Genomic DNA, 449,896 nt, shown 5'->3' with positions numbered 1-449,896 from the left:
CGACTGCCAATAGGTGGCGTCCAACTCTTCAAGGTGGTGAGAAACGAATAGAGTCCCACCGTACTCATCGGCTTCGGTGCCGAACGCATCACGAATAGCGGCTAGCGCATACATCTCCCGCCGCTCAATTTCATCTAACTGCGATTGCACTAGGTTCTCCTAAAAGGTATCCAACGTTCACTGGGGATGCAGTTTTGCCCTTTGTCGGTCGAATCTGACTGACCGCTACTGGCCGAAAAGGGCCTGTCGCGGTTAGCGGCTCTCGCCTGCGTATTCAATCGGTCAACGCAACAAACCTATTCGTCATCCTGGATGACCAAGAACTGCGAGTACATGAGCGATGCGGCAGCTAAAACCAAAGGTTTCGATGCAGGCCACGGAAATGCCTGCACGAAGAAGGCATTTGACTCATTATCGCGTTGCAATGCTGACGTAAGATAGGATTGCTCAAGTAAGCTTTTCTTTGAGGAACGCAGCGATGTACGGCGTAGCTGCGGCCGCGACGGTAGATGCTGTGCCGGGGGCGATGCCCATCCGCTCGGCTAAGGCTGCGGTCACCTTGCCGGCAAGCATACCCTCACCGCCGTCCAGCAACGATTTGAAGAAGCCATCGCCTCTGACCAGTCCGGCCGCTAAACCGGCAAAAAAGTTCCGGCCCGTATGTTCCTCTCCCGATGTTTCGGACTGCTCTTGGAGGTGAGCGTGCGTCACATCTACCGCTTGGCTCAGCATTTGCTGAGCGTCGTCCGCATTGATACCTTGTGCTTCCAGGGCCTGGGTCGCTTGTGCCCCATGGTCAGACGACAGAAATTCCGAGATGAGTTGTTGCGCATCCATTTGAATACCTCTTCCGGTCAAAACTACTGTTGGGGAAAATTGGTAAATCGGAAGTTCAGAATATCCATGTTTAATATGCCATGTCAATGGTGTAATTACGGATTATCCACTCGCATTACCCACATCGGTCACGTCGCAACTATCCCCAGCCCACAGACGACTGACTTGCGCCTTGGGTGATGGTCCGCTTCTGGCCGAACCCGGCCGTTCAGCCCAGCATGGCAGGTTGTCAGTATGAAAATCTAGTGGCAACATCGGCAGTCTGGATTAGACCCGAAGCCGCCGTTCAGGTTGGGCGAAGTATTCAACTTGGCTCAGCGGATAGTATTTGGGAAATAGCGCAGGTAAGCTGCGATGCTGGGGCCACCTCTTGCGCCACTGTCTTTTGGATGGGTTCGCCCTTCGTTCACAGGAACCTCTGCAAAATCAAATGGACTGATTCCTTCCAGGCAGGCCACATTAACCCCGTATTGATCAGGGTTGGACCGGCGTTGGTGATGTGTGTATATCCCGCACTTTGAGCAGAAATAGTGCTTCGCTTGCATCGTATTGAACTGATAGAGCGTCAGCAATTCCTTGCCCGAAGTTATCTCTATGTCCTGGAGAGCAGCTGAAATCGCGATCGCACCGCGCATGCGGCAATAGGAGCAGTTGCAGCGCCGTGCGGTGTTGAGTCCGTCGGTAAGTCGAACTTGAAATCGTACTGCTCCACAATGACATGAACCTAGTAACTTTTGACCATTATTGACCATTATTGACCATTATTGACCATTTTTTTCTTTCAAGGGCGGCTTCTGGCCGTCAACTGACTTTACGCGCGATAGCCATCAGGCGGATCGCAGCGATTCCAGCCTCCATCCTTCAGGCGTATTTTGCTCGTCGTCTAGGTAGACCTTCATTTCTTATACTCCGGAGATAGTGGCACGTGCTCCGTGGCGGTGATACCTGATGAGCCCCGTTCACCGAACCTCACAGTCTCATTCCTCCCCATAGCGGAAGTTTGCCCTATTCAACGGTTAAAGAGTTGAAGAACCGCTTTTGGCGGCGCCGCTGGCGCGGGCCAGGCTTGAGCGCGCGCCGGCCACCGCGTTCAGGCGTGCTTCAATGTAGGCGCTCACGCGGGGATGCTGGCTGAAGGCGACGTTGAAGCGGATATGCTGGTCGGGCGTGTCGTTGGCCGAGAACGCGGCGCCGCGCATCAGCAGGATCTTGTTGCGGTAGGCGTCCTGCACCAGCAAGTCCACGTCCAGCCCTTCGGGCATGGTCCCCCACAGGAAAATTCCCGCGTCGCCGGGCTGCTCGAACAGCACGCCGGCCGCGCTCAGTTGCTGCGTGCTGGCGTTGCGCGCCACCATGATCTTGCGTTGCAGCCGCTCCAGGTGCTTGCGCAGGTTGCCGGCCTTGAGCACTTCCAGCAGAACGTATTCGTTCAGCGCAGGCAAAGTCATGATGGAGTGGATCTTGGTTCGCATCAGCAGCTTGAGCAAGGCGGGCGCCGCGGCCAGGTAGCCCATGCGCAGGGCCGGGCTCAGCGCCTTGCACAGGCTGGAGTAGTAGATCACGCCGTCCAGCCCGGACAGCGATGCCAGCCGCGTGCTGTGCCCCGGCTGGAAATGGCCGTGCACGTCGTCTTCGGCGATCAGGAAGCCATACTGCTGCGCCATGATCAGCACCTTGTGCAGGTTGGCCGCGCTGCTGCTCCACCCGGTGGGATTGTGCAAAGCCGTCTGCACGAACAGCAGGCGCGGACGGTGCGCGCGGCAGGCGGCGTCCAGTTCGTCCAGGTCGAGGCCATCGGGGCGGCGCTTGATGGGCACCAGGCGCACGCCGTCCTGGCGCAGCCTGCCGAACATGAGGAAGTATCCGGGGTCTTCCACCAGCACTGTATCGCCAGGCTGTAGAAACGTGCGGCAGATCAGATCGATTGCATGGGTGCCGCCGAAAGTGGTGAGGATGTGGCTGGCGTCCGCAGCGATGCCGATGCCGCGCAACAGCAGCGCGATCTGCTCGCGCAGTTCGGCCAGCCCTTGCGGCGGACAGCGCGAGGCCATGCCGGCCGCGCTGCGCGCCAGGCCACGTTGCACGGCGGCCGCCGGCAGCGCGTCCTGCAGCCAGGTGGGTGGCAAGGCGCCGCTGCTGGCCAGCAGCACGCCCGGCCGCTGGTCGTTCACTTGCTGGCTCAGCCAAACGGGTTCCTGCTCCTGGCCCGCTTCCAGCGCCACCTCGTCGGGAATGGCGTGGCTGGCGTCAGTTGGCGCGCAGACGAAGAAGCCCGCCGTGCCGTGCGTATCGATGACGCCTGCGGCCACCAGCCTGTCATAAGCCACCACCACGGTGTTGGTGCTGACCGCAAGCTGCGTGGCGAGCTGGCGGATCGACGGCAGCTTGGTCCCGCCAGGCAGGATGCGTTGCGCGATCTGCAGGCGCAATGCGGCCTCGATCTGCTTGAACAGGGCGATGGGTGAGGAGCGGTCGATGGCGAACATGGGTGGAAGTCTAGCGTAAAAACAGCACGGCGAGAACCAGCAGGATGGCACCCATCGCCAGATTGAATATGCGCTGGTTGCGGGGCGCTTTCAGCACGCTGCGAATCGAGACGCCGAACAGCGCCCACATGGCGTTGCACGGCATGCCCACCAGAGTGCCGATGACGGACACCAGCAGCGCGCTGGCGAGCATGTTGCCCTGCGTAGGCATGAAGACCGACGCCATGGTGATCGCCTTGAGCCAGCTCTTGGGGTTCAGCGCCTGAAACAGCGCCGCCTGCGCAAACGACACGGCCTTCGGTGCGCTGGTTCCCGCCACCGAGGCGCCGGCAAGCTTCCAGGCCAAAAACATCAGATACAGCGCGCCCGCGATCCGCAGTGCCTGCTGCGCCATCGGGTACGCGACGAACACGCTGCCCAGCCCCACGCACATGAGCATGGTCTGCACAAAGATGCCGACCTGGATGCCGAGGATCACCGGCAGCGCACCGCGATAGCCGAAATTGGCGCCGGTGGTGGCCAGCATGACGTTGTTCGGCCCGGGCGTGGCGGACATCACGAAGCAATAGCTCATCAGGGGCAGGAGTTCGGTCATGGTATGCAGTCGCAGCGTGGAGAAGGCCCCAGTCTAGAAGCGCGGCACGGCAGGGACAAGGCACAAGGCGCCGCCTGCAAGCACATGCTGTATCAGTCTAACGACTGCTACAGCAGCGATACAGGCGGCGCCGCCCGGACAAACCTCAGAAACGTCGTTTCATCTGTTAGCGCTTCAAGCTGTTCGTGCATGCCATCCCTCTCCGTCCGTTATGGCGAGGGAAGGCCGGGGCGAATGATATAGTGGCGGAAATGTACTCACTGAAAGAAATTGCCATGAAAAACGACGCAACCGCTCGCCCGCAAGCAAGCCAAGCACCTGCCAGGCTCAGCAAAGGGGACTTCGTCACCGCGCTACGCAAGCTGCTGCAAGAAGAAGGAGAGGCCGGCAAGTCCAGCGTGGACGTGCGCGCTGCGACCCTGCACACCGACGTTGGTGTTTATCCGGCGCGCGGCCACTCGATGCCGACCTGTTGCTCGGTGATGTATGAAGAGATGCATCCGGGTGACGAGATACTGCTGACGCCACCCGGCGGCAAGGGACCTACGCTGCTGGTACGGTATAAATTCCCGCGCTGAACATCGCGTTCTTGGGAAAGCCAGCCTTTGCTTGAGCCAGGCAGGCGCCTCTGCAGGACTATGGATGTAGACAGCTCAGACCCGATCTCGTCGCTGGATCAGGCAGCTACGAGATCGCAGACCAAGAGTCTGGCAAGATCCCCAGGCCCCTGACACGTTCCATCGGGTTCTCATTTGCCAGGAACGATGGATCAGTAGTGCCTTGGCTACCACCAGCGATTGAATCCGCAGCCGAATCCTGCCTGAGTCGCTCAGACGTTGACGTTACGCCAAGCTCGCAACCAAATATATTTGTCCTTCCATAGGGTGATGTAAAAGATAGCTGAGAACGGTGACGCATTCGGTCCGCATTCAAGTATCACCTGCTCTGCAAGACGAACGTCAACCTCAAATTTTTGCGAATGACACCAATCGATTTGCATCTGCACGGTGTGTTTTCCGGGCGCGACATCAAACTCAACCTCCGAGCCATTCGAAACTCTGGCAATTTCGCTCCCATCCAGAAGAACTGTGTATTTTCGAGCCCTATCTTGCAAAATTGCTTTCTTTCGTCGAACAATGATTTTTGTCATTATGGATTCATTCAAAATTAATTAAATCGGTAGATTTGCTTGGCCGTCACCGGTTCATGGAGCATAACGAATTACCAAGTGCGAAAAGTCACGCACTGTCACGTCAACGTGAATGGCTGCTTCTGGCCGATTGTTGCTGCCCAATAATGTATCTTTCTCACAAACTTACGCGCGTCCAAACGTTTCTAGGGAGACAGCGAGTTTGTATTCGGTAAGTCCATAAAGTTTCTTTATTAATGCATCGATCGCTTGAAATAGCATGTCGGCGTCAGCTGACTTGTACTGAACACATGCCAGCCGGCCGGGCGACCAATCGATGATCTGTGCAGGCTGAAGTACTGCAAAAACTTCGGTGATGAGGGGGGGCGGTGAAGAATTTTCCGTATAAGAGAAATCCATGTAGTCGCCATAGATCAGTATCCACACGTCAGGGCGCCCAACAACGCTTAGTCTCGCGTAAAACTCCCTTGATGGAAGCTCACCATGGACATTTAGGCCGCCAAAGGCTTCCAGCAAGATCCGGCGAACTTCTTCTTTTGATTCTTCTTGCATTGCTAACCCTGCTCAGCTGATGAATGACTGTATTGCGCTACATCTCACATGTTTGCACGACCGTCCGCTCCTGGCCGAAGTCAGCCCGCACCGTTTGCAATGACCCGCTTACTTGGCGGAGTAATTACCTTGGGTAGACATGCGATATAGCGACACGCTGTATGGCATACGCGCGACTATCCTGGCTTTCGCAGCGACGGCGCCGAGCGTGGTTACACGGCATAAGCAGTCAGCTGGCGATACCGTATTTGTGCTGCGTTGCCGCGTATTGCTGCTTGAGCGACTCCAGCTTCGGATGCCTGGGGTCGATCTTGCGGATCACCTGCATCTGGTGCTGCGCCTGTTCGGCCAGTGGGGCTTCCCAGCCCAGCATGTTGAGCTGGCGCAAGATAGCCTCGACGGAGGCGAATAGCACGGGCAGGTTGCCCGGCGTCTTGCGCAGGGCTTGGCGCAGCACGAAGACGGCGCCTTTGAGCTCGCCGCTTTCCGACTTGCTGGCCGCGTCCTGCATCAGTTCCTGCACCTGGTTGCTGATCTGCTGGCCCATGCCTTGCGCCAAGTCATGGCGACCCGCTTTTTCAAACACGTCGACGGCTGCTTCCATCGTCACGTCGCTGTCGGCTTCATTGACGAGTTTCATCATGACGTCGGAGGCAGCCTGCTCCAGATTGTTTTTCAGGCAGCTTTGCACGAGGCCCACCTTCAGTTGCGTCGACAGGCCCCGCGCCGTGTCCAGGGCGGCGGCGGCCAGCTGCAGTTCGCTGGCGGCGGCGATGTCGTTGCCCGACAGTTCATGCAGCATGGCGGCTGAGATGGCGCGGCAGGCTTCCACGTTGGCGCCGCCCCGCAGCGAGCGCTCCATGTCGCGCAGCACGCCGCTGGCCTGCGGCGCGTCGCCCTTCTTGACCAGCGTTTTCACCAGGTTGACGTGATCTTCCGGGTCGCGGAATTCAGAGTACTTCGCTTTGGTCACTACCTGCTTGTAGGCCCGTTCGGCCGCGCCGATATCGCCCGTGTCAAACGCGATGCCGCCCAGGTGGCGCAAGCGGCGCACCATGTGCGGCGAGATGGCCACCGCGTCTTCGAGGATTTTCTTCGCCTGCATCTGCTGGCCCATGGCTTCATGGTTTTGCGCCAGCAGGTCGTAGGCTGCCATGAAGCGGGGATAGGTCTCCACCAGTTCCAGCAGCGCCTCCTGCGCATCTTCATGGCGCTGCTGTTCGAACAGCGTGCGCGCCAGGCCCAGATGGGCCCATGCCATGGGCCGCAAGGCCAGCATATCGGCGTACAGCTGTTCCGCTTCCTTCCACTCATCGAGGGCGATGTGCAGCTCGGCGCGCAGGCGGGTGAAATCGGCCGCCAGGCGCGGGTGCTGCAGTTCGGCCGCGCGGCAGCTTTTCACGGCTTCGCGCAAGTCGCCCTTGTCGATCAGCTGATACGTGGGCAGGAAAATGGCGCGCCGCTCGATGGCGCGCGCGATGCGTCCGCTCAGCACGTCGACCGTGAACGGTTTTAATATGTAGTCGGAAGGGATCAGTTCGGCCGCGCTGATCACCTTGCTGTGGATGGCTTCGGAGGTCAGCATGATGAAGATCGTCCACAGGCCGATCAGCTTGTGATGACGCAAGTCTTCCAGCAATTGCTGGCCATCCTGGCCGTCCGTGCCACTACCAAGATCGTACTCGCACAGGATGATGTCGAACGGTTTCTTCGTCAGCAGGCGGATGGCCGTGCCGGAATTGACGGCATATTCCACCTTGGTGATGGCCGCCTGGTTCAGCATATTGTGCAGATTTCCCCGCATGCTGGGGTTCGGATCGACGATCAGGACAGATAAGTCGCTAGTTTCTGGCATTGTTCAGCTCTCGTTCATCTGTTCGGTCATTTGCGGAAACCCTTCTTATAGGTATCTGCCTGGCAGTATTGTTTTTTATCAGCATACTGCAAAGCCGCCCGACACTGCCAGCAAAATGCATGCAATCGCACGCGCTGCGCGAGGGCAGGGACGCCCGGCGCCGTCCGGCGTTGTATTTCATGACACGCGGACCCCTTGCGGTGGTGCCGGCGCCTGTTTTTCCGTCCATTTCTTGACTAGCGTGATAGTATTTTAAAAATGCAACACTTGTTGCATGTCGCGCCATGTCGCGGCAATGCATGCGCAAGGCTTTACCGGGCGCTTTATCCCTCTCTGGTGTCGATACCCGTCATGCGCGTACCTGATCTGTCTACCTTGCGGCGCGTTGCCGTTCCGCTTGCATTTGGCGGCAACAGCGAACAGCAGCATACCTATTTTGCGGAACTGCACCGGGTCGGCATGGTCACGCAGCTGCTGGGCATCATTGCCTACAGCCTGACCTGGCTGCTGATGCCCGCCCCCTATTATCCGAACCAGACGCATGCCGTGCTGGCGCTGCTGGGCATGCTGGCCAGCCTGGTCGTGCGCTACCGCTGCACTACCTTGCCCGTGCTGACCATTACCGGTGCCTGCGCCGTGCTGACCCTGACCTTCGGCCTGCGCACCATGGCCGACGCCGTCCAGCACGCCAGCTTCTGGGTCTTGCCCGTGGGCGTCTTCATGACCCTGGCGATTGCCTCCATCTTCAATGGCGGCCTAAGCTATCTGGCCGTGGTGGCGGGCGTGTGGTGGAACGTGGGCCACGGCCTGTATCCCGTCAACGCGGGCTTGCCCGACCAGTCGTGGGCGCCGCTGATGATTGCCGTCAGCGTCTTGTTCGGGCTGGCGCTGAATGTCAGCTTCAGTTTATTGCGTTTGCGCAACTATCACTCCAAACTGGAATTGACGCGGCTGGCCTTCCAGGACAGCCTGACGGGCCTGAATAACCGCCGCATGTTCACGCAGCGCGCGCAGCAGATGCATGGCGCGCCCCACGGGGGCATGCTGCATTTCCTGATGATCGATATCGACGATTTCAAGATCATCAACGACCAGCAGGGGCATGATGCGGGCGACGAGGTGCTGGTGCGCACGGCCGCCATCATCGCGGACAAGGCGCAAGGCCATTTGTGCGGGCGCCTGGGCGGCGAGGAATTCGGCGTCGTCTACGCGGGCGACCATGAGGCCGTGCGCACCTTTGCCGGCGCCCTGGTCGAGGCCGTCAGCCAGGCTTTCCATGCCGCACAGTTCGTATCGATCAGCGTGGGCGTGGCCGAGCTGGACCGGGGCAAGGAGCTGGGCCACAGCTACCGGCTGGCGGACGAAGCGCTGTACCTGGCCAAGCGCCAGGGCAAGAACCGCTACGTGATCGCCAGATGATCGCCTGAGGTTGTTGTTGCTGTGTCAAAAACTGCCGCTGTGCGGGGCAAAAGGGTGGCAAAGCCCCAAGTTCCGGTCATAAGGCAGGGGTAAAACGGGTATAATGCGCGCAAAGGAAATTTGCCGTACGAAAGATATTGTCATACCTACCTTTAACCCGCAGCCACGCTGCATCAACCACCTTCCAATCATGTTGATACTGCCGGGTTCCAATGCCCTGTCCCATTTCCGTAGCCACCGTCTGTTAAGCCAACTGCAAGTCGTCTCGCCTGCGATTGTTGCCGTACAAGCACGCTATGTCCATTTCATCGATGCCAGCGCGCCTCTCACCAACGACGACAGCACGCGCCTTGGCGCCTTGCTGACTTACGGCGAGCCAGCCCACGCTGACAATACGGAAGGCGCTGCCGAAGAATTCTTCGTCATCCCCCGTTTCGGCACGATCTCGCCGTGGGCCTCGAAAGCCACCGACATCGCGCACAACTGCGGCATGGCGCACATCAAGCGCGTCGAACGCGGCATCGCTTTCCGCATCAACCTGAAATCGGGCATCCTGGGCAGCGCCATCGGCGCCGGCAAATTGACGGACGAGCAGGTGCAGGCTGTGGCCGACCTGCTGCACGACCGCATGACGGAATCCGTGCTGCGCAGCGCCGACGACGCCAAGGACTTGTTCCGCACCCTGGAAGCGCGCCCTTTGGCCTCGATCGACTTGCTGGGGCAGGGCAAGCGTGCGCTGGAAACGGCGAACACGGAACTGGGCCTGGCGATGTCGGAAGACGAAATCGACTACCTGGACGCCGCCTTCACCAAGGCAGGCCGCAACCCGACGGACGTGGAACTGATGATGTTCGCGCAGGCGAACAGCGAGCATTGCCGCCACAAGATCTTCAACGCCGACTGGACCATCGACGGCGAGGCGCAGCCCAAGTCCTTGTTCGGCATGATCAAGAACACGCACGAACTGCAGCCGAAAGGCACTGTCGTCGCCTACAGCGACAATTCCTCGATCATGGAAGGCGCGACAGTCTCGCGTTTCTACCCGCGCGGCGACAAGCACGAATACGCGGCATCGACGGAACTGACGCACACTCTGATGAAGGTGGAAACGCATAACCATCCGACGGCCATTTCTCCGTTCCCCGGCGCCTCCACGGGCGCGGGCGGCGAGATCCGCGACGAAGGCGCAACGGGCCGCGGCGCCAAGCCAAAAGCTGGCCTGACGGGTTTCACGGTATCGAATTTGTCGCTGCCGGACGCCGTGCGCAGCTGGGAAACGGCCGCTTCCGTGACGGCGCCGCTGGCTGGCCGCACGGATGCGGACCAATACGGCAAACCGGAACGCATCGCTTCGCCGCTGCAAATCATGATCGAAGGCCCATTGGGCGGCGCCGCATTCTCGAACGAATTCGGCCGTCCTGTATTGGGCGGCTACTTCCGCACGTATGAGCAGAACGTCGGCGTAGATAAAGATTCCGTATTCGGCTACCACAAGCCGATCATGATCGCGGGCGGCATCGGCAATATCTCGGCGCAGCACACGCACAAGAACGACATCCCCGTCGGCAGCCTGCTGGTGCAGCTGGGTGGCCCGGGCATGCGCATCGGCATGGGCGGCAGCGCCGCCTCGTCGATGACCACCGGCAGCAACACGGCCGACCTGGACTTCGATTCCGTCCAGCGCGGCAATCCGGAAATGGAACGCCGCGCCCAGGAAGTCATCAACGCCTGCTGGCAAATGGGCGCCGAAAATCCGATCATCTCCATCCACGACGTGGGTGCGGGCGGCTTGTCGAACGCTTTCCCGGAAATCACCAACGACGCCAAGCGCGGCGCAATTTTCGACCTGCGCAAGATCCCGCTGGAAGAATCGGGCATGGCGCCCAAGGAAATCTGGAGCAATGAGTCGCAGGAACGCTACGTCCTGGCCATCGCGCCGGAAAGTCTGCCCCTGTTCAAAGCCATGTGCGAACGCGAACGCTGTCTGTTCGCCGCCGTGGGCGTGGCCACCGAAGAGCGTCAACTGAAGCTGATCGACCCGGAACTGGGCAATGAGCCGGTCGACATGCCGATGGACGTCTTGCTGGGCAAGCCGCCGAAGATGCAGCGCGACGTGGTCCACGTGGCCAACGATTTCCCTGCCATTGATCTCACCGGCATGGATCTGGTTGATGTAGCGCAAAAAGTGCTGCTGCTGCCGACCGTGGCCGACAAATCCTTCCTGATCACCATCGGCGACCGCAGCGTGGGCGGCATGACCGTGCGCGACCAGATGGTGGGCCCATGGCAAGTGCCGGTGGCCGATTGCGCCGTCACCACCATGAGCTTTGAAGGTTATCTGGGCGAAGCGATGGCCATGGGCGAACGCACGCCGCTGGCCGTCATCGACGCCGCCGCCTCGGGCCGCATGGCAGTGGGCGAAGCCGTCACCAACATCGCCGCCGCCGCGATTGCCGACATTTCGGACATCAAGCTGTCCGCCAACTGGATGGCCGCCTGCGGCCAGCCCGGCCAGGACGCAGCCCTGTACGACACGGTGAAAGCCATCGGCATGGACCTGTGCCCGGCGCTGGGCATCAGCATCCCCGTCGGCAAGGATTCGCTGTCGATGCGCACGACGTGGAAAGACGAGAGCACGGGCGCGGCGAAGTCCGTCACGTCGCCGGTGTCGCTGATCGTGTCCTCGTTCGCGCCAGTTCTTGATGTGCGCAAGTCGCTCACGCCGCAGCTGAAGACGGACCAGGGCGACACGTCCTTGATCTTGATCGACCTGGGCCGCGGCAAGAACCGCTTGGGCGCATCTGCGCTGGCGCAAGTCATGGGCCAGCTGGGTAATGAAACGCCGGACGTGGACAGTGCGGAAGACCTGAAAGGCTTCTTCGCCGCCATTCAAAAGCTGAACAGCGACGACAAGCTGCTGGCCTACCATGACCGCTCGGACGGCGGCCTGTACGCCACCCTGACGGAAATGGCCTTCGCCGGCCACACGGGCATGTCCGTCAACCTGGATATGCTGACCATGGAAGGCGAGCACTCCAGCGACTGGGGCGACGCCAAGAACTGGACGGGCCAGGTAGCGGAACGCCGCAACGAACTGACCCTGCGCGCTTTGTTCAGCGAAGAGCTGGGCGCCGTCATCCAGGTGCGCGCGGAAGAAAAGTCCTTGGTCATGGACGTGCTGCGCACCTTCAACCTGGGCGCCTGCAGCCATATCATCGGCAAACTGAACGACCGCGACGTCATCGAATTCACGCGCGACGCCAAGCTGATTTACACCCAGCCGCGCGCGGCCCTACACCGCCTGTGGAGCGAAACGAGCTGGCGCATCGCCCGCCTGCGCGACAATCCCGCTTGCGCGGATGCCGAATACGACCGCCTGCTGGACGTGCAAGACCCGGGCATGTCGCCGATCGTCACCTTCGACCAGAACGAGAACGTCGCCGCTCCATTCATCGCCACCGGCGTGCGTCCGCGCGTCGCCATCCTGCGCGAGCAGGGCGTCAACTCGCACATCGAGACGGCTTACGTGATGCACCAGGCAGGCTTCACGGCTGTCGACGTGCACATGAGCGACCTGATTGCGGGCCGCGTGAAACTGGACGACTTCCAGGGCGTCATCGCCGTGGGCGGCTTCTCGTACGGTGACGTGCTGGGCGCGGGCGAAGGCTGGGCGAAAACGATTTTGTTCAACGCCAGCCTGGCGGAACAGTTCGCGCGCTTCTTCAACCGCAATGACAGCTTCGGCCTCGGTATCTGCAACGGCTGCCAGATGATGAGCAATTTGAAATCCATCATCCCTGGCGCCCACGCCTGGCCCAAGTTCACGCGCAACAAGTCGGAGAAATTCGAAGGCCGCTTTGCCATGGTTGAAGTGATGGCATCCCCATCGATCTTCTTCAACGGCATGGCCGGCACCCAAGCCGGTATCGCCATCGCCCACGGCGAAGGCTACGCCGACTTCTCGCAAACGGGCGACATCACCCAGGTCACCAAAGCCATGCGCTTCGTCGACAACAAGGGCGCCGCCACGGAAGCCTACCCGTACAACCCGAACGGCTCGCCGGAAGGCATCACCTCCGTGACCACGCCAGACGGCCGTTTCACGGTCCTGATGCCGCACGCGGAGCGCGTGTTCCGCTCGGTGCAACAGTCCTACCACCCTGAAGCATGGGGCGAGGATTCGCCTTGGATGCGCATGTTCAGGAATGCGCGGAAGTTTGTGGGGTAATTAGCTAGCTTGCAGGGTGGCGCTGGAATTCACGGCGCTGCTGTTGGGGTAGGAATGAGAAAGCCGCTGTCGGGAGACAGCGGCTTTTGTTTTTTTGAAATACCTTATTTCATGTTTTTAATGATAAATTGCAAACTCTGAAATCGTTGTTCATTAAGGAATTTTATTTCACCTATGCTTCCAAGGTCAAAAATCTCGTCAGCTTTTTTTAGGCGACTAAGTAAAGGTATTGCAATCCCATCTACCAAATCTGCAAAACCTATCATGTCAGCATAGCTAGATGGTATTTTGTAGCCCTTAGTCGAACTGGCTATTACAACATCATGATCTCTAAGTTTTGCAATTATATTTGAACGTAGATACTGCTTAGTGATCTCATGAAATCCTTGATTTTTTAAATGCTCAAGAATTTCATTGGTTGATGTGAATATTTTTTCAGAAGGAAATCTGGCGCAAAAAAGTAAGTAGCTTAGCGTTGCGTATTGAATTTCTATTTCCGGATCTGATGAATTAAAATTATTTCTTAAAAATTCAGATGCTCTAAGAAATGAGATGTTGGAAATTTTCGAGTCAATGTCGGTGGATGAATTGTTGGCAGCTAGATCTGTTTCGAATTTTGGTGGCCACTCATCTATCCTTATTCTTCTATTTTTAATGAAGCTTAGGAAGCTGTCTCGTACGTTTCCAGAAACTTTTTCCTCATATAGTTTTGCGGTGGTACCAACCAAAAAATCAGCAAGCTGAACTAATATTTGGGTTCTGCTATCTACAATCTCAATTTTTGATTCGAAAAAAAGATCGGGAATATGAGTTTTGGTAATGTAATTTTTAAAGCCGTCAATGAAATCTGAACCCCCGTGACCATCAGCATAAATCGTTATATTTTTTACTGACTTGAAAAGCTGGTTGTATAGGAGTCCATTTATGAATTTAATGAAGGATTTTTTGTATTGCAACCCGCTATCTTTTATTATTCGTGATTTATCCACGCAAACTGCATAAAATCTGAAATTCAACGGTGATATTTCATTGATTATTTTCAGTCTTTTTCCGTTGCTTAGTTTGTTTGATTTTATTTCGCCGGAGTTGAAATATTTTATTTTAATTTTTTCCATCGATGCTTCAAGTTCCGGTCTTTGTTCGCTCGGGATTATTACTGCTAGTACTATAAAGTAATTTGACGCACCATCCTTCTCGGTTGCTAAATCGTGGTTTCCGGATTCATCGACGAAGGCAACGTAATCGCTCATTGGTAGTCCATTTTAAGTTTGTACTTTTGGATATCTTGAATATTACAACCCCTTCGCCACCCCCACAATCACCACCGCCGACGGCACCAGCAAAAACTGCGCAATCAGTGTCCCCGCCAATCTGCTTCCCACCAGCCACACTACCGCGCGCCGGAATTGCGATTCTTCGATCTTGCCTTCGATGACGTCATCCGTCATGCCCGACATGTGCGGGTCGATGAAGACGGCCATCATGATGGTGGCGCCGCCGTTGATGATCGATGAAAGTGTGCTGGAGGTCACGCGAACGCTGGGGTCCAGCACGCCTGCATACAGGGCCGCGAAGACGCCTACCGTCCACAGGGCCGTGGCGATGACGTTCATGGCCGTCATGGAGACGGAGACGCCGGATTTTTCGCGCAGGCCCGTGACGTTGGCGGGCTTGGGCAGGCTGGCGGAGGTCTTCAGGTAGGACAAGCCGCCCTTGAAAACGGCGTGCAGCAGCAGTTTCGGTACCGACCTGTGTACCTGGAAGTGCTCGACGGCACGGCAGAAGGCGCGCTGGAAGGTGGGGATCAGTATCGCGCCCAGTATCGTTGCCAGGCTGGCGGAGAATAGCAGCCAGCGGAAGTCGACTAATAAGGTGCTGGCGGCGACGTGCTGGTCTATACCTGTTTCCACCCGCTTGGCGAGGAATGGCCCTAGAAATGAATTCGAGGTGCGCGACAGCAGCATCAAAATGCTGAACAGGGCCAGCGACACGGCGATGCGCCGCGTGCGGATGCCTGCGATGCGCACGGAATAGGCGAGGGTGCCGATGATGTGGATGATGAACGTCAGTGCGCAAATCAACAGCAATTGCTTGTCCATCACAACCTTGCAGTAAAGAAAATGTTATTCCATGCTGCCATGAAGTTACTTATTTTTCAACTGCAAATTATTTAACTTTGCGTGTTGCTCAATTGGTGTGGCATTACAGTGGTTTTTGAGAGCAAAGCATGGTGATGGGCGACGGCGGCGCGCTCAGCTTTGAGTCCCTTGCTTGTATTTCAAGCTTGCACCCTCAACTACCGCACATGGCGGCGTGTCTTGCCGCACTGATGAATGACCAAACCGGAGGTACACCATGAGTTTCGATTCCTTTTTGTCCAAGCTGAAGTCCAAGGCTAGCGAGTTGAAAACCGAGGCGCTGAAGTACAAGAACAAGGATTTCCTGAACGCCGCGATGGCGGGATCGGCCCTGATCGCCATGGCTGACGGCAGTGTCAGTGCGGAAGAGAAGCAGAAGATAGTGAAGTTTATTGAAAGCAATGATGCGCTATCCGTGTTTACCACCACGGACGTGATCAAGGCTTTCCAGGAATATGTCGGCCAGCTGGAGTTCGACAAGGATATCGGCGAAGCCAAGGCGTATCAGGCGCTGGGCAAGATGAAGTCGAATGTCGAGGCGTCGCGCTTGCTGGTGCGCATGATCATCGCCGTCGCTTCGTCGGACGGCAATTTCGATGCCAACGAGCAGCGCGTGGCCAGCAAGATCGCGCGCGAGCTGGGCTTGACTCCTGCGGAGTTCGAGTTGCAGTAACTGCCTAGCCAGCCGGCCCCGGCTGGCTAACTTAAGCCTTGTCCCACCACGGCGGCGTGCCCGATGACCAGGGGCACGCCATTTCCACTTCGTTAATCCTGTAGCGGATCTCGATCACCTGGCCGGGGCTGAAGGGACCGCGTTTCCAGTCGCCGGAATCAAAGACGTAGCCTTTGCCCTTGATGCAAAGACTGGTCGGATTGTTGCCGATGGGACCGGTCGAGTGCAGGGTGACGCGCACTTCGCCGTTGGCGTCCAGCGGGGCGTCGCCGCCCATGAAGAGTACATCCGAGCCGACGTCGCAGACACGGGTGCTGCCTATCTTGCTGCAGCGCTTGATATACGTTTCCTGGCGCGCCTGGGCCAGGTAATCGTCATGCCGCATCGGCTTGCCGTCGTCATAGGTAAAGCGCAGGGTGACTGGCGTGGGTTCGCTGGCCGGATGGCGCGTGGTGCTGGTGCAGGCGGCGCTGACCAGGGCCAGCAGGGGCCAGGCCAGCAGGCGCAGGCCGCCGCGCAGCAGCGTTGAAATCGGGTTGTTGCCGGGTGAGTGCTGCATGGAGCGTTGCCATTTGTCTCATGAACGGGGCGCCGATGATAGCATGCGCCGGCAACGGTTCCGCTAGGTCGCGCCGTGATTCAATTCCTGCAGCACTTTCTTGCACAGCAGTCCATAGCCCATGCCGGTGCCGCGTTTGTGTGCGGCCAGGTCGTAGCCGGCGCTGATGTCGTCCCACGCCACGCTGCCGGGCAAGGGGCGCAAGTTATCGTCGAGGTCCATCTCGAAATGGATGAAATGGCCGTCGGCGCTCAGCAGCTTGCCGTAGACGGCGGGCATGCCGGGGTAGGCCAGTTGCAGGTCGAGCATGAGGGCCGTGCCCAGCGCCACGCCATGGCTGGCCGCGCACTGGCGCAAGGCGTCGGGCAAGGGACGCGCGCGCCACCAGGCCGCCGTCTGTTTGATGGCGGCCAGGGTCAGCGCGTTTTGCTGTTGGACAGAATATTGTTTGCTCATGGCTGTCACCCATGTGGAATGCGGCTTGCCCCATCAACGTGATGCCAGGCCCATGCTTTGTACATGGGCGGGCACGATGTCGCCGCTGGCCAGTTTTTCGGCCGGCATCTGCATCAGCACTTCGCCACCCACGCTGCCATCGTCGCGCAAGTCGATGCGCATGGCCAGTTGCCGGTCAAGCGCCACGAAACTGTCGTTCCTGCTGGCGATGATGCGGTGTTCTTCCTGGTTGTCGATGCGCGCATACATGAAGGCGCCGATGCTGCCCGCATTGCGCAGGTACAGCACCTGGCCGTTCGCCAACGCATAGCCGCCGCGGAACGGGGCAAATTCTTGCGCACTCATAAAGTGCCTGTGGGCCGGCAGTTCTATCGTCTGCAGGCGCCCGCCTGGAATGACGACGGTCTGGCTGTCGGGGAGCGATTGCGCATTTGCCAGCAGGGCGCAGACGCCCAGGGTGCCGGCCAAGATCCATGTTTTCATTTTCCAGCCCATCCTTGAGTGTGGTGCCGTCCGCTGCCGGGGCGGCGATGTTGATGTGGGTGCCAGGGAAACCGAACCGGCTTGTCCGCACACGCTGTGGTCACACTGGCAAGGCATGGACAACCGGTCTTGCCAGTGTAGGCAGGCAACATGCACCGCGCATCATCCGATCGGATGACACGGCCTCATGCATCGAGTACGGCCAGGTGGGCCGTTGCTCCATGGATCAGGGCGATCAGCTCGCCCTGGCGCCGCGTATCCGTCTTCAAATAGGTGTGATGCAGATGCGTCTTGACGGTGTTGACGCTGATGCCGCCGCGCGCGGCGATTTCCTCGATGGTGGCCCCTTGCGCCAGCGCCTTGCCCACTTGCGCTTCGGCTTGCGTCAGGTCAAACAGCTGGCGCAAGGCAGGGATGGAGGTGCTCGCTTGTGTGGGGTCGCGCGCGATCAGCAGCGCGCATGGCGGCTGGCAAGCGGCAAGCGGGGTGACGGTCAGGGCCAGCGGCGCTTGTTGCTTGCGCGCCAGACGCAGCGACTGGCATTGCTGCGCGCCGCCGGCGCTGGCGATAATCAGGCGCACGGCGCGCGCCAGGGCGGGCGGTACAGAGGGTTCCAGTTGCGCCGCATGCAGGGCTTGGCCGGCGGGGGTGGCAAAGCGCAGGCCTAGGTTGGCGTCGAGCACCAGCACGGCGGCGCCCATGGCGTCGAGCGCCGCCAGCGCGCAGTGGCTGGCCAGTTGCGCCTCGCGCAGGCGCTGCTGCAGGCACAGCGCGCGTTGCAGATGTGGCAAGAGCTCCTGCCATTGCTTGCCGCTCAGGTCAGCGCTGTCGAGCTGCGGCCAGTCGCCTGCGCCGCAGGCCGAGTCGTACATGGCGCCGATCAGCTTGCTTACATCTGTTGCAGTACCCATGCTTGCCCCCATTTCCTGATTACATCAGTGTGCCGCAGGCGTGCAGCTGCGGAACTGGGTAAGGGCGGTGTTGCGCAGCGATTCGCCTCACCTTCGTGAGGAAGGGCTGGTCGCTGCCATCTAGCCTGGGCAACTTTCAAGATAGTACAAAGATGGTGCTGCTGCAATGGTGCGCGCAAATCTGCCTGGATAGTGTTCTGTAGGAAACTCGCGCGGCTAAAACACGTCCATGATGTAAGATTCGCACTATGTCCGATTTCACATTTACCGATTGCCCATGAGTTCAATAATGATTCCCGACGTCGCCCTGGTCGACAACACCGAACAACGCACGCCGCTGGTGCTCGTGCTCGACTGCTCCGGCAGCATGGATGGCGAACCCGTCTCGCTGCTGAACGAGGGCCTGGCCTTGCTGGAACAGGAACTCAAGTCCGATGTGATCGCCGCCAAGCGCGTGCGCATTCTCGTGATTCAGTATGGCGCCCAAGATGAAGCCGTGGTGGCCAGCAACTGGTGCGACGCCATGGATTTCACGGCGCCCCATCTTGAGGCGAACGGCACCACGCCGACCGGTGCGGCCGTCGAGCTGGCCTTGGCCGAGATCGAGCAGGAAAAGCAGCGCTTCCGCCAGGCGGGCGTGGCGTACACGCGGCCGTGGCTGTTCCTGATGTCGGACGGCGAGCCGACGGACCGCTGGCAGCAGGGCGCCGAGCAGGCGCGCGCAGCCGAGCAGGCCAATAAAGTGGCGATCTTCCCCATCGCCGTGGGCGACAACGCGAATATCGATACCCTGGGGCAGTTTTCCAGTCGTGGCGAGCGCGGCGTGAAGCAGCTGAAGGGCTTGCAGTTCCGCGAACTGTTCCTGTGGTTGAGTGCCAGCATGCAGGTGGTGTCGCAATCGCGTCCCGGTGCGCAGGCGCAGCTGGCTTCGACGGACGGCTGGTCTGTCGTGAATACGTGAAAGCCCGCTGATCCATGGCGATAGTACACAGCAAGCATTGGCGCGTGTTTGGCGCGTCCGTCACGGGCAAGGCGCACCTGGACAAGGATATCCCTTGCCAGGATGCGCACGCACACGCCGTCGTGGGCGACGTCCTGGTGGCCATCGTTTGCGATGGCGCCGGTTCGGCCGGGCTGAGCGAGCAGGGCGCGCAGTTTGTTGCTGCGCAAACCGTGCAAGCGCTGGCCGGACGGCTGGAGCAGGGCGCCACCGTGCAGGATTTAGTGGACGGCGCGCTGGCCGGCACCTTGGCGCAAATCCGCGCCGCGCTGGACGACGTCGCCCATGCCGCCAACGCCACCCTCGATGACTACGCTTCCACAGTCGTCGGCGTGGTCATGGGCGCCGACAAGGGCTTCTTTTTCCACCTGGGCGACGGCCTGGGCGTGGCGCAGCTGGGCGATGGCGGCGAACTCATCTCGTTGCCCGCCAACGGCGAATATGCCAACGAAACCTATTTCATCAGCGGCGAGCGCTGGCGCGAACAGCTGCGCCTGTTGCCGATTCCCCAGTCCGTGCGCGGCGTCGTGCTGATGTCCGATGGTTGCATGCCCTTTGCCATGAGCAAGAACAATGGGGCGCTGTATGCGCCGTTCATGGATGCCGTGCAAGGCTATCTGCGCACGGTCGGGAGCGTGGAACTGGGTAATGCGGCGCTGGCGTCCACCCTGGCCGACCCGCGCACGCACCAGATCACGGGCGACGACAAGACCCTGCTGCTGGCTTTGCGCGCATGAGCAAGAAGCAAGGTGTGACACCCGGGCTGAGTCCGGGTGGAAAAATTTGGCTGGATAAAGTCAGAAGTCTGGTACTGGGAAAACTCGTCAAGAGCGGCGGCGCGGGCAGCGTGTACCTGTTGCCCGGTGCGCCCGCGCAGGTCGCCAAGCTGTACCATCCGCACCTGGACCGGGCCGCCAACCGGCGCAAGCTCGAAGCGATGCTGGAACTGTCGCCCGAGCTGCCCGACCAATTGGAAAACGGCAAGCGCTACGTGCAGATCGCCTGGCCGCAAGCGGCCGTGTTCGACGGCCAGGGAGGCTTTGCCGGTTTCGTCATGCCTTTGCTGGACATGGCGCAAACGGCCGAGCTGGAACAGATCATGCAGGAACGCCAGGCGCGCGCGGCCGGACTGCCCACGGGACTCGGTCCCAAGCTGACCCTGGCTGCCAATCTGGCCGCCGTCATCGATGCACTGCACCAGCAGCAGCACTACGTGGTCGACTTGAAACCGGTGAATCTGCGCTTTTACCGCGATTCCCTGTACATTGCCATGCTCGATTGCGACGGCTTCAGCATCCAGGGTCATGCGGAGCGTTTTCCTGCCGAGCAATTCACGGCCGACTACTTGGCGCCGGAATTCCAGCGCAAGGGCATGCCTGCGGGCACGGAAATGGCGCAAGACCGCTTCGCCCTGGCCGTCGTCATCTTCCAATTGCTCAACTTCGGCATCCACCCGTACAGCGGGCGGCCCGGCAATGCGCAAGTGGCGACCGACATTCCCGGGCGCATCCGCGACGGCTGCTACGCATACGGAATAAAACGCCACAAGCAGCTGGCGCCCAACGCCACCAGCGGCCACGCGCTGATGCCGCCCGAACTGCGCGCCATGTTCGACCGCGCCTTTTCGCCATCTCCGAAGCCCCAGCGGCCGTCGGCGGCCGACTGGGCGCTGTTGCTGCGCGGCTATGCGCAGCGCAGCGGCGGCAAGCTGGTCGTGTGTACCGTGAACCCCGAACACCAGCATTTTGCGGGCCAGGGTTGCGCCGCCTGCGCGCGCGACAAGGTCATCAGCGCGGCGGCGCAAGCCTCGGTGCAGGCGCAGCAGATGCAACTGCAACAGCAATCGTTGCCGCAGCAACGCAGCGCGCGCCGCACGGCGCCGGGGCAGGCGCCGGTCGCCATTCCCGCTGCCAATGTGGCGGGCAGCGGCGGTATCACCGGCAAGGGCTGGGCCGTGGTGGTGCTGCTGATCGTGCTGTTCCTGATCGGCTTTACGGCCTGGACTTCGTCGCCCGATGAAGTCAAGACCAAGGCCAGCTTGCAGGCGCAAGCCGACCAGGCGGCTGGCCTGGAAGTATTTAGCTGGCGCCAGCGCAAGACGGCCGGTTTCCAGCAGTCGGACGCGCGCAAGGCCGTGCACAGCCTGTCGCAAGCGGTTAGCAAGGGCGACGACGACGCCGTCACGCGCGGCTTGCAATTGCTGTACCGGGCGGGAGAGGACAAGTCTTCGCGCTACGAGGGTGATAAGGTGCGCGCCCGGCTGCGCACCACCTTGATGGAAGGCCTGGGCGCGATGCCCGGCTACGCCCCGGAATTGGCGAAAACCTATCTGGATCAGTTGCAAGCCGACCCGCGCGACCACCTGGCAGCGGCGGCCATGGGCCGCATGCACCTGAGTCTGAATGAACCGCAGGCGGCGCGCCAGTATTTCGAGCAAGCCGTCTGGGCCCGTCCCACCGATGGCGTGGCCTGGCTGGGCATCGCTGCCACGGCGCTGCTGCGCGGCGGCGATGAGCAAGATGCCGTCAATATGGTGGCCCTGGCGCAGCTGACGTCTTATCGGTACGCGGTCGAGAACGCCATGCCGACGGAACCGGGCGAGCCGGCCGACAATGGCGTCGCCGCCACGGCGCAGCGCATGGACCGGGCCGCCAAGGTGCTGCGTCTGGCCCAGCCCGGCTCCTACCAGAAGCGCTGGGACAAGGCCCTGGCCGATGGCGCGCTGCTGGCGGCCAAGCTCAAGGCCTTGCCGCCCTTGCCGGACCAGGTTGGCGGCGTGCAGCGCGAGACGATGACGACGGTGACGTATGGCGTGCTTGACGAGAAACAATCGTCAGGCGAAAACCGCTTGACCCTGAGCATCGCGGCAGACGGCAGCCTCAGCTATGCGGCGGCGGAACGGCCGATGGAAGCGATGCTCAACAAGGTCTTGCTCGATAGCGTCAAGCGCTGGACCTATTTGCCGGCCGTCAAGCACGGCCAGTTGCAGGATGCCAAGGTGGTGGTGCTGGTGCGCTACCGCGATGGCCGGGTCAGCTTCGTGCCGGCCGATGCTGCCGATGCCGGCGAAAATTAAAGGAATACCATGAAAATCAAGACCCTATGCGCGCTGCTTGGCGCTTCCTTGCTGTGCCCAGGCCCGGCGCAGGCGGAAATCGTGCAGCGCCAGGTGCTGGCAAGCATGGACAGCGAACGCGATAGCGAAGGCGGCGATGTATTCACTATTGCTGGCACGACGGCCTGCGGCGGCAAGCAGATACGCATGGATGCCCGATCGGTCAAGCTGGACGAGGCGCCGTACGAGGCACTGAAAGCCGATCTGGCCCGGCACATCCGCGCCAGGACGCCCATGCTCGTCGGCCTGGACAAGTGTCCGGTAGATGGGTCCGTGCCCATGGTGCGCCAGATCGCCGCCTGCACCCCCGCCTCCTGCGCCGATGGCCAGGCGCGGCTGTACCTGCACGAACGTTTCTTCCCCATCGAGCAGGAAAAGGCGGCCAACGTGCTGCTGTTGCCCCTGCCGAAAGGCAAGCTGCCTGGTACGTGGAAGGTGGATATTGTCAGCGTCACCGGCCACAAGCTGCGCCTGTCCGGGCAGGTCAACAGGGCCGATTATGCCTCCGGTGAACTGGTGGGCGGCTATGTCTCGTATTACCCCAACGGCAAGATCAAAAAACAGGTGGCGCAAGATGGGCAGGGCCAACAGCACGGCATCAGCAGCGAGTATTTTCCCGATGGCACCCTGGAGCTGCGCGGCGACTGGCACCATGGCTTGCCCGAGGGTGAACACCAGCGCTATCACGCCACAGGCAAGCTGAGCGAGGCGACGGCTTACCGCGACGGCAGGAAACTCGACGGGCCCGTGCAAACCTTCGACAAGAATGGCAAGCTGAGCACCAGCTACACTTTGCGCAACGAGACCATCGAAGGCGAACTGCTCACTTACTTCCCTGATGGAAAGGTCTCCAGTCGCTCGGAAACGAAGCGGGGTAAGTCCAATGGCTTGACGACGAGTTACTACCCCGATGGCGCCGTGCGCAGCACCATGACGGAAGTCAACAATTTACCCACGGGCGAGGCGCTGGAATTCTATCCTGATGGCAAGGTGCAAAGCCGCCAGCAGTACGGCGACAAGGGCGGGCTGCTGAGTATCCAGCGCTACAGCCCCCAGGGCGTGCTGGTGTTGGAACGAAAATGGGACCAGCAACTGCGCGAGCAGGGCACGTCGCGCTCGTGGTACGAAAGCGGCAAGCCCGAGCATTCCATCGACTACGTGAACGACGAGCGCGATGGTTGGCGCCGCAGTTGGCGCGAGGATGGCAGCTTGCAAATCGAATGCCAGTATGTAGCCGGCAAGGCCCAGGGCGCATGTGGTGACGCGCCGCCAGCGCGGGAGCTGTTGCGCAGGGAGCAGGCATGGCGCGCACTTTGAAACATTTGTTTGGCGCCATGCTGCTGTTGCCGGCGCTGGCCCACGCCGAGATCGTCCAGCGGCAAGTGATCACTGCGATTACGGCCGCGCCCGGCAGCGGCGACGTGTTGACCGTGGACGACGACACTGGCTGCCGCGGCCGGCAGTTGCGCATGGATGCCGCGTCGGTCGGACTGAGCGAGGAAGAGTATGGCGTCATGAAGGCCGAGCTGGCCAACATGATACGCGACAGGAACCCGCTGCTGGTACGCCTGCGTGCCTGCCCGGCGCCCGACCGGACTGGGGCCGATGCCATTCCCGTCATCCACATGTTGCGCGGCTGCGATGCGCACTGCGCCGATGGCAAGGCCCGTTTATACCTGAACCACAACCTGTCACGCGGCGAGGCAATGGAACAGGCGCGCTATGCGCTGGTCCTGCCGCTGCCGCCAGGCAAGACGCCCGGCACCTGGCAAGTCGAGGTATTCCACGTGCGCGAAGGCGAGCCACGGCGGCTGTCGGGCCTGGTCAATGATCCCGATTATTTGCGGGGCAAGCTGGTGGGTAACTACGCCATGTATTACCCGCATGGATCGCTGGAAATGCAGGTGGAGCAGGACGGGCGCGGCGTGCAGGAGGGCACGCAGACCCGCTACTACCCGGACGGCAAGATCTCCATGCGCGGCACATGGCGCAATGGCGTGCAGGAGGGGGAGGAACAGACCTATCACCAAAATGGCAAACTCATCGAGTCGCGCACCTACCGCAATGGCGCCCGTGCCGATGGCCTGATGGAAACCTTCGATGAAAACGGCAAGCTGCGCACGCGCATGACGCAGATCAAGGGACAGGCTGAAGGCGAACTGCTGTTATTTTATCCGGATGGCAAGGTGGAAAGTCGCAAACTGTACGTCAACGACAGGCTCAATGGCCCCAGCACCAGCTATTTTCCTGATGGCAAGGTGAGCAGCACGGGGAACTATGTCGATGGCATGCCCGCTGGCGAAAGCGTCGAGTATTATCCGGACGGCAAGGTGGCCAGCAGGCACACACACAGTGGTCATTACGTGTTGCGTAGCAAACAGCTCTTCAGCCGCCAAGGCGTATTGCTCGTGCAGAAACAGTGGAACGCCGGTGGACGCGAGGAGGGCGCATTGCGTTCATGGTATGCGAATGGCAAGCCTCGCCAGTTGATCGAATACTTGAACGGCGAGCGCCAGGGCTGGACGCGGCACTGGCGCGAGGATGGCAGCGTGGAGAGCGAATGCCGCTATGTGGCCGACGAGCCGCAGGGGGAATGTACTGGCGATTCGGCCAAATTTTCGTACACGCAGGATGGCATCGAAGTCGAGATGCCGGAACCGTGATTCGGGGAGTCGTTGCCGTGTGATTATTGATGCGTGGCCAGCCTTTTTGCGGGGCATGTACAGGTACTGGCGATGACACTGGATGGCGTCCAGAGTTCGTCCGGTCCCAGCACCGCGCCGGTGGCGCCATTTCGCATATAAATACTGTTGCCAGCCCGGACTGGACCGTGGCGCATGGCTGCTTGTACCGGGCAGGGCCTTTTGTGGTTGGCAGCTTTCGCCCCGAAACAGTCGCTGCCGCAACGAAAAATGTTGAGTTCTCTGGTGGTCTCTCGCCCAACAACGATTTAACTGCCTTGCGCGATGACATTACAACTTTCTGCGGTTACCTTTTAACTAACAGCCCGCGTAGTAGCAATTCCAGTGCAGCAACTCCTTTTATCAATCGCGCATTGCCTTCGTCTCCGTCTGCGATCCAGAACGCCGCTTCTGCCAGACTGCCGTAGATCAGCGAAGCCAGTGCCCGTGGGCTAGCGTCGGCCACGATGCCTTGATGAATCAGCTCTTGGATAAGCCCTTGCATCGACTCGACGCAATGGCGCTGCGAATCCGGTGAGGCGCCACCCAGGACCGCCCTGGCATCTCTTAAAACGATGCGCTGAATTTCCGGCTCCAGGGCCATCTCCAGATAGGCACGGCAGCGGCTGCGAAAGCCTTCCCACAGATCTCCGGCACTGTTTGAGATGGTTTGCAGGCGGTCATCCATTTCCGCGTCGATCTGCTCTACCACCGCTAGCAGTAAGCCTTTCTTGTCGCCGAAGTGATGATACAGCGCACCACGCGTCAGTCCTGCCTGCGCGGTGAGGTCGTCCATTGACGTGTCGGCATAACCGCGCTCGCTGAAAACTTTGCGAGCAGTGGCCAGTAACGATGCACGGGTTTCTTCCATTTCGACACGGGTGCGGCGAACCATTGCTTTCTCCTTACATACATAGCGCATGATTGTTTACATACAGTGCGTATGAATATATAATTTATTCATACGCACTGTATGTATTATCACTGCAGCGTGTCTCCATTGCAAGTACCGCATGTAGGGGATCGATACGCATTGGCAGGAGCTGCCTGCTGTGCTCCGCACCAGGGGTTTTGACATGCCACTGCGTAGCAATTGTGTAACAGCTACCCGACGCCGCCTTCCCGGCACAAGCCGTTTATCTAATGATTGAATGAAGGATATGAACCATGAGTACGTCTCCCTACGCTGTAGCAGAAACCTCTGTCCGCCACCCGTGGCTGGCGGTCACCGCTGTCGGCATGGCCACCTTCACGGTAGTGACGACCGAAATGCTCCCGGTCGGCCTGTTGACGCCGATTGCCGACACTCTGGACGCCTCCACGGGAAGCGCTGGCCTGATGATCTCGCTGCCAGCGTTGCTGGCGGCCATGTTCGCGCCGCTGGTCGTGATCGCATCGGGAACCCTGGACAGGCGCAAAATTCTTTGTGGTTTGCTGAGTCTATTGGTGATCGCGAACACTGCCTCGGCATTGGCGCAGAATATGGCGTGGATGCTGGCTGCACGTGTTCTCGTCGGTTTTTGCATGGGCGGAATCTGGGCCATTGCCGGTGGCCTGGCTTCCCGGCTTGTTCCTGCTCGCTCGATTGGCCTGGCAACGTCGATTATCTTCGGTGGAGTGGCGGCCGCTTCTGTGCTGGGTGTGCCGCTTGGCGCACAAATCGGCGCCTTTGCAGGATGGCGCTGGGCCTTTGGCGTCATGGCGCTGTTTAGCGGCTTGGTACTGGCGCTGCATCTGGCTGTCATTCCCGTGCTGCCCACTGCCAGTTCGGCGACCTTGCACCAATTCGGCAAACAGCTACGCAACCGACAATTGCAAGCGGGGCTGCTTCTGACCTTGTTGCTGGTGACTAGCCATTTCATGGCCTTCACCTTCGTGCGCCCACTACTGCTGTCAGTGTCGGGGTTTGATACGCAATGGCTAGGCGCACTGCTGTTTTCCTATGGTCTCGCGGGCATCATTGGAAACTTCCTGGCTGGTGTCGTTGCGGTGCGGCGCACGGCGCCAACCATCATCACTATCTCGGGCGGCCTGCTGCTCACGCCGCTACTGTTCCTGGCTGTCGGCGACTCCAGTGTCGGCGGCGGCGTGGTGTTGCTGGCTTGGGGACTGGCCTACGGTGGCGTATCGGTCGGCCTGATGAGCTTGATGATGAAGGCGGCGCCCGGGGCCGTGGAGATAGTCGCGGCGCTATATGTGGGTGTATTTAATGTTGGCATTGCGCTCGGGGCGTGGGGCGGTGGCCAGGCCGTGGACAGGCTAGGCCTCTCAGCCAACCTCTGGCTTGCCGCAGGATTCGCCGCTGCTGCTTTGCTGTTGTCTTTTAGTATCAGCTTTGTTGAACACAGAATGAAAGCTGCCGACAAGCAGCTTGGCTCCGCAACGGACTGACGGAATAATGCCTGTTATGACCGCTTCTGGCCGGCTGATGCCGTTGGCAGGTTCCGCCCCAAAGCGGACCGCCAAACCCAGCTGAATCAGACGAACAGTGTGCGTTTTCCATTTGCTAGCGTACCGGCCATGTCGGAAAAACCTCGGTAGAAAAACGGGATGTTATCGGCCGGGTCACCGCTCAACCGACTACGTATTCTTGCCCAGGTAGCAATGGCAATGTGCGTCTCAGGTTCGCCGACAACAAGCACGGGGCCTCGCTCCTCGTCGAGCCACTCGTACTCACCGCCGTACCGGGTGCGTGCAACCTCAAGGACGTAGCAACCAAAGAGCTTAACTAAACTTGAAGTCTCCGACTGGGACATTTCATCGATGTAGCCCGAAGCTTCCGCCAGCATCTCTTCCACGATTGAAAGACTGTTCTCAGAGAAATTCAGACGGCCACTCGACCGGTCATGAAAGGTTTCTACGGCGCGCTTCGCCGTATTGACTACGTCTTGAAGAATTGTCGTCATCAATTTCGTTAATGAATTTGGGGTTAATACAGTCGCGTATGTCTGGTTTTGGCCGGCTGCCGTCGTCGGTAACCTACGCCGAACCGATCAATTCCTGCTCAGCTTCTTGCAGCAAAGGTTCGAGTGCACGCGGCATAGGGATGCTAATGTAGGCCTCAGCTATCATGAACGGGTCCAGATTGAGTTCACGCTGACTCGCTATCGAGAACTTCCCAACCACATATCGCGCAAAATATCTGGATGCCGGGTTTTCATTGGGGTACCAAGCACCGGAATACTTCTGCGTAAAGTACTCGCCAATAAAATACCCAAGTCGGGCCAGCAGCCATGCCTTGTCCTCTTCGTCTATAACGTCCAAATTCCTTAGCGCCGTCGACAAAAGCGGCACGAACATTGGAGCGTTGTTCAGTACCTCGTGTGCGGGATTAATTCCCATCTTACTAACGAAGTCGACAAGCGACGGAATCAGCTGTTCGTAAAATACCGGGAAATCCCTTTTCCGGCGATCGAGTAACTGCATTTGCTCTGTCGTCATTCCGATTTCCAATATGTTTCACAACTCCTGTTTATGCTCGTCCCCGAAGGTCCGCTTGTGGCCGATCTCAGCCATACAGTGTACGGCAACTGTCGCCGCAAGAGTAGGGGAGAGCGCTACATGTTTAATCGTGCAAAACAATCTGAACTTCGATGCTTCGCGTTGTCGCTAGCGCGCGGAGAAAGGTGCGGAGCATTCGAATCTCATCTCCAATTGCGCCGTTAGCACTTGGCAGGCCATAGACTAACACCCGCGCAGGTAATGCAAACTCGCTGGAATTACAGAGCAGATTTTGAAGGAAGACCCAAGTTATTTCCCTATCGATTGGCACGCCAAAAGCGACCGCAATGGATTGACGAACGAACAATGCATTCTTCGCGTAGGTAAGATCTATCGTTACTTGCTTGTTGCACATATCTGTCGAGTCAATCATGGCCGGGTGTAGCTCTAACGCAGCGTCCGCTTCTGGCCGACTGCTGTGGTTGGCAGGTTCCGCTCTAAATAGCTGACAGATGCCATTACATGTTAGCGATCCAATCTTCAAATTCTTTCGCCAAACCTGGCGGATTGGCCAATCGAGTTTGTATAGCAATCTAGTAATAGTATTCGAGTTCATGTACGAGAATCGGGATCGGGCGTGAAAAGTACTGTTCGATAACGCCATTTTCATGAAGTGCCTGTGCGATCCGAACGCATGCGTCTACAAAGTAGGCGGTGATGTCGCTTCCAATGCGCATGCACCGATCAAAGTCGGCTTCCTCATCTTCAGCTGAGTACCAAAGCCCTCATGCCTTCAGAAGCTCTTCCAGCAGTTGGCCACCTTCCGTATCGGGCTCACCAATGTATTTCAATTCGTTCTGGATTCAAAAGGCGAAGTTCCATTTCGCTTCTGCGGAATCGGACGCTGAGGCCCTGCATTCCGTCAAATGCGTCAATGTATTGTAACCAAGTTGCAGAACCGGATAACGCGGATCGTCGTCGTTATCGTAAATGAAGAATGACAATCCGTAGATATCCGGAATGGTCGACGCATCGATGTTTGCCAACGCGGCACTAATGTGGCAGTAAGAGAATTGTTCAAAAATTATTCATAGGCTTCGTTTCCTCGTGTGGACATACGGATTCGATATCACGGCGTCCGCTTCGGGCCGCCAGCGGCCCGTGAGCATAACGAATTACCAAGCGAGAAAAGTCACACATTGTCACATTAACTTGAATGTCTGTTTCTGGCCGCATCCAGCCGATCGTCCACGAACTATATAGGGTCTAAGTCCTTGGGGAATTGGCTGGCGCGCTGCCACTGCTCTTGATCGAGGTCTTCCGTCAAGTCACGCAGATGCCAAGCCCTGTTCAAGTGTGCAAAGACATGGCCGAGGTCAATGCGCAGATTTACCTCATCGTAGTAAACCTCGCTACGCATCTCCGATATGAGCATGGTCAAGTGTTCTCGCGCATCTTCAAGCTCGTACATTAGTGTGGCCCATGGTGCCGGAGCGCTTTCTTTACTAATCATAGGGCAACCTTAAACTGCACTTCAATAACGTCGTGAACTTCCGCTCCTGGCCGAAATCCGCCCTAGGCTAAGCTGCTCCTGGGGCGGACGGTTTCGCAAAAAATGAGGGTTGTATCTCGACTGAAAATGGCTCCAATACTTCAATTTTCATTTTCCTTTTAAATATACCAATTTTAGAGATGCGATACGGAAAGTAAATAAAGCGCGAGTAGTCGTTACCCTCTAGGTGCACTCTAATTCCATCTGGACACGGAGATTCGTACGTCGAAGGAATGTTGACGTTCGCGGCCATCGCCGAAGCAATAATTTCTCCTCTGGCTGCTTGGACTTTAAACGTATCCTCAAGTAAACGAAATAAATCTTGCGGATTTGGGTGCTCGTTCCCATCATGGATACCCACCGCGTTTAATTTCCCTTCAAAGCCAAGAACAGCTCCGAATGGGTAAAATTCACCTGAGTCGGACAGCATCAGCTTGGCAAAGTCAAAGCAGTACGTTAAAAGCTCATGTAGCTGTTCTGGTTTTACGGCCATGTCGTGCCAGCAAAAAAATAAAGGAATATTTAATAAAAAATCAACGAGCGTTTTTTGCCGCCAGCGGCCCGCGAGCATAACGAATTATCAAGCGAGAAGAGTCACGTATTGTCACGTCAACGTGATTGGCTGCTCCTGGCCGGTAGTGGCCTATTGACGTTGCTTCAAATTGTCAGCCGATACCAGTTAGCAATATTTTTTAACTCCTTAGCAGCTCCAAATTTCTTTGCTGCTGGTTGCAGCGAAATCAACACTTCCGCCACACCCGATGGAGGCTCGGTCGTATCACTGAGTCTCACCAAATCCATCGCAAACCAACAGCAGGATACGAAAGCATATTCGTCTGACTGCTTGCCTGCTAAATTCAAAACCCCGGAAATGCTACCGAATGCGTCGTTTGGGGCCACGCCAATAAGCGCGCGCTATCTGATCTTCGTGACAGACCACTCATCATCGCTGAGTTCGCCCATCCCCCTATCCAGTGCCTTGCAAAACTCATCTGCGACTGACACACCACCTCCTTATTTCAGTTGACTTGGTCCGCTTTTGGCCGGTTGCCGTCGTTGGCAGGTTCCGCCCCGGAGCGGACCTTAGCACGGCGACCTAGCAATCACATGACGCGCCGCTCCACATTCGCCCAACAGATTCTCTTGCGTCATTCGGGCCGATGCTCGACTTCAAACTCATCTGATTCCTTAACTTTCAGACCAGCTTCCTTCGCAATTTGAACAATCTCTGCCGATTTTTCCTCCGACATAAGCAGTGCGTAATACGCATCGTTTCCTAAGTCGAGATGAAGCAAACGGCCCCCCCTGGGTTTGACCCAGGAGGAAAACTTTAGCAGCGCTCTCGGAACCGTCGTATGTGTTCCGCCTTGCAGGTGCCAGGTTTCGTTAATTCCGGCAACGGTAAGCAGTTCGTTCGCCTGCCATTCCACTTCCTCAGTGGCCTTCCAGTCGACTTGCAGCAAAACCCACTTGCCCCGCCGCTGCCCCTCGTCGTCGAGTATGCCGCTCTCGATTGCTTCACTTGTTGTATCTCCGCGCCCTAAATGTGAAATTACAAGCTTGGTTAAGCGCTGACTTTCCTCTGTTCCCAACTGCGCAGTTATGAGAGTAAGGAAACGTCTTAGGGCTTGTTTAGCCTGTGTAGATGCAGAAAAATATTCTTTCAGAATCTGTGCGTCCGAGAGGTTCTCGTCTTCTTCAACAGGTGGCTCAGGTGGGGCGGTCAAGTCCCGACCCAAAAGTTTGCTAAGCAGCTTAAGCATTGGCAGTTAGATAAAAGTTGTTTGAGGAGTAGTTCGTGATGTCCGCTTCTGGCCGGTTGCGGTCGTCGGTAGGTTCCGCCCCGAAGCGGACGGCACTGCGTATTACGGAAACTACTCATCCGTATGGCGCACGACATTGACAGATAGGCCAACTCCAGCACACGGATTGGAGTTCCCTAGATCGACGCCCACATGCAATGCCGAGTTGCTGGATTTGGCAAGGTCGAGTTCTGCCGCTGCCTTCAACAAAAACTCGCCAATCGCGCGCTGCTCTTTCGGCGTTCCGTGAAAATCCACATCAACAATCGTCACAGGAAGAATACAGCCATCTGCGTCGGGTTCTTCTGGCCAGCCAACGATGCGCATCTGATCTCCGAGTTGGATAAATGTCCGCTCTTGGCCGATAGCGGACCACCGTAATGACTGATCGCACAATGTGCCTGCTTTCAGAATCTGGAGGCGGCTGGTTTATCGTCTACCGATGCGGCGGCGTCAGCACGCTGGCGATTGCTTTCGGCAGGGTTTCCGGATAATCGCGGCTGAAGTGCAAGCCGCGGCTTTCGCGGCGGGACAGGGCGCTGTTGACGATCATCGAGGCCACGTCGACCAGGTTGCGCAGTTCCAGCAAATCGTGCGTGATGCGGAAGTTGCGGTAGTACTCGTCGATTTCCTCTTTCAGCAGGGCGATGCGGTGCTGGGCCCGTTCCAGGCGCTTGGTCGTGCGCACGATGCCCACGTAATTCCACATGAAGCGGCGCAGCTCGTCCCAATTATGGGAAATCACCACTTCCTCATCCGCATCGGTGACGCGGCTTTCATCCCAGTCGGGCAGATACGGCGTGCCCAGTTTTTCCTTGCTTTCGATGTCTTGCGCACAGGCGCGGCCGATGACGATGCATTCCAGCAAGGAATTCGACGCCAGGCGGTTCGCGCCATGCAAGCCCGTGCAAGCCGTTTCGCCCACCGCATACAGGCCCGGCAAGTCGGCGCGGCCGGACAGGTCCGTGACGACGCCGCCGCAGGTGTAGTGGGCGGCCGGCACGATGGGAATCGGCTGCTTGGTGATATCGATGCCCAGTTCCAGGCAGCGCGCGTAGATGGTGGGGAAGTGTTCGATGAGGAATGTGGCCGGCTTGTGGCTGATGTCCAGGTGCACGTAATCGAGGCCCCGCTTCTTGATCTCGAAGTCGATGGCGCGCGCCACCACGTCGCGCGGTGCCAGTTCGGCCCGCTCGTCGTGGGCCAGCATGAAGCGCGTGCCCGCTGCCGCGCCCGCTTCAGGCGGCAGTTTCAGCAAGCCACCTTCGCCACGGATGGCTTCGGTGATCAGGAAAGATTTGGCATACGGGTGGTACAAACAAGTGGGGTGGAACTGGATGAATTCCATGTTCGACACGCGGCAACCGGCGCGCCAGGCCATGGCGATGCCGTCGCCGCTGGCCGTGTCCGGGTTGGTGGTGTATAAATACACCTTGCCTGCGCCGCCCGTGGCCAGCACGGTGTGCTCGGCGGCAAAGGTGTGCACCTTGCCCGTTTGCTCGTCCTGCACGTACAGGCCGTGGCAATGCGGTTGCGCATTGCGCTGGGTCGGCTTCATGCCCAGCTTGTCGGAGGTGATCAGGTCGATGGCGCAATGGTGTTCGAACAGGCTGATGTTCGGATGGGCGCGCACCTTTTCTTCCAGCGTCACTTGCACGGCGTGCCCCGTGGCGTCGGCCGCGTGGATGATGCGGCGCTGGCTGTGTCCGCCTTCGCGGGTCAGGTGGAAACCCAGCTCGGCCGTGGCGTCGCGCGTAAATGGCACGCCTTGCTCGATCAGCCATTCGATGGCTTCGCGGCCGTGCTCGACGATGTAGCGCGTGGCGCTCTCGTCGCACAGGCCGCCGCCGGCGATCAGGGTGTCTTCGATATGCTGCTGGTGGCTGTCGCCCGAGTCCAGCACGGCCGCGATCCCGCCTTGCGCCCAGTTGCTGGCGCCATCGAGCAGCGCGCGTTTGGAAATGATCGCGACAGTGCGCGTCTCAGCTAAATGCAGTGCAACCGATAAACCCGCCAGGCCACTGCCGACAATCGCTACATCAAATTTCATGACATTTATCTCTTTTAGGGGAAGCATACTATATGCCATTTCCCCTCATTCGGTAATGTGTTGAGATAAATTCTGCCAGCGAAAGATAGCTGGGGCCGTAGCTTGTGGCGCATCAATGTCTTCGTGGAACAGTTCGCCATCATGGCAAGACAGCAGCAAGTCGCCCTGTGCGCGGCCTGATGCTTTTTGCCGCAGGAGGAACCATGATCCGCATCTTCAGCCATTATGTCTCGAAAACAGCGTTTATTCTGCTGTTGCTGGAAATCCTGATCCTGCTGCTGTCGGCCACCCTGACATCCCTGCTATGGCTGGCGGACGGCAGCCGCGCACTGCGGGTGGGCGAGGTCTATCTATCGTCGGCGATCTTCGCACTGGTCATCGTGTTCAGCATGAGTGCGCTGGGCATGTACCAGCACCGCTCGCGTGAAGACATCCGCAACACCTTGCTGCGCATCCTGCCGTCGTTCGCGCTGGGTTTTGCCGTGCTCAGCGTCTTGATCCGTTTCGTCCCGTCCTTGCATTTCGGGCGTGGCAGCGTGCTGATCTTCGGTCTGGGCGCCATCGGCGTGCTGCTGGCGCGCCTGGTGGTGTTCAAATCCTCGCAATCGGCGCTGATGGAAGGTCGGCTGATCCTGGTGGGCGGCGGGGCGCTGGCGCGCGAATGCATGGACTTGGCAGCCAGCAAGATCGGTTTCCACCAGTTTACGGTGGTTGGCTGTATCGATGTGGCTGGCGAGCAATGCTGCGTGCCGGCCTCGGCCTTGCTGCCGGCCGAACCGTCGCTGCTGGCCATGGCCCAGCGCCATGCCGCGCATGAGATCGTCGTGTCCGTCAGCGACCGGCGCAATGGCGCGTTTCCTGCCAAGCAACTTCTGGAATGCGCGCTGGGCGGTGTCAAGGTGATCGATGCGGCCACGTTTTTCGAGCGCGAAGCGTGCCAGATCCGCATCGATTCCTTGCAGCCCAGCTATCTGATCTATGGCGGCGGTTTCGACCAGAGTTTTTTCCGCGCCGCCTCGAAGCGTTTATTCGACCTGGTTGCCAGCAGCGTCATCTGCCTGGCGGCGCTGCCCGTGATGCTGGTGACGGCGCTGTGCATCCGCCTGGAAGACGGCGGGCCCGTGTTTTACCAGCAGGAGCGGGTGGGGCGCGATGGCTTGCCTTTTAACGTGCTGAAATTTCGCAGCATGCGCTGCGATGCCGAGCGCGACGGCAAGCCCATCTGGGCGCTGAGCAACGATGCGCGCATTACGCGCGTGGGTAATCTGATCCGCAAGCTGCGCATCGACGAGTTGCCGCAGATGCTCAATGTGTTTCGCGGCGAGATGAGTTTTGTCGGGCCACGCCCCGAGCGCGCGTATTTTGTCGAGCAACTGAAGCAGCAGGTGCCCTACTACAACATTCGTCACAGCATCAAACCGGGCATCACGGGCCTGGCGCAGGTGCGCTATCAATATGGCGCCTCCGTCGACGATGCCGTGAAGAAGCTGCAATACGATTTGTATTATGTGAAAAACAATAGCCTGTTCCTCGACTTGCTGATCCTGCTCGACACGGTGCAGGTGGTGCTGTTTGGCAAGGGCAGCCGATGATGGGGGCACAGTCGGACTGGCTGGCGGCGGCCGACGCGGCGGCCCTCAGCCATGGCCTGGCGTCGCTGGCCTTCTTCGTGCTGGCGCTGCTGCTCATCAGCAACTGGCGCGCGCGGCAAAACGTGCGCGCCTTGCTGGTGGCGTGCCTGGCGACGGGGGGCTGGGCCACGGGCACCGTGGTGCTGGTGCTGCTGGGACAGCGCATCGCGCTGGCCGGCGATGCGCTCGAACTGCTGCGTACCCTGGCCTGGCTGGTCTTCTTGCTGCTGCTGATCGAACCGTCGCGTCCCCGCTTGCGCCTGGTGCTGCTGGGCATCGCCTTCACGGCCCTGGCGCCCTGGCTGTTTTCGATGGCTTCCTCCTGGCTGGCGCTGCCTTTGCCGGCGCGCATCATCGCCAGTGTCTGCCGTTTGCTGCTGGCCGTGCTGGGCATGCTGCTGGTGGAACAGTGGTACCGCAACACGCCGCCCTTAAAACGCTGGGGCATCAAGTTTGCGTGCCTGGGCGTGGGCGGCCTGTTTGCCTACGATTTTTATCTGTACAGCGACGCCTTGCTGTTTCGCGCGATCAACGATGACATCTGGGCCGCGCGCGGCATCGTCGACGCCCTGTGCGCGCCGCTGCTGGCCGTGTCGGCGGCGCGCAATCCGGGCTGGGCGCTGGGCCTGTCCGTCTCGCGCCAGATGTTGTACCGCTCGGCCGCCTTGCTGGGTTCGGCCATCTATTTGCTGGCCATGGCGGCCAGCGCCTATTACTTGCGCTATTTCGGCGGCACCTGGGGTTCCCTGATGCAGATGGCTTACCTGGGCGGTGCAGCCCTGCTGCTGGCGGGCGTGCTGTTTTCCGGCAGCCTGCGCGCCAAGCTCAAGGTCACGATCAACAAGCATTTTTATAACGCCATCTTCGATTACCGTGAGGAATGGCTGAAATTTACGCGGGCGCTGTCCGAAGATGGCCCGGCCCTGGGCGAACGCACGATACAGGCCATGGCGCAGCTGGTGGAAAGCCGCGCCGGCGCGCTGTGGATCTTGCGCGAACAGGGGCAGTTTGTCCCGGCCGCCAGCTGGAACTGGCCGCCGAGCACGTGGAGCGAGCCGGCGGCAGGCAGCCTGTGCCAGTTCCTGGAGGAAAGGCTATGGGTGATCGACGTGCCTGACTGGCAGCAAAACCCGCGCCAGTACGGCGGCTTGCACTTGCCGCTGGCGCTGCTGGCGCTGCCGCAAGTGTGGCTGCTTGTGCCCTTGATGCTGCATGGCCAGCTGTTCGCCTTTGTCGCGCTGGCGCGGCCCCGCACGCGCATCGGCTTGAACTGGGAAATCCGCGACGTGCTGAAAATTGCCGGCAGCCAGGCCGCCAGCTACCTGGCGCACCGCGAATCGCTCGATACCCTGACGGTGTCGCGTCAGTTCGATTCGTTCAACCGCATGTCCACGTTTATCGTGCACGACCTGAAAAACCTGGTGTTCCAGCTGTCCTTGTTATTGAGCAATGCCGAAAAGCACCGCGCCAATCCTGCCTTCCAGGAGGACATGCTGGACACGCTCGATCATTCCGTGCAGAAAATGAAGACCTTGCTGCAGAAGCTGGCGCGCGGCGAGGCGCCGGAAGCGCCGGCGCCGCTGCTGCTCGATGGCTTGCTGCGCCAGGCCGTGGCCGCCAAGGCCAGCCTGGCGCCGGCACCCCGGCTGGAAATCGTCGATGGCGAGCTGACGGTACTGGCCAACCGTGCGCGCCTGGAACGCGTGCTGGGCCATTTGATCCAGAACGCCATCGAGGCCACGGCCAGCGATGGCAAGGTGGCCGTGCGGTTGCGGCGTGTACAGCACACGGCCGTGGTCGAACTCGACGATACGGGGCAGGGCATGAGCGAACAGTTCATCCGCGAACGCCTGTTCAAACCGTTTGACACGACCAAAACGGCAGGCATGGGCATCGGCGTGTTCGAAAGCCGCGAATACCTGCGCGAAGTGGGCGGCAGCCTGGAAGTGCGCAGCGAGCCGCAAGTGGGCACCACGTTTCGCGTGATCCTGCCGCTGCACGCGGCCTAGCAAAGGAGTGCCATGGGCAAACAGAAACTGCTGGTCATCGAAGACGATCCCGGCTTGCAAAAGCAGCTGCACTGGAGTTTTGACGGCTACGAGGTCTTGCTGGCGGGCGAGCGCGAGGCGGCGCTGGCGCTGGTGCGGCGCCACCAGCCTGCCGTGGTGACGATGGACCTGGGCTTGCCGCCCGATCCGGACGGGGCCACGGAAGGTCTGGCCACCTTGCAACACATCCTCGCGCTGGCGCCGGACACCAAGGTCATTATCCTGTCGGGCAACCAGGAGCGCGCGCATGCGTTAAAGGCCATCGCCCTGGGCGCCTACGATTTCCACCAGAAACCGTTCGAGGCCGACATGCTGGGCCTGGTCATCGCCCGCGCGTTCTACCTGCACGCCATGCAGCAGGAAAACCGCCGCATGCTGCAGACGCAGGCGGACTCGCCGCTGGCCGGCATCGTCAGCCGCGACCCCGGCATGCTGAAACTGTGCCGCAGCGTGGAAAAAGTCGCGCCATCGTCGGCCAGCGTGATGCTGCTGGGCGACTCGGGCAGCGGCAAGGAGCTGATTGCGCGGGGCTTGCATGCGCTGTCCAGCCGCCACGCGCAGCGTTTCATTGCCATCAACTGCGCGGCGATTCCCGAAAACCTGCTGGAAAGCGAGCTCTTCGGCTATGAGCGGGGGGCATTTACGGGCGCGGCGCGGCAAACCCTGGGCAAGATCGAACTGGCCCACGGCGGCACTTTCTTTCTCGACGAGGTCGGCGACATGCCGATGGCGCTGCAGGCGAAACTGCTGCGCTTCCTGCAGGAGCGGGTTATCGAGCGCGTGGGCGGGCGCGCCGAGATCGCCGTCGACGTGCGCATCGTCTGCGCCACGCACCAGGACTTGAAGATGCTGGCGGAACAGGGACGTTTCCGCGAAGACCTGTTTTACCGCCTCAGCGAAATCGTCTTGCGCATTCCGCCCCTGCGCGAACGGGCCGGCGATTGCGCCTTGCTGGCCCACCATTTCAAGAACAAGTTCTGCGCCAGCGAAGGGCGCGGCAGCCTGCATTTCAGCGCAGGCGCGCTGCAGCTGATCGAAAGCTACGGCTGGCCCGGCAATGTGCGCGAGGTGGAAAACTGCATTAGGCGGGCAGTCATCATGTGCGACGGACCGCAGATCGCCGCCGACGACCTGGGCTTGCCCGCCAGTGCCCAGGCGGCACCCCAGGATGAGCCGCTGAACCTGCGCCAGGCCCGCGAAGCGGCCGAATACAAGGTCATGGTGCGCGCGCTGGCGCGGGCCGACGGCAATATCGCCCGCGCGGCCGAGCTGCTGGGCGTGAGCCGGCCCACGCTGTACGACCTGATGGGCCACCACGGCATCAAGTAGGTGCAGGATACTGATATGAATTGAATATCAAGTTTGTGTAAGGCGTCGCACATACGCTGGCGCTGCCTTGGCGCATCCTTATTTCATCTACAACAAGGAGGCGCCATGAATGCGATCAGTTTATTAATGCAGGACCATAAGGCTGTCAAAGCCTTGTTTGCCCAATATGAAGGCTTGAGCGACCGCTCATTTGCCACCAAGAAAAAGCTGGCCGACCAGATTTGCCAGGAATTGACCGTACACACGCAGTTGGAAGAAGAGATTTTCTACCCGGCCGTGCGCCGCCCCATCCACGACGGCGATTTGATGGACGAGGCCGTCGTCGAGCACGCGAGCGCCAAGGAACTGATTGCGCAAATCGAAGCGATGGACCCCGCCGACGACCTGTACGACGCCAAGGTCAAGGTGCTGTCCGAGCAGATAGAACACCACGTCAAGAAAGAAGAGGGCGACATGTTTCCCAAGGTGCGCCATACGGCCGTCGACCTCGATGCGCTGGGCCGGGAAATGGCCGCACGCAAGGAACAGCTGACGAGCAGCGCCGCCTGAGCGCCTAAAAACATTACCAACCAAGGGAGAATTCCATGCAAGCTACACAATTGTCCGTGTCGGACCTGAACAATCCGGGCGTTTCCTGGGGCGCCGTGCTGGCGGGCGCAGCCGCCGCCGCCGCCTTGTCCTTCATCCTGCTGATCCTCGGCGTGGGCCTGGGCCTATCGTCCGTGTCACCGTGGTCGTTCAACGCCACGGCCATCGGCGTGTCGACCATCGCCTGGCTGGCTTTCATGCAACTGGCCGCGTCCGGCATCGGCGGCTACATGGCAGGCCGTTTGCGCGTGAAATGGAGTTCCATCCACACGGATGAAGTGCATTTCCGCGATACGGCGCACGGCTTGCTGGCCTGGGCCGTGGCCACCCTGATCACCGTGGCCGTGCTGGCCGGCGGCACGCGGGCCGTGCTCAGCGGCGCCATCGACGCGGGCAGCGGCGTGGCGGCGGCAGTGTCCCCGGTCGCAGCGGCTGGTGCTGCGGGCGCCAAACAAGGCGAGGGTGGCGGCGCCAATCCGCTCGATTATTTCTCGGACATGCTGCTGCGCGCCGCTCCTGCCGCTGGCACGCCAGCGCCAACAACTGCCGGCGTCACGCTCGCCGACCAGCGCGTGGAAATCGGCAAGATCTTCGCCACGGGCCTGTCCAAGGGCAACCTGGCTGCCGATGACCGCGCCTACCTGGGCCAGGTCGTGGCCAGCCGCACGGGCTTGACGCAGGCTGAAGCGGAAGCGCGCGTTGACGCCGTCTACGCGCGCGCCGCCAAGGCCGCCGCCGATGCGAAGGCGGCTGCCCAGCAAGCGGCGGAAACGGCCCGCAAGGCCGGTGCCCATACGGCCCTGTGGATGTTCGTCGCCTTGCTGCTGGGCGCTTTCGTGGCCAGCCTGGCGGCAACGTTCGGCGGCCGCCAGCGCGACCATGAGCGCGTGCTGCGCCATGTGACCATTTAAATCATCCATTTCAATCTAGGAGACTGCCATGCGTTCCATCCTCTTGCTGCTGCTGGGCATTCCATTGCCCATCGTCATACTGATCGCCTTGTTCGTGCATTAAGACGCAGACGTAAAAGAACGGCGCCCGCCGCAAGCCGGGCGCCGTTTGTGTTGAAGCCGGCGCATGTGTAAGATGGCGCCATCTTTCCACCGAGACTATCCATGAATGTGACCGCTATCCGTCCCTTGCTGAAAACCGCCGCCATCGCCGCTTTTGCCTGTACTGTGCTGGCCTCGTGTTCCACCCTGATCGGCCCGCGCGACGTCAACGTGTCGCTGAGCAAGATGCAGCAAGGCCTGGAGCGCCGCTTTCCCATCGACAAGCGCGTGCTGTCCGTGCTGGACGTCAAGCTGACCCACCCGCAACTGTCCTTGCAGCCCGAGCGTGAACGTGTGGCCCTCAGCGTGGACGCCAGCGTTCTGCCGCCTTTCATCCGCCAGAGCTGGCGCGGCAGCCTGGCCATGTCGGGCCGTTTGGTGCTCGACGCCCAGCGCAACGCCGTCTTCCTGAGCGAAGCGAGCGTGGACAAGGTAAGCATCGACGGCATGGATGAAGCGCAGCAGCGCCAGTTCGCCAAGGTGGCCAGCCTGGTGGCCGACCAGCTCATGCATGAAACGCCCATCTACACCTTCAAGCCCGATGAATTGCGCTATGCGGGCGTGCAGTTCGTGCCCACGCAGATCAGGACCACGGGAAACGGGCTGACAGTGACGTTCGAGCCGGTGAAATAGGCTAGGCCTCGACCGCTGGCGAGCTGATTTGCGTTGCCGTGTTATTGCGCGGCGTCGCCTCTTCATGGAACAGGTCAGCCAGGTATTCGCACAGCGCATCGGCTTGAATATCGTCCGGAATAATGAAATCGGCGGGCCGGCGCTTGCCTTCCGCGCCGAGATAGAATGCGCGCCAGGCGCCCGGATTTCCCCGGATGGCAATCAGCGTGCCGAAAATATTGAATCTGCATTCCTGCATCAAGCTGCTCCAGTCTGAGAGATAGGCGAAGAGATATGGGGCGCGGTTGGCACATCTATTGCAATATAGTAACATTTACTTATCATCGGCGCGGGCCTGCGGTTTGCTTCAGCGCACATCGGATCGCTGGACTTATTCAACGGACATTGTTTCCTCGCAAGCGAGCCGACTATAATCCTGCCTCGCATGCCTGGACACAGCATGTTCTCCAACATGAAGTGAAAACAATTAAAGGAATCTTCGTGAAACGCTCACTCATCAGCGCCGCCTGCTGCGCCTTGCTCGCCTTATCCACGCCGTCGCTGTACGCCCAGCAAGGCGCTGCCGCGCCCGTCTCGGGCATCGACCTGAAAACCCTGGACCCCGCAGTCAGCCCCAGGGATGATTTCTACGGCTACGTCAACGGCGTCTGGACCCGCAATACGGACATCCCGGCCGACAAATCCGTCTGGGGCACGTATATCGAATTGCGCGAAATCGCGCAGGGCCAGCTGCGCGGCCTGATCGACGCCACCCTCAAGAACCCCGGCAAGCCGGGCAGCGAGGCGCACAAGATTGCCGACCTGTACACGAGCTTCATGAACGACAAGGCGCGCAATGCGGCCGGCTTCAAGCCCCTGCGCGCCGAACTGGCCCGCGTTGCTAGCGTGAAAGACAAGAAAGACTTGCCGGCGCTGTTCGCTTATTTGCAAGGCAATGGCATCGCCACGCCGTTTTCCGCCTATGTGGCGCCCGATGCGCAAGACCCGGAGCGCTACACGGTCAACATCAGCCAGTCCGGCCTGGGCTTGCCTGACCGCGATTATTACCTGAAGGAGGACGATGCCAAGCTGCAGGCCGTGCGCGCCAAATACCTCAAGCATATCGAAACCATGCTGGCCATGAGCGGCGACCAGGCAGCCGCCGAACACGCGGCGCAAATCCTCGACATCGAAACGCGCCTGGCGGCCGTGCAATGGACGCGCGTGCAGATGCGCGACCCCGTCAAGTCGTACAACCGCGTCGATTTCGACAAATTCACGGCACTGGCGCCCGCTTTCGACTGGAAAGCCTACTTTGCCGCCGCCGGCCTGGCGAAAAAGGAAAGCTCGGCCGTGGTACGCCAGCCCAGCTTCATGACAGGCTTTTCCGACACCGTGGCCGCCGTGCCACTGGCATCGTGGAAGAGCTACCTGAACTGGCGCATCATCGAAAGCTATGCCTCCTACCTCGACAGCGCTACCGTCAAGGAGCGCTTCGCCTTCGACGGCACGGTGCTGCGCGGCGTGCCGCAAAGCGAACCGCAGTGGCAGCTGGCGCTGCGCTTCACGGACAACGCCATCAGCGATGCCGTCGGCAAGCGTTACGTGGAAATGTATTTGCCGCCGGAAACCCGGCCCCGCGTAATGGCCATGTTCGACAATTTCGTCGCCTCGTTCAAGGATGGCATCGAGCAGCTCGACTGGATGGGCCCGGAAACCAAGAAGGAAGCCCAGCTCAAGCTGGCAGCCTTGAAGCCGAAGATCGCGTATCCGGATACCTGGCGCGACTACAGCAGCATGCAGACGCAGCCGAACGACCTGATCGCCAACGTGCGCGCCTCGCGCGCCTGGAGCCGCCAGCAAAACCTGGACAAGCTGGGCAAACCCGTCGACCGCGACGAATGGTCGATGACGCCGCAAACCGTCAACGCCAGCTACAGCCCGTCGCTGAACGCCATCACGATCCCGGCCGCCATCCTGCAGCCGCCATTTTTCAATGTGAAAGCGGAAGATGCCGTCAATTACGGCTTGCTGGGCATCACCTTCGGCCATGAAATCAGCCATGCCTTCGACGATTCGGGCAGCCAATACGATGCCAAGGGCCGTTTGCGCAACTGGTGGACGGCGGAAGACCGCACGGCCTTCAAGGCGCTGGCCGCCGGCCTCGTCAAGCAATATGGCGCCTACAGCCCCGTGCCGGGCTACCACATCAATGGCGAACTGACCCTGGGCGAAAACATCGGCGACAATTCCGGCCTGTCGATCACTTACAAGGCCTACCAACGTTCGCTCGGTGGCAAGCCGTCGCCCGTACTCGACGGCCTGACGGGCGAACAGCGCCTGTACATCGGCTTTGCGCAGAAATGGCGCGCGAAATTGCGTCCCGAGGCGGCCATCGCCCAGATCAAGAGCGATCCCCATTCGCCGGGCGAATTCCGCGCCAAGGGCACGGTGAAGAACCAGCCGGGCTTTTATGAAGCGTTCGGCATCAAGCCGGGTGACCCGATGTATTTGCCGCCCGAGCAACGCGTGATCATGTGGTAAGCATGGTCAGGTAAGCAGGCCGCCACGCCCGGGACTATTCCTTGGCGTGGTTCAGCGTGTACCTGGGCAGCTCCAAGGTCAAGTCTTCCTGGGCGATTCGCGCCTGGCACGACAGGCGCGAGTGGGGCTGCAAGCCCCAGGCCTGGTCGAGCATGTCGTCTTCATTATCGCCCAGTGCATTGAGCGAGTCGAAACCCTGCACCACGACTACGTGGCAGGTGGAACAGGCGCCCACCTGGCCGCAGGCGTGTTCCATGTCAATGTTATTGAGCAGCAAGGCGTCGCAAATGCTCATTTTCTCTGGCGCGTCGAAGACGGCGCCGTCGGGGGCCAGCTCGGGATGGGGCAGGATGGTGATCTGGGGCATGCGGGATTCTCCTCGGTTATCTTTCAATAGCGTCACCTTGGACCTTCCCGCCTTGGCAAGGTCAAGCCCCTGCGCGATCCTGTGCGACGATGCACGCGTCCAGATGGTCGAGCCATTGTAGGAACACACGTTTATCCGCAAAGTGATTCATCGTGGCACTCGTCAATACATCGCTGGCCGCCGCCGTCACGGCCACCTTGGCCGCTGAGCAGGCGGCATGCAGTTGCGCACGATCCAGTTCCAGCAGCGCCGTCGCGATGCCTGTGCGCGTGAAGTCGTAGGCATCCATGCCGCAACAGCCGGCCACGCAATGCGTTTCCAGGCGGTAAATCAGCGGCCACAGCCCTCCCAGCAGGGCATCGATGTCGATGGCCTGGTCGTAGCGCCCTGCAATGTCGACGAATTCAATCCAGGCATCATCGGCAATCTGGATATCGTATTGGCGGTTGCGTTCGGTCATTTTTCAACATTTTCCTGGACAGTGGCATCGCATTATAAAAAAACCGCTCGAAGGCGGTTTTCTTATGCGGGAGACACCGCGTCAACTAGATAAAGTAGATCAGCGCGATCACGCCCACGACGAGGGCCACGCGGGTGACCTGGTACGCCGTCTTGTTCCACGCCTTGAAGCGGCGGCGGTACTGGCCCATGGTCCAGGAAATCTGGAACAGCTTGCTCACGCCGCCCACCTGGTCGCCCAGTTCGTTGGGCGAGGCGGCGGCCGTCATCAGGGTGCGGCCCAGCCAGCGGTTCAGGCCTTGCGCCCAGCGGTAGCGCATCGGGCGTTCGATGTCGCAGAACAGGATGATGCGGTCGCTGTCGGCATCGTTGCGTGCCCAGTGGATATACGTTTCATCGAACATCACGGCCTGGCCGTCGCGCCAGCTGTGGCGTTCGCCATCGACGTCGATGAAGCAGCGGTCGTCGTTCGGCGTCTGCAAGCCCAGGTGGTAGCGCAGCGAGCCGGCGAACGGATCACGGTGCGGGTTGAGTTTGCCGCCTTGCGGCAGTTCCGCAAACATGGCCGCCTTGATCGAGGGAATCGATTGCAGCAGCGCATAGGTTTGCGGGCACATTTGCTGTGCCGACGGGTGATTCGCGTCATACCATTTCAGGTAGAAACGTTTCCAGCCATACTTGAAGAAGGAATTGAAGCCCACGTCATTGTTTTTTTCAGCCGCCTTGATCTTTTTCATTTCCTGCATGCGCAACGCTTCATCGCGGATGATTTGCCAGTTCTGCTGCAGCGGCGCCAGTTCCGGAAATTGATCGACGGAAAGATATGGCGTGGCCGGCACCTTGGAAAAGGTGTGCATGAACAGGTTCAGCGGCGCCATGAACGAGGAGTGATCGAAGATCTGGCGGCGAAACGGCAGGCGCACCTTGCCACGAAAATGAATATGTAAAACAGAAAACACAAAAATGCCCAGCAAGGCCCACTTCATACACAACCTCGTTTTTTAAGAATGGGGCAATTATAACCAGTTAATGTCAGCGCCACCCCGTGCCACGGTGAAGGAAAGATGAAGCAGCACGCGCGCGCCGGCTGTCCTACAATGGTTTTTTCTCCACACTTATCCGAGGTAACAATGGAAATCTGGCACGCACCGCTTGACCTGGCTACGCTTAACGCCGCTAGCGAGGGCACGGCCATGCGCCACCTGGGCATCGCATTCACGGCATTTGGCCCAGACTGGATCGAAGCGACCATGCCCGTCGACCACCGCACCATGCAGCCGTTCAAGCTGCTGCATGGCGGCGCATCGGTCTTGCTGGCCGAAACCCTGGGCAGCATGGCCGCGAATGCCTGCCTCGATTCCACCCGTCACGTCAGCGTGGGGCAGGAAATCAACGCCAACCACGTGCGCGGCGTGCGCGGTGGCCATGTGACGGGACGCGCCACGCCGATACACCGGGGCCGCAGCAGCCAGGTGTGGGAAATTCGCATCGTCGATGACGACGGCAAACTGTGCTGCATCTCGCGCATCACCATGGCCGTCATCGACGCCCCTTGACTTGCATCAAAGCATTAAAAGCGAGCGCGTGAAATCATCCAGAACGCCGTTCGCTTATAATTCAGTGTGCTGTTGTACGCGCGCGGGAGTTTTTCCGCGCGCGTGGACATTGCCCGAAATAGAAGCTGACTGCCCAAAAAACGCCAGTTAGAGTCCCATCCTGCGACATGCAGGAAAGGTAACACGACGGTAAGCAGATCGCCGGTTCTAGCGGAACCGGCAACACTCAACTTTAAACAGGGCAATAACAACAATGATGTCATTCAATCGTTTGACGATAGGCGCGCGCCTGAGCGCAGGCTTCGGGCTGCTGGTTTTACTGATGCTGGTGTTGGCCGCGTTTGCGCTGCTGCGCATCGGCGCCATCTCCGGCGCCATGGACGCGCAGGACAAGGTACAGCTGGAAAAACTCGACCCACTGTACGTGGCGCGCGAAGCGCTCGACCAGACGGGCCTGGCTGCCCGCAACGCGTATATCTTCCATGACCAGGCCGCCGCAGAAAAAGAACTGGCCATCCTCGACAGCCAGAAGGCACTGTACCTGGACGCGCTGGCCAGGCTGGCGCCGCAGTTCGCCGGCGATCCCCAATTCGAGAAAGTCAGCACGGGTCTGAAAACCATGGCGCAGGAATTGCAGCGTCCGCGCCAGTTCCGCGCCACGGGACAGATGGAGCAGTACGGCACCTTCCTCGTCGAGGAGTGCAGCCCCCTGCGGCGCCAGATCGTCGCCGACATCGATGCCGTCCTGAAAAACGTGCAGCGCGAATCGGAGCAGGCCAGCGTGGCCGCGCGCGCCATCTATGGCCAGTCGCTGCGCTGGATCGGCGTGCTGGCCGCGCTCAGCGTGCTTATCTGCATCGCGGTGGCCACCGTCATCACGCGCGGCCTGCTGCGCCAGCTGGGCGGCGAACCGGCATATGCGGCCTCGATCGCCGGGCGCATCGCGCTGGGCGAACTGGCCATCGACGTGTACACGCGCCACGGCGACGACAGCAGCTTGTTGTTTGCCATCAAGACCATGCGCGACAACCTCGCCGCCATCGTCGGCAAGGTGCGCCACGGTACGGAAAGCATCGCCACGGCCTCGACCGAGATTGCTTCGGGCAACCGTGACCTGTCGCAGCGCACGGAGCAGCAGGCCAGCTCGCTGGAAGAAGTGGCGTCATCGATGGAAGAACTGATTTCCGCCGTGCGCCAGAATGCGGACAACGCGCAGCAGGCGAACCGTTTGGCGCGCGAAGCGTCGACCGTGTCGGAGCAGGGCGGCAAGGCGGTGGCCGAAGTGGTGCATACCATGGGCCTCATCAATGCTTCGTCGAACAAGATCGTCGACATCATCGGCGTGATCGACAGTATCGCCTTCCAGACCAATATCCTGGCCTTGAACGCGGCCGTGGAAGCGGCGCGCGCAGGTGAACAGGGGCGCGGTTTCGCCGTGGTCGCCACCGAGGTGCGCAGCCTGGCGCAGCGCTCCGCCGCCGCCGCGCGCGAAATCAAGGCCTTGATCGACGATTCCGTCAGCAAGGTGGGCACGGGCACGGTGCTCGTCGAGCAGGCGGGCGCCACCATGCATGAGGTGGTGGCCGGCATCGGCAGGGTGACGGGCATCATGGCCGAGATCAGCCACGCCACGCAGGAGCAGGGCGCCGGCATCGAGCAAGTCAACCGCGCCATTGTCGACATGGACCGCGTCACCCAGCAAAACGCGGCCCTGGTGGAGCAGGCGGCCGCTGCCGCGCACGAGTTGCAGCAGCAGGCAGCCCAGCTGGAACAGGAAGTGGGGATCTTCAAACTGGCGCAGCCGGCCAACGCTCCCCTGCGCCTGGCGGCCTGAGGCCGATAGCGCACCAGCGCGGCGCGCCAACGGCCTTATTACGCGCTACAATGAGAGCTGGATCACCGCTAGGACTTCTCATGCAAGTGCGCAGCAGCCACGATCTATCCAGCCCGGACGACGACAAACCGGCGCCGCCCGTGCTGCAGCTGGCCCTCGCCGGCCTGGGCTGGGGCTTGCTGACCTGCATGCTGTGCTTTGTGATCCTGTTCGTCACCAAATGGCTGCTGCCGCCCGAATACTGGGGCGCACACACGGGCTTGACCAAGTTCAAGCGCGAAATGTCGCTGCCCCTGCTGGTGTTCTGGGTCGTCATCTATTCTCCCATCCTGGAAACCTTCCTGGGCCAGCTGCTGCCGCTGGAAATCCTCAAGCGCCTGGGCGCCAGCCGCCAGCTGAGCATTGTCATCGGCGCCATCCTGTGGGGCATCGTGCATTTCATCAGCGGTGGCTTGCTGCACGCCATCGTCGCGCTGGGCTCGGGCGCCATGTTCAGCTTTGTCTACCTGCGCTACCGCGAACCGGGCGTGGCCGTTGCCTATGCGACGACGACATTTTCCCGTGCCTGCAACAATATCGCCGTCCTCGTTGCCGTGTTTTACGGCCTGGACGCCTAAAGCACCTTCCAAAACCTACTGCGCGTTGGTATAGGCGGCCTGCGATGCTCACCGTACTTTAGTACGGTTGCGCTTCTCGACCACCTCTACCTTCCGCTCGCTACGGTTTTGTTAGGTGCTTTTTTCTTCCTGAGCAAGTACGGCACCAGCGCCGCCAGCGCCACGGCCAGCCACGCCAAAGCGCCCAGCAACTGGCGGAAGGCGGCGTCATAGCTGGCGCGCAGCAGTGTTTCCTGGCCGCCCAGCAGCTGTGTTGCTTGTTGGATATCACCGAGCGCGGCGCGGCTGGCAGCCGCCAGCACGGGCAGATCGGCGGGCAATTGCCGCGCCAGATCCGTGCCGATCAGGCCGGCCAGCACGGCGCCCGCCAGGGCCAGCGCCACGCCGTCGGCGCTGATGCGCACGGTATTGAAGATGCCCGTCGCCATGCCGGCCTTCTCTGTTTCCACCACGTTCAAGGCCATGCCGTCCATCAAGCCCCACGGCAAGCCGATGCCCACGCCGATCAGCAGCAGCGGTCCGGCCAGCGCCGCGCCGCCGCCATGGCCCAGCACCTGCGTCAGCCAGGCCAGCCCACAGGCCGCCAGCAGCAGTCCCGCCGCGCACAGGGTGCCGGCCTTGACCCAGTGCAATAGCAGCGCCGCCAGCATGGGCACGAGCAGCAGCGGCGCGGCCAGGGCGATCATCAGGCGGCCCGCCGCCAGCGCCGACATATTGTCGATGCCGATGAAGCGCCCCGGCAGCATGACGATGAGCGCGATGAACAGGAAGGCGGGCGACGCGGCCAGCACTTGCACGGCGACAAAGCGGCGCTGGCGGAACAGCGTCAAGTCCAGCATGGGCTGCGCCGTCCTGCGTTCGATCGCGATAAAAATGAAAAACAGCGCCACGGACGAGGCGACGGGCACAAGCACGGCCCCGCTGCGCCAGCCGTGTTCGGGCACCAGCAGCATGCCCAGGGTCAGCAGGGCCAGCGCGACGCTGAAGCTGAGGGCGCCGGGCCAGTCCAGCCGGCCCTTGCTGCGCGGCGGATCGGCCGGCACGCTGCACAGCACCAGTAGCGCGCCGATGGCGCCCAGCGCGGCCGTGGCGTAAAAGATGGCGGGCCAGCGGGCCAGCGCCAGCACGGCGCCCGCCGCCAGCGGACCGAAAGCCAGGCCCAGGCCGAAGGTGGTGCCCAGCATGCTCATCACGCGGCTGCGCGCCGCGCCGTGGAACAGGGGCGCCAGCGAAGACATGGCGGCGGCAAACGCGGCTGCGCCGCCGAGGCCTTGCACGAAGCGCAGCGCGGCGATCCATGCCACCGAAGGCGCGATGGCGATGGCCAGGGTTGCCACGCAAAACAGTGCCAGCCCCGCCAGCCAGACCCGGCGCCGTCCCAGCACATCCGTCAGACTGCCCGCCACCATCATGGCGCTGCCATAGCTGAGGATATATGCATTGATGACACAGTTCAGGGCGGCGGCGCTGCCGTGCAATTCGGCGCCGAGGGCGGGCAGCGCCACGGCCGGGCCCGTGAAGCACAGGGGAATCAGCAGCCCCGTCAGGCAGGCGGCCAGCACTTGCAGGGGGAGTGAAAGACGTGAGGATGAGGGCATGGGATCGGCTCGGAAAGTAGGAACGGCGAGTATGGCGCGCCCGTCATCGAAGAAAAATGGGCTAAACTGATGAGCATATCGGACAAAAATGTCTTGAATGGAGCGCGGATGGATAGCTTGGGTGGTATCGCGATGTTCGTGCAAGTGGCCGACAGCGGCAGTTTTTCGGCCACGGGCCGGCTGCTGGGCCTGTCATCGTCGGCCGTCGGCAAGAGCGTGGCGCGCATGGAGGCGCGGCTGGGCGCGCGCCTGTTCCAGCGCAGCACGCGGCATCTGGCGCTGACGGCGGAAGGGGAAAAGTTTTTGCAGCGCTGCAAGCGCATCCTGGCCGAAGTGGAAGCGGCCGAGCGGGAGCTGGGCGAATCGAGCGGCGCGCCCAGCGGCCGCCTGCGCATCAGCCTGCCACGCTACAGCGGCCTGTTCGAACCGGCCATCGGCGCGTTCATGCAAGCCTATCCCGCCATCGAACTGGACCTCGATTTCTCCGACGCCATGGTCAATATCGTCAGCGACGGCTTTGACGCCGCCGTGCGCACGGGCGAGCTGGCCGACTCTGGCTTGATGCGGCGCAAACTATGTACGTTCCGGCGCCTGCTGGTGGCGTCGCCCGCCTACCTGGCGCGCCATGGGCGGCCCGCCGATGGTCCCGGGCTGCTGCGCCACGCTCGCCTCGACTACCGTTTTCCCGCCACGGGCCGCCGGGAACAGTGGCCGCTGGTGGACGAGGCAGCCCAGCCGGCGCCCGGCATGGTCTGCAACAGCGTGGAAATGCGCGTCTTCCTGGCCGTGCAAGGGCAGGGCATTGCCTACCTGCCCGCATTTGCCGTGCAGCGCGAGCTGGCGGCTGGGCAACTGGTTTCGCTGCTGGACGAGCATACGCAGGCGCGCACGGCCTTCTGGCTGCTGTGGCCGGCCAGCCGCCACCTGCCGCCGCGCCTGCGCGTGTTGATCGATTTCCTGGTGGAGCAATTGCAGGATCAGACTTTCGGAACGCAGCCCTGACGGCTGCTCTTCCCCTGGCGGCGCCGTAGCTGCATGTGCATGGCGCCACCGCGCGCCATGGCTGCGCAATAGTGACTATATTGGTAGTTATCCTTCCCGCGCGGGGAGGTATTCCTATTCCGGACTAGGGAGGCATCATGCACAGCGTACAAAAGATTAGCCCATGTTTATGGTTTAACGGCAACGCCGAGGCGGCGGCCCGGTTTTATACGGAAATATTTCCCAATTCGATAGTGGGCCAGATCCTGCGCTACGGCGAGGAGGGCCGGGAAATCCACGGCCAGGCGCCGGGCAGCGTGCTGACGGTGGCATTCGAACTCGATGGCCAGACGTTTACGGGCTTGAATGGCGGGCCCTTGTTCCAGTTTTCCGAAGCCATCTCGTTCCAGGTCAATTGCGAAACCCAGGACGAGGTCGACCACTACTGGAACCGGCTGTCCGAAGGCGGGCCGCCGGAAGCCCAGCAATGCAGTTGGCTCAAGGACCAGTTCGGGGTATCCTGGCAAATCGTGCCCACCCTCATGATCCGCCTGCTGACGGACCCCGATCCCGTCAAGGCCCAGCGCGTGATGAAAGCCATGATGGGCATGAAAAAGATCGACATCGAGAAGATCAAGCGGGCCTATGCGGGCTAGTGCCGCTCGCCGCACGCTAGCGCGGCGCCCTGTCCAAGATGGCTGGCATTTGTTATAGTCCCAGCCATCTTTCCTTCCGCCTACAGACCCTGCCATGACCACTAGCATCAGCAGCACTAGCAGCATCATCGCGCCCCGCATCTTCGGCACGCCCCTGTCTTCCACCGCCATCAAAGTCATGTTGCTGGGCTCGGGCGAACTGGGCAAGGAAGTGATCATCTCGCTGCAGCGACTGGGCGTGGAAGTGATCGCCGTCGACCGCTATCCGAACGCGCCGGGTCACCCCGTGGCGCACCGCTCGCACGTGATCGACATGAGCGACGGCGTGGCCCTGGCGGCCCTGATCGACCTGGAAAAGCCGGACCTGATCGTGCCGGAAATCGAAGCCATCGCCACCGATACCCTGGCGGCGCTGGAAGCGGCGGGCCAGATCACCTGCATCCCGAACGCGCGCGCCGCCGTGCTGACAATGAACCGCGAAGGCATCCGCACGCTGGCGGCCGAAACGCTCGGCGTGGCGACCTCGCCATACCGCTTCGCCAGCAGCCTGCAGGAGTTGCAGCTGGCGTGTCAGGAAATCGGCTTTCCCTGCGTCGTGAAACCCGTGATGTCGTCGTCGGGCAAGGGCCAGTCCAAATTGGATAGCGCCGCTGACGTGGAAACGGCGTGGGCGTATGCGGCCAGCGGCGGCCGGGTCGACACGGGCCGGGTCATCGTCGAAGGCTTCATCGACTTCGATTACGAAATCACCCTGCTGACGGTGCGGGCCGTGGGCGCGTCTGGGCAAATTGAAACGCAGTTCTGCGAGCCGATCGGCCACTTGCAGGTACAGGGCGATTACGTGGAATCGTGGCAGCCGGCCCGCATGGCGCCGCTGGCCCTCGAGCGTTCGCGCGACATCGCCCGCAAGGTGACGGATAACTTGGGCGGCCTTGGCCTGTTCGGCGTGGAACTGTTCGTCAAGGACGACATGGTGTGGTTCTCGGAAGTGAGCCCCCGTCCGCACGACACGGGCATGGTCACCATGGCCAGCCAGGTGCAGAGCGAATTCGAATTGCACGCGAAAGCCATCCTGGGCTTGCCCGTCAACGTGGCCCTGCGTTCGCCCGCCGCTTCGGCCGTCATCTACGGACAGCTGGAAGCGAAGGGCATCGCCTTCGAAGGCGTGGCCGACGCCTTGAGCGTGCCGGGGGCGGATTTGCGCCTGTTCGGCAAGCCGGAATCGTTCGCCCGCCGCCGCATGGGCGTGGCGCTGGCCACGGCCGACGATATCGACACGGCCCGCGCGCGCGCCGTGCTGGCCGCGTCCAAAGTGAAGCCGGTGGCGAAGTAAGGCTGTCTGCGGATGAAACAGTGATTAACATGGAAGCGGGCGCATGACAGAACTCGATCATTATCTCGCGCAGCACTATCTGGACGAGACGCAATTGGCGGCAGCCGCCGCCATGGCCATGCAAGAAATCGATGCTCTGATCCAGGCTGGCCTGGTTCCCGCGCCCGCGTATGTGGTCGATGACAGCGGCAAGGTGTGCTCGTTCGTCTTTGGCGCCATGGCGGCGCCCGGGTCCAGGGCTGGCCGCTACTTCCCGCCGTCCCAACTGGCCTGGATCGCCATTGCGCGTGACGCTGTTGCCGAGAGTACGGCGCACGCCGCGCAAGAGCGCTTGCAGGCACAATTTACTTCCCGCTATGCGGCCGCGCTGGGGACCTTGAACCTGACGACCTGGCGCCTGCGCGACAGCTTCGACGACAGTGGCGCGCCGATAGCGGAGGGCTTGCGCGCCCGTACCGACAGCGCCTGGACGTATTTTTTGAACGGCACGTTTTCCCTGTGCGTCGCCCATCCCATGTCGGAGGCGCACATCGCCTGGAAAGAAGTGCTGCAGGAAAAGCTCGCGCAGCAAAGCGAGAATGGCAGCAAGACGCTGTTGTCGCAACAGCAGGCGCAGGAAATGCATGCACTGATCGATGCCTATGCCATGGCCGCCATGCCTTTTTCGCCCGTCGAATATGCCTTGAGCAGCCGCAAGCGACTGGTCGAGGATCTGCGGGCGAACATCCGCGTGGACCACAGGGAATGGACGCCTGCATGACCGCATCGGCGACGCACAGCTTGCCGCTGGCCGACGCCGGCGGCGACGACATCAAGCGCAAGCTGCGTGGCCACATCGCGCGGCGCAACCTGGCGGGCGCCGCCAACGACTGCAAGTGGAACGAACTGCTGGCCTTCATGCGCGGGCAGGACGAATGGCTGCCGTCGTACCGCTATGGTTCAGTGTCCGGCTACGTCTCGCGCTGGGATACGGAATGGGATTACCACCCGCCGTTCCCGTTCATGGGCGTGGAATGGTTCGACATCGGCCTGACCTCGGAAGAACATGTGGGCATGCTGCTGCCAAAGAAAATCATCGACCACGGCGTGTGGATCGTGCCGGAACTGGAACGCATCGGCTTCGATTTCGAGGTGCGGGACCGGGTGGCGCGCATCTGGGGCTATTTGCCCCGCAATTATCACGACTTTCCACCCGCTGACTAATTCAAAGAGTACTCTCATGCCTGATAACGACATTCCCCAAGTACCGCAACCGGACGACGCCGTCGTCGGCAAGGAAGCAGGCGCGCAGATGCTGGCCACGGCCTGCGCTGCGCGCGACGCCTTTTATGCCACTCTGGGCGTCATGGACGCCGACGTGCTGGCACCGCTGGTCAATCCCGCCTTCATGGGAGGCCCCCGCTGGCCGTCACTGCGCCAGGCCTGGCGCGTGATCCGCCGGCCCGGCTCGATCGTGATCGCCAGCGATGGCTTGAGCGACCCGTTCGAAGATGACGACGACGTCTTCGTGCCGCGCGGCCATTTGCTGGAAGTGTGCATCGAGGCACCGCTGGCCGCCTTCGACGGCCAGGAAGTGGCGCAGTCCTGGCTCTTCGACCTCATTTACCAGGTCAGCCAGAACGTGGCCGATCACGGCTCCATCGATTTGCTGCTGCAGCGCCACGGCAGCGTATCGATGGTGCTGGACTTGCAGGATGCGCCAAAGGGACTGGAAGACGACAACGAACAGGTGGGTGTACTGCTGGCCCAAGGCACGGCCACGCTTCCCCCAACGTTCGACACGCCGTATGGGGAAGTGATGCTGCTCACCATCACCGTGCTGCAGCCGGCGGAACTGGCGTATATCAGCGAGGCCGAAGACAAGGCCCAATCGCGGCGCGACCTGGCCGCCGCGCTGGCCACCTCGCCGACGGGGCATCTGAGCGTCGCCAAGCGGCCGGCCGTCATTCCCCGCTAGTTTTTTCGGCCGGCACGGCAGTTGCGGGTGCTGGCGTTTCTTCCGTTTTCTGCGCTTCCTTCGTTTCCTTCTCTTCAATGACGGCGGGTGGTGGCTCGCGCCACTTGCCCGCCGCCTTCAGCTTGTTTTTCAGCCCTGGCAAGGGAAAGCCCAGCGCATAGGCTTTTTGCGCGTGCGCGCTGGCCTTCTCGTATTCCTTCTTTTTGACATACATCAGGCCCAGGTTGTACTGGATGGTGGCCTGCTCGGGCGCCAGGCGGCTGGCTGCGTCCAGCTGTTCCATCGCCGTCGCATCCTGGCCCATGGCCAGCAGGTAGTTGCCATACACCATGCGCGCCGTCACGTCATGCGGCGCGAAGGCGATCGCCCGTTCGAAGTAGCAGCTGACCGTATAGCGGGCGCCGACGGGCTGCGCGCTTTTCAGGCGCAAGCCCAGCTTGGCCATCGAGGCCAGCGCCCGGTGGTGATTCGGAAAGTGTTCGAGCGTGTAGCTGATGTCGCCCCCCAGGCTGCCCGTCATGCCTTGCGTGAGCGTTTCCACGGCGCGCGAAAAATGGAATTTCTCGACCACGGACAGGCCGTCGCGGTCTTCCGCGCTCGTATAGTCGCCGCCCGGGGTGTGCTTCACGTAGGGCGGGCATTCGGCAGCGCCGGCATGGGCGCAGCAGGCGGCCAGGGCGCAGGCAAATATCAGGTGTTTCATGCTGTTCTCCTGTGGCTGACCTGGTCCAGCAAGTCGGCCAGGGCGTTGCTGCGGGCTTGCCGCGATTGCAGGGCGACGACAGCGGGGCTGGCCAGCGGCGCGCGGCCCTGGCGCGCCAGTTCCAGGAAGCGCAGCAGGGCGCGCGCGCAGTCGCTGCTGGAAGCGAGCTGGCCGATGGTGTCGATGCCGCAGTGGCGCAGCTTGGCCGCGCTGTCGCCGGCCAGGTCGGTCAGCGCCAGGATGGGCCGGCGGCAGCGCAGGTATTCATACAGCTTGGCGGGAATCTGCGCGTTGCAATTGGCAGCCTGCAGCAACAGCAAGCCGTCGGCCGCCAGCATTTCCTGCAGCGCCGTGCCGTGCGGCTGCAACGGTTCCAGGCGTACCAGGTCCAGGATGCCGTATTTCACCAGCAGGCTGGCCAGCCATGCATCGTGGCCCGTGGCGCGCAGCACCAGCTGGAAATTATGCGCATGCAGCACGCCGTCGTGGCGCAGCCTGGCCAGGGCCTCGAACAGCGCTTGCGGATCGCGCTCGGACGGATAGATCACGCCGCTGTGCAGCAGCTGGAAGCGGCTGCGGCGGCCTTGCGGCCCGTCCAGCGGTGCGGCGCCTTCGTCATCATCATGACCATTTTCGATCAGGCAGAAGCGCTCGCGCCCAACGTGCGCCAGGCGCCGCCGGTGCGCGTCGATGGCGCCTGGCGTGGTGCAGACGATGGCTGAGCTGCGCGCCGCGATGCGCTGTTCGATCCAGGCATGCATGCGGTGCAAACGCGCTTCGGGCGGATACAGCGCCAGCGGATCGCTGTCGTCCAACATGGGGTCGCGCTGGTCGGCGATCCACGGCAGGCCGCTGAGTTTTTGCAAGGTCATCGCGATCAGGTGCGCTGTGGCGATCGGGTAGGTGGACCAGATGGCGTCGGGGCGGTACTGTCGAATCATGCGCATGCCGGCCGGCACGGCGCTCAACCACCAGGAACTCCAGCGGTCGGGCAGCGCCAGGCAGCGCGGATAACGTCCGGCGATGGCCAGGTGGCGCGCCGCGTCCAGCGCCAGGGTGCGCCGCACGGTGGCTTGCGCGCCGATCTGCGCCAGCTGCGTATCGCCCCGCTGCGCATACGCGAGCGGCGCGGGACTGAGCACCAGCGGCTGCCAGCCGCAGTCGGGCAAATGGCGCGCGAAGCCCAGGGTGCGCAGGATGCCGCTGCCGCCAGCAAGCGGCGGAAAATGGTAGGCGAGCATCAGCACCCGTTTTGGTCGGGCCGCGTTCGGCCGGGCAGCGTTTGGCGTGATCCCTAGCATGACTGCAGCCACCGTGCGCACAGTTGTTCGACTTCGCCGCGCCAGGCGGCGCTGGCGAACGTGTGGTTGGCGCCATCGACCTGCGCCTGCGTCCAGGGCGCGCGCGCGGCGACGGCGCGCCACGCCGCATCGCCGTCGAGCAGGGCTTGCCACTCGCGCGCGCCCAGGTCGTCGCCGCTGAGGATCAGCAAGACCTTGCCCTGGAACTGCGTCAGCGCCCGCAGCAGGGCCGGCGCGGGCGCGTCGTTTTGCTGCGCTGCCTGCGCCGGCACCTGCGTGGCGGCCGCCACCTGCCGCAGCGAGGCCAAGCTGGCGCCCAGCTGCAGTCCGCCTTTGGTCAGCTTGCGCCAGAACGCGCCTTGCAGCAGGCGTGGCAGATAATAATGGCGCAGGGTGGCGCGCGCCAGGCCGGCGCTGCTGCGCACCCACGGGTTGAGCAGGACCAGGGCATTGACGCGCGGGTCGCTTGGCGCATGGCAGGCGGCCGCCGTGGCGCCGTCGCACAAGCCCCACAGCGCCACTTCGCGCAAGGATGGCACGGCATCGAAGAATTGCGCCAGCGCGCCGGCGATGTCGGGACCGGCGGCGCGGTAATCGCGCGCGCCACCCTCGCTGTCGCCCATGCCGCGCAGGTCGAAACGCAGCACGGGCCAGCCTTGCGCGGCCAGGGCGCGCGCCAGCAAGACGAACTGGCGGTGGCTGCCCACCCGGTACTGGGGCCCGCCCGTGACGATCAATACGCCGCGCGGCCCTGGCGCGGCGGGCAGGCTGAGGATGCCGACCATACGCGCCTGCGCCTCGCCGTCTTCACCCGCATCGGTACCTTCGGCCACGCTGCGAAAGCGCAGCGCCAGCTCGCGCACGGTTTGCCCTGCAAGGTGCTGCTGAGTGCTGTCGCGTTTCATGGCGGCGTCCTCTCCTCGGCTAGCCAGTCGCGGCACAGTTTGCGCGTGGCGTCCAGCAGTTGCGGACACGCCAGCAGCTCGCCGCTGTGCCAGAACGGGCCATCGACGAAGCTGGCCACGTGCACGGCGGCGCCGCGTTCGCGCCATAGACACGCCAGCGGCGGCAAGGGTGCGCAGGTCTGCGCCGGCGCCTGGTACTCGAGCCAGTAGACGGGCACCGCGGGCAGCAGCGCCGCTGCGCTGACGCCATCGATGGCTTGCGCCAGCGCCGGCGCCAGCTGGTAGCCGGCCACTTCCACAGGCTCGCCTTGCGCCAGAGTGGCGCGCGCATGGCCGGGCGCTTCCTGCGTGCCGCCGGCCAGCATGCTGGTGGCCAGGCGCAGGCGCAGGAAGCGGTCGATGCTGCGCCGTCCATCGGTTTCCGGCTGCCACAGCAGCAAACGCGCCAGGGGCAGCGGCGCGCGGCTGGCAAAATCGAGCGCCAGCAGGGCGCCCAGGCGCACGCCCCACACGGTCAAGGGACCGTCGACGCGCTGCGCCAGCCAGGCGCAAGCCAGGTGCAGGTCGTTGTGCCAGATGTCCCAGCGCGCCTCGCCGAAGTCGCCGCTGCTGTCGCCGCAGCCAAACAGGTCGATCTGCAGCACGCTGTAGCCGGCGGCGGCAAAGGCGCGCGCCTGCGCGGCGGCCACGTGGCGGCTTTTATTCAGTTCTTCCGCGAACGGATGCACGTAGAGGATGCCGCCGCGCGCGTTGCGGCCCGGCGGCGGCAGGTGCAGCAGGCAATAGCGCTGGCCGCCGCTGGCGGGCAGGAAGAAGGGCAGCAGCGGCAGCGCCGCGGTGGCGGTATGGCTCATAGTCGCAGCTTTGCAAACACGAAATCGTGCAGGGTGCCCACGGTGGCGAAGTGGCGCGCGTGGATGTCGTCGTCGGCGACAAGGATGCCGCAATGGTCTTCCAGCGCGGCGATCACGCCGATGACGGCCATCGAGTCGAGTTCCGGCACGCTGCCCAGCAGCGGCGTGTGGGCTTCCAGCGCGCGCCCGTTCAAGCCCAGGGTGGTGTCGAGGATGTGCTTTACTGCTTCAAGATGCGGCATGTCAGCTCCAGGGAAGGGTAGTGCGGCAGGGAGGACGTATCGAAGGCCAGGCAGGGGATGTCATCCGGACGGCGCGACAGGTGCAGATAGGGCGGCAGGCTGGCGGCCATCCATTGCCAGCGCCCGCAGCGCAGGAAGGTGGCAGTGCCCAGCGCATGCGTGCCCAGGCGCGCATGGGCGCCCAGCGAGGCACGGTTGAAACGCGAGATGCGGCTGCACGACCAGCGCACGCCCTGCGCGTACAGCATGGCGTTGGCTTCTTCCCACAGGCGGGCGAAGACCAGGCCGCCCCGCTGTGCGGGATGGACCCATACGTCCAGGTCCCACGAGGACTGCTTCGACGCCAGCGCATAGCGGGCGCGCACCTCGTCTTCCTGGCAACCGTGGCGCAGCAGCCAGATCCAGCCGGCCATGGCGGCTTGGTCAGCGTCTTGCGCATTGCGGGCCACCAGGCATTGCGCGCCCTGGCGGTAGCGCTCGCGCAGCGCGCCGGGACGGCGTTCGGGACCTGGCGGCAAGTCCGCTTCCGCCAGGCAGGGCGTGACCGTGATCGACCGGCCGCGCTCGCGGCACAGCGAACCGGGCGCCACGGCTTGCGCGACGAATTGATAACGATATAGCGCGCAACGCCCGCCCGGCACGCGTTCCAGTAATCGCGCCAGAGCCAGCCAGGCGCTGTCGCGCCAGCCCAGCTGGCGAAGGCTGGCGGCAAGCCGTTGCAACCGGGGAAAACGGGTGAAGCTGGCCATGGCGGTCAAGGATGGGGCGGCTATGCAGCCAATGTTGTCCATTAGAGCGCAGCGGCCGACGCTGGTCTTGCGCCGGCTCAAGCTGTGTTGCTGAAACTGTTAATTGATCAAAATCAAGACCGCTGTGGCCGTTTGTCTGAATCATAGGGGAATGCATGGCAATCATGGCAACCCGGGGATGAGACGATGGCGACACTGATACACGAGCTGATATTCGACACGGCGCAGCGCGCGGCCCACGCGCCGGCGCTGTCGTGGCAGGGCGAGGAAGTAAGCTATGCCGCGCTGGCGCAGTCCGTGCGCGAGGCGGCCAGCACCTTGCTGACGCTGGGCTTGCAGCGTGGCGCGCGCGTGGCCGTGTACCTGGAAAAACGCCCGGAAAACGTCAGCGCCATGTTTGGCGCGGCGGCGGCCGGCGGCGTGTTCGTGCCCGTCAATCCGCTGCTCAAGCCGGATCAGGTAGCCTACATCCTGGCCGATTGCAACGTGGCCATCCTCGTCACCTCGCGCGAACGCTTGGCGCAGCTGGGTCCGGCGCTGGCCGCCTGCCCGGACTTGCAGACGGTGCTGTTGACGGGCGAAGGGGAGACGCAATCGCACCTGGGCAAGGTACGGCTGCTGCCGTGGAGCGGCATACCCGCCGCGCCCGCGCCCCTGTGGCATGCGGTGATCGACACGGACATGGCCGCCATCTTGTATACCTCGGGCAGCACGGGGCGGCCGAAAGGCGTGGTGTTGTCGCACCGGAACATGCTGGCCGGTGCGCTCAGCGTGTCGTCCTACCTGCGCAACACGCCGCAAGACCGGATCTTGTGCGTGCTGCCGCTCAGCTTTGATTATGGCCTGAGCCAGCTGACGACGGCCTTTGCCAGCGGCGCCTGCGCCGTGCTGATGAATTATCTGCTGCTGCGCGACATTGTCGAGGTCGTGGAGCAGGAAGCCATCACGGGCCTGGCCGCCGTGCCGCCCCTGTGGGTGCAGCTGTCGCAGCTGAGCTGGCCCCTGTCCACGCCTTTGCGCTACATCACCAATTCGGGCGGCGTGATGCAGCGATCCACCCTCGACCGGCTGCGCCAGTCGCTGCCGCGCACGCAGGTCTACCTGATGTATGGCTTGACGGAAGCGTTCCGCTCCACCTACCTGGCGCCGGAACAGCTGGAGCGGCGTCCCGATTCCATCGGGCAAGCGATCCCCAACGCGGAAGTGCTGGTGCTGCGTCCGGACGGCAGCGTGTGCGACGCCGACGAGCCTGGCGAGCTCGTGCACCGTGGCGCGCTGGTGGCGCTTGGTTACTGGAACGATACGGCGCGCACGGCCGAGCGCTTCAAGCCGCTGCCGCCGCAGGCGAGCGGCCTGGTGCTGCCGGAACTGGCCGTCTGGTCGGGCGACACCGTGCGCCGCGATGCGGATGGCTATCTGTATTTCGTGGGCCGCAGCGACGACATGATCAAGACGTCCGGCTACCGGGTCAGTCCGGCCGAGATCGAGGAAATCGCGTATGCGAGCGGGCTGGTGGGCGAGGCGGCCGCGCTGGGCCTGCCCCATGCCGTGCTGGGCCAGGCCATCGCCTTGCTCGTCACGCCCGCGCCGGGTGTCGAATTGCTGCGCGACAGCGTACTGGCAGCCTGCCGCGCGCGCTTGCCCAGCTATATGGTGCCGCTGTGGGTGGAGATCCGCGACGGCGTGCTGCCGCGCAATCCGAATGGCAAGATCGACCGCCCATTGCTGGCCAGGGAACTGGCGCGCGCGTATGCGGTCCAATCAGGAGATGCGGTATGAACGGTCCCGGCATCAAAGACGCCCATTTGAACAGCCCTGATAGCCCCGCCGGGCTGGAACTGCCGTCGCACGCGCCCCTGCGCCAGTTCGCCGTGGCTGGCGACATGCTGCAGATCGGCGGCATGCCCTTGCGCCGGCTGGCCCAGCGCGTGGGCAGCACGCCGTTCTACGCGTATGAACGCGCGCACATCACGCGCCGCGTGGCCGAACTGCGCGCCGCCTTGCCCACCGGGGTGCTCGTGCATTACGCCATGAAGGCCAATCCCATGCCGGCCGTGGTGCAGTGGCTGGCGGGCCTGGTCGATGGCCTCGACGTGGCGTCGGGCGGCGAACTGGCGACGGCGCTCGATACGCCCATGGCGCCGTCGCGCATCAGTTTTGCGGGGCCAGGCAAGAGCGATGGCGAACTGGCGCGGGCCGTGGCAGCAGGCGTGCTGATCAACGTAGAATCGGGCGCCCAGCTGGAAAGGGTGGCGCTGGCCAGTGAACGGCTGGGCGTGACGGCCAGGGTGGCCGTGCGCGTGAATCCCGATTTCGCCTTGCGCCGTACGGGCATGCGCATGGGCGGCGGCGCGCAACCGTTTGGCGTCGATGCGGCCCTGGTGCCGGCGCTGCTGAGCCGCATCGGCCAACTGGGGCTGGATTTCCACGGCTTTCACCTGTATGCGGGCTCGCAAAACCTGTCGGCATCGGCCCTGGCCGAAGCGCAGGCGCTCAGCGTGCAACTGGCCCTGCAGCTGGCCGACAGCGCGCCGTCGCCCTTGCGCACCCTGAATATCGGCGGCGGCTTCGGCGTGCCGTATTTCCCCGGCGACCAGGCCCTCGACCTGGCGCCCGTGGCTGCAGGCTTGCAGCGGCAGCTCGACATCCTGGCCCAGGCGGCGCCCGGCGCCCGTCTGAACCTGGAATTGGGCCGCTACCTGGTGGCCGAGGCCGGGATTTATGTGTGCAAGGTGCTCGAACGCAAGGTGTCGCATGGACAGGTCTTTCTCGTCACGGATGGCGGTTTGCACCATCATCTGGCGGCCTCCGGCAATTTTGGCCAGCTGATCCGCAAGAATTACCCGGTCGCCATCGGCAACCGCTTGCAGGGCGGGGCGCGCGAAGTGGCGTCCGTCGTGGGGCCGCTGTGTACGCCGCTGGACTTGCTGGCCGACCAGATGGAAATGGCGCGCGCCGAGGAGGGCGACCTGGTGGTGGTGTTCCAGTCGGGCGCGTATGGCTTGACGGCCAGCCCGACGGCCTTTCTCGGCCATCCCTTGCCGGCCGAGGTGCTCGTATGAGCGGCCTGTGCGGTTGGCTGGCGCCGGCTTCCGGCCTTGCCGCCGGTACCGGCAGGGCAAGCGATGGCGCGGCGCGGGCCTCCCTGGCGGCCATGGCTGCACCGCTGTCGCGTTTTGATGGCACGCTCCTGGCCACCAGTGTGAGCGACGTGGGCGGCGTGGCCGTGGCCGCCATCGACGGCAGCCGCCATGTGCACCAGCAAGATGGCTTGCAAGTGGCCATCTGGGGCCGGCCCGTGCTCGACGGTTCGGCGGACGACGTGGCGAGCCGCCTCGCGTCCCTGTGGCTGAGCCGTGGCGTGGCCGCCTGCGCCTGCCTGTCCGGACCATTTTCGCTGGCCATCCTCGACGCCTTTTCCGGCTCGGCCCTGCTGGCCGTGGACCGCGCCGGCATGCATCCGCTCAGCTATACGAACAATGCGCAGGGCCTGTTCTTTGCCTCCTCGCATGACGCCTTGCTGGCCCATCCCTCCGTGCGGGGCGCGCTCGATCCGCAAGCCCTGTATCACTACCTGTACTTCCACATGGTGCCTGGCCCGGCCACGGCCTACCTGGGCCAGCAGCGCTTGCTGCCCGGCGAATACCTGCATGTGCGCGGTGGCAAGCAATGCAAGGGCAACTACTGGCAACTGACTTTCCAGGAGCCACGCGCGGCGCGCACGCGGGCCACCTTTGCCAGCAACAAGCAGGAATTCCTGCGCCTGCTGCGCCTGGCCGTGGAAAGCAGCCTGGGGGCGGATGGGGCGGATACGGGCGCGTTTCTCAGCGGCGGCACGGACAGTTCCACCCTGGCCGCCATCATGGGCCAAGTGACGGGCCGGCCCGCGCGCACGTATTCCATCGGGTTTGATGTACCCGGCTATGACGAAATGGCGTATGCGCGCCTGGCCGCCAGCCACGCGGGCAGCATCCACCACGAGCGCTACGTGACGCCAAGCGACGTGCTGGCGGCGATTCCCGCCATGGCGGCCGTTTTTGACCAGCCTTTCGGCAATGCCTCGGCCATTCCCGCCTTTTACTGCGCGCAGATGGCGCGCGAGGATGGCGTGAAGCGCCTCCTGGGCGGCGACGGCGGCGACGAATTGTTTGGTGGCAATGAACGCTATGCGCACCAGGCCTTGCTGTCGCAGTACGGGCGCTTGCCCGCCATGCTGCGCCAGGCCATCATCGAGCCGCTGCTCTTCCGCCAGCAGAGGGGCAAGCCGTGGCGACTGGCCGACAAGGCGCGCCGCTACATCGAGCAAGCGAGCCTGCCGCTGCCGGCCCGGCTCGACAGCTACAACTTGCTGCTGCGCCATGGCTACCGCACGGTGCTGGAAGCGGGTTTCATCGACACCATAGCCCCGGGCATGGCGCCCGGCTGCGTGAATGGCGCGTATTGGGAGCGGCAAGGCCAGGGCTTGAGCCAGATCAATGAACTGCTGGCGCTGGACATGCGTTTTACGTTGGCCGACAATGACCTGTTCAAGGTGCGCAAGGCGTGCGAGCTGGCCGGCGTGGAAGCGGCCTTTCCCTTCCTGCACGACGCGATGGTGGCGTTTGCCGCGCGCCTGGCGCCGCGCGACAAGCTCGATGGCAGGCAGCTGCGGCCCTTCTTCAAGCGGGCGCTGGCGGACATCCTGCCGCCGGCCATCGTGCGCAAGAAAAAGCACGGCTTCGGCTTGCCTTTCGGCCAGTGGCTGCACAGCCACGCGCCGCTGCGCGAATTTGCGTTCGATAACCTGACGCAGCTGCGCGGGCGCGGCATCGTGCGGCCCGTTTTCATCGACGATCTGCAAGGACGCTTGCTGGCGGAACATCCGGCCTATCACGGCACCATGGTGTGGCTGCTGCTGATGCTGGAACAGTGGCTCAGCCAGCATCCGGGCGCGCTGGGTGCGCTTGCCGGCGGTTTTGCCGCAAGCGCCACAGAAATGCCAGCCGTCCTCGATCCCACGGCGTAAAGCGGGGCAGTTGCAGCAGGTCCAGCCCCGCGCCCGGGCGCGCCACGCCCCAGTCAGTGGCCACTGCCGCCTTGAAGCCCAGGCTGTGGACCATTGCCACATGTGGCGCGCCATAATCGCGCCCGGCCTTCCCGTTCGGATACGCAAACAGGGTGACGGGCGCCTGTATCAAGTCTTCCAGCTGATGCTTGCCGTTGGCGATGTCCCGCCGCGCGGCGTGGTCCGGCAAGGTGGACAGAATCGGGTGGCTGGCCGTGTGCGCGCCCAGGCCCATGCCGGCCGATTGCAGCTGGCGCAGCTGCGCCGTGCTCAGCATGGCGGCCTGGCCCGCCGTGGCGCCTGCCCGCCGGCGTATCTGCATGGCCAGCTGCTGGCGCCGGCCGAACGGCAGGTATTTGAGCTGGCCCAGCAAGGTGGCGATGGCCGCTTGCCGCTGCGCCAAGCTGGCGACGGGCAGGCAGCCCAGGCCGTGTTCCTGCAAGTCCAGCCGGGGACCGGGCGCCTGGCGCACGGCCTCGATCACCGTGTCACTCCACATCTGTCCGCCGTCCAGGTAGCCCGTGGCGATAAAAAACGTGGCGTGCAAGCCATGTCGCTGCAGCAGCGGCAGGGCAACTTGCGCATTGTCCGCATAGCCGTCGTCAAAGGTGATGCACGCGGCGCGCGGCGGCAGGCAGCCATCTTGCAGCCGCTGCACGGCTACGGCCAGGGGCAGCGGGGCATAAAAGCGCTTCAGCAGGCGCAACTGGCGCTCGAACAAGCGGGCGTCCACTTCGCCGGGAAACAGGGGGTCGGGCCGTGCCAGCACGCGGTGGTAGATCAAGATGGACAAGGTGGCCGTCATGGCTGCTCCGCAATGGCGGCCCGGGCCTTGGCCCTGGCCTGTCGGGCGCTGGAGGTGGAGGCCGGCGCCTGCTGCTCGACGATGATGCGCGTGGCGATCAGGGCGGCCATCAGGTAGTAGGGCATGTCGAAATACAGCAGGCTGAGGAAGGCGCCGCCCACGGCAAAGCCGATCAGGCTGGCCTGGCTCATGGTGGCCAGGCCGTGCGCCCAGCGCAGTTCCGGCTTGCCCCGCGTGCGGCGGATGATGGCGGCCGCCGTGCGCCAGGTGGCGATGCCCAGCGCCAGGTAAATGAACAAGCCGACAAAGCCGTGTTCGCCCAGCGCCTGGAAATAGATGCTGTGCGCTGCGTGCACATCCATGGGGTTCGGCGCGTAGCGGGCAAAGATGGAGGCGTCGGAGACATCGAAGCCGCCTCCAAGAAAGCGGTCGCGCGCCAGGTTCCAGGCCATGCGCCAGGCATTCAGGCGGCCCATGGCGGACACGTCATCCTGATACGTGTTGATGGTGTCCATGCGATCGGCCCAGCGCTCGGGCATGAAGGCCAGCAGCAGCGGCGCGACCGCAGCGAGCAAGGCGCCCAGCACCAGCTTGCGGTCGCTTTTCAGCCACATGAACAAGCCCATGGCGGCAATGGCCAGCAGCGCGCCGCGTGAATACGAGCCCAGCGCGGCCAGCGCCGACAGCAGCATCGCGGCCGACAAGCCGTGGCGCAGCCAGCGTTTATCGGTGTTTTGCTGCAAATAATACATGAGGGGGATGGTGATGATCAGGGCCAGGGCCAGCGCATTGTTATCCCCAATAAACGTTTCGTCCGGCCCCCAGACCCGCTCCGTGCCGCCGCTGCGGATGGTGAAGATGCCGCCTTTCACGCCGTAATAGCCGATCGAGCCCACCAGCACCCACACAAGGCGCACGATGTCGCGCCGCGTGCGTATCACCATCATGGTGACAAAGCTCATCAGCATGATCTTCATGACCTTGTTCCACTGCACCCACGACGCTTCAGGCAGCAGCGCGAACGGCGCCGTGACATTCATCCATCCGACGAACAGCAGCAGCAGCACGCTGACGGGCGTGAGCGGTAGGCTCTTCGGTTCGCGCGTCATCACGAGGCTGAGCATGGTGGCGATGGCGATGATGAAGGCGAACGGCAAGTGGGTGGCAAAGCCCCAGGCTTGCGTGTGGGGATTCATCACGCTGACCCAGACCCACATCAGGCCGCCAATGGCCGGCGCCTTCAGGATGTAGGGCAGCGAACCGAGGATGATGATGGTGATCACGATGTCGCGCATGAAGGGAACGCTCCTGGTGTTGGCCGGGTTTGCAAGGTATTGATGTCTGTCAACGGGCTGACGGGCAGGCTCAGTACACTGGATTAATACTGTTCAGCGTTGTTGACACCGTCAATCAGTTTTGTCATGGTAAGACCAAGGAGGCATGTCCTTGTTGACCGTTCTCATGGCGACCTACAATGGCGCCGGCACTTTGCCCCAGGTATTGCGCGCCTACATGGCGCTGCGCCCGCCCGTTGGCGGCTGGCGCCTGGTCATTGCCGACAATGGCAGCACGGACGCCACGGCCCGGGTGATCGCCGCCTTCCGCGGCCGTCTGCCCTTGAGTTCGGTCTACGTGGCGCGGCGCGGCCGCAGTCCCGCCCTGAACGGCGCCGTCGAGCACGCTTTGCGCCAGGGCGGCGATGGCAGCGAGCTGTTCGTGTTTGGCGACGACGACGCCATGCCCGCGCCCGACTGGCTGTGCCGCTTGCAGGACAGCGCGCGTGATCACCCCGGCTACGCCCTGTTCGGCGGCGCCATCGTGCCCGCCTGGCGGGAACAACCGGCGCAATGGCTGCTGCGCCTGACCCCCGTTGGCTTGACCTGGGGCATCACCAGCCCCGGCCTGCGCGACGCGCCCATCTATCCGGGCCTCGTGTGGGGCGCCAACATGGCGATACGCCGCCGTATCTTCGAGGCGGGTGCCCGCTATGACGAAAGCATCGGCCCGCAGGGGAGCAGCTACGCCATGGGCAGCGAAACCAAGCTGAACCTGGAAATATATCGGTCCGGCAACCCTTCGTGGTTCTGTCCGCAGGCGAGCGTGGCGCACATCATCCGCGTGAATCAGGTGCAGCGCGGCTGGATATTGCGGCGCTCCTTCCTGTTTGGCCGGGGCCAGTGCCGTCTCGTCGTGCCGGCGCCCAGCGTGGAATGGCTGGGCGTGCCGCGTTGGATGCTGGGCCGCTATCTGCGCAACGGCGTGGCCGGCGTGCGCGCCTGGCTGCGCGGCGACCGCGAAACGCTGTTCCTGCGCCGCTGGGAAATGGCCTCGCTGCGTGGCTATTTCTATGAAGCATGGCGCGGACGGCGCAAACGCCTGCCGCGTGTCGTCATTACCAGCTATTCCGGCGAACTGGGCGGCATGGAGCTGCGCATGGCGCAGGAAGCGCGCATGCTCGGCAAGGCCGGCTTTGACAGCGTGCTGGGCCTGCGCCGCTTTCCCGGCTTTGCTGCATGGACGCAAGGCTTGCGCATGCAGAAGCTGCAGGTGGCAGTGTATGAGCCGCCCCTGTTTGTCGAGCACTGGGCGTGGCGGCGCTGGAATCTGCTGCGCGCCAGGGTCACGGGCGCCTGGCGCCTGCGCCGCTTGCGGCCGGACCTGGTGCACGTGGCCTTTTGCTGGACGACCTATGGCGCCTCCATCCTGTGGCTGGCGCAGCAGTGCCGTCTGCCTGCCGTCATCAGCGTGCACAATGCGTTTCCTTTGGAACCGTTCAGCGCCTGGCAGCGGCCGCTGTTGCAGGAAGCGTTTCGCAGCGTGAAGGGCGTGTATGCAGTATCGTCCTCGGCCATGCGGCATTTCCTCGACCTGTATCGCGGCATGCTGGCGCCGCAGACGCGGCTGGCCGTGATCCCGAACGGCGTCGACACGGATGCGTTCATCGTGTCGCCCGAACGGCGCCAGCTGGCGCGCCTGCAGCTGGCGCTGCCGCCGGACGCCCTGGTGATCGGTTGCGTGGCGCGCCTGTCGGCGCAAAAACGGCCGCAGGCCTTGCTGGCCATGTTCCTGCGTCTGCGCCACGAGTTCCCCCAGTTATACCTGGTGCTGGCGGGCACGGGGCCGCTGGAAGCGATGCTGCGCGAACAGGTGCTGGCGGCGGGGCTGCAGGCGCGCGTGCTGTTGACGGGATTCCAGCAGCGTATCGAATTGCTGATGCCAGCCTTCGACCTGCATTTGCTGCTGAGTAAGAACGAAGGCTTCGGCATTGCCACCATCGAGGCGATGGCTTGCGGCGTGCCGGCCGTGGGCACCGATGTGCCGGGTACCAGCGACATCCTGCACGGCAGCGGCGGCGGCATGCTGCTGCCGCTCGACGACGAGGACGCGGCGTGCCGGGCCGTGGCGGACCTGCTGCGCGACCCTGTCCGGCGGCAGCGCATGGGACGCCAGGCCCGCCTGGAAGCGGAAGAGCACTATTCCATGCAGCGGCTGGAGCGCCAACTGCGCCAGTTCTATGCCGGTCTCGTGTAACGCCAGGAGTCTCCCCGCATGAACGCCACGCGCCATTCGTTCCTCTTTTCCTTCGCCGAAAAATACACGGTGTTGCTGCTCAGCATCGTCGCCACGATGATGTTGTCGCGCCTGCTGACGCCGGCCGAGGTGGGCGTGTATTCGCTGGGCGCCGTGCTGGTGGCCATGGCCCAGGTGGTTCGCGACTTTGGTGTGGGCCAGTACCTGATCCAGGAAAAGACCCTGACGACGGAAAAATTGCGCGCCGCCCTGGCCACCAGCCTGACGGTCGCCTGGCTGCTGGCGGCGCTGGTGCTGGCTGCCAGCGGCCCGCTCGCGCGTTTCTATGCAGAGCCGCGCCTGCAAGCGGTGCTGCAGTTGCTGTCGATTAATTTCCTGCTGATACCGTTCAGCGCACTGACCTTGCCCTTGCTGCGGCGGCAATTGCGCTTTCGCGCCATCTATGCAATCAACGCGGCCAACAGCGTCACCAACCTGCTGGTGGGCGTCAGCATGGCCCTGCTTGGGCATAGTTACATGAGCCTGGTGGCGGCCGTGTTGGCCGGCTCCACGGCCTCGCTGCTGACCAGCCTGGTAGTGCGCCCCCGTGAACTGCCGTGGCTGCCAGGGCGCCGCGGCATCAAGGCCATCATTTCCTTCGGCGCCTACGCGACGGGGGGCGGCCTGGTGGACGAGGCGGGCGTGGTGGCGCCGGACCTGGTCATCGGCAAAATGATCGATATCGAAAGCCTGGCCCTGTTCGGCAAGACACAAAGCATGCTGAGCATTTTTAACCAGGCCATCACCAGCGCGATCTCGCCCGTGGTCTTCCCCCTGTTCGCGGCGCGCGACCGCGAGGAGGGCGGGGCTGGGCCCGTGTATCTGCGCACGGTCAGCTATATGACGGCGCTGGCCTGGCCCTTCTTCCTGTTCCTCGCCTGCATGGCCTTGCCTTTGGTCAAAGTGTTATATGGACCGCAATGGAGCGCCTGTACGCCCTTGATACGCATCATGTGCCTGTCCGCAGCCGTGTATAGCATATTCAGCATGGCCCGCTACCTGCTCGTGGCGACGGGCCAGATGCGCGTGCAGGCCCGGCTCGATGCCTGGGCGGGCGGCTTGAAGGTGGCGGCGCTGTTGCTGGCCGCGCCATTCGGACTGGTGGCCGTGGCCTGGGCCGTGGTGTTCAGCACGTTGGTGCGCAGCTGGCTGATCTACCGCTGCCTGCGGCGCTTCAGCAGTCTCGACTGGCGTGTCCTGCTGCCCGTCTTGCGCAAGAGTCTGGCCCTGTGCGCGATCAGCAGTCCTCCGCCGCTGTACATGCTGCTGTGGATGCCGGCCGACATGCCGCACGCCATCCCGCTGCTGGCGCTGGCAGGCACGGCGCTGGTCACCTTGCTGTGCTGGATCGGCGGTATTTTCCTGTTGAAACATGACATCGCCGGCGAGTTCTTGTTATTGCAACGCAAGCTGGCTGGCCGCTGGCTGGCAGTCAAATCACCGCACTGAGCCGCCAGCGGCGCGGGCGCACGAAAGGATGACCATGCGTGTCGGTATCTTGTCCTACCCGATGCTGTTCCAGCGTGACGGCGGCTTGCAAATCCAGGTACGCGAAACCATTGCCGCGCTGAACCGCTTGCCCCAGTTACCGGCGCGCCCCCTGGACGTGCAGCTGGTCGACGCCAACCACCAGCGGCTGGCCGATTTCGACGTGCTGCACGTGTTTTCGGCCAGCAATGGCACCTACCGCATCATGGAAATGGCCAGCGAGCAGGGCGTGCCCGTGGTGCTGTCGCCGCTGCTGTCGCCTGGCTGGGGCCGCGCCAGCGCCTGGCGCGCGCGGCTGGCCGACCGGCTGGCGGGACGCCTGACGGAATGGATGGTGCAAACCAGTTATGCGCAGACGCGGCGCGCCTTGCAGCTGGCCGACGTGGTGATCGCCTTGGGCGAGGCCGAGCGCGATGCCATCGTGCAAGGTTTCGGCATGGGGGCCGACGCCATCCGCGTCTTGCCCAACGGTATCAACCCGCATTTCTTCACGGCCAATGGCGATCTGTTCCTGCGCGAAACGGGTATTGCCGGGCCGTTCGTGCTGATGACGGGCAGCATTTCAGCGTATAAAAACCAGCTGGGACTGGCGCAGGCGCTGGCGGGCGCCGGCTTGCCCCTGGTGCTGATCGGCGCCGCGCCGCGCGAACAGCAAGCGTATCTGCAACAGTTGCTGGACTTGCCGCACGTCAGCTGGCTGGGCGCGCTCGACCATGCCGACCCGCTGCTGGCCAGCGCCTATCATGCGGCGGCCGTGGCGGCCTTGCCCAGCCAGGGCGAAGTGTTTCCCTTGAGCGTGCTCGAAGCACTGGCGGCCGGCACGCCCGTCGTCATGACGGCGCAAAGCGCGCTGGACTTGCCCGATTCCGCGTTTGCGCTGCGCAAGGTGCGCTGGGACGATGGCCCCGCGCAACGCCAGGCCATCCTCGACTTGCTGGCGCTGCCGCCCGAGCGCTGCCGCGTGCAAGCCCTGGTGGAACGTTTTACGTGGGAGCGGGTGGCGGCCCAGATTGCCGATTGTTACTACCAGGTCCAGTCCTTGCCTGCCAGGAGGCAACATGCTGTTTAATTCCTTCGCCTTTCTGTTCGGCTATTTGCCCATCGTGCTGGCCGGCTATTTTTTGCTGGACCGCTGGGCATCCTCCGCCAGTTGGCGCCTGGCGCCGGCCATGTGGCTGGCGCTCGCCTCGCTGTTCTTCTATGCCTGGTGGGACGTGCGCTATCTGCCGCTGCTGCTGGTGTCCATTTGCGTCAATTATGGCGCCGGTCGCCTGATCGGCGCCAGCGCGGGCGCGACCCGCAAGCGCGTGCTGGTGGCGGCGCTGGCCCTGAACCTGGGTTTGCTTGCGTACTATAAATATGCGAATTTCTTCATCGACAGCCTGAACGCCGTCGCCATCGCTGCCGCCGGTACCGATACTGCCAGCCTGCCGTGGCATGGCCTGGCCATCATCTTGCCGATCGGTATCTCGTTCTTTACCTTCACGCAGATCGCCTTCCTCGTCGATTGCTACCGGGGCGAGGTGCGCGAATACCGTTTCATCCATTATGTGCTGTTCGTCAGCTATTTTCCGCACCTGATCGCCGGCCCCGTGCTGCACCACCGCGACATGATGCCGCAGTTCGCCGACCCGGCCAACGCCCACCCGCGCGCCGCCAATTTCGCCATCGGCCTGTCGATCTTCACCATCGGGCTGGCAAAGAAGGTGCTGATTGCCGACAACCTGTCGCCGCTGGCCATGCCTGTCTTCGCGGCCGGGGCGAGCCCCACGCTGATCGAGGCGTGGATCGGCGTGCTGGCCTACACCTTCCAGCTGTATTTCGACTTTTCCGGCTATTCGGACATGGCCATCGGCCTGTCGCGCCTGTTCGGCGTGAAATTGCCGCTGAACTTCAACTCGCCGTACAAGGCAGCCAATATTGCCGACTTCTGGCGCCGCTGGCACATGACCTTGTCGCGTTTCCTGCGCGACTATGTATACATTCCCCTGGGCGGCAGCCGCCATGGCGAGGCCATGCGCTACCGCAACCTGATGCTGACCATGCTGCTGGGCGGCCTGTGGCATGGCGCCGGCTGGACCTTTGTCATCTGGGGCGGCTTGCACGGCTTGTACCTGGTGCTGCAGCAGGCGTGGCAGCGGGTCTTTGGCGCGGCGCGGGCGCACTGGTGGCCTGGCGTCCTGACCTTTCTTGCCGTGATGCTGGCCTGGATCTTCTTCCGCGCGCCCGACGTGGCCACGGCCTGTGATATCGCGGGCGCGCTGGTGGGGGCGAATGGCGTGAGCCTCCCGCGCGGCCTGGCCAGCCATGCGGCCAGCCTGGCCCAGTGGGGCCTGCATCCGGCCTTCGACGGCATCCGCTGGATCGAACTGGCGGGGCCAGGCTTGCCCGTGCTGCTGGGCGCCATGCTGCTGGCCTTCAGGGCGCCGAATACGCAAGAAATTTTCTTTCTTTACGAGCCCGCCATTGAAAGAATATTTCAACCGCAAGGACGCTGGGCCTTCCGCTGGCGTCCCACGCGGCGCTGGAGCGTGAGCTTTGCCGCGCTGTTCGTCGCCTGCATCTTCGGCATGAACCGGGTCACCGAATTTCTCTACTTCCAATTCTGAGCATGGATACTCCGGCCCGCCGCTACCTCATCTGCTTCTGCGCCTGCGTTTGCCTGGTCCTCGGCTCCGTCTCGTTCATGAACTACCAGGTCGATCCCTACCTGCTGCACCAGTGGGACAGTCCCTTGCTGCAGCGCCCGCGCCAGATCAATGAAAAGCTCGGCGCCTGGGCCAAGACCTATGCCGTGGCGCGCTACCGGCCGGCCATCATCTACATCGGCAATTCGCGCACGGAAATGGGCTTGCCGACGGGCGTGCGCGCCTTGTTCGACGGCAAGCGCATCTTCAACAGCGCGGTGTCCGGCGCCTCGATCGGCGACGCCATCCTTCTGGCCGAGCATGCTGCCAGGGTCAGCCGCGTCGAGACCATGGTGTGGGGCATCGACGCGCCCACTTTTTCCCTGGACATGGGGGCGGCGCGTGTGGAAGACAGCCTGACGGGCGCCGAGCACGGCTTTTTCGCCCAGCGCGCCCTGGTCAACCTGAAGCGTGGCCTGACGCTGGACATGACGCAGGACAGCGTGCGCATCCTCACTGGCAATGCCGGCGATACCTGCCGCTCCAATCTGGCCGTGTATGGGCAGCGCGACGAGACTTGCACCCTCAAGGGCATCCGGCACTGGCTCGTCACAAAGGAAGCGATTCCCGTGCGGCTGCAGGAATTCGTCGATGGCCTGGGGCCGACGCCGCCATCGACACTAGCGCTCGATGCCAGCATCGGCAAGCTATGCCGGAGCGGCATGCGCCTGCGCCTGTACATCAACCCCACGCACGCGCTGACCTTGTACGCGCTGCACTGGCGCGGCAAGTGGGATGCCATGCAGGCCTGGCAGCGCGGCCTGGTGCAGATCGTCGAGCGTCACCGCCGGCAGGGCTGCGACGTGCGTCTGTATGATTTTTCCGGTTTCAACAGCATCACGACCGAAGCGACCCCGCTCGTCAGCGGCAAGCCCGACATGCATTATTACTGGGAAGTGTCGCATTACCGGGACAATGTGGGCCGCCTGATCCTGGCGCGCCTGTTTGGCGGCGATACGCCGGCGCCGGCCGATTTCGGCGTGGAGCTGACGCATGCCAACGTCGACGCCCACCATGCGGCCACGCGTGCCGCGCGCGACCGCTATCGCGTGGAACACGCGCGCGAGGCGGCCTATGCGCAGCGGGTGCTGGACGGGCCGCTGATCCGGCGTTGATGTAAGGCGCCGCATACGCCATTTCTCCACTTCCAATGCTGACCATGGATACCACCGCCCGCCACTACCTCGCCATCTTCTTTGCCTGCGTCCTGGCCGCGCTGGCCCTCGTTTCTGCCGTGAATTACCACGTCGATCCGTACTTGCTGCACCAGTGGGACAGCCCGCTGGTGCAGCGCCTGCGTCCCACGTATGAAAAGCTGGCCGTGTGGGGCAAGACGTATGCCGTGGCGCGCTACCGGCCCGCCGTCGTCTACATCGGCAATTCGCGCACGGAAATGGGCTTGCCGGCGAGCAGCATGCGTACTTTGTTCGAGGGCAAGAGCGTTTTCAACAGCGCCGTCTCGGGCGCCTCGATCGGCGATGCCATCTTGCTGGCCGAGCACGCGGCCAGGGTCAGCCATGTCGACACGATGGTGTGGGGCATCGACGCGCCCTCGTTTTCCATGGAGCTGGGCTCGGCCGGCGTGGAGCCGGGCTTGACGGACGGCGGCCCCGCGTTTTTTGCGCGGCGCGCCTTGCTCAACATCAAGCGCGGCCTGTCGGTGGACATGACGCGCGACACCTGGCGCATCCTCAGCGGCAGCTATGACGGCGCCTGCCTGTCCAGCCTGGCCCTCCACGGCCAGCGCGACCAGTCCTGCATCACCAGCCGCAACCATGGCTGGGCCGGCACGGCGCGCGCGTTCACGCCGCGGCTGCAGGAATTCGGCGACGGCCTGGGGCCGACGGCGCCCGCGCTGCAAGCCTTCGATACGAGCGTCGGCAAGTTGTGCCGGGGTGGCACCCGCTTGCGCCTGTACATCAACCCCACGCATGCGCTGACGCTCGACGCCCTGTACTGGCGCGGCAAATGGGACGCCATGCAACAGTGGCAGCGCGATCTGGCGCAGATGGCCGGGCGCTACCGGCGCCAGGGCTGCGACGTGCGCGTGTACGATTTTTCCGGCTTCAACAGCATCACCAGCGAGCCGATCCCGCAAGTGACGGGCGCGCGCGACATGCGCTATTACTGGGAAGCATCGCACTACCGCGACAATGTGGGCCACTTCATCCTGGCGCGCCTGTTTGGCGGCGTGCCACGGCCGCCGGCGGACTTCGGCGTCGAGCTGACGGAAACCGGCATCGCCGCCCACCAGGCGGCGATGCGCGCCGCGCGCGAGCGCTACCATGCGCAGCACGCGGACGAGACGGCGTACCTGCGCCATGCCTTGACCTTGCCCCGCGAACCCAAGTAGGCGGCCAAGGGCGCAGGCGTACGCCGTGGGGCAGGGCGCTTGCGCTATGATGCTGTTTTGCCATTTAGCACGTTCCAGGACTCTCCATGAAAATCGCCTTCTTTGCCAGCCAGCCCTACGACCGCCGCTTCTTCGATGAAGGCTTGCCGTCCCAGCCCGACTCCGCCGGCATCGAACTGGTCTACCACAGCGCCTTGCTGAGCCAGGAAACCGTGGTACTGGCGCAAGGTGCCGAGGCCGTTTGCGTCTTCGTCAACGATGTGCTCGACGCGCAAGTGCTGGAATCGCTGCACGGTTACGGCGTGCGCGCCATCCTGCTGCGCTGCGCCGGTTACAACAACCTCGACCTGGAAGCGGCCAAGCGCCTGGGCCTGTTTGTTGCCCGCGTGCCCGCATATTCGCCGGAAGCCGTGGCCGAGTACACGCTGGCCCTGGTGCAGACCCTGAACCGCCACACGCACCGCGCCTATGCCCGCGTGCGCGAAGGCAATTTCTCGCTGGACGGCTTGCTGGGCGCCACTTTGCACGGCAAGACCGTGGGCATCGTCGGCACGGGCAAGATCGGCCTGGCCACGGCGCGCATCTTCAAGGGTTTCGGCTGCACGGTGCTGGGCCACGACCCGTATCCGGCGCCCGCGTTCGCAGAACTGGGCACGATGGTGGCGCTGCCGCAACTGCTGGCCGAATCCGATATCGTTTCCCTGCATTGTCCCTTGATGGAGAGCACGCGCCACATGATCAGCGAAGCAACGCTGCCGCTGATGAAGAAGGGCGCCATGCTGGTGAACACCTCGCGTGGCGGCCTGATCGACACCGGCGCCGTCATCGAGGCCTTGAAATCGCGCCAGCTGGGGTCCTTGGCCATCGACGTGTACGAACAGGAAAGCAATCTGTTCTTCCAGGACCGTTCGTCCGACATCATCGACGACGACATCTTCCAGCGTTTGATGACGTTCCCGAACGTGCTGGTGACGGGCCACCAGGGCTTCTTCACCATCGAGGCGCTGCGTGAGATCGCGGCCATCACGTATCACAACCTGCAATGCTTCCTGCAGGGCAGGGCGTGCGAAAACAGCGTACTAGCTGGCTGACGCCGGTTTCTTAGGCTTGGGCGGCGGCTTGGGTTTCGGCAGTGGCAAGGCGTCCGCCGTGCGCCGCGCCAGCTGGCTGAGCCAGTCGCGCTCGTCCCACAGCCCGCCATCGATCAAAAAATATGGCTTGGCTTGCGGGTAGGGCGGCGCTTCCTGCAGCGTGCCTTGCGCGCTGATCCAGGCGCGGCCCGCATCCGTCGGCTTGATGAACAGCTGGTCGTCGGCGACGATGGCGAACATCTTGCCGTCGCAATACAAGCCGTACTCGCCAAACATTTTTTTCGCGTTGACGCTGCCTGCGGCCGCCAGTTGATCGAGCAAAAAATCCACGGTGCCTTGCTGTGATGCCATGTTGTCCTCCGTTTGAGGGGCCAGTGTAGCGCAAGCTATTCGTGGCTGCGGTCTTTTTTCGGCGGCGCTCTGGCCAGCGGGCGGCTGGCGCGGCTACACTATGGCCATTATTTATTTAGCACGGTTTATTTTCCCATGACTTCCCCCCTGATTACGCACCGCGGCATCACCATCGCCACCCTCGCATCGACCCAGGACGTGGCAGCCCACTGCGCGCCGGGCCAGACGGCCATCCGCGAACAGGGCGACGGCTGGTGGCTGTATTTTGTCGACGAAGACGGCACGGTCGACGGCTACGACAGCCCGTACACCAGCCACGCCGAGGCGCTGTGGGCGGCCAAGGCCGCAGCCGAGTTCAGCGCGCAATGAAGGCCAGTCCTTGGGCTTTCCTGGGATTGCCGCAAGCGCCCGTGCCGGAAGCGGAAAGCGCGCAGTACGGCGCCTGCCGTGCCGAACTGGACGGCAAGCGGCTGGTCTTGCGCATGGCGAAAACCACGCCGACGAAAATCGGCCAGTTCGTCACCGTCTGGAAGCGCCCCCATCCCGATGCCGAGATCGCCCCACTGGATGAAGCGGACCCCGTCGATGCCGTCATCATCGCCGTGGGCGACGACGCGCGGCACGGCTTCTTTGTCTTTTCCCGCGCCGTACTCATCGAACGCGGCGTGATGTCGCGCGCCGGCGCCGGCGGCAAGCGCGCGCTGCGCGTCTATCCGCCGTGGTGTGTGCCTGAATCTGCCCAGGCCCTGCGCACGCAGCGCTGGCAGGCGCGGTGTTTTGTGGCGGCAGGGGATCAGCAAGGGCTGGAGCAACTATGCAGGAGCGGACAGGTGCGGGGGGGATTTTGAATTTGTCGATTTTTGGCACGGAGCAAGCATCCGAGAAGCTCACCTTGTCGAATTCGGCAAGAATATAAGGTGTAGTAGCTCGGACTCGATCCGACTATGTGGCGGTGATTAAAACTGTCAATTAACACGTTTATTTCGGAAGCCTTTACCCTGCATGCAAAGCTTCAGGAGTTCTGGCTGTTCGGTAGCTGGTGTCTTATTCAGTCTAGGCGGCTGGAAAATACATGGAAAAACCGGGGCAGCATCCGGCTTTGGATGGTATGTTGGATGGGCATCCAAAAAGGGAACACCTATACAGTCGCCCGTTCGATTCGGCGCGACGAATCGGACTCGCGTAACGTTTCTGCCGGCGTACTGGCGCGTGACGCCTTTATGGCTGACTCCCGACGCTATTCGCCAGGTTTGCACCATAAGCGCTATTTCGTTCCAGCCCTGGTTTGACCCCGGGGCCTTCATGCAATTTCCTGGCGAGATCGATGGATACATCAGGAAGCGTTTCCGTTACAGCAGTCGTAGCAGCCAATTTTTATCCCTGCCGCCTGAAGGCCTGCAACGCTACGCGCAGGCATGCATCCAGGCGCTCACCGGTTCATGTAATGCCCATCCTTCTGCAATTCATGCTTGAGCCCGCTCATGATGTCGGCCAGGCCGACCAAGGCCGGTTCGCCGCGCCGCAGGGCGCGCAGGCAGGCGTGGCGCAGGACGTTGATGATGGCGCCGCCTGCCAGCGTGTATTGGGCGGCAAGCGCCGCAAAATCGACGTCGGGCGCCAGTGCCACGCCATGAAACAGTTTTTGCCACAGGCTCAGGCGGGCGGTGGCGTCGGGCATGGGGAACAGCACGGTGGTCTGGAAGCGGCGCGCAAAGGCATCGTCCATATGTCCGTGCTGGTTGGTCGACAGTATCACCATGCCGGGGAAATCCTCGAGGCGCTGCAGCAGGTAGGCGATCTGCTGGTTGGCCGAGCGGTCGTTCGAGGTGTGCGCCTCCGTGCGGCGGCCGAACAGGGCTTCGGCTTCGTCGAAGAACAGGATCCAGTTCTGGTCCTGGGCGCGGTCGAACAGCGTTGCCAGGTTCTTTTCCGTCTCGCCGATCCACTTCGAGACGATACGCGACAGGTCGACCCGGTACACGGGCACGCCGTGATGCTTGCCCAGCAGGGTGGCGGTGAGGGTCTTGCCGGTGCCCGGCAGGCCGTGGAACAGGCAGCGATAGCCGGGCTTGAGGCGCCGCGACAGGCCCCAGTCGAGCATCAAGGTGCGGCCATGCAGCATCCAGGCGTTGACCATCTCGATATGCTCGCGCGTGACGGCGTCCAGCACCAGGTCATCCCACTCCAGCGGCGTGGTGATGCGTTCGGCGGAAAAATCGTCGTGCGGCGCACTGCCGCCGTCGGCGCCACCCAGCAGGATCGCCTGGTATTCGCGCGACAGGCGCAGCGCGGCGGCGCCCGCCGGCTCGCCGGCCGGCGCCGCGTCGAATTCCAGCACGCGCTCCACGCGCAGCGGGTGGCGCGGCGCAAACAGCTGCTGCAGCGCCAGGCGCCGCGCCAGGCTGGCACCTGCCAGCAGGAACATCGCCGTCTCCACCGTTGGCAGGAAGGCGCCGTGCGCCTGCGCGGAAATGCCGCCGAACTCGCTGAAGCGCCGGCCCGTTGCCTGGTTCTGTAGCTGGAAGGTATCGAGCAGTTCCGGCGCCAGGCACGGTGCCATGGCCAGTGCCAACAGCAGCCGCGCATCGGCGTCGAGTTCCAACCGCCGCAGCAATTGCGCGTAGGGCCCGGGCGCATCGGCCAGCGGCGGCATCGCCGGCACGGCGGCCGGCGCCTGCCCGACCTGCGCATAACGCAGGGAAAACTGCTGCTCGATGACGGCGCGCAGCCAGTCGAGTTCAGCTTGCAGGACGCCGGCATGGGCTGCCACGGCGTCGCCAGGTATCATCTTGTCTACCATATGACGGCTAGCTCCTTGGACATCCATGGATGAAGTATGACGGCAAAGCCCCAGGGGATCTGGTCCACCAGCACGTCGACGGTCTTGCGCGACACCGTCAGCGTCCACTTGCCGTCGCGCCGCTGCAGGCGGCCGTCGCGCTGTAGGAAAGTCTCGCGCAGGCCGTCGGCCGAGGTGTTGCTGATGCTGCTCCAGTTGGCGGTGACGGCGGCCAGCAACTGTTGGCACAGTTCTATTTCATCCTCCTCTGGCACGATGGCGGGCGCCACCGGCGTATCGAGTTCCAGGCCGCACAGCAGTTTGTTGAGCGCCAGTGACGGCTCCGGCGCATCGCAGACTGTGTCAACGAGCCATTGCAGCAAATGCACGGCGCGCGAGGCGTCGTCGGTGCCGGCGATGCGCGGCCTGCCCTTGGTGTCGTCGCTCAGCAGTCGCAGTTGCTGGAACATCCGCGGCAGGAAAGGGTGCAGCAGCACCAGCCCGGCGTTGGCCACGTAGATGACGTCGCCATCCTGTGCGGCGCCGGGCCGGGAGGTGGACGCGGCGGGCCGCGCCGCTACCGGGCGCGCAGGGCTGGGCTCGGTCGCCGCTTCCTTGCCGCTGACACTTTGCGCGCGCAGCGCTGCACCCAGGTTGGCATAGCCGCCCTGGCTGGCCAGCCATTGCGCCTGCGGCAGCAAGCGGCCATCCTGGGCGGGCTTGGCTGGCGCCAGCTGCGCCAGCAATTTGCGGGCGATCTGCTGTTGGCTAGGCGCCGTGCCCTGCGCCAGCAAGTCCAGCAGCACCGCCCACAGTTGCGGCCCAGGGTGCCGCGCCGCCGGCGCCGTTTGCCGCCACGCCGTCAGCAGCACGGTTTTCAAGTCCAGCATGAAGCGCGCCAGCGATGGGGCCAGCCGGTACAGCAGGCGCGCCAGTATTTCCTCGGGCAGGCCGGCGATCCAGCGCTGCCGCACCGCCGCCTGGGCCAGGCCCGCGTGCATGGCGGCGCGCAGCGGGGCGCTGTCTTGCGCCAGCAGGCTGGCCAGCGCGCGCTCAGGCGGCGCGGCCTCGCCAACGCTGGCGGCGCCGGCCAGCCAGTCCAGCAGGGCCTGCGTATCGGCCGCGCCGCGCACGGCGGGGGCCGGTGGCGCTATCGCGGCGGGCGTCGGCTGCGCCGGGATAGGCCGGGCGAAGCGCGCCAGGTCGAGCGGTGCCGCCTGCATCGCCGCCGCCGTGGCGTGGATGCGCAGCTCGGCCAGGGCGGCGGCGTCGCGCCCCAGCGACATTGCCGCCAGCGGACCGCCTGGCGTCAGCACCCACGGCGCCAGGCGGCCCAGCAGTGCCAGCGCGGCATCGGGTTCCATCTGGTGGTACAAGCGGCGCAGGCGCCAGACGATGCGCTCTTCCTGGCCGTGTCCATGGTCGAGCAAGGCGTGCAGTTCCGCCAGCGGCCGGCTGCGCAAGCCGGCCAGGAGGCTGTCGAGCCGCGTGCCTTGCGCGGCCCACCACGGCAGCACGCCGTGGTCCAGCCAGTGGCGCAGCATGGCGCTGCGGTCCAGGCGTTCCGCCGGCCACGGCGCGGCACCCGGCGCGTCCAGCGTTTCACCGCGCCACGCGGCCGCCAGCACCTGGCGCCAGGCCGATGCCATGTCAGCGCCAGGCAGGTCGGACAAGGCTTGGGCCCAGCGCGACGCGGCTTCGGCCTGGCCCGGCAGCAGGATGTGCACCACTTCTTCGGGCAGCATCCAGTCGAGTAAACGCTGCGTCAGTGCCTCGGCATTGGCCGATTCGGCCACCAGCATGCGATGCAGCAGCGCGGAAAATTCCTGCGGGTTGGAGGCCGCCAGCGCCACCAGGCCGGCGCCGCCTTGCTGCGGCTGGCCGCTGCGCAGGAAGCGTTCCGCCAGCGCCAGCGCCGCTTCCGGGGTGACGGCGCCAGTGCCCGCCGGCGGCCCCAGTTCATCGACCAACTGGGCCAGTCCCTCCGGCAGGGAACTGGACAAGGGGACGCGGGCGCGCAATTCTTCCAGCGCCGCGCCGAAACTGTCGAGCAGGAAGCGGTAGCTGACGCCGGCCGCCAGCGCCAGTGCCTGCATGGTGCGGCGCAGCCAGCTGATACGGTTGAACTGGGAACCCGCTTCCAGCAGCAGGTAGCGCAACGCTATCAGGCGCACCTGGCGTTCGAAGCCGGCGTGGCTCAGGTGCAGGCGCGGCCGCTGGCGGTGCAGCAGCGTCAGGTTGTCGACATGGGCCAGGATCAGGGTCGCATGCATCGGCTGCAGCAGCCGCACCAGGCCGGCAAACACCGTGACCGGCATGGCATACACCAGTTGCGCCATGCCGCCAGGATCGGTGGCCCGCAGTTGCTGCAGCAGCGGCGCCAGGTCGCCCGCCTGCGCGCCGGAGAGGAAATCTGCGCCGGCGCGCTGCTCCGGCTTCGGGGGGGGCAAGGCAGGCGGCGGAGCGCTGAGCCGGGCCAGCAATTCGTCGAGCGTGCCGAGCAGCGATCCGGACAGCGGCTGGCTGGTCCGCGTCCTGGCGGCCGCCATGTGTAGCAGGCCCAGCAGCGATTCATAGCTGACGCCTTCGGCCAGCGCCACGCCCTTGAGCAGGAAGGCGAGATAGCTGCGGCGGTTGAACTGGCTACCGGGATCGTGCAGCAGATAGGTCAGGCTCAGCACCGACAGCGCGCGCTCCAGGGCCGGCGACGCCAGGCGCAAGCTGTGTGCCTGCGGGTGCAGCAGGCGCAGCCCGGCCAGGTAGGCCAGGATCAGCGCGGCGTCGGCCGGCGCCAGCGCTTCGAGCAAGGCGGGCCAACCCTGCGCGCCGGCCTGCAGCACCAGTCTTTCGATCAGGCTGGGCGCGTGCCCGCGCCGCCGCAGCATGGCCAGCAGCGCCGCTGGCTGCTCGCGGCACAATGCGAGCAGGATGCGCGCCGGATCGTAGCGGTGGCTGGCGCCGCGCAAGGGCAGGGTGCCACCGGCCAGGTAGGTTTCGAATTCATCGAGCCGGGCGGCCGGCAGCGACAGCGCGCGGACCTGGCTGCCGGGCGCATGCATGGCCGTGCCGATGGCCTGCGCCAGCTCGGCGCGCAGCGCGCGTTCCAGGCGTTGGGGAAAATCCTGTTCCAGCGCGTGAGCCGCCATCTCACCCAGGTCCAGCTCGATACGCTCGATGCGCACTTCGACGCCGGCCGGACACAAGGCCTCGAACAGCGTGTCGAGCAGGGCGGGCAGGCGCTGCCAGGCCAGTTCCTCGGCGCGCGTGCGCAACTGCATGGCGGCGTCGAACGAGCCGACGTCGAGGTCGAGGCGGATGCGCCCGACGTTGTGGTCGCGTTGCGGCAGGGCGCTCATGCGGGTGGCGCCAGCCACAGCGGCGTGTTGCCGTTGCGGTCGGCCTCGATGAACTGCCAGCGGTAAACAACGCCGGCCAGTTCGCCGGCACCGTCGATGGCCGGCATCAGGCAAGCACCGCTGCGCGGTCCGCCGCGCAGGCAGGCGCCGCCGCCCCAGTACTGCTGGAAGCGCAATTGCGCGTAGTACGTTTCATCGCCCGGCAGGCCGCCGTCTGCCAGTCCCAGGCCAGGCACGTAGCCGGCATGGGCCACTGCGTCATGCCAGGCGTTGCAGTAGTCAAGCATGGTTTGCGGCGTGGCGCCCGTGCCATGTGGACCCAGCTGCAGCCAGACGCTGACGCCGGCGGGAAAACCGATCCAGCGCGCCAGCGCCGCGGCGCGCTTGCCGTCGCGCGCACCCAGCTCGGCACCGGCCGTGCCAGCCGGCAGCGACGCCTCGGGCGGCATCGTCTGCACTGGCATCAGGGCCAGGCCCGCCTGCAGGATCTCGTTCGCCTCCAAGCTGTTGAAGCCATCGGCGGGCGCGGCATCGCTCCAGCTCAGCTTGCGCAACACAAAGGCATAGCCCTGGCCGGCAAAGGCCTGCGCCGTTGCGCTGTCCAGCTTGCCGTCCACGTACACGCCGCTGGCGCCCGGCCATGCCGGCGCCACCGCGCCGGCCAGGTGCTCTGGCACGGCGGCGCTGGCCGGTGGCGCGGCGCTGCCGGTACGCAGCAGGCGCCGCCACGGCTTGCCGCTTTCGGCAGCCGTCGCCAGCTCTGGCGCCGCTCGCGGCCCGGCGCCAGCATCCGGCACCGTCGCAGGCGGGCGCTGCAGCGCCGGCGCATCCGGCCGGCGTGCCTCTTGCAGGAAATGGGCCATGCGCCGGCACACTTCGCCGCGCCGGCCCGGCGAGCCATGCCGCAGCACATGGCGCCACTCGCGGTACAGGCGCAGGAAGCGCCGCATGCGTCGGTGGCCCAGCACAAGCTCGTCGAACACGATGTGCGCCGGTGTGTTGTCACGCAGGATGGCGCGCACCTGGTTGCGCCAGCCGTCGTTGCCCGCCGCCTCATCGCCGTCGTCGTCACGGCCACGCCGGGCCGGCATCACGGCGCTGATGCGGAAGTTGAATTCGGCGGCGGCCTGCCCGTCAGCGTGGGCCAGCCCGGGCAAGGCGTCGCGCAGCAGTACCCATTCGACGATAAACAACGCTTCGTGGCCACCGTCGGCGGCGCGCAGCAAGGCCGCCGTCAGCGTCACGGCGTGCACGGCGTCGCGGCATGGGGCCAGTTGCCACCAGCGCCCGTCCATGTCCTGGCACACCAGTATCAGCGGCGCGCCCGGGTACAAGGCGCCCAGCCGGTAGCGCAAGGGGTCAGCCAGCGCCGCCAGCAGAGCGGGCGCCACCTCGCGCCCGACCAGCGGCGATTGCGCGGCGCCGTCGTCGGGCAGCTCGTCATCGCTGCCATCGTCGACCGGCAGGAAGCCGGCCTCGATGCGCGCGCTGTCGTCGTCGGGCAGCAACTGGCCGAAAGGCGTATCGGCGCCAGTATCGGTGCCGCTGCCGTGCGCCGTCTCGAGCAGTCCCAGTTCGATGCGGCAGCGGATTTCCAGGCCGGCCAGCGGATGCTGGCGGCTGCTTTGCCGGTAGTCGAGCCCGCGGCCGCGATCGTGCGTGGCCGCCACGATGCGCAACAGCAGGGCCTGCCGTGCGCGCACCAGTGCCGCCTGCTGGACCAGCGTAGTGCCCGGCTTGCCCGACACCGGGGCCGGCGCGGTCAAGGGCGAAGCGTACAGCGACAGCAGGTAACCCAGCACGGCCGTCTGGCGCGCGATCACCGGGTCGTTCTGCGCCGTCAGGCGCGCCATGCCGCGCTCGTAGTCGTCGTTCAGGAGGGCGGCGGCGTCCGGCACGCTGCCACGCAGCGACTGCCAGGCATAGGTTCGCTCACCGCCGGCGGTCACCGAAAACAGCTCGCGCACGAACGCCAGCTGGCTGAAATAATCGGCCATCAACTGGTCGAAGGCCATCAGGTAGCCCTTCAGTTGCATGGCTTGTGCGTACCGCGCGGTACCTGCGCCGGACGGCAAGCCATACGTGCTGATGCCGTACACGGCGGGAAACTGCTCTTGCACCGAACTGTAGAGCGACAGCGGCTGGCCCTTGCCGGCCGGCGGAGGATAAAACGTGTCGTACTCGTCCGCCAACGGGTAGCGCCGGCGCTGCTGCGCCCAGGCCCGGTTGAGCAGGCGCCGCACCTTGGCCGGATTGGGCACACAGACGGCATCGCCGCACACCAGCACCAAGCCATCATCGTGCCAGGCGGTATCGAGCTGCAGGATGTTGCCGGCGCCGGCATCGATGATTTGCTCCACGCCATAGCCTTGTGCATGACCCTGGACGAAGACCAGCAGCGCATCGACGGCCAGCACGCCCGCCACGCCGGCCATCGCCGCCAGCACGGCCTCGACCGGCACGAATCTGGGCAGGGGCGTCAACTGCTCGCTGTCGACAAAGCCTTGCAGCAGCAAAGGACCCTGGAAGATCTCCGCGCTGCTGCGGCCGGCCTGGCGCAGCGTGGCCAGCGAGGTGCGGCGCGGTTCCGGCGCCAGCACCATGCCAACCGCGAACAGCAGCTGCGCCAGCACGGCGTCGGGGTCGCTGAATTCGTCCAGCAGGACGCTGGCCTGCAGGCGGGTGGCCAGCGGCGCCAGCAAGACGCAGGCCGCCACGTCCTCGCACAGTGCCCGCCGGGCGGCATAGATGTCGAGCAGGCGCGCCGGCAAGGCCGCTTCGGCCGGCGAATCGCAGCTGCAGTCGCTGCGCCGGGGCAGTACGTCCAGCCGGTACAGGCCGGCCACGCCGCCGCTGTCCTCGGCAGGCAAGGGCGTCAGCCAGACATTCGCCACTTCCGGCACGCGGTCGAGCAGCACGCGGCGCAGGTCGGCGGCGGTGACGGGATTGACCGGCATGATGGCGCTTGCCGCATGCAGGCCCTGGCGTTCCAGCACGATCATGCCGCTGACCGGCGCGCCCAGCAAGTCCGGCACCGGGAAACTGGCGCGGTAGGACAGCTCGGTCAGTGCATAGCACAGCTGTTCGAGGATGGTGACGCCAGGATCGGAATAGTTAAAATTGGTCCAGATATCACCTGACAGCTGCTGTACCAGCCGCGTGCCTTCGTCGACCAGGGCGCGGTAGTCCAGGCCGACGTCGGCCGGCGGCAGGCGGGTGATGGTCGGATTGACAGGGTCCAGGCCCGCCTGATCGCTCATGCCGCCTCCCGTGGCGGCGCCGGCAGCGTGTAGTTCGGCTGGCGCAGCAGTTCCAGCGCGTGCGAGCTGTAGCCGTCAAGCACATGCGACAGCGCCGAGGTGTAATACACCGGGACTGCGCGCTCGGCTTGCGGGTCGGGCACCAGCTGCAGCGCGCGTATCGCCTTCACATAAGGGCGCTGGCGGATGAAGCGGGCCACTTCCTGGCGCGTGTAGTAATTGGCGGCGCGCACGCCCAGTGCCGGCGTCGGCCATGGCGACAGGTATGCGATCAGTTCAGTGTTCAGGCGGCTGAGGCAAGCCTCCTTGTCGGCGTGATCGGCGAACCACAGGTCGGCGTGCACGCACACGCGCACGTAGGGCGGATTAGTGACATTCAGCGCGATGAAAGGACTGATCCGCGGCGCCAGGCCGGCGGCGATCTGGGCCAGTGCCTGCGCCGTGCAGCTCGGCACGGTGGGGTCGTCGATGGCCGGCGTGCCCGCGCCCGGCACGACCACCAGCCAGACCTGTCCCGGCGCGCAGCCGGCCGCGCCATTGCTGGCCGCTACCACGCCCACCTGCCATAGCGAGGGGGTGTCCGCCAGCACCAGGCTGGCGTAATCCCAGGCCTGGATCGCATGATCCTTGTGGCGCAGGCGTTCGGCCAGCCACAGGTCGAACGCCGCGCCACTGGTCCTGGCGCGTCCGCCGAACGACGGTTCGGGCTGGCCGATGGCGCCGATCTCAGGCAAGTCCGCGACGGCCTTGCTGACGCTGCCGGCCGGCAGCGGCGTGCCCAACCCGTTGGCGCCGCCCGGTCCCTGCCAGGTGGCGCTGGCGGCATTGCCCAGCAAGCCCGCCAGCAAAGGGTAGCGGCTCGCATTGCCCTGCTGGAAGGTCACGCGCAGGCGCAGCGGCGCTGCCGTGGGCCAGGGTTCGAGGTCGAGCCGCACGATGCCGGGCTGGCGCAAGCCGTTGGTGCTGTCACTGTGCGGCGTCAGCGTGTGCCAGCCGGCGCCGTTTGCCTGCTGCCAGCAGGGCGCCTGGGTATCGGTGGGCCAGCCGCCGGGCGGCGGCGCCAGCTGGAACAGCAGGCTGAGGCTCCTGGCCGGCGCCGACAGCTCGATTTCCAGCGCGCCGGCGCCAGCCAGGGGCGCCAGCAGCGGCACCGGCTGGCCATGCTGCCAGTTGGCGGCCTCGACCTGGTCGAACGGGCACAGGTGGTAGAAATGCAGAGCGGTGCTGCCGACCTGGCCGGCCGGCGGCGGCTGTGCGGCGGCGGCACTGTAGCTGACCTGGATGCCTTGCGCCATCGGCAGCCATGGCTGGTTGGGAAAAGCCGGCTTGACGGCGTCGTTCATGCATTTCTGGATGCAATCGTGCTGCGGATCGGCCGGCGCCGTGCGCAGCTTGCCCTGCAACTGGAGCAGGCTGGCGGCCAGTTGCGGGCGCGCCACCGGCACCTGCGCCGGTTCCACCAGGTTGCTGGCCTGGGCCGCCAGCAGCGTATCGCCAGCGGCCAGCATGGTGTACGCCTGCGCCACGCTGGCCGCGGCGGCGCCCACCTGCAGCGCCGCCGCATGGCTGGCCAGCCATTGCCGCAGGTTGGCGTGCACGGCCAGGCCGTCGGGCGGCGTACCGCGCAGGCGCCGCAGGCGCTGCATCAGCGACGCGCGCGCGCCTGTATTGAGCATTTGCGCGCGCAGGCCGGCGTACCATGCCGCCTGTTCCTGGGCGGCGATGGCGTCGCCGATGGCGGCCTCGATCGCCGCCAGCGCCTGGCCATCAAGGCTGGCCAAAGCCTGTTGTACAGCAACGTCAACCCGCGCGACAAAGCCGGCGTCGTCGCCCTCGAGGCAGGCGCGCAGCACCGGCTCGATCGGATCGCTGGCGCCGATCGGGGACGACGGCGGCGTGCACTGTCCCGCACAGGCGGCCGCGATGGCGGTCAGTTGCAGCGACGCCGCCATCACGTTCGGCGCGTACAGCACGTTGCCGAACGCGTAACTGGGGTCTTCCAGGCGCAGGCGTACGGCGCTCAGTTGCGGGTCATAGTATGGCTCGGCGGTCCTGGCGATCACCGGTTCGCGCAGCGCCGTGCGCGGCAGAAGCGGCGCCGGCACAATCTGCTCCGGCCCCAGCTGGAACAGGCGCTGGAACGGCGGCGCGTGGCGCAGGGTCCAGGTGCCCGGATTGACGACCTCGAGCCCGGCGGTAAAGATGCGGTTGTCGAACAACTGGCCCGGCGCGCAGGTGGCACCGTCGGCATCGATCACATAGCCTTCGTAGTAGCCCTTGAAACCACTGCTGGCGACGGGCAGGCCAAACCAGGTGATGCTCATGCTGAAACAGCTGAGCTGCTTGGCGAACAGTTCGGGTGCGCTGATGCTGAGCGCCGCATGCTGCACCGGCGGTGAGCCAAACAGGGCAAACGGCGCGCTGGCGTCCAGCGGGCCGCCGGGGCCGCTGATCTGCAGTTGCCCCAGGCCGCTGACATTGACGCGCAGCGCCAGGGTCTCGATGTTCAGCGTCGACAGCACCGCGTAGGGATAGACGCGCGCTGCTGCTTCCGATGCCGGCGCCGGCTCCTGCAGCAACTTCGCTTGCAGCGTCGGCAGGCCTTCCCAGGGCAGGCCTGCCTGCGCCGGGTCCGGCGCCCATGCCGCCGCGTCCGCATCGAGCTGAAACGACAGCGTATACGGCCCGTCCGGCTGCGACGGCGGCGCCACGCGGTAGCCGTGGATATCGGCCCAGCCGGCCGGCGTCGAATAGCGCAGCTGGAAAGCGACGCCAAGCAGCTGGGCCAGCGTGTCGGGCACCAGGGACATGGCGTCGGTTTTTCCCGTCGCGAAGCTCAGCTCGATAGTGACGTCGCGCACGCCGCCGGCCAGCAGCAGGCAGTCGCTGGCAATCGCAAAGCCGAGGCTGGCCTGCTGGCTGAACAGGGCGCCATCGCTGCCGGCCTGGCCGGCGCCAAACATGGGAAAGGGAGCGCCGATGGCCGGCGGCGTGGCCGACAGGGCCGCCAAGCCACTCCACACCAGCGTGCTTTGCTGCGGCGCCGTACCGGCCACCGGCGCCAGGGTCACGGTACGCAGCGCCGTCACTGTGGCGGCACTTGCCGTCAGGGCCGCGTCGAGCGCGTACACGATGGGCAGGCCATCCTTGTCGCTTCCGGCCAAAAATTGCGTGCCCTTGGCAACGCTGGTCTGGCTGACGCCGTGGGCCGGCGTCAAGGTCAGGAACAGCTGGTCGCCCGCTTCCGCGCGCGTCTCCTGGCGCAGTACCTGCCCCTGGTAGAAGTCGAGCAGGCGGCGCGGAAACCGGTTCAGGCTGTGCTGGGCGTGCCTAAACAGTTGGGCAAAAGCGTCCCACAGGCCGGACTGCGGCGCGTGCTTGCGGTCATGCAGCGACGCTTGCAGGTCCGCCAAGGCGCTTTCGCGCGCCTGCTGCAAGTCCAGCAGCAGGCCGGCCAGGAATTCTTCCAGCAAGGCCAGCAGTTCCCGCAGCCAGCCGCTGTCGGACTGCTCGCGCCGCAGGCGCGCCTCGGCGCTTTCACCGCCAAAATGGCGCGCCAGGCGCGTCGCCGGTTCAAGCCGGTGCGATGGCGTGCGCCGCGCCGTGACGTCCTCCAGCGCCGGCAGCAGGCCGGAATAGACTGCGCCGGCGCGCTGGGCGATGCCCAGCAGGCGCGTCATGCTGCCGCTCAGTTCCTGCCAATGGCGCAGCCGCTGTTCGACGCCGATAAAGTGGCGCAAGGCGTCGAGCAGGCGGTCGATCTGCAATTCGATGTCGGACAGGTCGAGCGCGGCGACCAGCGCCAGCTCCACGCTTTGATCGTTGCTGAAAAATGCGGACCAGTCGCCATCGGGCACGTTGGACAGGTCGTAGAAGTTGACCAGGCTGCCATACTCGGCCGCAAAGCCGAGCAGTGCCGGCAGGCTGCGGCCGTCCACGGGCGCCCGTGCGGGCGCCGGCGTCAGGGCCAGCCGGTCCAGCTGGCTCATCGCCTGGTTCAGGGCGCCGGGTACTGGGAACAAGCTCATTGCGTTGGCTTTCTCATGTCGGCGGCAAGGCCGTGGTGGCTTCCGTCAGGTAGAAGGGGTAGACCAGGTTGCTGCGCGAATTGGTCTTGCGCACCAGATAATCGATGCTGATCGACAGCCGGCCTGCCAGCGGCGCCTGTTCGACGATATCGATGCTGATGACGTCGACGCGCGGCTCCCAGTTCAGGATCGCCTTTCGCACCGCAGTGCTGATCTCGTTTTCCACCGCCGCAGTCAGGGCGTCGAACACGCGCAAGCGCAGGTTGGTGCCATACGAGGCGAGCATCAGGCGCTCGCCGATGGCGGTACCGAACAGCACCCACAGGCATTGCCTGATATTCGCGTCTTCGCTGGACATCTCGACCGCGTCGCGCATGCGGCTGAAGGTGGGCGGAAAGGTCCAGCCGGTGCCCAGGAAGCGCGGTGCCAGGTCGTTGGCCATGCCTCAGCCTCCGATCAGCACGGTGGGCATGCCGATGGCGATGCTGCCGCCATGGGCGGTGGAGTCGCCCATCCTGGCCGCCGGTCGGCCGCCGATCATGACAGTGGCCGAGCCCTTGACGATGCTGTCCGGCGGCCCGACGCAGACGCACATGTCGCCGACGCAGGCGGCCGGCAGGCCGCCAATCAGCACCACCGGCACCCCGGGTCCGGTGATCGGGCCGCCGACATGCGGGATCGGCGGCAGGCCGGGAGTGACCATCGGGCACACGTGCAAATCGGTTTGTCGGGCGGCTGGGGGCATGTGCAAGCTCCTGTGGTGTTGGTGAGTGAGGTCAATTGATCTTGACGATGCCGCCCTGGACGGTCACCATGCCACCCGAAGTGAGCTTGGCCTCGGCCGACCCCTGGGCTGCAAAACTCGTGTCGGCCTTGGCGTTGATGGTGGCGCCGGCGATGTCCACCCCGGCCTGGCCTTTCAACGTCAGCTTGCCCTGCGCGGCCAGGCTGATGTCGCCCTTGGCCGTCAGCGCTATCTTGCCTACGCTGTCGAGGCTGATGCCGCTGTCGGCCAGGACGATGGTATTGCCGTTGCTGTCCTTGATCGTCAGCTTGCCGTCTTTGTCGTCCAGGCGGATGCTGTGCTTTTTCTTGGTCGATATCTCGAGCGCCGTGTCCTTGTCGAAAAAGTCGATACGCATGCCGCCGCGCGTGACGATGGTTTTCTGGCTGTTCTCCGCATCGGGCGGCAGCGGCGGCGGATTTTTCTTGCTGTACAGCGCGCCAAGGATCACAGGGAAGCGCGGATCGCCATTCATGAAGGCCACCACCACTTCGTCGCCGACTTCGGGATAAAACTCGGCGCCGAAACCCTGCGAGGCGTAAAAGCCGCCCAGCCGCGCCCACAGACCCAGCGTGCCGGCCTGCAGCAGCGGCAGCGAGACCTGCACGCGGTACTCGCCGTCGGGGTCCTGGTCGGTCTTGAGCACCACCCCCGTCTGCAGGTTGGCGGCAGCCGGCAACTGCCCCGAGGCGCCGGGCGCCACCATCTGCGGCGCGGTGGCGGCGAACCATTCCGGCGACAGGCCGATCGTGGCGCTGGTGAGCCACAGGCCCTGCGCCACGCGGTGGTGTACGCCCGACACATACGCGTCGCCATTGAAGCGGTCGCCCAGGCCGGCCAGCGTGACCATGCTGCCGACCGTGGCCAGCGCGCAGCCCTGGAACTGCACCTCGCCGCGGATCTTCGCCAGCCGCGACTTCATCAGTTCGGCCGAGGACCAGGCGGTCAGCTCGGCCGGCGCCAGGGTGCCGGCGGTCTGCTGCAGGTATTGCTTGACATTGAAAACGGCGGCCAGCTGCTCGGACGACAGGTTGCCAGGCTCGCTCACGCTGGTACTGGCCAGGCCCGAGACGGCCAGCGCCTGCGTGGCAGGATCCCAGGCCTGGCTCTGGATCGCGCTGGCCTTGTATTGCAATGTGGCGTCCAGGCCGGCGCGGAAGTCGAGGATGGACTGTCCGTAGGTCAGGCTCAGCACCGGCTTGGCGGCGGTGTCGGGCGGCGCCACCGTCACCTTGCCGGCCGACGTCGTCACCACCATGCCGTTGAGTTGCGCGCGCACCAGCATCAGGTCCCAGTCGGAACAATAGAACTGCACCACGGCGGGCAGCACCTCGCTGGTGGCCTTGACGTCCGCGCCCAGGCTGGCCTGGCTGATCAGCTTTTCGATCACCTTGCTGTCGGTGGTTTTTTCATAGATGGCGTTCTTGCGCGCCAGCGTCATGACGGTGGCCTTGTCGGCCGCTTCGACGATCAGCTGCGATGGCCCGTCGCGGCTGATGCTCAGGCCCTGCTGGCACACCAGGCCGGAAAACACCATCGTTTGCTGGCTGTCGTAGCCCAGCGCGATGTCCAGGCTGGCGCCGGGAATCAGGGTCGGCGTCTCGCTGATCGGGAAGGTGGCGCTATTCGGACTGCCGTCGGAAATCACCAGCCGCGCGCGCGGCAGCTTGTTTACGCCGGTCCAGATATCGACCGCGATCACCTGGTAAGTGGAGTTGAGCGGCTTGCCATTGGCGGTGATGGCAATATTGACGACGGCGCCGGCCAGTAGGGTGGGTGAGGGCGCCGCGCTCATGCCGCCGCTCCCGTCAACGGTGGAAACACCAGCTGCGCGCCGGGACGCAGGCGGCGAAAGTCGAGCAGGCCGTTGAAGGCCGCCACGCCCAGGTAGTATTGACTGCTGCCATAGATGCGGTGGCACAGCGCGGGCAGGGTGTCGCCGGCCAGTACCGTCACCAGGTGCGTCATGTCGGGCGAATGCAGGTTGGCTTCGTCTGCCAGTTCCACCTCGCTGCTGAACGAGGTGAAGGACACGGACAGCTTGGCGCGCAGGGGCGTGCCGTCCGGCCGGAACAGGGTGTAGCTGATGCCGAGTTTGCTCAGCACGCAATCGAACTGTAACTGCCCCCAGATCAGGCGCAGGAAATTGGGCCGGTGGGTGTCGCTGTTGACGGTCACGGCCAGCTGCCTGAACTCGTCGATCGGCGCCGCCACGCCTTTTTTCGGTATCGGCGTGCCCGGTATCGGCGGCGGCACGACGCCGGTGGCGTCGAACATCAGGTCGAACGCCACCGTTTCCTGGCAAACCTTGTTGAACTCGGGCGAGGCGCCGTTGCTGCCCGGCGCCTGGCGGTCGCTGTGCGAGATGCCGTAGTCGTGGCTGTAGGTGGCGGGATTGATCCACACCGTGAACTGGCCCACCAGCTGGAGGAATTCCTCGTCGGCATAGGCCTGGATGATCATGTGTTCGAGGCTGCCTGGCATCTCAGCGCGCCTCGTTCATGCGCAAGGTTTGCAGCACCAGGCGCACGCATTCGGCCACGATCTGGTCTTGCTGCGCGGCGGCCAGCGGCGCGCCAGCGCCGCCACAGCCGCCCGGATCGGGCTGTGCCGGTTTTTCAGCCGGGTCGCGCACGGCCACGCGCACGCCGATTTCACCTATATGCAAGGGCATGTCTTTTCACTTTCAAGGTCGGATCAGGGCCGAGACGGCCGGTATCATGGCCGCCGCTTCGGTGAGCGGCATGCGCGTCACCGTGGCATAGGAAAATTCCAGTACTTCGGTCAGGACCTCGTTTTTCTGCGCATCGAACGGCCCCGTTACCCAGCGCACCGGCCAGGCCCGCGCGATATTCCATGCCACCAGCGGCAGATGGTCGGGCCCCAGCAGCAGTACCACCAGCGACTGCGTCAAAATTGGCTGCGTCAAGGTGGAGCCGATGGTCTGCGCCGCCCATTCGGACAAAAACGAAGGCCGCGTGACATAGCCGCGCCGCAGCACCAGGTTGGGCGACGAAGTCACGCCGGGCAACTGGTGGATAAAACGGTTTTCGCCGCCTTCCTTCAGCGCCTCGGTCTCGATCTTCGCTTCCAGGCCGGACGCCTCCTGGAAGCCGGCATCGGCCATGCTGCTCATTTGCAGGGCCGCGCCGGTGTCCGCCACCATGACGGTAAAATAAAACGACGGCGGCGGGCAGTAGGGTTCGAACATCGTCAGGGCGCCGAAATGACCATGGTTTCAAACGCGATATCGACGCTTTCCACCGCCACCTCGTTGCCTTCCGATTTCAGCTCGGTACCGGTGACCTTGATCGGGAAGGCGTTGTTGAGGGTCCAGACCATCTTCGGCGTGGCCGTTTCATCGAGCAGGCTGACCACCACGGTCAGGCGGGCGATGGTATTGAGCTTGATCTGGTCGAACCAGGTCCACAGCGCCGTATCGTTGACGAAAATGCCCTTGCGCATGGACACGTTGCCGACCTTGCCCAGGCCCGGCATCTTGATCGGGTAAAAACTCGGGCTGTCGCCGTGGCGGTACTCGATCGGCGTGACCTCGGTCGACAGGCCAGTCACTTCCTGGAAACTGACGGTGCCGGAAGGCAGGCCGGTTACGGAAAAATAGAACTTCGGCAAAGGCCAAATATTGGGGGATTGTGTTTCGCCAGCCATCATGAACTCCTGCAAAGGATAATCGGATTATTGAATTATTGGATGATCAATGTGAATCAGGTACCCTGCATGGTCTGCATGAAGGTCAGCTCGATGAATTCAGCCGGATGGATCAGCTGCACCGTGACATTGACGATCATGTAGCCATTGAGCACGTCCAGCCCGCTCATGGTGGTCGGCACGCCGCAATTGACGGTAAACGCTTCGCTGGCCTTGTCGCCCATCAGGCCGCCGGACTGCCACAGTTGCGTCAGGAAATTGGAAATGGCGGACGTGACGGTGGCCCAGGTGCCGCCGCTGTTGGGGGCGAAGACAAATTGTTGCAGCGCCTGCTTGATCGACTGTTCGATATAGTTCAGGGTGCGGCGTACCTGGATGAAGCGGTAGTCGAGGCTGTTGCCGTCCAGGGTGCGCGCTCCCCATACCACCGTTCCGCGGCCCACCATCGAGCGCAGGATGTCGATGGCATTGCCGTTCAGCGGCACGTTGAAATCGCCCTGTTCCACGTCGCTCAGGTCGACCTTCGGTGCGATGACCTGGTTCAAGGTCATGTTCGCCGGCGCATTCCAGACGCCGCGGTTGTTGTCGTTCAGGGTCCAGATACCGGCCAGCGCGCCGCTGGGCGCCACCACGTTGAGCTGATTGGCAAGGATCTGCTCGATGTTGCTCATCAAGGGGAGCGCGTTTTCGAGGTACTGGTCCAGCGCCAGCCTGGACTCGGGCGTGGCAGTATATTTTTCCGTCGATTTTTCTATCGTCAGCGATACCAGCGACTTGGGTTCGGCATTGAGCAGGCCGGCGATTCCGGTCGGGGCGCCAAAAGTCGCGGTGTCCGCTGTCTTGACGGGAAAGGCGGCGGCGATATGCGCTGCTATATCCTGGAATTTTTCCTGAAAATTACCGTCTTTGTCGATCGGGTAAAGTGTCAGCGCCTGCGAGGTGAGCAGGCTGTTCATCCATTCGATGCTTTCCTTGGTGCCTGTCAGATTGGTGTACTGGATATCGGCCGCCGTCAGCAGGCTCGATTGCAGCGCCGGACCATACGTTGCGCCATAGCTGAAGGCGTCGGCGGCGGGGCTGATCGCGTCATAAAAGATCTTTGCCTGGTCCATCATGCCTTTGGCGCTCCAGTTGTCCGCATCAAGGGCCCCCGGCAGGTCGAGGATGGCGACCCGGTCCTGCAGTTGCTTCGACTGCCGCAGCATGCCCACCGCCACGTCCGAGTAGCCGGGATAGGTGTCAGCTTCGCCCGGTTTTCCTTTTACCAGAGGAAACTGGCAGGCGTCCGGCACCAGCAGCATGGTGGGTCCGCGGGTCACGGCCGACACGTCCAGGCCTTTCAGGAGTTCCTTGGCATTGATTGTAGTGGGATCGGCTTCCGGCGTCGGCAACACGCTTTGCTTGCCCCAATAATTACTGACAGAAACAACGTAGCAAGTGCCGCCGCCATTTTTGAAGAACATCTGCATTGCCGAATACAGGTTGAACTGGGCGACGGTCTTGACTTTGACCTTGTCCCCCACGTCCGCATCGGCGTCTACCTCGTCAACCGCTGTTTCGGCCGGCGCCAGCGCCGTGCCGATGTAGAAAAAATTGCTCTTGTCCACCAGTTTCTTGGCATCGTCGGGCGACACCACCTTGACGTTGGCCTGGAAGTCATAGTCGGTTTCGTCACCCAGCTCGACCACACCCTTGGCGTCGAAGCCGTCGCCAAAGTAGCTGTTGTAGTCGGACAAGGAACTCAGTTGCACGGCCTGCATATACATCTGCTTGCCGCTCGCCGGATCGACCGCCGTTTCCGTGTAGCCGATGAAGATGGGCACCGCCGTCGGCATGCCGATGATCGATGGCGGGAATGCGGGGAATTCGGTGACATAAACGCCGGGCGTTTTCCGATTCTTCGCTAAGGTTGTACTCGTCGACATGGACTTTTTTCCTCTTGGTTAAGACCTGGGACATGGCAGGATTGCCGGATCATACATACACATAAATCTCAGAAATCCCGCTAGGGTATTGCTGAGTGAGACTCGGCCAGACCGGCGTGGCGGCCGCCACCGGTAGCCGGCTGATCCTGATCGTGTTTTCATGACCCCTGGCATCGCTGCGTTGGCCGGTCAGTTGAAACACCTGTGTCGGGTGCTGGCTCAAGGGCAGCGCCGTGTCCGCCATGAAGACGATGGCCAGCGCGCCGTTCGGCAGCAGCACCGGTGCCGGCTGGCGGGTAAACGCCGTGCCACGGCCATTGATGTGCAGGTCGCGCAGCGCGCCCCTGGACCCTTGCGAGACGATGTAGTATTGCCAGAATGTATGGCGCGCATCGAACGGCAGCACATACGCCGTGCTGACGGCAGCAGCGGCCGGCGCGCCGAACATGGGCGGCAGTGGATAAACGCCCTGGCTGGCGGGTGTGGGTTGTGTGAATAACATGTCCAGCAATAACAGCGTATTCGCCTTCGGCGCGTTATACAGCACCGTCCACGGATACTTTCCGGCGTTGATGCTGTTGTCTTGCGCATCCAGAATGCAGATGGTGTACTGGTCGAACGGCAGGTCGGTCAGGTCGATCTGGGCCCAGTCCCAGCGTGTTTCTTCGTCGCCGCTGCCGGCGGCATAGATAGCGATCTCGTCGGCGCCCGGTTGCGGCAGCACCACGCGGCCGGCAATATCGGTGACCAGCACCCGCTTGGTCCGGGGCGGCAGGCGCAAGGTGATGCTGCGGCCGATCACATCGTAAAAGGCGTCGCCATCCACATACGGCCCGGGCGAGAGCAGCGCCAGCGGTCCGTCCAGATGGGCCTGGTGATTGCTGGCATACAAATTCGACTGGTCGATCTTGACGGTCAGCGGCAGTTGCGTGATGTTGATAAAGTCCGGATTTTGCAGCTGCATCGAAAAGGTCAGGCGCTCCCAGAACTCCAGCGTGCCGCTGGGGCCGCGTAGGGCCGTTTCCAGCAGATAAGCTTGCAGTTCCTTGATCCGCTGCTTCTGGATGAAAATACTGAAGCCAAAGCGTTCCTGCCTGAGCGCCATGCCGAACTTGCTCATCAATTCTGCGCTGGTGGGGGTGGGCGCAACCGACAGGTCCGGGCAGAAACCGTCGGACTGGCTGTAATAGCCATGCCGCACCGTCACGCCGAACAACTTCACCAGCACCGCATCGGTGCTGCCAGGCGCAAATGTCAGGCCCATCGACGGGGCGTTGTGCCGGTTGATTGCCATCGCCGGTCAGCCTTGCGGCGCTTCGGAAACGCCCAGGCCCATGGCGCCATAGGTTCGGGCCCACATGGCATTCGAGTCGAAGGGCAGCAGGCGCAGTTTGTAAAATGCGCTGGGCAGGTATTTGGTGCCCAGGATGCCCATCACATAATTGACGTCAACCGGCGTCAGGTTTTCCATCTCCAAGGTCAGCTTGTCGATGCCAGGCTGCAGTTCCGGCGTGTTGGACGGCGTGAAATAAGGGTGTTGCTGGAAAAAGGAAATCAGCACCGAAATCGCCGCCAGGCCTTCCGAATAATTTTTCTCGGAAAAATTCGCCATGAACATCAGGTGCAGGTTGATATAGATGGGCGGACTGACAATCGCATAGGCGTCGCCGCCAGGCCGCGCCGGGGTGTATGTGCTGATCGTGTTTTCCCGCGTGATGTTGTACACGGTCATGACCACCTTGTCCTGGATCGCTTCATTGACTCCGCCACGGTGGTCGACGATGCTCGACAGCACGACCCAGTCATCGTTGCGCCGGTTGATATTCTGCAAATATTCATTGACCTGTTTGCAAATCACTTCCAGTACATTGCGAATATCGGACATGACCTATTTCCTGGAAAACAGCACGGATGCGGGGCTGTGGCGTGCGCAAGGCGCCTCGCGCGGCGGGGAAAAAGCTGACGATTTCATGCTGTGCATATGCTGTCCATTAGATTTTTTTTACTGCCTGACATCGTGTAATTCGATCAATAGTAGCATCCAAAAAAAGTGGTAAAACTATCATATTGTAACGATTGAATTAATTATTCAGGCCGCCATTCGCGGCATCGAACAAGCTGTTCATGGCGTGACAATGTGCGTGTTTTTTTGCCATTTAAGCAAGTACAATCCGCAACGCTGAGTTCGTCAATCGCCAGCCCATGCCTACGATGCGACGCTGGCACAGACATTTCATGAATTCTGACCGTCCGGCTGAAAGGGCACCTCATGCATACATACGCCAAAGCAAAATCACAGCGCCAGCGGCAGGCTCAGGTCCGTACATCGGATCAGCAGCCCAACGTCAGCAAATCAGGTGTTCAGTTGATGGAAAATCGGCCGCCAGCCGGCGCGCCGGGAGCCTTCCAGGCGCTGACGAACAGCAGTCCCATGGCCGCACAACTGAGGTCGTATCAGGCGCTGGCCAATCAAGGCACGCTGCAGCGCGAGGCGGCTGCACCGGCTTGCGCCTCCTGCGCGAACAACACTGGCCTGCCCGACAATCTCAAGGCCGGCGTCGAAGCGCTATCGGGCATGTCGCTCGACAATGTGGGGGTTCATTACAACTCCGCCCAGCCCGCGCAGCTCAATGCCCTCGCTTACGCGCAGGGCAGAGACATCCACGTCGCACCAGGCCAGGAACGGCATCTGCCGCACGAGGCCTGGCACATCGTCCAGCAGGCGCAGGGCAGGGTGCGCCCGACCATGCAGATGAAACATGGCGTGCCGGTCAATGATGACGCCGGCCTGGAGCACGAGGCCGATGTGATGGGGAACCGGGCGAATGGTGCGGCGCAGTTGCGTGGTGTGTCAGGCGCTGTTGCCGCCGGCAGACGGGCGGAGGTTCCTGGTTCGCTCTTCCAGCCAGCAGCGCCTTTGGCCTTGGCAGCTGGAACGACTCTGCAGGCCAAGTGGCTTTACGAAGACGACACGCTTCTGAAGTGGGTGCCAACAGGCAAGCTGACCTGGTATTTCGATCTGGATACAAAAAAACAGGCTTTTCGAGTTACCCCTGGGGCGAGCGGCATACCCAAAGGAGTTCGGGATCTCGCCAACAAGCCGGAATCCTTTTCTGTTTTTCAACTTGAGTGGCAGAAAAATAACTACGCTCCTGTTGTGGATCCCGTGCCTGTTCGCGGACTCGATAATGCCGAGGTCGCCAACAATCCCCCCAGCCAGAAAGCTGAAGCACGTTTGATGGGCGAACTCGTGAAGGCAAATTTGGACGGCGTATCCGGGCCCCAAATTCCCAAGCTCATCCATCGCTTCTGGTCAGGCGGCCCCATGAGCGATGCTGCCATGGAGATCCTCGTTGACGCAGCGGTAAAGACTAAAGATAGCCCCTGGAAGAACATGCTTTGGCACTCGGAGGCGATAGAGCACGGCATGGACCCAGAACTGGGTAATGCCGAGAAAGAGAAGCGTCAATCTCAACGGATGTATCTTTCCAGCTTGGGATATCAGATCAACAATGTCGAGAAACTGCTACAGCCCGGTGTGGAGGAGGGGATATCTCCGCCGGTGACGGACGAATTCATGCTGTCGGCCGGAAATACCGCCGCCGATACATGGCGGCAGGGGGGCGCACATAAATGGGACGACATCAAGTACTACTCGGACTATGCGCGGTTGCTGTATTTGCACAAGCTCGGCGGCTTCCACATGGACATCGATGTGGGTTTGGGATCAATGGATCTGACCACGGACTATTTCCACAACGATGCGGAAGGCAATATCCCGTTGATGGGTTCCATCTTGCGCGATAGCAAGGGGGCCGATCCCGAGCTCCTCAACGCCCTAAAGCTGGTCAATCAGGCGCATCAGGATGACCACATGGATGCAACGGACGAGGAGTTTCGCAACGCCGTAGAAGTGCTTACTAAACAAGCCAAGACAGGCTCGGGTATGTTCAATGCTTTGATAGCAACGCGCGCAGACAATCCCAACGTTGCTTATGCGTTGAAGCAATTGATTGAAAAAAGCAAAAAATCTGAGATGCTGGTCTCGGGAATGATGGTCAATCGCCACCTGCTTTCGGGCGAGGAGAGGGAGGGCCAGCCAACCTTCGATGAGGCGGCGCCCCTAAGTATTCCTCCTCACCTACTACGGTTACAGCACCTGACTCCCGAGAGCGAGTCGCCGCTTGAGCAGTCTCCACAAGAGAGTTCTTCCGAGAAAAAAGATCGCAAGGAGAAGCCGGGGAGCGCGGATGGCAAAAAATGCTTCTTGACGACGGCATGTATGGACGCCCGGGGCCGCAGTGACCACTGCTACGAGTTGACGGTGCTGCGCCGTTTCCGTGATGAATACCTTCTGGCCACCGCCGCCGGGAGAGCCTTGGTCGGAGAGTACTACCGCATCGCGCCCAAGATCGTGGGGGACATTGATGCGAGACCAGACGGTAAGCTGATTTGGGCAAATCTGTACGCCCGGCTAGTGCTCCAGTCCGTGGCCTTCATCGAAGACGAACGGTATCCAGAAGCCGTTGCCCATTATCGTGAGGTTGTGTACGAAACGGCGCGAGCCTACAGCCAATAGACACCGCGTGATTGCGCGATGGCAGCGGCCACTGCTGCCTTGGAAGCATGGGCGGGCAGGGCGGTGATTTGCGTATTGATAATCACACTCGTTGACAGCGTTCTGTTATACGACCGGAATGCGTAGGAAAGGGCCACACTCTCTTGCCCATGTTGCTGTGGGCACCGCAATTAACCAAGGTATTTCCAGGGAGCGAGACCCTTTGAGTTATTAAATACCCGGGCAGATCCCAGAACTCGGATGGTGCGTTTCGCAGGAGGTCTTGGTGGCAAGAATCTCAACCCGAAATGATCTTGCACAACAGGGGGCGCACACAGAATTGCGAAAAGATCATGATGTAGTGTTATCGTAAATTCCTGGCTTGAGGAGAACTGCATGGAGCCACAAGGCTACGTTGTCATCATCGCGGCTGTTTCGCGCGCTGTTTGTCTTGCTATCGCAGGTGTGGGTGGCATTTGCTGCGTCTTCTTGGGCTGGTCGTTGTATCGCGACGGCATCAGGATTGCAACCTCGGGGGCGCTGGATTACAAGGGCCTAAAGATCAAACTGGTCACGTCGGGCCCCGGCGTATTCTTGGCGGCTTTTGGCGCGGCGATTCTAGTGTATCTCATTGCCCGTCCGGCCAGCATAACTATGCCGGAACCGGCCTGTGCGATCTCAAAAATAGAAAAATCAAGCGGGCTGTCGATAGAGCCAATCCCATTAAGACATGCCTTGTTCAATGCCAATGGCGCAGATGGATCAATGCAATTGCCAGTGGCGTCAAGCAATCGCCAACAACAAGCCTCCAGCGCTCCCAAGGCTTGCAAACCCTGCTCAATGAAGGGCAGGACCTGAACTTTGCGCGAATTCTCGCCAGCCAACGCGCTTACAACGCCATCTATAGGCGACTGCTGGCCGACAAGGATTTTGTCAAATTCGCCGAAGAATTCGCGCGCAAGTGCAAAAAAAATGGGGTTTGAGTGCAGTGGAACGGAAAATCGGGTTAAGGCCCTGGCGCCCAGAATTCGGAAAAAATCGGGCGATAAGACAAATCAGGCCGGTTTGACCCGAGTGCGCAACGGACTGCCGGCCGCATTTTCCTCGAACCGGCTCGCCTCCTCGATGTAGCCCTGCAACATCCCGTCGTGGCGCCAGCCGCCTTGCTTCTTGATGTCTTGGAAGTCGGCGCCGGCACTTGCTGGTAGACGCGGATGCTGTACAGCACCATGCGCGCCAGCATAGCCTTACTCATCTTTTTCAAAGATGCGGATCTTTGCGCCGCCCTGGTAGTCCTGCAGCTCCGCTTCGCCATCGATGCGTATGTTGCCCTTCAATATCACCTCCACGCTGATATCGACTTTTTTGATGCGAAACGTTTCAATGTCGGTTGGATGCACATCGATTTCCATGGAAATCGAGGCGCCTGGCGCAATCGTGGTGAATTGCGTTTTCAGTGCCGGATTGGCCAGGCCACGGCGGGCGTAGGTGACGGCGCCCGTATCGGTATCGATGAATTTGACGATCGGGCCCGACTTGCGCAGGTAGTCGAGCGGAAAACCGATATCGCGGCTGCCCTCGTTGCGGATGGTGACCAGCACGTCGATCGGCTTGCGCTGATAGACGCAGCCAGCGTTGCCCAGGCATTGCAGGGAGATGGAGAGGGGCGCGTGGGTGCTCGTCATGTTGTTTGCTTTCAATGGTAGTGCCATCAGCATGGCATAGATAAGCAGGGTCAGACAATATCGCATCGTATTTTCCTGCCAATTTTTTTGCTCAACAATTCCTGCGCTTCAATCGCGATATTCCAGCCGTGGCGTTTCAGGATCCGCGCGCCTTCCGCATACGACATGATCGATTGCGTCAGGTCTTGCGGCGAGGTGCCGTTGACGTGGCAAACGATGGGCTCGTCGAGCGTGCCGTCCGGCTTGAAATAGCGTACAGTTTCTTCGAACTCCGTGTACGAGTATTCGTCGGGCATGCCGACGCAATGCCCGAATTCATGCGCATATGTGGTCAGTTCCGTTGCCAGCGACACGTTCATCACGTCGCCGGTAACGTTTTCGCGGTCATAGCGCTTGTGGATCTGCAGCGTGTAGTGCTGCTTATCGTCGACCCATAGGACGCGGAAAACCACGGGCAACACTTTTTGTCCGCATTGCGGATCATTGATTTCAAGCCGGAACTTGTTGTTCCAGTTGCCTTCGATGCCGGCCGTCGCGTTTTTCTGCGCCAACGCCACCACGTTGGCGCGCTGCTTGACGCGCAGCGCCGCCGATTCTGTGCCCTTGTCGCTCTCTTCCAGCGCCTGTCCTGCTGCGTCCAGTACCGTGATGGCCTTGAAACGCACTTCCACCACCACCGGACGGTCCGATTTTGCCGGCACGTACAGCTTGAACCAGATCTTGTCCTTGTATTTGTGCGGCGTACCGTCGTGCTGGAAAGGCTGCGCATAGCGGCCGTAAGAGGGACCGGCGATTTCCTTTTCGTAGTCCGCGATCCAGCAGGCCGGTAGCTTGACCAGCACTTCCTTGCGGCGCTTGTTGTCCACCGGCGTGGTGTTGGAGTCGCCTGCCGGCTTGTATTTCGGTTCCGGTGGGGTGCTGGCCCTGGCTGCCGGCTGCCCTGGCGAACCTGGTACCGGAGCCGGCGCTGAAGAGGGGGCGGATGCCGGTGCCGGTGCCGAACCCTGGCCGCCCACAGTTTTCAGCAGCTCGATCACCAGCGCCTCGGCGGCGGCTGCTGCAATCACATGCGTCAAGCCCTTTTCGTCGGTCATGCCGCTCTCATAGCTGCCATCTTCGCGCTTGATGCGGTAGGGCTGGCGCGGCATCGGTTCGCCCGTGTCGCGGTCGCGCAGCACAAAGCCTTCGTCGAACAGCTTGATACGCGTGTCCGGCAGCGCTGGCAGCATGCCGGCCGCGCTGGCGCCGCCGTTGAACACATGCTGGCCGCCCTTGACCGTGAAGTTGCCGGGACATGTAAACGTGATATTGCCGCCTTCAAGCGTGATCGACGATTGCCCGGCCTGCAGCGTGATTTTCTGATTGGCCTTGATGTCGATGCTGTCGTTGACCGAGATCACGGTAATGGCCTTGTCGGCCAGGATTTCCAGTTGCCCCGTATGTGCCTGCAGCGATACCGGACCATTGGCGGCAATCGCCTGGATGCCGCCGGTGTGGGTAAACAGCCCATGTGCATAGGCCGATACGGATGAATAGGTGTGGCCGGCCGTCATGTGCAAGTCCGATTGCGTCGTCCATTGCAGCTGCTGGGCGGCAAACAACACGGTCGAGCCTGGCGTGGCCCAGTTGATGCTGGCAGGCGCCTCCATCAGTACCAGCGGCTGGCCGAATTTTTCCACCGGCTGGTCGGCGGCCAGCTTGCGCTCGCCTGCGCTGGCCTTAAGTGCCTCCTGCCCGCCCAGACTGGCCCGGTATTTGCCATCCTGCTGGGGATCGATCTGCTTGATCAGGTCCAGCTGGGCCTGTTTGGCGTCCTGGCTGAACAGGGCGGTTTGTTGCTGCGCTGCCTCGGCCAACGACTTGTTCAGTTCGGCCGCGCCTTTCAGTTGGGCCAACGCTTCCGTGGTGTCGAGCTGGGTGGATGCAACGCCCGCGCCAGTCTGTGCGCGGGCGGTGGTAGAGATGAGCACGCCTTCGCCGCCGCGCAGCACGGTCCATGCGTCGGTGCGCAATTCGAAGCCGCTGCCGCGGTAACTGCCGCGCTGGGCCGTGCCCACGCCTTGCTGTACCAGGTAGCCGAGGTTCAGCTGCGTAGCCGCGCTGCTCGTCGCCAGGCGGGTGCGCAACTGGCCCGGCGTGTCGTCGATCACCCACTGGTTATAGCCGCCGCCATCGAAATTGTGGCTGTGGATGCCGGAAATGACACCGGCGTGATTGACGTCCGAACCGACGCCGGCCGCATAGGGCGGCGCGTCGCTGCCGGTATAGAGCTGGGCCACTACCAGCGGACTGTCCATGTCGCCTTCGATGAAGTCGACCAGCACTTCGGTGCCGATGCGCGGCGTAAACTGCGAGCCCCAGTTCGGGCCGGCCAATGCTTCGGCAACGCGCACCCAGGTACCGGACGTTTCGTTGCCGGGCGCGTTGCCCTGTTGATCCGTGTTGTGCGCCATGCCGCCCGGATTGGCGGCACCGCCCCGTTGCCAGGCGAACTGGATGCGTACCTGATGATCGCGCCCGGTGGTCGCCACGCTGTCGGGCAGGCCGACCACCAGCGCCGTTTGCGGCCCCAGCGCGCTGCTGGCCTGGCGCGCGGCGGTGGCACGCGGCACGATGGCCACGCTGGTACGCGCGCAAGCAAAGGTATTGCGGTAGGTGCCGGCCTCGAGCTGGCCATCGAGCAGGCTGGCGACGTCGCTCAGGCTGGCTACTGTCGACAGTTTCGACAGTAGCGTTGTCACTGCGCCGCCGGCCGGCCCCAGATTGTTGCGTGCCTCGTGCTCGATCCATAGCACGGTGAACTGGTTGGCGCCATCGGCATAATGTTCGTGCTGCAGCAAGTTAAAAGCGTGGCCGGCCGCCATGCGCCGTACCGCGCCACCGCCCGTGAATTGCTTGTTCTCCAGTTCCAGAGCCTGCAACATGCGCAGGCCGTGCGGATCGGCCGCCGTACTGTCGGCATAGCGCCGTTCGCCGGAGCCGTCGTACAGAGGCAGGGGCGGCAGTTCGCCCGCCTGCAGGCTCGAGCTGTGTTCGGCGGCCGGCGCCGCCAGTTGCTGCGGGTCCCAGCTGCTGATGCCGACCGCGTTGGGCCGCACCTGGCGCCGCGCGCTGAAGCTGTCGATGGCGTCATCGGTATCGCTGGCGCGCACGCCGTGAAAGCGCAGGCCAGCCACGCCCGGCGTCGCCGGCGCAACTGCCTTACTATCGAAAATCACCAGCTTGTGCTTGGCCTGCTGTGCGTTCTGTTGTTCGCCTTCTTGCGCCGCGCCATCCTCCTGCTCGTGCTCGAAGCGCCAGCTCAGGCCTTCGAAGGCGAGTATGCGGGTCAGAAAGGCCAGGTCGCTTTCGCGGTATTGGGTCCAGACGGGGCGTGGCGCCAGTTCCTGGCTGACATCGAATTCGAAACGGACCTGCGGATAGTCGCCGAGCAGCTCCGTGATGAGGTCGCGCGCGTTCTTGTCCTGGAAGATATAGCTGTCGCGGCGCAATCCCAACAGGGCCAGGGCAGGCTCTAGGCGCAGCCGGTAGCGCGCCACGCCGCCGTCGGCGCCGGCAAAGCCGCAGTCGGTGCACAGTCCGTGCCAGGCGCGCCAGCTGCCGTCGGGCTGCAGCAGCTTGAGCGTGATTTCTTCCCCTAGAAAGTTGGCAAGGTCCAGGCCCGCCGCCGTGCTCAAGGCATCGACCTCGAAGCGAAACAGCTCGTTGACCGCCTCGCGGCCCGTCATCCGCTCGGCCATCAGTGATTCGGGCAGGTTCGATGCCTGCGCCGTGGCCAGCGTGACCAGCCGCGCATGCTGGGACAGGCCAGTGCCGAACAGCCCCGGGGCAGCTTCAGTCGTTGCCAGGCCGCTCATTAAGGCAACGTGATGGTCAGGTTGGCCGTGCGCGGCGCCAGCTTGACGATATCGCTGTAGGCGTTCATCTGCTGTTCGGTGTTTTTGGCCAGCATGGTGCGCAGTCCCAGGTAGCCCAGTGCACAGATCAGCGCGAAGACCGAGCACAGCACCCACAGCGGCACGTCGTTGCGCAACTTGTGCGCAATCTGGTCGGGGCGTTCCGCATGTGGCGCAAAGCCGGCTTTCTTGCCCTTCATCTGGGCGATCTCGTCACCCAGGCGGGCCGTCAGGTAGGCCAGTTTCTCCGAGCCTTCGAGGATGTATCGCCCCTGGAAACCGAGCAGCAGGCACATGTGGAACACTTCCAGCGCCTGCAGGTGCGCGCTGCCGCGCGCGCGCAGCGCTTCGAGACGGATGAAGAAGTTCTCGCCGGCCAGCTGGTCGCCGAACAGCACCAGCTGCAGCGGGCGGCGCGCCCAGTCGTCGCGGATGGCATACGGCGAGCGCAGGATAATTTCGTCTACAGCCGCGCAAAATGCATATTTGGCGGCATCGATATCATCGGCCGAGGCAGCATGTTTTTTTGCCGCGTGCCCGAACTCGTCGAGAAACTGCGTCATCTTTTTGATGAAGTCGGCATTGTCTTGCGGGCCGCTGCCATTTTTCAGCATGAACAGCGCATAGAAACCGTCGTACATCAGGTCTGTCAGCGTGTGTTCGGTACCCGGGCCGGCCGGTACGCTCGATGCGTAAGCGGCGGAGCCGCCGGACATCAGGGAGGGGGCGTTTGCATTCATCGTTTATCTTCAGGAAGTGATGGCGACAAGTTCAAGTTTCATATCCCGCATGCCGGAGGGAACGTAGATCGAAATCGACTGGGCTTGCAGCATGCGGTCGTACATCTGGCCCTTCGCTTCGATGGTGAAGTAATACGTATCGGGCCGCACCGGCACGGCGGCCGGCACCTGCGGCGTGTGCTGCAGGCGTACGCCGGGCAGGGCCGACAGCACGAATTTTTCCACATCGTCCGGCGCGCCGATCTTGAAGCGTAGCGGCACCACGCCCACCAGTTCTACGCCCGGCATGTCGGCCGAGACACCCAGGTAAAACGCGGTCTTGTCGTCGATCTTGCCTGAATCGAGCTTGCCGTGATGGTACGACGGCTTGACTTCGGTCAATGCAATGGCGAAATATTTTGAAGAGATCACCGTGTCGAGCAGTTCGCGGATGATCGCGTGCAGACGCGCGAATGATGGTCCGGGATCGAGGTGCTGATAGGCCGGCAGGTCGGCCAGCGCATGGGTTTTCGAAAACGTCATCAGCGCGCCGGCCAGCGCCAGCAGCGCTTCGTACAGGCGCTCCGGGTGCAGCGCCGGATGATGGAAATAATGACTGAGCGAGGCGAACGCCGAACTAGCCGTATGCAGCAGCCAGAACGAAGACATGTCGCCGGAACGAAATTCGATCACATTCTTGCTCGGCTCGCGGTGGTGGCCGTACAGGGCGTTCACCTTGGCCTGCAGCGCATCGATCAGGCGGCGCAGTTGCAGGAACAGCAGCGGCGCGCTGCGGATCGACAGGGTCGGCGGCACGAACGACGGGTCGGGCTCGAAGCCGCCGGTCGACAGGCGCCGCAGGCGCAGCAGGGGGAAATTCACATACGAATCGCGCGGTTCCGATTCGGCCACCAGCCGCAGCGATTTTTGCAAGTAGACCAGTTCGGCCTGCGCTGCATGGGTGTACAGGTCGGGCGTTTCCAGATTGGCTTGACCGTAGCGCGCTGCGCTGCTGGGTTGGTCCGGCGCGGCAAAGTTGCCGCCGAAATGCTTGAAGGCGGGCAGGGCTGCATAAAAAGTGACGGTTTGCTGTGATTGCAGCAGTTTGCTCAGGTCCAGGGCCTCGGGCAACTCATCGGCGCCGGGAGCGTTGTAGATTTCGCCGTCCTGGAATACCAGCGACAGTTCCAGCAGCCGCAGCGTGTTATTGCTCAGCGCATCGCGGTCGATCTGCACGTGGTTGACACCCCAGGCGTAGGGATGCAGCGCCTTGATGCTTTCGTGCAGGCGATGTTCATGGTACTGGTCTTGCTGCTGGAAGTGCTGGGGGCGCAGAAACAGGCCTTCACCCCATAACAATTTGCTTGTAATACTCATCGATTGCCCTTTTTTCCGAGGAAGTAAAAGCGCGGAGAACGCTGTCGCTCCCGGGCTCTTTTGAAGCGCGATCGGCGACTTGCCGGAGCGGCCGATCATTCAATCTTTGCAATAAGAAATTATGTGCTTTTTTCGCAACTGCAACAACATTAACATTATCTGGAAGAAAGGTGCGTACGGTACGTTTCCCGCATGACGCCTGCCTTTGCGGTCGATTGAAATGTGAGTTTTCGCGTATTTTCTATTGAACGGAGTCAATATTAAATCCGTGTTAGTCTCGCAAAAATAAGAATTTGGCAACTATAAATTGCAAGTTTCTTTAATGACCGCGTTATTTTTTTTTGAGGGAAATCAGACCATGTCTCGCCAATTCACATTCCATTTTTTTGCCGCGGTTGCCTGCGCATTGACGCTCAGTGCCTGTAGCACCGCACCTGCGGTCAAGACGGCGCCGCCGCCGCCCTCGCTCGACGAGCTGATGGCAAAGGCGACCCAGGCTGCCAGTTCGGGCAACAATGAAGCGGCCATGGGTTTGTGGAAACAAGCCGCTGTCGAATTTCCAGCCGATAAGAATCCATGGGTCCGCATGGCCCAGACCCGCTATGAGGCGGGCCAGTACGGCGACGCCATCATCAATGCCCAGGAAGTGTTGGTGCGCGACCCCGCCGACAAGCTGGCCAACAGCGTCATTGCGATCAGCGGACTGCGCCTGTCGACACGTGCATTGGCCGATCTGAGTCGTCAGAACAACCTGTCCGGCTCGCTGCGCACCGAATCGCAGGATCTGGCCAAACTGTTGCGCGAAAGCCTGGGCGAAACCGTGCTGGTACCAACGCCGGCCGCAGCGCAGGCGCGCGGCGACAAGCCGCCAGTGCGTTCGCAGCGCAAGGGACAGAGCAAGACTGCCGACAGTAGTGCCAATCCCTTCGATGGCTTGAAGTGAAACTGAGGCAGTAAGGCAATCTACCAGGGGCATCGCGGATGCCGCCGATTACTCGTGAAGGGATGTGTCATGTCAAAAAAAGAAAGTGTTCAAAAACGCCTGCAAAAGGTCCGGCCGCCACGCGTGCAGATGACGTATGACGTGGAAATCGGCGATGCGATTGAAAACAAGGAATTGCCCTTCGTGATGGGCGTCGTGGGCGACTTCGGCGGCAATTCCGAAGTTGAGCAAAAACGGCTGAAGGACCGCAAGTTCATCGGCATTGACCGCGACAATTTCGACGAGGTGCTCAAGGGTGTCGAGCCGCGCGCCGCGTTTGGCGTAGCCAACGAGCTTAGCAATGAAGGCGGCCAGATGCGCGTCGACCTGCGCTTCAAGTCGCTCAACGACTTCCGCCCCGAGGCGGTGGTGGAACAGGTGGCGCCGCTGCGCCGTCTGCTCGATGCGCGCACCAAGTTGGCCGACCTGCGCAACAAGCTGGCCGGCAACGACAAACTGGAAGATATCCTCAACGATGTGCTCAACAGCACGGAAAAGCTGGCCCAGCTGGAACAGCAATCCACCGCCAAGAAAGACTGATCCCATGTCCGCTCAACTGACCCCCGCGTCCGGCGCCGCCGCGACCACCGATATCGGCTTGCTCGACCAGATCGTCGAACAAAGCAAGGTTGCCAAATCCAGCGTCGAGCATGCACGCGCCAAGGACCTGATTTCAGAACTGGTCAGCCAGGTAATGGAAGGCACCGTGGTGGTGTCGGACAATCTGGCGGCCACTATCGATGCGCGCGTTGCCGAGCTGGACAGGCTCATTTCGCGCCAGCTCAGCGTCATCATGCATGCGCCCGAATTCCAGAAGCTGGAAAGCAGCTGGACCGGTCTGCATCACCTGGTTGACAACACGCCCACCGGCACCAACCTGAAGATCAAGCTGCTCAACGCCACCAAGCGCGAGCTGGTGCGCGATTTCCAGAGTGCGCTGGAGTTCGACCAGTCGACCATGTTCAAGAAAGTGTATGAAGAAGAGTTCGGCACTTTCGGCGGCGCTCCGTTCGGCGCACTGCTGGGCGATTTCGAATTTACGCGCCAGCCGGAAGACATGTATTTCCTCGAACAGATGTCGCATGTGGCCGCTGCCGCCCACGCGCCCTTTATTTCGGCCGCCTCGCCCGAGCTGTTCGGCCTCGAAAGCTATGCCGACCTCGGCAAGCCACGCGACCTGGCCAAGGTGTTCGACACGGTCGAGTACGCGAAGTGGAAGTCGTTCCGCGAATCGGAAGATGCGCGCTACGTCGGCCTCACGCTGCCGCGCTACCTGGGGCGGCTACCGTTTAATCCGGCCGATGGCGCCACTGTCGACGGCTTCAATTTCGTCGAGGATGTCGACGGCACGGACCACCAGAAATACCTGTGGTGCAATGCCGCCTATGCCTTCGGCGCCAGACTGACGGCGGCCTTCGACGACTACGGTTGGTGCGCGGCGATCCGCGGCGTGGAAGGCGGCGGCCTGGTAGAAGACTTGCCGACCCATACTTTCAAGACCGATGAAGGCGAAGTGGCGTTGAAATGCCCGACCGAGATCGCCATTACCGACCGGCGCGAAAAGGAGCTGAGCGACCTGGGTTTCATTTCGCTGGTGCATTGCAAAAACACCGATTACGCGGCGTTCTTCGGCGCCCAGTCGGCGCAGAAGGCAAAGAAATACAACACCGATTCTGCCAATGCCAATGCGGTGCTGTCGTCACAGCTGCAATACATATTTGCCGTCTCGCGCATCGCCCATTACATGAAGGCGATGATGCGCGACAAGATCGGCAGCTTTGCCGCCGCGTCCAACGTCGAAGATTTCCTCAACCGCTGGCTGATGCAATACGTGCTACTCGACGATAACGCCAGCCAGGAGCAGAAGGCCCAGTTTCCGCTGCGCGAAGCATCGGTGCAGGTGTCGGAAGTGCCGGGCCGGCCGGGTGTCTACCGCGCCATTTCCTTCTTGCGTCCCCATTTTCAGCTCGATGAGTTGTCCGTTTCACTCCGTTTGGTCGCGGAGCTGCCGCAATCGACCAAATCCTGATTTTTTCATCAACAACCGAAAGGAATGACATGGCAATCGACGTTTACTTGCAAATTGATGGTATCAAAGGCGAATCCACCGACACCTCCCACAAAGATTGGATCGAATGCAAGTCTGTCCAATGGGAAGTGCTGCAACCGAAGTCCGCCACCGCCTCGACCGGCGGCGGCCATACGGCCGAGCGTACCGAGCACAAGGATATCGTGGTCGCCAAGCTGGCCGACCTCGCCACGCCGCTGCTGCTGCAAAATTGCTCGTCCGGTAAAACGATCCCGAAAGCCAAGTTCGAGTTCCTGCGCGCTGACGGCCAGGGCGAGCGCATCAAGTACTTCGAGATCGAGCTGGAAAACGTACTGATCAGCAGCGTGGCGCCTTCCGTCGCCGCTGGCGACATCCTCGGCGAAAACGTGTCGATCAAGTATTCCAAGGTCAAGTGGAAATACACGCAGCAAAAAGTCGGTGGTGGCTCCGGCGGCAATACCTCTGGCGGTTGGGATCTGTCGGCCAACAAGACAATTTGATCGACAACGGTCCTTGCCGGATGAAGCCGCTCCGGCTAGCCGCCGACGGTGACTCCGGCTTGTGCCTGCGTGACTGATTCTCCTGAATCAAAGGGCCGCCGTTGGCCGCCCTTTTGTTCCTTCCTACTGCCAACGACAGGATACCGATGAAGGGTTTTACGCCGGGATTGTTCGACCGCCTGATGGACACGCCTGTCCAAGGCGCTTCCAGTAGCACCGTCTCACGCCTGTCAATGGAAGATTTGAAAGACACCGTGGCGAGCGACCTGGAGGCGCTGCTCAACACGCGCACCGTGATACCGGAAGCGCTGCTGAAAAAATTTCCCGAATGCGGCCGCTCGATTGTCACCTATGGCCTCAATGATTTCGCCGGCCTGAGCTTGTCGAGTTCCGATGACCGCGCGTATATCTGCCAGTGCCTGGAAAAGGCCATCGCGCGCCATGAGCCTCGCCTGCGCAGCGTGCGCGCTTCGCTGGAAATCCAGGAAGGCTCAATTAACCGCCTCAATTTCGCCATCACCGCGCTATTGGTGGTGCACTCGGCCCAGGAACCCGTCAACTTCGACGCCATCCTGCAGCCGTCAAGCCTGCATTACACGATCAGCAAGGCGCGCCGTACTGCGCAAGGAGCCTGAACTTGGAAGACTTATTGCCGTATTACGAACGTGAACTGGGTTTCCTGCGCCGCTATTCGCGCGAGTTTTCCGAACGCTACCCCAAGATTGCGGGACGACTGCTGATCGGCGGCGAAGTCTGCGAAGACCCGCATATCGAGCGCATGATCCAATCCTTCGCGCTGCTCAATTCGCGCATCTCGAAACGTCTCGATGACGATTACCCGGAATTCACCGAGGCGTTGTTCGAGGTACTGTATCCGCATTACCTGCGGCCGTTTCCTTCGTGCTCGATCGCGCGCCTCGACTACAGCGGCGCGGCGGCGCAACTGACGGCGGCCACAGAGATAGCGCGCGGCACGGAACTGACGACACGCCCCGTCAAGGGCATCGCGTGCACCTTCCGCACAGCTTATCCGGTCACCGTGGCGCCGCTGGCGCTGACGCATGCGGCGTTTGCCGCCATCATCGACGCGCCCGAGCAAGTGCAACTGCCGCCAAACGCCACCTCCAGCGTCAGCATCGTCATCGAAGCGACCGCCGATCAGATCAGTCTGGCGCAACTGGGCGTGGCGAAGCTGCGCGTGTTCATCGACGGCGAGCCCTCGTTTTGCGCGGCGCTGCGCGACGCGCTGTTCATGCGTACGGTGAAAGCCTATGTGGAAGCGGACGACAGCGGCCGCTGGAGCGCGCTGGCGCAGATCCCTGTCAGCACCGCCGGTTACGCCGAGGACGATGCGCTGATCCCGTTTTCGGCCCGTTCGCATCCTGCCTACCGGCTGCTGACCGAATACTTCTGCTTTCCCGAAAAATTCAATTTTTTCGACATCGACCTGGCCGCGCTGTGTGCACCGCTGCCGTCCGGTTGCCGGCGCATCACGCTGCACCTGGCCCTGGCCGGCTTGCGCACCGATTCGAATACGGCGCGCATGCTGGGCACCATGTCGACCAATAACCTGCTGCTGGGCTGTACGCCGGTGGTCAACCTGTTCCGCCAGCGCGGCGAGCCGATCCGGCTTACGCATACGGCTGCCAGCTATCCGGTGCTGGCCGATGCGCGCCGCGCCTATGCCTTCGAGGTGCATGCCATCGAGTCGGTCAAGCTGGTGCGCCAGACGCCGCAAGGGGAGTCGATCACCGAATTTCGCCCGTTCTATTCGCTGCGCCACGGCCAGATGCCCGCCAAGGATGGCCATTACTGGGTGATGCGGCGCGATGACGCAATCAGCGAAAAAAGCCCCGGCTACGAGACCGAGATTTCCATCGTCGACATCGATTTCGATCCGGCAGCGATTGAAACCGATACCCTGAGCCTGGAACTGAGCTGTACCAACCGCGACCTGCCGGCGCAACTTACCTATGGCCTGCGCGGCGGCGACCTGTTTCTGGAAGGCGGATCAAGCGTGCGCAGCATCAACTTCCTGCGCAAGCCGACCGAGTCGCAGCGTTTTGAGCGGGGCCGCGGCGCGCACTGGCGTCTGATCTCGCACCTGTCGCTGAACCATTTGTCGCTGTCGGGCAGCGGCCTGGAAGCGTTCCAGGAAATGTTGACCCTGTATGACTTGCCCCGATCGGCAACCTCGCAACGGCAGATCAGCGGCATTGCGGCGATCGACCACAAGGCGGCTAACGCCTGGCTGCCCGGCAATCCCTTCGCCTGCCTGGTACGCGGCCTCGAAGTGCGGCTGACACTCGATGAGGAAGCCTTCGTCGGCAGCGGCATTAATGCGTTTGCCCATATCGTCGAGTGTTTTCTCGGCCTGTACGTGCATGCCAACAGTTTCACGCAACTGGTGGTGCTGTCGAAAAAATCGGGAGAGGAGTTGTTGCGATGCAAACCACGCAGCGGCGATTTGAGCCTAGTGTAATCGAGCGCCTGTTCGCCGAGCCTTACCGCTTCCAATACTTCCAGGCGGTACGCATGCTCGAACTCTGGCTGGTTCGCAACGGCATGGTGCGCGAGGGCGCGGTGGCCAACTTCCTGCGCTTTCAAAATTCGGTGTCGCTCAATTTTGCGCCCAGCCAGCTCGAAGCAGTGCAGGCCGAACCGTGCGCGCTGGGCGCGTTGGCGGCCGACATGCGTGCGCTGGGTGAGGCCGTGCGGCATGGCGAACTCAAATACGTCCGTATCACGCCGGCCTTCATGGGCTTTCTCGGCGTGGCCGGCGCGCTGCCGGCCCATTACACCGAACGCATCGCCGCGCACCAGCTTTACGAAAAGGACGAAGGACCGCGCGCCTTTCTCGACACTTTTTCCAGCCGCGCGTTGGCGCTGTTCTACGAAGCGTGGCGCAAGTACCGGCTGGAGCTCAAATACCAACTCGATGGCAAAGACAAGTTCTTGCCGCTGCTGCTGTCGCTGGCGGGCCTGGGCAACGAGTCGCTGCGCCGGCGCCTGTACGGCGATGGCGATGGCGTCCTTGACGAGTCGGTAGGCTATTTTGCCGCCGCCATGCGGCACCGGCCACCCTCCGCGGTGGCGATCGGCCAGGTCTTGTCCGCGTATTTTGGCCTAGCCATCAAGGTGACCCAGTTTGTCGGCTGCTGGTACGACGTGCCGCGCGAGCAGCAAAGCAGCCTGGGCGGCATGAACGCCATGCTGGGCTCGACCGCGCTGGTCGGCGCCCGCGTCTGGCAGCGCGATTTGCGCATGCGGCTGGTGGTCGGCCCGCTGGCGCGTGTCCATTTCGACGCCTTTCTGCCGGGCGGCGCGGCGGCGCGCGCGCTGGAAAAAATGCTTACCATGTTTACCGGCCTGTGCCTCGAATACGAAGTGCAACTGGTGTTGCGCGCCGACGATGTGCATGGCGTCACGCTGGAGCAGCCGCGCAGCGGCGGGCGGCTGGGCTGGGACAGTTTCCTGATCACCGCCGGCGCCGCGCAAGACCGTGGCGACGTGCGTTACGAACTGCATACGCTGGCATGAGCCATATTCTCTTTTTTATCCGTTTCCACACAAGGACCTTTGCCCCATGAGCATCAACCTCAAGTCGCTGATCAGCAAGCTCAATGACACCAGCCGCACCGCCGCCACCCGCGCCGCTGGCATCTGCGTCGGCCTCGGACAATACGAGGTCGACCTGGAACATCTGTTCCTGGCCCTGCTGGAACAACCGGCCAGCGACTTTGCGCTGATCGCCCGCCACAGCGGCATCAGCGTCAGCATGCTCGAAGCGGACCTGCAGGCCGAAGTGGCGCGCCTGCAGACCGGCAATGCGCGCACGCCCGTGTTTTCGCCCAGGCTGCCGAAGTTGTTCGAAAACGCCTGGCTGATCGCGTCGCTCGACGTGCAGGCCGGTCGCCAGGCCAGCATCCGCAGCGCCCATCTGCTGCAGGCGTTGCTGACCGACCCAGAGCTGGCGCAGCTGGCTTACCGCGGCTCGAAACTGTTCAACAAATTCAAGCTCGACGACCTGAAGCACAACCTCGACAAGATCACGCAAGGCTCGCAAGAGGCGGCAGGCGCCTCTGCTTCCGATGGCGAGGCCGGGGAGGGCGGCGATCCGGTCGGCGAACTCGAAGGGCGCGGGGCCGCATCGAAAACCCCGGCGTTGGACCAGTTCACCACCAACCTGACGGCGCGCGCGCGCGACGGCAAGGTCGACCCGGTGATCGGGCGCGATGCCGAGATTCGCCAGGCGATCGATATCCTGATGCGCCGCCGCCAGAACAACCCGATCCTGACGGGCGAGGCGGGCGTGGGCAAGACGGCCGTGGTCGAAGGACTGGCCCTGCGCATCGCGCAGGACGACGTGCCCGATGTGCTGAAGGGCGTCGAGATCCATACGCTGGACATGGGCCTGCTGCAGGCCGGCGCCAGCGTCAAGGGCGAGTTCGAGAACCGCCTGAAAAACGTCATCGATGAAGTCAAGAAAAGCCCGCACGCCATCATTCTGTTCATCGACGAAGCGCACACCATGATCGGCGCCGGCGGCACGGCCGGCCAGAACGACGCGGCCAACCTGCTCAAGCCGGCCTTGGCGCGCGGCGAGCTGCGCACGATTGCCGCCACCACCTGGGGCGAATACAAGAAATATTTTGAAAAGGACGCCGCGCTGGCGCGCCGCTTCCAGGTCGTCAAGATCGAGGAGCCGAGCGAGGAACTGGCCTGCGCCATGTTGCGCGGCATGGCGCCGCTGATGGAAAAGCATTTCAATGTGCGCATCTATGACGAAGCCATCACCGAAGCGGTACGCTTGTCGCACCGGTACATCTCAGGGCGCCAGCTGCCCGACAAGGCCATCAGCGTGCTCGATACCGCCTGCGCCAAGGTGGCGCTGGGCCAGAACGCGACGCCGGCCCTGCTGGAAAACCTGGTTAAAAAGCTCGACCGCATCGACGCCGAAGTCGCGACGCTCGAACGCGAGGAAAAGAGCGGCGGGAACCACCCGGTGCGCCTGAAAGACTTGCGCGGGCAGCGCAGCACCGCTACCGGCGAGCATGCGGTACTGGCCGCGCGCTGGGAAAACGAAAAGACCTTGACCGGGAAGGTCAAGGCGGCCCGCCAGGACCTGGAAAGCGCCGGTGCGAAACCGGACGCCAGCCAGGCGGGCGACCTGCAGGCCTTGCTCAAGGACTTGCGCGCACTGCAGGGCGAAACGCCGATGGTGCCGGTGCAGGTCGACGGCCACGTGGTGGCGGAAATCGTCGCTGGCTGGACCGGCATCCCGCTCGGCAAGATGGTCAAGGATGAAATCCGCACAGTATTGAAACTGAAGGACATGCTGGAAGAGCGTGTGCTGGGCCAGTCGCATGCGATCGAGGCGGTGGCGCAGCGCGTGCGCACCTCGCGCGCCAACCTGGACGATCCGAACAAGCCGAAGGGCGTGTTCCTGTTCGTCGGCCCGTCCGGCGTGGGCAAGACGGAAACGGCGCTGGTGCTGGCCGACGTGCTGTATGGCGGCGAACGCAAGCTGATCACCATCAACATGAGCGAATACCAGGAAGCGCACAGCGTGTCGGGCCTGAAAGGTTCGCCGCCCGGCTATGTCGGCTACGGCGAAGGCGGCGTGCTGACCGAGGCGGTGCGGCGCAACCCGTACAGCGTGGTGCTGCTCGACGAAGTGGAAAAAGCCCACCCTGACGTGCTCGAACTGTTCTTCCAGGTCTTCGACAAGGGCGTGATGGAGGATGCCGAAGGGCGCGAGATTGACTTTAAAAACACCATCATCATCCTGACCTCGAACGTCGGATCGAGCATCCTGATGCAGGCCTGCCTGAATGTGGCGGCGCCAGACCTGCCAACGCCGGAGCAGCTGGAGGAAAAGATCCGCCCGCAACTGGTGAAGACCTTCAAGCCAGCCTTCCTGGGGCGCTTGAAAGTGATTCCGTTCTATCCAATCTCGGACGATGTGCTGGTCAATATCATCGGCCTGAAACTGGGCAAGATTGCCCAGCGCATCGCAGCCAATCACAAAGCCGAATTCAGCCACGACGAAGCGCTGGTCGACGCCGTACTGGCGCGCTGCACCGAAGTCGATTCGGGCGCGCGCAATGTTGACAATATCCTCAATGGCACCGTACTACCCGAGATCGCCGAGTCTGTGCTGGCAAAAATGGCCGAAGGCGCAGCCATCACGAAAATCAAGGTCAGCGCCAGCAAGCAAGGGCAGTTCAAGTACACCATCAAGTAAGCGCTGCAGCCATGGTGCGTGAAAAAGGATGGGTGGCAGATGCAATTTGCCCGCTACAGCACGGACAGCACGGGGCGGTCTGTTCACCTGGTTTCAATCGCGCTCCTGCGATATACATTCCTCGCTACAATAATTGCTAAATATGCAAAGCGTGGTAAACGACTGACGGGAACTGCATGTCATCCACTTCAACCGACAAGATTGCTGACGAGCTAGCTGTTTTCACGAGCGCCACGCGGCTGTACGAACTGACCATCGGCGAGGACGCGGACAGCCGCCTGCTCGTCGAAGCCTTTGCCGCCGACGAGCAACTGCAGGCGATCGGCGCGCGCGACATCATTGCCTTGTCCACCAGCGCCCATGTTGCGCTGGCGTCCCTGCTGGGCCAGCCCGCCACCTTGCAGATCAGCCTGGCCGACGGCACGCGCACGCAGTTTTCCGGCTACATCAGCGCCGCCGCCATGCTGGGCAGCAATGGCGGACTGGCGCGCTACCGCCTGCGCATCACGCCGTGGCTGTGGCTGCTGACGCAAGTGCGTAACAGCCGCGTCTGGCAAGATCGGAGCGTGACGGCCATCGTCGACGAGGTATTGCAGGCGTATGCGCCGCGCGCGCTGTGGCGCTGGAGCGATGAGGTCACATCGTTCATGCAGGAAGCGGGCGAGCGCAGCTATTGCTGCCAGTACCGTGAATCGGATTTCGATTTCGTGCGCCGCCTGCTGACGGAAGAAGGGCTGGCCTGGCGGTTTGACGATCAGACCCTGATTGTCTTTGCCGACAGCAGCCAGGCTTGCGCTACGCCCGAGGACGCCAGCAGCACGCAGTCGGGCGGCTTGCGTTTTCATGGCGCGCGCGTCGGCGAGCCGGGCGACAGCGTGCAAGCCTTGAGCGCGCGGCGCAGCCTGCACGTCGGGCTGAGTAGCGTGCTCAGCTACGATTACAAGGCCAAGAAGGCGGTCGCGGCCAGCGTGCCGACGAATATGGTTCTCGGCGGCAAGAACGCTCCGCTGCTGGAAAGCTACGATACGCCGGGTCAGTACTGGTACGCCAGCGCCGCCCAGGCACAGCGCTACGCCCAGTTGCAGATGCAGTCGCATGAGGCGCGTGCCCAGCTGTGGCAAGCGCGCTCGACTGTGCGTACCCTGCGCGCCGGTACGCGCTTTACCCTCACGCAGGGACCATTGCAGCCAGCCGATGGTGCCGCGCCCGAGTATGTCGTGCTGCGCGTGGCCAGCATCGGCGTCAACAACCTGCCGCTGCCGGCGCTGGAAGGACTGGCGGAACTGTTCGGGCCGATACCGGAATTGCTGGAAGAAACCGTGCAAGAGTGGGGCGCAGGGTTTCCCGACTTTGCTGCCGCGATTGCCCAGGCGCAAGCCAGCGGTTACGCCAACTGCATCGAGATGATCAGTGCAGCGACCCCGTGGCGTCCGGTGCACGATGGCAACGATGCGCGCCAGCACGCCACGCCGACAGCCCTGGGCAGCCAGAGCGCCATCGTCGTGGGCGCCGATGGCAACGACGTGGCCAGCGGCGCCGATGAAGTCTATTGCGACAAGCTGGGCCGGGTGCGCATCCGCTTTCACTGGCAGCAGGAAACGGGCGCGACCTGCTGGGTGCGGGTAGCGCAGCGCGCGGCCGGCGGTGGCATGGGCAGCCAGTTCCTGCCGCGCATCGGCCAGGAAGTGCTGGTGCAATTCCTGGAAAACGATATTGACCGGCCCGTCATCATCGGCGCGCTGTACAACGGCCAGGGCGAGGGTGGTACCAAACCGACACCGGGCGGCATTGCGCGTGATCAAAACGACGCTGGCGTTTTCCAGCCGGCACACGATCACGCAGCAGCGGGCCAGGGGAATGTGGCGGGCGGCAACAGTCCGCTGTGGCATGGCGCCGCAGGGGCCAGCGCGGCGCATCGCAACGGAGCAGCGCAATGGGGCATCCGCAGCAAGGAATTCGGCAAGGCGGGCAGCGCGGCCGGCTACAACCAGTTGCTGTTCGACGACACCGACCAGCAGGGACGCATCCAGCTGAAAAGCAGCCATGCGGCCAGCGAACTGAGCCTGGGGCATCTGATCCATGGCGCCGACAATTACCGCGGTAGCTTGCGCGGCGCCGGCGCCGAGTTGCGCACCGATGCGTATGGCGCGGTGCGCGCCAAGGCTGGTTTGCTGGTGAGCAGCTATGTGCTCAGGCACGACGCCGCGCAACGCGAGCCGGCCGGCGACAACGCCGGCGGCATGGCATTGTTGAAACAGGCTGTGCTGCTGGGCGACACCTTCAGCCAGGCCGCCAAGACGCACCAGACGGTGGCTTACGCCAGCCACATCGGTGTCACCGCACCAAACGCCAGCGCGCTCGACGAGCAGGCGGCGCCGCTCAAGGCGATGCTGGCCAGCGTCGCCGGCATGCACGAACAGTTACCGCACACAAAAGACGCCATCATCGCGATTGCCGCCAGGGCCGGACTGGGCGTTGTCGCGGGGCAAGACATGCAACTGGCCAGCGGCGAAATCGTCACCATGATGAGCGGCCAGGATACCCAGTTCATCGTTGGCGGCCAGTTGCGCGTGCACGCGGGCCAGGCCATCGGCGTGCTGGGCGGCGCCGTCAAGGCCGGGGAGGGCGATGCCGGGGTGCAACTGATCGCCGCCCAGGGCGCCATCGACGTGCAGGCGCAGGGCGACGTGCTCAACGTGCAGGCGCGCGAAGAGGTCAACGTCATCAGCGCCAACGCGCATATCGACTGGGCGGCGGCGAAAAGCATCCGCCTGTCGACGGCAGGCGGCGCCAATATCACCATCGAGGGCGGCAATATCACCATCCAATGCCCGGGCAAGATCACCGTGTTTGCGGGCAAGAAAAGTTTTATCGGGCCCACGCGCGCACCGTATGTGATGCCGCCATTGCCATCGAGCACCTGCAAAAACTGCATTTTGAGTGCCATGCAACAGGGCGCAGCGGGAGTACTGCGTTGAGACCCGACAGCGTTTCGGCATTGCACGGCTGGGTTCGGGCACGTCTTGAGCAGCAACGCCTGCCTTATTTGCTGCTCGACAGCGCGCAAGCCGAAAACAGCCACCTGACGCTGCAACGCTGGAAAGTGCCGTATGCGTCGCTGTTCGAGGAAACCCACGAAGCGAGCCTGCCGGAGATCGCGCCCCTGTTGATACCGCTGTCCGGTCTTGCGCCTGCCATGCTGGAAAAAGTCTGCGACTGGGCTGAAAAGCTCGGTTATGGCGCGCCTTGCCTGAGCTGGATGGAAAGCCCCTGGCCCTTGCCCGACCTGGCACGGCATTTACGCCAATTTCATGCCGTCGGCCTGAGCGACCAGCAACAGATGATGCTGCGCTGGTATGACACGCGCATCCTGCCGGTCTGGCTGGCCTGCCTGGAACCGCTACAACGTGAGCAGTTCGTGGCTGGACTGTTGAACTTGCAGTACATCAACCGTTTTGGCGACGTTGCGGTCCTGCTGGATGTCGACACCGCCGGTGCTGCGCCGGACGCTGCGCTCATGGAGTCGCCGCTCATCCACCTGGACGATGCGCAATACGGCATGCTGGTCGATGCCGGCGACGCCGATACGCTGATCAGCCATTTACGGCGGGTGATCACGGACGAAACCAACGATACCCCACCCCGGCTGCTATACGAATTCGTCGCCCGCTACCAGCAGCGCGCGCTGGCCGCTGGCATCGACGACCTGGACCGCCAGACGCAGTACCTGCTGCTGGCCCTGTATACCTCCGGTGCCGGCATCGAACACCCCGATTTCATTGCACTCATGCAAGACCCACCCACCTCTATCGAAAGTTTTTATGAAGCCATGCAAGCCTTGTCTGACGACGTATGGGAAGCCGGCGCACCCTTATGGGGCATTCAGCATGAAGCTTGACCAACTGCCGGCGCTGGCACTGTGCCTGAGCTTGGCCTTGGCATTTGCCAGCGGCAACGTCGCGGCGCAGACAGCGGCCAAGGCCGCACCGCAGGCGTCAAGCACGGTCAAGCATGCAAAGCTGAAACCGGCCGACACCGCCAACCTGGTCAGCCATTTGCGGCGCGTGATCACCGATGAAACCAATGACACGCCGCCACGCGTGCTGAACGCCTTTGTGGCGAAATACCAGCAACGCGCGCTCGATGCAGGGATCGATGACCTCGACCGGCAAACGCAGTATGTCTTGCTGGCGCTCTATACCTCGGGAAAGGCCATGGAACAGCCCTTGTTTATTGCCTTCATGAAAAACCCACCCGCATCGCTGGACGCTTTTTATGACGCACTGCAAGCCTTGCCGCAGACGGTTTGGGAAGCGGGGCCGCCGCTATGGGAGGCGTATGAGCCAAAGGGATACTTATTTCGAAATTGATTTCATGTAGTTTGAATCTCAAAATTTATTTGGCCGGCGAATTTCAGGAGTTCATATGACAAAAAAAATATTGCCGAAAAATTTACTCAATGTATTTTTATATATCTTGATGGCATTTTCAAATACGGCATGTGGTAAGGAAGACATGAAAATTAGCGTGAATCTCACCGCCTACAATCATACTGAAAATGGAGTTGGTCGCTATGTCGTAAAGCTTGCGGACGGTTCCTGGACTGAGGCTGGATTTCTTGCTCCAAGTCAGGGGGGGGGAGGTGAAACTTGTTGTCTTTCGATCCCTGCTGTATGGAAAAAGGGGATGGAAGTCACCGTTATCATGGACACTATAAAAGACGGAAAAGATGTCAGAGTGGAGAAAGTAGTGCCGGTGCCACCTTATATAGCCTCTGATGCTGGTAGATTTGTCGTTCATTTCCTACATGATGGACGATACAAAGTATTTGTAACTAAATATTCACTTGGGCATCAGAAATATCCACTCTCTGGAAAAGAAGCTGAATTAAAACATGGAGTGCCGCTTGAAATAATATGGAGGTAGGTTCTTGTGGGATTGATTAAATTTACTTTTGTTTATTTGTTGAAAATTATTTTTATGACTCCATTTAAACATCGATTAAGTTTTTCTATTTTTTCTATTTTTCTTTTATTCTCAACTGTGGCTTGTAATAAAGAATCAATGAAAACTGCTGTGAGTCTTACTGCGTATAACCATACCGAACATGGTGTTGGAAGCTATATCGTGACACTTCAAGATGGCTCGTCAGCAGAGGCTGGCTACCTCGACCCCGGAGAAGGAGGGGGCGGTCAAACTTGTTGTCTTTCTATACCATCAGTTTGGAAACCGGACATGAAGGCATCAATAGTCATGAATACGGTAAAAAATGGGAAGGCTATTCGCGTAGAAAAAACAGTGTCGGTGCCGCAATATTCTCGCGCCGATGCCAGCATGTTTGTCGTGCATTTTCTTCATGATGGCAGTTACAAGGTTTTTGTAACAAAATACTCGTTGGGGCATCGAAAGTATCCACTTGCTGGCAAGGAGGCGGAATTGGAGCCTGGAGTTCCACTAGAAATAATATGGGAGTAGAATTTTTTATGTAAGTGTTCTTTGTGGAATTTATTTAAATTCCTGAAAGGCCATGATGAATTTATTTGGAAATAAATTGGGTTGTATTTTTTTATGTATTTTTCTATCATTTTCAAATATTGCTTGTAGCAAGGAATCAATGAAGATTGTCGTGAATCTGGCTGCGTATAACCATACCGAAAATGGGGTTGGAAGCTATATCGTGACACTTGATGATGGCTCTTCAGCTGAGGCCGGTTATTTGGCGCCAGGGGAAGGTGGCGGCGGGAAAACTTGCTGTCTCTCGATACCAGCGACCTGGAAACCCGGCATGAATGCGACTATTGCCATGCATATATTAAAAAATGGTAAGCCGATCAGAGTAGAGAAAACAGTCTCTATACCTCGCTACAATTCCTCCGAAGCCGACAGATTTGTCGTTCATTTTCTTTACGATGGAAGTTTAAAGGTTTCTGTAACCAAATACTTGTTGGGACATCAAAAGTATCCGCTTTCTGGAAAAGAGGCAGAGTTGGAGCCGGGAGTGTCGCTGGAAATAATATGGAGATAATTTTTCTGATATGAATATTCTTTGCGATAATTTATTTAAATTTTTGAAAGGCTGTTATGGATTTATTGGAGAAACGATTTGCTTGCATTTTTTTATGTGGCTTTCTTTTGTTTTCAAATGTAGCTTGTAGTAAGGAATCAATGAAAACTAGCGTGAGTTTGACTGCATATAACCATACTGAGAGCGGCGTCGGAAGCTATATTGTGACACTGGCAGATGGAACTTCAGTAGAGGCTGGTTATCTGGCTCCTGGCGAAGGGGGGGGAGGGGAAACTTGCTGCCTTTCAATTCCGTCAGTATGGAAGCCTGGTATGAAAGCGACGATATCTATGCATATATTAAAGAATGGTAAGCCGATTCGAGTGGAAAAAATTGTCTCTGTACCTCGTTACAATTCGTCCGATGCCGGCAGGTTTGTCGTTCATTTTCTTCACGATGGAAGCTTAAAGGTTTTTGTAACTAAATACTCGTTGGGACATCGGAAATATCCGCTTTCTGGCAAGGAGGCGGAACTGGAGCCTGGCGTTCCACTACAAATAATATGGGAATAGAAATTATAAAATAATTCAGGAGTTTTGAAAAAATGTCTATTATTTATACAGGAAGAAAAGCTCCTCTCGATGGGCGACGCAGCCTTACTCCCAAAGAATCGTCGCAGCGTGCCAAGGCGATGGCTTGCGTCAGGTCGCCTCAGAAAACAGAATGCCAGGGGCAGATTTATATCGGTTTGTTTTATGATGGGAGCGGCAATAATCATGATTGGAAACAGAAAGACCCGATAGTCAATCCCAAGAACCTGACGCAGCGGCAAAGAAACAAGCATAGCAATGTTGCCAGGCTGTGGGATGCACATCTTGATGAAGAAAAAAATGGATTCTTTCGTGCATATATGCCAGGCGTTGGTACGCCGTTTAAGGAAATTGGCGATACGGTCGAGGCCTTGACTGATAATGCGGGTGGTGGCTTCGGTTACATGGGTGCCGATCGTATCAATTGGGGTATCACTTCATTGTTCAATGCAGTGCACCGTTATTTGACAGGTGCACCTATACTCGATCGGGACGAGCAAAGGCTGCTGGTAAATTTGATGAGTTCGCAAATGCTGCTTGGGTTGGAAGGCGTGCAGCGTTGGACAATGTTGACGTCGCTTGAAGAAAAACTGGCGCTTGTTGTCAAAACTCATCAGCGCAAGCTCAAACAAATCAATGTGTCCATCTTCGGCTTTTCGCGCGGAGCCGCCGAAGCGCGCGCCAGTGCCCACTGGCTGCATCAGGTGTTCGAACGGGAAACGGGTGCATTTGAGCTGGCGGGCGTCCCAATACGCATAGGCTTCCTGGGAATTTTTGATACCGTGGCCGCCGTTGGTGTCGGCGATGTGACGCCGGTCACCTTCGGGCATATGGCCTGGGGAAATGGAACCCAGAGCATCCATCCCGTAGTCGAAGAGTGCACGCATTTCATCGCTTTGCATGAGCAGCGTGCCAGTTTTCCGCTGGAATCGGCAACGGGACGGGGCAATGTTGGTTACCCCGGCATGCATTCCGACGTGGGCGGTGGATACTACCCTGGCGAGCAGGGCCGTTCTATGCCGGGCTGGGGGCCTTCACCGCATCTGTCGCAGATTCCCTTGATCGACATGCATTTCGCCGCCTTGAAAGCCGGCGTGCCATTACGCACCTTGAATGAGATGAAAGAGGCAAAGCACAGTTTGCTGTTGCATTCTTTTGCCACCGACCCAAGACTGATCGCCTCCTACAACAACTGGCTGACGCATAACGGCATCAAGGGCGCTGACGTGAAGACCTTTACCGAGGCGCATACAAAACAATATCTGCGCTGGCGCGGCATGTTGCACGCGCAGGGAAAAGCGCAGTTGAAGACCAGGCGATTTTTCAAGGAGTCTGACCAGCCGGGCCAGAAAGACTTGCTGGAGGCCGATTCCGATCTGGGAATATATCTGCGCTCCTGGCGTGAACGAAAGAAAGCCAATGCGACCACGATGGGGTGGCTCGGTGAACGTGCCAAGACTGTCTTGCATCGCGTCAGCCCGGCTGGCATGCTTTTTGTGGAAGAAGGAAAAGACCCCTTAAGCGACTGGGAAGATCGGTTTTTGAAAATCATGACGGAAGGTGCGCAGCCGCCGGCTGGCTGCGTCACGCTGTTTGAAGATTATGTGCACGATTCCCGCGCCGGCTTTCGCATCCTGGGCAAGCACGAGCCGGTATGGCTGACGGGCGGCTACGGCCGCTTCCGCCACGTGTTCGTGCAAAGCGATGATTATTCGAACATGTCGAATATCGCCAATGAATCGCTGAAGGCGGTCAAGGCAGGGGCCGATGCGGCCGTGACTTACTTCCAGAAGTTGTATGGCTATACCGTCAGTACCTACCGAGTGGCGCGCAGAAAGATTGCCGCGACCGCGCGGGCGGTGTCCGAGGCCGAAAAGCGGCTGGAACGGCAGGCGGTGGAGACGTACAAGGAAACGAGCAAGATGATCGTCGATGGCGCCACCCGCGTCGGTCACGGCGTGCATGATGCCGGGGTGGAGGCGGAAAAAAAATTGGAAAGCGCAGTCAAGACCGCGAAGAACGCCACGCAGCAAGCCAGCCAGGAAGCCCGGCTTTATTATCAGGCAGAAAAGAAAATCATTATGAAATATGCCAATGCAGAGGCTGAGTGGCTGGCGCAGCTGGAAAAGCGCTGGCGCGAGGAAGACCGGGAAAAATCGAAATAAGATTGATGCAGGTACAACCATGAACACCCTGGCGGCAGATGCACCGCCAGGGTGTGAGCATCGATTTTAGCCATTGCCGGGCGGCTGCACGCCCAGCAGCTCTTCGATATGCGCCAGCGAACTGGGATCCTTGACCACCGAGCGCAGCCAGCTGTGCAGATCCTGGTCGGCGGCATTGGCGGCCTTGTCGGCAAAATAGGAGACAGGGCTGTGCGGTTCGCTACGGCGGAAGAACTGCGCCACGGCACGCAGTTGCTCGATCGCCTGCGCGCGGGTGGCAATGGCGCCGGGCGGGCCGGCCAGGATCGCCGGCATGACCGGCGCCATCGCGCTGTCAGCAGCAGGCGCGCCACTGGCAGCGGGGACTGCGGCTGGCGCCACGCCGGCACTGGCGGGCATCACGCGCAGCATCGCTTCGACGGCTTCGCGCGCCGTGGAAAAGGCCGGACTGTCATTGCCCAGCCGGGCGTCGACGACTCTTTCAAGCTTGCGCAGCGCTTCCAGGCAATCTTGCGCGTCAACGGCGAAGCTGGCGCAAAAGGCGGCCGAGTTGTTGCGCCGCGCCGCGTCCATGTCGGACAACTTGACGCCCTCATGCTGCCTGGCAGAATCGCCCAGGCCGGCCTGGCGCCGGGCGGTTTCGAAATCGATGGTGGAAAATGCACCGCCCGGGCCTGCCGTGAGGGGCACTTCACGCAGCAGCGCAGGGATGCGCGACAGTATCCAGCCCAGGTTGCCAATGCGCTGCTCCTGGTCGCCGCCCTCGGCTTCCGGGAACAGGCCCCGATCCCAGAATTTTTCGCACAGCCCCGCCAGCACCAGCAAACCTTCTGCCATGCCGCGCAGGTGGTAGCGTTTGGTGCCCGCTTCGGTCAGCCAGACCGCCAGGCGCAGATCCTTGCTGCTGCCGGCAAGCAGGCCGGCGCAGCTGCGCACGACGAAGTCCCAGTCGGCCTCCTTGAGGTCGGCGACCCATTCGCCTTGGTCGAGCGTGGGGTCGTCGAACTTGCGCGCCAGGGTAATGGCGTCGAGTTCGGGCGAAAACGCCAGGTCCACGCCTGCCGGTTGTTCATTGCTGATCGGAAGTAATAACTGTTCGGCTGAAAACATGTGGTCCTCTGATGGATGGTTATTGCGCCATGCGAAATTCAATGCGCCGGTTGCGGGCGCGCCCGTCCGCCGTGTCATTACTGGCGATCGGTCGGTCGGAACCCTGGCCCGAGGCCGTCAGCAGGTCGCCGTGGATGCCTTTTGAGGACAGATAGAATTTGACGGCCTCGGCCCGCGCCTGGCTCAGGCTCTGGTTACTGGCGCGCAAGCCCTGGTTGTCGGTATGGCCGATGATTTCCACTTTGCGGCCGGCCAGTTTTTGCATGGCCGCCGCCATTTCATCGAGAATGGCGCGGCCTGATGGCGTCAGCGTGGTCTTGCCGCTTTCAAACTCGATCGTGCGGTTGGCCAGGGTGGTGTCGAGTACGCCTTGCTCGCTGGCCGACACGCGCAGGCCATTGTTGACGGTGTAGGTGGGATTGAGGCTGGTGGCGATATCGCTGGCGATTTTTTGCCGCTGCGCCTCGTTGGCCACTTCACCGCGCACGCTGACGACGCTGCCGTCGATTTTCAGCTGGCCGCGGCTGATCTGCTTGAGGTTGGGCGACAGCAGCTTTTGCACATAGGCGTTCCAGTTGGCAGGCAACACCACCTGGCCGACCGCAATCTGGTCGACCACCTTGTCGGCGCCGTACAGTTCGCGCAAGCGCGCCAGCACGGCGGCCTTGCTCGCTTCGTCGGGCACGGTGCCGGCGGCCAGCACCTGGCCTGGCTGCGGCGTAGCGGCCGTGGGTATCGATATGGGCGCTTGCGCTGAAGCGGACATGGCGGCCAGCGCCATGCCGAGGAAGAGAACGATCCGGGATACGCGCATGGTCAGGTTCCGATAAAGGCGGCGCGCAGGGAGTCGTGCGCCGATTTGAGCGAGAGGTTGGCTTGCGCCAGATAGGTCGACACTTTCCTGATCGCATAGTCGTTGCCGACGTGCTCCTCGACCCAGTCCAGGTCGTCGAACGCGATATGGTGATCGAGTGCCGCTTGCGGGTTCATCAGCACATGCAGCGTCTGTGCCGATGCGCCGGAAAATCCCAGCACCAGCGTCTGGCGGCCGCGCAGCCGGGTGATGAACAGCGCCAACTCGAAGTCGGCACGCGCCAGGAACGGCGTGATCAGGTGCATCCAGAACGCCGCCACCATGTTGCGGTACAGCGGGTCGGCCGGCAGCGGCAGTTCCAGGCTTTTTTCCAGCCGGCTGGAACTGCTGGCCATTACCGGCTGCAGCAGCAGGCCCAGCGCCAGCAGCACCTGCCGCACCGTGCCCGTGAAACCGGTGGGCGCCAGCAGCGCGTCGAGTTCGCCCACGGTCTGCATGTCGAGGAAATCGTTGAAAGTGGCTTCATAGGCGGCGGCACGCAGGTCGAGGTCGATGCTGGCATGGCTTGCCACGTGCAGTGCGTTACCCGCATCGGGGCCGCGCATGTCGTTGCTGAGTGCCTCGCAACGGTTCCACAGGCGCGACAGCACCAACGGACTGTTGGCGACAAACGTGGCCGGCTGGTCCACGTCCATGGTGCTCATCATCAGGAAGGGAAAACGGCGCGACGAGGCATCGCTGCTGGCGGCGATATGGCCGGCGATGGCGCGCCCCCGGCGCGGGCCAATAAAGGCGAAATGCATGGGCGGCAGCGCATCGTAGGTCAGCTTCCAGCGCGCGTCGGCGCTGAGCAGGTCCATCGCCTGCGCCAGCCAGTCGTCGAGAATCTTCAGCAGGGCCGGGTTTTCGCTGGCCTTGACGAAGTCGCCGCGGCTGGGCAGCTTGCCGAAGTAGCCGATCGGGGTGGCAGTGGTGCGGTTCATGGCGCGACGGCGGCATTGGCCGCGGCAGGGCCTGTCGGCGCGGGAGTGTTGACAGCCGGCACGCTCTGGGCCACGATTTCTGGCAGCTTCAGGCCGCGGAAGCCGGCGGCGCCCGAGGCAGTGGCTGGCGCGGCGGCCGGCGCCGGCGTGGCGACGATCTTCAGGTTGGCCGCCACGCTCACTCCGCTATTTTCCCAGCTCAGTTCGAATACGCCGCCATCCTTGCGCTTGCGCTTGGCTGAATCGATCATTTTCTTCAGGCCGAAATGGCCAGGCTCGTTGAGCAACACGACCGTGCGACCTTCCGGCGTGATGGCGCTGATGCGTGCACCGGGCGCGCCTTGCGGATTTGGCCAGACCATATGGATCCATGGCTGCGGCTGGCCGCGCCAGCGCAGCGCCTGGCCGTCGATCTCGATCGTGTACTCGGTGGCGCCGGTGGCGGCCAGCGCCTGCAGGTCGAAACGGGTTTGCGCTTCGCCGGCGCCGGCCGCCGTGGCCACGCCGTTGGCGCTGAGCGGAGCGATCCAGCCGGGGAAACTGGCCACCACGGACGGCGCCAGGCCGATGCCCATGTTGGCCCAGGTCTTGGCGCTGAGCGAATCGCCACGGCGCACCACCAGCGGGCCGATGGTGGTATTGAAGAACTTGGCGATGCTGCCTTCCGGTCCGAACACCTGGCCGATGTCGACATTGCTGGCCTCGCTACCCGAGGCGGGCGCAAACGGATACTTGGGCGCCAGGGTTTTCTGGAATGGTTCGAGCACCTGCGCCAGCCAGACCTTGTTGATTTCCGTCTCGGTCGGCTTGATGATGACGGCGAACGTCTGCATCAGGGGGCGCACCAGCAGCGGCCGGATCGCCTGCTTTTGCGCGTCGGTCATACCGGTCAGCATCTGTTCATCCACGTATTTGAGCGCATCGGCCAGTTCCGAGCCCGTTCCGTCCAGCGTCTGCTGCATGAACTGCTTGGCGCCGGGGCCCGTATCGCCCTGGTTCTTGATCTGGTTGAAGCGGGCGCGCAGCTTGGATAGCGCGTCCATGTAGCCGCGCATCAGCGAAGCGTCCTTGTCCTTGGTAACCACCAGGCGGGCCACGCCGGAGAACTCGCGGCCCACCGGCCCCATCGGCAAGGCACCGGCGGCGGGCGCGCCGCTGCTGACGTTGACGTTGATGCCCGAGGGTTTCTGGCGCAGGATGGTTTCCTTGAACCAACCCATCACGCCGCGCTGGGCGCGCTGCAAGCCCTGGCCCAGCAGTGACGGGTTGTCCCACGAGGTTTCCTTGTATACCGTTTCGATCAGCTTGTTGATCGGCGAGGTTTGCGGATCGCCGAGCCGGTTCATGGCTGCAGCCGCATTGTCGAAACCGTTCAACTCGCGGATGCTGACGCCCTGGATGAACTTCTGCCATTCCTTGGCGTAGTCCGTTTTATACAGTTCGACCAGCGCTTTCTGGATCTGTTCCGGGCTGCCTTCAAGCGTCAGGTCATCCTTCGACGCCGTTTTCAGCACCCAGTCGGCGCTTTGCAGTTCGCGGTTGGCCGCCTCCTGGAAGGCTTGCTGGATGAATTGTTCCCATGCGTCGCGTGTGAAGGTCCCTGGAATGGCGTAGCTGCCCAGCACCAGTTCCTTGTCCTGCTCGCCGACGATGCGCGCTACCGTCATCGAGGCGAAGCGCGTGGCGGCGCGTGCCTTGACGTCGGCGTACACGCGCTCGCGCGCCGGCATCCCCCGCACCACGCGGCGCAGGCTGTCGCGCGACTGGTCGACCAGCGCCAGCTTGCTGTCGATCTGCGGCCAGGACGGGTCGTTGATCTGGGTGAGGTAAAACGAAATCATGCGTTCGGCGCTGCGTATCATCTGTTCGCGCGGCATGCTGCCGCGGTTGCTGTCGAGCCAAACGCGCCAGAAGCGGGTGAGCTGGTCATTCAAGTGGCTCGCTTCGGCGCGCGACTTGTCGCTCAGCATCAGATAGGTTTTCAGGGCGTTATAGGCGTCTTCCACATTGGCCGGCGAGGCATCCTTGAACTGCTGCGCGCCGAGGTTGACGGCGGCGGCAGTGGCTGGCGGCACGGCGGCAGGGGCGCTGGCCAGGGCTGTCGTCGGCGTGGCGGCCACCGGCGTGGCCAGGGTGCCGGCCGGCGCGGGCAGGGTGGCGGCCACGCTGGCCGACACCGCGCCCGACTGCGGCGTGCTGGCCATCGGCTGCAGGCGGCTGGCGCCGGCATTGACCTCGGCCAGGAAGGCTTCCAGCGATTGCGCGACCGGGCTGAGCATCACTTCACGCACGCCCGAGAAATACTCTTCGCGCAGTTTGCGCTCCAGCAATTCGCCTTGGTACAGGCCCAAGCCCAGCGAGATGGGCCGGCTGTTGCGGTAGGAATCGAGCTGCTCGATCCGGTCCTGCATGATTTCCAGCGCTTCGAAACGCGATTGCAGGTCGAGCCGCTTGTCCTGTACCTTGATCGCCTGGTCCAGGTCGGCCTGCACGTTGGCCACCAGCTGGCGGTTGGCCATATAGGACCAGCTCCAGCCGGCCAGTGCCAGGCCCACCAGCGCGGTGGCGGCAAAGAAGGTGGCGTAGCGCACGCGGGTCTTGGCTGGACTGGCGTACTGGGCGACCAGTTCCTTGTCGGCGAAGATTACCTTGCGGAACAGATTGAGCAGGAAGTAGCCGTGCTGGTCCTGCACCGCGTTTTGTTGCTGCGGCTGCAATTTCAAATCGAAGCGCTGCGCCACGCGTTCCGACGAGGCCGATACCGACATGCCTTCCTGCAACGCACTGGTGAAATAGAAGCCGCGCATGACGGGCTTGAACTGGAACGGGTTTTCCTCGAACAGGGTGGCGATGAAGGCGCGCAGCGAACCCTTGATCGCGCTGAACTCGAGCGGGAAGGTGAACACGCCCGGTGGCATGCGTTCGTTCTGCTGCAGCGCCATGCTGGCCAGGCTGAGTTCTTTCAAACCGTCATACAGCTCATCGAAACGTTGGTCGAACTGCTCCAGCACATCCTGCCTGGAACTGGTCTGGCTGTAGGGCAGGGTGGCGCCCCATACCCGGTCGCGTTCGCCCCGTTCGGTGTCCTGGAAAAATTCGTTGAAACCGGTAATCAGGTCGGCCTTGGTGAATACCACGTAGACGGGCGCGTGAACTTCCAGTTTTTCCGTCAATTCCTGCACCCGCTGGCGCAGGTTCTTGGCCAGGTTGATGGCGAATTCGGGCCGGCTGCCGGTCAGTTCGGCAATGCTGACGGCGATGATGATGCCGTTGATCGGCGCGCGTTTGCGGTGTTTTTTCAGCAGCCCCAGGAAGCCGAACCATTCGGCGCGGTCTTCGTCGTTGACGGAGTAACGGCCGGCCGTATCGAGCAAGATGCCGTCGGTGGTGAAGAACCAGTCGCAATTGCGGGTGCCGCCGATGCCTTGCACGATCTTGCTGTCGGCAAAAGGGAACTGCAGGCCAGAATTGGCGATCGCCGTGCTCTTGCCGGCCGCCGGATTGCCGATGACCATATACCAGGGCAACTCATACAGGGCCGCGTCGCCCGACAACTGGCCCAGTTTGGACGTCTTGATGGTGCCGATCGCCGCGAGCATGCGCTTGCGGATGGTTTCGGTTTCCTCGCGCTGGGTGGGGCCCGCCTTGGGCGCCGTGCCGGCCGTCTGCTGTTCCAGCATGCCACCGAACTGCGCGGCATCGCGCTGGCGGCGCCTGCGCTGCAGCCACCATACTACGCTGGCAAGCAGCAGGACCAGCGCCAGCGGTGGCACGATCCATACCAGCGGCCATTGAAAGATGACGGCGCAACTGGCCAGCAGCGCGGCCAGCGCCACGAAGCCGATGGCGAACAGGCTGAAACGGGTAGTAATGGAATGCCAGAATCGTTGCATCATCATATGAGGGGCGTGAGGTTGATAGGCATGTTGGAGGGAGGGGTCATGTCGCTGCGAGGGATTCAGGGGCAAGGGCCGCCGGACCCACCACGACGGCGGCCCGGTGGAAAGCGTCTAGGTTGCTCAGGCATAGCACCTGGCTGGCATTGTCGGCCGCCTCGTGCCGCGCCAGCACCAGCGCCGCCAAGGTGGCCACCTGGCCACTCTGGCCGCAGGCCGCCGCCACGCTCAGTACGTCGTTGCTGAGATCGATATCGGGCAGCAGCGTGCCGGCATTGTTCATCAGTTCGATCATGCGGCTGGAGCGCTGGTCGGCATCGGCGTATAGCCGTGTGATCGCGGCCGGGGCGACACACGCCGCCGACATCGCTTTGCCGCCCAGCTCTGCCAGCAAGGTGGCATCGCCATGGCCGCGGCTGTCCGCCGACTGGCCACGCACGGCCATGCTGGCATGGTGCAGCAGTACCGGCGTGTCCACCTGCAGCGCCGCAGCTTGGGCCGCATCTGCCAGCAACAGGCCGGCCGCGCCTTCACCGGGAATCTGCCCGCCCGGCTGGCCGTTATTGAACAGCAGGCCGCGCGTGGCCCAGTCATGCACGGTCAGCTCGCCGATATGGGAACCGCAGGCCAGTACGATGGCCAGGCAAGGCAGCTCTTGCAAGGCAGCCTGCGCGGCCAGTTGTTCGATCAGCGCCAGCGGCCCGCTGTCGCCGGCCAGGTGCACGCTGAGCTTGTCTGCAGGCCAGCCTTGCTGTTCCGCTTGCGCGTGCAGCCAGGCGGCGCCCGTGTCGCGCTGCGGCTTGTCCCAATCGGGCGGCAACAGCAGATGCAGTTGCAGCGTCGGCAGTGGCAGAGCGGCGCGCGATCCCGGTTGCGCCGCCTTGTAGTCGTCGAGCGCCGTGTGCATCGCCGCTTCCTGCATCAGTTCGGTCAATACGCCAGCGCCCAGCGCGAGTGCGCGCAAGTGTTCGGCATCAAAATGCGCTGCTGCTTCCTGCATCGTATCGGCCGGACGGGTCCGCAGCCAGTCGTCCAGCAGTGCCTTCTGGTCATGTTCATCGAGGTCCGCCACGCGGGCGCTCATCACCGGGTAGCCTTGCGCGTCGTTCAGCTCCGGATCGAGTTCGGGACGCTGCTGCTTGTCCAGCAGCGCGGCTGCCAGTTCCGGCGCCGAGGCGCCACCCGGCATGCGCAGCGCGGCGGCGGCCAGGTGCAGCGGCGCGCGCGGCGCAGCTTCATTGCCAGCCGTCCTGGCGTCGCCGTCGGCGGCGTCAAACAGCGCAGGCACCGCAGCCGGCGCGGCCAGCCTGGTCAGCAGTTTCTTGCCCAGCCACCAGCTTATGAGCAGCGCCAGCGGCAACGCCAGCATGGTGCCGGCCAAGTCGCCCGTCGATGGCATGCGCGTACTGGTGCGCCAGTACCAGATCGCGCCTCCCCAGCACAAGGCGAACACGGTCAGTATCAGCAGGCTGCGCTGCAGCCACGGGCGCATCAGCGCGCTCCCTTGCCGTGGCGGCCGGGCGTCATAGCTGATCCGTGGTGGCTTGCTGGCTGGCGATCAGTACCGCGCCACAGCTTGTCTTGTCGCCCTGGCGGGCCACCGGTTTTCCATCGATGATCCAGCTGGCGTCGCCGCTGACGATGGGACAAGTGCCATGGCCTGGCCGCGGGCACGAAACCTTGTCGCCCACGCGCGCGATGCCGATGCCGCCGCTGTCCGTCACTGCCGAGGCCTCCAGCACGCTGCCGCCATGCGATGTTTTATCGCCCAATCTGATTACGGGACCAGCCATATGTGCTCCTTCCAGTCATCGTTGTTTTTTCATCACACCAGGCACGCGCAGTTCGGTGTGACCGAAATCCATCATTTTCCAGCGGCCGCCCCAGGTCATGCCGACCGATTCGGCCACTTCGCCATACAACTGATAGCCGCGCATGGCCCAGGGATCTTTTTCCGAGATCACCAGCTTGCCATCGCGTAAAAAGGCGCAATCGGCCGCCAAGCCATACTGATGCCAGCTCTGGAACGCGGCCGCATTGGTGACATTGCTGCCCATGCCGGCCAGCATGTTTTGCCGTTCCGGACTGCGGTAACCTTCCAGGATGGCCATGTCGTAGCCATGTTTTTCCTTCATGATCTTGAACACCAGCAGCAGCCTTTGTGCGTATTCGGCATTGAGCAGCGTCCAGTTGCGGCTGGCCGATACCAGCATGGGCCGCACTTGCTGCACTTCTTCGGTGGCGAACACCAGCGGCGGCAAGTCCACCGGCGGCACCAGCTGTTCGCCTTGCAGCAGGGCCGACACTTGCGTATTCATTTCCCGCGTCGAGACCTCGTAGCCGCCCAGCATGCTCTTGCTGCCTGCCAGCAAGGCGATCGCCGGTGGCAGACACATCACCGCCGCACCGCCCAGGAACAGCAGGTAGTGGCGACGCACGAACGCCGCGCTGCCGAGCAGGCTGCTGGCGCCGCCACGGCGCAGCGTGTCCAGGCCGGCGTTCCTGCGCCGGGCCAGCCGCTCGAGCCGCGCCCCGATACCTTGTTCGGCCGTCGCCAGCACCCGCATCAGCAGTTCGCGACCCGATGGAAACAGCACGAGCCAGCTGATCAGGCATGCCAGAAAAAAATACAGTGCCACCGCCAGTAGAAACACGCCCACTCCGTTCGAAAAAGGCGCCATGCATGGGCCGTTGAATGCCGCTGTGCCAGCGTTTGCGCTAATATTGCCTCTGAGTATATCTTACTAACTTGCTAATTACGGGAGCTTAGTTTCAATTGTGCGCTGGGTGCGCACTGTTGATTTCCTAACATGCGTCACGCTTTTTTTTATTGTCGTAAGGTATTGCAAATATTGACAGGAGTTAAGATTTTGCCAAGCAATGACGACAGCCCACGGCCATCGACACGGCCCAGCTTATTAACGCCCGCGCAACAGGCCGAGGCGGACCGTAGCCGTATACTCAACCATCTTGAAGGCGGCAGGCGGCCTGCGCCCGTGCCGCATGAAGGCAGGCGCGCCAGCCGCTGGCCGGTCTGGGGGGGCATGCTGGCTGGCGCCTTGCTGTTGCTGGCCACCGGCGCCTGGTTGGGGCAGCGCGAGACTGCGGCGGTGGCCGAACCGGTGTTGGCCAGCACGGCGCCAGTGCCGGAAACACCGCCTGTGGCCACCGCGCCCGTCACTGCGGCGGCCAGCATACACGAGGAGCAGCAGCAGGCCCTGCCGCGGCAGAGCTTGAGCGAAATGCTGGGCGCCGACCTGCCAGCCCCAGTCCCGGCACCCGTGCCCGGCCCCAGGGATGTGCTGAGCAAGGCACTGGAAAGCCCGCAGAGGAGCGCGCCCAAGCCGGCGCGCACGCCGCTGAAAAAAACACCCCCAAAACCGCTCAAGCCCGCAACGCCGGCCAAGCCCGCCACCACGCCGGAAGAGGAAAGCGACGTGGCCCTCCTGGCTGCGCTGGTATCGCATGCCCAGGTAGGCACGGTGCCCAAAAAGGCGCCGTCAAGCCTGCAAGCCCAGTTGCAGCAGTGCAGCACATTGAAACTGGCGGCGGCCGATAGCTGCAGGCAGAGAACCTGCGCCGGCCGCACCGACAAGCCCCTGTGCAAGGCGGCCAGGGCGGCTGCGAAAGGCGCGCGATGAGCGCAGCGCTGCTGGATCAGGTGAGCGCCGCGTTGGGAGCGTTCTCCAGCATCACGCGCTTGTACGAGCTCAAGCTTGAAGGCGACAGCGCGCAGGACGCGGGCCTGCTGCTGGTGGAAGCGTTCGCCTGCGACGAGCAATTGTAGATGCCGGGCGCGCGCGATGTCATCGTACTGTCGACCAGCGCGCACCTGGCGCTGGCGCCCACGCTGGGCAAGCTGGCCACGCTGCAAGTGAGCCTGGTTGATGGCAGCCGCGCCAGCTTCAGCGGCCATGTCAGCGAGGCGGCCATGCTGGGTAGCCTGGGCGGACTGGCGCGCTATCGGCTGCGCCTGACACCGTGGTTGTGGCGACTGGGCCAGGTGCGTAACAGCCGCGTCTGGCAAGACAAGAGCGTGATCGAGATCGTCGATTCCGTGTTCCAGTTCTACGCTCCGGCGGCGCGGTGGCGCTGGAGCGATGACACGGGTCCGTTCATGGATGACGCTGCGGCGCGCAGCTATTGTTGCCAGTACCGCGAATCGGACCTCGATTTCGTCAGCCGCCTGCTGACCGAAGAAGGACTGGCATGGCGCTTCGAGGAACAGGAGGGCGGCCATTGCCTGGTCCTGTTTGCCGACAGCAGCGCCGATAGTGCGGTGCCGGAAGATGCGTCTAGCGCGTCCGGCGGCGGCTTGCGCTTCCATGGCGCGCGTGTCGGCGAGCCGGGTGATAGCGTGCAAGCCTTGAGCGCGCGGCGCAGCCTGCATGTCGGGCTGAGTAGCGTGCTCAGCTACGATTACAAGGCCAAGAAGGCGGTTGCGGCCAGCGTGCCGACGAATATGGCTCTTGGCGGCAAGAATGCGCCGCTGCTGGAAAGCTACGATACGCCGGGCCAGTACTGGTATGCGAATGGCGCGCAGGCAACACGCTACGCGCAGATGCAGATGCAGTCGCACGAAGCGCGCGCCCAGTTGTGTCAGGCGCGCTCGACTGTGCGTACCCTGCGCGCCGGCACGCGCTTTGCCCTCACGCAGGGACCGTTGCAGCCAGCTGATGGGGCCGCACCCGAGTATGTCGTGCTGCGCGTGGCCAGCATCGGCGTCAACAACCTGCCGCTGCCGGCGCTGGAAGGACTGGCGGACTGTTCGGGCCGATACCGGAATTGCTGGAAGAAACCGTGCAAGAGTGGGGTGCGGGGTTTCCCGATTTCGCCGCCGCGATTGCCCAGGCGCAAGCCAGCGGTTACGCTAGCTGCATCGAGATGATCAGTGCAGCGACCCCGTGGCGTCCGGTGCACGATGGCAACGATGCGCGCCAGCACGCCACGCCGACCGCCCTGGGTAGCCAGAGCGCCATCGTGGTCGGCGCCGATGGCAACGACGTGGCCAGCGGCGCCGATGAAGTCTATTGCGACAAGCTGGGCCGGGTGCGCATCCGCTTTCACTGGCAGCAAGGGCAGCAGGAAATGGGCGCGACCTGCTGGGTGCGGGTAGCGCAGCGCGCGGCCGGCGGTGGCATGGGCAGCCAGTTCCTGCCGCGCATCGGCCAGGAAGTGCTGGTGCAATTCCTGGAAAACGATATTGACCGGCCCGTCATCATCGGCGCGCTGTACAACGGCCAGGGCGAGGGCGGCACCGTACCCACGCCGGGCGGGGGGGCGCGTGATCAAAACGACGCTGGCGTGTTCCAGCCGGCGCATGACCACGCCGTCGCGGGCCAGGGCAATCTGGCCGGCGGCAACAGTCCGTTGTGGCATGGCGCCGCAGGGGCCAGCGCGGCGCATCGCAACGGAGCAGCGCAATGGGGTATCCGTAGCAAGGAGTTCGGCAAGGCGGGCAGCGCGGCCGGCTACAACCAGTTGCTGTTCGACGACACCGACAGCCAGGGCCGCGTACAACTGAAAAGCAGCCATGCAGCCAGCGAGCTGAGTCTGGGGCATCTGATCCACGGCGCTGACAATTATCGGGGCAGCCTGCGCGGCGCCGGCGCCGAGTTGCGCACCGATGCGTATGGTGCGGTGCGCGCCAAGGCGGGCTTGCTGGTGAGCAGCTATGTGCTCAGGCACGATGCCGCGCAACGCGATCCGGCCGGCGACAATGCGGGCGGCATGGCATTGTTGAAACAGGCTGTGCTGCTGGGCGACACCTTCAGCCAGGCCGCCAAGACGCACCAGACGGTGGCTTACGCCAGCCACATCGGCGTCACCGCACCAAACGCCAGCGCGCTCGACGACCAGGCCGCGCCGCTCAAGGCGATGCTGGCCAGCGTCGCCGGCATGCACGAACAGTTACCGCACACAAAAGACGCCATCATCGCGATTGCCGCCAGGGCCGGACTGGGCGTTGTCGCGGGGCAAGACATGCAACTGGCCAGCGGCGAAATCGTCACCATGATGAGCGGCCAGGATACCCAGTTCATCGTTGGCGGCCAGTTGCGCGTGCACGCGGGGCAGGCCATCGGCGTATTGGGCGGTGTGGTCAAGGCGGGCGAGAACAACATCGGCCTGCAGATGATCGCCGCTAAACAGGCCATCGACGTGCAGGCCCAGGCCGACGTGCTCAACGTGCAGGCGCGCGAGGAAGTCAATATCGTCAGTGCCACGGCACACATCGACTGGGCGGCGGCAAAAAGCATCCGCCTGTCGACGGCGGGCGGCGCCAACATCACCATTGAGGGCGGCAATATCACCATCCAGTGCCCGGGCAAGATCACGGTGTTTGCCGGCAGGAAGAGTTTTCTGGGGCCGGACCGGCTGGCCTATCCCTTCCCCGCTTTGCCGAATGCCATCTGCGTGGAGTGTTTGAAAAAATCCATCGCCGCCGGGCTGGCCTTTACATCAGTCGAGTAAGCGTATGTTTATTGATACCTTTTCCACGCATTGGCAGCATCTCTTGGACGAACGACATGAGCGACTGGACAACAACACACAACTTTATCTGTTGCTCGATGGGGTCTTTGTGCCCGATTTATATCGGGCCGTTCAGCTTGCCTTGGGAGGAACGAGGGTGAGTTTGCTGTTCGAAAGACTTCCATCCTGTTCCGATGCTACCCGCGCCGTTTCTCCCTTCCTGTTGCCCTATCGGCCAGCATCGGCCCAGCTGGCGCGTGTGTTGTCCCGATGCAGCGGCTGGCCGATGGTCAGTGCCATCGAAACCAGTGAGAGTATCGAGGATGTGACAGCGCGCCTTGCTGCCTGGTGTGTTGTTGAAAACGATGGACAACGTTTCAATTTCCGTTATCCCGATACCCGTCGTTTGCCGGGCCTGTGGGCGGCATTGACGCCATTACAGCGGCGCACGCTTGCCGGCCCCGCAAGCAGCTGGTGCTACATGGACCGCGACGGGACCTGGCAAGCATTGCCACTGCCGCACGATCCTCATCCAATTGTGGATCGACCGCAATTGGATCATCAGCAGTTTGCAATCATGGTGGCCGATAGCGAGGCAGATGAAATCATAACCTTGCTGCGAAGTCGCGGTCGCTTGCCCGAAATGATACCTTCGCAACAGTACGCCCTCGTGCATGACGCCTTGCGCCTTGCCAAGATAGATCAGCTTGGCATCGAGTCATATACGGAGTGGAGCGATTTCTTTTTGCACAAAGGTTTTCGCATGGACGATAGCGCGGGGGCGGTCATGCTCGGTGCATGGAGGGCGGCCGAAATGGCTGCTCTGAATGCCTTTGATGCTTGAGTACCTGGAGGCGAGTGAGGTGCGCAGTCGGCAGGCGGGCAACAGGCCAGGGATAGAACAGAAAATGAACACTCATTGAAGACCATATTCGACGTCCTGGACACGGCAAAACGCGTGATTTTCGCCTGTACTCTGGCGCTGCCGATGCTGGTGGCCTGTAACCATAAAAATGATGTTTCGGTCATTGTGCATGGCGTTAATTACAGCGACCAGGAGTTCACCTATGTATTGCAAGACCCGCTACATCCGTCCAATCAGGCCGGAGGAGAAACGATAGGACGTTATGAGGCCGGCGGCATCATGTGCTGTTTCACCCTGCCTGAGAAATGGCGGCCTGGCATAAAAATCAATATCGAGTACACCTACTATTTGCGCGAAAAACCGGATGGCAGTTTGCCGGAAATACGCAAGTCGGGCGTTGTGGAGGTGCCCCATTACGACAAGCCGCAAGAGTTGTGGGTATTGCGCCATGCCGATGGCAGCATGGGCATCGTATCGAGCATCTACCAGCCTGACCATCCGAAATGGCCTGGCAAGATCAAGGGCTGGCCCGTGCCTTCGTTGGAGTATCGAAGGGAGCGCTGGGGTTTGTATATGGAACATCAGTTGATTTTCTTGAGAAATAGTGAAAGTTTATTGCAGGAACTTCAAGAAAATCCAGATAAAATAACGAAGGAGTTTTGGGACAGCGAGATGACTTCTGATCGTGATTTGCTATCGAAATTTAAGGGTCCAGATGATCTGAAATATAGATCCTATTTAAAAAGAATATATGAGGATTCGATAAATAATACAAATGCTGAAATTGAAAATTTGAACAGGAATAAACCATGAGTGCAAAACTTTTCTCATCTTTAGGGGGGGGATTTTTCAGATGCAATTAATTTTGAGAAGTTTTTCACGAGAGCGGATGTAATTACTATGCAAAATAAGTTTGAAGCTCGTGAAAAACAAAAAATCGGCTGTGGCACCGATGGGTGTAAAACAAATCTGTTTTTTGGTTTTTTCTTCGATGGCACCAGGAATAACTATATTCTCGCAGAAAAGGAAAAAACCCACTCCAATGTGGTCAGGTTGTATGATTGTTATCCAGGGCTGAGCGTTCCAGGAGTATTGCCTGTCACGACAGACTGGAAAACGAATGAACTTGAATATAAACATTTTTTCAAGGCGTAGATTCCTGGGGTGGGAACGACATTCAAGCATATCAATGATGAGCGGTGTGAAACCATATGAGGATTTACTGGCTGACCTTAAATCCAATCCTGCAAAAAGAGCGAAAGATGCTTGGGATTACAAAATAAGAAGCGATCCTGGATTGACATCGAAGTTCAAGGGGCGGCTATGATATAGCCTATCTGGAATATTTAAGGAATAGTTATCAAAATACGCTTGTCAGAAGTCTAAGTTTGTAAAATAATTAAGCGAGGTTAAGCCATGAAAGTAAAAATTTTCTCGTCTGTTTTTGATATATTTTCGAGCACCTCGAATTTCATTATGAAAAAAATTTTTCTCTTATGCTTTCTGATAATGCCGGTGTTTGCAGCATGCAATAACACCAGTGAGACGTCGGTCAGTGTCCATGGCGTCAATTACAGCGACCAGGAGTTCACCTATGTATTGCAAGATCCGCTCCATCCGTCCAATCAGGCCGGAGGAGAGACGATAGGACGTTATGAGGCCGGCGGCATCACGTGCTGTTTCACCCTGCCTGAGAAATGGCGGCCTGGAATAAAAATTAATATCGAGTACACATATTATTTGCCCGAAAAACCGGATGGCAGCTTGCCGGAAATTCGCAAGTCGGTGATGGTTGAGGTTCCACATTACGACAAGCCGCAAGAGTTGTGGGTATTGCGCCATGCCGATGGCAGCATGGGCATCGTATCGAGCATCTACCAGCCTGACCATCCGAAATGGCCTGGCAAGATTAAGGGCTGGCCAGTTCCTTCTTTGGCCTATAGACGGGAGCGCTGGGCTTTATATATGAAACACGAGCTTGATGGTCTGGAAAACAGCGAGATGATGTTGAGTAATCTACTGTCAAATCCTGCTAAAGAAACTAAAGAGGCATGGGATTTTGAAATTGTGCGAGACTCGAAACTAAAATCGAAATTTTCAGGATTTAATGATCCGAAATATTTCTATTATCTGAAAAAAAATTATGAAGAGTCATTGGTGATTAACAGGGGGCTGGTAGAGAAAATGAAGGACAGTAAACCATGAGCGCCAGAATTTGTGGGGCTATTGGGGCTGAATATATAAATGCCAATGATTTCGAAAAAATTTTCACGAGCAGAGAATCCAAATATATCCGTAGTAAGTTTGAAGTGCGTGAAAAACCAAAAATCGGCTGTGGCGCAGATGGATGTAAAACAAACCTGTTTTTTGGTTTTTTCTTCGATGGCACCAGGAACAACTATATTCTCGCAGAAAAGGAAAAAACCCATTCCAATGTGGCCAGGTTGTATGATTGTTATCCAGGGCTGAGCGTTCCAGGAGTATTGCCTGTCACGACAGACTGGAAAACGAATGAACTTGAATATAAACATTTTTTCAAGGCGTATATTCCTGGGGTGGGAACGGCATTCAAGCATGTCAATGATAGTGGCGAGGGTGTTGACAAGATGGGCGGGGCTGCCACCGGCTATAAGGGAGAGGATCGTATCTTGTGGGCCTTGCTTCAGGCAATCAATAACGTCCATCGTTACTTCATGAAGATGCCTTTGCTTTCTGATGATGAAATAAAGTCGGTACTGTTAAAAATTCAATTGAGCAAGCAACGCCGGAATAGAATGTTGCCTCTCATGCGGTTCCAACGATCCATGCCAAATGATAAGGAAGACGAAAAAACCAGGATTGAATTTGAAAATATCTTACGCAGATTGCATGCGGTCGTATCACAACATTGGCCGGATAAAAAAACAGGGAAGCCGAAAAAAGTCGATCCTGGCATTGTGCAGAAAATATATATTTCCATTTTTGGCTTTTCGCGCGGGGCGACGCAAGCGCGCGCGTTTACAAACTGGCTGATGTCCTTATGCAGGCTCGATGCCCATATGTGCGGAAAAAATGGCAGCACGACCTTGGGCGGCTTTGAGGTGGCTTTTGATTTTCTGGGCTTGTTCGACACGGTTGCCTCGATTGGCGCAGGTAATACCCTGGGCAACAGCTTTCTCGGCAAGATGTTTGACGGGCATGGCGCTTGGGCCGACGCGGAAGACAGCTTGCGCATACCGACCAATATCACTTGCCTGCATCTGGTCTCTGCGCATGAATTGCGCCGCAGTTTTCCTCTCGACTCGGTTTCCGTCAAAGGCGTAGTCACCCCGAATTGCCTGGAAATTGTTTTTCCAGGCGTTCATTCAGACTTGGGTGGCGGCTACGCGCCCCGTAAGCAAGGGCGTGGCGTCGATCCCAATGGGGAGGATATGCTGACGCGCATCCCCTTGTTAACCATGTATCGGGCAGCCAGGCTGGCTGGCGTGCCCTTGAAACTCGAACTCGCGAGCGCGGTCGTGAAGCAGCGTTTCAAAGTTGCACCGTCGACCATTACCGACTTGAATGCCTACCTTGCCGCGTGTACGACCAAGACTGGCACGCTGACAGCGATCATGCGAGAGCAGGCGCAATACCAAATGCAGTGGCGGCTTGTGCGCCGCGTGCGTAGTAAGGTGCCTTTGGAGGCTACAGCGAGTTTTTCAAGAGCAAGTACCTTCGATCAAAATGATTTACATAGTGCCAATTGTGAATTTGAACAAGAAATCGCAGCTTTTCAACAATGGCTGTCCGAAAGGGGCAAGGGATTCAAACCGGAGACGCAGGAGCCTGGTTTCGATAACGACCACAAGGACGAGTGGCAAGAAATTGCTCGATGGTGGAATAATGTGCCGCAACTGACACCTGCCATGATGCGTTTTTTTGATGAATACGTCCATGATTCTCGGGCCTGGTTCAAACTTATTCCTGGCAATGCCGACAATGAGCCGCAACTGATTGAGAACCTGAAAGCCTGGGAGGCAAAGCGCAAGGAGATTGAGCAAATTAATGCCCGCAGGTCGAAGGAAGTCGCGGAGCAGCGGCATTGGCTGTCACCGAAAGCCAGGGTAATGCCGCCGACGCCGTATAAACCGCTCGAAGACGGCTTGACCGTTCACCAGCGCAATGCTGCCATCGAATATGCACGTACCGGAAAAATACCTCGCATGATTACCGAAGGGCGTGAACCATTCGATGCGAGCAGCAAGACCTACTATATGTGGGCCTGGGCAGGCTATCTGCGATTTAGAAAGATTTATAGTGGTTGGGATAGTGTGCTTATTTCCAAAAATGAGGCATCTGCATCTCATTAAGCATACATAAGCTGATGAGAAGAGTGCGCCTGGCGTCCGTTGGCGGTGAAAGTGGCTGCAAATACAGGAACACGGTGTTCTTTTTCGCTAGCGTCTTGCTGCTTGCTTTTGTGCCCGATACCGGCATGGCCGCCAAGCAGGCCGTCCGGCGGCGCCGTCGCGCAAGCCCACGGCTATACCGTATTTTCGGGCTATTCGGGATGGCTGGGCAGGGCGGTGTTGCCCTACTTTCTGTTCGAACTTGGCAGCTGCAGCATGGAGCAGAATCCGTCGCTGTTCAGGAGCAGCTACGCGCGTCTGGAAACCTTGTTGAAGAGTATGCTTTTGGGGCCTCCCGAACCGGCCCTGCCGGAGTTGCGGGGTCTTAACGGTACGCAATGATTGCTGCGATCCCCATTTCAATCGAATCACTCTTGCTATAACGAAATTTCTAGGGTGTAATGGCTTTGATAAAAGTGCTTATTTACTAATTATATGCGGGAAGCCGCGTGATGGAGTTCCGGATGTCCATGTCCTTGCCCGCCAGTTTCACGCAAGCCAGCAGATTGTTACAGCTGACCACGCCTCTTGGCGCTGACCGCCTGCTGGCCGAATGCGTGCGCGGCGAGGAAGGCCTGAGCACGGGCTTCGTGTTCCAGATCGCGGCCCTGTCGACGGACGCTGCCATTTCCTTGCGCACCCTGATTGGCCAGCCGGCCTTGCTGCAATTGCTGACAGCTACCAGCGCCGACGCGCTGCGCCCGTTCCACGGCCATATCACCGCCGTCGAGTTGGTCGGTGCGAACGGCGGCATGGCGCGCTATCACCTGACCCTGGAACCCTGGAGCGCGTTTCTTGCCCATAGCCGTGACAGTCGCGTCTTCCAGGACATGACGGTCTTCGACATCCTCGACGCGCTGTTTGCCACTTACCAGGCACAAGGCAAGCTGGCGCCGGCCTGGCGTTTCGATATTCTCGACCGCGCGGCATACCCGAAGCGCAGCCTGAGCACCCAGTACCAGGAAAGCGACTGGGCCTATGCGCAGCGCCTGATGCATGAGGAAGGCCTGTTTTATTACTATGAACACAGCGGCGATCCCGGCAGCCCCAGCCTGGGCAGCCACTGCCTGGTGATCGCGGACCATAACGGCGTGTTCCAGCCGAATGCCCAGAGCAGCATCAATTTCACGCAGCCGGGTGCCGTCATGAAGGTCGACAGCATCGACCGCTGGCGCACCGAATTGCGCCAGCAGACCAATGCCATCGCAATGGGCAGCTGGGATTACCGCTCGCTCGACCAGCGCGTCGCCAGCGCGGCGGCAGGGGGGGGCGGGGCGCAGGGCGTGGAGCTGCTCAGCCGCGATGCGCCCGGGGCCTATGCCTACGCCTCGCGCGAACAGGGCCAGCGCATCGCGCGCAAGCAGTTGCAGGCACTCGAAGCGGGCAAGGAGGTCCATGTGGCGGCCGGTACCGTGCGTACCTTGTCGCCGGGCACCACGTTTGTCCTGCAGGGACAGCCAGTGCTCGACCAGGCCGGCAGCGACGACGAACGCAGCTTCCTGATCGTGCGCACGGTGCACCTGATGCACAACAACCTGAGCGCGGATCTGCAGTCGTCCATTGTGCAAACGCTCAAGACGGGCTTGCTCGATGCCGCGATCCGCAAGGAGCACGCCGGCAACCTGCACCGCCTGCCTGCGCTGCTGGGCGCCATTGCCGAGCGGCCCCTGTACCGCAACCGCATCGATGCCATCCGCAGCAATATTGCTTATCGCGCCAGCGGCAAGGACCAGCACGGCCAGCTGCTGCATCCGCGCCCGACCGTGCATGGCCAGCAGACGGCCGTCGTGGTGGGCCCGCCCGGCGCCGTGATTCACACCGACCGCGACCACCGCATCAAGGTGCAATTTCACTGGCAGCGCGGCGTCATGAGTCACAGCCGGCTCGACCATCCGCAAGGCGACAAGCATACTGGCGCGCCGGGTGACGACAGTGCCGGCACTTGGGTGCGCGTGGCCTCCACCATGGCGCCGGTGGCGGGCGCCAACTGGGGCGGCCATGCCTTGCCGCGCATCGGCCAGGAAGTATTGATCGATTTCCTGGAGGGCAATATCGACCGGCCGCTCGTGATCGGCACCGTCTACAACGGCCAGGGCACGATCGATGCCCAGAATAACCGCGTGGCCCATGGCGCCGGACCGGCCACAGGCAATGCCCCGGCCTGGTTTCCCGGCGAAGCGGGCGCGCATGCTCACCCGGCTGCACTGTCCGGCATCAAGAGCCAGGCCATGCAGGCCAGCCAGCAGGGAGGCGCGGCGTACAGCCAGCTGGTGTTCGACGACAGCCCGGGCCAGCCCAGCGTAGCCCTGCAGCGCCATGCCGGCGCGCATCAAGGCACTGCCGAGCTGAACCTGGGACACTTGCGCCATCAGACGGATAACCAGCGGCTGGCCGCCGCCGGCTTCGGCGCCGAGCTGAAAACCGAGCACAGCGCCGCGCTGCGTGCAGGGCAGGGGCTGCTGCTGTCGACGGACGGGCGTACCAACGCCAGCGGCACGCAGATGGATACGAAGGAGGCGACGGCCCAGATCGAACAGAGCCTGGCCCTGCTGACCTCGCTTGCCGAGACGGCGCAAAAGCACAAGGCGGTGCTGGAAGGAGGGCAAGGGCAGGCCGAAGCAGCGCCCGACACCTTGCCGGCGCTGAAACAATTGGCGCACAGTATAGAAATGCTCAAGGGCGCGGAGGGCGCAGGCGACAGCCAGGTGACGGCCTATGGCGCGCCGCAGCTGCAATTGTCCAGTCCGGCCGGCATCGCCGCCACCACGCCGCTCAACGCGCTTTTCGCCGCTGGCAATACCAGCAGCATCGCGGCAGGGCAGGACATCAATTTTGGTGCGCAAGGCAACCATTTACATGCGATCAGTTCCGGCATCAGCCTGTTTACCTACGGCAAGGCCAGCAAAGCCGACAAACCCAACCAGGAAACCGGCATTCGCCTGCACGCGGCCAGCGGCAAGGTCAGCAGCCAGAGCCAGTCCGATGAAACAAAATTGACCGCAGACAAGGCAGTAACGGTGACCAGCGTCAGCAAAAGCGTCAACATCAGTGGCAAGCAGCATGTGCTGATGACGGTGCAGGGCGCCTACATCAAGCTTGAAGGCGGCAACATCGAGATTCATGGACCCGGCAAGATGGAATTCAAGGCCGGCATGAAGGAGTTTACGGGGCCGGCCAGCGCCAGTCCTGCACCTCTGGTCTTGCCGACAGGACAATTGAAAGGCTGCGCACTGAAACTCCTCGATGCCACGCAGGCGGGAGCGGCCAGTGTCAAACGATAAAGCGCCATCGCCAGCATTGTCTCCGGCCGCAGTATCGACGGCGCGCGCCGATGAAGTGCTCTACAACGTGGCCCGCGGCTATGACAGGACCGTGGTCCTGATCGACCAGTTCATCGACAATCCCCTGCGCGAGGCGATCGCGGCCCTGTCGCCGCCCGCGGCCAGCGTGCTACTCGACGACCCGATCTTCCAGGATGACCTGCAGCGGGCACCGATGCTGCTCGCGTTGTCAAACAGGCTGCCCGAGCATTATGCGCTGGTCGAACACAGTCTGAAGCTGGCGCAAGAGCAGCATGCCGAACCGGGCGCGGTGCCCAGCATTTGTGCCTGGCTATTTGGCCAAGCGACGTTGGAGCGCCTGCGCAGCGCCATGCTGGCGCGCCTGAATCTGCGCTATCCGTCCGGCGACGCCGTATACCTGCGCTATTTTGACCCTCGCGTCATGTCGCATCTGGCAAGACTGTTGCCGCCATCTACTGCAGACGTGCCGGGGCGCAGCAGTTTTGCCGACCTGCTCGGTCCTGTCGAGAGATGGTGCCAGCTCGACCGCGATGGGCAACTGATCCAGCATTGCAATGCGCAGCCGGTACCTGCAGTACAAGACGTTTCCCTGCGCATCGATGAGCGAACCAGGCAGGCGATGGACCGCATCGAGCAGATCAATCTGGTGGTGCGCATCCTGCGCGCACGGCAAACGGCAATCGGGCCAGGCATCGATGCGCAAATCGACCACCATCTTGTCCACAGCGCAAGTGCGGGCCTGGAGCAGCCTGACGACCAGATCGCCTATGCCTGGCGCGCCGTCGAACACGGCCAGGCCTTCACCTTGCACCCCGCCCTCGGGGAACTGATGCGGATGGCTGCCACGCAAGGCTTGCCGCTGGACATAGTATTAAACGCCCGTCTTCATTCCCTGGCCTGATGCCCAGCAGGATGACCGCGTGCCGCCCACTCAACAGGAAGAGCGATGAAAGACTGTAAATTTTGCGATAAAAACGGCTTGTTCATTTTGCCCTTGCGTTATGCGGCAGTGGTGGGTGAGGGCGCGGCCAATCATGTACCAGCCTTGCCCGGCAAGCTGGGTGACAAGGTCAAGCACATCACGCTGGACAACGCCAGCTATGCGCCGCGCCTGCTGCGCTCCGGTTTCCTGTACGTGTTGATCAAGCGGTCGGGATTGCTGTATTGGGAAGGCTATTTTGCCGACGACGACGCCTTCCTGTCCAAATTTCCCGTCGATTCGCCGCCATCGGCGGCCGTGAATTTTTCTTGCGACCGCACCACCTGCGGCATCAACGCCAGCCTGATCGCGATCGACAAGATCGAGTTTGTCGAAAAAATTTATCTGTTGTTCACGCCCACGGCCATGACGAGAGAGCGGCTGGACGCGTATGCGGCGAATCCCGAGGCCAGCGTTAAAAAAGGACAAATGCAGGTTTTCCTGCCAAAGGAATGGGCGGCGGGCAGTACCGAACAGCCGCACAGCCTGAAGCCTGAAGAGCTTGGCAAATACGTCCCCGAGGCCGTGCTCGCCCGGCAGTATCAGAATGCCGGCAAGAGCCCCTTGGGGAAAATTCTCATGCAGCAGCTCTACATGGCAAGTTGCGATGCTTATGAAGGCACAGCCAATCTTCCTCTGGCGACTCCGGGCGGTCGGATCGGGAAGCTGGAAGAGAAAATGGTGGCGACCAAGGCGGCAGCGTTTGCTCTGTTTGACCCAATCGGCATCACGCAGGAGTTGAACGATTTTCGTAATGCCGCCCTGCAACCGCTTGAGGATTTTCTTGAGCAGGTGGACAAGGAAAAAGTCAGCAATCGACGGAAGATGGACGTCATGGTTGGCATTGACGATATCAAGGACTGTGTCATCAAATATGGCGTAGAAATCAGAAAGAAAAATCTCGATGACATGGATTCGCGGGCGCTTCCGGATATTAATAAAAATAACGCCGAAATGCTCAGAAAGTTAAATCGGGTAAAAGAAGCTGAAATAATTGAAGAGAGAATAAGGAAAACTTTTGAGGCGAGAGAGAAACGGCGTGAGCAGATTCTTGCGACAAGTGAGCAGGATGCGCGCGAAAAATTTGAGAAGAAATATGAGTCGTTCATCTCCCTCTCTGAAATTGATTTTCTTCGAAAAGCGCTGGAGAAACTGTCGCAAGAAGCTGAGGCAAGATCGAGAAAGAGAACTGCCGACCATGTCAAGTGGGTGATGTCCACGGAACTGGTTGAGGCATTTGATAGTTACGACGAAGAAAATATCAGTAGCGGGTTTTGCTTTAATTTTGAATATTCCCGATGTGTGTTTGGCATGTTCGCAGGTAAGGAAAATGAACATTTTCTTAAAAATTGGATGGATGTCAATTCAATTGAAAGAAAAAATTTGTACATGCGTTCAAATTTTTACAATCACAAATCTTTATACGATGCTGCGGAAAAAGCTTTCAAGGACGCCAAAGACCAGGTCGAGGCTGCAGGAGACATTTCAAAAGTACAGGCGGTGCCATGGTTAAAGGCTTGCAAAGGCCTGATTGATTCCTTTAAAAAAATTGATTCCGCATGGGATGAATGGTTGCGCGATGACGGAGTCCTTAAAATTCACAATAAGGATCCAACGGCCAAGACGGGAAAATCGATAGTAAATTTATCAAAATACCATCGAACTGCGGAGGGGATGGCATTTGCAAAAATTTCGGAGTGGACCCAAGCACTTTCCACCAAAAGCGGGAAGCTAGACAAGGCAATTTCCAGCGTCGTCGGTGTATTGCTATATTCTAAATTGGCGGATCTTGCTGAAAAAATAAAGTTCGATGAATTGATGCTTCCTCTGAAACAAAAAAATATTGATGAATTAAGAGAAAAATCAAAGAAATACGCTGAAACGCTGAAGACGGAAAATAATAAAAACAAATTAGAGCAAAGCATAGAAAATAAAGCTGAGCGGATGGCGCGAACAGAGGCCACAAAAATTGCTAAGGCAGATGCGGCAAAAGTGGAAGGGAGCATAGGAAAACTGATAGAGGATGAGCAGACAAAGGTAAAAAACAAGGTAAAGATTGCCCTGGACGAACTGGACGTGGGTAAAAGGCCCGAGACCAATAATTTTCGCCATGCTCGCATCGGTGTTCTATTAATGTCAATTGAAAGCCTTTCTTTGGCCACCAAATTGCCTCATTTCTTCGATTCTCCCAGGTTGCAAGCTGAAGTAGCAGCCTCAATATTTTCATTGAGTAGTATGTCATTTGATCTGGTTTATTCTGTGACAAAATCTATAAGGGAAATATCTCCTTACAAAAATATTTCGGGCATAAATAAAGGCGCAGATATTATTCGTGGTGGTTTTAAAATGGCCGCGGGGGTTCTTGGGGCTCTTTCTGGTGTAATTATATTTTGGTTGGATGTTCTTTCCGTTCATGAAGAGAGCAAAAAGGAACGGACTGATAGAATTCTGGTGGGAATCTATGCTGGGCGGGCATTTCTTGGTTTGGGTAACATAGGTTTAGGTTTGGTCGCAGCATTTTCGTATTCCGCTCCGTTAATGTCGCGATTAGCCGGTTCGTTATTGGCGAAAAATTCAAGTTTTTCTCTGAGTATGGCAAAATTCTTTGTCGGAACTGCTGCACTTGCTAAAAAGGTGGCTGATGGGAGAACTCTTTTATTAATAAGATTGGCTAGGTTTAATCTTATTGGCGTAGGGATAACTATTGTCGAAGTCGGATATCGGGTATGGATCATGGATGATGACCTGGAGAATTGGTTTCAAGCATGCAGTTTTAGAAAAAGAAGAGGATTGCTCAGTGAGAAACCGTTTGATTCTGTTGAGAAAGAATTAATGGAATTGCAGAAGGCATTAAAAACGATTCAACCATAATTGTTAGGAAGCGCATGATGGCCAAAGAGAATAATGAAAATAATGTTTCCGAAGAAGTTTTTTTTACTGTAGAAGGAATTCTCACAGAGTTTTATATGGCGGCAACAAATGTAAATTTACTCAGTAAAATTGAAAGTAGCCTTGCGGAAAAGAATATGGCAGGTGGCGTCGCGGCGGCAATCAATGGCATGCCAGGGGCATTAGCAAATGCAGCCATGTTGAGTTTTTACGATGGCGAAGATATGTACAATTTTGCTGGGATGGTCAACGGGAAAGTAGTATGTGGTGTTTTTAGAGACGCTGACAAGATCAAGGATGGCGATATCGTAAAATTGGTGGTGACACAGAGCAAGGATGTGCTGTACGTGCACAGTTTGCTCCGTATTGAAGATAGTTTTTTGCTGATGCCACTGAATACCTATTGCGGAGAGCGGGCTTTTTTTTGGAATTGCATGAAATTTGCGCGGAATATGATATTGTTTATGTGGGTTATGGCTTTTGCTGCATTTTTTTCATATGTCGATATATCTGTGGAAAAAAAAGAATATTTAATTGTGGCATGTAGCACTATATTCCTGTTGCCTTTAGTTTTTTGGTTTCCTTTCGAATATTGGAGCTTCAGAACCATGCGTGATTATTCGAGATGTGCGACAGAAATTTTCGCTGCCCATGGTTTTCCAAGGCCAAGCGACTTTGATATGCGCACAGGCGCTACTCTATTCAATGATCACAGCTATGGTTTTATTGGATATAGTTGTGAGTTGGCCTTGAAAAAACACAGGTCGAAATACAAGATTCAATCTGCCTGATAATTATCCAGATAAATTTCGTTAATTTTGAAATTCGACCTGAGCCACTTCCTACACGACATTGATGACATTGCTGGGGAGATATTGCCAGTTCAGTGATCGAGAAAAAACATATGCATGAATTATCCTATAAGTTGGTCAGCGGTGTTGTTGAGGATTTAAGAACCTCCGACATGCATGTGAATTATTTGAAGAGTGCTGAATCATTCAAGAAAATATCCAGCTTGACAGCGATTGTGCAAGCTGCTGCCGGCGAACCCGACGCTGTTCACAGTGCACAAGCTGCCACGAGTGACGGAGATCCGGTCACAGGATTTACCATGAATGTCAATGGGAAATTTATTAATGGGAGTTTTTGGAAAGTTGGTTTTAAGGATGGGGACGAGGTTCAAGTTTCAGGTTTTCAAAAAGGCAGTGAATTCATCGCTGTCGCAGTAGTTGATGTAAAGGAAAATAAGATATGGATGCAGCCACATTCTGAACGTGGAACAATTGCAAAAAAATATCATCTACTAAAATTTTGTGGCTATGCTTTTATTGGGTTATATGTTTTAGCAATATTGGCAGCACTTTTTGGTGGCATCCCGATCTGGTTTATGTTGATTTGCGCTACCTTTAGCACTCCAATTATTCTATTTCTAACTGTTGGTTTGAGTTGGAAAGATTTTATGGAGTTCTCAAAGGAGATGAATAGAGTGGGGAAGGCACTAGGGATCGCTGAGCCGGAAAAAATTGATCTTTTTAAAAGTACGAGAAAATCAAGAAAGTTAGGAAAGCCCGCTTTGCCGATGGGTGTGTATTATCTTTAAGCGCGAGGGCGCTACTCTATAGAGATATTTCTTGATGTAAATCTCATTCATCGGCCAACTCAGCCGGCCGGACGCTTGTGCTTGAAAGCTATTTTTTCGATGAGCGACAGGAATAGAATCGCCTACCTGTTGATCGATGAATGGTCAACCGATGCACAGCGCCTCTCTATCATTTATTGAAGATGGATATCTGGTGTAGATCAGGAATGACGAATTGGCGAACCGGTTTCAAGCATGCAACTTGAGGAAAAGATGAGAGTTGCTTAGCGAATAGCCATGTGATTCTGTTGAAAAAATTAATGCAATTGTAGAAGGCATTAAAGACGATTCAACCATAATTGTTAGGAAGCACATGATGGCTGAAGAGAATAATGAAAATGCATCTTCCGACGAGGATTTTTTCATAGTGGAAGGAAAGCTTACAGAATTTCATATGGCTGCAACAAATGTGAATTTACTTAATAAAATCGAAAACAGCCTTGCGGAAAATAACCTGGCTGGCGGCGTCGCCGCCGTCATCAATGGCATGCCAGGGGCATTGGCAAACGCAGCCATGCTGAGTTTTTACGATGGTGAGGATATGTACAATTTTGCCGGGCTGGTCAACGGAAAAGTAGTATGTGGTGTTTTTAGAGATTCCGATAAAATCAAAGATGGTGATGTCGTAAAATTGGTGGTAACACAGAGAAAGGACGTGCTGTATGTGCACAGTTTGATCCGCATTGATGATAGCTTTTTTATGATGCCATTGAATGCTTATTGCGGAGAGCGTGCTTTTTTCTGGAGTTGCATGAAATTTGCAAGGAATATGACTTTAGCTGTTTGGATAATTCTTTCTCTTATGTTTTTTTTATCTATCGATGTATCGTTGGAGAAAAATGAGAATTTAGTTACGATGTTCAGCATAATATTCCTGATGCCGCTGATTTTTTGTTTTCCTTTTGAGTATTGGAGCTTTAGAACTATGCGTGATTATTCGATCTATGCGACGGAAATTTTCGCTGCCCATGGTTTTCCAAGGCCAAGTGACTTTGATATGCGCGCAGGCGCTACTCTATTCAAGGATCACAGCTATGGTTTTATTGGATATAGTTGTGAGTTGGCCTTGAAAAAACACAGGTCGAAATACAAGATTCAATCTGCCTGATAATTATCCAGATAAATTTCGTTAATTTTGAAATTCTACATGAGCCACGTCCTACACGAAATTGATGACATTGCTGGATAGATATTGTCAGTTCAGCGATCGAGAAAAAAATATGCATGAATTATCCTATAAGTCGGTCAGCGGCGTTGTTGAGGATTTGAGAATTTCCGACATGCATGTGAATTATTTGAAGAATGCTGAAAAAATCAGAAAAATGTCCGGTTTGACCTCGATCATGCAGGCTGCAGCGGGCGAGCCAGGCGCTGTTCAGAGCGCCCAGGCGGCGGCAAGTGACGGAGATCCTGTCACAGGTTTCAGCATGAGCGTGGGCGGCAAGTGGGTTAGCGGGAGTTTTTGGGAAGTTGGTTTTAGAGTCGGGGACGAGGTTCAGGTTGTCGGCTATCAAAAAGGCAATGACTTCATCGCTGTCGCAGTCGTTGATGTAAAGGAAAGCAAGATATGGATGCGACCACATTCTGAACGTGGAACACTTGCAAAAAAATATCATCTTTTAAAATGCTGTGGATATTCTTTTATTGGATTATGTATTTTTGAAATTTTATTGGGATTTTTTACTGGTTTTCCAATGTGGTTTGTTTTAATTTGCTCTGCTTTTATTAATCCAATTATTTTGTTTGTAACTGTTGGATTAAGTTGGAAGGATTTTATGAATTTTGCAAATGAAATGAATAGAGTAGGTGAGGCGCTAGTGATTACTGAGCCGGAAAAAATTGATCTTTTTAAAAGTACGAGAAAATCGAGAAAATCAGGAAAGCCTGCTTTGCCTATGGGCGTGTATTATCTTTAAATTAGATAAATAAAATGGAAGATACTGCTGGTTTTTCTGAGGAACTGTTTTTTACGCTGGAAGGAGAAATGACGAATCTTTATTTCTCTAGAACAACGGTAGATCTGCTGGATGATATTGAAAAAAATCTTGCAGGTGGCGTAGCCGCTGCCATCAATGGTATGCCGGGAGCATTGGCAACTTCAGCGATGCTAAGTTTGTACGATGGCGAAGATATGCATAATTTTGCTGGACTGGTCAATGGTGAAGTAGTGTGTGGTGTTTTTGCCGATGCAGACAAGATCAAGGATGGCGATTTCGTCAGATTGGTAGTGGCAAGGAGATGTGATGTCCTGCACGTGCACAGTTTGCTTCGCATTGAGGATAGCTTGTTATTGATGCCCCTGAATGCGTATTGCGGAGAACGCGCCTTTTTCTGGAGTTGCATGAGATTTGCAAGAAATATGACGGTGTTTGTTTGGATTGTTTTATTCTCCGGATTTTTCTTATTTATTGATGTATCGCAGGAAAGAAAAGAGGATTTAATTACAGCATGTGGCGCAATATTATTACTGCCACCGCTTTTCTGTTTCCCTTTCGAATACTGGACATATAAGACCATGCGTGACTATTCAATATATGCTGAGGAAATATTCGTCGCTTATGGTTTTCCAAGGCCAGATATGTTTGATGCGAGAGGCGGAATTACTTTTTTTGAAAATAATGGCAATGGTTTTTTTGCAACCAATTGTGAACTGGCTTTGAAAAATAACGAGTCGAAATACAAAATTTAATCTGCCTGATAATTGTCTTGGTAAATTTCCATTGATTTTGAAGTTCGATCTCAGCCACTTCCTGCACGAAATTGATGACATTACTGGAGAGATATTAGCAACTCAGTGATCGGGAAAATATATGCATGAATTGTCCTATAAGTCGGTCAGCGGTGTTGTTGAGGATTTGAGAACTTCCAACATGCATGTGAATTATTTGAAGAATACTGAATCATTCAAAAAAATGTCCGGCTTGACTGCGGTAGTTCAGGCTGCGGTGGGTGAGCCAGGGACTGTTCATAGTGCGCAAGCGGCCGCAAGTGACGGTGATCCTGTTACGGGCTTCACTATGAATGTGGGCGGCAAGTTGGTTACCGGAAGTTTTTGGGAGGTTGGTTTTAAGGATGGGGACGAGATTCAAGTTGTCGGCTATCAAAAAGGCAATGAGTTCATTGCTGTCGCAGTAGTTGATGTAAAGGAAAGCAAGATATGGATGCAGCCACATTCTGAACGTGGAACACTCGCAAAAAATATCATCTATTAAGGTGCAGTGGATTTTTTTGTATAGGATTATATATCTTCACTATTGGAATGGGTTTTTTTGGAAATATTCCATTATGGTTGATGTTAATTACCGCCACTATAGCAGCACCAGTTATTCTATTTGCAACCATCGGATTGAGCTGGTCAGATTTTATGAGTTTTTCAAAAGAAATGAATAGAGTCGGGGCTGCCTTGGGTATTGTTTATCCGGAAAAAATTGATCTTTTTAAAAGCACCAAAAAGTTTAAAAAATCAGGAAAGCCCGAGTTGCCGATGGGTGTGTATTATCTTTAAGCGCGAGGGCGCTACTCTATAGAGATATTTCCAGATGCATTAGATCTTGATGTAAGTCTCATCCATCGGCCAACTCAGCCGACCGGACGCTTGTGCTTGCAAGCCATCTTTTCGATGAGCGACAGGAATCGAATCACCTACCTGTTGATCGATGAATGTTCCTCGGATACGCCGCACCTCTCCATCATTTATTGAAGATGGATATCTGGTGTAGATCAGGAATGACGAATTGGCGAACCGGTTTCACGTATGAACTTGAGGAAAAGATGAGAGTGGCTTAGCGAATAACCGTCTGATTCTATTGAAAAATTAATACAATTGCAGAAGGCATTAAAGACGATTCAACCATAATTGTTAGGAAGCGCATGATGGCTGAAGAGAATAATGAAAATGCATCTTCCGACGAGGATTTTTTCATGGTGGAAGGAAGGCTCACAGAATTTCATATAGCTGCAACAAATATAAATTTGCTTAGTAAAATTCAAAGCAGCCTTGCGGACAAGAATCTGGAAGGTGGTGTCGCCACCACCATTAATGGCATGCCAGGGGCGTTAGCAAATGCAGCCATGCTGAGTTTTTACGATGGCGAAGATATGTACAATTTTGCCGGAATGGTCAACGGAAAAATTGTATGTGGTGTTTTTAGAGACTCTGACAAGATTAAGGATGGCGATGTCGTAAAATTGGTGGTCACGCAGAGAAAGGATGTGCTGTACGTACACAGTTTTCTCCGCATTGACGATAGCTTTTTTATGATGCCACTGAATGCATATTGCGGAGAGCGCGCATTTTTCTGGAGCTGCATGAAATTTGCAAGGAATATGATATTATTTTTTTGGATTGTGGTCTATGCTGGATTCTTTTTATCTATAGATATATCGTTGAAAAAAAAGAGCACTTAATTGCGGCATGTGGCACGATATTTTTTTTGCCTCTCGTTTTTTGTTTTCCTTTTGAGTATTGGAGTTTTAGAACCATGCGAGACTATTCAATCTATGCGACGAAAATTTTCGCTGCCCATGGTTTTCCAAGGCCAAGTGATTTTGATATGCGCGAGGGCGCTACTCTATTCAAGGATCACAGCTATGGTTTTATTGGATATAGTTGTGAGTTGGCCTTGAAAAAACACAGGTCGAAATACAAGATTCAATCTGCCTGATAATTATCCAGATAAATTTCATTAATTTTGAAATTCGACCTGAGCCACGTCCTACACGAAATTGATGACATTGCTGGAGAGATATTATCAGTTCAGCGATCGAGAAAAAATATATGCATGAATTATCCTATAAGTCGATCAGCGGCGTTGTTGAGGATTTGAGAATTTCCGACATGCATGTGAATTATTTGAAGAATGCTGAAAAAATCAGAAAAATGTCCGGTTTGACCTTGATCATGCAGGCTGCAGCGGGCTTGCCAGGCGCTGTTCACAGTGCACAAGCGGCCGCGAGTGACGGAGATCCGGTCACAGGATTTACCATGAATGTCAATGGGAAATTTATTAATGGGAGTTTTTGGAAAGTTGGTTTTAAGGATGGGGATGTTGTTCAAGTAGTTGGGTATCAAAAAAAGTAAAGAATTTATCGCTGTGGCAGTAGTCGATATAAAAGAGAACAAGATATGGATGCAGCCACATTCTGAGCGTGGAACAATTGCAAAAAATATCATCTACTTAAATGTTGTGGCTATGCTTTTATTGGGTTATATGTTTTAGCAATATTGGCAGCACTTTTTGGTGGCATCCCGGTCTGGTTTATGTTGATTTGCGCTACCTTTAGCACTCCAATTATTCTATTTTTAACTGTTGGTTTGAGTTGGAAAGATTTTATGGAGTTCTCAAAGGAGATGAATAGAGTGGGGAGGGCACTAGGGATCGCTGAGCCGGAAAAAAATGATCTTTTTAAAAGTACGAGAAAATCAAGAAAGTCAGAAAGACCCGCTTTACCGATGGGTGTGTATTATCTTTAAGCACGGGCGCGCTACTCTATATAGATATTCCAGACGCTTTAGATATTGATTGTTGAGTTGCAGTGAAAATTGACCAATTTCCCAACGAATTTGCAACCGAATCTGACCCACGTTAGTAGCACAATTCGACCTGTCTTATCGGCAGGAGATCGGAGTGATCAACGTCGCTCTATTCGGTATCATTCGACGCTGGCACCTTCGTGACCAGACCCCAATATGAGAAATCGCCAGACGACTGGATATTTCACGCAATACCGTCCGACGCTATCTGCGCTCGGAAACTACTGAGCCATCCTATGCGGAGCGGCGATCAGTTAGCGGATTAGACAAATACTCGGTGCAGCTATTCGGCTGGCTCAAGGCCGAGACGACTAAGCCGCGTAAGCAGCGGCGCAATTTGAAGCAGATCTATGAGGACCTGAAAGAGCTGGGCTATTACGGGTCATACGACCGCGTGGCAGCGTTTGCCAGGCAGTGGAAGGCGGGTCAAACAGAGTGGGTCAATTCTGCGAGCAAACGAACAATCGGGAACTATCCAGTAGCCAAGGCTTGCTTTAGTTGCTCGCTGGTCAGTTCGCCCTTGTAGCTGACACTCGCATTTTTTGCCGCTATCCACAAACCGCGCTTTTTCTCCCAGGCGTTGATCGTCGGCGGGGCAAAACTGAGTCCAAGTACACCCAGCAGTTTAACCACACGTCCAAAACTCAATGGCAGGCGGAGTGCGTTTTAGGCCAATGCGATCTGCGCGGGCTGGCAGCGCATCGACAGCTAAAATTTGGAAGTGTCGCAATAAGCCGAGGAACTACTGAACCAGCTCGTAGCAGGCGATAGTTTGGCGCCCAAGCAAATGATGATAAGGTTACTGGCGCAGTTCTATGTGGGTGCTCTAGATATTTACAGCATTGAACTTAAACTGACGAGTGGGATAGGTGATTGTTCGAGACAATGTGCGACAGCAAGTTGATCTTTTTCATCCTGAGCTCTCCACGACAGCAAGTTGATCTTTTTCGGACTGAAACCCCAAAGTACCTAGAATGCTGTCGCGGGGGGTACTCACAATGCTGTTGGCGTACTAGTGTAGGTATATTTAGGTAAGCGCGTTATCGTAAGTTTGCACAAAATTGTTCTGGCAATTTACCTGTATAGCCGTCTTGAAAAAGAACAATAATGCGCAAAATTTATTTGCATAAAACTGTATCCTGTCGCGACGAATTGCACAAGAATGTAGGCATTTCATGCGACCCCGGAACCTTGTTTTCGTCAGCATTGCGTGCTATTTTTTCAGAATATCATTGTGCCAGGGGCTGCAATGCAGGATATTCCAGATCACATGTTGTGCGCGTCGATCAGAATAGTCGGCGGCGCAAACGTCGACATCTCGCGCTGGGCGACGCCGGACGAGGGTGCGCTCGTCGGAGAGCAGCGCGCGCTTTATTTCGCTCGCAAAGCTGCGGTTACCCTGTATTTGCAGGGATCCCAAGCCGAGGAGATCAAGCAAAAGACGGGCCTCGGCGAGAAGCAGGCCTATCGCCTCATTCGCGAGCGCTGCCTGGAGACCCATGCCGACGGTCAGCCGTACGGGTGGCGAGCGCTAATCCCGTACGTTCGCATACAGCCCTACAAACGGCGCACGAAAATCCAGATCGATAGCTTTGGCAATGGCGGAGCAGGTGCGATGGAAACACTACTCGATACCTTTCCCGATGTCCGAACCGCATTCGAGCAGAGAATCCGAACCATACCCAGTGGCAAAAAACTGACCGAAACAAAAGTGTCGATTGGCCGCCACTGTACCTGGTTTCTGGATGAACTGCGTAGGCGCGGGTGCGAGCATCGGAATGAATGGCCCTTCAACACGGCCAGTACCGCCTATTATTCGGTGCGACGTTATGTCGCTAAGGTCCTATCTGGCGATCCTGTCGCACTGGCTTGGGCTACAGGTGGCCCGGAAATGACCCGTAAGCTCAAGACCGGCGAAGGCACTGATCGCCCGGTTACCAATTTCCTTCAGCGCGTCGAAATGGATGCGCACAAGCTCGATGGGCGTTTCTGTGTATCAATACCAGAAATCGGCGGGGGGACCAAGGAGCGTATCGTGTATAGGCTCTGGGTCATCTCGATGATCGACGTCGTTTCTCGCGTCGTCATTGGGTACTACTTCAGCACGGCCAAGGAGGTTTCTTCGGATGATGTCTTACGCTGTGTAAAGAGTGCTCTAACCAAGTGGCAGCCGCAGCCCATCACGTTTTCAAAGGAGCCTTACAGGGAAGGCGCGGGATTGCTATCTTCCCTAGGCGGGGAATTCGTTGGACTGTGTTGGGATGAAACAAGCGTCGACGGCGCACTGGCCGAGACTTGCGAGCGCGTCAAGGGTGCCCTGAAAGATGCAGTCGGTTCAGTCTTGCTCACGCCGGATAACTCTTTCGCAAAACGGAGGAGCCTGGATGACCGGCCGTTCATTGAAGCATTCTTCCGGAACCTCGCGAGCAAGGGGTTCCAGCGGCTTTCAAACACGACGGGCGCCAAGGCGGAGCAGAAAAAGGGGCGCGATCCCGAAGGCGTTGCTGTAACGTCACGATTTCAGTATGAATACGCGGAAGAGTTGCTTGACGTCCTGATCGCAAATTACAACGCTACACCGCATCGGGGTATTGGCAACCGTACGCCTCTGGCATATGCCAAATTTCTGTTCCAGAACGGGCAGCGGGAATGGAGACGCTCGGATGCGGTGGTGGTCGAGTCATTGCTGAGCGTTCGCAAGCTGTGCCGCGTGCGCGGCGGCGCCAAGGTCGGCCGCGGCGTGTATGTCGAGTGTAACTATGCGCGCTATACCAATGAGATACTGCAGAACCGTCAGGATCTCGTCGGAGAGTTAATTTGGGTCATTCATCACAAGGAGAATGATGCCCGCATTGCATTGGCGTCTACCCAGGAGGGTACATCGCTCGGCGTTCTGCGTGCAGGACCTCCATGGCACATTTTGCCGCACAGCCTGTCGATGCGGCGGGCGATCATGCAAGCACAGTCGATCGGCAAATTCCACATACCTCCTGGAGGTGACGCGATCGCGACTTTCGTCAATTATGTGGAATCGCAGCCAGGGAACAAATTGCCAGTTCATCCCACCTATCTGGCGGCACGTCGCATTCTCGCTCAGGCAGCAGACCAGTTTGTTACCGATGCACTATTACAAGCTGCGCAGGAGCGTGCAGTGACGACTTCAAGCGCTGAAGTTACCGCGGGTGCAGAAGTTGATCGTTCATCAACGCAAGGCGTTGCAGGATCAAAACAGTCCACAGTGGCTGCGCCTCGCAAGGTATCACTTGTAAGCGGTTTACTACCTGCGCGCCGCATCGCCGCCACGAGGCCTTCATCATGAACCAGAGCAACGTCGACCCAAGCCATTGCATCCTTACACGACAATATGCAGTCTATACCCCACCGATAGATGACATGGTCTTGAAAATTGGCGACTGGCTTGACCAGCAACGGCCAGGAGGCTTCATCTACGGCGCATCGCGCCTCGGCAAGAGCCGCGCTATTCGCTGGTATCTCGCCGATGTGCTCGCGGAGCGCTTCGGTGCAGTGATTCCGCTCGTTATCTGGAACCGCCGAACGGACCAGCAAGCCACCGAGGCGGCGTTCTGGCATCAACTACTACTGGCAAGCAAATTTCAGTTCGTGGATCCTGCCAGGGTATCCAAAAAAACTGAGGGAGCGTATCTGTGTCTCCAGCGCTTCATCTCCATCGCCAAGAGTGCAGGTCGAAACTACGTCGTATTGTTAATCGACGAAGCGCAGGACGTCACGCTTCGAGAATGGAAGTGGCTCGTGGGCCTGCAAAATCAGCTCGACTATGAGGGGTTCCTGCTTAGCGTCTTTTCAGTCGGGACACATCAACTGGGATACAACCACGAATACCTGGCGAGCACAGGAAATGCTCATGTGGCTGCCCGTTTCATGGCGGCGCATTCGCGTTTTCACGGCATTCGTACAGTCAACGAGGGCGCTTTCGTACTTAACGGCTATGACGTCGACTCTGAATGGCCGGCAGGGAGCGGTACATCCTTCCTGCAGGCCTTTGCACCTACCAGCTTTGCTGTCGGTAGGCGACTGAGCGACCGTGCCGAATTCCTGTGGCGTGCGCTTATAGAACTGCGCCCACCTGCAGCGAAAAATTTCACCGAGTTTCCGATGCAGCATATTGCCATGACAGTTGAGGACATGCTCAAGCAATTAGCTGCCGGCGGCGACTGGGAAGAAATTACAAGTTACCAAGGATGGCTCAAAGGTCTTGCGAGAAATAACTATTCCGATCATATGCGTATTATCGCCACGGCAGGATGATGTGAAAAGCTACCCGACAGTCAACTGGTGGCGGGGCAACTTGCGTGTGCACGAGTCCCGCCTGTCTCTGACTGCGCGCTTCGCTCGCTTGAACCGAATCGGTGTTTCACAATGTGAATCCTATTTCGGAGGCGTACTTAGCGAATATCACATGCCTGACCCAGCTAGACTGGCAGAAGTGGCGGACCTGCTCGATGAAGACCTCCTAACGCTGAGGGAAACTTTTGCTCTTTCCATCGACTTGCCGCGTAGTCCGGAGGCTCCGACCAGAAAAGTCAACCCAGACAAGGCGGTGCGGTACTGCGAGGACTGCGCAGTGCTCGGCTACCATAGCTATCTGCACGAACACACGTGGCTCGCCCGTTGCCCGTTTCACGCTGTACCCCTAAAGTTTGCCTATCCTCAGACACAAACCGGCACCAATTATGTCCGACGTTGCAAAACGCTTGCACAGATCATGAGTGACGCTTGTCCATATTGGCCAGGAGCCGGGCAACAAACATTTGAGTTTGACAACTGCGAAAGCTTTGCGTGGCTTTCGAACTGGATTGCACGGGTTTCCAAGGCATCGGCGTTGTTTTCGAAGAGGCGGGTCTGGACGTCCGTGGAGCAGATATTCCAAAATATAGGGGCGGACACGCATTTGGTCGGGAGGCTGCATGCCCTCGAACCCATTCCGTTTAAAATGAGGCCCTTATTCGACGAGGTACAGGATGGATGGGGAGCGGACATTCAGCGCTTCCCTCTCCAAGCTAGAAGAGAACTCTCAGAGGTCTCAGACTTGGGTCTGGATTCCTTGTTTTCAATCTACAAGACAATAGCTGCCTACACTGCGACGCCACCTGGGTTTGCTCGGGATACGGATTCCTGCATTCAGGCGCTACAGTCGCATCACTCCGCGTGCCGCTGCGAGTGGGGACGAGAAAAAGCAGGCTGGGCTAATCACTGGGTGCGCGTGCATCCCGACGACTGGCCGCACTGGAACTTGGTGTGCCCCTACGCTGTAGCAAGGGAACAGCTCGAGTTGGCGACTGGGCGACGACTCGAGGTGCTGACGCGCCGTCAGCGGGAGGCTGAAGAGATAGCGCTGATCATGCGCTGTCACTCGCTTATGGAACGGGGATTGATCAGCATGACGCCGTGCGCCAATGCTTCACCCGAAGGCCGGTTATACAGCATGCCACAAATCTGGCCACCAATGGAGTGGGTAGGTACCCCTTGGCTCAATGCTGTGCTCGATGCGGCGACCGAATGCGAGGTTAGTGCCTTAAATAGCTCCCTTTGCGAGTGGCTAGACGATATTGCTCAGGGCAACAGCCCAGTGCAGTTCACCGCAGCACCACCTTTGATCTGGCTGTCCGAAACCGAAGACGGACTTGTGCTGATCAAATGGCATCGTAGAAGAAAGCGCGGCTAGCCAAGGTAAAAAACACGTTACGAAAGCATGGCATGGCATCTTCATCATGTTCACCCGGTCAGGGTGTGCATCAGGGCGTCGTGTACGCCTTGCTTGCGGCAGCCCTGTTTGGAGCCAGCACACCCTTTGCCAAAACGCTGGTAGGGCAGGTCGCCCCGGTGGCCTTGGCCGGCATCCCTTACCTGGGCAGCGGACTGGGCCTGCTCAGGTTCAACTGTTACACTCCATCCACCAGTTGGACCAACCAAGGAAATGCGGCAGCATCATGACTTATAAAACAGCCTAATGGACAAACTAGATCAGTATCGTGTGTTTATTCAAGTCGCCGAAATGGGGAGCTTCATCAAGGCCGCTTATGCATTACAGCTGCCGCGTGCTTCCGTCTCGGCCGCAATTCAGCAGCTCGAATCGGATATGGGCGCGCGTTTGCTTCACCGTACAACGCGACAAGTGCGTTTAACTGTAGATGGCATTCAGTTACTGGAACGTGTGCGCCTACTACTTGCCGATGCGGAAGACATCGACAGATTATTTCACATCAGTCAACGTGAAGTCTCGGGCCGGCTTAACGTGGACGTGCCAAGTCGCATCGCCCGCCGCTTAATCGCACCAGCACTGCCTAGTCTGTTACGCCGTCACCCTCATCTGCAGCTGTCATTGGGGTCGACTGATCGCCCCATAGATTTGGTAAAAGAAGGGGTTGATTGCGCGGTACGTGTCGGCACATTGCACGACAGCACTTTGGTTGTGCGTTCATTGGGCCAGATCGCACTGATTAACTGCGCTAGCCCCAGCTATTTAGAGGTTTATGGCACGCCAGCGACGCCAGAGGATCTGGTCAAGGGACATTGTTCCATTGGGTATGCCTTCGCTTCCACGGGGCGAGAGGTTCCCTGGGAGTACATCGACATTTCTTCGGCCAGTAAACATGTGGTTAACGTACCTAGCCGGATTGTGGTCAACAATGCTGAAAACTACATTGCCTGCTGTTCATCAGGGCTTGGATTGATCCAGATTCCGCGTTTCGATGTTCAGCATCTGCTGGATCGAGGTGAACTAGTGGAAGTCATGCCAGAGTTCCGTGCGGCAGCTATGCAGATGTCGCTTATTTACCCGCATCGCCGACTGCGCTCGCATCGACTCAACGCGTTTAGCGAGTGGTTCGAAGCGTTGATGCGCCCTCATCTTGAATCCTAAGCCGATAGAACGGTTAACCAGAGGCAGGCAGCCGGTGCGGCAGTCAGGCTTGACCTGGATGTATGTCTAGGGATGAGCCACCAGGAAACAGCAGAGTCAGGCAGGCATGGTGTCGAACGTCACAGTCCACTAGGCGATGTTCTATCCCTTAAAGCCGCCCTGATCCAAAAAGATTTGCTCGGCAACAGTGGTGGCGCGTCCCAGAAGAGCATTACGATGCGGGAAACGACCGAAGCGTCGTACGATGTTCCTATGAGCCAAGGCGTGGGAGAGCCATGGCTGACCGAGTTGTGCATTCAGCGATACCGACACGTCCTGATCGTCTGCGTCTTCCGAATGAGAAAAAGGCAGACAAAAGAAAAGTCTCAGATCGCCTTCAACCGCTTTCATATGTCCGGCCAACTGCGCCATGCGAGCAAAGTGTCTAGCCAAAGGGTCCGTGACATACATGCGTGCCGTTCCACGAAAGGCGTTGCGTGGGAACTGGTCAAGCAGGATAAGCAAAGCCAACATTCCTTCTGGAGTATTGGCCCAGTCGTCGCAGCATCGTTGTGCCGCTAGGAGATGCAAAGAAAGAAAGCGCTGTTTGAAATTGTGATCAAATTGCGGATCCTGGCTGAACCAATCGTCTTGAGCCTCTCGCCAGAATCGAACGACATCGGACGGATTAAAGCCAGTATTTTGATTCTCTAGGCCTTTATATAAAAGTGTATCTTCGAGAGTTGGAGCAACATTCATGTCTGTTCTTTTCGTTGTCGGCCACGTAATAAGTACATGTCCCAGAAGTTCACCACTAGCAGAGTCACCGTGGTCAGCCAGCCTATAAGCGACATGTTGGCGGCAAAAGCCACTGGCAGCAACGCCAGCAGTATCAACACACCGGCCATATGTGATCGCGGCAGTACGCCATAGACGATTTTTTTGTAAATAGCGCTTCCCAGCAGATAGATCGCAGGTCCGGATAAAAGGACCACGATCTGGGAGAAAGTAGGTTGCGCGTATGGGTGAGCCAACACGAGATCGTTGCCTACCGCAGTCACAATAACTCCCGCAATTAGAATGGCATGGATATAGTGAAAATAAGCACCAATGCGTCCAGGGTCCTTTGAATGCGTGATGGCCGCCATTGCATCCTTGCTCGACGTACCAAAGTACAACCACCACATCGCCAAGATACCTACAAAGGTGCTTAACAGTGCCTGTAAAACCGCTGGGGTCCAGATATCTGTACTCGACAGTGTGGCACCGCTAGCAAGTACTGTTTCCCCCAAGGCGACGATCACAAACAACTGGCAACGCTCGGTCAGGTGACCGCCTTCGATCGTCCATTCCTGCGTACGGGAGCGCCCTAAGCCGGGCAAGGCAAAACCGAACATCGGGGAAATGTATTCGCATAGCACTGCTGCCAACCACAGCAACGCACGCGTCTCGTCGCGCGCCAGCGCTCCTGCAATCCAGAACACCGCTGCGATCGAAACCCAGCCAAGCATCCGACGATAGTTCAGTGCCAAGGGGTGACCAACGGGTAATTGCAAGGCGATGAATGCGGTGCGCCCAACTTGCATCGTTGCATAGGCACATGCAAAGATGAGCCCTCGATCAGAAAATGCCAGCGGAATACTCGCTGCCATCACCAATCCGAGCAGCATGGTCGCAAATATCATCCCACGAATACGTGGTGTTTCGGGATCGAACCAATTGGTGACCCAGCAAGTGTACTGCCAGCCAAGCCACACAGCAAACCACAAAATCAGGGTCTCGATCGCACCAACAAGTGTGAGGCTGGTTAGCAACTTATGACTGAGTTGGGTCACCGCAAAAACGTAAACTAAATCAAAGAACAGTTCTTCATAAGTGACACGCGCATGATGTCCGTCGCGATGCCGTAGCAAGGGATGAGATGGAGTTTGACTGGCGCCTGACATGGTCTTGTTCTCACGTTTACGAGTGAAAGTAGCGCCAGATTGCCAGACCGGCAAGCGCTGCCGGTGCGAGGAATACAATCAACAGTATCGGTAGTTCTTCGCGCACGCTGTAACCCGCATGGCTCACGCCAACCCACAGATTAGCGACCGAAATGGCCAACCATACGGGGATGAAGACCTTCGCGGCAAGTACCAATCCCGCTGTGTCTCCACCCCATAGCTTGCCGAACAGCAAAAACACTCCCAGCAAGACGACACCACCTACGATCATCATTAGCACGTGCATGTAGATCCCTCTTCGTATATCGAATAGATTAATTTGACAGTTGATTAGATAGTTCGCAGCTGCTCATGAAAAGATGCTCAGGTTTTTTTCGATGTCCTTGCCAGCATATGGCGGGAAGACATCGAGTTCGACGTCTGGATTACCAATCAGTAGTGCTTTGGTGTTGCTGAGCGCATCGAAGCCGGCCTTGCCGTAGTACTTGCCCATCCCGGCATAACCTACGCCGCCGAAAGGCAGACTATCGATCCAGCAATGCAGATTGGTCTGGTTCACGCATCCGCCCCCGAAGGAGAGGCTACCCAGCACGTAGTCGATGGCCACCTGGTTCTTGCTGAAGATGTAGGCGGCCAGTGACTTCGGCTTGCGCTTCATGATGCCGACGATTTCCTTCAGGTCTGTATAGGGCATGACCGGCAACACCGGACCGAAGACTTCCTGCTGTAGCGCCGGATCGTCCCAGGTCGAAGGATAAAGCACCGTAGGTTCTACATAGCGGCCAGGAATATCGCTGCTGCCGCCATGCACCACCTTGTCGGGCAGGATGTAAGAGGCCACGCGCTGCGTGTCGTGCTCGCTGATCATGCGGGCGAGGTCTGGACTATGGCGCGGGTCGGCGCCGTACATTTTGACAATGGCAGCCTTCAGCTTGGCGATGAATTCGTCCGCGACACTTTCATGCACATAGACGTAGCCCGGCGCGATGCACCACTGTCCGGAAATGGCATTATGCCCCCAGGCGATGCGGTCTGCGGCGGTGTCGAGATTGGCTGTTTCATCGACGATGGTCGGATTCTGGCCGCCCAGTTCAAGAATCACCGGCGTCAGGTTTTCGGCCGCCGCTCGCATTACGACCTTGCCGACAGCCGAGCTTCCGGTAAAGAAGATGAAGTCGAAGGGCAGTTCCAGTAGCGCGGAGATTTCTTCGCGCCCGCCGGTGACGATGGCCACGTTTTCCGGCTCGAAGTAGAGAGGCACAAATTTTTGGAACAGCGCCGCAGTGGCTGGCGTGGTGTTGGCTGGCTTCAGAACCACTGTGTTACCCGCAGCCAGGGCAGCGATGGCCGGGTCTAGCAGCAATAGGATAGGAGCATTGAACGGGCCGATCACCAGCGTCGCGCCGTATGGTTCCTTCAGGATCAGGCCACTGTTACCGGTGGCCTCCAGCCCTTTAGGAATGGCCACCGGCTGCGGCGCCATCAGCTCCTTCAGGTTCTCGCGGTAGTAATTAACGTTGCCTAACGGCACTGTGATTTCGAAGAGCTGCTCGAAGTACGGTTTGCCGAAGTCCTGATAAAGTGCAGCGCAGAATTCTTCCTTGCGGTCGAGCAGCATACGCTCCATGCGGTCCAGCTGGTCGATGCGCCATTCATAAGATTTTGTTTTATCACTCAAAAAATGCGCCTTTTGCACATCGAGCAAAGCTTGAAATTTGTTGCTCATGCTATTCCTCCGTTGCTAAATCGTCATCCATACTGAGTGATCATTCAACTTCAACCCAGGTACCACGGGTCCCCACCCATCTTTTAGGAAGAGGGCAGTGCGGGGATCCCGCTTGGGTGCTTTCGCTGGGTACCTTAAAATCGGCTACAGAGCTACCCATAGCCGACCGGTTTATTTAGTGGTGTAGCCGCCGTTGATCAGAATGGTCTGGCCCGTGATCCACCAACCGTCGCTGACCAGATGGCGGATGAACGGCACCACGTCATGAATGTCGGTCAGCCCAGTCTTGCTGAACGACGAAAGTGCGGCGGCTGTCTTGTGGTAAGCCACTGCATCGGCGCCTTCGGCCGGATAAAAGAATGGTGTATCCATAGGCCCTGGGCCGACTGCAGTGACCGAGATGCCGCGTGCGCCAAACTCCTTGGATGCTGCGCGAGTGTAGTGCTCAACCGGGGCCTTGGTGCCGGCATATGCGGCATAGAACGGTGTGTAGGCGCCAAGCAGCGACGTTACCACCGTGCAGATTTTGCCATTGTCGTTAAGATTCTTGCCCGCCTCCTTGAGGAAGAAGAAGGCAGTCTTAGAATTGACCGCCGTCATCTCGTCGTATTCGGCTTCGCTGATTTCAGCCATCGGCTTCTTAAGCACCTTGCCGACGGTGTTGATGGCGATGTCCGGTTTACCGACCGCAGCAATGGCGTCGGCAAATAGTTTCTCGACAGCAGCGGCTGTCGTCAGATCGCCTTGAATGGCCACAGCCTTCGCCCCTGCAGCCTCGACGGCGGCGACGGTTGCATCAGCTTCAGCTTTGCTGCTCGCGCTATTGTAATGAATCGCTACGGCCTTGGCGCCTTGCTGCGCCAGATCGCGGGCAATCAGTCCACCCAGGTTCTTTGCGCCGCCGGCAATCAGAACTGTCTTGCCGCTAATAGAATGGTCTGACATGAAAATCTCCTTGAATGGTGTATGTGAGATTCGAGTCTACGCCGCGGCACCTTAAAGATCAGCCCGTTTTATCCAGATTGACTATCCCAAAAATCTTTCCAATGACTTAGGCGTGATTGCCGTTTGGTGTTCGTTTTAACCGCAAGCGATGCTATGCGCGCATGTTTCAATACGGCAATCAGGTGTGCCTCAGCTAGATTCAATCAGGTCTTCTCTTTGTGCTCGACTGAAACGTTCAAGTTAGTTAGCGCTGAAATTGGTAGGCCTGTTCTTCATGTCGGCGCAATTGCGCTTCTCACTGCTATTTAGCTACATGCCGAAGGGAAATAGGGGGGATGCAAAGGCCACCTTATTGGCGACGCAACTTGCATATGGCGAGCTTGTTGTCCGAAGGGGCGCGTCCATCACACGTGTGACGCAGCCGCGTCAGCGCCCCGACAAGCTGGATCAGTTCGGTATCCAGGATTCACGCAAGGGCTACACACTACACTTGATATCACTCAAGGGTTTCTAACGGCATGATGGTCCTGAGCGCGCCATTTGCGACGTAATTTCGCCATTCTGTTGAAGGCGATCCTCGCCAATTTCCACCAGGCAAATGGTCTCGGATCGACCAGCATACTGAGCGCTCTGGAATAATCTAACGTCAGCCCAGGAGTCCACGCCATTGTCACGGCACGTTTCCGGATCTGAGCGGCCACCCACAACTCTGGCGTCGCGAGGATTCGGAAAAAAACTCTCCAGCCTGCGCGATCTTCATATAGCCGGCCAACGGCGCCATCGATAGCAGCTTCCAAAGCCTGGGCGACAGTACTGGAACAATTCCGATGAGTGAGATTGTAAGTCGTGTCTTGGCTACAACGTCGCCAGAAAGACTGCAGCTGGCGATGGTCGTAATTCCGGATACGGACCTGAACGGTTGACGGGCACCACGCCTTTGATTCTGTCGCATAATCCGGCTGGAATATCCCCGGCACATCATTCTCACGCGTGGCACGTAGTACACGCCCGAAATTGTCCGGCGAACGATCAATCTCTACTTGCGGATACAGGCTGATGTAAATTCCCTCCGGCGATTCTAATGCCGCATGCCCGGTAGAGATCACGCCGTTGATATCGACAGCGGCGATATAGCGATCAACAATCGGATAATTTTGGGTCGGTGACTTGGCCGAACCTGCAGGCGTCCAGACATGCACCGTCAGTGCCTGTTCATGGTCCGCTGGAGGTCCCTCCCACTCCACTTGCGTGACTGCAGACGCAACAACCTCGTCTGGCTGAACTGCGGGATGCACCGATTCTGATAACGCAGGATTAGCGTTCATGCGACGGACACGCGCCGCCAGCCCAATTAAGTTGGTGCCGCCAAAGATTAGAAATAAGCCCAGGCAATACGGTAGTGTTCCAACATACTGCGTCGGGTATGGCTGATAAAAAAAGACTGCCAGCAGAATTTCTGCTATCCCCCAGGAGAAGGCCACGCGCCAGCGACGATAGCGAACCATGTAAGCGGAGATGCACTGTATGAGACCGTCGGCGAGAAACAGCGTTCCAAAAATCATCGACAACAAGAAATTGCCGTGGTGATGACCAGCGAAGATCAGCATCGCCGCCAGCACCACAGCGCAGCCTTTCACGTACCGCAAGATGCGCTGGCCACCGACGCCAGTCCATGCCACAGCTAACGTCGCGAGACCTTCGACCAGGAACAGGTAAGCAAAGAAATTGATCGGGAAATACATTGCATCGTCGAGCGCATCAATAAATGTGACTAAACCTGCGACCAGCCATATCAATCCAATGAAAAGAATACTGCGCCAACGCTTGCGTAGGTATTCAACTCCTAGCAACAACAATACCAACCGAATCATGAATGCTCCCCCTGTTATTGCCGGCATTAGCAATGCTCGATAGCCAGTCGCCATAGCAATATGACGATGGACGGATTGTGACGTGACGAATTCGTTAAAAAAGCAAATTCTAGGTCCCGCGACTGGTCCGAGAATTTTGTAGGTGAATACCCGGAAGTCTCAGCGTTGGAGAATATCTTCAACGATCCTTACAAAAGAACAGGAGGGAGGTTTTGCTCGATGCGCCGTCGATTAAAAGAATCCTCCCCGTCAATATAACGCATGGCGGATTGCGCATTTTTCCATCCAATGTGTTCCATCAGCGTTTTTAGATCCCATCCATTGGCCGTTGCCCAGCTGGCAAAGCCGCGCCGCAACGAATGAGCGCTGTACAACTCGGGGGCATCCACGTTGGCTTCGTGCAGGATACTACGTAGGAGCGGCACCAAGCTATCGATATTCAGCCCACTAGCGCAGATGTTGCCCCAGCGGTCAATGGCGCGAAATACCGGCCCCTCCGCCAATGCGGCAACAGCGATCCAGTCTTCGTAAGCCGTGACTGGGCACAGGCGCGACAGCAATGGCACTTTGAAGTTACCTCCTTTGTACTGACGATCTCCTTTGGTGCGCGGCAAATAACAAGTCATTCCTTCGCCAGGTGTCACGTGAATATGCTCGATTTGTAGGCGAGTTAGCTCGTCGCCGCGAAAGCCGCGCCAGAAACCGAGCAGAAACAACGCCTTGTTACGGCGGTACCGCTGCTCAGAGGCTAGCTCTCCCTGCGCTTGAGCGGCGTCGGCGCCAGTCGTCAACCATTGGTCGACCAACATGAGTTGATCGATCTGGAATGGTTTGGCGCGCTTTTCCTGGGCCGGGTACACGGCTTGGATGCCACGTAAAACTTGGCGCACCACGGCTGCCTTGGTCGGATCCGGAAAGCCCTGATCGAGATGCCACTGGGCCAATGCGGCCAACCGCTGACGCAGGGTATTGACGGCGTGTGTGTCGGCCCGGTTGGCCAAGTAGCGCGCGACGCTATCGGACGTCGCCGGCAGAAAGCCGCCCCATACCACCTCGAAGTCGCGGAGAGCGCTTTGGTAGCTCTGGCGGGTGTTTTCGCGTGTGGCGGCTTGCAGGAAGCGGTCGATATCAGACATGGCACGCAAAGCTGGAGAAAAGCGGGTAGGGCGGTGAGGTAGTCGCCGGCAAAAGGCGGTACGCGTTTGTCTGGCATTCAGGTCAAATGTACAGTTGTTGCGGTAAAAGCTGCATAAATGTAGTCTCACACAGGATAAGAATACATTATCGTCCGGGGAAGTAAAACTACCAAAGTGCCAATCGTCGTAAGTCCTTGATTTCAATAGAGTGGCCTTTACCTAGCGGGCAGACTTACTTCTCATTCAAATGAAGAGAGTTTGACAATCACCGGAAGTCGTGTTGTACTTCAGTTCATCCTCGTTCCGCGGCTTGGAGTGGCAATGGCGACGGCACCTCGGTTCGATAAAGCAGCAGACAATACTCGGCCATACAAGAGCCATCGGTACGACTTGTTCGGGCCCAAAATCCAGCGCATGTTGACGCTGTTCAGCCGCGCGCAGGTCAATACTTGGCTTCTCCTCGAATCCGACCCTTTAGTCGTATCATACTGTGAACGGCCACTAATTATTCCCGATATCAAGCCGAAACTTGTCGTCGATTTTTGGTCGGGCTACGCGGGGCGTGACGAGCTTTGGTTAGTTGGTCGAGATCCCAATCCCGCCAGTATTGATGATACCTTACCCGCCTTTGCACAATGGGCTCGTGCCAACAAATATGAAATCAGGCAACTGCCCCCGCCGGACGAAGTTCAAGGCAAGGTCTATCTGGAGAATTGGGGACTGATCGTTCGAGATCTCTCCGCGAACGGCCGATACATTAACCCTGCACTTCTGAAATCGGTGCGCGACGTGCTGCAACAGCAACGGTCTATCGGCGTACTCTGCTCCCTTTTACCCGAGGTAGATCCCGTCCTCGTCCGTGTGGCGGCATATTCCATGCTTCACTCAGGTGTGGTGTCCTGTGCCAATATCGCGACCAGAGAGCTAGGACCAGCATCGCTTCTGGAGCTCGTATGACGGAATTCGCCTTCGACAAGCTACGCTTCAGCCGGGCCTCGTTCCCGGAACAGCTCAGCGACTTAACCACTTGGCCGTCGGTCGACGTGTCCGCGCTCAAAGATTCCGAGGCCTTAGTGTTCACCTCGCGCCGGGAGGCAATAGAGCTCTACATTGGGGAGCCTCTGCTTCCGCTGAAGATCATCCAGTCGAAGACGGGCGTGGATCCGAAAACACTATATCGGATGATCACCCGATGCATCACAAAACACGCCGACGGTCGCATCCATGGATTCCGAGGCGCCATTCCCTATGCAAGGTTAAAGGACTATGAGCGGGTCACCTCTATCAACAAAACTCATGGCGCCCAAGGCGTAGGCCTTTCCGGGGCGTTTGGCCTCTTGCTGCAGCAATATCCGGCACTGGAACAATACTTGCTAAAAGTAGCCGCGCAGCGTCACAAACCGATCACGGGCGCCCATGAAGTTCGCAAGCCGATCAAACGCATCCACAGCAAGTTTCTGGATGAATGCCGTGCTCTTGGAATCAAGGCGAACGAGTACCCGTTGAATCAGGATCTAGGGGGGCAAAGGTCTCTATCGGAGTATTTTCGGCGCTACGACAACCGCACTTTTGGCGAGGCCGCAAAGAGCAAGGGGGCAGGGCGTGTCCGTCCCGAGGCCCCCGAAAATATGGAACAGGCCCCGCCCGCAACGCGAGCCTTCGAAGTGGTCGAATTCGACGGCCATAAAATCGATCTTCGGGTGACGCTGCGCATTACTGATCCGCTTGGGTTCCAACATCTGGTTGAACTGACCAGAATCTGGATCCTGGTCGTACTAGACATTGCCAGTCGCGCAGTGATCGGATACAAGCTGGCCCTTTCCAAGGAATATAACAAAGACGACATCGCCGGCGCCTTTCAATCTGCGCTTACCCCATTCAAGCCGCGCACCTACAAGATCCCCGGCCTTGCTATCCGAAAGGAGGGCGGCTACCCCTCTAGTGTATTTCCCCAAACGCAGTATGCATGCTGGGAATGGCTGCGTTTCGACGGCGCGAAAAGCCACCTTGCATTGGACACGCTTGCTAGGCTGACTCAGATCGTCGGCTGTTGGCCAGACAATGGTCCGGCATACGAACCGGACGAGCGACCGTTCATCGAACGTTTTTTCTCGGTCATTGCTAAGAATTTCGCGCACCGTCTGCCTGGGACGACTGGCAGCGATCCGAGTTCCATCGAGCGGGCGCTAAGCGATCCGAAAGGAGATCTCAGCCTGCTCGTAGAGCTTGACGAGCTGGAAGATATGATTGAGGTCGCCATCGGCGACTACAACGGTCACGCGCATGATGGTGTCTCTGGCAAGACTCCGTTGGAGGCGATGGGGCAACTTTTGACGCGAAATAAGGGCTTCCTGCGCACCCTTCCGGCCGTGGTAAGCCGGAATCTGTGCCTCTTGCAGGAGGCTCGCGTAGTCACCATCGTTGGCAACTCTAAAACCAGTGTTCGACCACACATCAACTTCCTGGATGGCCGTTACACCAGCAATGTGCTCTCCAACAACCCTGAGCTGATCGGTACCAAGATACGAATCTACTTTGATGTTCGGGATATGCGGACCGTCACGGCGTTCTTCGAGGACGGTGCCGAACTGGGAATCCTGACTGCTGCGCCCCCATGGTGCTACACCCCGCATTCACTGAGAGTGCGGCGCGAGATCACCCGACTCCGGCGGCTCGGAAAGCTGAAGTACAAGGACAGCGACGATGCTGTTGAGGCATGGGAAAAATATAAATGGTCCTTGGCGAAAAAAGACAAACGGGCCGCGACCGATCTGGCGAAAGCACAAACTGAAAATAAGCAACTGCCCCCTAAGCTTCCCATGCCGGCGCCAGTGACACCGCCTGTTCCAGATAGCACGCCGCCGATCGGCAATGCCGCCGTACAGCCAGAACCGACTGTGAACGCCGACACCACGTCTGCTAAAGCGCCTCAACCGCGCGTGCTAAAGATCAAACGCACCATCACTTTTTGACGACGAGGGGATCCACCGTGGCTGTCACTTTTACCCGCCCAGTACCATTCGATAATCACCCAGTGGTCGAACAAAAATATATCGTCCCGACACCGTCCATTGAAGAGATGTACCTTCGCGTGAAAAAGCTTATCCGCCTTCGTACACCCGGCGGCATTATATTCGCTCATCCCCGCTTCGGTAAAACGTACGGTATACGATATGTTATGAGTGTGCTGAAGGAGGACTATCCCAAGGCCGTGATGATCAGCTTCGGCTGCCAGATGAAGAAGCATCATTCTGAAGATGCTTTCTTTTCACTTTTACTGGCCGCCGCAGGCCACCCGGGTGCATTAACCGGAACAATTTCCAAGAAGCGGTCCAAGCTCACGGACAAACTTATGGAACTGGTCGACCGCTCGGGCCATAATTGGCTGGTGATGTTCGCCGACGAAGCCCAGCGCCTTGATATCATTGAGTATGAATGGCTGCGCGACGTGCATGATGAACTCGAACGCCGGGGGGTGCGCATGATTATGTTGCTCATTGGGCAGCCTAACCTTCTCAACCAGAAGAGTGCATTCCGAATCGCTGGCCATACGCAGATCGTTTCTCGTTTCATGATAGACGAGATGCAGTTTCGCGGGTTGCGCACGGCCGACGACCTGGCCACGTGCCTAGCCGGGTACGACGATGCCTGTTTTCCAGTTAAATCAGACTGGTGCTACACGCGCTTCTTTCTACCTGCTGCCTACAGCACGGGGTTCCGGCTGGTCAATCAAGCCGCAGTGCTATGGGAAGTCTTCCTCGAAGCTCATAAATCCGCCCGGTTCGCGCACGACACCGAAATCCCGATGCAATATTTTGCCCGCGCGGTGGAGATCGCACTGCTGGAAAACACTGAGCACGATGACTACGAGTTCATGCTGACGCCAGCGATGTGGCGCAGCGCCGTGGCAGAATGCAACTTCGTGTCGGCTCAGGAAGAGCTTCGCATGGTCATGCTCAACGGGTAACATCGATGACGCCATCACGCATTATCATCGAAACGCCGTACCGGATCCACAACGCATGGTGCTGGCGGGACGATTGGAGCACCGGGTATGACTCGCCTTATGGCTTGTTCGCGAAATTTGCCCGACTCAATGCGATGGGCGCCCGCGAGCTTGCGGACGTGTTCATTGACCGGAAATGCGGCCAACACGGCGCTATTTTACGCGCACCGAAGGTTGATCTGCGCTCGAGCGAGCTTTTTGACATGGCGGCGTTCGCTATGCATTTGCGCCTGGATCAGAAGGCAATCGGACATGCATTCATTGTAGAGCGGCTGGTGAATCGCCGGCGTCGTTCTAGTGACGTACTGCGCTGGTGCGCCAAATGCGCCCGCTCCGGCTTTCACTCGGCTACTTTTCAACTTGATCTGATCAGCGCGTGTCCTGTTCACAGCATAATGCTTCGCTCTCGCTGCCCGCGCTGTCGCTCGGAGATCCCTTACCGTCTCGCCCATGACGTGTTCGACGAACCATTCTGCTGCCCGTCGTGCTCGTTCGATCTGGCGCCAAGCCTGCGCGAGATGCGTCCTCGCTCGCTCAGGTTGCGCGGGAAGGACGAGGATTGGATTGAAAACCTGGTGCGCCTGTTTATCGCCGAAGATGAGATGGTTCCAGTGCGCCTTGAACTGAACCGCAAACGTAAACTTCTCGGCATTGGAGAGTTCGCTATATCCCATGCGGACTGGCGACGCCTTGAGTCCGAATATACAGGTTTTGTAAGGCAGGTGGTCGGCGTGCTCGAGGCTGAGCGGCCGGGTGTGCAGCAAGTCCTGCCTTTTGGGCCGCTCTCGGTTTCCATCAAGCGATTACGCGGCAAGACCCAGCTAACACAGCCGAAAAATCCCCGGCGTTATAAGTCAGACGACATTCCAATTGATCAGAAAACATCGACGCAAGTGAAGCGCGCGTGGGATGGCCGGATGCGCGCAAGCTATGATGTCTACAGTGGCGTGAGGCGCTTCCTGTGGCGCCACGTGGTGCACGACCATCAGGCGTGCATTGCCAGTGCCGCCGCGCATTTTTGGTGGAATATGGATGGCGAGTCGACTACGGCGTTTTGCCCCGTTGCCGAAGCATTTATCCGATGGCGCATGCATTGGGAAGCATGCGGAACGCCCCGTTACCTGTTTTCTGCGATGCGCAAAGACCCGATGGGGCTGGGCGCGTGGCTGGCGGCCGAGGCGCCGATCTGTCCTCACGGGTGGACGAAAGACTCGGAGCAGTGGGTCTCAGATCACGTTCTAGGAAGCCACTGTCTGGGTAGTTTCTGGGAATTTCTCGACAAGGGGCTTGCGAACGGCAAGCGTAACAAGATCAACTGGGACAAACATTCCCATACAGGGCGTTACACGTCTTATTGGGCCGTGACCGGCAGGGACACAGCCCAGTGTCCGATACGGATTTACGAGCAAGTGCGTCCACCTAGCACCGTTGCGGCCTCCCTCCATAATCTTTGCGCCAACCGTACGCACAGGAAAGACCATCTTGCCAAGGTCGCCAAGATCGTACGCTGACTGATATTTACGAGAAGAGGTGTCTACAGGACTCGTGACGATTCAGAAAGCATGAACACAATCAAACGCACGAGCCAATGTCACATATGCGCGGCGCGGGAAGAGGTGGCAATAGAACCCGCACTTCCTCGCATCCATGTGCCACAGGTGGTCAAGGGCCAGTGTGCTAGAAATCGAATGCGAGACCGCAAGCGGGCAGCGATCCACGAACAGCAAGCAGATCGAACGAGCAAAGGCCGAAGCAGCGGCGGTACTTGTGCAACTGGATGTGCTCAAAGCGGAGCAAATCTACATCGAGCCCCTAGGGGAGATGCTACACCGATGCCTCTCGCTATTGAAGCAATGGGTGAGTAGCGCGACGCGATGGAGAGGGCGCAGGTGCGTCGAATGGCGACGTCGGCGGCGCACCTGTGACGAGGCATTAAAATTAGCTAAATGACTTCGGACACACAAAAATCCTGACACTCCCTCGTTCCGTTCACTGTAGCGGTCTGTCAAGGATTCATCCTCGAAATCAGTCGGCACCGGTCCAGTGTAGGAATTGCAGGAAATGGTGCATCGATTGCAAGTTTTTCACCAAGTAATATAACGTAAAGCACTTCAATTCGGCGACATATGGTCTTTGACGTTCCCATGATCGGAAGGCGTATAGTGATTGTGTGCGTCATTCGGATCCATATTTTCTTAAGGTCAAGTGCAGCGCAGCAATACCTTGACAGTGGGTTTGATACAACCTAGGCTACGAATACCGTCCATATAGATAGTTTATGAAGACCTCCCGTACAGTGCGATTGTTCACGGCTCTTGTCGCGATACTTAGCATGCTGTTCATGCAGCATGCGGTCGCGTCGTACCTGTGCCCTGGCGTATCGATGGGAGGCAGTGGTTCTGTTGTATCCGCAGGCGTTGGGGTATCTGCGATGCCCGCGATGGCAGACTGTGCTGGCATGGACGCTGACCAGTCGACTTTGTGTCAAATTCATGCTGTGGGAGATGCGTCCAGGCAGTCGCTGGACAAGACACCTGTTGCCGACCACCCATCTTTCGTACCTGTTGTCCTGGTTTTGACGTTAGCTATTTTTGACACTCCCCTAGCGTATACAGCAAAACCGCCCTTGCTCATTACCTTGGCGAGGCCAACGGCGCCGCCTATCTCTATCCGCCATTGCTGTTTCCGTATTTAATACTCCAGACTGCCTAGATCGTCATCGCCTTGTCGGGTTCGACAGGGCGTTGTTGCCCATCGCATTCTGGAGCTGCCATGTCTATCCCGTACTCCGTGCAGTCGCATGCACGCGTCGCCCGTCTTCGCCCATTCATGAAGACGGCGCTCGCTCTCGCCCTTACTTTTCCGCTGCTTGCCTCCGTTCATGATGCGCGCGCGGCCCCCCAGTCAATCACCTTCACCGAGGCGTTGCAGCAGGCTGTCGCTCGTTCGCGCCAACTCCATGCGCAGGATCAGGCAACTGTCGCCGCACATGAAATGGCGGTAGCAGTGGCGCAGCGCCCCGATCCCACTCTCAAGGTCGGTATCGATAATGTGCCCTTAAGTGGCAGTGATCGCTTTAGTTTGAGCGGCGATTCTATGGCGATGCGGCGCATCGGCCTTTCGCAGGAATTGACACGCACCGATAAATTGCGCTGGCGTTCCGCACGCCTTGAACGCGAAGCCGACAAGGCACAAGCGCAAAAAGATGTCGCGCTCGCCGCGATTCAACGCGACACGGCGATCTCCTGGCTCAACGTCTACTACACTCGGAAAATGTCAGTTGTGCTGAAAGAACAAGTACTCTTTTCTCGCCAGGAAATAGACGCTGCCGCGGCCGCATACAGGGGAGGGCGTGGCAGTCAGGCCGACGTGCTGGCCTCACGTTCCGCCTTGTTAACCATTGAAGACCGAGCCAGCCAGGTCGAGCGCGACCTCAATACGGCAAAAAACATGCTGGTGCGTTGGACCGGCAGCAGCGGCGAACTTGCCGAGGCCAGCATGCCCGACCTGGGCTCCATCCCTCTGGACCCGGTTTTTCCTGACACTGAACTGGCGCACCGCCCGCAGATCATGGTGTTGAATCGGCAAGAAGAAGCCGCCCAGGCGGATGTCAATCTGGCGCAAGCGAACCGGCACCCGGACTGGAGTATCGAGTTCGCATTCCAGCAGCGCGGCGCGGCCTATTCGAACATGGTCTCCGTTGGCCTGTCCCTGCCATTGCAGTGGGATCGCAAGAACCGGCAGGACCGCGAGCTAAGCTCCAAACTCGCCTTGGTCGAACAAGCCAGGAGCGAACGCGACGAATTGCTGCGAGAAGATGCCGCCAACATTCGTGCCTTGCTCATCGAATGGAGGAGTGGCCAAGAACGTAGCGAGCGCTACGCGCTCCAGCTATTGCCACTTGCCGACGAACGAAGCCAGGCGGTCCTGGCCTCGTACCGTGGCGGCAAAGCGTCCTTGGCCGAGGTGCTCGCTGCCAGGCGTAACAGTGCAGACATGCACGTTCAGTTGCTGCAGCTACAGATGAATACAGCCCAGTTTTGGGCACAGCTTCGCTTCCTCTTTCCCGACATCGCAATCGCGCAAATTTCCGCAGTACATCGCCAGCAGGAATTCAAATGAACAATAAGAAATTACGCGTCCTGGTACTTGCGGGTGCCCTTGCAGCGGTCGCTTATGCCGGTTACCAGTTTGGTGTACGACAGGCACATGAGGCAGCATCTCCAGGTGCTGGCAACGCAGCAGGCGCCGCGAGTGCTGCCAACAAGAAACCATTATATTGGCATGACCCCATGGTGCCGGGCCAGAAGTTTGACAAACCCGGCAAGTCACCGTTCATGGATATGCCGCTGGTGCCCGTCTATGCTGCGGGAGATGGTGAGGACAGTAATGTCACGATCAGCCCACGGGTCCAGCAAAACCTGGGAGTGCGCACAGCGCTCGTCACATTCGGAAAGATGTCCGGCGGCTTGGTTGCCGTCGGTAACGTCGCCTATGACGAGCGCGACGTGGCACTGGTGCAGGCGCGCAGCGGTGGGTTTGTAGAGCGCCTGTATGCGCGTGCCACGCTCGATCCGGTGAAAAAGGGGCAACCCTTGGCTGACTTGTATGTTCCTGACTGGATCGCGGCACAAGAAGACTATCTGGCGAGCCGTCGTATGCAAGGCAATGAGACAGCATCCCTAGTCGATGCTGCCCGACAGCGCATGCGGCTGGTTGGTATGACTGAAGGGCAAATCCGCCTAGTCGAATCGAGTGGAAAGGTCCATCCGCGCATGACGGTCTCAGCACCCATCAGCGGTGTGATCGCAGAGCTTGGCGCCCGGGAAGGAATGACCGTCTCAGCCGGTGCGCCGCTGTTTCGCATCAATGGCCTCGCGACAGTGTGGGTCAATGCGGAGTTGCCCGAGAGCGTGGCGGCCAAGGTTCTCCCCGGTGACGCCGTCGAAGCGCGGGTACAAGCGCTACCCGGAAGTATTTTCAAAGGCAAGGTGAATGCCATTTTGCCGGAAGTTAATGCTACGACGCGAACCCTGAAAGCCCGTGTGGAGCTGGCTAATCCCGGCGCTCAGTTGTTGCCCGGCATGTTTGCTACGTTGACCTTCGCTTCAAACAAGGGCGCCGATGTTTTGCAGGTGCCATCGGAGGCAGTTATTCAGACGGGTACACGCAGCGTTGTCATGCTTGCCCAGGAGGGGGGCAAGTTTATGCCCGTCGATGTGCAGGTCGGCAGCGAAGGCAATGGTCTCACCGAAATCCGCAAGGGCCTGTCCGCTGGCCAGAAAGTGGTCGTCTCGGCGCAGTTCCTGGTCGATTCCGAGGCCAGCCTGAAGGGAACGACGACACGCTTGAGCGATACGCCATCCCCGGACGCAGACAAGGGATCCCCGCGCCACCATGGGGTAGGCAAGGTAGAACAGATCGGCAAGGATGAAATCACCATTTCGCATGGCCCTATCACGTCGCTGCAATGGGGGTCGATGACGATGGGTTTCAAAGTGCCTTCCACGGGCTTGCCGCCCAATATCGGTATAGGTGACCGAGTCGCCTTCGACATCAAGCAAGGCGAAGATGGCAGCTTTGAGATCGTGGCCATTGCGCCGACCTCCGGTGCGCCGAAACCCGAGAACAAACCCATGGGTGGCATGAAGGCACCAGCGGGAGTGGCGAAATGATCGCAAAACTGATCCGCTGGTCTATCAGCAACCGGTTTTTGGTCTTGTTGGCGACTGTTTTCATTACGGCCTGGGGCATATGGTCGCTGGCGCGCACGCCGCTCGACGCGATTCCCGACCTGTCGGACGTGCAGGTTATCATCCGCACCAGCTATCCGGGGCAGGCGCCACAAATCGTCGAGAACCAGGTCACGTATCCACTGACCACCACGATGCTGTCGGTGCCGGGCGCCAAGACGGTGCGCGGATACTCGTTTTTCGGTGACTCCTTCGTCTACATTCTGTTTGAAGACGGTACCGATCCATACTGGGCGCGTTCACGGGTGCTGGAATATCTGAACCAGGTGCAGTCACGCCTGCCACCGCAGGCAAAAACGGCGCTCGGACCAGATGCGACCGGCGTCGGCTGGGTCTATGAATATGCGCTGGTCGACCGTAGCGGCAAGACCGATTTGTCGCAATTGCGCGCCTTGCAGGACTGGTTTCTCAAGTATGAGTTGAAAGCGGTGCCCAACGTCTCGGAAGTGGCCAGCATTGGCGGCATGGTGCGCCAGTACCAGATCGTGCTCAATCCAGACAAGATGCGCGCCTTTAACATCCCGCATGGCAAAATTATCGATGCCGTGCAGAAAGCCAATCAGGAAACGGGCGGCTCCGTGCTGGAATTGGGCGAGGCCGAATACATGGTACGGGTCTCTGGTTATCTAAAGTCGCTGGACGACTTCCGCAAGATTCCCTTGATGACGACTGACGCCGGCGTATCGGTGCGGCTGGGCGATGTCGCGCGCATCCAGATTGGGCCGGAAATGCGGCGCGGGATTGCCGAATTGAATGGTGAGGGCGAAGTTGCTGGCGGCGTAATTATCATGCGTTCCGGGAAAAATGCGCTGGAAACCATCGATGCCGTCAAGATCAAGCTGGAAAAACTAAAAGCAAGCCTGCCTCCTGGTGTCGAAATCATTCCCACCTACGACCGGTCGAATCTGATCAAGCGCGCTGTGAGTAACCTGAAAGAAAAGCTGATCGAGGAATTCATTGTCGTCGCGGTCGTTTGCGTGCTATTCCTGTTTCACTTGCGCTCGGCGTTAGTGGCCATCATCACGCTGCCGATCGGTATCCTGATCGCTTTTATCGTCATGTATTATCAGGGAGTTAACGCCAATATCATGTCGCTGGGCGGTATCGCCATTGCCGTCGGCGCGATGGTCGATGCCGCCGTGGTGATGATTGAGAATGCCCACAAGCATATTGAAGCCTGGAATCATGCCCATCCGGGTAAACAGCTGAAGGGTAATGAGCACTGGCGCGTCATTGGCGACGCTGCGGTTGAGGTCGGGCCAGCACTGTTCTTTTCGCTGTTGATCATCGTTCTCTCGTTCATTCCCGTGTTCACTCTGGAAGCGCAGGAGGGGCGCATGTTTTCGCCGCTGGCCTTTACCAAGACGTATGCGATGGCGGCGGCGGCTGGGTTGGCAGTGACGCTGATTCCCATTTTAATGGGCTATCTGATCCGAGGCCGGATTCCCGATGAGCAAAAGAATCCCCTCAATCGTTTCCTAATCGCGATATACCGACCCTTGCTCGATGTCGTACTGCGTTTTCCAAAGCTGACTTTGCTGGCGGCAGCACTTGTAGCGGCCATCACGATCTGGCCCATGACCCGGCTCGGCGGCGAATTCATGCCGCCACTGGATGAAGGCGATGTGCTGTACATGCCGTCGGCGTTGCCAGGTCTGTCGGCCGGCAAGGTCGCACAGTTGTTGCAGCAGACCGACCGGCTGATCAAAACGGTACCTGAGGTACAAAGCGTCTTCGGCAAGGCCGGCCGAGCCGAGAGCGCCACTGATCCGGCGCCACTGGAAATGTTCGAAACCATGATCCAGTTCAAGCCGCGCGATCAGTGGCGCCCTGGCATGACGCCGGAAAAATTGATACAGGAACTGGACCGCACCGTCAAGGTGCCTGGACTGTCCAACATCTGGGTGCCGCCGATCCGCAACCGGATTGACATGTTGGCCACCGGCATCAAAAGCCCGGTCGGCGTCAAGGTCGCAGGCGTTAGCTTGCAGGAAATTGACCGCATCACAGGTGAGATAGAACGCGCAGTCAAGAAGGTGCCGGGCGTCTCCTCAGCACTGGCCGAGCGCCTGAATGGCGGACGGTCCATCGACGTCAATATCGATCGCGACGCGGCCGCCCGCTACGGCTTGAATATTGCAGACGTGCAAAGCGTGGTGTCAGCAGCGATCGGCGGCGACAATATCGGTGAAACTGTCGAAGGATTGCAGCGTTTCCCTATCAACGTGCGCTATCCACGTGAGGTGCGCGACTCAGTCGAGAAATTGCGCCAGCTACCGGTGCTGACTGAGCGGGGTGCGCAAATCCGGCTGGGTGATGTCGCCGCGATCCGCATCGACGACGGTCCCCCGATGCTCAAGAGTGAGAATGCCCGGCTGTCAGGCTGGGTGTATGTCGATATTCGCGATCGCGACTTAAGTTCGACTGTGTATGACATGAAGCAAGTCGTCGCCAGGGAAGTCAAATTGCCGGCGGGTTACTCCATTGCATGGTCGGGGCAGTTCGAATATCTGGAGCGTGCCACTGAAAAACTCAAAATCGTCGTGCCAGCGACCTTGCTTATTATCTTCGTGCTGCTCTATCTGACCTTCAAGCGCTTCGACGAAGCAGCCTTGATCATGGCAACGCTGCCGTTTGCGCTGGCCGGTGGCATTTGGCTACTCTGGTTGCTCGACTATCACCTGTCAGTCGCCGGCGGCGTCGGCTTCATCGCGTTGGCTGGTGTCTCGGCCGAATTCGGCGTAATCATGTTGCTTTATTTAAAACATGCCTGGGATGAACGTCTGGCGAACGGTAACGCCAGTGAAACCGATCTGCTCGATGCAATTCGTGAAGGTGCGGTCTTGCGCGTGCGCCCCAAAGCGATGACGGTGGCGGTCATTATCGCCGGCCTGGTGCCGATCATGCTGGGCACCGGCACCGGGTCGGAGGTCATGCAACGCATCGCCGCGCCCATGGTTGGCGGCATGATCACCGCGCCGCTGTTGTCCATGTTTGTGGTTCCTGCGGTCTATCTGCTGCTACGCCGGCGTCAGATCCGTGCCGCCGGCACGGCAGCAGCAGAGGAGAGTTAGCCTTCATGAGACCGCTTGGCACCTACCGCTCGACTAAGCACTTCGTGTATTTCGCGAGGTGTGCGGCGGTGTTGTTCGGTTTTATCTGGTGCAGCCAGGGGTGATCGCATCTTTCCAGGTAGTGATAGGGTTTTCACATGACACGTCATATTTTTACCAATCGGCCAAGGAGGCTGGTGGTATTGGTACCCTGATTGATGCTCAAGAGCGCCGGTTGCTTCCACGTAACCGCAGCGCATTGGTAATGACAGACACGGAACTCAGGCTCATCGCTAACGCGGCGATCATCGGCGACAGCAATTGGCCAGTAAATGGATACAGCACACCGGCAGCCAGGGGAATGCCCAAGGCATTGTAGATAAACGCGAAGCCCAGGTTCTGCCACATATTTCGGACAGTGTCGACCGAGATTCGACGGGCAAGGGCTATCCCACGCAGATCTCCCTTGACTAAGGCGACGTGAGCGCTATTGATAGCCACGTCTGTTCCTGTCCCCATGGCAATGCCAACGTTGGCCTTCGCCAGTGCGGGGGCATCATTGATTCCATCGCCGGCCATTGCGACCACCTTGCCTTGCTTTTGCAGTTTCTCTACCAAGGCCAACTTGTCCTGTGGTTTCACCTCGCCGTAGAACTCCGTGATGCCCAGCCTTTCGGCCACGGACCTCGCAGTGGTGACGCCATCGCCAGTGGCCATGATCACGGTCAGCCCTTCGGCGCGCAGGCCCTCTATTGCCTCACGCGTCGTTGCCTTGATGGGGTCCGACACGGCGATCAGTCCTGCCAAAACGCCGTCAGAGGATAGATACATGACGCTAGCACCTTCTGTTCGCAAGCGTTCAGCGACGTCTGCAAGCGGCCTCCAATTGACTTTGTCTGCATCCATCAGGGCGGTGTTGCCCAGTGCGATGTGAACCCCGTCAAGCGTGCCGCGCACGCCAATACCGCTGGCAGACTCAAAACTGTCAGGTTTGGTCAGCACCAGTGCTCGCCGGTTCGCTTCGTTGACGATCGCGTGTGCCAAAGGATGTTCGCTGCCCTGGTCTATGCTCGCCGCCATTTGCAGGACGTCTTCGTCTTTGAAGCCAGGCGCTGCGACCACGCTGTTAAAGGAAGGCTTACCTTCAGTGAGGGTCCCCGTCTTGTCGACAATCAGTGTGTCGACCTTCTTGAGGTCTTCTATTGCCGCGGCATCCCGAAAGAGCACCCCTTGGGTGGCGGCGCGGCCTGTGGCGGCCATAATGGACATCGGCGTGGCTAACCCCAATGCACATGGGCAAGCAATGATTAGTACTGCAACGGCGTTTACAAAGCCAAAGACCCAGCTCGGTTCAGGGCCATACACTCCCCATAACACGAACGTTAGCAGCGCTATGGCCACGACCACGACCACGAAGTAGCCTGCGACACTATCGGCGAGTCGTTGCATAGGCGCGCGGGAGCGCTGTGCCTGCGCAACCATTTGTACGATTTGAGACAACATTGTGTCGCTGCCGATTTTTTCGGCACGCATAATCAGGCTCCCGCTGGTATTGATCGTTGCGCCAATCAACGTGTCTCCGGGACGCTTTGTCACGGGTAAGGGCTCGCCAGTCAGCATTGATTCATCGAGCGAACTTTCGCCATCAAGCACTATGCCATCAACCGGCACCTTCTCACCGGGTCGGACACGGAGTTTGTCGCCGACGTGGACGTGCGTGAGAGGAATGTCGTCTTCGGTGCCATTATCCTGAATGCGTCGAGCCGTCTTCGGAGCGAGGCCAAGCAAGGATTTGATTGCGGCGGAAGTTTGGGAACGTGCGCGCAGCTCAAGTATCTGTCCAAGAAGCGTGAGCGAAACAATGACTGCCGCTGCTTCAAAATAGACGCCAATACGGCCATGTGCAGCAAAAGTAGATGGGAAGAGGCCCGGTGCGATGGTGGCGACGACACTATAGCCGTAGGCAGCCATTACGCCAAAACCAATCAAGGTCCACATATTCGGGCGCATGCGTGCCAGCGATTGCGCCCAGCGCGTGAAAAATGGCCAGCCGGCCCACAGTACGACAGGGGTACTTAATGCGAATTCAATCCAGTTCTGGCCTGGCAGCCCCATGTCAAGGAACACATGCCCAAACATCGCCAACAGGAACACCACCAGGGTCAGAGGCAGCGTCCACCAGAAGCGGTGGCGAAAATCGACTAGCTCCGGATTTTCCGTCTCATCTAGCGTCGGCATTTCAGGTTCGAGCGACATGCCGCAAATGGTGCAAGTTCCCGGTGCAGGCTGGCGTATCTCTGGATGCATGGGACAGGTGTAGACCGCTCCCAGCTGTGGCGAGTGCTCAGGGCCGGGCGCCGCATTCTCTCTATCGATGAAGGAATCTGGCGCTGCGTTGAACTTAGTCATGCATTTCCCGCTACAGAAGTGATAGACCGTAGTTTTGTAGGTGATTTCTTTTTCGGGATTTGCGCCAACGCGCATGCCGCATACAGGATCGACGAATGGTTTTTCATCCCCTGTCTTCATCGTATTGCCAGGCCCGGTCTCGCTATGGATGCCGTGATGATGCCCGTGCGCATGATGCTCGGCTTCAGTTCTACTCATGAATTACTCCTTGGGCAGATTCGCCTGTTTCGTTGGCTGTGGTGGAACCAGCTATTGCGGCAACGACAGGAATTGAACATTCCCGCCGAATGAGGTCATCTATTTGGCAGAAACCACTACCAGTCCCTTCATGCCCGCCTCAAAGTGACCGGGTTGTAAGCAAGCAAATTCCACTTTGCCTGCTTTGTCGAACTGCCAGACAATGGTTCCCGATTTTCCTGGCGTTACGCTCACCTGATTGGGTTCCGCATGCTCCATCTCCGGAAACTTTGCCATTTGTTGGGCATGTTCTTTCAACTCGCTCTCAGAACCAATGACCATCTCATGCTTGATCTTGCCGGAATTGTTGACGACAAAGCGAATGGTCTCGCCCTGTTTCACGGCAATAGACGCTGGGCTAAAGCGCATGGTGTCGTTCATATCGACAGTGACGGTACGCGCCACTTTTTTCGGGTCGCCCGTCTTGCCCACAAGAGATGCGCTCTGCTCATTTGCGCCATGCTGGTGGCCACCATGTGCTGCTGGGCTGCTATCCGGCACCGCAGCATTGCTGAAAGTGCTCAAGCTGGCCAGTAACATTACTGCAATTGCATTTAAGGTCATCTTTTTCATATCGTACTCCCTTGTAGAAAACCGTCGCGACATTACATCGCGGTAGGTGGTTGTTGAGTGGTAAGAATTGCCGCCGCCAACAGTGCGCCGAGCAGTAGCAAGGTTTCCACTTGTAAAACGACTCTCACCAGCGTGACGCCGCGCAAGGAGCGGGAGGCGGCAGGCAGTCCAAGAAATTTGTTGTAGCCGCCCAAGGCAATGGCAAGAAGGACCAATGTAACTTTGACCAGTAAGGTGATGCCATAGGTGGTATGAACAAGATGTTCGGAACTCCCCACTCGGTGCCAGGCGCTGTAGATGCCAGTAGCAACAATGGCAACTACTGCAAGCATTGCTGCCTGGGACATCAGTTCGAGGTATTGATCGATGGACCCCGTATCAAATGTCCTTATCCGCGTCTCATGCAGAACAAACCAGCCGGAAACCATCACTGCACCAGTCCATAGGCCGATGGCAAAAAAATGAATCGCTTCTGCAGCTAGCGGAATAGTCCAGAAGCCTTCCTCGCCCGCATGCCCCATGGATGCCCGTGTTACAGAAAAAACAGCCAAAAGGAGAATGACTGCAATATCGCTGCTGCGGCCGACTCCTCCTGCTAATCGCACAAAAAAGAGAACAAGCATCGCCACAATAATGGCGCAGCCTGCATGTCCGTAGTCGGTAGTAGACACCATCATCCAGAACATCGGACACGCTTCGCGCAGGCCTACACCTCCCATGATCGCCGTCGCGCTCAATAGTGCTGATGCACTGGCAACCGTGCTAATTGCCGCCGCCATCAAGTCAAGTTTGCGCAGGGCGGGCTCGAAATGATCATGATCGACGCCGCTAGAACGCATCCAGTAACGTGCAAACCATGATCCGACGAGCCAGGTAAAGCCGAGGTTCAGCAGCAAAGCTGAACTAACTTGCAACAGCGAGACTGCATCCAATTATTTCACCGTGAACTTAAAGTCGCCTTTGCGACGATGTCCATCGTGCCCTGCAACTGCCCAGCTCACGGTATAGGCGCCAGCGTTCAATGTCGGTACTTCCAAGCGTAAGATGGCTGGATTCGCTGCATCGACCTTTGCCTTGTCTGCAGCGACGGCTTTGCCTTCGCTATCGCTCAGGGTGATCGAGCTAAAGGCTTCTTCCACCTTCTCGTTGAAGGTCAGCGCAATCGCCTTTGGTGCAACTGCCAGGGAGGCACCTGCCTCGGGATTGGAGCTCTTCAAGCTCGCATGTGCCATGGCAAATGGGGTAGCCAGGGTTGCCGCCAATATGGATGTGGCAAGAATAATGTTCCGCAGGGTCTTCATTTTCAACTCTCTTTGTTAAATTTACTTTACTGTTTCGATGGAGGTGACCGTCAATGCGCCGCCAACTTTTTCCACCACGAAACGTACTTTGTCGCCTTGTTTGACCTTGTCGAGCATCGACGGCTCCTTGACTTTGAACATCATGGTCATCCCTGGCATGCCCAGGTTCTTCAGCTCACCATGCTTGATGGTCAGCTTGCTGGCGTCCTTGTCCACTTTCTTGATTTCCCCATCGCTCATCGCGTCTTGCGTCGCGGAGGCGCTCTGCTGCTGTGCGAACGCCACGGAGGTCGTTGCCACGGATGACAGGCCAATCAAGGTTGCCAATACAACTTTGTGCAGGTTTTTCATGATGTTTCCTTTCAGTTAAAAAAATTAGTGACCGCTATGCCCGGTCGGCTTACGAACAGTGATTTCAATATTGGGTTTGTTCATCGTTGGCATCGACTGCCCCCCAGCGTTAGTGGCACGTTCTGGCTCAGGAAGGGTACCCGTCCACCCGTATGCCACGGTTCCGGCCGGATGCTTGTACCAGCCAGGATCGGAATAGTCGCCGCGCTTCTGATCCTTGCGCACCTTCAATACGGTGAACATTCCCCCCATCTCAACCCCACCGAACGGTCCTTCACCTGACATCATCGGTAAAGTATTATCTGGCAGCGGCATTTCCATGCCTCCCATGGAGCCGCCCTTGTCGCCCATCACCATATATTCAGGGACGATTTTGTTAATTTTTTCAGCAACCCCGCGATGGTTGACGCCTATCATTGTCGGTACCGAGTGACCCATTGCATTCATGGTATGGTGGGATTTATGGCAGTGAAGTGCCCAGTCACCCAGATCAGTAGCAACGAACTCGATGGAGCGCATTTGTCCAACTGCGACATCGGTGGTAACTTCAGGCCAGCGCGACGCGGGTGGGGTCCAGCCGCCATCCGTGCCGGTGACGAAAAACTCATGGCCATGTATATGAATAGGGTGGTTCGTCATCGTCAGGTTGCCGACACGGATGCGTACCTTGTCACCTTGGCGCACTGGCAATGAGTCAATGCCGGGAAACACGCGGCTATTGAATGTCCACAGGTTGAAGTCCAGCATGGTGTTGATCTTTGGCGTATAGCTTCCCGGCTCTACGTCATACGCGTTGAGCAGAAAAACGAAATCACGGTCCACAGCATGGAGCGACGGATCCTTTGGATGGGTGACCCAGAAGCCCATCATCCCCATTGCCATTTGGGCCATCTCGTCGGCGTGGGGATGGTACATAAACGTACCTGGCCGTTTGGCCTCGAATTCGTAGACGAAAGTCTTTCCAGGAGCGATACCCGGTTGCGTAAGGCCCGTGACGCCATCCATGCCGTTCGGCAATCGCTGTCCATGCCAATGAACACTGGTGTGCTCAGGTAGCTTGTTGGTCACGAAGATACGCACACGGTCACCTTCGACCACTTCAATTGTCGGCCCTGGGGATTGTCCGTTATAGCCCCACAAGTTGGCTTTCATTCCTGGTGCAAGTTCACGCACTACGGGTTCGGCCACCAGATGGAATTCCTTTACGCCATTTTTCATCCGCCATGGCAATGACCAGCCGTTCAGGGTAACGACCGGATTGTAGGGCCGTCCAGTGGGGGGCGCCGGGGGAATGTGTGTCTTGGCATTGTCCATCAACATTGCCTCAGGCAATGACGCGGCACCAGCCTTGCTAACGGCAACGGCACTCACCGCTACAGCACCTGCGCCTCTGAAAAAGTCTCTACGTGAAATCATGGCATGGTCCTTGTATCGTTCATACTTCCACCGCTGATGGCGGATTGAAGTTTGGTTTCCGCTATCCAAAAGTCACGCTGGGTTTCGATGGCGGTATTCACGCTCACCAGTTGCTCGCGCGAGTCCGCCAGCAATTCGAATACGCTGGCAAGCATCCCGTTGTAGCGAAGCAGAACCTCGTCGGATATTTTTTTCCGCAGCGGCACAACATCGTCGCGATAATGACGGGCGATGTCATAGCTGGTACGGTATGCGGAGTAGGCCTCCCGCACCTCTGAGCGCGCCCGCACGGCGGTATCGGTGGTGCGATGGACGGACTGCATATAGAGCGCTTCCGCCCGTGCGACCTTGGCGCCCCCCCAATCGAAGATCGGCAATTCAAGGGAAATCTGGTAGCCGTTCTCGCGTGGCAAGCCTGTCGTACTCTTGTTGGTATAGCCGGCATCAAAAACGTTAATGAACCCAGTTGCCGTTGTTAAGCCAAGTGCTGCGGCCGTTGCTTCGGTCTCGCGGCGGGCCGACAGCATATCGAGTCGTTGTGACATGGCCTGTGCTTCCGCATTGTTCGTTTCCCGCGGCTTTTCCGGCAGAGGAGGCAACCTGTCCGGCAGGACGAAATTTTGCTGCTCTCCCCACAGGCCCAGGAGGCGAATGAGCTGTTCGCGCGTGGCTGTTGCTTCGTGCCTGGTCCTCGCCAATTGTGTCAACGCATCTTGGTAAAACGCACGCTCACGGGCTTGGTCAAGTGTGCTCCAGTTTCCAACCTTGGTCATGCTGTCGGCGAGTTGCGATGATGCCTCGGCGGCGCCGCGCACTTGCTCCGCGAAAGCGGCCGATTGAGCCGCCGCAACGGCCATAAAATATGCCCGACGTGTCTCTGCCGCCAACTGCACAGCCTGAGCAGCTGTGAGCAACTTTGCTTGTTCAAAGCGTCCTTGCTCAATGCGTCGACGCGTGGGCAGCGTCAGCAGGCCAGCAATGTCAAACATCACACTGCGATCGATTTCCGCGTCGCCACCTCCGCTGATGCGGCCGAAACTAAAACTTGGATTACGCATCCGTCCAGCTTGTACAACTTCAGCCTCCGAGACCCCCAACTCAGCGAAGGAGACCTTTAGCGCTGCATTATTGAGCAGCGCAATCTGGACCGCAGATTCAGGCGTCAGTGGCGCGGACAGCAAGGACTGCACCTGTGAAGTGGACTGCTGGCTGTCTTTCAGCGTCTCTTTAGTGAAGGGCTTGACTTGTCCAATCCGCTCTTGCGTTAGCCGGGAGACATCATTTAAGCCACCATCCGGTGAAAAGCTGGCGCAACCTGCAAGAAATACGACACTGAATACAGTGGCTACCCGACCGGGTGCTGGCAACGATAATCGCTTCATGTCATTTGCCTTTCATGTTCATTTGATGGCCCTTGTACGGATCGCTCGCCGAAGGTGGCTTGGGGTTTTCCTGGCCTTTTGCCCCGGGTACCATTTCCATCGACATGTTCCCCTGATCGCCATGCTGAGAGCCCCCTGTCACATCTTGATTTGCCTGAATCCAGGCCTTATCTGGAGATATCGGGGACTTCTCAATCGGTTTAACATCAGCAAAAGCAGAGACATATTTCAACGGCGGCACCATGGCCTTAGCATCCGTCACTGCCGCAGTGGTGCTAGCGGGTTGAGCGGATTGTGCATAGGCAACCGGCGCGAAGCTAACCGTTGCCAGAAGCAATAAGTGGAAGCGTTGCATGATTCTCTTTCAAAATTGACTGGTTACTGGGTGGATACAGCACGAGGTGAGGCGAATGCCAGTGCATGATTTCAGCAATCGGCGGGGAAGGTGGTGTGAAAAGAGCTCAAGGGGTGCGAGGAACGGGTTGTGGCCATTATCAGCTCCTTGGCGATGTTTCCAACGGTAGCGCGAGGCATCCGCTGTCCCGCACCTTACCTGTGCCAGCTTGCTTGCAATGCGCGTCAGCATACGATTCATCCGCGTATCCTCGCCGTGGTGCTCCACCAGGTTGCTTGCACATTCCCGAACCAACCGAGATGAAACCGACAACTCACGCTACACCTTCCAATAAACGGAAGGTCAAGCGAATTTCGGTTTCGCCAGAGTATTTTCACTTCCACCTTGCCACAATCACCGCCCGCTGATTTAATTGCATCACCGCAATTCATCATATAGACAAAAAACACTGGAGACCTCGTGCGCCAACTGACTTTCCTTATCGCTATTTCCGTATTCAGTCTCCCCCTATACGCCGCCACACCAACTGAAACTGTTGCTGCATTTCACGAAGCGCTCGCCAGCGGCAAGTCCGAGCAGGCGAGCACTTTGCTTAGCCCGGAAATTAAAATTTACGAATCTGGGCATGTTGAGCGTTCACGTGATGAATACGCTGGTCATCACCTGCCAGCCGATACCGCCTTTGCCAAGGCCACCAAAAGCAAAGTCCTAAAACAAAACGAACGTATTGATGGAAACCTGGCGGTCGTGATGCAGGAAACAGAGACGACAGGACAATTCCAGGGCAAAAATGTGCACTTATTCGGCACGGAAACAGCTTTGCTCGAAAAGCAGGGCGATCAATGGATCATCTTTCATCTTCACTGGTCGTCCCGCAAATCTCAGTAACTTCATGTGTCAGCAGCCAGCAGGCGGACTTACATGTACTTAGTTGGCGTAGATGGGGTTAGCTGCCACGTACACGCGTACGCCGTGGGTATTCACACCGGACGGTGCAATTGCCGAAAAGTCAAAGCTTGCTTTGGTGCGCAGCGTATCGAACTGCCAAGTGAACGTCTTGCCATCCACGTCGAATTTGACGACGTCGCCTTGGGTGACATTTACATACTTGGTAGCTGACGAAATCGTGATGGTGCGGGTGGCGGACGGCGCTGGAGCAGCACTACCGAATGCAGGATTCGAATGCAGTTCGCCTTGGTGTGCCATCGCTGCGAGGGGGCTGAGCGTGATGACAGCGAAAACGGCGACGAGGTTTGCTTTGAGGGATTTCATTCGAATGTCCTAACTTTTCACTTGCGGGTTAATGAAGCTGCGAATCCGATCAAGCCATTCTACGTAGGGGACCCGCACACCCGAATGACGGAAACATTACATTTACATTACAAAAACCTCAGCAGGTCCAAGGTCAAATACATTTTCTCAATTCGACATGAGCTAAATTTTTTAGCAACATTTTCGCCGCAGCAAGCAGGCTGGATAGGGCACCGGCAAACGGCTGAGCCTGCGGTACAGCGCCTCAAGTGCATCTTCGGCAACACGCTAAAAAGGATGCGCGCTGCCACAACATAAAACGGCGGCGTGGATCGGTACGCCTGCACTCAACAGAATGACAAATATCGTCATACCGGTGTCAGCAAAAAATATGAAGAGGTTGCTTTTGCCCCGCCTCGATTCATTCAATAACGCCTGTTCCGCTCTGTTCCACGCCGCGCGGCAAGGAATGCGGCTTGTTGATCAATCGTGGATCGACGTGCGATGTCGTACATACAGCTAGCATTTTTGCGGATTATTATGTGATGTTGCTATGTCATTTCAACATTTATGATAAGGAACTTGACATGAAAAATTTAACAAATATGGCGGCCTCGGACATGCAGTCATGCATCGATGCGTGCGCACAATGTCATCAAGTCTGTACGAAGATGGCGATGATTCATTGTCTAAAGATGGGTGGAAAACACGTCGAGCCGGATCATTTTCGTTTGATGGTGAACTGCGCCGAAATTTGCCAAACCTCAGCAAATTTGCAGCTGAGCGGTTCTGCATTCAGCGCCCGTTTGTGCGCTGTTTGTGCCGATATCTGTCAAGCTTGCGCTGATAGCTGCCGCGAACTTGACGGTATGGAAGAGTGCGTGCAGGCATGTGATGCGTGCGCGTCCAGTTGCCGTAGCATGGCGGCCTGATTATCAATTGGAAAAAATTGCTGTCAATACACAACGCCCCCTCCGCCTGGTTGACATGGGTGGGGGATATTTCAACATCCTGTCAGGAGAGAAATATGTATAACAACAAAATCAGTGGTCTACGCATTGCACGCAATCTAACTTGCAGCCTCGCAGTGGCTATATCGGCATATACAATACCGGTGGTAGCTACCGCGCAGACGTCGGCGTCTTCCGCAGGCAAGATGGAAATGGGTGCAAATGCTTCCGGCGACGCTTCAATGAAAATGCGTAAGTCGATGGACGACATGCACGAAAAAATGGGCCAAATGAAAATGACTGGCGATGTCGATCACGATTTTGTGATGATGATGCGGTCTCACCATCAGGCGGCCATTGATATGGCGCAAGTTGAAGTCGATACCGGCAAGGATGCAGCCATGATCAGCGCTGCAAAGAAAATCATTGCCGCGCAAAAGAAAGAGATCGCGCAATTCGACGCCTGGATGAAAAAACATCCAATGAAGTAGTGCGATTGGCGCCCAACGGTGGTGGCGGAACCACGCCGCCGACATCTAACAGCGGCAAAGGCATTTGTGAAATCGAACAACAAGATGCCTTTTCTCCCGTCGGCGATTGCGCTAATGGTGGTGTGGGGCTATGGGTAATCCTTTGTAATTTCAAGGTGCCTGTCCTCGCAAACCCACCTCGAACGATCAGTGGGTAATGGGTGCTGGAAAAAATAGCGTGAATTCGGTCACTCCGTCGGGCTCACTCGTCACGCTGGCGCGGCCATGGTGAAGCGTCATGATGGATTTTACGATTGAAAGACCCAAACCAGCGGAGGCTGACGTGCTGGACCTCGATTTATCGGAACGATAGAACCTGTCAAACAGCCGCGGCAAGTGTTCCTGCATGATGCCTGGGCCAGGATTGGAAACGGAAACCACGGCCCCGTCGTCGTCAGCTATCGCCTTGAGGGTGATAGTTTCGCCCTTCGGGGTGTACCGAATGGCGTTCGATACAAGGTTGCTCACCGCGCGGCGAAGTAGGTGTCCATCAGCAAGCACTTTACCAGTGGCGATGACGATGACTGATATCCCGGCGTCGGATGCCGGCCCTTCAAAATACTCTGCGATTCGCGTCAGCTCAACATCCATATCGAGTTGTTCAGTTGCTAGCGAAACCTGGTCATGGTCAGCCCGTGCCAAAAATAATATGCTTTCCACCATCCTGGCTAGACGGCCAAACTCCTCATAGTTAGATGAGAGCAGGTTTTGATATTCCTCCGATTCTCTGGGGTGAGACAGGGCAACTTCTGTTTGCACCATCAGATTGTTAAGAGGCGTACGCAAATCATGTGCCAGGTCATCTGCGAACTGGGAAAGGTTATTAAAGCTATTTTGCAGGCGGTCAAGCACCTCATTGAACGAATCAGCCAGTATCTGGAATTCCTTCGGGGCTGATTTTGCATGCAAGCGCACTTCCAAATTGTGCGCACTGACTTGCTGAGCTTGCTGCGCGAAGAGCTTCACTTTGTGCAACGCGCGACGCACAAGCAGAAACCCCAGTAGGGCTGTTAGCACAGCACCAAAGAAGCCTGAAGCAAGAACTTTTAACTTGTATGCAGATAGAACAGCTGCGCGGCTCTCTTCGCTCCGGGCGAGCGTGATTTGCACCACGGAACCTGTCGAACCAACGGTACCCAGCGCTGCAATGACCCTTAGGTTGGGTTCGCTATGCCCTGGCGCAGCACGTACGTGAGATGGCTCTGGCATCGTCTCAGCCGGCACAGCCCCATTGGCGTGCATGAATGAACGGTCACGGGTATTGCGGGTTAATTCTTCACCGTCTTGTGCCTGCATAACGAGCAAAAAGCCGCCATGCAAATCGACAGCATCTAAAAAGCGGTGCGGATCCACACGAATCGACTCTACACTCGATGTTTCCTCAAGCATATGCCTGATGAACACAATACGGTCGACAAGGTCTGCATCATCCCGTGCCTGGAGCTGCGCCGCGAGTGCTTGATAGAGATAGATGCCTAGGGCCGAAAATACAATTGCCGAGATGCCAGCGAAGAGCGCCCCCAGCTGAGCTGTGAGAGACCAGTTCTTGACCTTCATTGTCTATTTTCTAACACGTAGCCCATACTCCGAATCGTATGGATCAGTTTGACCTCGAAGGGGTCGTCAATTTTTGCTCGTAGACGGCGTACCGCGACATCCACCACGTTCGTGTCGCTGTCAAAATTCATGTCCCAGACTTGCGATGCAATCAACGGCCGGGACAAAACTTGTCCGACCCGCTTGGATAACAAATGCAAAAGGGCAAATTCTTTTGCAGTCAAATCAATCCGCACACCGGCCCGTATGACTCTTCGCTTGGGAATGTCCAGTTCCAGATCGGCAATCTGAAAAATATCAGCTTCTCTGATCGGCCCTCGGCGCAACAACGTTCGAATACGAACAAGCAACTCAACAAAAGCGAAGGGCTTGACCAAGTAATCATCCGCACCAAGCTCCAGGCCTTTGATGCGGTCATCGAGCCCATCCCGTGCTGTAAGAAACAGCACCGGCGTATCGACCGTTTTGCGCAACTCAGCGATGATTTGCCAACCATCTAAGCCCGGAAGCATGACGTCAAGCACGATCAGGTCGTAATGGGCAGTAGTGGCAGCGTGAAGTCCGTCGGGCCCAGTTCTCGCCAAGTCAACCACAAAGCCAGACTCGTTCAGACCTTTCTGAATATATTCGCCCGCCTTTTGCTCGTCTTCCACAACTAATAATCGCATGTCACTTTTCCACTCGTTCAACTGCTGTGTCCACGTTATGCGGATGGCGAAGATCGCCGTCGGTTTCTGTCTTCAGTCTACCTTGGAAAGGTGACAGTCGTCTAACGCCAGGATTACAATCCTGTCAGAATTGAACTGTTTACCAGTGCTAATTAGAATACGATCAAAGGTTCCTGCACTTTTTTAAATTTTCACAACAGCGCCCTCGCAAAGTCATGACAGGCGTGATACATTCCGGGCATGCGCAAGTCCCTCTCCAACTACCTCGCTTTTTTCCTGTTCGTCATGTTCATGACGAACAGCGGCGCATGGACGGGGAGCAGCGTTCGCCTGGCACATGAGATGGCGCATATCGGCCAGCTCGACCAGGATGCCGGTGAGCATGAGCATGTCCACCTGGGCCACAGCGACGATGGCGATCATGATGATCGCAGCAATGACGTGCCTGGCAAGTCCGGACACCAGGCATTGCACGCCGTTGACCATCTTCAGTTTTTCCCGGATACCGCCTTTGGCGGCTTTTCCATGCCGGCTGCGGACGCCAATGTCCCACCGCAATTTGTCGCCCTGCGCTTGCCGCTCCCATCGTACGATCCCCCGTTCCGCCCCCCTTGTAGCGACGCGCTGACAGCCTAACTCCGTCTGTATGACCGGAGGCTTGCGCCCCCAATCATGCATTTTCTGGAGTGGACGCGCGCCCGAATGCGTCGCGCGTTCCTGTCTTCGTTGCATTATCACTTTGTGCTGCCTTCCTTCATCCGGCGCCGCCTATATGGCGCGCCAGGTGGATGTTGGCGTGCCTGGCCTGCGGGCCTTGGCCTCGATCACCCCAGTAGCCCTGTCTGCCTCATTCAGGAAAGAATCATGAAAACAAGAGAAATACTCTCGCCCTTGTGCCTGGCGCTTGCGCTGGCATTTTGCATTCCGTCATCCGCCGCAGAACGCTCAGCCAAAATTGCTGTCACGCAACAGCAGATGCAAGCCCTCAATATCCAGGTGAAGGCTTTGCAGCGCGATGCCGAACTTGTCGTGCTGAGCCTGCCTGCGCAGGTAGCCTTGCCCGCCAATGGTGAACAAATCGTCAGCTCGCCCGTTGCGGGCCTGGCGATACAGCTATATGTGCAACCGAACCAGATGGTCAAGCGCGGCGCACCGCTGCTGCGCGTGGTCAGCCAGGAACTCGGCCCCCTCCAATTGCAAGTGTTGCAAGCGGCGAGCCGTGCCGGCCTGGCCCGCCAGACTGCACTGCGCGAACGGGCTTTGTTCGACGAGGGCATCATTGCACAGCGCCGCGTGCAGGAGTCGCAGGCGGCGCTACAGGATAGCGAAGCGACATTGCGCCAAGCCAAAGCCGCGCTGCGCCTGGCTGGTTTGTCGGCACAGTCTATCGAACGCATTATCGCCAGCGGCAAGCTGGAGGATGGATTGACGCTTACGGCCACCCAGGCCGGCATCGTGACCAACATCGAGGTCAGGCCGGGTCAGCGGATCGACCCTGCCACCGCCTTGCTGCACCTGACACAAGTGGATCGTCTGGCACTGGACATCCAGGCGCCTGCCGCTGAATCTGCGGCTTGGCGGGTCGGCGGCGCCTTGCAGATAGAGGGGCGCAACAGCAAGGCACGCATCGTCAGTATCAGTCCGGTCGTCGTACCGGGCAGCCAGACGGTCGCTATTCGCGCCGAACTGGATGCTGGGACAAGTGGCTTGCGGCCCGGTGAAATGGTCACCGTGCAATTGCCGTTGAGCGCCAATACTGCCGCCTGGGACGTGCCGCTGGCCGCTCTGGCACACGACGGCAAGCAAGCTTACGTTTTTGTGCGAAATAAGGATGGCTTTGAAGCCCGTCCGGTGACCGTCGTCAGTAGCGCCGGACAGCGCGTGCGCGTGTCCGGGACGCTGAAGGCGGGCGATCATCTCGCCATCTCCGGCGTCGTGGCCCTGAAAGGCTCCTGGCTGGGCGAAAAAGGAGGCAGCTGATGTTAGCCCGTCTGATTCAGGCTTGTCTCTCGCAACGGCTATTTGTCCTGCTGGCGGCGTTGATGTTGGGTGGTGCTGGCTGGTTTGCCTTCAACCAGTTGCCCATCGACGCCTTTCCTGACGTATCAAGTACGCAGGTCAAGATCATCATGAAGGCCCCCGGCATGACGCCGGAAGAAGTGGAAAGCCGCATCGCGGTGCCGATCGAAGTCGAAATGCTGGGCATTCCGAAGACCAAAGTCCTGCGTTCGGTGACGAAATATGGACTGGCCGACGTCACCATCGACTTTCAGGATGGCACTGATATCTTCTGGGCCCGCCAGCAGGTCAGTGAACGGCTTGCCGGCATCACCGAGAGCTTGCCCGGTGGCATCAGCGGTGGCATGGCACCGATCACCACGCCGCTGGGTGAAATGTTCATGTTTACCATCGAAGGTGGCGGTCTCTCCCTGGCCGAGCGCCGTAGTTTGCTCGACTGGGTGATCCGTCCCGCCTTGCGCACCGTGCCAGGGGTGGCTGATGTGAATGCCTTGGGCGGAGTAGTGCGCGCCTTTGAGGTCGTGCCCAATTCGCTGGCCATGGCGGCCGGCGGCGTCACACTGGCACAGTTGAGTGAAGCAATCCGCGCCAACAACCGCAACGACGGGGCCGGGCGCCTCGGCGACGGCGATGAAGTGTTGCTGGTGCGCAGCGAAGGCAGCATCACCAGCCTCGATGATTTGCGCGCGGTCGTCGTCACGGTACAGAACGGGGCGCCGTTGCGCGTGGGCGCACTCGCCGACGTGCGTATCGGCTCATTGACACGCTATGGCGTCGTGACCCAGAGCGGCAAAGGGGAGGCGGTACAAGGCCTGGTGCTTGGTCTTGCCGGCGCCAATGCGCAGCAAGTGGTCGAAGGCGTGCGCAAGAAGCTCGACGAGATCAAGCCAACCTTGCCCAAGGGCGTCACCCTGAATGTCTTTTATGACCGGGCACAGCTCGTCTCGAAAGCCGTGGGTGCCGTCTCGTCTGCATTATTAGAAGCGACGGTGATTGTCGTCGTCCTCTTGGTCCTGTTCCTGGGCAACATGCGCGCGGCGCTGACGGTGGCCCTGGTCTTGCCGCTGGCGGCGCTGATCACGTTCATTCTCATGCGCGGCTTCAATATGTCGGCCAATCTGATGAGTCTGGGAGGCCTGGCCATTGCCATAGGCATGTTGGTCGATGCGGCCGTGGTGGTGGTGGAAAATATCGTCCAAAGACTGGCGCACGATCCGACTGCCGGAAAGTTGCCCCGCCTGCATACGATTTACCGGGCGGTGCGCGAAGTAGCCGTTCCGGTCACTTCCGGCATCGTTATCATCATCACTGTGTTTTTGCCGCTGCTGACGCTGCAGGATCTGGAAGGCAAGTTTTTTGCCCCGGTCGCCCTGGCGATCGTTTTTGCGCTTGCCGGCTCGCTGCTGCTGTCGCTGACCGTCATTCCCGTCCTGGCTTCGTATCTGCTGCACGATGTGGCGCATCAGGAACCCTGGCTGCCGCGCAAACTGCTGACCTGGTACGAACCCATCCTGACCTGGAGCATGCGCCGGCAACGTGTGGTTGCCATCGGTGCCGTGGCCATGCTACTTGGCGCGGGCTTGCTCTACACGCAGGTGGGCAAGACGTTCATGCCCACCATGGATGAGGGTGACCTGATTGTCGGCATCGAAAAGCTGCCCTCCGTCAGCCTTGAACAAAGCGCCGCGTTGGACCTCAAGGTCCATCAGGCATTGATGCAAGCGTTGCCGGAAATCACTGGCGTGGTGGCACGTGCGGGTTCGGATGAAATCGGTCTCGACCCGATGGGTTTGAATCAAACCGACACCTATCTCTTGCTCAAGCCGACTGGCGAATGGCGCATGAAGAGCAAGGAAGCCCTGATGGACGAGATCCGCAAGGTACTCGACCAGTTACCTGGTATTAAATACAGTTTTACGCAGCCGATCGAAATGCGCGTGAGCGAGATGATCATCGGCGTGCGCGGCGATATCGCCGTGAAAATCTTCGGCCCCGATCTGGCGCAGCTGAACCAGTTTGCGTCGCGAGTGGAAACTGTTCTGAAAACCATACCAGGCAATCAGGATGTGTACACGGTGCAAAACGATGGCGTGCAATACCTGCGCGTGGCCGTCGACCGCTTGCAGGCTGGCCGATTAGGCCTGAGCGTCGAAGAAATCCAGGATGCGCTGCGGGTCCAGATCGAAGGCCAGCAGGCGGGCCATGCGGTCGAGGGCAACCGCCGCACGCCTATCTTGCTGCGTGCCGACGAATCTGTCCGTCTGTCACCGACGGATTTCGCCGCCGTGCGCATTACCGCCAAGGACGGCAGCAGCGTGCCGCTCAGTACCGTGGCCAAGCTGGAACGGGCCGAGGGGCCGGTCAAGATCGACCGCGAGATGGGTAGCCGCTATAGCGTGGTGATTGCCAATGTCAGCGGACGCGACCTGGTGGGTTTCGTCAACGAAGCCAAAGCAAGCGTGGCCAAGACGCTGACGCTGCCAACCGGCTACCGCATTACCTGGGGTGGCCAGTTCGAAAACCAGCAGCGCGCGGCCGCCCGCTTGAGCGTTGTCGTTCCGGTGGCATTGGGATTGATCTTCATTGTCCTGTTTTCGACCTTCCGCTCGGTGCGCCAAGCCCTGCTGATACTGTCGATTATCCCGTTCGCCCTAGTGGGCGGCATCGTCGCCTTGTGGGTCACAGGCGAGTATTTGTCGGTGCCGGCATCGGTCGGCTTTATCGCCTTGCTGGGCATCACCGTACTTAACGGCATCGTTCTGGTCAGCTATTTCAATCAGCTGCGTGCCGAGGGAATGGCCTTGGCCGAGTTGGTGGTGCAAGGAGCACGCCGACGCCTGCGCCCGGTGATGATGACCGCTTCCATCACCGCTTTTGGCCTGATTCCGCTGCTCTTCGCCAGCGGCCCGGGCTCGGAAATCCAGCGCCCCTTGGCCATTGTGGTGATCGGCGGCCTGATCACGGCGACCGCCTTGACCCTGCTGTTGTTACCCATTCTTTATTTGCGCTTCGCGGTGGCGAAGCAGGAGAAACCCCATGACTGACCTGTGTTTAACCTTGCTGTGTCCTCCGGCGCTGGAAGAGCGCGTGCTCGACACGCTGCTGATGACAAGTGAAATTTCCCTCTTTACCAGCACGGCGGCGGCTGCGCACGGCCTGGCGCATGATCGGCTCAGCGCCACCGAGCAAGTTCTGGGCTTGGCCAAGATGACGCGCATCGATGCACTCCTGCCGGAAGAGCATCGCGAAAAGGTGCTGTCCATGCTGCGCCAGATCTTGCAAGGCGGCGGTGTGCGCTACTGGCTCACGCTCATTACCGAAGCGGGGGAGCTGCTATGAAATTTGGCTTACTCATTGCGCTGGCGGCGGGTGCGGTCCAGGCCGCGCCACTGCCGCCAACGCCCGGCTTGTTGCCGACAGCGATGGTGCGCCCCCTGCTAGACCAGGATCCCGAGGTGGCCGCAGCCCGTGCCGGGCGCGAAATGCTACGCCAGGATGCCGCTCTCGCGCAGGACTCGCCTTATGAATGGACGGCCAAGGTCACGGCCCAGCGGCGTACCGTGGAAGCAGGCCCGCATTACAAGGAGTGGAATGCGGGCGTGGAGCGCACGCTGCGCCTGCCGGCCAAGGCCAGTGCGGACCGCCGCATCGGCCAGGCCTTGCAGGAAGAGGGGGAGGCGCGCTATGGAGAGGCCTTGCACGAGACCGCGCGTGAACTACTGGGGCTGTGGCTGGACTGGGCGCACGCGGAACAGGCGCTGGTACTGGCGGCTGAGCACCAGCAGGCAGCCAGCGACAATCTTGCTGCGGTGAACAAGCGTGTCAAGGCCGGCGATGCCGCCGCGCTCGATGCCAGCCTGGCACGTGGCGACCTGGCCGAGCAGCAACGCGTCAGTATCGACGCAAAAACGGCGGCCGCTGTTGCCTGGGCGCGCCTACATGCGCGCTTTCCCGGATTCCAGCGCGAGTTGTCCACCTTGCCTTCCTCGCTTCCGCTTGCTGAGTCACCAACGTTCTGGCGTGAGCGCATTCTGGCCCAGAGTGATGAACTCAAGATTACCGAAGCGCAACTGCTCAAGGCGCAAGGCGTCAGCGCGCGCATGCGGGCCGAGCGCACGCCTGACCCCACCGTCGGCCTGTACACGGCGTCGGAGGTGGGCGGGCGCGAGCGGATCACCGGCATTATGTTCAGCATTCCCTTGCCGGGAGCCCATCGAGCCGCACGCGATGGGCGGGCGGTTCGGGCGATGGAGGTGTCGCAGCATGAGGTTGCGCTGAAGCGGCGTGCCCTTGATGGTGCTATCGCCGTATCGCTGGCATCGGCACAAGGCGCACATGAAAGCTGGCAGGTGGCCGAAGCGGGCGCGGCGGACATGCGTGACAACGCGCGCCTGCTGCAGCGCGCCTACACCCTGGGCGAAGCCGATCTGCCCACGCTGTTGACGGCCCGACGCCAGGCAACCACTGCCCAGCAAAATGCCCTGGCGGCGCGTGTGTCTGCGGCGCGTGCGTATTACGGGGTCTTGGTCGACGCGCATGTAGTCTGGGACATGGACCATGAATAAGGCATTTTTCCAGGCGTCGCCCGATGCCATGACTTTTAACAGGAGTACTACGTGAAATTGATGACGAACAGACCGGGCCTTGGCACTTGGTGGCGCTGGCTCGCCGGCACCTTACTGTGGCTGTGCGCCGGCATCGCGGCGGCGCACGGTGTTTCCGAGTCGGACAAAGGTTTTCTGCAGGCCAGCAGCGGCATGCAAATCCTGCCGTACATTTATCTGGGGTCCAAGCACATGGTCACCGGCTACGACCATTTGCTGTTTTTGTGCGGCGTGATCTTCTTCTTGTATCGCATGAAGGATATCGGCCTGTATGTGACGCTGTTTGCCATTGGTCACAGTACTACCTTGCTGCTGGGCGTGATCAACGGCTGGAATATCAATGCTTATTTTGTCGATGCCATTATCGGCTTGTCCATCGTGTACCGTGCTTTCGACAATCTGGGCGGCTTCCAGACGGTCTTTGGGGTCCAGCCGAACAAGCGGGCGGCCGTACTGATCTTCGGTTTCTTTCACGGTCTCGGGCTGGCCACCAAGCTGCAGGACTTCGCCTTGTCCGCCGACGGCCTGGTGCCGAACATGATTGCCTTCAATGTTGGCGTGGAGATCGGCCAGCTGCTCGCTCTGAGCATGATCCTGATCGCCATGCGCTACTGGCGCAGCACCACCAGCTTTGTGCGGTATGCCGCCGCTGGCAATTTTGTTCTGATGACGGCCGGATTCATTCTGGCTGGCTTCCAATTCACCGGCTTTCTCAGCAGATAGGAGCACGACCCATGACATCCATCCCAATGAACGGCGGCATTTCAGTCGCAAAAAAAGAACTGCTGCGCGGTACCGGGCTGGCGGCTCTGGTCGCCGGCCTCATTTTGTCCGTGGCAGTCCTGCCTGCCGAATACGGCATCGATCCCACAGGAATCGGCAAGGCGCTGGGACTGACTACCTTGCATCGCCCGGCAACGGCCGCAGCCGATAGCGTGCCCGCGCCGCAAGGATCGCAGGTTTCGGCGCCGGGCGAGGAACGCGCGCTCACCATTGCCTCGAAGCAAACGGTGCCGTATCGCTCGGACGAGCAAGAGATCACGCTGGCGCCCGGCAAGGGCCTGGAAGTCAAAACCCACCTGGCCAAGGGTGCAACGCTGATTTATTCGTGGGAAACGAAGGGTGGCGCCGTGGTCAACCACGATTTCCATGGCGAGCCGGTCAACGCGCGCGAAGACGAGTTCGAGAGCTTTATCGCCGGCAAGGGCGTGAGCAGCTCCAGCGGCTCGCTGATCGCGCCCTTTACGGGCGTGCACGGCTGGTACTGGAAAAACAAATCGACCGAGCCGGTGACCTTGATCCTGCGCTCCAGCGGTTTTTACGCTGACATTTACAAGAAGTAATTAGCACCGCTGGTTTCAGTGCGCGGCGCCAATCACACGGCGCCCCGCCCATGCACGACGGCTTATCGCGGCGAGGCCGACCAAAATCGCCGCATCCATGGAGAATTGCATGAAAAAAATTATGTTGACGTTGGCCACCTTGTTGCTCGTTTCCGGAGGACCTGGCGCGTGGGCCCACACCGACCACGATCATGACGAGGCGCCGGACCAGATCAAGCTCGAATTGAAGGTCGGCAAGACGGGAGCCACGGTGTATGCCAAAAGCGCGGGCAAGAATTACGCGACGGCAGGCGCAACTGGCGTGTTGACAATCATGACGGGCAATACCAAGACCGACGTCGCCTTGCAGCCTGGCGCGGACAATACGATGATCGCCAAGACGGAGGTGCCGCTGGCCGCGGGCACCCGAGCCCAGGCCAGCATCACCTTCGCGAACAAGAACACAGTCAAGGCCGAGCTGGTCGCCAAGTAAGGCACCATGCGGCCCCTCACCGGGCCGCAATGAGGGTTGCGCTGCCAGGGTGTGCCGGATCGTGCATACTGGCAGACTAAGTAAACAATACGTTATGAAAGCATGGTATGGCATTTTCTTCATCTTCACCCAGTCACAGCACGCATCAGGGTATCGTGTACGCCTTACTGGCGGCGGCCCTGTTTGGCGCCAGCACGCCCTTTGCCAAAACGCTGGTAGGGCAGGTCGCTCCCGTCACTCTGGCAGGAATCCTATACCTGGGCAGCGGACTGGGCTTGCTGGCCTGTTTCTTGGTGCGCGCGGTGCTCACCCGCAACACCAAGGACAAACCCGCCACGCTCACGACTGCGGATTTGCCATGGCTCGCGGGGGCGATTGCCTTCGGCGGCATTGCCGGGCCGGTCCTACTGATGTTCGGCCTGACGCTGACGCCTGCCTCCTCGGCATCGTTGCTGCTCAATATCGAGGGCGTGCTGACTGCCATGCTGGCGTGGTTTGTCTTCAAGGAAAATTTCGACCGCCGTATTTTCATCGGCATGCTGCTGATCGTCGCCGCTGGCATCCTGCTGTCCTGGGAGCAGGTGCCAAAACTGGGCGTGCCTTGGGGCGCGATCGCCATTGTGGGCGCTTGCCTGTGCTGGGGCATCGACAACAACCTGACACGCAAGGTGTCCGCTAGCGATGCCTTGCAAATTGCCGCATTGAAGGGCCTAGTAGCCGGTTCCGTCAACCTGGCCATCGCCATGGCCTTGGGTTACACCTTGCCCAGCGTCAGCATTGCCGTGAACGCAGGATTGGTCGGTTTTTGCGGCTACGGCTTGAGCCTGGTGATGTTCGTGCTGGCGTTGCGCCATCTGGGAACGGCCCGTACGGGCGCTTATTTCTCGGCGGCGCCGTTTGTCGGCGCGGTCATCTCGCTGTTCATGCTGGGCGACATTCCCGGGCTGCTGTTCTGGCTGGCCGCAGCGTTGATGGCCGCAGGAATTTGGCTGCATTTAACGGAAAATCATGAGCACGATCACGAGCATGAGCCGCTGTTACATACGCATGCGCACAGCCACGACGCCCATCACCAGCATACGCACGATGACAGCTGGGACGGCAAGGAGCCGCATGTGCATGCCCATCAGCATCTGCCGCTGCGCCATGCGCATCCCCATTATCCCGACATCCATCACCGGCACGATCATTCCTGACTTTGGTTAAAAAGAAGATTGCATGGGGCGAAATCGCGGATTCGCACAATCTCGTCGAGCTTACAGGTGTATAGGGTGAATTCCTACTCTCCCAGGTAGATGGAATGCTTGGAAGGACCAGCGATGATTGACGAGGTTGGAGCTAACTGTAGCGACCTGCAATCGATAATGCTCCGACCTGTATTTAACGGGATTTTCGACCAGGATTAACTGCAACTGACGGACCCGCCAAACTAACGTTAGCTGCAAATGAACCTGCATTTGATAGGGCTGACCTGCATTCCATCGGTGCGAACCAGGAATAACTGCAACTGAGAATGTTCCAAAAACCCATCGAACGACGATGTTTTCGAAATAAGTATGGTGGACTGCGTTTGAGGACTTCGAGCTTCGGGTAACCTGGCCAGAGCGCGCTTGCATTCGCATCCGTCCAGAAAACTTCGTTTGTTGGATTGCCTGGTTGAACTAGAACGCTGGCAGATCCAGGCAGTCCCCAACGTGCACGATTGACGCGCAAAGCATCCGATGTAAAAAAGCGTATTCTAGCCTTTGGATAAGCGCGACTCACTTACTCCACAATATTAGCCGAAATCAATATTCGATAACCTATGGAGAGCTGCCATGATGCATGATTTTTTAATCGACAATCGGGCTGAGCTTGAACGGCGATGCCGTGAGAAAGTGGCAAATCGCCCTGATCGATCACCGAATAAGCAGCAGCTGGAACAGGGTATTCCTATGTTCTTGGATCAGCTCATACACACGCTGCAAGCGGAATGTAGAGGAGCAGAGGCAGAGGCCCTGGCAGTGTCCGGTCCTTCCACTGGCGATCCAGAGCGCCGCGGCGAAGTGGGTATGACGGCTTCCATCCACGGCGCAGATCTCCTGACATTGGGATACTCGATAAGCGAGGTAGTCCATGACTACGGCGACCTTTGTCAGGCTGTCTCGGACCTATCGATTGACCTCAATGAAGCATTTAGTATCAACGAGTTCCGAACGCTCAATCGGTGCCTGGACAATGGCATAGCCGAGGCAGTGACCGCGTTTAACGAGCACCGCGACTTGGTGATCGCCGACGAGCAAGCTTTGGAGGTAAATGAACGTCTAGGATTTTTCGCCCATGAACTGCGCAATCACTTAAGCACAGCAACGCTCGCTCTGGCGGCCATCAAGTCAGGTAATGTTGGATTGGTCGGTCCCACCGGGAGTGTGCTTGACCGTAGTCTGGTCAGCCTTCGAGGTCTGATTGACCAGTCGCTTGCTGACGTCCGCATTGGCCCTGGCATGAAATTGCATCGCACGACTTTCAGTCTTGCAAATTTTATCAGGGAAGTAAAATACTCCGCTTCGCTGGAAGCTGATCTGATGAAGTGCGCCTTTCTCGTTGAGCAAACTCCCTCCTTGTTGACGGTCTATGCTGATAAGGACTTGCTCTTCTCAGCGGTCGGCAATCTGTTGCAAAACGCATTCAAATTCAGCGGCAAAGGTGGCGTCGTCACACTCAGCGCAGACGCCGGGACGGACAACATCCTGATCAAAGTCAAAGACAATGGGCCAGGGCTGAGCGCGGAGGCCACGCGGGACATATTCTTACCGTTTACGCAGAGCGGAGCTAACAAGAGCGGCCTGGGACTCGGACTGTCTATTGCGCGACGAAGCGTCGAAGCAAACGACGGGACACTCACGGTCGAAAGCGAGCTCGGTCAAGGCTGCATATTCATCATCGATTTGCCCGATAAGCTCCAACAGAACGCCTAGTCTATTCGTGAAGGTCGACTATTCCTCGGCCGGCCATTGAACATCTTGAAGATAGGCCGGGATTCGTGCAAAAATACCCAAATACTGATGTAACCAACTGAATTAATGGGGCAAACACAGAATTAGGGAAAATTGGGCGCTAAGCCTGCTTAACCCGGTTTTGCGTTCCGTTGCTCCGGGGCGGTCCGTATTGAGGACCCCGATGAATTACATCCAGTGGCGCGGCTAGAGCGATCGGCGCACTGGCCAGCGCAAAGCTGTAACGACCTGCATTGGTGTGGCCGACCGGCATTCCATCGACGCCGGTCAGGAATAACTGCGACTGACGATCTGGCCGACGGTCATAAAAATTATCTCGGTCTAGACCTCGTGGATGTCAAGCTCCTCGCCTCGTTCAAGTGCTCTAAGGTAACAATATAGGTTGCTGGCGATTTTTTCAAAAATACGAGGAAAAAATGGGATGAGGTTATCGAAGCTGGCGTCTTCTTGCATTGGCCCGCCATGATAGTAGCGGCAATGGTGAAGGATGGCCGATCGATCCTCTTGCGAAAGTAGGGCTAGAGGATCGCGGTCTTTGTAGTCGTGCAGTCCAGATAGATGGATAAATGCGCAGCTGAATTTGTAGACGGATTGTGTCCAGCCTTGTAATTCTTGAGCAATGTCAACCATCTCCTTGTCAGTGATTTTTGGCCATTTCTTCCCGGCTACTGAGGTATCAATCAGCAGCGTGCGGCGCTCTACGGTCTGAGTAAGCAGGTAGATGACACGTACCATTGAGTCTAATTCCTGCCGGAGAATCGCTGTCATCTGGCCCGCCAATCGAGCGTCTGAAAGTATATTCATAGCTTGACGATGCTCATACGAGCGGCTGCGAATTTGGCGCAGGAAGATTGCAACCTGTGACACTTCGACATCCATGTTTCCTCCGTTGTTGGTTGTAGCAGGAGCGCTGAGCTTATTGTAATTCGGACGCCCAACAAACGAGGGTTTATTGGATTCCCGTGCGCGGCCGGCTTATAGCGGCCTTCTCAAGCACACCGACAATCCACAATCCCTTTCCAATATTCAAAGTCCAGCTATACTGAATTTTCGTGATCAATTTAGTAAGTCGCCATGCTGATCGGCTACGCCCGCGTCTCGACCGACGACCAGAACCTGGACTTGCAGCGCGATGCGTTGCTGGCGGCGGGCTGCGAACGCCTCTTTGAAGACATGGTGAGCAGTGCACGAGCCGACCGCACCGGGCTAGCCACCCTCATGAGTATGCTGCGCGCCGGCGACACAGTGGTCATCTGGCGGCTGGACCGGCTGGGCCGGCTGCTCAAGAACCTGATCGAGCTGGTCGAGCGGCTGGAGGTCGCCAAGGTCGGGTTGCGCAGCCTGCAAGAAAACATCGACACCACGTCGAGCGGCGGAAGGCTGGTCTTTCACCTGTTCGGCGCGCTGGCCGAATTTGAGCGCAACTTGATCCGCGAGCGCACCCAGGCAGGGCTGGTCGCGGCACGTGCACGCGGCCGCATGGGCGGGAGGCCGAAACGCCTCGATCCGGTCAAGCTCGCGCTCGCCGTCAAACTGCACCGGGAGCGAAACCATACCGTCGAAGAAATCTGCAAGATGATGGGGATTTCCAAATCGACGCTCTACAACTACCTCGACAAGGCTGACAGCGGTGGCAGCCGGGTGGCGTAAGCAGATTCCGGTCGAATCGCTGCTGCAATTGCGGCAGCGGCTTGACCGTCTGCCTCACAAAAGTCCGGAACGTGCGGCTCAAGTGCGCGCCATGTCCGAGCTATACGGCATCTCCACCACGTCAGTGTATCGCGCCCTGAAGGACTTTCTGAAGCCCCGTGTGGTCCACCGTATCGATCACGGCAAGCCGCGCGTGCTGCCGAAATCGGAACTGAAGCGGTACTGCGAATTGGTCGCTGCCCTCAAGCTGCGCACCACCAACAAGCAGGGCCGCCACCTGTCCACGAAGCGGGCCATCGAGCTGCTGGAGGACTATGGTGTCGAGACAGCGATGGGCCTGGTGCGCTCGCCGAAAGTCGAGTATTCCAGAATGTGATGCACGCGCTGGGCATCGAGTGGATGACGCACATCCCCGCAGGTAAGGACGGCGAGCGAGTAACGGCGCGCTCCAAAGGAAAAGTCGAACGGCCGTTCCGCACGGTTAAGGAAGCCCAAGAGACGCTATACCATTTCCACAAGCCAGAAACCGAGCAACAGGCCAACGAATGAGCTGCTTCCTGACGTGGAACATAAGCCTGTTTCCTAACGCCGAGCAGGAGGACCACATCGACCGAATTTGGAAAATGGTCGAGGCCGACAACCAGGAGGCATCGCCTCCCGGTTTTGAACAGGGATTCAAACAGGACCTGCGCATGCTGGTCGCACAGAAGCAGGAGCTGTTTCCGTGGACACATACGAACATCCCGAAGGCAGACTTGATCGGAGCGGGCTTGCACGATGTCTTGAGGATCGCTACCGGCACTGGCACGACCGAGGAAGTCGAAATCCTGGCCTGGCCGAATCCGACCGGCCTGCCGCTCATTATTGAGCACCTGCGGGGCATCCAGAGCGACACGGCTGCCCATGTCGGACAGCTGGAGCAGACCAGCCGCACAGGAGAATTCACCGACATCGAGGCAACTCAAATGACGACCGCGTACTGCGTGCAACGGGCCGATCTGGTCGGCTACCAACGCATCCTGACGGTTTGGCGCGACACTCAGCCAGCACCAAGCGTCAAGCGAGTAATAGGTCACTGGCTGGGCGTGCTGGCCGAAATCGAGGCCGATACCAAGACCGTGTTGAACACTCTGGTCAGTTGCAGATAATGCTGGTTCGCGGCGATAGGATGGCGGGCGGCGCGACTAAATGCAGGTTCATTTGCAGCTAATGCTGGTTTGATGGGGCCGTCAGTTGCAGTTATTCCTGGCCGAGAATCGGCTGGAATGCTGGTCCGGCCAGTTTCAAATGCAGGTCACTACAGCTAACGTCTGAGGGATCACGCCTCCTTTGCCTACGGTGTTCAAGTCGCTAGCGAACATGCTAGCCTTTTCTTTCCTACTGATCCATGTGGTTCCGAGCATACCACTTTCAAGCCGTTCAATGTTCTCTCCTCGATACAGCTCCACTGAATGGCCGTTGTAGCGCGGAAGCCAAACCCACAACATATCCATTAGTAAAGCATCATCATCTGTGAGCTGTCGGACGAAGTGATGAGATATATGCCATTGCGTATGGAAGTTATCAGCAAACTCGTGATCCTTCGACGGGTAGCCATGACAGCTTGACGGAAGGTATTGCGAAGGCAGGACTCGGCCATCTTGGTTAGCCCAGGATTGATGGCATCGGTCAGGATTGTCGTCAGCAGCAAGGTCTTGTCCTTGGCCGTGTCGCTGGTTTTCAGATGTGTGAAGTGCCGGGTGAACCCGGCCACACATCAGCTTCCATCGAGAGTTCAGTGATCTTGGTGTGCGTTAGCAGCATAGCTCAATCAGACACATCAACGCTTAAAGGCGAGCAAGAGAACACCACCAGCGACCAGCGAAATGCCCGACCACTCCCGGACCGATAGCCGTTCTCCCAGAAATGCGAACGCGAACACAGCCACCAAGACGAGGCTAAGCTTGTCCACAGGCGCGACTTTGGATGCATCTCCTACCTTGAGTGCCCGGAAATAACATACCCAAGACGCGCCAGTGGCTAAGCCGGACAGCCCAAGAAACAGCCAAGTCTTCGGCGAAAGTTCGAAGGGATTGGACCACTTGCCCGTGTAAGCCACGAACACGGTCAGTACGACAATGATGACCGCCGTTCTGATCAATGTGGCCAGATCGGAATCGACTCCCTGTATGCCTATCTTGGCAAAAATAGCAGTCAGTGCTGCAAATACGGCGGATAGAATTGCCCAATAGAACCAGCCAGTTGATGTCGCCATATATTTCCTTAAAGTGGTTTAGCCAGCGGCATGAGCACACAGATACATAGGCCAGAATGCGTCACTTCGTCTGAGAATCCTATCTGAATCTCAGCGCCAATCCGATCCGTGACTGCCTTGACGATGGAAAGGCCCAGACCTGATCCGACCTGATCGCTCCCAAGAATGCGATAGAATGGGGCAAACACCCGATCTTGTTCTACTACTTGAATCCCAGGCCCTGAATCTTGGACTCGCAATATTGCGCGACCTTCTTCCTCGGCGACAGAAAGATCGACCCTGCCGCCAGTCGGCGTGTAACGGATGGCGTTATCAACCAAATTCTTAACGACGGCAATCATGTCCAGTTCGTTAACCCAGAGTAGGACGTCTTGTTCTCCTTCGACACCAATATCGATGTGTTTGGCTTCTGCCAGTGGCATAAGATCTTCCAGAACACGTCGATAGACGTCCTGCACTGATACGGGCGACTCGGGTCGGTCGAGCGCAGACTGAGCCTTGGCCAGGGTGAGAAGCTGATCCAATAGGTTCCGGCCACGCTCGATGCCTCGGCGCAATGTCCTGAGACGTTCACGTGCAAGGTCAGGCATATCTGCCTCGGCCAGCCGCTCGGCTTGCAGTGACAAGGCGGTTAACGGAGAGCGAAGCTCATGCGCCGCATCCGCGACAAACCGGCGCTGTGCTTCCATCGCTTTCTCAACTCTGGCAAGTAGACTATTGATTGCCACCACGAACGGTCGTACTTCAGCAGGAAGATGCTTTTCTTCGATTGGATGCAATTCTTGTTCGGCGCGTTGGTCGATTTCCGCAGATAAAGAAGCGATGGGCCGGAACATCTTGCGCACAAGATCAGCCACGATCAAAAGCAGGATTGGAACCAGAATTAGCAACGGCATCAAAGTGCGCAAAGCGCTGTCGCGTGCGATTTCATCGCGAACGCCAGTTTCCTGTGCTACGGCGATACGCTCGCCGTTAGACGTTGTTTTAACCAACACACGGAACGGCTCTCCGTTAACTTCAAGCGTATGCAGACCATCGGGTAGCGTGATTGGTAGTGGCAGCGGTGCTCCGGTCTCACCTTTTCCGGTCACCTTTCTGCCATTTGCTAGATACTGGACAATGACCCGGGACTCTTCATCGCTGTCTTTGGCGCGTCCATCGTCTCCAAAATGTGTAAGCGGGAGGTGTTGCTGATCAAACAGCGCCGCAACTTGGCGCAGCATATCGTCTTGCAACTCGTGGGCTTCGTCGAATGCGGATACGAAAGAAAATAAGCCAGCCACCATTGCGATGACCAAAATGGCCAGCGACAGCGAAAACGACAGCTTGAACTGGACTGACTCGTTCAAACGTTTTTTGAAACCATCCATCCAACCCCCCTGACATTTTTGATGATTTCTCCGCCCAGTTTGCGCCGCAGTGCATGGATCAGGAATTCGACCGCGTTGCTTTCCACCTCTTCGCCCCATCCGTAGATACGGTCTTCCAGATCACTGCGGGAAAGAATTGCACCGGGGCGTGCCAGCAAGGCTTGCAACAACGCGAACTCACGGTTGGAGAGTTGCGCCGGGGCACTACTGTTGACTGCGGCCTCTCGCGTGGCCGGATCAAGCGAGACAACACCGTTGCTGAGTATGGGCGTTGCGCTGCCTCCCTTGCGTCGTAGCACGGCGCGCATGCGGGCTAGCAGTTCGGCCATTTCAAAGGGCTTGAGCACGTAGTCATCGGCCCCGCCATCCAAGCCGCGCAGTCGATCATCGAGGCCGTCACGGGCGGTGATGATGAGCAGTGGAACGGGGTTGTCCTTGGCGCGGATGTTGGTCAACACCTCCAGCCCATCCTTGCCAGGCAGTCCAAGGTCGAGCAGCACCAGGTCATAGTGCTGGCAACCCAGTGTCGTAAGGGCAGTTTGACCGTTTTTTACCCAGTCGGCCGCATAAGAGGCGTCTTTCAACGCCCCTTGGATGGCTTCGCCAATCATGGTGTCGTCTTCGACCAGCAAGACTCGCATTATTCCTCCTTCTTATACCGATAATTCAATGCGCTGTTCTGGCAGCCCTTTGCTTGAATAGCAAAATACTAGTCAAAATAAAGGCGAATAATGCCGCTGATGCTGAGTAACGACTCAGAGCCAGGCCGCCTGCACTGAGCGGCTTATCCAAAAAATCCCCCACCACGGCACCGAGAGGTCGAGTCAAAATGAATGCTGTCCAAAAAAGCAGGGTCCGCGACACATTTGTCCAATAGTAAGCTGCAACGACCAGTGCCAACAAGACGCTGAACACTATAGCGGCGCCGGTGTAGCCCAAGCCAGCGGTACCGGCTGTCCAGTCGCCCAGTGCCGTTCCCAAGGTCTGAGAAAACATGATAGTTACCCAGTAGAATATCTCGGCTTTCGGCGAACTGAGCGTGCTGACCGACACTGAGCCTAGTGTTCGATGCCATATAAATAGGGAACCGAACAACAAAGCTATAAGTAAGGTCGAGCCACCAGCGTACCCGATACCAAGCGATCGGTCTGCAAAATCAGCCAGCGTCGTGCCGACTGTGGTAGTTGCAATGATGGTTGTCCAGTAAAGGAAGGGGTGAAATTTCTTGGCCTTGATTTGCGCAAATACCGCTGTCAGAAATACCGCCAAGAAAATAGCAGTACCAATCAGGTACCCCAAATTCATCGACATCGAAACGGCATCGCCAGCTGTTTCGCCGAGCGTGGTGGCTGCAATCTTGATGATCCAGAAAGCGAGCGTCACTTCAGGGACTTTGCCTAATGCTTTTTCGGTTGAAATATTCATCTCAATTCCTGTTTACTAGTTAGTGCTTGGCTTGGAGGGAGTCAAAAATGGTCATCAGGTCAGCTAAAGCTTTTTTGCAGTCGATTTGACTGGGTACATCTACACGTAGGGCGCTAAGGGCGCGGTCAATGGCTTTGTCGAGCATATGCCAGTCAGTCGCTGCACGGGGCTTCAAGCCTGCTTCCGCCGAGTCCCATGCCACCTCCAACTCCTTGATCCGCGTTTTAGCAGCTGGCAGATCGCCTTTATCTACGAGGGCAGCAACCTCTGCGGCGATGGTCCGAAACGCAGACAGATCCCCAAGCTTGGATGCAGTCTTTGCCTGCGGTGCAGAAGTAGCCTGACTTGTTTTTAATGAAGCAGAGCCTGCCGTACCGGTGTTGGTAGACTTTGAGCAGCCAGCCGCAAGGGCCAAGAGAGCGATGGCCGATAGTGCGGTAACGGAGTGAGTTAGCGAATGCAGATGGCGCATGATTTTTCCTTGAGTTTTTCGATAGAGTTTATTCGACGGCTTGTGCATTCATGCGATTGCCAACGCTAAACTGCGCGACGGCCACCAGCATCACGATCACGGTCAGGAATAGAGCACTGGTCCACATGGCACCCATGCCGAGGCCCCCATAGGCCTTGGCCTGCGTCAGCAGGTCGCCAAGTGCGGCACCGAAGGGGCGAGTCAGGATGTAGCCTATCCAGAAGGTCAGAACGGCGTTGCCGCCCATGCGCCATACCGCATAGGTGATAGCGATCAATATGCCGAATGACATCGCCCCCCATGTGAAGCCCAGAGCGATCGCTTCGGTCGCCAAGTCACCCGCCGCCGTGCCCAGTGCAAACGTGCAAAGGATGGCAGACCAGTAAAACAACTCCCGGCGCCGTGTGAAAATCTCATGGATGGACAAAGTACGTTCCACCCAATACCAAACCGCAAAAATTCCTGCCAGCGCCACGGCAAATGCTGACGTGCTGACAAACAGGCTCACGCCTAGCCCATCGGTGAGCAGGTCGGTAATCTGGGTGCCCACCACGCTGACCAGCACGACCGAAAGCCAGTAAATCCATGGCGTGTAGCGCCGCGTTCGTAACTGTATGATTAGGGCAACAGCCAACAGCGCGCCCATCACTGTGCGAGTCATGCTTTGGCCGAAGCCAGCATTGACAGCCAGAAAGTCGGCTCCTGTTTCTCCGACCGTCGTGGACATGATTTTGATGACCCAGAATGAGAGCGTCACTTCGGGGACTTTGTTGAGCCAATTTGATGTGGAAGGCATGGTCAGCGTATTCATGGCGTTGTTTCCTGCAAGGGCTGGTTGTTCTTGGGGCAAGTCTGACCGGCCAAACTTAGGCCAGCCATAGGCCCATCACTTGCGCACCCATCCAATTTGGATGAGTTTTCGGAAGAGACTTCGATGAACGCTCAGGGTAAGGCGGTAAGCTGAGGGCAAATACATGCGTACTTCACGAAAGGCCAGCCACGCACTCAGCACCCCGACCATGGCCGCACCCACCATGTCCAGCGGGAAATGAACGCCGAGATAGATACGCGCCCAAGCAACAGGCAGCCCCAATAATGCCAGTGCCAGGCCAGTCACACGTGAGCTGCTGTGCATCAGGAAACTAAAGGCGACGGCCCATAGGAGCGTCAGATGGTCGCTCGGGAACGAAGAATCCGCCGCATGGGGAATCAGGGTGTGCCCCAGACCGATCATGAAAGGACGTGGATGTTGCGAAACCAGCCCAATGATATGGTTGATGAGCAAGCCTGCTAGACCGGACGCGGTCGCTTCGAGCAAAATCTTGCGGGTATGTTCGCTTCCGCGTAGCCAACCGAGCCCGAGGATGGCCGGGAGCGCCCAAATGGCATATTCAGCGAAAATGGTGGCGACGGCCAACAGCAGCGTGCTTGGATGCTCTGGTGCATTAAGCCAGAGAAATAGTGCGTGATTGAGGTTTTCCATTTGTTCTCCGTGGCCGGATCACCCCATAGGGATGCCCCGACCATAGTGGCGTATAGTCAATCTCGCTTGTCGTGGTCGTCGTCACGATCCGCTTTGTCTTCGGCGGACGAAATGACCGTGCCTTTGTCGGCATCGACCTTGACATCAAAGACCTTGACCCCACTGACGACTTCCACGTCGTAGACCCAACCCTGTTTCGAGTTTTCGTACTCAGCGCGTGCAGCCTTGCCATTGGCGTGTTGCTCGGCAGTGGTGACGGCCTGAGCCAGCGGGATTTTGGCTTTGGTGATGGCCATGGCATCGTTTTCCATGCTGCCTTGGGCGGCATAGGCAACGGTGGCCGCAGCGGCGATGGCTGCGGCCAGGATAGAAAGTTTGCTGTAGCGATTCATGGTGCTTCTCCAAAAAGAACGCAGGTATTTGCGTAATGGAGAGACTACGGAGGATGACTTAGCTGGCACTGAGCCGCTGCAAAATAGTTTAGTTTTGCTTTATTTACTTTCCGTTTTCTGAGACGCCTCCAGGGAGGACGGCCCATATCAACCCCATCACTTCATGCCAGTTGGCCCTGCATACGGGCTCCAACCCAAATGTTTGATTACTTTCTCGCAGGAGGAAGAAGGATCTGCTCGATGCGGCGCCGGTTAAATGAATCTTCCCTGTCAATGTAACGCATGGCAGACTGTGCGTTTTTCCAGCCGACATGTTCCATCAGCGTTTTCAGATCCCACCCATTGGCAGTCGCCCAGGTGGCAAAGCCGCGGCGCAGCGAGTGGGCGCTGTACAACTCAGGTGCATCCACGCCAGCTTCTTGCAGGATATTACGCAGGAGCGGCACCAAGCTATCGATGTTCAATCCGTTGACGCCGATGTTGCCCCAGCGGTCAATGGCACGAAACACCGGTCCAGCCGTCAATTTCGCTGCGGCGATCCATTCCTCATAAGCGCTGACCGGGCACAAGCGCGACAACAACGGCACCTTGAAATTGCCACCCTTGAGCTGGCGATCGCCTTTGGTGCGCGGCAAGAAACAAGTCATCCCTTCACCTGGCGTGATGTGAATATGCTCGATCTGCAAGCGCGTCAGCTCATCGCCGCGAAACCCGCGCCAGAAACCGAGGAGAAACAACGCTTTGTTGCGGCGGTACCGCAACTCGGTGGCCACTTCACCCTGGGATTGCGCGGCGTCGACGTTGGCCGTCAACCAGTGATCGACCGCCATGAGTTGATCGATCTGGAATGGTCTTGCCCGCTTTTCCTCGGCTGGGTGCAGCGTCTGGATACCGCGTAAGACTTGGCGTACTACCGGAGCCTTGGTTGGGTCGGGAAAGCCCTGGTCGAGATGCCACTGGGCTAATGCGGCCAATCGCTGACGCAGGGTGTTGATGGCATACTTGCCGGCTCGGTCGGCTAGGTAGCGTGCCACGCTATCGGACGTCGTCGGCAAAAAACCACCCCATTCAACTTCAAAGTCGCGGACCGCGCTTCGATAGCTCTTTCGCGTGTTCTCGCGCGTGGCAGCCTGCAGAAAGAGGTCGATATCAGACATGGCATGGTAAGGCAGAAAAAGCGGGCGGGTAAGGTCGGCTGGGTAGATCGTCGCTAGTGGCGTTGCCAATTATGTCCGGTGCTATCGGCAAATGTACAGCAAACGCGGACAAAATGGCACGAAAAGACGTTTGACACAGGATAACCTTATATTATCCGGCCTCAATTTCAAGCAGAATCTCACCTTGATTTTCGCCAAAAATGGTATGTAATTACATGGTATGTAAGACGTTATCTTATTTCATGGAATGGCCATGGCTCGTGCTGGACTTTATCATTCAGATGTTAAAAGAGCACGCGATGCCTTGCTCGCGCAGGGGCGTCACCCTTCGGTTGACGCAGTGCGTGTTGCGTTGGGCAACACGGGCTCCAAAACCACTATTCATAAATATCTGAAAGAACTGGAAGCGGAGGAGGGGAGCATCGATGGTCGCAAAGTGTCGATCAGCGATGCACTGCAGGATATCGTGACGCGACTGGCAGCGCGATTGCATGAGGAGGCGAATGAACGGGTGTCAGTGATTGAAGCGGTCAGTGCCCAGAAAGATCAGGAGCATGCGGTAAATGTGGCTACCTTGCAGCAGGAGCTGGCTTCGTTGGAGGAGCAACTGCGCCAGGCCAGGGAGCGCGTCGAAGAAGTAGGGCGAATGCATGCCGTCACCGATGTCCGTCTGCAAGAGGAAGCGATCTCGCGACACATTGCGCAACAGCAGGTGGCAGACTTCCAGGAACGCTTGGCGGAAAACGAGGTACACCGGCAATCACTGGAAGAAAAACATGCACATGCACGCAACTCCTTAGAACACTACAGGCAATCCGTCAAAGAACAACGTGACCAGGATCTGCGGCGCCATGAGCAACAGCTTCAACAAGTGCAAGCAGAGTTGCGACAACAGCAACATAATCTTGTGCAAAAGCAGGAAGAAGCGACTCGCTTAAATCAGGACGGTGCGCGGCTGGTTACTGCGCTCTCCCAGGCCGAAAAGTCACTGTACGAGGAGCAGGCAGCAGGGCGCCGATTAACCGAGCAGCTTACCGCCAGTCAAAGTTCCGCGCACCAAGTCGAAGTAATGTTGGCTCAAGTCGCCAGCAACGAGCGGCTGATAGAGGCACTTGAGGGGCAACTGGTGCAGGCGGCAGCGCAAACCGAGGTGCTGTCAAATCAGTCGCGCACGCTGGAGGCTGCATTAGGGACGGCGCAAGCAACGCTGGTTTCACAGCAGGACACTATTCGTGAGCTAAGCGGCCGCCGCTCGAAAGCAGGACATCATGGCACCACGTAGTCACCCCGCAAAGTCACCTATCGAAATCCACACAACAATTTGAGTGCCTTTGCTGCCAACCTAGGATTTTTTGAGGTGAAGCCAAACAATTTCGGTGTCTTTGCATCTATAGCGATGACTTGGATAGCTCACACATTTCATATTCTTCCTGCTGGCAATAAATTACTTGCATTTTTAAAAATACTACCTATAGTGTGAATATCTAATAGATTTACTAGATATGGACATCCCGGGTTTTCTTTTTAAGGAGAAATGCATGGCAGGTAAAACCACTGGCGGCAAGGTCGCCACTACCGCAGGGCGCACGCTCAGCAACCCGAATGCCTCAACACTGCAACGTAGCTTGGCGGGTAGCGCATTGGCGCAATCTGGCACCCAAAAAGTGACGGGCAAGGCGATGGAAGCGAAAGCGTCCACGGCGCTTCAGAACGCCACTTCAGCAGCTACCACCAGATCGCTAGCTGGCTCGCTGGTATCGCAGTCTGACAAGAAACGCTAACCGGACCTTGACTGACGGCGCTTTGATATAGGTTCGTCCGTCAGTCAAAACAAGGTATTTTCGGTCCTGCAGCTGGCTGTAAAGGCCAGCATCAGGAAAGTCTCATTTCAATTGACTCTGATTTTAGTTCAAGGACAAGGCCAAATGATAGAAATTGACGAGGAGATAGCGCAACAACATCTGACAAGGATGCGTAAGATCTATACAGATTCAGCTGCATGAGTTACGTCTACATGCGCTTCGGACCTAATCCATGTGATGCGCTACGGGGGTAGCGTCGAATCTTTTGCCAAAAAAATTCATTTAGCGCCTATCCACCTGGAGCCCATGCCGACGCCATCGATCGCGCGCTAGCTGTACTGGTGGAGAACTTCTGCGACGCGCCAGAAATTCTTGCTGGTCGCAAAGATGGTCCGTTACAGGCGAACGGCCCGCATCGAACTCAGCACAATACTAAGCTGAATGGTCTGCCAGTTTGCGGGGCTTGATCAGCGCCTCAGCAGGAATGCCAAGCCCTGTATGTAAACGCCGTATCATCGGCAAAGTAAGCGGGCGGGTTCCATTCATGACTTGGTAGACGCGGGCCAAGCCACCGATCATCGGCTGCAGATCACGAACGGTAAGGTTCTTCCGATCCAAAGCAAACTTGATGACGTCGATGGGGTCTGGCACCTCGATAGGAAAATTCCTGGCCTCATAGGCCACGACCAGCGTCGCCAGAACATCAAGGCGATCTCCATCCGGCGTGCCAATTCTAGCCATCATCAGGCTTTCGATCTCCCTCAGCGCCGCACGATGGTCCGCTGTCGAACGGATGGGGTTGATGTTCATGATTTGCTCCTAGTTGGCTTACAAAACATTTATAGCCAGAGATTGCTACGCGCACTACCTAATTGCCGGGCCAATTTGGCAACGAACGTCCAAATGTGCGCCGGTGGGACAGCTTCCAGATGCGCGGCTTCCTCGACCGCCATCACTACTACCTGCAAGGGGGTTTCGTCCAGGAAGTGCAGTAGGTGCGATTGATGGTCGATCGGCACCTGTCCAGTAACCAAGGCCTGCTGCAGTTGCTCGCTGGTCAGTTCGCCTTTATAGCTGACACTTGCGCTTTTTGCCGCCATCCACAAACCGCGCTTTTTCTCCCTGGCCTCGATCGTCGGCGGGGCAAAACTGAGTCCAAGTACACCCAGCAGTTTCACCACGCGTCTAAAACTCAAGTCGGTAATGGTTCCAGCCTCCAGTTGCTGCACCGTCTGGCGCGACAGACCCGCCAACCGCGCCAAACGCAGCTGCGTCAATCCAAGGGCCAAGCGACGGACGTGGACTGCTTTGCCGACTTCGTAGAGGTGCATGAGTTACCGTTTTTATGGTGTACAAAATATTTTACATCCTTTTTGCTGGCAAGCAGACTGCGTTTTAAACCGATGCGATCTGTGTGGACTGTCAGCACATCGACAGGTGAGATTTGAAAATGTCACAGCAAGTCGAGGAAACGCTGATCACTGTGCGACAGCAAGTTGATTCTTTTCAGCACCCCGGAGTATCTACTATGCTGTCGCTGGAGTACTCAAAATGCTGTCGGCGTACTAGTACCTTGATTTTTTCGTGGAATCGACGATCATGCCTATAGATCATTCGATCTGACCAAAGGAAGTGAATTCGGGGAACATGTGCAAACTAGCGACTCCCTGAATTTACTCCTCAAAGATCCCCAAATATACTTCGGAGCGCTCCAACAGGACACTTTTGCTTCAAAACATCCGGCGATTGTCAAATTCGCTTCTGACCGCAGGGTACTTTCGCTTCGCCGGACGCAAACGAACGGTTATTACCACATATGTTCCCCCTGACCCATCTTCTATTTGACATAATATAAATTATGCGAAGGGACGGTAGTTAACGAGCTGTTGCGTATTTTTCTCAAGTACCAAATCGCATACCCGATTAATGGTATGTTTAGGTGTTGCGGCGAACTTAGGATGCTGATGCTAATTCAACTTGCCGATTCGCACATCCCTTCGAGCCTTTCCGGTCCCGTTCTGGTTGACCGGCATGGTCTGCCGCGCTATTGGGCTGTTGTATGGTCAGCCGCAGTCACTGGCGCCTTGGCCGATTCGACACACGTCAAGAAGTTGCGCTACATCGAGAACCTGTACCAACACGCCGATGAACTATGTGGGCATGGTTCACTGGACGACGCGCTCGGCACATTGAATGATTGCCGCCTGGCTGACATGCTTGAATCATGGTTCATTTCCATCCGCAATCAAGCCGTAACGACTGAAGCTGATGAGACACGCTGGCAAGTAGGATTTGGTTTCGTGACCTCGATTGTGTCTTGGATAGCAAAAAGCGACTCTCACAAGACATTGCGCCTGATCGAAAGCCGACTTCATCAACTATCAGTTCTGTACAGCCAATTCCGCGTGAAGAAGCGAAATACGCCAGAAATGCTCCGTTCGCTGCCGGCGTCTACCGTTGAGGTGTTGTATCAGATCCTAGACCCCGAATCCAAAGATAATCCGTTTCCTCGCGTTCAGACGCGCTGGCGTGTGTATGTGGCGTTTATTCTGATGCTCCACCAGGGATTACGGCGCGGCGAGGTTTTGTTACTTCCCGCGGACGCAATTAAGAGCGCTTTTGACGCAAAATTGGGACGTGATCGGTGTTGGATCAACGTTCGGGAAAATGATTACGAACGCGCTGCCCAAGATCCTCGTTACTCCAAACCGAGCATCAAAACCAAGAATTCGATTAGGCAAATTCCAACCAGCGAAACCACTGCACGCATTATTGAGTCATATGCTAGTAATTATCGAGGCCGCCCTCAGCACTCATTCCTGCTGAATTCCAAGTCGAACCTACCACTATCGACTGAGGCGCTTACGAAGGCATTTTCTGTGATATCAAGTAGACTTCCAGCTCAAGTGATCAGGGAACTAGAGTCGCGTACAGGCAAGACGACCGTTACACCGCATGATCTTCGCCACACCTGTGCTGTAGTTCGTCTCCATCAGTTACTCCAGCATGGCGACTCGATGGACGAGGCATTGCAAAAAATGCGAACATTCTTCGGTTGGTCACGCCAGTCAACAATGCCATCTCGCTATGCTCGGGCTGTTTTTGAAGACCGGCTTGCGGGCATTTGGAACAATGCATTTGATGATCGAGTCGCCCTGTTGCGCGCGATCCCAAAGGAATACTAATGGAAAAGCAGCTAGCTTTTGATCTGGACAGTTCAGAAATCGATGATGCTGCATTAACTACATTTTGTGCCAGCCTGCAGCCGCTGCCTTCTGTCATTAGGTACTACGATGAGTTCGACGACAAAACAAGATCAATTCCTGCTCCGACTGAAGAAAATGTTTTCGAAATTTTTTTTCACGGACGCTGCTTAAAGGTGAGCTTTGTCCGACGCAATTATCATTGCGCTCTCGTACTCAAACACACTCTTGTTATGATGCTCGAACAAGATCTCAGCGCTGCGACCATAGCAAGCTATTTCTCCAAGCTACATCACCTGACTGACCACGATCTAACGGCTCTGCTACAAGCAAGCCCACTTGAAATCGGAAATTTATGGTCTAAAATGCGCGCACGCGACCTGGGGGCTGGAGTGTACATTCTAGCAAAACACATTCTGCATTTGCTATGTACATATCATTGGAATGGGTGGTCTCATGATTACCGAGATTTCCTGCGCACGACGCTTCCCCTTCCTACAGTCGATAAATATGCGGCGGTTCGAGGCGGCGACGTTTTTCTATCTCCTGAAGATGAGGCGCCAATTGTTCGCCATTTAGACGACCTGGTGACTCGCCTGCGAGTAGGGGAGCATATCCCCCACCCTGCCCTAGCTGATGCAGGAATGATGTTGTGTGCATATCAGTTTGCGATGCGTCCTGTGCAAATAGGCATACTGGATGCGCGACATGTACGAATCTGGAATGATGGGATTGAAGATGATCCAGCTGTTCACCTAACCTTTCACATGGCTAAGCAGCGAGGTAATCGGCACCGAGTCCAATTGACACGACGAGTCAAGCGCGAATGGGTACTGATATTTGTTTACTTAAAGGCCTATTTAGACAAAGCCACTACAGACGGTGCTGAGAAATTCTTTCAGGTAAAGTCCGCTCAAGAGGTGAGCCGGCGAATTTCTTCGCTTGTTCGCCAACTGATCGGTTCGGATGATCTGGGCACTGCTACGGATTTGCGCCATACCGCAGCACAGCGACTAGTCGATGCCGGCGCCGGTCATGAAGAATTGGCTGAATATTTGGGACATGCTCAGACAAACACAGGGCTGATCTATTACGCCACGTCTGCTTCACATGCCGAACGGGTTAACCGGGCATTGGGGGCTTCAGAAGTGTATCGTCGCATCGCAAAAATTGCACATGACCGTTTTATCTCGCCCGACGAGCTGGCCTTACTTAAAGATGAGCAACAAATTGCAGCGGTTCCGCATGGGATTCCGATCTCCGGGATTGGTGGATGCAGTTCAGGGCAACCATCGTGTCCGTACAATCCAGTCGCATCATGCTACGGATGCCGTAAGTTTATGCCCGTCACAGACAATGGTCTGCATAGCAAGGTCTTAGGTGATATGCGGGAAATCGTACTTTTTTTTGAGCGAAGTTCACGGGCCGATTTAAAGTCGCCAACTTATATGCAGCTTCAACGAACAATCAGCGAGATTCAAACAGTCATGGACGAAATTGAAGGTGGCGGTGCATGAACCCACACTACAAATCCTTCGTTGAACTCGGAAAATCGTTAGCCATCAGCAAGGAGCTTACTTGGGATTTCAAGATCAACGGCGACGGCTATGCTGTCGACGATGCTGGTTGGAACTTGACGACGTGCGTGGGCGATGTCCCTCCGCCAGCGTATTATCTGCGCGACCTGGGTACTGATGCCAAAACACTCAGTATCATCAATGTCGAACGCGCAGCGTGCGGACTCGTAGAGTTACATCAATGTGCCCTTTCGTCTGCCTGGCAAGACTTTATTAAAGCGGCAGTCATCGAGCAATTACTAGTCAAACGGAACTCTTCTGGATACGTTTATCAAAGCATCGCGCGCCCTCTTCGCGTCATGGCAACGTGTGTAGAAAGCGAGCCGTGGGAACTTACATTGGACGACCTTCAGTATGCCATTCGAATTGCAACGTCCGTGCAGGCGTCCGGCAAACTTGGCGACCTCGTTGCCGGATTGGTCAAGGTCATCCTGGATACCAATCATATTTGCGATGCGGGCCAAATGTATGCTCTGCTTGGGGTAGAAAGAGTTCACGTGACTAGCGTGAGGTCTCGACAGACCTTGTCTGAAGACGAGCTTCGCTCAAAGCTGGAAGAGCGAAAACGTGTCGAACGACTGCCATCCCATCGAGCTTTTTGGGAACTAGTGCGTATTGTGATGACCGAGCATCCGAAGTCATTCATGGATGAACTTCGGTTCGCTTCGACTCGGACGATGATCATTACTGGGTTGCGCGCTGGTGAGGCTGCCTTGCTTCCGGTCGATTGGAAGCGTGAACGAAGTTATGTCGATGCGAAAGGCCAAGGTGCGGGGGAAGTTGGAGGGTTTTCCAGCACACTTATGCTTCGGCACTTTGCGGAAAAGCAGCAGGAGCAAGAGTCGGACAGCCGAGTATTGCGGGAAAATACACAGGCGGTACCGGAGATGTTCCGTACGCTATTGACCGAAACCTTGGAAAGAGTTGCTTATATCACATCTCCGCTCCGGGAAACGTTGAAAATGCAATGCGAAACTGGGCGACTGTTGCCATGGTTTCGCGAAGACGAGGTTGTCCCGTTCTCAGATATTTACACCCGTCTCAGTGGCAATCCATTCTGGCTTGACATAGAGCGAGACCACTTCATCAACGAGTATCGTAAGGATTTTGACCCGGCCATACTACGTGAGCTACACAAATTTCAGGCTGAGAAGTCCCTTGGATCTACCCGAAAGCTCGACATGGCAATTTACATGTTCGGAAATCGCCTGCAAAAGCAAATGCGTGCCGGCGAAACTAGTATGCGCTTCCGCACCTCAACAGGTGTTCCGATTTATGACGAAGCAAGAATGTCTTGGAACAATACCTATTTGAATGTGGGAGAACTGGAGGAGCACATTCGAAAAATGACACCCTCCAAAATGCCAGACCTCTTACCAATGACCGCCGATTCTGGTGTAATTCAGTCTTGGCAATTGCTCTTCTTGCATCCAAAGCGTTCTCTCTCCGAAGAGCGCAATGACGGGATCTGCGACGTTACGCGCTACTTTTCGATAAGTCGTCCTGACTCGCGTTTGGTGGGCATAGGACTAGGTGATCACGACAAGATCCCATCTCTGTTCGAGCGCTATGGCAAGACTAAGGCGGACCAAGAATTGCGTTTAGAGTCCCATATGTTGAGACATTTACAGAATACTGAGCTCTTTCGGTTAGGTGTAGCCGATACGATTATCTCGAAACGCTACAATCGCCGCAGTGTGGCACAGAGCTATGAATACGACCATCGCAGTTTAGCTGAAGAACTTGAACAAATTTCAATTCCCGAAGACGTTGAACTGTTGCTTGGAGAAAAGGCCACCACAGTAGCTAAGATGATCAAAGGAGGCAAGGCCAGCGGTCCTATTGTTGAAGCATTCGTCCGAATTCAAGCTAAGGAGGGCGATGCTGCGGCTTATGAATACCTACGCGTCGAGGCCGACGGATTTCACGCAACACCCTACGGTCATTGTCTAAACTCCTTCACAGTGGACCCCTGCCCTAAACATCTAGAATGCTTTGCGAATTGCCGCCATCTCTCCGCAACAGGGCTGCCTGAAAATAAGGTAAATCTGATTCGCCTTGAAGGCAAATTTAAAACGGCAATCGAGACAATACGGGCGCGAACATCCAATAGCATTGGGTGGAAGAATCAGCTTCAGCATGCTGAAGAAAGGCTTGCCGGAGTGCAAAGGCTTCTTGTTACACCCGATGGTGAGCGGGCCTTCCCAGACGGGGTGGATCTGTCAATTCCACGTGCGCGTGATGTGGTGGACGAATGAGCGAGGGAAAAGCAATGCCGGAACATGAGACTGCGATGCTAGTAATTCTCGAGATGCTGCTGGCGGACGACCAGGACATCACCGCACGTGCCGTCGCGCGTTTGCACCCCACTATCAAAGCTGCGTCATCGATCACGCGTAACGAGCCCAGGAGTGCTCTTCTGGCTGACTACCAAGGGCGTCAGCATGAGTATAGGGCATGGCGTGGCCGAGTCGGAAAGCAGTCCGCTGTTGAAGCTGCCGCAGCGTTGGCCAAGAAAGAACGACGGATCGTCGAACTGGAAGCCAGCGTTCAAACTTTGACTGCCTCTCATGTTGCTCTGTTGCGTGCTGTTGGAGCAATGGGGGGATTCAGCAGGTGGGCGCAATTCTTCGAGGGTCATCAAGAGGTACTGCGCACGCTGACGGATTGGGGCGCGATACCGGATAACGTGACTAACATTCAAGAAGAACTTGCTACAAAGCACCTCTCACACAAAGCCAAAAGAAAATGAAGTGAGCGCGCCAGTATGACTTTCTGATGCTTAGGAGCAAGAATCTACTTAGATTCCTGCACGCAGAAGCAGCTCGGAGGGAGCGCAATGCAATGCACGTGAAATTCGTATTATATTTACAACGCTGACATTTCGCTCTCCACGCTCAATCTTCCCCATGTGACTTCTGTCAATCGAAGACCGATGTGCCAGCTCCTCCTGGGAAAGACCTAGGTTCTTACGCAACTCACGGATGGTACCGCCAATTGCTTTTAAATAAACGTCATAATCTGAGGTTTTAGAGGCAGAATTCATACCCCATGTTCAAATTATCGGGCAAAATAGGCCACGGCATTTACGACCCATTTTCAATGTGCGGGATTTCACACGCACTGGAGGTCAAAGTAGATAAGACCAACCAGGGGGAATTCGATGAAAGAACCTTTGCCAGCTTTAATGGATCTAGTCGAGCTTAAGAAAGATATACTAGATAAACATCCGAGTGCTGCCCTCCCCTGCCAACTCTCGGATTTTTGGCTTGATAGGATCGCAGATAGCCTTGATCAAGTTCTGGAAAACCCATGCGATGAGTCACGCGGCTACTTGGCGGGCCCTCTTGCCCTTGTCGCTCATTTGTTGTTTGCCCGTTCGTCATCAAGTGAGCTGGAAGTTAGTCACTTGCACCTCTATGAATACCTGTATGCGTACCGTGTTGAAGTTGCCCTAGAGGTAATGAATCGCCGGACGGACCTCAGAGCTACCTCAGCTTCACTAGAGACTATTTTTACCGACAGACCAGTAACATCCTCTTATGCCTATCCAAAGTAAGGAGCACGAAAAGAGCTGCACTGCCTATGATGTGGATCATAGACAGGCGGCCTCGGCCAGTATCGGAATCAGTGCTGATCAACGTAGGCGTCTAGACGCAGTAGATTTCGCGCGTTCTTCGTTATTTCTATCAGGGCTTAAGTTGAGCGAAGCCTGGGAACAGGAAGCCGCTCGCTTTGTTCGAGGTGAAATCAGTATTGACGAATTTTTCTCGCTAAGCCTCTGAGCTCATTGACCGGTCGAGTGATGTAATGCAGCTCGTCTAGGCCGGAAAATACTGATGTAGTGATAACAAATTTGCAAAGTGTGACGAACGGAGAGAATTGACGCTCTACCTTTCGACAATACTCTTACACTTGCGCGTATTAAAACCAAGAAGCGCGGCCGCTCCAACCTATACGAGACTGCTTTGCTATGAAACTGCACAATATTAGGCTATCAAATTTTCAATCCTTTGGGCCAGAGCCCGTGAGCTTTACAGTACCCGAATTGTGCTACTTGATTGGCCCCAATGGATCAGGAAAAACTGCTGCGTTACAGGCTGTGTGCCGCCTATTTGCGTTCGATCCCTCATTACGCCGGGTCAGAAAATCGGACTTCCACGTGCCATACAATGAAACCGAAGTGCCGGCGGAGCGCAAGCTTTGGATCGAGGTAGATTTCATTTTTCCAGAGCTTGAGGATGACAACAATAGCGACGCAGTTGCACCTAACTTCAGTCATATGAGGATGGACGAGGTCGATGGACTGGTGCGCGTGCGCTTCCGTCTGGAGGCAACGCTGTCTGACGCAGGTGAAATCGAAGAATCGCTGGTGTACGTACTTGACGTTAACGCTGACGGCACGATTTTGACAACGGCTCAGGTACCTAAAGCAGAGCGCAACGAAATTCACGTACACTATCTTCCGGCCCGACGCGATCCAGCCGATCACATTGCCTACGGTGCCAGCGCGTTGCTTGGCAGGATGCTGCGCGCAGTAAGTTGGGACAAGGAACGAGCCGAGATTAAGGCCCTAACGGACCAAATCACTGAACGTTTGGCAAGCAACCCTTCTATTAGCGCATTTAGCGAGTGCCTCGCGGACACATGGACCGCCTTGCACAAAGGGAGTTTTTTTGCTGATCCTAAAATAACTTTCGCTGCGTCCGAGGTTGAAGCGCTACTTCGCCATTTATCGATCTCCTTCTCGCCAGCGCACGACGAACGCGTCGCAGACTTTTCGCGCTTGAGCGATGGCCAGAAGTCTATGCTTTACTTGTCGCTCGTCGTGTCATCACACGCAATAGGCCGCAAGGTACTAGCTGGAAAAGACACTAGCTTCGACGTGGAAAAACTTCGCCCTCCTGTCTTCACCATTATCGCTATAGAGGAACCAGAAAACAGCCTTTCCCCGCATTTTCTCGGACGGATAGTCAGCACGTTATCGAACATTACCAGCGATGGAGATGCTCAAGCTTTGATAGCGACTCATGCACCTTCGATGTTGCGGCGCGTCTCACCAGAAAGCATTCGCCATCTCCGCTTGAATGAGGCGCGTTCGACCCAAGTACGATCCATACGGCTGCCCGCCGCCGCTGATGAGGCGCATAAATTCGTCCGAGAGGCTGTGCAGGCATTCCCTGAGATCTACTTTTCCCGGCTGGTCGTACTCGGTGAAGGTGACAGCGAGGAAATCGTACTGCCGAGGCTGCTGCGTGCAAAAGGAGCACCAATTGACGAGTCTGGTGTGACGGTGGCGCCGCTAGGCGGCCGCCACGTCAATCACTTCTGGCGTCTACTCTCCGAGCTGCAGATACCCTATTTCACGTTGCTCGACCTCGACCTGGCCAGATTCGGAGGCGGTTGGGGCCGTATTAAGTATGTCAACGATCAACTGGGGCAGCATCAGCCCGCCAAGCAGTTACCTGCAGACCATTACATACCATCCTGGAACAATGACCAGTACAACGTAACGACAGCGGCGTATCAAGCCTACTTCGATCATCTTGAGAGCCGCGGTGTCTTCTTCTCCTTCCCATTGGATCTGGACTTCGCGTTATTGGCAGCTTTCCCCGTTCAGTATGGCGTGAAAAAGGAAGCCTCTGACTCGGATACGGTTAAAGCAGTTCTCGGGAAAAGCCATCACGGTGCAAACCAATATACAAAAGAACAGTTGGAGCTGTTCAGTACTTACCACAGTCTATTTAAGGTCGGTAGCAAGCCAGCCGCGCACATCCAAGCGCTGGGCCATATTACTGACGAGGAGATGCTAACGAACATGCCCGCATCGTTGGCACGCCTTGTCGATGCGGTCATTGCGCGCTTGGGGGAGTTGCCGGAATGATCGCACCTGAATTGTGGGTTCCAGCCGATGGTCTGACACTTGAACCAAATGCGTTGCGGGCGGCGAAGGAGAGGCAGGTGAACCTGGCTTTAAATGCGGGCCCAGGCGCAGGCAAAACTGAGATGTTAGCCCAGCGCGCAGACTTTCTGCTGCGCACGGGACAATGCCGTTATCCTAAGCGTATTTTGGCAATATCTTTCAAGGTGGACGCTAGTACGAACCTGAAGGCTAGGGTGAAGCGCCGCTGCGGCGTCGCGTTGGGTCGCCGGTTTGATAGCCATACCTTCCACGCTTTTGCCAAGCGTATCATCGACCGATTCCGTCCGGTGCTCACTGGCGCCGACACCCTTGATCCTGGTTACCAGATCGGTACCAATCGTGTGGTCCGCACACAGATCGAGTTCAAAGATATCATTCCGCTCGCCATCAAAATATTGAGGCAATCCAAAAGTGCGCGCAACGCAATTCGGCAAACCTATACCGACGTGTTCCTTGACGAGTTCCAAGACTGCACCGGCGACCAGTACGAATTGATCAAGGTCGCGTTCAAAGGGACACCAATACGTATGACTGCGGTTGGAGACGTCAAGCAGAAAATCATGGGATGGGCCGGTGCGTTGGAGGGGATATTTCAACTGTATGCGAATGATTTTGCAGCAGTGCCATTGAACATGTACCGCAATTTCCGCTCAATGCCAAATCTATTGCGCATGCAGAACGAAATTATTCGTGTATTGGACGCGGCCTCTGTAATGCCGCCCGACCAGCTCATAGGCGATGGCGGCGAAGTCTTCTCTTGGCGTTTCACAGATAGTCAACACGAAGCAGAATACCTCGCTGGCCTGATTACGCGATGGACTGAAGGCGGGAAAATGCCTTATTCCGAGGTCGCCATCCTGGTTTCTAAGCTGCCGGATCAGTACGCCTACGATTTGATGGCGGCGCTAACGCGTCACGGCATACCGTATCGCAACGAGACCCAATTGCAGGATTTATCATCCGAGCCCGCTGCCCGGTTGATTGTTGATTTTCTCTCTTGCCTCTATGGACAGCGAGAACCTAAAGCCTGGATGCGCCTTTCGGAACAGCTGATGCCTTATGACGATGAAGACATACAGTCCGCCAAGCGCCGATTCTTCCATCAATTCGTCAAGAACCAACGCAAGGAGGTATCGGTCGAACAATTGCTTGAAGCCCCTTACGACGGCTGGTGGGAACATGCGTCCAAGTTACTTGGCATGGTTGGGCTTGAGACATTGGTGGCACTGTCCCCGGACTATGAAGCTCATGCTCGCCTCAGGGAAGTGATTACACAGACAAAGACCAGGATCGAAGAATTACTGACAGTCGAGCCCGAATTGCCCCTGGCGTTAAACCGGTTTTCCGACGACAAGGCGGTGCGACTGCTGACGATCCATAAGAGCAAGGGGTTAGAGTTTGAATCCGTGATCATGCTCGGGATTGAAAAAGAAGCCTTCTTTGGCAACCCGGTAGATGAGCGTTGTGTATTCTTTGTCGGCGTATCCAGGGCGAAGCGCCGACTGGTTCTAACACATGCAGACCAGAGACCAAAACCACCGAACTATAACAAGCGTTGGGACGTTGCGCGTAGTCCCTACACTGAGTTTTTTGGATATGCGCAGCCATTCCTCACCCCGGCTTAAGAAACAGAGCATTTAGCAAGCAATTGTCCGTGTATGCCGACACTTAAATCAATGATCATTGGTACTTGGCAGTGCGTCGTAGCAATGAAACGCGCGGACACAGGCGAACAGAAAGGGTAACTTTGATGTGTGTAATTGCGGGACACGACATCTACAAAACCAATGGTAATCGAGAATGAATCGCCACGTGTCTGCTGGACACTGGCGAGTCAGTCAAAGGTCAGCGTCAAGCCGGGCGCTACGCGGCGTGGTCATCAGCCGGCGCAATTGTCGATTCACTGGTGATAGCAGCAGTGGTGAGTGGGCCGCCGCCATTTACTCGCTTATAGCCAGCCGGTGTAGATCTCCGAACTACAGCAGTGCTGTCAGTGAGCATGCCGCTTAGGCCGGCTGCGTTACCGTATAGATGGGAATTAATTACCCCTTAATTTTTCACGCCTCGGAATGACTCGCTTTGTTGCAAGGCAGCACTGCGACGGTCGCCAAGGTTCACAAGTGCGTCGAGCACTTGCAACAGCTTACGGGCCAAGTCAGTTGGCAGCGGATGACGCCGGTCGGCATGCGCCTGCACCAAAGAGGCAATCTTCACAGGTAGCGTGGTGCCCTTCCAGCCTTCCGGAAAACGCCCATCGATAATGTGCACCAGCAGTTGGTCGGCAAAAGTATCGGCCGCATAGACCGCGCCGCAACGCTCACATAACGTAAGAAATTGGTGTGCGACGTAGTGGTGCCAGTCGGCGGCGCGTACCATGCGATCGATCAATGGCATGACTTGGTAGAGATCATCCCACCGGTGGTTTGCAAAGCGCGCGGCATCAGGGGCGTGTTCAACGATAACGAATAGCAGCGACTCGACAAGCTTCGGTAGATTGTAGCCCGCCATCCGTTCGTCGTTGTGCCGCGAGCGGCGCATATCTCTGTTCCCGGATGCGCACATTGCGGCCCAAGTCTGGTGCCCCAAACCTGGCCAGTTCGATTAGCCCGTGCTGACGGGCGAGCGCCTTGGGAGCGCTGGCGTCGTAGCCGCCACGCAACCACTATGCCGCCACGAGGTCGACCTCTGATTGCGGAGCGAAGTCGGAAGGGTAGCGACAGGCGCATGACCGTTGTATCGGTCAAAGAAGCGGCATCGACGATCACGTCGTCGAGCGGTTCGCCAAAATCGGCCTGTTGCTGGGCGACCCGCTGTACTATCCGCCCACCCAGAGCCGCTGCCGTCGTACCACCGACCATCGCTGCGAGGTAGTGCGCCGTAACGGCGTCTTCGTAGGTAAATCCAGTGCCGCCAGTCAATTCAGGTGAGGTCATCATGTGTCCGCGAAGCTAGTACAATTGCTATTCTCCCATGAGCATGTTTCATTTGGAGTCATTTTGGCTTGCAGCCAGCTGTTTTCGGCAATCTATGAGAAGCAATACTTTCAGAGACTGTCGAGCGTCTAGCAAACTCGTGGCGTTCCATCGCTTAAGATAGCGATGCGGATCAAAGGACGTTAGAATGCAACGTTGCCTTAGCTGCACGTGTTTGATGTAAGAATTCCCCCGACCTAAAAGTTTCAATTGTGGACAAACCCAAGTATGAGTGAATACATTCGACAGAAATCAGTACGATTCACAGCGAACACGGTTCTCAACCGCATTGAAGAGGGACAATTAATTGTTGATCCTGAATTCAAAGATACACATAGCTGGCCACACTGGAGGAAAAGTCAGTTCATCGAGTCTTTACTACTAGGTCTCCCCCTTCAGCCTATTTGGTGTGAGGAATCATCAAGTGGAGAGTTTTTTGTAATTGATGGAAGTCAAAGACTTAACTCCCTCTGTCAGTATCGAAGAAATGAATATCCTTTAAAAGATCTTCGAATTCACAAAGATTATAATAATTTGAAATTTGACGATCTACCATATCATGAAACATTAAGTATTCTAGATCGAACCGAGATTTTATTTGTTATATTGAACTACGATACTCCTCTGGAGTTGAAGTCTGAATTCTACTGGCGACTTTTAGAGAGTGAGCGACGAACAAGAAGTCAGGCAGCTCGAAATTTTGCGTATCGAAATGCGGGGAAATTAATTCGTGAATGTAGAAATTCCATTTCCAACCTGGTAGAATTTAGTTTCTCAAAGAGTAGGTTTGAAATTCAAGCAAATGAAAGTAAAAAAGATGAAATAATTTTAATTTGCTTCCTACTCATCGCCATTTGCGAAGACTTGATTAGTATTCGCGGCGAGAGGAATGTGGGAGAAATTCTAGATACTTTAACAGTAGAGATCGAGAATAATCCGGCTCTTGGACGCCTTTTATCTGTTGGATTCAATAAATCAATTAATCTTTTAGTAAATCATTATGGTAATAATTTGCGCATTAATGTAAATGCGCTGCCTCCCCGTGTCCGAGGTGAAGACTTCAGCATAGTAGAACTATATCAGTTTGTCATAAACTCCCACTCCGAAAACAGATATCGACTCTATCCAATCAAACTCAGTCCATTCAGAGTTGCGCCGTCCTCACAGGTGCAAAAATTATTCGATGACGTAAGGGGCATGAAGAATGATTTCTAAGCTTACCGTAAAAAATGTAAAATGCTTTGACTCACAAGAATTTACATTTAACGATCTAACAGTGTTTTGCGGCGCAAACGCATCCGGAAAATCGACGGCGATTCAATGTTTGTTGCTGCTTCGCCAAGCAAATGAAGTGGATGGGCTTTCCAATAATATAATACCACTAATCGGACAATATATTTCAATTGGCCATATCAGTGATTTAATTTCACATTTTGCAATAGATCCAGAAGTATTGATTATGGTTGACGACAAACAATTTTCCTCATTAACTAGCAACGTCAATCGTGATAGTTACAATCTACCGTTAGTGCGAAATGATGGTGCCGCACATGATTTTTTTGAGAACGATTTTCTCTATCTTTGCGCGGAACGACTCGGCCCGCGTAATAGCTATGATGTTCAATTTGAATCAAAAGAATTGAATCTCGGCATTTTTGGGCAATTTTCGATGTCCGAGTTCGAAGCTCGCGCAGCCAAGAAAGTGGAGAACCATGCGTTAGCGCAACTGGCGTGCGCTGAGATCGAAGGAATTTCATCTGGGATTTCGCTTGAAATTGCTGTTAAAACAGTAATGCGTAAGATTTCACCAGGCTTCGACATCTCCGCGCAATCGTTCCGCTCTATGGATAAGGTCGCGAATACTTTCGGATCTTCCATCTCTAAACAACAAGTGCGACCGGTAAATACAGGCTTTGGAGTTAGTTATGTTTTTCCTATAATCGTCGGCGCATTTTGCATCCGAACTGGCGGAACTTTCATTATTGAAAATCCAGAGGTACATCTCCATCCTCAAGCCCAGTCTGAACTAGCTATATTTCTTGCTCAACTTTCACTCTCGGGTGTACAAGTCATACTGGAAACCCATAGCGACCACATTATCAACGGAATTAGAGTTGCCACGAAATTCCATGAAGCCTTATCTGATGGAACGGTAATTAATTCCATTAAACATGATGCCGTTGGGAGAGAGGTCAAGGCGATCCGTATTGATGCAGATGGGAATCTAACTGATTACCAAGAAGGTTTTTTTGACCAAGCACAAAAAGATTTATTGAAATTATTCTGATGGAAATTTTCGTTAACGACCATTCATTCTCCGCTGGACTCCCTGACTCTCCCAGTGCATGTGCTGCATTGGAAGAAATGACGAAGATCGCTGCTCTTGCCATTGAGCTATCTAATGGGCGTCCGATTAAACGCACACGAAAATTAAAGGAGGCAAGAATACTATCGGATAAATCCCTCATTGAACTTATCATCGAATTAACTAAAGAACCTAAATATCAGAAACTTGCTGCATTGTTCCTAGATTTTTTTGCTAAAGCGCCGTTTGTAGAAAGCTTTCATCAAGAAGTTGGTTCAAGTGTTGTGGATAGTAGTGGTCTGTGCGTTAAAGGGACGAGCTTAGATGAAGCTTCGTCATTATATTTCGGGGCTGCTGTTATCTCGCTCACGCATATAGAAGAAAATTTTTTAAAAATTAATAGTTCAAAATTTGGCGTTCGGAGCATCTTAAATTTGTCTTGCGCAAAAAAAATGAGTGCGTTGATCTGGAGATACGAGGATAACCCCAAGCATCGAATATCAAAAGATAAAATGGTCAATGGAGAAATTCATTCAGCAATGCAATTAGATTTGCAAAGTTGTCAGCGAGCGCTCTCAAACGGACTTCTCATCGGTAGCTCCGTTTACAATCGAGTCGGCGATCAATGGTATAAATTCCATTGTCACAGAGATAATTTTTTTCATGGTTTCCCGATCAATGTTAAAACATCTTATAAAGACTTTGCGACCGCATCCCGCGTATTTGAGCGCCTAGGTGTCAATGCACAAGGCCAACTGCTATGGGAGCAAATTGCAGATCACGGATAGTTGGAGCGAGCATCGGGCGCTGTCAATTCTGCGAGCAAACGAATGCACTGTCGGAACTGGACCGCAGGAACTGACGCATGAACGGTGTTTTTGTGTTGAAATAAGTGGGTTGCACTTACGATAAGTGCCCAAGAGCATTGTCACGCAACACAGAATGATATTCGTAGCCTTGATGCTAGAGTTTGTGTTGAGTGATGATGCGCGAGCTACGAGAACCTGGAACGCTCGTTAAGCAGCATGAAATCTGAAAATAGATGGCATTAATGCCATAGTCAATGGATAAACGCTTGCGCAACACATACCGCGACTACCAAGAGTGCGGGACTGGTAGTTTACGGGGTGTTGCGCATTTTGTTCAAGTACCACAATTAGCGTCCCTATCCTTACTGTAACTCTTTCCAAAAATTCCTAATTTAGGCGAAAAATTAAGCCGGAAGCGACCCATTGCTCAGCCAATCTCCTCCTCCAGGCTCCTATGCTATCGACTGGTTCTGCCGCTGTAAAAAATTTAAGCAGCCTCTTCATCTTCCCCGGGAGAATTCAAACGCCATTGAATGTCATCCGTGAAATCCATTGGCATTTCAATAGCTACGTCCTGTGGATTTACACTGTTCCAATGCGTCACATCGAAAGTAAGTTGAAGACCATCACCAATCATCTGTTCACGTCGTTGCACGAATGCCTTTTGCGCAATATGACGAGGCGCCTCGTCAATATCAGTCCATAGGGTCATCTGCTGTCCACGTCCCTGCCGAACAGTGACAGCCAAGTTAGCACGATACGGGCGCCCTGTCTTTGAGTCACGCCGCATTTCTTCTCGGGCATCGTCAGAAAGTTGCTCTGCTAACCTTTCAAGAGGGGTCTTGGGCTCGGGCATGGGCCACCCCTTACCCATCATGTACTTTGCTAGATCCTTCATATCGATGGACGCTTGGCCAGTCTCATCCTTGTAACGGCGCATCCACATCATCCGCTCTTGCTTCTTGCTCGTCATTACGATCTCCTAGTCACCAATAGGGGCCACATCACCCCAACCATCCACAATTGCACTAGGAGCCACTAGGCTCCTTACCTTCACCAAATGAGCACGGAACCTGTCGTAGCGGCCTGTGCGATGTTGCAACAGGCCAGCAACTAAGCCTGGGTGGATCTTTAGTGTCGCCGCCATTCCTAGCAAATCTCTTTCAGCGAAGAATGGCGCTTTGCGAGCAATGAAGCTATCCATCGACTTTTGAGGTACACAAAACTCTGAGGCCGCTTGGTTGGCGACGCGCTCTTCTTCCGGAAGCAAAGCTGAGCTAGAAGTGGATGCCCTCTCCCCTTCGAGATCGTCGAGGATTGCGGCTTCCTTTCCATCGCCTTGAATCACATGCTCCAACTCATGTCGGAGAACAAACCAGAAGTTGTCAATGCGGTCGTAGCGCATCGATAACGCAATCACCGGGGCATGATCATTCAGCCAAAAACAGACTCCATCGATCTTCGCGTGCGGCAATGATTCAACAAGCAAGAATCGGATGCCCGCCTCGGCCAAAATGCGCGGTACTTTTCGGACTTCTTCTGCAGCCGACAATAATGGCTGCAAGCGCTCAATGGCGCGCCGACCAGCCAGCTGCGAGTACTTCGGAACCAGCATTTCCAAAGCAATCTGCCTAACCCGGCTAAGCCATGCAATTTGAGCAGGTGTTGCCGGACTGTTTACAGCGGTCTTCTTGGCCGCGTGGGGCAATACCTCAATATCTTCCACACGATCTACTCCGAAAAATCGAGCAAGTTCGGCTTCAACGCGCTCAGTATTGCGGACATCTGTCGCATCAAGCCAACCGCGCTTGATCATTTCGGATACAGGCAAACCTGCATATAGATGCGCACGAGTTGCTCGCTTGGGATTAGGCTTTGCAACGATACGCGCTTTAGCAAGGTCATACTCTGCCTGCAGACGCAGAAACTGCGCCGCCGGCACATCCAACACTTCCTCCAGATGTAATGCCATCTCAGCAGAAATGGTGCGTTTGTCTGCAATAATCTTGTTGATGCCGGTTTCATCTACGCCCAAAACAATTGCAAGCACGCGCTGCGTCCAGCTCTTCTCTTTAAGGGCCGCCTCAATTAGCTGACCCGGGGTCTTACAGTCGGTAAATTTTTCATTCATGCCAGCAGGATAGGCCAACTTGCCCAAATTGGCAAGTTAGGGCCACACAAGTTGCAATTATGAAATCTATGTGGGCTAGGTTGCCTATCGCAAACTATAAACACCGAGCCAGTATGAAAGGGTGCAGCTGATCTTCGTCTTTACCAGCGCAACACATATCGAAACAACATGATGTCCCATCGGGTCAGCTGTTGCGTAGTAGCGAGCAAAATGCGCAACAACCCGATCAAAACAAGGGCGCAACAGGTAGTGTTGCTGATATTTGACTCAGCCCTTCAAATCAGGCAGAGGTCAACGCAACAACCTCCGAAACTACCAAGACTGCGAAGTTATGGGTAGATATGAGAAAACCTCCATTTGGCCGATTCGCCAATCGCAAATGCGATTTCCTCCGTCGGCTGCCGTGACGGTCGACGCCACGCAGTTTTTGTCGCGGAAGCAGCTGGACGACTGGCAACTCGACCTGGACGAGCGCTACCTGCGCGCCGCGGGATCGCCCCCGCATGAAGCGTATATCGATGTCCTGCATGAACGCCTGGTGCACGCTGGTGTCAAACAACTGCGCTTTGAGCCTGTCGGCTTACAGCAATGGTCATTCTTGACGCACCGGCATCGACGGCGTACAGCTGTATAGGCCCTACGACGGCCAAGTGTGCCAGCTGCCTGGCGTGTTTGTCGACCGCGACCGCGACCCTGGCCAGCGCCTGCGCGACCGCGTACATACGGGCACAGTGCCGGCCTTGAGGCTGACCATGGATGCCACCGTGCGGCAGGTGCAGACGCGTAAGCTGGTGGGTATTATTCCCGGCAAATCCGGGGAATGGATGGTGCTTAACAGCCACACGGATGGCCCGAACGCGCTGGCAGACAATGGGGCGAATACCATCGTCGACATGGCCCAGTACCTGCCGCGCAGCGTGATGCTGTAGCTGTCGAGTGGACATCTCGCGGGCAGCGTGGGCATCGGGCAGTTTCTTGACCGCCACAAGGACGATGGATTAACGCAGCGCATCGCCGCGACGCTTACCATCGAGCACCTGGGCGCACTGGAATGGCTGCGAGACAGCAACGGTTATTTACATCCCACGGGCAGGTTCGAGCCTGCCGCCCTGTTTGTGCCGCGCACGCCGGCCCTGGCGGGGGCCGCGTATGCGACGCTGAAGCACGCCGATGCGGCACCCGCGTTTATGTTGTTGTCCAGTAATCTTTGGGATGACGGCAGGTCGAAGAAAGCCCCCTGGCCTGGTGCAGGCCCGCATTTCCGGGGGCGCAGCGCCAAACCGTGGGCTTGACGCAGATGCTGCTGGACCTGTGGCGCGTGCTCCATGCCGATTTGCTCAAGGAAACAGCGCCGTAGTTGTTACGGCAGTCCACCTCCCTTCCCCGCCCTGCTCCCGGCGCGATTCCGGGCACCATACCAGCGCACCGGAAAACAGGCACTGGTATGGTCCGCATCGCCCATGCCCTAGGGTGACGCCGCAACTGGTATTGTGATCTTGCGCAAAGAATAAAACCAGTTGACGACCACTTGTAATACTTGCACTCTGAAAAATCGGACGGTGTCCAGCCGGCCGGCCATGAAAAAATACACAAGGAGATGCGATGAACCGGACAGTCATGAATACCCTCATCCTTACCCTCTTCGGGGGGACGTTGGCCGCCTGCGGCGGCAGCAGCGACGGAGCCAGCGCCGGCGCAAGCCAGCTGCTGGCCAGTGCGACCACAGCGGTGGCCTGCTACACGCCATGGAACAGCGGTACCGCCTACAATGGCGGCGGCCAGGCCAGCTACAACAACATCAATTACACGGCCAACTGGTGGACGCAAGGAAATAACCCGTCGACCAGCAGCGGTGCCGCCGGCAGCGGCCAGCCGTGGACGGCGGTGGGAGACTGCGGCACGCCTACCCCAACACCTACGCCAACTCCGACACCCACGCCTACCCCAACTCCTACGCCGACACCCACTCCAACGCCGACACCTACCCCGACGCCTACTCCGACACCAACGCCCACCGGCCTGGCAAAGCACGCGCTGATCGGCTACTGGCACAACTTTACCAATCCCAGCGGCGCCACGTATCCGATCAGCCAGGTCAGTGATGACTGGGACGTGATCGTCGTTTCGTTCGGCGACAACGCGGGCGGCGGCAATGTCAGCCTGACCATCGATCCGGGGGCAGGCACGGAAGCGCAATTCATCGCCGACGTGGCCGCCAAGCGGGCGAAAGGCAAGAAAGTCATCCTGTCGCTGGGCGGACAGAACGGTTCCGTTTCCGTCGGCAACACGGCCGAAGCGACGAATTTCACCAACAGCCTGTACGCCATCATCACCAAGTATGGCTTCGACGGCATCGACCTGGACCTGGAAAATGGCGTGGCGCAGGGCGCGGCCATCCAGACCTATTTGCCGATCGCCGTGAAAAACCTGAAAGCCAAAGTCGGCAGCAGCTTTTACCTGTCGATGGCGCCGGAATGGGTGTATGTGGAGGGCGGTTACACGAGCTATGGCAGCATCTGGGGCGCCTACATTCCCATCATCAATGCCTTGCGCAGCGAGCTGACGGTGCTGCACCCGCAGTACTACAACAATGGCGACATCTACACGCCGTACGCCACGGGCGCCATCAAGGCCGGCTCGGCCGACCAGCTGGTGGCCACGGCACGCATGCTGATCGAAGGGTTTAACTATGGCGGCAACACCTTCGCCGGCCTGCGTCCGGATCAGGTGGGCTTTGGCGTGCCATCGGGGCGCAGCTCGGCCGGCTCGGGTTTTACCACGAATGCCGACGTCAGCAATGCCCTGAATTGCCTGACGCGCCTGCTCAACTGCGGCACCATCAAACCCCAGCAGGCGTATCCGGACTTCCGCAGCGTGATGACGTGGTCGATCAACTGGGACCGCCACGATGGCTATAATTTCTCCGTGCCGACGAAGACTGTGCTGAAGACCCTGCCGTAACCGCCTTGGCCCGACTGCGCATGGGAGCCAATCCGCTCACATGCGCAGCAGCGCCGCGCCCAGCAAGCGCATGTGCAGCGCTATGCCCTGGCGCAGTGCCTCCCCTCCCCCTTGCGTGTGCTTGATGCCACCCATGGTGGCCACCAGCAAGCCGGCCACTTGCGCGGCAGTTGCGTCCACCCGGCGCAGCGCGATATCGCCTGCCGCTTCGGCTTGATGCAGTGCGTGGGCCGTTGACGCCACCAAGGTTGCCCGCGCGTTCAAGGTGATGTCGGCGGTGGCATCGAACAGTTCCTGGCCATGGGCGCTGGACGAAATTTCCGCTATCAAGCCTTGCTGGAATGCCAGCAAAGCCGTTTCGATGCGCGTGAAGACGGGGCCGGGTTCGGCCAGCGCCGCTGCCACTTCCGCCATGACGGTGGCACGCCGATGATTTTCAGCTGGTCACGCCCATCGGCAGCATGCTGTCCAAGGAAGAATATCTTGGGGCCATCGCGGCAGGCCACATGCGCTATCTGAGCTGGGAGCTGGGCGAGATCGCGGTGCGCCTGCATGGCGATGTGGCCGTCCTGCGCTATCAGGCCCAGCTTGAAATCAATTTCGGTAGCCAGGCCATGCCACGGTCGCTCTACTGGCATATCGATAGCTAGGAGCGGCGCGATGGACGCTGGCAAGCCGTCTGGTCACAGGCGACGCAATACGCTGACCGCGATGGCTGCAGCGGGATACGTGGGCAATTGATATTTCTCAATCCATAGATGCAATCTATGGATTCAGTTGAAATATTTTACTTCCTTTTGCAAATGAGAATCGTTACTATCTAAATCAAGGATAAGCGAATTCAACAGAAAGGAGCATCCCTTGTTCACCGCCATCAAAACATTCAGCCAAGTCTGCACGCATATGTCGATCGCCTTCGGCCTCGCCTATTTGCTGACGGGGTCGCTGGCGCTCGGTGGCTTGGCCGCAATCATCGAACCCATCATTAACGTTGCGCTGCTGCCCATGCATGAAAAAGCCTGGCACGCGATCCGCCGCCGCTACGCCGCCAGCCGCGTGGGCTTTGCCGCCCTGGCTGGCGAAAAGCTCAGTCAGACGACCTTGCACATGGGCGTGGCATTCGGCGTCATGTACTGGGCCACGGGCTCCATGGCGTTCGGCGGCTTGCTGGCCGTGGTCGAGCCGATCTGCAACGTGATTGTGCTGCCCTTCCACGACCGCTTGTGGGAAAAAGCCCGCATGCGTTTGGAAAGCCGGGGTGCGGCCCGCCTCGCCGCCCTGTAGTCCTCCTTGTTAATTACCTGCCCACACGGGAGGCCGCCGCTGCACCCATGGCGCCGCCCGTTCCAGCTGTCCCGCCAGGCGCAGCAAGGTGCCATCGTTTCCATAGCCGGCCATGAACTGCATGCCGATCGGCAAGCCATCTGACGACTGCGCCAGCGGCACGGACATGGCTGGCAATCCCGCCACGTTCGCCAGCGGCGTATAGGGCGAATGCTCGAACAGGCGCGCCGTCCAGCCCAGCCCATCGAGCTGTGCCTCATTCTCTCCATAGCGCCCCAGCTGCCATGGCAAGTCCGGCATGGTGGGTGTCAGCAGCACGTCGTACTGCTCAAACAAGGCGCCGGCGTGGCGCGTGACCGTGTTGCGCACGTCAAGGGCGGCGACGAAATCGACGGCCGAGACGGCCTGGCCATGGCGGTAGCAGGCCAGAGTCGCCGGCTCCAGGCTGTCCAGCGACACGCCGCGCCCGCTCTCGCGCGCCAGGGCGTCGATCCACGGCACCAGGTTGGCGCACCAGATGCTGGCATTGGCGTGCACGAACGCTTCCCAGGACACGCCCAGCGCGGGTGACACTTCTTCCACATGGTGGCCCAGGTTTTCCAGCAGGCGCACGGTGGCATCCAGCGCGCTATTCACGGCAGCCACGGGATGTGCGCCATTGCAAGCGGCGCGCTGCACGCCGATGCGCAGCTTGCCCGGCGCCACGGCCACCTGCGACAGCCAGCTGTGGCCCGGTGCACTGGTCACATACGGCTCGCCCGGCAGTATTCCCTGCACGGCGTCAAGCAAGGCGGCGCTGTCGCGCACCGTGCGGCTCACGCCCAGCTGCACGCCCAGGCCGCTGAAGATTTCGTCCATGGCGGGGCCGTTCGAGACGCGGCCACGGCTCGGTTTCAAGCCGAACAGGCCCGTCGACGCGGCCGGCACGCGGATGGACCCGGCCGCGTCCGTCGCATGGGCCAGCGGCACGATGCCGGCTGCCACGGCCGCCGCCGCGCCGCCGCTGGAGCCGCCCGCGCTCAGGGCCAGGTTCCAGGGATTGCGCGTGGCGCCGTACAAGACCGGTTCCGTGGTGGTGGCAAACGCCATTTCCGGCGTGCTGGTGCGGCCAAACGTCACCAGTCCCGCCTGGCGGAACTGCGTCATCAGATGGGAATCGAGCGCGGCGACATGGCCGGCGCCCAGGCGGCTGCCCGCTTCGCTGCGCTGGCCCGCCATCGTGACGGCCACGTCCTTGATCAGGAACGGCACGCCGGCAAATGCCGCAGTGCTGACTGTGCTGTCAATTTGCGTCACATCCGCCGGCCACAGCTCGACCACGGCGTTAATGTGCGGGTTGACGGCGGCGCAGGCGCGCACGGCCGCATCGTGCAGATCGGCGGCGCAGACGCTGCCAGCGCGCAGCAGCTGGGCCAGTCCCAAGCCATCAAAACTTGTATATTCATGGAGTTGCATTAGTTAGTTCCTGTAATGGATGAAGAGTGAAAGTCACAGGAACTACTGTAGGGCTTGCGCTATCATAGTGGAAATGAATAGTTGATATACTAGGTATAGTCATGAACAATTTGCATAAGCTGGACTTGAACCTGCTGCTGACCCTGAACGCCTTATTGATCGAACGCAATGTCACGCGGGCGGCGGCGCGGCTGCACCTGAGCCAGCCATCCGTCAGCGTGCAGCTGGGCAAGCTGCGCACGGCCTTCGACGATCCGCTGCTCTTGCCCGGTCCGCGCGGCATGCTGCCTACGGCGCGCGCGCTGGCCCTGCTGGCACCGTTGCAAGCCGTGCTGGCCCAGCTTGAGCAAGTCTTGCAGCCGGAACAGGCGTTCGACCCGGCCACGGCCGACGTGCGCTGGAATCTGGCGGCGGCCGATGCCACCGAATATGCGATCTTGCTGCCCATGCTGGCATCCCTGCGCGCGCAGGCGCCGTTGTCGCGCATGGCAGTGTTCGAAGCCGTGCCGGCGCGCATGGCGCAAGACCTGGAAAGCGGCCAGGTCGACCTGGGTTTTCTGGCCCAGGAAGAAGCGCCGCCCGGCTTGCGCCACCGCACCCTGTTCACCGAGCACTATGTGCTGGCGGGCCGGCGCGACCATCCGCTGCTGCAAACGCCGCCCGACCTCGACCAGTTCTGTGCGCTGGAATTCATCGTCGTCTCGCCCAACGGCGGCGGCTTCCGCAGCAATGTCGATACGGCGCTGCAGCAGCTGGGGCGCACGCGCAAAGTGGCGCTGTCCGTGCCGCATTTCCTCATCGTGCCGCCCTTGCTGACGGCGTCCGACATGGTGGCCCTGCTACCGTCGCGCCTGTTGAAAAACGCGCTGGACGCGCTGCGCACGTGGGAGCCGCCGATGCGCCTGCCCGATTACGAGATGGCCATGGTCTGGCACGAGCGCATGCACCTGGACGCGGCGCACCGCTGGCTGCGCGAGCGCATCATGGCCAGCTTGCAGGCTGGCGTACACGATTTCCCAGTATAAAACACTAGGGAAGATTACCTAGTCGATCGAAAGAAACTCCCAATTTTCGCCGTGGTGACGAATGCGTAAGCTTGGCCCCAATAATAAGGGGTCACCATGAACGCCATTTCCATCCACGACCGCGGTGTACGCCGCCGTCCCGCATCTTCCTTTTCAATCACTACGTGGCTGGCGGCAATGCTGCTCCTGAGCATGCTCGCCTTCTGCGCCAGGGCCGCGCCCGCCAAGCCCACCGCCTCGGCCGAGTTGATCAAGCGCGGCGAATATGTCGCCCGCCTGGGCGACTGCGTCGCCTGCCACACCAGCCCGAATGGCGCCGCCATGGCCGGCGGCCTGGAACTGAAAACGCCGTTCGGCACCATCTACAGCACGAATATCACGCCGGACACGAAGACGGGCCTGGGCACGTACACCTACACGCAATTCGAGCGCGCCATGCGCAAGGGCGTGGCGGCCGATGGCCACAACCTGTATCCCGCCATGCCCTACCCTTCCTACGCGAAGATCACGCCCGACGACATGCAGGCCCTGTACGCCTACCTGCAGCGCGGCGTGGCGCCCGTGGCGCAGCAAAACCGCGAAACGGACATGAAATGGCCGTTCAGCATGCGCTGGGGCTTGTCGCTGTGGAATGCCGTCTTCCTCGACGATGCGCCGTTCAAGCCCGACAGCGCCAAGTCGGCCATGTGGAACCGGGGCAGCTATCTCGCCCAAGGGCTGGGCCATTGCGGCTCCTGCCACACGCCGCGCGGCGTGGCCTTCCAGGAAAAGACCATGGGCCAGGATGGCGGCAGCGGCAAGCTCTACTTATCCGGCTTCACCTTCGACGGCTGGCATGCGGTGAACCTGCGCAATCTGTGGACGCCAGGCGACATCGTCCAATTGCTCAAGACTGGCCGCAACAGTTTCGGCACGGCGGCCGGCAGCATGACGGAAGTTATCACGCACAGCACGCAGTACTTCACGGATGGCGACCTCGATGCGCTGGCGCATTACCTGCACGGCTTGCCAGCCAGGGACGGGGCGGCCGCGCCGCCGAAGAAAACGGCGCCCCTGGTGGCGGCCAGCAACGATGCGCTGTACAACACGCGCGGCGGCCTCGGCTACCTGCAGTTTTGCGCCACCTGCCACCGTCGCGACGGCCGTGGCGTGGAAAACATCTTCCCTCCGCTGGCGCAAAACGACTCGGTGCAGTCGAAGGATGCCACCTCCGTCATCCATATCGCGCTGACGGGCTGGCAGTCGGCCGTCACGCAGCACTCGCCCCGTTCCTTCGGCATGCCCGCGTATGACCGCCTGTCGGACACGGAACTGGCGGAAATCCTCACCTTTGTGCGCGGCAAGTGGGGCAACCAGGGCGCGCCCGTCACGCCTGCGCAGATCGCCAAAGTGCGCAAGGAGCTCACGCTCAAGGCGCCGGACGCGGGCGGATTCGTCACGCCCCGCTTCGCCGCCCTGACGGCCGATCCGAATGCCAGTCAATTGATCCACGGCATGCAGCTGATGACGGAAACGCGCGCGCGCCTGCCGCAAAACGTGGGCAACGACCTCAATTGCAGCAGTTGCCACCTGAATGGCGGCACCGTGGCGAACGGTTCGCCCTTCCTCGGCATTGCCGCCTTCTTCCCCTCGGAAGCGCCGCGCGCCGGCAAGGTCATCAGCCTGGGCGAGCGCATCAACGGCTGCTTCCGCCGCTCCATGCACGGCAAGCCGCTGCCCGTTGACGGCCCCGAACTGCAGGCGATGGTCGCCTACATCGACTGGATGAAGGGCGCCACGCAAGTGAACGACAAGGTGCCGGGACGGGGCGTGGCGAAGATCGACCGCAAGCTGCTGCCCGATCCCGTGCATGGCAAAAAAGTGTATGCCGAGCAATGTGCCGTCTGCCATGGCGCGAATGGCGAAGGCATCAAGGGCGCCAGCGGCGTGGTGGCCTTCCCGCCCCTGTGGGGCGAGCGCTCGTTCAATATCGGCGCTGGCATGGCCCGCACCTACACGGCGGCCGGCTTCGTCAAGGCCAACATGGTGATGGGCCACGGCCAGAAGTTCCCGCTGGGCCAAGGCAACCTGTCCGACCAGGATGCCGTCGACGTGGCCGAATATTTTACCCACATGCCGCGCCCGGACTTCCCCGACAAGGTCAAGGATTGGCCGAAGGGCGGCAAGCCCAAGGATGCGCGCTACTGAGGCGCGCCTGACCGGGTGGCGCTGGCAAACGATAGGCAGCTGGACGCCGCCCGCCTGTGATACGCTGCTGGCTCCACCACACAGGAGCCACGCATGCACACCGACAGCGGTCACGCGGACGCCGGCCGCCAGCCGGCCGCCCCATCCGACACCTGGCTGGGCAAGCTGGGCCCTGGTCTGATCACGGGCGCGGCCGACGACGACCCCAGCGGCATTGCCACGTATTCACAGGCGGGTGCGCAGTTCGGCTTCGGCATGCTGTGGACGGTGTGCCTGACGTTTCCCCTGATGCTCGGTATCCAGGTCATCAGCGCCAAGATCGGCCGGGTCAGCGGGCATGGGCTGGCGACGAATATCCGCCGCCACTATCCCCGTTCCCTGTTGTACGCCATCGTCGGCTTGTTGCTGCTGGCCAATGTCATCAATATCGCTGCCGACGTGGCCGCCATGGGCGATGCCTTGACCCTGATCATAGGCGGCCCCACCCACCTGTACGCCGTCGGTTTCGGCCTGCTGTCCCTGCTGCTGCAAGTATTCATTCCGTATCAAAAGTACGTGCGCATCCTGAAATGGCTGACCCTGGGCTTGCTGGCCTATGTGGCCACCGTGCTGACCGTGCATATTCCCTGGGGCGAAGTGGCGCTGCGCACCGTCTGGCCCCAGCTGGCCTGGTCGGCCGCTACGGTGACCATGATCGTGGCCGTGTTCGGCACCACGATCAGTCCATACTTGTTTTTCTGGCAAGCATCGCAGGAAGTGGAAGACTTGCAGGCCGATTCTGGCGCGCAAGCCTTGCGCCGCACGCCCGAACAGGCGCCACGGCAATTCCAGCGCATCAAGATGGACACGGCCATCGGCATGGGCTTTTCCAACCTGGTGGCGTTTTTCATCATGCTGACCACGGCCGTGACCCTGGGCGCGCAAGGCATCACGCACATCGATACGTCGGCTCAGGCCGCATCCGCCCTGCGCCCCATTGCCGGCGAGTTCGCCTTCGCCCTGTTCAGCCTGGGCATTATCGGCACGGGCTTGCTGGCCATCCCCGTGCTGGCCGGCTCGGCCGCCTATGCCATGGCCGGTGCCTTCCACTGGAAAAACAGCCTGGAACTGGCGCCCAAGGCGGCCAAGAAATTCTACGGCATCATCGCCGCCTCCACCGTGCTGGGCGCCGCCCTGTGCTTTTCGCCGCTAGACCCCATCAAGGCCCTGTACTGGAGCGCCGTCATCAATGGCGTCATTTCCGTGCCCATCATGGCCCTGATGATGGTGATGGCCTCGCGCCCCGCCATCATGGGCACACTGACCATTTCGCGCCGCCTGCGGGCGCTGGGCTGGCTGTCCACCCTCGTCATGGCGACGGCCGTGCTGGCCATGTTTGCCAGCATGGCGCTCTGACTGTTACGCCGCCTTCGGCTTGAGCATGCCTTCCACGATGCCCAGCACCGTCTGGCGCGGGAGCAAGCGCGGCAGCCAGGCCAGCAGCCGGTTGGGCCGGCCCGCCACATGGCTGCTGCGGCCCCGGTCCAGGGCCCGCAGCGCTTCATCGACGACCGCTTGCGGCGCCATGCGCTGACCCACGGCCGCTTCGGGCGCGGCCACCACGTCGAAGAAGGCCGTGTCCGTGGCGCCCGGGCACAGGGCCAGCACGCGCACGCCACGGCTGCGGTTTTCCGCCCACAGCGCTTCCGAAAACGACAGCACGAAAGCCTTGCTGGCGCCGTAAATCGCCATGTAGGGGTCGGGCTGCAGGGCCGCCGTGGACGCCACGTTGATGATGGCGCCCCGCCCTTGCGCCAGCATGTGCGGCAAGGCGCAGTGCGTGAGTTCCATCAGGGCCGTGCAATTGACGGTCACTTCGGCCGCCTGGCGCGCGAGATTGATGCTTTCGAAGCGGCCATGCGTGGCGAATCCCGCATTATTGATCAGCACATCGGGCGGCATGCCCAGTGCGCAGGCCTGCGCGTAGGCTTGCGCAGCGGCGCCGGGCAAGCTCAGGTCGGCTACCAGTGCCTGCGCGCGGATGCCGTGGCGCTGGGAAAGTTCCTTGGCCAGGCCGTCGAGCACCGCGCCGGAGCGGGCCAGCAGCAGCAAATGGGCGCCGCGCTCGGCCATGGTTTCCGCAAAGACACGGCCGATACCGGACGACGCCCCCGTGATCAGCACGGTCTGTTTGGTGTAATTGAAAGCGGTCATGGCAGCGGTGTGTAGTGAATGAGGGTTTTACTGTAAACTGTGGTCTTTAGTCCACGGTCAAGAGGAATCGATGCGCATCGGAGAAATCACCCGCCTGACGGGCGTATCCAAGGATACGGTGCGCTTTTACGAGCGCCAGGGGCTATTGGACGAAGCGCCGCAGCCGGGCATGACGAATAATTACAAGGAGTACTCGGCGCAAGCCTTGCGGCGCATCGAGCTGATCGGCCACGCCAAGGCGCTGGGTTTTACCTTGAAGGAAATCGCCGAAGTCATTGCCGTCTGGCAGGAAAACGCCCTTGATGCGGCCACCAAGCGGGTCATGCTGGAAACGAAAATCGCCCAGATCGACGACAAGGCACGCTCGATGGCCGTGCTGCGCGCCGGCCTCGTCGACGCGCTGGCCAAGGTGGAGACGGGCTGCGAGGACGGCGTGGCGGTCGCAAGAAATTTACAAGGATAATCAATGACTTATTACACGCAGTACCGCCACCTGGCGCTCGAGGGCGCCAAGCCTGCCCCTACCGCGCAGCAGATCGCCGCCATCGAAACCTTGCTGGAAGCGCCCTTGCCGCCCGCCTTCCTGGCTTTCCTGCAAGTGGCCAACGGCGCCTGGTTCGACTACACCACGGATGTGCCTGATGGTAATGGCGGCGTGGAAAAAATGGGGTTCAACACTTTTTTCAGCGCCGACGAAGGCGATTTCTGCGATGAAACGCTGGTGGGCGAAATCCGCGCCGCGCGCAAGCATACGAACATGCCGGTGCGCATCCTGCCCTTCGCCCGCGATGGCGGCAATTCCATGGTCTACCTGGACTTGACGGAAGACGGCGGCGGCCGTGTGCTGGCCTATGTGCAGGAGTTGCCGGAGTGGACCGGCAAGCGCGCCCACGGTTTCATCGAACTGGCGCCCTCGTTCGACGCTTGGCTGGACAGCCTGTATATCGACCGCGACACGGTGCTCGACGAACTCGAACACAGCGTCTCTGAGCCATCCCACCTGGACGCGATGGCGGAGTGGCTCGATATCGGCATGCCCGCCTGGCGCCGCGATGCCGGCATCGCCGCCTTGTTTGCTCTTAAACAAGTTGAACTGTGCGCTAGCGAACAGGATTAGTCCTACGGGCATGGCCGCGCCTGTCCTATGGGTGTGCGCAGGCTGACGGCTTAACATTGTCATCAGCTTGCAGAAAAAACCATACCCGAAAGGAATCCCATGCGCATCTCCACCACCATTTCCCGTACCCCCTCTCTGAAGAGCGTGGCCATAGCCGCCGCCGTGGCACTGTTGAGCGGCATCGCCATCAACAGCATCGCCGCCGCCGCACCGGGCGCGTACGACAAGCAATTCCTTAGCAAGGCCGCCGACGCGGGCAGCACGGAAATTGCCGCCAGCAAAGTCGCGCAAAGCAAGAGCAGCAATCCCGAGGTGAAGACATTCGCCGGCGCCATGGTTACGGACCACACGAAAGTGGCCGAGGAATTGAAGCAGCTGGCCAGCAGCAAGCAGATCAAGGTCAGCGACCAGCCCGGTACAAAGCATCAGGCGCAGATCGACAAGCTGGGCCAGTTGGAAGGCCAGCAGTTCGACAAGGAATATGCGGCCAGCATCGGCGTGGCCGCGCACAAAGAGGCCGTGAAACTGTTTACGGATGCCAGCCAGAAGGCCAGCGACCCCGACATCAAGGCCTTCGCCAAGAAGACATTGCCAGCGTTGCAACATCATCTGGACATGGCGAACGCCTTGCAGGCGGCATTGGCGAAATAGACCGCAATATGCAGCTAAATACTCGACGTGCATGCTGTACAGCAAGTATTTCTGCTCTTGACATACAATGCAGCAACTTCGTTTTCGGCCATGCCATGACCTCATGCAGCTACTCAAGAAAACCGGCTTGATCGCCGCCGCCATCCTGTTTGCCATCGTGCTGGCAGGCTGGCTCTTCATCAAAGTGGCGGCGGCGCGCAATGCCACCGTGTATACACAGCAGTGGAACGACCAGGGTACGTGCGTCATCAAGACCTATGTGCCCCACTATGGCAACGGCGTGCCGCAGAACATCGTGCGCGCACTCAGCACGTCCACGTTCTTCCGTGTGTATCACAAGGATGGCACCTTGCTAGAAAGCACGGAATGGGTGCTGGACATGCATGAAGACGGCATCCTCGACCATGCCCGCTGGGGGCAGAACCGCGCCATCTACCCGACCGACATGGGCTATGAAGGCTGGACCTTGCCCAAATGCGCGTAATCCAGCCATGATGCCAAAAACTAAGCCAACAGGCCTGCGCAGCCCTTGGGTGGACGTGCCGTATGAACCCACGCTTTACCATTTCCTCGGCCCTTTCGACGTGTATGACCGCGAACACACCCTGGGCGTGGAACTCGATACCTGGGACATGAACGACCCGGTCCGGCGTGCGGCGCTGATACGGCGCGACATCACGTCGCAGTACAAGGAACTCAGCTACCGCCACCGCCATGCGCTCGTGGCCGTGCTGGCGCAGGCGCTGCAAGATCCCGCTTACGACTTCCAGGCCATCCTTGCACATGACCCCGAGAGTACCTACGCCCTGCCCGCCCGATGGGATGAAATGGCCGACCCGCGCGCCTTCTTTGCCGATATCTACCGGCTGGTGCAGCAAGACTGGCACGATGACCTGGCGCGCGCGAAGCGGACCGCCCCCGCTGCCGCGTTAGCGCGGTGACTGCATGGCTGCTGCCGCGCAGTCGAGCATTCGCTTGCCTGCCGCCTTCAGCGCCGGATCGTCCTCGTCCTGCAGCAGCGTCCCCACGGCGCTCTGGTCCATGACGCTGCCCTGCATGGCGGCCAGGCGTTCCAGGCGGTCTTGCGTGGCGCTGTCGCCAACGATGCGGGCGCTGAAAAAACTGTACAGCCCGGCGATTTCGCGTTGGTGCAGCCATTCCATCAATTGCACCAGGCGCGCCTGCTCCACATAGCTCAGTTCGCTCACCTTGCGCTCCGCCAGCGCGTAATACACTTCCAGGCGCGCCATCCAGTTGCCCTGGGCGGCAGCCGCAAGCAGCTGGTCCCAGACGGCACCGGCGTGCAGCTCGGGTGGTGGCTGCAATTGATAGGCCAGCACGGCTTGCTGCTGTGGCAACGCGCCATAGGCCGTGGGCGCCTTGCAGACGAACTGGCGCACATCGGGGCCGCCTTGCCGCAAGCCGCTGGCTATATGCCGCTCGATCTTGTCGCCGATGGACAGCAGACGCTTGGCGTGTTCCTGCATCGACCACTGCGGCGGCAGCTTGCCCAGCCAGGCCAGTGCATCGTCATTTGCCCTGGCCGCCAGCACATAGGCCGCCGCCTTGACCTGTTGATCTTTCTCTCTGGCCTGTTTCGTTGCATCCTGTTCGATATCGTATAGATTGGCCCTTTGCTTGAGTTTCAGGCATGCCTGGAAGGCGGCAGGCGTTTCTTGCCAGCAGCGAGCCGGCACAAGGAACGTCCAGCGCATGCTGACCGTTTCCAGGACATACGACTCTTCGCCCTCTTCTCTTTTGAGATAGGCGTGTCCGTCCGCCTTGGTCACGCCTTTTGTCAGCTGCTTGCCGCCAGCCGTGCTCCAGGTGTACGGGTCATCGTCGAGCGGCACGCCGGGGATGGCGTACAGGGTCAGGTAATGGGTGGCGGGAGAATCATCGGCCGCATGGCACAGCGGCGACAGCAGGGATAAGGTGAGTAAAGTACTTCCAGGTATCAGTTTCAGCATGTAGCAATCGGTTCAATGGAGTTCGGTATGGCAGGCGCAGTCGTTGCCGCTGGCCGCCTCAGACAGATTTTGCAGGATGGCGCAGTCTTGCGATGGTTGCGGCTGGTCGCACTGGTGGCGCAAGGTCACCAGCTGCTGCTGCAAGGTTTGCAAATTCGCCATTTGCTCGGCAATGCGCAAGATATGGTGGTCGAGCAATTCATTGACGCTCTGGCAACCTTCGGCTGGATTGTTCTTAAATTCCAGCAAGGCGCGGATATCCGTCAAGCCGATCTGCAGCGAGCGGCAATGGCGGATGAATTGCAGTCGTTCCTGGTGCTCTTCCCGATATTCGCGGTAGCCGGCGCTGTTGCGGCCCGGTTCCTGCAGCAAGCCCGCCTTTTCATAGTAACGCACGGTTTCCACGTCACAATCTGTCCGTTTGGCCAGTTCTCCGATACGCATGGCATCCCCTTTTCATTCTTTCGTGCAAATTTCGCTTGACCCTGTAGCGGCTACAGGGTTTCTAATGGAAGCATACACCAATCCTGAAGGATGATGCGATGCCGCACGATAGCCATAACCACGCGCACGACCATGCACAAGACGCCAAGCCCAGTCACGGCGGCTGCTGTTCACACAGCCACGCCGCCCCTGCTGGCGATACCGGGCCAGCCCTGCCCAGCGCCCCCATCGCCGGCTCCGATACGGCCCGGTACCGCATCGCCAATATGGATTGCCCCACGGAAGAGCGTTTGATCCGCAACAAGCTGGCCAATATGGCCGGCGTGGTGGGCCTCGATTTCAACTTGATGAACCGCATGCTGGACGTGCACCACACCCTGCCCTCGCTGGCCATGGTGGAAGCGGCCCTGCACGGCATCGGCATGCAGGCGATTCCCATGCAGGCGGACGCCGTCGTCGCGCGCGATCCGGACGAAGGCAGCCTGTCCGGCATGCAAAAAGGCTTGCTGGTGGTGTCCGGCCTGGCCGCGGCCGGCGCCGAGGCGCTGGCGTGGACCACGCACGAAGACAGTTCGCCCCTCGTCATTGCCCTGGCCCTGCTGTCGATCGCCACGGGCGGCTGGCCGACGCTGAAAAAGGGCTGGATCGCCCTGAAAACCTTCACCCTGAACATCAATTTCCTGATGAGCCTGGCAGTTTTTGGCGCCATCGCCATCGGCCAGTGGCCGGAAGCGGCCATGGTCATCTTCCTTTTCGCCATCGCCGAGCTGATCGAAGGCTTGTCCCTGAACCGCGCGCGCAATGCCGTGCACAGCCTGATGCAGCTGGCGCCCGACACGGCGACGGTTGCCGACGCCAGCGGCGCCTGGCAGCCCGTACCCGTGGCCACGGTGGCTATCGGCACGCTGATGCGCGTGAAACCGGGCGAGCGCATCGCCCTCGATGGCGTGGTGGCCAGCGGCGCATCGTCCGTCAACCAGGCGCCGATCACGGGTGAAAGCATGCCGGTAGACAAGGCCGTGGGCGACGTCGTGTATGCAGGCACCATCAATGAACGGGGCTTGCTCGACGTCACCGTGACGGCCAACAGCGGCAACAGCACCCTGGCAAAAATCGTCAAGGTGATCGAGGAAACGCAGGGCAAACAGGCGCCCACGCAGCGCTTTGTCGACAATTTCGCCCGCTACTACACGCCTGCCGTCGTCGTGTTCGCCATCCTGGTGGCCGTGCTGCCGCCTTTGCTGCTGGGTGCGCCATTCATGGCCTGGGTCTACAAGGCCTTGGTGATGCTGGTCATCGCCTGTCCGTGCGCGCTGGTCATTTCCACGCCCGTCACGGTGGTCAGCGGCCTGACGGCGGCCGCGCGGCGCGGCATTTTAGTGAAAGGCGGGCAATTCCTGGAAACGGGCTACCGCATCAAGGCCATCGCCGTCGACAAGACGGGCACCCTGACCATGGGCAAACCGGCCGTCACGGACGTGGTCGCATTGGAAGGTAGCAGCCGCGACGCCATCCTGCAACTGGCCGCCAGCCTGGACGCCAATTCCGCCCACCCGCTGGCCGCCGCCATCGTCAAGGCAGGGCCGCCCGCCAGCAGCCACTTGCCCGTCACCCAGTTTGCCGCCCTGCATGGGCGCGGCGTGCAAGGCGATATCGCCGGCCAGACCTATTATCTGGGCAATGCCCGCCTGATGACGGAATTGAATGTCTTGACACCGTCACTGCAAGCCGTCCTGGCGCGGCTGGAACAGCAAGCCTACACGGCCATGGTGCTGGCGACCAAAGCCGGCGCGCTGGGCGTGATCGCCGTGGCCGACGTGCTGCGCCCAACGGCGGCGTCTGCCATCGCCAAATTGAATGCGCTGGGCGTGACGACCGTGATGCTGACGGGAGACAACCTGCTGACGGCGCAGCGCATCGGCGCCGAGGTCGGCGTGAGCCTGGTCAAGGCGGAATTGCTGCCGGAAAATAAACTGGACGAGATCAAGGCCTTGCAGCAACAGTTCGGCGTGGTGGCCATGCTGGGCGACGGCGTCAACGACGCCCCGGCCCTGGCGCAGGCGGACATCGGCTTCGCCATGGGCGCGGCAGGCAGCGACACGGCCATCGAAACGGCGGACGTGGCCCTGATGGACGATGAACTGGGGAAATTGCCCGAATTCATCTCCCTGAGTCAGCGCACGCGCAGCATCCTCGTGCAAAACATCAGCTTTGCCATCGGCATCAAGGCCCTGTTCTTCGGCCTGGCCCTGGCCGGCATGGCGACCCTGTGGATGGCCGTGTTCGCGGACGTGGGCGCCAGCTTGCTGGTGGTGGCCAACGGGCTGAGATTGCTGCGTAAGGGGAAAAGTCACTAAATCCCCCCAGAAATAGTTCTATCTGGACAATTCATGTAAAAAACGCTACTTTGATGGCTATTGATAACAGCCATCAAAGTAGCCGATGAGACCCATTTCCCACCTCGCCCTGCTGTCCGCTCTGCTGCTGTCCACGACAGGCCTGCACGCCGAACCCCTGGCCTTCTCCGACAGCATCTGCACCTCGCCCGCACAGCCCATCCGCGAGCAAGCTTATGTGCCCATCAATGGCATTGAGCAATGGATCACGGTCACGGGCGCCGCCTGCGGCAATCCCGTGATCCTCTTCATCCATGGCGGCCCCGGCAACGCCTTGAGTCCGTATGCGGATGCCATCTACGCGGGCTGGGAACGCCACTACACGCTGGTGCAGTGGGACCAGCGCGGCGCGGGCATGACCTATGCGAAACAGCGGCCCACGGAAGATGTGCCCTTGACGGTGGAACAGATGCGCGACGACGGCATCGCCGTGGCCCGCTATCTGCAGCAGCACTTGGGCAAGGATAAAGTGATCCTGATGGGCAGCTCCTGGGGTTCGATTCTGGGCGTGCACATGGCCAAGGCCCGGCCAGACCTGTTCCACGCGTATATCGGCACGGCGCAGGTGGTCAATGCGCGGGACAACGAGGCAGGCATGTACGGACAAGTGCTTGCGCTGGCGCAAGCGGCGCAGGACGCGCCCACGGTGGACAAGTTGACAGCGCTGGGTCCGCCGCCATGGCGCGATCCGCGCAACTTCGGTATCTTGCGCCGCTTCGACCGCAAATATGAAGGGCTGGCAACGGATGCGCCGCCCAAGCACTGGTGGCAGCCCGCGCCGTTCTATGCCACGCAGCAAGCCCTGGCGGACGCCGAGGCGGCCGATGATTATTCATATATCCAGTTCATCGGCATGCGCGGCGACGGCATGTTCGCCAAAGTCGACCTGCCTGTGCTGGGCACGCGCTTTGGATTACCCGTGTTTCTCGTGATGGGCGAGGAAGACCTGCTGACCTCGCCAGCCATCGCGCGCACGTATTTCGACAGCCTCACGGCGCCGGTCAAGAGTTTTACCCTGGTGAAACGGGCCGGACACGACCCCAACCAGGCCGTGCTCGATGCCCAATGGGCGATCTTGCGCGACAAGGTGGCGCCTTTGCTCAAGTAGCCAGGTAGAACGCCCGTCGCGGCGCTTTACGGCAAGCCCTCCTTGTCGATTTGCGCCGTGAGCTGGCGCTCGAAGTCCATCAGTTCAGGCACATTAAGGTCGGAAATGAGCCGGTACTCCATGCCGGACCGGCTCCAGCGTATCAAGTGATAGCCGTGCATCACGGTCAGGCGTGGCGGCGCATCGCGCAGCGCCTTGTCAGGCCAGACATACAGGTTCAGCACATGCTGGTGCCGGCGATAGGCGAGCGCGGCGACGGGACGCTGCTTGATATAGTCGAGTCGCCCGCCGACCAAGGGAAAGCCAGTTTGCGCCAGGTCAACCACGGGCGGAGAAAAGTCGAGCTTGCCGCTGAACCAAGGCTTGACGGTGTGCTGGTCGGACGACGCCACGTCCGCCAGGTGATCGGGCATCAGCGAACGGAAATGGCTGGCCACGATCTCCTGGTCCAGCCGTTCCGCGTCCGATGGCACGGACAGGTACAGCGCCAGGGTAACGGCAAACGCCGCCGTGCTGGCGCCCGCAAGAGCAAAATTGATCCACGCCCACGGCAGTTGCGCCCATTTCCGGCCACGCGGCGTCGCCTTCGCCCCCTTCGCCGCCTTCCCCTCTTCCTGCAGCGCCTGGCGCAGGCGTTGCTGCAGGGCGGCTGGCGCGGCGTGGCGCATGCCATGCTGGCCCACCGCCGCGCGCAGGGCCAGCAACTGTTCGCACGCCTTCGCGCAGTCCGGGCAATGGGCCAGATGCTGCGTCAATCGCCCGGCCGTCGCTGCATCGAGTTCGCCATCGGCAAAGGCGGACATCTTGCTGTGTGATTCCGTGCACTCCATGTCATTTCTCATCGGTATGTTGTTTCAGGTACATCAACAGCAGCTTGCGTGCCCGCGCCAGGCGCGACATCACCGTGCCCAGCGGGATGCCGACGATGTCCGCGATCTCCTTGTAGGATAAATCGTCGATCTCCTTCAGCACCAGCACCTCCCTGAAAAGCTGCGGCAGTGCTTCCAGTCCATGATTGATGGCCTCCTTTACATCTTGCGCCGCCAATACGTCTTCGGGATTGGCGCCGACATCATTGCGCGGCATGCCGCATGCATCCTCATCGTGTCCATAGAGCTCCTCGTCAAAGCCGATGTCATCGTGTTGCGGGCGGCTGTCGCGCAGCGACGTGTAATAGCTATTGCGCACGATGGTCAGCAGCCAGGCGCGCGCGCCGTCGCCATCGCCATGGTAGCCGTCCATGAAGCGGTAGGCGCGCAGGAACGCCGTCTGCACCAAGTCCTGGGCATCCTGATCATTGCGCGTGAGCCATCGTGCCAGGTTGTAGGCAGAGTCCAGATGAGGCATGGCAATTTTTTCAAAGAACTTGGTTTTATCGATGTCATTCAAATCAACACCCATCCGCCTGTCGACCGTCTCACCCCATAAGACTCGCTTTGCCTGCCATTTATTCCCGATGCAGGGAGAAAAATAAACCGGCTTTTGCGGGAATATTTTCACCGCCTTTGGAGTTATAGCATTTGCAGGCCCCGATTGCACCGGGACCATGCGAACTATCCGCAATGCGAAGGGACTTCGACATGAAATACCCGTACTACATCGCTGGCATGACCGGGGCCATGCTGATTGCTTCCAGCGGCGCGGCTGCCGCCGGCGACGCCATCCACGGCCAGGCGCTCTACAAAACCATGTGCATGGCTTGCCACTCGATCGACTACAACGGCGTGGGGCCAGCGCACAAGGGCGTGTTCGACAGGAAAGCCGGCAGCGTCGCCGACTACAGCTACTCGCCGGCCGTGAAGGCGTCCGGCATCGTGTGGAGCGAGAAGATGCTGGAACAGTGGCTGACGAATCCGGAAAAACTGATTCCCGGCCAGAAAATGGGCTATATGGTGCCGTCCGCGCAAGACCGCGCCGACTTGATCGCGTATTTGCAGCAGGCGGCCCCGGCCGCCAAATAGAGCTTGTTTTGCCACCGCCTGCCTGCCAAGCCAGGCATATCAAGGAGAACTATCATGATGGACCGCAGAAGTTTCATGAAACTGACCGCCATGGGCGGGGGCGCCGTGTTCATTTCCGGACTGTATGGACATGCGCAAGCGGCAGTGGCCGGCAAGGCTGCCACCGTGTACGACGATTTTTACTTCGTCCAGTTGTCCGACGTGCACTGGGGCTTCAGCGGCGGCGCCAATCCCGACGCCCTCAACACCTTCAGGAAAACGGTTGCCACGGTAAATGCGCTGGAAGTGCCGCCCGACTTCATCATCTTTACGGGTGACCTGACCCACACGACGGACGATCCGAAGGAGCGCCGCCAGCGCATGGCCGAATTCAAGGACATTGCGGCGGGGCTGCAGGTAAAAACCGTGCGTTTCATCCCCGGCGAGCACGACGCCTCGCTCGACAACGGCGCCGCTTTCAAGGAAAACTTCGGGCCATCCAATTACACGTTCGAGCACAAGGGCGTGCATTTCATTGCCCTCGATAACGTGTCCGATCCCGGCGCGCGCATCGGCGACAGCCAGCTGGAATGGCTGAAGAGCGACCTGGACCAGCAGGCAACAGACGCGCGCATCGTCGTCTTCACCCACCGCCCCCTGTTCGACCTCGTGCCCAAGTGGGACTGGGCCACGCGCGACGGCGACAAGGCGATCGCCCTGTTAATGCCGTACAGCAATGTGACCGTGTTCTATGGCCATATTCACCAGGAACACCACCACATGACGGGCCAGATCGCGCACCATGCCGCCAAGTCGCTGATTTTCCCCCTGCCGGCGCCGGGATCGCAGGAAAAGCGCACGCCCCTGCCGTGGGACCCGGCCGCGCCGAACAAGGGGCTCGGCTTTCGCGAGGTGGAAGCGGAATCCGGAAACCATGAATACAAGCTCACGGAATTTCCCGTTACAAGGACGTGAGCCATGGACCGCGCCAGAAGACAGCTATGTTTCAGCTTGGCCTGTGGTGTCGGCGCGCTGCTGACGGGAGCCGCCATCGACGCCCAGGGCGTCAAGGAAGTTACCGCAAAGGAAAGGATCATCGCCATCGAGGCCAGGAAATTCGTCTACACGCCGAATGAAATCACTTTAAAAAAGGACGAACCCGTCGTGCTGGCGTTCACAGCCGTCGATTTCATCCATGGTTTTTTCATCCCTGACATGAAAATCCGTGCCGACCTGATGCCGAGCCAGCTCACGCAAGTGTGGCTGACGCCCGGCCAGGCCGGTGAATACGCCTTTTTATGCGACAATTTTTGCGGCAGCGGCCACGAACAAATGGGCGGGAAAATCATCGTCACGGATTAGCCGCCCTGCCCGTGCATCACGCCACGCGGCGTGCGCGCAGATGCAAATGGCGGATGGTGGCCGCGGCCGCCATCAGGATGGCGGAAGCCGTTGCCAGCACGACAATAAACGCCTTGTCGAAGGCCGAACGGGCCAGCTCCGACACTTGCAAGCCCAGTTCGGCCGGCAATTGCTCGGCCGCCAGTAGCGCCGCGTCGAGGGTGTCATGCGCATTCGGCAACAGGCCCGCGCTTTCCGGGATCACCAGGGTGGCGCTGTAGACGGCCGACAGAATGGTGCCCAGCACCGTCACGCCGATCACGGCGCCCAGTTCGTACGACACTTCCTCGATCGAGGCGGCCATGCCGGCCTGTTGCGGCGCCACGTTCAGCATCACGGCGCTGGAGGCTGCCGTCATGACGGCGCCCAGGCCCAGGCCCAGGATTACCAGGCTGACCACTTGCGCCGAGACGGCGGCGTCATGCAGCAGCAAATACGATGCCATGCCTATGCCTGACAACAACAGCGAACCCCACAAGACCATGGCCTTGTCGGCGCGCGGCAGCATGAAACCTGTCAGCGGGCCGGCAAATACGGACGCCAGCGGCAACGGCAACAACAGCAAGCCCGCTTCCAGCGGCGAGAGTTCACGCACCAGCTGCATGTGCTGGCTCAGCGCCAGTTCCATGCCAATCAGGGCAGCCGAGGCCACCATGGCGGCGGCCACGGCGCTGGAAAACGGCAGTTCGCGGAACAGGGCGAAGTCGATCAGCGGCTTGGCTTGCCGCTTCTGGCGGCGCACAAACTTCAGCATGAAGAAGGCGCCCACGGCGAACGAAGCGGCGGCCAGCGCATGCGACGGCTGCGGCTTGCCCAGCTCCTTGATCGCATACACGCCACCCAGCAGACCCATCATGATTTGCAAAGAGCCAGCCAGGTCCCATGGCTTGTCGCGGTTACCGGCCCGTTTCGGCAGGATGACGGTGGCCAGCACCAGGGTCAGCAGCACGATAGGCACGTTGATCAGGAACACGGAACCCCACCAATAGTGTTCCATCAGGAAACCACCGAGCACGGGGCCAAACGCGGCGCCACCGGAGGCAATCGCCGCCCACACGCCGATGGCGAACGAGCGCTCGCGGTTATCCGTAAAGGTCAGGCGGATGATGGACAAGGTGGCCGGCATCATCAGCGCGGCGCCGATGGCCAGCAGAACGCGGGCAAAGATCAGCCATTCTGCTGCGGGCGAAAACGCGGCGCACAGCGAGGCGATGCCAAACACGGCGAGGCCGGCCAGGAAAACGGGTTTGTGGCTCAGGCGGTCACCGAGGGTGCCGAGGCCGGGCAGCAGACCGGAGACGACCAGCGCGTAGACGTTGATGATCCACAGTTTTTGCGAGGAAGTTGCCTGCAGGTCGCGCGTCAGCGCGGGCAAGGCGGTGTAGAGCACGGTCATGTCGACCACGATCAGGAACAGGGCGCTGGAGACGATGGCCAGCGTCAGCCATTTTTTCATTGGATGCATAAACAACTCATGTATTAGTTAACAACTATCGGTTTGGATGAATTTGGTGCTGCGCAAATATTTACGTTCCAGGCTGCCACGGGCCTGGCCTTGTCGGGGGCGGCGGGCGTCAGCCACGGTCGCCATCCTTGTCATCCACGGCAGCGGTTACCGCAGGCACATCGAGTTCGCGCAGCATGACGACGGACACTTGCTTGAAGCCGCGTCCCTGGAAGAATTTCTGCGCCGTCAGGTTGTGCGCGCCGCATTCGAGGAATAAACGGGCGATGCCGTGGCTGCGCAGCTCGTCGGCTACCCACTCCACCAGCTGACTGCCGATGCCGCTGCCGCGCACGGAGGGCAGCAAGACCAGGTCGTCCAGCGCAGCGAACGATTTCGAAGCGCGCTGGCGCGTATCGATGGAAACCAGGGCCATGCCGACGATGGCGTCGCCCAAGGTAGCCACGGCCAGCAGGGTCGAATCGCCATGTGCCCAGTCATGCGACAGGGCGGCGCGGATTTCGCCGCGTATCACTTCAGGCAAGTCCGCGCGCCAGTTGCCTGGTGCGTCGGCGCGCTCGCCCTGCAGCTCCGAATGGGAGATATAGTCGGCGCTGACGTTATCAAGATATAACTTGCACAAGGCATCTTCGGCGGTGGCGTCGTGACACCAGCTGAAGCTGATGGCGGGGGTATGGGCTTGGGCGTTTTTCATGGCGGATCTCATGTTATTGAATTAGTAAAGGCATTTTATGTCGCCCCTGGATGGCATTCAAGTTAAAATCCATCTGTAAAACAGATAGGTGGATGCCATGCAATGGACTTTGGAACAAATGCGTTACTTCGAGGCGGCTGTCGCGGCCGGTTCTTTCTCGGGCGCAGCGCGCCGGCTGGGCCGCGCGCAATCGGTGGTCAGCACCTCGATCGGCTTGCTGGAAGCGGAATTCGGCGTGGAACTGTTCGACCGTTCACGCCGCAGCGCCGTGCTGACGGAAGCGGGCAAGGTGATGCATCTGGAAGCGTGCGAACTGCTGCGCCAGGCCGAGCGATTGCAGCTGCGCGCCCAGCTGCTGAGCGAGGCGCCCGAAGCGCAACTGACCCTGGCGCTGGACGAAGCCCTGCCCTACCTGGCCATCAGCAAGCTGGTGAAGGAGTTGGCGGCGCGCTACCCGGCGCTGGAACTGGTCATGCTCAACGCCACGGCCTCGGAAGTGGCGCAATACGTGGAGCAGCAGCAAGCCGACGTGGCCTTCCACTTTGACCGTGGCCCCATCTCGCCCATACTGGAACAGCAGCACATCGGCAGCGTGGCGCAAGGCGTGTTCGTGGCGAAGGGCCACGCTATGGCGCACGGCCAGGAAGTGAGCCGCAACGAGCTGACCCGCTATCGCCAGCTGATCATGGATTCCGAGCTGAATCGCGAACACGCCTTCAGCCCCGCCGTCTGGTTCTCCGACAGTTTCTACAGCATCGCGGAAATGGTCGCCGACGAGCTGGGCTGGGCGATTTTGCCGCTCAACATCGCCAATTACGACAATTACAAAGGGTATTTGCAGGAAGTACCCTGCCCTGCGCTGGCTTTGTCGCGCTTGCCCGTGCGGCGGCTGTCGATCCACGGCAAGAAGCTCAGCGAGACGAGTTTGTGGCTGACGACCAGGCTGGCGGAATTGCTGCTGGATGGGCCGAGGGGGTAAGTCATGGAAGCGTCGCTCAAGGGTCAATAGGGCCGAGGTATGGCACAATCCTGAATGGGCTGCACTTGCATGATCAAAAATGGCAGCGTGAAATGACGGGCATTGGCATCTTGATTGACACTGGTGACATTGGCTAGCCAAGGGAAATGATGAGTATTGAAATAGTCGATGTTGAAAATGTATTGAAGGATTTTATTCTGGCCATGAATGGCTGGGAACTTCATTACTACCCCGAGGTGCGAGAGAAAGGGCTGATTACTCTCAGAGAAAAAATGAAACAGGATCTCGATACTATTTTTGATGGTTTTTGCACCAAAAAGGAAAGAAAACAAGGTCGCCAGATATCATTGCTCTGCAGTGATCCACCTGAATACTCACCAGGCGAAATATTTTTAGATTCAGCGATATCAGGAAGTAAAGCTGTCATTTCCACGCAGCAGACTTCGGGATTCAAGAATAGATACAGATACACATTGAGTCTTAAAAACCAGCAATGGCTTATTGATAAAAAAGAATGGATGGACGAAGATGATGGCATGGAGCGTTGGCGACCAGCTTATCTTTAGCTAAATCTCGGTTGGCTAAGTCTATGCAAGCCATGCGTGACCAAGACATGCGCATGCGTAAAGAAACAGCTATTAGTAAGTATGGAAAGCTTTATATGATGCACTCAACAGTTGTAAGCCGCTGGTTCGCCATGGCGAAAGACGATGCCGTGGAGATTGATCACGACGACATCAATCACGAAGCGACGACCAATATGTGGAGCTTTTCGCCCACGGACGAAGAAACGCCGCAGATTCATGCGGCGGAGATCGTTGAATTCATCAGCCAGGTGATCGCGGCGCGCAGCAGCGCGCTCATTGGCGAGGACATGCTGTTCTATTGCTGGCACGATGCGCAATGCCGCCAGTTGCGCTACAGCCTGGTGTCGCGCTCGCATGGCCGACTGCCGTTTCGCTGCGCGCTGCGCGAAACGCAGGATCTGGCGCTGATCGTTGACCGCGTGGTGAACGGGGACTGGCGCAACGAGAATTATTTGCAGGACGCGCCGGAGCAAGGCGATGAACAGGAGCCGGCGCCGTTCATCCTGCCCGTGTTCGTGGTGGCTGTGCCGTAGGAATCAGCGCACAATCACGCCTGAAAACGCGCGGGCCGGCAAGCCTCCAGGGCTGACGCTGGCTTTCCATCGACGATTTCTTCGCTGGCGAGCTGGCCCACGATGGCCGCCAGTACCACGCCCGGATGCATGGCGCACACGTACACGCCTTCGACTTGCGGCAAATAGCCGATCACGGGCACGCCGTCAAAGGGCATGGGGCGCAGGCCGACACAGGCCAGTTCCAGCGCGATTGCATCTCCCCCTTCGAGCTCAAGGCTAATCGCGCTGGCCGTGCGCCGCGCCATGGCGGCGGGCTGGTTTTCCGCAGCGTCGTCCACATAATCTTCCGCTGCCAGCAATGTGCCATCGTCGTCTTGTCGCACTTCCATTGCATGACTGGAAATAATGCCCCGCACCAGGCCGCGCGGCGCCTGGTAGCGCAGGAAGATGGCGGGCGAGGCGTGAATCGGCAGGCTGGCGCCCAGTTGCGCGGCCAGTGTGGCGGTGCCCATGCCCGCCGCCAATACGATCACATCCGCCTCGATGATGCCAGCGGCCGTTTTCACGCCCGTCACTCGCGCGTCCTGGACGGTAAAGCCCAGCACGGGCGTGTGCGTGAGGACGGTCGCGCCCAGCGCCCGGGCCGCTGCCAGCAAGGCGTGCGTGGCGGCGACGGCATCGAGGGCGCCCTGCTCCGGCTCGTACAGCGCTTGTTCCGGCGGCTGCCTGAGATTTGGTTCAAGCTGGGCAATCCGCGACCGGTCCAGCAATATGCACGCGGGCGTCACGCGCCCGTCCTGCGTGCAATGTGACAAGGCGCCAGTCCAGCGCACCGTCAAGCCGGGCACCTGCGTTTCCAGCCGACGGTAGGCAGCGATGGCGCCGCCGCGCAGTGCCGCAATGGGGTCGGGCCCCGCGCAGGACGTGTTAATCCAGGCAAACGAGGTGCCCGTCACGCCGGACGCGATGCCTTGCGCCTCGACCACAGTGACTTTTGTACCCTTGCTGGCCAGGTGATAAGCCAGGGAAGCGCCCACGATGCCGGCACCGATAACGATGATGTGTTGCGGTTTTTTATTATTCATATATCTATATCTTGTTGTCGACTGGAAGTGCCGCCATGCCAGCCGCCCGCAAATCGGGGTTTGAGGTGCAGTGGAATGGAAAACCGGGTTAAGCCCCTGGCGCCCGTTCATCAAGTCTATGGACAACGCTACCGCCAAGCCGTTCGGCGAGCCTGATGATGTCGTGAATACCGAACGGCCGCAGCGCCGGCCGGCGTCTTCCGGCTAGGTCGGCGGCATCGCAGGCGTCGTTCCATGCCTTGCCACGCTCCCTACGCAGCGCCCGCAGTCCGTCAATTAGCATCGTTCGCTCGGCGTCGCTCAGTCCGTCGATGGGCGCATGGATTTTCATATGGCGGCTTCCGCTTTCAGGTATTGGTATAGGGTCTCGCGGCTAATCCCGAACTCACGCGCAAGTTTGGCCTTCTGCTCGCCGGCACCGGCGCGGCGGCGCAGCTCGACAACCTGGTCGGCCGCCAGCGCTTTCTTGCGGCCACGGTATGCACCGCGTTGCTTGGCCAGGGTGATTCCTTCCCGCTGCCGCTCGCGGATCAGCGCCCGCTCAAACTCAGCGAACGCACCCATGACGGACAGCAGCAGGTTCGCCATCGGCGAATCCTCACCAGTGAAGGTCAGGCACTCCTTGACGAATTCGATGCGGATACCTCGCTTGGTGAGTTGCTGCACCAGGCGGCGCAAGTCGTCCAAGTTGCGGGCCAGACGGTCCATGCCACAACCACCGTGTCGCCCTCGCGCGCGAACGACAGCATTGTATCAAGCTGCGGCCTGACGGTATCCTTTCCCGATGCCTTGTCGATGAACTGCTTGTCCACTTGGACGTGATCGAGTTTGCGCTCTGGATTCTGGTCGAAACTGCTGACCCGGATATAGCCGGTGCGTTGTCCGTGCAAGATGTGTCTCGAGGGGTGAAAGTGTCAGGGAAACTCTATGACCCTTCGCGGCATCTGTCAATAAATTCGCGCTGCCACTCTATCCTGACGGAGCGACGCAAGGTATCCTGACATCAGGTTAGGGTATAACCTATCTTGACATCGCATCGCAGCCACACTCTGTATTTGGAGCAAAAGGCAAGCTCAGGTCGCCCCATCCGGCGCACCAGTCCTGTGAATTTTGAATCGTGCGCACCTAATATATTTGGAAAGTATATTATAAAAGCAATTTTCTGCGTCACAGCATCCCATTTTTGAGCATCGTTTGAACAGACCCCTCATCGTCATGGGCGACAAGACCAGTCACGGCGGCACGGTCATCAGCGCCGATCTCACCTTCGACATCAACGGTAAGTATGTCGCGCGTGTCGGCGCCATGACCGTGTGCCCCAAGTGCAAGGGAACTTTCGCCATCACGTCGGGACCAAGCGACCTGGTGGATGGTGGCGGCAACGGCTATGCGCGCCACATGGACTCGACCGCTTGCGGAGCGAAATTGATTTCCGGTCAAATCACCACTATCTGGTCCGACGAATCGTCGATGGGCGATCCGGCTGCCGAGGATAAGGCCGAAGCCTTGGCGACGGCATCACAGATCGCGTCGAGCACAACATCGGGTGTCTGCCTGGACTGCTTGCTCAAGGCAGCCGCCACCGGCAGCGCGACCGTGGTGCGCGAATGAGCACGCCACCCGACGTGGTGACGCGGCTCGTGCAATTGCAGCTGGGCATGGGTCCGCTGCGGTTGTACGCGCTGGTCGACGGCGAGCGGTACCGCGCGCAATTCGGCGAACCCTGCACGGCGCGAGTTGGTTTCCGTTCTTTGTTCGCAGGCACCCATGACGCGGCCCTGGCTCATGCCGGACCGTGGCTGATCGATGCCGAACAAGTCGGCGCCGCGCTCGTCGATGCGCTGGCGGCACTGGAACATGCCGCCCCCTCAGTCAGCTGGCTTATCGCCCCGCAAACCCTTGAAGGCCTGGCGCAACTGCTGCAGCTGAATCTGGACACCGTACTGCCGGACGGCCGCACCGCGCTGCTGCGCTTCTGGGACCCTCGTGTGCTGGTCAACTTGGCCGAGGTGCTGGAACCGGCACAACGAGAAACGTTCTTCGCCCATATCCACGAATGGCATCTGCTGCACAAGGGGCAGCGGGTCTGGATAGGGAGGCAGCATGCTCAAGCTTAGTCAAGACCAGTGGGAAGAACTCCAGGCGCGCGACACGCACCAATTCGTGGTTGCCGTATGTAATCAGTTCCTGGCCAATCGTCCCGACATGCTGGAACGACTTGGAGGCGCCGCGGTGCAAGATAGTATGCAGGCTGCCTATGATTACGCCGTCAGCATTGGTTTTACTTCAACGCCCCATATCGTACGCCTATTGTATTTGGCGGCGGATGCACCGGGCATCCATGCCGCCCCGCTGATTAACGCCTACCTGCGAAAACTAGGCGCCACGCCGGAACAACGACTCGATGACATGATTGCAGTAATGAACAATAAGCTTGAAAGGGGGCCCTGATGGCCGCTCTTGCAATTCCCGCGATAGAAGCGGTGGCGGCGCGCGTGCTCGTGGCACTCGGTGTTGGCGCGGTCGCCGGCGCGGCTGGCGATGCGGCGCGCAAGCACCAGAAAGAAGCCGATCAAGCCAGGTCCTCGCCAATCGCACGCACGGACGCACAGACCAAGACTAAGGAGAAATGCAAGAAGTGTCCTCCGGACAGTGGTGCCCCCTTCAATCGATCCACAGCAGGCTGGTCAGAAACGTCGATTGCCTACCAGGCGCGGATTGCTGGCCTGCCCGTCGGTTCGGGCTTCATCACCGAGTGGATGTTCGGAGGCGTAACTTTCGACGGCTTCGACTCCAGCCAGTGCGTGCTCAAGGAAGCGAAAGCGAAGTACGACCAATTCTTCAATGCATCGGGGGCTCCCCAGAAATGGTGGGAAGGTGATGATCCAATTTTTTTAGAAGCGTCGCGGCAGTCTGCCGTCGCAAAACCGATGCCCCCCGTCCAGTTGCACTGGTATTTCATGGAGCCGATGAGCTACCGCTATTTTTCCCTGGCCTTTGTCAAAATGTTACTTCCCATCGAATCGGTATATCAACCATGAACAACCCAATTGAAATGACGGCGCATTTCCGCGCCACCGGCCACCTGAAGGTCGATGAGATACTTCATGAGTTGTACACGTTTAGCATGGTCCTCGCTTCAGCCTCGCCCAAACTCACCGGCTGGCTTCTCAAGGGAAAATCCAAACAGGAGGCATTTCTTTACGATGTATTCGAAACGACCGGCCCAACGCCCGCAGCGACCGCCGTGCTAAACGAAAAATTGAAGAATGATATCGAAACGCGTATCGTCAGCATGTGGAATGGACATGATGACGATGGGGACGGGGCATCAATCAAGTACTTTGGTAGACTCAGACCGGCAGTCAGCCTACTTACGCTGAATGCGGAATCGGATGCCTTTGCGGACGACTGGAAGGCCGCTGTAGAGGTTGTGAAGGGCGCGGTCCTGCTTTGGAATTCTTCAAGTGTATCCGTTGAAACGAGCGGCTACTCCAATAGAAAAGTTTTCAAGGACCGCCCCGGAATCGGCTGGATGCTGTACCTGCCCAAGGTACTCACCGCCCAGCAAGTGCCAGAGGCGCGGGCGCTGGTTCCGGTGCTGGGAGCCGACAAGAAGCAGATCGGCACAATCGTGGTCAGCGTCACCGACGCGCCGTTCTCCGACGAGAACCCGGAGCACGTCAAGGTCGCCAACGCCATTGAAATCCGTTTGGTCGATCAGGACTTGCTGCCCCGATACGCGGACCTCTGAGCTCCGATAACTCGCGCGCGGCTCCGCAGGAGAACTCATGCCCGTCAGCTTTCTCTCGAACGACCAGCGCGAAAACTACGGCCGCTATGCCGGCCCGCCGTCGTCCCACGACCTCGCCAGGTATTTCCACCTGGACGACACCGACCATGCGCTGATCGCACAAAAGCGCGGTGCGCACAATCGGCTGGGTTTCGCCGTCCAGCTAGGGACCGTGCGCTACCTGGGCACGTTCCTGGAAGACCCGCTGGCTGTGCCCCAGCCCGTGTTACTGACGCTGGCCAAGCAGCTTCGCATTGAGGTGCTGGACAAGGCAAATGTCTACAGTGCCGGCGAGCAGCGCTGGCAGCATGCGACGGAAATTCGCGCATCCTATGGCTACGTCGAATTTACGGAACGCATGATTGCCTTCTGCCTGACCAGGTGGCTGTATGCTCTTTGCTGGACCGGCACCGACCGGCCGAGCGTGTTGTTCGAGCGTGCTACTACATGGCTCGTGACGCACAAGGTGCTGTTGCCTGGCTGTACAACGCTCGAAAGGTACGTCGCGCGCCTGCGCAGCCGCGTCGAGGAGCGCTTGTGGCGCTCGCTGGGCAGCGGAATCAGTCTGGACCAGCAAACGCGCCTTGAAGGCCTCCTGGTCTCTTCTGGCGGCACTCGGAATTCGCCGCTTGATCGCCTGCGCACCTGGCCGGTGGTGGCCAGCAGCCGATCAATGAGCCTAGCGCTGATGCGGCTACAAGCCGTTCGCGAGCTTGGCATTCGGTTGCCGGTCGCCACGCGCATCCCGGCCACTCGGGTCGCGGCCCTGGCCCGGTTTGCCGGCGCCGCCAAGGCCAGTGCGATCCTGCGCCTGCCGGTATTGCGCCGCCTGGCCACCTTGGTAGCGTTCGTGCACTGCCTCGAAGCGTCGGCCCAAGATGACGCCCTGGAAGTGCTCGAAGTCATCCTACGGGAGCTTTTCGGTGACGCCGTGAAGGCCGACAAGAAATCGCGCCTCCGCTCGCTCAAGGATTTGGATGAGGCTGCGGCCACCCTCGCCAGCGCCTGTCAAATGCTGCTGGACGACACTGTGCCGGATGCCGAGCTGCGCACTCAGTTGTTCGCGCGTATATCGCCTGATGTGCTTGCGCTAGCTCTCGCCGGCGTCAACAAGCTGATTCGACCGACCGACAATGTGTATTACCAGGAGCTGGACGCCAAGTACAAGACCGTGCGCCGCTTCCTGCCGGGGTTGGCCGAGCACATTCACTTTGGCGCGAATGCCGCTGGCGAGCCGTTCATTGCCGCCTTTGCCTGGCTTCGCGCCAACATGACGGTGAAGAGACCCGACAACGACGCGCCACGCGAGATCATCACCAAGCCATGGCAGCGCCATGTGCTGCGCGAGGGCGACGTCATCGATTTCCACGCCTACACCTTCTGCGTTTTGTCCGAACTGCGTATCGCGCTGCGCCGGCGTGATGTGTTCGTGGCCCCGAGTTGGCGTTACGCCGATCCGCGCGCCGGCCTGCTCGATAACGCCGAATGGGAATCCACTCGCCCGATCATTTGTCGCACGCTGGGGCTGTCGGCCGAGCCGGGGCCGACATTGACCGCCCTGGCCGATGAACTGGACCGCACCTACCGCGCTGTCGCCGCCAGGTTGCCCGACAACCCTGCCGTGCGGTTCGAAAAGATGGGCGACAAACAAGAACTGGTGCTCAGTCCTTTGGATAAAATGGATGAGCCGGCGTCGCTGATCGCGCTGCGCGCCAGGGTCACGAGCATGCTGCCGCGCGTCGATCTGCCGGAACTGATCCTGGAGATTGCCGCACGCACCCGCTTTACGGACGCTTTCACCCATATATCGGAGCGCACCGCTCGCGCTTCCGATCTGCATGTGAGTATCTGCGCCGTGTTGATGGCCGAAGCCTGCAACACGGGAGCTGAGCCCTTGATTCGCGGCGACGTGCCGGCGCTCAAGCGCGACAGGTTGTCCTGGGTGGACCAGAACTACTTGCGCGACGACACCATCACGGCGGCGAACACCATGCTGGTCGCCGCGCAAGTCCGTTCGGCGCTGGCCAGTGTGTGGGGTGGTGGCGAGGTCGCGTCGGCCGACGGCATGCGGTTCGTGGTGCCAGTGCGGTCAGTGCATTCCGGGTCGAACCCGAAATACTTCGGCGTTGGGCGCGGCGTAACTTGGTACAACTTGATATCGAACCAGTTTTCCGGACTGAACGACATCATAGAGCCGGGCACGCTGCGCGATAGCCTGGTCCTGCTGGCCGTCGTCCTGGAACAGCATAGCGACCTACAGCCGACCCAGATCATGACGGACACGGGCGCGTACAGCGACGTTGTTTTCGGGCTGTTCCGCCTATTTGGATACCGATTTAGTCCACGCCTGGCCGATGTCGGTGGTACCCGCTTCTGGCGGATTGACCCGAAGGCCGACTACGGGCTGCTCAATTCTGTATCCGGACACAATATCAGCCTGCAAAAGATCGAGCTACATTGGGACGACATGCTGCGCTTGGCCGGCTCGCTCAAGCTCGGTCGGGTGCCCGCTGCCGGCATCATGCGCACGCTTCAGGTGGGCGAGCGGCCGACCAGACTGGCCCATGCGATCGCCGAGTTCGGCCGCATCGACAAAACATTGCATACACTGACGTACATTGATGATGAAGCCAAGCGCCGTGGCACTCTAACCCAGCTCAACCGAGGCGAGGGGCGACATAGCGTCGCCCGCGCTGTTTTCCACGGAAAGCGCGGCGAACGGCGCCAGCACTACCGCGAAGGCCAGGAAGACCAGCTCGGCGCGCTGGGCCTGGTGTTCAACATGATCGTGTTGTGGAACACGAGCTATATGGAGGCGGCTTTGACCCAGCTGCGCGCGGACGGCTTCGAGGTCCGGGATGAGGACGTGGCCAGGCGGTCGCCGTTGCTGCATGAGCAGATTAACATGCTTGGCCGGTATTCGTTCTCGGTGCCGGACGCGGTGGCCAAGGGTGAGCTGCGTCCATTGCGCAACCCGGCCAGCGATGAGTGAGCGGTAGAGCGGCCAACCGGGATACGGACAGAAATGGCACATAGACGCGAAAGTAATAACGGCATGATTTTTTAGGCTATGCCGGTGTTGCAGTGCCGCGACCGTATCACGGATTTTCCCTTAACCCGGTTTTCCGTTCCACTGCACCTCAGACCCCAAATCCAGCGCATAGGCATGGCCATCGACGACGTTACCTTCCACCATGGCAATATCCGGCACGGCCATTCCCTGCACGAAACCGCAGCGCTCCAGCACGCGCACCGAGGCCGCATTGCCGTCGATGGCGTAAGCACACAGGCTGGCAAGCTGCCATTCGTCCTGCGCCAGGGCAATCAGGTGGCGCAACGCGGCCGTGGCCAGGCCCTTGCCCGCTTGCTGCTCCCCGATGCGGTAGCCGACTTCGGCCACGCCTTGCTCCCGGTCAATGTCCTTGAGGTTGGCGCGCCCGATCAATTGTCCTTGCTCGTCGACAATGACGCAGGGGTGCAAGCGTCCCTGCTGGTGCTCGCCCAGGAAGTGCGCGACGTGCGCCTGGACGCCGTCAACGCTGTAAAAGTCGTCCGGGCGCGGATCGATATGGCGCTCGAACCAGGCCCGGTTGGCTTGCTCGAATGCCAGCAGCGGGGCGGCGTCGTCCGGACGCAGGGTGCGAATGGTCAATGTGCTCATGGAGACTCCTGGAAAGGCATGAGTCTAGTGAAGTGCGGCCCGGCCCGTCAATATTGATTCCATCAATCAATATAAAGTGGCAAACGCTACAATGGCCGCCATGAACAACGACCTGTCCGCCCTTGACGCGGCGCGCCTGCTGGGCGTCAGCCTGCCCACCCTGTATTCCTATGTGAGCCGGGGCCTGCTAGCCTCCGTCAGCAATGGCGCGGCGCGTCGCAAGCGCTATCCGCAGGAAGACGTGCTGCGTCTGGCGGCGCGCAGGAGTGACGCCAAGCGGGGCGGCCAGACAGCCGTGGCCGCCATGCACTGGGGCTTGCCCGTGCTGGAAACGCAGATTTCGCATATTGCTGGCGGACGCTTGCTGTACCGGGGCTGCGATGCGACGCTGCTGGCGCAGCACGCAAGCCTGGAGGCGGCCGCCGGCCTGCTGTGGGACGATGGCGTTAGCGACTATTTTCAGCAGGACGCGCCTGCCCTGCCGCGAGGGTTGGCCGGCGCGCCAGACGCGCCGCCCTTGATGCGCGCCATGTTGGCCATGGCGATGCTGACAACAGCGGATATTTCGCACTCCCTGCAGTCCGGCCCGGCATTGATGCGCATCCTGGCCGCCGCCCTGATACAGACGGTGCCGTCCGCCTTGCCGTTGCACCGGCAACTGGCCCAGGCATGGAACGCAGACGTGGGACAGACCGAATTGCTGCGCGCGGCGCTGGTGCTGCTGGCCGACCATGAGTTGAACGCGTCGACCTTTGCCGTGCGCTGCGTCGCCTCGACGGGTGCCAGCCTGCCCGCCGCGCTGGGCGCTGGACTGGCCGCCCTGTCAGGCGACAAGCATGGCGGCGGCAGCGCGGCGGCCCGCCGCATGTTGACGCAGGCGCTGGCCGCGCCAGACGCCAGGGACGCCATCGGCGCCTTTTACAAGACCATCGCGCCGGAATTCGCCGGCTTTGGCCACCCGCTGTATCCGCAGGGCGACCCGCGCGCCGCGTATCTGCTGGAACGCCTGTCAGCGATGACGCACGAGCCCCCGCAACTGCGCGCCATCCTGTCCGTTTGCGCCACGGCGGGCGAGCTGCTCGATGCGCGTCCGAATGCCGACCTGGCGCTGGCCGCCATGGAACTGGCGTTCGGCTGGCCCGAGGGCGCGAGCATGACGGTGTTTGCCCTTGCCCGCTCGGCCGGCTGGATCGCCCATGCGGCCGAGCAAGCCGCGAGCGCGGCCCTGATACGGCCAAGAGCACGCTACATCGGGCGCCGCCAGCGCGACTAGCAATCCACACTTGATTTATTACGCATACGTAGTAGTATACTTCGCATGCGTACCAATACCTCTCCCCAGCCAGACCTCCCCGATACCGCTGCCGCCTGCCCGCTGGGCGAGCGCTCGCCGCGCTTGTTTAATCTGCTCAACCTGGCGCGCCAGAACCTGTTTCGCTCGGCCGATGCCGTCTTTACCAGCGAACTGGGATTTTCCGGCACGCAAGTTGTCGCCCTGTTTGCCCTGAAGGGCGAAGAAGGCTGCCAATTGAAGGATCTGGGCCGATTGTTGCAATTGAAAAACTCGGCCGTCACGGGTCTGGTGGCGCGCATGGAAGAAAATGGCCTCATCGTGCGCGGCCAGTCTGCGCTCGATGCGCGCGCCGGCACCCTGCACATGTCGCCCAAGGGCGGCGAAGTGCTGGCCGCCGCCCTGCCCCTGCTCGACAGCCTGAATGCACAACTGAAAGCGGGTTTCAGCGAAGAAGAGCTGGCCGTCGTCGCCCGCTTCCTGCTGCATGCCTCGCGCCTGCGTTTCGCGCAGGACGTCTGACTCATCCCCACATCACCACCACAGGAGTTACCCATGCACCCCAACGACATGACCGGCTTGCAACTGATGCAAGCTTTCGCGCAAGGCCTGTTTCCCCGGCCCGGCATTTCCAAGACCATGCCCATGGACGCGCACACGGTGGAGCATGGCCGCGTCGTCTTCACGGCCACGGCGAATGAAACACACACCAATCCCATGGGCGGCGTGCACGGCGGTTTTGCCGCCACCGTGCTTGACACGGTCACGGGTTGCGCCACGCACACGGTCTTGCCGGCAGGCGAAAGCTATGGCACGACAGACCTGAACATCAAGATGTGCCGCCCCCTGCCCTTCAACGTGACGGTCTACGCGGAAGGCAAAGTGATCAATGCAGGACGCAATCTGGTCATTTCCGAAGGCACGATCCGCGACGAAGCGGGCAAAGTGTATGCGCACGCGACGGCCACCTGCATGATCATCCGCCCCCGGGAGCAGGCGGCCGCATGATACGGCCTGGCACCATCGCGCAAGCCTGGCTCAACTGCAGGCACGGCTGCCCCCCAGCGCCCTGGTGCTCATCGCGGAACTGACCCCGAAGCCCGTCTGCCAAGCCATTAGCTGAGCCTTTACTGAGCCGGTCCGTCGATACCGCATTATTGACATTCCATCATGCGGATATCGCCGTTCGTCGTTTTGCGTCGATCCTGGCAGCTCGGAAGATTACACTGCCTGGACTCGCTTGCCATCAACAATCATCTCCCAATGAAAAAAGACGAAAACCGCACGCAAGAAGCCGACAAGCTGTTGCAGACCGCGACCGCAGGTGCAGGCAGCAGCATTCTCCGCTGCATTCTGGCGCTTGGCGCCACGCTGCCCCTGGGCGCTTCCGCCCAGCTTGCACCAGATACAGTACGCGCAATCGACGCCATTGTGATGAAGGCGTTGGAGGATAAGTCGGTCCCGAGCGTGTCAATTGCCATCGTCAAAGATGGCAAGCTGGCCTATGCGCAAGCGTACGGCATGGCAAGTATTGATCCAGCGCTCAAGGCGACGCCGCAGATGCGCTACAAGATTGGATCGAACACCAAGCAATTCGTGGCGGCGGCGATGCTGTTGCTGGTGGAAGACGGCAAGCTCTCGCTCGACGACAAAATCGCACGTTTTCTGCCCGACCTGACGAGGGCCAATGAAATCGCGGTGCGGCAGTTACTTGCGCACACAGCCGGCTACCCGGACTATTACCCACTCGATTATCTGGCGCCATTCATGGCCAAGCCAACGACGGTCGATGCGATCCTTGCGAACTGGGGAAAACGGCCGCTCAGTTTCGAGCCTGGTTCAAGATGGGAGTACAGCAACACCGGCTATGCGATTGCCGGCCGTATCATCGAAATAGCGAGCGGCATGTCGCTCGATACGTTCATACGCAGCCGCATCACGGACAAACTGGGCATGCGCTCGGCAGTCGACACGAGCGTGACGCCCTGGGAGGCAAGCGATCCGCAGGGCTATGAAGTGGCGGCATTCGGCCCACCACGTCCAGCCCGCCCAGAGGGCAAGTATTGGATATGGGCAGTCGGCAACCTGGCGATGACTGGGAGTGACCTGGCACGGTGGGATATTGCCCTGATGCATGATGCCATCCTTGGCCGCGCCTCCCGGCTAGCCATTGCGACGGAAAATTTGTTGACCAGCGGCACCGGTACCAACTACGGCCTTGGCCAATTCGTGCGCATGACGCCGGAAGGACGTTTACGTTGGGACCACGGTGGCGAGGTTGCTGGCTTTCGCTCGCAAAACACCGTTTTCCCGAACGACGACATGGCCATTGTCGTGCTCACCAATGGAGGCGGCAGTACCAGTGAGAAAGTGACGGGCGAGATCGAGGCGCTACTGTTCGCTTCCACCGCCGATGCCGTTGCGCCATTGGCCTTGGACAAGGTACGTGCCCTGTTTGTACAGTTACAAGCGGGACATCCTGACCGCAGCCTGATGAGCGATGGCCTGCGTGGCTATTTCAGCGATCAGGTCGTGGCCGACTTTGCCGCTTCACTCAAACCGCTGGGCGAGGTGGAGAGCATCGTCGAAACGCGTTCCGACCGCCGCGGTGGCCTTGTCTACCGTTTCTTCCGCATCAAGACTGCTGGCGGGACCCTGCGAGTGCCAACCTACTTCACGCCAGATGGCAAGCTGGATCAGTTCATTGTTTATCCACGTTAATAATCAGTTTCAAAGACTGAAGAGAAATCTGATCTGTTCGCTGCCGGACGGATGCCATGAGGGGGCAAACCAAGCTTTGGATGGCTACGCCGGTTTCGCAGACTACGCATTGGCGGTGTGCCGCAGGCGTTGTCGGACGCTCTCAGGTCGCCGGTTTCTTCTTCGCCTTCAATAAACTGCCGGCCGCATTGTCCTCGAAGCGGCCCGCCTCTTCTATATAGCCATACACGGTGCCGTCGTGGCGCCAGCCGCCCTGGCGCTTGATGGCCTGGAAATCGGCGCCCGCCCGGTGCGCGCTGGTGGCCATGCCGCGGCGCAGGCTATGGCTCGACAATTCCGGTACGTAATCGAGCTGCGCCAGCCTGGCGCAGCCTTCCAGTATGGTATTGATGCTGCTCGCGTGCAGTGCTTTCACGCTCACATGGCCCCATTGATTGACGGTGCGCAAGAGCGGTCCCGAGCGGATGTGCGCCGCGGCCAGCCAGGCGCGCAGTGCCGTGGCCGGGCAGCAGACGCCGTCGCCAAACGGAATCGCCTTGACGATGCCCTCCCCCGATTGATCCGTTTTCGAACGGGGCAAAGTGATCACCATCCCCTGCGGCTCCCAGCTCACGTCTTCCAGTGTCAATCCCACCAGTTCGCTGCGCCGGAAACCGCCAAAAAATCCCAGTTGCAGCAAGGCGCTGTCGCGCACAGCCTTGACGCTGCCCAGCGCGGCCAGTTTGGCGACAATCGCTTCCAGGTCTTCCAGCGGCAGGGCCTTGGCCTTCTTTTTCGGCTTGCCGTGCAGGCGGGCGATACCGGCCAGAGTCTTGCGCACGGTGGGCGTGGACGCCGGGTCGGCAAAGCCCTGGTACACATGCCATTGCGACAGGGCCGTCAGGCGCAAGGCCTGGGTGCGCGCGTTCAGGCTGTCCGCATGCGCCATCAGATAGCGGATGACGGTGGACTCGTCGGCAGGCAGCGCCCCGCCCCAGGCCTGGAAGTGGCGGATGGCCGAACGGTAGGTGCGGCGCGTGTTGTCCGACGTGGCGGCGGCGAGAAACGCCTGGTGGCGCGCGGCCAGCTCGGCATCGATCAGAGCGCCGTGTAACGGTGCAGGCGCGATGTCGGCGTTTTTCGAAGGGGCAATACGGCGTTTCGAGAGGGGCAAATCGGGCATGGCGGCAGCGAAATCACGCTTTTGTACTGAGAGGATCACAGAATAGCATGCAAACCACCCCCATGACACGCGATAAGCAATCTTATAGCACCTTATATTTTTCAATAATCATAAAAATTTATATCGTAATATTATTCGATATTACGTATCATGTAATACGTTACTAAATTTCGCTCATAGGTGGTTTCATGGCCCGCACCGGCATTCTGTACTCTGATGTTATGAAAGCAGCCCAAATCGTCGCTGCCGATGGGCGCAATCCCACCGTCGACAATGTGCGCGAAGCGCTGGGCAGCACGGGCAGCAAGAGCACCATTGCGCCGCTGCTCAAGCGCTGGAAAGAAGAGTTCCAGGGCGCGGGCGCCGTGAAAACGGAAGCAGGCTTGCCGGCCGAGCTGATGCAAGCAATGCGCGGCGTGTATGAGAAGCAGCAGCGCGACGTGGCGCAGCAGTTGGAAACGGGCATGCAGCAAAACCGCGCAGAACTCGACGCGGCGCTTGAAAAGCTGAAAAAGACGGAAACGGATCGGTTGAAGCTGACGGAGGCGCGCGCCGCCCTGACCCAGGAGTTGCGCGCCACCCAGCATGCGCTGGCGCAACTGAAGGAAGAACACCATTTTCGCGCCGTCACCCTGGCCACCCTGCACAGCGACAACGCGGGCCTGACGCAGCGCCTGGCCGACCGGGGCGAGGAAATCGCCGCCCTGAACCGCCAACTGGCGCAGGTGCGCTCGCAGTTCGACCATTACCAGGAAGCGGCCGCTACCCAGCGCAGCGAAGAACGGGCCCAGGCGCAGCAGCGTGTAAGCCGGCTGGAACAGGACAACGCGCAACTGCAGCAGCGTTTGCAGGGCCAGCAGGCGACCCTGGTGCAGCAAGACATGCGGCTGGCGCAGCTGCAGGCGGAACACGCGCGCTTATCCGGCGAAGCGGCCGCCGATCGCGAAGCCCTGGCGACCGTGCGCCCCGAACGCGACCAGTTTGAATTTCAATATCTGCAGGCCGCCGCCTCCGCCGACGCCCTGCTGGCCAAGCTGGATACGGCCTTGCTGGCGCTGAACGACGCCAGGGTGGCGTTGGCCGCGCAAGACCGCCAGCTTGACATGCTGGCGGAAAATGCACAGGTGGCGCAGCAGAAGGCGGCAAGCCTGGCGCAGGAGCGCGACGGCTTGCTGCGCGAGAATGCCGGCATGACGGCCAGGCTGGGCCTGCTAATTGATAGCAAGCAGAAACGCGATGTCTGAACCCGTCTACATGGCGAGGGAACTCTGCGATGCCCCCTGACGGGCCGGCCCCGCTTTCCGGGCTTGCCCCACTATTTCGCCTGCCCATTGACGGCCGATCGGCGCGCCGCTGCCGGCGCTGGCAAGCGCACGCGTATCGTCCCGGTGCGTTGAGGCTCAAATGGGGCCGCAGCGCGCCACCACGGCGGCCTGCAGCCGCTACAGGCGCCGGTTCAGCACGCTGTCGATAGCGTGGGTTTTCAGCTCCACGCCGAGCGTGCCGTTTTGCAGCCAATAACCGTCGTCCCCCTGTTCCAGTGCGTTCATGTCGAGCGCACCCATCGCTGGCGGAATGGCGCCGGCGAGCCAGGCCGCCACGTCGTCCCATGCCGCATAAAACAGTTTCAGATACCAGCCATCGTCGTGCGCAAAGGCAAGGTAGCGGTTCTGCAAGGCGGCAAGCCCCGTGCGCTGGGCCGTGACACTGTAGGCCAGCGCTGCGGCCACGGCCACATCAAGGGAAGCTGGCGCCGTATCCTGCCAATCGGCCCAGGCGTGGCTGCCGCAGGCGTGCAAGTCTGCGTGCGCCAGGGCCGGCAATTGCTGCTGCGCCAGCGCCTGCCAAGCGGCAGGTTTGCGGGCCGTGCCCGCGCTGCCCTTGCGCAGCACGATGCCGCCGGCCTTGCCGAGGGCGGGGATAAAATCCTTGAATTCGATGCCGGAAGCGACCAGCATGCGCTCGGCCGGGTCGTGCCAGATATAAAGATAATGTCTCAAATATTCGTCCGCTTTGGTTTGGGCGCCGCATTTATTGCCACGGCGGCGCGTATCAGCGCCTTGAACGCCGCGGCATCGAGCTGCTCACCTTCGTGAATGTCGATGGCCCGGCGCGTGTTGCCGTCCAGGCTGGAATTAAACAGGCCGGCAGGATCGGGCAAGGCGGCGCCCTTGGCAAAGGTGAGTTTCACGGCCAGCTTATAGGTTTCGCCCGTGCAAATCATGCCCGCATGCGACCAGACGGGCGCGCCGCGCCATTTGACTTCTTCGACCACGTCCGGGTCCGCTTGGTGGATCAGCACGCGCACGCTGGCCAGCGTTTTCCCGCGCCAGTCCGCCAGGGAGGCGATTTTCGCGTCGATCTGGCGGGTAGCGGACTCGGCGCTCACCGCGCCATCCCCGGACTGCGTGTCTGGCTCTGCTTTTTTCATGGCTGCGGTCTCCTTTCTTGGCTTGTCTTTGCTCGTATGCTAGCACTTCTGCGCCCCGGCGCGTGTTGCGCCGCGTTCGATGTATCGCCAGTTTCTTAACGTGAAATTCACCTTGCCCGCGTAGCATTCAGACTGGCAAGGCTCTCATTGTGCAGCGCCTGCCATTTTCCGGCAGAACCATGAATGACATCGCTTTAACCTTGCGCCACGGCGCCGCCGTGCCGCCCGCCGTGCCACCATATCCCGCCAGCGGCCACCGCCTGAAAGCGGCGCTGGGCGCCCTATTCTTTCCCCGCCAGCGCACGCGCTGGCACGCCTTCCTGGGTAGCATGCCTGGTATGAGCTCGCTGGCGCAGCTGCATCCCTGCTTGCGCTTCAAGATTTACCGCCCTTACGCCTCGCGCCAGCTGGGCTGCACGGATCGCCTGGCCTTGCTGGAAGGACATTACCGCTTCCTGTGGCAGGCTGGCGGGCGCGCGCTGGTCGAGCGTGCCGCGCGCCAGCCCGTGCTACTGGCCGCGTTCGAAGGCAAGGACGGGGCGCTGTACCGCTTGCATCTGACGGCCATCCACGACAGCTACCGCGAAGGCGAACTGTGCCTGCGCCTGACGTGCGATGGCCTGCCCCTCTACCTGGCCAGCTTTTTATTCGTGCCGCGCGCCGATGGCGTCTCCTTGCAGCTGGGTGCGCTGCAAGGCTTGCGCTCGGAAGCGGGCGCACACGCCGTGAAGGCGGCCACGCGAGCGCTGCACGGTTGCCGTCCGAAAAACCTGATGGTCGCGGCCTTGCGCGATTTCGGTGATTTCTTTGCTTGCAATAACCTGTTTTTGATCAGCAATGACAACCGCATCGCCCTGAATGCGCGCCGGCGGCGCCATATCGCCGCCGATTACGACCTGGCCTGGCAGGAATTGCACGCCCTGCGCATGCCCGACGGCAATTATCACTTGCCCTGCGCACCCTACCGGGCGCCGGATCTGGCCGAGTTACCATCAAAGAAACGCGCCGATGCGCGGCGGCGTGGCGAATTGCTGCTCGGCATGGCCGCGGACATGCGGGCGCAGCTGGCGCGTTTGCTGGAAACGCCTGAAACGAGCAACTTTGCAATGTAGCAAGAGTTACATAAAACTCAGGAAGCCTTCATGTTGGCGCCGTATCCTCCCCAGGGCACGCCAGCCGCCTTATCCAGGCGCTGGCGTGCATTCGGCCCACCCTGGACAAGGTTCCCATGACACCCACTTTCGCCCTCCTCCCCCTTTGCCTCATCGGCACCGCTGCCTTGGCCGCCCCTGCCCTGGCCGCCCCCACCCTCGACGACGCCGTGCGCCAGCGCGCCGAGGAACTCACGCGCACGGGCTTGCACTCCAGCATCGTCATTGCCGTCATCGACGGCAAGCACAGCGCCGTCTACGGCTTTGGCAGCGTGCATGCAGGCAAGAACGCCAAGCCGGGCGCCGATACCGTCTACCAGATCGGTTCCGTCACCAAGACCATGACGGGCTTGCTGCTGGCCCACGCCGTCGTCGATGGCAAGGTCACCCTCGAAGAACCGGTGGCGGCATTATTGCCCGGCTACACAATGCCTGCCTTCGACGGCAAGACGATCAGCCTGCTCGACCTGGCCACGCATTATTCTGCGCTGCCGCGCCTGCCCGACAACTTCGCGCCAAAAGACCCCGCCAACCCGTATGCCGATTACACGGAAGCAAAACAGCGGCAGTTTCTCGCCGCCTACCAGTTGCCCCGCGCGCCGGGCAGCGTCTTTGACTATTCGAATATCGGCTATGCCGTGCTGGGCACGGCCCTGGCGGCGCGGGCGGGCAGCAGCTATGAAGCGCTGTTGCAGTCGCGCATCGCCGTGCCGCTGGGCATGCGCTCGACCTCGAACACGCCCACGCACGGCATGCTGACGCGCCTGGCGCCGGGACACTTGCTCACGGGCGAACCGACGCCGGCCTGGGACTTGAACGTGGTGGCGCCGGCTGGCGGCGTGTATTCGAGCGCGCGCGACATGATTGCCTACCTGCAAGCGTACATGTTCAAGCCGCTGCGCCCGTATGCGCTGGCGATCAAGCCGCAGCGGCCGCTTGCGCCCGACAGCGAAACCAAAATCGGCCTGGCCTGGCTGCTGGAGCAGCAACAGGGACAAGGCTATGCCTGGCACAGCGGCCAGACGGGCGGCTACACCAGCTATGCGGCGTTTACCACGGACGGCAAGCGGGGCGTGGTGGTGCTGACGAACACGGCGCGCACCGTCGACGCCCTGGGCTTGTCCGCCCTGCTGCCCGGCACGCCCTTGCCGCCGCTGAAAAAGCCGCAAGTCGCCATCGAGCTGCCGCGCGCAACGTTGGCTGAATACGTGGCCGACTATGTGCTCGAGCATTCCCCTGACGAACATTTCACCTTGACGGTGAGCTTGGGCAAGCATGGCCTGGAAGCGGCAGGCACGGGCGTCGGTTCGGCGCCCCTGTTTGCCAGCGCTAAAGACCAGTTTTTCTTCCGCGCCATCGAGGCGGAATTGGTTTTTACGCGCGATGCGGCGGGCAAGGTCGCCGGCGCCGTGCTCAGGCAAGGCGGGCAGGACGTGGTCTTGCCGCGCAAGCCCTAGTGCTCAGGCGGCCGGGTCTTGCATGAACTGCTCGACCCGGTCGACAAACGCCGCCTTGCTGCGCGTGCGATATTCGCCGAGGAATACCTCGCTGCCTTTGACAGCCTTGCCGTGGCGGTCATATGCCACCTTGGACATTTCCAGCACGAATTCGCCGTCCGGATCGTCTTCCGGTTCGAAATGCGAGTTGAAGCAATAAGCACTGTCGCGGCAGTGGCCCCACAGCAGCAGCGCGCTGCTGAACCATTGCATGGTCTCCGGGCCTGGGTCCACCTCGAACAGGGTGTTGACGGTGATGTGCCAGCCGCCGGGCACGCGCAGCGGCTGCAGCGGATAAGGGAAGTTTGCCTGTTTCATGTGGATGATGGCGTGCGGCGGGTTTCGTAGAAGGCAAGAAATTCGCCGGCCGGCAGCGCTTTCGCAAACAGCCAGCCCTGGCCGAATTCGACCTTGCGTTCGCGCAAATAATCGGCTTGTTGCGGCGTTTCGATGCCTTCGGCCACGATCAGCATGTTCAAGGTACGCGCCATGGCGATGATGTGCGGCGTGACGCTGCTGGTGGCGGCGTCCGTGCCGATGGTGTCGACGAAGGACTTGTCGATTTTCAAGGCGTCGAGCGGCAGGTTTTGCAGGCTGGAGAGGCTGGAATAGCCCGTGCCGAAGTCGTCGATGGCCACGGCATGACCGCGCGCTCTGGCCTTTTCGATGGTGGCGCGCGCCGCTTCCACGTTGATGAAGCCCCGCTCCGTCGCTTCCAGCCAGATCTGCTGCGCCTCGATGCCGGTGCCGTCCAAGGCGCGTTCGAGCACGTCGAGCACCCTGCCCGTTTCTATATCGCTGGCGCACAGGTTGATGGCGATGTGCAGTTCGCGGTCGGCCAGCAGCGCGGCGCGCATGTCGGCGATGACGCAATCGATGACCTGGTCGGTGATGGGCAAGATGAGCTCGCCTTCCTCGGCCACGGGGATGAACAGGTCGGGCCGTATCATGCTGCCGTCGGGGCGACGCCAGCGTATCAGCGCCTCGGCGCCCACGCACACGCCCGTGTCGAGCGCGATGATGGGTTGATAATGGACAAAGAATTCGCGCCGGTCGATGGCGATCCGCAATTCTCCCATCAGCGACAAACGGCGGCGCGACAGCCAGATGACGATGCCGACGATGAAGGCGGCCATCAGCAAGCCCAGCGGCAAAAGCAGCAGCTGTTCGCGCCGCAGCCTGTCGTTCAGCTTGCTGCGCGGCTCGATCATCACGGCCGTCAAACCATCGCGGTACAGGATCGCATGGATGCTGCCGTCGTGCGCTGCGCCGTCCGCCGCTGGCTGGCCGGCGAGCAAGCTTTGCACCAGCGCAGGGTCGGGATGGTGCAAGGTATCGAGCACGCCGCGCTTGCCGATGGCGACGGCCATCTGGATGTCGCTGTCGACGATGACGTCGGAAAAGCGCACGGGATCGATCAGCACTTTATAAGCGCGGTAAGTCAGTCCCACCATGCGCTTGCCGCCGCTGACGACGGGGCGCAAGTTGAAATCGATGCCCATGCCATTGTCCATGGTGAAGTCGGCGGGCGTGATGGCGATGCGCTCGTCCTCCATGCCCGTGGACGTGCATTTGAGCAAGCCATTTTCCACATAGCCGATATCGTCGATGCTGCGCGTGGTGATGGTGATGCGGCGCAGTTGCTGGATATGCGCTTCCGAACACGGCGCCAGGTCCAGCGCATCGGCGCTACGCAGGGCGACCCCGGCCGAGGCTATCGAACGGTGGGCGCGCTCGAGCGCGTAGCCGGCCAGCAGGCGCAGACGTTCCTGCTCGCCATGCTCGGCGCGCACGGACGACAGGTAAAAGGCCAGGCTCAGGGGAACGGCCACGCCGATGACTGCGACCAGCACGCTGGTGATGATAATGCGTTTTCTGCGCATGCGCTCCTCCCGCACCGAACATAACCTACTGCGCGTCGCGATTTGCGGCCTCCGATGCTCACTGTGCATTCGCACAGCTCCGCGTCTCAGCCACAACTCACTGCCGCTCGCTACGGTTCTGTTCGGCGCTCTTGATTAGTCGTGTTATATGATTGCCATGTATTGCTCGATGGCATCATATTACAAGCAGAGGCCGTGTACTTAAATATTGCTGAACAGTTACACTTTTCCCATTTTTTGCACCGGCCGCGCCAGCACGAACACCAGCGCCGCCACCACGGCCGCCAGCCCGCCAGCCAGGTAGAGCACGCTGGCAAAGCCGTCGATGAAGGCGTGCCGGGCCGCTTCCTGCGCCACGGCCTGCAGGGCGGGCGGCAGCTGGCCGAAGGCCTCGGCCGCGTTGCCGGCCACGATGCGTCCTATCATCTCGGGCGAGGCCTTCAAGCCGTGCAGCCACGCCAGTTTCTCGAACGAGGCGGCCGTGCGCATGGCCAGCACGGCACCCAGCGCGCCCACGGCCAGCACGATGCCGACAAAACGCGTGGTGGTGCTGATGCCGGACCCCATGCCCGTGCGCTCGCGTGGAATGCAGGCGAGGATGGCTTTCTGGGTGGTGCCGTTGAGCAATCCCGCGCCCGCGCCCGTGACGACCATGCCGGCCGCCACTAGGCCGTACTGCAAACTGGCGGCGGCCAGCGCCGTGGCGACGTTGCCCACGGCGACGATCAGCAGCCCCGTCACCAGAATACCGCGGTCGTCCAGATGGCGCATGGCGCGCGGCGCCAGCCGGGACAGCACCACCATGGCGACGGCAAACGGCAACATGGCGCAGCCGGCAAGCACGGCGGAAAAGCCGAAGGCGTTCTGCAAATACAGGGGCAAAAACGTCATCATCACCTGGGCGGCGATGGCGTAGCCGAACATGCCCAGCACGGCGCCGACAAACACGCGCCGGCCAAACAGGGATAGATCGACCATGGGCGCGCTCTGGCGCCGTTCCGCCACCACGAACACGGCCAGCAGCGCCGCGCCCGCCAGGAAACGCAGCACGGTGGCATGGCTGGCCCAGCCCGCCACGCTGGCGTCGATCAAGCCCCAGATGATGCAAAACAGGCCGGCGGAAAACAGCGCCGCCCCCAGCGGGTCGAAACTGGCGTTGGAGGCATTTTTCGACTCGTCCACATGCTTGCTTACCAGCCACATCAGGATGGCGACGACGGGCAGGTTCAGATAGAAAATCCAGCGCCAGTTGATGGCGCTCGTGATCAGGCCGCCCAACAGTGGCGCCACCGTCATGGCCACGCCCATGGCCGCGCCCCACACGGACCAGGCGCGCGCCCTCTCCTTTTCCGCATGGAAAGTATGGCCGATGACGGCCAGCGCGGACGTCAGCAGCAGCGCTGCACCGAGGCCCTTGATGGCGCGCGCCACGTTGAGCACGAACGGCGTCAACGCCAGGCCGCACAGCAGGGAGGCCAGCGCGAACACGGCCAGGCCGAACAGCATGACCTTGCGCCGTCCCAGGCGGTCGGCGATGCTGCCGGCCGGCAGCAGGAACGAGGCGAACGCCAGCATGTAGGCGCTGACCACCCATTCCACGTCGACGAAGCTGGCGTTGAGCGAGCGGGCGATCGACGGCAGCGAGACGGCCACCACATTGGTATCGAGCATGATCAGCGCGCACACGCCCGAGCACGTATATAAGGTCCAGCTGGTATTCTTCATGTCTCGATTGTAAGCAGGCTTGTATTATTTCCTGTTATAAGATGAGCGCCTTATAATTCACCCATGGTGAATATAGTCAAAGACATGGAACTGCGGCATTTCCGCTGCGTGCTGGCCGTGGCGCACAGCCTGCATTTCGCGCGGGCCGCCGCCGAGCTGGGCATCTCGCCGCCCGCGCTGACCAAGCAGGTGCAGGAAACGGAAAGCTTGCTGGGCACGCGTTTGTTCCAGCGCAGCAAGCGCGCCGTGGCCCTGACGGCCGCCGGAGAGTTGTTCGTGCTGGAAGCGGCGCGCGCGCTGGCGCAACTGGCGCAGGCGCAGGACGTGGCCCGGCGGGCGGGTCGGGGCGAGCTGGGACGGCTGGAAATCGGCTACGTGGCTTCGGCCGCGTATTCCGGCGTGCTGCAAGACCAGTTCGCCCGCTTTCGCGCCAGCCACCCCGGCATCCATATCAGTGCGCGCGAACAGGCGATGGACGCCCTGCCCGGCTTGCTGGACCAGGGACGCGTGGACCTGGCCTTCGTGCGCCCGCCCCTGCACTTGCCGGATGGCATAGCCAGCGTGGTCTTGCTGCGCGACCGCTTTGTGCTGGCCGTGCAAGCGGACAGCGCCCTGGCCAGGATTGACGAGGCTGCGCCGGCCGCGCTGGCGCAGCAGGCGTTCATCGTGCCGGAACAGGAACTGGGAACATTGGAGGTGAGCCGGCGCGGCGGCTTTGCGGCGCAGGTGGTCTCGCGCCCGGGCAGCCTGGTGGCCGTGCTGACGGAAGTGTCGCTGGGCGTGGGCTGCGCCATCGTGCCCCACTCGGTGATGGCCAGCGTGCAATTGCCCGGTGTGGTATTCCGCGAACTGGAAGGCCCGCAAATCAGCTCGGAAATCGCCGTGGCCTTCCGCCGCCACGAACAGGCGCCCGCCGCGCGCGCCTTCATTGCCCAGCTGCGCACGGCGGCGCTGGCTTAAGCTCTGCTGCTGTTCAATACCGCCACGGCGTAGGTGCAAGCAGTCGCCGTTTCATTCTTGAACACGCAGTCGGCCGGCGGACCCAGCTCCAGGCAATCGCCCGCGTCCAGCACGTGGCGGGTATCGCCTTCGATGAAGACGAGGCTGCCGCTGAGTGACCAAATCAATTGCCGCCTCGCCACATAGGCGGCGGCAGGCATCGCCACCACGGCGCCCGGCGGCAAGCTAATATGCACGAGGTCGAGCGGCATGTCGGACGCCGGCGACACGTGCCGCCGCACATAGCCGCTCTGCGGATCGATCCACACGGGCTGGTCTGCCTGGCGCAGCAAGCGCCCTGCGCGCATCTCGGCGCGGGCGATCAGTTCGGACATGCTCAGGCCGAAGGCGCCCGACAGCCGCGCCAGCAAGGTGGCCGTGGGGCTGCAGTCGCCCCGCTCCACCTTGTGCACCATCGCGCGCGACACGCCAGAACGGGCCGCCAGGTCCGTCAGCGACCAGCCCAGGCTTTCCCGTTCGAGGCGCACTCTGGCGCCGATGCGCTGGTTCAATTCGTCTGGTTTAGTGGACATGTATCGGCTTCCATTGCGGATTCCATTCGGATTTTATTGGACAAGGCGCGGGCGGCAATCTATGATTTGTCCATTATAGTAGACGACTAGCAAGGAGTTCAACATGCACATACGCGATGCCCACGCGGCCGACATCGAAGCCATCACGGCCATCTACAACGATGCCGTCAGCAACACCCTGGCCATCTGGAATGAACGGACGGTCGATGCGGCCAACCGCGCCGCCTGGCTGGCTGACCGCGAGCGGGCCGGCTATCCGGTGCTGGTCGCCATCGATGCGCAGCAGAATGTGGCCGGCTACGCCTCGTTCGGCGACTGGCGCCCGTTCGAGGGTTTCCGCCATACGGTCGAGCATTCCGTGTATGTGCGCGCCGATAGCCGCGGCGCCGGCGTCGGCAAGGCTTTGATGGGGGAATTGATCTTGCGCGCGCGGGGCCTGGGCAAGCACGTCATGGTGGCGGGCATCGAAGCGGGCAATGCCGGTTCGATCGCCCTGCACAAACAGCTGGGCTTCGAGGAAGTGGGATTGATGCGCCAGGTGGGCACCAAGTTCGGCGCCTGGCTGGACCTGGCGTTTTTGCAACTGCAACTCGACACGCGCAGCGATCCGGACGGCATCACGCCGCCCGGATAAGGTCACGCAGGCCTCAGGGATCGGGGATCGGGCATCAGAGATCGCGCATCAGAGATCAATCTCCGGCGGCGGACGGCGCAGCGCCATATGTTCCCACACGGCCACCAGGACCAGCACGCAACTGGTGATGCAGGCCAGGGTCAAAGGCGAATACAAGCGGCCGTACGCCATCGGGATCAGCGCCAGGATGATCAAGATGCCCAGCAAATGCGACAGCGGCGGCGTGGCGCGGTCGTTGCTGACCCATTTGAACAGGGCATTGCCCAGCAGATACAGGATCGGGCCGCCCAGCAAGGCGCTGATGCCGGCGAAGCTCGCTTCATCCGGATGCACGAGTGCCAGCTCGTCGGCCACGGCGCTGACGATCACGCCGCCCACGATCAGCACGTGGATATAGGTGTAAGCCTTGCGCGCGATGCGGCCCGGGTCTTTCGAGTGGGCGATGCGGTGGTGGCCCGCTTCGGCGCCCGTGTCAAAGTAAATCCACCACATGGCGATGCTGCCGACCAGGGCCGACAGGAAACCCAGCCAGTTGCCGGGTGACCATTCCAGGCCCGCGAAGGTGGCGCCCGTCACCAGCAAGGATTCACCGAGGGCGATGATGACGAACAGGCCGCAGCGTTCGGCCATGTGGCTGCCATCGACATCCCAGTCGGCGATCGTCGAGCGGCCCAGGCCAGGCAGGCCGAACTGCATCCATGGACCGGCCAGGTCGATCAGCAGGGCCGCGCCCCACCAGAAGATGCGCTGGGATGGATCAGCGATGCCGCCGGCGATCCAGAAAATACCAGACAGCACGGCCCACAGGGCGATGCGCTGGAAATTGCGGCGGCGCGCCAGCGTTTCATGGCGCACGGCCCACCAGGCGAACAGGGGCCGGCCCACCTGCATGGCCACATAGGCGAGCGCAAAGCCCAGGCCCCGCGTGCCGAACGCTTCGGGTATCGAGGCCGACATGATCAGGCCGCCCAGCATCAGGGCAAACAGGCTGATGCGCACGGGAATGCGCTCGGGGTCGAGCCAGTTGGTGATCCACGACGTAAAGATCCACACCCACCAGACAGCCATCAACAGCAAGCCCGTCTGTAGCCAGCCCATGGCGCTCAGGTGCGCCAGCAAGCCATGCGACAGTTGTGTGACGGCAAACACGAACACCAGGTCGAAGAACAGCTCGATCATGCCCACCTTGCCACTGTCCTGCCCGCCGCGCGTGCGCAGCAGCGATTTTGTCAATTCCATCAATACTCTTTCATCGTCAATCCTGGCCGTGCTGGCGGTGCTGCCCATGGGCTGGCGGCTCAGGTGCGTTGTAAACGCCACCATAAAAAACCGGCCAGCAAGGCTGGCACGGCAAAAATTACTGCAAAAATCGGTAGTTCCTCGGCAACGGAATAGCCGGCCGTGAGTACGCCCACCGCCATGTTGATGCCGGCGCCTAGCAGCCACAAGGGAATGAAAGCCAATGCCGCGTGCGCCATCGCGCCCCTGCCCCGTCCCACCAGCAGGCACAGTGCCAGCAGCGCAAAACCCGCGCCCATCACCAGTATCGTATGCATAGCTGCTCCTTGATCCATGTAGAAATGCCACTACATGATGTTAATGCATTTCACGGGCGCCAGAAACGATTCGGTGTACGTGGCGGGCGGCTAGGTCTTTACCGGCGTGAGCAGGGGCAAGCCGGCGAAGTGCGCCGCCAGATTATCCACCACCAGTTGCCCCATCGCATGGCGCGTTTCCACGGTCAGGCTGCCCACGTGCGGCGTCAGCACCACGTTCGGCAAAGCGCGCAAGGCGGCCGGCACGCGCGGTTCGTCCGCAAACACGTCGAGGCCGGCCGCGCCCAGGTGGCCATCCTGCAAGGCGGCGATCAAAGCATCCTCGTCGATGAGGGCGCCACGGGCGATATTGATCAGGGTGCCTTGCGGGCCTAGCGCGTCGAGCACCTCGCGGTCGATGATCTTGCGCGTGGCCGGCGTGCCAGGCGCGCAGACGATCAGGTAATCGCATTGCTGCGCCAGGGCCAGCAGCGATTGCGCGCGCGGCACGCTAGTGTCGGCAATGGCGCGGGGCTGGAAGTAGCGCACCTGGACGCCGAAAACGGCCAGGCGCAGCGCGATGGCCTGGCCGATCTGGCCGAAACCGAAGATGCCGGCCGTCTTGCCGCGCAGGCTGGACGCGGGGGCGATCGCCTCGCGGCGTTCCCAGCCGCCATCGCGCACGAAACGGTCGAGTGCCACGATGTGCCGCGCGCTGGCCAGCAGCAGGCCCAGCGCCACGTCGGCCACATCATCGGTCAGCACGTTCGGCGTGGTGGTGACGGCGATGCCGCGCGCACGCGCTTCGTCGAGCGCCACGCCATCGAGACCCACGCCATTCACGGCGATGATTTCCAGCACGGGCAGCAAGGCCATGTCGGTCGCGTTCAAGCCCAGCGCGCCCGTCGTGACGACGGCGCGGATGGCCGGCGCGCGTGCGGCCAGCCAGGCATGGCGCTCGTCCGCCGGCACTTGCCAGGCGCGGTGACATGTGTATTGCTGGTCCAGTTGCGCGTTGACGGCAGCCGAGGGACTGGGGGCGAGGATGAGGAGTTCGGGTGGCATGGGCGTCCTGGGTCGTGTCACATGAATTGCAGACGCAACTTAGCATATTTGACGCCCAGCCGGGGGTGACTGCCCGGGAATTGCCGTGAAAACCATGCCCTTGATATGGTATTTAGCCCGAGCAAGGCACGCGTTTCACCTTGCCGCCCGTCCTGGCCGGGTCGGCGCCGGAGCCGGGGTTCTCGGCCATGCCATAGCAGGTGGCGCCGCCGGCACTGACGACGCGCGTGGCGGGCCGGCCATCGGCCGTCAGGTATTCCTCCACGCGAATGACGGGGCCGCCGCGCCAGGCGGAGGCGACCAGCTTCTGGAAGGTGCTTTCGCTTTTGAGTTCGGCGGCGGCCAGCCATGGCTGTTCTTGCCTGATTTCGCCGCGCAGGGCCTTGTCGGCGGCGCCCGCCGCCAGCCGGGCGCGCGTGCGCAAGTCTGCGTCAGACGGCGCCGTGGGCAATTCCTCGGCGGGTGCGGTAATCGCTTGCGCCGTCACGGCTGGCATGTCAGAAACGGCGGGCATGTCAGAAACGGCGGGCGGCGCAGTAGCGGGCGCGCGCGGCAGGGGAAGCGGCATCGGCATCGGCATCGGCAAGGCTATCGGTGGCGTCTGCGACAATGGCCGGGCCGGCAGCAAGGTCATGAAAGCCACTTCCGTGTATTGCTTGAGCTGCCGCGCCGGCAGCAGCAGGAAATACAGGCCCAGCGCGTGCATGGTCAGGATCAGCGCGACGGCCGAGCCTTTCAGGCTCAAGCCCCGCTGCATGCGCATGGAGACAGACTGTAGATGGCGGTGCAATGGCATGCGGTTTCCTGTGGGCGCCGGGCGCGGTGGCCCATTCTAGCGAAACTGAGCGACAAGCATTGATAAACCCGCAAGGTATCGTCTGGCGCGCCTTTTCCCGCCAGATTCCAGTGCCTGGCGCGCCAGGTGTTGTGCAAATGTCGACTTTTTTTCAACATTCTCACACTTTCCCACACATAGCCCCGCGCTGGAATATAATGATAATCATTCTCATTAATATCCCAACAACACCATGCGCACCTTCCGCCTCGCCCCTACCCCCTTCGCCCTGGCCGCCTTCCTGCTGGCCAGCACCGCCGCCCACGCCCAAACCACCCCCGTGGCGCCGGCCGGCGAGGCGCAAACCATGCCCACGGTGGTCGTGAATGCGTCGGCCGATGCCTCGGCGGAAGGCTTGTCAACAGCGTATGCCGGTGGCCAGGTGGCGCGCGGCGGGCGCTTGGGCATTCTCGGTGCCGTGGACATGATGGACACGCCATTCGGCAGCACCAGTTATACGCAGCAATTCATCGCCGACCAGCAAGCGCGCAGCGTGGGCGACTTGTTGCAAAGCGATCCGGCCGTGCGCATGTCGCGCGGTTACGGCAATTTCCAGGAAGTGTATGTGATCCGCGGCTTCGCCCTCGATTCCGATGACGTGGCGTATAACGGCCTGTACGGCGTGCTGCCCCGTCAATACGTATCGCCGGAACTGCTCGAGCGCGTGGAAGTGTTCCGTGGTGCCAGCGCCTTCCTGAACGGCGCGGCGCCGGGCGGCAGCGGCATCGGCGGCGCCATCAACCTGATGCCCAAACGCGCCGGCAACACGCCGCTGACGGAATTGACGGTGGGCGTGGAATCGGGCGGCCACGTCTACGCGGCCATCGACGTGGCGCGCCGCTTTGGCGACAACCAGGAATTCGGCGTGCGCGTGAACGCCGCCAAGCGCCAGGGCGAGACCAGTATCAAGCGCGAAGACCACGACGTGGGCATGTTCTCGGTGGGCCTCGACTATCGCGGCCGCGGCTATCGTCTGTCTGCCGATGCCGGCTACCAGAATTTCGACTTGACGTCGCCCCGTCCATCCGTCGGCATTGGCAGCGTGGCCGTGTTGCCTGGCGCGCCCGATGCCTCGAAGAACTTCGCCCAGCCCTGGAGCTATTCGAAGGAACACGATGTATTCGGCACGGCGCGCGCCGAAGTGGACCTCGCCAAGGATGTCGTGGCCTGGGCTGCGTTCGGCAGCCGCTCGACCAAGGAAGCCAACAGCCTGGCCGAGCCGTCATTGACCTCGGTTAATGGCGACGCCAATGTGTCGCGCTTCGATAATGCGCGCAAGCAGGAAATCCGCACGGGCGAACTGGGCATTCGCGGCAAGCTCACTACGGGCGCCGTCCGGCACACCCTGGTGGCCAGTTGGTCCGGTCACTGGAATGAAGCGAAGAACGCGTATGCCATCGGCGACGCATTTGCCACCAATATTTACGCGCCCGTCAATGTGGCCGCGCCGGCAACCCCTTATACGGGCGGCATCATGAGCGACCCGCGCGTGACCCAGAAAACCATCCTCAGCAGCTATGCCCTGGCCGACACCATGGCCTTCCTCGACGACAAGCTGCTGTTGACCGTGGGCCTGCGCCGCCAGCAGATCAAGGATGCCGGCTACGACTACAACACCTCGGTGCTGCAAGGAAAGGCCTATGACGAGAGCGCCACGACGCCCGTGGCAGGCATCGTCTTCAAGACCAGCAAGAACGTGTCGCTGTACGCCAACTACATCGAAGCGCTGGTCAAGGGACCGGCAGCCACGGGAACGTACATGGAAAACGGACAGAAGCTGAATGTCGAGAACATGGACGAAGTGTTTGCCCCGTACAAATCCAAGCAAAAGGAAATCGGCATCAAGTATGACGGCGGCAAGCTGGGCATGAGCGCCGCCCTGTTCACCACTGCCAAGCCCTTGCTGGCCGTGGTCGGCAAGCGGGCAGAACTGGCTGGCGAGCAGCGCAACCGTGGCCTGGAGTTGTCGATTTTCGGCACGCCGATGCAGGGCGTGCGCCTGCTGGGCGGCTTGACGTGGCTCGATGCGCAGCAAAGCAAGACCGACGTGGCCGCCAACAATGGCAAGCGCCCCATCGGCGCGCCTGAAACACAGGTGAGCGTGGGCGGCGAATGGGACGTGCCCGGCGCGCCAGGCTTGAGCCTGAACGCCCGCAGCATCTACACCTCGACGCAATATGCGGATCTGGCCAACACCAAGCAACTGCCATCGTGGACGCGCCTCGACATCGGCGCGCGCTACCTGACGCAAGTGGCGGGCCATGACGTGACCTTGCGCGCCCGCGTGGACAACGTGACGGACCGCAACTACTGGTCGTCGGCCGTGTCGTCCTTTAATATTGGCTCCCTGGTGCTGGCCGCGCCGCGCACCGTTGTCGTATCGGGCAGCGTGGCATTCTAAACAGATCGCCGCCAGTGGCGTCACGAAAGCTGTCCGATGAACGGGGCAGCTTTTTTTTCGCGTGCGCGCCTGTGCCGGCACGCCCGATTCGGCGACAATGCCCGCATGAAACGACTCCCTGCCCTGCTGCTCTTGCTCAGCCTATCCCTGCCGGCTGCTGCCCAAAAGCAAGCGGCCTGCCCCTACGCCGCCTGGAAAAGCGGTTTCAAGGGCGATGCGCGGGCGCAAGCCACGTGTTTATTGCGTCCCGTCAAGCTGTATGCGCGCCTGGGCGACAGCGCGCCGCTGCCGGATTTTCTCGGTGTCCACATCGGCCAGCGCACGGGCATCGCCCCGGCCCGCCTGCGCGCCTGGCTGGCCGGGCAATCGATCAGCGAAGCGGACGTGGGCGGCGCCGTCGACGCCCCCCTGTCGCGCGCCGTGGGCCGGTTGGCGGCGCCCATGGCGCGGTACTTCGTCATCCATGACACCAGTTACCCGAATTTCCTGGGGGAATCCATTCCTGCCCACATCAACGATGCCGGCTGGGACTTCAACGACTTTGCGCTGCGCAATCCGGCGCTGGGCGGCGGTCCGAAAGGCCATGTGTATGTGAACCGCCTGGGCGGCTCGCTGCAAGTGCGCGACTTTGGCACGCCCGGCTACGCCAGCAAGCTGGAAAAGGACAAGCCGTCGCTGACGGGCCTGTTCCTGCACGTGGAGCTGGTGCAGCCGCGCAACTCCGTACCGGGCGGCGGCAAGGGCAACGACGGCCTGGCGCCCGATCCGGGCTTTACGCCCGCCCAATACGACCGGCTAGCCCTGCTGTACCTCGCCGCCAGCGTGCGCAAGGGTACGTGGCTGATCCCCGCCTTCCACGCCGTGCTCGATACGGGCTATGCGAACGGTCATGATGATCCACAGAACTTTTCCCTGGACGAATGGTCAGCCTCGCTTTCCCGCCTGCAGGCGGCCTTGCGGCAGCCCGATACTGAACAATAATGCCGTTTCCCTGGCGGCGGATTCGGTGCATACTATTGAAAGCATAGCCATTCCTGTCAGGGAGTTCAGGTGAATATTGCCACAGATCATCAGGCGGATCGCCAGGCAGGCGTACGCCATCCACTGCAGCGCGCGCGGCGCCTCTTTGCCATGCGCGACGCCGTCCTCAGCGTCTGGGAACAGCGCGTGCGCGCCAGCGTGCAAGGCGCTGACCAGTTGCTGACACCCATCCTCACCAATACCCTGCCCGCCTTTTTCGATAACCTGGCCGAGGCGCTGACCCCGGGTCATCCGCGCGAAAACGCCACCAGCAACAGCAACGTTCCCGCCGTGCATGGCAATGAACGGGCGCGCATGACCAATTACGGGCCGGAACAGGTGATCCAGGAATACCAGATCTTCCGCGACTGCTTTGCCGCCGTCGCGCATGAGTCCGGCATCACCCTGCGCGGCAAGGATTGGCAGGTGCTCAACGAATCGATCGATGTGGGCATCCGCGAATCGATACGCGAATTTACCAGCATGCACGAAGGCTTCCGGCGCCGCATCGCGGCCGGCCTGTCGCACGACATGCGCAATCCCCTGGCCGTCATCAGTACCAGCGCCCAGTTGCTGCTCAGGCCAGCGGACCCGGAACGGGTGGTCTTGCTGGCGCACAAGATTGCCGAGCACAGCAAGCGACTCGACAGCATGATCGAGGAATTGCTCGATAGCCTCAGCTACCACCGGGGCCAGCGGCTGCCGCTGGCCCTGAGCCAGTTCGACGTGCTGCCCGTGGTGCACGCCGTGGCCGGCCAGGTCAACCTGCAACGGCCCGACAAATGCCAGGTCAGCGGGCAATCCGTCATTGGCTGGTGGTGCGAGAATTCGCTGCGGCGCGCGCTGGAGAACCTGCTCGACAACGCCATCAAGTATGGCGACGACGCCCCCTTCAGCGTGCACGTGGAAGCGGTCCTCGAACGCCTGATCATGACCGTCCACAATGGCGGCCGCGCCATCGCGCCGGAACAGGCCGAACGCATCTTCGACTACCTGCGCCGCGAGAACGACAACCGCGCGCCAGGTTGGGGCATTGGCTTGCCTTTCGTGCAAAACGTGGCCGAAAGCCACGGCGGCAGCATCGCCGTCGACAGCGCACCCGAAACGGGCACCAGCTTCATTTTCGATGTGCCCGTCGATTGTCGTCCCTTCGTCCAGCCCGCCGACATCCCCAAGAGTGACAGCTAGCGCACCAAATCGGTGCGAGGAACGGCGCGACGCCACAAAAGTGGTCATATTTACACATGTTCACGGCCGCCCTGTTGGCACGTTTCCTGCTGAGCTATACCTAGACACGGCTCAAGGGAAATCACAACATGGCAAATTTTTTCAATGAAATGACTGCGGATGAAGTGAGTACGGACAGCAAGGTACGTGAACACTATCGTGAATTTGACAACTGGCTGGCGCAGCAATCCCCCGAGACCATCGCCCGCAAGCGGGCCGAAGCCGACCTGACGTTTCGCCGCGTCGGCATCACCTTCGCCGTGTATGGCGACGATGCCGGCACGGAGCGCCTGATACCGTTCGACACCATCCCCCGCATCATCCCAGCCGCCGAATGGGCGCAGATGCAGACGGGCCTGGTGCAGCGCGTGCAAGCCTTGAACATGTTCATCCATGACATCTATCATGGGCAAAACATCATCAAGGCGGGCATCATTCCTGCCGAGCAAATCTACAAGAATGCCCAGTATCGCCCGGAAATGCAGGGCATTGCCGTCGCTTCCGACATTTACGCGCACATCGCCGGCGTCGATATCGTGCGCGCGGGCCAGGGCGAATTTTATGTACTGGAAGATAATTTAAGGGTGCCGTCAGGCGTGTCCTACATGCTGGAAGACCGCAAGATGATGATGCGGCTGTTCCCGGAATTGTTCGCCCGCAACCGCATCGCCCCCGTCGACCATTATCCGGACATGCTGCTCGACAATCTGCGCTCCGTCGCCCCCATGGGCGTGGATGACCCCACGGTCGTCGTCATGACGCCCGGCATGTACAACTCCGCCTACTTCGAACACGCCTTCCTGGCCCAGCAAATGGGCGTGGAACTGGTCGAAGGCAAGGATTTGTTTGTCAACGACAACTCTGTGTACATGCGCACCACGCGCGGACCCAAGCGCGTCGACGTGATTTACCGTCGCGTCGATGACGATTTCCTCGACCCGCTGGCCTTCCGCTCCGATTCCTCGCTGGGCGTGCCCGGCTTGCTGTCCGTGTATCGCGCTGGCCGGGTGACGTTGGCGAACGCCATCGGCACGGGCGTGGCCGACGACAAGTCGATCTACCCTTTCGTGCCCGACATGATCAAATTCTACCTGTCGCAAGAGCCGATTCTGAACAACGTACCCACCTATCAGTGCCGCAAAGGGGCCGATTTGTCCTACGTGCTGGCGAACCTGGCAAAACTGGTGGTCAAGGAAGTGCATGGCGCGGGCGGCTATGGCATGCTGGTGGGGCCGGCCTCGAGTGCCGCGCAGATCGAGGATTTCCGCCAGCGCCTGCTGGCCAATCCGGGCGGCTATATCGCCCAGCCCACCCTCGCCCTGTCCGCCTGCCCCACGTATGTCGAGGCCGGCATCGCGCCGCGCCATATCGATTTGCGCCCGTTCGTGTTGTCCGGCAAGACGATTTCCATGGTGCCCGGCGGCCTGACCCGCGTGGCCTTGGGCGAAGGCTCGCTGGTGGTCAACTCATCGCAAGGGGGCGGCACCAAGGATACCTGGGTACTCGAAGCCATTCCCGCTTTTGCAGGAGAAAAAACATGCTGAGCCGCACTGCCGATCATTTGTTCTGGATGGCCCGCTACACGGAGCGGGCGGAAAACACGGCGCGCATGCTCGACGTCAACATGCAAACCTCGATGCTGCCCCAGTCCGAGCAGGACGCCGAGCAGGGCTGGCGCGCCACCCTGGGCATTTCCGAGTTGCAAAGCGCGTATGACCATAAATATGGCCGCTTCCACACGCGCGACGTGCTCGACTTCATGGTGCGCGACCCGAACAACCCGTCGTCCATCCTGGCCTGCCTGACGGGCGCGCGCGAAAATGCCCGCGCCGTGCGGGGGACCTTGACGACCGAAGTGTGGGAAATCCAGAACGCCACCTGGCTCGACATGCAGAAGCGTTTGAAAAGCAATTTGCTGGAAACGGACCCCAGCCAGTTCTTCGAGTGGGTCAAATACCGCTCGCACCTGTCGCGCGGCGTGACCCTGGGCACCATGCTCAAGGATGAAGCCATCCACTTCATCCGCCTGGGCACCTTCCTGGAGCGGGCCGACAACACGGCGCGCATCCTCGACGTGAAGTTCCACGGCGCGCGCGACACGTCGAAAGACATCACACAGCGCGATTTTTACTACTGGGCGGCGCTGCTGCGCTCCGTTTCCGGCTTTGAAATCTACCGCAAGGTCTACCGCGACGTGATCACCCCGGCGCGGGTGGCGGAATTGCTGATGCTGCGCGGCGACATGCCGCGTTCCCTGCTGGCCTGCATGGATGACGTGGTGGAAAACCTCAAGCATATCCGCAACGATGTGTCGGCCGATACGGAACGGTTCGCCGGTAAATTGCATGCCGAGTTAAAATTTGGCCATATCGACGACATCATGAAGGCTGGCTTGCACCATACATTGACGCAATTTCTGGAAAACATCTATGACCTGGGCAACCGAGTCAGCCGCGACTTCCTCGTTCCCTTGGCGGCCTGATGCAGCTCACCATCCGCCACGAAACTCATTACGCCTACAGTGCGCCGCTGGCCTACACCATCCAGCAGCTGCACCTGACGCCGCGTATCGAACCGCAGCAGCGCGCCCTGTCCTGGCAAATCACCACGCCGGGCCGGTGCCACGCCTACACGGATGCCTACGGCAATCTGTCGCACATGCTGACCATCAGTGGCAGCCATCAGTCGCTGAGCCTGGTGGCGCATGGCGTGGTGGAAACCATCTATCCGCACAAGGGACGGCTGAACCTGGTCGACACCCTGTCACCGCTATTGTTTACCATGCCGACGGCCCTGACGCAGGCCAACCCCGCCATCCTGGAACTGGCGGCCGCCAGCCTGCCCGACCAGCGCGTGACGGCGGGCACGGGCCATTTGCTGCGCCTGGCCGAGCACATCGTCGGCAAGGTGGCCTATGAAAGCGGCGCCACCATGGTCACCACCACGGCTGGCGACGCCCTGGCCCTGGGGCGCGGCGTGTGCCAGGACCACGCGCACCTGTTTTTGGCTTGCTGCCACGCCTGGGGCATCCCCGCCCGCTATGTGTCCGGCTATATCGATCCGGGCACGACGGGCCATGCGGCCAGCCATGCCTGGGTCGACGCCTGGACGGAAGACACGGATTTCGCGGGCTGGGTCAGCATCGACGTCACGCATGCGCGGCTGATGACGGATGCGTACTGCCGCCTGGCCATCGGGCGCGACTACGATTCGGCGGCGCCCGTGCGCGGCGTGCGCCAGGGTGGCGGCACGGAAACTTTGCGCGTCGATGTGCAGATCGTGCCCGTATAGTGGCAAGAATGAGGCTGGCCGGGCCTTGCCAGCAGGTGGCACGGCCCGGCTGGTGTAGAATGCTTCCCCTTTTGACTTGATTTACGACGATGACTTATTGCATAGGCATGCGCCTGAACGAAGGCCTGGTCTTCCTGTCCGACTCCCGCACCAACGCCGGCGTGGACCAGGTGGGCACCTTCCGCAAGATGAGCGTGTTCGAGAACCCGGGCGACCGCATGCTGGTCCTGATGACGGCCGGCAACCTGTCGATCTCGCAGGCGATCCGCCAGATCGTCTCCGAACACGTGGATGCGGATGGCCGCAGCATCTGGAACGTGGCCAGCATGTACGACGCGGCGCGCATCGTGGGTGACGCCGTGCGCACCGTGCACCAGCGCGAAGCGAAAGCCCTGGCCGAGTGCGGCATCGATTTCAATGTCAGCATCATTTTAGGTGGCCAGATAGGCGCCGAGCGCTGCCGATTGTTCCAGGTGTATTCAGCCGGCAATTTCATCGAATCGCACGATGAAAACACGTATTTCCAGATCGGCGAAGCCAAGTACGGCAAGCCCATCATCGACCGGGTCATCAACCCGGGCACGCGCCTGGACGAAGCGGCCAAGTGCGCGCTCATTTCCATGGATTCGACCCTGCGCTCGAATATTTCCGTCGGCTTGCCGCTCGATTTGCTCGTCTACGAGACGGGCAGCCTGGCCGTCACGCGCTTCGTCACCATCGATGAAAAGAACCAGTATTTCCGCATGATCCGCGACACCTGGGGTGAGCAATTGAAACATGTGTTCGAAGGCATCGTCGATCCCGTGTGGAATGCGGCGCCGGAAACCACCACGAACGTATTGTCGTCGGCCAACATGCACAGCAAGCCCGTGCGCGTGGCCATTCCCGAGCACGTGAGCCGTGGCGGCCTGACTGTGGCGCCCCTGCAATCGCTGGCGCAGCAGTCCGGCAACGACAAGCAGCATTGATCTGCCGCGCACAGCCTGCGCGCGGTGCTGGACATATCGCTTTGCGCGTGCTTTTATGGCGATGGGTTGACATTTAATCCAGATTGACCTGAAAGGCAGGTGGCGCATGGACTTGATCACTTCCGCCGTCGTGGCGGCCATCGGGCATGGCGCGCCCGGGCATGCACCCGAGGCCGTCGCCAGCCATTTTCGAAGGCTCATGCAGGCCATCGCCAAGTTCGACAGTGCCGCCACCATCCTGGACGCCATCGCCGCGCTGGAAGCGGCGCCCGACCATCCCCAGCTGCAACTGGCCCTGTCGGCGGCCCTGGCTGCGGCCAAGGTGCCGGACGACATGGAAACCCTGTTTGCCGCGCAAGGCTTGCTTGATGCGCTGCAACGGCCTCTTCCCCAGCTCCCCGAAGTGGAAACCGTCCCCGTGCCGGCCGATAAAAGCGCCGTCGTGTCGAACTATGCGGTGGTCAAAGTGTATTTCGCCACGGACCGCCAGCGCGACGTGGGCAAGCCGCCAGCGCAGCGCTTCAGCGGCGAACGCAGCATAACGGGCGGCAACGGCGGCGGCGATGGCCCGCTCAGCTATGGCAGCTGCGACATCAGCATCCCCCGCGACCACCGCATGGGCCAGCTGGAATCGCCGTCGCTGTGGCGCCTGGAATTTCGCGACGACCCGGCCAAGCACGTGGTGCTGCTGTCTGCCGAGGTGCAGGAGCGCGACAACTTCTTTGCGGCATTAAAGATGCAAATACGCGCCTCGGCCGCCAAGAGTGCCTTTGTCTTTGTGCATGGCTACAACGTGAGTTTCGAGGATGCGGCGCGGCGCACGGGACAGATGGCCTACGACCTGGGCTTTGACGGCGCGCCCGTCTTCTACAGCTGGCCCTCGCGGGGCGACCTGGCCAGCTACACCATCGATGAAAACAATATCGAGTGGAGCACGCCCCATATCACGGCCTTCCTGGCCGACTTTCTCGCCAGCACCGAGGCGGCGCAAGTGTATCTGGTGGGACACAGCATGGGCAGTCGCGGGCTGGCGCGCGCCGTGGCCGACTTGCTGGCCGCGCAGCCGCAGCTGGCGCAAAAGATCACGGAAATCATCCTGGCCGCACCCGACATCGACGCGGCTGTCTTCAGGCACGATATCGCACCGAAACTGGCTGGCGCGCGCAACCCCGTCACTTTATATGCCTCGTCGCAAGATCTGGCCCTGGCCGCCTCGAAAGCCGTGCACGGCTACCCGCGCGCGGGCGACAGCGGCGCCGGCATGCTGATCGTGGCGGGCGTGGAAACCATCGATGCCACGGGCGTGGACACGAGCTTCATGAAACATAGCTATTTTGCGGAAAAACGCTCGGCCCTGTCCGACATGTTCTATCTGATACGCAGCCAGGCGCGCGCCGACCAGCGCTTTCTCGACCCCGTCGATACGGTGGCCGGCCGCTATTGGACGTTCAAACCGTGACGCGGCTTCATGCTTGTGAGCACGCATGCTAAGATACGGCCCATAGGGTGGCAACGGGCACGGCGATGACGCCGCCAGCCGATCCCCCGCAAGCAGGCCATATCATGTTGACATCATCTTCTACACCGCAAGCCGAATCGCTGATCCGCAACACCAACGCCCGCGTCACCAAAACGCGCGTGAAGGTGCTCGACTTTTTAATGGTGCAAAGCCGTTCGCTGACCCACCATGAAATCCAGCAGGCGCTGTCGCAGGACAGCGATATCGATTCCGTCACCCTGTACCGGGTGCTGGAATGGCTGACGGAAAATGAACTGGTGCACCGCATCGCGGGCGTTGACCAGGTGTGGCGCTTCAGCGCGGGCGCCGGCCACCAGGCGCACGAACACGCGCATTTCCAGTGCACCAAGTGCGCGAACGTCACCTGCTTCAATGAAGTCAAGCTGCCTCCGCCCGTGCTCTTGCCGGAAGGTTTCAGCGGCGGCGAAGTCGATTATTTGATCAAGGGCCTGTGCCCGCGCTGCAAATAAGCTCCCGAAACTTCACCTGAAGACATCACTTGAGAAGCAAGGCCAGGTGATGCTCGTCATAGAACAGCTCACCGACACGCATCGAGCGCGGCTCCGTGCCATACGCGATAAATCCCAGCGATTCATACAGTTGCCTCGCGGCATTGTTTTCCGCATTCACGCTCAGGTGCACTTGCATGACGGCAGGGTCTGTCTCGGCCTGTTCGATGCAGGCGTTCACGAGACGCCGCGCCACGCCCTTGCCCCGCTGCTGCACATCGACGAAGACGCCCCATAGCAAGGCCTTGTGCCACAGCTGGCGCAAGGGTTCGCGCCGCAAGCCGGCAAAGCCCACCAGGCGTTCGCCATCGAAGGCGCCAAAGCTGCGCTGCAGGGCGCCGCCCGCGATGCGCTGCGCGTGTTCCGCGGGCGTGCGCGCCAGTTCATCGTCGCGCGACGAGGAAAACGAGCTGGGCGAGTCGGCGATGGCGCGCAGGCGCAGTGCGCAAAAGGCGGCGGTGTCTGCTGGCGTCAGCAGGCGGATGAGAATATCGGATGCGGGCATGGGAGGACTCGGCAGTTTTTTCCCATTATACCCACGCCCTTCCCTCACGCACGCACGCGGCGCAAGCCATGCAGGGTCCAGCCGTACAGGGCCGCCATCAGCAATACCATGGCCGCGCCCAGCGCCGCCATCCAGCTTTCCGGCAGCGACCATGCAGGCTCCAGTTTGCCGGCGGCCATGCAGGCGGCCATGGCCACGCAGATGGCGACGATGGGCCAGCCCAGGCGGCGCCGGAAGGCGCGCACGATATCCACCTGGCCGGTGCGCATGACCTTTGCCGTGACCCAGCCATCGAACGTGTCCGTCACGCCCATGCCCACGGCAAACACCGTCCCCGTCAGCAAGGCCGGCCCCATGCCGCCCAGCGCGACAGCCGCATAACCCCAGGCGGCCGCCTGCAGGGCCGTGTCGAAGACCAGCGCGAACAGCATGCCGACGAGGATGGCGCCGAGCGGCCCGGAAACGCCCCGCAGCCAGCCTGGCATCAGCTGGCCGCGCACTTCGGCCAGTTGCGCGCCGGCCAGCAAGCTGCGCGCATTCATGCCGGCGATGAGCAGCAGCAAGGCGATGGGCAGCCATTCCAGCCAGCCGAACAGGTTTGGCGATGGCGTAAATTGCCGCGAGGCCAGCGCCGCCACGGCCACGATGGCCAGCACGCAGATGCCATGCCCCAGCGCAAACAGCGCGCCCATCCACGGCGTCCAGCGCGGATGGGCGGACTGGCTGCGCAGTGTCAGGCCATCGACGGCGGCCAGGTGGTCCGGTTCCAAACCATGCCGCATGCCGAGCAGAAAGATCAGCGCCAGGGCGGGCAAGCCCGCTTCCACGCTCATGCGGCCACCTCGGCCGGACTGTCCACCTTGGCAATGCAGCGGTCCAGGCCCCGCGTCAGCATTTCCTGCGGCAAGTCGCGGCCGATGAAGATGATCTTGCTGGCGCGCGTCTCGCCGTCGCGCCACGGCGCGCCCAGTTCCGAGCCCATCAGCATGTGCACGCCCTGGAAAACGGCGCGGCATGGCAAGTCGGCAACGTACAAAATGCCCTTGTAGCGCATGAGCTGGGTGCCAAACAGCTGCACCACGGCATCGAGAAAGTTTTCCACCTGCAGCAAATCGAGGGGCTGGGACTGGTGGTACACGAACGATTGCACGCCGTCGCCATGACGGTGGCCCAGTTCCCCCAGGAAATCTGGCTCCAGCTCGACGATGGCGTTCAGGTTGAAACCGCGGATATTCAGGATATCGCGCAAGGGCACATTGCCAAAGCGCACTTTCTGCAGGCTGGCGCGGCCATTCATGGCGATCAGCCGCTGGCGCAGCGCGGCCAGCTCGTCCTTGCTGACCAGGTCCGTCTTCGACAGCAGGATGCGGTCGGCAAAGCCCACCTGCTCCTGCGCTTCCCTGTGCTCGGTCAGTTGCTGCTGCGCATGGCGCGCGTCCACCACCGTCAAGATGGCGTCCAGCAGATAGAATTCGCTAACTGACGGCTCCGCAAAGAAGGTTTGCGCCACGGGGCCAGGCGCGGCCAGGCCCGTCGTTTCGATGATCACGTGGTCAAACGCGATGGTTCCCGCTTCGCGCTTGGCGTGCAGCTCGCCCAGGATGCGGATCAGGTCGCCGCGCACGCTGCAGCAGATGCAGCCATTGTTCATTTCCACGATCTGCTCGTCGCTGTCCTGCACCAGCAAGCCATGGTCGATGCTTTCGGCGGCGAATTCATTTTCGATCACGGCGATGCGCACGCCGTGATCACCCTGCAATATGCGCTTGAGCAAGGTGGTTTTCCCGCTGCCGAGAAAACCCGTGATGATGGTGACGGGGATCAGTTCTGTCATATTTCTTTCCTAACGATGGTTAATCTTCGAGTTCTTCCATGCATTGCCACTGGGGAAACGGGTCGGGCAGCTTGCGCCAGGCGGCCATGCCCTGGCGCGTTTCCGTATAGTTAAGTTGACATTTTTTCAAGTCCGCTTCGATGGCGGCCTGGTCCATGTCCTGGCCGATGAAGACGAGTTCCTGGTAGCGGTCGCCATATGTTTCGTTCCACCCCGCTTTCATTTCCGCCAGGGAGGCCGCATCCGTGGGCCAGCGCTCCTTGGGCACGGACGCCCACCACAAGCCCACGGGTTCGATATTCATCAGCTTGCCCGCGCCGGACAGGCTGGCCACCCATTCGGGGCGGCTGGCCAGCCAAAAGTAGCCCTTGCTGCGCATCACGCCCGGTATCGGCTGGGAAATATAGTCGTGCAAGCGCTGCGCGTGGAACGGTTCCTTGGCCCGGTAGACGAAGCTGGCGATGCCATACGTTTCCGTCTCCGGCGTGTGGATGCCGGCCAACTCTTGCGCCCAGCCCGGCATGGCGGCCGCCTGTTCCAGGTTGAACAGATTGGTGCCCAGAATGGCGTCGAGCGGCACGACGGACTCGTTGGTTTCGATGATTCGCGCGCCGGGATTGAGGGCCTTGATGACGGCCAGCACGCGCCGGCGCTCGGCCGCCTCCACCATGTCAACCTTGTTGAGGACGATGACATTGGCAAACTCGATCTGTTCCGTGAGCAAGTTGGCCAGTTGCCGGTCGTCGCCCTCGCCCGCGATCTCGCCGCGCTGCTCCAGGCTGTCTTCGCTGTGGAAGTCCGCCAGCAGGTTGGCGCAGTCGACCACGGTGACCATGCAGTCGATGCGGGCGACATCGTTCAAGCTGTCGCCGTGCTCATCCTCGAAGTCGAAGGTGGCAGCCACGGGCATCGGTTCGCTCACGCCCGTCGATTCGATCAGCAAATAATCGAAGCGGTCCTCAAAGGCCAGGCGCCGCACTTCCAGCAGCAAATCGTCGCGCAAGGTGCAGCAGATGCAGCCGTTGGACATTTCCACCAGTTTTTCCTCCGTGCGCGACAGGGCCGCGCCGGCCGCCTCGGCGCTGTCTTTGACGAGCGAGGCGTCGATATTGACTTCGCTCATGTCGTTGACGATGACGGCCACGCGCTTGCCTTCGCGGTTACGCAGTATGTGATTTAGCAAGGTGGTCTTGCCGGCACCAAGAAAGCCGGACAGGACGGTGACGGGGAGTTTGCGCTGGGACATGGGGATTCCTTCGGCTAGCTGAGTTGCTGGGTTGGCGATGGTCGCATTAATGCAAATGAATTGCGTTTTTGAATTATAATGCAACTACCTTGCATTTACGCAGCAATCTTTGCCTGCCACCTTGAAAAGAGAGCCGTGCGCCACCTCGCTGCCATGCCGGGCCATGACGTGCCCGACGTGCTAGAGTGGAACTTTGCCCGTCAAGCCATCGACGCAAGCGCATGCTGGCTGGACGTGTAAATTTTCACAATCACCAAGGAAACGATGTTCTTACGCAGCTCCACAACGCTTCTTGCCTTACTTATGTTGATGATGGGCAGTGCCATTGCGGCAGACATAAAAAAGCCGATCAAGCACTATCTTTACTTCAATCATCGCGAACTGAACGGGGAAAACATTAGCTCGGATAAAGCCTTAAGCGATCCCCGCTTCAGCGGCGCGCAAATCGTGTACACATGGCGCAGCCTGGAGCCGGAACAGGACCGTTATGATTTTTCGGCGATCCGCCACGACATCGCCTATCTCGATTCACTCGGGAAAAAACTGTGGATACAACTGCAGGAAAAATCCTTTACGCCGCGCCATAATGTGCCGGCCTATTTGCTCAGTGATCCCCTGTATCAGGGCGGCATCATCAAACAAAGCATGCTTTCGGCGCCGGAACGCGACCCGCGCAAGCCGGTGACCGATGATGAATACGGCTGGTCGCCAAAGATGTGGGAAGCACCGGTACGCGAGCGCTATCAACGCTTGATACGGGCGCTGGGCAAGGAGTTCGACGGGAAAATCGAGGGCATTAATTTCAGCGAAAGTTCGATCGACATCGGCGTCGAGGATAGCAAGGGAAATACGATTTTCCCCGATGATTTCCAGCCACAACAGTATGTCGATGCCATCGAGGAAAACATGCGGGTGCTGGCCGGCGCCTTTCCCCATACCACCACCATGGTGTATTTGAATTTTTTGCCGGGCGAATGGCTGCCGTGGACCGACAAGGGCTATATGCGCAGCCTGTTTGCGCAAGCGCAAACGCTGCGTATGGGGGTGGGCGGTCCTGACCTGATGCCGTATCGGAAAAGCCATATGGGCCAGAGTTACGGCTTTATCAAGGACTATCCTGCGAACCTGGTCAAGGGCATGGCCGTACAGGACGGCAACCTACGCCAGATCAATCCCCGTACCAAGCAAAAAAATTCAGTCGAGGATTTGCTCAATTTTGCCCGCAATTACCTGGGCCTGGACTATATTTTCTGGGTAGAAGATGAACCTTACTTTAGCAATGAAGTGCTGAAAAAACTGCCGGCGCATTGAGACCGACTTACCCATGGCGCGCCAGCGTGGCGCCATGCGCCCTGCCACGCTGTCATGGTGGCGTCATATCCCCGCGTTACAGTCGCGTCCTTTGAATCTTTCCGAGGGCGGTAATGAAAACAAATTGGGTCATGCTGGCGGCGCTGGCAAGTGTGGGCTTGGTCGGCTGCAACGGCGGTTCGACGACGGCGCAGGTCATTCCCGAAGGCACGACGGTCAGCGTGGCATTGCTGGAAACCACCGATATCCACTCGAACGTCTTGAGTTATAACTATTACGCGCTGGCCGAAGATACCAGCCTGGGCCTGGAGCGCACCTCCACACTGATCCAGGCGGCGCGCGCGGAAAACCCGAACAATGTGCTGCTCGACGATGGCGACGTCATCCAAGGCACCTTGCTGGCCGACTTGCAAGCCGTGGCCGCGCCCGTGCCCTGCTCCGGCACGCTGGCCGTGCACAAGGCCATGAACGCGCTGAAATACGATGCGGGCGGCATGGGCAACCATGAATTCAACTATGGACTGGCCTACCTGAGCCAGATCACCAACACGGATTTCGGCATTCCGGGCGTGGCCAAGCCGACGGGTACCTGCGGCGCGCCCACTTTCCCTTCCGTACTGAGCAATGTCGTCGGCGTGGCCAGCGGCAAGCCCATCTTCCAGCCCTACACCCTGCTGCCCCGCGATTTCGCCGCCACGGCGCCCGATGGCAGCAAGCTGAGCGTGAAGATCAATGTGGGCGTACTGAGCTTTGTGCCGCCGCAAATCCTCGAATGGGATCAGAAAGTGCTCGCCGGCAAGATCAGCGTGACGGGTGTGCAGGAAGCGGCCAAGCAATATGTGCCGGAACTGCGCAACAAGGGCGCCGACCTCGTCGTGGCCCTGTCGCATGGCGGCCTGGACACCAGCGCCTACAGCCCGAAGATGGAAAACGGCAGCTATCACTTGACCAGCACGGGCATCGACGCGCTGATGATCGGCCATTCGCACTTGATCTTCCCGAAAGGCAAGGAAGACGGCGCGGCCGCGCTGGACGCCTCGTTCGCCGCGTTTCCGGCCAGCGCCAAGATCGACGCCGAAAAGGGCTTCGTGAATGGCGTGCCGACGGTCATGGCGCAAAGCTGGGGCCGCCGCCTGGGCATCATCAAGCTGACGATGGTGTATCAGGGCGGCCGGTGGGTGGTGCAGCCGGCCAAGACGACGGTGGAATCGCGCGGCTTCAAGTACACGGATGGCAAGACCCTGGTGAAAGCCGACCCGGCCATCGCGCCGTTGGTGGCCACCGAACACGCTGCCACCATCGCCTACGCCAAGCAGCCGCTGGGCATCAGCACGGATTTCGAGATGTCCGCCTACTTCGCGCTGGTGGGCGACGTGAGCGCCATCCAGCTGGTGAACCAGGCACAGCTCGACTACGTGAAGAACTTCATCGCCACCAGCACGGATGCGACCTTGTCCAGTTACAAGAATATCCCCGTCATCTCGTGCAGCGCGCCGTTCAAGGCGGGCCGCAACGGGCCATCGGACTTCACGGACGTGGCAGCGGGCGCGACGCCTGCCGCGCCAATCGGCTTGCAGGTGCGCAATCCGGGCGACTTGTATTTGTATAGCAATAACAACCTGCAAGCCGTGAAGATCAAGGGCGCGGACTTGAAGGCCTGGCTGGAAACGTCGGCCAAGCAGTTCAATCAGATCGACCCAGCCAGTACTGCCGAGCAAGACCTGGTGCCATCGTATGGCACGATCTACAACTATGACGTGTTCTACGCGGAAAACAATGCGCTGACGTACCAGATCGACGTGACGAAAAAGCCGGGTAGCCGCATCGTCAATCTCACGTACAAGGGCGCACCTGTCGCCGATGGCGATGATTTCATCGTTGCTACCAACGACTACCGCGCCGGCGGCGGCGGCGCCGTGCCTGGCATCGATGGCAGCAAGACCATCATCAAGTCGCCCGATGCGAACCAGGCCGTGGTCAGCAACTACCTGGCATCGCTCAGTACCAAGGGCGGCAAGGTGACCCTGGCCAACAATGGCAGCGCGCGCAGCTGGAGCTTTGTCAGGACGGCCACGGCCGGTCCCGTGATCCTGCGCTCGGCGCCGGGCCATCTGGCGCTGGCGCAAGGCAGCGGCATTGCCAACGTGGCGGCCGAAGGCGGGCTCGACGCGAGCGGTTTCGCCAAATACCGCATCGACCTGAGCAAGTAAGGTCCATGGGCCGGGACTGCGGTGGTTCCGGCCCGTTTTGATGAAAGCTGATCCCGATGAAACACGCACTCTCCCTCCCCGCCGTCGTGCTCGCTGGTGTCCTGGCCGCCTGCCAGTCGTCGCTACCGCCCACGCCGGCGGAAATCGAAGCCGTCGCCATGCAGGCGCGCCAGGCGGGCGACCACCTGGCCGAGCGCCGTGTGCGCAGCTGGGCCGGCAAGGACATGCCCGTCGCCGAGCGCGAACTGGCGCTGATTTACCAGTCCCGTCCGGAACGCCGCGCCGAGGCGCTGAGTCTGTTCGAACAGGCGGCCCGCGCCGGCGACACGGAAGCGGCATTCGAATTGGGCCAGATGCGGCGCGCGGCCACGCCGGCGCAAGCCTGGCTGTGGTACCGCCAGGCAGCGCAGCAAGGCCATGCGAAGGCGGCATTGATGCTGGGCTTGCTGGCGGCGAACGGCGAAGGCGTGCCGAAAGATCCCGTGATCGCCGCGCGCTGGCTGGAAAAATCGAGCGAACTGGGCAATCCGCACGCCATGTTCCTGCTGTACAACGCCTATCGCGAAGGCCGCGGCGTGCCGCGCGACCTGGTCAAGTCCCATGCATTGCTGGAAGAAGCGGCCCACCACGAATACCCGCCCGCCCTCCAGGAGTTGGCCATGACGGTGCAGGCGGACGACGCCCTGCGCGCGGGCCACCTGATGAAGGAAGCGACGGAACACCGGCACAATAACTGGAACAAGTTTTAAGCCAGATCAAGGCCAAGCCATATTGCTGAACGGACTGCATGCTGGCGGCATACGTTTGCCTGGCGCGGACAACTATGGCTGCAGGCCGACTGGGCCACATATCGCTAGCAGGCCGGAAAATACCGCTGCGCCTTGTGCCGGGTCAATCGTGTTGGACTAGACATTGCCGAGGGGCTATGATGGCCTAGCTGCTTCCGTGGCGGCGGCGGGGTTGTTGCTGGCCCCGAATGGCACACTGTATTTGCTTTTTAGAAATTTGTTACTCTGGACCAGCCTCGGTGAGCATGTCGCATACGCTCAACCCAGCCAGTGTTTGGGTAGGCCTTGGCTCGTCCGTCGACCTCCCTATAAAGAAAGAGTCCAATGAAAAAGCTGACCACCGCCTTTGGCGCGCCTGTTGTCGACAACCAGAATATCCAGACGGCCGGCCCCCGTGGCCCTGCCCTGCTGCAAGATGTGTGGTTCCTGGAAAAGCTGGCCCACTTCGACCGCGAAGTCATCCCCGAGCGCCGCATGCATGCCAAGGGTTCCGGCGCACACGGCACGTTTACCGTCACACACGACATCACGCGCTACACGCGGGCGAAGATTTTTGGCGCCGTGGGCAAGCAAACGCCCATGTTTGCGCGCTTTTCCACGGTGGCTGGCGAACGGGGCGCAGCGGATGCGGAACGCGATATCCGCGGCTTTGCCCTGAAATTCTATACGGAAGAAGGCAACTGGGATTTGGTCGGCAACAATACGCCTGTATTTTTCATGCGCGACCCGCTGAAATTCCCCGATTTAAATCACGCCATCAAGCGCGACCCGCGCACGGGCTTGCGCAGCGCCAACAGCAACTGGGATTTCTGGACCTCGCTGCCCGAAGCGCTGCACCAGGTGACGGTGGTGATGAGCGACCGGGGCTTGCCGCGCAGTTTCCGCCACATGCACGGTTTCGGCAGCCATACCTTCAGCTTCCTGAATGCACAAAACGAGCGTTTCTGGGTCAAGTTCACGTTTAAAACCCAGCAAGGGATACAAAACCTGACGGATGCCGAAGCCGAGGCGCTGGTGGGCAAGGACCGCGAGAGTTCGCACCGCGACCTGTACGAAAGCATCGAAAACAAGGATTTCCCCCGCTGGACCCTGTACGTGCAGATCATGCCGGAAAAAGAGGCAGGCACGTATCACCTCAACCCCTTCGACCTGTCGAAGGTGTGGCCGCACGGCGACTATCCGCTGATCGAAGTGGGCGTGCTGGAACTGAACCGCAATGCGGACAACCACTTCGCGGAAGTGGAGCAAGCGGCCTTCAATCCGGCCAATGTGGTGCCCGGCATCAGTTTTTCGCCGGACAAGATGCTGCAAGGCCGCTTGTTTTCGTATGGTGACGCGCAGCGCTACCGCCTCGGTGTCAACCACAGCCATATTCCCGTCAACGCGCCGAAATGCCCGTTCCACAGCTACCACCGCGACGGCCAGATGCGCGTCGACGGCAACCAGGGCGGGACCCTGGGCTATGAACCGAACAGCGAGCAGGAATGGGCCGAGCAGCCCGATTTCCGTGAACCGCCGTTGAGCATCGAAGGTGCGGCCGACCACTGGAACCACCGCGTCGATGAGGATTACTATTCGCAGCCGCGGGCCCTGTTCCGCCTGATGACACAGGCACAGCAGCAAGTCTTGTTCGACAACACGGCGCGCGCCATCTCGGGCGCCTCGGAGCAAGTCAAGCAACGCCACATCGGCAACTGCACCCTGTGCGACCCTGCCTATGGCGCAGGCGTGGCCGAAGCGATCAGCCGTCTGAGCAAGTAAAGCAGACTGAAAGGCCTGGCAACAAGCCTTCCGCCGCAGCACTTTGCGGCAAGCGGACTGGCCGCCAGGCCCGCGTGCCTACCAGCGCTGGATATCGATCTGGCCCGTGATGCTCGTTTCCACCGGATAGCCGTCGACCTGCGACGGCACGCGCCGCTTGACGGACGAATCGCGCAGATACACGACGAGGGCTTCCCCGCCGATGGCGGTCTGCCCCAGGCTGACGCCTTCGACCCCATCGATCGCCATCAGGGCCCGCTCATTGCGCCGCTTTGCCGCTTCCAGCCGGCCGGGCGGCGGTGCGACATGCGCGAGGCCCGCCACGGCGTGGCCACCGGCCTCGTCCGGCAAATACGGCATGGCCGCATCCTCGAAGCCGGCGTATGGCGCTGGTACGAATTTACTGTTTGACATGACATATCCTCCTGATGCTGCCCATGGCACGCGTGGAACAAGGAGGCACGGCAGCGCCTCTTGTCCGCCAAGCCATGCATGACAGTCACACCTGACCATATCATCATCGTGCAAAAGGCGGCGCAGTGCAAGGTGGCATCACGCCGCCGCGCCGTTTTTGCGGCCGTTGGCTGTGCCAGCACTCAGGTATACAAGTTGATGTCGAGCGCCACCACCACGCGCCGCATCTGGTTGGCAAAGGTGATATTGCCGCCGCCGGCAAACAGCAGGCCGACGGGATTGCGCTGCTGGTTCCAGGTCCAGATGGACGAGCCGGAGTCGCCGCCCGCGCTGAATGCCCCGCTGACGCCCGTAATGGCGATCTGGTCCTGGAACAGCGCGATCCTGCCGCCGCCGTAGTTGACGTTGATGGTGGCGCCCAGCCCCGTGATGCGGCCCTGCGTCAATTGCGTCGTGCGTCCGGATTTGCCGACCAGCATGCCCAGCGCGGGCGCTACCAGCGCGTTGCTGATGCGAAAATAGGCAGGCATGCCGCCGCTCAGGTAGACCAGTTCGGGACGCACGCGGTCTGGCCAGGCCCAGCCAGTGGCGCAATCGACAAAATTGACGCCGCCGCTGAAATTGATGGGCACGAAACGCTCGAGCACGGCCACCTGGTCTTGCGGGCAGCGGCCACCGTCGATGGGGCCCGGCTGCACGATGCAGTCGTTGAACGCGCCGCCGTTGGAATTGGCCAGCACGTGATTGTTGCTCAGTATCATCAAGCGGCTGTTGCGCGGTGCGCTGCGTCCCACGGCCAGGCAAGCGATGGTGCCGGCCGTGATGCGGAAATGTCCGACCGAGACGCCGCCCGGCGCCGGACGCAAGCGGAAACGGTGGGGCTGCGCGTCGATCACGCCCGTTACGACGATGTTGACAGGCACCCTGTCGCTGGCCACGGCGCGCACGCCCATGGCACCCACGATGGCGGCCTTGGCGCGGTCGACGGAAGTGGGTTCGGCCACGTACAGGGTCAGGGCTGGCAAGCCCGGCTCGCCGGACGAACTGTCGCTGGCGCCCTCGCCCAGGCCGATGGACACGCCCTGGATATTGCCGCCGTCGCTGAAGGCGTCGGCGGCGCGCACGCCGCCCGTCTGGGAAATGGACTGGCGCATGCCGTCTTCGATGCTGCGCTTGATTTCCAGTAATTCCATGCTGACGCCGCTCAGGGCGTCGGGCACGTCCGAGACGGATGCGCTCTCGATCGTCTTGTCGTCTTCGCCAGGGACGGAAAATTGGCCGACGGCCTCTTCATCGTCCGCGCTTTGTCCCCTGCTGCCGCTGCCCGGCGGGGCGCTGAAACCATTCTCGTTGCCTATCATCATGTTCTCCTCGTGGGTCGCTGCGAACCACCAGTGTGGACGGGCCGCGCCGGCCGGTATTGATCTGGATTGAACTGCGCCGACGCGTGGCCGCCCTGCGCCAACGGGACCAAGGAGGGCCAAGGAGCGCGAAAATAGTTCCCTCGTCAAGGTTGAGCGAGATCAGGCGTGCGGGCAGAGGTGCCGCCGTATACTGGGCCAACAGGCTGGAACCGGGCCTGCTCCACGGCAGCAAGGTTAGCAACAACAGCAACGCCAGCAACGGCATGGATGGGGAAACAATGACGAGCCCTGGTATGACACGCTACGACGACGCGCCTGCGGACGAGCAAGCAGGCCACAGCGCCGCAGATGCCGGTGGCGCAGGCCAGCATGCAGGTTTCGTGCACGGCATGGCGGCCTGGGCCGAAAAACACCGCATCAGCCCCTGGCGCGGCAGTTTTACCGACTTCATCGAGCAGATCCTGCCCGGCCGCGCGGCCCTGCTGACGCGCAGCGCTCATCAGTACCTGTGGGACATGATGCGCTGGAACGGCCAGACCGATGACAGTGGGCGCTTCCGTTGCCGCCTATTTGACGATGAGCTGTTCGGCATCGACGAGGCGATCGACCGGGTCGCCGCCTACTTCAAGGCGGCCGCCGCAGGCTCTGAAGTAGGCCGGCGCATGTTGCTGTTGCTGGGCCCGCCATCGGGCGGCAAGTCGACCCTGGTGATCCTGCTCAAGCGGGGGCTGGAGGAATACAGCCACAGCAGCGACGGCGCGCTGTACGGCATCGCCGGCTGCCCCGTGCACGAATCGCCGCTGCACCTGGTGCCGCACAGCATGCGCGCCGACTTTCGCGCCAGCTATGATGCCGAGCTGCATGGCGAACTGTGCCCTCATTGCCGCGCCCGCCTGGAAGAACAGTACGCGGGCGACTTCCTGCGCATGCCCGTCGAGCGCATCCACCTGTCCGAGGCGGGACGCTGCGGCATCGGCACGTATGCGCCGCACGATCCCACCACGGCCGACCTGGCCGATCTGGTGGGTTCCGTCGACCTGTCGAAAGTGGCGCAGTACGGCGATGAAGGCGATCCGCGCGCCTGGTCGTGGTCTGGCGCCGTGTATGCGGCCAGCCGCGGCATGCTGGAAATGATCGAGATCCTCAAGGTCAAGCGCGAATTCCTGTACCTGCTGCTGACTCTGACGCAGGAAAAAAATGTCAAGGTGTCACGTTTCCCCCTGATTTACCTCGATGAAACCATTCTCGCGCACACGAATCTGGCCGAATTTCGCAAATTCCTGCAAGAAAGCGAAAACGAGGCGCTGCTCGATCGCATGGTCATCGTGCAAGTGCCGTATACGCTCAATTACCGCGAAGAAGCGCGTATCTACCGCAAGCTGATCATGGCGGCCGCGCCCGCCTTTCGCGACGTGCATCTCGATCCGCACGTGCTGCATGCGGCGGCCGTGTTCGCCATCCTCAGCCGCTTGCCCGAGGGCGAGGACAAGGAAGCCGAGCTGGTCAAGAAGCTGCGCGTGTATGCAGACGAAGACGTCGGCGACTTGCAGCATGCCGACATCCGCCGCCTGCGCGAGCGCGACAAGTCGCCCGACGAGGGCTTGTCGGGCGTGTCGCCCCGTTTCGTCATCAATGCCTTGTCGCACGCCATCATTTCCGCCCAGCGCAACAGCCTCTCCACCATGGACGTGCTGCTGGCCCTGAAGGATGGCATCGAAAACGATGCGCGCATCGAACCGCGGCGCAAGCGTCAGTGGGTCGATTACCTGGTGCTCACGCGCAAGGATTTCTATAACCGCTGGGTCAAGGCCGACGTACACAAGGCCTTGTTCGTGTCGTTCGAGCAAGAAGCACAGGACTTGCTGAGCAAATATCTCGATGAAGTCGAAGCCATGCTCGACAACCGCCAGATCCGCGATCCCATCACCAGCGAAGAACGCCGTCCCGACGAGCGCTTCCTGCGCGCCGTGGAAGAAAAGATCCATATCAGCGACTCCGGCAAGCAGTCTTTCCGGCAAGAAGTGGTGCGCAAGGCCATGAGCGCCTTCAAACGGGGCGAGGCCTTCGGCCTGGGCAGCCATGCGCAATTGCACGATGCGATCCAGCAATATCTGTTCGAACAGCGGCGCGACGTGCTGCGCCTGGTCGGCTCGGCCAAGCGCCCCGACGACGACGTGCGGGCCAGGATTTCCGCCGTCGAGCAGCGCCTGGTCGACGAATATGGCTATGACGCTCATAGCGCGCGCGAAGCGCTCAACTATGTCACTACCTTGCTGGCGCAGGAATAACCATGTCCGCCACGATCTCGCCAGCTTCCGCCGCGCCTGCCCTGGCCCAGCCCTGGTACGCGCTGTTCTCGCGCGGCGCGCGCGACTGGCTGCGCCACAACCAGAAAGTGCGCGAAGCCGTGCAGGCGCACTTGCCCGAGCTGATCGCCACGCCTGACCTGATCGGCGGCGCCCAGCAGCGCACGGTGCACGTGCCCATGCGCCTGCTAGAACATGCGCGTTTTCGCCTGGCGCCCGCGCGCAACAGCGTGGGTGCAGGCCAGGGTACCGGCCAGCCCGGCGATCTCCTGCGCGCGGCGCGCCCCGCCGCTACGGGCGAGGACGGCGCGCCAGGCGATGGCGAGGGGGCGGTGCGCCTGCTGCTAGAGTTTCCCATCGACGACATACTCGACTGGATATGGGACGCCTTCGAGTTGCCGCACCTGAAGCCGCGTCATTCGGGCGCGATCGACGACGTGCGGCTGGTACGCAGCGGCCTGGACCGGCATGGCGCCCGTTCGCGCCTGGACCGGCGGCGCACCGTCAAGGAAGCGATCAAGCGGCGCGCGGTGCAGGCGCAGCCCGTGCCCTTCACCAATGATGACTTGCGTTACCGCAAGGTGCTGCCACAGCCCCGGCCCAGCACGAATGCCGTCGTGTTTTTCGTGCTGGACGTGTCGGCCAGCATGGCGCAAGCCGAGCGCAAGTTAGCCAAGTCCTTCTTTTTCTTTGCCTTGCAGGGATTGCGGCGCAGGTATGCGCGCGTGGAAACGCGCTTCATCGCCCATACGACGCGGGCCTGGGAGTTTTCCGAAGCCGAATTCTTCCAGGTCAATGGCATGGGCGGCACCATGGCGTCCAGCGCCTTTCGCCTGAGCCGCGAGCTGCTGCGGGAGCACTATGCACCGGGGCGCTATAACGCCTACCTGTTCTATGCCTCCGATGGCGAAAATTTCAGCGAAGACCGGGGGGCGGCCAGCCTGGCCCTGGGCGACCTGGCAGCCTTGCTCAGCTATATGGGCTATGTGGAAACCTTGCCCGGCGTGCCGCGCAGCCTGGAAACGGAAATGCACAGCCTGTGCGCCGAGCACGAACGGCGGGGCCTGCCCTTGCACAGCAGCATCCTCAGCAGGACCGACGATGTGTGGGCGGCCATCCGCACCTTTTTCCAGCACGAGGCGGCCGATACGCAGGAGACGCCATGACGCAGCCTGATACACAGTTGCACGGCAACGCGACAGACCAGGCAGACCAGGCAGACAAGGCCGACACAATGGGCCTGGACGGCTACGCGGCGCGCATCGAAGCGCTGGCGCGGGAACTGGGCCTGGCATTTTCCCCCGTCGAGTTCGAACTGGTGCCGGACAGTTTCATGGCCGAGATCGCCATCTATGGCTTGCCCGTGCGCATGCGCCACTGGTCGTTCGGCGTGCGCTACATCCACCAGCTCGTGCATCAAAAGATGGGCAATTCGCACATTTTCGAAGTCATGTTTCCCGGCGACCCTTGCCACGCCTACATGGCAGAACACAATTCCGTGGCCGAAAACACGCTCGTCACAGCGCATGTGCTGGGCCACGCAGACTTCGCCAGCCGCAATGCCCTGTTCCTGCGTTTCGGCGCCATGGCGGGCCAGCACATCCTGGAACAAAGCGCGGCACGGGCGCGGCGTCTCGAAACGGCACTGCAACAGCACGGGCAGGAGCAGGTGGAAGCCGTGCTCGACGCCGCACTGGCGCTGGAGCAGCATGTGGACGTCCACGCCGAGCTGCACCGTCCGCCCTATGCCGCGGCATCGGGGCCAGCCGGCGTGGCGGGCAAGCAAGCCGCCGCAGACGATCCCTTTACACAACGCTACCGGCGCCTGCCCGGTGAAGCAGCCGCACTGGCGGCGCGCGAGGCGGCCAGGGCGCGCCTGGCGCAGCGCCCGCTCGTGCCGCCGCAAGCCGAGTACGACTTGCTGTGGTTCATCGCCCACCATGGGCCGGAGCTGGCCGACTGGGAACGCGACATTTTTTTGGCCGTGCGCGAAGAGTCGTTTTACTTCTATCCCGTGTACGCCTGCCAGATCATGAATGAAGGCTGGGCCTCGTACTGGCATGCGCGGCTGCTGCGCGAAGCCGACTTCCTGCCCCCGGCACTGTATCTGGCCGCCATCAAGTCGCATTCTGACGTGGTGCGCCCTTACGCGGGCGAGCACCAGCAGGCGCTGGCCGTCAATCCCTATCACCTGGGCTTTTGCATGTGGGAACACATCATCGAGCGCGAAGGACTGGCACGGGCTCGCCAGATTTGCCGCGATGACGACGATTGCAGTTTCATTCGCAACTATCTGGACGGGGAACTGGCTGACCGCCTGGGCCTGTTCGTGCATGAAAGCCGCCGCGACGGCGAAACGCGCTTGGCCAGCCGCGACTTGCGGGCTATCCGCGAAGCCATTCTGGCGCCCAAATACAATTATGGCGCGCCGTGCATCGCCGTCACGCTGCTCAACGACGACGGCAGCCTGGTGCTGCGCCACGATCACCAGTGCGATGGTCGCGGCCTCGACCTGGAGCGGGCGGAACAGGTGCTGGCGTATATCGCCCGCGTCTGGCGCCGCCCCGTCACCCTGCACACGGCCGATTTCCGGGGCCCCCCCCATGTTCTCCACAGCAAGACCGACGGCGTGCCCGAGCCGCCCAAACCGCCAACACCGACAGCACCGGCAGCTATGCCCGTGCAGCACTAGGCGTCAGGCAAACGCGCCGGTGTGGCATTGTATTGGACATATAGTATGAGTATGCGGGCCACAATGCGTGCCGCCTGCGCGCGCATATCAGGTGTGGCCAGCACGTACCGGATGCGCTGCCAGCTTCTACCTCATGCCCGGTCCGCCTGCGCCACATACCAGGCGATGGTCTGATGCAATCCTTGCGCCAGGTCGTACGTGGGTACGTAACCGAGCAAGCGGGCCGCCTTGGCGATGTCCGCTTGCGAATGGCGCACGTCGCCGGCGCGAAACTCGCCATAGTGCGGTGCCAGCGGCACGTGCTGCGGGCGGGCGGCCAGCAACATCTGCTGCATGGTGGCGTGCAGCTGCGTCAGGCTGGTGCGGGCGTTGACGGCCACGTTGTAGACCTGGTTCACGGCTGCCGGATCGGCATGCGTGGCGGCCAGGATGTTGGCTTGCACGGCATTATGCACAAAGCAGAAGTCGCGGCTGGTGGCGCCGTCACCATGGATGCACACGGCCTGGTCGTCCAGCATGGCGGCAATCCAGCGGGGAATGACGGCGGCGTAGGCGCCCAGCGGATCTTGCCGCGGACCGAAGACATTGAAGTAGCGCAGCCCCACCGTTTGCATGGCGTAGCAGCGCGCGTACACCTGCGCATACAGTTCATTGACATATTTACTCAAGGCATACGGCGACAGGGGCGCGCCGATGTGCTGCTCCACCTTCGGCAAGGCCGGGTGGTCGCCATAGGCGGCGCTGGACGCGGCGTACACGAAGCGCTGCACGCCCGCGTCGTGCGCGGCTGCCAGCATGTTCAGGAAACCGCTGACATTGACAGCATGGCACAGCAGCGGGTCTTCCAGCGAACGCGAGACGGAACCGAGCGCTGCCTGGTGCAGCACAAAATCGACGGCGACGGGGCCGTCCGGATAGGCACGGCCGTGCTCGCCCAAGCTGCCGCCGCCATCTGCCTCACCGTCGCCACTGCTGGGGGCGTGCGCCGGCGCGCCACACGCGCGCGCGCACGCCTGCGGGTCGCGGATATCGGCCTCGATGAAGGTAAAGCGCCGCCACGCCGCTACGCCCACGCTGGCGCGCACCTGTTCCAGATTGTGGCGGTGGCCCGTCATGAAATTATCCAGGCCGCGCACTTCCTGCCCCAGCTGCAGCAAGGTTTCCAGCAGGTGCGAGCCGATGAAGCCGGCCACGCCCGTCACCAGCCAGCGCCGCGGCGTTTGCACCAGCTGCGCGCAGGCCAGCGCGTACGCGCCGGAAGCCGTGTCTGCCGCGCCATGCGCCGTATCGGCTGCCGAATCGACAGCGTCGGCCGCCATCACAGCCGCCACACGTGCAGGCCGCCGTCTTGCAGCGGGCGGGGGTCGAAATGCGATTTGATGTCGATGAAGCAGCCGTTCTCCAGCACCTTGGCCTGAAAGTCGGCCAGCGGGCGGGCCAGCAGGGCCTGGTGCGAGACGGCGCTGATGATGGCCTCGGCCCGCGGCAGCTGTTCCCAGCTTTCCAGCGCCAAGCCGTATTCTTCCAGCGCTTCGTGGCCATCGGCGACGGGGTCGTGCACGTGCACCTGCACGCCGTACGATTGCAGTTCGTGGATCATGTCGACCACTTTCGAGTTGCGCAAGTCCGGGCAATTTTCCTTGAAGGTCAGGCCCAGCACATTCACGTGCGCGCCCTTCAGTTTAAAACCGGCGCGCACCATTTCCTTGATGGTTTTTTCCGCCACGAACTTGGCCATGCCGTCATTGATGCGGCGCCCGGCCAGGATCACATGCGGATGGTAGCCCAGCATTTCCGCCTTGTGCGTCAAATAGTAGGGGTCGACGCCGATGCAATGGCCGCCCACCAGCCCCGGACGGAACGGCAGAAAATTCCATTTCGTGCCCGCCGCCTGCAACACTTCCAGGGTGTCGATGCCGATGCGGTCGAAGATGATGGCCAGCTCGTTCATCAGCGCGATGTTCAGGTCGCGCTGCGTGTTTTCGATCACCTTGGCCGCTTCGGCCACGCGGATGCTCGAGGCCCGGTGCACGCCCGCCTCGACCACGCCTTCGTACAGGGCTGCCACCTTGTTCAGGGTGGCGGCGTCGTCACCCGAGACCACCTTGCGGATGCTGTGCAGGGTGTGCGCCTTGTCGCCGGGGTTGATGCGCTCCGGCGAAAAGCCCACATGAAAGTCTTCCTTCCAGCGCAGGCCCGAATGCTGCTCCAGAATGGGGATGCAGATTTCCTCGGTGGCACCCGGATACACGGTCGACTCGTAGATGACGATGGCGCCGCGCCGCATGTGGCGTCCGACGGCCGCGCTGGCGCCGGCCAGGGCGGAGAAATCGGGATTGTGCGCGCTGTCGACGGGCGTGGGCACGGCCACGACGATGAAATCGGCCAGTTGCAGCTCGGCCGGATCGCAGCCCACGCTCAGCCATTGCGCCGAGCGCAGCTGTTCCGTACTCACTTCGCCCGTGGGGTCGACATGGTTGCGGTAACTTTCCACCTTGCGTGCCGACAAGTCAAAGCCGATCGTGCGCTGGCGCATGCCAAACGCGACGGCCAGCTGCAAGCCGACATAACCGAGCCCCACCACCGCCACCACGTTCGACTTGCTATCCACGCTGCTGTCCATATGCATCGCTCCAAATAGTTGCGGCCTGAGCATCGCCGTCCGGGAAATTCTACGGTCGCCGGCCCGGCCATTCTTGAGCGGGAACAAGGAACCAGGAGCAGCGGCAAGCCCGGGCGAGGAGAATCGGCGGCTTGTTGAGCGCAATCAAGGAGAGCGGCGGCCATCTTTTTAAGCTAGGCCATGCCCATCCCTCATGCACGCCGCTACCGGAGATTTCCATGGCCCGTTCCCTGCCCCACCCTTTTCCTGGCCTGCCGGCCGCCGCGCTGTGCTGCACCCTGCTGCTGCCCTTGCTGACGGGGTGCCACGGCACGCAGAGCAGTGAGTCCCTGCTGGCCGACGCCCAGCAGTACCGCCAGAAGGGCGAGGCGCGCGCCGCCATCATCCAGTTGAAGAACCTGCTGCAAAAGGAGCCGGACAACGGGGCGGCCCGCTTGCTGCTGGGCAGCATCTATATCGACACGGGCGAGGCGCTGTCTGCCGAGAAAGAATTGCGCAAGGCGAAGTCGCTGGGGCTGGCATCGCAGCGCGTGATGCCATTGCTGGGCAAGGCCTGGCTGATGCTGGGCCAGTTCGACAAGGTACTGGCCGAGATCGCCGACGATGCGGCGCAGCCGCCAGTTGTGCTGGCCCTGCGCGGTGATGCCCTGCTGGCCCTGGGCCGCCAGGACGAAGCGCGCGCCGTGTTTGCGCGCCTGTTGGAAACCCATCCGGGCCAGGTCGAGGCCCTGCTGGGCCTGGCGCGTCTGGCGGCACTGGAGCAGCAGGTGACGGCGGCCGAGCTGCTGCTGGCGCAAGCCTTGAAAAGCGCGCCCGCCAACCTCGATGCCTTGCGCCTGCAGGGCGACCTGCAGCGCCTGCAAGGCAAGAACGGGGCGGCGCGGCTCGCCTACATGCAGATCCTCAAGCTCAAGCCGGACAATACCCAGGCCCATATCGACCTGGCCAACCTCGATATCGTGGAAAACCGCTACCTGGAAGCGGCGGCCCAGCTGGTCACGGCGCGCAAGACGGCGCCCAACAGCCTGGGCCTGCTGCAGACCCAGGCGCTGCTCGATTTCCGCCAGGGCAAGAACAAGGCGGCCCTGCAATCGTTGCAACTGGTGCTCAAGGTGGCGCCCGAGCACATGCCGTCCATCCTGCTGGCCGGCGCCGTGCAGCTGAAACTGGGTTCGCCGCAACTGGCGGAAAGCTATCTGCAGCGCTTCCTGGCCGTCTATCCCAAACATCTGTACGCGCTCAAGATGATGGCATCGATCGAATTGATGCGCGGCAAGACGGACGCGGCCCTCGACCTGCTGCTGCCCGTGCTGTCCGCCTTTCCCGACGACGTGGAACTGCTGTCGCTGGCCGGCGAAGCCCACTTGCGTGCGCGCCAGTACGACAAGGCGACGGCGTATTTCGAAAAGGCCAATACCCTGGCGCCGGACACGGCCAGGCTGCATGCGGCGCTCGGTATCAGCCGCCTGGGCATGGGCGAGAACAGCCGTGCCATCGACGAACTGGAACGCGCCAGCATGCTCGACAAGAGCACGCCGCAGGTGGGCACCATGCTGGTGATGACCTTGCTGCGCAACAAACAGAACGACAAGGCCCTGGCCACTGTCAAGATGCTGGAACAGCAGCAGAAAGGCACGAATCCCCTGCTGCTGAACCTGAAAGGCGGCGTCTACATGGCCTTGCGCGACGTGCCCGCCGCGCGCGCCAGTTTCGAGCAAGCCCTGGGGGTGGCCCCTGTTTATTTACCCGCCTTGAACAACCTGGCGCAGATCGACCTGGCCGGGAAAAAGCCGGAACAAGCGAAACAGCGCTTCGAGCGGGCGCTGGCGAAAGCGCCGAAAAATGCCGACCTGTGCGCGGCGCTGGCCAAGCTGGCCGCCGCGCAAGGCAAGACGGACGAGGCGCGGCGCTGGCTGGAGCGGGCCCAGCGCGACAATCCCGACGCCGTCGCGCCGGCCCTGCTGCTGAGTAACTTTTACCTGCAGACGGGCGCGCCCGACAAGGCGCTGGAACTGGCGCGCACCCTGCAGTCGGGCCACCCGGACGACGCCGACGCGCTGGCCATGCGGGCGCAGGTCGAATACGGCGCCGGCCAGACGCGGGCGGCGCTCGACAGCTACAGCAAGCTGGCCAGCCTGCAGACGACGTCGGCGCCGCTGCAGATGCGCATCGCCAGCCTGCACATGGCACTGGGCGACGGCCACAATGCGCTGCAAGCCGTCAAGCGGGCGCAGGCGCTCGATCCCACCCTGCTCGAAGCGCGCGTGGTCGAAGTAAGTCTGCTGCTGTCGCTGAACCGCCAGCACGACGCGCTGGCCGTGGCGCGCCAGGTGCAGCAGCAACAGCCGAAGCTGGCGGCCGGCTACAAGCTCGAAGGCGACGTGCTGATGGCGCAGAAATTGCCGCAGGAAGCCGTCAAGCAGTACGAACACGCGCTCCAGATCAGCCAGATCGGCCCCATGCAGGTGCAGCTGTACCGCGCCTTGCTGGCTTCGGGCCAGGTGCGCGAGGCCGATGCACGCATGGCGGCCTGGCTGAAGGACAAGCCCGATGACCTGGGCGTGCGCACCTACCTGGCCGGCGCCAAGCTGGCGGCAAAGCAATATCGCGCGGCCATCGAACAGCTGCAGTACATCGTTGCCAAGGACGCGGCCAATCTGGCGGCGCTGAACGACCTGGCGTGGGCGTATCAGCAGGAAAAAGATCCGCGCGCGCAGGCGACGGCCGAGCAGGCGCTCAAGCTGGTGCCGGACAACCCCATCGTGCTCGACACCCTGGGCTGGATCGTGCTGGAACAGGGCGACGTCAAGCGCGCGACCACCCTGCTGCGCAAGGCGGCCGGCCTGGCGCCGAAGTCGCCCGACATCCAGTATCACCTGGGCGCGGCGCTGGCGAAATCGGGCGACAAGCCGGGGGCGCGCAAGCAACTGGAGCAGCTGCTGGCCGCCAACAAGGACTTCCCGCAGCGGGCCGAGGCGCAGGCCTTGCTGACCCAGCTCTAGGCCATGCTGGCGCACGCGGCCCTGCCCGGCCTGGCGCTGCGGCTGCTGGCCTTGCTGGCGGGTGCGGGCGGCATGCTGGCCTTGCACCATTATCCGCTGGACCACGGCTGGCCCGGCCTGCTGTTTGCCGCCCTGCTGCCCGCCTATTTCCTGCTGCTGTGCTGGCGTCCCGCCTGCTGGCTGTTCTGCCTGCCCGCCTTGCTGCCCGTGTTGGACCTGGCGCCGTGGACGGGCTGGTTCTTCCTCGAAGAAATCGACGTGCTGCTGTTGCTGACGGTGGCTTGCGGCTATTGGCGCCTAGGCGGGCGGGCCCGGCCTGCAGCGGCGCAGCTTTCGCCCGCCGCCCGCGCCTGCCTGCTGCTGTGCAGCCTGGCCTGGCTGGCGGCGCTGCTGCGCGGCCTGCTTCCGCTGCCCCCCCTCGACGTGTATGCCTGGGACAATTATCTGAGCCCTTACAATAGCTTGCGGCTGGGCAAGGCCTGGGCCTGGAGCATGCTGCTGCTGCCGATGCTGCTGCGCGACGGCGACGCGTCCGCCCTGCGCCGCTACGCGCTGCCAGGCATGCTGGCCGGGCTGGCCATGGTGTCCCTGTTCGCGCTGTGGGAGCGGGCCGTGTTTCCCGGCCTGATGAACCTGTCCAGCGACTACCGCATCACGGCGCCGTTTTCCGCCATGCACACGGGCGGCGCCGCGCTGGACGGCTATCTGGCCCTGAGCCTGCCATTTGCGGGACTGTGGCTGGCGCGCGCGCGCAACCGCTGGCAGGCGGCGCTGGCCTTGCTGCTGCTGGCGCTGGCCCTGCACGCGGCATGTACCACTTTTTCACGTGGCCTATACGCGGCCCTGGCAGCGGCCATGCTGCTGGCCTTGTGGCAGATCCTGCGCACAGGCCACGGCGCGGCGCGGCGCCCGACGGGCCGGCGACCAATGGGAAAACTCTTGCTGAGGCTGCTGTTGGCCGGACTGGGCACCGTCCTGCTCGTGTCCATGTTCAGCGTGGCCGGCTACCGGGGCTTGCTCGCCGCCGTGGTCCTGCTGGCGGCCAGCTTCGTGTTGGCGGCGCGACCCTTGCCGTGGCGCCTGGCGCCGGCCAGCCTGCTGTGCGCGCTGTGCCTGCAGGGGCTGCTGGCCAGCTGGTGGCCGGAAGGGGCCGGCCACCAGGCCGCCGGCTGGCTGAAAGGCCCGTATTTCCTGTTCCTGCTGGCGGCCGCGCTGCTGGCGGCGATGCTATTGCCCGGCCCCCTCCGGCCGGGCGGCGCTGCCGGCAAAGGCCCTGCCAGGCTGAGCCTGGCGATGATGGCGTGGACCATGCTGGCGTGCAATCTCGTCTGGATAGGCTGGCACTGGGCGGGACCACCGGCCCTGGCGCCGGCCTGCCTGGTCGTGCTGCTGGCCATGCTGATGCTGTGCAATGGACGCTTGCGCCCGCCGTTATGGCGGCTGGACCGCGCCAGCCTGAGCATGGCGGGCGCGGCCGGCATCCTGTTGTTGCTGGCCATACCCGTCTCGGCCAGCTATTACGCCACCGAACGTTTCGCCACCACCGCCTTCGACATGCAAGGCCGCTTGCGCCATTGGCGGCAAGTGCTGGCCATGCAGCCATCCGATTGGGGCGATCAGCTGTTCGGCATGGGCCTGGGCAGCTTTCCCGCCACGTATTACTGGCACAATCCCGGGCGCGAGGTGCCGGCCAGCATCGCCTATGCGCAAGAAAAGGGCGCGTCTGGTAACTCCGGCAACACTTTTGTCCGCCTGGCCAGTCCCGGCTACAGCGCCGGTTACGGCGAACTGCTGCGGCTGCTGCAACGCCTGCCGGTGCAGCCGGCCACGCGCTACACGCTGGCGCTCGACGCGCGTAGAAGCGGCCCGATGCCCGTGCTGCTGGTGCGCCTGTGCCAGAGGCAATTACTATATGCACAAGGTTGCGTGAATATCCCCCTGCGCCTGCACCCTCCGCCACTTGGCAGTCCGGTGGCGGCGTGGCAGCACTATGCAGTGCCGTTCGACAGCGGATGGCTGGGCGCGGGCGCCTGGCTGCTGCGCCCGCCCGTGCAGCTGGAACTGGCGGCCAGCGGCACGGCCACCTCGTCCGTGATCGAGGTCGACAATCTGAGCCTGCGTGCGCCCGGCGGCGAGGAATTGATACTCAACGGAAGCTTTACGCAGGCAAATAATTACTGGTTTTTCAGCAGCGACCACCATCACCTGCCGTGGCATATCAAGAGCCTGGCGCTGCAGTTGCTGGTGGAAACGGGCTGGTGCGGCGCACTGTCCATGCTGGGCCTGCTGGCCCTGGCCGGCCTGCGCCTGTTGCGCCAGGCCGCGCGAGGCGACCAGGGCGCGCTGGCCTGGGCCGCCGCCCTGCTGGGTTTTCTCGTCGTCGGCCTGTTCGACAGCCTGCTCGACGTGCCGCGCATTGCCCTGTTGTGCTACCTGATGCTGCTGTGCGCGCTGCTGCAGCCCCCGCCACCCCCGCCACCTCGTCCAGCTGAAAGTGCGCCGCCATGAAAGCCCTGCCGTTGACATTCTCCTCCGCCCTGCTGTCCTGCCTTGCCCTGGCCAGCGCGCCCTGCCGTGCCGACGACGCCCTGACGCAAGTCATTGCGCGCATCAAACCGTCCATCGTCGGCGTGGGCAGCCTGCAAAAGACGCGCACGCCGCCCTTGAACTTCATCGGCACGGGCTTCGTGGCGGGCGACGGCTTGAGCGTGCTGACTTGCGCCCACGTGATCCAGAAACTGCTCGACGCCAATCCGGACGAAGTCATCGGCATTCTCACGGGCCAGGGCGAGACGGCGCAATTCCGTCAGGCCAAAGTGCAGGTGCTGGACACGGAACACGACCTGGCCTTGCTGCGCCTGGCGGGCGCGCCGCTGCCTGCCCTGGCGCTGGGCGACGCGGCCACGGTGCGCGAAGGCCAGGCCATGGCGTTTACGGGATTTCCTCTGGGAGCCTTGCTGGGCTTACATCACGTCACGCACCGCGCTACCGTGTCGTCGCTGACGCCGGTGGTCACGCCCAGCGACAATGCGCAGCGCCTCGACCCGCGGCGCCTGGCGCAACTAAAAAAAACACCGTACATCGTGTTCCAGCTGGATGCGACGGCATATCCGGGCAGCAGCGGCAGCCCCCTGTTCGATCCCGAGACCGGTCTCGTCTACGGCATCGTTAATATGGTGTATGTCAAAGGCTTGAAAGAGGCCGCCATCAGCGCACCCAGCGGCATCACGTATGCGATTCCGGGCAGCCACATGCAGGCGATCATGCTGAAAAATAAATGAGTGTCAGTTGCGCCCCTGCCTGAGCCGGTCGGTGATGCCGGGTTCATCCCATGTCGGAAAAAAAAAGGGGTAAAACGATCGTTCACCCCCATGCTGTTCCATCATGCCGCCGTACTTGCTGATCTGGGCCCCCATGTAATCGAGGTCCAGGCGCAGCAGCACGGCCGGCGCCCCCACGCGCGTACACTCTCGCTCGCCGCCAAAATCCTTGAAACCGAGCATGCGCTTGTAAAACACCACATGGCGTGGATTAACTTCAATCACGTAATCCGTAAAGCCATGAATATTGTGGGCATAGATATAAGAAATATGAATCAGCGCCGCAAACACGCGCTTGCTCACGCCCTTGTCGATGGCCAGGCGCGACGGTTCGCACAGGCGCCGGCCCTGCTCGCGCAGCACGTCGAGCTTGTCGCGGAAGTTTTCATCGGCGGGCAAGCCCGTCTCGTCATTGTCCAGGCACAAGGTCATGGTGCCGACGGTGGAGCCCGCCGTTTCCGCAAACAGGGTGATTTTATTCAGTGCATGCGCGATGCCGGGATCGACGGCATAGCCGCGCCAGCCGTACATCTTGCGGATCAGCAAACTGGCCGCTTCGCGCCGGCCACGCGAATTGGCCATGCGGATATGAAAACGCTGCAGGTCGAGCTCGTGCTCCATGGCCGGGTCGATCTGCCCCTCGCCCACTACCAGGTCACTGAAGGTGCCTGGCGTGTCGAAGGAAATAATGGGTTCATCTTGAAAGCTCATCTTGTCCTCACGTTCATCGGCCGCCGTCGAGACGGACTGAAGCCAATGCCTTGTGACAAGAAAAAAACCAGAAAAGTTCCCAACATCAGCTAAAAAAACAGAAGAAATTTATCTTTAGATAGCAAAAATGCACGCTGAAATTTGCCGAAAAGTACAAAAAGACAAATATATGTGCTGTTTTGACATTGCTGAGATCGCTACTAAAAGAAGCTCTCCGGTATCAACAGCACGTCGCCCGGCCGCATCATGACGTTGGCGGAAATATCGCCATGCTTGAGCAGGTCCTCCAGGCGCACGCCCAGCTGCTGCTGGCTGCCGTCGCGCATGCGGATGATGCTGGCCTTGTTGCCGGCGGCAAAGTCAGTGATGCCGCCGACGGCGATCAGCACGTCCATCAGCGACATGCCCAGCCGGTACGGCAGCGCCTGCGGCTTCGCCGCCTCGCCGATGACCCGGATCTGCTCGCCGTACGGGCCCGAGAAATTGGTGACAATCACCGTCACCACCGGTTGCTGGATGAACTTGCCCAGGGCTTGCTCGATGTCGCGCGCCAACTGGGTCGAGGTCTTGCCGCTGGCGGCCAGATCCTCCAACAGCGGCGTGGTGATCTTGCCGTCCGGCCGCACGGCCACCGTCAGCGACACTTCCGGATTGCGCCAGACAATGATGTTGACGGAGTCGCCAGGGCCGATCAGGTAATCGTGCATGGGCGCGCTGTCGTCGGCCGGCGCCAGCGGATAGCGTGTGCGGCAGCCCCCCCAGCAAGCTGGCGCTAGCCGCCAGTACCAGCGTGTGGCAGACAAATGCACGGCGAAACGGATTCATGCGGGACCTCTTCGAGTCGATGACGCGTCCATGGCCGGCCCCGCAGAACCAGCCTGGGCCGCGAACTTCCTATGATTATTAAAACCCGGCAAGTGAACCTTGAGGCGTATCAAGAAGCAATCATCTTGGGAAATCTTGCTCGACAGGCGCCCTATACTTTGCTTACTCAACAGGCAAGCATTTCTTGCAAGACGCCGTTGTCCGCGCCGCCCAGCCATCGACCGTGCAGCACCGTCACCAGAAGGAAGCGACATGGAGCAATTGATACAGCAACTGCTTTCCAGCCTGAAAGGCATCTGGAAGTACCGCTGGCATGCGGTGCTGGTGGCGTGGCTGGTGGCGATAGTCGGCTTCATCAAGGTGATCACCCTGCCCGACGACTTCCAGACGTCGGCGCGCGTGTTTGTCGATACGCAAACCATCCTCAAGCCGCTCTTGGCCGGCATGACCAGCGTGCCGAACACGGAACAACAGGTGGCCATCATGAGCCGCACCCTGCTCAGCCGCCCGAACGTGGAGCGCGTCATGCGCATGGTCGATCTCGACCTCGATTCGAAGACCGTGGGCGAACACGAAGCCCGGCTCGATGAGCTGATGAGCCGCATCAAGATCACCGGCACCAACGCCTACGACATCTACACCATCAGCTACAGCGGGCGCGACCCGAAGCTGGTGCGCGACGTGGTGCAAAGCCTGCTGACCATCTTTGTCGAAGGCAGTTTCCAGGGCAAGAAGGGCGATTCGCAGAAAGCCGTGCAATTCATCGACGAGCAGATCAAGAATTACGAGGACAAGCTGAGCGCGGCGGAAAACCTGGTGAAGGAATTCAAGATCCGCAACAACCTGCTGCTGCCGCGCCAGGGCATCGACTATGGCAGCCAGCTGCTGATGTCATCCGATAGCCTGAACAATGCCAAGCTGGAACTGGTCGAGGCGGAACAATCGCGCAAGGCCATCCTGAGCCAGATCGAGGGCGACGAGCCCGTACTCGACCTGGAGCCGAACGCGGCGGCCATCACGAATCCGGAACTCGACGAGCGCATCGCCTCACTCAACAAGAACCTCGACAGCCTGCGCATGCAATTTACGGAGTTGCATCCCGACATCATCGCCTCGAAGCGCCTCATTGCCCAACTGGAAGAGCGCAAGATCGAGGAAAGCAAGCTGAAAACGGCATCCGGCGACCCGGGCAAGAACTACAGCCCCATGCTGCAGCAACTGAAGGTGGCGCTGACGGACGCGGACGCCAAGGTGGCCGCCATCCGCGCCCGCGTGCAGGAATACAACGCGCGCAATGAGCGCCTGCTGGCGCAAAGCAATGCCGTGCCCGAGGTGGAATCGCAGCTGGCGCAACTGAACCGCGACTACATCATCAACAAGGAAAACTATGAAAAGCTGATCGGCCGGCGCGAAGCGGCCAAGCTGTCGGGCGAACTCAGTTCCACCACCGAGATGATGGCCTTCAAGATCATCGACCCGCCCACGGTGCAATATGCGCCCGTCGGCCCGAACCGTCCGCTGCTGTTCAGCGCGGCGCTGGGCGCGGGCCTGGTGGCCGGCATCGCCACGGCCCTCTTGATCAGCCAGGTGCGCCCCACCTTCCTCAGCCCCGCCGAACTTCGCGATGCCACGGGCTTGAACGTGCTGGGCACGGTATCGATGAACTGGACGCCGCTGCAGCAGGTGCGCCGCCGCCGCGCCCGCTATGGCTTTGCCGGCTGCCTGGGCAGCCTGTTCGTGCTGTACGGCGGGGTCATGACGGCTGCGCTGCTCAAATTCTAGACCACGCCACGGGAGCGACGATGACCAGCAAGGAGCGCAGCAGCAAGGACAGCGGCAGGCAGGAACCCCTCATCCTGGGCGTCGCCGAAGCCCCCGCGCCGTACGCAGCGGACAGCGCGAATGACACCGACGGCGCGGACACCCTGGCGGCGGCCGGCAACCCCCAGTACCGGCCCCTGAACCTGGCCCGGCTATCGGAGCAAGGCATGCTCACGCAGGAAGGCGGACGCAGTTCGGTGGCCGAAGATTTCCGCATCATCAAGCGCCCGCTGCTGCGCCAGGCGCGCGCCAGCGGCGCCGAGGCCATCCGCCACGGCAACCTGATCGTCGTCACCAGCGCCATGCCCGGCGAAGGCAAGACGTATTGCGCCGTCAACCTGGCCATGAGCATCGCCATGGAAATGGATATCACGGTGCTGCTGGTCGATGCCGACGTGGCGCGCCCGTCCGTGCTGAAAGTGCTGGGCCTGTCGCCTGAGCCGGGGCTGATGGACGTACTGCTCGACCCGCAGCTGGCCATGGCGGACGTGATCCTGAAAACCAATGTGGCCAATCTGCGCATCCTGCCCGCCGGGCGCAGCAACAAGCATGCGACGGAATTGCTGGCCAGCCGGGCCATGAGCAGGCTGCTGGCCGAGATCGCCAGCCGCTACGCCGACCGCGTCGTCGTCTTCGACTCGCCACCGCTGCTGATCACCAGCGAAGCGCACGCGCTGGTGGGACAGATGGGCCAGGTGGTGATGGTGGTCGAGGCAGAAACGACGACCCAGCACGCCGTCAAGGAAGCGCTGCGCCAGATCGACTCGTGCGAACACATACATTTGATCTACAACAAGACCAAATCGTTCCCCGGCAACGACTACTACGGCTATGGCTATTACGACTAGCCGCCGGGTTTCGCTGCCGCCGTTGCTGCCTTTGCTATCTTTGCTGCTGCCCCTGCCGGCCTTTGCTGTCGACTGGCTGGTGAAACCCTCGCTGCGCCTGCGCGAGAGCTATACGGACAATGCGCTGCGCGCGCCGCCCGGCAAGGCGCAATCGGACTTCATCACGGAAATCGCGCCCGCCATCGCCCTCATCGGCACAGGCCCGCGCCTGCGCGTGAACCTCGATTACAGCTGGCACAAATTCCTCTCGGGGCAGCGCGGCAATAGCGATAATCACGATTTGCGCGCCTCGGCCGACGCCGAACTGGTGCAGGACTGGTTCTTCATCGATGCGGACGCCAGTGTGAGCCGGCGCAACATCTCGCCGTTCGGCCCGCAACTGATAGACGAGCTGCCCGACACGGACAATACCAGCACGGTGCACACCACCGGCATCAGCCCCTACCTGCGCCACCGCTTCCGCGGCCTGGCCACGGCCGAACTGCGCTACACGCGCAATACGGTAGCCAGCGGCGAATTGCTGTCAGTACACAGCGATGAAGTGGAATTGCTGCTCAGCGGCGAGCCGCGCGGCAATGGCTGGACCTGGAACGCCAGTCACGACGTGCGCCGCACGCAGGACAGCAAGCTGGCGCCCGTGCGCATGCAGCGCAGCAGCGTGGGCCTGCGCTATCCGTTCGGCAGAAAATGGGCGGCCACGGCCAGCGGCGGCACGGAAAAGGAAGGCTATCTATCGAGCACCGGCAAGGCGCCCGAAGGCCGCTTCTGGTCGCTGGGTGGCGTGTGGACGCCGTCGCCGCGCACCAGCGTGGCCTTCAGTACGGGCAAGCGCTTTTTTGGCAACACTTACAGCCTGGATGCCACATTCCTGCAGCGCCATACCAACTGGCAACTGAGCTACAGCGAAAACATCACCACCCTGCCCACGCAGTTTTCGCGCCTGGGCGACCGCGACGCGGGCCAGCTGCTCGATCAACTATGGAGTGGCATCTTTCCCAATGCGCGCGACAGGCGCTTGCGCATCGCTGCCTTCCTGCGCTACGCCAACAAGCTGGGGCCGGAACGGGGCGCCATCAATTACTTCAGCCACCGCTATTTCCTGCAAAAACAGCTGCAGCTGACGATGGCGCGCGCCACGGCGAAAAGCACGATGGTCGTCGGCGTCACGGCCGTCGACCGCACGGCGCAAACGGCCAGCGGCATCGAGAGCGCCTTGCTGCCTGGCATGGAGTTCGGCAGCGAAGACCGCACGCGCCAGGTCAGCAGCAACCTGGGCTGGAGCTGGCAAACCAGTTCGCGCACCAGCATGAATGTCAATGCCGGCTACGCCAGCGTGCGCTCGCTGAGCGTGCCCCGGCGCGACAACAACATCACCGTGACGGCGGGCTACACGCGCATCCTGCAGCCGAACATGACGGCCAGCATCGACGTGCGGCACATGCGGCACACCAGCAACCAGGGCGGCGACTACCGCGAAAACGGCGTCAGCGCCACGCTCACCATGCAATTCTAAGGAGGCCGCAGCATGTCCAGCATGTCCCATCCTTCGCTTCCGTCCGGTGCGCCGGCGCACCTGCTGTGCGTGGTCGCCGCGCGCCCCAACCTCATGAAAATGGCCCCCATCCTGGCCGCCCTGGCCCGCCAGGCGCCTGATGTGCGCGTGACATTACTGCATACTGGGCAACATTACGACACGGCCATGAACGCCCAGCTGTTTGCCGATCTGGAACTGCGCGCGCCCGACATCGCCCTCGACGTCGGCTCCGGCAATCACGCGCAGCAGACGGCCGAAATCATGCGCCGCTTCGATGCCGTACTCGATGCCCATCCGGCGCTGGCGCCCGATTGCGTGCTGGTGGTGGGTGACGTCAATTCCACCCTGGCTTGCGCACTGGTGGCGGCCAAGCGCGGCACGCCCGTGATCCACGTCGAGGCGGGACTGCGCAGCGGCGACCGGCGCATGCCCGAGGAAATCAACCGTGTGCTGACGGATCAGTTGGCCAGCCTGCTGCTGACGAGCGAGGAAGGCGCGCGCGCCAACCTGCTGCGCGAAGGCATCGCCCCCGAGCTCATCCACTTCACGGGCAATGTCATGATCGACAGCCTGCGGCAGCAGCTGCCGCGCGCCGTAAAGCCCGCCACCACCCTGCGCGCCCACGGCCACGCTTGCCCGCCCGCCTACGGCCTGTTGACCCTGCACCGGCCATCGAACGTGGATGACGCGCTGCAGCTGGAAGCGCTGCTGCAGGCGCTGGGGCAACTGTCATGCCAGCTGCCGCTGCTGTTTCCCATCCACCCGCGTACCTTGGCCGGCCTGCGCCTGGCGGGCCTGGAAGCATTGCTGGCGCGGCAGGACATCGTCTGCCTGCCGCCGCTGGGCTACCTGGAAATGCTGGGCCTGATGCAGGAGGCGCGCCTGGTACTGACCGATTCGGGCGGCATCCAGGAAGAAAGCACGGCCCTGGGCGTGCCCTGCCTGACCCTGCGCGACAATACGGAGCGGCCCGTCACCGTCAGCGACGGCACGAATACCCTGGCCGGTACGGACCCGGCCGCCATCCTGGCGCTGGCGCTTGCCATCCTGGAGACGGGCGGCAAGCGGGGCCGCATTCCGCCCCTGTGGGATGGCCATGCAGCCACGCGCATCGCCGCCGTGATCGCGCCCTGGCTGGCGGCGCGCCGGGGCGCGACATGACGGCACCCGTGATTTTACGCAATGCCCTGACCATCGACGTGGAAGATTATTTCCAGGTGTCCGCCTTCGCGCCGCACATCGCGCGCGCCGACTGGCCCCGCCTGGAATGCCGGATCGAGGCGAACATCGAGCGCATCCTGTTGCTGCTGGAAGAGCGCCGCATCCACGCCACCTTTTTTACATTAGGCTGGATCGCCGAGCGCTATCCGGCCATGCTGCGCCGCGTGGCCGGCGCCGGGCATGAAGTGGCCAGCCACGGCTATGCGCACCTGCGCGCCTGCGAACAGTCGGCTGCGCAGTTCACCGACGATGTGCGCCACAGCAAGACCATCCTGGAGCAATTGACGGGGCTGGCCGTGCACGGCTACCGGGCGCCCAGCTTTTCCATCGGCACGGCCAATCTGTGGGCCTTCGACGTGCTGCAGGAGGCGGGCTACCGCTACAGTTCCAGCATCTACCCGATCCGCCACGACCACTACGGCATGCCCGAGTCTCCCCGCTTCGCCTGGCGTCCGCGGGGGCCGCAAGGCGTGCTGGAACTGCCCGTCAGCACCGTGCGCCTGCGCGGACGCAACGTGCCGGCCGGCGGCGGCGGCTATTTTCGCTTGATGCCGTATGCACTGTCGCGCTGGCTTTTGCGACGCATCAATTCGCGCGACGGGCAAGCTGGCATATTCTATTTTCATCCCTGGGAACTCGATCCCGGCCAGCCGCGCCCGCCCGGCCTGAGCGCGAAGACGCGCTTTCGCCACTACTTGAACCTGGGGCGCATGGAAGCGCGGCTGGCGCGCCTGACGGGCGATTTCTCCTGGGACCGCATGGACCGTATTTTTCTGGAAGGCACATGATGCACGAGGCCAGCCTTGCTCCCGACCAAGCGCCGTCCAGCGCCGCCATTGCCGTGCGTTCGCTGCAGGCGCATGAACATGCGCGCTGGGATGCCTTTGTCGAGGCGTGTCCCGAGTCCACCTTCTTTCACCGCGCCGGCTGGCAAACCATCATGCAACAAGGTTTCCGCCATGACAGCCATTTCCTGTACGCGGAACAAGACGGGCGCATCGCCGGCGTGCTGCCGCTGGCCCATCTGCGCAGCCGTCTGTTCGGCTCGTCCCTCGTCTCGCTGCCGTTTTGCGTGTATGGCGGCATCGCCGGCGGCAGCGCGGCCGTCCGACTGGCCCTCGACGGCGCCGCGCAGGCGCTGGCGCGGCGCCTCGGCGTGGGGCACCTGGAATACCGCTGGCGCGAGGTGGAGGACAATGCGTCGGACAATGCGCAGCAGAGCGCGGCTGCGTGCTGGCTGCAAAAACCCCTGTACGCAACCTTCCGCCGTCCCCTGCACCCGGATGCCGAACAGAATCTGCTGGCGATACCGCGCAAGCAGCGCGCCGTCGTGCGCAAGGCCATGGCGGCCGGCCTGCACAGCGCCGTCGAGCATGACCTCGAACGTTTCTACCCGATCTACGCGGCCAGCGTGCACCGGCTGGGCACGCCCGTCTTCGCGCGCCGCCATTTTGCCCTGCTGCGCACGGTCTTCGGCACCGATTGCGACATCCTCACCGTGTATCACGGCCAGCAGGCGCAGGCCAGTGTGCTGCTATTTTATTTCCGCGATGAAGTGCTGCCGTATTACGGCGGCGGCACGCCGCTGGCGCGCAGCACGGGAGCCAACGACTTCATGTACTGGGAAGCGATGCGCCGCGCCTGCGCACGCGGCTGCCGCCTGTTCGATTTCGGCCGCAGCAAGCTGGGCACGGGCGCCTACGACTTCAAGAAAAACTGGGGTTTTACGCCGCAGCCCCTGCCGTATGCCTACCAGCTGGTGCGCGCCACGGCCTTGCCGGAAGTCAACCCGCTCAATCCCAAGTACGCCCTGTTCATCCGCGTCTGGCGCCGCCTGCCGCTGCCGCTGGCCAACCTGCTGGGGCCGCATATCGTGCGGCAACTGGGCTAACCATGCATGAGCTTCTATTCCTCGCCCACCGCCTGCCGTATCCGCCCAACAAGGGCGACAAGATACGCTCGTGGCACATGCTGCAGTACCTGAGCCGGCATTTCCGCGTGCACCTCGCTTGTTTCATCGACGATGACGACGACTGGCAACATGCGAAAACCGTGGCCGCCCTGTGCGCCAGCACGCGCTTCATCGACTTGCGGCGCGGCCCGGCCCGCTGGCGCGCCATGCAGGCGCTGCTGTCGCGGCAAGCCATGAGCGTGCATTACTACCGCGATGCGCGCCTGCTGCAATGGGTCGATGGCCTGCTATCGGGCGGCAAGGTGCGCCACGCGCTGGCCTTTTCCGGGCCCATGGCGCAATACATCGACGGCAGCGCAGGCCGCGCCCTGCACCGCGTGATCGATTTCGTCGATGTCGATTCCGACAAATGGCGCCAGTACGGCGACAGCAAGCCCTGGCCCATGTCGCTGCTGTACCGACGCGAAGCGCAGCTGCTGCTGCAGTACGAGCGCCATATCGCCCAGCAGTTCACGGCCGCCAGCTTCGTCTCGCCGGCCGAAGCGGCCCTGTTCCGCCAGTGCGCGCCGATGGCGCGGCGCAAGACGGGCCATGTGAATAATGGCGTCGACACGGCGTATTTCACGCCCATGCCGGCCCAGCCCGGCGTGTATCCACCGGGCCTGCAGGCGCTGGTGTTTACGGGCGCCATGGATTACTGGCCGAACATCGACGCCGTGCAATGGTTCGTGCGCCACGTCTGGCCCGCGCTGCGGCGCCAGTTTCCCCAGTTGCAGTTCTATATCGTCGGCAGCGCGCCCGTGCCCGCCGTGACGGCGCTGGCCAAGGTGGCCGGCGTGGTGGTGACGGGCAAGGTGCCCGACATCCGGCCTTACCTGGCCGGCGCGGCGCTGGCCGTGGCGCCCCTGCGCATCGCCCGCGGCGTGCAAAACAAGGTGCTCGAAGCGATGGCGATGGGCAAAATCGTGCTGGCCACGCCGCAGGCGCTGGAAGGCATCATCGCCCAGCCTGGCCTGGAACTGCTGCTGGCGCGCGACGACGCCGAATTCATCCACCATGCCGCGCGCGTGCTGCGCAACGCCCAGGGCGGCGCGGCCGAAGGGAGCGGTGCGGCCATCGGTGCGGCGGCGCGCCAACTGGTCTTGCAGGATTACGACTGGGAACGCAATCTGCGCAGCCTGGGCACCATGCTGGGCCTGCCTGCCGAGGAGGAGACGGCCGGCAGCGGCGTCGCCGCGCCGACGCAGCCCGTGGGGGAGATATCCACATGAGCCTCTTGCTCGACCAGGCGGCACGCTTGCCGGATGCGGCCGTCCTGCCGCATGGCGAATACCGGCGCCATGCCGCCCTGCTGCTGGCCCTGGCCGCCATCGTGCTGCTGTACCACGCCACTTTCTGGTCGATGGTGGAATTATGGGCCCGCTCGCAGACGTTCGCGCACGGTTTCCTGATCGTTCCCATCAGTTGCTGGCTGGCCTGGCGCCAGCGTGCCCGCCTGGCCGCGCTGGCGCCCCAGCCGTCGCGGCCAGGCTTGCTGCTGCTGGGGGCGCTGGGCCTGGCCTGGCTGCTGGCCGACGCCGCCAACGTGCCCGTGGTGGAACAATATGCAGCCACGGCCATGCTGCCCGCCTGCGTGCTGGCCATCCTCGGCTGGCCGGCCGTGCGCCTGCTGGCTTTTCCACTGGCGTACCTGTTTCTCGCCGTACCGTTTGGCGAAGTCTTTCTGGAACCCCTGATCGACTTCACGGCCGCCTTCACGGTGACCGCGCTGCAATGGACGGGCGTGCCCGTGTTTCGCGATGGCAGCAATTTTTCGCTGCCTACCGGTAACTGGTCGGTGGTGGAAGCGTGCAGCGGCTTGCGCTACCTGATTGCCGCGCTGGCCCTGGGCGCCCTGTACGCCCATGTGCACTTCCACAGCATGGGGCGGCGCCTGGCCGTCATGGTCGCCGCCCTGCTGGTGCCCATCCTGGCCAATGGCGTGCGCGCCTACCTGATCGTGATGCTGGGTCACCTGAGCAATATGCGCCTGGCCGTGGGCGTCGACCACCTGATCTATGGCTGGCTGTTCTTCGGCGTGGTGGTGCTACTGCTGTTCTGGCTGGCCGCGCGCTGGAGCGAATTGCCACTGGCGCGCGCCGCGCCATCCGCCGCCCGGCCCGGCGCCAGCGTCGCTGCGGCCAGCCCGTACGCCGTCGTGCGCGCCAGCGTGGCCTGCCTGCTGCTGGCATCGCTGTGGCCCGCGCTGGCGCTGGCCAGCCACCGTCACGACGGCGCCGCAATGCCAGCGACCGTGCTGGCCTTGCCCGATCCAGCCACCTGGCAGCGCCTGCACGATGTTGCACCAGCCTGGCAAGCGCCAACTGCGGGCGCGCCAGCGCGGTTTGGCGCCACGTATGCGCACCAGGGGGGCGACGGCGCGCCGGTGGGCTTGCAGCTGCACTGGTATGCGCGCCAGGCACGCGATGCCGAACTGCTGACGCACCAGGCCATGCCGTATGGCGCGCGCTGGATGCCGCTGGCGCAGCGCGTGCAGCATGTCAGCGTGGCCGGCGGCGCCCTGGACGTGCGCGAAAGCGTGCTGGGCCACGGCGGCGAACGCCTGCTGGTGTGGCGCGTCTACCGCCAGGGCGGCATCCTCACGGCCCGGCCCGTGCTGGTAAAACTGCTGCTGGCGCAAGCCAAGCTGCTGGGCAGGCGCCAGGATGGCGCCGACCTTATCGTCTTTGCCGCCTACGACGAGCTGGCGCCGCCACCGCGCGCGCGCCTGCAAGCCTTCCTGCAGGCGGCGCTGCCCGTCATCGAACGACGCTTGCAGGAGTTGCCGCATGACCCTTGACCTCGACACGGGCGGCACGCGGGAGGCCAGCAGCGCCCCGCTGATCGTGCACGTGATCCATCAGCTCGACGTGGGCGGGCTGGAAAACGGCCTGGTGAACCTGATCAACCATTTGCCGCCGGAACGCTACCGGCACGCCATCATCTGCCTGAAGAACGCCACCGCGTTCCGCCAGCGCCTGACCACGCCCGGTGTCGATATCATCAGCCTGGGCAAGCGCGAGGGCAAGGACTGGCGCCACTACCTGCACCTGTACCGCGTGCTGAAACAGCTGCGCCCGGCACTCGTGCATACGCGCAACCTGGGCTGCCTCGAAGCGCAACTGCTGGCCTGCTTGGCCGGCGTGCGTCTGCGCGTGCATGGCGAACACGGGCGCGACATGAGCGACTTGTACGGCACCCGCCGTAAATACCGGCTGCTGCGCAAATGCATGCTACCCCTGGTGCAGCACTTCATCGCCGTCAGCGCCGACCTGGGAGAATGGCTGGTGGACGCCATCGGCGCGGCGCCCGCGCAGGTATCGCACATCGGCAATGGCGTCGACAGCGTGCAATTCCATCCGCGCCTGGGGCCGCCGGCCGCCGTAGGGCCGCCCGGCTTCCTGTGCAACGGTACCTTCGTCATCGGCAGCGTGGGCCGCATGGCGGCCGTCAAGGACCATGCCGCGCTGGTGCAAGCGTTCCTGCTGCTGCTGGCGCAGCCGGGCGCCCGCGCGCGCCTGCGCCTGATCATCGTGGGCGACGGACCGTGCCGCCAAACCTGTTTGACCCTGCTGCAGCAGGCCGGCGTGGCCCATCTTGCCTGGCTGCCGGGCGCGCGCGACGACGTGGCGCAGCTGCTGCGCGCCATGGATCTGTTCGTGCTGCCCTCGCTGGCCGAAGGCAGCTCGAACACCATCCTCGAAGCGATGGCGACGGGGCTGCCCATCGTGGCCACGCAGGTGGGCGGCAACGCGGAACTGGTGCAGTCGGGCTGGAGCGGCACCCTGGTGCCGTCCGGTTCGCCCGAGATGCTGGCCGACGCCATGCTCGACTACTACAGCATGCCCGAACTGGGCCCCCGCCACGGCGCGCGCGGGCGGCGCCAGGTGCTGGCCGAGCACAGCCTGCCCGCCATGGCCGGCGCCTACCTGGCCGTGTACGACCGCCTGACGGGCGCGCGCCAGCCCTCTCCCCTGTCCACCACTCCCTGAAAGGCCTCCCATGTGCGGCATCAGCGGCATCTTTGATTTGCAGGGCCAGCGCGACATCGACGTGCTGCTGCTGGCGCGCATGAACCACAGCCTGCGCCAGCGGGGGCCGGACGAAGGGGGGCTGCACCGCGAACCGGGACTGGGCCTGGCGCACCGGCGCTTGTCCGTGATCGACCTGGCCAGCGGCCAGCAGCCGCTGTTCAACGCCGACCGCAGCATCGCCATCGTCTTCAATGGCGAAATCTACAATTACCGCAGCCTGATGGCCGAACTGCGCCAGTTCGGCCATCAGTTCCGCACCAGCAGCGACACGGAAGTCATCGTCCACGCCTGGGAACAATGGGGAGAACACTGCGTGCGGCACCTGCGCGGCATGTTCGCCTTCGCCCTGTGGGACCGCCGGCGCCATCTGCTGTTCCTGGCGCGCGACCGCCTGGGCGTGAAACCCCTGTATTACGGCGAGGCGCAGGATGGCACCCTGCTGTTCGGCTCCGAACTCAAAGCCCTGCTCACGCATCCGGCCATGCCGCACGTGCTCGACCCGCTGGCCGTGGAAGAGTATTTCGCCTACGGCTACGTGCCCGAGCCGCGCAGCATCTTCCAGCACGCGCGCAAGCTGCCGCCCGGGCATACCCTCTGCATCCGCGCGGGCCAGCCGCTGCCCGCGCCGCAGTCGTACTGGGACATTCCATTCACGCCGAATGCGCCTGCCAGCGAGGCGCAGGCGGCCGACGAACTGCTGGCGCGCCTGCGCGAAGCGGTGCGCATCCGCATGGTGGCCGAAGTGCCGCTGGGGGCCTTCTTGTCGGGCGGCGTCGATTCCAGCGCCGTCGTGGCGCTGATGGCCGGCGCCAGCGCCACGCCCGTCAACACCTGCTCCATCTCGTTCGGCGACCCGGCGTACAACGAGGCGCGCTACGCCGACCTGGTGGCGCGCCGCTACGCCACGGCGCACCATGCGCGCCAGGTGGAGCAGGACGACTTCGATCTGATCGACCTGCTGGCCAATCTGTACGACGAACCGTTCGCCGACAGTTCCGCCATGCCCACCTACCGCGTCTGCCAGCTGGCGCGCCAGCGCGTCACGGTGGCCCTGTCGGGCGACGGCGGCGATGAAAGCCTGGCCGGCTACCGGCGCTACCGCCTGCACACGCGCGAAGAAAAAGTGCGCAAGGCGATGGACCCCTTGCTGCCGGCCGGCCTGCGCCAGTCGCTGTTCGGCACCCTAGGGCGGCTGTACCCGAAGGCCGATTGGGCGCCCCGCTTCCTGCGCGCCAAGACCACCTTCGAAGGCCTGGCGCGCGACACGACGGACGCGTATTTTCACGGCGTCAGCCTGCTGGGCGACGCCATGCGCGCCCGCCTGTTCAGCCCGGAATTGCGGCGCAGCCTGCACGGCTACCGCGCCGTGGAAGTGCTGCGACGGCACGCGCTGGCCAGTCCCGCGCAAGACCCGCTGTCGCAGGTGCAGTACCTGGACTTGAAAACCTACCTGCCCGGCGACATCCTGACCAAGGTGGACCGGGCCAGCATGGCGCATGCGCTGGAAGTGCGTTCGCCCCTGCTCGACCATGAACTGGTGGCGTGGATGTCCGGCCTGCCGCCGCAATTCAAGCTGCGGCGCGGTGTAGGCAAGTACCTGCTGAAAAAAGCCCTGCGCCCGCTGCTGCCGGACACGCTGCTGTACCGCCAGAAAATGGGCTTTTCGGTGCCGCTGGCCGACTGGCTGCGCGGCCCGCTGCGCCAGCGCCTGCAACAGCGCCTGCTGGGTCCCACCCTGGCGCAGTGCGGCCTGTTCGACATGGACTACGTGCGCCTGCTGCTCGATCAACATGCGAGCGGACGGCGCGACTACAGCGCGCCCCTGTGGTCGCTGCTGATGTTCGAAGCATTCCTGCGCCAGGTGCTGCCCGTCGACGGCCGCAAGGCGCCGGTACCGGCGCCGGCCATGGCAATGGAGTGAATCCATGCGCATCTTGCACATCCTCGACCATTCGCTGCCCCTGCACAGCGGCTACACCTTTCGCACCCTGGCGATCCTGCGGCAACAGCGCGCACTGGGCTGGCACACCATGCAGCTCACCAGTGCCAAGCAGGGGCCGGCCGATGGCGCGCAGCAGCTGGTCGACGGCTGGCATTTCTACCGCACGGCGCCGAATGCACGTTGGTGGGCGCGCCTGCCCGTGCTGCGGCAAGTGGCCGTCATCATCGGCCTGGCTGTGCGCCTGCGCCGGCTGGCGCAGCGGCTCCAGCCGGACATCCTGCATGCGCACTCGCCCGCCCTGAACGCCATCGCCGCCCTCAACGCAGGGCGCGCGCTGGGCATCCCCGTCGTGTATGAAGTGCGCGCCTTCTGGGAAGACGCGGCCGCCGACCATGGCAGCAGCCGGCCCGGCGGCTTGCGCTACCGGCTCACGCGCGCGCTGGAAAGCTATGCGCTGCGCCGCGCCGACGCCGTCACCACCATCTGCGACGGCTTGCGGCGCGAGCTGTGCGCGCGCGGCGTGCCCGCGCATAAAATCACGGTGATCCCGAACGCCGTCGACGCTGGGGCCTTCGATGCCGTTCCAGATCCCGCGCTGGCGCACAGCCTGGGCCTGGATGGCTGTCCTGTCATCGGCTTCATCGGCTCTTTCTATGCCTACGAGGGACTGGCCCTGCTGCTGCGCGCCATGCCGCGCCTGCTGGCTGCGCAGCCGGCGCTGCGGCTGCTGCTGGCCGGCGGCGGCCCGCAGGAAACGGCGCTGCACACGCTGGCGGCGCAATTGGGTGTCCAAAGCGCCGTGGTCTTCGCGGGGCGCGTGCCGCATGCGCAGGTGGCCGCGTATTATCAGCTGGTCGACATCTGCGTGTATCCGCGCCTGCCGATGCGCCTGACGGAGCTGGTGACGCCCTTGAAACCGCTCGAAGCGATGGCGCAGGGCCGCCTGGTGGTGGCGTCCGACGTGGGCGGCCACCGCGAACTGGTCGAGCATGGCAAGACGGGCATGCTGTTTCGCGCCGGCGACGCCGAGGCGCTGGCGCAGGCCATCCTGTTACTGCTGCTGGCGCCCGCCAGCTGGCCGGCGCTGCGGCGCCAGGCGCGCGCGTTTGTCGAGACGGAGCGCAGCTGGAGCGCTAGCGTGGGCCGCTACGCGCCCGTGTATGCGCGTGTGGCGGCGGCACGCATGGCGGCGGGAGCCGCGCCATGATCTTCACGGGCCTGCGCATCGCGCTGGTCGGCCCGCTGCCGCCGCCGGCCGGCGGCATGGCCAATCAAACGCAGCAACTGGCGCGCAAGCTGCGCGACGACGGCGCACAAGTACAGCTGCTGGCCGTCAACGGCCCCGTGCTGCCGCCCTGGCTGGCGCGCCTCCGCTACCTGCGCGCCGCGCTGCGCCTGCCCGTGTTCATGTGGCGCCTGTGGCGCACGGCCAATACGGTCGACCTGTTCCACATCATGGCCAATTCCGGCTGGTCCTGGCATCTGCACGCGGCGCCGGCATTGTGGATCGCCAGCCTGAAAGGCAAGCCGGCCCTGCTCAATTACCGGGGCGGCGAGGCGGCAGCCTTTTTGGCCCGCTCGCCGCGCCTGGTGGCGTTCAGCCTGCGCCGCGCCAGCGCCATCGTCGTGCCTTCGGCCTACCTGGCCCGCATCTTCGAGCAGCATGGCCATACGGCCCACATCGTGCCGAACGTGGTGGACTTGCAGCGCTTTGCGCCGGCGCCGCCGCGCGCGCCCGCCGATGGTCCATGCATCCTCGTGGCGCGCCACCTGGAACACCTGTACGACAACGCCAGCGCCGTGCGCGCCTTTGCCCTCGTGCGACTAAGCTATCCCACGGCGCGCCTGGTGCTGGCAGGTGGCGGGCCGCAGCGCGCGGCGCTGGCGCGCCTGGCCAGGTCGCTCGGCGTTCTGGACTGCGTGCGCTTCGCCGGCCCTGTCGACAACGCCGCCATGCCGGCCCTGTACCAGGCCAGCGACATCGTCCTCAATCCCAGCCTGGCCGACAACATGCCCATTTCCGTGCTCGAAGCGCTGGCCTGCGGCGTGCCGGTCGTCAGCACCAACGTGGGCGGCATCCCCGCCCTGCTGCAAGACGGCGTGACGGCGCTGCTGGTGCCGCCCGGCGAGCCGGCCGCCATGGCGCACGCCATCCTGGCGCTGCTGCGCGACCCGCCGCGCGCGCAGGCGCTGGTAGCCGCGGGCCTGGCGCACGCCGCCGCTTTCGGCTGGCCCGGCATCGCGCCCGGCCTGGCCGCGCATTACCGCCGCATCCGCGCCGCGCCGCGCCCCGGCGCCTACACGCGCTGCGTGGCGCGCTGGCTGTTCCCCCTGCATGAATGGCTCAAGGGCCACCACAGCGCGCGCCTGCTGCGCCGGCTGGAACGCTCGCAGTGGTGGAGCGCGCAGCAGCTGCAGCAGTGGCAGCTGGCGCGCCTGCGCGCGCTGCTGCGCCACGCGGGCGAGCACGTGCCGCATTACCGCGCGCTGTTCGCCCGCAGCGGCTTCGACCCGGAACAGGTGCGGCAACTGTCTGATCTATCGCGCCTGCCGCTGCTGCGCAAGCGCGATATTGCCGGCGCGCGCGACAGTTTCAAGTCCGCCCGCGCCGTGGGCTTGCGCCCGTTCGCCACGGGCGGCTCCAGCGGCGAGCCGCTGCAGTTTTTCCTCGGCCGGCGCAGGATCAGCCACGACATCGCCGCCAAGTGGCGCGCCACGCGCTGGTGGGGCGTCGACATCGGCGACCGCGAAGCCGTGCTATGGGGCTCGCCCATCGAGCTGCAGGCGCAGGACCGGCTGCGCCGCCTGCGCGATGCGCTGTTGCGCACCACCCTGCTGCCCGCCTTTGCCATGTCGCCCGCGCGCCTCGATGGCTATGTCCAGCAGCTGCGCCGCTGGCGTCCGCGCATGCTGTTCGGCTACCCGTCGGCCCTGTGTCGCATCGCCAGCCATGCCAGCGCGCGCGACTTGCCGCTCGACGGCCTGGGCGTGAAAGTGGCGTTCGTCACGGCCGAACGCCTGTACGACGAGCAGCGCGCGCAGATCGCCGCCGCCTTCGGCTGCCCCGTGGCCAACGGCTACGGCGGGCGCGACGCGGGCTTCATCGCCCACGAATGCCCGGAAGGCGGCATGCACATCACGGCCGAAGACGTCATTGTGGAAATCGTCGATGGCCAGGGCCAGCCGCTGCCCGTCGGCGCCACAGGCGAGATCGTCGTCACCCACCTGGCCACGCGTGACTATCCGTTCATCCGCTACGCCACGGGCGACGTGGGCGCGCTGGGCACGCAAGCGTGCGCCTGCGGACGCGGTTTGCCCCTGCTGCAAAAGATCGAAGGCCGCAGCACGGATTTCCTCACGGCGGTCGATGGCACCGTCATGCACGGCCTGGCGCTCGTCTACATCGTGCGCGAACTGCCGCAGGTGCGCAGCTTCAAGATCATCCAGGAAAGCCTGCAGCGCACGCGCGTGCTGCTGGTCTGCCTGGCGCACCTGGACGACGCCACCCGCACTGCCATCGTGACGGGCTTTCAGGCCAGGCTGGGGGCGCAGGTCGACATCGCCATCGAGGAAGTCGACGAGATCGCGGCGGAGGCGTCGGGCAAGTACCGCTATGTGGTGAGTGCGGTGGCGTAGGCGGGTTGCACGAGGAATGAAATCCGCCCGAGCGGCGGCTTAGCTGCCAAGGTCCCAGAGGGAGGGTATATGCCAAAATGGCATGTACTCGTGCCAACCTGCGAAGAATGAGAAGACTGCATGGATTGCCGGCGATGAGGCAAAGGCTAACAATACATACCAGGCGAACTCACTGCGTTGCATGCGCAACGCCAGCGGAGGAAGTACAAGTGTCACGACAGCCGGGACGCCATAGTAGAGCGGCCATGGAAGGCCGGAGGTCGCAGCGAATTTGGCAAAGCACATGCCGCCAACGACGACGAGGAAAGCAATGCCACCAGTGAGGCCGGCTGCCGGCATCACCGGCCTGGCGCGTAAAGTCCAGCGCAAGATGCCGATGAATACGAGCAATGAGGCTGCAATAAAGACTAAGAAACGTAGCGGTGGCAAGTTGATTCCTTAAAGTATGTGTCCGTTCATGCCTGCTTCTGGTCGGCTGGCGTCATTCAGTCAATGCCATTGGGGCCTCGCGCAGTATGAACCTGCTCGCCAGCTTGTTCCAGCGGGCAGCCCGCCCTTGAAGAAATAATAGCTGTCCGTATTCATCCATATTGGATTCCCGATGCGTCAAGCGTAGCCATTGTTCATAAAATGCGTCAAATTCGTCCTGATTCAGTTGCGGTAAAAACTGATCTGAATAATCGAAGAGCGCAAGGAACTCGGTGTTGAACTGCAACGATATCGAGGACAATGGTGCAATGCCAAGCAAACCCATTAGCAACTCCAATTCGTCGTCACTAGCGAGTCTCACCGCGAAAAGCTCGTCACGGGCCGCTGCATCCAGGGCCTCAAGCGACAACGACGCGCTTGCACTTGCAACGTTTGAGGATGCGAATATATAGCTTTGCATTACCGTCTGCACGCCAATTGAGTGATATCTGCCTCCCGTATCTTGCTTAGTATCTTGCTTAATCACTTGCAGTGGGCTCGCCGTCAACAAGAGCAATTTCGCCTGCGAAGCAATATCCGAATGAATGCACGGTACGGATCGGGATATCAACGCCGGTCTGGCTGACGATTTTTGCCCGCAAGCGACGCACCAGTGAATCGAGCGAGCGGCCGCTATGGTAGTCATCGCGCTGATACAGCTTCGTCAGTATCGTCTTTTTCTGTACCGGCAGACCAGGCTTGCTTGCCAGCAATTCGAGAAACATTAGTTCCTTCAGGCTGAGTGCGACCTGCACATCCTGGGCAAGACGCAATTCCCATTGCGTAGCAAAAATAGTCCACCGATCCGGCACGTCGGGCACCTCTACGGTGGTTTTCCGTACGCGCTGCGCGATACTGCCAATCACCGCAGACAGTTCGCGGCAGTCCACCGGCTTGACCAGATACTGGTCTGCGCCAGAGTGATAACCTTTGAGCTTATCTTCTATCGCACTGCGGGCGGTCAGGATAATGATGCCCATATTGCTATTGGCGCGCACATATTCGGCCAGTACATAGCCCTCCTGATCCGGCAAGCCGACATCGATCACGGCTATCTGACAATCGCATTTTGGCAAAGCCTGATAAAACTCAGCCGCGTTGCGCACGGCGATGATCTGCATGCCATTCAGTTCGAGCCATTCCACCACGCTATCGCGCAAATCTTCATCATCTTCTACCAATAACACTCTAATTTTTGATGGCACCGCTTTGCGCCTCCTCTACAGGCAATGGTAAGGTGATAGTCGCTGAAGTGCCTCCTTCAGGACGGTTAACCAGAAGGATGCTGCCTGCATGTTGCGCAATGATACGCTGTACCAGATACAGGCCGATGCCGCTGCCGGCGACAAAACCGGTGCGACTGCCACGGAAATACTTGCCATAGACCAGAGACAGTTCATGCTCTGGAATGCCGCTGCCATTATCGTCTACTGTGAGCAGCAATACGCCATCGTTTTTCCTCAACCGGACATTGACCATCCCTTGTTTAGGCCCATATTTGATCGCATTATCGAGTACATTCAAGAATGCCGTCTTCAGCAACTTGCGGTCGCCATGAAAGACGATGGGTTTCGTATACTGGAACTCCAGCCGTGGTGCACGCTCACGCCAGAAATCGGAGGCTTCTTCGATAACACTGCGCAGAAAATCCGGCATGAAGATCGCTTCGCTGACGATATCAGCTTTCCCGTCACTATTTTGATCCCTCTGCAGTGCGGTTTCTGCCACTTCAACCAGTCGCAATACGGCGCGCTGCATTTTTTCGAGGTTGGAACCGAAATGCTGAGCGCCGCTGCGTTCCTTATTTTGCAAAATATCCAGATTCGTCCGGATGACAGCCAATGGTGTACGGTATTCGTGTGAAAACATTTCCACGAATCGAGTCTGGTTTTCCAGCGCTTCCTGTTTGGATTCCAATGACAGCAGCAATTGATGTTTGATACGCTCAAAATACAGCAGCAGCAATGCCGGGAAAAATAGCAGGGTTCCCGCCAAAGGTACCAGGTAGACAACCACTATATTCATCTGTGACATCAACGCGGCATTCAATCCGGCCGGTTGATACAGTAAAACGGCGATGCGCAAGCCATGCGCCGTCATCAACATCACCAGACCGACAATCGCCATTTCTCGCGCATAGCCAGGCTTGCCAGATGCAGTTTCCGGATGTCGTGCCAGTAGCGTTTGCAAACACAGTACAAACACCAGAATCAGGCTGGCACTGCTGAGACAGGCACGGGCGGAAAACTCCGCCTTGTTTTCTATTAAGAAAAAATACGCACATGCAAACAAGGCGACAAGAAAATAAGCCCAGCGGCCTATTTTTTTCCCAAAGAATGCCCTCAATCCGACCCACACAACGATACAGCCAGCAAACAAGGCGACATTTCCCGCCATTAATAACAAGCCTGGCGGGCGGAACGCATTCAGTATGATAATCGTCATGCCAACAGCGGTCAGCACACCGGACATGGCCCACAGCCGCGTATAGCGTTCCGTGGGCGCGGCAAAATAGACGCCAATCATCGTTGCCGAAATACATAACTGTGTCACGGATAATGCAATGCTGGCTGTTTGATGATCCATGGCTACAGTTTATTCGGCTAGCGTAAGTGAGGGCTGCCGGTCAAACGCACCAGCTTAATGTGCAAAAAACATTTCCAAGAAACCAGTATTTTGCCTATCTTACCAGATCGGCAATGAGCAAAAATCAGAAACCCTTGCTCGCCACCAGCCAGGCGCGCACCGACGACGGCTTGGCCAACAATGACGGGGCCGCCCCCAGGCGTGTTGCCACCGACATGCTCGCGCGCCACTGGTCAGGGCCGGTCCAGTTCAGGCCGATACCGGCACCCGACAAGGTCGCGCTGTTCTCTGCCTTGGTCCAGGGCTGGCGGTTGACTTTGACATACGCACTGTCCATAAACGCCAGCACCTGCCAGGCCCCGAACGGCAGCGTTCCCATATCATGGCGCATTTCCACGGTGCCGACATAGCCGCTGTCGCCGGACATGGCGCCGATGTCATAGGCGCGGACCGTATAGGGACCACCAGCCGTCATCTTTTCAGCGGAGTCCAGATTGCCGTCCGCCCATTGCCCACTCAAGTTAAAGTACAGCGAGTCGCGCGGCGTCAGCCCCTGCAGACGGGCAATATTGGCATTCCACTTGGAAAATCCCCCACGCGTGCGTGCGGTAGCGGCATCCGATGCCTCAGCAGACGGGTTATCAAAACCGCCACGTCCGCTGGTCCAGCCCAGGCTTGCCATGCTCATGCCACCAGCCAGCAGATTGTCGCGCAGGTCACCGTTCACGCTGACGATCCAGTTATCCAGATGCCGGTCGGTGCGCAGGCTGCTGACATCGATATGATCGCGCAGGTTTTTAGCATCGTATTGCAATTGGGCATAAACGTTGTATCGTTTGGTGCGCAGCAAGGGATGTTTCGCCCACAGGCTGGCCACCGTGGCCGTGCCATTGGCGTCGAGCGCACTGGCGGTGCTGCCCAGCTTGTAATGCAATGCCGAGTAAGCCCCGCCGGCCCTCGTCCCCTGGCCGTTGAGCAAGGTGTCATAGGCGACCCGGCCATAATTCATGCCTTCACCCGTGCTGATGATGTTGGCGCTCAGAATATCGCCATGATGAAACGGATTGACGATATTAAAGTTACCGCTCAGGCGCATGCGCCCGATATAGCGGTTACCGTAGTTGTCCAGCGACACATTCGCCAGGGCCAGGCGGTTGTAACGCGTCTCGACATCCATGTCGGCAGTGCCAACCGCCGAGCCTGGTTTAAGGACCGCGTTCACGCGCACGCCCGGTACATCGGACAACAACAGCAAGGCACGATCAAGTTCCGCATCGGCAATCAATTGCCCACCACTGAGCGGAACCAGGCTGGCCTGGAGCAAAGCGTCGCTGACTTCGCTGCGGTTGTTTAGCTGGACTTTGCCGTAGTGTGCCTCGATGACCTGGATGATGATGACGCCGCCGGTGATCGTCTGCACCGGAATGATGGCCCGCGTCATCGGAAATCCATGGCCCTGGTAGTACGCCGTGATGCGCCCTGCCAATTCCTCGAGTTGCGGCAAGGTCAGACTTTTACCTTCCTGATCGGCGACCAGCGCATGCAGCGTCTGTGTGGGAAAAGCGGTATTGCCAGTGATACGCAGCGCGGTCACGAGTATCGGTTGCGACGGCGGCAAGCTGGCATCGCTTTTCGGTTTGAGCTCCAGGGTTGGCGCATTCGGCTTCGCCACAGCCGGAATTGCCGGTTGCAATTGTTGCAAAATCGACCCGGCATTGGGCGTCGTTTGCGGGTCGGCGGCATAGGCATCGAGTGGCACCAGCAACAAGGCGGCGTACAAGGGCTTCAGCAAGAAGGACTGCTTGGAGTTGGTGGTCATGTATTTGTTATTCTGTGAGGCTGTTGGCGACGAGCGGCAATTGCATGCCGCCATTTTGAATTTGCAGCGTCGGCGCAGACGTGCCGAATCCGGTGCTGGTATTGAGCAAGCGGGTGCCGGCCGTTTCCTGCGCAGGCCCGGCTCGGTTAGTGCCAGCGTCGGTCTGCTGCACCAGCAGCGTGGAAGACAGGTTCAATACCTGCGGCTGCGCCGAGGCTTGCGGCGGCAACACGGACGACTGCACCTGCGTTACCGTGTTCTGAATCTGCTGCATCTGCGTGCTGCTCACGCCTGGCGTGGTGGGCACGACGACAGGCGCGGCCGTAATGCTGGCGACTGCGCGCGATTGTCCGGCAATGGTGTAATTGCCAATATCGGCTCCGCCATAGACGCTGCTCAGATTAACCGTCTTGCCGGCACCGGCGGCCGCGTCAGAGAACAGGCCGGTCGAGGTTATCGTAATCACATCCGAACCCAACTTGCCCGCCAGCGTGGCATTGCCGGCATTGACCGTGGCCGCCGTGCTGCCGTCATACACTTTATCGGCTGCAGTGATGCCACTGACCGTCATCGATGCCGGTGTGATGCTGGCGGTCAGCACCTTGCGATCGGCGATAGTGTAGTTGCCCGCATCGCTACCGGCCAGTGCGTAGCCACTGACAGTCACTGATTTATTTTTACCCACATTTTTATCGGCAAAGGTGGCGGTTTGCGTACCACCGAGCGAGACGCTGTCGCTCCCCATGACACCAGAAAGACTGGCGGAGCCGGCCAATGCAGCCGTGGTCGTCGCATCGTAGACCTTGTCCGTGGCAATCAGGCCCGTCAGTGACAGATCGGCTTTGCGTATGCTGGCGGTCAGGCCCGTCGGCTGCCTGACGACGTAATTGCCGGCATCGGCTCCCGTCAGGATGTAGCCAGACACGGCAACAGCTTTATTCGCGCCCGCATCCTTGCTGGAAAATTGGCCGACACCCTGGCCTCCCAGGCTGACATTGTCCTCTGCGAAGATGCCGGAGTAAGCCACATGCGCGGCATTCAGGCTGGCCGTGGTCGTCGCATCATAGGTTTTATCGGCAGCGCTGATGCCCGACACCACCAGCTCAGCCTTGCTGATCGTCGCCGTCAAGCCGGACGGCTGCGTGACGACGTAGTTGCCGGCGTCCAGCCCACTCAGGCTGAAACCGGAGACGCTGACCGTCTTGTTCGCGCCCGCATCCTTGCTGGCAAAGCTGCCAACTCCTTGCCCGCCCAGGCTGACGTTGTCCCCGGCGATCATGCCCGAGTAAGCCACATTCGTGGTATTCAAGCCCGCCGTCGTCGTCGCATCGTAGGTTTTATCCACGGCGTTGATGCCGGTCAGGGTGATGCCCTTGGCGGTCACCGTATAGCTACTGCCAGCCGTGCCCAGCACATTGTAGTTACCCGACAGACCGCCATTGCCGCTGCTGCCCAGGACGAGGCCGGCGGCGCTGCCCAGCGCCGTGCCGGCTTGTACATTCTTGCTGGTAAGATTGGACGCATCTCCGGCGCCGCTGACGCTGAAGGTTTCTCCGGCCACGCCCGTGGCCGTCAGCGAGCCGCCCGCCACCGCGGTGTTACCGTCATAAGTCTTGCCGCCGGACAGGATCAGATCGGCCTTGTGGATGGTGGCCGTCACGCTGGACGGCTGCACCACGTTGTAGTTGGCCGCGTCGCTGCCCGTCAGCGCATAGCCGGTGACGGCGACGCTCTTGCCGCTGCCGGCATTGGCGTCGGCAAAGCTGCCGCTGCCAACGCCAACGACGGACACGTTGTCGCTGAGCAGGCCGCTCACTGCGGCCGTGCCGCTCAAGGTCGCGCCGGTGCCCGCATCATAGGTTTTATTCCCGGCGCTGATGCCCGACACCACCAGCTCAGCCTTGCTGATCGTCGCCGTCAAGCCGGTCGGCTGCGTGACGACGTAGTTCCCGGCGTCCAGCCCACTCAGGCTGAAACCGGAGACGCTGACCGATTTATTTGCGCCCGCATCCTTGCTGGCAAAGCTGCCGACACCCTGGCCGCCCAGGCTGACGTTGTCACCGGCGATCATGCCCGAGTAAGCCACATTCGCGGTATTGAGCGTCGCCGTGGTCGTCGCGTCGTAGGTTTTATCGACGACGCCGATGCCGGTCAGGGTGATGCCCTTGGCGGTCACCGTATAACTGCTGCCGGCCGTGCCCAGCACATTGTAGTTGCTTGACAAGCCGCCATTGCCGCTGCTGCCCAGGACGAGGCCGGTTGCACTGCCCAGCGCCGTGCCGGCTTGCACATTCTTGCTGGCAAGATTGGACGCATCGCCGGCGCCGCTGACGCTGAAGGTTTGTCCGGCCACGCCTGTGGCCGTCAGCGTGGCGCCCGCCACCGCAGTGTTGCCGTCATAAGTCTTGCCGCCGGACAGGATCAGATCGGCCTTGTGGATGGTGGCCGTCACGCTGGACGGCTGCACCACGTTGTAGTTGGCCGCATCGCTGCCCGTCAGCGCATAGCCGCTGACGGCGACGCTCTTGCCGCTGCCGGCGTTGGCGTCGGCAAAGCTGCCGCTACCCGTGCCGACGACGGAGACGTTGTCACTGAGCAAGGCGGTAACACTGGCGCTGCCGCTCAAGGTCGCGCCGGTGCCCGCATCATAGGTTTTATTCCCGGCGCTGATGCCCGACACCACCAGCTCAGCCTTGCTGATCGTCGCCGTCAAGCCGGACGGTTGCGTGACGACGTAGTTGCCGGCGTCCAAGCCGCCCAGGCTGAAACCGGAGACGCTGACCGATTTATTTGCGCCCGCATCCTTGCTGGCAAAGCTGCCGACACCCTGCCCGCCCAGGCTGACATCGTCCCCGGCGATCATGCCCGAGTACCCCACATTCGCGGTATTGAGCGTCGCCGTCGTCGTCGCGTCGTAGGTTTTATCCACGGCGCCGATGCCGGTCAGGGTGATGCCCTTGGCGGTCACCGTATAACTGCTGCCAGCCGTGCCCAGCACATTGTAGTTGCTGGATAAGCCGCCATTGCCGCTGCTGCCCAGGACCAGGCCGGTTGCACTGCCCAGCGCCGTGCCGGCTTGCACATTCTTGCTGGCAAGATTGGACGCATCGCCGGAACCGGTAACGCTGAAGGTCTGTCCGGCCACGCCTGTGGCCGTCAGCGTGGCGCCCGCCACTGCAGTGTTGCCATCATAGGTCTTGCCGCCCGACAGGAGCAGATCGGCCTTATGGATGGTGGCCGTCACGCTGGACGGCTGCACCACGTTGTAGTTGGCCGCGTCGCTGCCCGTCAGCGCATAGCCGCTGACGGCAACGCTCTTGCCGCTGCCGGCGTTAGCGTCGGCAAAACTGCCGCTGCCCGTGCCGACAACGGATACGTTGTCGCTGAGCAAGCCGCTCACTGCGGCCGTGCCGCTCAAGGTCGCGCTGGTGCCCGCGTCATAGGTTTTATTCACGGCGCTGATGCCCGATACCAGCAGGTCAGCCTTGCTGATCGTCGCCGTCAGGCCGGACGGTTGCGTGACAACGTAATTGCCGGCGTCCAAGCCGCCCAGGCTGAAGCCGGAGACGCTGACCGTCTTGTTCGCGCCCGCATCCTTGCTGGCAAAGCTGCCGACACCCTGGCCGCCCAGGCTGACATTGTCCCCGGCGATCATGCCCGAGTAAGCCACGTTCGTCGTATTCAGGGTGGCTGTCGTCGTCGCGTCGTAGGTTTTATCCACGGCGCCGATGCCGGTCAGGGTGATGCCCTTGGCGGTCACCGTATAACTGCTGCCGGCCGTGCCCAGCACATTGTAGTTGCTGGACAAGCCGCCGTTGCCGCTGCTGCCCAGGACGAGGCCGGTTGCGCTGCCCAGCGCCGTGCCGGCTTGCACATTCTTGCTGGCAAGATTGGACGCATCGCCGGAACCGGTAACGCTGAAGGTCTGTCCGGCCACGCCTGTGGCCGTCAGCGTGGCGCCCGCCACCGCAGTGTTGCCGTCATAAGTCTTGCCGCCGGACAGGATCAGATCGGCCTTGTGGATGGTGGCCGTCACGCTGGACGGCTGCACCACGTTGTAGTTGGCCGCATCGCTGCCCGTTAGCGCATAGCCGCTGACGGCGACGCTCTTGCCGCTGCCGGCGTTGGCGTCGGCAAAGCTGCCGCTGCCCGTGCCGACGACGGACACGTTGTCGCTGAGCAAGGCGGTAACACTGGCGCTGCCGCTCAAGGTCGCACCGGTGCCCGCATCATAGGTTTTATTGCCGGCGCTGATGCCCGATACCAGCAGGTCAGCCTTGCTGATCGTCGCCGTCAGGCCGGACGGTTGCGTGACGACGTAGTTGCCGGCGTCCAAGCCGCCCAGGCTGAAACCGGAGACGCTGACCGTCTTGTTCGCGCCCGCATCCTTGCTGGCAAAGCTGCCGACACCCTGGCCGCCCAGGCTGACGTTGTCCCCGGCGATCATGCCCGAGTAAGCCACATTCGCCGTATTGAGAGTCGCCGTCGTCGTGGCATCGTAGGTTTTATCCACGGCGCCGATGCCGGTCAGAGTGATGCCCTTGGCGGTCACCGTATAGCTGCTGCCGGCCGTGCCCAGCACATTGTAGTTGCTGGACAAGCCGCCATTGCCGCTGCCGCCCAGGACGAGGCCGGCTGCGCTGCCCAGCGCCGTGCCGGCTTGTACATTCTTGCTGGCAAGATTGGACGCATCGCCGGCGCCGCCGACGCTGAAGGTTTGTCCGGCCACGCCCGTGGCCGTCAGCGAGCCGCCCGCCACCGCAGTGTTGCCGTCATAAGTCTTGCCGCCGGACAGGATCAGATCGGCCTTGTGGATGGTCGCGGTCAGACCGGTGGGCTGGGTCAATAGGTAGTTGCCAGCATCGCTGCCGCTCAGGCCAAAGCCGGTGACGGTGACGGCCTTGCTGGCGCCGGCATTGGCATCGGCGAAAGTGGCCGTACCGCCGCTCAGCGAGACGCTGTCGCCGCTGACGATGCCAGAGGCGACATTGGCGCCGCCAGAGAGCGTGGCCGTGGTGGTGCCGTCATAGGTTTTGTTGTCAGCCGCCACGCCACTGGCACTGATGGTCTTGGCGGTGATAGTGGCGGTCTTGCTGTCGAGACCATTGATATAGTAGTTGTTGCCGCCATAGTTGATGGCGGCGCTCCCTTCGGCGGTAGTGCTGCTGGACGCGCCGCTACCGGTGACGGTGACGCCGCTGATGGTCACGGTTTTGCCTGTCCCGGCGTTCTTGTCGGAAAAATTAGCCTGCGCACCGCTACTATTGAGCGTCAATCCGGCTGGCATGGACAACAAGGAAGTCAGCCCCGATATGCTGGCCGTCGTGTTGCCATCGTAAGTTTTTGACGCAACCGAGCCAGTCGTATTGATGGCCATATAGGTCTTTAGCTGACTGGCGTTATTGACGTAGATATAGGGGCTAAAGTCCGTCGGCGTGCCATAGCTATCCGGGTTGTAATAGATAGCGAGGGTGCTTGCACTACCGTTGAGGTAAATGAAATTTTGAGAAGGATCTTCAAAAAGAAGCGTACCGACACCCTTGGCAGTATTGTCTGTCTTCAGTACGACGTTCCCGGGGCCGCTGGCGATGATACCTCCGCCAAAATCGCCAGTCCCTTCCTTATAAGGTACATTGTTGGTTAATTTAAACAAGATATTGCGATAGGCGCTCAGCGTAAGCGTCGTGTTGTTGCTCCAATTGGCACCGATGTTTGTCTGCTTGTCATAGTCAATACCAGCACCTATTCTATCAAGCACCACAATATCGCCATTGCCAGACCCGCTAGGGGTACATGTGATACCAGTGCAGCTGGCCTTGGATGCACCAGTCTTGATCGTCACATTGCCATTATTGAGCGCAGCCACCAGGACGCGCTCGTCGACATTGACACCGTAGGAATTGCCCCAGATACTGAGATTGCCGATCGTAATATCATCCGGGTCCAGCAGCCAGTCTCCCGCCTTGCCATGGGGCGCGGCCGTACTGACAGCGGCACTTTCCTTGATATTCAAAACCTTGCCGGAAGTCTCCACTTGCCCGCCATTGCCGGCAGTGCTGCCGCCGCGCGCCGTGATGCTGCCGTTGAACTGCGTGCTACCGTCCGACCAGACCGCGACATTGCCGCCATTGCCGCTGGTGATGGCATCGGCCTTGATCGAGGCGCCAGCGTCGACCGTGGTCGTGTGCGCGCGTTGCTCGCTGCCGCTACCGAGGAAATTGCCGCCGACCAGCGCCGTGCCGCCGCCATCGCCAGACACATCAATCGCGCTGCCTGCCGCCAGCTTGACTGTGCCGCCGAGCACCTTCACGCTGCCGCCTCTTGCGCCGCCGCTACCGGAAGCATCAAGCGTGCCGCTATTGGTCGCGGTGCCGGCACTGCCCGCTGCCAGCACAATCGAGCCGTTGACATTCTGCACGCTGCGCGCCTGAACGATGCCCGTGTTATTGATCACGCTGGCCAGCACCGCATCCCTGGCGCCAGCCGAAAGCCATACCGCGCCACCGTCGGCCTTGATGAGGCCGCCATTTTCGGCCAGGTTGTTCAAGGTGCTCTGCTTGACCTCCAAATTGACCAGGCTATCGCCGGAAAACGCCAACGTGACGTCGCTGCCCGCGCCCAGCGCCACCGCACCCGCTGCAGCATTAATGCTGCCCTGATTACTGACCGTATTGCCGATAAAGGCAACATAGCCGCCATGGGCCGCATTGATCGTGCCCTGGTTGATGATGCTGCCCGTGCCGCTGCCGCTGAAATGGCGCATCGCGCCGTTTATATCGGCATCGCTGATATCAAGCGTGGAGGCAACCAGGCCTCCCACGTTGATGTGCGATCCTGCACCAAACAGCACGCCATTCGGATTGATCAGGTAAACCTGGCCGTTGGCATTGAGCTGGCCAAAGAACTGGGTGCCATTCGTGTCGCTGATACGGTTCACTGCAATGGCGCTGGCCGACGGCTGGACGAAATTGACGGTCTCCTGGCTGCCGGTGTTGAAAGACGTCCAATTCAATGACAGGTTCTGGCTAGCTTGCGTCACCGTGGTAGTGGCACCGTTCTGGCTGATGGAGCCGTTGCCGGCGGTCACCTGGCCGCCTGTCGGCCCCGCCATGGCAAGCTGCGTCACGGCCAGCAAGGCACTGGCGACGAGTGTGCGACTCTTTGTTTTACCCTTGCCCTTGGTGCGTTCCGGGACGATTACCCAAGCTTGGTGCACATGGCTCCAGATGAGTCGATAAATTCTGTTCATGGAGGCATGGCGCATGATGGTTTTCTCTGGTAGACGGTTCGAGGCGCAGATGGCACGCCGCTTGTTGTATGGAGGTTAATTGGCAGAAACTCTGCCCAGATGCTCGGCAACCCGGCGGTCAAGCGCAGGCTTCCACTCTGTTGGCATCACTTGATTGACCAGTTGAGCAATACGCTCGATCTGGGCCAGTTCTGCCGCATTGTTCGTGCTGGCTTTGGCAGCGCTGTTCCACATATATAGCGTTGCGAGGTTGACCGGCGTCAGCGCACCGGTAGCCAGGTCCGGCGCGCTGTTGGCATACAGAATGGCCAACGGCAAATAGGCCGGCGCATAGCCTTCGGCGGCCGCGTGTTCCAGCCATGACAAGGCCAGCGCCGGATTGGCATCGCCACCCTCGCCCTGTGCCAGCATCACGCCCAGGCGAAATTGCGCCAGATGGTCGCGGTTTTCCGCAGCCTGCTGATACCAGTGACGCGCGGCCGCCAGATTCTGCGGCACTTCGGTGCCATCCTTGTAATAGTCGGCGATGCGCAGCATGGCCGGTGCCGAGCCTGCCTGCGCCGCTTGCGCGCACAGTCCCAGGCCGTGCTCGACGTCCTTGCCGACGACTTGCCCCCGGATGTACAGTTGACCGGCCGAACAGAGCGCATACACGATGCCCGCTTGCGCCGCCTTGCGGTACCACGCTTCGGCCGCCTTGCCGTCGGCCGGCCGCCCGACACCAGCGGCCAGGCAATCGCCAAAAAACTGTTGCGCGGCCGGGATGTTGCCCTGCGCAGCCTTGCCGAACCAGCCACAGGCGGCTGCCGGATTGCGTGCACGCCCCCACCCTTCGCGTTCGATCAATCCCAGATTGAATTGCGCCAAAGGATTGTGCGCGGCGACGCGCGCATACTCCTTGTAGGCGAGCGCATAATCCTGTCCAGTCAGTGCCTTGTCGGCACGCTTCAGCTCGGCGCTCAGGTCGCGCGGCGCGGCACTGGCCTGTAGCGTGACAAGCAACAGCGCGCCCATTGCTGCAACAGCGGGGGTAGGCAAATTAAATACTCCAGATAAAGTCATCAACGGTGGCATGCCCATCGACAATGCCACCGGTCCAGGCAGGTTCAGATCGTCGGCGACGAGGCTTAGAGCCTGTCTCAGTAGTGAGCGTCTTCTGCTGGCAGTTCATCAGGGGCGCGGACCAGGCGTGAGGAGGACGCATGGCGAGCCATGCGACGACGAGGCAAGTCATGTATGACGGCCCGTCCCCGTTCCTGATGAGCGCCAGCAGGGGATGTATTCATCTACTGGGATAGGCTCTTAGTCCCGGCTTGGATACATGCCGTTGGTGGCCGCGATGTAATACGTCAATGCAAGATAAGTCGGCCTGTTCTCAATTGCCGCGCCACTCCCGACGATATCCGTCTTGCCAGTGGCCGTTGCGGCGCCGCCCACGGTTCCGACCACCGTGCCACCATTCAGTGTCACGGTGGTCGTGGTGGCAGGAATCGTGACCGAAACGGTGCCACCGCTGATGGCGCCGGCATTCAACGTCGCATCCGGTGTTGCAGAGGAATAAACGTACGACGCGGGAGTGCTTGCCTTGCCCAGATAGTTACCCGACGGAGTTCCTTGTCCATTAGTGCCATTGACTACATTCATTTTCAGGTCTGCTACCGTACCGGTAGCAACGGCACTGGCAACGCTTGCGATGCCGCTCATCGCCGGCAAGACCGTGCTGACCGTGACACTTTTCACATCAACGGGAATTGCGGTCAGCGTGAACAAATGAGGTGGCAACTGCGCAATCGTCAGGTTAACGGCATCTTTACCTCCCGCGGCGCCTGTCAGGTAATTCGCACCGTCGGCAGCGACCATGAACCTGCCGCGCAGGTCAGGCAGCTTGAAGACGGTCGTGCCATTGCCACCGTAAGTAATGCCGATCAGGGAATATAGTGCAGGATTGGCATTGATATACATCTCCTGGCCGGCAGCCAGCACATACTGCCGATTGAAACTGCCGAAATTGAATGGGACTGCCATGATGCAGATACTCGCGAGGATGGGGCTATCAGAACAGGCAAAACTGCTGGGTGTCCAGGCTGCCGATACGATGCCGGCGATCAGTGCGGCGCGCGAGAAGTGCTTCTTGACTACAGATTTCATTTCTATTTCCCCTTGATGTGAAGCGAATGTCTTATGTGATGCGTAAACGTTCTGCATTGCCAGTGTCACTTTGACGTCATCGATGCGCCTGCCCCTCACTAACCGCTAGCCGCTAGCCGCCAGCGCCCGGATGAAGAATTTTTTCCAGTATCTTGACAATCGCCGCAATCCGCTGCGTGGCATCGTTGAATTCGATGACGCCAGGAACAGTGGGGCCATGTCCAACAGCAGGAAAATCCGCACCGAGAATCTCGGAGATATACGCCTTGACATGCTGGTTCCCTGCCATGGTCAGATACGCTGCAGCCGTTGCAGGGGCAGACCCTGGCGACGCGCCTGAAAATTGTGCGCTCGGCAGCGCGGCATACAGTGTTTTCGAGGCGGCCGAATCAGCCAATGCAGCCAGCACCACGCCATAAATCTGTTCCGGCAGTTTTACCCCGCCTTCGGCATCGGAGTTGCCATAAATGGTCAACAATTGAAGAAGGGTGCTCAGGCTCCAGGCATGCGGCACAATATCGTACTGATTGCGGATCAAGCTATTCCAGCTCTGCCAGGGTTTCTCTCCAGCAGCCTTGCGCGGAAAGGCATGGGCAAACCGCCTGGAAAAGCTGCCATTTCCAGGCGATGCTCCGGCCGTCGGATAAACCTGTACCCGTTCAAATGCCGACAATGCGCCGTGTTCCTTCAGGTACAAGGCAAACGTCGGGGCCAGAGCGCCGGCAAGGCTATGCCCGGTAAAGACGATGCGCGCGCCCTCGTTGACCGTGCCATTGAGCTGTCGAATAAATGCGGACAGACTGGTCTTTCCATGGGCCGGATCTGTTGGCGTCAGCGCTGCAATATGTGCCACGCCAGTCGCCGTGCCTTTGGAAATGACCGGCATGAGAGCATCGTGTGAAACGACCGTGGCAGACGGCACTGCGGGATGGTATTGCGTCCAGTTGACGGTAGAAGACACTGTAAAATCTTCCACGATCCAGTCATAGCCGGATATCAAATTGGTGGCGGAAATGGCAACCACATGGGTTGGTGCCGTTGTCCCATCCTCAAACGTGACTGCCGGATTGTAGAAAACAAGCGCCGCATTTTGCGCCACCCTGGACTCTGCTCCGCGCCACACGGCTGGCCCCCAGACGATTTGCCAGCCGTCCCCCAGCCCCGCCGTGACCACCGGCAGGGGCAATGTCGCCTGTATATTCGTCGCAAGCTGGGCTTCCAGCGGGTCGCCATGCGTGCCCGGGATATAACGTTCTTTTGCTATATAGTCAGAAGCCAGATTCGACAATAACGACAGGGCAAACGTCTGCTGGAAAACATCAAAATTTGCTGACATGATCTCTTTCTTTGCCTAAGACTTACTTGAATAAGGCTGTATGCCTGCAAGTAAAAGCCTTAGATTTTTTAAAGGGAGGTTTTACATACCGGGTTCAAGTTATTCTTTTGCTTTATTTCTATCGTCAGGGCGACTGGCATTGTTATTTCTGGTAAATGGAAGAGGAAAACCGGATTGAAAAATGGGATATCTGCTTGAATAATGCATTTTCTTTACTCCCCCATTTTCTTGCTAGTACTCCAGGCTGCTTAGTATAGTGAGTGACTTACTTAAATAACAAACCACCAATACCCACCGGAAGTGACCAATTGTGACGATCCTTATCTTCCTTATCTTCTTGTTACTGTCTGCCCATGCGACGATCTTCATCGCACGCAGGTCACGCATGCCATCTCCGGCATCCAACAAAAGCCCGGCTGATGCAATGGCGTGCTCTATGGCGAGGAGTGGTGGCATTAAAGTTCGGCGACATAGCTAAAGTGCGTTAATACATTGATGTAGATCAATCAATTTTCGAATCGCATGCAGCAGAATATGATCATTCGCAAGTCTCCGTTGTCCAAGCTATGGCACAGCGCCTGGCAGGCGCAGCACGACGCATGACCAACTTCATAAGGAATAATATGACTCCCACTACAATGAAAGCCGCAGTTGTCGAGCAACTGGGCCAGCCCCTGGTGCTGCGCGAAGTTCCCGTGCCGGTTCCCGGCCCTGGCCAGATCCTGGTCAGGACGGAGGCTTGCGGCGTGTGTCACACTGACTTGCATGCGGCGCGCGGGGACTGGCCTGTCAAGCCGACGCCGCCGTTCATTCCCGGCCACGAGGGCATCGGACTGGTGGTGGCCATGGGCACGGGCGTGACCGAGGTGCAGCTGGGCGACAGGGTCGGCGTGCCCTGGCTCTACTCGGCTTGCGGCCATTGCGAACATTGCCTGGCAGCCTGGGAAACCGTGTGCGCCGAGGCGCAGTTCGGCGGCTACACCAAGAATGGCGGTTTCGCCGAATACATCCTGGCCGACCCGCGCTACGTCGCGCATATTCCCGCGGGTCTTTCCGCCGTGCAGGCCGCGCCCATCATCTGCGCCGGCGTGACCAGTTACAAAGGCATCAAGGAAACGGGGGCGCGGCCTGGCCAGTGGCTGGCCGTGTCCGGCATCGGCGGACTGGGCCACCTGGCCGTCGAATATGCGCTGGCCATGGGCTTGCGCGTGGCGGCCGTCGACATCGATGAAGGCAAGCTGGAGCACGCGCGCGCCCTGGGCGCCGAAGTGACCATCAATGCCCGCCAGGGCGATCCCGTTGCGGCCCTGCGTGTAGCGACCGGTGGCGGTGCGCACGGCGTGCTGATCACGGCGCCGTCGCTCGACGCCTTCCAGCAAGGCGTGGCGATGACGCGCAAGCGCGGCACCTGCGTGCTGGTGGGCTTGCCGCCGGGCGACTTCCCGACGCCGCTGTTCGACGTCGTCGCCAATTGCGTGACCATACGCGGCTCCTTCGTCGGCACCCGCCAGGACATGGCCGAGGCGCTCGCCTTTGCCGCCAATGGCAAGGTCAAGGCCGGCATCGAATTGCAGCCGCTGTCGGCCATCAATGAGATCTTCAGCCGCCTGGAGCATGGCAAGGTTGCCTCGCGCGTCGTGCTTGATTTCAGCAATAACTGATCAATACTCAAGCCAGGCGGTGTATCCGTGCGACGGCAAGAAATTGCCGTTGCTATGATGTCCTATCATAAAGGACACTCCGATGAAAACCTCGCGCTTTCCCTCCCTCTCTCGCCTGCTGGCCTGCGCCACCCTCGCCTGGCCGCTTGCTGCCAGCGCGGCCGACCAGTCCGCGCCGTCCCTGCCCGGACACTATTACCTGCAAGGCGTCATGGAGACGGGCTCCGAACTGCTGCTGAAAAACGACGGCACCTTCGAATGGATGCTCAGTTACGGCAATACCGACCAGCAAGCCAGCGGCGCATGGAGTGTTGCCGGGGACACGGTCACCCTGGTGACGGGTAACGACGGCAAGGAGCCGCAGTTTCGCGTGTTCGAGGAAGCGGAAATGCGCATCCAGAAACCTGCCGAAGCGGGCCTGTGGGTGGCCATCGTCGGCTTTCCCCGGCTGGGGCCGATGGCCGGCGTGGAAGTGAAGTTCGAAGCGCAAAGCGGCAAGACGGCCACGGCCGTCAGCGTGGCGAACGGCGACGCCATCGTCCACATGCCGGCGTCGGAACGCTGGGTACGCGCCGGCTTGCGCCGCCAGGGTGCGCAGGCCGACTATCAATGGCTGGCCGTGCCGCCCGCGCGCGCGCAGGAACGCATCGCCGCGTTCGCCGTCACAGACAGCCAGTGGCTGCGGGGTCAGGCGTTCCAGAAGCTGGCCTTGCGCGTCGTCAAGGGTGGCTTGCAAGTGGACGATACGGACAGCAGCCTGGCCAGGGGCCTGTACGCGAAACCGGCATCGAAGCAATGGCCTTCCTCCCCCTCGTTCCATTTCCCAGGCACGCTGCCCTGGTCAAGAATATTGGCCAGGGCAGCGCTGTTTGCGTCCACGCGCAGCCGTGCGCCGTTGACACCCTGCACCGTCTGTCCTATAGTCGCCGGGTTAACAAGAAATGAGAATGAGAATCATGTTCATTAAAATGAAAAAGTGGCTCGTATGCTACCCGCTCTTGGCCGCTGGCTTGTTGCTGGCCAGCGGCGCGCAGGCGCAAGTGGCCGATCCTGGCGCCGGCGCCAAGCAGTTGTGGCAATTGATCGATTACGTTGCCGTCGATTACAGCGGCGCCGTCGAGCACGGTAAAGTGGTCAGCGAGGCGGAATACGCGGAAATGCTCGACTTCACGGACAACGCGACGACGCAGATCGCCGCCCTGCCCGCCCACGCTTCGAAGGCAGCCATTGCCGCCGCCATCGCCGACCTGCGCGCGGCCGTCGTCGCCAAGGCGGACAGCGTGGAAGTCAAGCGCCTGGCGCACCACGCGAACGGCTTGCTGATTGCCGCGTATCCGATTCCCGTGGCGCCGAAAGTATTGCCCAACCTGGCGCGCGGCGCGGCCCTGTATGCGGCCCAGTGCGCTTCTTGCCACGGCGTGGCCGGTGGCGGCGACGGTCCGCTGGCGGCCAGCCTGGAACAGAAACCGATCGCCTTCACGGATGGCGAGCGGGCACAGTCGCGCAGCCTGATGGCGCTGTACCAGGTCATTTCGCAAGGCGTGGCCGGCACTTCGATGGCCAGTTTTGGCCAGCTGTCCGACAACGAGCGCTGGGATCTGGCTTTCTATATTGGCGGCATGTCGCACGACGCGGCGGCGCGCGCGCACGGTGAAAAGCTGTGGCAAGACGATGCACGGGCCAAGAAGCTGTACGCGGATCTGGCTGCCGTGACGACCCTGACACAGGAAGCGGCGGCAGCCAAGCTGGGCGCGGACGAGGCGCAAGCCCTGACGGCGTACTTGCGCAGCCATCCCGACAAAGCCGAGGCGCACAAGCCGGCGGGCCTGGCCCTGTCGCGTTTGCGTCTGGCGGAAAGCCTGGCCGCCGTGCACGCGGGCGACCGCGCGGCCGCTACGCGCCTGGGCCTGTCGGCCTACCTGGACGGTTTCGAGCCGATCGAGCCTATGGTCGGCGCGCGCAACAAATCCCTGCTGCTGGCCGTGGAAAACGCCATGCTGGCCTACCGTTCCGCCGTTGCCAAGGGCACGGTAGCCGACGCCGAGGCGGCGGGCGAAAAGCTGCAACAACTGTTTAGCCATGTGGAAGCGGAGCTGGGCGACGCCAAGGCCGAGCCGATGACGACCTTTATCGGCGCCCTGACGATCTTGCTGCGCGAAGGCGTGGAAGCGCTGCTGATCGTGATCGGCATCATCGCCTTCCTGCGCAAGGCCAAGCGCAACGATGTGCTGCCGTATGTGCACGGCGGTTGGATCAGCGCGCTGGTGGCGGGCGGCCTGACGTGGGTGGCAGCGACTTATTTGGTCACCATCAGCGGCGCCAGCCGGGAAGTCAGTGAAGGGCTCGGTTCCGTGTTTGCGGCCCTGGTCCTGCTCAGCGTGGGCTTGTGGATGCACCAGAAGAGCAGCGCCGGACGCTGGCAGGAATACCTGCACGAGAAACTCACGGCGGCGATGACGCGCCGCTCCGCCTGGGGGCTGTTCGCCCTGGCCTTCATCGCCGTCTACCGCGAAGTCTTTGAAACCGTGCTGTTCTATTCCGCCTTGGCGGCGGACGGCAATGGCGGCGCCCTGCTGGGCGGCTTCCTGGTGGCCATCGTGCTGCTGGTCGTGATCGCCTGGGCCTTGCTGCGCACCAGCGCCCGCATGCCGATCGGCAAGTTCTTCTCGTGGACGTCCGCTTTCGTGGCCGTGCTGGCCATGATACTGATGGGTAAAGGCGTGGCCGCGCTGCAAGAAGCGGGCTGGGTCGGCGTCACCCCCGTCGATTTCATGCGTGTCGACCTGCTGGGCATTCTGCCCACGGCGGAAACCTTGCTGGCGCAGGCGGCCATCCTGGTCATCATCGTCGCCGGCTATGGCTGGAACCGCTATTCGGCAGGTAAGCACAAGCCGGCCTGAGCTTGAAACGCGCCACTTGAAACGCGCCGGCACGGGCGTTTCCGCCCTCCCCCAATAGCTCAGCAGCTATTGGGGAATTTTTCATTGCAGCAACAGTGCAGCAAATTAGCGCTCCATGTCGTCTGACGCCTTCGTGTTGCTGTGCACTTTTATTCCTGCCAGCCAGGTTTCCTCCACCACGATGTCGCGTAGCTTGCGCACGCTCTCGTCCAGCGGGTCTTGCGCAAGAATCACCAGGTCGGCCCGCTTGCCGGCTTCCAGCGAGCCGACCAGATGATCGAGGTGGCAGTGCCAAGCGGCATCGAGCGTGACGGCACGCAATGCCGCCATCCGGCTGAGCCGCTCGTCCTGATTCAGCACCTCTTTGCCTGGCGCACCTTCCATGGTGCGAAATACCGCCTGTTCCATCATGCGCAAGGGGCCTAGTGGCGAGACGAAATGGTCCGAGTGCAAGCTGACGTGCATCCCCGCTTGCAGTGCCGACTGGCAACGGTCCAGCAACTGTGCCCGTTGCTGTCCAAAAATGGTGCGCTGGAAGGTGTGTCCCCAGTAGCCGACGTGGCCGATGAGAAAACTGGGATTTAATTGCAATTCTGCCATTTTACTGATGGCATCGTCATTCAGCAGCGATGCGTGCTCGACCCGCAGTCGCAGCTGACGCCGCTTGTGCGCCTCCTCTTCGCTGAGGCCGCCTGGCTGTGGCGTCAGCACCTGCGCGTAGCTGTCCAGCACATATTCCACCGCCTTGTCGCCATTCGCGTGGACCAGCACTGGCCAGCCGTGTGCCACCGCCTTGCCCAGCATGCGGGTGAAAAGAGGCGGCTCGTAATTGCTCAGGCCGGTGTCGGGCACGCCTGGGACGGAGTGGTCATGCGAGCAGGCATAGGGCTCGCTCTGGTAGCCCGTCAATCCCTGGTTCGAGCCATCCGCGATCAGCTTGATCGCCTTGATGCTGAAACGCTGGTCGCCGTGGCTGTCCAGATCCGGCTTGTAGTGCTGCAGCCACTTGTCCAGTGCCGCTTCTTCGGGTTTGGTGAACAGCGCGGCGCCGATACGCACGGGACCGAGGTGGGCCGCCAGTTTGAGCAGGCCCATCTCCACCTGCGGCTGCTCGGTGGCGCCCACACCGGCGTCGAATACGCTGGTAAATCCCATGGCGGAGGCGTTGCCCAGCACCCGCTTCAGGCACGCGACAAATTCCAGCAGCTTGGGCTGCGGCGCGACCAGCAGCGCCTTGGCGATGTTAATTTCGGTCAGCACGCCGGAAGGATCCGTGATACCGGCCGCCGTCAGCGCAGCGGTATTCAGATAAGCAAGGTGGCCGGAAGAGTTCATCAGCAGGATGGGCACCGTGCTGCTCAGCGGGTCCAGCTGGCTGGCGGTGATGTCTTCCCAAGGCTGCATCAGCGAAGGATCGACGCCGAAGCCCAATACCCAAGGGTTGCCTTTCTTGTCTTTCGGCAGCTTGTCCGGCTGCGCCAGCGCGGTGCGAATCTTCTGGCTGATGCTCTGGAAACTGTACTCCAGATCCAGCTCCTGTTGCTGCGGTGCCGGCTTGAAGGGCGTAAGTGACAGCCAGCTCTTGTACAAGGCGCTGGGCAGGATGTGCATATGGGGTTCGATGAAGCCAGGCAGCAAGGTGCTGCCGTCCAGGTCCACCTCGCGCGGCTGGTGCAGTTGCATGGCCTGGCGCACGTCCTGCAGCGTGCCGGTGGCAATGATGGTGCCGCCGGCCGTGCCCAGTGCCGCCACTTGCCCGCTGCCGTCGGCGGCCATGGTATGAATGACACCGTTATGGAAGATGATGGCTTGCGGCGTCAGTTTCCGGGAGTGCGGGAAGTATGTCTGCTGGAACGCCGCGTCCAGTTCACCGCTGAGTGCGGTTTCCGTCAACAGGCCGCTTGTCAGCGTAGGCAGGTGAGGCAGGTTGCAGCAGGCGCAACCGAGGTGCTCATGGCTCATGCAGATTCCTATCAGAAGTTAATGATTGACGATGAATACATTCATTATTCAGGGTTTAATATGCTCGACAACAGAATGTCGGGAAAGCGATATGCATAAACTGGCTCGCTTGTTTCCAATAACTGCTACATAGCATAACGAATTGCCAATCAAAAAAACTCTAACATTGTCACGTTAATGCGCTTAACTATGTGACTGCTCTGAATGCCTTTTCCTGCATTGATTTTCCGCAGCATTACACCATTCATCTGTTCACCATTTTGTCGCCCCCCCCTGTTTCTCTGAAGAGGACATAACACCATTTATCGGCAGGTGACAATTGAATAGTTATATTTTAAAAAATTTAACTATATTCAGTATTGCAAAGATCACAGCGGTCGCCCGAACACCGGCCGTATCAAAAGAAGCCTATCTGTCCAATGAACGCCTAGGGAAGCGCTGAACAATTCACTTTCGCGCGCGAAAGTCAGTGCGATCACTGGCTGAGTTTCGCACGCTGTGTTTTTTGATCGAATCAGATGCTGTGGTGTCTCGAATCAGCCGTTTCGCGCTGTGGCCAATTTTCGACCTCAGGGCGCAACTTGGGCGTGCGCCGTTCCGAGGAATCTGCGTGCCAGAACCAGATTGGCGAAGCCGAACAGCGTGAACAATTGGGCGTTGTTATTCCCTAGGCCGCGATAGCGCGTCTTGCGATGCTTGAACAGGCACTTCACGACATGAAAGCAATGCTCGACCTTCGCGCGCACGCTGGCTTTGGTCTTCTCGAGCTTCTCCTTGGCTCGGCCCAGTGGATTTTTTTTGAGCGTCTTGCGCACGCTCGGACGCATCGCAACGTGCCAGTCGATTGTCTTGTCCGCGTTTTCCGGACGCTTGCCAACGCCCTGGTAACCAGCGTCGCCAAGCACCGCCTTCTCGCCGCCGTGCAGCAGCGCATGCGCCTGGGTCACGTCGGCTACATTGCCTGCCGTGCCGACCAACGAGTGCACCAGGCCGGTCGCCATGTCCACGCCCACGTGAGCCTTCATGCCGAAGTGCCAGTCGTTCCCTTTCTTCGATTGGTGCATCTCGGGATCGCGCTCCTTGTCGCGATTTTTCGTCGACGGCGGCGCGGCGATCAATGTCGCGTCCACGATCGTCCCCTCGCGCATGACCAAGCCTTTCCTGGCAGGTGCATGTTGATCTCATCGAAAATCCGGCGCGTCAGATTGTGCTTCTCCAGCAGTCGACGGAACTTCAACAACGTCGTCGCGTCCGGTGCCGATTCGTTCGTGAGATCGATGCCGACGAAGCCTCGAATGGACTGGCTGTCCTAGATCGCATCTTCGATTCCCTCGTCCGACAAACCGAAGCACCGCTGCGCGATGTACATGCGCAGCATGCGCTCCAGGCCCGTCGGTGGACGGCCGCGGCCATCGCCCTTCGGGTAATACGGCAGCAGCGCCGCTACCAGCGGCGGCCACGGCGTCACCGCCTCGATCTCGGCCAGAAATCGGTCTCGGCGAGTCTGCTTCTTCTTGTGGATGAACTCTGCGTCGGAGAACGTGGTTTGCTTCATGGCTGTCAGGAAGGCATCGAAGACGTCATTGTGCCAGTTCAGGATGTCGGGCGGGCCGCTGCCAGTTCAAATCAATGCTTCCCTGGATACTCAACTATTCGGGCACATTCGCCCCTGTTCTGGAGGACCGCCCATAAGCTTATTCAGCTATGATGTTGTTCATCCGAACTCAAGCGAACAACGTCATGCTTGAACCCACGCCCGAAACTATCAGTGCGCTTGCCGAACACTATCTTCCCGTGTCGCCAACTGCCCCCTACATCGGGCCAAGCAAGGTGACCCTGGTGACCATCCAGTTTGAACTCACCGCGGACCTGCCGGTTGCGGTCCGCAAATGGGAGCAGTTGGGCTTTGTGCGGGTCAACCCGTGCGGTGAGACATCGCTAGCCGACAACGTGGATCGGAGCGGCTTTCCCTTCGAGGCGGCAGCCATTGGCGCATCTGTCGTTGTGTCTACGGCTTGGCCGGCTCCGCCGCAAGCCGTCTATCTGGCGCCCGCCTCGTCACAGGCACGAGAGGCAGGCCGGACCGTGCGAGGCTATGGAAGCACGACGTTCGAAATTAGTGCGCCGCCCCCGGTTGTAACTTCCCATCTCGAACCGGAGACATGTGAAGCCGCGCGAATTCTGCTAGACCACACGCAGGATTTGCAAGCCACCGTGGAGAAATGGGGAAACGCGGGATTCGTGAGGCTGGGCGCCGCCGATGCGGTCATGAGAAACGATTTGATGGGCTTTTCGTACATCGTCGCTTACACGGCCCTCGCGGTGGGGGCAACGCTGGTCGCCTTCCAGGGAACGCCGGCGAAGCAGCGCAGGATCCGGCGCCTGGATAACGGGCATATCGACATGGATGCCGCACATGCGGATCCGCCGGTACAGATGTCCCCGCGCGGGTCGTCGGTGATCCAGGCCGTCTTCCTCGCGCCCACCTCAATCGACGCAAGGGCAAGGGCCGAAGCGGCATTGACCTGTAGCCACGTGCCGACCAACCCTTGAAACGATCAAATCGGCTGAACCGCCTCTGCCAGTGCCTGGGCGTCGCCCAACCAGCATTGTTCCGTCGTGCAGGTAGATAGATGGGCAGTGATTAAATCAGCGGTTCCCTAGCGCAACGCAAAAACGAGCGCGGTGGCGGGTGGTCCGGGCAATACCGTATTCAATAATAATGAAAAGCGCCTGCCCGCCGCCGGCAAGGACGAGGTTTATTATGAATACTATTTGGGTATCGGCGGCGACGGCGGGGCGGGTTCGCATCGTGCGGTATTGCTTGTGCAGACTGCGGCGGGCAAACGCAAGTTGGTGGAACGCTACTATACGCAGGACCACTATACGTCCTTCTGCAGCCTGAAGAACTAGCTGTTCTTTTTCCAATTCAAGCGGCGCCGAAACCAGTGCTCACGGCGGCGCATCGCGCGCATCTACGTAAGCCCACGCCTGCATGCCCGAGGCCAGGGTGACGCGCTCGCGCCGGTAGGCGGCCACCTCGTAGCCGTCCGCCTGCCGCAATTCGTCCGCCGAAATGGCCAGCACGGCGCCCGGCACGCAATCGGTCGGCGCGCCGCTGCGCGAGGCGATCGGATGGTGCGTCTTGCCGCTGGTCGCCACCACCTGCGCGTCATCGATGGCCAGCAGCGCCAGGCGGTAGCCGGGCAATTGGTCGGGCCGGCTGTCGAGCAAGCGCTCGAAGGTGGCCAGTTGCACATCGGCCTGCTGTAAGGTGCCGTAGGAAAATAGCTGTTCTGGCGTTTCCGCTGTAAAAGATGTCATTGCCGCTCCTTGTCGTTCCTTATTCCACCTACCCCAGCCAGTCATGAAACCAGTCCATGGCTAACGCGATGGCGCTGAAATCGGGCCATCACATTATTCACCTGCACCGTGGCGCAGGTCAATCGTGTGAAGGCGTATCGCGTGCACGATGCTGAAAATTGCGATATGATGACCGTCATGCAGAACTCATCCAACAACTCAGCTGCCAAACCCGCGGCGCAAAGCCGCAAGGAAGCCACCCATGAACGCATCGTCGAGGTGGCCACGCGCGCCATCCGCCGCAGCGGCTATGCGGGCACGGGCGTGGCCGACATCATGAAGGAGGCGGGCCTGACGCACGGCGGCTTTTATGCGCACTTCGCTTCGCGCGACGCCCTGCTGGCCGAAGCGGGCGACCGCGCGGGCGCCGAAGCGGTGGCGCTGGCGGCCAGGGTGGCGGCCGCCGCCCCGCCCGGCCAGGCGCTGCAAGCCATGCTGGCGGCGTATCTGTCGCCCGAACACATCGCCGCCATCGAACTGGGCTGCCCCGTGTCGGCGCTGGGTTCGGAAATGCCGCGCCAGGCGCCCGAAGTGCGGCGCGCCGCCACCATCCACATCAAGGAAATGATCGACCTGTTCGCGCGCCAGTTGCCCAACTGGGGCCAGCCCGAAGCGCACGCGCAAGCCATGGCCATGGTGTGCGCCATGATCGGCACCACCATCTTGGCGCGCGCCGTCGACGAACCTGCCCTGTCGGATGCGCTATGCGCGGCCACCCTGACGCAGTTTCAAGCGCCCGGCTAGCCGCACCGCCCGTGGCGTTGGTCCGCTTCGGGCTTTTTTTTCAACAAATATATGATGATCGTCATATTTTATTTCCCAAGCTGTCAATCACTGAAGGAACTGCCATGAAAAACCACAAGATTGCCCTGGTCACCGGCGCCTCGTCCGGCATCGGCGCCGCCACGGCCCGGCGCCTGGCGCAAGCCGGCTATACGGTGTACGGCACCAGCCGCCGTGGCGACCAAGCGGCCGGGCTCGGCTATGCGATGCTGGCGCTCGACGTCACCAGCGATGCCTCGGTGGCGGCGGCCGTCGCTGCCGTCATGCAGGCGGAGGGCCGCATCGACCTGCTGGTGAATAACGCCGGTTTCGGCGTGGCCCCGGCGGGCGCAGAGGAAAGCAGCATTGCCCAGGCGCAAGCCATCTTTGACACGAATTTTTTCGGCGTCGTGCGCATGACCTTGGCCGTGCTGCCGCACATGCGGGACCAGGGCGGCGGGCGCATCCTCAATATCGGTTCCGTCGTGGGCTTCCTGCCCATGCCCTACGGCGCACTGTATTCCGCCACCAAGCACGCCATCGAAGGTTATACGGAATCGCTCGACCATGAAGTGCGCAGCTGGGGCATCCGCGCCAGCGTCATCGAGCCGGCCTATACGAAAACCACGTTCGAAGCCAATTTGCTGGCGCCCGATACCCCGCAGGGCGCCTACCAGCAGGTGCGCACGGCCGTCATGCGCCGGCTGCAGGAACTCATGGCCGGCGCCGATGACCCTGGCGTGGTGGCCGACACCGTCCTGGCGGCAGCGCAGGCACGCCAGCCGAGATTGCGCTACACGGCCGGCCCGCTGGCCGGGCGTTTGCGCCTGATGCGCCGTTTCATGCCTGCCGCGCTGATGGACGCAGGTTTGCGCAAGGATCTGCGCCTGGCTTGAATGCCAGCGCCTTTTTCCCCTTCAACGAGAATATCATGCAAGCATTGCAACTCAAACAATACGGCGGCCCCGATCACATCGCGTTTGCCGAACTGCCCCGCCCCGCGCCCGGTCCCGGCGAACTGCTGGTGCAGGTGCACGCCGTGGGACTGAATCCCATCGATTATCTGATTCCCAGGGGCGACTTCAAGCCCATATTGAAACTGCGCTTGCCGGCCACCTTGGGCAGCGACGTCGCCGGCATCGTCGTGGCCGTGGGCAGCGCCGTCACGCGCTTCAAGGTGGGCGACGCCGTGTATGCGAGTATTTTCGACACGCCATACGGCAGCCTGGCCGAATTTGCCGTCGTGCCCGAGCCTGCGGCCGCCATGAAGCCCGCCAACCTCGATTTCGTTCAAGCGGCGTCGATTCCCATGGTGGGCCTGACGGCGTGGCAAGCCATGCATGAGCGCATGCACCTCAAACCGGGCCAGAAAGTGTTCATTCCAGCCGGTTCCGGCGGCATCGGCACGTTTGCCATCCAGCTGGCCAAACACCTGGGCGCCCGCGTGGGCACCACCACCAGCACGGCCAATGTCGAACTGGTGCGCGGCCTGGGCGCCGATGAGGTGGTCGACTACAAGCAACAGCCTTTCGAGCAGGTGCTGCGCGATTACGACGCCGTGCTGGGCACGGTGCGCGGCGACGGGCTGGAAAAGGCCTTGCGCATCGTCAAGCCCGGCAGCCATGTCGTCTCGCTGATCGGCCCGCCGGACGCCGCTTTCGCCCGCGCGCGCGGCATGAACCTCGTGCTGAAACTGGTGTTTGGTTTGCTCAGCCGCAAGATCATCGGCCTGGCGAAGCGGCGCGGCGCGGACTATGCCTTCCACTTCGTGCGCCCCGACGGCAGCCAGCTGGCGCAGATCGCCGGCCTGCTGGAAGCGGGAAGCATCCGCCCCGTGATCGACAAGGTGTTTCCTTTTCTTGAGGCAAAACAGGCGCTTGCTTACCTGGCGCAGGGGCGCGCGCGCGGCAAGGTGGTGGTGCAGTTGCCCGTCAATGCAATCACATCTGCCGGAAATGGTGCAGATAGCTGCGGCTGACGGGCAAGGTGTCGCTGCTGCCCCGCAACTGCAGCTGCGCCGTTTCATTCACGCCCCGCGTAACGGCACCGACATACGCCAGGTTGACGATAACGGAACGGTGCGTCTGCACGAAGCGGCCGGGGTCCAGTTGCTCGCCAAGTTCCTTGATGCTGGTGCGTATCAGGGCCTCGCCCTCTTCCCATGCCACCAGCGTGTATTTCTCTTCGGCACGCAGATAGCGCACTTGCTCGACGGGAATCAGGCGCACGCTGCTGCCCACAGACGCCTTGATCCATTGCAGCCAGGCAGGCGGCGCGGCGCGCTGGCTCAGCCTGCTGGCCAGCTGGTCAAGCATGGCGTCCAGCCCGTTGCCGGCCGCCAGCGGACTGGCGAGCCGCTCTTGCAAGCGCTGCACCGTATCGGCCAGGCGAAGCGGATCGACGGGTTTGACCAGGTAATCGATGGCGCCCTGCTCGAACGCCTGCAAGGCATACTGGTCATACGCGGTGACGAACACCAGGTGCGCGCGGCGGGCCAGCGCGCGCGCCGTGGCGATGCCATCCATGCCCGGCATGCGGATGTCAAGAAAGACAATGTCGGGTTGATGCAGCTCAAACAGTTCCAGCGCTTCGGCGCCATTGCGCGCATCGCCGATGACGCGCAACTGGGGCCACAAGGTGGCCAGATGGCTGCGCAGGCGCTCGCGCAGCAGCGGTTCGTCGTCGGCGATCAGGGCGGTCGTCATGTTCAACGCGTGTCTCCAGGAAGGATGAAATGCAGCTCGGCGCGCACGCCCTGCGGCGCGACGGCATGCAGTTCGAGGCGGGCGCCGGGGCCATACACGGCCAGCAGGCGGCTGCGCACATTGCTCAGGCCGGTGCCCGGCTGCGCCGTCTCCACCATGCCCACGCCCGTGTCGCTGACCCAGACGCGCACCTTGCCGCTGGCAGGCTCCACTTCCGTGCCCACATCGATGCGCCCGCCTGCCACGCCGGGATCGATGCCATGGCGCACGGCGTTTTCCACCAGTGTCAACAGCGCCATCGGCGGAAAGCGCAAGGCGGCCGCCTGCACGCAGCCGGCGACGGAAAATTGCAGGCGGTCCGGCATCCGCATCTGCATCAGTGCAAGGTAGGCGCGCACCAGCTGCAGTTCCTGCTCCAGGGTGGCGGCCCCGTCGTTCAGGCGCGGCATGGCGGCGCGCAGATAGGCGATCAGCTGGCGCAGCACGGGCCCCGCCTGCGGCGAGCCGGTCGCCACCAGCGCTTCGACATTGGCCAGGGTGTTAAACAGGAAATGCGGCTCGATCTGCGCCTGCAGCAGGCGCAGGCGCGCGTCCAGCAATTCGCGCTGCAACGAACTGTTGACCAGCTCGGCCTGCAGGCGGTCAGCCCGTTCGCGCTCGCGCCGTTCGCTGCGCATGGCCAGCAGAGCAAACGACACGCCAAAGACGATGGCCAGGAATACCATCAGGAAGTGGCCGACGAGGGTTTGCGTTTGCGCAAGGTAGGTAAAGAACTGGCTGCGCTGCGTGGCCAGCGCCGTCACGAAGGCGGCCACGGGCGCCATCAGCACCACGGCGCCCACTCTTGCCGCCGCCAGGGACAGCCGGCGTGGACGCAGGGCGCCTGCCGCCGAATACGCCAGCAGCAAGGCGGCACCGATAAAACCGATACGCCCGAACACGCCCAGGTAAGAAGTCCCGCTAAGCAGGTGCAGCAGCCACGACAGCAACAAGGTGAAGACCGTCACGACGAGCGCCTGCCGCGCGCTGGGCAGGAGCGCGGCGTAGCGGCGGGTGGTGGCGGGCGCAGAGGTCATGGCATCACCATACCCGCGATACGCCCGCCGTTCAAGCCCTGAAAACCGCCGTTCGTCGCACCGGCGGCGCCTGATCGCGCCCACGCTGGAGGCGCGCGCCTATCTTGATGGCTGCACAACACTGTCAGGAGACACGCCATGCCATCCGCAATTTCAGCAATTTCCGCTTCCGCGCCGCACCGGGCCGCATCGACGCCGCGGGCCGGTGCGGCGCTGTCAGCCGCCGCCACATTCTGGTTCGCGGCCACCGTCATCGGCCAGCTGGTGTTTGCCGCTTACATCGTGGTCCTGTACGGTGGGCATGGCCTGCACGGCAACTTCCAGCGCTGGAACGCGGTCATGTCGCACGGCCACGTGCCCGGCGATGGCGTGGGCAACCTGGCCACCGGCATCCACCTGCTGCTGGCGGCCGTCATCATGCTGGGCGGCGCCCTGCAACTGCTGCCGCAGCTGCGCCGCATCGCTCCCCGCGTGCACCGGTGGAACGGGCGCGTGTACCTGGCCGGCGCCGTACTCGCCGCGCTGTCAGGCATCTACATGTTGTGGTGGCGCGGCGCCGTCGGCGACGTGGTGCAGCACATCGGCACCAGCCTCAATGCCGTGCTGGTGCTGCTGTTCGCGGGCCTGGCCCTGCGCCGCGCCTTGCAGCGCGATATTGCCGCGCACCGGCGCTGGGCACTGCGGCTGTTCCTGGCGGTCAGCGGCGTGTGGTTCTTCCGTGTCGGCCTGATGTTCTGGCTGGCCGTCAACGGCGGCCCGGCCGGTTTCGATCCGACTACCTTCACGGGACCGGCCCTCAGCTTACTGGCGTTTGCCCAGTATCTGCTACCGCTGGCCGTGCTGGAGGGATATTTGCGCAGCCGCGACGGCGGCAGCGCGGTAGCCAGCTGGACGATGGCGGCGCTGCTGTCGCTCCTGACAGTGGCAATGGTCGCGGGCATCGCCGTCGCCAGCATGGGCATGTGGTTGCCGCGCATGCATGGTTGAGGCGAGCTGACGCACTGCCTTACCAGTAGCCGAGCAATTTCCACCAAGTCGTGCCGACAACGGCAAAGATCAGCAGTTCCACCACGCACATGATGAAGCCGACGCGCCACCAGTTGCCCATCGTCACGAAGCCGCTGCCGAAGATGATGGGCGACGTGCCTGTCGCATAGTGGGTCAGGGTCATCATGATGGCCGAGCCGGCCGTCATCATCAGCATGAAGGGCACGTGGTATTCGGCCGGGATCAGGTGCAAGCCCACCGTCAGGAACGCCAGCAGCATGGCGCTGATGTGGGCCGTCGTGCTGGCAAAGAAGTAATGCGAGAAGACAAACACCAGCACCAGGACGGCGGCTATCGGCAGCCAGTCCATGCCGCTGGCGACGATGGCCGCCTTCATGCCGGCCGAGAACCAGGCGATCACGCCCGTCTTGTTCAACTGCTCGGCCATCATCACCAGCGCGCCGAACCACACCAGGGTATCCCAGGCGCTCTTCTCGGACAGCACGTCGTCCCAGTCGATGGTGCCCGTGATGATCAGCACGAACAAGCCGACGAAGGCCACCACCGTCGCATCGAGCGAAAACGCGGGACCGAACAGCATGGCGGGCACGTTGGCCCATAGCAACAGCAGCAGGGCAAAGGTGCCCAGCATGACTTTTTCCGATGGCGACAGCGGGCCCATGCTTTTCAGCTCCGCCTTGGCGTAGGTGACGGCGTCCGGCGTGGCTTTCAGTTCCGGCGGCGACAGCCAGTAGATAATCAAGGGCATGAGCAGCAGGCACACCAGGCCCGGCAGCAGCATGCACAGGGCCCAGGTGGTCCACGTCAGGTGGAAACTCTGGCCGCTGGCCTTGGCCACGAAGTCGACCACCAGCGGATTGGGCGCCGTGGCTGTGAGGAACATGGCCGAGGTGATGGGGTTGGCATGATAGTTGACGAGGGCCAGATACGTGCCGACTTTACCTTCCGTGCCCTTGGCAGGGTCCGAATCGAAGGCGTTGGCGATCGATTTCATGACGGGGTGGACAATGCCGCCACCGCGTGCCGTGTTACTCGGCGTAAAGGGCGCCAGCACCAGTTCGCAAATTGCCAGGCCGTAGCCGATGCCCATGGTGCGCTTGCCCAGCAGGGAAATGAACAGCAGGCCGATGCGGCTGCCTAGCCCCGTCTTTTTCAGGCCGCGCGAAATCAAAATAGCCACGACGATCAGCCAGATCAAGGGATTCGAGAAACTGCTGAGCGCATCCGTGATGGCGCCCTTGGACGAGGTTGACGTTACTTGCGACAATGACACGATGACGATGGCCATCATGGCCATCACGCCGATGGGCATGACTTTTAATATGATCGCCAGGATGGTGGTAAGGAAAATCGCCACCAGGCCCCAGGCCTTGGGCGTCAAGCCGTCCGGCGCCGGCAGCAATAGCATGCTCACCAGCAAGGCCGTGCAAATCAGGGCGGGGACAAGGCGGAATGGGACGGCTTCCTTGAAATGCAGGAACATGTCGCGCACTGTTTTATACATCTTTATTACCTTTCGCTGTGGGTCAGGCATCTTGCCGGTGGGAATCGCGCACGCTGATTCATGGGCTGGGAGGCACAAATAGCGCGCCCGCAAGATGACAGATGCCCAACAATTCTGTTCGGCAATATCATACACGCAAGGCGTCCCCGCCCCCTGCTCCATTCGGCGCGCCCTTCCCGGCAATTGCAAAATCGTTGACCTGCGAGCGACATATCTCACATAATCGCCCCTCATGCAAGCAAAGCCGACAAGGACACCATTGCAAGCCCGCAACCATCATATCGACGCCCTGCGCGGCGCGGCCATCCTGTGCGTGCTGGTGCTGCACTTCGCGCTGGCCTATGGCTTGAAGAACAGCCCGCTCTCGGACTTGCCGGCCTGGCTGCTGGGCGCCGCCTACCAAGGCAATTACGGCGTGACCATGTTCTTCGTTATTTCCGGTTACCTGATCACCTCGACTTCGCTACGCCGCTGGGGTGACCTGGCGCGCATCGACCTGGCGGCGTTTTATGCTTACCGCATCGCCCGCCTGCTACCGGCGCTGCTGCTGGCCCTGTCACTCATCGTGCTGCTGGGCGTGCTGGACGTGCCCTTCTTTGCCAATTCGGATGGCGGCAAGGACTTGCCAGCCAGCTATTTCGTCATCGCCATCGCTTCCATACTGACCTTCTGGCACAACGTGCTGATGCAAAGCGCCGGCTATTTCAATTATTGCCTGAACGTGTACTGGTCGCTATCGGTCGAGGAAATGTTTTATCTGCTGCTGCCGCTGTCGTGCCGCTTCCTGCGCTGGCGCCAGGCGATCATGCTGCTGTGCGGCGCCGCCATCGTGGCCGGCCCCGTTTATCGCAACCTGCACGCGGACAACGAAATCTATTTCATGTATGGCTATGTCGCCTGTTTCGACGCCATCGCCATCGGCTGCCTGACGGCCCTGCTGACACAACACTGGCAGCCGGGCACGCGTGCCGGGCAACTCTTGCGCTGGGTGGCGGGCCTGGCCCTGGCGGCCCTGTATGTGCGCGGCATCGGCGGCCATGAAGTCTTCGGCTTCAGCGCGATCGCGCTGGCCAGCGCCGCCTTCCTCGTGGGCGCCACGGCGGGCCAGGCGGCCAGCCAGGGCCGCCCCGGTCCGCTGCAATGGCTGGGACGGCACAGCTATGAGCTGTACTTGTTCCATATCATCGTGTTGGCCGCCATGCGCAATGTGGTCGACAAGGCGGGCCTGGGCTACGCGGAGCGCCTGCCGTGGCTGGCGCTCTTCCTGGCTGCGACGGCGCTGGCAGCCGCCCTCGTCGCCCGCACCGTGTCCGAACCGGCCAATACCGCCCTGCGCCGGCGCTTCCGGGGCGCCGCCACGGCCGTGCCTGCACGCGCGGGCGGCAGCCCTGGAGCGGCGCCTTAAAAAAGTGAGCCAGGTCAAGCAAGCGCATGTCCACAGCCCGTTTCCGGGCAAATTCCAGCCCGAACTTGCCATCCGCACTATAATGTCGGCACCGTGTGCGGCAGCATTGGCGGCGATAGACGGTAACAATTTCGTGTGGACGCCAGTACAATAGCGTCTGGGCCTACACAGGGTTTCACTTTTGCCAGCAGTTGCCAGCAACTAACCATTTTTTTGACCAGCCAACAAACACTATGAGTTCGATGAATGAAGAGCGCGTATTAAGCGTGCACCACTGGACGGATACCCTGTTCTCCTTTACCACCACGCGCGACCCGTCGCTGCGTTTCTCGAATGGCCATTTCACCATGATCGGCCTGCGCGTCGATGGCAAGCCATTGCTGCGCGCCTACAGTATCGCCAGCGCCAATTACGAAGAGCACCTGGAATTTTTCAGCATCAAGGTGCCGGGCGGCCCCTTGACGTCGCGTTTGCAACACTTGCAAGTGGGCGACACCGTCATCGTCGGGCGCAAGCCGACGGGCACCCTGGTGTCCGACTACCTGCTGCCAGGCAAGCGCCTGTACATGCTGTCGACGGGCACGGGCCTGGCGCCTTTCCTCAGCATCGTGCGCGATCCGGACATCTACGAGCGCTTCGACCAGCTGATCCTCGTGCATGGCGTGCGCCAGGTCGATGAACTGGCCTACCGCGAGCTGCTGGAAGAGCATCTGCCGAAACATGAATTCCTGGGCGAAATGGTCAGCGACAAGCTGCGCTACTACCCGACCGTGACGCGCGAAGACTTCCGCAACATGGGCCGCATCACGGCACTGATCGAGAACGGCAAGCTGGCCGAAGACCTGGGCTTGCCGGAGCTGAACCCGGCCGAAGACCGCGTCATGATCTGCGGCAGCTCGGACATGCTGCGCGACCTGAAAGAGATGCTGGAAGCGCGTGGCTTCAAGGAAGGCAATACCTCGACGCCTGGCGACTTCGTTGTCGAGCGCGCGTTCGCCGAGAAGTAATCCGCAAGTCATCCGCAAGTCATCCGCAACACAGCAGGGGCCCGGCCCCGCCGCTTCCTGCGGCGGCGCCGGGCCTTTTTCATTGGCGCTTCAGCGGGCCAGCGCTGCCCCGCGCTGGTAATGCAAGCCATTCATGAAGCGCTGCACGGGCTGAAAGGCGCTGCTGAGGATATCATCATGCGCCGCGTAATAACGCGTCTCGATCTTCAGCAGGCCCAGCACGGTCGCATCGAGCTTGTCCGTCTGATACGGCCGGTTTTCCAGGGCGGCGCGCGCGGCAGCCGATTGCGGCGCTTGCTGGTTGCTCCAGATCAACATGGGAATTTCATAGCCGCTCTTGTCCGACGCGGAATGACCCGCATGATTGCGGCTGTAGCCCACTTCCTGGCCATGGTCGGAAACAAACAGCAGCGAGGCGGCGCGCCCGGTCTTGGCCTCTTCCGCCATGCCGATCAGGGTGCCCAGCACATAATCGCCATAGCGGATGGCGTTATCGTACTCATCGCGCTGGTTGCGTATCCAGCCTGACCTGCCCTGGCTGGCCATTTGCGCGCTGACAGCGTCCTGCGTCTGGTCGAAATGCGCAAAGTGGCTGGGATAGCGCATGTCATAGCTGGGATGGGCGCCCAGCAAGTGCACTACGATCAGCTTTTTCGGCGCGCTATCGGCCAGTGCAAGGGCGAAAGGCTGGAACAGCTTGCCGTCGAAATTGTTTTCGCCACGTCCAGTACCGTAGTTGATGAAATCGCTTTCATCGGCCTCGCCCGCCAGCAGCCCGATCCAGCCGTCGTTGCGCGTCTGGTTCGAGACCCAGAACGTCTTGTAGCCGGCCGCCTCGGCCAGCATCAGCAGGTTAGGCTTGGCCATCCACGCATCGGGGTTGCCGATATCGGCCGGCGTGAGCATCGTCATCATCGATTCCACCGTGCTGGAGGCGGGCGAAATCACATCATTGAACACCAGCAGCTTGGCGCGCATGGCGTCGAGCCGGGGCGTGGTGGCGCGCGGGTAGCCGTACAGCGACATCGAGGCGCGGTTGGTGCTCTCGCCGATCACCAGGATGACGGTGCGGCCATCCTCGCCCGCATAGCGCACATGCCAGTCGCGCGGCGCTGCCATGGCCGCCGTCAGCGCATGCTGCATGGATTTCATCGCCTCCAGCTGCGCACTGTACTGCTGGTAGCGCAGCGGCCAGAACAGGGCCGGATTTTCGCGCCGCATGGTGGTATTGACGTGCAGCAGCACGAGAAAGACAGCCATGCTGGCGGCAAAGCCTTTTTGCAACAGACCCGGCGCGCGACTGGCGCGCGCCGCTTGCCAGCGCAACAGTTGGCGGTCAGCCAGCAGCAGCGCTGCCGTCACGAGCACAAACCAGCCCGCCGATTGCGCCAGGGCGATGCTGTTGTGCAGGAAAAATTCTCCCGTTTCGGCTTGATCTGTCGCAAACATGGCCTGTAAAACGGCATTTGGATTCGGCCGCATGCCAAAATAGCCACGCAAAAACCCTTTGATGGCGGCGTCGAGGTAGAACACGGGCACCACGATGCGCAGCAGCACGGTGACCGCCCTGGCGCTGCAGCGCCAGGCGTGCAGCACGCCGCCCACGCCCAGCAGGAAGGCCGCCAGCAAGACGCACAATTTCAGGCATTCGTTCGCGCTTAACTGATCGAAGAGGAAGAAAAGCAGCAGTCCAGCAATGCTGAACAGGACACGGCAAAACAGAATCAGCATGGAGGCGACAGGTAACAGGTATTCAAGGGGAACCGGCCCGCGCGGACGGGCCAACGATTGTAGCGTAGTCCCTTGCAGCCTGTACCATCATTTCACGCGTGCTCCTGACAGAAATTGTCAGTACTTTTTATTATGCTTTCGGCAGCAGCAGGCTAGCCAGCCTGTACTATTGATATCTCCACCTGCGACAGGACTTTTTCATGACACGTGCCATTACCATACTGACCGAGAACTTTGCCGATTGGGAAACCGCCCTGTTCAACTCCACGGCACGCCTGTATTACGGTTTTTATACACAGTTCGCCACGCCGGGCGGCCTGCCCGTCACTTCGTCCGGTGGCATGCAGGTCACGCCGCAACTGGCGCTGGAAGCCATTTCACTCGATGAACTCGACTTGCTCATGGTGTGTGGCGGCAGCCACTGGCAAAGCGGCAAGGCGCCCGACCTGGGGCCGTTGCTGCGCGCCGCGCGCGACAAGGGCGTGGTGCTGGCCGGCATTTGCGACGGCACCCGCGTGCTGGCGCAGGCGGGCGTGCTCGACAACGTGCGCCACACCTCCAATTCCGCCGACAACCTGGCCGATGTCGGCTATGCGGGCGGCGCCCTGTACCAGGATGTGCCCTGGGCCGTGGCCGACCAGCGCATCATCACGGCGCCAGGCACGGCGCCCGTCAGTTTTACGCGCGAAGTGCTGCGCAGCCTGGGCATTCACGACGACAACCTGACGGCCTACCTGGCGCTTCACGGGGCTGAACACGGCCAGCCTTCCGTCGCCTGATCTTGCTCCTTGGTACGCAAGTTCTGCCGCCCGCCGCAAAGGGGTGGCAGAATCCGCTCAACTTGATTAAAGTGCATCCCTTACCTGCCCCCGGAAGGATGCGATGCGACGCCTGAAATACCTGCCAGCTTGCCTGATCCTGTTGTGCTGGACGCCCCTGGCGCTGGCCCAGCCTTCACCCCTGTTGACACCGGAACAGCTGCGCGCCGACTTACGCTACGTCCAGGAGTCGATTGCCGCAACGCACCCGCAGCCGGATTTTTCCGCCGATCCCGCCGCCGTGCGGCAAGCCTACGCATACATCGCGGAGCAAATGCAGGCGCCAATGTCGCCTGACCAGGCCTGGCGCCTGCTGGCCATGCTCAATCCCCTCTACGCCGACGGCCACCTAGCCATCACGCCAGCCGGACCGCTGGCGCAAAGCCAGGCTTTCCTCGACGCGGGCGGCAGTTTCTTTCCCTATGAAATGAGCCTGGATACTAGCGGCGCCCTGCGCATCCGCGCGCAGCTAGGCGGTGCGCCGTCGCCGCTGCAAGGCGCGCGCATCACCAGCATCAATGGCGTGCCGGCTGACCAGATCATCGCCGACTTGCTGATCCGCTGCCACGGCGACACGGCCGCGTTTCGCGCCAGCCTGCTGTCGCTGCGCTGGCCTTTCCTGTACTGGAAAGTACTGGGCACGCCGGACAACTATGCCTTGCAGTTTGACAACGGCCAGCAATTGACGGTCGCCGGCGCCGCCACCCTGCCCGCCTATCTGGCCGGCAATGGCAGTTTCGCACAGCAATTCCGTTTCGAATTGTTGCCCCGCAAGGCTGCATTGCTGACCATCAATACCTTCGCCTGGCCGGACAAGGCGCAATTCACGGCGTTCACGGCCAACGCTTTCCGCCAGGTGCAAGAGGCGGGCGTGCGCACGCTGCTGATCGACGTGCGGGAGAATGGCGGCGGCAACGACGACATGTGGATCGATGGCGTGCTGCGCTATATCGCCGACAAACCCTACCGCTGGGCCTCGACCTACCGCAAGAAAGTCATCAAGGGACGCGACAGCGCGAGCGAAAAGCTGGGTGACGTCATCGATGGCGAGATCACTTCCTGGCAGCAGCCCCAACTGGACAATCCGCTGCACTTCTCGGGCGCCACCTATTTGCTGGTGGGCGGCCGCACCTATTCTTCCTCTGTACTTCTGAGCAATGTCATGCAGGACTTCGGCTTTGGCAAGGTGGTGGGAGCTGCAGGCCAGGCACGCACGCGCCAGAGTGGCGGTACGCAGCGTTTCGTGCTGCCCAACAGTGGCCTGGAACTGGGCGTGCCGCGCCTGCTCTTCCAGCGACCGGCGGGCACGAGCGGCCCCGTCCTCCTGCAGCCGGATATCGTGCTGCCGGACAGCCCCTACAATGAACGCGAACTGATCGACGCCGTGCTGGCCCTCCCGGCCCCGCCGGCCTAGTCGGCGGCCAGCACGCGCAGGCGCGCCACGGCGTGCGTGTTGCCGGAGTCCAGGTCCAGCGAACGGCGGTAATGCGTGACGGCCAGCGCCGTGGCACCATCCGCCTCGTACGCTTCGGCCAGGCTGTCGTGGCCGTTTGCCCCTTGCGGGTAGAGTTGCACGCCTAGCTGGAAAACGGCGACTGCCTGTTTCGGCTGCTGCCGGCGCAGCAGGCGGTAGCCCCAGGCATTCAAGTCTTCCTCGGTGGGAGCAGACAGCCCATGCTGACGCCGGATGGCCGCCAATTTCTTGTCCAGCCCGTCGAAACCGTCGCTGGCCGCTGTGTTGCGCAGCAGATGCGTGGCATACGCGCCGCCGCGCTGCTGGCGCAGGGCGGGAATATAGAAGCCGGCGACGGTATCGATCAGCTGTTCCGGCTGGCCGCCGGCCAGGTTGCTGAGGATAATGACGGCCAGGCCATCGTCCGGATACACATAGAAGGCGGAACGGGCGCCGCCGATGCCGGCCACCGCGCGGTGGGCATCGCGGCCGATGGTGGGCCAGCCCAGCGCCCACGGCGCCGGCTTGCCGTCATTCAAGCTGGTCGGCTGCCACAGCCGTGCCACGCTGGCCGGTGACAGCAAGCGTCCCGACTGCAGCGCGATGAGCCAGTTCGCCAGTTCACCCGCATTGCTGTTGATGCCGGCCCCGGCGCGCATGAACACGGGAAAATCCTCGTTCACGTTGCGGTAACCCTTGCCGCCCCTGTCCAGCACGTAGGAACTGGCCTTGCCCACCACCACGTCCTTCGCGTCGCCAAAGCCGCTGTGCGGCATGCCCGCCACGTCAAACTGCTGCCGCTGGATGTAGGAGACAAAGGGCTGGCCGCTTTGCCGCTCGATCAATTGCGCCAGCAACACGTAATTGGTCTGGTTATAGCGGTAGCGCTCGCCTGGCTGGGCTTCCACCGGCAGCGCCTGCACGGCTTGCCACGCCGCATCGGCGTCGTCCGGCTGCGGCCCCACCAGCTTGCCGCTGCGCTGGTCCAGCACATCGGGCAAGCCCGAAGTATGGTTAAGCAACTGGGTCACCGTCACGGCTTGCCAGGCTGAAGGCAATCCCGTCAGGTACTGGCCGATCGGTGCAGCCAGGTCGATCTTGCCCTGTTGCACCAGTTGCATCACGGCCACGCCCGCAAACGCTTTCGTCGCCGAATTGATGGAAAACAGGCTGGCGTCTGTTACAGGCACCTGGTATTGCAGGCTGGCCAGGCCGAAATTGCGCGACAGCACAACCTTGCCGCGCTGTATCACTGCCAGTTGCAACCCTGGAATCTGGCGCTCCTGCATTTCGCTGCGCACAAAGGCGGCGATATCCCGCTGGGCCTGGTTTTGCTGCTGCGCGGCTGGCAAGGTGCTGGCGCCCATGGCGCCTGCCGGAAACGCTGCCGCGAAGGCCAGGGTCAGGGCCAGGGCGGCGGATGAAAAATGAACACGCATCGTACGGCTCTCTCTCTCGTAATCTGGATCATGCGGGGCAAGCGGGCCTGCTGCGTTGGCGCGGCCCGGACGACAAAGCGCCGCATATCCGGCCAAGTCGGGCATGCGGCGCATGGTGGCCTTGAAGGGGCCACTATTGCAAAATAGCACTATTGCAAATAAATGTATATACGCGCATACATCAGCTTGCCTACGTCAAGGCCCCCTCCCCCTGCAGCCTGGGCGCCGGCTCGGGATCCAACGCTCCCAGCAGTGGCGGCAGCACGCAGTGCTGCAGCATGGCGCGGTGCGCCAGGGCGCGTTCCAGCAGCGCATGCGTTTCCTGGCGCAGCCTGTCGACCAGGGGATCGCGCCCCACATCGTCTGCCTCGCGGCCGGCGCGCGCCGCCAGGGTGGCGCGCAAGCGTGCGCGTGCCGCATCGGCGCTGACCTGGCCCGCTTGCAGCATGGCGGCGACAGGCGGACTGAACTGGTTGCCTTGCGCATTGCTCGTCAGGTTCGCCTGGCTGGCCAGATAGGTGGCCAGACGGCCCGACGTCCAGATCAGGCTCAGCGTTTCCGACATGGCCGTCTCGGCCAGGCCCGCCAGCGCCATGAACTGGATCAGGCGCGCCACGCTGCCGTCGAGCGCCGCCAGCTCCGCCTTCGCATCGGCCGCGATGCGGCCGTTGTATTGCGCAATCCAGCGCTGCTGCACGGGATGCATCGCGCGCTGGATCTGCACCAGCAGGCTATTGCCGATGATCAACAACTGGCTGTCGACCACCTGCCCCGCCACCAGGCGCAGCTGCGCCACCGGCTGGCGCGCGCCGCGGAAGGCCACCCACAGCGTGACTTGCTTCTCGTCGCTGACCAGCGACAGGTCGGCCACGCGCAAGACGTGGGCCACGGCCAGCACGCGCTGCAGCTTGACCGCGCGCCAGCCCAGGCCGGGGCTGGTCAGGAAGCGCGACATGCTGCCCAGGTGGCTGGCGCGCTCGGCCAGTTGCGTTGCGGCAACGCTCTCCATTTCCAGCTCGGCCAGGTCGAGCACGGGAACGGCGTCGAACATCAAGCCATGCAGCAAGGCGGCGTCGCCCAGCCGGCCCGGCGGCAGCCGCCATTCCTGGCTGTTCTGTACGGGAATGATGGCGCGGCAGCGCGCTCCCAGGCCGGCCAGCGCCTGCACGTAGTCATCGAGCAAGCCGTCGAGGAACGCTTGATTGTCGGCAAAATCGCTGAGAAACCCTTCCAGCGTTTCCGACGGCGCCACGATCAGTTCGTCCAGATCGGCAATCATGCCCTGCGGATGGTCGGAGAACTGCATCAGGTGTTCGGACACCCACAACAAGCGGCTGGCCAGCGTCTTGCCATAGGCGGCAGAAAAATACACGCGCTGGCTGGCTTCCTCCGCCCCCGTACTGCGGCGCACATAAAAATCATGGCAGTCGCCGATGCGGTTGATGCTCACCTGCCCGGCCTGGCGCGTCGCCACGCCCGTCGGCAGCGGCCAGGTTTGCAGCCAGCTGCTGTCGAGCGTGTCTTCCAGCTTCCGGCGCGGCAGGCCCAGCAGCTTGTTGCGCACGCCGTTCACCAGGCGGTTGCGGTAGTCGGCCAGGCGCGCGGGGTCATCGGCCAGGCGCGGGCCGTCGTCCGCCGCTGCCGTCGCCGCGTGCAAGCTTTCCGTCTCGGCGTTGAAAATGGCGATATCCATCGTCGCATAGTCATCCATCAGGCTCACGGTCATCATTTCTTGCAGATAATGCAAGTCGCTGCCCAGCTTATCCTCGATCAGGTCGAAACGGCGTTCGACGCTGTCGAAACCCCGTTGCATGGCCAGCAGCACCTGCCCCGTAGCTTGCCGCGTCTCGGCGCGACCGGCGGCAAAGCCTTCATCCATTTGCGCCGACAGTTCGGCCACCTGGCGCCCCAGTTCGCGCCCCAGGCCGTCGATCTTGTCCTCGATGCCGTCCAGGCGGTTGTAGATGCCGGCCTGCATCGACGCCAGTTGCTGCGACATGGCCGCCAGGCTTTCCTGCAATGCCTTGCCCACCTCTTCGATCTGCTTGCTCAAGGCCTTGTACATTTCCTCCATCGGGTCGGGTGGCGGGCCATAAATGGCGCACTGCACGATATTGAACGCGGCCATGCCGATGGAGAACATCATGGAAATGCTGTCGCCGCCCTTGCCGATGGAACCGAGCCCCTGCATGGCGCGCATCTGTTTCCAGCCGTAGGCAATGGTGGCCACGGCGATGCCGATCTGCACGACGCGGTTCGCCCACGTCAGGATGGTCTTGGCCACTTCCGCAAACTTGCCCGAGATTACGCCCTTGTCCTGCAGCCAGTCGAGCGCCGAGGAGCCATAATGGGCGATGCTGTCGGCCAGCAGCGCGTAATCCTGCATCTTGCTGATCTTGCGCTGGGCCGCCTCCAGCTGCCCCTTCAGCTTGGCCTGCTGCTCGAGCTGGCGCAGGCGCTGCGGATCCATGTCGCGCTTGCGGCGCAGGCTGTCGACTTCGCCGATCGCCTTGCTGCGCGCCGCTACCGCGTCCTTTTCCACGCCGTCGAGCCGCGTATGCTCGTGCTCGAGGGCATCGTCATACAGGTCGTCGGGCAACAACTGATGTTCGCTCATGCCCGCAGGCAACTTGACGTCGATGCCCGCCTTGCGCAGCTCGGCCGCCGACATGCCGAACGGCTTGTTTTCCAGGTCCTTGACCAGCTCGCGGCGCGCGCGGGTATTGCTCAGGGTCGCATCGGCCTGCGCCGCGTTGCGGGTCAGCTCGTCGATGCGCGCCGTGTACGGGCTTTTCAGCAGGCGCTCATCTTCCTGCGCCTGCAGCTTGCTGTCGACCAGCATATTGTTTTGCCACGTCTGCACCATGAATTTCATCTGCGTGGCGCGCACGGTCTGTTCCAGGCGCCGCCTGCGGCTGGCTTCTTCGTCGATGTCGGGCGCGGGCGGCACGGCCGCCGCGTCGACGGCATCGAGCACGCGGCGCACCGGGGCATTGCTGCTGCGCGCTGGCAGCGGCGTGACCGCGTCCGTTTGCTCAGGCAGCGCCGTCGGGTCCTGCGCCAGATACGGCGGATCTTCCGCCCAGCTGAACCACTGTTGCGCATAGGCATTCACATCGCCTTGCGGTATCCACGGTGCGGGCGCGCGCAGGGCCAGCAATGCGGCGGCGGCGGGCAAGGCCAGAGCGGCGCCCTGCGGCGTCGTGCAAGACCACAGCAGCAATTGCTGCATGGCCAGGCCGGCCATGGCCGCACCGCCAGAGAATTCCCCCAGCGCCGTGTACGGGTCCTGCACCGCCGCCAGGTCGGACACGACCAGCCGGCCGGCGTCCAGCTCCTGCTGGTGATAGGCGCGCACGGCGGCCCCCATGCCGCTGACCAGGGCATCGGCTGCCGCCCCCATGGGCGCGGCCATCCACGGCGCCATTTCCAGCAAGGCCGTCACTTCGCTCGGCAGGCCCTGCACGGCCAGCCCGGGGCGCAGCACGGGATCATCCCAGCCGTTCGGCGTCAGGGCGTCGCGCCCGGCCTGCATCAGCATACGATAGTGGGCCGGCGCGCGCCGGGACAGCGGTTCTTGCGGCGCACCAACGGGCGCCGGCCAGCCCAGTTCCACCAGCGCGGCATAATGCAGCAGCGCCAGGTCGTAGACGGCGGGTTCGCTGACGAGGTGGTAGGCGTCCGGACGCTTGGGGCGCGCAGCCGCGGCCACCAGTTGGCGGCACTCCTGGCGGCGCCACGGCCGCACCTTGTCCGCCGCCGTCCAGATGGCGTCGATGGCGGCGATGAAGGCGTCGGGGTCGGCATGGCGCTGGCCCAGCAGCTGCGCCAGCACCTGCTGCAAATCCTCGCCCACGCCTTCTGCCTGCTTGCAATCATCGGCCCGAGCGCCGTCGGGCACCAGCAGGTGCATCAGGCAGGCGTCGCCCTCCCCGCGCGCCGCCGCCAGCAGCGCATCATCGATGGCGTAATCCTGCACCAGATGCTGCACCTGCCGCGCCGTTTCCGGCAGCACCGGCGCCAGTGCGGTGGCGATCAGGGTGGCGATGCGCGGGTTGTCGCTCAGGAAGGCCGCGGTTGCCGGCGCGATGGACGCGCCCGCCAGCGGCAGGTCGGGCAGCAGGTAGGGCGTGCTGGCCAGCAGTTCGGGCGGCAGCAAGGCGGCCAGCACGGGTTCATTCAGCAAGGCGCTCGTGCGCTCGGCGTTGCCGCCGCTCCACAAGGGGGCGCCGGCCGCAGTCAGCTGGGGCAAGATGGCGCAGTGCTGCGCGCGCAAGGCCGTTTCGGCCAGGCTTTCCTGCGCGCCGCTGGCCGCATCGGTGGCCAGCAGGTCGGGCGGCGCCCCTTCCGCCAGGGCTTGCGCCATGCCGGCCTGGTTGCCGGCGGCAGCCAGATGATGTAGCCAGGAACGGCCGTCATCGGCATCGCGCCAATTCCAGCTGGGCTGAAGGCAAGCCTGCGCGCGCGGCCAGCCACGCGCCGCCAGGTAGCGCAACTCGCGTCCCTTGGCAATCACCACGTCGCCGCTGTCCAGCACGACGGCAGCGTCGGCCGAACGGCTGGAACTGAGGCGTTGCAGCATCACATAGCCATTGCCGCGCCGGCCCCAGAACATGTATGCGCCGTCGCTGATGCTGAGAAAGCCGCCCTGCGGCAGCGGCAGCAGCACGCGTCCGACCTGTTCGCCGTCGCTGAGCGCCGCCCATGCGGCGGCCTGCGGACGTTCGGGCTGCAGGGCAGCCGGGCCGTAGGCCTGGTAATTGCCATTCGCCGTCAGGACCGCCACGCAGCCGTCGGACAAGGCGCTCAAAAAGGCGATGGCGCCCCAGTCCTCCCGCGTAGAACGGGGCACGGCCGCCTGCAACGCCAGCTTGCCGCCCTCTATCTTCCACAAGGCCACCGATGGCACCTCGGCGCTGCGCGCCGCGCCGCTCAGCAGCAAACCGCCCGGCAGCGCGACGAGCGCCGTCGCCGCCAGCGGCATGGACGGCGACAACTGCCATGCCTGATCGCGCCGGGCCGGTGCCGTGACAGTGTGCAGCGCCGTGCCGTCGAAGAACAGCGCCTGTTCGCCCCAGCCAGCCAGCAAGCTCCCCGCCTGCGGCGCCAGCCCGGCAGCGATGCGCAGGACGGGCGCCTTGCTGTCTTGCACATCGATGCGCGCCAGTTCGCCATTTTGCTGCAGCACAAGCAGGCGCCCCGATGGCAAGGCCAGCAGGGAGACCACGGGCGCGGCCAGATGCCAGGCAGATTTGGTTTCCCACTCCCACGGCGCGACAGCACGGTTGGGCGCCATGATCTGCACGGCGCCGTCCGACAAGGCCAGCGCCAGGCGTCCTCCCGGCAGGGCCGCCATCGCCAGCACCCCGGCGCTCACCGTCATGTCGCGGCTTTCCAGCGGCGCACCATAGTCGCGGCCGGCGCTCCACAGTGGCCGGGCCGGCAACGCCGTACCGGCCCTGGCCGCGCGCCGGTACAGACTGGAATCGGGTAAGGTCAGCAGTTCAGGCTGCGCTGGCGGGCGTTCCTGGCGCAGTTCGTCGCCGATGGCGCGCAGCAGCGAGCGCGGGTCGCTGGCCGGCAAGTCGCCGGACAGGTCCCAGGCCATGACACCGCCCAGCGATTCTGTCTTGGCATAGCGGAGCTTCTCGCGTATCGAGGCGGGATCGTCATACGTCACGGAAATGGCCGGCATGCCATCGTGCGCCGGCACATACAGATACGGCGCGCGCGCCTTGGGATGCAAGCCGGGCGCCACGAAATTGGGAAACTTGTCGGAGCGGCTGCCCAGCTTCATCTGGCTGGCGATATGGCTATACAGATAAGTGCCGGGCTGGTCGGCGAACTGTCCTTCGGCGGGGCCATCCGTGCGGCAATTGATGCCCAGGCGCGCGTCGGGATCGCGCTGGCCGCCCGCTTCCGGCACCACTTTCACGCCGCGCCCGTAGATAGGCAGGCCCAGCGAGAGCTGCTGGCGCGTAAAGCACAGGCGGTCGGCATAGCCGAGCATGGTAGTCAGCGTTTCGCGCACGCCGCTTGGCTGTTCGCCCGCGCCGGCGTCGGAAGCGGCCAGCATGGGCGCGTTGAAATCCGAATAAGTGAGCCAGGGGCCGCCATAGTCATACGTCATCATGTGGATGGTGTCGACCAGACGTCCGATGGGGCGCCAATAGGTGTCGCTGCCGGACGGCAAATCCCCGCTGTCGATCAGGCGGATCTTTGCCGCCGCGGCTGGCGAGGCAATGCCCAGGTAAATCTTGCGCTGCTCGGGATTGAAACTGGCGTTGGCCTCGGCGGTGCGCAGCGCCTGCAGGATGCGCACGTAGGCGGGCCCGTCGTCCTTGCCCGGATACTCCCAGTCGATTTCAATGCCGTCAAACCCCATCAGCACCACGGTTTGCACCATCGCCTCGGCAAAGCGCTGTGCCTTGACCGGGTCGTTGCCAACCATGCTGAACAGCTCGGCAGCAGGCTGGATTTTCTGCTGCAGCGCAGCTGCCAGCGCCAACTGGATGCGCACGCTGTCTTCCGGAGGATAAGCGCCGCGTGCGCCCGTGCCGAATGTCTCGCTGCCCACCGCGCGCCCCACATCCGCCCAGCGGTTATCGAGGTAGGTGGGAATGAAGGCCTTGGACCAGGCAAAGCGGGTGGCCGTCGCGCTGGGCTGCACCACGCTGCCGTTCACCGTCAGCGGCGCCCACAGCCGATAGTACATTTCTACCGCTTCCTGCCCGCTCATGATGCGGTACACGCTGACCGTGACATCCTTGTTGAGCGGCACCGCGCGCGACGCCGCTTCCTGCATTTCGCGCAGGCTGAAGCAATCGCACACCTCGAATTCCATTACCTTGGGCCAGCCGCCGACGATCAGGTGCACTTTCAGGTCGGGATTGAGCTGCTTCATGAATTGCAGTGAGGAAAGCTGCCAATCATCGCCCCAGTGGTCGGCACTGGCCGGCGTGCCGTCCGGATTGATCGTGAACATGCCATACGACAACTCGTTGATGTTCTGGAACGGCACGTCGCGGATGAACACGTCGCGCTGGTAGCCGAAATAGTTCGCGTAATAGCCGAGCGAGCGGCGCGAAAAGGCGGCGGCCGTCACCAGGTTGCGGCAAGACTGGTCGATCACGCGGCTGCGCTTGTCGCCCATGCTGGCCTGCAGCAGGTCTAGCGGCACCTCCAGCCAGTCGGCGCTGCCATCAAACTGGACGCGGATCGTTGGCAGGCGGGTCAGGCCATCGATCGAGGAGCGGCAGACCAGGTATTTGAAACTGCTGACATATGACAGGTCGCGGCCCAGGTTGGCTGGAATCACGGCCGGCTTGCGCGCATACTCAATTTGGTAGATATATTCCGGCATGCCGTCGATGACCATTCGGCCCGTCTGTTCCGTGCCGACGCTGACCACGGCTGCATAGCCGCCCGATTTGTAGACCACCTTCCGCGTATAGTCCGCCGGATGCTCTTCCGACGAGGCCAGCGCACCCCATGGCGCAAAGAACTCGTCCGTGGCGCACATTGCCTGTTCGTCCAGAGTGCCTTCGTGCCTGTTCATCTCGGCCAGGAAGTACTCTTCCTTCTTCTGCGGCCAATCCTTCTCTTCTATCTTTTTCCCCGCCATGATGGTATCGAGGCTGTTTTTGTTTTTGAGGTAGCCGATGGCGATATTCAGGGTGATTTCCAGCTTGGAAATATACACATCCTGCTGCCCCTGATTCAGCAACACGATCGTATCGACACCATTACGCTTGTGGAACTGCCATTTCAATCCGTATTCCGCGGTAGACTTTTTCATCTCGGCTCCGTATCCAGGGCGATTAAGGAAATGAAAGTCTAGTCCACAAGAAATATTTATAACTGAGCAAAACTTACATGGCCAGTCTAGCCCTCCTCCGTCCAGACGTCCTCATAGCCTTCCCGGTCGAGAATGAATCTGGCGCCACTGGGCAAGGCCAGGTAATCGACCACCTGCGGCAGCATCTCGTGCAGGTGTTGCGCATGCAGGGGCTGGTAAAAGCCGCTGGCGTCGTCGTGTTCGCCGCAGTGGATGAACCAGCTGATGGTGCCGTTTTCCGGCAGCACGATGCGCGTACCGTATATGGGCGATTGGTCCAGGCTGCCGATGGCCAGGGCCACCATGGGCTCGGGCGCCTGCGCCGGCAAGCCGAATTTGTCGCAGATGCGCCGTTGTGTTTCGCTGATCAGTTCAGTCATGGTGCTCTCAGGATCCTATGTAGTGGTAATGCAGGCGCAGCGCGCCGTCGTGGCCGGAAATTTCCAGGTGCAAGGTCACTTCGCCCGGCTTGCCATCGGCCAGCAACAGGCATTCCATACCCAGCGGCCCGGCGTCGGTGGCATACACGTCGACGGCGGGACGGCCACCCTTGCCCGGCACAAAAGCCTGCGCCAGCGGTGCCAGCGACAGCGCCTGGTTTGCCAAGAAATAGCTGTCGAGCATCTCGACGACCTCCTGGGCCACGGCCGGAGACAAGGACCAGTCGCGTTGCAGCGCAACAGGATCGCGCCGGTCGAGCGTGTGTACGAAGGCTGCCGCCTGCGCATACGCTTGTTGCCGCAAGCTGTCAGTCATGCTCATGTCCATACTACAACTCCTGTCCCGTTCATTCAACAGGCGTAATTATAGGGCGTGACCTGGTGGATGCCACACTCTCGCCATGCCGACAGTTGCATGACAGTCCGGCAACCCTGTAAAGTGAGTCACGATGAAAAAAACCTACCATGGCAGTTGTCACTGCGGTGCCGTGCGCTTCGCGGCCGAGATCGACCTGGCGGCCCCCAGCCTGCGCTGCAACTGTTCGTTCTGCCTGAAAGTACGCTGCTGGGCCAGTCTGGTGCCACCCTCGGCCTTCCGCCTGCTGGCCGGCAAAGGGGACTTGAGCGAATACCGCTTCGGCGCCGGCCGCGAACGCCACTATTTTTGCCGCCATTGCGGCGTGCGCCCGTTTGGCCACGGCGATTCTGCACGCAGCGGTCCGTTTATCGGCATCAGCGTCAGTTGCCTCGATGACGCGTCGGTGGCTGAACTGGCCAAGGTGCCAGTCACTTTTATCGATGGCTGGCATGACGAGTGGGATACGCCGCCGCAGGAAACGCGGCATCTGTAAAAATGCAATGCAGAAATGGTTGTCACGCACCACGGAGTTTTCCTACGTGGTGACAGGTAGTGTCCCTATGGTGAAGCGAGCGTCGGGCAGCGAAAATGACTTCACCGGTGCTGCACGGCGCCGGATGCCAGGCAGGCGCATCCTAATCCATCCTCACGCCATCGTTGGTGTGGATGATGTCGCAGACTAACCATAGGGGTAACAATCATGACTTCAAACAGCAACGACAAAAGCGGCAAGCAGTCGGACAAACAGCAATCAGGCAATCAACAGTCAGACAAACAGCAGTCGGACAAGCAGGCCGGCACCCGCCAGTCATCCGGTGGCACCCAGGGCGGCAAGCAGGAGCAGCATGTCGAGGGGGGCCGCCAAGGCCACAAGAATGACGGCGACAAGCAATCCGGTTCGCAACAATCGGGACTAGGCAAGAGCGGTAGCGAGCAAGCGGGTTCCGGCGCCGGTTCGCGCGGCGGCTCGCATGAGCAGCACGTGGAAGCGGGACGTCAAAGCCACAAGAATGATGACAAATCCTGATTGCCGGGTCGTGTGACTGCCGGCAAATCAGCCGGTAATGTACAGTAGCATGGGCCGGTGCGGCAGTCACGTGCCGGCCCATGGGCACCGCCCGGCCAAGCCCGCCATTTCATGCATGGTCCGACAGGTGACATGCGAAAGGCCGTTGTCTGGATCGGCATTCTGGGTGATAATTACGCCCATGAACGATACCACCACCTTACCCCCATTGCCCGATCGCCTGTCGATCGACCCTAGCAGCCCTTACCACGTTGCAGCCGTGTTCGAGAACGACGTCGGCATCCGCTTCAACGACAAGGAACGCCTTGACGTGGAAGAATATTGCATCAGCGAACGCTGGATCAAGGTCGCTTCCACCAAGTCCCTCGACCGCCGCGGCCGTCCGCTGCAGATCAAGCTGAAGGGTAAAGTCGAAGCCTTTTACCGCTAAGCAACACACTGAGCAACACATGCAGTTGTCATCGAGGCCGATTTCCGTCGGCCTTTTTTACGTCTGCAGGTATTGCTCAGCCGCGTACCGATCAAGCGGCCGGCGGCGGCTGGAAGGCGCAAAAACCCGGCCACTGGTCGCGGCTGTCGCACACTTTCAGGCAGCCTTTATTATCCTTGAACGTGGCGACGACCTTGATGGGGAAGCCGAATTTTGGCGTGGTGGCCAGGAAGGCGGACGGGCAGCTTTGCTCGTTGCTGAAACGAAAAGTGATTTCTTCGCGGCGGCCCTTGCGCTCAAAACTCAGCATGAAGGTTTCATTGCTGTTCCACTGCGCCTTGCCCGGCACGCGGAAGCGGTAGCGCGGGTTGCCCGGCTGTTGGCCTTCAAGTTTCAGGCCGAAGACGCGGCTGCTGGCCGTGGCCGTCTCGACCTTGGCAACCGGATACACGACGGCAAACATGTAGGTGCCGGCGAAACCCTGGTCGAAACCGAGTCCCTTCTGGTAGAACGGCACGACGATATGCGGCGCGCCCGCGTATTCCACCGTGTTGCGGGCCGTCACGCGCGACGTCAGCTTGTCATCGGGCACTTGCCCGAAGACCACGTCCAGTTCCAGCAACGCTTGTTGCTTGTCGATATCTTGCGCCAGATAGTCCTTGGGGAACATTTCGCCGTGCACGCAGCCGGCCAGCAAGGAGGCGGCGAAGCAGCCGGCGATAAGTTTAGGTATTGTCATGGCTGTTTTCCCTCCGGCGGCGCGGTAGCGAGGCCCAGCCCCGTCACTTGCCAGCCATTCTTGCCTTGTTTCCATTGAAATTGCTGGCCGAACCAGGCCAGTTCCAGCTCGCGCCGGATGCGGTTCGAATCCGTGCGGCCCTGGCGCGCCTTGATGGCGGCGCCCGCCTGTTCGGAAGCCGCCTCCGACAAGGGCTTCAACCACCGTTGATAGGTGTCTGGCGGCAAGGCCAGCACGCCGGCCACGCCGTCGTCACGCGTGGCGACAATAATCTGCAGCTTGGTCAGTTTCCTGGCGAGATAGGCGCCGCGCCGGCCGTCGGGCGAAACGGAGACCAGCATGGCGGGCGCGTAATCGCCAGTGACGGTGTCCGGCATGTCAAACCACAGCAGCTCGCCCGTGCCCGTATCGAGCGCGCGGCCGTCGCGGGCAAACAGCAGCATTTCGCTGCGGCCCGGCTGCGGCACGCCCCATTCGGGGTCGCGCTCCGTGCGCACCATGCTGTCGCGCTGCATGGGACTGATGGGGCGCATCAGCGGTTCGCCATTCTGCACGGCGATGAGGATGGTGCCCTGCCCCGTATAGCCCTTGCCAAACGCCAGCAGCATGGGCTGGCCCTCGCGCGTGGCTTTGAGGGGGCGCACTTCCACCACTTCGCGCGCGCCGCCGGGCCAGTAGCCGTGCTGACGGAAAGACAAAGTGACGAGCGAGTCAAAGCGGTCGTTTGTGACGACGAAGTCGCCGTACTGTTTGGTCAATGGCACATACGGCGTTTGCGCTTGCGCGGCGGGCACGAAGGCAGCAGCCAGGCTGGCGGCAGCCGCCAGGCGGCGCAGGGGGAAAGAAAGGGACAGCATGGCATCCTGTAAAGGTCGCACTGGGCGAAGGATTAGCATCATAGACGATTCCTTACCAGCAACACTGTCCGGTAGGAAACATCAATGGCGCTGGATTTCGATCAGCTCGATTTCGAACAGCTTCGGCCACAGTTTGCCCGTGACAAACAAGCGCTTGCCGCGCTCATCCCAGGCAATGCCGTTGAGCACGGCGTCGGGATTGGCCGTGCCCCGCTGCTCGGGTGGCAGCAAGCCCGTCAGGTCGATCCAGCCCACGACCTTGCCGCTGGCCGGGTCGATGCGGGCAATCACATCCGCGCCCCACACATTGGCATACAGTTCGCCGTCGACCATTTCCAGCTCGTTCAGGCGGTCGATGGGGCGGCCCTCGGCCTTGACCTCGAAGCGGCGCACCTCGGCCAGGGTTTTCGGATTGAGCACGCGGATGGCGGAAGTGCCGTCGCTCATGTAGACAAATTTGCCATCGCTGGCCAGGCCCCAGCCTTCGCCCTGGTAGCCGAAAGTGCGTTTCAGTTTGAAGGTTTTCTGGTCGAATACATAACCGGTCTGCGAAATCCACGTCAGACCCAGGATCTCATCGCCCACATCCGTGATGCCTTCGCCGAACACTTTGTTGTCAAGCATGCTTTTCTGCAGCACCTTGCCCGTCGTCAATTCCACCTTGCGCAGCGAGGACTGGCCGTTCTGGCCCGTGCTTTCATACAGGTGGCCATCCTTGAACAGCAAGCCCTGGGTGAAGGCCTGGGGGTCGTGCGGATAGGTATTCTTGACGAAATAGCCATACACGGGTAGCGCGGCCTGGGCGTAGCCCATTTCGCTCATCAGGCCCACGGTGCATAACAATCCCAGCAGCAACGAGCCGGCGGTGCGCTTGAGTCTGGTTTTAACGTTGATGTTCATCTGGTCGGGCGGAAGTTGGCGTACGCCTATTGTAAACGTGCCGCGTCCGCCATGCGCGCCCTGACGAGGTCCAGCCAGGCGCGCGCGGCGAACGACAACCGCCCGCCGCGGCGCCAGGCCAGCATCAGATTCCATTCCACGGGCGGACCATCGAGGGGAATGACGGCAAACTGCGCTTGCTCGAGCGTGTCGCAATACATCTTCGGCAGCAGGCAGATGCCCACGCCCAGCCGCACCAGCGAGGCAATGAAGTCCCACTGGCCGCTGCGGCCCGTGATGCGCGGCGCAAAACCGGCCCGCTGGCAGGCATCGAGCACAATGTCGTTCAGGGCAAAAGCGGCGCCATAGAAGATGAAGGGACTGTCGGCCAGCTCGGCCAGGGCCACCGAGGAACGTCCCTGCCATGGTGAGCCGGGCGCGGCCAGCAGGCACAGTGGAGAGCGCACGAGGGGCAAGGCTTCGAAATCCTGCCAGGTGGCCGCATTGCCCGGATAGTCGAGCATGGTGCCCAGTTCCACCGTGCCGGTGCGCAAGTCGCGCTCGATGGCTTGCGTGCCGCTCTCGTACATTTTCAGTTCGATGCCCGGATAACGCTGGTGGTATTCCGCCAGCCATGGCGCCAAGGTGGAATGCGTTTGCGGCGACACGCCCACGCGCAATTCTCCCCGTTCCAGCGCTTGCAGGTCATGCAATTCCACCTTCAGTTCCGCGTGCAGGGCCAGCAGCTCATGCGCGCGCGCCAGTACCACCTTGCCCGCGTCGGTCAAGGTAAAACGCTTGCCGGCACGGTCCAGCAAAGCCAGGTCCAACGACTGCTCCAGCTGGGCGATCATCTTGCTGACGGTGGGCTGCGTCACGTGCAGCTTGGCGGCTGCGCGCGTAAAACTGTTTTGCTCGACCACTTCGACGAAGTAGCGCAAGGAGCGGATATCCATGATGCATTCCAATATCGAATGATAATCATAAGTTTAAGTCATTTTATCTTTTGATGTGGGGTCTCTACAATGAAAACTTCCCCCAGCCGTTTGAAAGCCCGCCGTGAAAGCACCAGCCTTGCAGCACTCCCTCCATCCCACCGCTGCCCTGCCGCCCGCCCCCGCCTGGCGCCAGCCCGCGCAGACCGCGTGGCAGGTGGGTGTACTGATTGCCGCCTGGTGGCTGGCCGATGAGGCCGCTTCCGCCCTGCACTTGCCGTTTTCCGGCGGCGTGGTGGGACTGTTCGTGCTGGTGGCCCTGCTCTTGTCCGGCTGGGTGCGGCCGGCCGCCATCGAACTGGGCGCGAACTGGCTGCTGGCCAATATGCTGCTGTTCTTCATTCCGCTGGTCGTGTCCGTGGTGCAATTTACGCAATTGCTGAAAACCCAGGGCGTGATGCTGTTCGTGAATATCGGCCTGGGCTTTGCCAGCGTGATGCTGGCCACGGCGTTGACCGTGGAATGGGTGTGCCGCTATGAACGCAAGTTGCGCCTGCAAAAACTGCTGCGCCAGCGCGCAGCCAGGGCGGCAGCATGAGCACCCTGATGCTGTCCCTGCTGTTTTTGCTGCTGACCCTGGTGCTGTTCTATGCCAACCAGGCCGTGCACCGCCGCCACCCGCACTTCTTGCTGACGCCCGCCATCTGCACCTCGGCGATACTGATCGTCATCGTGCAGGCGACTTCGACGCCATTCGCCACGTATTTCGGCGAAACGCGCTGGCTGCCGTGGCTGCTGGGGCCCGCCACCATCGCCTTCGCGTTGCCCATCTTCCAGGAGCGCAAACTGATCCGCAAGCATTGGCTGGCCTTGTCGTTGGGCAGTTGCGCCGGCATCGTCGCATCCGTGGCCGCCACCCTGTTGCTGGACCGGCTGCTGGGCGTGCACGGCGACATGGCGCGCAGCCTGCTGGCCCGTTCTGTCTCGACGCCGTTCGCGCTGGAAGCGTCACGCCACATGGGCGGCTCGGCCCAACTGACGGGCATCTTCGTCGTCATGACGGGTTTGTTCGGCTTGATGCTGGGCAAGCCCTTGTTAAAACTGCTGCCCTTGCGCATGCGCATCGCCCGTGGCGCCCCGTATGGCGCGGCGGCCCACGGCTTCGGCTTGTCCGTGGCGCGCCGTGTCGGCACGGAAGAAGGCGCCGTTGCCAGCCTGACGATGATATTTTCGGGCGTCGTGACGGTGCTGCTGGCGCCGCTGCTGGGACATCTGCTGGGCTAAACCGCCACGCCAGCGGCATTTATCGGGGATAATACGTCTTTCCCTTTTCCAAGCAGCCGCGCCACGATGAAATACCCTGCAGTCCTGCCTTTCAGCGACATCCTGCCCCGCTTGAGCGAGTTCGATGCCATCATCGACGTGCGCAGCCCGTCCGAGTTCGCGGAAGACCACTTGCCGGGCGCCATCAACCTGCCCGTGCTGGACGACGAGCAGCGCGTGCGCGTGGGCACTTTATACAAGCAGACGAGCGCCTTCGAGGCAAAGAAACTGGGCGCGGCGCTGGTGGCGAAAAATATCGCGCGGCATATCGAAGAGGGTTTCCTCGCTCATCCGCATGACTGGAAACCGCTCGTGTATTGCTGGCGCGGCGGCAACCGCAGCGGCGCCATGGTGCACATTCTGGCGCGCATCGGCTGGCCCGTAGTGCAGCTCGATGGCGGCTACAAGGATTACCGGCGCCATGTGAACGCCGAGCTGGCCACCCTGCCCAAGCGCTTCGACTTCATCAACGTGCTGTGCGGTCCGACGGGCAGCGGCAAGAGCCGCTTGCTGCAAGTGCTGGACCGCCAAGGCGCGCAAGTGATCGACCTGGAAGACCTGGCGGCGCACCGCGGCTCCGTGCTGGGCGGCTTGCCGGACGCGAACCAGCCCTCGCAAAAAGCGTTTGAAAGCGCGCTGTGGCAGCAATTGCGCCATTTCGACCCGCAGCTTCCCGTATTCATCGAATCGGAAAGCAAGAAAGTGGGCCGTTTGCGCGTGCCCGATGCGCTGATGGAAAAGATGCGCGGGGCCGATTGCACCGACGTGCAACTGGCCACGGAGCAGCGCGTGCAATTGCTGATGCAAGACTATGCGCATTTCGTCGGCGACGCAGCGCGCCTGAACGTGCAACTGGCCCTGTTGACGCAGCTGCATGGCAAAGAGAAAATTGCCCACTGGCAGCAACTGGCCACCTCGGGCCGCATGGCCGAGCTGGTGGAAGCGTTGCTGGTGCAGCATTACGACCCCGTCTACCGGCAATCGATCGCCCGCAACTTCAGCCGCTACGCCCAGGCGACGCCGCTGGTCTTGCCCGATATTTCAGAACATGCCTTTGAGCAAGCCGCGCGCGCATTATGTGCTATCGTCGGCGAACCTCGTACCGCCAGCGCCGCGTGAACGCTGGCGCCGCCTTTCATACTTTTTTCAGCAGGATGACGACCATGTCCGATAGCGCAGCAACACCAAATACACCCATCCGGTTGACCGAATTTGCCCATGGCGGCGGCTGCGGCTGCAAAATTGCGCCCGGCGTGCTTGCCGACATATTGAAAGGCAGCGGCGGCTTTCCATTGCCGAAGGAATTGCTGGTCGGCATAGAGACCTCGGATGACGCGGCCGTCTACCAGCTCAACGACGAGCAGGCGCTGATCGCCACCACGGATTTCTTCATGCCCATCGTCGACGACCCGTTCGACTTTGGCCGCATCGCCGCCACCAACGCCATTTCCGACGTGTACGCCATGGGCGGCACGCCCATCATGGCCTTGGCCCTGGTGGGCATGCCGATCAACAAGCTGCCCGTGGAAACCATCGGCCTCATCTTGAAAGGCGGCGAAACCATCTGCGCCCAGGCCGGCATCCCCATCGCGGGCGGCCACACCATCGATTCCGTCGAGCCGATCTATGGGCTGGTCGTGCTGGGCCTGGTGCATCCCTCGCAGGTCAAACGCAACGCGGGCGCGCGCGCCGGCGATAAACTGGTATTGGGCAAACCTATCGGCGTGGGTATCCTGTCGGCCGCACTGAAGAAAAATGCACTGGACGGGGCTGGCTACGCCTCGCTGATAGCCAACACCACCAAATTGAATACCCCGGGCAAGAAACTGGCCCTGCTCGATGGCGTGCATGCGCTGACGGATGTGACGGGCTTCGGCTTGCTGGGCCACACCCTGGAACTGGCGCGCGGCGCCAAGTTGCAGGCGCGCATCGCCATGGCATCCGTGCCGCTGCTGCCGCAAGTGCAGCAACTGGCGCAGAACGGCAACATCACGGGCGCCTCCGGGCGCAACTGGCAGGGCTACGGCGCGCAAGTGACCCTGGACGACAGCCTGAGTACCATCGACAAAGCGATCCTGACGGACCCGCAGACGGCTGGTCCCCTGCTGGTGGCCTGCGCACCGGAAGCCGTCGAGCAAGTGCTGGCGATTTTCCGTGCCGAAGGCTTTGGCGACGCCGTCGTCATCGGCGAGATGCAGGAAGGCAGTACCGGGGTTTCCGTATATTAATGATCAATTTTTCTAAAGGCAGTCCCATGACCATATTCTCCAACTCATTCAACAAGTTCCCCGCCATCCTGGCCACCGTCGCCGCCACCCTGGCCATCCACAGCGGCCTAGCGCAGGCGCAGCAAGTGTTGCGCGTGTCCGCCATCCCCGACGAAGCGCCGACGGAATTGCAGCGCAAGTTCAAGCCGCTGGGCAGCTACCTGGAGAAAAAGCTGGGCATGAAGGTGGAATTTACGCCTGTCACCGATTACGCGGCCTCCGTGGAAGGCTTGATCAATAACAAGCTCGACATGGTCTGGTTCGGCGGTTTTACCTTCGTACAAGCCAATGTGCGCAGCGGCGGCAAGATCGTGCCCCTGGTGCAGCGCGAAGAAGACACGAAATTCCGCTCCGTGTTCGTGACTACCAGCAAGGACATCAATCAACTGTCCGACCTGAAAGGCAAAAATTTCACGTTCGGTTCGGAATCGTCCACGTCCGGCCATTTGATGCCGCGCTACTACTTGCTGGCCGCCAAGATCAACCCGGACACGGACATGAAGCGCATCGCGTTTTCCGGCGCGCATGACGCCACCGTGGCCGCCGTGGCCGGCGGCAAGGTCGACGCAGGCACCTTGAATATTTCCGTGTGGGAAAAGCTGGTCGAAGCGAAAAAGGTCGATCCAAGCAAGGTGCGCGTGTTCTACACGACGCCAGGCTACTACGATTACAACTGGAGCGTGCGCGCCGACATGAATCCCGTCGTGCGCAAGAAGCTGACGGACGCCTTCCTGGCACTGGACCCATCCACGCCGGAAGGCAAGGAAATCCTCGATCTGCAGCGCGCCACGAAGTTCATCCCGACCAAGGCCGAGAACTACAAGGATATCGAAGCGGCCGCGCGCAATGCCGGTTTGCTGAAGTAACGCCAGCCAATCCGCTGGCCGGCGGCACGCTGGCCAGCACCTTCCCCATTCTCGCATGACATTCCAACTTCACAAGGTCAGCGTCCACCACGCGGGCGCCGCCAGCAATGCGCTGGCCCTGCGCGAGCTGGACCTGGACGTGGCCCAAGGCGAACAGATCGCCCTGATCGGCCCTTCGGGCGCCGGCAAGACCAGCTTGCTGCATACGCTGGCCTGCGCGCTGCGCCCTGAGTCCGGCAGCCTGAACATCCTCGGCAGTTCCCCCTGGCAGATCGCCAGCAGCGAACGCCACGCCTTGCGCGCGCGCCTGTTCCTGGCGCCGCAAACGCCGCCGCTGCCGCCGCGCCAGCGGGTCGTCAACGCCGTGCTGGCGGGCCGCTTGCCGCAATGGAGCTTGTGGACGGCCATCCGCTCGCTGCTGGCGCCCGTCGACCCGCGCGCCGCGTGGGAAGCCCTGGGCAAATTCAAGCTGCAGGATAAATTGTATGCGAGAGTCGACCGCCTGTCCGGTGGCGAGCGCCAGCGCTGCGGCATGGCCCGCGCGCTGGTGTCGAATGCGGAAGTGTTCCTCGTCGACGAACCGCTGTCCGCACTCGACCCCACACTCGCTTTGCAGACGATCCATGTGCTGCAGGCCGAAGCGACGGCGCGCAAGGCCACCCTGATCTGCAGCCTGCACCAGGTGGAAATCGCCCGCGCCTGCTTTACGCGCATCGTCGCCTTGCGCGATGGCAAGATCGTCTTCGACTTGCCTGGTGCCGAGGTCAGCGATGCCATGATAGAGCAGTTGTATCGCAACAAGGCCGATCCGGCGCCCATATTCGCACCGGTGGACGTCGATCTCAACGCAGCGAGGCCCCGTTGCTGAAGACCGCCAACGCCACCCTGCCGCGCGACCCCGCCTGGCGTGGCCGCCTGACCACCGCTGCCATCGTGCTGCTCGTGCTGTGGCCGATGCTGGTGCAAGCCGAATTCAAGCCGTGGATCTTGTGGGATGCGCAAAGCCTGGCAGCCACCTGGCAATTCCTTGCCAGCTTCGTGCCGCCCGCCTACTCGCTGGAATTCCTGCAGTTGGTGGCTATTTCCAGCTGGGAAACCATCGCCATGGCCACGGCCGGCATGGCGCTGGCCATGCTGGGCGCCATCCCCATGACCCTGCTGGTGACGGAGCGATTGTCGATTTCGCGTATCGGCAGCGGCACAGTGTCGCCGCTGGCCGCCGCAGTGCGCCACGCCGTGCGTGCGCTGCTGGTGCTGCTGCGCAGCGTGCCGGAATTGGTCTGGGCACTGTTGCTGGTGCGCATAGTGGGCCTGGGACCGACGGCCGGCGTGATCGCCATCGCCCTCACGTATTGCGGCATGCTGGGCAAGGTGTATGCGGAAATCCTCGAATCGTCGGACGCCGCCGCCTGCAACGCCCTGCTCCACAACGGCAGCGGCCGCCTGAAAGCCTTGCTGTACGGCGCCCTGCCGGAATCGGCCGCCGAGCTGGTGTCATATACGATTTACCGCTGGGAATGCGCGATCCGCGGCTCCGTCGTCATGGGTTTTGTCGGCGCGGGTGGCCTGGGCCAGCGCATGGATGAATCGATGAAGATGATGGCGGGCAATGAACTGGCCACCATGCTGATGGTCTTCGTGCTGCTGGTGGCGGGCGCCGACGCCGTTTCCGCCATGCTGCGCCGGAGGCTGGCATGAAGAGCGGTACATCCATGCTGCCTGTTTCCGCTCCCGTGCGCTGGTCGACCTGGGCCTTACTCGCAAGTTTATTGCTGCTGGTCATCGCCAGCTTCGCCACCCTGCCCCTGAAATGGGGCGAGTTCTTCAGCGCCGACGCCGTGCGCACGAGCGCCGATTTCCTGCACGGCTTCGCCCCGCCCGAACTGGCGCCCAACTTCTTGCTGAAAGTCGGCGTGGCCACCTTTGAAACCCTGGCCATGTCGGCCATCGGCACGGTAATTGCTGCTCTCCTGGGCACGCTGCTGGCCCTGCCCGCCAGCGGCCGTTTCGGCAAGCTGGCGCGCAATGCCACGCGCGCCATCCTGAACGTGCTGCGCTCGATACCCGAACTGGTGTGGGCCTCGATTTTGCTGATCGCCGCCGGCCTGGGCCCGTTTGCGGGCACCCTGGCGCTGGCCCTGCATACGGTGGGCGTGCTGGGCCGTCTGTTTTCCGATGCCTTTGAAAATTGCCCGCCCTTGCCGGCCGCGACCTTGCGCATCAATGGCGCGCGGCCCGCCGTGGCCTTCCTGTACGCCACCTTGCCGCAGTGCAGCCCGCAAATGATGTCCTACACCTTGTACCGCTGGGAAAACAATATCCGCGCCGCCGCCATCCTCGGCGTCGTGGGTGCGGGCGGCCTGGGGCAGATGCTGAAATACCATCTGTCGCTGTTCCAGATGCAGGCCGCCGCCACCGTCATCGTCGCCATGTTGCTGATGGTGGCCGCCGTCGATGGCCTCAGCTACGTGCTGCGCCGCGCCATGACCAAATAGACTGTTTAACTTTTATCAAGGGATTCACGCATGGCAGGCTGGTGGACTATTATCTCGACAGAAACACCGGAACAAATGGCCGACCTGGCCAAGGTCAATAAAGACGCCATCCTGGCCACCTGGGAAGCGGGCTTGGGCGGCCTGGGCTGGATCACGCAACTATGCCAGCAAGGCAAGGCGACCCAGCTGACCTGCAACGGCTTTCCAAACCGCTACACGGCGCTGGCATCCGACCTGACGCCCCTCCTGGCCAGCGGCATCACCGAGGCGCAGGAAGGCGTTTTCCAGGAAGACCGCCCCGCTGGCTGGCCCGGCAGCATCACGCTGCACCAGGGCCGCATCGCCGCTTGCCAGCCTGGGCAGGCATTGACGGTGGAGGTATGGGACCAGTCCTGAGCGGAAAACCTGAGTCAGCCAGCCGCGCTGCGGGCTATTTATCCGCTCCCTCCGCCAGGACCAGTATCCAGCGTTTCCCATTGACCATGATTTTCACCTCGAACGGCAGCGCGCCGGCAGGCGCGGCCGAGACGTCGAAACTGTGCGTCTGCGCAACGTAGCGCAACCATGCAGGCAGAGGCGTGTCATCGGTTCTGCTGATGCGCACCGATGCGCGCGTGTCTGACAGGGCCGCGGTCAACGGCGCCGGCAAAGCAAAACTGAAAGCGTCCCCCTTGCTCACCATATCTTTGGGAATCGACACGCTCACCATGCCCGGCTGGCCATCCGACGACGGGCGCACCAGCGACACCGTGATAGCGCTATCGCGCTGGCCGTCGACGATACGGCCACCCGCAGCGGGTACTTGCAGCGTCAGCGCCAAAGGCGATGCCACCGAGGTCGGCGCCGGAATGACAGGCACGATGACCAGCAGTTGCGGCACCTGGGTAGGCTCAACGCCTGCGACCAGGATGCTGGCGCTGGTGCTGGCACTGCTGTTTTGCAAGCTGTAGTTGACGGCATCGCTACCCGCGATATTGATCCCCGTGACCGTGACCGGCTTATTGCTACCGACATCGGCATTGGCGAAGCTTGCCCCGCCATCGGCGAGCTTCAGCGCATCGCCGGCTATGCGGTTGTCAGCAAGCACAACCAGCGCGACGGTCGTTCCATCGAACTGCCGATCGATCCCCGTGGCGCCCACTGTCAGCGCGCGCGGCGTGATATTGGCGGTGGTGGCGGTGAGACCCGCGCCGAAGACATAGTTGGCGGCATCGACACCGCTGGCCGAGATATTGCTGACACTCACAATCTTGCCCACACCGGCGTTCTTGTCCGCGAAACTGGCATTGCCGGTCAGCGTCAGCAAATCCCCCGCCACCCGGTTGTCCGCCAGTATCGCGCTGCTGCCCGTGCCGCCGTCGTAGATACGGTTTACGCCGGTCGCGCTGACCGTCAACTCCCGCGCCTTGATATCAGCCGCGGTCGTGGCCGAGGTGTTGTGGGCATAGTTGGCCGCGTCGGTACCGGCGACCTGGATGCCCGTCACGCTGACGGCCTTTGCTGTGCCGACGTTCTTGTCAATAAATGTCGCCGCTTCGTCGGTGACGCTCAGTGCGTCGTCGGCAACCCGGTCATCGGCCAGGGCGACCGTCGCATGGCGGCTGCCGTCATACACGCGATTGACGCCGCTGGCACTGACGTTGAGCATGCGCGGCGTAATATCGGCATGGGCGAGGGCCGTGGTACTTTCCAGAGCGTAATTTCCGCCATCGCTACCGCCTATGCTGATGCCGCTCACATTGACCGTTTTGCCGACGCCGACATTCTTGTCCAGGAAATTGGCCGATGCATAGCTAAAGCTGAGCACGTCACCGGTGAAGACCCTGTCGTCCGGCGTCAGGAGCGCCACATCCACGGTGCCGCCGTCATACACGCGGTTGCTGCCGTTGGCGACCACCGCCAGGGTGCGCGGCGTGATGTTGGCATGCGCCGTCGCCGTGGAGCTGTCGAGACTGTAATTGCCCGCATCCGCGCCGCCGAGACTGATGCCGCTAACATTGACCGTTTTGCCAACGCCCACGTTCTTGTCGAGGAAATTGGCGGTAGTATAAGCGTAGGTGAGAAAGTCGCCGCCGACCACGCTATCGTCCGGCACCAGGGTGGCCGTACTGTTCGTGCTGCCGTCATAGACCCGGCTGGTGCCGTTGGCGAAGACGGACAACGGCCGCGCCGTGATATTGGCATGCGTCGTGGCGCTCGTGCTGCCGATGGTGTAGTTGCCGGCGTCGATGCCGCCCAGGCTGATTCCCGTCACGTTGACGGTCTTGCCGGTACCGACATTTTTATTCAGGAAATTGGCGGCGCCGTAAGAATAAGTCAGCTGGTCGCCGGACACGACGCTGTCATCCGGTATCAAGCTCACGGCATCGCTGGTGCCACCGTTATAGACACGGTTGGTCCCGCTGGCGAACACGTCGAGCGCGCGCCTGGTGATGTTGGCTGTCGTGGTGGCTCTCGTACTGGCCACGCTATAGTTGCTGGCGTCGGCACCGCCGATGCTGATGCCGGCCACGTTGACGGTCTTGCCATTGCCCACGTTCTTGTTGAGGAAGTTGGCCGACGTATACGAATACGTCAGGGCGTCGCCGAACACGACGCTGTCGTCCGGGGTCAGGTTGGCAATATCGGCCGTGCCGCCGTTGTAGATGCGATTGGTCCCCCTGGCAAAGACGGCCAGTGAGCGCGGCGTGATGCTGCCTGCGCCGCTGGCGCCCGTGAGCGTGTAGTTGCTATCGATGGCACTGCTGCCGGTCAAGGTCAGCCCCCCCAGCGCAAGCGCCTGGGCTCCCGCACTGACATTCTTGTTCGCCACCGAGGCACTGCCGGTCAAGCCGCATGCGCTCAAGCCGGCATTGCAATCTGAACCGACCAGATTGGTGGCCTGCATCACGTTATTGCCCATCACGGTGCCGCCGTTGTAAGCACGCGTGGCGACCAGGCCCAGCGGCCGTTTGAAAACCGTGTAACTCAGGCCAGCGTCGGGGAGGAAGGCGTAGTCGCCCGCGTTTGCGCCGCCCAGGACCAGTCCCGAGCTGTAGATGATCTGATAGTGCCCCGCATTCGATCCGACGCTGGGCGCGCCGCCAAACAAGGCGCTGCCGCTGACGTCCAATCCAAGGGCGGTCATGCCATTCGCGTCCAGCAGTGTGGCGCCATTGAACAGGCTATAGGTAAATGTACCGACGAGGTCGCCGTAGATGTTGCTGCTCTGGCTGCTGTTGACATGCACGCTCAGCGGCTTGGAAATCGGGCAATTGCCAAATGCGGTCAGGCAGGGGTAACCGTTATTGACGGTGGCCTTGATCTGCCACACGGGCGCCGAAGAAAAATTCCAGCCGGCGCCGGTGAAGGTGCCCATGGTTTTCATTTCAGCGCTGGTCTTGCCCGTGCCGCCAGGGCTGGCCGCCTGGCCGCTGGTCTGGGTATCCCAGAAGCTGTTAGTGATGACGGACGGCGAGTTGGCGCCATCGACCGACAGCGTGCCGACCAGGCCGCCCACACTGGTGTTGCCATTATTGATAGTCACGGCGCCGACAGAATAGCTATTGCTGATGTTCGAACCGTTCTCGCCCACCAGGCCGCCGACGTTGGTGTTGCCGTTGACTGCGCCCGTGGCGTAGGTATTGATAATGTTGCTGCCGCTGCCGCCCGCCTGTTGGTTCAGACCGACCAGGCCACCGACGGTCTGAATGCCAGTGACGTTGCCGCTGGCGTAGCTGCTGCTGATGGTGCCGAAGTAATTGACGCCGGCCAGCCCGCCGATAAATGCCGTGGTGCCCGTGACATTGCCGCTGGCATAGCTGTTTGTCGTTTGACCGCCGAACATTCTCCCCACCAGTCCACCCACGTTCGTGGTGCCCGAAATAGCGCCGCCCGCATAGCTGTTGGTGATGATCCCGGCCTGGCTTTCGCCAACCAGTCCGCCGGTATTATTGAATCCGCTAACGTTCATGGTCGAGAAACTGTTGCTGATGCTGCCCCAGCTCCGGCCCACCATGCCGGACGCGTATTGTGCCCCGTTTACCACGCCGCCGACGATACCAAGATTGCGCAGCTGAACCGTATTGTCGCCATACAGGCTGGCGAACAGGGACGACTGGTTGTTGATCGTTGGCGCGATGATGACGTGACCGAGACCGTCAAATGCGCCCCATGAAATTGAAAACTGCTGCATGCCGATGGCGCCACTGGCATTCCAGGCGGCGGTCGACGTGGCGTCGATATCGCTGCCCAGCGCGTAGAAGGCGTTCTGACTTGCCTGCACGCCCTGCAAGGTGCCCGGCGTCATATCGTTGCGGTCGGTACCCAGGCTGTTGATGACGGTATAGACCTGATTCTTGATCGTCAGCGTACCGCTGCCGGCGAAATTGACTTTACCTTTGAAGGTATTGCCAGCGCCAAATGACGTGTTGACCTTGCCTGCCGTCGGCTCGAGATCGAGGCTGGCCGTGCCGCTCGCCGTCATCACCGCATTGATATTGACGTCATTGGTGGCGGTCAGGGTCAGCTTGTTGGCGCTCCAGGTTACGGCATCATTGACGCTGACATTGCCGTCGCTGCCGCCGCCGTTGGTGCTGGCGATGGCGACATCGGCGGTAGCCAGGTTGCTGCTCAGAGTCGCGCCGCTGATATCACCGCCGCTGGCGGAAATCGTAAAGCCGTCAGGATCAAGCAGCCAGCGACCTGACTTGCCATGCGCGGCGCGCGCGTCGACGCGGGTGGCGTCGCGGATGCTCAGGTGGCTGGCGGAGGTTTCGATGAAGCCGCCGTCGCCGCCGCTGTCGCCGCCGCGCGCACTGAAGCTGCCGCTGACATCGGTGCGGCTGGCCGAATTGGCAAGGTCCGCGATCAGTGTCACCGTGCCGCCCCGCCCCGCGCTGCCGGCCGCCGCGTTGGCGCTGATGGTGCCGCCAGCGCTGATCTGGTCGGACGCGGCGAGCATGATGCGCCCGCCATCATTGGTCAAGCCGTTTGCCTCCAGCGCGCCGGTGTTGTTGATCACGCCGCCCATCAGACGATTGGCCGCCTGGGCCGACATGATGATGGTGCCGCCGGGAACCAGCACCGCTTGCCGGTTTTCGACCAGGGCGGCGATCGCGGATGGCGTAACGATCACGCCGGCCAGGGTATTGCTGTCGCCGAACTGCAGCTTGATCTGTTCGCCCGATGCCAGCGCCACGGTACCGGCGCGTGCCGTGATCAGGCCGTAGTTGCGCACTTCCGGCGCCAGCAAGGCGATATAGCCGCCGAGCGTCGCGTGCAGGCTGCCCTCATTGATGACGCTGCCCGTCGCGCCCCCGCGTGAAAACGTGTTCATGCCCGCCATGAAATCGGCGCTCGACATATTGTGGGTGGTGGCCACCAAGCCGCCCACATCGACCGATGCGGAGGGACTGAAATAGACGCCATTCGGGTTGCTCAGGAACACCTGGCCGTTCGAAGTGATGCGGCCGAAAATCTGGCTCGGTTGCGTATCGAGAACCCGGTTCAAGGTGACGGCGCTGGCCGAAGGCTGGGCGAAATTGACGCTGGCCTTGGCACCGAGATTAAACGTTTGCCAATCGATCGCCCCACGCGCCGTGCTCTGCTGGATGTTCATCGCCGCGCCATTCTGCGTGACAACGACCTGGCCGCCAACGACCTTCGCGCCGGCAGGCAACTCGGTCGGCGCGGGCGGCGCCGCGAAGGCGCCCATGCTGGCGCCAAGACCGAACGCCGCGAAGGCCGGAGCGAGCAAAGTGTGGCCGTTGCGCTTACCTTTGCCTCTGGCGCTTTCCGCCACGGCGACCCAGGCGCCAAGAATCTCGCTCCAGATCAATCGGTAAATACGGTTCATGGACGCGTGCATGGTGGTACTCCTTCAAAGCAGAGGAAAACGAAATGGGGGGCATGCGGCGAAAGCTAGAACGGCATCGAGGCCTGGAGCCAAAAGCGATTCTTTCTGAATGAACCATCCTGGTCCGTTCCCGTCAGTGTCGGGTTCGGATTGTCACCAATACGCCTGGCCCAGGTAGCTTTGAGATTCAGGCCGAAGCTGGCCAGCCAGCCGACGGACAGGCCCGCGCCCTTGAGGCTATAACTGCCCAGCGCCGGCGCATCGGGAAAAGCATTGTCGTGGTTGATCTTCACGTGGCCCCAGTCGTAGAAGCCGGTGACGTTCACGTTGTTAGGCAGGCGCGCGCGCAGTTCCAGGTTGAACAGCTGCCCTTCCGAGCCACCGCCTTCGTTGGACGGATAGGCGCGCACGCCATACGCGCCGCCGAGATAGAATTTCTCGGCCGAATCGAGGTTCTTTCCTGCAGCCTGGCCCGAGAACGCCGCGTACAGGGCCAGCGCCTCGGTAAGTACCTGCTGGCGGCTGGCGGCATAGCGCAGTTTGGTGAAACTGCCGCCTGTGCGCGTGGTCATGGCATCGGCCCTGGCGTTGGGCGAGCCATCAAGGTCGACATTGCCATGCACCAGCGCGAGGCTGGCACTGTTGCTGCCCCCGCCACCGTATTGATCAAGCACATTGCCGTTCAGGCCGACAGTGAAGGTGTCGATCTTGTAATGGGTGATCGTGCTCGCTGCCGCCCGATTGTCGAAGCGCTTGTTGTCGTAATTGAGGGCCAGATAGAGATTTTTCAGGCGCGCGCGGATCAGCGGGTAGGTCGCTTCGAGCCCGCGCGTGGTCGACGTCCCGGATGCGTCGAGCGCGGCCAGCGCATCGTCCACCAGGCGATAGCGCAGGTGCGACGCATTGGCGCCAACCCGCCATCCGGCCGCGCCCAGCGGCACAGTGTAGGCCAGGCGCGCATAATCGCTGCCTTCCGTATGCATCAGATTGACGACCGCCTGGTCGCCAAGGCGAAGGGGACTATTGATGTACAGGTCGGCGGTCAGGCGCGCGCTGCCGGTGGAACGGGCGCTGGCATTGTCGACGCCCACCTGCCCGGTGATGAGTTTTTCATCCTCGATCTTCAAGACCAGGTCGACTTCATTGGCCTGCTCTCCGGGCGCCAGGCTGCCGGCCGTGCTGATGCCAGGCATGTCGTCCAGCAGCAGCAGGGCGCGGTCCATCGCTTCCGCCTTCAGCGCTGCGCCATGTGGCTGCGCGGCACCCACGATAGGCACCAGCCTGTCGAATGGCACGCGGCTCGGCGCCGAGCCTTCCATGCGCACTTGTCCGAACACCGCTTCGACGACCTGCAGCGTCACGATGCCGTCCTTGATCTCCTGCAGTGGCAAATAGACGCGCACGATCCAGCCGGCCTTGCGGTAGGTTTCGGCAACTGCGGCAGCGACGTTTTGAAGATCACTGAACGAGAGTGGCCGGTTCAGGAAGCCTGTCACGGCAGGCGCCAGTTGCGCTTCTGTTAGCAAGGTATTGCCGGCAAATTGAAAACGCGACACCGTGACCGACATTCCCGACAATTCTTTCATGGGCTGAGGCGGCGGCGCCAGAAGCGGCACCTGCTTGCCTGATGGCGGCGGCAATCGCCCTTTTTCAATTTGCTGCAATAGCGAACCCGCATCCGGAACGGTTTGCGCGAAAGCGGATGAAATGGAGATCGACAAAACTGTCAGGATGTACAGCGGCAAGCGATGTGGCAGCATGAGTTGAATTCCTTCTGATGCGAGTGACTTCCTTGACGATGAAAATCATCAACAGGGGGTGGTGAGGTACCGCCAGCCGATAATTGCGGCATGCGGGATTTAAGCGAGCTCATTAGTTTTCTTTTGAAAACTTGAAAACATGGGGTATTTTCATTAAATAGAGGAATTTCCGCATTCGACCTCCAGCTAAATGTAGAGCTTGGTTTCCACTATAAAATTTTCTCGGATCCATTGAGAATACGCGTGGAAATCTTATGTGCAAGATATATTAAAATTAAAATGCGACTTAGTCGCTTTTTCACACATTGTTTTTTAATAAATAATATGTGAGAAAGAAGGCTTTGCGCTATACGGCCAACTTCCTTAAATCATGAGATAACACAGCCGTTTGATTTGTTATATAAACGGAGTCGGTGCGAGGAGAAAGGCAAGAATCGCGTCGATCAGCATTCGGTGACAATCCAAATGGCAAACCGTGCAATTTCGTGAACGGCAATGCGGATATGGTGCTGGACGACGGGGTATGGTCCTAAGTGCTGAAGCAAGAATACGGAGAAACGTCAGCAAGCGCTATCGTAATTAATGGCATTTCCAAAGTTCTATGTATCCGTGCACATTTGAAATTTTTTTATATTGTTTCCATGCGGAAATTAGATTGCAAGCCCCTTTTGCTGTAGTCTCGGAAGGCCGGACATGCGAAGCAATAATTAAGCATGCTCAATTTGCAATATCTATTTTTATCCTGGCGCGTGATATAACGCCGCCGTGGGACTGCCGTTGCAAAGCAGGAAAATGTGGCATAGTATGATGTTTTTAATGCTACGAAATAAAGCTTGTCATGGCCATGCCCAAGATCGAAGTTTCACTGCCACATAACGGTAGCTTGCTGCTGTCCCTGTGCCGCCGCGACGATAGCCCCGCGCTAGACGTGGCCTTGCCCCTGGCCGAGCTGTACAGCCAGGGCGCCGATGGCGCCGCCCGGCAACTCGGCAAGAAAATCCTGCAGACCCTGGCCATCTGGCATGGCACGGCGTTTGCGACGCCGCCCTTCCCCGCCACGCCAGCAGACGATCAACGCCCGCCCGGCAACTTCGAAGCGGCCTTGATCCTGTTCGACCTGTCACTGCAACAGCAGACAGCACAACATGTGGCCGCCATCGAAGCCCTGTTGCGACAGGCGCAGGCCGACGGACAGATGGCGGAGCGGGAAGACTTTTTGCTTGCAACATGGCCCGCATTGCGCGCACGCCTCGACACCTGTTCCACGCTCACCTGACATGCGCTGCGCGGCCTTCGTCCCATCGGCGCACGTTTTACACAGCCTGGGCCAGATGCGGGCCTGTAGCGCTGGATTGTCAATAGACTGTATAGCCGCGACAGAAAGCCATCAGTTAGCGTTTCCGGAAGATTTCATCTACGATTTCGTTGCGCCGGGGCCAGCTGACAACCTTGAATTCGGCATCAACTACAGGGCATGCGGTTTTTGCAAATTCGCGCAGCAGCATGAAGACAAGGAAATCTTGCCGAACATTTGCGGGCTTGATTGCGTCGCTTATACAGCGCGGGGTATCCACATGGAAAGAACGCAAACCTTGGCTGGCGGCGCGAGCCATTGCAATTTCCGATTCTCCCGGCAGCGAAGCTAGCCTGAGCAAGACCCGCAATGGAGTGCTGGCGGCCTGTTCCAATCATAGGGAGATGCGGGGGGGGGGGGCAAACCTCCTCCCCCAACAAGGCGTGAGCAAAATGGTGGGAGCGGCTACAAACAAGGCAGCGATCCTGTTAATATTGCCAAATACTTCAATGGCTGGCGCTTGCCCATGGCTAAGCGCCATGTCATTCAAGCATGACGGACGTATTTTCCTGCGCCGCAGGCCACCCTTGCATAGGTTGTCAACACCATGAAAAAACTGCTACTGGGCGCCCTCGCCGCCTGCTGTGCCCTGCACGCCAGCGCCGCCCCTGTCGAAGACTTTATCGGCACCTGGAAACTGGAACGCACCACTGTGCCGAATTATGTCGTCATCAAACAGGAAGGCGACCGGCTCGTGGCGCTGCGCTATACGCGCAATGTGCTCACCAACAAGATCACCGAGCGGCGCTTTCCCGCCAGCTATGCGAACGGCGATGTCACCATCGCTGCGGGCGAGACGATCATCGAGGCGCGCAGCGTGAACGACGTGGCGACCGTCACGATGCTGGCGGAAGCATATAAAAAGATTTCATCCTCCACGGCCACGCCGACCAGTTAAGGGCGCCCACAGATTTGAAGAACATTATTATCCGCCCCACCAGCGCCGCCGACTGGCAGGCGCTGAAAGTCACGCGCCTGGCCGCCCTGCTCGATGCCCCCACCGCCTTTGGCGCCAGCCACGCCAGCGCAGCCCGTTTTTCCGATGCCGACTGGCAACAGCGCGCCGTCAGCACGCCGCAGCGCACGTTTTTTCTCGCCTTTGACGGCGAGCTAGCCATCGGCCTCGCCGCGCAAGTGGTGGCAGGCAATGGCGAGTGCCACTTGATCGCCATGTGGGTACAGTCCGAATATCGGGGCCTGGCCGTGGCGCAAGGCTTGGTCGAGGCCGTGAAACAATGCGCCGTCGGCAACGGCCACGCGCGGCTGGTGCTCGGCGTGGCGCCCGAGAATGCCCGCGCCGCGGCGTTTTACCGGAAACAGGGCTTTGTATTCTTGCCTGAATGGGAAGCGCTGGAAAGCCATCCGCATATCCGGGTGCAAAAGATGGCTTGGCGGGAACCCGCATCGGCATTAACAATGGAAAGATGAAACGCGATGCGACGCTCTATTTCGACACTCCTGCTATTAATAACTGCCCTTGCCGGCAAGGCTGCAGCCGGCAATATTCCAGATATCGTTCTTGGATACGCCAGTGCTTTCGCTCAAACACAGGCGGCGGACAAACAAATGCCCACATCCCCCACGCTACCAGCCGAATACGCGCAGTGGTTCTTTCAAGGTTTGATCCATCCATCGGGCGGGATTGTGACGCAATCGGCGATCATGCGCGATGCCTACACGAATGGTCAACGCTATTGGCGCGATCATCCGTCCGAACGGGCCAATATCATGGCAGGCTATGGCTACCTTGCCATCGAGCGCGATGGCACCTGGTCGCGGGGCTTTGAAAAGAGCGTTTTCCAACCGGCCCATGTTGACGTTGACGTTGACGCCGGCGCATGGTGGCTTGACTCATTCGGTGGCGTTGCATGGAAGGAAGTCGGCCTGGTGCCGCCCAATTCAAGCTATGAGCAGCCGCACGTGCGGATTGTCGGCTATCTCAGCCCCAAAGGTCATTATGGCCATTTGGGCGCCTATGAACATGAAGTCCTGGTCACGTCGGGCGTCGCCGTGAAAGCCGCAGATCATTGATGACGAGGCTGCAAAACTGCGATTTCAATCACTTCATTCATCCCAATTGACACTCTGTCTTAAAAACCTCCTGGCGCCTCTGTTTTTTTACACTTATGCCAAGCTGAGTTTGACAAGCAATTACTTGAGATTAATGAACAGGATGAATATGCGTGCAATAGCTGGTTTTCTGCTGTGTTTATACGGCGCTACGGTACAGGCTCGGGTGGACACCGCGCAAGCCATGGAGCCATCAGGACAGGATGCTGCGGCGTCCGTCAATGTGAAGGGCATGCGGGATCCGGACTGGAAGCCCTACAGTGCCATGCTCAAGGGTGTCAAACGCTTCGAGGAAAAACAGGCGCTGGCGCCAGGCGCGGAGTTGCGCTTCATCCTGGAACCGCGCCGTGCCGATGTCGACATGCACGCCATCGCGCTCCGGCTGGAAAGCGACGAGGCGGGCATGGTAATACCGCTGGGGGAGCGCAATATCTTCACCTTGCCCGTCGAGCAGGGGCCGCTGTATGAAAAGGCCGAGCTGACCGTGAACCGCAAGGCGCGGTCGGTCCGGTGGATACCCTACATCCGCAGCGCGGCGACCAGCGACACGACGCGCCGCCTGGGCGACCTGCGGCTGGCCTGCGAAGTCCATTGGGCCATCGACAAGGACACCTTGCCTTCCGCGATGCGCACGGCGATGAGCGCCCTGGGTGGCCCCTGCAATTTCGTGTCGCAAAAAGGCACCTACAGCTTTTCCGAAGGGCGGCGCATCGCCACTGCAACGATCAGCTTTAACGACAAAAGCGCGCCCGTGCCCTTCAGCGGCACGTCGTTCACGCCACCGTTGCGGGAGCAGGACTGGAGTGACGACAGTACGATCGAATTAACGTTCGACAACGATTAGACCGCGCAGGGGCTATCGCAGTGCCTACTTCACCCGCTGCTTCTCCAGCTTGCGCGCCAGGGTGCGCCGGTGCATGCCCAGCCGCCGTGCCGTTTCCGAGATATTGAAATCCGTTTCGGCCAGCATTTCGTGGATGCGCTCCCATTCCAGGGTCTTGATGTTGGTGGCGCGGTTGCTCAGTTCGATGTCGGCGTTGCCGGCCACGTGGCCGAAGGCCGCTTCGATGTCGTCCGTGTTCGACGGTTTCGCCAGGTACTGGCAAGCGCCCAGCTTGATGGCTTCGACGGCCGTGCCGATGCTGGCGTAGCCTGTCAGCACGACGATCAGCATTTCCGGGTCGTGCTGGTGCAGCATCTGCACGCAAGCCAGGCCCGACGTATTGCCATTGAGCTTCAGGTCGACGACGGCGTAATCGGGGCAATGCTGCTCCAGCAAGGCGCTCGCTTCGTCGAAATTGGTGGCCAGGATGACCTGGTAGCCGCGCCGTTCGAACGAGCGGCCCAGGGTGCGGGCAAACGCGGCGTCGTCTTCCACGATCAGTAACAGACGTTCATCCTGCATGGTGGTCGCTTTCTCTTTCCAGTTTGATGGCCGCCAGCGGCAAGGCCAGATGCACCACCGCTCCGCCCTGCACGCGGTTGCGCGCCGTCACCGTACCGCCCAGGGTACGCGCAACATTCACCACCAGGAACAGTCCCAGGCCACCACCGGGTTTACCCTTGCTGCTTTGATACGGTTTGCCCAGGTGCGTCAGCATCGACGGCTCGAAGCCGGGTCCTGCATCGGTAATGACCAGGTGCAAGGCATCCGCTTCGCGCGTCGCTTCGAAGCGCAGCCAGTCGGGCGACGCTTCCAGCGCATTGTCGAGCACATTGCAGATGGTTTGTTTCAGGGTCGAATCGAAGACGACGGGCACGTCATGCTCGATGCGGTTATCGTACTCGAAACTCTGGATCGGGCGACTGCTGCGCCACTCGTCCACCAGGTCGTTGAGGAAGGTGTTGATCGTCGTTTTCACGGAAGATTCGCCGCGCGCCTCGCCCGCCGACAGCAGGATGCCGCTGACGATGCTCTTGCAGCGCTGCAACTGCGCCTGCATTTCCGTGATTTCTTCCAGCAATTCGCTGTTCTTGCTCAGTTCCGGCATGCGGCGCCAGTCGCCGAGGATGACGGACAGCGTCGCCAGCGGCGTGCCCAGCTCGTGCGCCGCGCCCGAAGCCAGCAAGCCCATGCGGATGATGTGCTCTTCTTCCGCCGCGCGCTGGCGCAAGTCGGCCACCTTGGCGTCGCCGGCACGCTGGTTGCGGTTGATGCGCGTGATAAACACCACCAGCAAGGCGGCGTTCAGGATGAAACAGATCAGCAAACCTTGCACGTACAGGCTGGAAAAGCCCCGCTCGGGGTCGATCGGCAGGATCAAGGGGCCGGGCAGCAAGGCCAGGCCGGCCAGGCACAGGCTGGTGATGGCCACCATGATCCAGGTCGACCACACTTCCAGCAGCACGGCGCTGAGGATGACTTGCAATAAATACAGGAAGGCAAACGGATTGCTTATGCCGCCGCTCAGGTAGAGCTGGGCCGTCAGCACGGTGACGTCGACCAGCAAGGCGAGGAACAGCGCCGTGTTGGAAACGGGCTGGCGTTCGTGCCAGCGCAGCAGGCTGGCCAGGTTGAATGCGATGAGGCAGGACAGCACTTCGAGCATATAGGGCACGGGCAAGGCGATGCCCAGCCCCACGCCCACGCCAAAGATCGTGCTGATCTGGCCGATCACAGCCAGCCAGCGCAACTGGATCAGCAGCTTCATGTTCTGGTGGCCGGCCGGATGTTCCATCTCGGTCGCCACCGCACCGCGCTCCAGTACTTCGCGGTTGGGCAGGATTTCAATCCTGCCCGGCATGGTCGCTTTCCTGGCGCTGGGCGCCACGGGCGCGGCGGCGCTTGTCTTCGCGCACGATCCACCAGCTGATGCCGGCCACCATCAAGGCCAGCGCGAACCACGTCAAGGCGTACACGAGGTGGTTGTTGTGGAAGGAAATCACGGTCAGGCCGCCGACGGGAGCGTCACTGGCCGTTTCCGATTTTTCCTTCGCATCGACAAAATATGGCGCCACGTTGGAGAGCATGTGCGAGGCGCCGATGGCGGCCACGTCGCGCGAATACCAGTGCTGCGTGGCAGGACTGTTTTCGCGCAGGAAACCGCCGCCCGTCTCGCTGATGCGCAGCAAGCCGTCGACGTGGACGACGCCGGCCGGCGTGCTGGCGGCGATGCTTGCGCGTTTCGGCACGAAGCCGCGGTTGACCAGCACGGTGCTGCCATCGGCCAGGCGCAATGGCGTCACCAGCCAATAACCGCTGCCCAGTGCCGTCGTAGCTTGCACCAGGGTATTGAAAATGGGGAGATACGTACCGGAGAGTCGCACATGGCGGTATTCATCCGTTTGTGGCGTAATGCTGGCCCAGGCTGCGGGTCCAGGTGCGTCCGTTGCGGGCGCATGTACGCGTTGTTCGATGCGCTCGATCAGGTCAAGCTTCCAGAACAGGCGCTTGACTTGCCAGGTGCCCAGGGCACAGAAACCGGCAAAAACGATCCCCGCGAGTATGGCCAGTGCAATTCTTGAATAATGCACCGCCATGCCGCGTGGGCCTGGCGCAGCATCTTGCGATGCGGCGCCAGGGGCGCGCCCGGTGTTGCTTGGGCGCGGTTGACTCATCATGGAGCCGTTTTCGTATGCATGTATTCAGGCATCAGATCCGGCATCATGTTGTGGTTCATGTGGTACATGACCCACAGGGAACCGGCCATGGCAATGCCCACGATCATGATGGTGAAGATCAAGGCCATCATGTTCCAGCCGCCTTCGGACTTGGTGTTCATGTGCAGGAAGTACACCATGTGCACGACTACTTGAACAGCCGCGAACGCCAGCAGGACCAGACCCATGGTGCCCGAGTTGGTGATGGCTTTCGTCATCACCAGCCAGAAAGGAATGGCCGTCAGGATCACCGACAGGATGAAGCCGATAGCATAGCTTTTCAGGCTGCCATGATCGTGTTGGTCATGGTGGTGGCTATCGCCGTGTGTGTGGTGGTCGCTCATGGCAGCACTCCCATCAGGTAGACAAAGGTGAAGACGCCGATCCAGATGACGTCCAGGAAGTGCCAGAACAGCGACAGGCACATCATGCGACGGCCGTTTTCCGGGGTCAGGCCATGCTTGTTCAACTGGAACATCAAGGTCACGAGCCAGATCACGCCGAACGTCACGTGCAAGCCGTGCGTACCGACCAGGGCGAAGAACGACGACAGGAACGCGCTGCGCTGCGGACCGGCGCCTTCGTGGATCAGATGAATGAATTCATACATTTCCAGCGACAGGAAGGCCAGGCCGAACAGGCCCGTGATACCCAGCCAGACCAGCGTGCTGCGCAATTGCTTGCGCTGCATGGCCAGCATGGCGAAGCCGTAGGTGATCGACGACAGCAGCAGCATGGCCGTGTTGACGGCCACCAGCGGCAGGTCGAACAGCGCGGCGCCCGTCGGGCCGTCCGCGTAGTTGCGGCCCACCACGGCGTACGTGGCGAACAGACAGGCGAAGATCAGGCAATCGCTCATCAGGTAGAGCCAGAAACCCAGCAAGCTGCCGTTTTCCGGGTGGTGCTCGCGCACAAAGTAGCTGCGCGTGCTTGGTGCGGCGCCAGCGGCGCCGGTGTTATGGGCGATGGTATCAGACATGGCTGCTCAGCAATTTAGTATAAGCGTCTTCGGTACGGACCACTTCTTCCGCAGGAATGTAGTAATCGCGCTTGTAGTTGAAGGTATGGACGATGATGGTAATCATCATGATCGCGAAGCCTATGCCGGCGACGAGCCACATTTGCCAGATCAGGCCAAAACCGACCAGTGCGGAGAGTGCGGCGATCACGAAACCAGCCCAGGTGTTCTTCGGCATGTGGATCTTCGTGAAACCGGACGTCGGACGCTGGTAACCGTGTTTCTTCATGTCCGTCCATGCATCAAGTTCGTGCACTTGTGGCGTGAAGGCGAAATTATAGTCTGGCGGAGGCGACGACGTCGACCATTCCAGCGTACGGCCACCCCATGGGTCACCGGTGACGTCGCGCAGGGCGTGACGGTTGCGGTAGCTGACGACGAACTGGATCAGCATGGAGCCGATGCCCAGTGCGATCGAGACGGCGCCAAACCAGGCGATGATGGTCCAGATTTGCAGCGATGGATCTTCAAAGTGGTTGACACGACGGGTCACGCCCATCAGGCCCAACACGTACAGCGGCATGAAGGCCAGGTAGAAGCCGACGAACCAGAACCAGAACGAGCATTTGCCCCAGAAGGTGTCGAGCTTGTAGCCGAAGGCTTTCGGGTACCAGTAGTTGATTGCAGCAAACACACCGAACACCACGCCGCCGATAATCACGTTATGGAAGTGGGCAATCAGGAACAGGCTGTTGTGCAATACAAAGTCCGCTGGTGGTACGGCCAGCAGCACGCCGGTCATGCCGCCGATGGTGAAGGTGACCATGAAGCCGATCGTCCACAGCATAGGCAGTTCGAAGCGGATACGGCCGCGGTACATGGTAAACAGCCAGTTGAAGATCTTCGCGCCCGTCGGGATCGAAATGATCATCGTCGTGATGCCGAAGAAGGAGTTGACGCTGGCGCCCGAACCCATGGTGAAGAAGTGATGCAGCCATACCAGGTACGACAGGATCATGATGACGCAGGTGGCGTACACCATCGAGGCGTAGCCGAACAAACGCTTGCTGCTGAACGTGGCGACCACTTCCGAGAACACGCCGAACAGTGGCAGGATCAGGATGTAAACCTCTGGGTGACCCCAGATCCAGATCAGGTTGACGTACATCATGGCGTTGCCGCCCAGTTCCGTCGTAAAGAAGTTAAAGCCGGCAACGCGGTCCAGCGACAGCATGGCCAACACAGCCGTCAGTACCGGGAAAGCGGCGACGATCAGGATGTTGGTGCACAGTGCGGTCCAGGTGAAGACGGGCATTTTCATCCAGGTCATGCCTGGCGCGCGCATCTTGACGATGGTGGCGATCAGGTTGACACCGGACAATAGCGTCCCGACCCCGGCAATTTGCAAGGACCAGATGTAATAGTCGACCCCCACGTCCGGACTGCCGACGATGCCCGACAGCGGTGGATACGCCAGCCAGCCCGTGCGGGCGAATTCGCCGACGAACAGCGAAGCCATGACCAGGGCGGCGCCCATGGTGGTCATCCAGAAGCTGAAGTTGTTGAGGAAAGGGAAAGCCACGTCGCGCGCGCCGATTTGCAGCGGCACCACGTAGTTCATCAGACCCGTCACGAAAGGCATCGCGACGAAGAAGATCATGATCACGCCGTGGGCGGTGAAGATCTGGTCGTAGTGATGCGGTGGCAGGAAGCCGGCATTGTCGCCAAAGGCGATCGCCTGCTGGGTACGCATCATAAGCGCGTCGGCAAAGCCGCGCAGCAGCATGACCAGGCCCAAGATCATGTACATGATACCGATTTTTTTATGGTCGATACTGGTGATCCAGTCGCGCCACAGGGTACCCCAGACGCGGAAATACGTCAGTGCCGCAACGAGTGCGATACCGCCCAGGGCGACCATCGCAAAGGTCGCCAGCAGGATAGGTTCGTGAAATGGAATTGCATCCCAAGTCAGACGGCCGAATATAAGCTTCGTCAGATCAATATGGTCTAGCATTGTTACTCTCAGAGAAAAAAGGGAGGCGCCAGGCAAGCGGCGCCAGTATCTGCAGCGCAATGCGCTGCGGGATTCATGCAGTCGTTACTTGGCTTGAACGCCCTTTTCAACTACTGCATCGCTAGCGACTACTGCCGTTACGGCCGCTACCGGGCTATTTGCCATCGACAATTTGTATGGCTCGACCGGCGTGACGCACAGGGCGTCGGAAACGATGGTGCGGTTCAGGATTGCCTTGTACAGATCGTTAGGTACGGCGCTGTAGCGGCGCACGGGATCGCGTTCGCTAGGCTGGGCCAGCGACAGGTAGTCGTCGCGGTTCAGCGCGCCGCCACCGGCACGTGCCGATGCCACCCATTTATCGAAGTCCGCATCATTGACACCGTGGAACTTGAAGCGCATGCCCGAGAAACCGGCACCGCTGTAGTTCGCGGAGAAGCCCTTGTAGACGCCAGGCTTGTTGATGACAGCATTCAACTGCGTTTCCATGCCCGGCATGGCGTAGATCTGACCTGCCAGTGCGGGGATGAAGAACGAGTTCATGACGGACGACGCGGTGATCTTGAAGCGGATCGGACGATCGACGGGCGCGTACAGTTCATTCACCGAAGCGATGCCTTGCTCGGGGTAGATGAACAGCCATTTCCAGTCCAGGGCCACGACTTCGACGATCATCGGCTTGTGGCTGGCAGGAATCGGGCGATTGGCGTCGATACGGCTCAATGGGCGGTAGGGATCGAGGGTGTGGGTGCTGATCCAGGTCAGCAGGCCCAGCACGATGATGATCAACAGGGGCGCGCCCCAGATAATCAGCTCGAGGCGAGTCGAGTGGTCCCAGTCCGGCTCGTATTTGGCCGCGGTGTTGTTTTTTCTATAGCGCCATGCGAACAGCAGGGTCAGGGCGATTACCGGAACGATAATCAACAGCATCAGCAATGTCGAGATGACAATCAGATTGCCTTGCTGAACTGCGATGTCACCAGACGCATTCAGTACCACCGTATTGCAACCAGCCAACAATGCGAGAGGTAAAAGAAGCAGTCCGCGACGAACTTTTAATGAAAACATACAGGAAAGTCCAGTACAGGGGATGAAGATATGGTACTGTATTCTCACTGGAGCGCGTTGGCAATTGGACGTTTTGTCCACCCCTTGCTCGGTCTTTCACTGCGTAGGCGCGGAGTTTTCCTACGACTACCTGATGAATAGTCCTACTCCGGGCGTGAGACACCCGGGGTATGTTACGCGTTGGCCGAACTCGAAACTATATTGGAGACGATCATCATGTCCAGCACGCGCACACACGGCGGGGATGTACCCGCCGATTTTTCCCCTCACTCCCTGCGCGACGCAAGCGGGGCCGGCACGGTCGAATCGCATATCGACCCCGGTGAGATCGCCGTCGGCGTGATCATCGGCCGCGCTTCCGAATACTTTGACTTCTTTGTCTACGCCATCGCCTCGGTGCTGGTGTTTCCGCGCGTCTTCTTCCCGTTTGAAGAACGCCTGGAGGGTACTTTATATGCCTTCCTGATTTTCTCGTTCGCCTTCATCGCCCGTCCGTTCGGCACCGTGATCTTCATGGAGATCCAGCGCCGCATGGGGCGCAGCGCCAAGCTGACGATCGCCCTCTTCCTCTTGGGCGTGTCGACGGCCGGCATCGCCTTCCTGCCGACCTACTCGCACCTGGGCTTTGCCGCCATCATCTGGCTGTCCGTGCTGCGTATCGGCCAGGGCGTGGCGCTGGGCGGATCGTGGGATGGCTTGCCATCGCTGCTGGCCCTGAACGCGCCGGAAAACAAGCGCGGCTGGTACGCCATGCTGGGCCAGCTGGGTGCGCCCGCCGGCTTCCTAATTGCCGCCGGCCTGTTCTGGTTCATGCTGACCACCCTGACGGATGAAGATTTCCTCGACTGGGGCTGGCGCTATCCTTTCTATGTGGCCTTCGCCATCAACGTGGTGGCCCTGTTTGCCCGTTTGCGCCTGGTGTCGACGAATGAATATGCGCGCCTGCTGGACGAACGCGAACTGCAGCCCGTGAGCGTGTTTGAAATGAGCCGCGGCCAGGGCCGCAACGTGCTGATCGGCGCCCTCGCCGCGCTGGCCAGCTACGCCCTGTTCCATCTGGTCACCGTGTTCCCGCTGTCATGGATTTCCGTCTACCAGACGCGTTCGGCGTCAGACTTCCTGCAAGTGCAGATGGTGGGCGCCGTGCTGGCCGCCATCGGCGTGGTGATTTCCGGCTTGCTGGCCGATAAATTCGGCCGCCGCACCACCCTGGGCGTGCTGGCCGTGCTGATCGCCATCTTCAGCGCCTTCGTACCGACCCTGATGGGCGGCGGCAATACGGGCCAGGACGTCTTCATCCTCGTGGGCTTCAGTCTGCTGGGTCTGTCCTACGGCCAGGCAGCGGGCGCCGTGACGGCCAACTTCCCTGCCCGCTTCCGCTACACGGGCGCGGCCCTGACATCCGACCTGGCCTGGCTGGTGGGTGCCGGCTTCGCCCCGCTCGTAGCGCTGGGCCTGTCGGCCAACTTCGGCCTCGCCTATGTCAGCTTCTACCTGCTGTCAGGCGCCGTCGCCTCGCTGGCCGCCCTGAGCCTGAACCGGGCACTGGAAATCCGCGACTGACAGATATATCGTTAATGTCGATCAGTTGCAGGCAAAAAGCGCCGGATTCGTCCGGCGCTTTTTTTGTACCAGCCCGATCCTTCCTATCTGACGACTGTATCGCCGTCACTCTTTCTCTGCATATTAGAACGTAGTACGCAAACAGGCGGGGTCATTGACCTGCCTCAATCGGGCAGGTCTTGCATTTACGCGTACCTGATCTCTCAGGGCATCAAACGCTGCGTATCGATGAACTGGCGCACGCCGGTCGGATGCGCCGTCTTCCACGCTTCCAGCTCGGGCCGGTAAGCTTCGCGGAACTGCAGCAGCAGCAAGGCTGGCTCGAGCTGGCCGGCTGCATACAGTTTCTGCATGCGCAGCAAGGCCGGGTCGGCCAGCGCCACGCCGCGGCGGGCGGCTAGGTCATCGAAGGCACGCATGGCTTGCTGCCACGCCGTCAGCTCGATCTGGAATGGCGACAGCTTGTTTTCCTTCTTGAAGGCCGCCGTCTTCAGGCTCGCCTGCCCCATGGCCAGCAGCTGCCACATGGCCGTATCGGCCGACATGTTGGCGCCGGGCGCGGGCGCTTCGGCAAACACCTGGATCCTGGGCTTGCCATCGGGACGGTCCACCGAACCCTCGGCGCCGCGCCGCAGCTTGAGCGCCGTCAAGGGCTGGCCTGCCGTCGCGTCTTGCAGCACCGATAATTTTTGCCAGGCCAGCGGCTGGTCGGGCCGCGCGCCGATACTGCTGGCCAGCGCAGCGATGGCCTCGTCCGTCTTTTTCTGCTGCAGCAAGGTATCGGACAAGAAACGCCAGGCTTGCGCGTGCATCGGATCGATCTGGAGCGCCTTGCGGAAACGCTCTTCCGCCTGCGGCCACTGCTGCTGGGCCACGAAGCAATCGCCCGCATACACCCAGGCGCTCGCATACTGCGGGTCCGCCAACTGGGCTTTTTCATATTGCTCCAGTGCCGCGCCATACTGCTGCGCCTGGAATAACTGCTCGCCTTGCGCCAGGAAGGCGGCCGCCGCCGGCAACGGCGCATGGGGCCGCAAAGCCTGGTCGGTACTCATGGTGCGCAGCAACTCTTCCGCGACGGGGTCGTTCGCATCGACCTTCAAGGCCTGGCGCGCCGCCGTCTCGGCCATGGAGCGCAGCTTCAAACGCGCCGCCTCCACCCGTTCCGTGTCGCCGGACAAGCCATAATTCATCACCGCCATGGCCGCGAACGCGCTCGAGGCTGCAGGATCAGCCTGCGCCGCCTGCATGAATTTCATGGCGGCCGCTTCATGCTTGCCATCCTGCGCCAACAACTGACCTTGATACAATAATTGCACACTAGCATTATTACCAATGACCGCAGCCTGGGCGGACAGGGAAAAAGCCGTACTTAACACGGTGACACAGGCAAGTTGACGTAACATTTGTTCGATGCCTCTCATTAAGAAGTTTTACATATCAGCATTGCGTAACAAGGCTGCTATGCTAGCGCACGCTATACATACACAACAGAAATACTTGCCTTTCAATTAAAATTGTTTTTCGCTACATCCCTACACGGACATGATGAATACCAAGACCCCGATCGACTCTTTCAGCTTTCGCCGCATCCTCGCCCGCAACGTCACCTTGCCGTTGGTCATCGGGGTCGTCACCGCCCTCGTGTTTGTCGGCCTGATCGCCTACCTGCTCTCGGCCCTGCGCTCGGTCGAGCATTCCGAACGGGTGATCGGCAATGCGAACGAAGTCATGAAGTTGTCGGTCGATATGGAAACAGGCATGCGCGGCTACTTGCTGACGGGCGATGAAACGTTTTTGGCGCCGTATAAATCGGGCAAGGCCAAGATCGCCGTGGAAATGAGCACCTTGCTGGAACTGATCTCCGACAGCCCCATCCAGGTCGACCGTCTGCGCCGCATCCGCGCACTGCAAAACCAGTGGATGGCCTATGCAGAAAGCGTGATCGGCCAGCGCCGCAGCAACCAGGAATTCCTCGCGCGCGTGCGCCAGGGCGAAGGCAAGCTGGAATTTGACGAAATCCGCCGCGAATTCCTCACCTTCCTGTCCATGGAGCAGCGTTTGCGCCAGGAGCGCGCGGATACGGCCGAGAGCCGCACCATACTGGCCGTGGTGGTGTTCCTCATCCTCAGCCTGGGCATGTCCGGCTTGCTGGCCTACCTGGGACGGCGCGAACTGCTGCGCCTGTCCGATATCTACAACGATGCGCTCGAACAGCGTGGCAAGGACAACGACATGCTGCAGGAGCAAGCATGGCTGCGCACGGGGCAGACGGAGCTGGCGGCCCACACCAGCGGCCAGCTGGGCTTGCCGCAGCTGGGACGGCATGTGCTGGACTTCCTCGCCCACCGGCTGGAAGTGGCCGTGGCCACCCTGTACGTCGTCGACGAGGATGGCAGCCTGCGCCGCACGGCCGTGTACGGTTTCAACGAACAGGGCGTGAAGGACAAGCAAGTATTCAAGCTGGGCGAAGGCCTGGTGGGCGAGACGGCGCGCGAGAAGCGGCTGAAACACATCAAGCAGGTACCGGACGACTATCTGACCGTGACCTCGAGCCTGGGTAGCGGCGCGCCGCTGGAACTGGTTTTAACGCCTGTCAACAATGAAGGCTTCGTCAACGGCGTCATCGAACTGGGCTTTACGCATCCCGTCAGCGCCCGCGCCAAGGAATGGCTGAACCTGATTGCAGCCAACGTCGGCACCTCGCTGGAAGCGGCCCTGTACCGCCAGCGCCTGCAAAATGTGCTGGAAGAAACCCAGCAATTGAATGAAGAGCTGGAAGTCCAGCAGGAAGAGTTGCGCACGGCCAATGAAGAGCTGGGCGAACAGTCGCGCGTGCTGGAACAGTCGCAAGCCCACCTGGAAGAGCAAAAGGCGGCGCTGGAGCAGTCGAACGAGCAACTGGCCGTACAGGCCCTGTCGCTGGACCAGAAGAACATGGCGATTGGCCAGGCGCACGCCCAGCTGGAAGCGCGCGCCGAAGAGTTGCAGCGGGCCAGCCGCTACAAGTCCGAATTCCTGGCGAATATGTCGCACGAGCTGCGCACGCCGCTGAACAGCTCGCTGATCCTGTCCAAGCTGCTGTCGGACAATAGCAGCGGCAACCTGACGCCGGAACAGGTGACGTTTGCGCAAACCATTTATTCAGCCGGCAACGATTTATTAACCCTTATCAACGATATCCTCGACATTTCCAAGGTCGAGGCGGGCAAGCTGGAATTGACGCCGGAAGCCGTGCCTTTCGACGAGCTGCTCAGCAGCATGAAGATGCTGTTTGGCGCCCAGGCCCAGCAAAAGAAACTGGTGTTTGACGTCAAGGTGGCGCCGGACACGCCGCCGTCCTTCGTCAGCGACCGCCAGCGCCTCGAGCAAATCCTGAAAAACCTGCTGTCGAACGCCATCAAGTTTACCGATACGGGCACGGTATCCCTGCACGTGAGTACCGACGCAGCCGGTCGGATGCGCTTCCAGGTGCAGGATTCGGGCATCGGCATTGCCCACGACCAGCAGCAGAAGGTGTTCGACGCCTTCCACCAGGCCGATGGTACCACCAGCCGCCGCTATGGCGGCACTGGCCTGGGCCTGTCGATTTCGCGCGACCTGGCAGCCTTGCTGGGCGGCAGCATCGACCTGGCCAGCACGCCAGGCCAGGGCAGCACGTTTACCTTGGTGCTGCCAGCGGTCATGCCGGAACGCGCGGTAGAAGCTGCGCCGGCGCCGGCCGCAGCGCCACGGCCGCCCGCCGCCGCGCCCAAGGCGGCACCCGCCGTCAAGCCCGTGCCGCTGCCGACCTTCCAGGATGACAGGAACAGCGTGCCGGGCGGCAAGACTGGCCAGCGTTCCGTGCTGGTGATCGAGGATGAACCCGCGTTTGCCGGCATCCTGTTCGACCTCGCGCATGAAATGCAATACCGCTGTCTGGTGGCGCATGGCGCCGACGAAGGCTTGCGCCTGGCGGAAGAATTCCTGCCCGACGCCATCCTGCTCGACATGGGCTTGCCGGACCGCCCGGGCTTGCTGGTCTTGCAGCAGCTCAAGGAAAACCCGCAGACGCGCCACATTCCCGTGCACATCGTGTCCGGCAATGACCAGATGCAAGAAGCCATGCAACTGGGCGCCATCGGCTACGCCACCAAGCCGCGCACGCGCGAGCAACTGAAGGAAGTGTTCCGCAAGCTCGAATCGAAATTCACGCAAAAGATGAAGCGCATCCTGCTGGTCGAAGACGATGCACGCCAGCGCGAAAGCGTGGTGCACCTGATCAGCGACGACGACGTGGAAATCACGGCCGTGGCGCTGGGCGAGCAGGCACTGGAATTACTGAAGACGCAGATTTTCGACTGCATGATCATCGACTTGAAGCTGCCAGACATCCAGGGCAACGAATTGCTCGAACGCATGGAACATGAAGAACTGTGCTCGTTCCCGCCCGTCATCGTCTATACGGGCCGCAACCTGAGCCGCGAGGAAGAGGCGGACCTGATGAAGTATTCGCGCTCCATCATTATCAAGGGCGCCCGCTCGCCCGAGCGCCTGCTTGACGAAGTGACCTTATTCCTGCACAAGGTGGAATCCGAACTGTCGAGCGAGCGCCAGGGCATGCTGCAGCAGGTGCGCAGCCGCGAACGCGTCTTCGAAGGGCGCAAGATTCTGCTGGTGGACGACGACGTGCGCAATATCTTTGCCCTGACGAATGCGCTGGAACAGAAAGGCGTGGTGGTGGAAATCGGCCGCAACGGCTTCGAAGCCATCAGCAAGCTCAACAGCGTGGACGATATCGACCTGGTGTTGATGGATGTCATGATGCCGGGCATGGATGGCCTGGAGGCGACGCGGCTGATCCGCGCCGATGGTCGCTACAACAAGCTGCCCATCATTGCAATTACCGCCAAGGCCATGAAGAATGACCAGGAAGAATGCCTACAGGCGGGAGCGTCCGACTACCTGGCCAAACCGATCGACCTGGACCGTTTGTATTCGCTGCTGCGCGTGTGGATGCCGAAGATGGAACGCATGTGATGCAACGCTACCTACGCCACGCAGTGGAGTGTCGCTGATGTCGCTGCGTTACACAGATGAGCAACTGCACGCGCTGATGGAAGCGCTGTATCAGCGCTACAGCTATGATTTTCGCGACTATTCCCCGCCCTCGCAGCGGCGGCGCCTGAATCACGCGCTGGAGCGCTTCCACTGTGCCGACTTGCCGGCCTTGCAGCAACTGGTGCTGGACGACGCGACCGCCTTTGGCAGCCTGCTGCAGATTTTGACCGTGCCTGTCACGCAAATGTTCCGCGATCCCGCGTTTTTCCGCGCCGTGCGCGAACATGTGGTGCCCGTGCTGAAAACCTACCCGTCGCCAACGATCTGGGTGGCCGGCTGCTGCACGGGCGAGGAAGCGCTGTCGCTGGCCATCGTGCTGCACGAGGAAGGCTTGCTCGAGCGCAGCACGATTTACGCCACCGACATCAACCCGCAAGCGCTGGCCACGGCCGCGCGCGGCGTGTATCCGCTGCACCGCATGGCCGACTATGGCGACAACTACCTGGCCGCAGGCGGCCTGGGCCAGCTCGCCGAGTACTACACGGTCGAGCATGCCACCGTGCATTTCCAGCAACGCCTGCTTGACAGGATCAACTTTGCCGACCACAGCCTGTCCACGGACAGCGTTTTCATTGAAACGCAATTGATTCTCTGCCGTAACGTGCTGATTTACTTCAATAAAACCTTGCAGGAGCGGGCCCTGGGCCTGTTCCACGACTCGCTGTGCCACCGGGGTTTCCTGGGACTGGGCAGCAAGGAAAGCACGCATTTCACGCGCTTTGCCGCCGACTTCGAGCCATTGCCGGGTCCCGAAAAGCTCTACCGCAAGCGTGCACCGTCGCACGCCGCTTCCCATTACGCTGGACGGCACATGCCAGGAATGAAACATGATGAATGAAACAAGCACCAAATTGCTGATCGTCGACGACTTGCCGGAAAACTTGCGCGCGCTCAATGCGCTGATCCGCGAGAGCGACCGCAGCGTCTATCAGGCGTCGTCGGGCGAAGAAGCGCTGGCCCTGCTGCTGGAACACGATTTCGCGCTGGCCATCCTCGACGTGCAAATGCCGGAAATGGATGGCTTTGAGCTGGCGCAATTGATGCGCGGCACGGAAAAGACGCGCCACATCCCCATCGTCTTCGTCACGGCGGCCGGCAAGGAAATGAATTTCGCCTTCCAGGGCTATGAAAGCGGCGCCGTCGATTTCCTGCACAAGCCGCTCGATATCAATGCCGTGCAAAGCAAGGTCAACGTCTTCGTCGCCCTGCACCAGCAGCGCAGCGAGACGCGGCGCCAGGTGCAGGCGCTGGAACACAGCCGCCAGCAGCAAGAAGCGTTACTGAAAGAATTGCGCGCCACGCAGGCTGAGCTGCAGCGCTCGCTGCGCCTGCGCGACGAATTCATGTCCATGGTGGCGCACGAACTGCGCACACCCCTGAACACCCTGTTCCTGGAAACGCAGATGCGCACCGTCAACCTGGAGCGGGGCAACCTGGCCGCCTTCGAACCGGATAAGCTGAACAAGATGGTGGCGCGCGACGGGCGGCAAATCCGCAGCATGGTGCGCCTGATCGACGACATGCTCGACGTCTCGCGCATCACCAGCGGCAAACTGTCGATCCGCCGCGAATCCGTCGACCTGACCAGCCTGGTGCGCCGCGTGGCCGACGACCTGGGCCCGTATGCGGCCGCCACGGGCAGCGTGCTGGAAGTGCTGGCCTTCGAACCCATCGAGGGTTTCTGGGATGCCTTCCGCGTCGAGCAGATCGTTGTCAACCTGATCAGCAATGCCGTGCGCTACGGCCAGGGCCAGCCCGTGGAAATCAGCCTGGCGCACACGCAAAACAGCGCCGTCATCGAAGTGCGCGACCATGGCATCGGCATCAATGCGCGCGACCAGGAACGCATCTTCGACGCCTTCGAGCGCGTCATGCACCAGGACCGTACGGGCGGCCTGGGCCTGGGGCTGTTCATCACCAAGCAGCTGGTCGATGCGCACGGTGGCGCCATCACCCTGCAAAGCCAGCCCGGCAATGGCGCCCTGTTCAGCGTCACCCTGCCGCTGGCCGGCAGCTGAGGCCGGCATGACGAGCACCGCCGCCCCCCGCAGCCAGGCCGGCACCAGCGGCGTGGCCTTTCTGCTGCAACTGGAACGCCGGCTGCGGCTGCTGCACGACACGGGCGAGATTCTCTCGCTGTCGGCGCAGCTGCTGGGACAGCGCCTGGGCGCCCAGCAAGTGGCCTGTTTCGATATCGACCAGACCCTGCAATGCCCCACCCTCCAGCATGCGTGGAGCGACGGCCTGGCGCCCGGCGCCGCCGGCGAGTATTTCCTCGGCGATTATGCGGCCCGCCTGGCCGATGCGCTGGCCGCCGGCCAGGCGCTGGCCGTCAGCGATGTGGCCAGTGACCCGCGCACGGCCACGCCGGCCGCGCTGGCCACGTTTGCGCGCCTGGGCATCCGTGCCTTCCTGAACATTCCCATCGCCAAGGAGGGCCGGCTGGCGGCCTTGTTCGTCGTGCACAGCCGCGCGGCGCGCCTGTGGCATGCGGACGAGATCGAACTGGCCGTGCAAGTATCGGAACGGGTCTGGTCGACCATCCTGCGGGCCCAGGCGGAATCGCGCTTGCGCGCCCTCAGTGCCAGCATGGAAACGCAGGTGGCCGAGCGCACGCGCGCATTCGGCCGCACCTGGAACGTCAGCCCCGATTTGCTGGGCGTGCTCAACCTCGACGGCTATTTCGAGCACTCGAACCCCGCCTGGCAAACCACCCTTGGCTGGTCGGTGGAGGAAATCCGCACGACGCGCTTCCTGGAACTGATCCACCCGGAAGACTTGCCGCGCACCCATGCCGCCTGGGAGGCGGCCAACCAGGGCCAGCCGGCGCTGCGCTTCGAAAACCGCTACCGCCACAAGCTGGGCGGCTGGCACTGGCTGTCCTGGGTCGCCGTGCCCGAGGGCGACAAGGTGTATTGCAGCGCGCGCGACATCACCGTGGAAAAGAAGTTGGAAGCGGACCTGGCCGCGCGCAACAGCGATCGCGAGCGGCTGTGGCGCAGCGCGCAAGACCTGATGGTGGCCATCGATGCCGAGGGCTGCTTTGCTGCCGTCAACCCGGCCTCGGCCGCTATTCTGGGCTGGCTGCCCGAAGAAATGCTGGGCCGCAGCCTGTTCGACTTCGTGCTGCCCGAGGATGCCGTCGCCACGCGCCAGGCGCTGGCGCAAGTGACGCAGGAGGCCATGCCCAGCTTTGAAAACCGCTACCGGCACCGCGATGGCGGCCACCGCTGGCTATCCTGGTCGGCGGCGGCCGAAGGCGACCTGATTTTTGCCACCGGGCGCCATGTCACGCTGGAAAAGGAAGCGGAAAGCACCTTGCGCAGCATGCAGGAATCGTTGCGCCACAGCGAGATGGCCCTGTTGCAATCGCAAAAACTGGAAGCGCTGGGCAAGCTGACGGGCGGCGTGGCCCATGATTTCAATAACGTCCTGCAAATTATCTCCGGCAATCTGCAACTGGTGCAGCTGACCCTGGACGACGACCCGCTGGCCGCCAAGCGCATCGCCAGCGCCTCGGCCGCCGTGGAACGGGGCGCCAAGCTGTCGGCCCAGCTGCTGGCCTTTGCGCGGCGTCAACCATTGCAACCGCTGGTGACGGACCTGGCGCACCTGCTGCGCTCAACGGAAGAGCTGCTGCGGCGCGCCACGGGCGAAAGCATCGAGACGCGTTTGCTGCTGGCCGACGACTGCTGGCGCGCCCTGGTCGACCCGCACCAGCTGGAAAACGTCATCCTCAACCTGGCCATCAACGCGCGCGACGCCATGGATGGCCAGGGCCAGCTGACCATTGAACTGAGCAACAGCGTGCTGGGCCGCGACTATGCGGCGCGCCATGCGGACGTGGCGCCCGGCGACTACGTGCAGCTGGCCGTCTCCGATACGGGCACGGGCATTCCTGCCGAACTGCTGGACAAGATTTTCGAACCATTCTTCACGACGAAGAAGGAAGGTGAAGGCACGGGCCTGGGCCTCTCCATGGCGTACGGCTTCCTGCGCCAGAGCGGCGGCCACCTGACGGTGGACAGCCTGCCCGGCCATGGCAGCACTTTCCGCATTTACCTGCCGCGCTCGCTCGAAGCGGAAACGGAACTGCCGCTGCAGCTGGGCGGCCCCGTGCTGGGCGGCAAGGAAACCATCCTCGTCGTGGAAGACGACGTGCAGGTGCAAACGACGGTGGTGGACATGCTGCGCGGCCTTGGCTACGTCGTGCTGCGCGCCAGCGATGGCGAAAGCGCGCTGGCCATCATCGGCAGCGGCGTCCCCATCGACCTGTTGTTTACGGATGTGGTGATGCCGGGCAAGGTGGCCAGCACGGCACTGGCGCGCCAGGCCCGATTGCTGCTGCCGCAGCTGGCCGTGCTGTTTACCTCAGGCTACACGCAGGACGCCATCATGCAGGGCGGCCGGCTGGAACCGGGCGTCGAATTATTGAGCAAGCCCTACCGGCGCGAAGACCTGGCGCGGCGCATCCGCCACTTGCTGGCCAATGGCCGCCACGTGACGGCGCTGCAACAGTACCGCGCGCAGCTGGCGCCGCAGCCGCCCGCGTCGCCTCTGCCGGGGGCGCGGACTGGTATGCGGCCGGGTATGCGTCATATCTTGTTGGTGGAAGACAATGCCGACGCGCGCGCCATGACGAGCGAACTGCTGAGCATGCTGGGACACGCGGTGCTGGCCGTGGGCACGGCCGAGGAAGCCTTGCCCCTGCTGGACACGCCGGGACTGGAACTGTTGCTGACCGATATCAGCCTGCCGCACATGTCAGGCGTCGAGCTGGCCGAACTGGTGGCCCGCGAGCAGCCACAGCTGGAAGTGGTGTTTTCCACGGGCCATGCGCCGGCCAATTCCGGCGTGCTGGACCCGGCCGCGCGCTTCCTCGTCAAGCCATTTACCGTCGAGCAATTGCAGCAAGCCTTGCTGCCGCCAGTTTAGTAAACATCGAGCCGGCGCGCCTTCAATGCGTTGGCCAGCTCTTCCAGGCCAAACGGTTTGCGCAAGAAACGCGCGCTGGCGTCCTGCATCAGGCTGGCGCCCCAGTCATGCCCGGAAGCAAACACCACGTCCAGCTGCGGCCAGTGGGCACGCGCATGGCGCGCCAGTTCCAGGCCCGACATAGTGGGCAGGCTGATGTCCGTCACCAGCACGTCCAGGCCCGGCATGGCCAGCAGGGGCAAGGCTGCCTCGGCGCTGGCCACGCCATGCACGGTATGCCCCAGCATATTCAGCATTTCCGTCGTCATCTCCCGCGCATCGTCATTGTCTTCCACCAGCAGGATGCGCCGCCCGGACGGGTCGGGCGCGCCCACCAGGCGGCGGTCGGCCAGCAGGTGGCGGATGCGCCGCGCCAGGTCTTCGCGCTGGTAGGGCTTGCTCAACAGTTCCACGCCCTGGTCCAGGCGCCCGCCCTGCATGATGGCATTGTGCGTATAGCCCGAGGTAAACAACACGGCCAGCTCCGGTAGCAGCAATTTGGCCTGCTGCGCCAGCTCCTTGCTGCTGACGGGACCCGGCATGACCACGTCCGTAAACAGCAGGTCGATGGCCACGCCCGTGCCCAGCAGGGCCAGCGCCGAGGCGCCATCGTCCGCGTGCAGCACGTCGTAGCCCAGGCCGCGCAGCATGTCGACCACCGTATGTTGCACGGGAGCATCGTCTTCCACCACGAGGATGGTCTCGCCGCCGCCCAGCACGGGGCCCGTCAAGCCCGGCGGTGGCTCGGCCAGCTTTTCCAGCGAGCGGGGCAAATAAATCTTGAAGGTCGTGCCGGCGCCCGGCGCGCTGTGCACCTTGATGTGGCCCGCGCTCTGGCGGATGAAGCCGTAGGCCATGGACAGGCCCAGGCCCGTGCCCTCGCCTTCGCGCTTGGTGGTGAAGAACGGTTCGAATATCTGGTCGATCACGTCGCGCTCCATGCCATGGCCCGTGTCGGTGATAGTCAGCAGCACGTATTGCCCCTCCAGCACATCGGCATGCAGGCTGGCGTAGGTGGCATCGAGCGTGACATTGCTCAAGGTGAACGTCAGGCGTCCACCCCCTTCCATCGCGTCGCGCGCATTGATGGCCATGTTCAGCAGCACGTTTTCCATCTGGTTCGGGTCGACCAGGGTATGCCACAAGCCTGCACTGATGAAGGTTTCCTCGGCAACCGCCTCGCCCAGGGCGCGGCGGATCAGCTCATGCATGCGGCGCAGCAGGCGACCCAGGTCCGTCACCAGCGGCTTCAACGGTTGACGCCGCGCAAAGGCCAGCAATTGCGACGACAGCTTGGCGCCCCGCTCGACGGCCGAAGCGGCCGAATCGAGGCGCCTGGCCGCCTGCGGATTGTCGGCCACCGTCAATTTCAGCAACTGCAAATTGCCGGAAATGATTTGCAATACGTTATTGAAATCGTGGGCCACGCCGCCCGTCAGTTTGCCGATCGATTCCAGCTTTTGCGCCTGCAACAAAGCTTGCTCGCTGCGCACCAGCGCCAGCCGCGCCTCTTTTTCATCGGTGACGTCGCGGCCGATGGCGTGGATCAGCTTTTGCGCGGGCACGGCCGTCCAGGAAATCCAGCGGTAGCCGCCATCGCGGCGCCGGTAGCGGTTTTCCATGCGCAAGGTGGGCGCGCCATGGGCCAGGCGCGACAAGTCCTTCAAGGCCGCCATGCGGTCGTCGGGATGCACGAGGCTGATGAAATCCATGCCCAGTGACTCGATTTCCGGCCGGTCCAGGATCTTGCTCCAGGCGGGATTGACGGCGATGATCATGCCGGCCAGGTCCGCCACCAGCATGATGTCGGTCGACAGCCGCCACATGCGGTCGCGGTCAGCGGTGCGGTTGGCCATTTCCACTTCCAGCGAGGAATTCAGGTAGGCCATCTTTTCCAGCACGTTCTTCTGTTCCTGCACGTCCGTATTTGTGCCCACCCAGCGCAGCACCTTGCCCGTTTCGTCCAACAGGGGCAAGGCGCGCGCCAGGAACCAGCGGTAGGCGCCGTCGCTGGCGCGGCGCATGCGGAACTCGTATTCGTAAGCGCTGGCCGTGGCGACGGCCCGTTCCCAGCTGTTCTGCGTGGCTTGCACGTCGTCCGGGTGCACGCAGTGGCGAAAGCCGCTCGACACCAGGGACTTCATCGATTGTCCCGTGTATTCGCACACCTGTTCGTTGACCCAGTAGGTGGCGCCGCTGCCATGCGCCAGCCAGGCCTGGTTGGGCATGGTCGAGGCCAGCGAACGGAACTGCGCTTCGCTGTCGAGCAAGGCATTGCGCGCCTGCCAGTGCTCGTCAATATCCTCGCATGAGCCATACCATTTCACGGGCTGGCCCCGCTCGTCAAGCCGGCAATAGGCGCGTGTATGCACCCAGCGGTACAAGCCGTTTTGCCGGCGTACCCGCATTTCCGCATCGAAAGGCTGGCCGCTGCCCACGGATTCACTCCAGGCCGCCAGGGAATGGGGCACGTCGTCTGGGTGGATGGCGTCCAGCCAGGTGGTGCCCAGGCCGCTGCAACCCGTCCATTCGCGCCAGCGCTGCGCCACATAGTCGAGCTTGCCGTCGATGTCGGCCGTCCACAGCACTTGCGTGTTGAGTTCGATGGCGTAATGAAAGTGTTCGCGGCTGTCGTCCAGCGCTTTTTCCAGCAGGCCCCGCTCGATGACATGCGCGGCCACGCGCGCAGCCAGCGCCAACAGTTCGATTTCCGGTTGCGTAGGATGGCATGACGCCGGGAAAAACAGGCCCAGCACGCCCAGGATATGCCCCTTGGCGCCAAAGACGGGCGCGACCCAGCAGGCGCGGTAGCCATGCAGCATGGCTTCCTTGCGTCCCGCGCTCCAGTGTACGTCGCGCGTGATGTCGCCGCAATACACGGGCGCGCCGGAAAAGGCGGCCGTGCCGAACGGCGAAGGCTGTTCGCCGCCATGCCGCAGGGCCAGGCACAGCTCGTGTGGCAGGCTGGGCGCGGACAAGCCGCAAAAACGGTCGGCCTCGTCGATCAGCACCAGGCAGGCATGCGCGCCGCCCTCGGCCAGGTCTTGCAGCGCCAGCAACAAATGCTCTAGTGCATGGGCCAGGTCGGCGCCTGCCGCGATACTGCCCAGCGCACTATGCTCGGCGTCCAGCAATGAAAGAATGTTGTTTGCGTGCACCGTGTCGATATGGGGAAAACTGATGCCCGAAATATACCATGGGGCACCCCTCTCCTAGGGGAAAACAGCGCACCGCTTGATCTCAGCGGCAACGCGGCCCTATGCTAAAGTGTTGCTCTCTTCTCAAGCGAAACCCAGCATGCCTACCTCCCTGCCGTCCTCCCTGATCGCCACCGCCCTGCTCGCCTCCGTCCACGGCGCCGTCGCCGCCCCCATGAGCCTGGACGACTACCTGGCCCTGAACGGCCCCGCGCCCACGGCACAGATCGCATATGGCCCGGCGCCGTCGCAATACGCCCAGCTGTTCCGGCCGGAAGGCAGCGGGCCGTTCCCTGTCGTCGTGCTCGTGCATGGCGGCTGCTGGACGGTGGCCTTCGGCGGCATCGGGCAGATGCGCAACGTGGCCGGCGCACTGGTGGCGCAAGGCATTGCCGTGTGGAATGTCGAGTACCGTCGGGTCGACGAGCCGGGTGGCGGCTATCCCGGTACGTATGCAGACATGCACGCGGCGCTGGACAGCCTGCAGCAGCACGCGCCCCAGTACCAGCTCGACACCAGCCGCACCGTCGCCATGGGCCACTCCGCCGGTGGCCAGCTGGTGCAATGGATTGCCGGTCGGGAAAAACTGCCGAAGAGCAGCCCCCTGTACCGCGAACAGTATCTGCCGATCAAGAATATCCTCAGCCTGGGCGGCTTGGCCGACCTGCGCCACGAACGAGACTTGATCAAGAGCAGCTGCGAGCGCGACATCGCGCAACTGGCAGGCAGCGCCAGCACTGAGCGTTCCGACATATACAGCGACACCAACGCGGCCGACCTGATGCCCAACGGCAGCCGCACCGTGCTGGCCACGGGCGAGCTCGACACCATCTCCCCGCCCCGCGTCGCGCACGACTATGCGGCCAAGGCCAAGCTGGCCGGCGACCATGCGGAAGTGCTGATTTTGCCCGGCGCCAGCCATTACGACGAGATCGCGGCCACATCGAATGCATGGCGGATGATCTTGCCGGTAATCAAACAGATGCTGGCAATGGAGGCGAAATGAAACGCGCCATCGCCTTCACCCTGCTTGCCGCCTGCTCCGCCATGGCGTTCGCCGCTGATACCCTGTCACTCGAAAGCGGCTTGCTGCATGTCATGCAGCTCAAAAAGGGCACGACCGAGCGCACTGGCACGTCCGGCCAGGCCATCCGCGCCTACCAGCATGCCGGCCTGGTCAGCAAGACTCCCCGCCAGCGCTTCGATTACACCGATTACTACCTGCTGGACCAGCCAGTGCCCTTCATGGGCCACGAACTGGTGCTGATCGAAGAAGAATACCGCAGCAAATACATAGGCTGCTGCGCCAGCCCCGGCGTCGGGATCACGGTGAAAGTCCATGGCAGCCTCAAGAATCTGCAACAGTTCGCCCGCGCCAACCGCTGCACCCTGACCGATCATGTTGATTTTGCACATGCCCTCCGCGAAGTGGCGATCAAGAACAAGGTTCCCAAGGCGCACTATGCGTCCCTGAGCTGCCGCGAGCGCGATGCCGAGCGCGATGAGTCGTGACAGCTCTCCGCGTGGCCGGCCTATCCGTACAGATAGAACGCTACATTGACGACCACTTCCCAGGCGTGGTTGCCTGCGTGCTGACCGATGCCGATGGCAAGCGGCATGCATTCACGGAGAAAGTGCCAGTGCTCAGTAGCAGCGATCTGCGTGCGGACAGCAGTTATCCGAAGCCAGGATACATTGGCTGCGTCATCGAGCACGAATGGCTGGACGCGGCAGGCCGCAAGCTGGTGCAGGTCAATACGGAGCAACCGTGGGGAATTACGTCTGTTTCAGGGGTGACGGTGTTTAACGTGCTGGATGCGCAAATCATCGATAGGTGATGACGGACGGCTATCGCCTGCGGAGTCAAGCAGTCGACGTGACAATGCGTGACTTTTCTCGCTTACTAATTCGTTATGCTCATTGCCGCAGTCGGCCACTACCGGCCAAACGAGGTCATTGCTAAATTCTTGCGCTTGGAGTGGCAAACCTGCGGTCTCCTTTAAGAGATGTAGCAGTGTCTATTGAAATAGTGGCGATTCAACTTCCGCTATGGGGCGGAAGCCGCCAAAGACGGCAACCGGCCAGAAGAGGCCGGCGAGCGAGATAGACATTGCGTAGCTGCAGATCAGTATTGCAATAGCTCGCATTGGGCAATCGTAAAGCCTTTTCCGGGGTCGGGCGGTGTCTCGGGAAAGGTTACTTTGTATTGATTGCTTTCTCCTGCAAGCTGTTCGGTCACGAAATGTTGCTTGCCTCGTGAACGCGCTAGCCCGCACATGCCCCTCAGGATAAACATTGACGAAGACACCGAGCCGCCCGAGCGGCGTGTTGCCCTCACCGTGGACGAATCAGCCTCTCGCGCGACTTCCTTGAATTCCATGTCTAAGATCTTGCCATTCTCAACAGGCGTGACCGGTATGATTAGACGGAATAACTGCAGATCGGCAGCTTGCGTGACAATAGGCATTAGCAGGATTGGCCATATTAGGGTAATGATTCGGTACATCGCGATCTCCTTATTGAGCCGCCGATTATTGCAGTAGGTTGCATCGTCGTGTTGGCATTCATAGCAAGTATAGCGAAACGGTACCAATGGTATTCTTTAACCATGGTGGCTACAAACAGTTCGACCTCGGTTCATCAGATTTGACATTGCAAGAGTGACCGTTCTATAGCAGATGCCAGTCAAATTCTGGACGACATCCGCTCTAGGGCGAAACCTGCCAACGACGGCAACCGGCCAGTAGCGGTCAGTCAGATTCGACCGACAAAGGGCAAAACTGCATCCCCAGTGAACGTTGGATACCTTTTAGGAGAACCTAGTGCAATCGCAGTTAGATGAAATCGAGCGGCGTGAGATGTATGCGCTAGCCGCTATTCGTGATGCGTTCGGCACCGAAGCCGATGAGTACGGTGGGACTCTATTCGTTTCTCACCACCTTGAAGAGTTGGACGCCACCTATTGGCAGTCG

The 449,896-nt window shown here is 60.7% G+C and carries 382 protein-coding genes and 6 pseudogenes; 223 read left to right on the top strand and 165 right to left on the bottom strand.

The features are described from left to right. Positions 1–447: 447 nt before the first annotated feature. From ACQ4W0_RS16470 to ACQ4W0_RS16455, 4 genes are all read right to left on the bottom strand, one after another. Positions 448–837 (bottom strand): hypothetical protein, encoded by a 390-nt coding sequence (locus ACQ4W0_RS16470; RefSeq protein WP_436577702.1) that lies wholly within the window; start codon positions 835–837, stop codon positions 448–450. 314 nt (positions 838–1,151) lie between these two features. After that, a complete protein-coding gene (locus ACQ4W0_RS16465) occupies positions 1,152–1,589 on the bottom strand; it encodes a GFA family protein (protein ID WP_436577701.1) in 438 nt (145 codons plus the stop codon). Positions 1,590–1,853: 264 nt separating this feature from the next. Next, positions 1,854–3,323 carry an aminotransferase-like domain-containing protein gene (locus ACQ4W0_RS16460; protein ID WP_436577700.1) on the bottom strand — a complete coding sequence of 490 codons (1,470 nt, stop codon included), beginning with the start codon at positions 3,321–3,323 and terminating at the stop codon, positions 1,854–1,856. Positions 3,324–3,333: 10 nt separating this feature from the next. Continuing rightward, a complete protein-coding gene (locus tag ACQ4W0_RS16455) occupies positions 3,334–3,918 on the bottom strand; it encodes a LysE family translocator (protein WP_436577699.1) in 585 nt (194 codons plus the stop codon). Positions 3,919–4,193: 275 nt separating this feature from the next. On the opposite strand from ACQ4W0_RS16455, the gene ACQ4W0_RS16450 reads away from it, so the two are divergent. Continuing rightward, complete coding sequence (locus ACQ4W0_RS16450) at positions 4,194–4,496, top strand: HNH endonuclease (protein WP_436577698.1); 303 nt, start codon at positions 4,194–4,196, stop codon at positions 4,494–4,496. 251 nt (positions 4,497–4,747) lie between these two features. Here ACQ4W0_RS16450 and ACQ4W0_RS16445 read toward each other — a convergent pair whose 3' ends face one another. The 3 genes from ACQ4W0_RS16445 to ACQ4W0_RS16435 form a co-directional block, all read right to left on the bottom strand. Next, positions 4,748–5,068 carry a hypothetical protein gene (locus ACQ4W0_RS16445; protein ID WP_436577697.1) on the bottom strand — a complete coding sequence of 107 codons (321 nt, stop codon included), beginning with the start codon at positions 5,066–5,068 and terminating at the stop codon, positions 4,748–4,750. 165 nt (positions 5,069–5,233) lie between these two features. Next, positions 5,234–5,620, bottom strand: a complete 387-nt coding sequence (locus tag ACQ4W0_RS16440; protein WP_436577696.1) for a hypothetical protein — start codon at positions 5,618–5,620, stop codon at positions 5,234–5,236. 229 nt (positions 5,621–5,849) lie between these two features. Beyond that, positions 5,850–7,475, bottom strand: a complete 1,626-nt coding sequence (locus ACQ4W0_RS16435) for a response regulator (RefSeq protein WP_436577695.1) — start codon at positions 7,473–7,475, stop codon at positions 5,850–5,852. A 351-nt stretch (positions 7,476–7,826) separates the two neighbouring features. Here ACQ4W0_RS16435 and ACQ4W0_RS16430 point away from each other — a divergent pair, with 351 nt between their 5' ends. Together ACQ4W0_RS16430 and purL are read left to right on the top strand one after the other, a co-directional pair. Then, complete coding sequence (locus ACQ4W0_RS16430) at positions 7,827–8,894, top strand: GGDEF domain-containing protein (RefSeq protein WP_436577694.1); 1,068 nt, start codon at positions 7,827–7,829, stop codon at positions 8,892–8,894. 190 nt (positions 8,895–9,084) lie between these two features. Next, positions 9,085–13,122, top strand: a complete 4,038-nt coding sequence (purL, locus tag ACQ4W0_RS16425; protein WP_436577693.1) for a phosphoribosylformylglycinamidine synthase — start codon at positions 9,085–9,087, stop codon at positions 13,120–13,122. A 104-nt stretch (positions 13,123–13,226) separates the two neighbouring features. On the opposite strand, the gene ACQ4W0_RS16420 is transcribed toward purL, so the two are convergent. Together ACQ4W0_RS16420 and ACQ4W0_RS16415 are read right to left on the bottom strand one after the other, a co-directional pair. Next, a complete protein-coding gene (locus ACQ4W0_RS16420) occupies positions 13,227–14,372 on the bottom strand; it encodes a DUF3800 domain-containing protein (protein WP_436577692.1) in 1,146 nt (381 codons plus the stop codon). Between the two features lie 42 nt (positions 14,373–14,414). Continuing rightward, entirely contained in the window at positions 14,415–15,221 is an 807-nt protein-coding gene (locus ACQ4W0_RS16415; protein ID WP_436577691.1) for a lipid II flippase Amj family protein, read from the bottom strand. A gap of 256 nt (positions 15,222–15,477) precedes the next feature. On the opposite strand from ACQ4W0_RS16415, the gene ACQ4W0_RS16410 reads away from it, so the two are divergent. Next, entirely contained in the window at positions 15,478–15,933 is a 456-nt protein-coding gene (locus ACQ4W0_RS16410) for a tellurite resistance TerB family protein (protein ID WP_436577690.1), read from the top strand. A 31-nt stretch (positions 15,934–15,964) separates the two neighbouring features. Here ACQ4W0_RS16410 and ACQ4W0_RS16405 read toward each other — a convergent pair whose 3' ends face one another. The 4 genes from ACQ4W0_RS16405 to ACQ4W0_RS16390 all read right to left on the bottom strand — a co-directional run bounded on the left by ACQ4W0_RS16405 (position 15,965) and on the right by ACQ4W0_RS16390 (position 18,342). Beyond that, positions 15,965–16,492 carry a hypothetical protein gene (locus tag ACQ4W0_RS16405; RefSeq protein WP_436577689.1) on the bottom strand — a complete coding sequence of 176 codons (528 nt, stop codon included), beginning with the start codon at positions 16,490–16,492 and terminating at the stop codon, positions 15,965–15,967. 63 nt (positions 16,493–16,555) lie between these two features. After that, positions 16,556–16,948 carry a hypothetical protein gene (locus ACQ4W0_RS16400; RefSeq protein ID WP_436577688.1) on the bottom strand — a complete coding sequence of 131 codons (393 nt, stop codon included), beginning with the start codon at positions 16,946–16,948 and terminating at the stop codon, positions 16,556–16,558. Positions 16,949–16,981: 33 nt separating this feature from the next. After that, positions 16,982–17,431, bottom strand: a complete 450-nt coding sequence (locus ACQ4W0_RS16395) for a hypothetical protein (RefSeq protein ID WP_436577687.1) — start codon at positions 17,429–17,431, stop codon at positions 16,982–16,984. 185 nt (positions 17,432–17,616) lie between these two features. After that, positions 17,617–18,342 (bottom strand): helix-turn-helix transcriptional regulator, encoded by a 726-nt coding sequence (locus ACQ4W0_RS16390; protein WP_436577686.1) that lies wholly within the window; start codon positions 18,340–18,342, stop codon positions 17,617–17,619. A 277-nt stretch (positions 18,343–18,619) separates the two neighbouring features. Between ACQ4W0_RS16390 and ACQ4W0_RS16385 the strand changes: the two genes are divergently transcribed. From ACQ4W0_RS16385 to ACQ4W0_RS16365, 5 genes are read left to right on the top strand one after another with little or no spacing between them, the layout of a single operon-like run. Continuing rightward, positions 18,620–19,303 (top strand): vWA domain-containing protein, encoded by a 684-nt coding sequence (locus tag ACQ4W0_RS16385; RefSeq protein ID WP_436577685.1) that lies wholly within the window; start codon positions 18,620–18,622, stop codon positions 19,301–19,303. 14 nt (positions 19,304–19,317) lie between these two features. Beyond that, complete coding sequence (locus tag ACQ4W0_RS16380; RefSeq protein ID WP_436577684.1) at positions 19,318–20,079, top strand: PP2C family serine/threonine-protein phosphatase; 762 nt, start codon at positions 19,318–19,320, stop codon at positions 20,077–20,079. After that, positions 20,076–22,418 (top strand): hypothetical protein, encoded by a 2,343-nt coding sequence (locus tag ACQ4W0_RS16375; RefSeq protein ID WP_436577683.1) that lies wholly within the window; start codon positions 20,076–20,078, stop codon positions 22,416–22,418. Before ACQ4W0_RS16380 ends, ACQ4W0_RS16375 begins: the two co-directional genes overlap by 4 nt. Before the next feature lie 9 nt (positions 22,419–22,427). Next, positions 22,428–23,774, top strand: coding sequence for a toxin-antitoxin system YwqK family antitoxin (locus ACQ4W0_RS16370; RefSeq protein WP_436577682.1), 1,347 nt, complete (start codon positions 22,428–22,430; stop codon positions 23,772–23,774). After that, a complete protein-coding gene (locus ACQ4W0_RS16365; RefSeq protein WP_436577681.1) occupies positions 23,759–25,120 on the top strand; it encodes a toxin-antitoxin system YwqK family antitoxin in 1,362 nt (453 codons plus the stop codon). Before ACQ4W0_RS16370 ends, ACQ4W0_RS16365 begins: the two co-directional genes overlap by 16 nt. 325 nt (positions 25,121–25,445) lie before the next feature. On the opposite strand, the gene ACQ4W0_RS16360 is transcribed toward ACQ4W0_RS16365, so the two are convergent. Next, positions 25,446–26,033 carry a TetR/AcrR family transcriptional regulator gene (locus ACQ4W0_RS16360; protein WP_436577680.1) on the bottom strand — a complete coding sequence of 196 codons (588 nt, stop codon included), beginning with the start codon at positions 26,031–26,033 and terminating at the stop codon, positions 25,446–25,448. Between the two features lie 272 nt (positions 26,034–26,305). On the opposite strand from ACQ4W0_RS16360, the gene ACQ4W0_RS16355 reads away from it, so the two are divergent. Further along, a complete protein-coding gene (locus ACQ4W0_RS16355; protein ID WP_436577679.1) occupies positions 26,306–27,529 on the top strand; it encodes an MFS transporter in 1,224 nt (407 codons plus the stop codon). Positions 27,530–27,615: 86 nt separating this feature from the next. Here ACQ4W0_RS16355 and ACQ4W0_RS16350 read toward each other — a convergent pair whose 3' ends face one another. From ACQ4W0_RS16350 to nadB, 8 genes are all read right to left on the bottom strand, one after another. Next, positions 27,616–28,044 (bottom strand): hypothetical protein, encoded by a 429-nt coding sequence (locus tag ACQ4W0_RS16350; protein ID WP_436577678.1) that lies wholly within the window; start codon positions 28,042–28,044, stop codon positions 27,616–27,618. 73 nt (positions 28,045–28,117) lie between these two features. Beyond that, positions 28,118–28,579 (bottom strand): hypothetical protein, encoded by a 462-nt coding sequence (locus ACQ4W0_RS16345; RefSeq protein ID WP_436577677.1) that lies wholly within the window; start codon positions 28,577–28,579, stop codon positions 28,118–28,120. A 124-nt stretch (positions 28,580–28,703) separates the two neighbouring features. Continuing rightward, on the bottom strand, positions 28,704–29,012 hold the full coding sequence (locus ACQ4W0_RS16340; RefSeq protein ID WP_436577676.1) for a hypothetical protein: 309 nt from the start codon (positions 29,010–29,012) through the stop codon (positions 28,704–28,706). Between the two features lie 822 nt (positions 29,013–29,834). Then, complete coding sequence (locus tag ACQ4W0_RS16335) at positions 29,835–30,092, bottom strand: hypothetical protein (protein WP_436577675.1); 258 nt, start codon at positions 30,090–30,092, stop codon at positions 29,835–29,837. Between the two features lie 67 nt (positions 30,093–30,159). Then, positions 30,160–30,702, bottom strand: a complete 543-nt coding sequence (locus ACQ4W0_RS16330; RefSeq protein WP_436577674.1) for a hypothetical protein — start codon at positions 30,700–30,702, stop codon at positions 30,160–30,162. 577 nt (positions 30,703–31,279) lie between these two features. Then, entirely contained in the window at positions 31,280–31,858 is a 579-nt protein-coding gene (locus ACQ4W0_RS16325; RefSeq protein ID WP_436577673.1) for a DUF6630 family protein, read from the bottom strand. Between the two features lie 147 nt (positions 31,859–32,005). Further along, entirely contained in the window at positions 32,006–32,260 is a 255-nt protein-coding gene (locus ACQ4W0_RS16320) for a hypothetical protein (RefSeq protein ID WP_436577672.1), read from the bottom strand. Positions 32,261–32,369: 109 nt separating this feature from the next. After that, positions 32,370–33,983 carry an L-aspartate oxidase gene (nadB, locus tag ACQ4W0_RS16315; RefSeq protein WP_436577671.1) on the bottom strand — a complete coding sequence of 538 codons (1,614 nt, stop codon included), beginning with the start codon at positions 33,981–33,983 and terminating at the stop codon, positions 32,370–32,372. A 203-nt stretch (positions 33,984–34,186) separates the two neighbouring features. Between nadB and ACQ4W0_RS16310 the strand changes: the two genes are divergently transcribed. The 6 genes from ACQ4W0_RS16310 to ACQ4W0_RS16285 all read left to right on the top strand — a co-directional run bounded on the left by ACQ4W0_RS16310 (position 34,187) and on the right by ACQ4W0_RS16285 (position 41,264). Next, complete coding sequence (locus tag ACQ4W0_RS16310; protein ID WP_436577670.1) at positions 34,187–35,575, top strand: TIGR03013 family XrtA/PEP-CTERM system glycosyltransferase; 1,389 nt, start codon at positions 34,187–34,189, stop codon at positions 35,573–35,575. Beyond that, positions 35,572–37,623 carry an XrtA/PEP-CTERM system histidine kinase PrsK gene (prsK, locus tag ACQ4W0_RS16305; RefSeq protein WP_436577669.1) on the top strand — a complete coding sequence of 684 codons (2,052 nt, stop codon included), beginning with the start codon at positions 35,572–35,574 and terminating at the stop codon, positions 37,621–37,623. Before ACQ4W0_RS16310 ends, prsK begins: the two co-directional genes overlap by 4 nt. 12 nt (positions 37,624–37,635) lie before the next feature. Continuing rightward, a complete protein-coding gene (gene prsR / locus ACQ4W0_RS16300) occupies positions 37,636–38,991 on the top strand; it encodes a PEP-CTERM-box response regulator transcription factor (RefSeq protein WP_436577668.1) in 1,356 nt (451 codons plus the stop codon). Between the two features lie 105 nt (positions 38,992–39,096). Then, positions 39,097–39,540, top strand: coding sequence for a hemerythrin domain-containing protein (locus ACQ4W0_RS16295; protein ID WP_436577667.1), 444 nt, complete (start codon positions 39,097–39,099; stop codon positions 39,538–39,540). Positions 39,541–39,575: 35 nt separating this feature from the next. Continuing rightward, entirely contained in the window at positions 39,576–40,490 is a 915-nt protein-coding gene (locus ACQ4W0_RS16290) for a hypothetical protein (protein ID WP_436577666.1), read from the top strand. Between the two features lie 204 nt (positions 40,491–40,694). Further along, positions 40,695–41,264 carry a DUF1439 domain-containing protein gene (locus ACQ4W0_RS16285; protein ID WP_436577665.1) on the top strand — a complete coding sequence of 190 codons (570 nt, stop codon included), beginning with the start codon at positions 40,695–40,697 and terminating at the stop codon, positions 41,262–41,264. Between the two features lies 1 nt (position 41,265). Here the strand turns inward: ACQ4W0_RS16285 and ACQ4W0_RS16280 are convergent, their stop codons facing one another. Then, positions 41,266–41,502, bottom strand: a complete 237-nt coding sequence (locus ACQ4W0_RS16280; RefSeq protein ID WP_436577713.1) for a DUF7661 family protein — start codon at positions 41,500–41,502, stop codon at positions 41,266–41,268. A 242-nt stretch (positions 41,503–41,744) separates the two neighbouring features. On the opposite strand from ACQ4W0_RS16280, the gene ACQ4W0_RS16275 reads away from it, so the two are divergent. Next, positions 41,745–43,787, top strand: a complete 2,043-nt coding sequence (locus ACQ4W0_RS16275; RefSeq protein ID WP_436577664.1) for a M13 family metallopeptidase — start codon at positions 41,745–41,747, stop codon at positions 43,785–43,787. Between the two features lie 34 nt (positions 43,788–43,821). Here ACQ4W0_RS16275 and fdx read toward each other — a convergent pair whose 3' ends face one another. The 3 genes from fdx to lpxO all read right to left on the bottom strand — a co-directional run bounded on the left by fdx (position 43,822) and on the right by lpxO (position 45,599). Continuing rightward, positions 43,822–44,154, bottom strand: coding sequence for an ISC system 2Fe-2S type ferredoxin (gene fdx, locus ACQ4W0_RS16270; RefSeq protein ID WP_436577663.1), 333 nt, complete (start codon positions 44,152–44,154; stop codon positions 43,822–43,824). Positions 44,155–44,215: 61 nt separating this feature from the next. Beyond that, positions 44,216–44,614 (bottom strand): DUF6331 family protein, encoded by a 399-nt coding sequence (locus ACQ4W0_RS16265; RefSeq protein ID WP_436577662.1) that lies wholly within the window; start codon positions 44,612–44,614, stop codon positions 44,216–44,218. 85 nt (positions 44,615–44,699) lie between these two features. Beyond that, the gene (gene lpxO / locus ACQ4W0_RS16260; RefSeq protein WP_070259823.1) at positions 44,700–45,599 is read right to left on the bottom strand and encodes a lipid A hydroxylase LpxO; all 900 of its coding nucleotides are present in this window, start codon (positions 45,597–45,599) and stop codon (positions 44,700–44,702) included. A 144-nt stretch (positions 45,600–45,743) separates the two neighbouring features. Between lpxO and ACQ4W0_RS16255 the strand changes: the two genes are divergently transcribed. From ACQ4W0_RS16255 to ACQ4W0_RS16245, 3 genes are all read left to right on the top strand, one after another. Continuing rightward, entirely contained in the window at positions 45,744–46,169 is a 426-nt protein-coding gene (locus ACQ4W0_RS16255; protein WP_436577661.1) for a hotdog fold thioesterase, read from the top strand. A gap of 253 nt (positions 46,170–46,422) precedes the next feature. Further along, positions 46,423–48,003 carry a methyl-accepting chemotaxis protein gene (locus ACQ4W0_RS16250; RefSeq protein WP_436577660.1) on the top strand — a complete coding sequence of 527 codons (1,581 nt, stop codon included), beginning with the start codon at positions 46,423–46,425 and terminating at the stop codon, positions 48,001–48,003. An 80-nt stretch (positions 48,004–48,083) separates the two neighbouring features. Continuing rightward, positions 48,084–48,620, top strand: a complete 537-nt coding sequence (locus ACQ4W0_RS16245; protein WP_436577659.1) for a CPBP family glutamic-type intramembrane protease — start codon at positions 48,084–48,086, stop codon at positions 48,618–48,620. Between the two features lie 86 nt (positions 48,621–48,706). Here ACQ4W0_RS16245 and ACQ4W0_RS16240 read toward each other — a convergent pair whose 3' ends face one another. Continuing rightward, complete coding sequence (locus ACQ4W0_RS16240; protein WP_436577658.1) at positions 48,707–50,218, bottom strand: MFS transporter; 1,512 nt, start codon at positions 50,216–50,218, stop codon at positions 48,707–48,709. 108 nt (positions 50,219–50,326) lie between these two features. On the opposite strand from ACQ4W0_RS16240, the gene ACQ4W0_RS16235 reads away from it, so the two are divergent. The 6 genes from ACQ4W0_RS16235 (at position 50,327) to ACQ4W0_RS16210 (ending at position 55,145) form a co-directional block, all read left to right on the top strand. Continuing rightward, positions 50,327–51,220 carry a LysR family transcriptional regulator gene (locus tag ACQ4W0_RS16235; protein ID WP_436577657.1) on the top strand — a complete coding sequence of 298 codons (894 nt, stop codon included), beginning with the start codon at positions 50,327–50,329 and terminating at the stop codon, positions 51,218–51,220. Between the two features lie 137 nt (positions 51,221–51,357). Next, positions 51,358–51,855 (top strand): VOC family protein, encoded by a 498-nt coding sequence (locus ACQ4W0_RS16230; RefSeq protein ID WP_436577656.1) that lies wholly within the window; start codon positions 51,358–51,360, stop codon positions 51,853–51,855. 94 nt (positions 51,856–51,949) lie between these two features. After that, complete coding sequence (gene purT, locus ACQ4W0_RS16225; protein ID WP_436577655.1) at positions 51,950–53,188, top strand: formate-dependent phosphoribosylglycinamide formyltransferase; 1,239 nt, start codon at positions 51,950–51,952, stop codon at positions 53,186–53,188. A gap of 43 nt (positions 53,189–53,231) precedes the next feature. Further along, positions 53,232–53,948, top strand: a complete 717-nt coding sequence (locus ACQ4W0_RS16220; RefSeq protein ID WP_436577654.1) for a DUF6058 family natural product biosynthesis protein — start codon at positions 53,232–53,234, stop codon at positions 53,946–53,948. Beyond that, positions 53,945–54,391 carry a DUF6678 family protein gene (locus tag ACQ4W0_RS16215; protein ID WP_436577653.1) on the top strand — a complete coding sequence of 149 codons (447 nt, stop codon included), beginning with the start codon at positions 53,945–53,947 and terminating at the stop codon, positions 54,389–54,391. The genes ACQ4W0_RS16220 and ACQ4W0_RS16215 overlap by 4 nt, the downstream gene beginning before the upstream one ends. 16 nt (positions 54,392–54,407) lie before the next feature. Then, complete coding sequence (locus ACQ4W0_RS16210) at positions 54,408–55,145, top strand: hypothetical protein (protein ID WP_436577652.1); 738 nt, start codon at positions 54,408–54,410, stop codon at positions 55,143–55,145. Here the strand turns inward: ACQ4W0_RS16210 and ACQ4W0_RS16205 are convergent. From ACQ4W0_RS16205 to ACQ4W0_RS16180, 6 genes are read right to left on the bottom strand one after another with little or no spacing between them, the layout of a single operon-like run. After that, entirely contained in the window at positions 55,132–55,848 is a 717-nt protein-coding gene (locus tag ACQ4W0_RS16205) for an ABC transporter permease (protein ID WP_436577651.1), read from the bottom strand. The two genes, ACQ4W0_RS16210 and ACQ4W0_RS16205, sit on opposite strands and share 14 nt — an antisense overlap. Continuing rightward, positions 55,845–57,089 carry a glycosyltransferase gene (locus ACQ4W0_RS16200; protein WP_436577650.1) on the bottom strand — a complete coding sequence of 415 codons (1,245 nt, stop codon included), beginning with the start codon at positions 57,087–57,089 and terminating at the stop codon, positions 55,845–55,847. The genes ACQ4W0_RS16205 and ACQ4W0_RS16200 overlap by 4 nt, the downstream gene beginning before the upstream one ends. A gap of 53 nt (positions 57,090–57,142) precedes the next feature. After that, on the bottom strand, positions 57,143–58,054 hold the full coding sequence (locus ACQ4W0_RS16195; protein WP_436577649.1) for a hydrolase 1, exosortase A system-associated: 912 nt from the start codon (positions 58,052–58,054) through the stop codon (positions 57,143–57,145). After that, positions 58,051–58,908 (bottom strand): hydrolase 2, exosortase A system-associated, encoded by an 858-nt coding sequence (locus ACQ4W0_RS16190; RefSeq protein ID WP_436577648.1) that lies wholly within the window; start codon positions 58,906–58,908, stop codon positions 58,051–58,053. The genes ACQ4W0_RS16195 and ACQ4W0_RS16190 overlap by 4 nt, the downstream gene beginning before the upstream one ends. After that, positions 58,905–59,150 carry an acyl carrier protein gene (locus tag ACQ4W0_RS16185; RefSeq protein WP_436577647.1) on the bottom strand — a complete coding sequence of 82 codons (246 nt, stop codon included), beginning with the start codon at positions 59,148–59,150 and terminating at the stop codon, positions 58,905–58,907. Before ACQ4W0_RS16185 ends, ACQ4W0_RS16190 begins: the two co-directional genes overlap by 4 nt. Beyond that, positions 59,129–59,899, bottom strand: coding sequence for a hypothetical protein (locus tag ACQ4W0_RS16180; RefSeq protein WP_436577646.1), 771 nt, complete (start codon positions 59,897–59,899; stop codon positions 59,129–59,131). Before ACQ4W0_RS16180 ends, ACQ4W0_RS16185 begins: the two co-directional genes overlap by 22 nt. 186 nt (positions 59,900–60,085) lie before the next feature. Between ACQ4W0_RS16180 and ACQ4W0_RS16175 the strand changes: the two genes are divergently transcribed. From ACQ4W0_RS16175 to ACQ4W0_RS16165, 3 genes are read left to right on the top strand one after another with little or no spacing between them, the layout of a single operon-like run. Next, entirely contained in the window at positions 60,086–61,678 is a 1,593-nt protein-coding gene (locus tag ACQ4W0_RS16175) for an acyl-CoA ligase (AMP-forming), exosortase A system-associated (protein ID WP_436577645.1), read from the top strand. Next, entirely contained in the window at positions 61,675–62,961 is a 1,287-nt protein-coding gene (locus ACQ4W0_RS16170) for a pyridoxal-dependent decarboxylase, exosortase A system-associated (RefSeq protein ID WP_436577644.1), read from the top strand. The genes ACQ4W0_RS16175 and ACQ4W0_RS16170 overlap by 4 nt, the downstream gene beginning before the upstream one ends. Then, on the top strand, positions 62,958–64,904 hold the full coding sequence (locus ACQ4W0_RS16165) for an asparagine synthetase B family protein (RefSeq protein ID WP_436577643.1): 1,947 nt from the start codon (positions 62,958–62,960) through the stop codon (positions 64,902–64,904). Before ACQ4W0_RS16170 ends, ACQ4W0_RS16165 begins: the two co-directional genes overlap by 4 nt. On the opposite strand, the gene ACQ4W0_RS16160 is transcribed toward ACQ4W0_RS16165, so the two are convergent. Both ACQ4W0_RS16160 and ACQ4W0_RS16155 read right to left on the bottom strand, forming a co-directional pair. Beyond that, positions 64,813–65,748, bottom strand: a complete 936-nt coding sequence (locus tag ACQ4W0_RS16160) for a polysaccharide deacetylase family protein (protein ID WP_436577642.1) — start codon at positions 65,746–65,748, stop codon at positions 64,813–64,815. The two genes, ACQ4W0_RS16165 and ACQ4W0_RS16160, sit on opposite strands and share 92 nt — an antisense overlap. Continuing rightward, the gene (locus tag ACQ4W0_RS16155) at positions 65,745–67,043 is read right to left on the bottom strand and encodes a putative O-glycosylation ligase, exosortase A system-associated (RefSeq protein ID WP_436577641.1); all 1,299 of its coding nucleotides are present in this window, start codon (positions 67,041–67,043) and stop codon (positions 65,745–65,747) included. The genes ACQ4W0_RS16160 and ACQ4W0_RS16155 overlap by 4 nt, the downstream gene beginning before the upstream one ends. A gap of 151 nt (positions 67,044–67,194) precedes the next feature. Between ACQ4W0_RS16155 and ACQ4W0_RS16150 the strand changes: the two genes are divergently transcribed. From ACQ4W0_RS16150 to ACQ4W0_RS16120, 7 genes are all read left to right on the top strand, one after another. Then, the gene (locus tag ACQ4W0_RS16150) at positions 67,195–69,279 is read left to right on the top strand and encodes a glycosyltransferase (protein WP_436577640.1); all 2,085 of its coding nucleotides are present in this window, start codon (positions 67,195–67,197) and stop codon (positions 69,277–69,279) included. A gap of 18 nt (positions 69,280–69,297) precedes the next feature. Beyond that, complete coding sequence (locus ACQ4W0_RS16145) at positions 69,298–70,767, top strand: lipopolysaccharide biosynthesis protein (protein ID WP_436577639.1); 1,470 nt, start codon at positions 69,298–69,300, stop codon at positions 70,765–70,767. Positions 70,768–70,801: 34 nt separating this feature from the next. Further along, positions 70,802–71,875 carry a glycosyltransferase family 4 protein gene (locus ACQ4W0_RS16140; RefSeq protein ID WP_436577638.1) on the top strand — a complete coding sequence of 358 codons (1,074 nt, stop codon included), beginning with the start codon at positions 70,802–70,804 and terminating at the stop codon, positions 71,873–71,875. After that, on the top strand, positions 71,865–73,415 hold the full coding sequence (locus ACQ4W0_RS16135) for an MBOAT family O-acyltransferase (RefSeq protein WP_436577637.1): 1,551 nt from the start codon (positions 71,865–71,867) through the stop codon (positions 73,413–73,415). Before ACQ4W0_RS16140 ends, ACQ4W0_RS16135 begins: the two co-directional genes overlap by 11 nt. Before the next feature lie 2 nt (positions 73,416–73,417). Further along, the gene (locus tag ACQ4W0_RS16130) at positions 73,418–74,608 is read left to right on the top strand and encodes a hypothetical protein (protein ID WP_436577636.1); all 1,191 of its coding nucleotides are present in this window, start codon (positions 73,418–73,420) and stop codon (positions 74,606–74,608) included. 44 nt (positions 74,609–74,652) lie between these two features. Continuing rightward, positions 74,653–75,846: a hypothetical protein gene (locus tag ACQ4W0_RS16125; RefSeq protein ID WP_436577635.1), complete on the top strand. Its 1,194-nt coding sequence runs from the start codon at positions 74,653–74,655 to the stop codon at positions 75,844–75,846. Between the two features lie 86 nt (positions 75,847–75,932). Beyond that, positions 75,933–76,937 (top strand): 2-hydroxyacid dehydrogenase, encoded by a 1,005-nt coding sequence (locus ACQ4W0_RS16120; protein WP_436577634.1) that lies wholly within the window; start codon positions 75,933–75,935, stop codon positions 76,935–76,937. Here the strand turns inward: ACQ4W0_RS16120 and ACQ4W0_RS16115 are convergent. Then, positions 76,926–77,288: a TfoX/Sxy family protein gene (locus tag ACQ4W0_RS16115; RefSeq protein WP_436577633.1), complete on the bottom strand. Its 363-nt coding sequence runs from the start codon at positions 77,286–77,288 to the stop codon at positions 76,926–76,928. The genes ACQ4W0_RS16120 and ACQ4W0_RS16115 overlap by 12 nt on opposite strands. 135 nt (positions 77,289–77,423) lie before the next feature. Here ACQ4W0_RS16115 and ACQ4W0_RS16110 point away from each other — a divergent pair, with 135 nt between their 5' ends. After that, complete coding sequence (locus ACQ4W0_RS16110) at positions 77,424–77,657, top strand: hypothetical protein (RefSeq protein ID WP_436577632.1); 234 nt, start codon at positions 77,424–77,426, stop codon at positions 77,655–77,657. Next, a complete protein-coding gene (locus tag ACQ4W0_RS16105; protein ID WP_436577631.1) occupies positions 77,654–78,136 on the top strand; it encodes a MepB family protein in 483 nt (160 codons plus the stop codon). Before ACQ4W0_RS16110 ends, ACQ4W0_RS16105 begins: the two co-directional genes overlap by 4 nt. 581 nt (positions 78,137–78,717) lie before the next feature. Here ACQ4W0_RS16105 and ACQ4W0_RS16100 read toward each other — a convergent pair. The 14 genes from ACQ4W0_RS16100 to ACQ4W0_RS16035 are packed head-to-tail and all read right to left on the bottom strand — an operon-like array spanning position 78,718 to position 98,974. Continuing rightward, positions 78,718–80,088 carry an ATP-binding protein gene (locus ACQ4W0_RS16100; protein ID WP_436577630.1) on the bottom strand — a complete coding sequence of 457 codons (1,371 nt, stop codon included), beginning with the start codon at positions 80,086–80,088 and terminating at the stop codon, positions 78,718–78,720. Beyond that, positions 80,082–83,423 (bottom strand): contractile injection system tape measure protein, encoded by a 3,342-nt coding sequence (locus ACQ4W0_RS16095; RefSeq protein ID WP_436577629.1) that lies wholly within the window; start codon positions 83,421–83,423, stop codon positions 80,082–80,084. Before ACQ4W0_RS16095 ends, ACQ4W0_RS16100 begins: the two co-directional genes overlap by 7 nt. Next, positions 83,420–86,683 (bottom strand): glycoside hydrolase domain-containing protein, encoded by a 3,264-nt coding sequence (locus tag ACQ4W0_RS16090; RefSeq protein ID WP_436577628.1) that lies wholly within the window; start codon positions 86,681–86,683, stop codon positions 83,420–83,422. The genes ACQ4W0_RS16095 and ACQ4W0_RS16090 overlap by 4 nt, the downstream gene beginning before the upstream one ends. Next, positions 86,680–90,711, bottom strand: a complete 4,032-nt coding sequence (locus ACQ4W0_RS16085) for a baseplate J/gp47 family protein (protein WP_436577627.1) — start codon at positions 90,709–90,711, stop codon at positions 86,680–86,682. The genes ACQ4W0_RS16090 and ACQ4W0_RS16085 overlap by 4 nt, the downstream gene beginning before the upstream one ends. Positions 90,712–90,724: 13 nt before the next feature. Then, entirely contained in the window at positions 90,725–91,153 is a 429-nt protein-coding gene (locus ACQ4W0_RS16080) for a GPW/gp25 family protein (RefSeq protein WP_436577626.1), read from the bottom strand. A gap of 3 nt (positions 91,154–91,156) precedes the next feature. Then, entirely contained in the window at positions 91,157–91,456 is a 300-nt protein-coding gene (locus tag ACQ4W0_RS16075) for a PAAR domain-containing protein (RefSeq protein WP_436577625.1), read from the bottom strand. Between the two features lie 31 nt (positions 91,457–91,487). After that, the gene (gene vgrG / locus ACQ4W0_RS16070; protein ID WP_436577624.1) at positions 91,488–93,290 is read right to left on the bottom strand and encodes a type VI secretion system tip protein VgrG; all 1,803 of its coding nucleotides are present in this window, start codon (positions 93,288–93,290) and stop codon (positions 91,488–91,490) included. After that, positions 93,287–93,979 carry a CIS tube protein gene (locus ACQ4W0_RS16065; RefSeq protein WP_436577623.1) on the bottom strand — a complete coding sequence of 231 codons (693 nt, stop codon included), beginning with the start codon at positions 93,977–93,979 and terminating at the stop codon, positions 93,287–93,289. Before ACQ4W0_RS16065 ends, vgrG begins: the two co-directional genes overlap by 4 nt. 1 nt (position 93,980) lies before the next feature. Then, positions 93,981–94,169, bottom strand: a complete 189-nt coding sequence (locus ACQ4W0_RS16060; protein ID WP_436577622.1) for a DUF5908 family protein — start codon at positions 94,167–94,169, stop codon at positions 93,981–93,983. A gap of 12 nt (positions 94,170–94,181) precedes the next feature. Continuing rightward, a complete protein-coding gene (locus tag ACQ4W0_RS16055; protein ID WP_436577621.1) occupies positions 94,182–94,706 on the bottom strand; it encodes a phage tail protein in 525 nt (174 codons plus the stop codon). 2 nt (positions 94,707–94,708) lie between these two features. Beyond that, entirely contained in the window at positions 94,709–95,167 is a 459-nt protein-coding gene (locus ACQ4W0_RS16050) for a phage tail protein (protein WP_436577620.1), read from the bottom strand. A gap of 53 nt (positions 95,168–95,220) precedes the next feature. Then, complete coding sequence (locus tag ACQ4W0_RS16045; RefSeq protein ID WP_436577619.1) at positions 95,221–97,089, bottom strand: phage tail sheath family protein; 1,869 nt, start codon at positions 97,087–97,089, stop codon at positions 95,221–95,223. A 49-nt stretch (positions 97,090–97,138) separates the two neighbouring features. Continuing rightward, on the bottom strand, positions 97,139–98,383 hold the full coding sequence (locus ACQ4W0_RS16040; protein ID WP_436577618.1) for a hypothetical protein: 1,245 nt from the start codon (positions 98,381–98,383) through the stop codon (positions 97,139–97,141). A 6-nt stretch (positions 98,384–98,389) separates the two neighbouring features. Next, positions 98,390–98,974: a Pvc16 family protein gene (locus ACQ4W0_RS16035; protein WP_436577617.1), complete on the bottom strand. Its 585-nt coding sequence runs from the start codon at positions 98,972–98,974 to the stop codon at positions 98,390–98,392. A 384-nt stretch (positions 98,975–99,358) separates the two neighbouring features. Between ACQ4W0_RS16035 and ACQ4W0_RS16030 the strand changes: the two genes are divergently transcribed. Together ACQ4W0_RS16030 and ACQ4W0_RS16025 are read left to right on the top strand one after the other, a co-directional pair. After that, entirely contained in the window at positions 99,359–101,668 is a 2,310-nt protein-coding gene (locus tag ACQ4W0_RS16030; RefSeq protein ID WP_436577616.1) for an eCIS core domain-containing protein, read from the top strand. Positions 101,669–102,043: 375 nt separating this feature from the next. Then, complete coding sequence (locus ACQ4W0_RS16025) at positions 102,044–102,505, top strand: hypothetical protein (RefSeq protein ID WP_436577615.1); 462 nt, start codon at positions 102,044–102,046, stop codon at positions 102,503–102,505. A 389-nt stretch (positions 102,506–102,894) separates the two neighbouring features. On the opposite strand, the gene ACQ4W0_RS16020 is transcribed toward ACQ4W0_RS16025, so the two are convergent. From ACQ4W0_RS16020 to tssK, 4 genes are read right to left on the bottom strand one after another with little or no spacing between them, the layout of a single operon-like run. Next, positions 102,895–103,332, bottom strand: coding sequence for a hypothetical protein (locus ACQ4W0_RS16020; RefSeq protein ID WP_436577614.1), 438 nt, complete (start codon positions 103,330–103,332; stop codon positions 102,895–102,897). 50 nt (positions 103,333–103,382) lie between these two features. Then, entirely contained in the window at positions 103,383–107,189 is a 3,807-nt protein-coding gene (locus ACQ4W0_RS16015) for a type VI secretion system Vgr family protein (RefSeq protein ID WP_436577613.1), read from the bottom strand. Further along, positions 107,189–107,968 carry a type IVB secretion system protein IcmH/DotU gene (gene icmH, locus ACQ4W0_RS16010; RefSeq protein ID WP_436577612.1) on the bottom strand — a complete coding sequence of 260 codons (780 nt, stop codon included), beginning with the start codon at positions 107,966–107,968 and terminating at the stop codon, positions 107,189–107,191. Before icmH ends, ACQ4W0_RS16015 begins: the two co-directional genes overlap by 1 nt. 9 nt (positions 107,969–107,977) lie before the next feature. Continuing rightward, positions 107,978–109,324 carry a type VI secretion system baseplate subunit TssK gene (gene tssK, locus ACQ4W0_RS16005; RefSeq protein ID WP_436577611.1) on the bottom strand — a complete coding sequence of 449 codons (1,347 nt, stop codon included), beginning with the start codon at positions 109,322–109,324 and terminating at the stop codon, positions 107,978–107,980. A gap of 358 nt (positions 109,325–109,682) precedes the next feature. On the opposite strand from tssK, the gene ACQ4W0_RS16000 reads away from it, so the two are divergent. The 16 genes from ACQ4W0_RS16000 (at position 109,683) to ACQ4W0_RS15925 (ending at position 127,862) form a co-directional block, all read left to right on the top strand. Continuing rightward, on the top strand, positions 109,683–110,267 hold the full coding sequence (locus tag ACQ4W0_RS16000; RefSeq protein WP_436577610.1) for a tetratricopeptide repeat protein: 585 nt from the start codon (positions 109,683–109,685) through the stop codon (positions 110,265–110,267). Between the two features lie 69 nt (positions 110,268–110,336). Continuing rightward, positions 110,337–110,846 (top strand): type VI secretion system contractile sheath small subunit, encoded by a 510-nt coding sequence (tssB, locus tag ACQ4W0_RS15995; protein WP_096235129.1) that lies wholly within the window; start codon positions 110,337–110,339, stop codon positions 110,844–110,846. Positions 110,847–110,850: 4 nt separating this feature from the next. Then, a complete protein-coding gene (tssC, locus tag ACQ4W0_RS15990) occupies positions 110,851–112,335 on the top strand; it encodes a type VI secretion system contractile sheath large subunit (protein ID WP_096235130.1) in 1,485 nt (494 codons plus the stop codon). Positions 112,336–112,364: 29 nt separating this feature from the next. Further along, a complete protein-coding gene (locus ACQ4W0_RS15985; RefSeq protein ID WP_034752191.1) occupies positions 112,365–112,856 on the top strand; it encodes an Hcp family type VI secretion system effector in 492 nt (163 codons plus the stop codon). A 146-nt stretch (positions 112,857–113,002) separates the two neighbouring features. Continuing rightward, positions 113,003–113,491 carry a type VI secretion system baseplate subunit TssE gene (gene tssE, locus ACQ4W0_RS15980; protein WP_436577609.1) on the top strand — a complete coding sequence of 163 codons (489 nt, stop codon included), beginning with the start codon at positions 113,003–113,005 and terminating at the stop codon, positions 113,489–113,491. Positions 113,492–113,493: 2 nt separating this feature from the next. Then, positions 113,494–115,338 carry a type VI secretion system baseplate subunit TssF gene (gene tssF / locus ACQ4W0_RS15975; RefSeq protein WP_436577608.1) on the top strand — a complete coding sequence of 615 codons (1,845 nt, stop codon included), beginning with the start codon at positions 113,494–113,496 and terminating at the stop codon, positions 115,336–115,338. Next, the gene (gene tssG / locus ACQ4W0_RS15970; protein WP_436577607.1) at positions 115,302–116,396 is read left to right on the top strand and encodes a type VI secretion system baseplate subunit TssG; all 1,095 of its coding nucleotides are present in this window, start codon (positions 115,302–115,304) and stop codon (positions 116,394–116,396) included. The genes tssF and tssG overlap by 37 nt, the downstream gene beginning before the upstream one ends. A 46-nt stretch (positions 116,397–116,442) precedes the next feature. Beyond that, on the top strand, positions 116,443–119,103 hold the full coding sequence (gene tssH / locus ACQ4W0_RS15965) for a type VI secretion system ATPase TssH (RefSeq protein ID WP_436577606.1): 2,661 nt from the start codon (positions 116,443–116,445) through the stop codon (positions 119,101–119,103). A gap of 176 nt (positions 119,104–119,279) precedes the next feature. Further along, positions 119,280–122,081: a type VI secretion system Vgr family protein gene (locus ACQ4W0_RS15960; RefSeq protein WP_436577605.1), complete on the top strand. Its 2,802-nt coding sequence runs from the start codon at positions 119,280–119,282 to the stop codon at positions 122,079–122,081. Then, positions 122,078–123,001, top strand: a complete 924-nt coding sequence (locus tag ACQ4W0_RS15955) for a DUF4123 domain-containing protein (RefSeq protein ID WP_436577604.1) — start codon at positions 122,078–122,080, stop codon at positions 122,999–123,001. Before ACQ4W0_RS15960 ends, ACQ4W0_RS15955 begins: the two co-directional genes overlap by 4 nt. Then, the gene (locus tag ACQ4W0_RS15950) at positions 122,991–123,473 is read left to right on the top strand and encodes a hypothetical protein (RefSeq protein ID WP_436577603.1); all 483 of its coding nucleotides are present in this window, start codon (positions 122,991–122,993) and stop codon (positions 123,471–123,473) included. Before ACQ4W0_RS15955 ends, ACQ4W0_RS15950 begins: the two co-directional genes overlap by 11 nt. 55 nt (positions 123,474–123,528) lie before the next feature. Further along, the gene (locus tag ACQ4W0_RS15945) at positions 123,529–124,029 is read left to right on the top strand and encodes a DUF3304 domain-containing protein (RefSeq protein ID WP_436577602.1); all 501 of its coding nucleotides are present in this window, start codon (positions 123,529–123,531) and stop codon (positions 124,027–124,029) included. 6 nt (positions 124,030–124,035) lie between these two features. After that, positions 124,036–124,578 (top strand): DUF3304 domain-containing protein, encoded by a 543-nt coding sequence (locus ACQ4W0_RS15940; RefSeq protein WP_436577601.1) that lies wholly within the window; start codon positions 124,036–124,038, stop codon positions 124,576–124,578. A 52-nt stretch (positions 124,579–124,630) separates the two neighbouring features. Further along, on the top strand, positions 124,631–125,128 hold the full coding sequence (locus tag ACQ4W0_RS15935; RefSeq protein WP_436577600.1) for a DUF3304 domain-containing protein: 498 nt from the start codon (positions 124,631–124,633) through the stop codon (positions 125,126–125,128). 56 nt (positions 125,129–125,184) lie between these two features. After that, entirely contained in the window at positions 125,185–125,679 is a 495-nt protein-coding gene (locus tag ACQ4W0_RS15930; protein WP_436577599.1) for a DUF3304 domain-containing protein, read from the top strand. A 32-nt stretch (positions 125,680–125,711) separates the two neighbouring features. Continuing rightward, positions 125,712–127,862, top strand: coding sequence for a T6SS phospholipase effector Tle1-like catalytic domain-containing protein (locus tag ACQ4W0_RS15925; RefSeq protein WP_436577598.1), 2,151 nt, complete (start codon positions 125,712–125,714; stop codon positions 127,860–127,862). A 66-nt stretch (positions 127,863–127,928) separates the two neighbouring features. On the opposite strand, the gene tssA is transcribed toward ACQ4W0_RS15925, so the two are convergent. Genes tssA through ACQ4W0_RS15890 form a run of 7 tightly spaced genes read right to left on the bottom strand, consistent with a single transcriptional unit; the run spans position 127,929 to position 137,319 of the window. Further along, the gene (gene tssA, locus ACQ4W0_RS15920) at positions 127,929–128,972 is read right to left on the bottom strand and encodes a type VI secretion system protein TssA (RefSeq protein ID WP_436577597.1); all 1,044 of its coding nucleotides are present in this window, start codon (positions 128,970–128,972) and stop codon (positions 127,929–127,931) included. A 19-nt stretch (positions 128,973–128,991) separates the two neighbouring features. Next, on the bottom strand, positions 128,992–129,786 hold the full coding sequence (locus ACQ4W0_RS15915) for an OmpA family protein (protein ID WP_436577596.1): 795 nt from the start codon (positions 129,784–129,786) through the stop codon (positions 128,992–128,994). 2 nt (positions 129,787–129,788) lie between these two features. After that, complete coding sequence (gene tagF, locus ACQ4W0_RS15910; RefSeq protein WP_436577595.1) at positions 129,789–130,769, bottom strand: type VI secretion system-associated protein TagF; 981 nt, start codon at positions 130,767–130,769, stop codon at positions 129,789–129,791. Beyond that, positions 130,766–134,662: a type VI secretion system membrane subunit TssM gene (tssM, locus tag ACQ4W0_RS15905; RefSeq protein WP_436577712.1), complete on the bottom strand. Its 3,897-nt coding sequence runs from the start codon at positions 134,660–134,662 to the stop codon at positions 130,766–130,768. The genes tagF and tssM overlap by 4 nt, the downstream gene beginning before the upstream one ends. A 46-nt stretch (positions 134,663–134,708) precedes the next feature. Then, entirely contained in the window at positions 134,709–136,157 is a 1,449-nt protein-coding gene (locus ACQ4W0_RS15900; RefSeq protein WP_436577594.1) for a hypothetical protein, read from the bottom strand. 31 nt (positions 136,158–136,188) lie between these two features. Further along, positions 136,189–136,458, bottom strand: coding sequence for a PAAR domain-containing protein (locus ACQ4W0_RS15895; protein ID WP_436577593.1), 270 nt, complete (start codon positions 136,456–136,458; stop codon positions 136,189–136,191). Positions 136,459–136,473: 15 nt separating this feature from the next. Continuing rightward, a complete protein-coding gene (locus ACQ4W0_RS15890; RefSeq protein WP_436577592.1) occupies positions 136,474–137,319 on the bottom strand; it encodes a M15 family metallopeptidase in 846 nt (281 codons plus the stop codon). A 342-nt stretch (positions 137,320–137,661) separates the two neighbouring features. Between ACQ4W0_RS15890 and ACQ4W0_RS15885 the strand changes: the two genes are divergently transcribed. The 24 genes and pseudogenes from ACQ4W0_RS15885 to ACQ4W0_RS15775 all read left to right on the top strand — a co-directional run bounded on the left by ACQ4W0_RS15885 (position 137,662) and on the right by ACQ4W0_RS15775 (position 167,614). Next, positions 137,662–138,306 carry a hypothetical protein gene (locus tag ACQ4W0_RS15885; RefSeq protein ID WP_436577591.1) on the top strand — a complete coding sequence of 215 codons (645 nt, stop codon included), beginning with the start codon at positions 137,662–137,664 and terminating at the stop codon, positions 138,304–138,306. Beyond that, positions 138,303–141,136, top strand: a pseudogene (locus tag ACQ4W0_RS15880) (type VI secretion system Vgr family protein). The gene ACQ4W0_RS15885 and the pseudogene ACQ4W0_RS15880 overlap by 4 nt, the downstream one beginning before the upstream one ends. Positions 141,137–141,140: 4 nt before the next feature. Beyond that, positions 141,141–141,980 carry a DUF4123 domain-containing protein gene (locus tag ACQ4W0_RS15875; protein ID WP_436577590.1) on the top strand — a complete coding sequence of 280 codons (840 nt, stop codon included), beginning with the start codon at positions 141,141–141,143 and terminating at the stop codon, positions 141,978–141,980. 75 nt (positions 141,981–142,055) lie between these two features. Beyond that, positions 142,056–142,814 (top strand): DUF3304 domain-containing protein, encoded by a 759-nt coding sequence (locus tag ACQ4W0_RS15870; protein WP_436577589.1) that lies wholly within the window; start codon positions 142,056–142,058, stop codon positions 142,812–142,814. 87 nt (positions 142,815–142,901) lie between these two features. Beyond that, on the top strand, positions 142,902–143,156 hold the full coding sequence (locus tag ACQ4W0_RS15865; protein WP_436577588.1) for a hypothetical protein: 255 nt from the start codon (positions 142,902–142,904) through the stop codon (positions 143,154–143,156). Between the two features lie 321 nt (positions 143,157–143,477). Beyond that, positions 143,478–144,206, top strand: coding sequence for a DUF3304 domain-containing protein (locus ACQ4W0_RS15860; protein ID WP_436577587.1), 729 nt, complete (start codon positions 143,478–143,480; stop codon positions 144,204–144,206). Next, positions 144,203–146,332, top strand: a complete 2,130-nt coding sequence (locus tag ACQ4W0_RS15855) for a T6SS phospholipase effector Tle1-like catalytic domain-containing protein (protein WP_436577586.1) — start codon at positions 144,203–144,205, stop codon at positions 146,330–146,332. Before ACQ4W0_RS15860 ends, ACQ4W0_RS15855 begins: the two co-directional genes overlap by 4 nt. A 503-nt stretch (positions 146,333–146,835) precedes the next feature. Continuing rightward, entirely contained in the window at positions 146,836–149,652 is a 2,817-nt protein-coding gene (locus tag ACQ4W0_RS15850; RefSeq protein WP_436577585.1) for a type VI secretion system Vgr family protein, read from the top strand. Beyond that, positions 149,639–150,574, top strand: coding sequence for a DUF4123 domain-containing protein (locus ACQ4W0_RS15845; RefSeq protein WP_436577584.1), 936 nt, complete (start codon positions 149,639–149,641; stop codon positions 150,572–150,574). The genes ACQ4W0_RS15850 and ACQ4W0_RS15845 overlap by 14 nt, the downstream gene beginning before the upstream one ends. Before the next feature lie 45 nt (positions 150,575–150,619). Beyond that, positions 150,620–153,523: a T6SS effector BTH_I2691 family protein gene (locus tag ACQ4W0_RS15840; protein ID WP_436577583.1), complete on the top strand. Its 2,904-nt coding sequence runs from the start codon at positions 150,620–150,622 to the stop codon at positions 153,521–153,523. Positions 153,524–153,537: 14 nt separating this feature from the next. Continuing rightward, positions 153,538–154,332 (top strand): hypothetical protein, encoded by a 795-nt coding sequence (locus tag ACQ4W0_RS15835; RefSeq protein WP_436577582.1) that lies wholly within the window; start codon positions 153,538–153,540, stop codon positions 154,330–154,332. A 113-nt stretch (positions 154,333–154,445) separates the two neighbouring features. Further along, positions 154,446–155,141, top strand: a complete 696-nt coding sequence (locus ACQ4W0_RS15830) for a putative type VI secretion system effector (RefSeq protein ID WP_436577581.1) — start codon at positions 154,446–154,448, stop codon at positions 155,139–155,141. Between the two features lie 352 nt (positions 155,142–155,493). Then, positions 155,494–156,288 (top strand): hypothetical protein, encoded by a 795-nt coding sequence (locus ACQ4W0_RS15825; protein WP_436577580.1) that lies wholly within the window; start codon positions 155,494–155,496, stop codon positions 156,286–156,288. Positions 156,289–156,352: 64 nt separating this feature from the next. Continuing rightward, positions 156,353–157,096, top strand: coding sequence for a putative type VI secretion system effector (locus ACQ4W0_RS15820; RefSeq protein WP_436577579.1), 744 nt, complete (start codon positions 156,353–156,355; stop codon positions 157,094–157,096). 14 nt (positions 157,097–157,110) lie between these two features. Further along, the gene (locus ACQ4W0_RS15815) at positions 157,111–157,869 is read left to right on the top strand and encodes a hypothetical protein (RefSeq protein WP_436577578.1); all 759 of its coding nucleotides are present in this window, start codon (positions 157,111–157,113) and stop codon (positions 157,867–157,869) included. A 121-nt stretch (positions 157,870–157,990) separates the two neighbouring features. Next, a complete protein-coding gene (locus ACQ4W0_RS15810) occupies positions 157,991–158,392 on the top strand; it encodes a hypothetical protein (RefSeq protein WP_436577577.1) in 402 nt (133 codons plus the stop codon). Positions 158,393–158,472: 80 nt separating this feature from the next. Further along, positions 158,473–158,685: a hypothetical protein gene (locus tag ACQ4W0_RS15805; protein ID WP_436577576.1), complete on the top strand. Its 213-nt coding sequence runs from the start codon at positions 158,473–158,475 to the stop codon at positions 158,683–158,685. A 365-nt stretch (positions 158,686–159,050) separates the two neighbouring features. After that, the gene (locus tag ACQ4W0_RS15800; RefSeq protein ID WP_436577575.1) at positions 159,051–159,587 is read left to right on the top strand and encodes a hypothetical protein; all 537 of its coding nucleotides are present in this window, start codon (positions 159,051–159,053) and stop codon (positions 159,585–159,587) included. Between the two features lie 370 nt (positions 159,588–159,957). Continuing rightward, entirely contained in the window at positions 159,958–160,260 is a 303-nt protein-coding gene (locus tag ACQ4W0_RS15795; RefSeq protein ID WP_436577574.1) for a hypothetical protein, read from the top strand. A 730-nt stretch (positions 160,261–160,990) separates the two neighbouring features. After that, a complete protein-coding gene (locus ACQ4W0_RS29145) occupies positions 160,991–161,239 on the top strand; it encodes a hypothetical protein (protein WP_495542776.1) in 249 nt (82 codons plus the stop codon). A gap of 723 nt (positions 161,240–161,962) precedes the next feature. Continuing rightward, the gene (locus tag ACQ4W0_RS15790; RefSeq protein ID WP_436577573.1) at positions 161,963–164,032 is read left to right on the top strand and encodes a hypothetical protein; all 2,070 of its coding nucleotides are present in this window, start codon (positions 161,963–161,965) and stop codon (positions 164,030–164,032) included. Then, entirely contained in the window at positions 164,029–165,000 is a 972-nt protein-coding gene (locus tag ACQ4W0_RS15785) for an ATP-binding protein (RefSeq protein ID WP_436577572.1), read from the top strand. Before ACQ4W0_RS15790 ends, ACQ4W0_RS15785 begins: the two co-directional genes overlap by 4 nt. Positions 165,001–165,151: 151 nt before the next feature. Next, positions 165,152–166,417, top strand: a complete 1,266-nt coding sequence (locus tag ACQ4W0_RS15780; protein WP_436577571.1) for a hypothetical protein — start codon at positions 165,152–165,154, stop codon at positions 166,415–166,417. 285 nt (positions 166,418–166,702) lie between these two features. Then, a complete protein-coding gene (locus ACQ4W0_RS15775; RefSeq protein ID WP_436577570.1) occupies positions 166,703–167,614 on the top strand; it encodes a LysR family transcriptional regulator in 912 nt (303 codons plus the stop codon). 141 nt (positions 167,615–167,755) lie between these two features. Here the strand turns inward: ACQ4W0_RS15775 and ACQ4W0_RS15770 are convergent, their stop codons facing one another. The 7 genes from ACQ4W0_RS15770 to ACQ4W0_RS15740 all read right to left on the bottom strand — a co-directional run bounded on the left by ACQ4W0_RS15770 (position 167,756) and on the right by ACQ4W0_RS15740 (position 175,217). Beyond that, a complete protein-coding gene (locus ACQ4W0_RS15770; RefSeq protein ID WP_436577569.1) occupies positions 167,756–168,352 on the bottom strand; it encodes a DUF924 family protein in 597 nt (198 codons plus the stop codon). Beyond that, complete coding sequence (locus tag ACQ4W0_RS15765) at positions 168,349–169,539, bottom strand: low temperature requirement protein A (RefSeq protein WP_436577568.1); 1,191 nt, start codon at positions 169,537–169,539, stop codon at positions 168,349–168,351. Before ACQ4W0_RS15765 ends, ACQ4W0_RS15770 begins: the two co-directional genes overlap by 4 nt. Before the next feature lie 16 nt (positions 169,540–169,555). Further along, positions 169,556–169,813 carry a hypothetical protein gene (locus ACQ4W0_RS15760; protein WP_436577567.1) on the bottom strand — a complete coding sequence of 86 codons (258 nt, stop codon included), beginning with the start codon at positions 169,811–169,813 and terminating at the stop codon, positions 169,556–169,558. Positions 169,814–169,888: 75 nt separating this feature from the next. Further along, on the bottom strand, positions 169,889–171,265 hold the full coding sequence (locus ACQ4W0_RS15755; protein WP_436577566.1) for an aldehyde dehydrogenase family protein: 1,377 nt from the start codon (positions 171,263–171,265) through the stop codon (positions 169,889–169,891). Positions 171,266–171,436: 171 nt separating this feature from the next. Beyond that, a complete protein-coding gene (locus tag ACQ4W0_RS15750) occupies positions 171,437–172,210 on the bottom strand; it encodes an SDR family oxidoreductase (protein ID WP_436577565.1) in 774 nt (257 codons plus the stop codon). Positions 172,211–172,710: 500 nt separating this feature from the next. Continuing rightward, positions 172,711–174,081 (bottom strand): HdeD family acid-resistance protein, encoded by a 1,371-nt coding sequence (locus tag ACQ4W0_RS15745; RefSeq protein ID WP_436577564.1) that lies wholly within the window; start codon positions 174,079–174,081, stop codon positions 172,711–172,713. A gap of 188 nt (positions 174,082–174,269) precedes the next feature. Further along, positions 174,270–175,217: a site-specific integrase gene (locus ACQ4W0_RS15740; protein WP_436577563.1), complete on the bottom strand. Its 948-nt coding sequence runs from the start codon at positions 175,215–175,217 to the stop codon at positions 174,270–174,272. A gap of 321 nt (positions 175,218–175,538) precedes the next feature. On the opposite strand from ACQ4W0_RS15740, the gene ACQ4W0_RS15735 reads away from it, so the two are divergent. From ACQ4W0_RS15735 to ACQ4W0_RS15705, 7 genes are all read left to right on the top strand, one after another. Continuing rightward, positions 175,539–176,174: a hypothetical protein gene (locus ACQ4W0_RS15735; RefSeq protein ID WP_436577562.1), complete on the top strand. Its 636-nt coding sequence runs from the start codon at positions 175,539–175,541 to the stop codon at positions 176,172–176,174. Next, positions 176,171–178,189: a hypothetical protein gene (locus ACQ4W0_RS15730; RefSeq protein ID WP_436577561.1), complete on the top strand. Its 2,019-nt coding sequence runs from the start codon at positions 176,171–176,173 to the stop codon at positions 178,187–178,189. The genes ACQ4W0_RS15735 and ACQ4W0_RS15730 overlap by 4 nt, the downstream gene beginning before the upstream one ends. 17 nt (positions 178,190–178,206) lie before the next feature. Then, positions 178,207–179,184 (top strand): AAA family ATPase, encoded by a 978-nt coding sequence (locus ACQ4W0_RS15725; RefSeq protein ID WP_436577560.1) that lies wholly within the window; start codon positions 178,207–178,209, stop codon positions 179,182–179,184. Positions 179,185–179,189: 5 nt separating this feature from the next. Further along, positions 179,190–180,734, top strand: coding sequence for a hypothetical protein (locus ACQ4W0_RS15720; RefSeq protein WP_436577559.1), 1,545 nt, complete (start codon positions 179,190–179,192; stop codon positions 180,732–180,734). 1,261 nt (positions 180,735–181,995) lie between these two features. Then, the gene (locus tag ACQ4W0_RS15715) at positions 181,996–183,345 is read left to right on the top strand and encodes a TolC family protein (protein ID WP_436577558.1); all 1,350 of its coding nucleotides are present in this window, start codon (positions 181,996–181,998) and stop codon (positions 183,343–183,345) included. Beyond that, a complete protein-coding gene (locus tag ACQ4W0_RS15710; protein ID WP_436577557.1) occupies positions 183,342–184,898 on the top strand; it encodes an efflux RND transporter periplasmic adaptor subunit in 1,557 nt (518 codons plus the stop codon). The genes ACQ4W0_RS15715 and ACQ4W0_RS15710 overlap by 4 nt, the downstream gene beginning before the upstream one ends. Beyond that, a complete protein-coding gene (locus tag ACQ4W0_RS15705; RefSeq protein WP_436577556.1) occupies positions 184,895–188,050 on the top strand; it encodes an efflux RND transporter permease subunit in 3,156 nt (1,051 codons plus the stop codon). Before ACQ4W0_RS15710 ends, ACQ4W0_RS15705 begins: the two co-directional genes overlap by 4 nt. 201 nt (positions 188,051–188,251) lie before the next feature. Here the strand turns inward: ACQ4W0_RS15705 and ACQ4W0_RS15700 are convergent, their stop codons facing one another. From ACQ4W0_RS15700 to ACQ4W0_RS15665, 8 genes are all read right to left on the bottom strand, one after another. Beyond that, a complete protein-coding gene (locus tag ACQ4W0_RS15700; protein ID WP_436577555.1) occupies positions 188,252–190,636 on the bottom strand; it encodes a heavy metal translocating P-type ATPase in 2,385 nt (794 codons plus the stop codon). Between the two features lie 99 nt (positions 190,637–190,735). After that, the gene (locus tag ACQ4W0_RS15695) at positions 190,736–191,248 is read right to left on the bottom strand and encodes a cupredoxin domain-containing protein (RefSeq protein ID WP_436577554.1); all 513 of its coding nucleotides are present in this window, start codon (positions 191,246–191,248) and stop codon (positions 190,736–190,738) included. Between the two features lie 32 nt (positions 191,249–191,280). After that, a complete protein-coding gene (locus tag ACQ4W0_RS15690) occupies positions 191,281–192,180 on the bottom strand; it encodes a copper resistance D family protein (protein WP_436577553.1) in 900 nt (299 codons plus the stop codon). Continuing rightward, positions 192,181–192,549, bottom strand: a complete 369-nt coding sequence (locus ACQ4W0_RS15685; protein WP_436577552.1) for a copper resistance CopC family protein — start codon at positions 192,547–192,549, stop codon at positions 192,181–192,183. A gap of 21 nt (positions 192,550–192,570) precedes the next feature. Continuing rightward, positions 192,571–192,900: a copper-binding protein gene (locus ACQ4W0_RS15680; RefSeq protein WP_436577551.1), complete on the bottom strand. Its 330-nt coding sequence runs from the start codon at positions 192,898–192,900 to the stop codon at positions 192,571–192,573. Positions 192,901–192,924: 24 nt separating this feature from the next. Next, on the bottom strand, positions 192,925–194,316 hold the full coding sequence (locus ACQ4W0_RS15675; protein ID WP_436577550.1) for a multicopper oxidase family protein: 1,392 nt from the start codon (positions 194,314–194,316) through the stop codon (positions 192,925–192,927). After that, on the bottom strand, positions 194,313–195,698 hold the full coding sequence (locus ACQ4W0_RS15670; RefSeq protein ID WP_436577549.1) for a TolC family protein: 1,386 nt from the start codon (positions 195,696–195,698) through the stop codon (positions 194,313–194,315). The genes ACQ4W0_RS15675 and ACQ4W0_RS15670 overlap by 4 nt, the downstream gene beginning before the upstream one ends. A 1-nt stretch (position 195,699) precedes the next feature. Further along, positions 195,700–196,053, bottom strand: a complete 354-nt coding sequence (locus ACQ4W0_RS15665; RefSeq protein WP_436577548.1) for a hypothetical protein — start codon at positions 196,051–196,053, stop codon at positions 195,700–195,702. Between the two features lie 459 nt (positions 196,054–196,512). Between ACQ4W0_RS15665 and ACQ4W0_RS15660 the strand changes: the two genes are divergently transcribed. Continuing rightward, a complete protein-coding gene (locus ACQ4W0_RS15660) occupies positions 196,513–196,941 on the top strand; it encodes a YybH family protein (protein WP_436577547.1) in 429 nt (142 codons plus the stop codon). 39 nt (positions 196,942–196,980) lie between these two features. On the opposite strand, the gene ACQ4W0_RS15655 is transcribed toward ACQ4W0_RS15660, so the two are convergent. Continuing rightward, positions 196,981–197,325, bottom strand: coding sequence for a CzcE family metal-binding protein (locus ACQ4W0_RS15655; RefSeq protein ID WP_436577546.1), 345 nt, complete (start codon positions 197,323–197,325; stop codon positions 196,981–196,983). Positions 197,326–197,891: 566 nt separating this feature from the next. Between ACQ4W0_RS15655 and ACQ4W0_RS15650 the strand changes: the two genes are divergently transcribed. Together ACQ4W0_RS15650 and ACQ4W0_RS15645 are read left to right on the top strand one after the other, a co-directional pair. Then, positions 197,892–198,236: a four-helix bundle copper-binding protein gene (locus tag ACQ4W0_RS15650; RefSeq protein ID WP_436577545.1), complete on the top strand. Its 345-nt coding sequence runs from the start codon at positions 197,892–197,894 to the stop codon at positions 198,234–198,236. 95 nt (positions 198,237–198,331) lie between these two features. Continuing rightward, positions 198,332–198,745 (top strand): DUF305 domain-containing protein, encoded by a 414-nt coding sequence (locus ACQ4W0_RS15645; protein WP_436577544.1) that lies wholly within the window; start codon positions 198,332–198,334, stop codon positions 198,743–198,745. A gap of 186 nt (positions 198,746–198,931) precedes the next feature. On the opposite strand, the gene ACQ4W0_RS15640 is transcribed toward ACQ4W0_RS15645, so the two are convergent. Continuing rightward, complete coding sequence (locus tag ACQ4W0_RS15640) at positions 198,932–200,341, bottom strand: heavy metal sensor histidine kinase (RefSeq protein WP_436577543.1); 1,410 nt, start codon at positions 200,339–200,341, stop codon at positions 198,932–198,934. After that, positions 200,338–201,009, bottom strand: a complete 672-nt coding sequence (locus ACQ4W0_RS15635; RefSeq protein WP_436534428.1) for a heavy metal response regulator transcription factor — start codon at positions 201,007–201,009, stop codon at positions 200,338–200,340. Before ACQ4W0_RS15635 ends, ACQ4W0_RS15640 begins: the two co-directional genes overlap by 4 nt. A 240-nt stretch (positions 201,010–201,249) precedes the next feature. On the opposite strand from ACQ4W0_RS15635, the gene ACQ4W0_RS15630 reads away from it, so the two are divergent. The 10 genes from ACQ4W0_RS15630 to ACQ4W0_RS15585 all read left to right on the top strand — a co-directional run bounded on the left by ACQ4W0_RS15630 (position 201,250) and on the right by ACQ4W0_RS15585 (position 212,404). Then, the gene (locus tag ACQ4W0_RS15630) at positions 201,250–201,645 is read left to right on the top strand and encodes a hypothetical protein (RefSeq protein WP_436577542.1); all 396 of its coding nucleotides are present in this window, start codon (positions 201,250–201,252) and stop codon (positions 201,643–201,645) included. 36 nt (positions 201,646–201,681) lie between these two features. Further along, positions 201,682–202,989, top strand: a complete 1,308-nt coding sequence (locus ACQ4W0_RS15625; RefSeq protein ID WP_436534432.1) for an efflux RND transporter periplasmic adaptor subunit — start codon at positions 201,682–201,684, stop codon at positions 202,987–202,989. Next, a complete protein-coding gene (locus ACQ4W0_RS15620) occupies positions 202,989–206,072 on the top strand; it encodes an efflux RND transporter permease subunit (RefSeq protein ID WP_436577541.1) in 3,084 nt (1,027 codons plus the stop codon). Before ACQ4W0_RS15625 ends, ACQ4W0_RS15620 begins: the two co-directional genes overlap by 1 nt. After that, positions 206,065–206,367: a DUF3240 family protein gene (locus ACQ4W0_RS15615; protein ID WP_436577540.1), complete on the top strand. Its 303-nt coding sequence runs from the start codon at positions 206,065–206,067 to the stop codon at positions 206,365–206,367. The genes ACQ4W0_RS15620 and ACQ4W0_RS15615 overlap by 8 nt, the downstream gene beginning before the upstream one ends. Then, complete coding sequence (locus ACQ4W0_RS15610; RefSeq protein WP_436577539.1) at positions 206,364–207,593, top strand: TolC family protein; 1,230 nt, start codon at positions 206,364–206,366, stop codon at positions 207,591–207,593. The genes ACQ4W0_RS15615 and ACQ4W0_RS15610 overlap by 4 nt, the downstream gene beginning before the upstream one ends. Positions 207,594–207,653: 60 nt before the next feature. Continuing rightward, entirely contained in the window at positions 207,654–208,355 is a 702-nt protein-coding gene (locus ACQ4W0_RS15605) for a HupE/UreJ family protein (protein ID WP_436577711.1), read from the top strand. An 11-nt stretch (positions 208,356–208,366) separates the two neighbouring features. Beyond that, positions 208,367–208,975: a transmembrane anchor protein gene (locus tag ACQ4W0_RS15600; RefSeq protein ID WP_436577538.1), complete on the top strand. Its 609-nt coding sequence runs from the start codon at positions 208,367–208,369 to the stop codon at positions 208,973–208,975. Positions 208,976–209,084: 109 nt separating this feature from the next. Beyond that, positions 209,085–209,447 (top strand): hypothetical protein, encoded by a 363-nt coding sequence (locus ACQ4W0_RS15595; protein WP_436577537.1) that lies wholly within the window; start codon positions 209,085–209,087, stop codon positions 209,445–209,447. A gap of 107 nt (positions 209,448–209,554) precedes the next feature. Then, positions 209,555–210,643 carry a DMT family transporter gene (locus ACQ4W0_RS15590; RefSeq protein WP_436577536.1) on the top strand — a complete coding sequence of 363 codons (1,089 nt, stop codon included), beginning with the start codon at positions 209,555–209,557 and terminating at the stop codon, positions 210,641–210,643. 621 nt (positions 210,644–211,264) lie between these two features. Beyond that, the gene (locus ACQ4W0_RS15585) at positions 211,265–212,404 is read left to right on the top strand and encodes a sensor histidine kinase (RefSeq protein WP_436577535.1); all 1,140 of its coding nucleotides are present in this window, start codon (positions 211,265–211,267) and stop codon (positions 212,402–212,404) included. Positions 212,405–212,764: 360 nt separating this feature from the next. On the opposite strand, the gene ACQ4W0_RS15580 is transcribed toward ACQ4W0_RS15585, so the two are convergent. Continuing rightward, positions 212,765–213,322 carry a hypothetical protein gene (locus ACQ4W0_RS15580; protein WP_436577534.1) on the bottom strand — a complete coding sequence of 186 codons (558 nt, stop codon included), beginning with the start codon at positions 213,320–213,322 and terminating at the stop codon, positions 212,765–212,767. A 195-nt stretch (positions 213,323–213,517) separates the two neighbouring features. Here ACQ4W0_RS15580 and ACQ4W0_RS15575 point away from each other — a divergent pair, with 195 nt between their 5' ends. The 3 genes and pseudogenes from ACQ4W0_RS15575 (at position 213,518) to ACQ4W0_RS15565 (ending at position 215,241) form a co-directional block, all read left to right on the top strand. Then, entirely contained in the window at positions 213,518–214,093 is a 576-nt protein-coding gene (locus ACQ4W0_RS15575; RefSeq protein ID WP_436534452.1) for a recombinase family protein, read from the top strand. Between the two features lie 4 nt (positions 214,094–214,097). Further along, positions 214,098–214,636: pseudogene (locus tag ACQ4W0_RS15570) on the top strand (hypothetical protein); the annotation flags it as partial. A gap of 2 nt (positions 214,637–214,638) precedes the next feature. Continuing rightward, positions 214,639–215,241: a hypothetical protein gene (locus tag ACQ4W0_RS15565; protein ID WP_436534454.1), complete on the top strand. Its 603-nt coding sequence runs from the start codon at positions 214,639–214,641 to the stop codon at positions 215,239–215,241. A 442-nt stretch (positions 215,242–215,683) separates the two neighbouring features. Here ACQ4W0_RS15565 and ACQ4W0_RS15560 read toward each other — a convergent pair. The 10 genes and pseudogenes from ACQ4W0_RS15560 to ACQ4W0_RS15515 all read right to left on the bottom strand — a co-directional run. Further along, positions 215,684–215,899, bottom strand: a pseudogene (locus ACQ4W0_RS15560) (Tn3 family transposase); the annotation flags it as partial. A 13-nt stretch (positions 215,900–215,912) separates the two neighbouring features. Continuing rightward, positions 215,913–216,347: an EamA family transporter gene (locus ACQ4W0_RS15555; RefSeq protein ID WP_436534456.1), complete on the bottom strand. Its 435-nt coding sequence runs from the start codon at positions 216,345–216,347 to the stop codon at positions 215,913–215,915. An 8-nt stretch (positions 216,348–216,355) separates the two neighbouring features. Continuing rightward, positions 216,356–217,717 carry an ATP-binding protein gene (locus ACQ4W0_RS15550; RefSeq protein ID WP_436534458.1) on the bottom strand — a complete coding sequence of 454 codons (1,362 nt, stop codon included), beginning with the start codon at positions 217,715–217,717 and terminating at the stop codon, positions 216,356–216,358. Next, on the bottom strand, positions 217,693–218,358 hold the full coding sequence (locus ACQ4W0_RS15545; protein WP_076568645.1) for a response regulator: 666 nt from the start codon (positions 218,356–218,358) through the stop codon (positions 217,693–217,695). Before ACQ4W0_RS15545 ends, ACQ4W0_RS15550 begins: the two co-directional genes overlap by 25 nt. A gap of 25 nt (positions 218,359–218,383) precedes the next feature. Beyond that, the gene (locus ACQ4W0_RS15540) at positions 218,384–219,142 is read right to left on the bottom strand and encodes a COG4705 family protein (protein WP_436534460.1); all 759 of its coding nucleotides are present in this window, start codon (positions 219,140–219,142) and stop codon (positions 218,384–218,386) included. A 19-nt stretch (positions 219,143–219,161) separates the two neighbouring features. Continuing rightward, entirely contained in the window at positions 219,162–219,614 is a 453-nt protein-coding gene (locus ACQ4W0_RS15535; RefSeq protein ID WP_436577533.1) for a hypothetical protein, read from the bottom strand. 28 nt (positions 219,615–219,642) lie between these two features. Continuing rightward, positions 219,643–220,425 (bottom strand): COG4705 family protein, encoded by a 783-nt coding sequence (locus tag ACQ4W0_RS15530; RefSeq protein WP_436534464.1) that lies wholly within the window; start codon positions 220,423–220,425, stop codon positions 219,643–219,645. Between the two features lie 75 nt (positions 220,426–220,500). Then, positions 220,501–221,097, bottom strand: coding sequence for an undecaprenyl-diphosphatase (locus ACQ4W0_RS15525; RefSeq protein ID WP_436577532.1), 597 nt, complete (start codon positions 221,095–221,097; stop codon positions 220,501–220,503). Positions 221,098–221,153: 56 nt separating this feature from the next. Continuing rightward, entirely contained in the window at positions 221,154–221,489 is a 336-nt protein-coding gene (locus tag ACQ4W0_RS15520; protein ID WP_436577531.1) for a PepSY domain-containing protein, read from the bottom strand. 206 nt (positions 221,490–221,695) lie between these two features. Next, positions 221,696–222,646, bottom strand: coding sequence for a site-specific integrase (locus ACQ4W0_RS15515; RefSeq protein WP_436534468.1), 951 nt, complete (start codon positions 222,644–222,646; stop codon positions 221,696–221,698). 253 nt (positions 222,647–222,899) lie between these two features. Between ACQ4W0_RS15515 and ACQ4W0_RS15510 the strand changes: the two genes are divergently transcribed. After that, complete coding sequence (locus ACQ4W0_RS15510; RefSeq protein ID WP_436577530.1) at positions 222,900–223,928, top strand: DNA-binding protein; 1,029 nt, start codon at positions 222,900–222,902, stop codon at positions 223,926–223,928. A 256-nt stretch (positions 223,929–224,184) separates the two neighbouring features. Continuing rightward, complete coding sequence (locus ACQ4W0_RS15505) at positions 224,185–224,427, top strand: hypothetical protein (RefSeq protein ID WP_436577529.1); 243 nt, start codon at positions 224,185–224,187, stop codon at positions 224,425–224,427. Positions 224,428–224,880: 453 nt separating this feature from the next. Here the strand turns inward: ACQ4W0_RS15505 and ACQ4W0_RS15500 are convergent, their stop codons facing one another. Both ACQ4W0_RS15500 and ACQ4W0_RS15495 read right to left on the bottom strand, forming a co-directional pair. After that, on the bottom strand, positions 224,881–225,258 hold the full coding sequence (locus tag ACQ4W0_RS15500; RefSeq protein ID WP_436577528.1) for a helix-turn-helix domain-containing protein: 378 nt from the start codon (positions 225,256–225,258) through the stop codon (positions 224,881–224,883). Positions 225,259–225,287: 29 nt separating this feature from the next. Beyond that, a complete protein-coding gene (locus tag ACQ4W0_RS15495) occupies positions 225,288–225,779 on the bottom strand; it encodes a helix-turn-helix transcriptional regulator (protein ID WP_436577527.1) in 492 nt (163 codons plus the stop codon). A 633-nt stretch (positions 225,780–226,412) separates the two neighbouring features. Here ACQ4W0_RS15495 and ACQ4W0_RS15490 point away from each other — a divergent pair. From ACQ4W0_RS15490 to ACQ4W0_RS15475, 4 genes are read left to right on the top strand one after another with little or no spacing between them, the layout of a single operon-like run. Then, positions 226,413–227,633: a site-specific integrase gene (locus ACQ4W0_RS15490; protein WP_436577526.1), complete on the top strand. Its 1,221-nt coding sequence runs from the start codon at positions 226,413–226,415 to the stop codon at positions 227,631–227,633. Then, positions 227,633–229,168 carry a tyrosine-type recombinase/integrase gene (locus tag ACQ4W0_RS15485; RefSeq protein ID WP_436577525.1) on the top strand — a complete coding sequence of 512 codons (1,536 nt, stop codon included), beginning with the start codon at positions 227,633–227,635 and terminating at the stop codon, positions 229,166–229,168. Before ACQ4W0_RS15490 ends, ACQ4W0_RS15485 begins: the two co-directional genes overlap by 1 nt. Beyond that, on the top strand, positions 229,165–231,486 hold the full coding sequence (locus tag ACQ4W0_RS15480) for a hypothetical protein (RefSeq protein ID WP_436577524.1): 2,322 nt from the start codon (positions 229,165–229,167) through the stop codon (positions 231,484–231,486). Before ACQ4W0_RS15485 ends, ACQ4W0_RS15480 begins: the two co-directional genes overlap by 4 nt. Further along, complete coding sequence (locus ACQ4W0_RS15475; protein ID WP_436577523.1) at positions 231,483–231,980, top strand: hypothetical protein; 498 nt, start codon at positions 231,483–231,485, stop codon at positions 231,978–231,980. The genes ACQ4W0_RS15480 and ACQ4W0_RS15475 overlap by 4 nt, the downstream gene beginning before the upstream one ends. A gap of 48 nt (positions 231,981–232,028) precedes the next feature. Here the strand turns inward: ACQ4W0_RS15475 and ACQ4W0_RS15470 are convergent, their stop codons facing one another. Next, the gene (locus ACQ4W0_RS15470; protein ID WP_436577522.1) at positions 232,029–232,274 is read right to left on the bottom strand and encodes a helix-turn-helix domain-containing protein; all 246 of its coding nucleotides are present in this window, start codon (positions 232,272–232,274) and stop codon (positions 232,029–232,031) included. A 117-nt stretch (positions 232,275–232,391) separates the two neighbouring features. On the opposite strand from ACQ4W0_RS15470, the gene ACQ4W0_RS15465 reads away from it, so the two are divergent. From ACQ4W0_RS15465 to ACQ4W0_RS15450, 4 genes are all read left to right on the top strand, one after another. Next, positions 232,392–232,787 (top strand): hypothetical protein, encoded by a 396-nt coding sequence (locus tag ACQ4W0_RS15465; protein WP_436577521.1) that lies wholly within the window; start codon positions 232,392–232,394, stop codon positions 232,785–232,787. Beyond that, a complete protein-coding gene (locus ACQ4W0_RS15460) occupies positions 232,771–233,013 on the top strand; it encodes an antitoxin VbhA family protein (RefSeq protein WP_436577520.1) in 243 nt (80 codons plus the stop codon). Before ACQ4W0_RS15465 ends, ACQ4W0_RS15460 begins: the two co-directional genes overlap by 17 nt. Positions 233,014–233,201: 188 nt before the next feature. After that, positions 233,202–235,112: an ATP-dependent nuclease gene (locus ACQ4W0_RS15455; protein ID WP_436577519.1), complete on the top strand. Its 1,911-nt coding sequence runs from the start codon at positions 233,202–233,204 to the stop codon at positions 235,110–235,112. Then, positions 235,109–236,776 (top strand): UvrD-helicase domain-containing protein, encoded by a 1,668-nt coding sequence (locus ACQ4W0_RS15450; RefSeq protein ID WP_436577518.1) that lies wholly within the window; start codon positions 235,109–235,111, stop codon positions 236,774–236,776. The genes ACQ4W0_RS15455 and ACQ4W0_RS15450 overlap by 4 nt, the downstream gene beginning before the upstream one ends. 424 nt (positions 236,777–237,200) lie before the next feature. Here the strand turns inward: ACQ4W0_RS15450 and ACQ4W0_RS15445 are convergent, their stop codons facing one another. Continuing rightward, positions 237,201–237,689, bottom strand: a complete 489-nt coding sequence (locus ACQ4W0_RS15445) for a hypothetical protein (RefSeq protein WP_436577517.1) — start codon at positions 237,687–237,689, stop codon at positions 237,201–237,203. A gap of 662 nt (positions 237,690–238,351) precedes the next feature. Between ACQ4W0_RS15445 and ACQ4W0_RS15440 the strand changes: the two genes are divergently transcribed. The 3 genes from ACQ4W0_RS15440 to ACQ4W0_RS15430 are packed head-to-tail and all read left to right on the top strand — an operon-like array spanning position 238,352 to position 241,216. Continuing rightward, positions 238,352–239,338, top strand: coding sequence for a DUF262 domain-containing protein (locus ACQ4W0_RS15440; protein WP_436577516.1), 987 nt, complete (start codon positions 238,352–238,354; stop codon positions 239,336–239,338). Further along, positions 239,328–240,410, top strand: a complete 1,083-nt coding sequence (locus tag ACQ4W0_RS15435; RefSeq protein ID WP_436577515.1) for an AAA family ATPase — start codon at positions 239,328–239,330, stop codon at positions 240,408–240,410. The genes ACQ4W0_RS15440 and ACQ4W0_RS15435 overlap by 11 nt, the downstream gene beginning before the upstream one ends. Then, the gene (locus tag ACQ4W0_RS15430; RefSeq protein ID WP_436577514.1) at positions 240,410–241,216 is read left to right on the top strand and encodes a hypothetical protein; all 807 of its coding nucleotides are present in this window, start codon (positions 240,410–240,412) and stop codon (positions 241,214–241,216) included. Before ACQ4W0_RS15435 ends, ACQ4W0_RS15430 begins: the two co-directional genes overlap by 1 nt. A gap of 508 nt (positions 241,217–241,724) precedes the next feature. On the opposite strand, the gene ACQ4W0_RS15425 is transcribed toward ACQ4W0_RS15430, so the two are convergent. Both ACQ4W0_RS15425 and ACQ4W0_RS15420 read right to left on the bottom strand, forming a co-directional pair. Then, on the bottom strand, positions 241,725–242,210 hold the full coding sequence (locus ACQ4W0_RS15425; RefSeq protein WP_436577513.1) for a hypothetical protein: 486 nt from the start codon (positions 242,208–242,210) through the stop codon (positions 241,725–241,727). A 9-nt stretch (positions 242,211–242,219) separates the two neighbouring features. Beyond that, positions 242,220–243,368, bottom strand: a complete 1,149-nt coding sequence (locus tag ACQ4W0_RS15420; RefSeq protein ID WP_436577512.1) for a HigA family addiction module antitoxin — start codon at positions 243,366–243,368, stop codon at positions 242,220–242,222. A 379-nt stretch (positions 243,369–243,747) separates the two neighbouring features. Here ACQ4W0_RS15420 and ACQ4W0_RS15415 point away from each other — a divergent pair, with 379 nt between their 5' ends. From ACQ4W0_RS15415 to ACQ4W0_RS15400, 4 genes are all read left to right on the top strand, one after another. Next, entirely contained in the window at positions 243,748–244,002 is a 255-nt protein-coding gene (locus ACQ4W0_RS15415) for a hypothetical protein (protein ID WP_436577511.1), read from the top strand. 16 nt (positions 244,003–244,018) lie between these two features. Continuing rightward, entirely contained in the window at positions 244,019–244,297 is a 279-nt protein-coding gene (locus ACQ4W0_RS15410) for a hypothetical protein (RefSeq protein ID WP_436577510.1), read from the top strand. Positions 244,298–244,324: 27 nt separating this feature from the next. Then, positions 244,325–244,660 carry a hypothetical protein gene (locus ACQ4W0_RS15405; RefSeq protein WP_436577509.1) on the top strand — a complete coding sequence of 112 codons (336 nt, stop codon included), beginning with the start codon at positions 244,325–244,327 and terminating at the stop codon, positions 244,658–244,660. Positions 244,661–244,970: 310 nt separating this feature from the next. Continuing rightward, the gene (locus tag ACQ4W0_RS15400) at positions 244,971–246,329 is read left to right on the top strand and encodes a chitinase (protein WP_436577508.1); all 1,359 of its coding nucleotides are present in this window, start codon (positions 244,971–244,973) and stop codon (positions 246,327–246,329) included. A 36-nt stretch (positions 246,330–246,365) separates the two neighbouring features. Here the strand turns inward: ACQ4W0_RS15400 and ACQ4W0_RS15395 are convergent, their stop codons facing one another. Then, on the bottom strand, positions 246,366–246,743 hold the full coding sequence (locus ACQ4W0_RS15395; protein ID WP_436577507.1) for a hypothetical protein: 378 nt from the start codon (positions 246,741–246,743) through the stop codon (positions 246,366–246,368). Between the two features lie 17 nt (positions 246,744–246,760). Here ACQ4W0_RS15395 and ACQ4W0_RS15390 point away from each other — a divergent pair. Together ACQ4W0_RS15390 and ACQ4W0_RS15385 are read left to right on the top strand one after the other, a co-directional pair. Further along, positions 246,761–246,979, top strand: a pseudogene (locus ACQ4W0_RS15390) (nuclear transport factor 2 family protein); the annotation flags it as partial. A gap of 211 nt (positions 246,980–247,190) precedes the next feature. Next, the gene (locus tag ACQ4W0_RS15385) at positions 247,191–247,613 is read left to right on the top strand and encodes a DUF2061 domain-containing protein (RefSeq protein WP_436577506.1); all 423 of its coding nucleotides are present in this window, start codon (positions 247,191–247,193) and stop codon (positions 247,611–247,613) included. A gap of 9 nt (positions 247,614–247,622) precedes the next feature. Here the strand turns inward: ACQ4W0_RS15385 and ACQ4W0_RS15380 are convergent, their stop codons facing one another. Continuing rightward, a complete protein-coding gene (locus ACQ4W0_RS15380) occupies positions 247,623–249,068 on the bottom strand; it encodes an amidase (protein WP_436577505.1) in 1,446 nt (481 codons plus the stop codon). Positions 249,069–249,169: 101 nt separating this feature from the next. Here ACQ4W0_RS15380 and ACQ4W0_RS15375 point away from each other — a divergent pair, with 101 nt between their 5' ends. The 3 genes from ACQ4W0_RS15375 to ACQ4W0_RS15365 all read left to right on the top strand — a co-directional run bounded on the left by ACQ4W0_RS15375 (position 249,170) and on the right by ACQ4W0_RS15365 (position 253,675). Further along, the gene (locus tag ACQ4W0_RS15375; protein ID WP_436577504.1) at positions 249,170–250,093 is read left to right on the top strand and encodes a LysR family transcriptional regulator; all 924 of its coding nucleotides are present in this window, start codon (positions 249,170–249,172) and stop codon (positions 250,091–250,093) included. Positions 250,094–250,285: 192 nt separating this feature from the next. After that, entirely contained in the window at positions 250,286–252,280 is a 1,995-nt protein-coding gene (locus ACQ4W0_RS15370) for a c-type cytochrome (protein WP_436577710.1), read from the top strand. Between the two features lie 93 nt (positions 252,281–252,373). After that, the gene (locus ACQ4W0_RS15365) at positions 252,374–253,675 is read left to right on the top strand and encodes an NRAMP family divalent metal transporter (protein WP_436577503.1); all 1,302 of its coding nucleotides are present in this window, start codon (positions 252,374–252,376) and stop codon (positions 253,673–253,675) included. Positions 253,676–253,678: 3 nt separating this feature from the next. On the opposite strand, the gene ACQ4W0_RS15360 is transcribed toward ACQ4W0_RS15365, so the two are convergent. Then, positions 253,679–254,473, bottom strand: coding sequence for an SDR family NAD(P)-dependent oxidoreductase (locus ACQ4W0_RS15360; protein WP_436577502.1), 795 nt, complete (start codon positions 254,471–254,473; stop codon positions 253,679–253,681). Positions 254,474–254,543: 70 nt separating this feature from the next. Between ACQ4W0_RS15360 and ACQ4W0_RS15355 the strand changes: the two genes are divergently transcribed. The 5 genes from ACQ4W0_RS15355 to ACQ4W0_RS15335 all read left to right on the top strand — a co-directional run bounded on the left by ACQ4W0_RS15355 (position 254,544) and on the right by ACQ4W0_RS15335 (position 257,182). Next, positions 254,544–254,936, top strand: coding sequence for a MerR family transcriptional regulator (locus ACQ4W0_RS15355; protein WP_100872995.1), 393 nt, complete (start codon positions 254,544–254,546; stop codon positions 254,934–254,936). 3 nt (positions 254,937–254,939) lie between these two features. Next, positions 254,940–255,590: an SMI1/KNR4 family protein gene (locus ACQ4W0_RS15350; protein ID WP_436577501.1), complete on the top strand. Its 651-nt coding sequence runs from the start codon at positions 254,940–254,942 to the stop codon at positions 255,588–255,590. A 99-nt stretch (positions 255,591–255,689) separates the two neighbouring features. After that, complete coding sequence (locus ACQ4W0_RS15345) at positions 255,690–256,241, top strand: DUF4142 domain-containing protein (protein WP_436577500.1); 552 nt, start codon at positions 255,690–255,692, stop codon at positions 256,239–256,241. Between the two features lie 103 nt (positions 256,242–256,344). After that, a complete protein-coding gene (locus ACQ4W0_RS15340) occupies positions 256,345–256,725 on the top strand; it encodes a hypothetical protein (protein ID WP_436577499.1) in 381 nt (126 codons plus the stop codon). 7 nt (positions 256,726–256,732) lie between these two features. After that, positions 256,733–257,182: a hypothetical protein gene (locus tag ACQ4W0_RS15335; RefSeq protein WP_436577498.1), complete on the top strand. Its 450-nt coding sequence runs from the start codon at positions 256,733–256,735 to the stop codon at positions 257,180–257,182. Here the strand turns inward: ACQ4W0_RS15335 and ACQ4W0_RS15330 are convergent. Together ACQ4W0_RS15330 and cadR are read right to left on the bottom strand one after the other, a co-directional pair. Next, on the bottom strand, positions 257,171–258,211 hold the full coding sequence (locus ACQ4W0_RS15330; RefSeq protein ID WP_436577497.1) for a hypothetical protein: 1,041 nt from the start codon (positions 258,209–258,211) through the stop codon (positions 257,171–257,173). The genes ACQ4W0_RS15335 and ACQ4W0_RS15330 overlap by 12 nt on opposite strands. Before the next feature lie 12 nt (positions 258,212–258,223). Next, a complete protein-coding gene (gene cadR, locus ACQ4W0_RS15325) occupies positions 258,224–258,655 on the bottom strand; it encodes a Cd(II)/Pb(II)-responsive transcriptional regulator (protein ID WP_099387768.1) in 432 nt (143 codons plus the stop codon). A 98-nt stretch (positions 258,656–258,753) separates the two neighbouring features. On the opposite strand from cadR, the gene ACQ4W0_RS15320 reads away from it, so the two are divergent. Together ACQ4W0_RS15320 and ACQ4W0_RS15315 are read left to right on the top strand one after the other, a co-directional pair. Continuing rightward, a complete protein-coding gene (locus tag ACQ4W0_RS15320; RefSeq protein ID WP_436577496.1) occupies positions 258,754–261,012 on the top strand; it encodes a heavy metal translocating P-type ATPase in 2,259 nt (752 codons plus the stop codon). Between the two features lie 85 nt (positions 261,013–261,097). Continuing rightward, the gene (locus tag ACQ4W0_RS15315; RefSeq protein WP_436577495.1) at positions 261,098–262,159 is read left to right on the top strand and encodes an alpha/beta hydrolase; all 1,062 of its coding nucleotides are present in this window, start codon (positions 261,098–261,100) and stop codon (positions 262,157–262,159) included. Between the two features lie 26 nt (positions 262,160–262,185). Here the strand turns inward: ACQ4W0_RS15315 and ACQ4W0_RS15310 are convergent, their stop codons facing one another. After that, on the bottom strand, positions 262,186–263,001 hold the full coding sequence (locus tag ACQ4W0_RS15310; RefSeq protein WP_436577494.1) for an anti-sigma factor family protein: 816 nt from the start codon (positions 262,999–263,001) through the stop codon (positions 262,186–262,188). Beyond that, the gene (locus ACQ4W0_RS15305) at positions 262,991–263,707 is read right to left on the bottom strand and encodes a sigma-70 family RNA polymerase sigma factor (RefSeq protein ID WP_436577493.1); all 717 of its coding nucleotides are present in this window, start codon (positions 263,705–263,707) and stop codon (positions 262,991–262,993) included. Before ACQ4W0_RS15305 ends, ACQ4W0_RS15310 begins: the two co-directional genes overlap by 11 nt. A gap of 32 nt (positions 263,708–263,739) precedes the next feature. On the opposite strand from ACQ4W0_RS15305, the gene ACQ4W0_RS15300 reads away from it, so the two are divergent. Genes ACQ4W0_RS15300 through ACQ4W0_RS15290 form a run of 3 tightly spaced genes read left to right on the top strand, consistent with a single transcriptional unit; the run spans position 263,740 to position 265,461 of the window. Beyond that, the gene (locus ACQ4W0_RS15300) at positions 263,740–264,120 is read left to right on the top strand and encodes a c-type cytochrome (protein ID WP_436577492.1); all 381 of its coding nucleotides are present in this window, start codon (positions 263,740–263,742) and stop codon (positions 264,118–264,120) included. Between the two features lie 57 nt (positions 264,121–264,177). Continuing rightward, positions 264,178–265,074, top strand: a complete 897-nt coding sequence (locus ACQ4W0_RS15295) for a metallophosphoesterase family protein (protein ID WP_436577709.1) — start codon at positions 264,178–264,180, stop codon at positions 265,072–265,074. Between the two features lie 3 nt (positions 265,075–265,077). Then, positions 265,078–265,461 (top strand): cupredoxin domain-containing protein, encoded by a 384-nt coding sequence (locus ACQ4W0_RS15290; protein WP_436577491.1) that lies wholly within the window; start codon positions 265,078–265,080, stop codon positions 265,459–265,461. A gap of 16 nt (positions 265,462–265,477) precedes the next feature. On the opposite strand, the gene ACQ4W0_RS15285 is transcribed toward ACQ4W0_RS15290, so the two are convergent. Continuing rightward, positions 265,478–266,956, bottom strand: a complete 1,479-nt coding sequence (locus tag ACQ4W0_RS15285; RefSeq protein ID WP_436577708.1) for an MFS transporter — start codon at positions 266,954–266,956, stop codon at positions 265,478–265,480. Positions 266,957–267,074: 118 nt separating this feature from the next. Then, positions 267,075–267,659 carry a GNAT family N-acetyltransferase gene (locus tag ACQ4W0_RS15280; protein ID WP_436577490.1) on the bottom strand — a complete coding sequence of 195 codons (585 nt, stop codon included), beginning with the start codon at positions 267,657–267,659 and terminating at the stop codon, positions 267,075–267,077. A 97-nt stretch (positions 267,660–267,756) separates the two neighbouring features. On the opposite strand from ACQ4W0_RS15280, the gene ACQ4W0_RS15275 reads away from it, so the two are divergent. From ACQ4W0_RS15275 to ACQ4W0_RS15265, 3 genes are all read left to right on the top strand, one after another. After that, positions 267,757–268,638, top strand: a complete 882-nt coding sequence (locus ACQ4W0_RS15275) for a LysR family transcriptional regulator (protein ID WP_426071075.1) — start codon at positions 267,757–267,759, stop codon at positions 268,636–268,638. A gap of 146 nt (positions 268,639–268,784) precedes the next feature. Then, positions 268,785–269,204, top strand: a complete 420-nt coding sequence (locus tag ACQ4W0_RS15270) for an NTF2 fold immunity protein (protein WP_436577489.1) — start codon at positions 268,785–268,787, stop codon at positions 269,202–269,204. A 95-nt stretch (positions 269,205–269,299) separates the two neighbouring features. Next, a complete protein-coding gene (locus ACQ4W0_RS15265) occupies positions 269,300–269,758 on the top strand; it encodes a hypothetical protein (protein WP_436577488.1) in 459 nt (152 codons plus the stop codon). A gap of 14 nt (positions 269,759–269,772) precedes the next feature. Here ACQ4W0_RS15265 and ACQ4W0_RS15260 read toward each other — a convergent pair whose 3' ends face one another. Both ACQ4W0_RS15260 and ACQ4W0_RS15255 read right to left on the bottom strand, forming a co-directional pair. Beyond that, complete coding sequence (locus ACQ4W0_RS15260) at positions 269,773–270,936, bottom strand: NAD(P)/FAD-dependent oxidoreductase (protein WP_436577707.1); 1,164 nt, start codon at positions 270,934–270,936, stop codon at positions 269,773–269,775. Between the two features lie 216 nt (positions 270,937–271,152). Next, positions 271,153–271,715: pseudogene (locus tag ACQ4W0_RS15255) on the bottom strand (recombinase family protein). 304 nt (positions 271,716–272,019) lie between these two features. On the opposite strand from ACQ4W0_RS15255, the gene ACQ4W0_RS15250 reads away from it, so the two are divergent. From ACQ4W0_RS15250 to ACQ4W0_RS15225, 6 genes are read left to right on the top strand one after another with little or no spacing between them, the layout of a single operon-like run. Continuing rightward, on the top strand, positions 272,020–272,436 hold the full coding sequence (locus ACQ4W0_RS15250; protein ID WP_436577487.1) for a PAAR domain-containing protein: 417 nt from the start codon (positions 272,020–272,022) through the stop codon (positions 272,434–272,436). Then, positions 272,433–272,942, top strand: a complete 510-nt coding sequence (locus ACQ4W0_RS15245; protein ID WP_436577486.1) for a DUF4123 domain-containing protein — start codon at positions 272,433–272,435, stop codon at positions 272,940–272,942. The genes ACQ4W0_RS15250 and ACQ4W0_RS15245 overlap by 4 nt, the downstream gene beginning before the upstream one ends. Continuing rightward, the gene (locus tag ACQ4W0_RS15240; protein WP_436577485.1) at positions 272,929–273,276 is read left to right on the top strand and encodes a hypothetical protein; all 348 of its coding nucleotides are present in this window, start codon (positions 272,929–272,931) and stop codon (positions 273,274–273,276) included. Before ACQ4W0_RS15245 ends, ACQ4W0_RS15240 begins: the two co-directional genes overlap by 14 nt. Beyond that, positions 273,276–273,866: a restriction endonuclease fold toxin 5 domain-containing protein gene (locus tag ACQ4W0_RS15235; protein WP_436577484.1), complete on the top strand. Its 591-nt coding sequence runs from the start codon at positions 273,276–273,278 to the stop codon at positions 273,864–273,866. The genes ACQ4W0_RS15240 and ACQ4W0_RS15235 overlap by 1 nt, the downstream gene beginning before the upstream one ends. Continuing rightward, entirely contained in the window at positions 273,863–274,579 is a 717-nt protein-coding gene (locus tag ACQ4W0_RS15230) for an immunity 52 family protein (RefSeq protein WP_436577483.1), read from the top strand. Before ACQ4W0_RS15235 ends, ACQ4W0_RS15230 begins: the two co-directional genes overlap by 4 nt. Positions 274,580–274,616: 37 nt before the next feature. Next, positions 274,617–277,610, top strand: coding sequence for a Tn3 family transposase (locus ACQ4W0_RS15225; RefSeq protein ID WP_436577482.1), 2,994 nt, complete (start codon positions 274,617–274,619; stop codon positions 277,608–277,610). A gap of 120 nt (positions 277,611–277,730) precedes the next feature. On the opposite strand, the gene ACQ4W0_RS15220 is transcribed toward ACQ4W0_RS15225, so the two are convergent. Continuing rightward, positions 277,731–278,279 carry a GNAT family N-acetyltransferase gene (locus tag ACQ4W0_RS15220; RefSeq protein WP_436577481.1) on the bottom strand — a complete coding sequence of 183 codons (549 nt, stop codon included), beginning with the start codon at positions 278,277–278,279 and terminating at the stop codon, positions 277,731–277,733. 76 nt (positions 278,280–278,355) lie between these two features. On the opposite strand from ACQ4W0_RS15220, the gene ACQ4W0_RS15215 reads away from it, so the two are divergent. The 4 genes from ACQ4W0_RS15215 (at position 278,356) to ACQ4W0_RS15200 (ending at position 282,291) form a co-directional block, all read left to right on the top strand. Then, positions 278,356–279,552 (top strand): citrate synthase, encoded by a 1,197-nt coding sequence (locus ACQ4W0_RS15215; protein ID WP_436577480.1) that lies wholly within the window; start codon positions 278,356–278,358, stop codon positions 279,550–279,552. A 45-nt stretch (positions 279,553–279,597) separates the two neighbouring features. Next, positions 279,598–280,092, top strand: a complete 495-nt coding sequence (locus tag ACQ4W0_RS15210; protein ID WP_436577479.1) for a MarR family winged helix-turn-helix transcriptional regulator — start codon at positions 279,598–279,600, stop codon at positions 280,090–280,092. A 33-nt stretch (positions 280,093–280,125) separates the two neighbouring features. Continuing rightward, positions 280,126–280,578, top strand: coding sequence for a PaaI family thioesterase (locus tag ACQ4W0_RS15205; RefSeq protein WP_219309196.1), 453 nt, complete (start codon positions 280,126–280,128; stop codon positions 280,576–280,578). A 255-nt stretch (positions 280,579–280,833) separates the two neighbouring features. Next, positions 280,834–282,291 carry a serine hydrolase domain-containing protein gene (locus ACQ4W0_RS15200; RefSeq protein WP_436577478.1) on the top strand — a complete coding sequence of 486 codons (1,458 nt, stop codon included), beginning with the start codon at positions 280,834–280,836 and terminating at the stop codon, positions 282,289–282,291. A gap of 142 nt (positions 282,292–282,433) precedes the next feature. Here ACQ4W0_RS15200 and ACQ4W0_RS15195 read toward each other — a convergent pair whose 3' ends face one another. Then, on the bottom strand, positions 282,434–283,453 hold the full coding sequence (locus tag ACQ4W0_RS15195; RefSeq protein WP_436577477.1) for a tyrosine-type recombinase/integrase: 1,020 nt from the start codon (positions 283,451–283,453) through the stop codon (positions 282,434–282,436). A gap of 221 nt (positions 283,454–283,674) precedes the next feature. Between ACQ4W0_RS15195 and ACQ4W0_RS15190 the strand changes: the two genes are divergently transcribed. After that, positions 283,675–284,697, top strand: coding sequence for a DNA-binding protein (locus ACQ4W0_RS15190; RefSeq protein ID WP_436577476.1), 1,023 nt, complete (start codon positions 283,675–283,677; stop codon positions 284,695–284,697). 198 nt (positions 284,698–284,895) lie between these two features. Here ACQ4W0_RS15190 and ACQ4W0_RS15185 read toward each other — a convergent pair whose 3' ends face one another. Then, entirely contained in the window at positions 284,896–285,453 is a 558-nt protein-coding gene (locus tag ACQ4W0_RS15185) for a hypothetical protein (protein WP_436577475.1), read from the bottom strand. Next, the gene (locus ACQ4W0_RS15180) at positions 285,450–285,884 is read right to left on the bottom strand and encodes a DUF1801 domain-containing protein (protein ID WP_436577474.1); all 435 of its coding nucleotides are present in this window, start codon (positions 285,882–285,884) and stop codon (positions 285,450–285,452) included. Before ACQ4W0_RS15180 ends, ACQ4W0_RS15185 begins: the two co-directional genes overlap by 4 nt. A gap of 179 nt (positions 285,885–286,063) precedes the next feature. Between ACQ4W0_RS15180 and ACQ4W0_RS15175 the strand changes: the two genes are divergently transcribed. Together ACQ4W0_RS15175 and ACQ4W0_RS15170 are read left to right on the top strand one after the other, a co-directional pair. Then, entirely contained in the window at positions 286,064–286,996 is a 933-nt protein-coding gene (locus ACQ4W0_RS15175; RefSeq protein ID WP_436577473.1) for a VirK/YbjX family protein, read from the top strand. Positions 286,997–287,112: 116 nt separating this feature from the next. Continuing rightward, positions 287,113–288,492, top strand: a complete 1,380-nt coding sequence (locus ACQ4W0_RS15170; RefSeq protein WP_436577472.1) for a serine hydrolase domain-containing protein — start codon at positions 287,113–287,115, stop codon at positions 288,490–288,492. Between the two features lie 3 nt (positions 288,493–288,495). On the opposite strand, the gene ACQ4W0_RS15165 is transcribed toward ACQ4W0_RS15170, so the two are convergent. From ACQ4W0_RS15165 to ACQ4W0_RS15155, 3 genes are all read right to left on the bottom strand, one after another. Next, entirely contained in the window at positions 288,496–288,849 is a 354-nt protein-coding gene (locus tag ACQ4W0_RS15165) for a hypothetical protein (protein ID WP_436577471.1), read from the bottom strand. Next, positions 288,846–290,414: an EAL domain-containing protein gene (locus tag ACQ4W0_RS15160; RefSeq protein WP_436577470.1), complete on the bottom strand. Its 1,569-nt coding sequence runs from the start codon at positions 290,412–290,414 to the stop codon at positions 288,846–288,848. Before ACQ4W0_RS15160 ends, ACQ4W0_RS15165 begins: the two co-directional genes overlap by 4 nt. Positions 290,415–290,633: 219 nt before the next feature. Beyond that, positions 290,634–292,139 (bottom strand): MFS transporter, encoded by a 1,506-nt coding sequence (locus tag ACQ4W0_RS15155; protein WP_436577469.1) that lies wholly within the window; start codon positions 292,137–292,139, stop codon positions 290,634–290,636. 63 nt (positions 292,140–292,202) lie between these two features. On the opposite strand from ACQ4W0_RS15155, the gene ACQ4W0_RS15150 reads away from it, so the two are divergent. Continuing rightward, the gene (locus tag ACQ4W0_RS15150) at positions 292,203–293,099 is read left to right on the top strand and encodes a LysR family transcriptional regulator (RefSeq protein ID WP_436577468.1); all 897 of its coding nucleotides are present in this window, start codon (positions 292,203–292,205) and stop codon (positions 293,097–293,099) included. Here ACQ4W0_RS15150 and ACQ4W0_RS15145 read toward each other — a convergent pair. After that, the gene (locus ACQ4W0_RS15145) at positions 293,096–293,671 is read right to left on the bottom strand and encodes a helix-turn-helix domain-containing protein (protein ID WP_436577467.1); all 576 of its coding nucleotides are present in this window, start codon (positions 293,669–293,671) and stop codon (positions 293,096–293,098) included. The genes ACQ4W0_RS15150 and ACQ4W0_RS15145 overlap by 4 nt on opposite strands. A 103-nt stretch (positions 293,672–293,774) precedes the next feature. Here ACQ4W0_RS15145 and ACQ4W0_RS15140 point away from each other — a divergent pair, with 103 nt between their 5' ends. Further along, a complete protein-coding gene (locus ACQ4W0_RS15140) occupies positions 293,775–294,305 on the top strand; it encodes a GNAT family N-acetyltransferase (RefSeq protein ID WP_436577466.1) in 531 nt (176 codons plus the stop codon). Positions 294,306–294,353: 48 nt separating this feature from the next. Here the strand turns inward: ACQ4W0_RS15140 and ACQ4W0_RS15135 are convergent, their stop codons facing one another. The 4 genes from ACQ4W0_RS15135 to ACQ4W0_RS15120 form a co-directional block, all read right to left on the bottom strand. After that, a complete protein-coding gene (locus tag ACQ4W0_RS15135) occupies positions 294,354–295,538 on the bottom strand; it encodes a low temperature requirement protein A (protein WP_436577706.1) in 1,185 nt (394 codons plus the stop codon). Positions 295,539–295,603: 65 nt separating this feature from the next. Continuing rightward, complete coding sequence (locus tag ACQ4W0_RS15130; RefSeq protein ID WP_436577465.1) at positions 295,604–295,861, bottom strand: hypothetical protein; 258 nt, start codon at positions 295,859–295,861, stop codon at positions 295,604–295,606. A gap of 90 nt (positions 295,862–295,951) precedes the next feature. Beyond that, on the bottom strand, positions 295,952–296,905 hold the full coding sequence (locus tag ACQ4W0_RS15125; RefSeq protein ID WP_436577464.1) for a 2-hydroxyacid dehydrogenase: 954 nt from the start codon (positions 296,903–296,905) through the stop codon (positions 295,952–295,954). A 112-nt stretch (positions 296,906–297,017) separates the two neighbouring features. Continuing rightward, positions 297,018–297,701 (bottom strand): hypothetical protein, encoded by a 684-nt coding sequence (locus ACQ4W0_RS15120; RefSeq protein WP_436577463.1) that lies wholly within the window; start codon positions 297,699–297,701, stop codon positions 297,018–297,020. 232 nt (positions 297,702–297,933) lie between these two features. Between ACQ4W0_RS15120 and ACQ4W0_RS15115 the strand changes: the two genes are divergently transcribed. The 9 genes from ACQ4W0_RS15115 (at position 297,934) to ACQ4W0_RS15075 (ending at position 308,636) form a co-directional block, all read left to right on the top strand. Continuing rightward, positions 297,934–300,141 carry a TonB-dependent receptor gene (locus ACQ4W0_RS15115; RefSeq protein ID WP_436577462.1) on the top strand — a complete coding sequence of 736 codons (2,208 nt, stop codon included), beginning with the start codon at positions 297,934–297,936 and terminating at the stop codon, positions 300,139–300,141. Positions 300,142–300,246: 105 nt separating this feature from the next. Next, positions 300,247–301,122, top strand: coding sequence for a hypothetical protein (locus tag ACQ4W0_RS15110; protein WP_436577461.1), 876 nt, complete (start codon positions 300,247–300,249; stop codon positions 301,120–301,122). Positions 301,123–301,191: 69 nt separating this feature from the next. Continuing rightward, positions 301,192–302,349, top strand: coding sequence for a sensor histidine kinase (locus ACQ4W0_RS15105; RefSeq protein ID WP_436577460.1), 1,158 nt, complete (start codon positions 301,192–301,194; stop codon positions 302,347–302,349). A gap of 128 nt (positions 302,350–302,477) precedes the next feature. Further along, positions 302,478–303,932, top strand: a complete 1,455-nt coding sequence (locus tag ACQ4W0_RS15100; RefSeq protein WP_436577459.1) for a circularly permuted type 2 ATP-grasp protein — start codon at positions 302,478–302,480, stop codon at positions 303,930–303,932. Continuing rightward, positions 303,926–304,870, top strand: a complete 945-nt coding sequence (locus ACQ4W0_RS15095; RefSeq protein ID WP_436577458.1) for an alpha-E domain-containing protein — start codon at positions 303,926–303,928, stop codon at positions 304,868–304,870. The genes ACQ4W0_RS15100 and ACQ4W0_RS15095 overlap by 7 nt, the downstream gene beginning before the upstream one ends. After that, positions 304,870–305,679: a transglutaminase family protein gene (locus ACQ4W0_RS15090; protein WP_436577457.1), complete on the top strand. Its 810-nt coding sequence runs from the start codon at positions 304,870–304,872 to the stop codon at positions 305,677–305,679. Before ACQ4W0_RS15095 ends, ACQ4W0_RS15090 begins: the two co-directional genes overlap by 1 nt. An 89-nt stretch (positions 305,680–305,768) precedes the next feature. Then, a complete protein-coding gene (locus ACQ4W0_RS15085) occupies positions 305,769–306,647 on the top strand; it encodes a proteasome-type protease (RefSeq protein WP_436577456.1) in 879 nt (292 codons plus the stop codon). Between the two features lie 106 nt (positions 306,648–306,753). Beyond that, the gene (locus ACQ4W0_RS15080; protein WP_436577455.1) at positions 306,754–308,106 is read left to right on the top strand and encodes an alpha/beta hydrolase; all 1,353 of its coding nucleotides are present in this window, start codon (positions 306,754–306,756) and stop codon (positions 308,104–308,106) included. A gap of 104 nt (positions 308,107–308,210) precedes the next feature. Then, positions 308,211–308,636 (top strand): Fur family transcriptional regulator, encoded by a 426-nt coding sequence (locus ACQ4W0_RS15075; protein ID WP_436577454.1) that lies wholly within the window; start codon positions 308,211–308,213, stop codon positions 308,634–308,636. Between the two features lie 25 nt (positions 308,637–308,661). Here the strand turns inward: ACQ4W0_RS15075 and ACQ4W0_RS15070 are convergent, their stop codons facing one another. The 4 genes from ACQ4W0_RS15070 to zigA are packed head-to-tail and all read right to left on the bottom strand — an operon-like array spanning position 308,662 to position 312,260. Then, positions 308,662–309,180 (bottom strand): GNAT family N-acetyltransferase, encoded by a 519-nt coding sequence (locus ACQ4W0_RS15070; protein WP_436577453.1) that lies wholly within the window; start codon positions 309,178–309,180, stop codon positions 308,662–308,664. Positions 309,181–309,224: 44 nt separating this feature from the next. Next, positions 309,225–310,013 (bottom strand): HoxN/HupN/NixA family nickel/cobalt transporter, encoded by a 789-nt coding sequence (locus ACQ4W0_RS15065; protein WP_436577452.1) that lies wholly within the window; start codon positions 310,011–310,013, stop codon positions 309,225–309,227. Continuing rightward, positions 310,010–311,014, bottom strand: a complete 1,005-nt coding sequence (locus ACQ4W0_RS15060; protein WP_436577451.1) for a CobW family GTP-binding protein — start codon at positions 311,012–311,014, stop codon at positions 310,010–310,012. The genes ACQ4W0_RS15065 and ACQ4W0_RS15060 overlap by 4 nt, the downstream gene beginning before the upstream one ends. A 19-nt stretch (positions 311,015–311,033) precedes the next feature. Then, positions 311,034–312,260 carry a zinc metallochaperone GTPase ZigA gene (gene zigA / locus ACQ4W0_RS15055; RefSeq protein ID WP_436577450.1) on the bottom strand — a complete coding sequence of 409 codons (1,227 nt, stop codon included), beginning with the start codon at positions 312,258–312,260 and terminating at the stop codon, positions 311,034–311,036. 264 nt (positions 312,261–312,524) lie between these two features. Between zigA and ACQ4W0_RS15050 the strand changes: the two genes are divergently transcribed. The 4 genes from ACQ4W0_RS15050 (at position 312,525) to ACQ4W0_RS15035 (ending at position 318,330) form a co-directional block, all read left to right on the top strand. Then, positions 312,525–313,571, top strand: coding sequence for a hypothetical protein (locus tag ACQ4W0_RS15050; protein WP_436577449.1), 1,047 nt, complete (start codon positions 312,525–312,527; stop codon positions 313,569–313,571). Positions 313,572–313,684: 113 nt separating this feature from the next. Next, a complete protein-coding gene (locus ACQ4W0_RS15045) occupies positions 313,685–315,781 on the top strand; it encodes a bifunctional 2',3'-cyclic-nucleotide 2'-phosphodiesterase/3'-nucleotidase (protein WP_436577448.1) in 2,097 nt (698 codons plus the stop codon). A 56-nt stretch (positions 315,782–315,837) separates the two neighbouring features. Continuing rightward, complete coding sequence (locus tag ACQ4W0_RS15040; protein WP_436577447.1) at positions 315,838–316,530, top strand: tetratricopeptide repeat protein; 693 nt, start codon at positions 315,838–315,840, stop codon at positions 316,528–316,530. 363 nt (positions 316,531–316,893) lie between these two features. After that, on the top strand, positions 316,894–318,330 hold the full coding sequence (locus tag ACQ4W0_RS15035; RefSeq protein ID WP_436577446.1) for a catalase: 1,437 nt from the start codon (positions 316,894–316,896) through the stop codon (positions 318,328–318,330). Between the two features lie 78 nt (positions 318,331–318,408). Here ACQ4W0_RS15035 and ACQ4W0_RS15030 read toward each other — a convergent pair whose 3' ends face one another. Both ACQ4W0_RS15030 and ACQ4W0_RS15025 read right to left on the bottom strand, forming a co-directional pair. Further along, positions 318,409–318,744 carry a hypothetical protein gene (locus tag ACQ4W0_RS15030; RefSeq protein WP_436577445.1) on the bottom strand — a complete coding sequence of 112 codons (336 nt, stop codon included), beginning with the start codon at positions 318,742–318,744 and terminating at the stop codon, positions 318,409–318,411. 182 nt (positions 318,745–318,926) lie between these two features. After that, positions 318,927–320,108 (bottom strand): chymotrypsin family serine protease, encoded by a 1,182-nt coding sequence (locus ACQ4W0_RS15025; protein WP_436577444.1) that lies wholly within the window; start codon positions 320,106–320,108, stop codon positions 318,927–318,929. A gap of 293 nt (positions 320,109–320,401) precedes the next feature. On the opposite strand from ACQ4W0_RS15025, the gene ACQ4W0_RS15020 reads away from it, so the two are divergent. From ACQ4W0_RS15020 to ACQ4W0_RS15010, 3 genes are read left to right on the top strand one after another with little or no spacing between them, the layout of a single operon-like run. Then, the gene (locus ACQ4W0_RS15020; RefSeq protein ID WP_436577443.1) at positions 320,402–322,396 is read left to right on the top strand and encodes a serine protein kinase; all 1,995 of its coding nucleotides are present in this window, start codon (positions 320,402–320,404) and stop codon (positions 322,394–322,396) included. A 2-nt stretch (positions 322,397–322,398) separates the two neighbouring features. Next, the gene (locus ACQ4W0_RS15015; protein WP_436577442.1) at positions 322,399–323,580 is read left to right on the top strand and encodes a DUF444 family protein; all 1,182 of its coding nucleotides are present in this window, start codon (positions 322,399–322,401) and stop codon (positions 323,578–323,580) included. Continuing rightward, positions 323,577–325,106, top strand: a complete 1,530-nt coding sequence (locus ACQ4W0_RS15010) for a SpoVR family protein (protein WP_436577441.1) — start codon at positions 323,577–323,579, stop codon at positions 325,104–325,106. The genes ACQ4W0_RS15015 and ACQ4W0_RS15010 overlap by 4 nt, the downstream gene beginning before the upstream one ends. A gap of 131 nt (positions 325,107–325,237) precedes the next feature. On the opposite strand, the gene ACQ4W0_RS15005 is transcribed toward ACQ4W0_RS15010, so the two are convergent. Together ACQ4W0_RS15005 and ACQ4W0_RS15000 are read right to left on the bottom strand one after the other, a co-directional pair. Then, entirely contained in the window at positions 325,238–326,425 is a 1,188-nt protein-coding gene (locus ACQ4W0_RS15005; protein ID WP_436577440.1) for an SDR family oxidoreductase, read from the bottom strand. Continuing rightward, positions 326,425–327,729: a nucleotide sugar dehydrogenase gene (locus ACQ4W0_RS15000; protein WP_436577439.1), complete on the bottom strand. Its 1,305-nt coding sequence runs from the start codon at positions 327,727–327,729 to the stop codon at positions 326,425–326,427. Before ACQ4W0_RS15000 ends, ACQ4W0_RS15005 begins: the two co-directional genes overlap by 1 nt. 218 nt (positions 327,730–327,947) lie before the next feature. On the opposite strand from ACQ4W0_RS15000, the gene prsT reads away from it, so the two are divergent. Genes prsT through ACQ4W0_RS14985 form a run of 3 tightly spaced genes read left to right on the top strand, consistent with a single transcriptional unit; the run spans position 327,948 to position 334,012 of the window. Continuing rightward, the gene (gene prsT, locus ACQ4W0_RS14995; protein WP_436577438.1) at positions 327,948–330,731 is read left to right on the top strand and encodes an XrtA/PEP-CTERM system TPR-repeat protein PrsT; all 2,784 of its coding nucleotides are present in this window, start codon (positions 327,948–327,950) and stop codon (positions 330,729–330,731) included. A 3-nt stretch (positions 330,732–330,734) separates the two neighbouring features. After that, positions 330,735–333,239, top strand: coding sequence for a hypothetical protein (locus ACQ4W0_RS14990; protein ID WP_436577437.1), 2,505 nt, complete (start codon positions 330,735–330,737; stop codon positions 333,237–333,239). Continuing rightward, positions 333,236–334,012 (top strand): S1 family peptidase, encoded by a 777-nt coding sequence (locus tag ACQ4W0_RS14985; protein ID WP_436577436.1) that lies wholly within the window; start codon positions 333,236–333,238, stop codon positions 334,010–334,012. The genes ACQ4W0_RS14990 and ACQ4W0_RS14985 overlap by 4 nt, the downstream gene beginning before the upstream one ends. 3 nt (positions 334,013–334,015) lie before the next feature. Here the strand turns inward: ACQ4W0_RS14985 and ACQ4W0_RS14980 are convergent, their stop codons facing one another. After that, the gene (locus ACQ4W0_RS14980; protein ID WP_436577435.1) at positions 334,016–334,762 is read right to left on the bottom strand and encodes an N-acyl amino acid synthase FeeM domain-containing protein; all 747 of its coding nucleotides are present in this window, start codon (positions 334,760–334,762) and stop codon (positions 334,016–334,018) included. Between the two features lie 200 nt (positions 334,763–334,962). Then, positions 334,963–335,496 carry an XrtA/PEP-CTERM system exopolysaccharide export protein gene (locus tag ACQ4W0_RS14975; RefSeq protein ID WP_436577705.1) on the bottom strand — a complete coding sequence of 178 codons (534 nt, stop codon included), beginning with the start codon at positions 335,494–335,496 and terminating at the stop codon, positions 334,963–334,965. Between the two features lie 343 nt (positions 335,497–335,839). Between ACQ4W0_RS14975 and ACQ4W0_RS14970 the strand changes: the two genes are divergently transcribed. The 12 genes from ACQ4W0_RS14970 to ACQ4W0_RS14915 are packed head-to-tail and all read left to right on the top strand — an operon-like array spanning position 335,840 to position 352,574. After that, complete coding sequence (locus ACQ4W0_RS14970; RefSeq protein WP_436577434.1) at positions 335,840–337,369, top strand: XrtA system polysaccharide chain length determinant; 1,530 nt, start codon at positions 335,840–335,842, stop codon at positions 337,367–337,369. A gap of 20 nt (positions 337,370–337,389) precedes the next feature. After that, positions 337,390–338,256, top strand: coding sequence for an XrtA-associated tyrosine autokinase (locus ACQ4W0_RS14965; protein WP_436577433.1), 867 nt, complete (start codon positions 337,390–337,392; stop codon positions 338,254–338,256). Beyond that, positions 338,240–339,769, top strand: a complete 1,530-nt coding sequence (locus tag ACQ4W0_RS14960; RefSeq protein WP_436577432.1) for a TIGR03016 family PEP-CTERM system-associated outer membrane protein — start codon at positions 338,240–338,242, stop codon at positions 339,767–339,769. Before ACQ4W0_RS14965 ends, ACQ4W0_RS14960 begins: the two co-directional genes overlap by 17 nt. Before the next feature lie 21 nt (positions 339,770–339,790). Further along, entirely contained in the window at positions 339,791–340,951 is a 1,161-nt protein-coding gene (gene wecB / locus ACQ4W0_RS14955; RefSeq protein WP_436577704.1) for a non-hydrolyzing UDP-N-acetylglucosamine 2-epimerase, read from the top strand. Further along, positions 340,948–341,799, top strand: a complete 852-nt coding sequence (locus tag ACQ4W0_RS14950) for an XrtA system polysaccharide deacetylase (protein ID WP_436577431.1) — start codon at positions 340,948–340,950, stop codon at positions 341,797–341,799. Before wecB ends, ACQ4W0_RS14950 begins: the two co-directional genes overlap by 4 nt. Beyond that, on the top strand, positions 341,799–342,902 hold the full coding sequence (locus ACQ4W0_RS14945) for a FemAB family XrtA/PEP-CTERM system-associated protein (RefSeq protein WP_436577703.1): 1,104 nt from the start codon (positions 341,799–341,801) through the stop codon (positions 342,900–342,902). The genes ACQ4W0_RS14950 and ACQ4W0_RS14945 overlap by 1 nt, the downstream gene beginning before the upstream one ends. A gap of 2 nt (positions 342,903–342,904) precedes the next feature. Beyond that, complete coding sequence (locus ACQ4W0_RS14940) at positions 342,905–344,194, top strand: TIGR03087 family PEP-CTERM/XrtA system glycosyltransferase (RefSeq protein ID WP_436577430.1); 1,290 nt, start codon at positions 342,905–342,907, stop codon at positions 344,192–344,194. Further along, entirely contained in the window at positions 344,191–345,762 is a 1,572-nt protein-coding gene (gene xrtA / locus ACQ4W0_RS14935) for an exosortase A (RefSeq protein WP_436577429.1), read from the top strand. Before ACQ4W0_RS14940 ends, xrtA begins: the two co-directional genes overlap by 4 nt. Next, on the top strand, positions 345,752–346,954 hold the full coding sequence (locus ACQ4W0_RS14930; protein WP_436577428.1) for a TIGR03088 family PEP-CTERM/XrtA system glycosyltransferase: 1,203 nt from the start codon (positions 345,752–345,754) through the stop codon (positions 346,952–346,954). Before xrtA ends, ACQ4W0_RS14930 begins: the two co-directional genes overlap by 11 nt. A 10-nt stretch (positions 346,955–346,964) precedes the next feature. Further along, complete coding sequence (locus ACQ4W0_RS14925; RefSeq protein WP_436577427.1) at positions 346,965–348,917, top strand: XrtA/PEP-CTERM system amidotransferase; 1,953 nt, start codon at positions 346,965–346,967, stop codon at positions 348,915–348,917. Positions 348,918–348,921: 4 nt separating this feature from the next. Next, positions 348,922–350,145: a TIGR04063 family PEP-CTERM/XrtA system glycosyltransferase gene (locus ACQ4W0_RS14920; protein ID WP_436577426.1), complete on the top strand. Its 1,224-nt coding sequence runs from the start codon at positions 348,922–348,924 to the stop codon at positions 350,143–350,145. Next, a complete protein-coding gene (locus ACQ4W0_RS14915; protein WP_436577425.1) occupies positions 350,142–352,574 on the top strand; it encodes a glycosyltransferase in 2,433 nt (810 codons plus the stop codon). Before ACQ4W0_RS14920 ends, ACQ4W0_RS14915 begins: the two co-directional genes overlap by 4 nt. Before the next feature lie 39 nt (positions 352,575–352,613). On the opposite strand, the gene ACQ4W0_RS14910 is transcribed toward ACQ4W0_RS14915, so the two are convergent. The 9 genes from ACQ4W0_RS14910 to ACQ4W0_RS14870 all read right to left on the bottom strand — a co-directional run bounded on the left by ACQ4W0_RS14910 (position 352,614) and on the right by ACQ4W0_RS14870 (position 368,180). After that, positions 352,614–353,003, bottom strand: coding sequence for a hypothetical protein (locus ACQ4W0_RS14910; protein ID WP_436577424.1), 390 nt, complete (start codon positions 353,001–353,003; stop codon positions 352,614–352,616). A 52-nt stretch (positions 353,004–353,055) separates the two neighbouring features. Continuing rightward, positions 353,056–353,463: a hypothetical protein gene (locus tag ACQ4W0_RS14905; RefSeq protein ID WP_436577423.1), complete on the bottom strand. Its 408-nt coding sequence runs from the start codon at positions 353,461–353,463 to the stop codon at positions 353,056–353,058. A gap of 58 nt (positions 353,464–353,521) precedes the next feature. Continuing rightward, positions 353,522–354,223 carry a response regulator transcription factor gene (locus ACQ4W0_RS14900; protein WP_436577422.1) on the bottom strand — a complete coding sequence of 234 codons (702 nt, stop codon included), beginning with the start codon at positions 354,221–354,223 and terminating at the stop codon, positions 353,522–353,524. 7 nt (positions 354,224–354,230) lie between these two features. Next, complete coding sequence (locus tag ACQ4W0_RS14895; RefSeq protein ID WP_436577421.1) at positions 354,231–355,628, bottom strand: sensor histidine kinase; 1,398 nt, start codon at positions 355,626–355,628, stop codon at positions 354,231–354,233. A gap of 124 nt (positions 355,629–355,752) precedes the next feature. Continuing rightward, on the bottom strand, positions 355,753–357,447 hold the full coding sequence (locus ACQ4W0_RS14890) for a ShlB/FhaC/HecB family hemolysin secretion/activation protein (protein WP_436577420.1): 1,695 nt from the start codon (positions 357,445–357,447) through the stop codon (positions 355,753–355,755). Between the two features lie 7 nt (positions 357,448–357,454). Further along, complete coding sequence (locus ACQ4W0_RS14885) at positions 357,455–364,696, bottom strand: YDG domain-containing protein (RefSeq protein WP_436577419.1); 7,242 nt, start codon at positions 364,694–364,696, stop codon at positions 357,455–357,457. 75 nt (positions 364,697–364,771) lie between these two features. Next, positions 364,772–365,734 (bottom strand): tetratricopeptide repeat protein, encoded by a 963-nt coding sequence (locus tag ACQ4W0_RS14880; RefSeq protein ID WP_436577418.1) that lies wholly within the window; start codon positions 365,732–365,734, stop codon positions 364,772–364,774. 264 nt (positions 365,735–365,998) lie between these two features. Further along, positions 365,999–366,844, bottom strand: coding sequence for a phage tail protein (locus ACQ4W0_RS14875; protein WP_436577417.1), 846 nt, complete (start codon positions 366,842–366,844; stop codon positions 365,999–366,001). Between the two features lie 112 nt (positions 366,845–366,956). Continuing rightward, positions 366,957–368,180, bottom strand: coding sequence for a lipase family protein (locus tag ACQ4W0_RS14870; protein ID WP_436577416.1), 1,224 nt, complete (start codon positions 368,178–368,180; stop codon positions 366,957–366,959). Between the two features lie 623 nt (positions 368,181–368,803). Between ACQ4W0_RS14870 and ACQ4W0_RS14865 the strand changes: the two genes are divergently transcribed. From ACQ4W0_RS14865 to ACQ4W0_RS14855, 3 genes are all read left to right on the top strand, one after another. Beyond that, entirely contained in the window at positions 368,804–369,841 is a 1,038-nt protein-coding gene (locus ACQ4W0_RS14865; RefSeq protein ID WP_436577415.1) for a zinc-dependent alcohol dehydrogenase, read from the top strand. An 82-nt stretch (positions 369,842–369,923) separates the two neighbouring features. After that, complete coding sequence (locus tag ACQ4W0_RS14860) at positions 369,924–370,808, top strand: hypothetical protein (RefSeq protein WP_436577414.1); 885 nt, start codon at positions 369,924–369,926, stop codon at positions 370,806–370,808. Between the two features lies 1 nt (position 370,809). Further along, positions 370,810–372,741 (top strand): FTR1 family protein, encoded by a 1,932-nt coding sequence (locus tag ACQ4W0_RS14855; RefSeq protein WP_436577413.1) that lies wholly within the window; start codon positions 370,810–370,812, stop codon positions 372,739–372,741. A 105-nt stretch (positions 372,742–372,846) separates the two neighbouring features. Here ACQ4W0_RS14855 and ACQ4W0_RS14850 read toward each other — a convergent pair whose 3' ends face one another. Next, the gene (locus ACQ4W0_RS14850) at positions 372,847–374,703 is read right to left on the bottom strand and encodes an amidohydrolase (protein WP_436577412.1); all 1,857 of its coding nucleotides are present in this window, start codon (positions 374,701–374,703) and stop codon (positions 372,847–372,849) included. 569 nt (positions 374,704–375,272) lie between these two features. Next, positions 375,273–376,258, bottom strand: a pseudogene (locus tag ACQ4W0_RS14845) (IS5 family transposase). A gap of 149 nt (positions 376,259–376,407) precedes the next feature. On the opposite strand from ACQ4W0_RS14845, the gene ACQ4W0_RS14840 reads away from it, so the two are divergent. After that, complete coding sequence (locus ACQ4W0_RS14840; protein WP_436577411.1) at positions 376,408–377,256, top strand: hypothetical protein; 849 nt, start codon at positions 376,408–376,410, stop codon at positions 377,254–377,256. A 132-nt stretch (positions 377,257–377,388) separates the two neighbouring features. Continuing rightward, positions 377,389–377,616 (top strand): ribonuclease domain-containing protein, encoded by a 228-nt coding sequence (locus tag ACQ4W0_RS14835; RefSeq protein ID WP_436577410.1) that lies wholly within the window; start codon positions 377,389–377,391, stop codon positions 377,614–377,616. Positions 377,617–377,655: 39 nt separating this feature from the next. Here the strand turns inward: ACQ4W0_RS14835 and ACQ4W0_RS14830 are convergent, their stop codons facing one another. Next, complete coding sequence (locus ACQ4W0_RS14830; RefSeq protein ID WP_436577409.1) at positions 377,656–378,027, bottom strand: gamma-glutamylcyclotransferase family protein; 372 nt, start codon at positions 378,025–378,027, stop codon at positions 377,656–377,658. Positions 378,028–378,192: 165 nt separating this feature from the next. Between ACQ4W0_RS14830 and ACQ4W0_RS14825 the strand changes: the two genes are divergently transcribed. The 3 genes from ACQ4W0_RS14825 (at position 378,193) to ACQ4W0_RS14815 (ending at position 380,806) form a co-directional block, all read left to right on the top strand. Continuing rightward, positions 378,193–378,810: a TetR/AcrR family transcriptional regulator gene (locus tag ACQ4W0_RS14825; protein WP_436577408.1), complete on the top strand. Its 618-nt coding sequence runs from the start codon at positions 378,193–378,195 to the stop codon at positions 378,808–378,810. A gap of 104 nt (positions 378,811–378,914) precedes the next feature. Continuing rightward, positions 378,915–379,724 (top strand): oxidoreductase, encoded by an 810-nt coding sequence (locus ACQ4W0_RS14820; RefSeq protein WP_436577407.1) that lies wholly within the window; start codon positions 378,915–378,917, stop codon positions 379,722–379,724. Positions 379,725–379,759: 35 nt separating this feature from the next. Then, positions 379,760–380,806 (top strand): NADP-dependent oxidoreductase, encoded by a 1,047-nt coding sequence (locus ACQ4W0_RS14815; RefSeq protein ID WP_436577406.1) that lies wholly within the window; start codon positions 379,760–379,762, stop codon positions 380,804–380,806. On the opposite strand, the gene ACQ4W0_RS14810 is transcribed toward ACQ4W0_RS14815, so the two are convergent. Together ACQ4W0_RS14810 and ACQ4W0_RS14805 are read right to left on the bottom strand one after the other, a co-directional pair. Next, the gene (locus tag ACQ4W0_RS14810; protein WP_436577405.1) at positions 380,769–381,533 is read right to left on the bottom strand and encodes a LytR/AlgR family response regulator transcription factor; all 765 of its coding nucleotides are present in this window, start codon (positions 381,531–381,533) and stop codon (positions 380,769–380,771) included. The two genes, ACQ4W0_RS14815 and ACQ4W0_RS14810, sit on opposite strands and share 38 nt — an antisense overlap. Positions 381,534–381,535: 2 nt before the next feature. Continuing rightward, on the bottom strand, positions 381,536–382,609 hold the full coding sequence (locus ACQ4W0_RS14805) for a sensor histidine kinase (protein ID WP_436577404.1): 1,074 nt from the start codon (positions 382,607–382,609) through the stop codon (positions 381,536–381,538). Between the two features lie 138 nt (positions 382,610–382,747). Here ACQ4W0_RS14805 and ACQ4W0_RS14800 point away from each other — a divergent pair, with 138 nt between their 5' ends. Further along, a complete protein-coding gene (locus tag ACQ4W0_RS14800) occupies positions 382,748–383,596 on the top strand; it encodes a DUF2306 domain-containing protein (protein ID WP_436577403.1) in 849 nt (282 codons plus the stop codon). Positions 383,597–383,615: 19 nt separating this feature from the next. On the opposite strand, the gene ACQ4W0_RS14795 is transcribed toward ACQ4W0_RS14800, so the two are convergent. Next, positions 383,616–385,121 (bottom strand): DASS family sodium-coupled anion symporter, encoded by a 1,506-nt coding sequence (locus ACQ4W0_RS14795; RefSeq protein ID WP_436577402.1) that lies wholly within the window; start codon positions 385,119–385,121, stop codon positions 383,616–383,618. A gap of 259 nt (positions 385,122–385,380) precedes the next feature. On the opposite strand from ACQ4W0_RS14795, the gene ACQ4W0_RS14790 reads away from it, so the two are divergent. Further along, positions 385,381–386,526, top strand: a complete 1,146-nt coding sequence (locus tag ACQ4W0_RS14790) for an acyltransferase family protein (protein WP_436577401.1) — start codon at positions 385,381–385,383, stop codon at positions 386,524–386,526. A 233-nt stretch (positions 386,527–386,759) separates the two neighbouring features. After that, a complete protein-coding gene (locus tag ACQ4W0_RS14785; protein ID WP_102123883.1) occupies positions 386,760–387,533 on the top strand; it encodes a ferredoxin--NADP reductase in 774 nt (257 codons plus the stop codon). Between the two features lie 90 nt (positions 387,534–387,623). Here the strand turns inward: ACQ4W0_RS14785 and ACQ4W0_RS14780 are convergent, their stop codons facing one another. Further along, on the bottom strand, positions 387,624–389,264 hold the full coding sequence (locus ACQ4W0_RS14780; protein WP_436577400.1) for a phosphoethanolamine transferase: 1,641 nt from the start codon (positions 389,262–389,264) through the stop codon (positions 387,624–387,626). Positions 389,265–389,464: 200 nt separating this feature from the next. On the opposite strand from ACQ4W0_RS14780, the gene ACQ4W0_RS14775 reads away from it, so the two are divergent. Together ACQ4W0_RS14775 and ACQ4W0_RS14770 are read left to right on the top strand one after the other, a co-directional pair. Beyond that, the gene (locus ACQ4W0_RS14775; protein WP_436577399.1) at positions 389,465–390,043 is read left to right on the top strand and encodes a type 1 glutamine amidotransferase family protein; all 579 of its coding nucleotides are present in this window, start codon (positions 389,465–389,467) and stop codon (positions 390,041–390,043) included. A gap of 103 nt (positions 390,044–390,146) precedes the next feature. Next, a complete protein-coding gene (locus ACQ4W0_RS14770; protein WP_436577398.1) occupies positions 390,147–391,496 on the top strand; it encodes a S41 family peptidase in 1,350 nt (449 codons plus the stop codon). Here the strand turns inward: ACQ4W0_RS14770 and ACQ4W0_RS14765 are convergent. The 4 genes from ACQ4W0_RS14765 to ACQ4W0_RS14750 all read right to left on the bottom strand — a co-directional run bounded on the left by ACQ4W0_RS14765 (position 391,493) and on the right by ACQ4W0_RS14750 (position 401,567). Next, positions 391,493–392,974 (bottom strand): serine hydrolase domain-containing protein, encoded by a 1,482-nt coding sequence (locus tag ACQ4W0_RS14765; RefSeq protein WP_436577397.1) that lies wholly within the window; start codon positions 392,972–392,974, stop codon positions 391,493–391,495. The genes ACQ4W0_RS14770 and ACQ4W0_RS14765 overlap by 4 nt on opposite strands. Positions 392,975–393,164: 190 nt before the next feature. Then, positions 393,165–400,772, bottom strand: a complete 7,608-nt coding sequence (locus ACQ4W0_RS14760; protein ID WP_436577396.1) for a glycosyl hydrolase family 18 protein — start codon at positions 400,770–400,772, stop codon at positions 393,165–393,167. Between the two features lie 86 nt (positions 400,773–400,858). Further along, positions 400,859–401,191 (bottom strand): immunity protein Imm33 domain-containing protein, encoded by a 333-nt coding sequence (locus ACQ4W0_RS14755; protein ID WP_436577395.1) that lies wholly within the window; start codon positions 401,189–401,191, stop codon positions 400,859–400,861. Between the two features lie 7 nt (positions 401,192–401,198). Further along, a complete protein-coding gene (locus ACQ4W0_RS14750) occupies positions 401,199–401,567 on the bottom strand; it encodes a hypothetical protein (protein ID WP_436577394.1) in 369 nt (122 codons plus the stop codon). A gap of 133 nt (positions 401,568–401,700) precedes the next feature. Between ACQ4W0_RS14750 and ACQ4W0_RS14745 the strand changes: the two genes are divergently transcribed. The 3 genes from ACQ4W0_RS14745 to ACQ4W0_RS14735 all read left to right on the top strand — a co-directional run bounded on the left by ACQ4W0_RS14745 (position 401,701) and on the right by ACQ4W0_RS14735 (position 403,066). After that, complete coding sequence (locus ACQ4W0_RS14745; RefSeq protein WP_436577393.1) at positions 401,701–402,102, top strand: GFA family protein; 402 nt, start codon at positions 401,701–401,703, stop codon at positions 402,100–402,102. Between the two features lie 207 nt (positions 402,103–402,309). Continuing rightward, positions 402,310–402,636: a hypothetical protein gene (locus ACQ4W0_RS14740; RefSeq protein WP_436577392.1), complete on the top strand. Its 327-nt coding sequence runs from the start codon at positions 402,310–402,312 to the stop codon at positions 402,634–402,636. Positions 402,637–402,817: 181 nt separating this feature from the next. Continuing rightward, on the top strand, positions 402,818–403,066 hold the full coding sequence (locus tag ACQ4W0_RS14735) for a DUF3297 family protein (protein WP_010398340.1): 249 nt from the start codon (positions 402,818–402,820) through the stop codon (positions 403,064–403,066). 91 nt (positions 403,067–403,157) lie between these two features. Here ACQ4W0_RS14735 and ACQ4W0_RS14730 read toward each other — a convergent pair whose 3' ends face one another. From ACQ4W0_RS14730 to ACQ4W0_RS14715, 4 genes are all read right to left on the bottom strand, one after another. Then, positions 403,158–403,805 carry a hypothetical protein gene (locus ACQ4W0_RS14730; protein ID WP_436577391.1) on the bottom strand — a complete coding sequence of 216 codons (648 nt, stop codon included), beginning with the start codon at positions 403,803–403,805 and terminating at the stop codon, positions 403,158–403,160. After that, positions 403,802–404,662 (bottom strand): hypothetical protein, encoded by an 861-nt coding sequence (locus ACQ4W0_RS14725; RefSeq protein WP_436577390.1) that lies wholly within the window; start codon positions 404,660–404,662, stop codon positions 403,802–403,804. Before ACQ4W0_RS14725 ends, ACQ4W0_RS14730 begins: the two co-directional genes overlap by 4 nt. Positions 404,663–404,743: 81 nt before the next feature. Then, the gene (locus tag ACQ4W0_RS14720) at positions 404,744–405,562 is read right to left on the bottom strand and encodes a glutaminyl-peptide cyclotransferase (protein WP_436577389.1); all 819 of its coding nucleotides are present in this window, start codon (positions 405,560–405,562) and stop codon (positions 404,744–404,746) included. Positions 405,563–405,588: 26 nt separating this feature from the next. Continuing rightward, positions 405,589–406,497: a LysR family transcriptional regulator gene (locus ACQ4W0_RS14715; protein WP_436577388.1), complete on the bottom strand. Its 909-nt coding sequence runs from the start codon at positions 406,495–406,497 to the stop codon at positions 405,589–405,591. 118 nt (positions 406,498–406,615) lie between these two features. Between ACQ4W0_RS14715 and ACQ4W0_RS14710 the strand changes: the two genes are divergently transcribed. The 9 genes from ACQ4W0_RS14710 to ACQ4W0_RS14670 all read left to right on the top strand — a co-directional run bounded on the left by ACQ4W0_RS14710 (position 406,616) and on the right by ACQ4W0_RS14670 (position 413,823). After that, the gene (locus ACQ4W0_RS14710) at positions 406,616–407,074 is read left to right on the top strand and encodes a CidA/LrgA family protein (protein ID WP_436577387.1); all 459 of its coding nucleotides are present in this window, start codon (positions 406,616–406,618) and stop codon (positions 407,072–407,074) included. Further along, positions 407,071–407,760 carry an LrgB family protein gene (locus tag ACQ4W0_RS14705; protein WP_436577386.1) on the top strand — a complete coding sequence of 230 codons (690 nt, stop codon included), beginning with the start codon at positions 407,071–407,073 and terminating at the stop codon, positions 407,758–407,760. Before ACQ4W0_RS14710 ends, ACQ4W0_RS14705 begins: the two co-directional genes overlap by 4 nt. Positions 407,761–407,826: 66 nt before the next feature. Next, positions 407,827–408,918: a tRNA 2-selenouridine(34) synthase MnmH gene (mnmH, locus tag ACQ4W0_RS14700; protein ID WP_436577385.1), complete on the top strand. Its 1,092-nt coding sequence runs from the start codon at positions 407,827–407,829 to the stop codon at positions 408,916–408,918. 44 nt (positions 408,919–408,962) lie between these two features. Next, positions 408,963–410,027: a selenide, water dikinase SelD gene (selD, locus tag ACQ4W0_RS14695; RefSeq protein WP_436577384.1), complete on the top strand. Its 1,065-nt coding sequence runs from the start codon at positions 408,963–408,965 to the stop codon at positions 410,025–410,027. A gap of 26 nt (positions 410,028–410,053) precedes the next feature. Then, complete coding sequence (locus tag ACQ4W0_RS14690; RefSeq protein WP_436577383.1) at positions 410,054–410,932, top strand: putative selenate ABC transporter substrate-binding protein; 879 nt, start codon at positions 410,054–410,056, stop codon at positions 410,930–410,932. 55 nt (positions 410,933–410,987) lie between these two features. Continuing rightward, the gene (locus ACQ4W0_RS14685; protein WP_436577382.1) at positions 410,988–411,800 is read left to right on the top strand and encodes a phosphonate ABC transporter ATP-binding protein; all 813 of its coding nucleotides are present in this window, start codon (positions 410,988–410,990) and stop codon (positions 411,798–411,800) included. Further along, positions 411,794–412,630, top strand: a complete 837-nt coding sequence (locus ACQ4W0_RS14680; RefSeq protein WP_436577381.1) for a PhnE/PtxC family ABC transporter permease — start codon at positions 411,794–411,796, stop codon at positions 412,628–412,630. Before ACQ4W0_RS14685 ends, ACQ4W0_RS14680 begins: the two co-directional genes overlap by 7 nt. Next, positions 412,627–413,427 (top strand): phosphonate ABC transporter, permease protein PhnE, encoded by an 801-nt coding sequence (gene phnE, locus ACQ4W0_RS14675; protein ID WP_436577380.1) that lies wholly within the window; start codon positions 412,627–412,629, stop codon positions 413,425–413,427. The genes ACQ4W0_RS14680 and phnE overlap by 4 nt, the downstream gene beginning before the upstream one ends. Positions 413,428–413,457: 30 nt before the next feature. Beyond that, positions 413,458–413,823: a hypothetical protein gene (locus tag ACQ4W0_RS14670; protein ID WP_436577379.1), complete on the top strand. Its 366-nt coding sequence runs from the start codon at positions 413,458–413,460 to the stop codon at positions 413,821–413,823. 34 nt (positions 413,824–413,857) lie between these two features. On the opposite strand, the gene ACQ4W0_RS14665 is transcribed toward ACQ4W0_RS14670, so the two are convergent. Both ACQ4W0_RS14665 and ACQ4W0_RS14660 read right to left on the bottom strand, forming a co-directional pair. Next, positions 413,858–419,275 (bottom strand): YDG domain-containing protein, encoded by a 5,418-nt coding sequence (locus ACQ4W0_RS14665; RefSeq protein ID WP_436577378.1) that lies wholly within the window; start codon positions 419,273–419,275, stop codon positions 413,858–413,860. Between the two features lie 53 nt (positions 419,276–419,328). Then, the gene (locus tag ACQ4W0_RS14660) at positions 419,329–421,023 is read right to left on the bottom strand and encodes a ShlB/FhaC/HecB family hemolysin secretion/activation protein (RefSeq protein WP_436577377.1); all 1,695 of its coding nucleotides are present in this window, start codon (positions 421,021–421,023) and stop codon (positions 419,329–419,331) included. An 838-nt stretch (positions 421,024–421,861) separates the two neighbouring features. Between ACQ4W0_RS14660 and ACQ4W0_RS14655 the strand changes: the two genes are divergently transcribed. The 6 genes from ACQ4W0_RS14655 (at position 421,862) to ACQ4W0_RS14630 (ending at position 425,291) form a co-directional block, all read left to right on the top strand. Further along, on the top strand, positions 421,862–422,299 hold the full coding sequence (locus tag ACQ4W0_RS14655; RefSeq protein WP_436577376.1) for a hypothetical protein: 438 nt from the start codon (positions 421,862–421,864) through the stop codon (positions 422,297–422,299). A gap of 1 nt (position 422,300) precedes the next feature. Beyond that, positions 422,301–422,669, top strand: a complete 369-nt coding sequence (locus ACQ4W0_RS14650) for an L-2-amino-thiazoline-4-carboxylic acid hydrolase (protein ID WP_436577375.1) — start codon at positions 422,301–422,303, stop codon at positions 422,667–422,669. A 255-nt stretch (positions 422,670–422,924) separates the two neighbouring features. Continuing rightward, positions 422,925–423,275 carry a hypothetical protein gene (locus ACQ4W0_RS14645; RefSeq protein WP_436577374.1) on the top strand — a complete coding sequence of 117 codons (351 nt, stop codon included), beginning with the start codon at positions 422,925–422,927 and terminating at the stop codon, positions 423,273–423,275. 14 nt (positions 423,276–423,289) lie between these two features. Continuing rightward, positions 423,290–423,805, top strand: a complete 516-nt coding sequence (locus ACQ4W0_RS14640; protein ID WP_436577373.1) for a GNAT family N-acetyltransferase — start codon at positions 423,290–423,292, stop codon at positions 423,803–423,805. 6 nt (positions 423,806–423,811) lie between these two features. Then, complete coding sequence (locus ACQ4W0_RS14635; RefSeq protein WP_436577372.1) at positions 423,812–424,408, top strand: hypothetical protein; 597 nt, start codon at positions 423,812–423,814, stop codon at positions 424,406–424,408. Between the two features lie 223 nt (positions 424,409–424,631). Further along, the gene (locus tag ACQ4W0_RS14630; RefSeq protein ID WP_436577371.1) at positions 424,632–425,291 is read left to right on the top strand and encodes a hypothetical protein; all 660 of its coding nucleotides are present in this window, start codon (positions 424,632–424,634) and stop codon (positions 425,289–425,291) included. 24 nt (positions 425,292–425,315) lie between these two features. Here ACQ4W0_RS14630 and ACQ4W0_RS14625 read toward each other — a convergent pair whose 3' ends face one another. The 7 genes from ACQ4W0_RS14625 to cyoA all read right to left on the bottom strand — a co-directional run bounded on the left by ACQ4W0_RS14625 (position 425,316) and on the right by cyoA (position 432,090). Then, positions 425,316–425,852: a response regulator transcription factor gene (locus tag ACQ4W0_RS14625; RefSeq protein WP_219134400.1), complete on the bottom strand. Its 537-nt coding sequence runs from the start codon at positions 425,850–425,852 to the stop codon at positions 425,316–425,318. Continuing rightward, positions 425,842–427,191 (bottom strand): ATP-binding protein, encoded by a 1,350-nt coding sequence (locus ACQ4W0_RS14620; RefSeq protein ID WP_436577370.1) that lies wholly within the window; start codon positions 427,189–427,191, stop codon positions 425,842–425,844. Before ACQ4W0_RS14620 ends, ACQ4W0_RS14625 begins: the two co-directional genes overlap by 11 nt. Further along, a complete protein-coding gene (locus tag ACQ4W0_RS14615) occupies positions 427,175–428,008 on the bottom strand; it encodes an SURF1 family protein (RefSeq protein ID WP_436577369.1) in 834 nt (277 codons plus the stop codon). Before ACQ4W0_RS14615 ends, ACQ4W0_RS14620 begins: the two co-directional genes overlap by 17 nt. Beyond that, on the bottom strand, positions 428,005–428,391 hold the full coding sequence (gene cyoD, locus ACQ4W0_RS14610) for a cytochrome o ubiquinol oxidase subunit IV (RefSeq protein ID WP_092797724.1): 387 nt from the start codon (positions 428,389–428,391) through the stop codon (positions 428,005–428,007). The genes ACQ4W0_RS14615 and cyoD overlap by 4 nt, the downstream gene beginning before the upstream one ends. Further along, positions 428,388–429,026, bottom strand: coding sequence for a cytochrome o ubiquinol oxidase subunit III (cyoC, locus tag ACQ4W0_RS14605; protein ID WP_071077269.1), 639 nt, complete (start codon positions 429,024–429,026; stop codon positions 428,388–428,390). Before cyoC ends, cyoD begins: the two co-directional genes overlap by 4 nt. Further along, positions 429,019–431,022, bottom strand: coding sequence for a cytochrome o ubiquinol oxidase subunit I (cyoB, locus tag ACQ4W0_RS14600; protein ID WP_219134395.1), 2,004 nt, complete (start codon positions 431,020–431,022; stop codon positions 429,019–429,021). The genes cyoC and cyoB overlap by 8 nt, the downstream gene beginning before the upstream one ends. 84 nt (positions 431,023–431,106) lie before the next feature. Then, entirely contained in the window at positions 431,107–432,090 is a 984-nt protein-coding gene (cyoA, locus tag ACQ4W0_RS14595) for a ubiquinol oxidase subunit II (RefSeq protein ID WP_436577368.1), read from the bottom strand. A 216-nt stretch (positions 432,091–432,306) separates the two neighbouring features. On the opposite strand from cyoA, the gene ACQ4W0_RS14590 reads away from it, so the two are divergent. Next, the gene (locus ACQ4W0_RS14590; RefSeq protein ID WP_436577367.1) at positions 432,307–433,653 is read left to right on the top strand and encodes an MFS transporter; all 1,347 of its coding nucleotides are present in this window, start codon (positions 432,307–432,309) and stop codon (positions 433,651–433,653) included. A gap of 203 nt (positions 433,654–433,856) precedes the next feature. On the opposite strand, the gene ACQ4W0_RS14585 is transcribed toward ACQ4W0_RS14590, so the two are convergent. Continuing rightward, complete coding sequence (locus tag ACQ4W0_RS14585; protein WP_436577366.1) at positions 433,857–434,972, bottom strand: tetratricopeptide repeat protein; 1,116 nt, start codon at positions 434,970–434,972, stop codon at positions 433,857–433,859. Positions 434,973–435,201: 229 nt separating this feature from the next. Between ACQ4W0_RS14585 and ACQ4W0_RS14580 the strand changes: the two genes are divergently transcribed. The 4 genes from ACQ4W0_RS14580 to ACQ4W0_RS14565 are packed head-to-tail and all read left to right on the top strand — an operon-like array spanning position 435,202 to position 443,688. Further along, positions 435,202–438,672, top strand: a complete 3,471-nt coding sequence (locus ACQ4W0_RS14580; RefSeq protein ID WP_436577365.1) for a response regulator — start codon at positions 435,202–435,204, stop codon at positions 438,670–438,672. Positions 438,673–438,709: 37 nt separating this feature from the next. Continuing rightward, positions 438,710–439,591 carry a CheR family methyltransferase gene (locus tag ACQ4W0_RS14575; RefSeq protein WP_436577364.1) on the top strand — a complete coding sequence of 294 codons (882 nt, stop codon included), beginning with the start codon at positions 438,710–438,712 and terminating at the stop codon, positions 439,589–439,591. Further along, entirely contained in the window at positions 439,581–440,771 is a 1,191-nt protein-coding gene (locus tag ACQ4W0_RS14570) for a hybrid sensor histidine kinase/response regulator (RefSeq protein WP_436577363.1), read from the top strand. The genes ACQ4W0_RS14575 and ACQ4W0_RS14570 overlap by 11 nt, the downstream gene beginning before the upstream one ends. A gap of 7 nt (positions 440,772–440,778) precedes the next feature. Next, positions 440,779–443,688, top strand: coding sequence for a hybrid sensor histidine kinase/response regulator (locus tag ACQ4W0_RS14565; RefSeq protein WP_436577362.1), 2,910 nt, complete (start codon positions 440,779–440,781; stop codon positions 443,686–443,688). Here ACQ4W0_RS14565 and ACQ4W0_RS14560 read toward each other — a convergent pair. Next, complete coding sequence (locus tag ACQ4W0_RS14560; RefSeq protein WP_436577361.1) at positions 443,685–446,885, bottom strand: PAS domain-containing protein; 3,201 nt, start codon at positions 446,883–446,885, stop codon at positions 443,685–443,687. The two genes, ACQ4W0_RS14565 and ACQ4W0_RS14560, sit on opposite strands and share 4 nt — an antisense overlap. Positions 446,886–447,024: 139 nt before the next feature. On the opposite strand from ACQ4W0_RS14560, the gene ACQ4W0_RS14555 reads away from it, so the two are divergent. From ACQ4W0_RS14555 to ACQ4W0_RS14545, 3 genes are read left to right on the top strand one after another with little or no spacing between them, the layout of a single operon-like run. Continuing rightward, entirely contained in the window at positions 447,025–447,930 is a 906-nt protein-coding gene (locus ACQ4W0_RS14555) for an alpha/beta hydrolase (protein WP_436577360.1), read from the top strand. After that, a complete protein-coding gene (locus ACQ4W0_RS14550; RefSeq protein ID WP_436577359.1) occupies positions 447,927–448,436 on the top strand; it encodes a hypothetical protein in 510 nt (169 codons plus the stop codon). Before ACQ4W0_RS14555 ends, ACQ4W0_RS14550 begins: the two co-directional genes overlap by 4 nt. Continuing rightward, entirely contained in the window at positions 448,433–448,762 is a 330-nt protein-coding gene (locus tag ACQ4W0_RS14545; protein ID WP_436577358.1) for a hypothetical protein, read from the top strand. The genes ACQ4W0_RS14550 and ACQ4W0_RS14545 overlap by 4 nt, the downstream gene beginning before the upstream one ends. A gap of 287 nt (positions 448,763–449,049) precedes the next feature. On the opposite strand, the gene ACQ4W0_RS14540 is transcribed toward ACQ4W0_RS14545, so the two are convergent. Beyond that, entirely contained in the window at positions 449,050–449,430 is a 381-nt protein-coding gene (locus ACQ4W0_RS14540) for a hypothetical protein (protein ID WP_436577357.1), read from the bottom strand. Positions 449,431–449,896 lie beyond the last annotated feature (466 nt).

The organism is Janthinobacterium breve (assembly GCF_051380895.1).
Lineage (GTDB): Bacteria > Pseudomonadota > Gammaproteobacteria > Burkholderiales > Burkholderiaceae_D > Janthinobacterium.
Note: the sequence above shows the minus strand (reverse complement) of the source record. Positions and strands in the feature narration are given on the sequence as shown.

Excerpts from the sequence above, each read along its gene's own strand:
- ACQ4W0_RS16470 (WP_436577702.1), bottom strand. The coding sequence starts at position 837 with ATGGATGCGCAACAACTCATCTCGGAATTTCTGTCGTCTGACCATGGG.
- ACQ4W0_RS16465 (WP_436577701.1), bottom strand. The coding sequence starts at position 1,589 with ATGGTCAATAATGGTCAAAAGTTACTAGGTTCATGTCATTGTGGAGCA.
- ACQ4W0_RS16460 (WP_436577700.1), bottom strand. The coding sequence starts at position 3,323 with ATGTTCGCCATCGACCGCTCCTCACCCATCGCCCTGTTCAAGCAGATC.
- ACQ4W0_RS16455 (WP_436577699.1), bottom strand. The coding sequence starts at position 3,918 with ATGACCGAACTCCTGCCCCTGATGAGCTATTGCTTCGTGATGTCCGCC.
- ACQ4W0_RS16450 (WP_436577698.1), top strand. The coding sequence starts at position 4,194 with ATGAAAAACGACGCAACCGCTCGCCCGCAAGCAAGCCAAGCACCTGCC.
- ACQ4W0_RS16445 (WP_436577697.1), bottom strand. The coding sequence starts at position 5,068 with ATGACAAAAATCATTGTTCGACGAAAGAAAGCAATTTTGCAAGATAGG.
- ACQ4W0_RS16440 (WP_436577696.1), bottom strand. The coding sequence starts at position 5,620 with ATGCAAGAAGAATCAAAAGAAGAAGTTCGCCGGATCTTGCTGGAAGCC.
- ACQ4W0_RS16435 (WP_436577695.1), bottom strand. The coding sequence starts at position 7,475 with ATGCCAGAAACTAGCGACTTATCTGTCCTGATCGTCGATCCGAACCCC.
- ACQ4W0_RS16430 (WP_436577694.1), top strand. The coding sequence starts at position 7,827 with ATGCGCGTACCTGATCTGTCTACCTTGCGGCGCGTTGCCGTTCCGCTT.
- purL (WP_436577693.1), top strand. The coding sequence starts at position 9,085 with ATGTTGATACTGCCGGGTTCCAATGCCCTGTCCCATTTCCGTAGCCAC.
- ACQ4W0_RS16420 (WP_436577692.1), bottom strand. The coding sequence starts at position 14,372 with ATGAGCGATTACGTTGCCTTCGTCGATGAATCCGGAAACCACGATTTA.
- ACQ4W0_RS16415 (WP_436577691.1), bottom strand. The coding sequence starts at position 15,221 with ATGGACAAGCAATTGCTGTTGATTTGCGCACTGACGTTCATCATCCAC.
- ACQ4W0_RS16410 (WP_436577690.1), top strand. The coding sequence starts at position 15,478 with ATGAGTTTCGATTCCTTTTTGTCCAAGCTGAAGTCCAAGGCTAGCGAG.
- ACQ4W0_RS16405 (WP_436577689.1), bottom strand. The coding sequence starts at position 16,492 with ATGCAGCACTCACCCGGCAACAACCCGATTTCAACGCTGCTGCGCGGC.
- ACQ4W0_RS16400 (WP_436577688.1), bottom strand. The coding sequence starts at position 16,948 with ATGAGCAAACAATATTCTGTCCAACAGCAAAACGCGCTGACCCTGGCC.
- ACQ4W0_RS16395 (WP_436577687.1), bottom strand. The coding sequence starts at position 17,431 with ATGAAAACATGGATCTTGGCCGGCACCCTGGGCGTCTGCGCCCTGCTG.
- ACQ4W0_RS16390 (WP_436577686.1), bottom strand. The coding sequence starts at position 18,342 with ATGGGTACTGCAACAGATGTAAGCAAGCTGATCGGCGCCATGTACGAC.
- ACQ4W0_RS16385 (WP_436577685.1), top strand. The coding sequence starts at position 18,620 with ATGAGTTCAATAATGATTCCCGACGTCGCCCTGGTCGACAACACCGAA.
- ACQ4W0_RS16380 (WP_436577684.1), top strand. The coding sequence starts at position 19,318 with ATGGCGATAGTACACAGCAAGCATTGGCGCGTGTTTGGCGCGTCCGTC.
- ACQ4W0_RS16375 (WP_436577683.1), top strand. The coding sequence starts at position 20,076 with ATGAGCAAGAAGCAAGGTGTGACACCCGGGCTGAGTCCGGGTGGAAAA.
- ACQ4W0_RS16370 (WP_436577682.1), top strand. The coding sequence starts at position 22,428 with ATGAAAATCAAGACCCTATGCGCGCTGCTTGGCGCTTCCTTGCTGTGC.
- ACQ4W0_RS16365 (WP_436577681.1), top strand. The coding sequence starts at position 23,759 with ATGGCGCGCACTTTGAAACATTTGTTTGGCGCCATGCTGCTGTTGCCG.
- ACQ4W0_RS16360 (WP_436577680.1), bottom strand. The coding sequence starts at position 26,033 with ATGGTTCGCCGCACCCGTGTCGAAATGGAAGAAACCCGTGCATCGTTA.
- ACQ4W0_RS16355 (WP_436577679.1), top strand. The coding sequence starts at position 26,306 with ATGAGTACGTCTCCCTACGCTGTAGCAGAAACCTCTGTCCGCCACCCG.
- ACQ4W0_RS16350 (WP_436577678.1), bottom strand. The coding sequence starts at position 28,044 with ATGACGACAATTCTTCAAGACGTAGTCAATACGGCGAAGCGCGCCGTA.
- ACQ4W0_RS16345 (WP_436577677.1), bottom strand. The coding sequence starts at position 28,579 with ATGACGACAGAGCAAATGCAGTTACTCGATCGCCGGAAAAGGGATTTC.
- ACQ4W0_RS16340 (WP_436577676.1), bottom strand. The coding sequence starts at position 29,012 with ATGATTGACTCGACAGATATGTGCAACAAGCAAGTAACGATAGATCTT.
- ACQ4W0_RS16335 (WP_436577675.1), bottom strand. The coding sequence starts at position 30,092 with ATGATTAGTAAAGAAAGCGCTCCGGCACCATGGGCCACACTAATGTAC.
- ACQ4W0_RS16330 (WP_436577674.1), bottom strand. The coding sequence starts at position 30,702 with ATGCTCGCGGGCCGCTGGCGGCAAAAAACGCTCGTTGATTTTTTATTA.
- ACQ4W0_RS16320 (WP_436577672.1), bottom strand. The coding sequence starts at position 32,260 with ATGCGCATCGTTGGCTGGCCAGAAGAACCCGACGCAGATGGCTGTATT.
- nadB (WP_436577671.1), bottom strand. The coding sequence starts at position 33,983 with ATGAAATTTGATGTAGCGATTGTCGGCAGTGGCCTGGCGGGTTTATCG.
- ACQ4W0_RS16310 (WP_436577670.1), top strand. The coding sequence starts at position 34,187 with ATGATCCGCATCTTCAGCCATTATGTCTCGAAAACAGCGTTTATTCTG.
- prsK (WP_436577669.1), top strand. The coding sequence starts at position 35,572 with ATGATGGGGGCACAGTCGGACTGGCTGGCGGCGGCCGACGCGGCGGCC.
- prsR (WP_436577668.1), top strand. The coding sequence starts at position 37,636 with ATGGGCAAACAGAAACTGCTGGTCATCGAAGACGATCCCGGCTTGCAA.
- ACQ4W0_RS16295 (WP_436577667.1), top strand. The coding sequence starts at position 39,097 with ATGAATGCGATCAGTTTATTAATGCAGGACCATAAGGCTGTCAAAGCC.
- ACQ4W0_RS16290 (WP_436577666.1), top strand. The coding sequence starts at position 39,576 with ATGCAAGCTACACAATTGTCCGTGTCGGACCTGAACAATCCGGGCGTT.
- ACQ4W0_RS16285 (WP_436577665.1), top strand. The coding sequence starts at position 40,695 with ATGAATGTGACCGCTATCCGTCCCTTGCTGAAAACCGCCGCCATCGCC.
- ACQ4W0_RS16280 (WP_436577713.1), bottom strand. The coding sequence starts at position 41,502 with ATGCAGGAATGCAGATTCAATATTTTCGGCACGCTGATTGCCATCCGG.
- fdx (WP_436577663.1), bottom strand. The coding sequence starts at position 44,154 with ATGCCCCAGATCACCATCCTGCCCCATCCCGAGCTGGCCCCCGACGGC.
- ACQ4W0_RS16265 (WP_436577662.1), bottom strand. The coding sequence starts at position 44,614 with ATGACCGAACGCAACCGCCAATACGATATCCAGATTGCCGATGATGCC.
- lpxO (WP_070259823.1), bottom strand. The coding sequence starts at position 45,599 with ATGAAGTGGGCCTTGCTGGGCATTTTTGTGTTTTCTGTTTTACATATT.
- ACQ4W0_RS16255 (WP_436577661.1), top strand. The coding sequence starts at position 45,744 with ATGGAAATCTGGCACGCACCGCTTGACCTGGCTACGCTTAACGCCGCT.
- ACQ4W0_RS16250 (WP_436577660.1), top strand. The coding sequence starts at position 46,423 with ATGATGTCATTCAATCGTTTGACGATAGGCGCGCGCCTGAGCGCAGGC.
- ACQ4W0_RS16245 (WP_436577659.1), top strand. The coding sequence starts at position 48,084 with ATGCAAGTGCGCAGCAGCCACGATCTATCCAGCCCGGACGACGACAAA.
- ACQ4W0_RS16240 (WP_436577658.1), bottom strand. The coding sequence starts at position 50,218 with ATGCCCTCATCCTCACGTCTTTCACTCCCCCTGCAAGTGCTGGCCGCC.
- ACQ4W0_RS16235 (WP_436577657.1), top strand. The coding sequence starts at position 50,327 with ATGGATAGCTTGGGTGGTATCGCGATGTTCGTGCAAGTGGCCGACAGC.
- ACQ4W0_RS16230 (WP_436577656.1), top strand. The coding sequence starts at position 51,358 with ATGCACAGCGTACAAAAGATTAGCCCATGTTTATGGTTTAACGGCAAC.
- purT (WP_436577655.1), top strand. The coding sequence starts at position 51,950 with ATGACCACTAGCATCAGCAGCACTAGCAGCATCATCGCGCCCCGCATC.
- ACQ4W0_RS16220 (WP_436577654.1), top strand. The coding sequence starts at position 53,232 with ATGACAGAACTCGATCATTATCTCGCGCAGCACTATCTGGACGAGACG.
- ACQ4W0_RS16215 (WP_436577653.1), top strand. The coding sequence starts at position 53,945 with ATGACCGCATCGGCGACGCACAGCTTGCCGCTGGCCGACGCCGGCGGC.
- ACQ4W0_RS16210 (WP_436577652.1), top strand. The coding sequence starts at position 54,408 with ATGCCTGATAACGACATTCCCCAAGTACCGCAACCGGACGACGCCGTC.
- ACQ4W0_RS16205 (WP_436577651.1), bottom strand. The coding sequence starts at position 55,848 with ATGAAACACCTGATATTTGCCTGCGCCCTGGCCGCCTGCTGCGCCCAT.
- ACQ4W0_RS16200 (WP_436577650.1), bottom strand. The coding sequence starts at position 57,089 with ATGCTCGCCTACCATTTTCCGCCGCTTGCTGGCGGCAGCGGCATCCTG.
- ACQ4W0_RS16195 (WP_436577649.1), bottom strand. The coding sequence starts at position 58,054 with ATGAAACGCGACAGCACTCAGCAGCACCTTGCAGGGCAAACCGTGCGC.
- ACQ4W0_RS16190 (WP_436577648.1), bottom strand. The coding sequence starts at position 58,908 with ATGAGCCATACCGCCACCGCGGCGCTGCCGCTGCTGCCCTTCTTCCTG.
- ACQ4W0_RS16185 (WP_436577647.1), bottom strand. The coding sequence starts at position 59,150 with ATGCCGCATCTTGAAGCAGTAAAGCACATCCTCGACACCACCCTGGGC.
- ACQ4W0_RS16180 (WP_436577646.1), bottom strand. The coding sequence starts at position 59,899 with ATGGCCAGCTTCACCCGTTTTCCCCGGTTGCAACGGCTTGCCGCCAGC.
- ACQ4W0_RS16175 (WP_436577645.1), top strand. The coding sequence starts at position 60,086 with ATGGCGACACTGATACACGAGCTGATATTCGACACGGCGCAGCGCGCG.
- ACQ4W0_RS16170 (WP_436577644.1), top strand. The coding sequence starts at position 61,675 with ATGAACGGTCCCGGCATCAAAGACGCCCATTTGAACAGCCCTGATAGC.
- ACQ4W0_RS16165 (WP_436577643.1), top strand. The coding sequence starts at position 62,958 with ATGAGCGGCCTGTGCGGTTGGCTGGCGCCGGCTTCCGGCCTTGCCGCC.
- ACQ4W0_RS16160 (WP_436577642.1), bottom strand. The coding sequence starts at position 65,748 with ATGACGGCCACCTTGTCCATCTTGATCTACCACCGCGTGCTGGCACGG.
- ACQ4W0_RS16155 (WP_436577641.1), bottom strand. The coding sequence starts at position 67,043 with ATGCGCGACATCGTGATCACCATCATCATCCTCGGTTCGCTGCCCTAC.
- ACQ4W0_RS16145 (WP_436577639.1), top strand. The coding sequence starts at position 69,298 with ATGAACGCCACGCGCCATTCGTTCCTCTTTTCCTTCGCCGAAAAATAC.
- ACQ4W0_RS16140 (WP_436577638.1), top strand. The coding sequence starts at position 70,802 with ATGCGTGTCGGTATCTTGTCCTACCCGATGCTGTTCCAGCGTGACGGC.
- ACQ4W0_RS16135 (WP_436577637.1), top strand. The coding sequence starts at position 71,865 with ATGCTGTTTAATTCCTTCGCCTTTCTGTTCGGCTATTTGCCCATCGTG.
- ACQ4W0_RS16130 (WP_436577636.1), top strand. The coding sequence starts at position 73,418 with ATGGATACTCCGGCCCGCCGCTACCTCATCTGCTTCTGCGCCTGCGTT.
- ACQ4W0_RS16125 (WP_436577635.1), top strand. The coding sequence starts at position 74,653 with ATGGATACCACCGCCCGCCACTACCTCGCCATCTTCTTTGCCTGCGTC.
- ACQ4W0_RS16120 (WP_436577634.1), top strand. The coding sequence starts at position 75,933 with ATGAAAATCGCCTTCTTTGCCAGCCAGCCCTACGACCGCCGCTTCTTC.
- ACQ4W0_RS16115 (WP_436577633.1), bottom strand. The coding sequence starts at position 77,288 with ATGGCATCACAGCAAGGCACCGTGGATTTTTTGCTCGATCAACTGGCG.
- ACQ4W0_RS16110 (WP_436577632.1), top strand. The coding sequence starts at position 77,424 with ATGACTTCCCCCCTGATTACGCACCGCGGCATCACCATCGCCACCCTC.
- ACQ4W0_RS16105 (WP_436577631.1), top strand. The coding sequence starts at position 77,654 with ATGAAGGCCAGTCCTTGGGCTTTCCTGGGATTGCCGCAAGCGCCCGTG.
- ACQ4W0_RS16100 (WP_436577630.1), bottom strand. The coding sequence starts at position 80,088 with ATGGTAGACAAGATGATACCTGGCGACGCCGTGGCAGCCCATGCCGGC.
- ACQ4W0_RS16095 (WP_436577629.1), bottom strand. The coding sequence starts at position 83,423 with ATGAGCGCCCTGCCGCAACGCGACCACAACGTCGGGCGCATCCGCCTC.
- ACQ4W0_RS16090 (WP_436577628.1), bottom strand. The coding sequence starts at position 86,683 with ATGAGCGATCAGGCGGGCCTGGACCCTGTCAATCCGACCATCACCCGC.
- ACQ4W0_RS16085 (WP_436577627.1), bottom strand. The coding sequence starts at position 90,711 with ATGAGCTTGTTCCCAGTACCCGGCGCCCTGAACCAGGCGATGAGCCAG.
- ACQ4W0_RS16080 (WP_436577626.1), bottom strand. The coding sequence starts at position 91,153 with ATGGCCAACGACCTGGCACCGCGCTTCCTGGGCACCGGCTGGACCTTT.
- ACQ4W0_RS16075 (WP_436577625.1), bottom strand. The coding sequence starts at position 91,456 with ATGCCCCCAGCCGCCCGACAAACCGATTTGCACGTGTGCCCGATGGTC.
- vgrG (WP_436577624.1), bottom strand. The coding sequence starts at position 93,290 with ATGAGCGCGGCGCCCTCACCCACCCTACTGGCCGGCGCCGTCGTCAAT.
- ACQ4W0_RS16065 (WP_436577623.1), bottom strand. The coding sequence starts at position 93,979 with ATGCCAGGCAGCCTCGAACACATGATCATCCAGGCCTATGCCGACGAG.
- ACQ4W0_RS16060 (WP_436577622.1), bottom strand. The coding sequence starts at position 94,169 with ATGCCCTTGCATATAGGTGAAATCGGCGTGCGCGTGGCCGTGCGCGAC.
- ACQ4W0_RS16055 (WP_436577621.1), bottom strand. The coding sequence starts at position 94,706 with ATGTTCGAACCCTACTGCCCGCCGCCGTCGTTTTATTTTACCGTCATG.
- ACQ4W0_RS16050 (WP_436577620.1), bottom strand. The coding sequence starts at position 95,167 with ATGATGGCTGGCGAAACACAATCCCCCAATATTTGGCCTTTGCCGAAG.
- ACQ4W0_RS16045 (WP_436577619.1), bottom strand. The coding sequence starts at position 97,089 with ATGTCGACGAGTACAACCTTAGCGAAGAATCGGAAAACGCCCGGCGTT.
- ACQ4W0_RS16040 (WP_436577618.1), bottom strand. The coding sequence starts at position 98,383 with ATGGCAATCAACCGGCACAACGCCCCGTCGATGGGCCTGACATTTGCG.
- ACQ4W0_RS16035 (WP_436577617.1), bottom strand. The coding sequence starts at position 98,974 with ATGTCCGATATTCGCAATGTACTGGAAGTGATTTGCAAACAGGTCAAT.
- ACQ4W0_RS16030 (WP_436577616.1), top strand. The coding sequence starts at position 99,359 with ATGCATACATACGCCAAAGCAAAATCACAGCGCCAGCGGCAGGCTCAG.
- ACQ4W0_RS16025 (WP_436577615.1), top strand. The coding sequence starts at position 102,044 with ATGGAGCCACAAGGCTACGTTGTCATCATCGCGGCTGTTTCGCGCGCT.
- ACQ4W0_RS16020 (WP_436577614.1), bottom strand. The coding sequence starts at position 103,332 with ATGACGAGCACCCACGCGCCCCTCTCCATCTCCCTGCAATGCCTGGGC.
- ACQ4W0_RS16015 (WP_436577613.1), bottom strand. The coding sequence starts at position 107,189 with ATGAGCGGCCTGGCAACGACTGAAGCTGCCCCGGGGCTGTTCGGCACT.
- icmH (WP_436577612.1), bottom strand. The coding sequence starts at position 107,968 with ATGAATGCAAACGCCCCCTCCCTGATGTCCGGCGGCTCCGCCGCTTAC.
- tssK (WP_436577611.1), bottom strand. The coding sequence starts at position 109,324 with ATGAGTATTACAAGCAAATTGTTATGGGGTGAAGGCCTGTTTCTGCGC.
- ACQ4W0_RS16000 (WP_436577610.1), top strand. The coding sequence starts at position 109,683 with ATGTCTCGCCAATTCACATTCCATTTTTTTGCCGCGGTTGCCTGCGCA.
- tssB (WP_096235129.1), top strand. The coding sequence starts at position 110,337 with ATGTCAAAAAAAGAAAGTGTTCAAAAACGCCTGCAAAAGGTCCGGCCG.
- tssC (WP_096235130.1), top strand. The coding sequence starts at position 110,851 with ATGTCCGCTCAACTGACCCCCGCGTCCGGCGCCGCCGCGACCACCGAT.
- ACQ4W0_RS15985 (WP_034752191.1), top strand. The coding sequence starts at position 112,365 with ATGGCAATCGACGTTTACTTGCAAATTGATGGTATCAAAGGCGAATCC.
- tssE (WP_436577609.1), top strand. The coding sequence starts at position 113,003 with ATGAAGGGTTTTACGCCGGGATTGTTCGACCGCCTGATGGACACGCCT.
- tssG (WP_436577607.1), top strand. The coding sequence starts at position 115,302 with ATGCAAACCACGCAGCGGCGATTTGAGCCTAGTGTAATCGAGCGCCTG.
- tssH (WP_436577606.1), top strand. The coding sequence starts at position 116,443 with ATGAGCATCAACCTCAAGTCGCTGATCAGCAAGCTCAATGACACCAGC.
- ACQ4W0_RS15960 (WP_436577605.1), top strand. The coding sequence starts at position 119,280 with ATGTCATCCACTTCAACCGACAAGATTGCTGACGAGCTAGCTGTTTTC.
- ACQ4W0_RS15950 (WP_436577603.1), top strand. The coding sequence starts at position 122,991 with ATGAAGCTTGACCAACTGCCGGCGCTGGCACTGTGCCTGAGCTTGGCC.
- ACQ4W0_RS15945 (WP_436577602.1), top strand. The coding sequence starts at position 123,529 with ATGACAAAAAAAATATTGCCGAAAAATTTACTCAATGTATTTTTATAT.
- ACQ4W0_RS15935 (WP_436577600.1), top strand. The coding sequence starts at position 124,631 with ATGATGAATTTATTTGGAAATAAATTGGGTTGTATTTTTTTATGTATT.
- ACQ4W0_RS15930 (WP_436577599.1), top strand. The coding sequence starts at position 125,185 with ATGGATTTATTGGAGAAACGATTTGCTTGCATTTTTTTATGTGGCTTT.
- ACQ4W0_RS15925 (WP_436577598.1), top strand. The coding sequence starts at position 125,712 with ATGTCTATTATTTATACAGGAAGAAAAGCTCCTCTCGATGGGCGACGC.
- tssA (WP_436577597.1), bottom strand. The coding sequence starts at position 128,972 with ATGTTTTCAGCCGAACAGTTATTACTTCCGATCAGCAATGAACAACCG.
- ACQ4W0_RS15915 (WP_436577596.1), bottom strand. The coding sequence starts at position 129,786 with ATGCGCGTATCCCGGATCGTTCTCTTCCTCGGCATGGCGCTGGCCGCC.
- tagF (WP_436577595.1), bottom strand. The coding sequence starts at position 130,769 with ATGAACCGCACCACTGCCACCCCGATCGGCTACTTCGGCAAGCTGCCC.
- tssM (WP_436577712.1), bottom strand. The coding sequence starts at position 134,662 with ATGCAACGATTCTGGCATTCCATTACTACCCGTTTCAGCCTGTTCGCC.
- ACQ4W0_RS15900 (WP_436577594.1), bottom strand. The coding sequence starts at position 136,157 with ATGCGCCCGTGGCTGCAGCGCAGCCTGCTGATACTGACCGTGTTCGCC.
- ACQ4W0_RS15895 (WP_436577593.1), bottom strand. The coding sequence starts at position 136,458 with ATGGCTGGTCCCGTAATCAGATTGGGCGATAAAACATCGCATGGCGGC.
- ACQ4W0_RS15875 (WP_436577590.1), top strand. The coding sequence starts at position 141,141 with ATGTTTATTGATACCTTTTCCACGCATTGGCAGCATCTCTTGGACGAA.
- ACQ4W0_RS15865 (WP_436577588.1), top strand. The coding sequence starts at position 142,902 with ATGCAAAATAAGTTTGAAGCTCGTGAAAAACAAAAAATCGGCTGTGGC.
- ACQ4W0_RS15860 (WP_436577587.1), top strand. The coding sequence starts at position 143,478 with ATGAAAAAAATTTTTCTCTTATGCTTTCTGATAATGCCGGTGTTTGCA.
- ACQ4W0_RS15855 (WP_436577586.1), top strand. The coding sequence starts at position 144,203 with ATGAGCGCCAGAATTTGTGGGGCTATTGGGGCTGAATATATAAATGCC.
- ACQ4W0_RS15850 (WP_436577585.1), top strand. The coding sequence starts at position 146,836 with ATGTCCATGTCCTTGCCCGCCAGTTTCACGCAAGCCAGCAGATTGTTA.
- ACQ4W0_RS15840 (WP_436577583.1), top strand. The coding sequence starts at position 150,620 with ATGAAAGACTGTAAATTTTGCGATAAAAACGGCTTGTTCATTTTGCCC.
- ACQ4W0_RS15835 (WP_436577582.1), top strand. The coding sequence starts at position 153,538 with ATGATGGCCAAAGAGAATAATGAAAATAATGTTTCCGAAGAAGTTTTT.
- ACQ4W0_RS15830 (WP_436577581.1), top strand. The coding sequence starts at position 154,446 with ATGCATGAATTATCCTATAAGTTGGTCAGCGGTGTTGTTGAGGATTTA.
- ACQ4W0_RS15825 (WP_436577580.1), top strand. The coding sequence starts at position 155,494 with ATGATGGCTGAAGAGAATAATGAAAATGCATCTTCCGACGAGGATTTT.
- ACQ4W0_RS15820 (WP_436577579.1), top strand. The coding sequence starts at position 156,353 with ATGACATTGCTGGATAGATATTGTCAGTTCAGCGATCGAGAAAAAAAT.
- ACQ4W0_RS15815 (WP_436577578.1), top strand. The coding sequence starts at position 157,111 with ATGGAAGATACTGCTGGTTTTTCTGAGGAACTGTTTTTTACGCTGGAA.
- ACQ4W0_RS15810 (WP_436577577.1), top strand. The coding sequence starts at position 157,991 with ATGCATGAATTGTCCTATAAGTCGGTCAGCGGTGTTGTTGAGGATTTG.
- ACQ4W0_RS15805 (WP_436577576.1), top strand. The coding sequence starts at position 158,473 with ATGTTAATTACCGCCACTATAGCAGCACCAGTTATTCTATTTGCAACC.
- ACQ4W0_RS15800 (WP_436577575.1), top strand. The coding sequence starts at position 159,051 with ATGATGGCTGAAGAGAATAATGAAAATGCATCTTCCGACGAGGATTTT.
- ACQ4W0_RS15795 (WP_436577574.1), top strand. The coding sequence starts at position 159,958 with ATGCATGAATTATCCTATAAGTCGATCAGCGGCGTTGTTGAGGATTTG.
- ACQ4W0_RS15790 (WP_436577573.1), top strand. The coding sequence starts at position 161,963 with ATGCAGGATATTCCAGATCACATGTTGTGCGCGTCGATCAGAATAGTC.
- ACQ4W0_RS15785 (WP_436577572.1), top strand. The coding sequence starts at position 164,029 with ATGAACCAGAGCAACGTCGACCCAAGCCATTGCATCCTTACACGACAA.
- ACQ4W0_RS15780 (WP_436577571.1), top strand. The coding sequence starts at position 165,152 with ATGCCTGACCCAGCTAGACTGGCAGAAGTGGCGGACCTGCTCGATGAA.
- ACQ4W0_RS15775 (WP_436577570.1), top strand. The coding sequence starts at position 166,703 with ATGGACAAACTAGATCAGTATCGTGTGTTTATTCAAGTCGCCGAAATG.
- ACQ4W0_RS15770 (WP_436577569.1), bottom strand. The coding sequence starts at position 168,352 with ATGAATGTTGCTCCAACTCTCGAAGATACACTTTTATATAAAGGCCTA.
- ACQ4W0_RS15765 (WP_436577568.1), bottom strand. The coding sequence starts at position 169,539 with ATGTCAGGCGCCAGTCAAACTCCATCTCATCCCTTGCTACGGCATCGC.
- ACQ4W0_RS15760 (WP_436577567.1), bottom strand. The coding sequence starts at position 169,813 with ATGATGATCGTAGGTGGTGTCGTCTTGCTGGGAGTGTTTTTGCTGTTC.
- ACQ4W0_RS15755 (WP_436577566.1), bottom strand. The coding sequence starts at position 171,265 with ATGAGCAACAAATTTCAAGCTTTGCTCGATGTGCAAAAGGCGCATTTT.
- ACQ4W0_RS15750 (WP_436577565.1), bottom strand. The coding sequence starts at position 172,210 with ATGTCAGACCATTCTATTAGCGGCAAGACAGTTCTGATTGCCGGCGGC.
- ACQ4W0_RS15745 (WP_436577564.1), bottom strand. The coding sequence starts at position 174,081 with ATGATTCGGTTGGTATTGTTGTTGCTAGGAGTTGAATACCTACGCAAG.
- ACQ4W0_RS15740 (WP_436577563.1), bottom strand. The coding sequence starts at position 175,217 with ATGTCTGATATCGACCGCTTCCTGCAAGCCGCCACACGCGAAAACACC.
- ACQ4W0_RS15735 (WP_436577562.1), top strand. The coding sequence starts at position 175,539 with ATGGCGACGGCACCTCGGTTCGATAAAGCAGCAGACAATACTCGGCCA.
- ACQ4W0_RS15730 (WP_436577561.1), top strand. The coding sequence starts at position 176,171 with ATGACGGAATTCGCCTTCGACAAGCTACGCTTCAGCCGGGCCTCGTTC.
- ACQ4W0_RS15720 (WP_436577559.1), top strand. The coding sequence starts at position 179,190 with ATGACGCCATCACGCATTATCATCGAAACGCCGTACCGGATCCACAAC.
- ACQ4W0_RS15715 (WP_436577558.1), top strand. The coding sequence starts at position 181,996 with ATGTCTATCCCGTACTCCGTGCAGTCGCATGCACGCGTCGCCCGTCTT.
- ACQ4W0_RS15710 (WP_436577557.1), top strand. The coding sequence starts at position 183,342 with ATGAACAATAAGAAATTACGCGTCCTGGTACTTGCGGGTGCCCTTGCA.
- ACQ4W0_RS15705 (WP_436577556.1), top strand. The coding sequence starts at position 184,895 with ATGATCGCAAAACTGATCCGCTGGTCTATCAGCAACCGGTTTTTGGTC.
- ACQ4W0_RS15700 (WP_436577555.1), bottom strand. The coding sequence starts at position 190,636 with ATGAGTAGAACTGAAGCCGAGCATCATGCGCACGGGCATCATCACGGC.
- ACQ4W0_RS15695 (WP_436577554.1), bottom strand. The coding sequence starts at position 191,248 with ATGAAAAAGATGACCTTAAATGCAATTGCAGTAATGTTACTGGCCAGC.
- ACQ4W0_RS15685 (WP_436577552.1), bottom strand. The coding sequence starts at position 192,549 with ATGAAGACCCTGCGGAACATTATTCTTGCCACATCCATATTGGCGGCA.
- ACQ4W0_RS15680 (WP_436577551.1), bottom strand. The coding sequence starts at position 192,900 with ATGAAAAACCTGCACAAAGTTGTATTGGCAACCTTGATTGGCCTGTCA.
- ACQ4W0_RS15675 (WP_436577550.1), bottom strand. The coding sequence starts at position 194,316 with ATGATTTCACGTAGAGACTTTTTCAGAGGCGCAGGTGCTGTAGCGGTG.
- ACQ4W0_RS15670 (WP_436577549.1), bottom strand. The coding sequence starts at position 195,698 with ATGAAGCGATTATCGTTGCCAGCACCCGGTCGGGTAGCCACTGTATTC.
- ACQ4W0_RS15665 (WP_436577548.1), bottom strand. The coding sequence starts at position 196,053 with ATGCAACGCTTCCACTTATTGCTTCTGGCAACGGTTAGCTTCGCGCCG.
- ACQ4W0_RS15655 (WP_436577546.1), bottom strand. The coding sequence starts at position 197,325 with ATGAAATCCCTCAAAGCAAACCTCGTCGCCGTTTTCGCTGTCATCACG.
- ACQ4W0_RS15650 (WP_436577545.1), top strand. The coding sequence starts at position 197,892 with ATGAAAAATTTAACAAATATGGCGGCCTCGGACATGCAGTCATGCATC.
- ACQ4W0_RS15645 (WP_436577544.1), top strand. The coding sequence starts at position 198,332 with ATGTATAACAACAAAATCAGTGGTCTACGCATTGCACGCAATCTAACT.
- ACQ4W0_RS15640 (WP_436577543.1), bottom strand. The coding sequence starts at position 200,341 with ATGAAGGTCAAGAACTGGTCTCTCACAGCTCAGCTGGGGGCGCTCTTC.
- ACQ4W0_RS15635 (WP_436534428.1), bottom strand. The coding sequence starts at position 201,009 with ATGCGATTATTAGTTGTGGAAGACGAGCAAAAGGCGGGCGAATATATT.
- ACQ4W0_RS15630 (WP_436577542.1), top strand. The coding sequence starts at position 201,250 with ATGCGCAAGTCCCTCTCCAACTACCTCGCTTTTTTCCTGTTCGTCATG.
- ACQ4W0_RS15625 (WP_436534432.1), top strand. The coding sequence starts at position 201,682 with ATGCATTTTCTGGAGTGGACGCGCGCCCGAATGCGTCGCGCGTTCCTG.
- ACQ4W0_RS15620 (WP_436577541.1), top strand. The coding sequence starts at position 202,989 with ATGTTAGCCCGTCTGATTCAGGCTTGTCTCTCGCAACGGCTATTTGTC.
- ACQ4W0_RS15615 (WP_436577540.1), top strand. The coding sequence starts at position 206,065 with ATGACTGACCTGTGTTTAACCTTGCTGTGTCCTCCGGCGCTGGAAGAG.
- ACQ4W0_RS15610 (WP_436577539.1), top strand. The coding sequence starts at position 206,364 with ATGAAATTTGGCTTACTCATTGCGCTGGCGGCGGGTGCGGTCCAGGCC.
- ACQ4W0_RS15605 (WP_436577711.1), top strand. The coding sequence starts at position 207,654 with ATGACGAACAGACCGGGCCTTGGCACTTGGTGGCGCTGGCTCGCCGGC.
- ACQ4W0_RS15600 (WP_436577538.1), top strand. The coding sequence starts at position 208,367 with ATGACATCCATCCCAATGAACGGCGGCATTTCAGTCGCAAAAAAAGAA.
- ACQ4W0_RS15595 (WP_436577537.1), top strand. The coding sequence starts at position 209,085 with ATGAAAAAAATTATGTTGACGTTGGCCACCTTGTTGCTCGTTTCCGGA.
- ACQ4W0_RS15590 (WP_436577536.1), top strand. The coding sequence starts at position 209,555 with ATGGCATTTTCTTCATCTTCACCCAGTCACAGCACGCATCAGGGTATC.
- ACQ4W0_RS15585 (WP_436577535.1), top strand. The coding sequence starts at position 211,265 with ATGATGCATGATTTTTTAATCGACAATCGGGCTGAGCTTGAACGGCGA.
- ACQ4W0_RS15580 (WP_436577534.1), bottom strand. The coding sequence starts at position 213,322 with ATGGATGTCGAAGTGTCACAGGTTGCAATCTTCCTGCGCCAAATTCGC.
- ACQ4W0_RS15575 (WP_436534452.1), top strand. The coding sequence starts at position 213,518 with ATGCTGATCGGCTACGCCCGCGTCTCGACCGACGACCAGAACCTGGAC.
- ACQ4W0_RS15565 (WP_436534454.1), top strand. The coding sequence starts at position 214,639 with ATGAGCTGCTTCCTGACGTGGAACATAAGCCTGTTTCCTAACGCCGAG.
- ACQ4W0_RS15555 (WP_436534456.1), bottom strand. The coding sequence starts at position 216,347 with ATGGCGACATCAACTGGCTGGTTCTATTGGGCAATTCTATCCGCCGTA.
- ACQ4W0_RS15550 (WP_436534458.1), bottom strand. The coding sequence starts at position 217,717 with ATGGATGGTTTCAAAAAACGTTTGAACGAGTCAGTCCAGTTCAAGCTG.
- ACQ4W0_RS15545 (WP_076568645.1), bottom strand. The coding sequence starts at position 218,358 with ATGCGAGTCTTGCTGGTCGAAGACGACACCATGATTGGCGAAGCCATC.
- ACQ4W0_RS15540 (WP_436534460.1), bottom strand. The coding sequence starts at position 219,142 with ATGAATATTTCAACCGAAAAAGCATTAGGCAAAGTCCCTGAAGTGACG.
- ACQ4W0_RS15535 (WP_436577533.1), bottom strand. The coding sequence starts at position 219,614 with ATGCGCCATCTGCATTCGCTAACTCACTCCGTTACCGCACTATCGGCC.
- ACQ4W0_RS15530 (WP_436534464.1), bottom strand. The coding sequence starts at position 220,425 with ATGAATACGCTGACCATGCCTTCCACATCAAATTGGCTCAACAAAGTC.
- ACQ4W0_RS15525 (WP_436577532.1), bottom strand. The coding sequence starts at position 221,097 with ATGGAAAACCTCAATCACGCACTATTTCTCTGGCTTAATGCACCAGAG.
- ACQ4W0_RS15520 (WP_436577531.1), bottom strand. The coding sequence starts at position 221,489 with ATGAATCGCTACAGCAAACTTTCTATCCTGGCCGCAGCCATCGCCGCT.
- ACQ4W0_RS15515 (WP_436534468.1), bottom strand. The coding sequence starts at position 222,646 with ATGTCTGATATCGACCTCTTTCTGCAGGCTGCCACGCGCGAGAACACG.
- ACQ4W0_RS15510 (WP_436577530.1), top strand. The coding sequence starts at position 222,900 with ATGGCTCGTGCTGGACTTTATCATTCAGATGTTAAAAGAGCACGCGAT.
- ACQ4W0_RS15505 (WP_436577529.1), top strand. The coding sequence starts at position 224,185 with ATGGCAGGTAAAACCACTGGCGGCAAGGTCGCCACTACCGCAGGGCGC.
- ACQ4W0_RS15500 (WP_436577528.1), bottom strand. The coding sequence starts at position 225,258 with ATGAACATCAACCCCATCCGTTCGACAGCGGACCATCGTGCGGCGCTG.
- ACQ4W0_RS15495 (WP_436577527.1), bottom strand. The coding sequence starts at position 225,779 with ATGCACCTCTACGAAGTCGGCAAAGCAGTCCACGTCCGTCGCTTGGCC.
- ACQ4W0_RS15490 (WP_436577526.1), top strand. The coding sequence starts at position 226,413 with ATGCTAATTCAACTTGCCGATTCGCACATCCCTTCGAGCCTTTCCGGT.
- ACQ4W0_RS15485 (WP_436577525.1), top strand. The coding sequence starts at position 227,633 with ATGGAAAAGCAGCTAGCTTTTGATCTGGACAGTTCAGAAATCGATGAT.
- ACQ4W0_RS15480 (WP_436577524.1), top strand. The coding sequence starts at position 229,165 with ATGAACCCACACTACAAATCCTTCGTTGAACTCGGAAAATCGTTAGCC.
- ACQ4W0_RS15475 (WP_436577523.1), top strand. The coding sequence starts at position 231,483 with ATGAGCGAGGGAAAAGCAATGCCGGAACATGAGACTGCGATGCTAGTA.
- ACQ4W0_RS15470 (WP_436577522.1), bottom strand. The coding sequence starts at position 232,274 with ATGAATTCTGCCTCTAAAACCTCAGATTATGACGTTTATTTAAAAGCA.
- ACQ4W0_RS15465 (WP_436577521.1), top strand. The coding sequence starts at position 232,392 with ATGAAAGAACCTTTGCCAGCTTTAATGGATCTAGTCGAGCTTAAGAAA.
- ACQ4W0_RS15460 (WP_436577520.1), top strand. The coding sequence starts at position 232,771 with ATGCCTATCCAAAGTAAGGAGCACGAAAAGAGCTGCACTGCCTATGAT.
- ACQ4W0_RS15455 (WP_436577519.1), top strand. The coding sequence starts at position 233,202 with ATGAAACTGCACAATATTAGGCTATCAAATTTTCAATCCTTTGGGCCA.
- ACQ4W0_RS15450 (WP_436577518.1), top strand. The coding sequence starts at position 235,109 with ATGATCGCACCTGAATTGTGGGTTCCAGCCGATGGTCTGACACTTGAA.
- ACQ4W0_RS15445 (WP_436577517.1), bottom strand. The coding sequence starts at position 237,689 with ATGCGCCGCTCGCGGCACAACGACGAACGGATGGCGGGCTACAATCTA.
- ACQ4W0_RS15440 (WP_436577516.1), top strand. The coding sequence starts at position 238,352 with ATGAGTGAATACATTCGACAGAAATCAGTACGATTCACAGCGAACACG.
- ACQ4W0_RS15435 (WP_436577515.1), top strand. The coding sequence starts at position 239,328 with ATGATTTCTAAGCTTACCGTAAAAAATGTAAAATGCTTTGACTCACAA.
- ACQ4W0_RS15430 (WP_436577514.1), top strand. The coding sequence starts at position 240,410 with ATGGAAATTTTCGTTAACGACCATTCATTCTCCGCTGGACTCCCTGAC.
- ACQ4W0_RS15425 (WP_436577513.1), bottom strand. The coding sequence starts at position 242,210 with ATGACGAGCAAGAAGCAAGAGCGGATGATGTGGATGCGCCGTTACAAG.
- ACQ4W0_RS15420 (WP_436577512.1), bottom strand. The coding sequence starts at position 243,368 with ATGAATGAAAAATTTACCGACTGTAAGACCCCGGGTCAGCTAATTGAG.
- ACQ4W0_RS15415 (WP_436577511.1), top strand. The coding sequence starts at position 243,748 with ATGCGATTTCCTCCGTCGGCTGCCGTGACGGTCGACGCCACGCAGTTT.
- ACQ4W0_RS15400 (WP_436577508.1), top strand. The coding sequence starts at position 244,971 with ATGAACCGGACAGTCATGAATACCCTCATCCTTACCCTCTTCGGGGGG.
- ACQ4W0_RS15395 (WP_436577507.1), bottom strand. The coding sequence starts at position 246,743 with ATGGCGGAAGTGGCAGCGGCGCTGGCCGAACCCGGCCCCGTCTTCACG.
- ACQ4W0_RS15380 (WP_436577505.1), bottom strand. The coding sequence starts at position 249,068 with ATGCAACTCCATGAATATACAAGTTTTGATGGCTTGGGACTGGCCCAG.
- ACQ4W0_RS15375 (WP_436577504.1), top strand. The coding sequence starts at position 249,170 with ATGAACAATTTGCATAAGCTGGACTTGAACCTGCTGCTGACCCTGAAC.
- ACQ4W0_RS15370 (WP_436577710.1), top strand. The coding sequence starts at position 250,286 with ATGCTCGCCTTCTGCGCCAGGGCCGCGCCCGCCAAGCCCACCGCCTCG.
- ACQ4W0_RS15365 (WP_436577503.1), top strand. The coding sequence starts at position 252,374 with ATGCACACCGACAGCGGTCACGCGGACGCCGGCCGCCAGCCGGCCGCC.
- ACQ4W0_RS15360 (WP_436577502.1), bottom strand. The coding sequence starts at position 254,473 with ATGACCGCTTTCAATTACACCAAACAGACCGTGCTGATCACGGGGGCG.
- ACQ4W0_RS15355 (WP_100872995.1), top strand. The coding sequence starts at position 254,544 with ATGCGCATCGGAGAAATCACCCGCCTGACGGGCGTATCCAAGGATACG.
- ACQ4W0_RS15350 (WP_436577501.1), top strand. The coding sequence starts at position 254,940 with ATGACTTATTACACGCAGTACCGCCACCTGGCGCTCGAGGGCGCCAAG.
- ACQ4W0_RS15345 (WP_436577500.1), top strand. The coding sequence starts at position 255,690 with ATGCGCATCTCCACCACCATTTCCCGTACCCCCTCTCTGAAGAGCGTG.
- ACQ4W0_RS15340 (WP_436577499.1), top strand. The coding sequence starts at position 256,345 with ATGCAGCTACTCAAGAAAACCGGCTTGATCGCCGCCGCCATCCTGTTT.
- ACQ4W0_RS15335 (WP_436577498.1), top strand. The coding sequence starts at position 256,733 with ATGATGCCAAAAACTAAGCCAACAGGCCTGCGCAGCCCTTGGGTGGAC.
- ACQ4W0_RS15330 (WP_436577497.1), bottom strand. The coding sequence starts at position 258,211 with ATGCTGAAACTGATACCTGGAAGTACTTTACTCACCTTATCCCTGCTG.
- cadR (WP_099387768.1), bottom strand. The coding sequence starts at position 258,655 with ATGCGTATCGGAGAACTGGCCAAACGGACAGATTGTGACGTGGAAACC.
- ACQ4W0_RS15320 (WP_436577496.1), top strand. The coding sequence starts at position 258,754 with ATGCCGCACGATAGCCATAACCACGCGCACGACCATGCACAAGACGCC.
- ACQ4W0_RS15315 (WP_436577495.1), top strand. The coding sequence starts at position 261,098 with ATGAGACCCATTTCCCACCTCGCCCTGCTGTCCGCTCTGCTGCTGTCC.
- ACQ4W0_RS15310 (WP_436577494.1), bottom strand. The coding sequence starts at position 263,001 with ATGAGAAATGACATGGAGTGCACGGAATCACACAGCAAGATGTCCGCC.
- ACQ4W0_RS15305 (WP_436577493.1), bottom strand. The coding sequence starts at position 263,707 with ATGGTCCCGGTGCAATCGGGGCCTGCAAATGCTATAACTCCAAAGGCG.
- ACQ4W0_RS15300 (WP_436577492.1), top strand. The coding sequence starts at position 263,740 with ATGAAATACCCGTACTACATCGCTGGCATGACCGGGGCCATGCTGATT.
- ACQ4W0_RS15295 (WP_436577709.1), top strand. The coding sequence starts at position 264,178 with ATGGACCGCAGAAGTTTCATGAAACTGACCGCCATGGGCGGGGGCGCC.
- ACQ4W0_RS15290 (WP_436577491.1), top strand. The coding sequence starts at position 265,078 with ATGGACCGCGCCAGAAGACAGCTATGTTTCAGCTTGGCCTGTGGTGTC.
- ACQ4W0_RS15285 (WP_436577708.1), bottom strand. The coding sequence starts at position 266,956 with ATGAAAAAATGGCTGACGCTGGCCATCGTCTCCAGCGCCCTGTTCCTG.
- ACQ4W0_RS15280 (WP_436577490.1), bottom strand. The coding sequence starts at position 267,659 with ATGAAAAACGCCCAAGCCCATACCCCCGCCATCAGCTTCAGCTGGTGT.
- ACQ4W0_RS15275 (WP_426071075.1), top strand. The coding sequence starts at position 267,757 with ATGCAATGGACTTTGGAACAAATGCGTTACTTCGAGGCGGCTGTCGCG.
- ACQ4W0_RS15270 (WP_436577489.1), top strand. The coding sequence starts at position 268,785 with ATGATGAGTATTGAAATAGTCGATGTTGAAAATGTATTGAAGGATTTT.
- ACQ4W0_RS15265 (WP_436577488.1), top strand. The coding sequence starts at position 269,300 with ATGATGCACTCAACAGTTGTAAGCCGCTGGTTCGCCATGGCGAAAGAC.
- ACQ4W0_RS15260 (WP_436577707.1), bottom strand. The coding sequence starts at position 270,936 with ATGAACGGGCGCCAGGGGCTTAACCCGGTTTTCCATTCCACTGCACCT.
- ACQ4W0_RS15245 (WP_436577486.1), top strand. The coding sequence starts at position 272,433 with ATGAGCACGCCACCCGACGTGGTGACGCGGCTCGTGCAATTGCAGCTG.
- ACQ4W0_RS15240 (WP_436577485.1), top strand. The coding sequence starts at position 272,929 with ATGCTCAAGCTTAGTCAAGACCAGTGGGAAGAACTCCAGGCGCGCGAC.
- ACQ4W0_RS15235 (WP_436577484.1), top strand. The coding sequence starts at position 273,276 with ATGGCCGCTCTTGCAATTCCCGCGATAGAAGCGGTGGCGGCGCGCGTG.
- ACQ4W0_RS15230 (WP_436577483.1), top strand. The coding sequence starts at position 273,863 with ATGAACAACCCAATTGAAATGACGGCGCATTTCCGCGCCACCGGCCAC.
- ACQ4W0_RS15225 (WP_436577482.1), top strand. The coding sequence starts at position 274,617 with ATGCCCGTCAGCTTTCTCTCGAACGACCAGCGCGAAAACTACGGCCGC.
- ACQ4W0_RS15220 (WP_436577481.1), bottom strand. The coding sequence starts at position 278,279 with ATGAGCACATTGACCATTCGCACCCTGCGTCCGGACGACGCCGCCCCG.
- ACQ4W0_RS15210 (WP_436577479.1), top strand. The coding sequence starts at position 279,598 with ATGCGTACCAATACCTCTCCCCAGCCAGACCTCCCCGATACCGCTGCC.
- ACQ4W0_RS15205 (WP_219309196.1), top strand. The coding sequence starts at position 280,126 with ATGCACCCCAACGACATGACCGGCTTGCAACTGATGCAAGCTTTCGCG.
- ACQ4W0_RS15200 (WP_436577478.1), top strand. The coding sequence starts at position 280,834 with ATGAAAAAAGACGAAAACCGCACGCAAGAAGCCGACAAGCTGTTGCAG.
- ACQ4W0_RS15195 (WP_436577477.1), bottom strand. The coding sequence starts at position 283,453 with ATGCCCGATTTGCCCCTCTCGAAACGCCGTATTGCCCCTTCGAAAAAC.
- ACQ4W0_RS15190 (WP_436577476.1), top strand. The coding sequence starts at position 283,675 with ATGAAAGCAGCCCAAATCGTCGCTGCCGATGGGCGCAATCCCACCGTC.
- ACQ4W0_RS15180 (WP_436577474.1), bottom strand. The coding sequence starts at position 285,884 with ATGAAAAAAGCAGAGCCAGACACGCAGTCCGGGGATGGCGCGGTGAGC.
- ACQ4W0_RS15175 (WP_436577473.1), top strand. The coding sequence starts at position 286,064 with ATGAATGACATCGCTTTAACCTTGCGCCACGGCGCCGCCGTGCCGCCC.
- ACQ4W0_RS15170 (WP_436577472.1), top strand. The coding sequence starts at position 287,113 with ATGACACCCACTTTCGCCCTCCTCCCCCTTTGCCTCATCGGCACCGCT.
- ACQ4W0_RS15165 (WP_436577471.1), bottom strand. The coding sequence starts at position 288,849 with ATGAAACAGGCAAACTTCCCTTATCCGCTGCAGCCGCTGCGCGTGCCC.
- ACQ4W0_RS15160 (WP_436577470.1), bottom strand. The coding sequence starts at position 290,414 with ATGCGCAGAAAACGCATTATCATCACCAGCGTGCTGGTCGCAGTCATC.
- ACQ4W0_RS15155 (WP_436577469.1), bottom strand. The coding sequence starts at position 292,139 with ATGAAGAATACCAGCTGGACCTTATATACGTGCTCGGGCGTGTGCGCG.
- ACQ4W0_RS15150 (WP_436577468.1), top strand. The coding sequence starts at position 292,203 with ATGGTGAATATAGTCAAAGACATGGAACTGCGGCATTTCCGCTGCGTG.
- ACQ4W0_RS15145 (WP_436577467.1), bottom strand. The coding sequence starts at position 293,671 with ATGTCCACTAAACCAGACGAATTGAACCAGCGCATCGGCGCCAGAGTG.
- ACQ4W0_RS15140 (WP_436577466.1), top strand. The coding sequence starts at position 293,775 with ATGCACATACGCGATGCCCACGCGGCCGACATCGAAGCCATCACGGCC.
- ACQ4W0_RS15130 (WP_436577465.1), bottom strand. The coding sequence starts at position 295,861 with ATGCATACGATACTGGTGATGGGCGCGGGTTTTGCGCTGCTGGCACTG.
- ACQ4W0_RS15125 (WP_436577464.1), bottom strand. The coding sequence starts at position 296,905 with ATGCCACCCGAACTCCTCATCCTCGCCCCCAGTCCCTCGGCTGCCGTC.
- ACQ4W0_RS15120 (WP_436577463.1), bottom strand. The coding sequence starts at position 297,701 with ATGCCATTGCACCGCCATCTACAGTCTGTCTCCATGCGCATGCAGCGG.
- ACQ4W0_RS15115 (WP_436577462.1), top strand. The coding sequence starts at position 297,934 with ATGCGCACCTTCCGCCTCGCCCCTACCCCCTTCGCCCTGGCCGCCTTC.
- ACQ4W0_RS15110 (WP_436577461.1), top strand. The coding sequence starts at position 300,247 with ATGAAACGACTCCCTGCCCTGCTGCTCTTGCTCAGCCTATCCCTGCCG.
- ACQ4W0_RS15100 (WP_436577459.1), top strand. The coding sequence starts at position 302,478 with ATGGCAAATTTTTTCAATGAAATGACTGCGGATGAAGTGAGTACGGAC.
- ACQ4W0_RS15095 (WP_436577458.1), top strand. The coding sequence starts at position 303,926 with ATGCTGAGCCGCACTGCCGATCATTTGTTCTGGATGGCCCGCTACACG.
- ACQ4W0_RS15090 (WP_436577457.1), top strand. The coding sequence starts at position 304,870 with ATGCAGCTCACCATCCGCCACGAAACTCATTACGCCTACAGTGCGCCG.
- ACQ4W0_RS15085 (WP_436577456.1), top strand. The coding sequence starts at position 305,769 with ATGACTTATTGCATAGGCATGCGCCTGAACGAAGGCCTGGTCTTCCTG.
- ACQ4W0_RS15080 (WP_436577455.1), top strand. The coding sequence starts at position 306,754 with ATGGACTTGATCACTTCCGCCGTCGTGGCGGCCATCGGGCATGGCGCG.
- ACQ4W0_RS15075 (WP_436577454.1), top strand. The coding sequence starts at position 308,211 with ATGTTGACATCATCTTCTACACCGCAAGCCGAATCGCTGATCCGCAAC.
- ACQ4W0_RS15070 (WP_436577453.1), bottom strand. The coding sequence starts at position 309,180 with ATGCCCGCATCCGATATTCTCATCCGCCTGCTGACGCCAGCAGACACC.
- ACQ4W0_RS15065 (WP_436577452.1), bottom strand. The coding sequence starts at position 310,013 with ATGAGCGTGGAAGCGGGCTTGCCCGCCCTGGCGCTGATCTTTCTGCTC.
- ACQ4W0_RS15060 (WP_436577451.1), bottom strand. The coding sequence starts at position 311,014 with ATGACAGAACTGATCCCCGTCACCATCATCACGGGTTTTCTCGGCAGC.
- zigA (WP_436577450.1), bottom strand. The coding sequence starts at position 312,260 with ATGTCCCAGCGCAAACTCCCCGTCACCGTCCTGTCCGGCTTTCTTGGT.
- ACQ4W0_RS15050 (WP_436577449.1), top strand. The coding sequence starts at position 312,525 with ATGTTCTTACGCAGCTCCACAACGCTTCTTGCCTTACTTATGTTGATG.
- ACQ4W0_RS15045 (WP_436577448.1), top strand. The coding sequence starts at position 313,685 with ATGAAAACAAATTGGGTCATGCTGGCGGCGCTGGCAAGTGTGGGCTTG.
- ACQ4W0_RS15040 (WP_436577447.1), top strand. The coding sequence starts at position 315,838 with ATGAAACACGCACTCTCCCTCCCCGCCGTCGTGCTCGCTGGTGTCCTG.
- ACQ4W0_RS15035 (WP_436577446.1), top strand. The coding sequence starts at position 316,894 with ATGAAAAAGCTGACCACCGCCTTTGGCGCGCCTGTTGTCGACAACCAG.
- ACQ4W0_RS15030 (WP_436577445.1), bottom strand. The coding sequence starts at position 318,744 with ATGTCAAACAGTAAATTCGTACCAGCGCCATACGCCGGCTTCGAGGAT.
- ACQ4W0_RS15025 (WP_436577444.1), bottom strand. The coding sequence starts at position 320,108 with ATGATGATAGGCAACGAGAATGGTTTCAGCGCCCCGCCGGGCAGCGGC.
- ACQ4W0_RS15020 (WP_436577443.1), top strand. The coding sequence starts at position 320,402 with ATGACACGCTACGACGACGCGCCTGCGGACGAGCAAGCAGGCCACAGC.
- ACQ4W0_RS15015 (WP_436577442.1), top strand. The coding sequence starts at position 322,399 with ATGTCCGCCACGATCTCGCCAGCTTCCGCCGCGCCTGCCCTGGCCCAG.
- ACQ4W0_RS15010 (WP_436577441.1), top strand. The coding sequence starts at position 323,577 with ATGACGCAGCCTGATACACAGTTGCACGGCAACGCGACAGACCAGGCA.
- ACQ4W0_RS15005 (WP_436577440.1), bottom strand. The coding sequence starts at position 326,425 with ATGGCGGCCGACGCTGTCGATTCGGCAGCCGATACGGCGCATGGCGCG.
- ACQ4W0_RS15000 (WP_436577439.1), bottom strand. The coding sequence starts at position 327,729 with ATGGACAGCAGCGTGGATAGCAAGTCGAACGTGGTGGCGGTGGTGGGG.
- prsT (WP_436577438.1), top strand. The coding sequence starts at position 327,948 with ATGGCCCGTTCCCTGCCCCACCCTTTTCCTGGCCTGCCGGCCGCCGCG.
- ACQ4W0_RS14990 (WP_436577437.1), top strand. The coding sequence starts at position 330,735 with ATGCTGGCGCACGCGGCCCTGCCCGGCCTGGCGCTGCGGCTGCTGGCC.
- ACQ4W0_RS14985 (WP_436577436.1), top strand. The coding sequence starts at position 333,236 with ATGAAAGCCCTGCCGTTGACATTCTCCTCCGCCCTGCTGTCCTGCCTT.
- ACQ4W0_RS14980 (WP_436577435.1), bottom strand. The coding sequence starts at position 334,762 with ATGAGCTTTCAAGATGAACCCATTATTTCCTTCGACACGCCAGGCACC.
- ACQ4W0_RS14970 (WP_436577434.1), top strand. The coding sequence starts at position 335,840 with ATGGAGCAATTGATACAGCAACTGCTTTCCAGCCTGAAAGGCATCTGG.
- ACQ4W0_RS14965 (WP_436577433.1), top strand. The coding sequence starts at position 337,390 with ATGACCAGCAAGGAGCGCAGCAGCAAGGACAGCGGCAGGCAGGAACCC.
- ACQ4W0_RS14960 (WP_436577432.1), top strand. The coding sequence starts at position 338,240 with ATGGCTATTACGACTAGCCGCCGGGTTTCGCTGCCGCCGTTGCTGCCT.
- wecB (WP_436577704.1), top strand. The coding sequence starts at position 339,791 with ATGTCCCATCCTTCGCTTCCGTCCGGTGCGCCGGCGCACCTGCTGTGC.
- ACQ4W0_RS14950 (WP_436577431.1), top strand. The coding sequence starts at position 340,948 with ATGACGGCACCCGTGATTTTACGCAATGCCCTGACCATCGACGTGGAA.
- ACQ4W0_RS14945 (WP_436577703.1), top strand. The coding sequence starts at position 341,799 with ATGCACGAGGCCAGCCTTGCTCCCGACCAAGCGCCGTCCAGCGCCGCC.
- ACQ4W0_RS14940 (WP_436577430.1), top strand. The coding sequence starts at position 342,905 with ATGCATGAGCTTCTATTCCTCGCCCACCGCCTGCCGTATCCGCCCAAC.
- xrtA (WP_436577429.1), top strand. The coding sequence starts at position 344,191 with ATGAGCCTCTTGCTCGACCAGGCGGCACGCTTGCCGGATGCGGCCGTC.
- ACQ4W0_RS14930 (WP_436577428.1), top strand. The coding sequence starts at position 345,752 with ATGACCCTTGACCTCGACACGGGCGGCACGCGGGAGGCCAGCAGCGCC.
- ACQ4W0_RS14925 (WP_436577427.1), top strand. The coding sequence starts at position 346,965 with ATGTGCGGCATCAGCGGCATCTTTGATTTGCAGGGCCAGCGCGACATC.
- ACQ4W0_RS14920 (WP_436577426.1), top strand. The coding sequence starts at position 348,922 with ATGCGCATCTTGCACATCCTCGACCATTCGCTGCCCCTGCACAGCGGC.
- ACQ4W0_RS14915 (WP_436577425.1), top strand. The coding sequence starts at position 350,142 with ATGATCTTCACGGGCCTGCGCATCGCGCTGGTCGGCCCGCTGCCGCCG.
- ACQ4W0_RS14905 (WP_436577423.1), bottom strand. The coding sequence starts at position 353,463 with ATGCAAAGCTATATATTCGCATCCTCAAACGTTGCAAGTGCAAGCGCG.
- ACQ4W0_RS14895 (WP_436577421.1), bottom strand. The coding sequence starts at position 355,628 with ATGGATCATCAAACAGCCAGCATTGCATTATCCGTGACACAGTTATGT.
- ACQ4W0_RS14890 (WP_436577420.1), bottom strand. The coding sequence starts at position 357,447 with ATGACCACCAACTCCAAGCAGTCCTTCTTGCTGAAGCCCTTGTACGCC.
- ACQ4W0_RS14885 (WP_436577419.1), bottom strand. The coding sequence starts at position 364,696 with ATGAACAGAATTTATCGACTCATCTGGAGCCATGTGCACCAAGCTTGG.
- ACQ4W0_RS14875 (WP_436577417.1), bottom strand. The coding sequence starts at position 366,844 with ATGAAATCTGTAGTCAAGAAGCACTTCTCGCGCGCCGCACTGATCGCC.
- ACQ4W0_RS14870 (WP_436577416.1), bottom strand. The coding sequence starts at position 368,180 with ATGTCAGCAAATTTTGATGTTTTCCAGCAGACGTTTGCCCTGTCGTTA.
- ACQ4W0_RS14865 (WP_436577415.1), top strand. The coding sequence starts at position 368,804 with ATGACTCCCACTACAATGAAAGCCGCAGTTGTCGAGCAACTGGGCCAG.
- ACQ4W0_RS14860 (WP_436577414.1), top strand. The coding sequence starts at position 369,924 with ATGAAAACCTCGCGCTTTCCCTCCCTCTCTCGCCTGCTGGCCTGCGCC.
- ACQ4W0_RS14855 (WP_436577413.1), top strand. The coding sequence starts at position 370,810 with ATGAAAAAGTGGCTCGTATGCTACCCGCTCTTGGCCGCTGGCTTGTTG.
- ACQ4W0_RS14850 (WP_436577412.1), bottom strand. The coding sequence starts at position 374,703 with ATGAGCCATGAGCACCTCGGTTGCGCCTGCTGCAACCTGCCTCACCTG.
- ACQ4W0_RS14840 (WP_436577411.1), top strand. The coding sequence starts at position 376,408 with ATGATGTTGTTCATCCGAACTCAAGCGAACAACGTCATGCTTGAACCC.
- ACQ4W0_RS14830 (WP_436577409.1), bottom strand. The coding sequence starts at position 378,027 with ATGACATCTTTTACAGCGGAAACGCCAGAACAGCTATTTTCCTACGGC.
- ACQ4W0_RS14825 (WP_436577408.1), top strand. The coding sequence starts at position 378,193 with ATGATGACCGTCATGCAGAACTCATCCAACAACTCAGCTGCCAAACCC.
- ACQ4W0_RS14820 (WP_436577407.1), top strand. The coding sequence starts at position 378,915 with ATGAAAAACCACAAGATTGCCCTGGTCACCGGCGCCTCGTCCGGCATC.
- ACQ4W0_RS14815 (WP_436577406.1), top strand. The coding sequence starts at position 379,760 with ATGCAAGCATTGCAACTCAAACAATACGGCGGCCCCGATCACATCGCG.
- ACQ4W0_RS14810 (WP_436577405.1), bottom strand. The coding sequence starts at position 381,533 with ATGACGACCGCCCTGATCGCCGACGACGAACCGCTGCTGCGCGAGCGC.
- ACQ4W0_RS14805 (WP_436577404.1), bottom strand. The coding sequence starts at position 382,609 with ATGACCTCTGCGCCCGCCACCACCCGCCGCTACGCCGCGCTCCTGCCC.
- ACQ4W0_RS14800 (WP_436577403.1), top strand. The coding sequence starts at position 382,748 with ATGCCATCCGCAATTTCAGCAATTTCCGCTTCCGCGCCGCACCGGGCC.
- ACQ4W0_RS14795 (WP_436577402.1), bottom strand. The coding sequence starts at position 385,121 with ATGTATAAAACAGTGCGCGACATGTTCCTGCATTTCAAGGAAGCCGTC.
- ACQ4W0_RS14785 (WP_102123883.1), top strand. The coding sequence starts at position 386,760 with ATGAGTTCGATGAATGAAGAGCGCGTATTAAGCGTGCACCACTGGACG.
- ACQ4W0_RS14780 (WP_436577400.1), bottom strand. The coding sequence starts at position 389,264 with ATGCTGATTCTGTTTTGCCGTGTCCTGTTCAGCATTGCTGGACTGCTG.
- ACQ4W0_RS14775 (WP_436577399.1), top strand. The coding sequence starts at position 389,465 with ATGACACGTGCCATTACCATACTGACCGAGAACTTTGCCGATTGGGAA.
- ACQ4W0_RS14770 (WP_436577398.1), top strand. The coding sequence starts at position 390,147 with ATGCGACGCCTGAAATACCTGCCAGCTTGCCTGATCCTGTTGTGCTGG.
- ACQ4W0_RS14765 (WP_436577397.1), bottom strand. The coding sequence starts at position 392,974 with ATGCGTGTTCATTTTTCATCCGCCGCCCTGGCCCTGACCCTGGCCTTC.
- ACQ4W0_RS14760 (WP_436577396.1), bottom strand. The coding sequence starts at position 400,772 with ATGAAAAAGTCTACCGCGGAATACGGATTGAAATGGCAGTTCCACAAG.
- ACQ4W0_RS14755 (WP_436577395.1), bottom strand. The coding sequence starts at position 401,191 with ATGACTGAACTGATCAGCGAAACACAACGGCGCATCTGCGACAAATTC.
- ACQ4W0_RS14750 (WP_436577394.1), bottom strand. The coding sequence starts at position 401,567 with ATGACTGACAGCTTGCGGCAACAAGCGTATGCGCAGGCGGCAGCCTTC.
- ACQ4W0_RS14745 (WP_436577393.1), top strand. The coding sequence starts at position 401,701 with ATGAAAAAAACCTACCATGGCAGTTGTCACTGCGGTGCCGTGCGCTTC.
- ACQ4W0_RS14740 (WP_436577392.1), top strand. The coding sequence starts at position 402,310 with ATGACTTCAAACAGCAACGACAAAAGCGGCAAGCAGTCGGACAAACAG.
- ACQ4W0_RS14735 (WP_010398340.1), top strand. The coding sequence starts at position 402,818 with ATGAACGATACCACCACCTTACCCCCATTGCCCGATCGCCTGTCGATC.
- ACQ4W0_RS14730 (WP_436577391.1), bottom strand. The coding sequence starts at position 403,805 with ATGACAATACCTAAACTTATCGCCGGCTGCTTCGCCGCCTCCTTGCTG.
- ACQ4W0_RS14725 (WP_436577390.1), bottom strand. The coding sequence starts at position 404,662 with ATGCTGTCCCTTTCTTTCCCCCTGCGCCGCCTGGCGGCTGCCGCCAGC.
- ACQ4W0_RS14720 (WP_436577389.1), bottom strand. The coding sequence starts at position 405,562 with ATGAACATCAACGTTAAAACCAGACTCAAGCGCACCGCCGGCTCGTTG.
- ACQ4W0_RS14715 (WP_436577388.1), bottom strand. The coding sequence starts at position 406,497 with ATGGATATCCGCTCCTTGCGCTACTTCGTCGAAGTGGTCGAGCAAAAC.
- ACQ4W0_RS14705 (WP_436577386.1), top strand. The coding sequence starts at position 407,071 with ATGAGCACCCTGATGCTGTCCCTGCTGTTTTTGCTGCTGACCCTGGTG.
- mnmH (WP_436577385.1), top strand. The coding sequence starts at position 407,827 with ATGAAATACCCTGCAGTCCTGCCTTTCAGCGACATCCTGCCCCGCTTG.
- selD (WP_436577384.1), top strand. The coding sequence starts at position 408,963 with ATGTCCGATAGCGCAGCAACACCAAATACACCCATCCGGTTGACCGAA.
- ACQ4W0_RS14690 (WP_436577383.1), top strand. The coding sequence starts at position 410,054 with ATGACCATATTCTCCAACTCATTCAACAAGTTCCCCGCCATCCTGGCC.
- ACQ4W0_RS14685 (WP_436577382.1), top strand. The coding sequence starts at position 410,988 with ATGACATTCCAACTTCACAAGGTCAGCGTCCACCACGCGGGCGCCGCC.
- phnE (WP_436577380.1), top strand. The coding sequence starts at position 412,627 with ATGAAGAGCGGTACATCCATGCTGCCTGTTTCCGCTCCCGTGCGCTGG.
- ACQ4W0_RS14670 (WP_436577379.1), top strand. The coding sequence starts at position 413,458 with ATGGCAGGCTGGTGGACTATTATCTCGACAGAAACACCGGAACAAATG.
- ACQ4W0_RS14665 (WP_436577378.1), bottom strand. The coding sequence starts at position 419,275 with ATGCACGCGTCCATGAACCGTATTTACCGATTGATCTGGAGCGAGATT.
- ACQ4W0_RS14660 (WP_436577377.1), bottom strand. The coding sequence starts at position 421,023 with ATGCTGCCACATCGCTTGCCGCTGTACATCCTGACAGTTTTGTCGATC.
- ACQ4W0_RS14655 (WP_436577376.1), top strand. The coding sequence starts at position 421,862 with ATGGCCATGCCCAAGATCGAAGTTTCACTGCCACATAACGGTAGCTTG.
- ACQ4W0_RS14650 (WP_436577375.1), top strand. The coding sequence starts at position 422,301 with ATGCGCTGCGCGGCCTTCGTCCCATCGGCGCACGTTTTACACAGCCTG.
- ACQ4W0_RS14645 (WP_436577374.1), top strand. The coding sequence starts at position 422,925 with ATGAAAAAACTGCTACTGGGCGCCCTCGCCGCCTGCTGTGCCCTGCAC.
- ACQ4W0_RS14635 (WP_436577372.1), top strand. The coding sequence starts at position 423,812 with ATGCGACGCTCTATTTCGACACTCCTGCTATTAATAACTGCCCTTGCC.
- ACQ4W0_RS14630 (WP_436577371.1), top strand. The coding sequence starts at position 424,632 with ATGGAGCCATCAGGACAGGATGCTGCGGCGTCCGTCAATGTGAAGGGC.
- ACQ4W0_RS14625 (WP_219134400.1), bottom strand. The coding sequence starts at position 425,852 with ATGCAGGATGAACGTCTGTTACTGATCGTGGAAGACGACGCCGCGTTT.
- ACQ4W0_RS14620 (WP_436577370.1), bottom strand. The coding sequence starts at position 427,191 with ATGCCGGGCAGGATTGAAATCCTGCCCAACCGCGAAGTACTGGAGCGC.
- ACQ4W0_RS14615 (WP_436577369.1), bottom strand. The coding sequence starts at position 428,008 with ATGATGAGTCAACCGCGCCCAAGCAACACCGGGCGCGCCCCTGGCGCC.
- cyoD (WP_092797724.1), bottom strand. The coding sequence starts at position 428,391 with ATGAGCGACCACCACACACACGGCGATAGCCACCACCATGACCAACAC.
- cyoC (WP_071077269.1), bottom strand. The coding sequence starts at position 429,026 with ATGTCTGATACCATCGCCCATAACACCGGCGCCGCTGGCGCCGCACCA.
- cyoB (WP_219134395.1), bottom strand. The coding sequence starts at position 431,022 with ATGCTAGACCATATTGATCTGACGAAGCTTATATTCGGCCGTCTGACT.
- cyoA (WP_436577368.1), bottom strand. The coding sequence starts at position 432,090 with ATGTTTTCATTAAAAGTTCGTCGCGGACTGCTTCTTTTACCTCTCGCA.
- ACQ4W0_RS14590 (WP_436577367.1), top strand. The coding sequence starts at position 432,307 with ATGTCCAGCACGCGCACACACGGCGGGGATGTACCCGCCGATTTTTCC.
- ACQ4W0_RS14580 (WP_436577365.1), top strand. The coding sequence starts at position 435,202 with ATGAATACCAAGACCCCGATCGACTCTTTCAGCTTTCGCCGCATCCTC.
- ACQ4W0_RS14575 (WP_436577364.1), top strand. The coding sequence starts at position 438,710 with ATGTCGCTGCGTTACACAGATGAGCAACTGCACGCGCTGATGGAAGCG.
- ACQ4W0_RS14570 (WP_436577363.1), top strand. The coding sequence starts at position 439,581 with ATGATGAATGAAACAAGCACCAAATTGCTGATCGTCGACGACTTGCCG.
- ACQ4W0_RS14565 (WP_436577362.1), top strand. The coding sequence starts at position 440,779 with ATGACGAGCACCGCCGCCCCCCGCAGCCAGGCCGGCACCAGCGGCGTG.
- ACQ4W0_RS14555 (WP_436577360.1), top strand. The coding sequence starts at position 447,025 with ATGCCTACCTCCCTGCCGTCCTCCCTGATCGCCACCGCCCTGCTCGCC.
- ACQ4W0_RS14550 (WP_436577359.1), top strand. The coding sequence starts at position 447,927 with ATGAAACGCGCCATCGCCTTCACCCTGCTTGCCGCCTGCTCCGCCATG.
- ACQ4W0_RS14540 (WP_436577357.1), bottom strand. The coding sequence starts at position 449,430 with ATGTACCGAATCATTACCCTAATATGGCCAATCCTGCTAATGCCTATT.